Consider the following 348,282-nt stretch of genomic DNA (forward strand, 5'->3'; position numbering starts at 1 on the left):
GAGCCACCTCTGGACGGCTCCGGTGCCGGCCCGTCCGGCAGCGCGCGGTGCAGGTATTCGTCCTGCAGCACCTGACGGAACCGCGCCACGCCCCAGTCGGCGATCAGGAACTTGAGCCGGTTGCGGGTGCGCTGGCGGCGATAGCCGTAGTCGCGGAAGACCGAAACCACCGCGGCCCACACCTCGGCGGCCTCCTCGGGGCGGACGAACACCCCGACCCGCTCGGCGAGCCGCGGCACGGTGGACAACCCGCCGCCGACCCACAGGTCGAAGCCGGCACCCAGCTCGGGGTGGCGTACCCCGACCAGGGAGATGTCGTTGATCTCGTGCACCACGTCCAGGCTGGGGTGACCGGTGATCGCACTCTTGAATTTCCTGGGCAGGTTGGAGAATTCAGGGTTGTTCAGATAGCGCGCCTTGATCTGGTCGATCACCGGGGTCGGGTCGACGATCTCGTCGGCGGCGATCCCGGCGACCGGGCTGCCCATGATCACCCGCGGGGTGTCACCGCACGCCTCGACGGTGTCCATGCCCGCCTCGTTGAGCCGTCGCCAGATCTCCGGCACGTCCTCGACCCGGATCCAGTGGTACTGGATGTTCTGCCGGTCGGAGATGTCGGCGGTGTCGCGGGCGAAGTCGACCGAGATCTGCGCCAGCACCCGCAGCTGCTCGGTGCTCACGGCACCGCCGTCCAGGCGTACCCGCATCATGAAGTACTTGTCCGACAGCTCATCGGCGGCGAGCTTGGAGGTGCGGGCACCGTCGATCCCCTGCTTGCGCTGGGTATAGAGCCCCCACCAACGGAAGCGACCGTGCAGGTCGTCGTCGGGGATCGAGTCGAACCCCTCGACCGCATAGGTGTCGATGATCCGCTGGCGAACGTTCAGCCCGTTGTCGGCGGCCTTGAACTCCTCGTTGGGGTTCAGCGGCGCACGACCGTCGACCGCCCACTGCCCCTGGGGCTTGTTGGTGCGACCGGGCGTACGCGCGGTGGTGGTGGAAGTCATGAAGAAGTCCCGTTCGGTTCTGGGCGGGCAGGGATGAGCCGGGCCCGCGATCGGGCAGCTCGGGGGATTGCTGAAAGGTGACCGATTCCGGTCGTCAGCGGGGGCACATCTGATTGCTGGCAACGCGGAGCAGGTCCACGTGGCGGCGCACGACGAATGGCACCCGGTTCAGCCTCATATTGACAACCGTAATGGACCCATTGGAAATGCTTGAAATCGCGGTCCAGATGATGGACCAGCGCGCGTCAGGACCGGTCGTCGCCCGCCTCGGTACCGCGTGCTGCCACCGGCCACGTCCGCACCAGACGACCGCGCTGCTGCGCCGCCAGCACCACGCGTACTCCGTCGCGGACGACCTCGACCGGCACCCGGGCGCCGCGCTCCCCCAGCCGATCCGCCCGGGTCTCCAGCTCCAGCAGACCGGGTACGCCACCGTCAGCCAGCAGCCGGGCCCGATTACCGACTTCCACCTCGAGCTCACCGGGCAGCCACGGCGCGGCCTGCAGGGTCCGCCGCAGCCGCGACCAGCCGATCAGCCCAAACACCCCGCCAGTCAGGCACCCGCCGGCGAGCCCGGCCCCGACCACCACCGCGGGCAGCCCCCAGACCCGCTCCATCCCGCCGAGCAGCACCAGGGCCACGCAACCGGCGGCGACCAGCAGCCCCAGCAGCAGCGCGACGATCGGCAGCAGCAGGCGGCGATTGGCCAGCTTTCTGGTCGCCGGGTCCTGCCAGGCAACGGGTTCGCTCGCCCGATCGGCCACCGGCCCGTCCTCGGCACCGGAGTCGGCACCGGCGTCGGCGTCGGCGTCGGCGCCAGAGTCGGCACCGGCGTCGGCACCAGAGTCGGCACCGGCGTCGGCAGCAGGGTCGGCCGCATGCCGGGGCAGCACGTTCGCGGAGAACACCGTCGTGTCCGGGGAGACCGGCGACCCGGCGGAGCGCGCGGGTGACAGGGCACGGGCGGGGCGGGGCTGGTCCTCGGTCGGCTCGGTCATGACCCCCAGCATGCCGCAGCCCGGGTCGTTCTCCCCGCTGACCCGCGGTCACGGCGTACGCCCATGGTGCGACCCCGGCGCCGGTCGCCTGCCACCGTCGTCGCGACTCGCGCGCGACGCGCGCGGGAAGTTGAATCGAGCCCGCTGCGGGTGGGAGCGTGGGAGGGCAAGGAACTCGCACGACCCGACAGCGACGTGGGCCACAGCACGCAAGGAGAATATGTCCCACAACCCGCTGGCGACCTTTGTCGTCCCGATGCGCCATCGGCGTACCCGCCGCGCACCATCGGTGTCCCGAATCCGCCCGCTGGGACGAAAGCTGATCAACCTGGTCTGGCCGGGCCACCCGCGCACCCTGCGCGAGGTGCCGTTCCGGCTCTATCCCACCGCCGTGCACGTGCTGCGGCTGACCACGGCCGCGGTGATTTCCTATCTGCTCACCCTGGTCGTCACCACCGGACCGATCGACCTGACCGGCGCGCTCACCGCTCTGCTGGTGCTGCAGGCCTCCACCTTCACGACGCTGAAGATGGGGGCGGTCCGGATCGGCGCGGTGCTGACCGGGGTGGGGATCGCGATGGCGGTCACGACCTGGGCGGGCCTGAGTTGGTGGAGCCTGGGCCTGGCCATCGCGGCGGCGCTGGTGCTGGCCAAGGTGTTCCGGCTCGGCGACCAGGCGCTGGAGACGCCGATCAGCGCGATGTTGATCCTGGCCACCGCCGGGCAGGAGATCGCCGTCGAGACCCGGGTGGTGACCACTCTGGTCGGCGCGGGAGTGGGCATCGCCTTCGCCGTGCTGCTGCCCTCGGCCGTCCCGATCCGGGTGGCCGCGCACAGCGTACGCCGGGTCGCGACCAGCCAGGCGGCCGTGCTGCGGCGGGCCGCCGACTCGCTCGCCGAGCGTCCGCTGCGCCGCGAGGAGGTGGCCGAATGGCTCACCGAATCGCTCCAGGTCGGCGAGCAGATCAGCCGGGCAGCCAAGCAGGTGGCCGCCGTGGCCGAGTCCCGCCGCTACAACCCGCGCGCCATCGGCACCGCCAACCTCGAGCCGGTGCTGCGCTCGGGCCTGGACCTGCTGGAGCGCAGCCAGGTCGCGCTGCGCACCCTGTTCTGGGTGATCGAGCGGGAGGCACCGGTCCGCGGATCCGATGACCGCTACGGCGAGGAGGTGCGCGCCGCCTTCTCGGTGGTGCTGCACGACGTCGCCGACTGCCTGACCGCGTTCGGCGGGCTGGTGCACGCCGAGGCCGAGGGTGAGGTCGAGGAGGTGGAGGAGTCGATGGCCGAGACCACCGAGGTGCTGCGCGAGACCCGCGCGGTGCTGACCGAGCTGATGCTGGTCGACCCGCGCACCGACAGCGACGCCTGGCTGCTCCGCGGGACCGTGCTGAACAGCGTCGAGGCGGTGCTCGAACTGCTCGACCCGGTGGCCCGGGCCGCGGAGCGGGCCGAGTGGCAGGCCTCCCAGGCCGGTCGCATCATCGGCGGCGGCCCGCTGCTCAACCGGGACACCCTGGCCGGCCTGCGGGCAGGCCGGGTGGCGCCGCGGGTACGCCGGGTGCCCGCCCCTGAATCCTCTCCGGGTTCACCTGAGTCTTCCCCGGCTTCCTCGCGACCCGATGGGGACGGGCCGACGGCCACGTAACCTCGAAGCATGCTCATCGACTGGCTGAAAACCATCCGCCCCAAGACCCCCGGGCAGCCGCTGCTGCTCGAGCTCGACCTCTCCCGTGGGGTGCTCAGCGCACCGCCGGACAACCCGCTGCAGGCCTTCCGGGCACGCCAGTCGGCGGCGATGAAGGAGATCCGCGACGGGCTGCGGCGCGGAGCCGAGGACGACGCGGTGGCCGGGCTGGCGGTGCACGTCGGCACCTGCCCGCTGTCGCCGACCCAGTGCGACGAGCTGGCCGAGCTGATCACCGAGTTCGGTGCGCACAAGCCGACGATCGCCTGGAGCGAGACCTTCGGCGAGTTCGGCAACGGGATGATCGGCTATCGCCTCGCCACCGCCGCCCAGGAGATCTGGCTGCAGCCCTCGGGCGCGGTCGGCCTGCACGGCGTCCAGCTCGGGATCGTGCTGCTGCGCGGCGGGTTGGCCAAGCTGGGGGTCACCCCCGAGTTCGGCCAGCGCAAGGAGTACAAGTCGGCCGCCGACCAGTTCGCCGCCACCGAAGTGACCGACGCCAACCGGGAGATGATGCAGCGGATCGCCGACTCGATCCTCGAGGACACCATCCGGGTGATCGCCGAACGCCGCGACCTCGACCCGCAGGCGGTCCGGCTGGCCGTGGACAACTCCCCGCTCACCGCCGAGGCCGCCCGCGAGGCCAACCTGGTCGACCGGCTCGGCTATCGCGACGAGGTGTACGCCGAGCTGCGCACCCGTTTCGGCAAGGAGAAGGCCGGGACCGACAGGCCCGAGCTGAACCTGCAGTTCGCCCACCGGTACGCCCGCGGGCACGGCTCAGGCCCGCTGCAGAACGTGGAGCAGCTGCTCAACCGCACCAGGCCGGCGATCGGTGTGGTGTCGGTGCACGGCGGGATCAACTCCGGGATCAGCCAGCAGGGGCCCGGGGGCGCCAGCGCCGGCTCCGACACGGTCGGGGCGCACCTGCGCGAGGCCGCCCGCGACGACGCGGTCAAGGCCGTGGTGCTGCGCGTGAACTCCCCCGGCGGGTCCTATGTCGCCTCCGACGCGATCCGGCGCGAGGTGCTGCGGCTGCGCGAGGCCGGCAAGCCGGTGATCGCCTCGATGGGTGACGTGGCCGCCTCCGGTGGCTATTTCGTGGCGATGGGTGCGGATGCGATCCTCGCCAACCCGACCACGCTGACCGGCTCGATCGGCGTACTCGCAGGAAAATTCGTCACCCAGGGCCTTTTCGACAAGCTGGGGGTGATCCGCGAACAGATCACCGCCGGCGCCAACGCCGGCATGCTCGGGGGTGCCGAGCCGTTCACCGAGGCGCAGTGGGAGAAGTTGGACGCCTGGCTCGACGAGGTGTACGCCGACTTCACCGCCAAGGCCGCGGCCGACCGGTCGATGGAGCTCGCCACCCTCGAGCCGCTGGCCCGCGGTCGGGTGTGGACCGGGGTGGACGCCCACCGGCACGGGCTGGTCGACCAGCTCGGCGGGATGGGTGCGGCGCTCGACGAGGCCGCCCGGCGGGTCGGCTCGAAGCTGACCGACCTGGCGGTACGCCCGGTCCCGGCCATGCCGTGGCTGGATCAGGTACGCCCGCCCGACTCCAGCGAGGGGGGTGGCGTACAGGGTTCGGGCGCGTTCACCTTGACCGGTGACCCGGAGACCCGGCTGGCCGCCCTCGGCGGGCTGCTCGGGCTGCAGTTGCCGCACGGGGTGCTGTCGCTGCCCTGGCAGCTGCGGCTGCGCTGATCCTCTGGCGTCAACGACTGGCTCGCGTCGGGCCCCGCTGAGGCGATGACCTCCGGCTCGTGCTCGCGTCCCCACGCGCGTGGCGGGCAGTTGTCCCCCGGGTTGCTCGGTGCGGTCAGCGGTGGGCAGGCTGACTGGGTGGTTGACTACACGGCGATTGATTGGGCGCGGGTCGCGCTCGTGGTGATCGATGTCCAGAACGATTTCGTCGACGGTGCGATGCCCGTCCCCGGCACCGTTGAGATCCTGCCGCAGCTGCGGCACCTGGTGGAGGCCTTCCGCTCAGCGGGGCGCCCCATCGCGCACGTGATCCGGCTCTATTCCGCCTCCGGTGGCGACGTCGATCTCGTTCGTCGGGCCGACATCGAATCGGGCCGGCGCGTGGTCAGCCCCGGCAGCTCGGGCGCCGAGATTCCTTACGCGTTGACTGGTGGGACACCAGTTCGGGTGGACGCCGAACTGCTGCTCACGGGGGCCCCGCAGATTCTCGGTGAGCGGGAGGTCCTGCTGTACAAGCCTCGGTGGAGCGCCTTCCACCGAACCCGTCTGCAGGCCTGGCTCGAACAACAGAACGTGTCCTCGGTCGTGGTGGCCGGGTGCAACCTGCCCAACTGTCCCCGCGCGACTCTGTTCGACGCCTCGGAACGGGACCTGCCGGCCGGCCTGGTGATCGACGCGGTGTCACAGACGAGCCCCGAGCGGCTCGCCGACCTGCGTCGCATCGGGGTCCACGGCCTGACGGTCGATCAGGTTGTGCACGCCCTCGGTTGAGCAGGAGACGTGACCGACGGACGGAGTCACATCTGGGCGATTGACCCACTTTGGTTCGGCTGTCAGGCTTGGCCCATGGAGCAGAGCCGCGACCAGAGCACCGACGTCACCGAGCTGCGGCGGGGGTTCGCCACCGGCCGCAGCCACGAGCAGCAGTGGCGGCGTACCCAGCTCGAGGGGTTGCGTCGTCTGCTCACCCGGCACGAGACCGAGCTGACCGACGCGATCTGCCAGGACGTCGGCAAGCCGGCCCACGAGGTACGCCTCTTCGAACTGCAGCCGCTGATCAACGAGATCGACCACACCCTGGCCAACCTGCGCGTGTGGCTGATGCCCCGTCGGGTCGGCGTACCGCTGAACACCCAGCCGGCCACGGCCGAGGTACACCCGCAACCCAAGGGGGTGGTGCTGGTGCTGAGCCCGTGGAACTATCCCCTGCAGCTGCTGCTCTCCCCCACGATCGGCGCCCTGGCCGCGGGCAACGCGGTGCTGCTCAAACCCAGCGAGGTGGCCCCGCACACCGCCCACCTGATGGCGCGGCTGATCCCGCAATACGTGGACCCGGAGCTGGTGCGGGTGGCGACCGGCGGGGTGCAGGAGACCACGCGCCTGCTCACAGAGCGGTTCGACCACATCATCTACACCGGTTCCACCGCGGTCGGGAAGATCGTGATGCGGGCCGCGGCCGAGCACCTCACCCCGGTCACCCTCGAGCTGGGCGGCAAGTCGCCGGTGTTCGTGGACGCCTCGGTCGACCTGGCCGCGGCCGCCCGGCGGATCGTCTGGGCGAAGTTCACCAACGCCGGGCAGACCTGTGTCAGCCCCGACCACGTCCTGGTCACCCCGGACGCCAAGGATCGCCTGCTGACCGAGCTCGCCCGGGCGATCCGCACGTTCTTCGGCGAGGAGCCGCGGCAGTCGCCCGACTTCGGCCGGATCGTCAACGACAAGCACTTCGAACGGCTCTCCGGACTGCTCGATTCGGGACGCGCCGTCGTGGGCGGTCAGCAGGACGCGGCCGGTCGCTATCTGGCGCCGACGGTGCTGGTCGACGTCGACCCCGACTCCCCGGTGATGGACGAGGAAATCTTCGGCCCCATCCTGCCGGTGCTTGAGGTGGCCGACGCGTCCGCGGCGATCGAGTTCATCACCGCCCGACCGCATCCGCTGGCGCTTTATGTGTTCAGTGACGACTCCGCGACCCGCGAGGCGTTCAGCGAGCGGACCCTGTCCGGTGGGCTGGTCTTCAACGCCGCGCTGATCCACCTGTCCATCCCCGACCTGCCGTTCGGCGGGGTGGGTGACTCCGGGATGGGGCACTATCACGGCCGCTTCTCGGTCGACACCTTCTCGCACCTGCGCGCCGTGTTCGGCAAACCACTGCAACCGGACACCCTGGAGGTCGTCTATCCGCCGGTGAACGACCTGCGGCGGCGGCTGATGAAGCTCGTCCGGCTCACCCCGCGCTGATCGTCAAGGGCTAGAGGAAACTGCGACCCTCACCGCGATAGGTCGGCCAGCGGTCGACCACGGTGGCGCCGACCCTGGCCGAGCACGCCGTCGATCCAGTCCAGGTGTGACGGCGAGTCGACCATCAGGGCGACCCGGTCCCGCAACCGGTCATCGGCGGCCAGCCGGCGCAGCGCCTCGGCGTCGGCGGTGGGATAACCGACCACCACGTCCGCGTGGTCCTCGGCCAGCCACAGCGCCTCGGCCAGGGTGAACGTCAGCAGCCCGGTGAAACCGGGGCGGTCCAGCACCTCGGTGAGCACTCGGCGTACCCGCACGGACTTGCTCGCCACCCGGATCGGCATCCCCGCGGCCCGGCGGACCAGCTCGTCGGCGTTGGACCGCAGCGCGGCCAGGTCGAGCACCACCGCCGGGGTGGGTTCGCCGGCGATCGCACGGTCCAGCCGCGACCAGGGTTGGCTCATGCCCGCAGGATATGGGTCAATCGTCCACCCCGGAAGCGGGGCGGCGCATCACCCGGTGCGGGATGCCGACCTCGAGGTATTCCTCCCCCTCGGGCGTGAAGCCGAAGCCGGCGTACCAGCCGACCAGCTGGGACTGCGCGTCGAGCACCACCTCCGCGCCCGCGGTGAGCTCCAGGCAGCGGTGCAGCAACAGCGCCGCCAGCCCGCGTCCGCGCGCGGTCGGCGCGGTTGCCACCCGCCCGATGCGGCGTACGCCCTGCGCGTCGGTCAGCAGCCGGACGCAGGCCAGCACGGCCCCCTCCGCGTCGCGCACCCACAGCCAGCGGCAGTCCGGCTCCAGGTCCCGGCCGTCCAGCTCGGGATAGGGACAGTCCTGCTCGACCACGAACACGTCCACCCGCAGCTGCAGGATCGGGTACGCCTCGGCCAGCGACAATGCGACCGGCGCGGCCTCCCGGATCGCCAGCCCGTCGCTCATCGGTCGAACTGGATGATCTGGCGCACCGCGCGCCCGTCGGCCAGCTGGTCCATCGCCTCGTTGATCCGTGACAGCGGGATCCGCGAGCTGATCAGCTCCTCGACCGGCAGCCGGCCCGCACGCCACAGCTCCACGTAGTGCGGGATGTCCCGCGACGGTACGGCCGAACCCAGATAGGAGCCGATCAGCGTGCGCGCCTCGGCGGTCAGCTGCAGCGGCGAGATCTCCGCGCGGGCGCTGGCCGCCGGCAGCCCGACGGTCACCGTCCGTCCGCCCGGCCGAGTCGCGGTGACCGCCAGCTCGAACGCACGCGCGTTGCCGGCGCACTCGACCACGTGGTCGGCGCGCACCTGCTGCTCGCCCACCTCATCAGGGGTGTACGCCGCAGTGGCCCCGAGCCGGCGGGCCTGCTCCAGCTTCTCGGCCACGGTGTCCACGGCGATCACCTCGAGCCCCTCGGCCACCGCGATCAGCACCGCGGCCATCCCGACCCCGCCGAGCCCGATCACCATCAGCGACTGGCCCTCGGCGGCCCGCGCCGCGTTGCGCACCGCACCGCCACCGGTGAGCACCGCGCAGCCGAGCACCGCGGCCACCTCGGCCGGCACGTCGTCCCCCACCGGCACCACCGACGCCCGGTCGACCACCGCGTGGGTGGCGAACCCGGACACCCCCAGGTGGTGGTGCACCGACTCCTCGCCGCGCTGCAACAGCCGCGAGCCGTGCAGCAGCTCACCGGCGTTGTTGGCGATCGTGCCCGGCTGGCAGGGCAGCTGCCCGTCGGTGGCGCAGCCGGCGCACTCCCCGCAGCGCGGCAGGAAGGTCATCACCACCCGCTGTCCCGGCTCGAGGTCGCTCACCTCCGCCCCGACCGCCTCGACGATCCCGGCCGCCTCGTGCCCGAGCAGCATCGGCACCGGGCGTACCCGGTTGCCGTCGACCACCGACAGGTCTGAGTGGCACACCCCGGCCGCCTCCATCCGCACCAGCAGCTCGGTCGGCCCGGGCTCGCCGAGCTCCAGCTCGGTGACCCGGATCGGCCTCGACTCGGCATACGGTCGCTGAGCGCCGATCGTCTCCAGCACGGCTCCGGTGATCTGCATCGGTCCTCCAGGTGGTCTCGTTCGTTGAGCCGATGGTAGGCCCGAACTCGATGGCGCGCAGAGCGGCGTCCGGCCTAGGTTGACCGTCATGGACGCGCGTTACCGCTATCAGACCCTGCCCCTGGACACCCCCGACGACGATCCGCGCTGGGAGCTGTTCCTGGACACCTTCCGGATGGGGTTTCTGGACCAGCGGCCCACCGCGGACACCGCCGCGCGCTATCGGCGGACCAAGCGCGACGACGGCGCCACCCTGGGCATGGTCACCACCGAAGGTCCCGGGCTGCGGGAGGGGCAGCCGGTGGCCGCCTTCGTCAGCGCCCCCTACGCCCACAACGCCGGCGCCGGGCTGGTGCCGACCACGGTGGTGAACACGATCGCGGTGCGGCCGAGCCATCGTCGCCGCGGCCTGCTCTCGGCGATGATGCGCACCCACCTGGACGCGGCGGTCGAGCGCGGTCACGCCACCGCGGTGCTGTCGGTCAGCGAGGCGACGATCTATGACCGGTTCGGGTTCGGGCCGGCCACCCGGCGTACCAGGTTTGAGCTGGACTGTCGCCGGTTCCGGTTCCGGCCCGACGTCGCGCTGGCGGAGGGGACGGTCGAGTTCTGCGAGCCGGTGCTGCTGGGCGAGGAGCTGGTGCGGGTCGCGCAGGAATACGCCGAGCGGTATCGCGGGGCGCACACGATGCTGGCCATGCACCGTGACGAGTCGCTCGGCGCGTGGGATCACGAGGCCGAGGGGCCGAGCCGGAAGCTGCGCGCGGTCGGCTTCTGGCAGGGCGACCGACTGGCCGGTTTCGCCCTGTATCGCAACGACAGCTGGGATGCCCGCGGCACCGGTTCGATCACCGCGAGCACCGTCTGCTCCCCGGATCCGGCCGTCGAGCGTCGGCTCTATCAGGCGCTGGTCGAGGTCGACCTGGCCGAGACGGTGCACTGCTTCGGTCCGGGCCCGAACGCGCCGCTGGCGATGTCGCTGGTTGATCCGTGGGCGGTCAAGGTGACCAACGTCGGTGACGGGGTGTGGCTGCGGGTGCTGGACCTGCCGAAGGCGATCGGTCAGCGCGGCTGGGCCGGCGGGGACGGCGAGGTGACCCTGGGCGTATGCGATCGGCTGGGGTACGCCGATGGGACCTGGCGGGTGCGCGTGGGCAACGGCCGCGGCGAGGCCTGGCGGACCGAGGACGCGCCCGAGGTCGAACTGGACGTGGCGACCCTCGGCCGGTTGCACTTCGGCGACCGCACCGTGGGCGACTGCGCCCGAGCCGGCCTGATCACCGGTACGCCCGAGGGCCTGGCCCGGGCAGGGCGGTTGCTCGCCGTGGCGGAGGCGCCTGGAAACCTCTGGCACTTCTGAGCGACCGCACAAACGGCGGGAGCGACACCCAAATCGTTACCCGCGACAGGGCCGCCATTCCCTTCCCCGGGGCAGGTCGGAGGACTACCTTGACCTCATCTTTGACCTGAAGGGGCACGCACATGAGTACGAGTGTCAACGACGACGCAGTCGCCCAGGGGGACGGCCCCCGGAAACTGCGCACCGATCCCGACCGGCCCCCGGTCGGGGTGGTCGAGGCCAAGGGGTCCTCCGGGATCTCGAAGGTGACCTTCGTGATCATCGGCGTGCTCTGCGCGCTCGGCTGGACGATGATCGCCATCGTCCGGGGCGAGCGGGTGAACGCGCTCTGGTTCGTGCTGGCCGCGGTGGGTAGCTATCTGCTCGCACTGCGCTTCTATGCCAAGCTGATCGAGAACAAGATCATCAAGCCGGACGACCGGCGGGCCACCCCGGCCGAGGAGTTCAGCAACGGCACGGACTTCATGCCGACCGACCGGCGGGTGCTGTTCGGTCACCACTTCGCCGCGATCTCCGGTGCCGGCCCGCTGGTCGGCCCGGTGCTCGCCGCGCAGATGGGCTATCTGCCCGGGACCATCTGGATCATCGTCGGCGTGGTGCTCGCCGGGGGTGTGCAGGACTACATGGTGCTGGCGCTGTCCACCCGCCGCAAGGGGCGCAGTCTCGGTCAGATGGCGCGTGACGAACTCGGCCCGGTCGGCGGCTGGGCGGCGATCATCGGCGTGATGACCATCATGATCATCCTGATCGCCGTGCTTGGCGTGGTCATGGTCGGCGCACTGGCCGAGAGCCCGTGGGCCGTCTTCTCCATCTCACTGACGATTCCGATCGCCCTGTTCATGGGCGTCTATCTGCGCTATCTGCGCCCCGGCAAGGTGTCGGAGGTGTCGCTGATCGGCGTGGTGCTGCTGGTGATCGCGATCGCCTCCGGCTCCTTCATCGCCGAGTCGGCCACCCTGGCGCCGATCTTCACCCTCTCCGGCAAGAGCCTCGCCATCTGGTTGGCCCTCTATGGCTTCGCCGCCGCGGTGCTCCCGGTCTGGCTGCTGCTGGCCCCGCGGGATTACCTGTCCACGTTCATGAAGGTGGGCACGATCATCCTGCTGGCGGTGGCGATCCTGATCGTCGCCCCGGTGATCGCCCAGCCGGCGGTGAGCAAGTTCGCGTTCAACAGCAACGGCCCCTCGTTCGCCGGTGCGTTGTTCCCGTTCCTGTTCATCACCATCGCCTGCGGGGCACTCTCAGGTTTCCACGCGTTGATCTCCTCGGGCACCACGCCGAAGCTGCTGGAGAAGGAGTCCCAGGCGCGGGTGATCGGCTACGGCGGCATGCTGACCGAGTCGTTCGTGGCGATCATGGCGATGGTGGCGGCCTGCGTGATCGACCAGCACGTCTATTTCGCAATGAACGCCTCGGCCGGTCTGACCGGGGGTACGCCCGAGTCCGCGGCCAAGTACGTGAACGGCCTCGGTCTGCTCTCCCCCGGTGGCCAACCGCTGCCGAACATCGAACCCGGCGCGCTCGCCCAGGCCGCCAACGATGTCGGCGAGAAGACGATCATCTCCCGCACCGGCGGTGCGCCGACGCTCGCCTTCGGGATGGCCGAGGTGCTGCACCAGATCCCGCTGATCGGGCACATCAAGTCGTTCTGGTACCACTTCGCGGTGATGTTCGAGGCGCTGTTCATCCTGACCACGATCGACGCGGGCACCCGGGTGGCGCGGTTCATGCTGTCGGACACCCTCGGCAACATCCCCGGGATGAAGAAGTTCAAGGATACCTCCTGGCGTCCCGGGGCCTGGGTGTGCACCTTCCTGGTGGTGCTCGGCTGGGGATCGCTGCTCTACATGGGGGTCACCGACCCGCTGGGTGGCATCCGGATGCTGTTCCCGCTGTTCGGCATCGCCAACCAGCTGCTGGCCGCGATCGCGTTGGCCGTCGTCTTCGCCGTCGTGGTGAAGAAGGGGCTGATCAGGTGGGCCTGGATTCCGGGCATCCCGCTGTTCTGGGACACCCTGGTGACCATGGTCGCCTCCTGGCAGAAGATCTTCTCCACCGATCCGCAGATCGGTTACTGGACCCAGCACAGCCAGGCGAAGGCCGCGCTGGCCGCCGGAAAGGGTTACCAGACGGCAAAAACACCCGAGCAGGTGGAGGCGGTGATCCGCAACACCTTCGTCCAGGGCACGCTGTCCATCGTGTACGCGGTGCTCGTCGCGATCGTGGTCATCGTGGCGCTGATGGTCGTGGTCAAGGCGCTGCGCCAGGGCGGGATGCCGACCTCGGAGGCCGAACCCGTGCCGAGCCAGATCTTCGCGCCCAAGGGGTTCGTGCCAACAAAGTTGGAGAAGGAAGTCTATGCTGAGTGGAAAGAGGCCGGGCTCGATCCGGCACCGGACGGAAGGGGACACTGATGACCGCCATGGTGGACATCGCACGCTCCGTACGCTGGTACGTCCACAGCATCATGGGTGACAACGCATACGAGAAGTTCGTACGTCACCAGCGGGTACACCACCCGGATGCCCCCGTCCCCACCGAGCGTGAGTTCTGGCGGCAGAAGCACGAGGATGCCGAACGCAATCCGAAGACGCGCTGCTGCTGATCCACCAGCTCACGAGGGGCCCGGGCATCCGCCCGGGCCCCTCTTCCGTTCCCCCGCACCGCCACACTTTTCCGTCCCGACAGGGATTCTCGAACAGGAGTCAACGATGACCGACACCACCACCAAGACCACCGCTGAGACTCGAATCGGCCCCGAGCTGGCCCGCAGCTGGCTGCTCGTCAACGCCAGCCAGCCGGACCGGTTCGCCCCCGCCACCGACAGCGCCGCTGACGTGGTGCTGCTCGACATCGAGGACGCGGTCGCGCCGAAGCACAAGCTCACCGCCCGCCAGAACGCGTTGGACTTCTTCGACGCCGGTGGCCAGGCATGGGTGCGGGTGAACGGGTTCGGCACCGAGTGGTGGGAGACCGACCTGCGGGAGCTCGCCCGCCGCGAAGGAGTGCGCGGGATCATGCTGGCGATGGTCGATTCTCCCGAGCACGTCATCCGCACGGCCGGACTGTTCGGGGGCCGGCCGATCGTCGCCCTGGTCGAGACCGCCCGCGGTGTCCAGCACCTGCCCGAGATCGCCGCGACGCGCGGCACCTTCCGGATCGCGTTCGGTCTCGGCGATTTCCGCCGCGACACGGGATTCGGCGACGACCCGCTGGCGCTGGCGTACGCCAGGTCGCAGTTCACCATCGCCGCCCGCGCGGCCGGGTTGCCCGGGGCGATCGACGGCCCCGCGGTGGGCGCCCTGGGCGTGAAGCTGGCCGATTCGGCGGCGATCACCAACCAGTTCGGGATGACCGGAAAGATCTGCCTGATGCCCGAGCAGTGCGCGACGGTGAACGAGATCCTGTCCCCCTCGCTGGAGGACATGAGCTGGGCGCTGGACTTCCTCACCGAGTTCGACGCCGACGGCGGCGAGATCCGCAACGGATCCGACCTGCCCCGGCTGGCCCGTGCCCGGAAGGTGCTCGATCTCGCCCAGGCGTACGGGTTGAAGCCGCCCGCGGGCTATGACGTGCACTTCCCCGCTCCCACCGACACCTACCACTGCTGAGCTGGCTTCGACGGGCTCAGCCACCATCCCCTGAGCCTGCCGAACCGAACCGGTCCATCATGCGTACAACCGCTGGCCCTCGTCGCCGGATCGCTCTAGCGTGGACAGAACGGCTGCAACCGGGACGAGGGGTCGATGACGACGACGAACAGGAACGACGGGGCCAGGGTGGGCGCCGCCGTGGAACTGGCTGGGTGCACGCGCAGTTTCACCACTCCGGACGGGGGGACCTACCACGCGGTCCGCGACATCAGCCTGCAGGTGCCGGCGGGACGGTTCGTGTCGATCGTGGGCCCGACCGGGTCGGGCAAGTCGACCATCCTGAACATGGCAGCCGGTCTGCTCGCCCCCTCCAGCGGGACGGTGCACTCCTTCGGCACCCCGGTCGACGGGGTGAACCGGCGGGCGGCGTACATGTTCCAGCAGGACGCACTGCTGCCCTGGAAGACCGTTCTGGACAACGTGGCGCTGGGACTGACCATGGCCGGCACGCCCCGCGCCGAGGCCAACGAGCGGGCGCGGGAGTGGCTCACCCGGGTCGGGCTGGCCGGGTTCGACAACCGCTACCCGCACCAGCTCTCCGGCGGCATGCGCAAGCGCACCGCGGTCGCCCAGGCGTGGATCGTCGATCCCGACATCCTGCTGATGGACGAGCCGTTCTCCGCGCTGGACGTGCAGACCCGCCAGATCATGGAGAACGAGCTGCTCCAGCTGTGGTCGAATTCCGGCAAGGCGGTGGTGTTCATCACCCACGACCTGGACGAGGCGATCGCGCTGTCCGATGAGGTGGTGATCCTCGGCGCCGGACCCGGATCGTCCATCGTGGCGAGCTATCCGATCGACCTGCCGCGCCCGCGCGACCTGCTGGACATCCGCGACGATCCCCGATTCGTGGAGATCCATCGAGAGATCTGGTCCCGGCTCAAGCTCGAGGTGGAGAAGACCTACGCAACCCAGTCCGGGGGTGCCCGATGAGTGACGACACCAGAACCGACGGAACCGCCTCCGCGACGACAGCAGCGGAACGCCCCGCGACCGCGACCAGTCGCACGCCGCGCCGGCGTCGGGAGACACCGCAGCCGGTGATGCGGGTGCTCCAGGTGCTGCTCGCCGCCGTGGTGCTGGTCCTGTGGGAGCTGGCCGGGCGGGGCGGACTGGTCGACGAGTTCTTCTTCCCGCTGCCCAGCGACATCTTCGCCACCATGTGGACGTGGATCAGCTCCGGCTACATCTTCCCGCACCTGTGGGTGACCGTGCAGGAATCCCTGCTGGCGTTCATCATCGGCGTGGCACTCGGTCTGCTGCTCGGATTCCTGCTGGCCCGGGTGCGCTTCCTGGAGCGGTTGCTGGACCCATTCCTGCAGATGTTCAACGCCCTGCCGCGCGTGGTGCTCGCCCCGATCTTCCTGCTCTGGTTCGGGCTCGGCATCTGGTCCAAGGTGGCCTTCGGCGTCACCCTGGTGTTCTTCATCGTCTTCTTCAACACCCTCGAGGGGGTGCGCAGCGTGGACCGGGTGCTGATCGACAACGCCCGCATGCTGGGCGCCAAGGAGAGCCACCTGCTGCGGCACGTGTTCATCCCCTCCGCGCTGACCTGGATCTTCTCCTCGCTGCACATCAGCGTCGGTTTCGCGATCACCGGTGCGGTGGTCGGCGAATACCTGGGCGCGTCCGCCGGGGTCGGGTACGCCATCGCCCAGGCTCAGGGCGTGTTCGACACCAAGGGCGTGTTCGCCGGCATGTTCATCCTGATGATCGTGGTGCTCCTGGTGGATGTCGTGGTCAACCGGATCGAGCGCTACCTGCTGCGATGGCGACCGCAGAACCAGTCCTGAACATACCCGAGCTTTCAACGGAGAAAGGAACTCCCGTGTCACGCAAGCGAATCGTCCCCGCCGCCGCGATGGCGGCACTCGTCATCACCCTGTCCTCCTGCGGTGCCCCCGCGTCGGCCCCGCCGGGACAGGGCGGGAACGCCAACAGTGGCGGCGGATCCGGGGACAAGATCGTCATCGGGGTGGGCGGACAGACTCTGCTGACCTACCTGCCGACCACCCTGGCCGCGCAGCTCGGCTACTACCAGGAGCAGGGCCTGCAGGTGGAACTGCAGGACCTGCAGGGCGGCTCCAAGGCGCTCACCGCGATGATCGGCGGTTCCACCCAGGTCACCAGCGGCTACTACGAGCACACCATCCAGATGCAGGCCAAGAACCAGGAGATCAAGGCCTTCGTGGACATGGGCGAATCCTCCGGGGTCGCGCTGGTGGTCGCCCCCAAGAACAAGGACACCATCAAGTCGGTCGCCGACCTGAAGGGCAAGAACGTGGGCGTCACCGCCCCCGGTTCGTCCACCGACATGTACGTGAAGTATCTGACCAACAAGAACGGGATGGGCAAGGACGCCGCCTCGGTCTCGGCGATCGGGGCCGGAAGTTCGGCGGTCGCGGCCGTGCAGAACAACCAGGTCGACGCCGCCGTCATGCTCGAGCCGGACATCACCGTGCTGAACAAGCGCATGGGTGCCCCACTACCGATGCTCGGCGACCTGCGCACCCGCGAACAGGTGAAGGCGCTCTACGGTTCCGACACGTGGCCCTCGTCGTGCCTGTATGCCAAGACCGAGTGGCTGGAGAAGAACCCGGACAAGGCGAAGAAGCTGGCCACCGCCATCGCCAAGACCCTGCAGTGGGTGCAGAACCACTCCGCCGAGGAGATCGCCGCCAAGATGCCGGAGGCGTACGCCGGCGGCGACCGCGCCCAATATGCGCAGGTGATCGACAGCCTCAAGCACACGCTGAGCAAGGACGGGAAGTTCAGCGACAGCGGCGTGAACGCGGTGCTGGACACCCAGCGGATCGCCAACCCCGAGGTGGGCGAGAAGAAGATCGACCTGTCGAAGACCTACACCAACGAATACCTGGGCTGATCCGGATCACTGGAAGGGGGTGGGATCCCCGGCGCCGACCCGGTCCACGCTGACCTCGTCGTTGACGAAGTTGACCACGGTGGTGGGGTCGGTGCCGACGTCTCCGGAGTCCAGGACGGCGTCCACCTGGTGGTCGAGCTCCTCGTTGATCTGCCAGCCCTCGGTCATCGGCTCACTGTGTCCGGGCAGGATCAGCGTCGACGACATCAGCGGTTCGCCGAGCGCGTCCAGCAGGGCGAGGGTGGTGCGGTGGTCGGGGATCCGCACGCCCACGGTCTTCTTCTTCGGGTGCAGCATCAACCGGGGCACCTCCTTGGTGGCCGGGAGAATGAACGTGTACTGCCCCGGGGTGGAGGCCTTCACCGCGCGGAACACGTCGTTGTCCATCTGCACGAACTGCCCGAGCTGCGCGAAATCCTTGCAGACAAGGGTGAAGTGGTGCTTGTCGTCCAGCTGCCGGATCCGGCGGATCCGCTCCAACCCGTCCTTGTTGCCGAGCTTGCAGCCGAGCGCGAAACCCGAGTCGGTCGGATAGGCCACCAGTCCCCCGTTGTTCAATATCTCGACCACCTGGTTGAGCGAACGTGGCTGGGGGTTCTCGGGATGAACATCGAAGTACCGTGCCATGTCCGGAGTCTAGACACCCTGCTCGGGCGGACAACAGGCCCCTCCGATCGGACCAGGCAGTAGCATCGCCCCGGTGACCATCTTTGATCTCCCGCTCGAACAGTTGCGCCAGCGCACCAGCCTCAAGTGGCGCACCTATCCCGATGACGTGCTCCCCTTGTGGGTCGCCGAGATGGACTGTCGCCCCGCACCCGAGGTCACCGAGACCCTGTCCCGCGCCATCCACGCCGGCGACACCGGCTATCCGGTCGGCACCGGTTACGAGCAGGCGTACGCCGCCTATGCCGCCGACGTCTGGGGCTGGGAGTTCGACCCGCGTCGGCAGGCGATCATCGTGCCGGACGTGATGCAGGGGATCATCGCCGTGCTCGACCTGCTCGGCGAACGGGGGGCACCGGTGGTGGTCAACCCCCCTGTCTATCCCCAGTTCTACAAATACCTCGGTTGGGCCGGCCGCGAGGTCGTGGAGGCCCCGCTGACCGCCGAGGGCCGAATCGACCTGGCCACCCTGGAGGCGGCGTTCACCCGCACCGACGGGCCGCAGCCGGAGGCGTACCTGCTCTGCAACCCGCACAACCCGCACGGCACCGTGCCCACCCGCGAAGAGCTGGCGGCCGTCGCCGAGTTGGCGAACCGGCACGGCGTACGCCTGGTCTCCGACGAGATCCACGCGCCGCTGGTCGCCACGACCACCCGACACGTCCCGCTGCTGTCGGTACCCGGCACCGAGGAGGCGGTGATCGTCAGTTCGGCCTCGAAGTCGTGGAACCTGGCCGGGCTCAAGGCGGGCCTGGCCATCGGTGGCAGCGCGGTCGCCGAACGGTTGCTGGGCATGCCCGACCAGGTGACCCACTCGGCCAGCCACCTCGGCGTCCTCGCCCACGTGGCCGCCCTCACCGAGGCCCGCGGCTGGCTCACCGAGCTGATGGGTGAGGTGCAGGCCAACAAGCAGCTGCTGTCCGACCTGCTCGCCGATCAGCTGCCCGAGGTCGGCTTCCGGGTGGAACCCGCAACCTACCTGGCCTGGCTGGACTGCCGCGCACTCGGGCTGGCCGACCCCTACCGCTCCTTCCTGCAGGCCGGGGTCGCGTTGAACAACGGCGTCGACTTCGGCACCGGCGGCGTCGGGCACGTCCGAATGAACCTGGCCACCTCACCGGAGATCATCACCGAGGCGGTCCGGCGGATGGCTGCCGTCCGCGGCTGAGGCGTCAGTCCGCGCGGACCAGCTCCGCGCGGGCCGTCGCTGACCCGCGCACCTCACCGATCCCCAACAGGGCAAGGAAAATCGTCGGCGCGCGCTGACTCGTCCGTACCCGGACCGCGGTGCCCTCCAGCTCCGCCGTCCCGCTGACCGGCCCGGACGCGGCCAGGTAGCGGTTGGCCGCCGACAGTGCCGCGCCGGGATCGGTACGCCCGGCGACCCGGGCTGGTGCGGCCGCGTCGGTGGCGGCCCGCGCGGCCCCCGCGGCCACGGCCTCGGCGCGACGGGTCGCCGTGACCTGCTGCCCGCCGTCGACGACGAGCCCGGCCAGCACCAGCAGCGCGAGCACCCAGAAGAGCACCAGCACCGAGGTGGACATCCCGCGTTCGTCGCGCATCACCCCAGCATGGCCCACGCCCCGCCCGCAGCGACAGGGCTTGGGGCGATCCATCCACAGGCCCCGGGCTGTTCCCGGCCCGGAGCACCCCTAGGCTGGAGGGGTACGTCGCTATTCGGAAGGTTTGCATCGCATGGTCCAGAAGGTCGCCCTGCTCACTGCGGGCGGTTTCGCCCCCTGTCTGTCCGCCGCGATCGCCGGTCTGATCGAGCGCTACACCGAGCTCTCACCCCAGACCGAGATCATCGCCTACGCCCACGGCTATCAGGGGTTGCTGCGCGGTGAGCACTTCACGATCACCGACGAGGTACGCCGCAGCGCCGGCCTGCTGCGCGAGTTCGGCGGCTCCCCCATCGGCAACTCGCGGGTGAAGCTGACCAACGTCGACGACCTGGTCAAGCGCGGGTTGGTGCACCCGGGTGAGGACCCGCTGAAGGTTGCCGCCGATCGGCTCACCGCCGACGGGGTGGAGGTGCTGCACACCATCGGCGGGGACGACACCAACACCACCGCGGCCGACCTGGCCGCCTATCTGGCCGAGCACGACCATGGGCTGACCGTGGTCGGGCTGCCCAAGACGATCGACAACGACGTGGTGCCGATCCGGCAGTCGCTGGGTGCGTGGACCGCGGCCGAGATGGGTGCCCGGTTCGCCCAGAACATCGTCGGTGAGCACAACTCCAACTCCCGGATGCTGATCGTGCACGAGGTGATGGGCCGCAACTGCGGTTGGCTGACCGCGGCCACCGCCCGGGCGTACCGCAACTGGCTGGACACCCGCGAATGGCTGCCGGAGATCGGTCTCTCCCGCGAGGCGTGGGAGGTGCACGGGGTCTATCTGCCCGAGGGCCACATCGACCTGGACGCCGAGGCCGAGCGGCTGCGCGCGGTGATGGACCGGGTCGGCAACGTCACCATCTTCCTCTCCGAGGGAGCCGGCGTGGACTCGATCGTCGCCGAACTGGAGGCCTCCGGCCAGGAGGTCCCCCGCGACCCGTTCGGCCACGTGAAGTTGGACAAGATCAACCCCGGCGCCTATTTCGGCAAGGAGTTCGCCGCCCGGCTCGGGGCCGAGAAGGTGATGGTCCAGAAGTCGGGCTACTACTCCCGCTCGGCGGCCGCCAACGCCGACGACCTGGCGCTGATCCAGCGGTGCACCGACCTGGCCGTCGACTGTGCGCTGCGCGGCGAGGCCGGGGTGATCGGTGAGGACACCGAGCGCGGGGATGAGCTGCGGGCGATCGAGTTCGACCGGATCAGGGGCGGGAAGCCGTTCGATCTCGGCACCGATTGGTATGTGGAGATGCTCGATAAGCTCGGCCAGCAACACCCGGGGAAGGCCCCGAGTCGCCCCGACGAGGACGTCGACTGAGCTGAGACTGTCCGGGAACGTACCCAGGCCCTGCGGGGAACCTGGGGTCAGCGGCCCCGCCTGTCGATACGCCGCTGCTTCTCCGCGTCGAGCCGGGCCTGGATGGCCTCCTCCTTCGCCTCCTCCTCGGCGTCCGGGTCGGGTTCCAGCCCGGGCACGACGTCCTTCACCTTGTTGATCGTCTCGGCCCGCTGCATCTTGGCATCAGCCTTGTCGATCTCCTGCTGGCGCCGGTCTTCCTCGGCGTGCGACCAGTGGTCCTCGGCGGTGTTCACATCCTCGGCGCGGAGCAGCGGTTCGTCGGGGTCGTTCCATTTGCGGGCGACCGCCGGTTGGTTGGCGGTGGCGATCCAGGCCGCGACGAACAGGATCAGCCGGGCGAACAGGTTGAAGAACAGCATGATCACGATGACCGGTCCAAAGAGCGCGGCGGCCGGGTTCTTCAGGAACGAACCGGTCAGAATTCCGGCCAGATACTGCAACAGCACCAGGGCGACCGACCCGATCAGCGCGCCGATCATCACCTGCTTCTTCACCAGCCGCTCCTGCGGCAGCACCGTGTACAGGAACAGGAAGAGCAGCCAGCCGGCGAGGATCGAGACCACGATCGACAGCAACCGGGTGATCAGCGTGATCCCGGGGACCTGATCGAGCCCCACGGCGGAGACCAGGGTGTCGGTGAGGCTGGTGGCGGCCGAGGCGATGCCGAAGGTGACCAGCACCGCGATCAGCAGCAGCACGAGGATTCCCATGTTCTTCAGGGTTTCCACGACGATGTTGCTCTTCTCCTCCTCGGTCTCGAAGTCGGGCCGGGTCTGTGCCCGCACTGCCGACTTGAGGTTGCCGACCCAGCCACCGCCGGCATACATCGCGGAGAGGATGCCGACGATGCCGATCGCCGGCCAGTTCTTCAGCGCGTTCTCGATCACCGCGAGCAGCTTGTCCTTGGTGTCACCCGGGGCTCCCTGCAACTGACCGGCGATCGAGTCCTTAAGCGTGTCCAGCATGTCCGGGCGCAACGTGGTCAGCGTCATCCCGGCCATGGCGAAGGCGAACATCAGGATCGGGACCATCGCCAGCACCGAGAAATAGGTGATCGCTCCGCCGAACTGGTTGCCCAGCCGGTTGCCGAACCGCTTGCTCGCCCGGAGCACGTGCATCACTTCCGGGTGCTTCATGAACTTCTTCATCGACCCCTCCTGCCATTGTCCCTGATCAGCCGTACCCCTCAAGGAGTACCCGGTGAATCTACCGGCTGCACCGGCGTGCGAGCGCACCCGGCAGGACAACCTCAGAGACTTCTCCCCGGCGTCGAACAGCACCTGCCCCGACCAGTGATCAACCACGGATCACCGGACCCAGTTCGGGAAGCACCAGCGGCGTACCGCTGACCGGGTCCGGGACCACGCGTGCCGCAAGGCCGAAGACGGCCTGGACCAGGTCGGCGTCGACGATCTGCGCAGGTGCCCCCTCGGCCACGATCCTGCCTGCGCGCATCGCAATCACATGATCGGCGTACCGGAAGGCCTGGTTGAGGTCGTGCAGGACGGCGACGATTGTACGCCCATTAGCGCGGTTGAGCGTGCGGAACAGTTCCAACAGCTCGATCTGGTGCGAGATGTCGAGAAAGGTGGTCGGCTCGTCGAGCAGCAGCAGGTCGGTGTCCTGGGCCAGGGTCATCGCGACCCAGACCCGCTGCCGCCTGTGGTTGCCCAGGGCAGGGCACACCGGGTCAGCGACGACACCTGGTTCCTCGGGCTCGGCCCGACCGGCGCCAAGCTGATCCTGGCCGACCTGACCCGGCTGACCGGAGCGCCCTGATCGCTGACGCCGACCTGACGGTTGCGCCACGAGGGTGCGGGGTTTCGGCGAAATCAATCCTCGTAGGCGTCGAGCGGGGGGCAGGAGCAGACCAGGTTGCGGTCGCCGAAGGCGCCGTCGATCCGGGAGACCGCCGGCCAGTACTTGTCCTGACCAACGCCGGCGATCGGGCCGGCGTGGCGGCCGGCGGGGTATGCCGCCTCGGTCCGCGTGTAGGGGTGCGTCCACTCGTCGCCGGTGACCCGCAGCAGCGGGTGCGGGGCGTTCACCAGCGGGTTGTCCTCGGCCGGCCAGTGCCCGGAGGCGACCTGGTCGGCCTCCTTGCGGATGGCGATCATCGCCTCGCAGAACCGGTCCAGCTCATAGAGGCTCTCCGACTCGGTCGGCTCCACCATCAGCGTGCCGGCTACCGGGAAGCTCATCGTCGGGGCGTGGAAGCCGTAGTCGATCAGCCGCTTGGCGACGTCGTCGACGGTGATCCCGGTCTGCTTGGTCAGCGGGCGCAGGTCGAGGATGCACTCGTGCGCGACCAGGCCGTTCTCACCCGCGTACAACACCGGATAGTGCTCCCCCAGCCGCTTGGCGATGTAGTTGGCGCCGAGCACGGCATACTGGGTCGCCAGCCGCAGCCCGGAGGCACCCATCATCGCGATGTACGCCCAGGAGATCGGCAGGATGCCGGCCGAGCCGAACGGGCTGGCCGAGATCGGACCGACGCCGGTCTCCGGGCCGGCCTCGGACAGCAGCGGGTGGCTGGGCAGGTAGGGCGCCAGATGTTCGGCGACCGCGACCGGTCCGACGCCGGGCCCGCCGCCGCCGTGCGGGATGCAGAAGGTCTTGTGCAGGTTGAGGTGCGACACGTCGCCGCCGAAGGCGCCGGGCTGGGCCACCCCGCACAGGGCATTCAGGTTGGCCCCGTCGATGTAGACCTGTCCTCCGGCCTCGTGCACCAGCTCGCACAGCTCGGTCACCGCCGGCTCGTAGACGCCGTGGGTCGACGGGTAGGTGATCATGATCGCGGCCAGTTCGTCGCGGTGCTCCTCGATCCTGGTGCGCAGGTCGGCCAGGTCGACCGAGCCGTCGTCGGCCGACTTCACCACGACCACCTTCATCCCCGCCATCGCCGCCGAGGCCGCGTTGGTGCCGTGCGCCGAGGAGGGGATCAGGCAGACCACGCGCTGGTCGTCGCCGTTGGCGCGGTGGTAGGCGCGGATCGCCAGCAGACCGGCGAACTCGCCCTGGGAGCCGGCGTTCGGCTGGATCGACACCCGGGCGTACCCGGTGATCGCGGCGAGCCACTGCTGCAGGGAGGTGATCAGTTCCAGATAGCCGCCGGCGTCCTCCACGGGCGCGAACGGGTGCAGGTTGGCGAAGCCGTCATAGGAGATCGGTTCCAGCTCGGCGGTCGCATTCAGCTTCATCGTGCACGAGCCGAGCGGGATCATCCCGCGGTCGAGGGCGAAGTCGCGGTCGGAAAGCGTGCGCAGATAGCGCAGCAGCTCGGTCTCGGAGCGGTAGGTGTTGAACACCGGGTGGGTGAGGAAGTCCTGCTCACGCTCGCGGCCGGCCAGATCACCGCGCTCATCGGCCCCCAGCTCACCGCTGTCGAGGGAGGCGCCGAACGCTTCGCACACGGCGGCCAGGTCGTCCTCGGTGGCGTCCTCGCCGACCGACACGCCGACCGTGTCGTCGTCCACCAGCCGCAGGTGCACGCCCAGCTCGCGCGCCTGAGCGGCCACCTCGGCGGCGCGGCCGGGCGCCCGCAGCTGCACGGTGTCGAAGAAGGAGTCGTGCACCAATTCGGCCCCGGCTCCGGTGGCCGCGGCGGCGATCCGGCGGGCGTTGCGGGCGACCCGCTCGGCGATCGCGGTGAGCCCGTCCGGGCCGTGATAGCAGGCGTACATCCCGGCGACGACCGCGAGCAGCACCTGGGCGGTGCAGATGTTGGAGGTCGCCTTCTCCCGGCGGATGTGCTGCTCGCGGGTCTGCAGCGCGAGTCGGAAGGCCGGCGTACCGTCGGCGTCCCTGGACACCCCCACCAGGCGCCCGGGCAGCGAACGCTGCAGCCCGTCGCGGACGGCGATGAAGCCGGCGTGCGGGCCGCCATAGAACAGGGGTACGCCGAAGCGCTGCGAGTTGCCGACGGCGACGTCGGCCCCCCAACTGGCCGGCGACTCGGTGATCGTCAACGCCAGCAGGTCGACCGCGGCGATCACCAGGGCGTTGTTCTCGTGCGCCTTGTCGGCGATGGCCATCAGCTCGCCCAGCGACGCCAGCCGGCCGGAGGCGCCCGGGGTCTGCACGACCACGGCGAACGCCTCGTGGGTCTGCAGAGCGGTGACCAGGTCACCCTCGGCGACGACCACCTCGAACCCCATCGCCTGGGCCCGGGTGCGGACCACGGCGATGGTCTGCGGCAGCGTGTCGGCGTCCAGCAGCACCACCTGACCCTTCCGGGTGGCGCGGCGGGCCAGCATCACTGCCTCGGCGACCGCGGTGCCCTCGTCGAGCAGCGAGGCGCCGGCGGTGGGCAGCCCGGTCAGGTCGCTGATCACGGTCTGGAAGTTGAGCAGGGCCTCCAGCCGGCCCTGGGAGATCTCCGGCTGATAGGGGGTGTACGCCGTGTACCAGGCCGGGTCCTCCAGCACGTTGCGGCGTATCACGGCCGGGGTGAGCGTGCCGTGATACCCGAGCCCGATCATCGCGGTGAGCGGGTTGTTCAGCGCGGCAAGTCCGGCGAGCGCGTCGAGGGCCGTCTGCTCGCTGACCGGGTCCGGCAGCTCGGGCAGCGCGTCGGCCAGGATCGAGGCCGGGGCGGCCCGCTGGATCAGCTCATCGAGGGAGGAGAGGCCGAGGACCTCGAGCATCCGTTGGGTTTCCGCGGGATCCGGTCCGAGGTGACGAAGGGCGAATCCGGCCGGCTGCTGCTCGGGAATCACGGGCACTCCTCACAGGCGTCCGGCCACCCGACCCTCGGGGGCTGCGTCCTGCCTGAGCAACCCTAGTGGAGAGTGCCCATTATCTGGACGACAGGGCCAGCTGAGGCGAGGCCACGGGTGCCGTTGACGACATCTCCACCCGGCCCCTGGATTCTGAGCCCCGAGAGAGGGAGACCCCATGCGACGACGCACCTTCCTCGCCTGGCCGGGGGGCCGCGGCGCTGTCCGGCTGCGCCGCGGAAGACGCCGGGGAACTGCGGTTCGAGGGCTGGGACTTCGAGCCCCAGCTGGTCGAGCAGAACCTGCCCCGGTTCGCCCAGCGCAACCCCGGGATCCGGGTGCGATACACGCGGGCGTACGCCTCAGCCGACCTCACGGGCGCGGCGGCGGCGGGAGAGCTCGTCGTCCGACGGCGCGGCGGTGGCCTGGGACTGCTCGCCGGGGAGCTCGAGCAGGCTGCCCTCGAGGTCCTTCCAGACCGAGCCGAGGGCGATGCCGAACATGCCCTGGCCGCCGCGCAGCAGGTCGATCACCTCGTGATCGCTGGTGCACTCGAACACCGAAACGCCATCGCTCATCAGGGTGACCTCGGTCAGGTCGTTGACGCCGCGGGCGCGCAGGTGCTCGATCGCCCGGCGGATCTGCTGCAGCGAGATGCCGGCGTCGATCAGCCGCTTGATCACCTTGAGGATCAGGATGTCGCGGAAGGAATAGAGGCGCGGGTTGCCCGAGCCGACGGCCTCGCGGATGGTCGGGGTGACCAACCCGGTACGCGCCCAGTAGTCCAGCTGGCGATAGGTGATGCCCGCCGCGTTGCAGGCGACCGGACCGCGGAACCCGACGTCCTCGGGCACCGGCGAGAAGTCACCGTCGAAGAGGAGCTCCTGGCCGATCTCCGGCTGGTTCTCCTGCTGGACCTCGCGGCTGCTGTCCACTGTTCCTCGCTTCGGGGGAAGTCGCCCATTGCTGGGCGGCGCATCGTCCCGGTCAAACTCCATCGGGAGTATTACCCGGGTGGGATTAACCAGCACGCTAGGCCCCTCGTCCGGGGACGGTCAACGACACGCCGAGGGTGTCGCGGGCCGGTGTCAAACCGTTGCCTGCTCGAGATCAAGCCGGAAAACCGGGCCTGACTAGGAGGTTTCCGGAGGTTTGGGACCGCCCACGCGGCCGGGAACTGATCGACCGGTCAGGTCGAGTGCCACTTGAGGTTTCCGCCCCCGCTCCCTGAGCGAGCGCCAGCGAGTCGAAGGGTCAGTTCTCGGGTTCCTCGCCGCTGACGAAGTCGTCGGGGTTGACGTGGTCGAGGAACTCGCGGAACTTCTCCACCTCGTCCTCGGCCTCCTCCTCGGGGACCTCGATCCCGGCGGTGTCGAGCACGTCCTCGGCACACAGGATGTCGGCCCCGCAGCGGACGGCCAGGGCGATCGCGTCCGAGGGTCGCGAGGACACCTCCACCCCGTCGATGATCAGGTTCGCCCGGAAGATGCCGTCCTCGAGCTCGGTGATGTGCACCTCCGAGAGCCGGTGCCCGAGCGAGCCGAGCACGTCCAGCATCAGATCGTGGGTGAGCGGGCGGGGCGGCACCAGTCCCTCCTGCGCGCCGGCGATGGAGGATGCTTCGTTCGCCCCGATCCAGATCGGCAGATAGCGGTGCCCGCCGACTTCGCGCAGCAGCACCATCGGGATGTTTGACGGCATCTCCACCCGGACGCCCATGACATCGAGTTCCCGCATGTCGTCCACCCTACCCGGGCGTCAGCGGTCGGCTGCGATCCGCATCATCGCGGCGTGCACGTGGATCATCAGCTGGGTGACGTCCTTAGCGACGTTGCGTCCCCCGCCGGCCCGGCGCTGATAGGGCGCGACGGCCTGCTCGATGATTCCGAACTCGCGGTTGGCGAAGCTCTTGATCTGGCGCAGGTGCCTGGCGTCGATGCCATATTCGGCGAGCCGGCGCGCGGCGATCGCGATGGTGACCGCGTCCCGGTTGTAATAGGCGGTGCCGCGACGCGGGGCGACCAGCAGCTCCCGTTCGAGCTCGGCCAGTGCGGCTTCGGAGAGTCCGCTGGCCTCCAGGAGTTCACGCCGGGAGAGTCGCAGCGGGCGCGGTTGCTGACCCATCGGCGGTCGGATCGGGGTCTGCGTGGGGCCGGCACCGGGGGTGGGCGCCCCGTTGACCACCTCGGGACCGGCCGAGGGTCGCGGGGACTCGATCCGCGGGGGTGCCATCCCGCGGTCCATCATGTCCAGGTGTTCGCGGATCACCTTGAGCGGCAGGTAGTGGTTCTTCTGCACCGACAGGATGTAGCGCAGCCGCTCGACGTCGTTGTCGGCGTACCGGCGATAGCCCGAGGGGGCGCGCTCCGGTGAGACCAGGCCCTCGGTCTCCAAGAACCTGATCTTCGAGATGGAGATGTCGGGGAACTCGGTCTTGAGGATCGTCAGGACCTGCCCGATGCTGCGCATACTCGAGGCCATCAGTCCGATCCGCGCGCAGGCTTGGCGTGATAGACCATCCGGAACTTGCCGATCTGCACCTCATCGCCCGGCTTCAGCAGCACCTCGCCGTCGATCAGGGTCCGATTCACGTAGGTGCCGTTCAGGCTGCCCACATCGGCGACGGTGGTGCCCTGCCCGGTCCGGGTGAACCGGACGTGGTGCCGGGAGACGGTGATGTCGTCGAGAAACACGTCGGAGTCGGGATGTCGTCCCGCGGTGGCTTCGTCGGAGTCGAGCAGGAATCGTGCCCCGGCCGAGGGGCCGCGCTGCACGATCAGCAGGACGCTGCCCGGGGGCAGGGAGCCGACGGCGGCCTCCTCCTCCGCGGACATCTCCGGCCCGCCGTGCTGGGTCTCCTCGCCGATGACCGGGATGACCTTGGTCGAGTCACCGGTCGACTGCTGCTCCTGCTCGACCCGGATGTGCTCGGTGCGCACCTGCGGCTCCCCGCACTGGCTGCAGTAGTTGCTGCCCTCGGGGTTGTTGTGTCCACATTTGGTGCAGTAAGGCATCGAGTTGGCTCCCGTCTCGGGAGGGTGGAGCCCCTCCACCCTGGTTGAGCAAGTCTAGTCGGCGCGTGCCCGCGGCCGGGGTAGGGGGCGCGTCACTCCCCGACGTGTTCGGCGTACGCGTCCGCGTCCATCAGGTCGGCGTACGCCTCCTCGCCGGCCACCTCGACCTCGAACAGCCAGCCGTCGCCGTAGGGATCGGCGTTGATGGTCTCGGGCGCGTCGACGACGGCCTCGTTGATCCCGGTCACCACGCCGGCGACGGGAGCCATCAGGTCCGAGACGCTCTTGGTGGACTCGAGTTCGCCGACGGAGTCGCCCGCCGCCATCTCCTGACCGACATCGGGGAGCTGGACATAGACGATGTCGCCCAACTGTTCGGCGGCGAACTCGGAGATGCCGACCCGCAGCGTGAGGCCGTTGCCCGGGCGTACCCATTCGTGCTCACTGCTGTACTTCAGGTCCTCGGGATACTCAGCCATGTCGCTCCTTGGGGTTTCGGACGCTCACCCTACGGTCGAGGTCTAGCGTGCGGGCCGAGCGTACTGGTGCGGTTCCGCGCGGTGCAAGGATCTGACCTCGAGCCGGTCGACGGCTTGGATGGTGATCTGTCCGCCGATCTGGGCGGAGGTGATCTCCGAGACCAGCCCCCCGCGGAACCGGGCCGCCTCCTGCAGGGCGTGGGCCTCCCCGATCACCTCCAGCAGGATCGGGCTTCCGACGTCCTGGCCGTCGATCTTCAGCGCACCCGGCGAGCCGGTGATCGAGCTCGATCCGACGACCCGGATCCGGTCGTTGATCTCGATCACCTCCCCGCCGGCGTCGCGCATCTCTTCGATCGCGTCGAGCAGTACGCCGACACTCACCTTGTTCCTGGGGTCGGTGATGGTGATGCGTACGCCCGGGCCCTGGGCCGCCGCGGTGCCGGCGAGCACCTGCAGGGCATCGAGGCGGCGCTGCGCCTGCTCGCGGGCCACCCGCTGGGCGTCGGTACCGGTGGCCAGGTCGCGCTTGGTCTGTTCCAACTGGCTGACCTCGGATTCCAGCCGTCGGGACTCCTGGCTCAGGCCGTCGACCAGTTGGACCAGATCGGCCCGGCGGGCGGTGGAATAGGTGTCGTCGGCCGCGCGGGCGCGGATCTGCATCACCACCGCCATCGCCACCAGGCAGCAGACGAGGGCCACCAGGAACTGGCTGCGGCCGGGTTTGAGCAGCGCGTCCCGGAGCCGGTCCTGCTGCTCGCGCTCGGTTGGCTGCTCCGCTGGCCGGGCGGGCGCCTCCTCCGGTTCCTCAGGCACGGAACACCGCTCTCCGGATCGCGGCCGCGTTGGTGAAGATGCGGATCCCGAGGACCACGACGACGGCGGTGGACAGCTGGGAGCCCACCCCGATCTGATCACCCACCCACACGATCAGGGCGGCGATCAGCACGTTGGAGACGAAGGACACCACGAACACCCGGTCGGTGAAGTTGCCTTCGAGAAAGGCGCGCAGCCCACCGAACATGGCGTCCATCGCGGCCACGATCGCGATCGGCAGATAGGGCTGCAGGAACGCCGGCAGGGTCGGCTCGAGAAAGATCCCGAGCACGATCCCGACGAGGAGTCCGATGAAGGGGATCATGGCAGTCTCCTCGCCTCGCGGATACCGAAACCGGGGTCGCCGGCCAGCTGCAGTTCGCGCGCCTGGCTGACCTCGAAGCGCAACTGGTAGTTCTGCTGCAGCCCGGCCCACTGCCGGCCGCCCTGACTGTCGGCGAAGCGGGCGGGCAGGGAACGCTGGTCGCCGATCGCCTCGATCCGATAGGGACGGCCCAGCGAACGGTAGTCGACGGTGATGGCGTCCCCGGCCGAGCGGATGGCGGTGCGGGCGGTGAGGCGGTGCCCGTTGATCGCCACCGCCTCGGCACCGGCGGCCCACAGCCCGTTGGTCAGCTGCTGCAGGTCACGGTCGAGGACCCGGTTCAGTCGGTCCTCGCGGGCGACCGGCGCGTCGTCGACGATCACCACCACCCCCGGCACCTTCACCGGGGTGTCACCGGTGGCCGGAGCGAGCTCGTCCACCTGGGCCTGCACCTGATGCGCCTGATCGTCGCCGGAGAGCACTCCCCTGCGCAACGTGTCGTTCTCGGTGCGCAGCGCCTGCAGCTGTCCGCGCAACTCGTCCTGTCGCCGCTCGCCGGCGCGGATCTGGTCGATCAACCCCTGCCGCTCAGCGCTCGCCGCGGGCGCCGATCGGGTGGTCTGCACCGCCGCCAGACTGAACAGCACCCCGATCACGGCGGCGGCCACGGCGAAGGCGAGGCGCCGACCGGGCCGGCGGGTCCCGCGCTCGCCCGCGGACCGCTCACGCTCGGCGACGATGGCATAGTCCGGGTCGAGGGGTTGGCGCAGGATCTGGTTGAGCAGGTCCATGCTGGCGTCGGGACGCCGGGGCGTCGGCAGCAGGCGAGGACTCACCGGCCCACCCTAACTCTGCTGCAGATAGTGGGCGAGGAAGCGCGGTCCGACCGCGGACCAGTCATAGCGGGCGGCCGCGGCACGCAGCCGGTCGGCCGGCACGGGCGTCTCCAGGACGGCGCGGAGCCGCTCGGTCAGGGCGGCTGGGTCTCCCGCCGGAAAAGTCTCGGCCAGGCGTACGCCCTCGGCCATCAGCACCTCCAGAAAGCCGGGCAGCGCACTGGCCACGACCTGGGCGCCGGCGCCCATCGCCTCGACCAGCACCAGCCCGAAGCTCTCCCCGCCGGTGTTGGGCGCGACGAAAACGTCGGTACGCCGCAGCAGCGCCAGCTTGTCGGTCTCCGACAGTTTCCCGACCACCCGTACGCCCGGCTGTTCGGCCTCCCGCGGTGCGGTGCCGGGGCCGGCCAGGGTGAGCTCGACCGGGCCCAGCTGCTGGCGGATCAGCGGCAGCGCGGCCAGCAGCACCGACAGTCCCTTGCGCGGTTCGTCGAGGCGGCCGAGGAAGGTCAGCCGCGGTGGCTGCTGGGGTGTGGAGGCCGCCCGGGGCTCGGGCAGTGTGATCCCGTTCGGGATCAGCTCGGGCTGGATCCCCCAGTGCCGCGTCGCGGTGTCGGCAGCGGCTCGGGAGGGTGCGGTCGCTCCGGTGATCCGGCGTCGTAGTCGGCCGGCCGCCCGACCCGCCCCCTGCGCCAGCCGCGCCTGGCCGGTAGCGGGGGTGACCGCGGCGTGGAAGGTCGCGATCACCCGGGTGCCGCGCGGAGCCAACGCCAGCGCCCACAACGCGGCCGATGGGGTGAACGGCTCGTGCAGGTGCAGCACGTCGAACCGGCCACGCCGCAGCCACCGGCGGACCCGCAGTGCGGTCCGCGGACCGGCCGCAATCCGTGCCGTGGACCCGTTCCAGCGCACCGGGATCGTTCCCCCAAGGCTGGTCAGCCCCTCGGCCGGGACGTGACCGGGGGCCAGCAGCTCGACCCGCTCTCCCGCGGCTCGCAGCCAGCCTGCCAGCCCGAGCACCTGCTGCTGCACCCCGCCGGGGACGTCCAGCGAATAGGGGCAGACCAGCCCGATCCGAAGTGGCCGATCAGTCATCGGCGTCGCGCAACGACTGCATCATGTGCCAGTCCTCGGGATGCTCACGCAGCCGGGCGGTGAACCAGTTGGCCACGTCCTGGGTCATCGCGACCAGCCCGTCGCGGCCGGGCCGGTGTGGCACCGGGTCGGACAGGTCGATCACCATGCCACGCTCGGTGTAGTGGCAGACCCCTGCGATCAGGGCGGCCCCACTGGTGCGGGCCACCATGGCGGGTCCGGCGGGCATCCGGATCGCTCGGCCACCCAGCGTCACCGTCACCCCGGCGCCGTCGAACACCCGCTCGCTGAGCAGGCACACCAGCCGCCCGGTGCCGGCGGCGCGGACCAGCTGGCGCAGCGCCGTCGGGTCGTCGTGGGCGAGCACCTGCATCCCCAGGTGGCCGCGGATCCTCGTGTAGGCAGCGAACTCGGCCTCGCCGAGGTGTTCGGCGACGGTGGTCACCGGCATTCCGTTGAGGCACGCCCAGGCGCCGGCGAGGTCCCAGTTTCCGCTGTGTGGCAGCGCGATCACCGCGCCGTGCTCGGCAAACTCGGTGTGCAGCAGCTCTTCGCGGGGGATGTGTACGCGCTGGTTGATCTCGCCGGCGCTCCACCGGCCGAGGGCGAGCACCTCGACGTAATTCCGCACCCAGGAAGCGATCCCGGCCTGCAGCAGCTGTTCATCGGGTTCGCGGCCGAGCAGCTGGCGCAGGTTGTCCCGATAGGTGCGCAGGTGGGTTCCGTCGAGTCGGGTCATCACCCGTCCGGCGACCGCACCGCTGCGGCGTACCAGTCCGGGTGCCAGGTGCGGTGCCACTCGCTCGCCCGCGCGGAACAGTTGCCGGTTGGCCCAGTCGCGCAGCCCGGGCCACCAGGTCGGTGCGGTCACACCCGCACCCGGCGCCAGCGCGAGCCCAGTTCGCTGCCGCTGAGCTGGCGGCGTACCTCGGCGATCCGGCGCACGACCGTGACCAGTCCGCCGATCGCCAGCAGGGTCACCATGACCGGCAGTGCGAACGGTACGCCGAGCCCGGCGGCCAGCGCGCCCAGCAGGGCCAGCGCCACCCGGTCGGCGCGGGTGAGCGGTCCGGCGTCGGCGTGGCAGCCGACGGCCTCGGCGCGCGCCTTCACATAGCTGGTCGCCTGCGCCCACACCAGTGCCACCCCGGCCACGGCGGCCCAGACCAGCTGCCCGGACAGGGCCAGGTGCAGGGCGAGCCCACCGAGCACCGCCGCGTCGGCGAACCGGTCGAGGGTGGCGTCCAGGAAGCTGCCCCAGCGTGAGGGCCGGCCGAGCTCGCGGGCCATGTGCCCGTCGACCATGTCGGTGCAGGAGAGCAGGCCGACGATCAGCGCACCCTGCCACAGCCAACCCAGCGGAAAGCACACCAGGGCGGCGATCACGACTGACAGGGTGCCGAACCAGGTGACGGCGTCCGGGCCGATCCCGGCGCGCAGCAGCCCACGGGCCAGCGGTCGCATCACCACCGCCTGCATCCCGCGGAACCGTTCCAGCACAGCGATCACTCCCCCGCGTTCGCGTCCCAGGCGTCCACCAGCAGCCGGCGGGTGTCCTCGAGCAGCTGCGGCACGGCGCGGGTCTGCCCGACGATCGGCAGGAAGTTCATGTCACCGGTCCAGCGCGGCACCACGTGCTGGTGCAGGTGCGCGGCGATTCCCGCGCCGGCGACCTGCCCCTGGTTCATGCCCAGGTTGAACCCGGCCGGTCCGGAGACCGCGCGGATCACCCGCATCGCCTGACGGGTCAGCACGGCCACCTCGACCGCCTCGGCCGGGGTCAGGTCGGTGTAGTCGGCGACGTGCCGATAGGGGCACACCAGCAGATGGCCCGGCGAGTAGGGGTACAGGTTCATCACCACGTACGCCGCGCCGCTGCGGCGTACCACCAGTCCGTCCTCGTCGCCGCCCCCCGGGGCGCGGCAGAACGGGCACTCCGGTTCGGAGGCGTCCCGCGGCTTGTTCTCACCGCCGATGTAGACCATCCGGTGCGGGGTCCACAACCGCTCGAAGGAGTCCGGCACCCTCGCGAACCCCTCCGGACCCTCCGTTCCCTGAGCCGCCCCCTCCGTTCCCTGAGCCTGTCGAAGGGACTCTTCTTCCGTGCTCACAGGGATCCCGCTCAGACCTGGGCGCGGTCGGCGATGGCGGTGGTGATCTCGGCGATCGCTTCGGCGATCGGCACGCCGTTGTTCTGGCTGCCGTCGCGATAGCGGAAGGAGACCGCACCGGCGTCGCGGTCCTCACCACCCGCGATCAGGGTGAACGGCACCTTCTGCTTGCTGGCGGTACGGATCTTCTTCGGGAAGCGGTCGTCGGAGGTGTCCACCTCGACGCGTACGCCGGCAGCCCGCAGTTGCCTGGCCACGTCGTGCAGATAGTCGTCGAACTCTGCTGCCACAGGGATCGCGACGACCTGGACCGGCGACAACCAGACCGGGAATGCACCGGCGTAGTGCTCCACCAGCACGCCGATGAACCGTTCGATCGAGCCGAACTTGGCGGAGTGGATCATCACCGGGCACTGCTTGGTTCCGTCGGCGGCGGTGTACTCCAGCTCGAACCGCTTCGCCATGTTGAAGTCGTACTGGATGGTCGACATCTGCCAGGTACGTCCGATCGCATCCCGTGCCTGGACGGAGATCTTGGGCCCGTAGTAGGCCGCACCCCCGGGATCGGGCACCAGCTCCAGGCCCGTCTCCTCGGCGCTGGCGCGCAGCACCTCGGTGGCGGTCGCCCACTCCTCCTCGGAGCCGATGAACTTGTCCTTCTTGGAGTCGTCGCGGGTGGACAGCTCCAGATAGAAGTCGTTCATCCCGAAGTCGCGCAGCAGGCCGAGCACGAAGTTCAACAGGTGCTTGATCTCCGCCGGCGCCTGCTCGGGGGTGACGTAGGAGTGCGAGTCGTCCTGGGTGATCGAACGCACCCGGGTCAGGCCCTGCAGCACCCCGGACTTCTCGTTGCGATAGACGGTGCCGAACTCGAAGAACCGCAGCGGCAGCTCACGATAGGACCGGCCGCGGGAGCGGAAGATCTCGTTGTGCATCGGGCAGTTCATCGCCTTCAGCCGGTACTTCTGCCCGTCGTCGTCGATCGGCGGGAACATCCCGTCGGCGTAGTACGGCAGGTGCCCGGAGGTATAGAACAGATCCTCCTTGGCGATGTGCGGGGTGCCGACGTAGAGGAAGCCTTCCTCGATGTGGCGGCGGCGTACGTAGTCCTCCATCTCCCGCTTGATCACACCCCCCTTGGGGTGGAACACCGGCAGGCCGGGGCCGATGTTCTCGGGGAACGAATAGAGATCCAGTTCCACGCCCAGCTTGCGGTGGTCGCGCCGGGCCGCCTCCTCCAGCCGATGCTGGTAGGCCTGCAGGTCCTCCTTGGAGGCCCAGGCGGTGCCATAGAGGCGCTGCAGCTGTGGGTTCGCCTGGTCACCACGCCAGTACGCCGCAGCGGTGCGCATCAGCGCGAACGCGGCCTGGTTGATGTAGCCGGTGTGCGGCACGTGCGGGCCGCGGCAGAGATCTCCCCAGGCGGTCTCGCCGTCGCGGCGTACGTTGTCGTAGATGGTCAGCTCGCCGGCGCCGACCTCGACCGAGGAGCCGTCCTCGTCGGACGCGTTCCCCTTCAGCTGCACCAGTTCGAGCTTGAACGGCTCGTCGGCCAGCTCGGTCACCGCGTCGGCGTCGGACACCACCCGGCGGACGAACCGCTGGCGCTCCTTGATGATGCCGACCATCTTCTTCTGGATGCTCTTCAGGTGCTCGGGGGTGAGCGGCTCCTCGAGCAGGAAGTCGTAGTAGAACCCGTCGGTGATCGGCGGTCCGATGCCCAGCTTCGCCTCGGCGTACAGGTCCTGCACCGCCTGGGCTGCGACGTGGGCGCAGGAGTGCCGCAGGATCGCCAGCCCTTCGTCGCTGTTCACCAGCACCGGTTCGACCTCGTTGCCGGCGGTGAGCTCGTGGGCCAGGTCGCGGGTGGTTCCGTTCACCTTCATCGCGACGACGTTGCGGTCGTCGCCGAACAGGTCCAGCCCGGTCGTGCCAGTCTCCACCTGTCGCTGGTGCTCGGAGCCGACGAGGTCGATGGTGATGGACACGTTTCCCTTCCTGCCCCCACCCGGTGCGGGGCGCGGCGTCCATTCTGCCAGCCCGGTCGGGGGTGGGCGACCGCGTTCTGGGCTCAGCGACCCAGCGCGGCGAGGAACGCCTCGGTGTGCCGGACGATCTCCTCGCTGCGGGTCTCGTGCAGGTAGTGCGGGCCGGGCACGCGCTGCACCTGCTGCAGCGCGGGGTTGGAGATCGGCTCGGTGTGCCAGGCCACCCAGCGGTCCCAGTAGCCGCGGCCGTTCTCGGCGAGGATGGCCAGATAGGCCAGGTCACGCGGATAGGGCTGGCCGGCGTGCTGGCGTACGTTCGGTCCGACCAGCCTGGACTGGTTGTGCACGGTCGCATTCCCGTTGTTCCACACCAGCGCCTCGAGGGCGAGCTGGCGGTCGGCCGGGGTGTAGCCGTCGTCCTCCTGCTCGCCGACCAGCAGATCACCGGTGAACTCGGCCGGCTCGCGCCAGCGGTCGAGCCGGTTGCCACCGAACGCGGTGCGGATCGGCACCTTGATCGGGACGGGTGATCCGCGGAACGCGTTGTTGGGCGGGGTCGGGTCGATCCCGACGATGGCTGCCACCTCGTCGGGATGGGTGTGCGCCCAGTCGAGGGCATGGATCCCCCACAGCGAGTGCGGCATCAGCACATAGGGCGGGGGGAGGTCGAGTTGGGCCAGGGCGCGGCGGACGTCGGACACCTCGTTGGCGCTGGTCCGTTCGGTGCGGGCGGCATCGGAAAGTCCATAGCCGGGTGGTTCGAGGACGACCACCCGGGCGTGGCCGGCGAGCTGGCGGGCCAGCGGGGCGAAGTCGCTGATCGGCGACACCGTGCCGAGGCCGGGCAGCAGCACGATGGTGCGCTCCCCCTGGCCCTGGACGTGGGCGGCGATGCCTACACCGTCGACGCGGGTGGTGCGCAGTTCGGGGCCGAGTCGGTTGATGGCGTTGTGCTTCTCGTACGCCGTCAGCACGGCATTCGCGCCGAGCAGGAGAAGTGGCACAACCAGCAGGACCACCACAAATGTGACGAGCACACGCAGGACGCGGCCTCGGGTGCTGGAGTGGGTGGGCATCGGCTCCATTGTGGCAACCGCGACCCGGCCAGCGCTCATCTTGACCATCGCAGCCATGGCGGGCTGTTCGATCCCTCGGTGGTGTCTCCTCGACGCCCAGCACCGCTCCGCGACCTCCCAAGAGCGCGCCTGCCCCACCCCCACCGCGACCGGCGCGGCCCCCACTCCGGGGCAGGCCGGCATGCCCGCGGGCACCAAGCTCGTCGGACGCTTCACCAACCGGCTGGGACGGAACAACGCCTATGCCGTGATCCCGAAGGGTCTGTCCGATGCCTCAGGTGGGGGCGATCCTGTTGACCGCCGGGAAGATGTACCGCCTCTATCGCGGCACCGACATGTCCGGTGAGGGTCTGGCGAAGTGGCCGGCCTAGGCCGAGGCCCCGGCCCTGGTCAGCCACAGCTTCATCAGCACGAACCGGATGGCGCCACCGGCGGCGGTTCCCGCGATCAGCATCGGCACCTGGTAGGCGACACCGAGTCCGTCCACGGCGTTGGTGAGCACGGTGCTCAACCCCAGTCCGATCAGGGTGGTGCCGAAGGCGACCAGCGAGTCGACGGCGGCGCCGCCGGCCCGGCGTACGCCGTAGGTCACCCGCCGGTGCGCCAGGTTGGTCAGCACGGTCGAGACGCTGAACGCGGCGACGGTGGCGAGCGTGGTGCTGAGCACCAGCTGGGCGACGGCGAACAGGCCGACATAGAGCGCGGTGCCGGCGGTACCGACCGCCACGAACCGCAGGGCCGCCGTCAGGTCGGCCTGGTCGGCGAGGGTGCTGCGGAGGCTGGTGGCGATCGGCTGGCTGCTCATGCCCCAGACTCTGTTGCCCCCGGCAGTGGATGCAGTGTGTCCTTGCTGTGCGTTGCCTGTGAGGGTGCCGTACGGGTCAGCCAGAGTCGCATCAGCACGAACCGCAGCGTCCCGGCCGCCCCGGTGCCGGCGCCGATCAGCAGCACCTGCAGGCCAGGTGTCGCCGCGGCTCCGGCCACCAGCAGCTGGGTCAGGCCGAGCCCGAGCAGGCTGGTGCCAAAGAACACGATGGCGTCGGCGCCCCGGCCTTCGCGGCGGCGTACGCCGAAGGTTAACCGGCGGTGCACGGCGTTGGTGGCCAGCGTGGAGACCAGCCAGGACAGGCAGAGTGCCAGCGGGGTTGGAAGCCATCGGCTGGCGCCCTGGAAGAGCACGGCGTACGCCCCGGTGCCGCCCGTCCCGACCAGGACGAACCGGACCGCCTGCCCCGGGAGTCGCATGCCTTCAGCGTCGACGCGCTGACCGGCGCGACGGCCAACTCGACGTGAACGCCTCGTGACGGTCGGGTCAGGACCAGGTGATGCGGTCACCGAAGTCGGCGGGCGCGTAGGTCAGGGCGAGCCACATCAGGTCGGGGTTTCCGTGGCGTACGCCCATCCAGCCCTCGTGGCACTGGCCGAGCGCCAGCCGGGTCTCGGTGTATTCCGGCACCCAGCCGCGATCAAAGGGCAGGCTCGAGATGGACGCGCCGCGAGGCTGTCCACCACCTTCGCCGTCGCGGAAGGTCACCGACCACGGGTTGTTGCTGACCCGGGTCTTTCCGTCGCTACCGGCCCCAGGATGCGCGGCGCGATAGCAGACCCGCACCTTCCAGCCGATCGAGACGCCATCCTTGCCGTGCTCCTGGCGCAGGGCGGTCACATCGAAGTAGCGCAGCCGTGCGGTCTGTCCGTAGCGCAACGACTGTGTGCGGGGACCGGTGGGGCGATCGCCGCCGCTGTCATTGGGCGCTCTCGTCACGTCCACCGGTGTCTGCGGCGCGGCCACCGGCGTGGGTTCAGCAGCTGGAGGGGTCGAAGTCGGGCTCGGCGTGGGCACTGGACTCGTCGGCTGGCTCTGCGAGACGGATGTCGTCGGAGCAGGCTGCTGGGTCACCGGCCCCGGCCCCTGGCCAACCGGCACCACCAGCGCACATCCGCCCAGCAAGAAGACTCCACCCATGGAGAGCATTGCGATGCGCACGGGATCATCATCTCACTGCAACTGGCCCTGGACGCGAAAAACCGGCCCTGACAGAACGTCAAGGCCGGCCTACGTGAGTGGGCGGTACTGGACTCGAACCAGCGACCTCTTCGGTGTGAACGAAACGCGCTACCAACTGCGCCAACCGCCCGTGCGAGGAATGACTATAGCCGACGGTTCACGCCTTTGTCGCATTCTGACGGCGCGCGGCCCGGTCCGGCTCGTCGGTGAGCCCGGCCAGACCCCAGCGCACGGTGCCGGTGCCGATCCGACCGGACAGCGTGGCCAGTCCCACCCGGTCTGCCAGACCGAGCTCGCGGCGCGCCCAGTCCGGCAGCAACGCGACCCCGCCGTTGGCGAGCAGGGCATATCCGGGACGGGCAACGGCCGGCAGGGGCGGCTCGTGCAGCAGGAACGCGGCCGCGTCACAGGCGGCGTCGGTCACCTCGAGTTCCGGACGGTACTCATGCAGCACATCGAGCAGACCCGCCCAGCTGTCCGGCAGCTCGTCAGCCCCCAACCGCACAGCCAACGTGCCGGCCTGGCACACGTAGGTGTCCTTCTCGCTCTCGCTCAACGAACCTCGGCCATAGCGTTCGTGGGCCCGCAGGAAGGCGTACGCCTCGGCCACCGCGACCCAGCGCAGCAGGTGCGGATCGTCGGCCCGGTATGCCCGGCCCCGTTCGTCGCGACCGCGCACCCGGGCGTGCACCCGGCGTACGGTGTCGATCGACTGCTCGGCGGTTTCGATGGTGCCGAAGGTCGTGGCGGCGATGTAGTCGCTGGTGCGCTGCAGCCGGCCCCACGGATCCGAGCGGTAGCCGCTGTGGCCGGCGACCCCCGCCATGGCCAACGGGTGCAGGGATTGCAGCAGCAGGGCGGCGATGCCGCCGGGATACATGGATGCGTCGTCGTGCACCCGCCAGATCGGGTCGTTGGGGCCGAACCACCGCGGTCCGGGTGTCCCCCAGATATCCTGGGCCCGGGCGGCCGCCTCGGGTCCGGCGACGCGGGCGCGGAGGACCGCGCCGAGCCGGCGCTGCAGCAGGTTGGCCATGGCCCGAGCGTAGTCGCCCGGGCACAACGACCCGATGGAATCAGTGGGGGTCGATCTCGGCGGCCATCCGCTCGGCAAAGACCTCCTGCAGGCGCTGCGTCACCGGTCCGGGCGCCTCCCAGGTCGCCTCGTCCCAACGCGCCACCCCCTGCACGTCGCGCGAGGACGAGGTCAGGAACACCTCGTCGGCCCGCTGCGCCTCGGCCAGGGTGAAGTCGCGTTCCACCATGGTGAGACCGGCCTCGCTCCCCCACTGCAGGGCGAGCACGCGGGTGATGCCCGCCAGCGGTGCGGCGCTCAGCGGCGGGGTGACCACCTCGTTCCCGAACACGCAGAAGATGTTGCTTCCCGTGCCCTCACACAGATTCCCGGCGCTGTTGACGAAGATGCCCTCGGTCGCCTCGCGCTCTGCGGCGTACGCCAGGGCGCGCACGTTCTCGCCATAGGAGGTCGACTTCACTCCCGCCAGTGCCCCGTCCAGGTTGCGCGTCCACGGCGTGGTGACGATGGCGGTGGTCGGCGGCAACTGGTGCGCGACGCGCAGGGCCACGACCAGCGTCGTCGGCCCGTACGCCGCACCGGAGCCGAGCGGTCCGCGGCCACCGGTGTAGGTGATCCGGAACAGCCCCAGCGGGTGCTCGAACCCCTCCAGCACGGCGTCCATCCCCTCGCGCACCTGGGCCAGATCGGGTTCGGGCAGCCCCATCGACTTGGCCGAGCGCTGCAGCCGGGCCAGGTGCAGGGTGGGGGTGAACGCCTTCCCGTCGATCGCCTTGAACGCCTCGAACACGCCGTCACCGACGACGATGCCGTGGTCCACAGCCGACACCCGCGCCTCGCTCGGGTCGGCGTACAGCGTTCCATCAACCCAGACCCGCAGGTCCTCCGCATGCTCAGCCATGACCCCCAGTCTGCCACCGGGTGATCCCGCACTCCTAGGGTGCCGCAGGGGAACGTGGGACGTGATGGCGCGCCAGGGCGTCGGGGTGTGACCGGGGTCAGGACGCGGCGAGCGCCTTGGCCACGTGCTTCTCGAGGTCCTCCGGCTCGGCGGTCGGCGGGAAGCGGTCGATCACCTTGCCATCACGCCCGATCAGGAACTTGGTGAAGTTCCACTTGATCGCCTCGAGCAGCAGCCCACCCTTGCTGTCCTTCAGCCACTTCCACAGCGGGTGGGCGTCCTTGCCGTTGACGTCCACCTTGGCGAACATCGGGAAGCTGACCCCGTAGTTGCGCTGGCAGAACTCGGAGATGTCGTCGGCGCTGCCGGGCTCCTGACTGGCGAACTGGTTGCACGGGAAGCCGAGGATCACCAGCCCCTCGTCCTTGTGCGCCTGCCACAGCTTCTCGAGGCCTTCGTATTGCGGGGTGAAGCCGCACTTGCTGGCGGTGTTCACCACCAGGACGACCTTCCCGGCGTACGCCGACAGGTCCTGCTGCTCGCCGGAAAGGGTGTCCGCGCTGAAATCGCTGAGAGAGGTCATGGGCCCATCCTGCCCGAGCGGTGCTGAAGTCCTCTCTGAGGGCAGATCAACGGCCGGAGCTTCTAGTTTCCAGGGAGCCGAAAGCTTGGCTCGGCCACCTCGAGCCGCTCCATCCAAGCCGAGAACTGAGCTCCGACAAGAGCACGAGAATGGTGGGCGGTACCAGATTTGAACTGATGACCTCTTCCGTGTCAGGGAAGCGCAACCGGTCCATTCTCGTCTTTGGTCATGTACGAAATCCCTGTGACTAAGGGTTTCACTCAACCGTCGCACCTTTCCGGACCTCTACAACTGCACCCAAACTGCACCCAGCCCCAGGTGCCCGGCGACCGCCTGGAAGCCTTGCGCTGCCGCGCCATCAAACACGGCTTGCCGCATCACACGGCAGACGAGCTCGGCCCCGAAACGATCACGCATCTTGTCGACGAACGCGATCATCTCGACGAGGGGCGGCCGAGCCAGTCCGCCAAGCGGCGCCTACAGCACTTCCAGCATCCCGACCTGCAGTGCACCACGGTGATCCTGTCTGGGGGACGCGACCTCGGCTGGGGCGACATGGCGACGATGACGTGGGAGCAGTTCCGGGCGCACTCCAAGCGCCCCAGCACGGCGAGGCAGACAGCCGGTCCGGTCACCTACCCGGTCCATGGGCAGTCCCGTGAGTTCTCGGTGGCTGAACTCCACGCGCGGGGTGCTGATGTGATCCTCAACGACACCCTGCCGGACAAACTGGTGGTCCAACTGGCTGTCGAGGCAGGGATTGTCGATCCGTTGATCGTGCGCATCGAGGCGCGACGCACGGTCGAGGCCGCGCAGAAGCGTCTCCCTCAGGCTCGGACCTGTGAGCAGGCCATCGGTGTCCAGTTGCGGAGCAATGCCCAGCATCTGCTCGATGATGTGTCGGTCTGCGAACTCACATTGTTGCAGTACGCCTACCATGGACGTCTGCTGGATTCGCTCCCGCCCGACAGGGTTGATGCCCCGCTGTGGCAGCAGGCCCAGACCTACGTTCGCGCACACCAGCCGGATGCCAAAGCGCACCGCGCCCGCCACGAACTGGCGTCGTGGTGCGCGCAGGTCTCTTCCATGCCGTGGCGCACGATGGCCTTGCAGGCGGCCGACAAGAGCCCGCTGGGTCTGCTCCACAGCCGCAACCAACTGCTGCGCCCTGCCGCACACAAGTTGCACAGCGAGGTGCTGGTCGAGTACCTGAACGCTATCCACGCCCACCGGTCGGCCGCAGCCGAGGTCGAGATCGCCGCCTGAACGGCACGGCACACCGCACACATGGCGGGGAACGCCGCCCAGACATCCGCACCCCACCATTCCAGAACCGGATCGGGCCGCCACCCGCTGGCCGATCGCCGCACAGGAAGAGAAGACTGATGCTCTACGCACGGCGCACCCGCACCGAAAATGCCGAGTCGATCACCGTGGTGCTCGACAACGGCGACACCCTGGTTGCCGGACCCAGTCACCCCAACTTCGGCGCCATCGTCACCGCCACCGCCGATGCGCAGATCGGCGACGAACAGCTCCTCGACCTGTTCCAGGCGGGCGCCACCGCCACCCGTGAACTGCGCCGACTCTCCGAGCGGGTCAGTCTGCGCAATGGTGACACGATCCTTTTCGACGGCACCCCCATCGACAAGGTCATCACCCGTCACATCGTGAACATGTTCCAGGCCAGCGATCCGCACTGGAGTCATCTGGTGGCCTTCCTGGAGAATCTGGCACAGAACCCCGGCGAGAAGTCCCGGAGGCACCTGTACCACTTCATCGACGCACACGGCCTGACCATCACCCCCGCCGGCATGTTCGTTGCCTACAAGGGGGTGCAGGTGGATGGGACGTCGGTCCACTCCGGGCCGGGCACGGTGGACGGGGTGCAGATGTTCGGGCACCTGCCCAACCAGATCGGTTCGGTGTTGGAGATTGACCGGGCCTACGTGGACGACAACCGTCAGGTGGGCTGTTCCAGGGGCCTGCACGTCGCGGCACCTTCGCCTACGCCAACCGGTTCGGCAGCCGCCTGCTCACCGTCACCGTCAACCCCCGCGACGTGGTGTCGGTGCCGTCCGATGCCCACGACCAGAAGGTCCGGGTGTGCCGGTACCGGGTCCAGGAGATCGCCCCGCTGGCCGCGTACGCCACCCTTTCGATCAGCTTCGACGACGACACCAACGACGAGGACGAGTTCGAGGATGCCGAGGACGACGTGTACGGCGACTCCGGCAGCCTGGCCGCCGGTAGCTGGCGCACCTATCCCCGTTCGGGAAAATGATCACATGGCAGCCCCGGTGAACTACACGACCACGGTCGAGGTGCACAAGACAGTCGGCGAGGTGCAGGCACTGCTCGCCGACCACGGCGCCGATCGGGTTGGCATCGAATACCGCGACAGCCAGCCGGTCGGGGTCTCCTTCACGCTGCGGCTCCCCGCCGGCACTCGCGCGTTCATGCTGCCGGTTGATGTGGAGGCGATGCATCGTTTGCTGCAGAGCAAGGATTCCAGCGGCGAACTCAGGTCCGGCACGAAGGCGAACCGGGCCAGCCGTGAGCAGGCCGCCCGGGTCTCCTGGCGGGTTGTCAAAGACTGGCTGCCGGCCCAGCTCACCCTGGTCGACTCCACCATGGTCACCGTCGAGCAGGTCTTTCTGCCGTACCTGCAACTCGATGACGGCCGCACCCTGTTCGAGGTCTACTCCACCTCCGAACTCGCGCTCGAGCCTGGACCGGACGGGCCAGGGTGAACACCATGCTGCGCACCGCGGTACTGTCCGCCGATCTCCGCTACCGCTACCGGCTGGAACGAACCTGGGGCGAGCAGCGCCCGCCAGCACTGTTCGTGATGTTGAACCCATCCACGGCCGACGCCGCCGTGGATGATCCGACGATCCGGCGCTGTTGCGGTTTCGCAAAGGCCTGGGGTCACGGCGGCCTGGTGGTCGTCAACCTGTTCGCTTTCCGCGCCACCGATCCCCGCGATCTGTTCACCGCCGATGATCCGGTCGGCCCCGACAACGACCGCCATCTGATCGAGGCCGCGTCAGTAGCGGAGGTGGTGGTGGCCGCGTGGGGCGCCCAGGCGCCAGCGTGGCGGGTCGAACAGGTGCTGCCGCAGCTGGGTGAACGAGTGGTGGCCCTGGCGCTCACCAAGGCCGGCCACCCGCGGCATCCGCTGTACCTGCCAGCATCGTCCCAGCCTGCGCCCTGGCCAGCAGCGAAGACTCGATCCCGACCCTAGGCCGCCTCGCAGTCGGGGTGCGTACCCGCTGCGATCATGTTCTTTTCGGTGAGAAGCTGTCCGCAACCGGTGCACGCTGCACCCAGGGGTGGCGTGGTGCAGCCATCCACATGCCAGGGGTGCACTTCCCCGTCAGCATCGAGCACGGCCCGATGCTCGGCGCCGGCACCACGGCTGATCATCTCCACCGTGGCAGGTATTCCGGCGGTTTCGATGGCGAGCAGCTGCAGTTGTCGTGCGTTGGGGGCGCACGCCGACGCCCCGGTGGCGGTGTAGAGCCTGGAGATCGCCACATCCGGCATGAAGCGCCCGCCCGCAGTATTTGCCGGGTCGGATCGCCCCTTCCACCATCGCTGTCGGGCCTGTTCGATGGCCACGTGCTCGGGCACTTCAACATCGATCACGCGAAGCGCGATGTAGTCGTGTTCGGCCAGCTCGTTGGCGTACCGCTCGGGTAGAGGCGGCCACGACAGCGTGCCTTCCATCACGAAGTTCTCCCCCGCCTTCAAGCACTCGTCCCGCACCCGATCGGCTGCACGGGCAGAGAATGAGTGAACCCATCCCGCCACCTCGCCCGGCTTCACCGGCCGCCCATCGGGCAGCGTGAAACTGGCCAGCATGCCCAGGAGGTCCTCGTCGCTCAGTCTGCGCAACACCAGGGTCTTGATCTCGTCTGCATCGATCCGCCGGTATCCCTGGACCTCGGCGAGCGCGGTGGACTTGCCCGCGCCGGGCGGGCCGGCGGTGATGATGGCTGCGCGGCGGTCCAGTTCCCCGGCCTGGGTGGTGCTGCGGTACTGCGCTGCCAACGCCACGAGAAGTGGGCGGTGGTCCAGAAACGATTTAACAGCCTCCGGGACCGCGTTCAGGGCACCGCCGGTGGAGTGCAACCTGGTGAGTTCGGAGTGGACCTGGTCACGGAGCGCGAGGTTCATCCGGCCGTGGACGGCGGTTCGACAGCGGCGCAGATGCGTTCGAACTCGCTGGTGCTCAGATATCCCATGAGTGCCGCGGTCTCGATCTGGTCCCACGTGCCGGGAGTTGTGCCCTCAAACGGATAGGGCGCCACCGCACCGAACGTGTACGGGTATTTGGCCAGGTTGCGGACGAGCTCGTCGCGGTCGCTGCCCGTCACCGTTGCGCGCAGAATGATCTCTTCGGGCGTCTCAATGCTGGACTTGGTGGGGATTTTCAACATCCGGTGGACTGCCGGTTGGTTGGTGCCAAGTGCATCAGCGATTTCCCGCTGTGAGTGCCCATGCTCGTCGAGGCGGTGCGCCATCTTCCGTTCCAGGATCCGGCGCAGTCGGTCGGTGGCGCGAAGCATCGTGGCGGCCTGACGCACCTGAGCGATGCCGTCCTGCCTGCCGAGCCGGGCGAACGGCCCGGCCTGATCTCGCGAGGTCCTCTGTGACGGGCCGGTCGCGGCGCGTGGGGTCACACCCGCAGCCTTCTTGGCCACCTGCGCGACCGTCTTCTTGGTCGCATTGGCGCGAGCGCTCTTCCGGGCGGCTTTCTTTGTCGCGGTGCGCCTCCTGGTGGGCGCCTTCGTGGTGCCGTTGCCTCGGTTCTGCGGCATAGCTCCTCCCTCCTGTCCCTGATTCAGATTGTATCAGCGACAGGAGCCCCACGCCGGACCCACGCGACCCGCCTAGCCGCCAATGATGGAGCCGCGGCGGCCTTCGCGTACGCGCTCTTCGATCATCTTCTCCACCAGCTGGGGCGCCCTCCCTGATGCCACCTGGTCACGTCGCCCGTCCGGGGCGTGGACGCTGGTGTGGACCCCGGACCACCAGCCGCCTGGCCAGGTCGGCGACCGGGTCGCGGACCGGATGATGGTGGCCTCATGGCGGGAATGGTTTCCCGGCGACCGCCTGCTGCACCCCAGCTTCCTGTCGATGTCGGTGATCGCGCCGTCCGGCCCGCCCGATCAGTTGTGGCAGCGGGTCGAGCTGCTGGGCGCCAACCAGATCGAGTTCACCCCGTGGCATCCGCAGCGGTTGTTGGCAGTGCCGGACAACACCGACCGGCTGGCCGGGGTCCCGCGGTGGTTCCGTGACCCGGACGGCGGCATCCCCATCTGGCCGCTGCTGCTGGCCCACGCCGGCCAGGCCCGCATCCCCGTCCCGCCGCCGAAACGTGGCCGGGTGTTGAAAGACCATCCACTGGGCGCCCCGCAAGGGGTGGCGGGACCGATCGGGCCACCGCCCCGGCTGCTCGGGCTATGAGGAGATCAGCGCCCTCAGTCTGCAACTATTCCAAGCGACACCAGCAGTGTCGCGGAGCAAATCCCTACCAAGAACAGGGCTGCAGTGGGATCTGTGTGTGGCAGAACCCCGGCCTGCGCCAACACGACGAGCAGCAACGCCAACCCGACAAGTACAACGAGGGCGAGCAGGAGAGTCCCGATGACGCCCAGGACATAGCCGGCACGCAACATCCCGCCAGAATTGTAGGCTTGGGTGCGCCGAGCCTCATTGATCGCGGAACGCCCGAGTCGCCACGCGAAGGGGGCCAGAATCGGCAGCGCGATGATGCCCAGGATTCCGAACACCAGAACAAGCACGCTGCGAGGATGCTCGGGGCGGGCGCGAGCCGCCGACTCCTGTGGAGGGAGCGTACCCACCGCACGCCTTTCGCCATCGATCATGCGCCACATCGTAGTGTGCGCTTGATCGGTTGTGCGATAGGCGCAGCCACGATTTCTGGACGGCGATACGCAGGCACCTCGCTCCCTGACTGGGGACTATTGGTCCGGGGAACGGACGGAGGAGGAACGCTCCAACTCCGCCGGGTCTCGCGGAGCGACCTCTTTTCGCGGATCGGAAGCACGCCAGCCGCGCCCGTGGAACAATGCTGTCTGCCGGACCCGTCCAGCGTCGCCAGGGTCCGGAATCCAAGGGTCAGAAGCAGGCGCCATGATGAGCTGCTGCCGGGCTGTTGCGGGCGCCGTGTTGGTGCTCGTGTTGGCAGCCTGCACTCCGCAGAGTCCCCCGGCCACGGGGCCCGCAGCCCACACCAACCTCCACCTTTGCCGGCGGGCCCACCGTCGCCGCGCCTGCCGGGGCTGCTCCGGCGGGTGTCAACGTGACCGTGTCGCCGTTGCCCGAGGCCGAGCCGCCAGAACCAGCGCTCACGGCAGCCGCCCCAGCCTTCGACATTTCCCTGGGCGACGGTTCCCAACCTCGACAACCGGTACGGATCAGGCAGAAACTGCAACGCACCTCTGGCGAACATCTGGTGTTCGTGACGCGCGATTCGTCCACCGGAAAGTGGTCGACGCTCCCCGTCCAGCGCGATGGGGACTTCGCGAGCGTCGAGATGGGGCACTTCAGCCGCGGCATGTTCGCCTGGGTCGACGACGCAATGCAGCAGTTCGTCGAGCAGGTCCAGAAGTTTCTGCGTCTTCGCTACGCCCCGCCCTCGTGCCATACAAAGACCGCAACCTTGAACGGTGTCGTCGTGTCGGCCCACTCTTCCGCCAACACCCTGTACGCCTGCGTCGAGGCCGTCGACGGCAACCGGCTTCGGCTGAGCGTGTACAGCAACTCCCCGTTCACCTGGGACGTGTTTCCCAAGCTCGGTGCCGCCGGTGAACAACCTCGACCAGCCATCGACGGGGTCGCGATTGCGGGCACCGCACTGTTCGGACTGGGCAGCAACCACAACTACACCCAGCAGACACTGCAGTTCCCCGGCAGTTCCACCTCGGTGATCGGATCCCCCGGCAGTACCTCTTTCGGCGCTGTGGCGGCCGCCAACCCCACGTACACCATTGCGTATGTTGCCTTGGCGGCGGTCGAGGCGTTTCTGGTCCTGGCGAAGGTGAACATCGCGGCGCTCGAATGGAAGAACGTCGCCGAGTGCGCCTCCGACGTGGTCACCACTGCCAACGCCGGCGACCCGGGCCCGATCGTGGCGACCATCGTGCGATGTGCGGGCGATCGGATCGGAGGCTTCGGCGGCGCGGCGCTGGCAGCGCTGGCGTCACTCCCATCACTGCTGGGCGCCGCAATCCTCGGCGCGATCGCTGGTGGGACCGGGAACGACAAGGTGGCCCTGTCGGTTGACCCCGTACAGCGGCCGACGCCGACGCCCACCCCAATTCGGACTCCGCCGCCGAGCCCATCACCTTGCTCGGCGCCGTTCGATGTGGTGAAGGGCGGCATCGGCAACCCTCAGGTCGTCCACAGGTCCACTCGATGCTCGAAGACGGATCCGAGCTGGGCGAGAGTCGAGCTGAGCAGCAGCGCGCAGGCTACAGGTCGCGTCAGCAGCGACGGCATCGCCTATCTGCATCGCGTGAACGGGACCTGGACCTACGTTGGTGGGGGGTTTCACGGCGGCAGCTTCTGCCTGGTGTTGAAAGACCCGGCGCTTCCTTCGGATTTCCGTTCGGAGTTGGCTGAGGTCTGCCCCAGTTGAGGCTTGGCGGGTTTCGCTCCTGTGCCCAGCAAACCAGCAACCAGCAGGACTCTGGCGCCCCGCGGCGTGTGGTGGTACGCCGACTGGGCACCTTTCCGCATAGAAGAAGGCAGACCGTCCAGATCACCACCCGGGCGTACGCCCGTCCGGTGGGGTCTGGACATGACCGCGGGGAGGACTGCCACGATGAGCGAGCACCGAGCGCCGAAGGCGAGCGACGGCTACCTGGCCCAGTTTGCGAAACGGTTCGGCGCCGAAACCCAGCAGGCCAACGACTTTCTGCGCACCGATCTCGGCATGGCCCTGATGTGGGGTGCCGTGATCCTGGTCGGGGCTGTGTTCATTGCCGTCGCCCTTTTCGCCGGAAACTGACCGGCCATGGCATCCATTCCTCGTTCACTCCCGCCAGCGCTGCCCGGCACCATCCTGGGCGTTCCTGGCGGCGGCCTCGTCGACGCCGCCTGGGCCGCCTCGCAGGGCGCCGCTGATGCCGGACGCTACGGTGAGGAACAGACCGCCCGAGTTCTCGCCCCGCTGGCGAACCGTCCCGGCGGGGTCACTGTGCTGCACGACTTGAAGGTCCCTATTGCCGGGGCCCGCGCCAACATCGACCACGCGGTGGTGTGCGGCACCACGTTGCTGTTGCTGGATTCGAAGAGTTGGCGCCGCGGATTCGTGTGGACCCTGGCCGGGGTGACTCGCCGCGGCCGGGCCCGCTTTTCTGCCGCAGACAAGAAGACCTTGAACCGGGCTGCCGCAGCGGTGGCCGGATTTCTGCGCAACAAGGGGGGTGGTGTGCGAGATGGCCACTCCGCTGCTGGTGGTGTGGCCTCCCGCGGCCCGCCCCGGGTTGACGCCCGGACCCGGACCGACCTTGTGGGCGTACCGGCCTCATGGTTGCCGCGCGGTAACCGGTCCCCGAGTCTGCGCCGCCGCCTCGAAGGCGCTCGGATTCAGCCCTGCCCGCCCTGCCACCGCCGACCCGCAACTGGTGTCGGCCCTTGCCGATTTGCTGGTCCGCCCGGCCTGGGACCCGCCCGCCGGGTCGGGTCGGGACGCGACCGTCATGCCGCTGCGATTCCACCAACCCGCATCCCCGACGGGGCCCGACCAGTGCCAGCCAGAACACCGACGGCCAGCGCCTTGATCGCCACAACCCCACCACCGCCACGGGAGCCGCCACTCCGGACGAGGATGTCGATCGTTGGTGGGTGGATGTGGCGGCAACAGGCCAGGACCGCACCTGCCCGGGCCGGCGGAGGCTTCCGGTCCCGGCGGGTACGCCACCGGTGCGGCCGAGGACGAGGTCGACCTGTCGTCGTGGTGAACTGCCGGACCCACCAATCCTGAAGGAAACTTGATGCCCCCATCCCGCAGCACCCAGCAGCAGCGCTCGCCCGCGGTGTCGATGACCGTCACCGCGATAGCGGCGGTGCTCGGTGCGCTCGCGCAACTGCTCGGGTTGCCGGGAGCAGCCGTGTTGTGGGTGGGCATGCTTGTCGGATCGCGAATGCATCCGCCGGCGGTGATGACCGGCCGCAAAGACCCCAAGACCCAGATGGTCCAGCCGGCCACTCCGGCCGAGGAGACCGCGCGCCGCCGTCACCTCTACTGGTCGCAGATGCCGCTGCTGCCGGGCGGAAACTGGCTGCCCGGATGGCTGCCACGGGCCGACTGGCTCACCGGGATGTGTGTGGCATTGGTCGCCTGGGGCCTGCCGGCGGCCTGGGATCAATTGCGGTGGGTCAACGCAGTCGCCGCGTTCACGGTGTGTGTCGCCGTGAACGCGGCGGCCCGCAACAATCCCCGCGACGGTGACCCACGGCCTGCGGTGGCTCTGGATTCGCTGCCGAAGGCCGTGGCCACCCACAAGGTGTCGGCGCCGGTTCGGTTCCTGCTCGCGTTCGCCGCCGCGGCGGTCGCCTGCTGGGCCGTCGGGTGGGCTGTCGCGCTGCCGGTGGTGCAACATCTTTGGGCCGAGGCGCTGCTGCAGTTGCTGGCGCGTGCGCCGAAGATCCCGGTGCAGATGCTGGAGCCGACTCTGTGCGGCGAGTACGTCGTCGACGGTGTGTCCCTTCTGGCTGGCGGGCTGGGTATCGCCGGAATCTGGTCGTCTGTGGCGCTCGAATCGTGGCGCCTGCTCGCCACTGCCAGGTCCGAATGGGCGCCCCGCTGGGAGCAGATCGGCGCGAAAAAGCCACCTAGCTGCAGCGTACGAATCAGCCGCTCAGCAGAGTTGGATGGCGCCCGATCCGGCCGACCGAGTCACCGCCTTGCGCCACCGCTCGTGGTAGTCGCGCAGGGCCAGGTCGTTGCCGAGTTCGTAGGCGGTGGAGCAGGAGACGCCGAGCGCCTCGCCGGCCTCTTCGACGGTGAGCAGCAGCGGCTGGCGGTGGTTGGAGGCCAGCTCGGAGAGTCGCTGGGCCACTTCGGTGAGCCGTTGAGGCTGACAGCGGCCTGCTGGGCCTGGCGGATGGCATCGGCGACCAAGGCGTCCAGGTCGGGATCGGTACGCTTGCGGGTGCGTGAGTTCGTCATGCACTGATGGGGTGCGGCGGATTGCAAACGTGTCATGAAACGTCCGCCTTTGTGCAACCAATCCACCTGTGTCCAGAGGCGTGCGAAGGGGGTATTTGATGCACCAACTGCACCCAAACAAGGTTTTTGAACAGTTGGTCAGGAGCCTTGAAATGCGCTCTGCCTAGGGGAAACACTGGTGGGCGGTACCAGATTTGAACTGATGACCTCTTCCGTGTCAGGGAAGCGCGCTACCAACTGCGCCAACCGCCCGAGGTGGGTACGGGATTTGAACCCGTGTACACGGATTTGCAGTCCGTTGCCTCGCCTCTCGGCCAACCCACCCTGGTGAGGGATTCCTCCCTCGGGTGGAAGTACCCACTCTCCGAGCGGACGACGGGATTCGAACCCGCGACCCTCACCTTGGCAAGGTGATGCTCTACCAGCTGAGCCACGTCCGCATGCCCCTGATCTGCGGGTTCTCACCCGTTTCAAGCGCGAGGAAAACCATAGCCCACTTCCCCACCCCACGCAAAAGCATTGACCGTCGCGCGCGCCGGATCAGGCGTACGCCGCTGTGGGCGCCTCAGTGCCCCACGTAGTCGGCCAGGTGGGTGCCGGTCAGCGTCTTCCTCTTCGCCGCGACCAGCTCGGCCGGCGGGCCCTCGAAGACGATCTTGCCGCCATCGTGCCCGGCGCCCGGGCCCAGGTCGATGATCCAGTCCGCGTGCGCCATCACCGCCTGGTGGTGCTCGATCACGATCACCGACTTGCCCGAGTCGACGAGCCGGTCCAGCAGCGCCAACAGCTGCTCCACGTCGGCCAGGTGGAGCCCGGTGGTGGGCTCGTCCAGCACGTACACCCCACCCTTCTCGCCCATGTGCGTCGCCAGCTTCAACCGCTGACGCTCACCACCGGACAGCGTGGTCAGCGGCTGCCCGATCGTCAGATAGCCCAGCCCGACGTCGACCAGGTGACCGAGGATCTTGTGCGCGGCCGGCGTACGCGCGTCGCCGTCGGCGAAGAACTGTTCCGCCTCGCTGACCGACATCGCCAGCACCTCGCTGATGTTGCACCCACCCAGCCGATACTTCAGCACCTCGGGGTTGAACCGCTTCCCCTCGCACGCCTCGCAGGTGCTCGCCACCCCGGTCATCATCGCCAGATCCATATAGATCACCCCGGCGCCGTTGCAGCTCGGGCAGGCTCCCTCGGAGTTGGCGCTGAACAACGCCGGCTTCACCCCGTTGGCCTTGGCGAACGCCTTGCGGATCGGCTCCAGCAGTCCGGTGTAGGTGGCCGGGTTGCTCCGCCGCGACCCCTTGATCGAGGTCTGGTCGACGCTGATCACGCCGTCGAGCCCGGCCACCGATCCGTTGATCAGCGAGCTCTTGCCCGACCCGGCCACCCCGGTCACCGCCACCAGCACCCCCAACGGGATGTCGACGGAGACGTCCTGCAGGTTGTGCGTCGACGCCCCGCGGATCTCCAGCTGGCCGGTCGGCGTACGCACCTCCTCCTTGAGCTGAGCCCGGTCGTCCAGGTGCCGTCCGGTCAGGGTGTCCGCCCCGCGCAACTGCTGCACCGTGCCCTCGAAGACGATCTCGCCTCCGCCGGCACCAGCCTTCGGGCCGAGGTCGACGACGTGGTCGGCGATCGCGATCATCTCCGGCTTGTGCTCCACCACCAGCACGGTGTTTCCCTTGTCCCGCAGCTGAAGCAGCAGCTGGTTCATCCGCTGGATGTCGTGCGGGTGCAGCCCGATCGACGGCTCGTCGAACACGTAGGTCACGTCGGTCAGCGACGAACCGAGGTGCCGGATCATCTTGGTCCGCTGCGCCTCACCGCCCGACAGCGTCCCGGAAGGCCTTTCCAGGCTGAGATAACCGAGCCCGATCTCGATGAACGAGTCGAGCGTGTGCTGCAACCCCTGGATCAGCGGGGCGACCGACTTGTCCTTGACCCCGCGCAGCCACTCGGCCAGATCGGTGAGCTGCATCCGGCAGGCGTCGGCGATGCTGATTCCCTTGATCTTGGAGGATCGCGCCAGCTCGCTGAGCCGGGTGCCCTCGCAGTCGGGGCAGGTGTCGAAGGTGATCGCCCGGTCGACGAAGGCGCGGATGTGCGGCTGCATCGCCTCGCGATCCTTGGACAGGAAGGATTTCTGGATCTTCGGGATCAGCCCCTCATAGGTCAGGTTGATCCCGTCCACCTTGATCTTGGTGGGCTCCTTGTGGAGCAGATCGTGCAGCTGCCTCTTGGTGAACTTCTCGATCGGTTTGTCGGGGGGAAAGAACCCGGCGCCGCGATAGATGCGACCATACCAACCGTCCATGCTGTAGCCGGGGATCGTCAGCGCCCCCTCGTCCAGCGACTTGGACGCGTCATAGAGCGCGGTCAGGTCGAAGTCGGAGACGTGACCCATCCCCTCACACCGCGGGCACATGCCACCGGTGATGTTGAACTCGCGACGCTCCTTCACCTTCTCGCCGTGCTTCTCCACGGTGACCGCCCCGGCCCCGGAGATCGAGGCCACGTTGAATGAGAACGCCTGGGAGGAGCCGATGTGCGGCTCACCGAGCCGGCTGAACAGGATCCGCAGCATCGCGTTGGCGTCGGTGACCGTGCCGACCGTCGAGCGCGGATTGGCGCCGATCCGTTCCTGGTCGACGATGATCGCGGTGGTCAACCCCTCGAGGTGGTCGACCTCCGGCCGGGACACGTTGGGCATGAACCCCTGCACGAACGCGCTGTAGGTCTCGTTGATCATCCGCTGCGACTCGGCTGCGATCGTCGCGAACACCAGCGAACTCTTGCCCGAGCCGGACACCCCGGTGAACACGGTCAGCCGGCGCTTGGGGATCTCGACGCTGACGTCCTTCAGGTTGTTCTCGCGAGCCCCCTGCACCCGGATCAGGTCGTGGTTGTCGGCGGCGTGCACCATCTGGGTTCCCCTCTTCGTCGGTCGAAACGCAATCTAGTGGCCTGACGCGACGTGAGGCCCAGACGTGACCGGCGACCGGGAACACTGAGGTCACTTCATGTCCGCAGATCCCTGAGGCAGACCCGCCGTGGCAGTCTTGGGACATGGCGATCACCCAGAAGCTCCGCGAGCAGGTCTCCCCCGTCCTCGGCCGCCTCCTGCGCGGACGGCGTGCGGGCGTACGCCACAGCGTGCGGTCGGCCCCCGAACTCCAGGCGCCGGTCGAGATCGGCCTGGTCAGCCCGGACTTCCACCACGAGGGGATGATCGCTGAGGCCAACCGGGCACCGGCGAACACCTCCCCCGGTCTCGCCTGGCACGGCGTACCCGAGGGCACCCTGCAGCTGCTGCTGGTGGTCGAGGACATCGACGCACCCTTCAAGAAGCCGCTGATCCACGCGCTGGCGCTGATCGACCCCGAGCTCAGTCACCTCGAGTCCGGTGCGCTCGCCGAGGATTCAGAACGCGTACGCCTGCTCCCCGGCTCCTTCGGGCGGCGTGGCTATCACGGCCCCAAGCCGCTGCCCGGGCACGGTGAGCACCGCTACGGGTTCCACCTGTACGCCCTGGACGCCCTGCTGCCCGCCACGGTGAGCGGGCTCGACGAGGTCCTGCGCGCCGCCGACGGGCGCGTGCTGGCCTGCGGCTTCCTCGAGGGGCGCGCCACCGACGACGGCTCCGGTGCGGAATCAGCCGAGCAGACCCGCGGCGTACGCGGTCGTCGCCGCGGGATCAACCTGCGCGATCTGCGGCACTGACCGCATGTGACTCTGGTCACTGCCGCATGGTCGGACTAGCGTGTCCTCATGAGAGTCAAGGACGTACTTCAGCGCAAGGGTGGTGACGTGGTCACCATCGGTCCCGATGAGACGGTCCGGACGCTGGTCGAGCTGTTGCGCGACCACCGCATCGGCGCGGTCGTCGTCTCCGACGATGGCTCAGGGATCCACGGGATCGTCAGCGAGCGCGACGTGGTCCGCCAGCTGGCCGACTCCGGCCACGAGGTGCTGGATCAGAATGTCGCCACCATCATGACCTCCGAGGTGCACACCTGTGAGCCGGGCGACGACATCGCCGAGCTGGCGGAGCGGATGACCGAGCTGCGGATCCGGCACCTGCCGGTCCTGGTCGACGGCCAGCTGTCGGCGATCGTCAGCATCGGCGACGTGGTCAGGCACCGGATCAGCCAGCTCACCGACGAACGGGACCAGCTGGAGGCGTACGTTCAGCAGTAGCGGGCGCCCCGGCGGGACCCCTGCCGTAACGATCCCGTCTCCCCCGGCGTGGTGGCGGTGGCGTGCGCCGCCCCGGCTGGGAGCATGAGAGCGCTCCACTTCCGAGTCGAGAGTGCTTCCCCATGTCGACAAGCCCTTCCCCATGCTGACCGGAATGACACTGCCCATGCCCGACCCGATCGCCAAGTCCCAGGGCACGACCGGTGCGGCCGGGCGGGCGCGTGCCCTCGGGCGGATCATGTGGCACACCCTCACCGCCTGCGTGCGCTACCGGGTGACCGGGCTGGCGGCGGAAGTCGCGTTCTTCGCCCTGCTCTCGCTGCCGCCGCTGATCTTCGGTCTGGCCGGCTCGGTGGGCGTGATCGCCAGCCGCTTCCCGGTCACCACCGTCGAGGGGTTCCGGGATCAGATCCTGCACTATGCCGCGCGGTTCATCACCCCGGACGCGGTGAACGAGGTGCTCGCGCCGACGCTGGACGAGGTGCTCTTCTCACCGCGCTTCGAGATCGTGTCGCTGGGCTTTCTGATCGCGCTGTGGTCGGGCTCGCGGGCGATGGCGGTGTTCGTCGACACGATCACGATCATGTACGGGCTCGCCGGGGAGCGCGGGATCATCCGCACCCGGGTGTTGTCGTTCGGGGTGTACGTGGCGTTCCTGGTCGGCGGAGCGATCATCCTGCCGCTGGTGGTGGCCGGGCCACGGGTGGTCGACCGGCTGCTGCCTGACGTCGTGGCCTGGCTCGGTCGGGCCTACTGGCCGATCGTGCTGGGCGTGTCGGTGCTGGTGCTGTGCTCGCTGCTGCACCTGGCCACGCCGGTCCGCAACCGGTGGCGCGCACACCTGCCCGGAGCGGTGCTGACGGTGCTGGCCTGGGTGGTCGGCTCCTGGGCGCTGCGCTGGGGACTGCTGGTGCTGGCCGGGACCGCCTCCATCTTCGGCCCGCTGGCGGCGCCGATCACCCTGCTCGCCTGGTTGTACCTGGTCGCCTTCGCCGTGCTGGTCGGCGGGGCGCTGAACGCCGCCATCGCCAAGGTCGCCCCGCGCTTCGCCGGAATCACCGCCGAGCAGGCCAACCACGTGCTGGACCGTCCCGCGAAGGCTTCCGACAGCCCATAAATGAACCGCCCTGCTGAAGTCATCCATATTATGGACAAGCATCTCATTAATTGAGAAATCGGTTGTGGTGATGGGTCCATAGGAGGTTGAGTAACCGAGCCGGCACCGTCGCCGATTCCGCCCACGGGTGGTGCACGCCCGGGCGCCGCCCGGCGGCACCTCCTGTCCTAACTCAGGAAGGCACTGAGATGGCAGCACCTGCACTCGTCCTGTTGGCCAATGGGAGCACCAGCCCCAAGGTGGCCGAGGTGGCCCACGCCCTGCGCGTGCGGATGCAGGAGATGCGCCCGGAGGTGTCAGTGCACACGGCCTTCCTGGATCACTGCCCACCGAGCGGGCCGCAGGTGATCTCCCGACTCGCGCGCGGACGTACCAGCGAGGTCGTCTTCGTGTCGATGAACCTGTCGGCCACCTTCGCCCCCGACGAGCGCGTCGGGTGCATGCTCGAGAAGGTGCGTGCCGCACACCCGCACCTGTCCTTCGCTCTCGCCCGCCCGGTCGGGCCCGAGGCCTCCCTGCTCAGCTTGGTCGACCGCAAACTGCGGGCGGCACTGTCCGCGGCCCACGCCGCCGAACTGGACGCACTGGTGCTGGCCGCCGAGGGCGCCCACGACCAGCGCAGCCAGGCCCTGCTGGCCCGGCGCGCCCGGCAGTGGTCGCTGCACCACAAGCTGCCGGTGCTCACCGCCAACGCCACCGGCAGCGCCCCAGGGACGGCGGCGGCGATCGCCTCCCTGCGGTCTCAGGGTCGGCGACACATCGCCGTCGGCTCGCTGTTCCTCGCCCCGGACGAGAACTGGTGCGAGCAGGCCGAGCAGGCCCGGCGCGCCGGTGCGATCGCCATCTCCGAGCCGCTCGGCGCCCAGCAGGAACTGCTCGAGGTGGCCTGGGGACGCTACGCCGTCGCGGCCATGGACCTGGTCGACGTCGGGCTGCGGCCCGCGCAGGTGGCCGAGGAGACCACCGAACGGCACCTGCACGTGGTCGCCGGCTGAGCTCAGCTCTCCTCGACCCGCTTGCGCTCGACCGCCACGTCGAAGTCGGCGGCCGGCCAGTGCGGGTCGAGGGCGCGCAGGTGCTCCAGCAGCAGTCGGGTGACCGCCCAGTTGCGATACCACTTGCGGTTCGCCGGCACCACGAACCACGGTGCGTGCTCGGTGCTGCAGCGGGTCAGCACGTCGGCGTACGCCTCCAGGTAGGCGGGCCACTTGAGCCGGGTGTCGACGTCGCCCGGGTTGTACTTCCAGTGTTTCTCGGGGTTGTCGAGGCGCTCCAGCAGGCGTTGCTTCTGTTCGTCGTGGGAGACGTTGAGGAAGCACTTGATGAGGGTGGTGCCCTGCTCGGTGAGCTCGGCCTCGAACTTGTTGATCTCGTCGAAACGCTTGCTCCATTCGGATTGCGGGACCAGGTTCTCCACGCGCACGACGAGCACGTCCTCATAGTGCGAGCGGTCGAAGATGCCGATCATGCCGGGCCCGGGGAGGGCGTTCTTGATCCGCCACAGGTAGTGGTGCTTACGCTCCTCGGCGGTCGGAGCCTTGAACGCCTTGAGCTGGATGCCCTGCGGGTCGACCAGCCCGACGCTGTGTCGGATCACGCCTCCCTTGCCGGAGGTGTCGAGTCCCTGCAGGAGCAGCAGCACGCGGCGCGCGCCGGGGTTGTCGCGGCCCTCGGCGTACAACCGTTCCTGCAGGTCGGACAGTTCCTCGGCCATCGTCTGGGTCTGCTCGATCGCGTCGTCCTTGCCCTCGCCCGGATAGCCGGGCGTACCCTCGGCATCGAAATCCTCCACCCGAACCGTCGTTCGCGGCTCGACCCGGAGCGCGTCCGACACCAGAACGTTCTTCTGCTTCGCCATTGCGACATTCTGCCCCACCCAGCGGGGTTGCACTCGCTTCGGTCAAGGTGTCGCCGAATGAGACGCCTCTTATGCACCCCCTTCGCCCGCGCCGCCGCCTTGACCGCCCTGCTCAGCCTCTTGTTGACCGTTGCCCCTACCGAAGGATGACCCGGTGCTGAAGGCGTCGATCGGCCTCGGTGGCGATCTGATGGGCAAGACCTGCTGAATCTGCTTGGCCTGCTGGGCCAGAAAATCCCCGGTCTTGCTCAGTTCTCGCCCACCCAGTTTGCGGCGACCTTGCGGCTCGGCTGCACCCGGGCCGGTTCCCCCGGCATCTTCGGATACTCAGGGGGATAGGGCATTTCGCCACCGTCGGGGGAGGTCGCGTCCCGGGCGTACCAGTCGAGCGCGATCCCGATGTCACCGGGCTCGCTGTCATACATGGGTTTCCATACATCACCCAGCTCGGCATACCTGGCTGGCATGGTCACCACGGTGAAGTCGTCCGGGTCCACCTCTGGAAGTTCCTGCCAGGTCAACGGTGTCGACACCCGGGCCTGCGGCACCGGGCGGACGGAGTACGCGGAAGCGATGGTCCGGTCGCGCGCCATCTGGTTGTAGTCCACGAAGATGCGCTCCCCCCGCTCCTCCTTCCACCAGTTGGTGGTCACGCGGTCGGGCATGCGGCGAGCCAGTTCGCGCCCGATGGCGATCACTGCATGACGCGCGTCCACGAACGAACACCCCTGCACGGGAACGAAAACGTGCATCCCACGACCACCAGAGGTCTTCGGCCAACCAACCAGACCAGCCTCCTCGAGCACGCCGCGCAGCTCCTGGGCGGCGATGACCGCATCACCGAAATCCGTGCCCGGCTGAGGATCCAGGTCGATCCGCAGCTCGTCCACCGCCTCGGTGTCGGCCATGCGCACCGGCCACGGGTGAAATCGCAGGGTGCCGAGGTTTCCCATCCAGGCGAGGGTTGCCGGCTCGGTGGGGCACACCTCGTCAGCGGTTCTACCGGACGGGAAGGTGATGGTGGCGGTCTGCACCCAGTCGGGCGCTCCCTTGGGGACCCGCTTCTGATAGAACGCGTCCCCGCCATCCCCCATCCGGGTGACCAGGCGCATCCCTTCGCGCACACCGCCCGGCCACCGCTCCATCGTGGTGGGCCGCTGATAGAGGGCTGCAACCATGCCCTCGGCGACCGACAGGTAGTACTGCACCACGTCGAGCTTGGTCAGACCCAGATCGGGAAAGTACACCTTGTCCGGGCTGGAGACGCGTACGCTGCGCTCCCCCACCTTGAGCTCGATCGCTTTGGTCGGCATGCGGCCAAGCCTAGGGCCGCCGATTCCGCCGGACTACCCTTGGGCCTTGAGACCAGGAGGGGTTATGACCGAGCAGACCGGCAAGCTGAAGGTGATCAAGTCCGAGGCTGAGTGGCGCGCCCAGCTGAACGACCTGGAATACCGCGTGTTGCGCGGGGCCGCGACCGAGGCGCCGCACGTCGGCGAGTACACCGACACCAAGACCGTCGGCGTCTATCGCTGCAAGGCGTGCAACACCGAACTGTTCCGCAGCGAGACGAAGTTCGACAGCCACTGCGGGTGGCCCTCGTTCTATGCCCCGCTGGCCGAGGACCGGGTCATCTACGACACCGACCATCACCTGGGGTACGCCCGGACCGAGGTGCGCTGCGCGACCTGCGACTCACACCTGGGCCACGTGTTCGAGGGCGAGGGTTACGGTACGCCGACGGATCAGCGCTACTGCATCAACTCGATCGCGTTGTCGCTGGAGCCGGCCGAGGAGGGCTGAGTACGCCGCACCGCGCGGGTGATGAAGCACTGCGCGAGCAGGTTGCGCACGTGCACCTCGCTCACTTCCGGGTCGGCGAGGCACTCGCGCAGCGCGTCCTGTACGCCGCCACCGGGCGGAACGACGACGTTGCGTTCATAGCGCATCGCGCCGTTGTGGTCGTACGCCCGCAGCACGCGATCGCCCTCGTCGAGCCAGTCGGGAAACTCGTCCGCAAAGGGAATCGGGCATTCGTCGGCATGGATGAACACCGGCCCAACCTCCCGCCAGGCGCAGTTGGTGGGCAGGGGCGCATGACCGATCAGCGCGACCCGCTCCCCCTGCGCAGACTTGCGGAGGCAGCAGCGCAGTTGTCGGCCAGGGGCGCGGTCCTCGGACACCTCGATCGGATGTCCGTGGAGGTCGTGACCGGTTCGGCGAATCTCATCCAGCTCGTCGGCGGGAATGGGCAGCAATTGAATGTCCATGTCCCGTAGTCGTCGCGGTGGAGTCAGCCGTGAGGTGAGTTGGCCGCAGGTTTTCTCGAGTCGCGGAACCAACCGAGGGCATGGGCTTACGTTCCTTGAGTCGCAGGGCATGCGAAGCAATGCAAATCCTCACCCAACGAATTCCGGGATCTGTGGAAAGAAGTCTGGAGGCAGATGCCGTGGGCTCACCCGCCCGTGCGGACCGACACCAACTCACCCACCGGCAACCGCATAGGCGGACCAGTCCGCTCCAACGGCAACGTGCCCGTCTGCCCCAACCCCGACCACGTCACCTCCCAAAACGTCGTCGCCGACACCGCGTAACTGCCGCCCTTCGGCGACGGCTTCAGATACCGATGACCACAACTCGGGGATGGGGCAGCCGGAGCCACCCCCGAGTGATACGGCGTCGTCCACCCACAGAACTTCACCGTCCCATCACCCAGATCAAACCGCGTAGTCGTCCGACGCGCCGACAGCATCAGAGTGATCCCCTGCTCAGTCACCGTCGCGTCATACCGATCCTGACCCTCGGCCCACAACCACAACGGATAACCCACCACCGCCATCTTCCACTCATTCACAGACGGATCCGGCCCCACCCGCGCCACCGGCGCCGGCACCTGCAACCGCAACGCCGCCCGCTGCGCCACCACCCGCGGATCCGGCGGAGGAGGAACCACCGCCCCCGGAGCAGCCACGGGCGCAGGTCCACCACACCCAGGTGCCGTCTTGGCCCCCAGGAGCCCACCACAAGTCTCCACCGGCTGCAGCCCCCGCCTCACCCGATCCTGATCCTCCGGACCCAACACGGACCCTCCACGCGAGGAGACACCTAACCCCTCTGATGTACCAGCGTTCGAGCGATTGCTCTTCGTATTACTGTCCCCTCCCGGCCGCACAGAAATGCGTTCACCGCGAAGAGCCGGTTCTGGCGCGACGCTGACATGCGTGCTTTCGACGTTCCCGCCCTTGTCCGCGGCAGCCGGGGCACCGTTGCCAAATCCGACTGAGATCCCGAGCACCACCGAGATGCACCCGCTCACCAGTCGCACCGTTGAACCTCCACGGTGTCTACGTCAATCAGTTTCGCTCGGCCCATTTCCATCCTGGCGTACACGAAACCCTGCCACAGGCGGTTCTGGCCCCTACGTCCATCGGGGTAAACCGCCTGAGACGCCCTTCGGTCCTCACAGATCTGCAGTGATAGTCGCGAGTCTGAGCCAGACTTGGACGCGCCAACCGCGGAACGTGACTTGCTTACCGCCCCGCCGCCCTCGACCTTGACCTTCCGCTTCTTCTGGTCCCTCAACAGCGCCAGATCCTGCTCCAGGTACAGCCCCTCCTCAACCTCCAGCATCTTGGCCGACGGCTGATCAGCCCCACCCTCCCGCGACAACCGCTCGAACTCGTCGAAGGCGATCTGATACGCGGCCTGGACCTGCTTGGTCAACTGCTCCTGACTCGGCGTCGGACTCCCCGTCGGACTCGGACTCGGACTCGGCATCGGCGACACCGAGGCCGGTTCCGGACTCACCGACCCCGGCGCACCCCCACCAGGACCACACCCGGCCACCACAACCACAGGCAGCACCATGCCTGCCAACGCAACACCGCGAAACCGAGCCATCCGGGCCTCCACAAGGGGGTGAGTGGATGACCAACATTCTGCCAACGACTTCGAGCCAGCAACACCCCTTTATCCACAGCCCACCCGCGCCACCGCTCACCCAGACCCAACGCACCGGACCGTGTCCCACTCTGCTCCCAATACGGGAGCAGAGTGCGACAGCCCCGCACGCAACACCCAGGGGTCAGCTGGCTTCGACAGGCTCAGCCACCGTAACGACACGCTCAGGGAACGTGACGGTCAGGCGTCGAGGTCGAGGACCACCTTGCCGCGGGTGTGGCCGGACTCGAGCTGGCGGTGCGCCTCGGCGACCTGCTCCAGCGGAAGCACCTTCGACACTTCAAGCAGCAACCGGCCGGCGGTGATGTCCTCGGCCATCGTGCGCAGCTGCTCGGGCAACGGACGCGCCTGCGGTACGAAGACGGGGATGCCACGCTCCTCCGCCGGTGCCTTGTCGGTCAACGTGGGCAGGGAAACGATCCGACCCTTCTCGGTGAGGTGGTCAAGGCTCGGCAGATAGGTGTCGAAATAGGCGCCGTCGACGATCAGGCCGCACTTGGGCGCCACCTCGAGGAAGTTCTGCGTGCGATAGTCGATCGGGTGGGCGCCCAGCTCGACGAGACGGTCCTGGTTGGGCGTGGACGCCGTCGCCCACACCTCGGCACCCGCCTGGCGGCACAGCTGCACCACAAGCTGACCGACCCCGCCGGAACCGCCGTGCACCAGCACCTTGTCGCCCGCCTGCACCTGTCCGGCCTCGTGGCTGGCGATCCAGGCGGTCGACGCCACCAGCGAGGTGCCACCGAGCACGACCGGGTCCGCCCCCTCGGGGGCGTGCACCATCGCCGATGCCGGCAGGGTCGCGTATTCGGCATAGCAGCGGCCGGGGTGAGACAGATCCGGCATGCCGAACACCAGGTCACCCTCGGCGAATCCGTCGACCCCCTCGCCGACCGCGGCGACGGTGCCGCAGCACTCACGGCCCAGCACCAGCGGGAAGTCGGCCTCGGTCAACTTCTTGGCCAGCCCTGACGACCCGTCGCGGATCTTGTAGTCCAGCGGATTCGTGCCGGCCGCGCGAACCTTCACCAACAGCTCACCGGGCCCCGGCTGCGGAATCTCCGCGTCGGTGACCACGTACAACTCCTCGGGCCCGCCGAAGCGGTCAATCCGTGCCTGTCGCATCAGCTGCTCCTCCGATTGTTGTTTTCTCAACCCTGCCAGGATTTCAGGATGTCGACCAGCTCCCGTCGACGCCCCGAATAGAACGGGATCTCCACCCGCACGTGCCGTCTGGTCTCCGAGGCGCGCAGATCGCGCATCAGGTCAACAATCCGACCCATCTCGTCCGCCTCGAAGGCGAGGATCCACTCGTAGTCGCCCAGCGCGAACGCCGGCATCGTGTTCGCGCGCACGTCCGGGTAACCCCGACCGAGGGTTCCGTGCTCCACCAGCAGAGCGCGGCGCTCGGCGTCCGGCAGCAGATACCACTCGTAGGACCGTACGAACGGATAGACGACCAGGTGGTCGCGCACCCGCTCGTCGGCCATGAACGCCGGCACGTGCGACTTGTTGAACTCCGCCGGCCGATGCACCGCCAACTGCGACCAGACCGGCTCCAGGGTCCGGCCCAGCTCGCTCGCGCGGAAGGTGTGGTACGCCCGCTGCAGCGTCTCGTACTCCGGTGCGTGCCACCACACCATCAGGTCGGCGTCGGCCCGCAGCCCGGCCACGTCATACCACCCGCGCACCTTGAGATCGTGCTCCGCCCCGAACGCCTCGATCGCCTTGATCGCCTTGCCCGCAAAGGAATCCTTGACGATCTCGGTACGCCGGAACACCGACCACATGGTGTAGCGCTGCATCTCGTTGATGTCGCGGGCCTTCGTCGTCACTGCTGCTCCTCCTGATGATGCTGCTCGGCTACCGCCCGCCCCTGGGCGCGCAGGTCTGGTCCCTCGGTGTGCACCAGCTCGACGATGCGGGTCAGGACCGTAGGGTCGGCGGTCGGCGGTACGCCGTGGCCGAGGTTGAAGATGTGCCCCTTCGCCGCCGCGCCCTCGCGCACCACCCGGCGTACCCGCTCGGCGAGCACCGACCACGGCGCACCCAGCAGCGCCGGATCGAGGTTGCCCTGCACGGCGTACGCCCGGCCGAGTCGCCGGCTGGCCTCGTCCAGCGGGATCCGCCAGTCGACTCCGACCACCTCGGCACCCGCCTGACCGATCAGCGGCAGCAGCTCCCCGGTCCCCACACCGAAGTGGATGCGCGGCACCCCGTGCTCCTTCAACGCGGCGAGCACCATCGCCGAATGCGGCATCACATATTCGCGATAGTCGCGTGCCGACAGCGCACCGGCCCAGGAGTCGAACAGCTGCACCACCCGCGCCCCGGCCGCCACCTGCGCCTGCAGGAAAACCGCCGACAGCTGCGCCAGCCGCGAACACAGCTCGTGCCACAGCTCCGGGTCGCCGACCATCAACGCCTTGGTCGCCGCATAGTCCTTGCTGGGCCCACCCTCGACCAGATAGCTCGCCAGCGTGAACGGCGCCCCGGCAAACCCGATCAGCGCGGTCGACGAGTCCGGCCCGCCGAGTTCCTCGACGACCAGGCGTACCGCCTCGCTGATCGCGTCCAGCTGTCCCACCTCGAGCGGACGCAGCGCTTCGACGTCGGCTCGCGATGAGATCGGGTGCGCGATCTGCGGGCCCCTGCCCGGCACGATGTCGAGATCCACCCCCGCGGCCTTGAGCGGCACCATGATGTCGGAATAGAAGATGGCCGCGTCCACCCCGTGCCGGCGTACCGGCTGCATGGTGATCTCGCGCACCAGATCGGGGGTGAAGCAGGCCTCCAGCATCGTGGTGCCCTCGCGCACCTGCCGATATTCCGGCAGCGAACGCCCCGCCTGTCGCATGAACCACACCGGGACCCGCTCCCCCTGCACCCCGCGGGCGGCGTTCACCAGGTCGGAGCCGGTCGGTTCGGCGGGTGTTTCGGTCACCGCGCCATCCTGCCACGGCGCGTCGAAACCGTCTCGACTGACCCATTGCCTAGGCTCTAGGGGTGCCAACCAGCAAGAGCCAGCTCCCGCTCCCGCGGCCATTCGAGAAGGCCGTGGCGACGATCAGCGGGTTTGCCTGGCGGCCGGAGTTGCAGGTCGAGGAGATCCCGGCCCCCCAACGCATCGCCCCCTTCTCGGTGGCCCTGACCGCCGACGTGCTGGTCGACTCCGACGAGTTGGGCAACGGCCGGCTGGTGCTGCTGCACGATCCGGCCGGAAACGACGCCTGGCAAGGCACGTTTCGGCTGGTCAGCTATGTGCGCGCCGAGATCGAACCCGAGATGGTCACCGATCCGCTGCTCGCCAACGTCGGCTGGTCCTGGCTGACCGACGCACTCAGCGCGCACGGCGCCGAACTGCTCGCGCCCAGCGGCACCGTCACCTCGGTGAACAGCGAAACGTTCGGTGCGATGGAGGACGATCCGGGCCGGGCCGAGCTCGAGGTGCGCGCCTCCTGGACGCCGGTGCTGGGCCCCGACGGCTCCGGCATCGACGTCCACCTCGCCGCCTGGTCCGATCTGCTCTGCACGGTTGCCGGCGTCCCCCCGGTGCCCGACGGCGTACTGGTCATGCCGTCTCGCCGTGCCGGTGGCGCACGCCGGGGCCGGTAGTCTGCGGACCGTGTCCAGCAGTCCCGCCACCGACCCCTCGGGCGCTGCTGACCCCGAATCCACGACCGCCGAGCCGGAACTGCCGATCCTCGCCGCACCCGCCGAGCCGCTGCCGCCGGTCGTCACCGACGCGACGGCGCTCGATGCGACGATCACCGCCCTGGCCGGCGGCAGCGGTCCGGTCGCGGTGGATGCCGAGCGGGCGCAGGGCTACCGCTACACCGGTCGCGCCTACCTGATCCAGCTGCGGCGTACCGGAGCCGGAACCCACCTGATCGACCCCGTCACGCTGGCCGAAGCGGGCACCCCGGTGACCGGCCTGATGAGCGCCATCGCCGACGCCGAGTGGATCATCCACGCCGCCGCCCAGGACACCCCGTGCCTGGCCGAGCTGGGACTGGTTCCGCAGCGGCTGTTCGACACCGAACTGGCCGGGCGGTTGCTCGGGTTTCCGCGGGTGGCGCTGGGGGCGTTGATCGAGCACTACTTCGGGCTGCGCCTGCTCAAGGAGCACTCGGCGGCCGACTGGTCGACCCGTCCCCTGCCCGCGGACTGGCTGAACTATGCCGCCCTGGACGTCGAACTGCTGGTCGAGCTGCGCGATCGCCAGGTCGCGGATCTCGAGGCGGCCGGCAAGCTTGCGTGGGCCGAGCAGGAGTTCGCCTGGTTGGCCGGGCGTGCTTCGACGCCGGCCGTCCCCCGGGTCGACCCGTGGCGGCGCACCTCCGGCATCCACGCGGTACGCTCTCCCGCCGGTCTGGCGGTGGTCCGGGAACTGTGGCAGGCGCGCGACGACCTGGCCCGCCGCCTCGACCGCGCCCCGGGGCGGATCCTGCCGGACAAGGCGATCGCCGAGTTGGCCGCGAAGACCGCGCCGGGCCGCCGTGAACTGCAGCAGGTACCCGGTTTCCAGCGCCGCTCGGCCAAGCGCTACGAGACCAACTGGGTCACCGCTGTCGACCGCGCCCGGTCCCTGTCCAAGTCCGAGCTGCCACCGGTGCATCTCCCCTCGGAGGGCGCGCCCCCGCCGCGCACCTGGGAGTCCCGTGATCCTGAGGCGTACGCCCGGCACCAGCGGATGCGAGCGGTGATGACCGATCTCGCCGAACGGCACGACGTGCCGGCGGAAAACCTGTGTACGCCCGAATTCTGGCGTCGGCTGGCGTGGCAGCCACCCGAGCCCGCCGACGAGACGGCCGTCGACGCGTTCCTGGCCGAGCTGGGCGCGCGAAGGTGGCAGCGCGAGCTCGTGGTGGGCCCGCTCACCGAGGCGGTTCAGGAACCGGCGAGCCCGCCCAGGTCATAGACCCGGAACCCGACCGCATAGTCACACCCGGCCGCTTTTCCTGTCTCGACGAGGATTGGCGGGATGAACTCGTCGGGCTTCGGGTGGTTCGGCAGGTCGGCCAGATAGGCCTGGTGCGCCTGCAGCGAGCGTACGCTGGCCCGCACCGCCTGCTCGTCGACCGCGACGGCGTGGGTGGGCTCCGGATGACCGGCCACCAGCAGCGCGGTCGTGTGCCACTTCGCCAAGCCCTCCTCGTCGGCGAGCTCGCGGAACACCCACGTGTTGTCGGCGTCGCGCACCCCGTCGATCGTGGCCAGCCCGGCGGCGCGGTGGTCGGCCTGGTTGAGGCCCCCGTACGCCTCCACCTCCCAGACCCCGGTGACCACCGCCTGCGGCCGCACCTGGCGTACCACCCGGGCGATGTCGCGGCGCAGCTCGAGACCGTAGGTAAGCATCCCGTCGGGGTGGTGGAGGATCTCCAGTCGGTCCACCCCCACTTCCGCGCAGGCGGCGCGTTGTTCCTCGGCGCGGATCGGCCCGACCTCCTCGGGGGGACGCTGCATCCCGGCCTCGCCGGAGGTGAGCAGCAGATAGCTCACCTCGATCCCGGCGCGCGCCCAGGTGGCCACCGCCGCCGAGGCGCCGTATTCCATGTCATCGGGGTGCGCCACCACGCACAGCACCCGCTCCCATCCACTGGTGTCCAGCCGCGGCAGCTGCTGCTCGGTCATCGCGGTCCTCTCGACGGTGTGCTCCTGTCGCCATCGTCCCAGACTCGCCAGCCGGCGAAAAGGGCAACCGAATCCTCGCCAAACACTGTTACTTGTGGGTAACATCGGGGTCATGTCAGCTGAGAACCGCGATGTCGTCTTCGTCGACGGCGTACGAACTCCTTTCGGAAAGGCCGGCTCGCTCTATGCGGAGACCCGCGCCGACGACCTGGTGGTGCACTGCATCCGCGAGCTGCTGCGGCGCCACCCCGAGCTCCCGCCCGAGCGGGTCGATGAGGTGGCGATCGCCGCGACCACCCAGACCGGTGACCAGGGCCTGACCATCGGCCGCAGCGCCGCCCTGCTGTCCGGGCTGCCGCAGTCGGTGCCCGGCTTCGCCATCGACCGGATGTGCGCGGGCGCGATGACCGCTGTGACCACCACCGGCTCCGGCATCGGCTTCGGCGCCTATGACGTGGCGATCGCCGGCGGCGTCGAGCACATGGGCCGACACCCGATGGGTGAGGGCGTCGACCCCAATCCGCGCTTCCTCACCGAGAAGCTGGTCGACGATTCGGCACTGGTGATGGGCAGGACCGCCGAGAACCTGCACGACCGCTTCCCCGCGATCACCAAGCAGCGGTGCGACGAGTTCGCCGTCCTCTCCCAGGAGCGGGTGGCCAAGGCGTACGCCGACGGCGTCATCCAGGAGTCGCTGGTGCCGGTCGGCGTACGCTCCACCGAGCTCGGCTGGGGCCTGGCCACCGCCGACGAGCCCCCACGCCCCGGAACCACCGTCGAGGCGCTGGCCGAGCTGAAGACCCCGTTCCGTCCGCGCGGCAACGTGTCCCCCGGCAACGCCGCCGGCCTCAACGACGGCGCCACCGCCTGCCTGCTCGCCTCCGCGGCCGCGGCCGAGGAGCTCGGCCTGCCGGTGGCGATGAAGCTGGTCGGATTCTCCTTTGCTGGTGTGGATCCCGCGGTGATGGGTGTCGGGCCGGTGCCGGCCACCGAGAAGGCGCTCGCCCGGGCCGGTCTGAGCATCGACGACATCGGCGCGTTCGAGATCAACGAGGCGTTCGCGGTGCAGGTGCTCGCGTTCCTGGACCACTTCGGGATCGACCAGTTCGACGAGCGGGTCAACCCCTACGGCGGCGCGATCGCGCTGGGGCACCCGCTGGCGTCCTCGGGCGTCCGCCTGATGATCCACCTGGCCCGGCAGTTCCGGGAGCGCCCGCAGGTCCGCTACGGCATCACCACGATGTGCATCGGGCTCGGCATGGGCGGCACCGTGATCTGGGAAAACCCCCACCACCAGTCGGGGGACGACCCCCGACCCCCCGCGGGCGCAAGCGCCCAGACTTCCGGAGAGGGCGACGCGAAGTGACCGAGACGATGTATGACGATTTCGACCAGATCCTGGACCGCTCTGCCGCGGCCACCGAGGACAGCGAGGTGATCACCCACTCGCTGGCCCGTGACATCGACCTGCCGCGGGGCGCCGGCAAGGCGGTACTGATCACCCTGGACAACGGGCTGGACCACAAGCGTCCCTCCACCCTCGGCCCCGGCACGCTGCGCGAGCTCAGCCACGTGCTCGACCGGGTGCAGGCGCGCGATGACATCGTCGCGATCGCGATCACCGGCAAGCCGTTCATCACCGCCGCCGGTGCCGACCTGTCGCTGATCTCGGGCATCACCGAGCACGAGCAGGCGGTCGACGTGGCCCGGATCGGGCACGGCACCTTCCACAAGCTGGCCAACTCGAAGATCCCCACCTTCGCGTTCATCAACGGCCTCGCCCTGGGCGGCGGGCTGGAGATCGTGCTCAGCTGCCAGTATCGGACGGTCTGCGACAGTGCGGCCGGAATCGCTTTCCCGGAAGTGTTTCTGGGAATCCTGCCCGGCTGGGGCGGCACCTGGATGGCGCCTAACCTGGTCGGTGTCGACACCGCGGTGAAGCTGGTGATCGAGAACTCGATGAACCAGAACAAGATGCTCGGCGGCAAGCAGGCGTTTGAGCTTGGGCTGGCCGATGCGGTGTTCGAGGGTGCCGACTATCTGGCCCGCTCGATCGACTGGATGGCCGGTGTGGTCAACGGCGACATCGCCGTCGAGCGGCCCGAGATCGACCGTTCCGAGGACACCTGGGCGGCGGCGATCAAGAAGGGCAAGAAGTTCGCCGACGCCAAGGTGTCGGGTGCCGCACCGGCCCCCTACCGGGCGCTGGACTGTCTGGCCGCGGCGCGCACCGCGACTCGGGAGGAGGCGTACCTGCTGGAGGACCAGGGCCTCGCCGACCTGGTGATGACCGACGAGCACCGCGCCTCGTTGTACGCCTTCGACCTGGTCAACAAGCGCGCGAAACGGCCGGCGGGGGCGCCGGACAAGGAGCTCGCCCGCAAGGTGACCAAGGTCGGCGTGGTCGGCGCCGGACTGATGGCCTCCCAGCTGGCGCTGCTGTTCGGCCGCCGCCTCGGCGTACCGGTGGTGATGAGCGACCTCGACCAGTCGCGCGTGGACAAGGGGCTCGGTTATGTGACCGCCGAGGTGGACAAGCTGCTGGCCAAGCAGCGGATCTCCCCGGACAGGGCCAACGGGCTGAAGGCGCTGTTCAGCGGCACCACCGACCAGGCCGACTTCGCCGACTGCGACCTGGTGATCGAGGCCGTGTTCGAGGAGCTGGGCGTCAAGCGGCAGGTGTTCGGCGCGCTGGAGCAGCACGTGCGCCCCGACTGCGTGCTGATGACCAACACCTCCTCGCTGTCGGTGAGCGAGATGGCGTCCACGCTTCAGCATCCCGAGCGGGTGGTGGGTTTCCACTTCTTCAACCCGGTCGCGGTGCTGCCGTTGCTGGAGATCATCCGCGGCGAGCAGACCGACGACGAGACCCTGGCGACCGCGTTCGCGGTGGCCAAGGGGCTGCGCAAGAACGCGGTGCTGGTGAAGGACTCCCCCGCCTTCGTGGTGAACCGGGTGCTGACCCGGTTGATGGGTGAGATCATGGCGTGCGTCGACGAGGGTACGCCGATCGAGGTCGCCGAGCGGGCGACGGCCCCGATGGGGCTGCCGATGTCGACGTTCGCCCTGCTGCAGCTGGTCGGGCCCGCGGTGGCGCTGCACGTCGGCAGCACCCTGCATCAGGCGTTCGGCGACCGGTTCGGCGAGTCGAAGTGCCTGTCGGCGCTGGTCGAAGCGAAGCTGCCCGGGATCTATACCACCGACGAGTCCGGGCGGCCGCAGCTCAACCCCGAGGCGCTGGCCGTGCTGACGCAGGGTGACAACCCGTCGACGGCCGAGCAGGTGCTGGAGCGGGCCGAGAGGGCACTCGCCGAGGAGATCGGGCTGATGCTGGACGAGGGGGTGGTCGCCGCGCCGATGGACATCGACCTGTGCCTGATACTGGGCGCCGGCTGGCCCTTCCACAACGGCGGCATCACTCCCTATCTGGATCGCCGCGGCGCCTCGGAATCCGTGCGTGGCAAGCGTTTCCTGCCGCCAGGGGTGGCCAGCCTACCCGCCTGAGGGGTAGGCCGCTGGGTGCGGTGAGGGTCAGCTGAGCGCCTGCTCCAGTTTGCCGATGGCCGCCTGTTCGGTGCTCGAGGTGCCCTTGGCCGCCTCGGCCACGTCGCGGGCGACGGTGAGCACCAGCTCGCGATAGGGCTGCACCAGCTGCGGGGTCTGGGTCTCGAGCAGTCGGCGTACCTCACCCACCAGCTCGATCACGTGGCCCTCCAGGTTGCTGCGATCCGCCGGCAGATGGGGTAGGCCGCCACCTCGGAGCATCCGCTGCAGCTCCGGCGGAGCCGCCTGCAGGGCCTTGCCGGTCGCGAAGGACTCCTTGAACGTGTCGAGGAAGCCGGGATCGGCGTTGGACACCAGCGCCCCGGCGAGCATCACCGCGTTGCGTACCCGCTGCTGGTCCTCCTCGGTGAGCTGAGTGGGCTGACCCGTCGAGGTCTGGTCGTTCGTGGGCTGGTCGCTCATCGGTCGCTCCTTTTGGTTGTGGTTGGGTCAGGCTCGGGTGATCAGGAAGAATTCACGCAGCAGCCCCTCCTCCCCAGGGCACGTTGAGGGTGCGATCGAGCCGGCCGGTGACCACGCGTACCGGCACCCCGTCAAGCACGGGATCGCTCACACCGGAAACGGTAGCCCGCCGGCGGCTCAGCGTTCGCTGTCGCTGGACTGGGTACGCCGCTCCGGCAGCTGCTCGGTGGTCCGGGCGACGAACTCGACCACCTGCCGCGCGATCTGCTGGGAGGTGAGTCCAAGTTCCTCCAGCACCTCGGCGCGGGAGCCGTGGTCGAGGAACTCCTGCTTGATGCCGAACTCGCGGACCGGGGTCCACACGTCGTTGGCGCGCAGCTCCTGGGACAACCGGGAGCCGACCCCGCCGACCACCCCGGAGTCCTCCAGGGTGATCACCAGTTCGTGCTCGGCGGCCAGCCGGACCAGGGCCGGGTTGATCGGCAGCGACCAGACCGGGTCGACGACGCGGACGCCGATTCCCTGCTGGCTCAGCCTTTCCGCGACCTCCAGGCCCATCCCGACGAACTGTCCGAGGGCCACCACCAGCACCTGGGGCCGACCCGACTGGGCCAGCACGTCGATGCCGTCGCGCCGCTCGATCGCGTCGATGTCGGCCGGCACCTTCTCCTTGGAATAGCGGATCACGCTGGGCCCGTCGTTGTGGTCCACCGACTGCCACAGCGCCTCACGCAACCGGGTCGCATCGCGGGGTGCCGCCAGGCGGAGCCCGGGCACGACGGTCAGGATCGAGGAGTCCCACATGCCGTTGTGGCTGGCGCCATCGGTGCCGGTGACCCCGGCCCGGTCCAGCATCAGGGTGACTCCCTGCCGGTGCAGGGCGACGTCCATCAGCAGTTGATCGAAGGCCCTGTTCAAGAAGGTGGAATAGACCGCGACCACCGGATGCAGACCGGCCGCGGAAAGCCCGGCGGCGGAGGTGAGTGCGTGCTGCTCGGCGATCCCCACGTCGACGGTGCGGTCCGGGAAGGCGGCGGCGAACCGATCCAGTCCGGTCGGATAGAGCATCGCCGCGGTCAGCGCGACGATATCGGGCCGGCGCCGGCCGACCTCCACGAGCTCGGCCGAGAACACGTCGGTCCAGGTCTTCTTGGAGCTCGAGGACAGCGGTTCACCGGTGATCTCGTCGATCTGGCCGACCGAGTGGAAGTGGTCCTCCTCGTGCTCCTCGGCGGCCTTGAAGCCGCGGCCCTTCTCGGTGATCACGTGCACGATCACCGGGCCGCCGAAGCCCTTGGCCTGCTGCAGGGCCCGCTCCAGCGCGGCGAGGTCGTGCCCGTCGATCGGGCCGACATACTTCATCCCGAGGTCGGCGAACAGGCCCTGCGGCGCCAGCACGTCCTTGAGCCCGATCTTCACCCCGTGCAGCCATTCATAGGCAGCCCGCCCGACCAACGGCGTACCGCTGATCGAACGCTTCAGGAAATCCAACCCCTGCTCATATCGCCGGTCGGTGCGCAGTGCGCTCAGATGGGAGGCGAGCCCGCCGACGGTCGGGGTGTAGGAGCGGCCGTTGTCGTTGGCGATCATCACCAGCGGCAGGTCGCGCTGGACGGCGATGTTGTTGACCGCCTCCCAGGCCATCCCGCCGGTCAGCGCGCCGTCGCCGATCACGGCGACCACGGTGCGGTCCAGGTTCTGCAGCCGGAACCCCTTGGCCATCCCCTCGGCCCAGGAGAGCGAGGCGGACGCGTGCGAGCTCTCCACCCAGTCGTGCTCGGACTCGGCGCGGCTGGGATAGCCGGACAGCCCGCCGCGCTGGCGCAGGGTCGGGAAGTCGGCGCAACGACCGGTGAGCATCTTGTGCACGTAGCTCTGGTGGCCGGTGTCGAAGATGAATGGGTCGTTGGGCGAGTCGAACACGCGGTGCAGCGCCAGGGTCAGCTCGACAACGCCGAGATTGGGCCCCAGGTGTCCGCCAGTGCGGCTGACGTTGGACACCAGGAACGCTCGGATCTCCGCGGCGAGCCGGTCCAGCTCGGTGCGAGAGAGGTCGCGCAGGTCACCAGGTCCCTCGATGCGATCCAACAAAGCCATGCCCGCCAGTTTACGGCGTGGTAGGTGGTGGTCGTGTCAGCCCGCGGGTCGAAACGGTGTCTTTCCGTGGGGGGATCCCTACGCGCCCGGGCAGACCGGAGACACCAAAAAGCCGATGCGCTGCGCGACCCTCGCCGTTAACGTCACCGGCATGAGCGAGTTGAAACGGGCCCTGCGCGACGAGCTGCACCGAGCGATGCGGGAGCGGGATCGGGTGAGCACCCGCGCCCTGCGTTCGGTGGTCGGCGCCCTGGAGAACGCCGAGGCCGACGGTGTCATCGCCCCGCGGGCCGGAGCGGTGGAGTCGGCCGCGATCGGGGTCGGGGCCGCCGAGGCGCGGCGTCGCGAGCTGACCGCTTCGGAGGCGTACGCCGTGGTCACCGCGGAACTCGACGAGCGGGCCGCCGCCGTGCGCGACTGCGAGCGGGCGGGTCAGTCAGCGGCCGCCGAACCGGTGCGCGAGGAGATCGCCGCCATAAGGTCCGCCCTGGCCAGGGTCACAACCGACGGATGAAGATCTTGCCGCGCAGCGCCTCCTCGACCAGGGCGACGGCCCGGCGTACCCGAACCAGCTGCGCGGTCTGTTCCTGCCAGGCCTCGGCCGCCGACTCGACCACCTGCGGCGGCACGTGCTCGACCAGGCTGGTGCGTACGCCGGACAGCCCGGCCTGGCTGGCGCGCAGCTGGCTCTCCACGAACTGGGCAGCGAACCGGGCGAGCACCACCGGGTGCCGCCGCAGCACCGGATAGGCCCGATAGTCGGCCGGGCAGCGGTCCAGCAGGTACGCCACAGCGGTCGCCTCCCAGTCGGGGGCACCCGGCGGACGCACCGAGTCGGGCCACCCCGGCGGGACATAGATTGAAGTCTGCATCATGACCACCCCATTGATTAGTACGTGTGTTCGATCATAGGTGGTCGCTCCGACAGCGGCAAGAGGTGACAGGATGTGAGGATGCCAGCCGGGACCGACATCGACGTCGTCTGCGCGATCGCCGCGGGAGAACTCGCCGGTGAGGTGGTGCTGCGCACCGATCGGGTGATCGCCTTCCTGGACCACCGGCCGGTGTTCAAGGGCCACGTCCTGGTCTGCCCGCTCCCCCACGTCGACCAACTCACCGACCTGCCGGCGGATCAGCTCCCGGTGCTGTTCGTCGAGGTGCAGCGGGTCGCCGCGGCGCTGCCGCGGGCGCTCGGCTGCACCGGCACCTTCGTGGCAATCAACAACGTGGTGTCCCAATCGGTGCCGCACCTGCACGTGCACGTGGTGCCGCGGACCAGGGGGGACGGGCTGCGCGGCTTCTTCTGGCCCCGGGTCCGGTACGCCGAGGGCGAGCTTCAGGCGTACGGGACGCTGATCCGCGAAGCCGTCGGAGAATGACCATGACCAGATCGAGGCCATTTTCTCCCTGGGAGAAAACGACCCCGATCTGGTCATGATCGTTGCGTCCGGTGGCCGACCGCACTGGCTTCGACAGGCTCAGCCAGCGTGCGGCTCAGCCGGCGTCGGACTCGGCCATCCGGCGCAGCACGTAGTGCAGAATGCCGCCGTTGAGGTAGTACTCACGCTCCCCGGGGGTGTCGATCCGCACAACCGCGTCGAACTCGGTCTTCTTGCCGTCAGGGGCGGTCGCGGTGACCTTCATGGTCTTCGGCGTACGCCCTTCGTTCAGCTCGGTGATCCCGACGATGTCGAAGGTCTCCTCACCGGTCAGACCCAGCGAGTCGGCCGACTTCCCCTCCGGGAACTGCAGCGGCAGGACGCCCATGCCGATCAGGTTCGAGCGGTGGATCCGCTCGAAGCTCTCGGTGATCACGGCCTTGATCCCCAGCAGTGCCGAGCCCTTGGCCGCCCAGTCCCGCGAGGAACCAGAGCCGTACTCCTTGCCGCCCAGCACCACAAGCGGGGTGCCTGCGGCCTGGTAGTTCACCGAGGCGTCATAGACGAAGCTGACCGGACCGTCGGGCTGGGTGAAGTCACGGGTGTATCCACCCTCGGTGCCCGGGGCGATCTGGTTGCGCAGCCGGATGTTCGCGAAGGTGCCGCGCATCATCACCTCATGGTTGCCGCGTCGCGAACCGTAGGAGTTGAAGTCCCGCCTCTCCACTCCCTGCTCGGTCAGGTACTTCCCGGCCGGGGTGTCGGCCTTGATCGAACCGGCCGGCGAGATGTGGTCGGTGGTCACCGAGTCGCCGAGCTTCAGCAGCACCCGCGCGCCGGTGATGTCACCGACGGCCTCGGGCTGGGCCGGCATCCCCTCGAAGTACGGAGGCTTGCGCACATAGGTCGAGTCGGCGTCCCACTCGAAGGTGTCCCCCTCCGGGGTGGACAGCGACTGCCAGCGCTCGTCGCCGGCGAACACGTCGGCGTACCGGCTGGCGAACATCTCCGCCGAGATGGACGAGCCGACGAGTTCCTCGATCTCCTCGGTGCTCGGCCAGACGTCGCGCATGAACACGTCGTTGCCCTGCTCATCGGTGCCGATCGGCTCCGAGTCGAGGTCGATGTCCATGGTCCCGGCCAGGGCATACACCACCACCAGCGGCGGGCTGGCCAGATAGTTCATCTTCACGTCCGGGCTGATCCGGCCCTCGAAGTTGCGGTTGCCCGAGAGCACCGCGGTGACGGCCAGGTCGTGCTCGTTGATCGCCTGCGACACCTCGGGGATCAACGGTCCCGAGTTGCCGATGCAGGTGGTGCAGCCATAACCGACCAGGTCGAAACCGATCTTGTCCAGATAGGGCTGCAGCCCGGCCTTCTCGTAGTAGTCGGTGACCACCTTCGAGCCCGGCGCCAGCGAGGTCTTCACCCACGGCTTGCGGGTCAGGCCCTTCTCCACGGCCTTCTTGGCGACCAGTCCGGCGGCGATCATCACCGACGGGTTGGAGGTGTTGGTGCAGGAGGTGATCGCCGCGACGCAGACCGCGCCGTGGTCCAGCTCGAACGACTCACCGGTGGACAGGGTGACCGGGATCTGCACCGACGGGCGCCCCGGCACGGCCTTGCGCACGGCACCGGCGACGGTGCCGACGACCTCGGCGGCGACGTCCTTCACCTTGTCCACGATGGTGGCCGCGGTCGAGGTCTCCTCGTCACCGGGGGCGGCCGCGGTGGGGTCGGAGGCCGGGAACGAGTCGGCGGTCTGCTCGTCCTGGGCGGTCATCGACACGTAGTTCTTCACGTCCGAGCGGAACTGCTTCTTGGCGTTGTCCAGCAGGATCCGGTCCTGGGGGCGCTTCGGCCCGGCGATCGACGGCTTCACGTCGGCCAGGTCGAGCTCCAGGTGCTCGGAATAGCGGGGCTCGCGGTCGTCGTCGTGCCACAGGCCCTGGGCCTTGGCGTACGCCTCCACCAGCTCGATCTGCTCCTCGGAGCGACCGGTCAGCCGCAGGTAGTCGGTGGTCTTGTCGTCGATCGGGAACACCGCGATGGTCGAGCCGTATTCGGGGCTCATGTTGCCGATGGTGGCGCGGTTGGCCAGCGGCACGGCGGAGACGCCGGGGCCATAGAACTCGACGAACTTGCCGACCACCTTGTGCTCGCGCAGCATCTCGGTGATGGTAAGCACCAGGTCGGTCGCGGTGACGCCGTCGCGCAGCTCACCGGACAGCTTGAAGCCGACCACGCGCGGGATCAGCATCGACACCGGCTGACCGAGCATCGCGGCCTCGGCCTCGATCCCGCCGACACCCCAGCCGACCACACCCAGGCCGTTCACCATGGTGGTGTGCGAGTCGGTGCCCACACAGGTGTCGGGGTAGGCCTGCAGCACCTTCTCGCCGGAACCCGTCGACACCTCGCGCGGGAAGACCACGCGGGCCAGGTTCTCGATGTTGACCTGGTGCACGATGCCGGTGCCCGGGGGGACCACCTTGAAGTCGTCGAACGCGGTCTGACCCCAGCGCAGGAACTGGTACCGCTCCTTGTTGCGTTCGTACTCGACCTCCACATTGCGCTGGAAGGAGTCACGGGTGCCGAAGAAGTCGACGATCACGGAGTGGTCGATCACCATCTCGGCCGGTGACAGCGGGTTCACCTTGTCGGCGTCCCCGCCCATCTCGACGATCGCCTCGCGCATGGTGGCCAGGTCGACCACGCACGGCACGCCGGTGAAGTCCTGCATGATCACCCGGGCGGGGGTGAACTGGATCTCCTTGTCCGGCTCGGACTTGGGGTCCCAGTTGCCGAGAGCGCGGATGTCGTCGGCGGTGATGTTCTTGCCGTCCTCGGTGCGCAGCAGGCACTCCAGCAGCACCTTCAGGCTGTAGGGCAGGCTCTCGGACCCCTCCACCGCGTCGAGCTTGAAGATCTCGTAGGTCTTGCCGGCCACCTCCAGGTCGGCCCGCGCTCCAAAGCTGTTCTCACTCATTGCTCAACTCCCATGCTGATTGGGTTGTCCGCGGCGCCCGCCGGCCCCGCCAAGTCTCTTGACATCAAGATACCACGTCGGCAGTGGCGGACGAGCGCGTGGGTCCATTCTCCGCCGTGTCTCCCTCAGGCGTACGCCGGGGGTCCGGGCCGGGTGGTTCGGCGACCAGCCGCAGCACCTCACCCAGGTCGCGCCACCACGGGTCGACGGAGCGGCGCAGGGTGATGTCGGTGCCGGCGAACAGCTGCTCCATCGCACCCGCGCGCACCTGGCCGTCGACCAACCCGATCCGGAAGGAGTCGGTGCCGCCGGCGGCCAGCTGCTCCCCCAGCAGCTGGATCGAACGCGACACCAGCCGGGTGGCCAGGATCCGGTCGAACGGCGTCGGGTTGCCGCCCTGCTGGACGTGGCCGAGCACGGCCTGGCGGACGTCGAACAACCCGCCGGCCTCCTGGGCGAACAACCGTGCCATGAAGTCGGTGGTGTAGAGCGGGTTGGCCTCCTCGTTGCGGACCGCCAGGAACAACCGGCGCCCGTTGCGGAAGCTGTGCCGCAGCCGCTCCACGTCGGCGGCCAGCTCGGCCAGGGTGACCCCGTCCTCGTGCAGATAGACCCGCTCCGCACCGCCACCGAGCGCCCCCATCATCGCCAGATAGCCGCAGTGCCGGCCCATCACCTCGACCACGAAGCAGCGCCGGGCCGCGCTGGCCGACTGCTTGATCCGGTCGATCGACTCGATGATCTCGTTCAGCGCGGTGTCGGCGCCGATCGACAGCTCGCTGCCCGGGAGGTTGTTGTCGATGCTGGCGGGCAGGCAGATCATCGGGATCCGAAAGGCCGGATAGCGGTCGCGCTCCTGCCAGAGCCGGTGCGCCGAGGCGTACCCGTCCCAGCCGCCGATCATCAACAACCCGTCGATCCGGTGCCGTTCCAGGGTGCGGCCGATGGCGTACAGGTCGGACAGTTCCGGCACCTCCCGCCGGGTGCCGAGCTCGGCACCGCCCATCGGCGCCCACCCCTCCACCTCGTCCCAGCACAGTTCGCGCAGGTCGTCGCGGACCAGCCCGGCAAAGCCGCCCTGGACGCCGATCATCCGCATCCCCTGCTCGATGCCGAGTCGGACCGCCTCGAAGGCGGCCGTGTTCATCCCGGGTGCCAGGCCGCCGCCGTGCACCACCGCGATCCGCGGGCCATCCGCGCGGGCGTTGACGGTTGGCGGCTCCGACATCTGGGTGAACACGGTGAGCAGTTCGCCGAAGGAGCCGCCGCGGGCGGCCACGGCGGCGTCGTGGTCGCCATCGGCGATCAGTCGCGGCACCGCCCGGGTGGCGGCGAGCTGCTCGACCAGCGGCAACGGTGCCGGGTGGTTCCCCCGGGTGCCGATGACCACGGCCTCCTCGCCCGGGTCGGCGCCGAGGACGTGTCGGGCGGCGGCGGCACCGAGCCAGGTGCTCATCCACCGGTCGTACGCCGAGGGCGCACCTCCGCGCTGCACGTGGCCCAGGATGGTCACCCGGGTGTCCTCGCCGAGCCGTTCCTCCAGCACCCGTTGCACATCGGTGGCGTGGAGGGGTACCCCGGAACGATCGGTCGTCCCCTCGGCGACGATCACGATGGACTCCCGCCGCCCGGCGGCGCGGCCGCGGCGCAGCTCGGCGCACATCCGCTCCTGCCAGCCGTCGGCGGGCGGGTGCTCGGGGACCAGCAGATAGTCGCAGACGCCGGCGATGGCGGCCATCAGCGCCAGATAGCCGCAGTGCCGACCCATCACCTCGACCACGAAGGTGCGCTGGTGGCTGGCCGCGGTGGAGGAGATGGCGTCGATCGCGCCGACGATCCGGTGCAGGGCCGTGTCGGCGCCGATGGTCATGTCGGTGCCGACCAGGTCGTTGTCGATCGAGCCGACCAGGCCGATCAGTCCCAGGTTCGGGTACGCCGCGGCCCGCTCCTCGGTCTCCTCGCCGGCCGCCACCAGTTCGGCGAGCAGCCCGGGCCACTCGCGGCGGAACTCATCGGCCCCGGACAGGCTGCCGTCGCCGCCGATCACCACCAGCCGGTCGATGCCGTGCTCGAGCAGGTGCGCGGCCGCCCGGCGCATCCCGGCGCGTTCGCGGAAATCCTTGCTGCGAAAGGTTCCGATGATGGTGCCGCCGCGGTGCAGCACCGAGCCGACGTCGTCCCAGTCGACCTGCCGGATGCCGTCACCGCCGTCGACCAGCCCCTGGAACCCTTCCTGGACGACGAACACGTCGGCACCGAGGTTGAGTGCGGTGCGGACCACGGCACGCACCGCCGCGTTCATCCCGGGGGCGTCTCCCCCGCTGGTCAGGACCCCGACCCGGTGGGCCAGACGATCGTGTTCGGCGGGCATGACCACTCCTTCGGCGATTCCCTGCTGGTCTCCATCCTTGCCGGTCGCCGGGTCGCCCGGGCAACCGGGGTCAGGCCGGCTCGAGGATCGCCACGCACTCCACGTGGTGGGTGCGCGGGAACAGGTTGAACGCGCGGATCGAGCTGGGCCGCCAGCCGAGCTCTGCGGCGTACGCCAGGTCGCGCGCGAGCGCTGCCGGGTCGCAGGCGACGTAGCCGATCGCCCGCGGCGTACGCTCGCTGAGCTGCTGCAGGACCTTGCGCCCGGCACCGGCGCGGGGCGGGTCCAGCACGACCAGGTCGGTGCGCCGCGGCAGCTTGTGCAGCACCTTGTCGACCCGCCCGGTGGTGAACCGGGCCTCGCGGACGTTGCGGCGGGCGTGCGAGATCGCCGGCTTGTCCGACTCGACGCCCCAGACGGTGACCCCGGCATCGGCCAGCGCACCGGCGAACAGTCCCACCCCGCAGAACAGGTCGAACGCGCGCTCCCCCGGCTGGGGCCGCAGGCCGTCCAGCAGTGCGGCGACCAGGGTGTCCGCGGCGGCCGGGTGCACCTGCCAGAACCCCTGCGCCTGCACCTCGAACCGGCGTCCGGCGGCCTGCTCGGCCACCGACTCGTCGGCGTCGCCGACCAGCAGCAGCTGCTCGGAGTCGGAATCCACCACGGTCAGCGGGGTGTCCTCGGCCACCTCCGGTACGCCCAGCTCGCGCGGGTCCACCGTGGCGATCGGGCAGCCGTCGGTGGGAATGGTGATCAGCTCGTGCGAGCGGTGCGCGCGCAGCGCCGGCCCGTCCGGCCCGGCCAGGTAGCGCATCCGGGTCCGCCAGCCGGTCAGGGTCGGCGGGACCGCCTCCACCTCACCGGCCCAGTCGATGCCGGCCAGCCGCTGCAGCTGCTCGGCGACCACGGCTCGCTTCAGCTCCACCTCGCCGGATTCGCTGACGTGCTGGAAATCGCAGCCACCGCAACCGCCGGGGCCGGCCACCGGACAACCGGAGGGCTGCCGGTCGCGCGAGGGTTCCAGCACCTCGAGCGCGTCGGCCCGCCAGAACCGGTCGGTGGAGGTGTCGGTGAGCTGCAGGCGTACCCGTTCTCCCGGCAGCGTGTGCCGGACGAAGATCACCCGGCCGTCGTGGCGGGCCACGCAGTGCCCGCCGTGCGCCACCGGTCCGACGACGACCTCAAGCACGCGGCGGCTCACCCTCGCTGGAGTCGGTGGTGCCGACCATCCGGAACGCCATCGGGTCCTCGCGCGCGAACCGCTCCCGGGCGGCCTCGGAGGACTTCAGCAGATAGGGCACCGAGGTGACCATCACCCCGGGGGTGAAGTGCAGCCGGGCGCGCAGCAGCAGCGCCGTCTGGTTGTGCAGCACGCCCTCCCACCAGTGCCCCACCACATATTCGGGCACGTAGACGCACACCACGTCGCGGGGGCTCTGCTTGCGCAGCTCGGACACATACTTCACCACCGGGCCGATCACCTCCCGATAGGGGGAGGCGATCACCTTCAGCGGCATCCGCAGCTCGGCGCGCTCCCACGCCGCGAACAGCTGCTCGGTCTCCTCGTCGTCGACATCGACCGTGATCGCCTCCAAGGTGGAGGGCCGCGACGCCTTGGCGAACATCAGCGCCCGCAGGGTCGGCTTGTTCACCTTCGACACCATCACCACCGCGTGCACCCGGCTCGGCAGCACCCGCTCGTCCCCCGGCGCCCAGGCGATCTCGCGGGCCACCGAGCGATAGTGCCGGTTGATCAGCTTCATCAGTCCGAACACCACGGCCATCGCCAGGATCGCCATCCAGGCGCCGTAGATGAACTTCGACAACAGCACGATGACCAGCACCGTGCCGGTGAAGCTGAGCCCGACCGCGTTGATGATCCGCGACCGCTTCATCAGCGAGCGTTGCTTCGGGTCCTGCTCGGTGCGCAGGTGCCGCGACCAGTGCCGCATCATCCCGGCCTGGGAGACGGTGAACGAGACGAACACCCCGACCACATAGAGCTGGATCAGGCTGGTCACGTCGGCGTTGAACGCCAGCACCAGCGCCATCGCGGCCAGCGCCAGGGTGATGATCCCGTTGCTGTAGGCCAGCCGGTCGCCGCGGGTGTGCAGCTGCCGCGGCATGTACCCGTCACGGGCCAGGATCGACCCCAGCACAGGAAATCCGTTGAACGCGGTGTTGGCCGCCAGGAACAGGATGATCATCGTGGCGGCGATCAGGAAATAGAACCCGGGCCGGAAGTTGTCGAACACGGTGCCGGCCAGCTGACCCATCACGGTGTCGGCGGCGACCTCGACCTTCTGCCCGTTGAGCGCGAAGTGCGACTCCGGGTCGTCGATCAGCCGGACATGGGTCAGGTTTGCCAGGGCGATGATCCCGACCAGCATCGACACCGCGATCCCGCCGAGCAGGGCCAGCGTGGTGGCGGCATTCCTGCTCTTCGGCTTGCGAAAGGCGGGTACGCCGTTGGAGATCGCCTCGACCCCGGTCAGCGCGGCGCAACCGGAGGAGAAGGTACGCGCCAGCAGCACCACCATGGCCAGCCCGACGAACGGGGTGAAGTGCTCCGAGCCGACCACCTCGTACTGCGCGGTGGGCGACTGGAGCTCCTGGCCGAGCACCAGGATCCGGAACAGCCCATAGAGGGTCATCCCGATCACCCCGACCATGAAGCAGTAGGTGGGGACGGCGAACACGCTGCCCGATTCGCGGACCCCGCGCAGGTTCACCGCCATCAGCAGGAAGATGATCACCGCGGCGATCATCCCCTCGTGCCCGGCGATGAACGGGATCGCGGCGCGCGCGTTCTGCACCCCCGAGGACACCGACACCGCGACGGTGAGCACATAGTCGACCAGCAGCGCGGAGGCGACGGTGAGGCCGGCGTTGGGGCCGAGGTTGACCGTGGCCACCTCATAGTCGCCACCGCCAGAGGGGTAGGCGTGCACGTTCTGCCGGTAGGAGGCGACCACCACCAGCATGACGATCGCCACCGCGAGCGCGATCCACCAGGAGAAGGAGAAACCGATCAGGCCGGCCAGGGACAGGGTGAGCAGGATCTCATCGGGGGCGTACGCCACCGAGGACAGCGCGTCGGAGGCGAAGACCGGTAGCGCGATCCGCTTCGGCAGCAGGGTTTCGCCGAGCTGCGCCGAGGCGAGCTTGCGACCCAGCAGCAGGCGTTTGATCCCCTCGGATGCACTCACGCATGGAACTGTAAACCCGGTTGCACACCTGTTGTCACATCGCGGCCTCCCCCGGGCCACGTCGTGGACACGCCGGTCGCGGCGTCCCATAGGCTGGTGCTCGTGCACATCGTGATCATGGGCTGCGGCCGGGTGGGCTCGCGGCTGGCGAAGAGCCTGGAGAAACGCGGCCACACGGTGGCGATCATCGACAGCAACGCCGAGGCGTTCCGGCGACTCGGCCCCGGTTTCGGCGGCCGGACGGTCAAGGGCGTCGGTTTCGACCGCGACGTGCTGAGGCGGGCGGGAATCGAGAAGGCCGACGGATTCGCCGCGGTGTCGAGTGGCGACAACTCCAACATCCTGGCCGCCCGGGTGGTGCGGGAAACCTTCAACGTCGACAACGTGGTCGCCCGGATCTATGACCCGGGCCGGGCCGAGGTCTACGAACGGCTCGGCATTCCCACCGTGGCCACGGTCCGCTGGGCCTCGGACAAGGTGTTGCGGCGGTTGCTGCCCGAGGGCTCGGAGCCGGTGTGGCGTGACCAGTCCGGAGCGGTACGCCTGGTCGAGGTGCACGTGCACCACGGGTGGGTGGGGCACACCATCGGCGACCTGCAGTCCGCGATTCGCACCCCGGTGCCGTTCCTGCTGCGCGTCGGCAGCGGCATGGTGCCGCGCGCCGACACCATCTTCCAGGACGGCGACCTGGCCTACGTCGCCTGTGAGACCGACCGGATCGGTGAGATCGAGGGTGTCCTCGGCCAACCGCCGAAACGGCACTGACGCACGGTGAATCCGTCCGCCCGAACCAACCTCGCGACGAAAAGGGGAAGCAGATGCGTATCGCGATCGCCGGAGCCGGCCACGTGGGCCGCTCGATCGCCAGGGAGTTGATCGAGCACGGGCACCAGGTGCTGTTGATCGACAAGCAGCCCGAGGCGATCAAGACCGAATCGGTGCCGGATGCCGAATGGCTGCTGGCGGACGCCTGCGAACTGTCCTCCCTCGACGAGGCCGGCCTGGACAGCTGTGACGTGGCGATCGCCGCCACCGGTGACGACAAGGTCAACCTGGTTCACTCCCTGCTCGCCAAGACCGAGTTCGGCGTACCACGCACCGTTGCGCGGGTGAACCACCCCTACAACGAGTGGATGTTCGACGACGTGTGGGGTGTGGACGTGTCGGTGTCCACCCCGCGGCTGATGTGCGCGCTGGTCGAGGAGGCGGTGGCGGTCGGTGACCTGGTCAGGCTGTTCACCTTCCGCAACGGCGACACCAACGTGGTCGAGTTCACCCTGCCCGACGAGAGCCCCTGCGCCGGGATGCGGATCGGTGAGCTGACCCTGCCCGGGGAGACCGTGCTGGTGGCCCTGATCCGCGACGGACGGGCCAGCGCCCCCGATCCGGACGGGTCACTCGAGGCCGGCGACGAGTTGCTGTTCGTCACCTCCGCCGAGCACGAGCAGGAGCTCGCCGAGGCGCTCGCCCCGCACGGCACCGCGGCCCGGGTGGTCTCCGGAAAGCTCGCCTGAGCAGGCTCAGGACCGCGGCACCTGCAGCAGTTCGTAGCGCGGGTTGTACATGACGCGGTCCCCACGGTTGTGCGCGATCCGGCCCTGCACGGTCAGGTTGGTGCCGGCCTGGATCCCCGGGATGGCGCGGCGCCCCATCCAGATCAGGCGCACCGAGCCGGACCCGTCGCGGAAGTCGACCTCGAGCTGGCGGGCCTCCCCCGGCGGGTTGAGGGTGACCGAGCTGATCGTGCCACGCAGGGTGACCCGCTGCCGGTCCTTGCAACCGGAGACCTGGCTGCAGCCGGCCTGTGCCGCCTCGCGGCGCAGGTCCTCCGCCTCCAGGTCGTCGTTGGAACGCACCATCCGGCGCAACATCTCGCCGATTCCGCGGCGCTGCCTGGTTTCCTGAGTCATCGTCCTCACCCCTGATTCCCCGAGACGATCAAGCGTACGCCCGATCCGGCGCAATGCATCCGCCCGTTCCGTTCTGTGCGGTTCAGCCCTGTGCCGGGTCCTCGACCTGGAGCTCCGGCGGCAGGGTCAGCGCGAGCACGTCACCGACCGGCATCGGGGCGTCGCCACGGCGGACCACGACATCGCAGAACGCGTCATGGAACGGCCCGACCAGTTCGTCGTCGTTCTGGTCACTCAGCGCGGCCTGCCCGAACAGCACCCCGCGCAGCAGCCAGCGCGGGCCCTGGGCGACCCAGGTCCGCGACGGCTGGAAGGCGATCTGGCCGTCGGGGGTCTGCACCGGCACGTTGCGGACCAGTTCGGTGCCGAACGGGCCCTCGACACAGTCCGCGGTGCCCCCGGCGGCCTGGGTCTGCTCGATGATCTGCTGCCGGATCTCGGTCCACAGCCCGGGGCTGCGCGGGGCTGCGAAGACGGACAGCTCCAGCGCGGACTCCCCCGACAGCATCAGCGTGGAGACGATCTGCTGGGTCTCCTCGGCCACCTGCAGCCGCAGCTCGCTCTCCGGAATGGGGGTGAGCACCAGCGCACCCAGATCGAGCCGCTGCACCTCGTCCGCGTCCAGGTCGACCTCGTCGATGTCGAACGGGCCGTCCTCGCGCCAGTCCCGGCTGAGGTCGAGGGCGGCCCACTCGTCCTCGGCATCCTGGTCCTCCTCGTCGTCCTCGGAGTCGTCGTCCTCGGAGTCGTCGTCCGCATCCTCGTCCTGGTCACCCTCGGTGTCGTCGGAATCGTCCTCGTCGGAGTCTGCGGCGTCACTGGCGTCGCGCTCGAGGTCATCGTCCACCGGGTCGGACGCGGTCGCGTCGACGTTCTCGTCGCTCGACTCCTCCTCGGTGGTCTCGATCTTGTCGACGGTCGGTTCATCGACCTGCTCGGCCTGCTTCTTCCTACGGCCAAAGATCATCGTGTCGTCCCACTCCGCTTCGTCTTGGTTCGGCGTACGCCTCCCCATCTTGGCACTGCGGGCGGTCGCTTCCGAAACGAGCGCCGATCAGCGACCGGTGGAGCCGTGACCACCATCTCCGCGGATGCTCTCGGTGAGGGTGTCGACCACCTCGAACCGGGCCCGCGACACCGGCTGCACCACCAGTTGCGCGATCCGGTCGCCGCGGCGCAGTTCGACGGCGTGGCTGCGGTCGGTGTTCACCAGGCAGACCTTGATCTCGCCGCGATAGCCGGCGTCGACCGTGCCCGGCGCGTTGACGATGCTCAGCCCGTGTCGGGCGGCCAGGCCCGAGCGCGGATGCACGAAGCCGGCGTACCCCTCGGGCAGCGCCAGGGCCACCCCGGTGCCGACCAGCCGACGCTCCCCCGGCTCGAGCCGGACGTCCACGGCGCTGACCAGGTCGGCGCCGGCGTCGTCGGGGTGGGCGTAGCGCGGCAGCGGCAGGCCGGGGTCGAGCCGCAGCAGCGGCACCGCCACCTCGGCGGTGGCGGTCACCGGGGGGTTCGTGGGTTCGGGCACGGGCCCAAACTAGACCAGCTCACTCGGCGGTCGTCGAGGCGTACCGGCTCGCCGCGGCCGCGACGGCGTCGGGGTCGCGGCAGCTCACCAACCAGTAGGGGTGCGGGTCGGCCGGATCGGCGACGCCCACCTCCACCGCCCGCTTCAGATAGGGCCGCAGCACCAGGTGGGCCCGGGCGTCGGCCCCTGGGCCCTGCCGGCGGCGGGTCTCCTCGGCCGACAGCGGGCGTACGCCGTCGACCCACTCCCACTCGATCCGGGAGCGGCCCACCGCGAACCCGTCGGCGTCCACCCGCACCCGGACCGATCCATAGTCGAGCAGCACCCAGGCGACCAGCCCACCCAGGGCGGCCGTGCCGAGCAGCCCCTGCCACCAGCCCAGATAGAAACCCACCGCGAGCCACAGCGAGAGCAGGAAGCCACCGGCGATCAGCCACCAGGCCAGCGGCACCCGCAGCACCTCGACGTGGGTGCTGTTCTGCGGCTCGGACATGGGCCCCAACCTAGCCGAGTCGGCGACCCCTACTATGGGAACGACCCGGGGCGCTGGCCCCACACACGAGTCAAGGAGGCCCGGATGCAGTCCTCGCTGTGGAAGGTTTACAGCCTGATCATCGGCACCGTGTCGACCATCGCCGCCAAGCAGCTGGTCGCCAAGAGTTGGGAGTTGATCACCGGTGACGAACCCCCGGAGCCGGGCGATCCCGACACCCCGCTGCGAGACGCGGTCATCTGGTCGATCGCCAGCGCCGTCGGTGTCAGCGTCGTGCAGCTGATGACCGACCGCTCCACCCTGCGCCGGATGCGCAAGGCCCTCGACGACGACGCGCTGCCCAGCAAGAAGATCAAAGTCAAGATCTGAGCGCCGCAAATCGAACCCAGACAGAAAAGTGCTTGACCCAGACAGAAGACAGGGGCCCCGATCGGGGCCCCTGTCCTGTTGTTCGGGTCGGTCTGCGGGTCGGCTCAGCCGGCGCAGTCCAGGCAGTAGCTCTGCCCGTCCCTCTCCTCGGCGATCTGGCTGCGGTGTCGCACCAGGAAGCAGCCGGCACAGGTGAACTCGTCCTGCTGCCGCGGCAGCACCCGTACGGTCAACTCCTCGTGCGACAGGTCGGCACCCGGCAGCTCGAAGGCCTCGGCGGCCTCGACCTCATCCTCGTCCACCTTGCCGGAGTTCTTGTCGTTGCGACGGGTCTTGAGCTCCTCGATCGAGTCTTCGCTCATCTCCTCGTCGGTCTTGCGCGGCGCATCGTAATCGGTCGCCATCTTTCCCTTCTCCACTAGGTCGGCCTCGGCACACTCGGCCGCTCAAACGATGCAGGGACTCTTGATATTCCCGGTCGAGGACCGGTTCTTTCTTGTTTTCCCAGGGGTGGTCGCTTGTGGCCTGCGCGTATGAATACCACACCCCGGGACAGATCGTGAGTCGCGGATCGGATTCGTGGAACAGTATCGGCACCGCGAGGAAGGACCTGCCCGTGTCAACCACCGTTGTGATCGCTCCGGATTCGTTGAAGGGCAGCCTTGACGCGCTGCCCGCCGCCCAGGCGATCGCCTCGGGTTGGCGTCGGGTACGCCCGGACGACCGCCTGCTGCTGCTCCCCCAGGCGGACGGTGGGGAGGGCACGATGGACGCCTTGGCCGCCGGCGACCCCGACGCCGACTTCCGGCACGTGGGCGAGGTGACCGGGCCGGACGGGCGGCGTACGCCCGGGCGCTGGCTGCGACTCGGTGAAGGCACCGCGGTGCTCGAACTCGCGCAGATGTCCGGGCTCCCGCTGATGGACCGCAAGCGCCCGCTGACCGCGAACTGCATCGGGTTGGGTGAGGTGATCGCAGCGGCTCTGGACGCCGGCGCCGAGCGGGTGGTGGTGGGGTTGGGCGGCTCAGCGTCCACCGACGGCGGGGCGGGGCTGCTGGTCGGGCTGGGAGCCCGTCTGCTCGACGCCCACGGGAACGAACTGCCACCCGGCGGTGCCGCCCTGCGCGAGCTCGCCCGGCTGGACACCTCCCGGATGCGGGTGCCGAGCGAGTCGGTCACCCTGACCGACGTGGAGTCACCGCTGCTGGGTGATTTCGGCGCACCGGCCACCTTCGGTCCGCAGAAGGGTGCCACCGAGGCCGACGTCGCCATCCTCGAGGCAGGTCTGGCGCGGCTGGCCGAGGTGGTCGGGGTGGACCCGAGCGCACCCGGGATGGGCGCCGCCGGCGGCGCCGGCTATGCCCTGGCCGCGGTGCTGGGCGCGCGGATCGAGCCCGGCGCCCCGCACATCGCCGAGGCCAGCGGCCTGGTGGCTTCCGTCGCCGAGGCGGACGTGCTGATCACGGGCGAGGGCAAGTTCGACCACACCTCGCTGCGCGGCAAGGTGGTGGGCCACGCACTCGGCATGGCCGGGGCGCCGGCCCGCTTCGTGGTGGCCGGGGCGGTCGCCACCGACGTGCCGGGGGTCACCGCGCTGGCGCTCACCGAGTTGGCCGGCTCGGCGAAGGCCTCCTTCGCCGACCCCGCCCGCTGGCTGACCGAAGCGGGCGCGCGCGCCGCTGAGGCGTACCAGGGGTGAAGCTCAGGGCGCCTCGGCGCTCCACACCTGACCCGAGCGGGGCGACGCCTCACCCGAGGGGGTCTCAACGGGGACCGTCTGGCCGAGCGCCGGCTTCTCCGGGTCGGTCAGGTTGGGGCAGCAGTTCGCCGAGCACTCGTAGCGTCCAGGGCTGCCGTGGTCGATCACCTCGGGCAGCACCGTCTCCCCCCGAGCGACCTTGGCCCGTTCCACGATCAGGTCGACCAGACCGGCGACGAACGCCGGATGGGTACGCGCGGTGCTGGCCCGGCGGACGGTGATCCCGAGCCGGGAGGCGGTCGCCACGGCGGTGGTGTCCAGGTCGTGCAGCACCTCCATGTGGTCGCTGACGAAGCCGATCGGGACGAGCACCACGCGGCGTACGCCCTGCCCGGCCAGCCGTTCCAGCAGGTCGTTGACGTCCGGTTCCAGCCACGGGTCCTGCGGGCGGCCGCTGCGTGAGCAGTACGCCAGCTCCCAGTTCGGCGCTGCCGCCAGGCCGCCGCGCTCGCTGGCCAGCCGGCCGGCGACGTGTTCGGCGACGGTGCGGTGCCACGGCACGTAGGAGCCGTCCTCCGAGCGCGGCTCGGGGCCCGAGGTCTGCGACATCGTCACCGGGATGGAATGGGTGACGAACACCAGGCAGGGGGTGTCATCGGAGCCCGGGGTCGCCTGCTCGAGCTCTGCGAGGGCCTCGTGGGCCGCGTCGACGTTGGCCTCGACGAATCCCGGATGGTGGGCATATTGACGGATGCGGTCGATCTCTGGGGAGCCACCGGCCTGCTGCTGCCCGGCGTACAGGTCCTCGCGGTAGGCCCGGCAGGAGGAATAGGACGGGTAGGCGCTGGTGGTCACCGCGACGACCCGTTCGACACCGCGCTGGGTCAGCTCGGTGATGGTGTCGCCGAGGAACGGATCGCTGTGCCGCGCCCCCCAGACGACCGGGAGGTCGGCCCCGCGGCGGAGGAGTTCCTCGCGCACCGCCTCAACCAGGGCGCGGGTCTCGTCGTTGATCGGGCTCACCCCGCCGCGATCAAGGTAGTGCTGGGCCACCTCGTCGAGTCGGCTTGGCGGAATCGGCCTGCCGCCGGTTACCCGGTGCAGGAAGGGACGCACCTGCTCAGGTGCCTCGGGACCGCCGAAGGAGGCGATCAGGACCGCTTGATACGGAGTCAGGTCCAGGGTCATGGGGAAAGTCTTCCACGCTGGCTCCGGGTCATGTCAGCGGGCGACACGGACCGTCGAAGGGGTGAGTCGCGCGTGGCCAACGGCTAGGTTTGATCTACCTGTACCGTCTGGGGGAAGCGTGGCCCGGCCCCACCCGGTCGGGCACGCCAAGGCGCCGTCCGCAGCGGACGGCCGTTTCGACCACTGGAGAGCGAGACATGGACAGCGCACTGAGACCCCGGGAGATCCAGGCCAGGATCCGAGCCGGGCAATCTCTGGAGGAGGTGGCTCGCGTCGCCGGCGTACCGGCGGAGCGGATCGAGCCCTTCGCCGCGCCCGTGATCGCCGAACGGGAACACATCGCCGGGCTCGCGCTGGCCGCCACGGTACGCCGCCGCGGTGAGACCTCGGCCCATCGGAACCTGCGTCCCGTGGTCGCCCAGCGGCTGACCGCCTCGGGGGTCGATCCCGACGAGGTCGAGTGGGACGCCTGGCGCGAGGAGGATCGGCGCTGGAGCCTGCGTGCCCGCTATCGGGTCAACGGCCAGGACCGCGAGGGGTTGTTCCGGTTCGACCAGGCCGGGCGGTTCTCGATCGCCCTCAATGACGACGCACGCTGGCTGATCGCCGACCCGAACCGGGAGCGGGACGACAGCGACGAGCTGGCGCTGGTCCGGGCGCTGCGTTCGCCCGATGAGGACGAGTCGGCTGTCGAGGACCAGACCGCTTCGGGCACCGCTGCCGAATCTGCTGACGACGAGGCGCCGACCGGGGCCGCGGCCGAGGACGAAGACACCGCCGAGGACGAGCCGGCTGAGGAGGATGAGCCGGCGGATCCCGACGATTACCCGACCAGCGCCGCCACCCCGCAGGAGATCGCCGACGAGGTCGAGGCGGAGATCAACAGCTATGGCGTCGTGCCGCAGGGCCGCTCCGAGCTGGATGTGCTCTATGACATGCTCGGCGGGATCGCCGAGGACTCGATCAACATCTATGCCGGGCTGTCCGATCCGGTGCTGGACGAGGGCGCTCCGGCGGGTCCCGAGGCCCAGCCGGCCAAGGCCGAGATCGAGCTGGACGCCCCCGACACCGAGGACGTCGCAGTGCCCGCGGCCAAGGACTCCGAGGGTGAGGACCCTGCGTCTCCAACCCCGGGCCCCGATGTCGCCGAGGCCGACGCGACCGACACCGAGCACGCCGAGCTGATCGCCGTGGAGGTCATCGAGGTGACCGAGGTCGAAGTGACCGAGGTCGAGGTGCAGGCGGATCCGGAACCCGATCCGGCCACCGAGCCTGACTCGGCCACCGAGCCCGAGGCCGGTCCCGGTGACGACCCGGACGCGGAACCGACGAATGTGCGGCTTCCCCGCCCGGCCGCCGCCGCCAACCCTGACCGTTCACCCGGCCTGCCCGAGGCCGCCGCTCCGCCGTCCAGCGAACCCACGCCGCGATCCAGCGAACCCACGCCGCGATCCAGCGAACCCAAGGACACCGATTCCCAGCGAGCCCGCGAACCGGAGCAGCCCTCACTGGTGGACCTGGCCGAGGACACGATCTCGGTGGCCAAGGGCGAGTCGGGCTCCGATCAGGAAAAGCCCGCCGCCAAGCGGAAGCCGCGCAAGAAGCGCGCATCGGTTCCCTCCTGGGACGAGATCATGTTCGGCGGCCCACCGCCCAAGGGTTGAATCGCGTCCCGTTGGTCTCTTGTGCGACTCGATGACGCCAACCAGGCGCTAGCCGCGTTCGACCGGGCGATCGGCGGAGATCCAGTCGCTCCAGGAGCCCGGATAGAGCCGCACCCCGTCGGCGACCCCGGCCGCGGTCATCGCCAACAGTGACTGGGCGGCGGTGATCCCAGATCCGCAATAGACGATGTCCCCGGGCCGCACGTCGGCGAACAGTTCGCGCAGCTGTCCAGCGTCCCGGAAGCGCCCGTCGGGTTCCTGCGCATCCGCTGCGGGCAGGTTCCGGGCACCGGGGATGTGGCCGGCCACCGGGTCGATCGGCTCGGACTCACCGCGATAGCGCTCCCCGGCCCGGACGTCCCAGACCGTGCCCTCGGCACCTGCCACCTGATCGGCGTCGACCACGGCCAGCTGCCCCGACTCGAGCGAGACGTCACCTTCGGGCACCGGTGTGGGGGCCCCGGTGGCCACGGCTCCACCGTTTCGTTGCCAGGCGGCGAATCCGCCATCGAGCACCCGCACCCCGGAGACTCCCGCGTCGGTCAGCAGCCACCACAGCCGCGCCGCGGCGAGCGAGTTGTCGGCGTCCATCACCACGATCGCCGAGTCCCGGCGTACGCCGAGCCGCCGCAGGGTCTGCTGCAGGGCGCCGGGATCGGGCAGCGGGTGCCGACCGCCCGTGCTGCCGGGACGTTTCGGCCCGGACAGTTCGGTATTCACGTCGATCCACTGGGCGCCGGGCAGGTGGCCCTCCCGGAAGGCGGGCAGCCCGTTCCCGGCTGCGGCGGGCCCGGGATAGCGGGCGTCCAGCAGCACCGGCGGTTCATCACCGGCCAGCAGCTCAGCGAGTTCCTCGGGGGTGATCAGCGGACCAGACATGGTTTCCTCCTGGGATACGCGACTCAAGCGTGGTCGGGTTCGCCGAACGGCAGGGGTTCGGGGCTCAGCGTCGCCTGGGCGACGGCGCGGTTCATCCGGCGGCGGTGGTGCCGCCGGCAGAGCACCTCATAGCCCACCTCCGGGCTCGGTTCTCCGGCGGCCGCGGTTTCTGAGGTGGTGTCACCGACCACCACCTGGCTGCCCTCGGTGACCATCCGGCCACCCCCGGTCCGCGCGTTGTGGGTGGCCCGCTTTCCGCACCAGCACAGCGGTTGCACCTGCATCGTCTCGATCCGGTCGGCGAGTTCGACCAGGCGCTTCGACCCGGGGAACAGTTCGGTCCGGAAGTCGCTCAGGATGCCGAAGGCGTACACGTCGATGCTCAGCTCGTCGACGATCCGCGCCAGCTGGTCGATCTGGACCGGGCTGTAGAACTGTGCCTCGTCGCAGACCAGGTAGTCGATCCGCGCGCCACCGGTGAGCGCGTGCACCACGTGGGTCCAAAGGTCCACCTCGTCGCCGACCTCGACCGCGCTCTCCACCAGACCGAGTCGCGACGAGATCCGCGCCGCACCGGAGCGGTCCTGGCTGGTGCACAGCAGGCCCGCGCGCCCGCCGACCCGCTGGGTGTGGTCGAGCTGCAGGGCGAGGGTCGACTTGCCGCAGTCCATCGGTCCGGTGAAGAAGATCAGGTCGGCCACGGGCGGTCAGTCTAGTGCCGCGGGAGGGTGCTCAGTCGATCAGCAGCGGAACGGTCATCTCGACCGGCGTCAGGCTGCCGTGCATGCCGACCAGCTCGAGCTCGCGGGGCAGGTTCCGGCTCATCACCGCCCAGTCGGTACGCATCGCCACCAGCACGTCGCCGAAGCGGCGGCGTACCCGATCCGACACCGGACCGAACCAGCCCTCGTCGATCGCTTCGTCACGGGTACGCACCCAGGCGTGATCCCCCAGCCGGTCGGCCCAGCGGCGCGCCAGCGCCGTCGGTTCGTCGGTGTAGAGCTGGCGCAGGCGCCCCTCCCCGGCGAACCCGGTGGTCCCGGCCAGCAACGACGGTTCTTCTTCCACGACGAGGAAATTCCGTCCCGGCACGTCGATCATGCCGTGGTCGCCGGTGATCACCAGCCGTACCTCGGCCGGCAGCTCGGCGCGCAGTCGGGCACACAGCGCGTCGATCCGGGTCAGGTGCTGGAGCCATTGCGGGTGGGCGACGCCGAGGGTGTGGCCGGTGTGGTCGAGTTCGCGCTCGTAGGAATAGACCAGGGAACGCTCACCACGCATCGCGGCGGCCACGGTCTCGTTGATCCGCTGTTCCTCGTCGGCCTCGTCGACACCGTGGAACTCAGGCCCGCGCAGCGCCGCCGAGGTGAGCCCGGAGCCCTCGAACCGCGCCGGGGAGACGCTGGTGGTGGCGATCCCGGCGGCGCGGCTGCGTTCGAACACCGTGGGCTGGTTCTGGAAGTCCAGCGGCTTGACCGCAGAGTTCCAGATCAACGCGTTCAGGATCTCGTTGGTCTCCGGCACCCGGCACAGGTAACCGGCCATCCCGTGCCCGCCCGGGGCCAACCCGGTCCCCAGGCTGGTCAGCGAGGTGACGGTGGTGGAGGGTACGCCGCAGGTGAGCGTACGCCCGCGCAGCCCGGCCAGGTAGGGCGCCGAATCCTCCGCCTCGGCCAACAACAGGTCACCGAGGCCGTCCACCAGCAGCAGCACCCACCGCTGCCCCTCCGGCAGCCCCACCCGGTCGACCGAGTGCGCCAGACCCAGCCGGGCCCCCACCGCGGGCAGCAGGTCCGCCAAGGAGCCTCCGCCATAGGCGGGCCGCAGCATCGGCTGCGGCGGTACGCCCACCCTCAGCCGCCGATCCTGGTGGACACCGAGCCGCGGCCGGTCGCCTGCTGCAGGGTGATGGCGAAGGAGACCAGGGCGCCGACCCGCTCGATACCGTCGGCGGCCACACTCATCCGCACCACCAGGTCATCGGGCACCATCGTGCCGGTATAACCGTGGTCGGCCTCGCAGTTGGGGTCGGGGCAACCGGCCGGCTCCAGATCCATCCGATGCATCGCCCCCCAGGCGACCGACAGCCACGCCTCGTAGGCCGGGTCGCCGTGGCGGTAGCGCTCGGGCTGGTTGACCACGCGGGTCAGCGCGACCGTGTGCACCGAGTGCAGTGCGATCGACTCGGTCGAGGTGGCCGCGGACGCCGAGCCGCCGGCCTCCCCCGGCTGCTCGTCGGTGTGGCCGACGACCAGGCGGGTCGGGGTGAGCACCAGCACCGTGAGGTGGCGGCGAATCTCGTCGTGGTTGAAGGTCGGCTCGTGGTGCACGACGAAGTCGATCACCTCTTCGGGGCCGACCGCGAGCAGCACCGTGTCCTCCACCAGTTCGGGGAAATACCCGCAGGAGGCGAGGTCGGCGCTGAGAGCACTGCGCCGGTCGGAGCTGGCGTGCATGAAGTCCATTGGGCCATTCTCACACGTTCGGCGGAGCTGGTGCTGGGGGTGGCTTCGACAGGCTCGGCCAGCGTCATCGACAGGCTCAGCCACCGTCGTCGACAGGCTCAGCCACCGTCGTCGACAGGCTCAGCCGAGGCTGCGGCTCAGCTCGTCGCGCTCGTCGGCGGTGGGCGCGAGCAGGATCCGGGCGCCGACCACGGCCACGCCGGACTGGGCGGCGATGCACGGCTGCAGCCGCAGCGAGGCGAGCTGGGGCAGGTCGTCGGCCAACCGGGACACGCGCTGGATCAACTGCTCGACGGCCGCGACGTCCACCGGAGGCGTACCGGCGCCGCCGAACAACGCCGGCGCCGCCCGCAGGTCGCGCACCATGGCCGCGGCGTCGGTGGTGGTGAGCGGGGGCACCCGGTGCGCGACGTCGCCGAGCACCCCGGAGGCGAGTCCGGCCACCCCGAGCGACACGATCGGACCGAAGGCGGCGTACTCGTCCGAGCCGAGTTCCAGAGGTACGCCGGGCGGCACCATCTGCTGCACCACCGGGGCGGCCACCGCCTGCGGCTCGACCCCGTCACGACCGAGCCCGAGATCGGTCACCAACTGGCCGAGATCCCGCCACGCCTCGGTCATCTCCTCGGCGCTGTCCAGGTGCCGGAACACGCTGCTGCCCAGATCCGGGCCGCCGCGTACGCCCTCGGCGGTCGCCTTCAGCACCACGTTCCAGCCGAGCCGCTCGGCCACCTCGATCGCCTCCGGCAGGCTCTGCACCGCCACCCTCGGCACCAGTTCGATGCCGTAGGCGCCGAGCAGCCGGGCGCATTCCTGGTCGGTCAGTTCGCGGCCGTCGGGGCTGTCGGTGAGCACCTCCGCGACCAGCATCCGGGCGTCGCGGCGATCGGCCTGGCGCTCGGTGAGCTCGCCGTGGTCGCCCTGGCGCCAGCGGGCGTACGCGGTCACCGCGGACAACGCCTCCAGTGCGTCGGCATAGCTGGAGAAGGTGGGCAGTCGGCCCATCCCGTCGGGCACGTCGGCGGCCGTCTCGAGGTCGACGAAGTCGGCGAACACCCCGACCAACGGCTTGGTGCTGGTCGCGGCGACCTCCAGCAGGGCCGCGTGGGTGCCGGCGGAGGCCACGTTGAACGGGTCCACCAGCGCCACCACCACGCTGTCCACGGCCGGGTCCCGCAACGCCGCGCGGGCCACCTCGGCGTACGCCCCCGGCCGGGTGTCGCCGGCCACCAGCAACGGGGTGCAGGCCAGGCCGGTCCGCTCCCCCATCCGCTGGATGTGCCCGCCCATCGCGCGGGAGTTCGTCACCACCTTGACCCGTTCGCCTTCGGGCAGCGGCTGGCGACTGAGGATCTGCGCGACGTCGAACATCGCGTCGCGCCGGGTGCAGACGATCACCCCCGACTGTCGGAACACCGAGTCGATCGCGGCCTCGGGGGCATTGTGCAGCGACGAGTCGGCGCCCTGGTGGCGGGCGCGTTCGGAGCGGCCGGGTGAGAACAGCACCACCGGCTTGGTCATCGCCAGCTTCCGGACGATCCGGGTGAACTTGCGCGGGTTGCCGATCCGGTCGAGGGAGAGCACGCACACCCTGGTGGCCTCGTCATCGATCCAGAAGTGCATCACGTCGTTGCTGGTGACGTCGGCGTACATCCCCGAGGAGATGAAGTTGAGCAGCCCCACGTGCTGCTCGATCGCCCGTGCCAGCAGCATCACCCCGATCGCCGAGGACTGACAGAACATGCTCACCACTCCGGGGCGCGGCATCGGCGCCGGGCTGGCGTTGAGGCTGAAGTCGGGGTGGGTGTTGATCACCCCGAGCGCGTCGGGGCCGAGGGCGCGCAGTCCGTGGGCGCGGGCCAGGGTGACCAACGACTCGTTCTGGGTGCCGCCGAATTCGCCGACGTGGATCAGGTAGAGACCGAACGCCTTGCCCGCGGCGGCCACGATCGCGGTGCCGACCTCGGCCGGCGGCATCAGCGTGGCGACGATGTCCAGGTCGGCGGGCAGATCGCCCCAGTCGGCGACGTTGGGTACGCCGGCGACCTCCTGGTGGTCGGTGGCCAGGGCGTACACCGCCCCGGTGAAACCGCCGCTGAGCAGGGAGGTCACCCCGCGCTGCACCTTGTCCGCCTTGCCGACCACGGCGATCGAGCGAGGCTGGAGCAGCCGGCGCACCGAAGTCGCCTCGGCGCGGTGCTCGCGGCGCAGCATCACCTCCCGCGACTGCTCGGTCGGCGAGATCGGAAACTCGACGACGATCATCCCGTCCTCGAATTCGCGGTGCACGGTATAGCCGGCGTCGGCGAACACCTGGACCATCCGCCGGTTCTGCGGCAGCACCTCGGCGACGAAGCGGACGATGTCGCGCTCGCGGGCGGCCTCGGCCAGATGCTCCAGCAGCAGCTGCCCGACTCCCTTGCCCTGTTGGGAATCCTCGACCAGGAAGGCGACCTCGGCGTCGGTACCGTTGTCGAGGCGGTCATAGCGGCCGACGGCGACCATCCGGTCACCGACGGTGAGGATCAGCGCGACCCGGTCGCGATAGTCGACGTGGGTGAACCGGACGACGTCCTTCTCCGAGAGCACCGGATAGGGGGCGAAGAAGCGCAGATACTTCGACTCGGGCGACACCCGGGCATAGAACTCAACCAGCAACTGCTCGTCGCTGGGCCGGATCGGGCGCAGGTGGGCCGTGCTCCCGTCGGCGAGCAGGACGTCAGCCTCCCACTCGATCGGGTAGGCCACCTGGTCATCGCTGTCCGGTGCGGTCACAGGGTCAGCCTACTGGTCGGCTCGACCCGATTCCCCGGGAGTCGCACCCTGCCCGATAGGGTCGGCCCATGGCTCGCCCATTCTTCGCCGCCCGCATCGAGGACCGGCTGAACACCGAACTCGGCTCCTTCGTCCGCTCGCGCGGTTGGACCGAACGCGTCATCCCCTACACCGGCTATGGCTCCTCGAAGTTCATCCGGGTGCTGGCCCGGGTGGTGCACAACCCGCCGCAGACCGGCCCGCGCGTCTATCACCCGGACACGTTGCTGCAGCGGCGCGGCTGGCGGAACTTCGTCACCGCCCCCGTGGTCAACGCGACCGTCGAGTGCACCATCGACGGGCAGACCTTCGAGGTGGTCACCGACCGCAACGGCTATGTGGACACCCGATTGCCGGTCCGCGGCCTCAAGCCGGGCTGGCACGAGGTGACGTTGACCTGCGGCAGCTCCGAGCCGAGCGAGGCGCCGATCATGATCGTCGACCCCGAGCAGACCTTCGGCCTCGTCAGCGACATCGACGACACCGTGATCTCCACCTCCCTGCCGCGGCCCCTGCTGGCCGCCTGGAACACGTTCGTGGTGCAGGAATCCGCCCGCCAGGCGGTCGCCGGGATGAGCGAGCTCTATCGCGGCCTGCTCGCCGATCACCCGGAGGCGCCGATCATCTACGTCTCCACCGGCGCCTGGAACACCGCGCCGACGCTGATCCGTTTCCTGCAGCACCATCGCTTCCCGATCGGCCCGCTGCTGCTGACCGACTGGGGTCCCACGAACACCGGCTGGTTCCGATCCGGGCAGGAGCACAAGAGGATGTGCCTGCGGGATCTGGCGATCGACTTCCCCAAGATCAGCTGGATCCTGATCGGCGACGACGGGCAGCACGATCCGTCGATCTACGGCGAGTTCGCCGAGGCCCATCCGGATCGGGTGAACGTGGTCGGCATCCGCCAGCTCACCCCCGGCGAGCAGGTCCTGGCGCACGGCACCCTGGCGCCGATCTCCTCCGACGAGCTGGATTCCAGCACGGTCGTGCCGGAGGTGCGGGCCGGCGACGGCTATGGCCTGCAACCGCTGCTGCAGAAGGCGATCAACGGCGACTACGACGAGGAGCAGCCGGTCCGAGCCACCGGCTGATCGAGGGGAGGCCCCGGCTGGCGGGTCGGCAGGTCTAACCGGTACGCCGCGGCGGTGGCGTACCGGTTGCCGCGGCGATCCGGACGAGGTCGTACGCCACCCCCTGCAGCCGGGCGACCCAGACCGCGTGCAATCGGCGGGTCAGGTTGAGCCCGCGGACCGGGACGCTGACCACCTGTCCGGCGGCGAGTGCGGCCGCGGCGGCGAGTTCGCTGATCACCGCCGGCGCCAGATCGGCCGCCACCGCCCCGAGGAGGGCGGCGTTGCTGGTCAGTTCGATGGCGGGGCGGGCCAGGTCGTGGCCGGCGAGCTGGCGCTCCAGCACCTCACGGGTGCCCGAGCCCGGCTCGCGGACCGCCAACGGCGTGCGGGCCAGGTCGGTCGGATCGAGCGGCCTGGCGCGGCGCGCCCACGGGTGTTCGGGGGCGACCAGTACGACCAGCCGGTCGGCGGCCACGATGCTCGACTGGAGTCGCGGGTCCACCCGGCCGGACTCGATGAACCCCAGGCGCACCTGACCGCGCAGCACCCGAGCCGTCACCTGGTCGGAGTTGCACACCTGCAACCCCACCTCGATGGCCGGGTGCTCGGCGTACAACTCGGCGAGCCAGGCGCCGGCCAGGCATTCCGAGATGGTCTGGCTGGCCGCCACGAGCAGACTCTCGGCGGTGACGAGCCCCTCGAGGCTGCGGGTGAACTCGGATGCGCGGGCAAGCAGCTGTCTGCCCTCGGTGGCCAGCTGCAGCCCGGCAGGCGTGGGGCGGGCGCCTCGGGGATGCCGTTCCAGCAGGGGTACGCCGGCCCAGGCCTCGAGCCTGCGCAGGCTTCGGCTGGCGTTGGGCTGGGCCATCCCGACGGCCCTCGCCCCGGCGCCCAGGCTGCCGTGGTCGGCCACCGCGACGAGCAGCTCGACGGTGCTCAGATCGGGCCACTCGCTGCGTCGGGACATATCAGGATGATATGGGGTGTTGGCGATCTCGGGACTACCGGCGACGGCTGCGAGCGGGTTCGCTGGGGTCATGCCCGCAGCCACCGCCCCGACCCGCCCGGGTGTCTGCGTCGCGGGGCGACTGCTGCCCGGCCTGCTGGCCTGCGGTCTGGCCACCGCGATCGCGCTGGCGGTGCACCGGGCGGTGCCGGTGGCCAGCCCACTGCTGGTGGCGATCCTGCTGGGGGCGGTGCTGACCAACGTGATCACGGTGCCGGCGAGCTGGCAGCCCGGCGTCGCGGTGGCCGCCAAGAGGCTGCTGCGGGTCGGCATCGTGCTGCTCGGACTGCAACTGTCCCTGGGCCAGGTGGCCGGGCTCGGACCGGCCATGCTGCTGGTCGTGGTGTCGATCGTCGGCCTGGGCATCGTGGGCACCATCGGGCTGGGTCGGCTGCTGCGGATGCCGCTGCCGCAGACGCTGCTGATCGCCTGCGGGTTCTCCATCTGCGGCGCCGCCGCCGTCGCCGCGGTGGACGGTGTGATGGAGAGCGAGGAGGAAGACGTGGCCACCGCGATCGCGCTGGTGGTGCTGTTCGGTTCGCTGATGATCGTGCTGGTGCCGTTGGCGGCCACCGCGCTGAGCCTGGGCGGGACGAGCGCGGCGCTGTGGGCGGGCGGTTCGATCCACGAGGTGGCGCAGGTGGTGGCCGCCGGCGGCGCGCTCGGTCCGGGTGCGGTGGATCAGGCGGTGCTGGTCAAGCTGGCGCGGGTGCTGATGCTGGCGCCGGTGATGGCGTCGGTGGGGTTACTCGTCCGCCGCCATCCCGGGTTGCGGCACGCCGGCGCCGGGAAGCGACCACCGGTGGTACCGGTGTTCGTGCTCGGCTTCCTCGCCATGATGCTGCTCGCCTCGACCGGGTGGGTTCCGGGGCCGGTGCTCGCCGCGGCGAGCTGGGCGCAGACCGCGCTGCTGGCGGCGGCGATGTTCGCGCTGGGACTGGGCGTACGCCTGAAGGCGCTGGTCAACGTGGGGCCGCGGCCGCTGCTGCTCGGCGTACTGTCCACGCTGCTGGTCGCCGGGATCGCCCTGGCCGGCGTACTGCTGGTCACCGGCGCCTGACGCCCCCGTCGAGCACGGCCGTCGCCGGCACGGTCATCGCCCGCACCAACTCCTCCACGTCCAGACCGGCGAGGGTCGGCACCTCGAGCACATAGCGGGTGAGCAGGGTCCCGCCGGCCAGCGCGATCAGGCCCGCCGCCCGCTCTCGGGCATGCTGGCCGGCCCCGTGACCTCGCAGGTATTCAACGAGCGGCGCCACGAGTTCCTGTTCCAGATAGGCGGCCAGGGCGCGGGCGACCTCCGGTTCGCTGGTCGCCTGCCCGAGCATGGTGACCATCGCGGCGCGGACCTCCGGCCGTTCCCACGCCTCGACCACGGCCGCCACCAGGACCGGGCCGACCCGCTCGGGGCGCTGGTCCAGCACCCCGCGCAGCAACGCCGAGGGCGCCATCGGCAGCGCCATCGCCGCCGCGAACAGCCCCGACTTCGAGCCGAAGTGATAGCTCACCGCAGCCACGTCGACCGAGCACTCGGCCGCCACCGCCCGCAGCGTGGTGCCGCGGTAACCACGGGCCACGAAGAGCCGGCGCGCGGCGGCTCTGATCGCCTCCGCACTGCTGCCTCCGCCCGCCGGTCGACCCCGTCGTTTATTCATCACTGTTGAATACTATGACCCGAGGCCTCGACGCTGGGGGCATGAACAGCACAGATCTCCTCGTCGTCGGCGGTGGCCCGGCGGGCCTGGCCACCGCCGCGGCCGCCGCCCGACTGGGCCGCCGGGTCCGTGTCCTGGAGCGCCGGACGGAGCAGCGCCGGCACTCCCGCGCCCTGGTGGTGCACGCCCACACCCTGGAGGAGCTGGAGGCGATCGACGTCGCCCAGCCGCTGATCGACGCGGGGCTCCCCTCCCGACGGCTGACCATCAGCCGGGGTGGCCGGACGCTGCTCGCCGCGGACTTCCAGCGGGTGAACAGCCGCTTCCCGTATGCGCTGGTGGTTTCCCAGGAGGTGACCGAGCGACTGCTGCAGCAACGCTGCGTGGAGCTGGGGGTCGAGCTGCTGCCCGGCACCGAGGTGGTCGACTGCTTCGACGGCGGCGTACGCCTGGCCGACGGGCAGGAACTGTCGGCACCGCAGATCGTCGGGGCGGACGGGCTCGGCAGCGTGATTCGCGCGCGGACCGGGATCGGGTTTCCGGGCAGCAGCGACACCCGCCACTTCACCCTGGCGGATGTACGCCTCAGCGGCGACGCCCCGGCCGGGCTCAACCTCCACCTGGAACCCGACGGAATCCTGGTGCTCGGATCGCTGCCCGACCAGCTGACCCGGATCATCGCCGACGCGCCGACCGAAAACGAACCCAGCAGAGAAATACTGCAGCGCATGCTCGCCACCAGAGGCCCGGCCGGGTTGGCCATCGATGAGGTGGAGTGGTCGTCCCGGTTCAGCGTGCAGCACCGGCTCGCGGACAGCTTCGGGCGCGGCCGGATCAACCTGGTCGGGGATGCGGCGCACGTGCACTCACCGGTGGGTGGTCAGGGGATGAACCTCGGCATCGTCGACGGCATCGAGCTGGCCCAGGCACTGGTGGACGGCCCCGAGGCGGTCGAGCTGTGGCGGGTACGCCGGCGAGCCGCCGCCCGCCAGATCGTGCGCACCACCGAGACCCTGTTCGGCCTGGCCACCAGCCGGCAACCGGTCGTCCGCCGGATCGTTCCGCGCCTGCTCGGCCTGGCCGGACATACCCCGTCGATCCCCCATCGCCTCGCCACCCTCGCCAGCGGCCTGCGCTGACCTCACCAGATCGGAGCGCCATGACATCCGCCTACCCCATCCGCACCCGCGCCCTGGCGCTGGTCGGCCGCCGACTCAACCCGACGGCGCTGCGGCTGGCCCACGCCGGCCGCGGGCCGTTCTCGGTGATCCGGCACGTCGGTCGGCGTTCTGGACGAACCTTCGAGACCCCGGTCATCCTCGCTCCGGTCCCCGAGGGGTTCATCGCCGAGCTCACCTGGGGTGATCGCGTCGACTGGCTGCGCAACATCGTCGCCGCCGGCGGCTGCGACGTGCGCGTGGGCGGGCGCTGGCACCGGGTGGTGTCCATCGAGCCGTACGCCACCGAGGCCGGCCTGCGCGCCTTCGGCCCGCCCGCCTCGATCATCCTGCGGCTGCTGCGCAAGAAGGAGTTCCGGCTGCTCCGGACATCCTGATCTGGAATTCCAGATCATTGGCGGTTGATGACAATATTCAGATCAGGCTGTCGGGTGCCCCATGGACCGCAACAATTCCCTGACCGCGTGGGCACCCGCGCCATTGGGGTTCCTTTGCAGCACCTCGCCGAGCTCGAACAGCCTCTCGCGGAGGTCCTTATCGCGATCATCAGCTCCGTGCTGAAGCAGGGGTCGTTATTGGTGGTCACCCGGCTCGGCGTACGGCCTGCGGCCCCGCCTCGTTCTCAAGGAACGGCCGCCACTGCCCCACCACATTGAGCTCGCTGTCACAGGGGATCACAAAGGCGTCCGCCGAGAGCCGTGTGAGGCCCCCCTGCACGATGAACAGATGACCAGGTCTTGGCATGGCGATCACCTCAGAGTGGTGCGGGCTTGGCTAACAGGACCCGTTTCCGACACGCCACGGGCAGGACCTGACCGCACCTCTCGGGTGCGAGACAATGGCGGGCGCCCGGTCAGGGCGCCGAGGCAGGACGAGGGAGAGAAGCGGCAGATGGCACCGAGGAAGAGCGAGGTCGTCGACGACGACTTCGTGGAGAAGATCATCGACATCGATGTCTCCTCCGAGATGCCGACCTCCTTCCTCGAGTATGCCTATTCGGTCATCTATGCCCGCGCCCTGCCGGATGCCCGTGACGGGCTCAAGCCGGTGCAGCGGCGGATCCTGTTCTCGATGGACGAGATGAACCTGCGACCGAACCGCTCGCACGTGAAGTGTGCGCGCGTGGTCGGCCAGGTGATGGGCCAGTATCACCCGCACGGCGACGGCGCCATCTATGACGCCCTGGTCCGTCAGGCGCAGCACTGGACGATGCGGCTGCCGCTGGTCGACGGGCACGGCAACTTCGGCTCCCCCGACGCTGGCCCGGCCGCGATGCGCTACACCGAGTGCCGGATGGCCGAGGCCGCCGAGGCGATGACCGCCGAGCTCGACCAGGACACCGTCGACTTCAAACCCAACTATGACGGCAAGGAATCCGAACCGGTGGTGCTGCCGGCCGCCTTCCCCAACCTGCTCGTCAACGGCACCACCGGTATCGCCGTCGGGATGGCCACCAACATTCCCCCGCACAACCTGGTTGAGGTGATCCAGGCGCTGCGCCACCTGCTCAAGCACCCGAACGCCCAGCTGGACACGCTGATGCGGTTCATCCCCGGGCCCGACCTGCCGACCGGTGGCAAGATCGTCGGCCTGGACGGGATCGCCGACGCGTACGCCACTGGCAAGGGGTCGTTCAAGATCCGCGCCACCACCCGGATCGAGCAGGTCAGCCCCCGCCGCAAGGGAATCGTCGTCACGGAGTTGCCCTACAACGTCGGCCCGGAGAAAGTGATCGAGAAGATCAAGGCCCTCGTCCAGGGCAAGAAGCTGCAGGGCATCGCCGACGTCAAGGACCTCTCCGACCTCGAGTCCGGCACCCGCCTGGTGATCGAGGTGAAGAACGGGATCAACCCCGAAGCCCTGCTGCAGCAGCTTTTCAGGCTGACCCAGCTCGAGGAATCGTTCAACATCAACTCGGTCGCCCTGGTCGAGGGGCAGCCGCGTACGCTCACCCTGCACGACATGCTCACGGTCTATCTGGAGCACCGGCTGCAGGTCGTGCTGCGGCGTACCACCTACAACCGCGATCGTGCACTGGACCGGCTGCACCTGGTCGAGGGCCTGCTGATCGCGATTCTGGACATCGATGACGTGATCGCGATCATCCGGGGCTCCGACGACGCGGCGGCGGCCCGCGCCCGACTCATCGAGGTGTTCGACCTCACCGAGACCCAGGCCAACTACATCCTGGACATGCAGCTGCGCCGGCTGACCAAGTTTTCCCGGATCGAGCTGGAATCCGAGCGCGACGAGTTGAAGCAGCGGATCGCCGAGCTGACCGAGATCATCGACAACGACGACAAGCTGCGCCAGGTGGTCAACGATGAGCTGGCCGAGATCGCCAAGCGGTTCGGTACGCCGCGGCGTACCGTGCTGCTCGCCTCCTCCGGTGAGGTGACCACCAGCTCGGCCCCGCTCGAGGTGGCCGACGATCCGTGCTGGCTGCTGCTGTCCGCGACCGGACTGGTCGCCCGGGTGGACGGCTCGGATCCGTTGCCGGACAGGGAATCCCGCGCCCGGCACGACGTCATCGTCTCCCGGATCCGGGCCACCGCCCGCGCCGATTTCGGCGTGGTCACGACCGCCGGTCGACTGCTCCGCCTGAATGCGGTCGACCTGCCGACCGTCCCGCGGACAGCCAACGCGCCCAACCTGCAGGGCGGCACTCGAGTGAAGGAACTGCTGTCGCTGAACAAGAACGAGCGGGTGCTCTGTCTGACCACCCTCGACCCGGACTCCCCCGGCCTGGCCATCGGCACGGCCCAGGGCGTGGTGAAGCGGGTCCGCCCGGAGATCCTCGGCCGCGACGAGTGGGAGGTGATCACCCTCGCTCCGAAGGATCGGGTGGTGGGCGCCACCCAGCTCGACGAGGAGGACGGCCAGCTGGTGTTCGTCACCTCCGATGCGCAGTTGCTGCACTTCCCGGCCAGCGGGGTACGCCCCCAGGGCAGAGCCGGCGGGGGCATCGCCGGCATCCGGCTCGGCAAGGACGCCGAGGTGGTGTTCTTCGGTGTCGCCACGCCGGCCGACTCGGTGCTGGTCACCATCTCCGGCTCCGGGGATTCCCTGCCCGGAACTGATTCTGGCAGCGTCAAGGTCACCCCGCTGAGCGAATATCCTGGCAAGGGCCGCGCCACCGGTGGCATGCGCTGCCACCGGTTCCTGAAGGGTGAGGACCGGCTGCAGCTGGCCTGGGCAGGCGCCGCCCCGCCGGTCGCCTGCGCCGGCTCGGGCACCGCGGTCGACCTGCCGCCGGTGGATCCCCGCCGCGACGGCTCCGGTACGCCGGCGGCCCAGCCGATCGCCGCGATCGCGTCCGCGTGAGTCCGAACCACCCGACTCATCCCAGGGACTAGGCTGCCTCTCATGAGCCAAGGATTCGACGATCTGCTGCAAGCAAACGAACGCTACGCAACCGATTTCAACGACAGCGGGTTCGACGGCATCGCCCGCGCCGGCGTCGCCATCATCACCTGCATGGACTCGCGGATCACCCCACTGGCCATGGTCGGCCTGAAGCTCGGTGACGCCAAGATCATGCGCACCCCCGGCGGTCGGATCACCTCCGACGCCCTGGTCGGCTGCATCCTCAGCGTGCACCTGCTGAACGTCGACCGGATCATGATCGTGCCGCACACCCGCTGTGCGATGGGCTCCGGCGACGACGCGACGATCGCCGCTCAGGTGCTCGAACGCACCGGCGCCGACATCCGCGGCATGGTGCTCGGCTCCACCCCGGACCAGAAGGCGGGTCTCAGCTATGACGTACGCCGCCTGCGCAACCATCCGCTGCTCAAGGACACCCCGGTCGAGATCGGCGGCTTCCTCTACGACGTGGACACCGGTCGCCTGAACCAGGTGCTCTGATCTTCAGGAGCTGAAACTGTCGGGATTGACATGTTTATGTGAGCATGATTCAGTTCCGGTCATGCATGCTGCCGAGAAACTCTGTCGCGCCGCCCGGGTGGTGGCCCGCCATGGGCTCGCCACCGCCTTCGGGCACGTCTCGGTACGCTCCGGCCACCAGCTGCTGATCACACCTCCGACCCCGCTGGGCCGAGCCGAGCCGGCCGGCTGCCAGCTGATCGACCTGGCCGCCGACGCGTTGCCGGCTGGTACGCCGAAGGAGGCCTGGCTGCACCTGGCGATCTATCGCGCCCGACCGGATGTCGGCGCGATCTGCCGGGCCCAGCCCGAGGTGACCACCGCCCTCACCTCCGCCGCGCTGGACATCCTGCCGCTGCACGGTCAGGGCAGCTTCTGCGGCTCGCCGGTCCCGGTGTTCGAGGAGGCCGAGCTGGTCCGCGACCGGGAACGAGGCGTACGCCTGGCGGAGGCTCTGGGCGACGGGAAAGCGCTGGTGCTCAAGGGAAACGGGGCGCTCACCGTGGCCGGCGACCCGGGCCGGGCAGCCGCGCGGATGTGGGTGCTGGAGGCGTCCGCCCGGATCAACGCCACCGCCGCCGCAGCCGGCACCCCCACCGCACTCAGCCACGCCGAGCAGGCCGCCTGGCAGGCCACCGAGGACGAGCTGCTGGGGCGGATCTGGGCCCACCTGGACGACACCGAGGAGAACCGATGATCACCCTGCAGGATCTTGCCTACGTCCGGATCGGCACCCGCGACCTGGCCACCCAGGTGGCGTTCGCCACCGAGATCGTCGGGCTGGAGCTGGTCGAGCACACCGACTCGATCGCCTCCTTCCGCGCCGACGACCGGCGCCACTGCGTGCAGTTCGTCGAGGGCGAACCGCGGACGCTGTCCAGCGCCTTCACCGTGGCCGACCGACCCGCTCTCGAGGCCGCCGCGGAGCAGCTGCAGGCGGCCGGGATCGACGTCACAGCAGGAGACGAGGCCGGCTGTGCGGAGCGGCGGGTGGAGGCATACTTCTCCTTCGTCGACCCGGCCGGAAACGTGGTGGACCTGGTCACCGGCCAGACCCACACCGAATCGCGGCCGGTGCACTTCACCCGTCCGGCAGGGATCACCGAATTCGGTCACATCGGGCTCGAGGCGCCCGATGTCCGGCAGGCGCAGCAGTTCTGGTGCGAGCACTTCAACATCAAGGTGTCGGACTGGATCGGCGAGAACGCCTGCCTGATGCGGTTCGACCCGGTGCACCACAAGCTGGCCGTGTTCGCCGACCGCACGGGTCTGGGCCACGTCAACTTCCAGGTGGCCAGCATCGACGACCTGATGCGCAACTGGCGTTTCCTCGAGCACCACGGTGTCGAGATCCTGATGGGCCCCGGCCGGCACCCGCAGTCGACCGCCATCTTCCTCTACTTCAAGGGGCCCGAGGGGGTGACCTGGGAGTATTCCTTCGGGGTCAGGGAGATTCCCGAGGACCAGCCGTGGGTGCCGCGGCACTTCGACACCGCCGAACCCGACTTCATCGACCTGTGGCGCGGGCTGATCGCCGGCGCGGGAACCCCCTGGTCCGAACGGAACCGATGAGCCTGCGCCACGCCGTGCTCGGAGTCCTCGCCGCGCGGGAGATGACCGGCTATGAACTGAGCCGGTTCTTCGACTCCTCGGCGGGCTGGCTGTGGTCGGCCGGGCACTCGCAGATCTATCCCCTGTTGGGAAAGCTGGTCGACGAGGGACTGGTCACCGGCAGCGAGGGGGTCCGTGGCGAGCACCTGCGCCGGGTCAGCTATCGGATCACCGAGGCCGGCGAGAACGAACTGCAGCGCTGGGTGGGCACCGTGCACCAGGCCGCACCGGAGAAGGACCCGTTCTGGTTGCAGGCCGTGTTCCTGGACCAACTGGAACCGCCACTGGCCCGGGCGGTGCTGACGGCGTACGCCGAGACCCAGCGCGAGGCTGCCGAGCGGGCCGGTGCTCACGCCGTCGAGCTGCGCGCCGGGCGTACGCCGCTGGTGCGGGAACGGCTGTCGCGCCGGTCCGAGGACGAGCACCACCGGATCACCGGGCTCAAGGCCGGGGTTTTCGCTGCCCAGGCGGCGATTGCGACGACTCGCGCCGAGCAGGCCGAGGCCCTGGTCGAGCTGCTCGGCGACTGACCGGTCTCAGTCGCTGCGGGGCGTCATCGGCGGGGTCGAGTTCAGCTGCTCGATGTCGAACCCGGCAAGCCGCTTGTAGTGGGCGGCGATCTCCACCCGTTCGGCCATCGGGAGCACCTGCTCCAGGTCGGCGTAGCCGTCGGGCGCGCGTTCCTCGACCAGGTCGAGCACCACGTCGGCACCCTCGGCCCGGTGGGCGGTGACCAGCCGCGTCATCGGCGGTCGTCGCGCCTCGTCGTACGCCCGCAGCGCCGCGTCGACATCGGTGGTGCGAGAGAGCTCCAGTGCCAGCCGCCGGCCGTCGAGGATCGCCTGGGCCGCCCCGTTGCTGCCGATCGGGTACATCGCGTGGGCGGCGTCGCCGAGCAGCACGACCCGGCCGAAGATCCAGCTGGGCAACGGTTCCCGGTCGCTCATCGGGTATTCGAAGATCTCCCCCGAGGCGTGCACCAGCTCGGCGATCGGGGGGTCGGCGATCTGCCAGTCCTGGTAGTGGTGCAGGAAGTCCTCGGCGCGTCCGGGTCGGTTCCAGTCCGCCGAGAGACCCTCGGGTTGATCGTGCAGACCGATGTTGGCGATCCAGTTCAGCAGCTGTCGTCCGTCGGCCTCGTGCCGGATCGGATAGCTGACGAACTTGCGCCCTTTCAACCCGGCGATCACCATCGCGTTCCCACCCAGGAAAGGATTCCCGACCGTGGTGCCGCGCCACAGCACGTGCCCACCCCAGCTCGGACCCCCCTCGTCGGGGTGCTGCTGGCGGCGTACCGCGGAGTGGATGCCGTCGGCGGCGACGATCAGGTCCGCCGATACCGCCGGGAGTGGGGCGCCGTCCGGGCCCACCAGCTCGGCCCGCGCCCGCCGACCGTCCTCGGTGGTCTCGGTGCGGACGACTCGTTGTCCGGTGTAGATCGCGTCCGGCCCGAGCCGCTCCAGCACCGCGTCGCGCAGCAGCAGCTGCAGCGCGCCGCGGTGGATGGACACCTGCGGCCAGTGATAGCCGGCCGCCAGACCGCGCGGCTCCTCCCACACCTGCTCGCCGCGGCGGGTCAGGTAGACGAGCCGTTCGGTGCTCACCCCGATCTGGAGAATCCGGTCCAGCAGGCCCAGGTCGGCGAGTTCCTTGCCTGCGTGCGGGAGCAGGTTGATGCCCACCCCGAGCCCGCGGACCTCCCGTGCTGCTTCGTGAATCGAGCAACCGATCCCGGCGGCGTGCAGGGACAGGGCCAGCGAGAGCCCACCGATCCCGGCACCGATGATCGCGACCTGCATGTCAGACTCCCTCCCGAACCGACGGCTCGTTGGTGGGGGGCACGCGGTCGTGGGTCACCCCGCTGATCCGCAGCGGCCAGAACACGGCCAACCCCAGCAGCAGGGTGAGCACGATCCCGAGCAGGCCCAGACGTACCCCGAACAGGGCGGTGAACAGCGCCACCAGCGCCGGGGCGAGGAAGCTGACCGCCCGCCCGACGGTGGCGTACAGGCCGAACACCTCGTTCTCCTCCCCCGGTTCGATGATCCGGGCGAGCAGCGTGCGCGAGGAGGACTGGACCGCGCCGACCATCGACGAGATCACCACCCCACCCACCCAGAAGAAGAGCTTGGCCGGGACCAGCACGATCACCACCCCGGTGACCACCATCGCGACCAGCGTCACCAGGATCACCGGCCGCGGCCCGATCCGGTCGTCGACGATCCCCCAGACCCAGGTGCCAACGGCCGCCGCGACGTTGGCCGCCAGACCGAAGAAGAGCACCTCGGTGCTGGAGAACCCATAGGAGGTGGCGGCGATCACCCCGGCGAAGGTGAACACCGCCGACAGCCCGTCGCGATAGATCGCTGAGGCGATGAGGAAGTGCGCCATCTGCCGCCGCCCGCGCAGCAACCGCACCATGTCGGCGTACGCCTGCAGCGGGTTGAAGCGGGACAGACGTTCCCGGGGCAGCGCGGGCGGACCGAGGAACATCACCGGTACCGACATGATCAGCAGCCAGGCGGCACAGAACAGCGCGATCCCGCGGATGTTGAGCGAGTCCGCCTCAGGCAGTCCGAGGGCGTTCTGCACGAACCCGATCGCCGCGACGACCAGGCAGATCACCCCACCGAAATAGCCCAGACCCCAAGCAGTGCCGGAAATCCGGCCGATCGTGGCCGGGGTCGAGATCTGGGTCAACATGGCGTTGTAGAAGATCTCGGCCATCCCCTGGAAGACCTGCGCACCGGCGATCAGGCCGGCACCGAGGAACAGGTACTGGTCCTCGGGTCGGACGAACCAGCACGCGGCGATGCAGGCGACAACGAGCAGCGTGAGGACCCCCAGCACCGCCTTGCGGTTGCGTACCCGGTCCCCCCAGGCGCCGACGACCGGTGCCGCGAGCGCGACCACGATCCCGGCGACGGTCTGCCAGTTCGCGAACACCTGTTGGCCACGTTCGTCGTTCGCGGCGACCGCCTTGGTGACATAGACCGAGAACACGAACGACAGCATGACCGTGTTGAACGCGTTCGACCCGAAGTCCCACAGGCACCAGGAGATGACGGTACGCCGAGGGCTGCGGGCGGGCGCGGCGGCAGTGGTGCTCACGGCGACAGGCTATCCGGCGGCGGTCCCGGGGACGGGCGACACTGCCGCAAGATTGGAGAAGTCGGTCTCTCCAGTGGTGGTTAGCGTTGTGCTCATCACCGAATCCGAGTCCCGAAAGGAACCGATCATGCAGACCTACCTCGCCCCCTACGTCCACTTCCCGACCAACTGTGCCGCCGAGGCGTTCGCCGCCTACGGCAAGGTGTTCGGCGTCGAGCCGGTGATCCTGCGTACCAAGGACATGCCCGGTGACGACAACGCCGAGGGCATGCCCGAGGACATGGTGATGCACGCCCAGCTGAAGACCGACCACTTCACCATCTATGGCTCGGACGACTGCATGAACACCCGCACCCCGATCCAGGGTTTCGAGCTGTGCATCTTCGCCGATGACTCCGAACAGGTCCGCGACTGGTTCGACCAGCTCTCCGCCGAGGGAGCCACCGTGCACGTCCCCCTGGACAAGCAGCCGTGGGGGGACACCTACGGCCAGTTCACCGACCGCTTCGGCCTCACCTGGGCGTTCAACCTGAGTTGATTGCGCGCTCCGCGGGATCAAGCTCCCACGTGATCGGGCATCCGAATGTTTCATCGGTCGGATGCCCGATCATTTTCGGGGCATCACGCCGCGAGCCCACGGGACACTCCCCTTGCTGCCAGAGTCCGACTGGCAGGCTGGGGTCATGGCTGAGCGACCGCCGGTGCCCGCGGAGATGATCCAGTGTCTGGACGCGATCCTCACCTCGGCGAGCCGTACTACCGAGCCGGCTGGGGCAGCAACGTCGTCGGGATGATCCTCGGCGACGGCACCGACTGGACCGAGGTCGCCGAACTGCTCACCGACTCCTACTGCCTCCAGGCCCCCCACCACCTCGCCGCCCAGGTCCACCGCCCCGAGGGCTGACCGACCAAGTGATCAACTCGCCAGAACTCTGATCAGAGGGAGCGTCCCCCGGGCTGAGTTGCGGAGCCCGAGGTTGAAATCCGCTCACCTCCGCAGGCTGTCTGCCCGCCCGCACGCGGATTTCAGCCGAAGCGACGCAACTCAGAGCGACCGTTCGCGCGCGGAGCGCGCAATTCAACCCGCAGTCGCACAATTCAGTCACGCATCGATCTGCTCGGCGTCGATGGCGTACGCCCCGTCGACGATGAACTCCTTGCGTGGGGCGACCTCGTTGCCCATAAGCATCTCGAAGGTGGTCTCGGCGACGGCGGCGTCGTCGACGGTCATCCGACGCAGGGTGCGGTGCAGCGGAGACATCGTGGTCTCCTTGAGCTGGTCGGCGTCCATCTCGCCCAATCCCTTGTAACGCTGGGGTTCTTTGAACGCGATGTTCTTCTTCGTCAGCTCCGCGGTCTTGCGCTGATACTCCGCATCCGAATAGGTGTAGAGATACTTCTCCATCCCCTTGCGCGGGTTGGTGATCTCGAAACGGTGCAACGGCGGCACGGCGGTATAGACGCGGCCGGCCTCCAGCAACGGTCGCATGTACTTGAAGAACAGCGTCGCCAACAGGGTGCGGATGTGCGCCCCGTCGGAATCGGCGTCCGCCATGAAGATGATCTTCCCGTAGCGGACCGCATCGAGCTCGAAGGTGCGTCCCGATCCCCCGCCGACGACCTGGATGATCGAGGAGCACTCGGCGTTCTTCAACATGTCGCCGACCGACGCCTTCTGCACGTTGAGGATCTTGCCGCGGATCGGCAACAGGGCTTGATATTCCGAGTTGCGCGCCCGTTGCGCGGTGCCGAGGGCGGAGTCGCCCTCGACGATGAACAGCTCACACTTGTCCACGTCGTTGGAGCGGCAGTCCTTCAGCTTGGCCGGCAGGGTGGACGACTCGAGCGCGTTCTTGCGGCGCTGGGCCTCCTTGTGGGCCCGTGCCTGGACGCGGGTACGCGAGGCCGAGACCACCTTCTCCAGCACGGTGCGGGCCTGGTGTTTGACCGCCGCCTTGTTGCTGGACAGGAAATCCCCGAGCTCACGCTCGACCACCTTGGCCACCAGCCGCGACACCGCCGGCGTACCCAGCACCTCCTTGGTCTGCCCCTCGAACTGGGGCTCGGCCAGGCGTACCGTGACGACCGAGGTCAGCCCTTCGAGCACGTCGTCCTTGACGATCTCCTCGCCCGACTTGAGCAGCCGCGTCCCTTCCAGCGCCTTGCTGAGCGCCTTGGTCATCGCCCGTTCATAGCCGGCGACGTGGGTGCCGCCCTTGGGGGTGGCGATGATGTTCACGAACGACTTGGTGGTGGTGTCATAGCCGTGTCCCCAGCGCAGTGCGATGTCCACCTCGACGTCGCGGTCGACGTCGGTCGGGGTGAGCGAGCCGTTGTCGTCCAGCATCGGTACGGTCTCGGTGAACTCGTCGCGGCCCTGCAGTCGGATGACCTCGGTGAGCGGCTGATCGGCGGCCAGGAATTCGCAGAACTCGGAGATGCCACCGTCGTGGCGGTGCACCTCCTCGACCACCTCGTTGCCGCGTTCGTCGCGGACCGAGATCGCCAGGCCGGGCACAAGGAAGCTGGTCTGCCGGGCCCGCCCGGTGAGCGACTCCAGGGACAGGGCCGCGTCCTTGAGGAAGATCTGCCGGTCCGGCCAGTACCGCACCCGCGTGCCGGTTGCCCCGCGTTTGGCCCGGCCGAGCTTCTGCAGCCCACCGCCGGGGGTGAACTTCGCGTTCGGTCCCTCCCCGTCGAAGGTGCCGGGGATGCCGTGCTTGAACGACATCCCCCAGGTGGTCGAGCTGCGGTCGACCTCGACGTCGAGTCGCGACGAAAGCGCGTTGACCACCGAGGCGCCGACCCCGTGCAGGCCGCCGGTCGCGTTGTAGGAACCGGCGCCGAACTTGCCGCCGGCGTGCAGCTTGGTGAACACCACCTCGACCCCGGAGAGCCCGGTGCGCGGTTCGACGTCGACGGGGATGCCGCGGGCGTGGTCGGTGACCTTGATGCTGCCGTCCTTGGCGAGCACCACCTCAATCTCGGTGCCGAACCCGCTCAGCGCCTCGTCCACCGCGTTGTCGATGATCTCCCACAGGCAGTGCATCAGCCCCTTGGTGTCGGTGGAGCCGATGTACATGGCCGGGCGCTTGCGGACCGCCTCGAGTCCCTCCAGCACCAGCAGGTGCCGGGCCTCGTAGTCGTGGCCCACGGCACCGGTCTTCTTGGCGGTGCGGGAGCTGCTTTGGGTGGCTGTTTCTGACACCCCGGCAGGCTACCCGCAGCGGCGGCGTACGCCCGGGACGCGCGCCGTGCCGAAGCGGCTCTGCGACTCGCCACGCCCGGAACCTGGAAATGGGTCTGGATCTGGCTCGAACGGCGGGTACGCTCGGCCCCAAGCTCCACTCGTGGGGCCACGGGGAACCCGGTTGGGAACCGGTCGGGAACCGCGGAACAAACAGCACCGTCGAGGTGTTGCTCCCAGTGCCCGACCACGGACATCGAAAGTGAGGCCAACGTGACCACCACTGTCATCGACCCCAGTCTCAATGCGGCTGATCGTTGCGACCGCTGCGGCGCCCAGGCCTACGTCCGCGTCACCCTCTCCGGTGGCGGCGAACTGTTGTTCTGCAACCACCACAGCAAGCAGCACGGGGACAAGCTACGCCAGGTGGCCCTCAACATCCACGACGAATCAGAGAAGCTCAGCTGAGCTGTCCGCATCAAGACCCACGGCCCCGCACGCTGAGCGTGCGGGGCCGTGGTTTTTTCTGCTCACGGCCCCCGGGCCAGCCAAGCCCGGGGCCCGACCCGGTTTCGAACGGCGCGTTCCTGGGTAACACACGTGTTGGGGCCGGATGACCGGTCCTCATCGCAACCGAAAGGATCCCAGCATGCGGAACCACTCCGCGGCCGACCTCCAGCGTTCCACGGTCTACGACAACGACGGTGACAAGGTTGGAAAGGTCTCGCAGGTCTTCCTCGACGACGCCACCAATGAACCGACTTGGGTGACCGTCAACACCGGGCTGTTCGGCCTGAACGAGAGCTTCGTGCCCGTCGCCGGCGCCCGTCTGGACGGCGACTCGCTGCACGTCCCCTATGACAAGAAGCAGATCAAGGACGCGCCCAACTTCGACCCGGAGCACCACCTGGACGCGAGTGAAGAGCGGGCCCTGGAGGACTACTACGGTGGCCATTCGACCGGGGGTCGGGCGACGGATCGGGATGCCACCACCGGCGTGGCCGAGCGCGGCGGGCGTGACCATGACCGGGACACACGCCAGCACGAGCGCGTCGCCGACCGCGATCACGACCGCGGGCACGACCGCGGGCACGACCGCGGGCACACCGGTGATTCCGAGTCCATGGTGCGGCGCGAGGAGGAACTGCGCGTGGGCACCGAGTCCCACACCGCGGGCAAGGCACGCCTCCGCAAGCACGTGGTCACCGACACCGAGACCGTCGAGGTCCCGGTGAAGCGCGAGGAGCTGCACGTCGAGCGCGAGCCGATGTCGGATGCCGAGGCCAAGCGCGGCGGGAAGATCGGCGACGGCGGCGAGGAGCAGGTCGTCACCCTGCGCGAGGAGCGCGCGGTGGTCGACAAGGAGGTCGTCGGCAAGGAGAAGGTCAAGCTCGGCAAGGAGACCGTGCACGACACCGAGACCGTCACCGAGGACGTCCGCAAGGAGAAGATCGACCTGGACACCGACGGGAAGACCGGTGGGGACAACGACGGTCGAACGAACCGTCGCTGATCGACCCTGACAACGGGAACGCCCGGCCGCAGCGCGCGGCCGGGCGTTCTTGTTCGTTCAGCTGGGCGCCACACCCAGGATGCTGTCTCACCAGCGGGCAGCGACCTGCTCAAGCGTGCGCGACTTTGTCTCCGCGGCGAAGGTGGCGCCGGCGACCATCAGTTCCTGGACGCCGGTTTCCTCGGTCAGCCGCTTCAGTCGCGCCACCACCTGGTCGGCCTCGCCCACGAACTTGGTGGCGGGCAGCTGACGGAGCAGCGATTCCTCCAGTTCGCTGAATCCGCGCTCGGCGGCCTGCTCGGGCGGCACGATCGGCTCACGACGGTTGGCGCGCATGCCCAGCGCCATCACCTTGGCCGGACCGGCCAGGAATTCGGCCTCCTCGGCGGTGTCGGCGGTGATCACCGAGGTGCACACCATGCCGTAGGGCTCCTCCAGCACCGGCGAGGGCTTGAAGTGGGCACGATAGGAGTCGAGCACCTGCACCGGGTCGAGCTGGCCGAAGTGGTGCGCATAGCAGTAGGGCAAGCCGAGCAGCCCGGCGAGCTGCGCGGCGTAGCCCGAGGAGCCGAGCAACCAGATCTCCGGGTGGGTGCTCGCGGCCGGGGTGGCGGCCAGGTGCTCGGCCAACGGCTCGGGCAGACGGTTGTCGCCGAGCCACGCCATCAACTCCAGCAGGTGTCGCGGGAACTCGTCGACGCCGAGCCCGTCGGGGTCACGGCGCAGGGCGCGCGCGGTCACCTGGTCGGTGCCGGGAGCGCGGCCGATACCGAGGTCGATCCGGCCGGGGTGAAGCGCCTCGAGCATCGCGAACTGCTCGGCGACCACGTACGGGGCGTGGTTCGGGAGCATCACACCACCCGAGCCGACCCGGATCCGCTCGGTGGCGCCGGCGATCGCCGCGATCAACACCGGCGGGCTCGTCGAGGCGACCGAGGCCATGTTGTGGTGCTCGGCCACCCAGAATCGGCGGTACCCGGCGGCGTCGGCCCGTTGGGCGATGTCGACGGTACGCCGCAGCGCGTCCGAGGAGGTGGCACCCTGCGCCACGTGGGCGAGGTCGAGGACCGAGAGTGGAATGGCCATGATAGGAGCAACCCCGTGGGCCTGCGTGCTATTCCGCGGCGGTGATGGTGCTGCGCATCAGGAACACGTTGTAGGGGTCCCACTGCGACATCAGCCAGTAGATGCTGTCGCCCTCCAGCGCCCACGGGTGCAGGAATCCGCCATAGAGCCCGGGATGGTCGACGCCGCTGGCCAGCACGTGCCCGTCGTCCCACGGCCCGGTGATCTCCGGTGCGGTGCGCACCAGGATCGCCGCCTGCGACTCGTCCAGGTGCACCGCCAGCCAGCGCCCGAGCCCGGCGTGGTACTCCACCGACAGTTCGCCGACGTTGCCGCCCAGCAGCGGCGCCGCGCGACCGCTGCGGCGTACCCAATCCCTGCCGTCGAAATAGCGATAGCTCGGCACCTGCGCGACCCGATCCTTTGGCGTCCGGGCGAGGTACGCCGGGCCCCAGCGCCCGTTGGTGGTGCCGAACAGGTAGACGTGGGCGTCATCGGCGGGATCAATGGCGAAGGAGCCGATCTGGAACCGGTTGCTGCCGAACGGGTTGGGCCAGCGGCCGGTGATCGGCTTCTGCCAGGTCCGCGCGTCGTCCCGCGAGACCGCGATTCCGGCCTGGAAGGTACGCCATCGCCCGGCGGGCTGCCAGAGGAGGATCGACATCCAGTGCACGTAGTGCACCCCGTCGACGGTGACCCCGCTGTTCGGGATCAGCGTGTGCTCGGGAAACGGCACTTTCGGTACATTCAGCCGGTTGCGTCGGATCGCCTGGGTCGCCCCCGGGCGGCTCGCCCGGGCCAGAAACCGCTCCAGGTGCATCCCCTGCTCGAGGTCGGTGCTGCTGGAGGACAGCAGCGTGTTGGTCCGCCAGTGCGCCTGCTTGGGGCCGGCCCCGTGACCGCCCCAGCCCTCGCCGTAGGTGTCGCCGAACATCACGAACACCCGGTCCCGTCCATCGGCATCGGGTCCGGCGTCCCACAGGATGCCCAGGTCGGTGCCGTGGATGCCGAACCGTTCACCGGTCGCGTTGATGGAATCGACCCCGGTGATCTTGTGCAGCAGGGTGGTCTCGATCTGCATGACCGGCTGTCAGTCCAGGTAGTCCCGCAGCACCTGCGAGCGCGACGGGTGACGCAGCTTCGACATCGTCTTCGACTCGATCTGGCGGATCCGCTCCCGAGTCACCCCGTAGACCTTGCCGATCTCGTCGAGGGTCTTCGGCTGTCCGTCGGTCAGCCCGAAGCGCATCGACACCACCCCGGCCTCGCGCTCCGACAGCGTGTCCAGCACGTCGTGCAGCTGCTCCTGCAGCAGCGTGAAGCTGACCGCATCCGCCGGGACGACCGCCTCGGAGTCCTCGATCAGGTCACCGAATTCGGAGTCCCCGTCCTCACCGAGCGGGGTGTGCAGCGAGATCGGCTCGCGGCCATATTTCTGCACCTCCACGACCTTTTCGGGGGTCATGTCGAGCTCCTTGGCGAGCTCGTCGGGGGTGGGTTCGCGACCGAGGTCCTGCAGCATCTGCCGCTGCACCCGGGCCAGCTTGTTGATCACCTCGACCATGTGCACCGGGATCCGGATGGTGCGCGCCTGGTCGGCCATCGCCCGGGTGATCGCCTGCTTGATCCACCAGGTGGCGTAGGTGGAGAACTTGTAGCCCTTGGTGTAGTCGAACTTCTCGACCGCGCGGATCAGACCCAAGTTGCCCTCCTGGATCAGGTCCAGGAACAACATGCCGCGCCCGGTGTAGCGCTTGGCGAGCGACACCACCAGGCGCAGGTTGGCCTCCAGGAGGTGGTTCTTCGCGCGGCGTCCGTCCTCGGCGATCCACTCGTAGTCGTCCTGCTCGGACGCCTTGACCTTCACCGCGTCGTCAGCGATCCGTTCATCGGCGAACAGGCCCGCCTCGATGCGCTTGGCCAGCTCCACCTCCTGCTCAGCGTTCAGCAGGGCGACCTTGCCGATCTGCTTCAGGTAGTCCTTGACCGGGTCGGCGGTCGCGCCGGCCGCCATCACCTGCTGCTCGGGCTCGTCGGCGTCGTCGGCGTCCGACAGTGAGAAGCCCTGCTGCTCCTCGGTCAGCTCCTTCTCCTCGGCGGCCGCCGCCTCGGGCTTGAACTCGGACTCGTCCACATCGTCCAGGGTCCGCTTCTTGCCCATGGTCAGGACCAGGTCACCGCCGTCGATCTTGGCCTCGACCTCGCCCTCCTTGACCTTGCTCAGCACCTCCTCGGTGGTGGGCTCGGTGTCCTTGGCGGCCGCCTTGCCGCCGCCGGTCGCCTTCTTCGCGGGAGTACGCCCGGCCGCGGCCTTCTTGGTGGCGCTCTTCGCGGCACTCTTGGCCGGCGCCTTGGCGGCGGCGACCTTGCTGGTGGCGGTCCTGCTGGCGGCGGTCTTGCTGGCCGCAGCCTTCTTCCGCGCCGGTGTCTTCGCCGCCTGCCCCCGCGCCGACGACTTCCCCTCCTCGGCATCGGCCGAGACCGCGCTCGCCCTGCTGGCTGCCGCTGCTACCGCCTGTGAAGGATTTCGCTCTGCTGAGGGCGTCACAAATACCTCTTGCCTCGTCTGTCGGTCGGTCTCTGTCTGGCCAAGCGATCGACTTCAGGGCGCAACAAACAACGCCGGTGTCAATGCCTGCACTGTGCTCATTCTGTCACGGTGGGCCAAATGGCCCTAATCCGGGAACCGCCCGGACCCTCGCACGGACGCTCAGTCCGGCGCCTTCACGGCGTGCACGGGACAGCCCGCGTCGAGCAGGATCCGTTGGGCGTTCAGCCCGAGCAGCAGCTTTCCGGTCGGCGAACGGCGCCGCAGTCCGATCACGATCGCCTCCGCCTGCTCGGCCTCCGCCACCTCGATCAGCCGCTCGGCCAGCAGCCCGGCCTCGCTGGGCGCCAGCACCTGGTACTCCAGCCCGGGCAACCGGGAGAGCGTCTCGGCCGGGTCGTCCTCGGGGGTGTTCGGCACGACCAGGAGACGAGTGTTCCGCAGCCGCGCCTCCGCGGCGGCGTGGGCCATCGCGGCCGCCCCCTCGGGCCGGGTGGAGAACCCCACCACGATCGTCATCGACTCAACTCCCACTCGTGCACAGGTTGACCGGTTCGCTGCAGGGCCAGGTAGTCCTGGACCATGCCGCGCAGGGCCTCCTCGCGAGTCTCTCCCGCACGTTCCCGTGCCTTTACCGCGGCAGTCTGCCACGTGGCCCCGTTCACGCGAGCCATCGCGCGCTGTTCGATCACCCCGAGATAACGGGTGACCTCCGCGGCCTCCACGCCGAAGGACTGCAGTCCGGCGGCCGCGAGCGGCAGCAGATGTTCGAGCACCAGAACCGGGGCCGGCACACTGCCCAACCCGGGCCAGACCAACTCCGCCTCGATCCCCAGCCGCTGCCCCGCGCTGAAGTTGTCGCGCGCCACCGCGAATCCCTCTTCGGACCAGGCCGAGTGCTCCTGCTCGGCCAGGGCGCGCGCGAGACCGGCGTACAGGGCCAGGTTGGCGATCATGTCCAGCGAGGTCGGTCCGGCCGGCAGCACCCGGTTCTCGATCCGCAGGTGCGGCGCTCCCCCGGCCACGTCGTAGACGGCCCGGTTCCAGCGATAGATGGTCCCGTTCAGCAGGTTGAGTTCCCGCAGTTCGGGGACGCCGTCGGTCTCCTCCGCCTCCTCGCTGAGCTCCGGCAGCAGCGGCCGATAGCCCGCGTTCTCGGTGAACAGGTCCAGCACCGAGGTGATCCAACGCTCGCCGAAGAACACCCGCGGGCGCTCGCCGCTGCGGACCCGTTCGGCGGACCGGTCGTCGGTGGACTGGTCGAACACCGCGATCCGGCTCTCGGCGTACCCCAACCGGCCGGCGAAGAAGGGCGAGTTGGCACCCATCGCCAGCTGGACCCCGGCGATCGCCTGGGAGGCGTTCCAGTAGGCCGGGAACTGGCTCGGGCCGACCTGCAGGTGGATCTGCTGGGAGGTGCAGGCGGCCTCGGGGGTGATGCTGTCGAAGCTGATCCCGGCGGCCAGCTCGGTGTCGGGCAGCTGGATCCGCACGTCGCCGCCGCGCAGTCGGCGCAACTGTTCGTCGAGCACCTTGTAACGGGGCTCGTCGACCAGCGCGTCGGCGGTGAGGTCGTCGGCGGTGAGGGTGGGCAGGATGCCGATCACGGCCAACTGGGCGTTCAGCCCGGAGGCGCGCTGGTCGGCGTCGTTGAGGGCGCTGCGCAGGGTTTCGTAGAAGGCGGTCAACCCGGTCGGGCCGAGCTGGCGCGGGGGCAGGTTCAGCTCGATGTTGAAGTGGCCGAGCTCGTGCACGAACTGCGGGTCGTTGATCGCCTTGAGCACCTGGTCGGCCAGCGGTACCGGAGCCGCCTCCGGGTCGACCAGGTTGATCTCCAACTCCATCCCGGCCCTCGGGTGGGCGAGGTCGAACGGCCACTGTTCGAGCAGTTCGGCCAACTGGCGCTGCTGCTGCGCCACCCGGTCGGCGTACGCCTCGAAGTCCGCTTCCGAATAGTCGGTGCGAGAGATCTGCTCACCCATGGTCACATCCTGTCCGTAGCGCGAGGAAATTCAACAGGCCGACCCGCCTCGGCGGCGCCTGCCGCCCACCAGTGGGCGATCAAACCATAGGGTGTGCAGCGTGACTGAGGCGTACTACCGGCAGGTGTCCGAGAACGTGTTCGAACCGACCGCGCAGGTCGAGGGCGCGTGGTCCGACCAGGAACAGCACATGGCGCCGGTCGGCGGGCTGGTCACCCAGGCGCTGGACACCCACCAGCCGCGACCCGAACTGCAGCTGGCGCGGGTCAACTTCGAGATCCTCGGGCGGCTGCGACGCGCCCCAACCGAACTGGCGGTGGCGGTGGTACGCCCGGGTCGCACCATCGAGTTGCTGCAGGCGGTGGCGCGCATCGAGGGTCGCGAGGTGATCCGGGCGAACGCCTGGCGGCTGCTGCGTGGCGACACCAGTGCCGTCGCCGCCACCGACGACCCCCCGCTGCCTGCGCCGGACGAGTTCCCGGTCTGGGACTCCACCGCGTTGTGGCCCGGTGGCTACATCAACTCCCTGCTGATCCGCCGGGACCCGGCCAGCCGCGCCGGGCGAGGACGGTGCTGGGTACGCAGCGACAGTCAGCTGCTGGCGGACGGATCGACTACGCCGACAGCCCACTTCGTGCGGTTGGTGGACACCGCAAACGGTGTGGCCACACGAGTTCCGCCGAGCGAGTGGCTGTTCCCGAACACCGATCTGACGGTGCACCTCTACCGGAATCCGGTCGGCGACTGGGTCGGTTTCGACACCAGCGTCAACTTCGGCCCGAGCGGGGTCGGATTGACCTCCTCGATCCTGCACGACGAGCAGGGCCCGGTGGGTCGCGCCGAGCAGATCCTGACCGTCCGTCCGCGCGGCTGACCCGGCCGCGTCTCACTATTCGGACATTTCGAGCCGGTCAACCTACGGCTACGTAACCGGTAGTCGGCGCGCAGTTCGGGATGGCGGGACCAACCTGAGGGTTCCCTGATCGAGCAACTCGCCGACACCTGACCCCTATGCAATTACTCATCAGTATCGTTACTGTGCCGTAACCCCGGATTCCAACCGGGCCCGGTTACCCCCGCACGATGGAGTGAGGATGCTGAAACCGCTTGTCACAGGCGTGATATTGGCGATTGGGGCGGCGCTCGTGCTGCTGCTCGGTCACGATTCCGATCTGGAGTACGCCGCCCTGCTCGGCGCCGCCCTGGGTGGCGTACTGGGCCTGGTCCATCCTGAGAAGGGGCTGGGCAAACTGGTCGGCTCGGTGGTCGGATTCTTCGTCGCCTGGGCCGGTTTCGCCATCCGCGCGGCCTCCTGCCCGACAGCACGGCCGGACGCGCGGTGGCCGCGGCCGTGGTGCTGATCATCTGCGCCCTGGTCGCCGGGATCTCCCGCGATCGGGTGCCGCTGTGGTCCACCCTGCTCGGCGGAGCCGCCCTGGTGGCGGCCTACGAAACCACCCATCGCAACGCCCCGGCGCTCTTCCTGACCGAGTCGCCGCGTGCCGCCAGCACGATCGCACTGGCCGCCGGGGTCGGCGTGGCGGTGGCCTCCCTGGCGCAGGCGCTGCTGCCGGGCACCTCCGGCACCGACGCGCAGCGAGAGGAAGACCGCCCCTCACCGTTGGCGGCCCTGCGCGACCGGATGCGGGGCCGCGACCACGACCGACCCACCGAATCGATGGACGACCTGCTGGGAGAGAAGGCATGAGCATCCGCCGACGAATCGCCGCGACCGCTGCGGCCGCCACGGCCCTCGCCCTGGGCTGCGGCCCGCTGGGCGCCACCCACGCCCTCGCCGAGGGGCCGGTCAGCGTGACCAACACCGAGACCGTGCAGGCCTACCTGTCCCCCGAGGGTCAGGTGCAGGAGGCCCGGATCTATGAGCAGATCGCGATGGAGGGCCACGGTCGCGTTGACCTGGCCAACCCGGTGGCGACCGACGGCCTGCGCAACCTCGACGGCTTCGGCGGGGTGCCGGTCCGCGACGGCCGGCTCACCGAGACCCAGGAGGTGGACGGGTCGAAGCGGCTGCGCACCGTTTCCAACTGGGACAAGGAAAAGCTGCCACTGAAGGTGCGGGCGACCTTCTTCCTCGACGGACGCCCGGTGACCGCCCAGGAACTGGTCGGCAGAAGCGGTGAGCTGGAAGTCCGTTATCACGTGGAGAACGTGACCGGCCGCGACCAGACGTTCGTCGTCGACGACGGTGCCGGCGGCAAGGTGACCCGCACCGAGAAGGTGGTGATCCCGTTCGTCGGGCAGTTGCAGACCACCCTGCCGCCGGGTTTCACCGACGTCCGCTCCGGCGAGGCCAACATGGCCGGTGACGGGCGCGGCGGCACGAAGATGTCCTACACGATGACGCTGTTCGGGCCGATCGGTGCCCCGACCGCCGATTTCGGTTACAAGGCGAAGGTTTCCAACGCCTCGATCCCGCCGGCGACGCTGAGCGGACTGCCCGTCAACCCACTGGAGAGCCCGTCGTTCAAGGGTGGCTCGGCGAGCTATGCCTCGGGTGCGCAGTCGGGTCGCGATCTGTCCAGCGGTGCCGCGCAGATCGACGAGAACCTGATCAAGCTGCGCGATGGCGCGAACACGCTGGTCTCCGGACTGATCCAGCTGCGCGACGGCTCGGCGCAGCTCAAGGACGGCACCGCCAAGGCCAAGGAGGGCACCGCCAAGCTGAACAGCGGAGCCGGCGAGCTCGACCAGGGCGCGGGTCAGCTCGACGAGGGAGCCGGCAAACTGAACAACGGTGCGGGTGAACTGAAGAACGGCACCGGCCAGCTCAAGGACGGCGCCGGGCAGTTGAAGGAGGGCACCGGTCAACTGAAGGACGGCACCACGCAGCTCAAGGACGGCACCACGCAGTTCAAGGACGGTACGGGCCAGCTGGTCTCCGGCGTCGGACAGGTGCGGGAAGGGCTCGACAAGATCGACGCGGGGCTTGTGACGATGTACGGGAAGATCGGCGAGATGCCGGAAAAGGTCAAGCCGCTGTATGAGGGCATCCAGAAGCTGAAGGCCGGAATCGGCAGCCAGGACGATCCGAGCAAGCTGCTGGGCGGTCTGACCACCCTGCAGTCCCAACTCAACGACGGCGCCGACGGTCTGCTGCTGCTGGATAAGAAGGTCTACAACCAGGGTGCGACCAAGGATGTGTCCGGGGCGTATCAGAAGATCGACTGCGCGGTAAAGGTCGTCAAGCAGGTCAACCACGGCGGCACGGATTTCGACAAGTTCTGCTATGGCGACAAAGCAGAACTGCTGAAGGCCCTCGGGGCGATCTCGGGTTTCCCCGAATCCAACCCGGTCAAGAAGCAGATTCTGGACAATCTCGCCACCGAACTTGCCAAGGGCCGCGACCAGTTGGCCGATCCGGACAAGATCACCAGCCCGAACGACCCCCAGTGGATCGACGGCCCCAAGCCCGACCCGAAGTCCGCCACCATGCAGCAGGCGTTGACCTACATCGGCGGCCGGATCAAATATCGCGCGGTGCCCGGCATCGACAAGCTGCTGTGTGGCCTCGACAACACCGCCTCGACCCGCACGACCAGGTGCGACCTGCGCCAGCCGGGCCTCCAGCAGGGCCTGACCCTGGTGGATGACGGTGTGCACTCCTTGGTCGATCAGACCGTTGGCAGCGTGCAGAACGGAATCGGGCGCCCCGATCAGATCGCCGCGGACGCGGCCAAGGAGCAACCGACAACCCTGCGCGGCGGCATGGCCAAGCTGAAGGACGGCGGAGGCCGCCTGGCCGAGGGCGCCGGAAAACTCAACGACGGCGCGACCAGGCTCAACGACGGCGCCGGCAAGCTCAACGACGGAGCGAGCAAGCTCAACGACGGCGCCGGGAAACTCAACGACGGCACCGGCAAGCTTGACGACGGGGCGGGCAGGCTGAAGGACGGTACCGGCCAGCTGAAGGACGGCACCGGGAAACTCAGCGAAGGCACAGGACGACTGGTCCAGGGCACCGGCGAGCTCGACTCCGGCATGACCAAGATCGACGAGGGCGCGGGCAAGGTGGCCGACGGCAACAAGCAGGCCTCCGAGAAGGCGCCGGCCATCCCCGACGGGGCGAATCAGCTGCACGAGAAGGGGTCCAGCAAGATTCTCGAGGCGGGCAAGAAGACCGCGGTCGACTACGGCGTACGCTATGCCGCGATCGAGGCCGGTGCCCAGCGTTCCAAGGTCGAGTCGATGCCGGTCGGCGCACCGGCCGGGGCGATGGGACTGACCGCCTATTCGATGGAACTCAAGGGTGCCGACGGCGCCGACGGTGCCAGCACCGGGCGGGGCGCGCTGGGCGCGCTGCTGCTGCTCGGCGCGGGCGCGGCGATGGTGCTGGTGAAGCGACGTCTGGCCTGAGCCGATCGGCCACGGGACCCGGTAGCCTCGCGCCCATGGCGGATGCACACCCTCCCGTGGCCGATCGACGGCCGGAGCCCAGGACCCATCACGGCGACACCTTCGTCGACGACTATGCCTGGCTGCGGCACAAGGAGGATCCAAGGGTCCGGGCACACCTGGAGGCGGAGAACGCCTGGACCGAGCAGCACACCGCCCACCTCGAACCGTTGGTGGACGAACTGTTCAACGACGTGAAGGCACGTACCCAGGAGACCGACCTGAGCGTGCCGACCTTCCACCGGCACACCGACGGCTCTGCTTGGTGGTACTACACGCGCACCACCGAGGGGCTCGACTACCCGGCGTACCACCGGGCCCCCGCGCTCGACCGGGACACCCGCCCCGATCCCGCCCACCCGATCAGCGGGGAACAGCTGCTGCTGGATGCGAACGCGGCCGCCGAGGGGCACGAATTCTTCTCCCTCGGTGCGTTCTCGGTCTCCCCCGACGGTCTCAGATTGGCCTATTCGGTAGACAATTCGGGCGACGAGCGCTTTCAGCTGCAGGTCGTCGACCTGGCCAGCGGTGCGATCGTGGGCGAGCCCATCCCCGAGGTCGGCGGCGGCGTTTCCTGGCTCGGCAACGACCACCTCTGCTACACCCGGGTCGACGAGTCATGGCGGCCCTGGCAGGTGTGGCGGCATCAAATCGGATCGGAGTCGGCCGAGGATTCGTTGGTGCTCGAGGAACCCGACGAGCGGTTCTGGGTGGGCGCCGACGAGTCGGCCGAACGGGACCGGGTCGTGATCCTGCTCGGATCCAAGCTGACCACCGAGGCGTGGCTGCTGGACGCGTCCCAACCGCAGGCGGCACCCGCCCTGGTGACCCCACGCCAGGAGGGCGTCGAATATTCCGTGACCGTCGCCGGCGACGAGCTTTTCGTGCTGCACAACCGGAATTCGCCCGACTTCGAGGTGTCCCTGGCCACCCTCGCCACCCCCGGTGACTGGCACGACTTCCTGCCGCCGGTCGACGGGGTGCGCTACACCGATGTGGAGGCGTACGCCGAGCACGTGGTGGTCGAGCTGCGTCGCGACGGGCTGACCGGGATCGAGGTGCACCACCGAGGCAGCGGAAACTCCTATCCGGTTCGATTCGACGAGGAGCTCTACACCGTCGGCACCACCGGGGCGGAGGACTACGACTCCGACCGGGTCCGGCTCGGCTTCACCTCGTTGCTCACCCCGCGCTCGGTGCTGGAGGTCGATCTCGCCACCGGCGCGGTGCGCACCCTGCGAGTCACCCCGGTGCTGGACCACCCCCGTCACGGCCCCTATCGGCCCGAGAACTACGTGCAGGAACGGGTCTGGGCCACCGCGGCCGACGGGGCCCGGGTGCCGATGTCGGTCGTCCGCCGCGCCGACACCCCGCTCGACGGGTCGGCCCCGGCGTTGCTCTACGGCTATGGCTCCTATGAGATCTGCATCGACCCCGGGTTCTCCATGTTCCGGTTGTCCCTGCTGGACAACGGATTCGTGTACGCCATCGCCCACGTCCGCGGCGGTGGCGAGCTCGGCCGGGCGTGGTATGAAAACGGAAAAGCGCTGACCAAGCAGAACACTTTCGACGACTTCGTCGCCTGCGCACGCCAGCTGGTCGACGCCGGCTTCACCTCCCCCGACCGGTTGGCGGCCCAGGGCGGATCGGCCGGTGGACTGCTGATGGGTGCGGTGGCCAACCAGGCCCCGGACGCGTTCGCCGCCATCCACGCAGCGGTTCCGTTCGTCGACGCGCTCACCACGATCCTCAACCCGGAGCTGCCGCTGACCGTCACCGAGTGGGAGGAGTGGGGCGACCCGCTGCACGACCCGGCCGTCTACGCCTACATGAAGGCGTACACCCCCTATGAGAACGTGACCGCCCAGCGCTATCCCGCGATCCTGGCGACCACCGGATTCAATGACACCCGCGTCTACTACACCGAGCCCGCCAAATGGATCGCCGCGCTGCGCGAGCGAGCGACCAATCCCCCGCAGGAGATCCTGCTGCGCACCGAGATGGTGGCCGGGCACGGCGGCGTCACCGGGCGCTACAAGGCCTGGCGGGAGGCCGCATTTGAGTACGCGTGGATCATGGACCGTGTAGGCGCATAGAGCCCCCAAGACCTGGGTACGACCACGGTCGTACACGAATCCGCATCGGGTAGCACCTTGGTCCCTCGGGGACCACGCTCAGGGATTGTTCAGGGTTTCGGTGGAATCCTTCGGCCCCTGCCGGACGTTGTGCAGGTTGTACGCCACGAAAGGACATCCGCACATGGCAACGAGCACCACTTCCCGGCCCCGCACCAACGACGGCATCGAAGGCAAGGACGCTGTCGGTCTCTATCTGGACGGGATCGCCAAGACCCCGCTGCTGACCGCCGCAGACGAGGTCGAGTTGGCGCGCACCATCGAGGCCGGCCTGTACGCCGAGAAGATCCTCGCCGGCGAGGTCAGCCAGGCCGAGCGGACGGCCGGCGCTCGGCAGAACGGCCGCAGCGCCAAGCGGGCGAGCCGGGACGAGCTGCAGCAGCTGGTGGCACTCGGCCAGGCGGCGCAGGAGCGGTTCGTGCAGGCCAACCTGCGGCTGGTCGTGTCGGTCGCCCGCAAATATGGTCGTGCGCAGATGCCCCTGCTCGACCTGGTCCAGGAGGGCAACACCGGCCTGATCCGGGCGGTGGAGAAGTTCGACTACACCAAGGGGTTCAAGTTCTCCACCTACGCCACCTGGTGGGTACGCCAGTCGATCAGCCGCGGCATCGCCCAGCAGGGCCGGATCGTCCGGCTCCCCGTGCACGTGGCGGAGCAGGTCAACCAGGTCGGCGCCGTCCGGCGTACGCTGGAACGACGACTCGGGCGCGAGCCGGAGCTCGAGGAGATCGCCGCGGAGATGGAGCTGGAGCCGGAGAAGGTCGTCGACCTGCTGCGCTACGGCCGCGACCACATCTCCCTGGACGCCCCGGTCGAGGAGGACGGCGACACCTCGCTGGGTGACCTGATCGCCCGCGAGCCGATGCCCGGGCCCGACGAGATGGTGATCGACGCCCAGGAACGCGGGCGCCTCGAGGAGATGCTCTCCGATCTCGACGAGCGCTCCGCCGATGTCGTCCGCCGCCGCTACGGCCTGCACGACGGCCGCCAGGCCAAGCTGGCCGATATCGGTCAGGTGTGGGGTATCACCGCGGAGCGGGTCCGCCAGATCGAGCGGCACGCCCTGGCCAAGCTCCGTTCCAACCAGGAGCTCGCCGCCTGACCGACCACCCATGAGCCGGCGCCCACTGTGTCCCCCCGAGCACGGTGGGCGCCCTCATGTCCGGGGCCGCGTCACTCCCCCCCTGCAGCCCGTCCGCCAGCTCGACGGCGAGGTCGAGGTGACCGGTGTGCCGGGCGTACTCCTGCAGCACGTGGAAGCAGATCCACGCCAGCGAGGCGGTCTGCTCCGCAGAGCGTCCGGCGAACCGCGGCCCCGGTGGCGCCTGGGCGTCCAGCGGGTGCGACTCGATGATCGCCCGGGTCCGCCGCCCGCCCTCGTGCAACCGGTTCAGCAACTCCTCCAGCGAGATGCCCTCGGCGACGGCCCAGGCGGCGTTCTTGGCTGCATCCCGGTTGTCACCCCACGGGTCGGCCACCGCCTCGCCCGCGAACCCCCAGACGAACCAGCGTTGCTCCATGTGCACCAGGTGGGTCAGCAGTTCCAGCGGCGTCCAGCCGCTCGGCAACCGGGAGGTGCGCTGCTCCGCCTCGGAGAGGCTGCGCAGCTTGCGGTCGACCACCTGGCGATAGAAGTCGAGGTAGTCGCAGAAGAGGGCGGACGGGTCGCTCCCGCCGCTCGGCTCGAGCACAGTCATCGACGCTCCTCCAGCTCGCCGCGCACCCGCACCAGCCCCTCCTGGGCGGTGGTCGCTCCCAGCCGGCCCTCGGAGAAGATGCGACCGAGCGCGAACCCGCGGGCGTTGGAGGCCGACGGCGAGATCTCGTCGTGCAGCCACCACCGGTCGGCGCGGATCGGGCGGTGGAACCACATCGCGTGATCGAGCGAGGCGGACTGCATGTTCGCCCCATCCAGCTGCACCTGGTGCGGCACCGTGCTGGCCGACAACAGGGTGAGGTCCGAGGCGTACGCCAGCGCGGCCTGGTGCAGGCCGGGATCCTCCGGCAGGTCGCCGTTCACCCGCACCCAGACCCGGGCCGAGGCCGAGTGCGCGGCGTCCGCCTCGCCGTCACCCGGCGTACCGGAGGTGATGAAGCGCACGTCAAGCACGCCCCACTCGGCCTCCCAGAATTCCGCCGGCGCGCCGTAGCGCTCCGCCATCACCTGGCTCATCCGCGGGCAGTCCTCCGGTGGCGGCACCGTCGGTGCGGGGTCGTGATGCGTCAGTCCGTCCTCGTGCACCTGAAGCGAGGCGGTCAGCGCGAAGATCACCTGTCCGTCCTGGCGGGCGAGCACTCGACGGCTGGAGAACGAGCGCCCGTCGCGCATCGCCTCCACGTCATAGATCATGGGCCGGTCGGTGCGCCCCGATCGCAGGAAATAGGCGTGCAGGGAGTGCGCCAGCCGGTCGTCGGGGACGGTCCGGTACGCCGCCATCAGGGCCTGGGCGAGCACCTGTCCGCCGAAGGCGCGCTGCCTTCGGGTGACGGGGTTCTGGCCGCGATAGAGGCCGGACTCGATCTCCTCGAGCTGGAGCAGCTCCAGCAGCTCCGGGACGCTGGTCGGCATGGTTCAGTCCTCGTCCCGCCGGTCCCGGCCGCCCGGGTTGTCGTCGCGGTCCCCGCGGTCGCGGCCGGGGTCGTCGCGATCGCCCAGGTCGCGGTTTCCGAAGCCACCCTCGCCGTTGGGCTTGTCCTTGGTGTCCTGCTCGGCCAGGAACCGCTCCAGCTCGGCGCCGATCTCGTCGGCGGAGGGGACGTGCCGCTCGGTCTGCGCCTGGGCCTGGTCATACTGCTGCTCCAGCTGGGCCACGACCTGCTGCACCTCCTCCGAACCCTGCATCTCGGTGCTGATCTCGGCCAGGTTGGTGTCGCGACGCTCCGGCAGCCCGGTCAGCGGCAGGTCGAGCCCGGTGGCGGCGTTGATCCGTTCCAGGGCGGCAATCGCGGCCTGCGGGAAGGGAGCCTGAGCCAGGTAGTGGGGGACGTTGACGGCCAACCCCAGCGCCTTCACCCCGAGCTCCCCCAGTCGCAGCTCCAGCATCGTCCCGAAGCTGCCGGGCAGTTCCACCCGGCCCACCCAGACCGGGTTGTCCTCCACGATCAGCGCGGAGTCGGTGGCGTACGCGGTGATCAGGCTGGGCCGGGTGTGCGGGACCCCCATCGGGATGCCCTGGGAGGTGACCGCGAGGCGGATGTCGAGGCGCTGCGCCAGCCCGCTGACCGCCTCGATGGCGCGGACCCACTGGGTGTCGGGTTCCGGCCCGGCGAGCAGCACGAACACCTTGCCGTTGGGCGCGGTCATCCTGTACATGGCCAGCCGGAAGGTCTCCGCCGACCGCCACTGGTCGGTGTCGAACACCATCATCGGGCGGCGGCTGCGATAGTCGTGCAGCTGATCCACGTCGAACTCGACCAGCACCTCCGACTCGCAGGTGTCCTGCAGGTGCCGGACCAGGGTGCGGCCCACCTGCCCAGCGTCGATGTAACCCTCCAGCAGGTGCACCAGCACCGGCCGGGTGCCGCGCATGCTCTCCCACAGCGCGGGGTTGAACTGGTACAGCAGACGCGGATCGAGCATGGACCCCAATCTAGCGGGGTCGACCAGCCAGTTCTGCGCGCACCGACTCCAGTGCCCGGCGCACCCGCTTGGCCGAGACGGGTTCGCGGGTGCCGAGCTGTTGGGCGAACAGTCCGACGCGCAGCTCTTCGAGCTGCCAGCCGATCTCGCGCAGGGCCGGCGGGATCGGTCCCCGCTGGCGGGCGCGCAGGTCGGCGTACTCGCTCTCCAGCGGCCAGATGGTGCCGAGCAGCTCGTCGTCGCGGCGCGGGTTCCGCTCGCGGTTGGCCAGGCGTACGCCGATCGCCGCGACGTAGCGGGCCAGCTCTCCCGACCACGGTTCCGGCGTACCGGACAGGAAGCCGGGGTGCACCAGCCCGGCCAGGTGGTCCGCGGCGTCGGCCTTCACCTCGGGGTCGTCAATGCTGGCGATCGCCAGCTTCGCCGATTGGGTACGCCGCAGCACCTCGGCGGCCTCGGCGACGACGGCGCGCATGGTGTCGGCCAGGTCGGCGCGGACGGTGTCACACAACCGGGTGAACGCGTCGGCATCGCGGACGGTCTCGGCGCCGCGAGCCCGCTGCACCAGCCGGCCGACCACCGCCAGCCGCGCGTCGGCGAGCAGCTCGGGCACCGACGCATAGGGGCTGTGCCCCAGTGCCAGCTTGTCGGTGTTGCTCAGGTGGGCCACCACCCACCGGGTCGGATCGGGGGTGTTCAGCAGCACCAGCCGGCGCAGACCGGCCGGGTGGGCGGCGTCGCGAGCGGCGCGGTTGTCGTGCACCACCAGGTCCACCGCCGCGCCGACATCGGTGAGGCCGGGATAGCCGATCCCGCCGCCGACCCGCTGCTCGTCGGCCAGGCGGCCGAAACTCCACTCGGTCGCCCGCCTGCTGCCGGGGTTGCGCACCGCCCGGGTGAGCTTGGCGCTGAGTTGCGGGGCCAGGCGGTGCTGCAGCTGGCCGAGGTCCTTGCCACGGCCGAGTTCGCGACCGCCGCGGGAGCGGTCGGTGACCACGAAGGTGACCCGCAGATGCGGGTCGACCGCCTCGGGCCGCCAGGCGTCCGCCGGCACGAGCTCGCCGGTCAGCCTGCGCAGCGCCGCGCCGAGGGCGGCGGTGAAGGAGTCGGTCGGGTGCTCGTCGAGCTCGGCCAGGGCGCGGCGCGCGAACTCCGGTGCCGGGACGAAGCGGGTGCGGATCTGTTTGGGCAGGCCGCGGATCAGCGCGGTGGCCAGCTCGGCCCGCAGGCCGGGCACCTGCCAGCCGAACAGTTCGGGGCGCACCTGGTTGAGCTGGGAGAGGTCCAGGGTGACCTGCACCCCGTCGTCGGCGTGCCCGGGCTCGAACACGTAGCGCACCGGCAGCTCATGACCGTCGACCGGCCAGCTGTCGGGGAATCCGGACAGGTCCGGGCCGGCTCCCGCGACCAGGTCGTTCAGGGTCAGGTCGAGGAATCCGTCATCCTCGTGTCGCTTCTTGCGCCACCAGCTGTCGAAGTGGGCGCCGGAGACGACATCGGCGGGAATCCTGGCGTCATAGAAATCGAAAACCGCCTGGTCGTCCACCACCAGGTCGCGTCGACGGGTCCGCTCCTCGAGCTCCTCCGCCTCGGACCGGGTTTCGGCGTTGCGGGCGAAGAAGTGGTGTCGGGTCCGCCAGTCCCCCTCGACCAGGGCGGAGCGGATGAAGATCTCCCGGGCCGCGGCCGGGTCGATTCCGCCAAAACCGACCGTCCGGCCGGCGATGATCGGTACGCCGAGCAGGGACACCCGCTCGCTGGCGACCACCCTGCCCTGCCGCGCCGACCAGCGCGGCTCGGAATATTGCCGGGTGAGCAGGTGGGAGCCGACCTGCTCCACCCAGGCGGCGTCGATCCCGGCGACCGTGCGGGCCCACAACCGAGTGGTCTCCACCAGTTCACCGGCCATCACCAGTTCGGGCTGGGTGCGGGCCAGCGCCGAACCCGGGTTGATCGCAAACCGCGCACCCCGCGTTCCGAGATATTCGCGTGGACCGGTGCGGCGTCGCTTTCCCTGCCTGGGCTGGGTCTTCTGCTCCGCCTTGAGGTCGGCCAGGCCGATCTGGGACAGGACGCCGGACAGGATCGCGATGTGGATCGCGTCTGGGGTGCCCGGGGTCCCGTTCCGCTCCAGCTTCAGCTCCCGACAGATCTGGCGGAGCTGGGTGACCAGGTCCTGCCACTCGCGGATCCGCAGGAAGTGCAGGAACTCGTCGCGACACATCCGCCGGAACGCGTTTCCAGACAGGGATTCCCGCTGCTCGGCGAGATGGTTCCACAGCCGCAGCCAGGCGATGAAGTCCGAGCCGTCGGGGGTGGGCGGATCCGCGTCCGGGTCGGCCCGCGGATCGGGTGGGGGCGCCCAGAATCGGCGGTGCAGTGCGTCCGCGGCCTGTTGGTGTTCGGCGGGGCGTTCCCGGGGATCGTTGATGGTCAGCCCGGCTGCGATCACGATCACCTCGGCCAGGCAGTCGCGCCGGGCGGCCTCGACCAGCATCCGGGCCAGCCTGGGGTCGAGCGGGATCCGGGCCAGTTGGTGACCGATCCTGGTCAGCTGTGGCCCGCTGGGACCGGTCTCGCTTCCGGACCTGCCGCCCTGCTTGGCTTTTCGAGACCGCCGCTGTTCGCTGAGCGCGCCCAGCTCGAGCAACAGGCGTACGCCGTCGGCGATCTGTGCCGAATCGGGTGGCTCGACGAACGGAAACTCGGAGATCTCCCCCAGTTCGGCCTGCGCCATCTGCAGGATCACCGAGGCCAGGTTGGTCCGCAGGATCTCCGGCTCGGTGAACTCCGGCCGGTCCCCATAGTCGGATTCGCTGTAGAGCCGGATGCAGACGCCGGCGGCGACCCGGCCGCAGCGGCCGGCCCGCTGGTTGGCAGAAGCCTGGGAGATCGGTTCGATGGGCAGCCGCTGCACCTTGGTGCGGGCCGACCAGCGGGAGATGCGCGCGGTCCCGGGGTCAACCACGTAACGGATTCCGGGCACGGTCAGCGAGGTCTCGGCGACGTTGGTGGCCAGCACGATCCGCCGTCCGGTGTGCGGACTGAACACGCGGTGCTGCTCGGCGGCCGACAGCCGGGCATACAGGGGAAGGATCTCGGTGTCACGCAACCGCAGGGCGGTCAGCGCCTCGGCGGTGTCGCGGATCTCGCGTTCTCCGCTGAGGAAGACCAGGATGTCACCGGGCCCGACCGCCGACAGCTCGGTGACGGCGGCGCAGATGCCGTCGACCTGGTCGCGGGGTTCGGCGGTCTGCTGGGTCTCATCGGGGTCGTCGGGCTGCAACGGGCGGTAACGGAGCTCGACCGGATAGGTGCGACCGGACACCTCGATCACCGGAGCATCGTCGAAGTGCGCCGCGAACCGAGCCGTGTCGATGGTCGCGGAGGTGATGACCACCTTCAGCTCGGGTCGCCGGGGCAACAGCTGCTTGAGATAGCCGAGCAGGAAGTCGATGTTCAGGCTGCGCTCGTGGGCCTCGTCGATGATGATGCAGTCGTGGCGGCGCAGGTCGCGGTCGTGCGCGATCTCGGCGAGCAGCACACCGTCGGTCATCAGCACCAGCGGGGAATCGGCTCGCGCCTGCCGGGTGAACCGGACCTGGTAGCCGACCTCCTCACCGAGGGTGACCTTGAGCTCCTCGGCAATGCGTTCGGCCACCGAGCGGGCGGCGATCCGCCGCGGCTGGGTGTGCGCGATCGAGCGCAGTCCGAGCTGCAGACAGATCTTGGGCAGCTGGGTGGTCTTTCCCGAGCCGGTCTCGCCGGCGACGACGACCACCTGGTTCTCGCGGACGGCTCGGGCGATGTCGTCGGTCCGGGCCGAGATCGGCAGCTCCGGATCGAAGGTGATCTGCAAGCCGACGCGCTACTTCCTCTTGGCCCGGACCAGTCCGAGCGGGCACATCCCGTGCGCCATGATGGCTCGGATCGTGGCACCGGGCGCCAGCCCGGGGAACGCGAACCCGTGGACGCCCAGCACCAGCAGGTCATAGTTTCCGGAGCGGCGGGTGAGCTCGTTGACCGGGTGGGCGTTGACGATCTCCACGTTCACCTCGACCTCGGGGTGCGCGGCCCGCAGCGGCTGCAGCAGCTGCTCGACCCCCTGGGTGGCGGCGGCCAGCGCGCTCTCGCGGCGGGCGCCCACGTCCTGCCGGTCGGCGAAGAACCCGGTCGGCAGCTCGAACGCGTGCACCACCTCCAGCCGGGCGCCGCGCCGGGCGGCCTCGGCGTACGCGAACTGGAGCGCGTCGGTGCACCGGTCCTCGGCGTCGACGCCGACCCCGACCACCCCCAGGTCGCCGGTCCGCGGCTTGTGGGAGGCGGCCGACACCATGATCACCGGGCAGTGTGCGGACGCGGCGACGCCGACCGAGGTGGAACCGACGAACAACCGCTCCAGCCCGCTCATGGCACGCCGACCGACGACGATCAGCTGCGCGTGCTCGGAGAGTCTGGTCAGCACCGCGGCGGGGTTGCCCATGAAAATCTCCGAGTGCACGCGGTCCTCTGCGATGCCCATCGCGATCGCGTGCTGGCGGGCGGCCTCGGCGGCCTCCTGGCCGGCGTCCTGCAGCAGCCCGGGGTCGTAGACGACACCCCACGCCCCCGCCAGGACGGCGTCGTCGACGGCGTGCGCGAGCAGCAGGTCGACGCCGCTGGACAGTGCCGCGCGTACCCCGTAGTCGATGGCTCGATCGCCGTCCTCGGAACCGTCCACACCCACGACGATCCGGCCCTTGGCAACTTCCTCACTCATCGGACACCTCCCGCTCGATCACTGCCCCATTTTAGTCCCCGCGGGAAACGATTCGTCCGGTGATCCGCTCGATCGAGAGGCAGATCACCTGATCGCGCGCTCCGCCCGCCCACGGTTCCGGCAGACCGCCCGGCACGTCACGCAGGTCGACCGGCGCCGCCGCGCCACCGCGGACCACGACGCTCCAGCCGGTCTGGGTGTCCAGGTCGAAATCGTCCACCTCGAAGGCGACCTCGCCGCCCCGCTCCAACTCGGCCAGCACGCCGTCGGCGGAGGTCCGGAACAGCACGCGGCCGGCATGCACCAGATAGGTCACCGGCAGGATGGTCGGGCCCTCACTGCCCTGCCAGCCGATCCGTCCGATCTGGTGCGTCCGCAGCAGTTCCAGGCACTCGTCGACCGCGAGGGCGGAGAACCGGCCGGACTCCTCCGGCGCCCTCTCCTCCGGCGCTCTTCCCTCGGGCGACTTGTCGGTGTCGCTCACTCCTCCTCCTCAAAGGTGGTGCGGCCGCGCAGGCGTACCGCCAGTTCGTCGTCGATGCCGTCGGCGACCTCGCTCATGATCCGGACCGCCTGGTGCAGGTGCGCCGGGACGAACGGGTGCGCGAGGACCGAGGTGGTGACGAACACCCGGTCGCGGATGAGTTGGAACTTCACCAGGCGTACCTCGGTGTTCAGGTCGCTGAGGATCTCCATCGCGCGGGAGCGTCCCTCAACCTCGTGCACCACGCAGGCGAAGACGATGATCTCGCGGTGGTCGGCGGAGGTCCGCAGGAAGAGCATGGTCGAGCCGACCCGGATCGCGAAGTCGCCCTCGGTGTCGCGCAGCGGCTGGTGGCCGAACATCTCGGCCAGTTCGGCCTCGATCATGTCGTCGAGGTGCTCGTGGCTGACCGGGACGGTGGCCACCACGTCCTCGGGGTCGAACTCGGAATACCCCTCCAACGGTTCGGGTCGCGGCTGCAGGATCTCCGCCAGCTGGTCGGGAGCCAGGAACACCGGGTGCTGGATGCCGTAGACGTCGCGCAGGGCCGACACGGCGAGCTCGGCCAGGCGATCGGAGGACTCCTGCGGAATCTCGACCCAGAAGTTCCCGGTCGGCCGCGGGCCCTCGGTGGTCGGCGGCCGCCAGCCGATGTCCTCCATGGCCGACAGTTGTCCGGCCCCGAGTTGATAGTGCTCCCCCAGGGTTCCGTTGCTGGCCGCCTCCGCGCGCACCAGGTCGCGGGTCTGGGAGTGGAAGCGGACGAACGGCACCGTCTCGGTCTCGCTCGCGACGGAGCCGATGGTCAGGTCGGAGGTGTCGTCCATCACCGACACCACCTCGGCAAGCCGCTCGGAGAAGCTGCGCCACGCCTCCGCGGTGCTCCGGTCGAGATCGAAGTCGTCGTAGTCGGGCACGTCCTCTGCTTCCTGTGCGTGGAACAGCCGCGTCATGCGGTCTGGGGACGAACCTAGCGCCGCGATGGGGCGGTGTCCAAGGACCTCTGACGGCGCGGACGGGTCAGTCCTGGCCCGTCTCGTCGGACTGCTGCCTGGGGCCCCGCTGTTGATCGTGCTCGGGGGCGATCCGGCCCGCCAGGGCGTTGACCACCCGCGACGGGCTGGGCCGCCCGAGTCGGCGGGCGAGCCAGACGCTGGTGGCGACCAGGGCGGCGAGGTTGACCCCGGTCTCGATGCCCAGTCCGTGCAGCATCCAGACCAGGTCCTCGGTGGCCAGATTGCCGGTCGCGGAGTGGGCATACGGGCAGCCGCCCAGACCCCCGGCGGAGGAGTCGAACTCGGTGACGCCGAACTGCAGTCCGGCGTACACGTTGGTGAGGGCCTGACCGTAGGTGTCGTGGAAGTGCAGGGCGAGCTGGTCCGGCGCGATGCCGTGGTCGCCGTGGGCCTGCAGCACCTGGTGCACCCCGCCGGCGGTGGCCACCCCGATGGTGTCGCCCAGGCTGACCCGGTGGCAGCCGAGCTCGAGCAGTCGGTCGGTGACCCGGACCACGGAGGCGGCCGGCACTGGGCCCTGCCACGGGTCCCCCCAGCACATCGACACATAACCGCGGACGCGGACGCCAGCGGCCCGGGCGTCGGTGACCACCGGAGCGACCATCTCGAGCGCGCCCTCGACGGTGGTGTTCAGGTTGGCCCGGGCGAACTCCTCGGTGGCCGAGACGAAGACGGCCACGTCCTGGGCCCCGGCGGCGAGTGCCCGTTCCAGGCCGCGTTGATTGGGGACGAGGACGGGCAGGCGTACGCCCGGGGGTCGCTCGATCGCGGCCATCACCTCGGCGGCGTCGGCCAACTGGGGCACCCACTTCGGAGAGACGAAGCTGGTGGCCTCGATGTGGGTGAGCCCGGCGGACATCAGCCGGTTGATCAGTTCGACCTTGGTGGCGGTCGTTACCGTCTGCTTCTCGGCCTGCAGTCCGTCGCGGGCACCGACCTCGAAGACGGTGACCTGCGGTGGCAGATCGGCCGCGGGACGGCGTACCTCCGGGAACCACTGCATGGACGGAGTCTACGGGCGGGCGCGCCGGACCGGACGTGGGGAAGATAACAGATCCACGACAGGTACGCCTGATTCGGCGTGCGCACCGATCTGTGGCCCTCGCGGGTTGCGACACTGGTTGGAAAGCTGCGAAAGGAAGATCTGATGAGCGCACCGAATCCCCCCGGAGACTCCGGAGGCCCCGGGCCGCACGGGCCCAACCCGCACGGCGCCCAGGGTGGTCCCGGGTTCGGTGGCCCGCAGGGACCGCAGGGGCCCGGACCGCAAGGACCGCAGGGTCACCCGGGGCCCGGGGGGCCAGGACAGCAGGGCTGGCCGGGCGGCCCCTCCGCGCCCCCGCCGGACTGGCGGCCCGACGGGGCGTACGGCGGGCCGACCCAGCCGATCCGGCCCGGCCAACCGCGGGGTCCGCAGCCGGGCGGCCCCGGCAACCAGCTCCGCCCGGGTCTGCCGGGGACGGCGGGACCCGGCAGACCCGCGGACCCGAAGCGCAAGAAGCTGCTGATCGGCGCCATCGCCGCAGTGGCCGCGCTGATCCTGATCATCGGCGGAATCGTGTTCTACAACGACTACCAGACCAAGCAGGAACAGGCGCGGGCCGCCGAAGCCGCTCGGGTCGCCGAGGAGAACCGCCGCAACGAGCAGCAGAAGCAGTCCGAGGCCGCGGCCGGTGCCGTGAACGACTATCTGGGAGCGCTCGGATCGGGTGACGCCGAGAAGGCGCTCGCCAAGGCCGCGAAGAAGCCGGAGGGGAACGCGCAATTGCTCAGCAAGGAGGTGCTGCAGGAGGCGAACAAGCGCGCCCCGCTCACCGTTGTCAAGGTCGATCCGGCCACCGTGACGGAGAACTCCCAGGGGAGCTGGGACAGCGGCAAGGTGAAGGCCCAGTACAAGATCGGCGACAAGCAGCAGGACGTCGAGTTCGACGTCTCGCGCAGCGGTGAGGAGTGGAAGCTGGCCAAGGTCACCGCCCTGGTCAAGCTCGGGCTGAACGGACCGGAGCGGATCGTCAACGGCGCCAAGGTGCCGCCCGGCAGCTATGAAGTGTTCCCCGGCAGCTATGCGGTCACGTCGGCCAACCCGCTGGTCGGGTTCAACAGCACGGAGTTCCTGCTCGGCTCCCCGAATGACCCGTCCACCTCGTGGGAGCCGTCGCCGGTGCTCAGCGAGGAGGGGAAGAAGCAGTCGACCGCCGCCACCCGGGCCGCCATCGACGCGTGCCTGCAGAAGCGGGAGATGACTCCCCCGGACTGCCCCTTCATCAACTGGCGTGTGGATCCCGGGGTGAACGTGAAGAACGAGACCATTCGCTACACGCTGAAGAACGATCCGACGGCCAACCTGAACTGGCGCTTCTCGCAGAGCACGATGACCGCCACCACCAGTGCCACCGTGGTCTACGAGCTCCGGGCGGATGCGACCAGGAACGGCAACCAGGGCACGATCGTTCCGTCCACCACCACCCGCACGGCCTTCACCACCGTGAAACTGATCGAGGGTCGCCCGGTCGTTTCGTTCAGCTGAGCCCGCGCCGGCATCCAGCGAACCGGCCCCGACCCGCCACTGCCCATCCATCGAACCCAGGTGCCATCCTGCGATCCCTCGAGGGGTCGCTGGATGGCCGCTCGGTTAGCTGGATCGCAGCACGTGGGTTCGCTGAATGGCAGCCGTGCAACGAAACGCCCCCGACCCGCTGCTGCGGATCGGGGGCGGTTCGCGTCAGGCGTACTCCGAAGGCTCAGCTGCAGCCGCTGGTGGAGCCGCAGCCCTCGCAGACGTAGCAGGAGCCGGACGGGCGCATCTTGGTGCCGCAGGTGAAGCAGAGCGGCGCGTCCACAGTGTTCCCGGTGATCGACTCGAGCAGCTCGGCGGAGGTGTGGGCCTCCTTCGGCGCCTCGCGCACCGCGGCCGAGGCCGTCGGGTCGGTCAGCACCGCCGGGTTGTTGGTCTTGCTCAGATCGCTGGTCCGCGTGGTGCGGTCGGTGTCGACCACGTCACCGGCGTCGTTCTTCAGCGACTCGGACTCGATCTGCTCGTCGTCCTCCTCCGGCAGGTACGACCCGGTCTCCACATAGCGCGCCCGCTCGGTGGCGGTGTAGATGCCCAGCTCGGCCCGCTCGTCGAAGGACAGGTGGTCCAGGGCGAGACGACGGAAGATGTAGTCGATGATCGACTGCGCCATCCGGATGTCCGGGTCGTCGGTCATGCCGGCCGGCTCGAACTTCATGTTGGTGAACTTCTGCACGTAGGTCTCCAGCGGCACCCCGTACTGCAGCGCGATCGAGATGGCGATCGAGAACGCGTCCATCACACCGGCCAGGGTGGAACCCTGCTTGCCGAGCTTGAGGAAGACCTCGCCCAGGCCGTCGTCGGGATAGGACCCCGAGGTCAGGTAACCCTCGGCGCCACCCACGGTGAACGAGGTGGTCGAGGACGGGCGCTTCTTCGGCAGCCGCTTGCGACGCGGGCGATATTCGACGACCGGAGCCGCAGCGGTCCCTGAGCCTGCCGCAGGGTTCTCGGTCGGCTTGGCCTTGGCGTCCGACAACGGCTGACCGACCTTGCAGTTGTCGCGATAGACCGCGAGCGCCTTGAGGCCGAGCTTCCAGCCCTGCTGGTAGACCTCGCCGATCTCCTCGACGGTCGCCGTCTCCGGCAGGTTGACGGTCTTGGAGATGGCGCCGGACAGGAACGGCTGCACCGCGGCCATCATCCGGACGTGGCCCATCGGCTTGATGGCGCGCGCACCCATCGCGCAGTCGAACACCTCGTAGTGCTCGGACTTCAGACCCGGCGCATCGATCACGTGCCCGTGCTCGGCGATGTACTCGACGATCGCCTCGGCGGTCTCGTCGGCGTACCCCAACTTCTTCAGCGCCCGCGGGATGGTCTGGTTGACGATCTGCATGGAACCGCCGCCGACCAGCTTCTTGAACTTCACCAGCGAGAAGTCGGGCTCGATGCCGGTGGTGTCGCAGTCCATCATGAAGCCGATGGTGCCGGTCGGCGCGAGCACCGACGCCTGGGCGTTGCGGTAGCCGTTCTCGTTGCCCAGCTTGACGACCTTGTCCCACTCGCGGGTGGCCAGCTTGTGCACCGCCTGGTCGGTCGCCGACAGCGTGCGCAGGGAGTCGTTGGCGGCCTGGTGCTTGCGCATCACCCGCTGGTGCGCGTCGGCGTTGCGGGCGTAGCCCTGGTAGGGGCCGACGATCGCGGCCAGCTCGGCCGAGCGACGGTAGGAGGTGCCGGTCATCAGCGAGGTGATCGCCGCGGCGAAGGCCCGCCCACCCTCGGAGTCGTAGCCGTGCCCGGTCGCCATCAGCAGGGCGCCCAGGTTGGCGTACCCGATGCCGAGCTGACGGTAGTTGCGGGTGGTCTCCCCGATCGACTCGGTCGGGAAGTCGGCGAAGCAGATCGAGATGTCCATCGCGGTGATGATCAGCTCGACTGACCTGGCGAACAGCTCGGCGTCGAAGGTGTCGTCGGGCTTGAGGAACTTCAGCAGGTTCAGGCTGGCCAGGTTGCAGGAGGAGTTGTCCAGCGACATGTATTCCGAGCACGGGTTGGACGCGGTGATCCGGCCGGTCTCGGGGTTGGTGTGCCAGTCGTTGATGGTGTCGTCGTACTGGATGCCCGGGTCGGCGCACTCCCAGGCCGCCTTGGCCATCTTGTTGAACAGGTCCCTGGCATCCACCGTCTCGATGGTCGAGCCGTCACCGCGCGAGCGCAGCGCGAAGTCGCCACCGTCCTCGACCGCCTGCATGAACTCGTCGGAGACCCGGACCGAGTTGTTGGCGTTCTGGTACTGAACCGAGGTGATGTCCTTGCCACCCAGGTCCATGTCGAACCCGGCGTCGCGCAGGGCGCGGATCTTGTCCTCCTCGCGCGCCTTGGTCTCGATGAACTCGACGATGTCGGGGTGGTCGACGTCCAGCACGACCATCTTGGCGGCGCGGCGGGTGGCCCCACCGGACTTGATGGTGCCAGCCGAGGCGTCGGCGCCGCGCATGAAGGAGACCGGGCCCGAGGCGGTGCCGCCGGAGGAGAGCAGCTCCTTCGACGAACGGATCCGGGACAGGTTGAGCCCGGCGCCGGAGCCACCCTTGAAGATGAAGCCCTCTTCCTTGTACCAGTTGAGGATCGAGTCCATCGAGTCGTCGACCGAGAGGATGAAGCAGGCGCTGACCTGCTGCGGCGACTGGGTGCCGACGTTGAACCACACCGGCGAGTTGAAGCTGAACACCTGGTGCAGCAGCATCCAGGTCAGCTCGTGCTCGAAGATCTCGGCGTCACCCTCGCTGGCGAAATAGCCGTGCTCCTCGCCGGCGGTGCGATAGGTCTTCACCACCCGGTCGATCAGCTGCTTCAGCCCCTGCTCGCGCGCCTCGGTGCCGACCGCGCCGCGGAAATACTTGGTGGTGACGATGGTGGAGGCGTTCATCGACCAGAAGTCGGGGAACTCCACGCCGCGCTGCTCGAAGACGTTCTCACCGGTCTTCCAGTTGGTCTGGACGATGTCGCGCCGTTCCCACTTCACCTCGTCATAGGGGTGCACGCCCTCGGTGGTGAAGACGCGCTCGATCGTCAGCCCACGGCGCGTGGACGCCTTGCCGGCCACCTTGCGGCCGTTGGAACGGGTGGTTTCAGTCATGGGAACCTCTCTGGATTGGGCGTGGATTGGTGCTGGGTGGGGCGGACGGCTCAGTTGGCCGCACCAGTGAGGGTCCGCTCGGCGCGGAGCCTGGAGATCTCGGTCTCGAAGTCGTCGATCGACTCGAATTTCTTGTAGACGCTGGCAAAGCGCAGGTATGCGACCTCGTCCAGCTGCTGCAGCGGGCCCAGGATGGCCAGCCCCACCTCGTCGGCGGGTACGGACGGCTGGCCGGAGGCGCGCAGGGCCTCCTCCACCTGCTGGCCCAGGCGGGCCAGCTGCTCGTCGGTCACCGGGCGACCCTTGCAGGCCTTGCGCACCCCGCTGACGACCTTGTCGCGATTGAATGCCTCGACCACACCGGATCGCTTGACGATGACGATCTGCATCTGCTCGATCGTGGTGAACCGCTGCTCGCAGACCGGGCACTGACGGCGCCGTCGGATGCTGGCGCCATCGTCGGCGGCACGCGAGTCGAGCACCCGGGAATCGGTGTGCCGGCAATAGGGGCAATGCATGGTGTCACCTCCGATCTTCGCCATTCGGACACCCCGAGCACACCCCTGCGGACTGCCCTCGCGGGCCTCACTGGGGATAACTCTGTGTGTGTCCGTGTGGACATCCTGTGGACAAGAACCACAACCTGTGGACGAACCACATCGTTGTAACTACTAGATATGGGTATCCTACGACCCTTTGACCACAAGGGCAAGGGCCTGCGTGTCGGTGCGTCGCGAGCCCTCAGAGGAGGTTGCGAAGCACTCCCCAGACCAGCCCTGGAAGCACCACCAGGCCGAGCCGCTGCAGCGGCGTACGCGCCTCCACCCAGCGCCCGAATCGACCCGGCAGCGCGGCGGAGCGCCCCGCGAGCAGGCGTACGCCGGTCCACACCCAGACCAGGGTGAGCAGGGCACCGAGCAGCAGCATGAACGGGTTGTACGCCCAGGCCGCGGCCAGGTCGCCGCGCAGCAGCGCGACCCCCATCCGCGTGGCACCGCAGACCGGGCACTGCAGACCGGTGAGGCCCAGAACCGGGCACGGAATCCCCCGTCCGGTGAGCAGATGGACCCCTCCGGCGAGCGCGCAGCTGGCGCCGAAGAGGGAGAGCCAGCCCAGCCGCTGCCACCCGGAGACCGGTGCAGCGTCAGGGCGCGAAGGGATCACTCCCCCATTGTCGACCCCGCCGGGCCGATCAGCGACCCGGCGCGGCCGCCACCGCGCCGCCGCCGACCGGCGCGGACACGCCCGCCGCCTGCGGGGCCGGCTCCGAGGTGACGCGCACGGCGGTGACGCCGACGCACAGCACCGCGGCGAGCATCAGCAACGCACCCAGCGCGAGCACCACGGCGATCCCGCGATCGGTCAGCCGCACCTCCGCGGCCACACCCGGCCGGGCGGAGGTGCGGAGCGTCGGCGCGGGCCTGCGCACCCGGCAGGCCTGCGCGGCAGCCGTCACGGTCGCGGCCAGGGGACGGTCGGCCCGCACGAGGCGGGGGGCACTTCCGGCCCTGGGGGTGTTGGGGCGACGGGTCGACCGGCGCCGCGGCGGGGTCGTCCGGACCAGGCGGTCGATGGTGCTGGTGACCTGCTGGGTCATGGTGCCTCCTCGGGAAGTGGTCGAACAGGTGTTCGACAGATCCAATTGTTAACGCAGATCCGATTCGTACACAAGCACCATTTCTGGACCCGCGTTCGAATCGTGACCTCGCGAGAACCATGCAATCACCAGCCACTGACAGTCCTCGGCGAGCGGAAAGCGGGCGCAGCTGTCCGCCTCGACACGCTCGAACATTTGTTTGATTCAGTGTTCGAATCGCCCTACGCTGAACCCATGGCTGACACCAAGGATCCGAACTCCCCCGACCTCGCCGACACCGCGGCGACTCCCAGGCGGCGCCGTGGTCGACCGCGCGATGAGGACGTGGCCGCCGAGTTGGCACTGACCAGCGGGAAGGTCACCCCGCTGCCGGACGGTCCGGCCGACGCGCACGGGCTGACCCCCCGGCAGCGACGGGTCCTCGAGGTGATCAAGCACTCGGTCGACAACCGCGGTTATCCGCCGTCGATCCGCGAGATGGGCGAGGCGGTCGGCCTCGCCAGCCCATCATCGGTGGCGCACCAGCTGCGCACCCTGGAGGCCAAGGGGTTCCTGCGCCGCGACCCGAACCGGCCGCGCGCCCTCGAGGTGTTGCTGCCCGCCGACATGCAGCCGCTGGATCCGGGCTATGACGAGACCGCGATCAAGGACAGCTACCCCGACGCGATCCGGGTGCCGGTGGTCGGCCGGATCGCCGCGGGTGGGCCGATCCTGGCCGAGGAGCGGATCGAGGACGTGTTCCCTCTGCCCAAGCAGCTGGTCGGCGAGGGCAACCTGTTCCTGCTCGAGGTGAGTGGCGACTCGATGATCGATGCAGCCATCTGCTCGGGCGACTGGGTCGTGGTTCGCCAGCAGCCGACCGCGGTGAACGGCGACATCGTGGCCGCTCTGCTCGACAACGAGGCGACCGTGAAGACGTTCCAGAAGAAGCAGGGGCAGGTGTGGCTGTTGCCGCACAACGAGGCGTACGACCCGATCGACGGCAACCACGCCACCATCCTGGGCAAGGTTGTCGCGGTGCTACGCCGGGTCTGAGCCCCTCCGCACCTGCAGCAGCAGATCGCGCACCTCATAGCCGGCGATCAGCTCGTCCCACTGGATGCGCGGTCGGCTGAGCAGGCGCAGGTCGTGGCGCAGCAGCCGAGTGAGCAGGATGTCAGCCTCCTGGATCGCCAGCGCGTTGCCGGGGCAGCGGTGCGGCCCGTCCCCGAAGCTCATCACCTCGGGACCAAACCCCTTCGGAAGAGGGCGCCCGGGGCACACCTGCAGCGGCTCCTCCCCCACGTCGGCGTTGGCCTGCCGCAGGTGCAGGTCCACCAGCGCGCCGGAGGGGATCACCACGTCCGCGCCGTCGGGGCCGGGCAGTCGCAGTTGTTCGGTGGTACGCCGCAGCAGGTGCCCGACGACGGGCTCGAGTCGCAGCACCTCGTGCAGGAGCTGGTAGCGCCGGGACTCCTCGGCCGCCAGATAGTCGGCCCGCAGATCGGGCTTCTCCAGCAGGTGCCAGACGGCCATCGAGATGAACTCGCGGGTGGTCACCATCCCCGCCGCCGCATAGGTCGTGCACTCGATCAGGATCTCGTGGTCGGCGTACCCCTGCTCGAGCAGGTAGGAGATGATGTCCTCCCCCGGGTTCTTCCGCCGGGCAAGGATCGCCGGCAGCACGTCCAGGAAGTGGAACGCCCACACCGGCAGCTGCCCGGTCATCACCCGACCGAGCTTGGCGAACCGGCCGCCCCCTGGATCGTCGAGTCCCGCCACGTCCAGGTCGAAGAACCGGTTCAGCCGACCGGCCATGGCCGACATGTCGCTGTTGGTCAGCCCGACCACCTGGGCCGCCACGTCGACCGCGTACGCCATGGTGACCCTGGGCAGATCGACCACCCCGCGCCGGAGCAGATCCTCGACCAGCGCATCCGCGCGGGCCTCCATCAGCCCGCGATAGCGCTCGGAGACCACCTTGGGCGCGAAGAAGCGAGCGACCTTGGCACGATAGGCGCGATGCTCTTCGCCGTCGAGGAACAGGATCGGGCGCCGGATCCGCATCTGCAGCTGCTCGGCGTTGAACCCCGCCTGCACCGTGGCGCCACGCTCGCGCAGCACCGCCCGCGCCATCGGCAGCGACCTGATCCGCCAAACGCCGTCGACGACATCGACGGCCGGCGTCTCCGACTCGTCGGGGCGAACGGCCTTGCGGTCACTGACAGGGCAGGCGGTTGCTTCGGTCACCTGTCCATGATGCCGTGTCAGCCGCCGGTGCCGCCCAACCGGCGCAGGGCCTGGACAGCCACCTCCCGGTCGGTGGTCATCCACATCGGCGGCATGCCGGCCCGCAGATAGGCCCCGTAGCGGGCGGTGACCAGACGCGGGTCGAGCACGGCCACCACTCCCCGGTCGCTGCTGCGGCGGATCAGCCGCCCCGCCCCCTGGGCCATCAGCAGCGCGGCGTGCCCGGCGGCGACCGCCATGAACCCGTTGCCGCCGGCCTCGGCCACCGCGCGCTGCCGGGCCTGCATCAGCGGGTCATCCGGGCGCGGGAAGGGCAGTTTGTCGATCAGCACCAGCCGGCAGGTGTCGCCGGGCACGTCGATCCCCTGCCAGAGCGAGACCGTGCCGAACAGGCTGGTTTCGGGCTCCGCGGTGAAGCGCCGGGTCAGCTCCGACAGCTGGGCGTCCCCCTGGCAGAGGATGGTGTGCTTGGCCAGCTGCTTGCGCACGTGGGCGGCGGCGGCCTCGGCGGCGCGTTGGGAGGCGAAGAGCCCGAGGGTACGCCCGCCCGCGGCCCACACCAGTTCGGCCACCTCGGTCAGCACTTCGGCGCTGATCCCCTCGCGTGTGGGTTTCGGCAGATTCTTGCCCACATAGAGAATCCCCTGCTGTGCGTACGAGAACGGCGACCCGACGTCGATCCCCCGCCAGGTCAGCCCCTCGGCCGCCTTCTTGGACTGCCGGGTCTCAGGACCCTCGGCGAAGTCGGCGAAGCCGGCGGCCTCCAGTTCCTCGGGGTCATCGGCCTGCTCCAGCGTGTCGACCTCGTCGACCTCGTCGGCCGCGCCGGCAGCGGTCCGGGCCGGCTGGGGCGTACGCCGTTGCGGTGCCTCGCGGCGTTCGTCGCGACGCAACCCCACGCTGCCGGCGACCTGCTCGAAGTCGCCGCCGATCTTCAAGGTGGCCGAGGTGAGCACCGTGGTGACCTGCCCGAGCACCCGGTCGCGCATCAGGCCCGCGACGCTCAGCGGGGACACCCGGGCCTCGCGACCGAAGCGCTCGCGCTCGGCGATGTAGACCACGTCGTGCTCGGCGAGGGCGGCCATCCGCTCGGCGACGTCGAACACCTCCTTGACCGCGGCCGCGGCCTGGCGCTGCTCGTTCTCGGCGTCCTTGCTGGTCAGCGCGGTGACGGCGCGTCGGGTCACGTCACGGACCGCCTCGAACCCGCGGATCACCGGTGCGTCGGCGTCGCGCACCTGTTCCAGCGCCGCTGCGTCGAGCGCCTCGCGCAGCACGTCGGCCGACTCCAGGAACTCCACACCGAGGTCGTCATCGAGCCAGGCCAGCGCCCGCTTGCCGACCCGGTCCACCTGCTGCGGGCTGAGCTCGGCGGAGGCGGCGCCGGTGACCCGGGAGACCAGTTCGTGGGCCTCGTCGATGATCACGTGGTCGTGCTCGGGCAGCGCCGTGCCGCCGTGCATCGCGTCGATGGCCAGCAGGGCGTGATTGGTGACCACCAGGTCGGCCGCCCGGGCCTGCTCGCGGGACTTCTCCACGAAGCATTCCTGGCCGTAGGGGCAGCGCTGGGCACCGACGCACTCGCGGACCGGGACCGACACCTGGGCCCAGGCGCGGGCGGTGTGGGTGGGAGCGTCGTCCCGGTCGGCCAGCCCGCCGTCGGTGGCCTGCTCCTCGGCCCAGTCGCGGAGGGCGACCACCTCGGCCCCGACCACCGAGTCAGGGCTCTGCGCACTCGCGCGCAGCGCTTCGACAACCTCGGTGGAGCCGATGAGGGTGTCCTGGTCATCCCCCATCTGGTCGCGGATCCGCAGCAGGCACGCATAATTGCTGCGCCCCTTCAGGATCGCGGCCCGAGGTCGTTTGCCGATGGCGTGCTGCACGGCGTCGAGGGCGCGCGGGATGTCGGTGTTGGCGAGCTGGGCCTGCAGGGCCAGGGTCGCGGTGGCGATCACGATCCGCTCCTTGCCGCGGGCCAGCCGGCTCAGCGCCGGTGCCAGATAGCCCAGCGACTTGCCGGTACCCGTGCCCGCCTGGACCAGCAGGTGCTGGCCGGTTTCCAGCGCCTCGGCCACCGCATCGGCCATCTGCTGCTGGCCCTCGCGCGGACTGCCGCCCAGGGCCTCGACGGCGGCGGCGAGCACCTCGCGGTGGTCGACGGGGGCGGGCTGAGAAGTCACCGAAGCAATCTAGCCGTCCCGGCGTACGCCTTCGAGGCACCGAGCCGGGTTGTCCACAGGCAGATCACTCCGAACCGTCGTCGGAGGACGCGGCGCGCGAGCGGAATCGCTGCTGGGCGCCCTGCTTGGTCAACCCGTAGACCGCACCGATCTTCGACCAGGACACCCCCTGGTCGCGCGCGGCCCGGACCAGGTCCAGCTCGCAGGCCTCGGCAGCCGCGCGCAGCCGGGCCATCGCCTGGATCGCGGCGAGCGGGTCGACGGGCGCGTCGGCGATCACCTCGGCCCACGCCTCGGCCAGCTCGCGTCGACTCTGCTTGCCCACCCCGCCATGCTAGCGACACGCCGCGTCAACACGCGATTGACAATTCCGTCAACGAATGATTGACTCGACGGTCAATGACACGTTGACGCACCGGAAGGGAGGGACACCATGGCGACGAAGAAGGACAAGAAGAAGGACAAGAAGAAGGGCAAGAAGAAGTGAGCCCGCACCCCGGCCCCGGTTCGATCCCGAACCGGGGCCGTGCCGTGTCCGGGCTCAGAAGTCGAAGTGGTGCTCGAACCGGTATCGCACGGTTCCGTCGTGGCGATCCGCCGCCTCCCAGCCGAGACCCGCCGCGTTGTCGAACTTCAGATACCCGCGGCAGGTCTCAGCGTTAAGGTGTGGACACAGTCGCGTGATGGGCCGCCCGCTGAGGCGGATCAACTGTTGCTCGAAGGCGACCGGAGTCCAGATGGAAGGTGTGCGTCGATGACACCACGCGTGCATCGGGCGGCAGGCGTACCCCCGTCCGGGACTCGATGAACTCCGGGCGGAGATGCGTGCAGGTCTTTGTGAGCAACGAATCGCGGCACCACCCTTGTCCGTCTGACGGCCGGGACAGCCGGTCACCAGCGCCAGTCCTGGAATTGGTCGTACGCCGACGACTCGATCACGGTGCCTGGTGGCAGCCGCATCGCCGCGGCGCGTTCGATCGTCTCGGGGTACAGCCGCTCACATGTGGTACCCAGGAAGCCACCGCACCTCTCACCGATCGTGCTGGGCTCCTCGTTCAGCATCGCAAACGCCACCACCCCGACGACCAGCAGCAGCACGTTGGCCATCAGACCGGCGCAACCGACCAGGACCCACACCCACCACCGCGGCTTTCCCTTCACCCCTCAACAGTGGCGAACGCCCGGGCCACCGTCGAGGCGTCGGCCTACGACCGTGGTCCTCAGTTCGCCGGACCGTCGTCCGACAGCCGTGCACCAGCCAGCCGCAGCACGGCCATACCGGGCCCCTGCAGCCCGCGCACCGGGCGGCCGGTGACCAGCATCAGCAGGTCCAGTGCGGGTGCACGCACCTCGGGCCCTTCGCCCAGGTTGAAATCCCCATCGGTGGCGACCAGGCAAATCCGACGGGCCAGCCCTTTCGCCCCACCGAAGTGGGTCGGCGTACCGGCCTGATAGCGGATCGCCTCGGCGATCGCCTCCAGCGGATAGTCCCGGCGGACGCCGAGCGGCCGCCGGATGTCCTCCCCGTGGGCGATCTCCTCGACCAAACGACTGGCCAGCGGGGCCGGCGGCCCGGAGGTCCGATCGGCCACCGATCGCAACCGCTGCAGGGTTTCCGCCGGATCGGCGCCCCGCTGGGCAGCCACCCCCTGGTCGTTCTGCCGGTCGAAGTCGAAGCGCGCCCGCACCATCGCCGCCAACAACCCGCCAAACGTGGCCAGCGCGTTGTCGATCAGGTGGGCGGCGACGTCGTGCACGCTCCACCCGGCGGCCAGCGACGGCGTCTCCCACTGCTCGAGGGTCAGTTCGGCGAGGTCGTCGATCAGCGCGTGCCGCTCGGCGTGCACCAGTGGCCAGGGATGCTTCACGACACGGGATCCTCTGCGTAGGCGGCGAATTCGACGGCCAGCTCCGGGTGCACGCGGGCGACGATCCGGGTGCCGTCGGCGGTGTGCTCGGTGGTCAAAAACTCCCCGCTGCGATGCACCTGGTCGAGCAGATCCCCGCGACTGTAGGGAACCAGCGCACGCACCTCGACCTCGGGGTGCGGCAGCCGGGAATCGATCACCCGCTTGAGTTCCTCGATCCCGGCCCCGGTACGCGCCGACACCACGATCGCCTCGGGTGCGTGGGTGTGCAGCAGTTGCAGGTTTTCCGGGCTGGCCAGGTCGGCCTTGTTGATCACCAGCTGTTCGGCCCGGTTGCCGGCGCCGATGTCGTTGAGCACCGTGCGGACGGCGGCGATCTGGCCCAGCGGATCGGGATCGGAGCCGTCGACCACGTGCACCAGCAGGTCGGCAGCGACGGATTCCTCCAGGGTGGAGGCGAACGCCTCGACCAGGTCGTGCGGCAGGTGCCGCACGAAGCCGACCGTGTCGGTCAGGGTATAGATCCGCCCGTCATCGGTCTGGGTCCGCCGGGTGGTCGGGTCGAGGGTGGCGAACAGCGCGTCCTCGACGAGTACGCCGGCCCCGGTCAGCCGGTTCAGGATCGAGGATTTGCCGGCGTTCGTATAGCCGACGATCGCGATCGACGGGATCCGGTGGCGCTGCCGCTCGGCGCGCTTCGCCTCACGGGTGGTGTCCATCTCGCGCAGTTTGCTGCGCAGCTGGGCGATCCGGTGATGGATCCGACGCCGGTCGGTCTCCAGCTTGGTCTCACCGGGACCACGACCGCCGATGCCGGCACCGGCGGCGGCCCGACCACCTGCCTGGCGGGACAGGTTGCCGCCCCAACCGCGGAGTCGCTGCTTCAGATAGTTCAGCTGGGCCAGCTCGACCTGCGCCTTGCCCTCGACCGACTTGGCGTGCTGGGCGAAGATGTCCAGGATCAGCGCGGTGCGGTCGACCACCTTGACCTTGACCCGGTCCTCCAGGTTGCGCAGCTGGGCCGGGGCGAGCTCGCCGTCGCAGATCACGGTGTCGGCTCCGGTGGCGACGACCACCTCGCGGAGCTCGTCGACCTTGCCGCTGCCGATGTAGGTGGCCGGGTCGGGCTTGCTGCGCCGCTGCACCAGCCCCTCGAGCACCTGGGAACCGGCGGTCTCGGCGAGCTGCTTGAGCTCGGCGAGCGAGTTGTCCACGTCCACCTGGGAACCGCTGGTCCACACGGCGACCAGCACCACGCGCTCCAGGAGCAGCTTGCGATATTCGACCTCGGTGATGTCGGCGAGCTCGGTGGACATCCCGGCGACGCGACGCAGGGAGTTGCGCGCAGCCAGGTCGAGCTGGTCGCCGTCATAGGTCGCCTCACCGTCGGTCTCGGCGGCGTACGCGTCGTCGAAGTCGCCGTCGAACGACTCGTCGTCGAAGGCGTCGTCATAGTGCTCTGGGTCGTGGTGGTGTGCTGTCATCGTCCCACCAGCGTCTCACGCCGGGCCAAGCTGAGCGAGGGGGTTTCGGGCGTACGCCTCAGTGGTCCCCACCGGGCGGGTCCGGCAGCAGCACCTCGCCGCGCAGCACCACCACGGCCGGACCGGTCAGGTACGCCTGGTCGGCCAGTTCGATCTGCAGCTGGCCACCGAGCACGTCCACCTGCCAGGAGTCACCCCCGTACCAGTGCCGGGCGGCCGCCGCAGCCGCCACCGTCCCGGTGCCGCAGGAGCGGGTCTCCCCCACCCCGCGCTCGAACACCCGCATCCGCACCTGGTGCTCGGAGATCCGCTGCACGAACTCGACGTTCACCCCGCGCGGGAACCGTTCACTGCTGAACCCTGGGGCGCGGGTCAGGTCGAGAGTGTCCACGTCGTCCACCTCGCAGACCGCGTGCGGGTTTCCCACGTCCACACCGATCGCCGCCCACTCCCGATCCCCCAGCCGAATCGGCGTGGTCTGTTCGTCGAGGGTCACCGGCCCCATGTCGACGCGGATCAGGTCCCGCTCCAGATGGGCGGTGCGCAGCCCGGCCCGGGTGCCGATCGGGATGAGCGGATCGTTGGCCAGACCCTCCTCGTTGAGGAAACGGGCGAACACGCGCACGCCGTTGCCGCACATCTCCGAGATGGAGCCGTCGGCGTTGCGATAGTCCATGAACCACAGGTCCGGGTCGCCGTCCCACTCGGGGATGTGCTGGGCCTTGATGGCGCGCAGCAGGCCGTCTCCGCCGATCCCGGCCCGCCGATCGCACAGGAAGCGGACGTCGCCGTCGCTGGGAGCGAGCATGCCGTGCCGGTCCACGATGATGACGAAGTCGTTCTCCGTCCCGTGGCCCTTCGCGACGCTCCAGCTCCTCACCTGGTCAAGGTTTCCACCCGATCAGATGGCTGTCCAATCCCTGCGCCAGATCCCAGCGCCCGGGCCCGGTCAGCCCAGCAGCCTGCCCAGCCGCTCGACCAGATCGGCCGCACCGGCCGGCAACCAGACGATCCGGTCGTCTCGGCGATACCAGGACAGCTGCTTGCGGGCGAAGCGGCGGGTGCCAAAAACCGTGGCCTGCTTGGCTTCCTGCTCGCTGCACTCCCCCGCCAGGAAGGCGAGCACCTGTCGATAGCCGAGGGCGCGGGAGGCGGTGACCCCCTGACGCAGACCCTGCCGCTCGAGTCGGCGTACCTCCTCGACGAAGCCGTCGGCCCACATCTGATCCACCCGTTGCTCGATCCGTCGGTCGATGGTGTCCCGGTCGAGTTCGAGGCCGACCTGGCAGACGCCGGGCAGGGCGTACCGCCAACTGGGCAGGGTGCTGGTGAACTCACCGGTCAGGTCGATCACCTCGAGGGCACGGACGATCCGTCGCCCGTTGCCGGGCAGGATGCCTGCCGCGGCCTGCGGGGACAGCTCGGCGAGCTGGGCGTGCAGAGCAAGCGGCCCGACGCGTTCCAGCTCACGCTCCCAGTGCGCCCGTCGCTCGGGATCCGTTCCGGGGAAGGAGAATTCGTCGGTGATGGCGCGGGTATAGAGGGCGGACCCGCCGACCACGATTGGCAGCACGCCGCGCTCGTGGCAGTCCGCGATCGCGGCGCGGGCGAGCCGTTGGAACTCGGCGACCGACGCGGTCTCGGTGAGGTCGGCGATGTCGATCAGGTGGTGGGGTACGCCGGCCCGCTCGGCCTCGGTCGGTTTGGCGGTGCCGATGTCCATCCCCCGATAGACCAGCATCGAGTCGGCGTTGACCACCTCTGCCGGTCGTCCCTGCCGGGTCGAGGCCCGGGCGTACGCCACCGCGAGCGCGGACTTGCCGCTGGCTGTGGCACCCACCAGGACCAGGGTGCGCGGCTGAGGATTCGACACGGCCACCAGTGTGCCGCAGCGGACCGAGCAGGGTTCACCAGAAGTTCTCAAGCACCTGCGGTGTGGGCGAGCCCCGCCAACTGGTAGGAAGGGCGCAGGAGCCGAGAGGCGCCCCCCCCGGGCGGAACACGTCCGGTGACGCAATCGCAAGGAGAAGCAGATGGGTATCTTCGACAAGGCCAAGGACTTCGCGCAGAACAACCCGGACAAGGCTGATCAGGCCGTCGATCGCGCCGGTGACATGGTGGACCAGCGCACCGGCGGTCAGCACGCCGCGCACGTCGACAAGGGCCAGGACATGCTGAAGGGCCAGTACGGCGGCGGCCAGGCCGCTCCCGGCGAGGCTCCGGCCGGTCAGGCTCCGGCCGGCGAGGCCCCCGCCGGCGAGGCGCCCGCGGGTGGGGCTCCCGAGGCTCCGGCCGGCGAGCCCGCCCCCGAGGGTGGCGAGCAGCAGCAGTTCTGATTTCGCTCAGCGGCAGCCGCAGGGCCGGGTCACCGTGGTGGCCCGGCCCTTTGCCGTTCGGCGTCGATTCACTCGGCGACTCGTCGCCCGATCGTCGGGATTCCCAACCCCACGACGGTTTTCGGCACCTCGCGGCGTGCCTGCCAGGCGTCGCCGCCGCGGGTACGCCGCAGGTCAGTGATCCCGGAATCGCTGTTCAGGTGGTGGGGGGCGGCGTGGTCGATCACCGCGGTCGCGATGTCACCGGGGCGTGGCCGCAGGGCCGGGTCGTCGGACACGGCGACGTGCACCAGGCGGTTGTCGCGGGCACGTCCGGACATCCGCTGGGTCTGGCCGTCCTTGCGCCCCCCGTGGTCGGCGAACATCACCTCGACCGGCCAACCGACCAGGGCCCGGTTCTCGGCCCAGACGATGTCGTCCACCAGGGCCAGCAGCCGCTGGTACCGCTCGGTGACCACTGCTTTTTCGACCTGGTCGGGCATCGTCGCCGCCGGCGTACCGGGGCGGATTGAGTACTGGAAGGTGAAGGCGGCCGAGAACCGCGCCTGCTCGACCACCCGCAGGGTGTCGGCGAAATCCTGCTCGGTCTCCCCGGGGAAGCCGACGATGATGTCGGTGGTGATCGCCGCCTCGGGCATGGCGGCGCGGACCCGGTCGAGGATGCCGAGGAACTTCCCGGCCCGATAGGAGCGGCGCATCTGCCGCAGCACCCGGTCCGAGCCGGACTGCAACGGCATGTGCAACTGGGGCATCACGTTCGGCGTCTCGGCCATCGCGGCGATCACGTCGTCGGTGAACGCGGCCGGGTGCGGTGAGGTGAAGCGGACGCGCTCCAGCCCGTCGATCTCGCCGCAGGCGCGCAACAGCTTGCCGAACGCCAACCGGTCGCCGAACTCGACCCCGTAGGAGTTCACGTTCTGCCCCAGCAGCGTGACCTCCTGCACGCCCTCGGCGACCAGCGTCTTGATCTCGCGCAGGATGTCACCGGGGCGGCGGTCGGTCTCCTTGCCGCGCAGCGACGGCACGATGCAGAAGGTGCACGTGTTGTTGCAGCCGACCGAGATGGACACCCAGGCGGCGTACGCTTGATCGCGACGGGTGGGCAGGTTGGACGGGAAGGTCTCCAGGGATTCCTTGATCTCGACCTGGGCGGCCTGCTCGATGCGGGCCCGTTCCAGCAGCACCGGCAGCGAGCCGACGTTGTGGGTGCCGAAGACGACGTCGACCCAGGGAGCTCGGTTGACGATGGTGTCGCGGTCCTTCTGCGCCATGCAGCCGCCGACGGCGATCTGCAGGTCCGGCCGGTGGCGCTTCACCTCCGCCAGGTGGCCGAGATTGCCATAGAGCCGGTTGTCGGCGTTCTCCCGCACCGCGCACGTGTTGAACACCACAACGTCCGCCGCCGACCCGGTCTCGGCCCGGGCGTACCCGGCGTCCTCCAGCAGACCGGAGATGCGCTCGGAGTCGTGCACGTTCATCTGGCAGCCATAGGTGCGCACCTCATAGGTGCGCGGCGCGGTGCTGGTGGACATGTCCTCGGATAACGGTCGGCGACAGGGCGGACCAACTCTACCCCGCGCCCGCCTCCGCGGTCTCGCGAGCGGTCGGCTGTGCGGCTGCGGACTTGCTGCGGAGACCGACGGCGGCGTACGCCCGCTGGATCCGCTCCAACTCCCGGCGATACGCGGCGGCTGCGGTCGCATCCCGCGTCCGCATGGTCTCCTGGCCCCCCGATGTCCCGATCGACCAGCGCCTGGGACGCTGCCAGCCCCGACCGCTGGGCCGCCACCCGCTGCCGACGCTCCCACCCGAGCCAGCCCGCGACTGCACCGGCGATCAGCAGCACGGCCCCCAGCCAGGCCCAACCGAACGCCCCGAGGATCATCAGCAGCCCGAGCCCGCCGCCCAGAGTCATGACGGTCGACGCCAGCGAGGAAGTCGAAATGGCACCTCGGGCCGGATGGTGTTCGCGGAAGGCCAGCCGATCCCCCAGTCGGCCCGGTCGAGGGCTGGGGCGATCACGGGACGCAACTCGGTGGGCGCGTCGGACCCCGCCGCTCCGGCGACGACCGCGCAGAACACTGCCGCCTGCGGCTCGTCGAGCTCTCGGTGGTTGATCAACAGCTCGGGCAATCGATCACGCACCGCGTCCGCCCGACCGACGGCCATCGCGGCGGCGGCGATGAACAGCTGGGCCCGACGCATGCCCCGGTTGGCCTTCGCCTCGAGTTCGGGGGCGGGCGTCCCCGACACCACCGCGATGACCGCGTTGCAGGCGTACGCCATCGGATGGCGGTGCGCGGTGAGGTTGAGCGGCTCAACCGGTACGCCCGCCTGCAGATCCTGGAAGGCCCGGCCCACGACGGCCCAGGTCCAGGACCAGTCGGGCAGTCGCCCCAGCTCGGTGCGGATGTCGCCGGGCTCGACGTACGCGTCGAAGGCACGCGACAGTGCGGTCAGCCGCTGGTCGAGGCTGCCCTGCAGCTGGGACACCTGGCTGGCGAGCCGGTTCGCGCGCATCGCCGAGGCGGCCGCCTCGTCGTGCAGGCCAGAGATCTCATCGCGCAGGATCCGATCCCGCCCTTCCTCGTTGACCCAGAACCATTTCCAGTCATCGATCACCCGCTCCTTCCCGCCGCTCGGTTGTGCCCGGATGCGGGGCCATACACGTCGCACAGAATCGGTACCGGTCCGTAATCGAATCTCCACCTTCTTCTGCTGACCGCTCACTCTGGCGTCGTCTACTGTTCAGGCCAAGGTGCGGCCAGAACGGGGGCCGCCAGCGGCAGGGAGGACGCCTTGAGCGACGTCGAATCCGGCGACATCACGCACCCGCAGGCAACGGGAGCCGGCGTCGGCACGCCAGTCGGCGACCCGCTGGTGGTGATGGAGTCGGTGAACAAGCACTTCGGTCCGCTGCACGTGCTGCGGGACATCAACCTGCAGATCGAGCGCGGTGAGGTGGTCGTGGTGATCGGGCCGTCCGGCTCCGGCAAGTCGACCCTGTGCCGCACCATCAACCGACTCGAGACGATCGACTCCGGCAGCATCGTGATCGACGGCAGGCAGCTCCCCTCCGAGGGTCCGCAGCTGGCGAAGCTGCGCGCCGAGGTGGGGATGGTCTTCCAGTCGTTCAACCTGTTCGCCCACAAGACGATCCTGCAGAACGTGACCCTGGGCCCGACCAAGGTGCGCAAGCTCTCCGCCGGCAAGGGGAAGGAGGAGGGGATGAAGCTGCTCGAGCGGGTGGGGGTGGCGAACCAGGCCGACAAGTATCCGGCCCAGCTCTCCGGCGGCCAGCAGCAGCGGGTCGCGATCGCCCGGGCGCTGGCGATGCAGCCCAAGATGATCCTGTTCGACGAGCCGACCTCGGCGCTCGACCCCGAGATGGTCAACGAGGTGCTCGACGTCATGGTCGACCTGGCGCGCCAGGGGATGACCATGGTCGTGGTCACCCACGAGATGGGCTTCGCCCGCAAGGCCGCCAACCGCGTGGTGTTCATGGCCGACGGACAGATCGTCGAACAGAACACTCCCGACGAGTTTTTCACCAACCCGCGCAGCGATCGGGCCAAGGACTTCCTCGGCAAGATCCTCAGCCACTGAATGTCCGGCCACCCCGGCAACGCTTTCCAGAAAGGGAATCCAATGAAAATCAGCACCACTCTCGCCGTAGCGGGGTCCGTGCTCGCCCTGAGCCTGACCGGTTGTGTGGCCGGCGAGTCCGGCAACACCACCGCCCAGCCCGGTTCGGGCGGCGGCGCCCAGGGCTCGATCAAGATCGGCATCAAGTTCGACCAGCCCGGTCTCGGCCAGAAGTCCGGCGACACCTACAAGGGCTTCGACGTCGACGTGGCGAAGTACGTCGCCAAGGAGCTCGGCTATGACGCCAGCAAGATCCAGTGGGTGGAGACTCCCTCGGCGACTCGTGAGACCGCTCTGCAGGGCGGCCAGGTGGACCTGATCTTCGCCACCTACTCGATCACCGACGAGCGCAAGAAGAAGGTCGACTTCGGTGGGCCCTACTACATCGCCGGTCAGGACCTGCTGGTCCGCGCCGACAACACCGACATCACCGGCCCCGACAAGCTGAACGGCAAGAAGGTGTGCTCGGTCGCCGGCTCCACCTCGGCGAAGAAGATCAAGGACCAGTACTCCCAGGGCGCCCAGCTCCAGGATTACGACACCTACTCCAAGTGCGCCGAGGCGCTCGCCTCCGGCACCGTGGACGTGCTGACCACCGACGACACCATCCTGGCCGGCTATGCCGCCCAGGATCAGTACAAGGGCAAGTTCAAGGTCGTCGGCAACCCGTTCACCGAGGAGAAGTACGGCGTCGGCCTGAAGAAGGGCGACAAGGAGATGTGCACCAAGGTGAACGCCGCGGTCAAGAAGATGATCGATGACGGTTCCTGGCAGAAGGCGCTCGACGCCAACCTGGGCCCGGCCGGCTTCAAGCCCAACACCAAGCTCAACCCGCCGAAGCCCGAGGGCAACTGCGGTCAGTGATCCGAAGGCCTCAGTCGGGTCGGTGGCGTCCTTGATCGGTCACCGGCCCGGCCCCAGGCCTGTCAGACCGGCCGTCGTGATCTTGGGATCGCCGGCCAATTCAGGAGAGGGACGAGCGAGTGGCTGACTTCGCCGCGCTGTTCAAGGAGTACAACGTCCTGGCCGCCTTCGGCATGACGTTGCTGCTGACCGTCGCCTCCGCGGTCGGCGCGCTGCTGATCGGCACCATCGTCGCGGTGCTGCGGGTGAGCCCGGTGGCCGCCCTGCGATTCTTCGGTACGGCCTACGTCACGCTGGTGCGGAACACCCCGCTGACGCTGATCGTGGTGTTCTGCGCGTTCGGCTTCCTGAACTTCATGGGCGTACGCCTGCTGCCCGCTTCCGCCAGCCTGATGGCGCAGAACGCGGCCTGGTGCATCGTCGCGTTGTCGGTGTATCACGCGAGCTTCGTCGCCGAGGCGATCCGTTCCGGTATCAACACGGTGCCGGTCGGTCAGGCCGAGGCGGCGCGGGCGATCGGGCTCGGCTTCCGCCAGACGCTGGGTCAGGTGGTGCTGCCCCAGGCGTTCCGCGGGGCGATCGCGCCACTGGGCAACACGCTGATCGCGCTGACCAAGAACACCACCGTGGTGGCCGCGGTCGGCGTGGCCGAAGCGGCACTGATGATGAAGAACATGATCGAGTTCAACCCCGATCTGATCTTCGCGGTGTTCGCGATCATCGCGCTCGGCTTCGTCCTGCTCACCCTGCCGGTGGGGCTGTTGTTCACCCACTATTCCCGAAAGCTGAGTGTGCAGCGATGACCGACACCGCCAACGTCCTCTTCGACGCGCCCGGTCCCCGGACCAGGCGGAACAACCTGATCATCGGCGCCATCGCGACCGCGGTGATCGTGCTGGCGATTCTGGCGGTGCTGTGGGGATTGCGCAGCCAGTACACCCCCGCCAAGCTGCAGATCTTCGGCAATCCGGTCACCTGGTCAGCCGCCATCCTGCCCGGAATCGTGAACACCCTGCAGGCCGCGGTCATCTCGATCGTCGCGGCGGGTGTGCTCGGCACCCTGCTCGGCCTCGGCCGGCTCTCCGAGCTCGCTCCCCTGCGCTGGCTGTGCACGATCATCGTCGAGTTCTTCCGGGCTGTACCGGTGCTGATCATGATGATCTTCACCTGGCTGGTCATCATCAACGTGCTGATCCCCGCGGGCGTGCCGTTGAAGGGTGCGGTGATCAACCTGATCGCCGTGGTCACGGGTCTGACGCTGTACAACGCCTCGGTGATCGCGGAGCTGCTCCGCTCGGGCATGCACTCTCTCCCCAAGGGTCAGCGGGAGGCCGGTCTGGCGATCGGGTTGACAGGCAGCCAGACCCGGACGAGCATCCTGCTGCCGCAGGCGATCACCGCCATGCTGCCGTCGCTGGTCAGCCAGCTGGTCGTTGTGCTGAAGGACTCGGCCCTGGGTTCGATCGTGCTGTACCCCGAGCTGCTGCGCTCGTTGAACACGCTGGCGTCCAACTATGGCAACACGGTCGCCTCGCTGACCGTGGCCGCGGTGCTGTTCATCCTGATCAACATGGTGCTGACCAGCCTGGCCTCTCTGGTCCAACGGCGGATGGCCAAGCGCGGCGGGGCCTCGATCAAGAGGATCACCGAGGGCGCTGGGGTCGCCACCGGAGCCTGATCGGCGCGCTCGCGATCCAGCGAACCCGCGCGTACCTGCGGGCTCACCACCCAGCGACCCGTGAACCCACCCGGCGAACCGCGCAGGGTTCGCTTCATGGCCACAGGATTCGGTGGATGGCAGTTGGGGCACCATCACTCCTGGAGTGTCAGGCCGCCTTGTACGCCGAAGCCGCGCGCTCGGCAGCCAGGAACCCGCGGCGAAACTGGTCCACGTCACCCAGCTCGGAAGCGATCCAGCGAATCACCCACCAACCCTGACCGCGGAGGCGGGACTCCCGGATGCGCTCACGCCGGAGCACGTCTGTGAGCGTCTCGTTGGGCTGCAGCAGACGCCCATATTTGGTCATGCCGTCGTACTCTCCAACGAGTCCGAGATCCGGCCACCCGAAGTCGGGGAACAGAGTGTTCCCATCCTCGAGGGGCACAGCAAACTGACAACGAGGAATCGGGAGCCCGGCCAGGAGAATCGTCGCGCGGCAGCGGGACTCCCCGGCTGACTCGGGCGCTGGATCCCCGAGCTCGATCAGTCGACGCGCTTGTCGATTACCCGGATGTCGGGTCAGCCGCGAGAACAGGCTCAGTCGAGACACTCCCCTTGCGAGAGCGGCGTCCACCACCGCCAGCCCGTCGCGAAACGGCAAGGTCCGCGCGAGATCCACCGTGGTCCGCTCCAGGCTGGTGCACGGAAGTCCTTCCACTCGCGCCCGATCCCTTGTCGGGATTCTCGCGCGATGATGCACTGCAGTTCGGGTACGCCGACCGGCCCCACTCCCCTCCCTCAGCAGGTGCACCCGCCCCAGCCCCAGCGTCGGCACGGGAAGCCCGTGCAGTACGCCGGCGCTCAGCTGGCTGAAGATCGTGCCATCGTCCAGCTCGGGCGCGGCAGCCACCACCGCCGCCAGATGCCGGATCTCCTGTAACCCCGGCACATACCGGCCGGGCCCAAGTCGGTGTTCACGGTGAGGATCCTGCGGCGACACCGCCGCCCTTCGCCCGCCAGGCTCGTCGACCTCGGCGACGGGCACTTCCGATTGTTGGCCAACCTCGAGGTAGTGGCCCCGTCGAAGGCGGACGAGCTGCTCGGTGCGGACCCGCCGTCGGATGTCGCCGGGCCCCACGCCCAGCCCCATCAGCTCCTTGGTTGTCAGTGTTCGTGGGAGGTCCACGAGAGTTCTCCGATCGTTCCGGGCGCCACCGTGCACGCCGGCTGACTGCGATCCAGCGAACGCACCCGGCACCCAACGAACCCTCCAGGGGTAGGTGGATGTTGCGAAGGCTCGCTGGATCGCACGGACAGGGTTCGCTCAGTGGGCGAACGGTTCGCTGAATGGCCGAAGCCGGAATGCTCACGGTTCGCTGGATGGCCGACGCGAGGCCCACACGGTTCGCTAAATGGCCGAAGCCGGAATGCTCACAGTTCGCTGGATGGCCGACGCGAGGCCCACACGGTTCGCTGAATGGCCGAAGCCGGAATGCTCACACGGTTAGCTGGATGGCCACAACCTGGCCATCCAGCGAGGTTCAGGCCTCGTCGTGGTGACCGAGCACCTCATCGAGGGCCTGGCTGGCGATGCCGGCGCCGAAACCGCGGCGGGCCAACGCTCCGGCGATCCGCCGGCGCTGTACAACCGGTTCGAGACTCTGCACGGACCGGAACTTCTTCTGGGCCAGGGCGAGGGCTGCGGCGTACTCGTCGTCGGGGCTGACCTCGGCGACGGCCTCGCTGATCTGCTCGCGGTCCACGCCCTTGCGCTGAAGTTCCTGGCGTAGAGCGGTGCGGGACAGGTGGCGGCGCTGCTGCCGCGATTCGACCCAGGCTTCGGCGAAGCGGCTGTCGTCGACCAGCCCGACCTGCTCCATCCGGTCGAGCACGGCGGCAGCGGCGTCGCCGGGGATGTTCTTGCGGCGCAGGATTTCCGCCAGCTCGTGCCGGCTGCGGGCCTGCATGGTCAGCTGGCGCAGCACGATTTGGCGCGCCACCTCCTCGGGGTCGGCGTCGGGACCGCCCACCGGCGCGCCACCAGTGGTGCCCGACGCGTCGCGCCGGGCCCCACCGGTGCGGCGGGTCAGAAGGCGACCTCGCCGGTCACCGGATCGACATCCTCCGGCACCTCGGAACTGGCGCCGATGCCCATCTTGTCCTTGATCCTGCGCTCGATCTCGTTGGCGACGTCGGGGTTGTTGCGCAGGTAGTTGCGAGCGTTCTCCTTGCCCTGCCCGAGCTGGTCAGCCTCGTAGGTGAACCAGGCACCGGCCTTGCGGATGATGCCCTGATCGACACCCATGTCGATCAGGCTGCCCTCGCGGGAAATCCCCATTCCATAGAGGATGTCGAACTCGGCCTGCTTGAACGGCGGAGCCACCTTGTTCTTGACCACCTTGACCCGGGTCCGGTTGCCGACCATCTCCTGGCCGTCCTTGAGGGTCTCGATCCGGCGTACGTCCAGACGGACCGAGGAGTAGAACTTCAGCGCCCGACCGCCGGTGGTGGTCTCGGGCGAGCCGAACATCACGCCGATCTTCTCGCGGAGCTGGTTGATGAAGATCGCGGTGGTGCCGGAGCCGCTCAGCGCGCCGGTCATCTTCCGCAGCGCCTGGCTCATCAGCCGGGCCTGCAGACCCACGTGCGAGTCGCCCATCTCGCCCTCGATCTCGGCGCGCGGGGTGAGCGCGGCCACCGAGTCGATCACGATCAGGTCGAGCGCCCCCGAACGGACCAGCATGTCGGCGATCTCGAGCGCCTGCTCACCGTTGTCGGGCTGGGAGACCAGCAGCGAATCGGTGTCCACACCGAGCCGCTTGGCGTATTCCGGGTCGAGCGCGTGCTCGGCGTCAATGAACGCGCAGATGCCGCCGGCCGCCTGGGCGTTGGCGATCGCGTGCAACGCGACCGTGGTCTTACCGCTGGACTCAGGGCCGTAGATCTCCACCACACGACCGCGGGGCAGACCGCCGATGCCGAGCGCCACGTCCAGCGCGATCGAACCGGTCGGGATGATCTCCATGGGCTGAGCGGTCTGCTCGCCCAGGCGCATCACCGAGCCCTTGCCGTGCTGCTTGTCGATCTGGGCCAGTGCCGCCTCGAGTGCCTTGGTGCGATCTGCCACAGCCATGCTGGTTTCCTTTCTGGGCCGGACCAGGTCCGGATCGGGTGAGTCGTCACTGCCACGTTAAGGACCACCACTGACAATCGTTCGGCGACGGGCCCGGACCTGTGGACAGTGCTCCAGGTCGTTCCAACTCGGTGGATAACCTACCGAACATCTGTTCGAACGCAACGCGCCACGCCCGTGTGTCGAACCTTCGCCGCGAACCGCCGCGAACCGCCGCGGAACCGGGCCGACGAACCAGGCCGACGAACCTCAGCGATCCCGCGCCGGCAGCTCCAGCGCGGCCCACACGGCCCGCCAGATCGTCTTGCACGGCACACCGGCGGCAAGCGCTTCGGTCACCGTGCGCCCACCCAGCTCGGCCAGACTCGTCTGCTGCGCCCAGACCTGGGCGTACGCCTGCCCCAGGTGCTGCCCCATCCGGGCCCACAGTTCCGTCTCGCGCACCGCGCCAGTCTAGGAGGTCACGGCAGCAGCCCGACACGCCGCGCGGCGACGACCTCCTCCCACCGCGAACCCGCCTTCTCCGGTCAGGGTCGCGGCGATCCGGTTCAACTCCTCGGGCAGCCCCGGCTCGGCACAGCCGGCGGCCAGATTGCGCAGCTGCGCGAACGCGTCACGGACCGCCTCCGTATCGGCCGCCTCCCTCGCCTCCTCGGCCCGGACGCTGACCCGGACACCCCTCGGCCTGCTGCTCGGCCAGCGCATCCTGCACGGCCCGCTGCTGCCCGAGCTCGCGCCCGGCGTCCGCGGCGACCTGTAGCACCCGATCACCGACCGCCTGGCTGTACCGAGTGGCGGCCTAGATCACCGTCCGGATCCGGCCGCCGACAACCACCGGTACAGCCAGCACTCCACTCACCTGTTCGGCGGTGCCGGCGCGTTCCTGCCCGAGGCCTTCGACACCCGCTATCGCTACACCGGCGCCGGGATGGCCTACAACCTGGCAGGCGTGCTCGGCGGCGGATCACTCCCCTGGTGGCCGCCGGGCTGAGCACGGGCTGGCACATCGGTGTGATGCTCGCCGGGATCGGGGTCTTCTCGCTGTTCTGCATCGTGTTGATGGCCGAGACCCGGCACCGCGCGATGCACCACTGACCAGACCGGGGTACGCCCGGCCCAGACGGCGTCGCGTTCTGAGCGCGACCGCTGTCGGAGCCACCTGCCATCATGGCGTCCATGGATCCGCTCGCCGGCTTCTCGCCGCCCGTACGCGAGTGGTTCGGCAATTCCTTCGCCGAGCCGACCGAGGCCCAGACCGACGCCTGGCGCGCGATCACCGCCGGCGAACACGCGCTGGTGGTGGCGCCCACCGGCTCCGGCAAGACCCTGGCCGCCTTCCTGGCCGCCCTGGACGACCTGGTCACCGATCCCCCGGCGCCCGGCGACGGCTGCCGGGTGCTCTATGTGTCGCCGCTCAAGGCGCTGGCCGTCGACGTGGAGCGCAACCTGCGCGCCCCCTTGCGCGGCATCTCCCGGGCCGCCTCGCGGCTCGGCCTGACCGAGCCCGAGGTGCGGGTCGGCGTACGCTCCGGGGACACCTCACCCACCGACCGCCGCCGGTTGCAGGCGAAACCGCCGGACATCCTGATCACCACCCCTGAGTCGCTGTTCCTGATGCTCACCTCGGCCGCCCGGGAAACCCTGGCCGGGGTGCGCACGGTGATCCTGGACGAGGTGCACGTGCTCGCCGGCACCAAGCGCGGCGCCCATCTCGCGCTCTCCCTGGAACGCCTCGCCGAGCTGACCGAGCGGCCCTTCCAGCGGATCGGGCTGTCCGCGACCGTACGCCCGCCGGAGCGGGTCGCCGAGTTCCTCTGCGCCAGCGCACCGGTTCGTCTGGTGCTGCCGGCCTCGACCAAACGTTGGGACCTGCAGGTCGTCGTGCCGGTGGAGGACATGGCCGATCCGGGCGCGGGCAGCGACACCGCCGAGCGACGGTCGATGTGGCCGCACCTGACCGATCAGATCCTCGACGAGGTGCTGTCGCACCGTTCCACGATCGTGTTCACCAACTCCCGCCGGATCGCCGAGCGGCTCACCGCCCAGCTCAACGAGGCGTACGCCGAACGGCTCGGCGAGCAGGTCCCCCGCGAGGTCGCCAGCCCGGCCTCGGTGATCGCGCAATCCGGTGCCAGCAAGGGATTCGACGGCACCGACGAGCAGGTGCCGGTGATCGCCAAGGCCCATCACGGGTCGGTGTCGAAGGAGCAGCGGGCCATCGTCGAGGACGACCTCAAGTCGGGTCGGCTGCGGTGCGTGGTGGCCACCTCGTCGTTGGAGCTGGGCATCGACATGGGTGCCGTCGACGCCGTGGTCCAGGTCGAGTCACCGCCCTCGGTGGCCAGCGGGCTGCAACGGGTCGGGCGGGCCGGACACCAGGTCGGTGCGATCTCCCGCGGGTTGTTCCTGCCCGCCCATCGCGGTGACCTGGTCGAGACCGCGTGCGTGGTGGACCGGATGCGCACAGGGTTGATCGAGGAGGTCGCCGAGCTGCGCAACCCGCTCGACGTGCTGGCCCAGCAGGTGGTCGCGATCTGTGCGGGGGAAGAGATCGCGGTCTCCGACCTGTTCACAATGGTACGCCGCAGCGCCCCCTTCGCGACCCTGCCGCGCAGCGCCTTCGACGGGGTGCTCGACATGCTCGCCGGCCGCTACCCGAGTGAGGAGTTCGCCGAGCTGCGACCCCGGTTGACCTGGGATCGGGAGCGCGACGTGCTGATCGGCCGCCCCGGCGCCCAACGGCTCGCCGTCACCTCCGGCGGCACCATCCCCGACCGCGGCCTGTTCGGGGTGTTCCTGGTCGGCGGCGACCAGGGGGGCGGGCCCGGCCGGCGGGTCGGTGAGCTGGACGAGGAGATGGTCTACGAGTCGCGGGTCGGTGACGTGTTCACCCTCGGCACCACGGCTTGGCGGATCGAGGCGATCACCCACGACCAGGTGCAGGTCTCCCCCGCCGGCGGCCAACCCGGTCGGTTGCCGTTCTGGAAGGGTGACACCCCCGGTCGACCGCTCGAGCTGGGGCTGGCCCAGGGAGCGCTGGTCCGCGAGCTCGCCGGCAGCAGTGAGGCGGCCACCGATCGACTGGCCGAGATCGGCCTGGATCCTCGCGCAGGCGACAATCTCGTCCGCTACCTGGCCGAGCAGCGCGAGGCGACCGGCGCGGTGCCGACCGACACCACCGTGGTGCTGGAGCGCTTCCGTGACGAGCTCGGCGACTGGCAGGTGTGCCTGCACGCCGGCCTCGGTACGCCGGTGCTGGCCCCGTGGGCGCTGGCGATCGGCCACCAGGCCCGGCAGCGGCTCGGGGTCGAGGTGCACGCCACGGCCACCAACGACGGGATCGTGATCCGGGTGCCCGACTCCGACGGGGCCCCGCCCGGTGCCGAGCTGGTGGTGATCGAGCCCGAGGAGGTGGAGTCGATAGTCACCCACGAGGTGACCGGATCGGCGCTGTTCGCCTCCCGGTTCCGCGAGTGCGCGGCGCGGGCACTGCTGCTGCCGCGCCGCGACCCGCGCGCCCGCTCTCCGCTGTGGCAGCAGCGCATGCGAGCGGCCCAGCTGTTGGAGGTGGCGGCCGGGCACCCCGATTTCCCGATCGTGCTGGAGACCGTGCGCGAGTGCCTGCACGACGTGTTCGACCTGCCCGGATTGCTCGCCCTGCAACGAAAGGTGGCCGCCCGCCAGATCCGCGTGGTCGAGGTGGAGACCCCGCGCGCCTCGCCGATGGCCCGATCCCTGCTGTTCGGCTATGTCGGGGAGTTCGTCTATGAGGGCGACAGTCCGCTCGCCGAGCGGCGGGCGGCGGCGCTCACCCTGGACAGCGGGCTGCTGGCCGAGCTGCTCGGCACCGACGCGCTGCGACAGGTGCTCGATCCGGCCGTGATCGCCGAGGTGACCAGCGAGCTGCAGTGGCTGGCGCCGCACCGCCGGGCCACCAGCACCGAGGCCGTGTTCGATCAGCTGCGCACGATCGGCCCGCTGTCGGCCGCCGAGGTGGTCGCCAGATGCGTCGACGGGGTCGCCGATGCCGCGCTGGCCGAGCTGCAGCGCCAGCGCCGGGTGGTGGCGGTGCGGATCGCCGGTGAGGAGCGGCTGGCGGTGGTGGAGGATCTTCCCCGCCTGGCCGACGCCCTGGGCGTACCGGCTCCGCCGGGGTTCGGAGTGACCACGGCCGAGGGCGAGCCGCTGACCGACCTGGTGCTGCGCTGGGCGCGCTGCCACGGGCCGTTCACCGAGCGCGAGCTGGCGGCCCGGCTGGGGCTCGGGGTGGCCGTGGTCGCGGCGGAGCTGCGTACGATGACCGCCCGCGGCACGCTGGTCCGCGGCCGGTTCGACAGCGACGCCGAGGGCGAGCAGTGGTGCCACCACCGGGTGCTGGGGCTGATCCGCCGGCGTACCCTGGCCGCCCTGCGTGCGGCGGTGGAGCCGGTCGAACAGGCCACCTTCGGCCGCTTCCTGCCCGCCTGGCAGGGCGTCGGCGGGGAGGCCCGCGGGATCGACGGCGTCGCCCAGGCCCTCGACCAGCTGGCCGGGGCCGCCGTGCCCGCGTCGATGCTGGAGACGATGGTGCTGCCGGCCCGGGTGAGCGACTATGCCCCGTCGATGCTGGATGAGCTGCTCACCGCCGGCGAGTTCAGCTGGACCGGTGACGGGGCGATTGGCGCAAACGACGGCTGGGTGCGGTTCTGGCCCGCCGACCTGGCCATCCCGCCGGCCGACACCGCCGACCTGTCCCCGCTGGCCGGCACGCTGCGGGAGCGGCTGGAGCGCGGCGGCGGCTGGTTCTTCGACGACCTGGTGCACGCCGACCACTCGCGCGCGGACTGGGAGCAGGCGTTGTGGGAGCTGGTGTGGGCCGGCCGGGCACGGGCCGACACCTTCGCGCCCGTGCGGGCGCGGGCGGCGTCCGGGGCGATGCGGTCGACGCGTACGCCGCGGGTGCGGTCCCGTTCGTGGATGCTGCGCGCCTCGCGCCGCCAGCTCCGCGTGCCCGCCGCCCCGAGCACGGTCGGCCGCTGGTCGGCCACTCCCACCGAACCTGACGCCGCGGAGCGGGCGGCGACCGAACGACTGGTGCTGCAGCTGGACCGCTATGGCGTGCTCACCCGCGGCAGCGTGCTCGCCGAGCAGCCGGGTGGCTCCTTCGGACCGAGCTATCGGGCGCTGGCCCGGCTCGAGGAGAGCGGGCAGTGCCTGCGCGGCTATTTCATCGACGGCCTCGGCGCGGCCCAGTTCGCCACCGCGGCAACGGTGGACCGGCTGCGCGACCAGGGCCCGGTGGGCACCGTCGTGCTGGCCGCCAGCGACCCGGCCAACCCCTACGGTGCGGCGCTGTCATGGCCGGAGCGGGAGGGGCATCGACCCAGCCGGCGCGCCGGTTCGGTGGTGGTGCTGGTCGAGGGGCGGCTGGTGCTGCACCTCGAGCGGGGGGTTCGCACGGCACTCACCTTCGGGGGTGACGACCCGGGGCGGGATCTTGCCGCGGCGGCCGAGGGGCTGGCGGCGACGATCCGGTCCCACCGGATGCCGGGCTGCACGGTCGAGCGCGCCGACGGGGAGCACATCTTCGACCACCCGTTGCGTGCCGCGCTCGAGGCGGCCGGGTTCACGATGACCCCTCAGGGCCTGCGTCTGCGCAGCTGAGGTCGGTCAGGCCGCGGCGCGGACCTCGCGTACCGGCTGGACCGGGCGCTCGGCGATCGCCAGCTTGCCGCTGACGGTGGACAGCAACTGCGACATGGGCAGCTCAAGGGAACCACAGATGGCCGCCAACAGCTCGCTGGAGGCCTCCTTCTGCCCACGCTCCACCTCGGACAGGTAGCCCAGGCTGACCCGGGCCAGGCCGGACACCTCGCGGAGCGTGCGGCCCTGCTGGACCCGCTCCTCACGCAGGGTCTCCCCGACCAACTCACGCAAGAGCATTGGTGTGGTTCCCTCCTCGGCCATGACTTGACTCTACCCAATCGCACCGACCGCGCACAGACCCGGCACGCCCGACGGGTGCAGGCTCAACCCGCACGCCAGCAGGATTATTCCGCACCGAGCAGACAGTGCAGTCGAATCAGCGCGTCGGCCACGGCGGCCCGTCGGATCGCATCCCGGTCCCCACCGAGCGCCAGCCGTTCCGCACCGGCGCCGGGGGCCGAGCCCGCGGCGTACCAACCGCAGAAGACGGTGCCGGCGGGGTGGCCCTCCTGGATCCCCGGGCCGGCCACCCCGGTCAACGCGACCGCAACCTGGGCGCCGCACCGCGCGGCGGCTCCGGCGGCCATCGCGCGCGCGGTGTCCGGGGCCACCGCGCCCACGCGCTCCAGCAGCTCCGCGGGTACGCCGCCGAGCGAGGCCTTCAGGTCGGTGGCGTAGGTGATCAGCCCACCGCGATAGACGGTCGATGCCCCGGCCACCGCGGTCAGGGTGGCCCCGAGCAGTCCCCCGGTGAGCGACTCGGCGGTGGCGAGGGTTTGCCCGGCCGAGACGGCCGCGGCGATCACCGCACCGGCCAGCTCCGACAGCTCCGCGTCAGTCGTCGTCGCCACGCGGACCGGCGACCTGTTCACGGACGTAGTCGATCCCGGTGAACACGGTGACGATCACCGCGACGGCCATCAGGATCCAGGAGACGATCTCCGGGACCACCGCCGAGGTGATCGGCTGGCCCCACAGATAACCGGGTAGCGGCAGCAGGTACATGACCAGGGCGATCGCCTGGATGGTGGTCTTGAACTTGCCACCCTTGTTGGCCGCGAGCACGACGCCGCGGCGCAGCAGCACGAACCGCATCACGGTGATGCCCCACTCGCGGACCAGCACCAGGATGGTCACCCACCACGGCAGCTCGCCGAGCACGCTGAGCCCGATGAACGCCATGCCGGTCAGCGCCTTGTCGGCGATCGGGTCGGCGATCTTGCCGAAGTCGGTGACCAGGTTGGCGCGGCGGGCCCACCAGCCGTCGACGAAATCGGTCAGGATCGCGATCACGAACACCACCGTGGTGGCCTGGCGCCAGGCAGGGTCGCTGGGGTGGATCAGCAGCATCACCGCGAAAACCGGGACCAGCAGAATTCGGATCCCGGTGAGCACATTCGGCCCGTTCACCTGGGACACCGACCCCGGCCGGGTGGGGGTGGCTCCGGCACTCATCGCTGCGCCTCCACGATCAGGTCGACTCCTTCGCTGCCCACGACGGTACCGGACACGAGCGTCCCCACGGAGACGGTTCCGGGTTCGCCGACGAGTTCGCAGCCACCGTCGACCTCGGGGCCCTGGTGGGCGGCCCGCCCGATCGGCCGACCGCCCTCGTCGACCTCCTCGATCAGCACCCTGACCGCTTCCCCGATCCGCTCCTCGGCACGCTGGTCGACCAGCTCGGCGGCCAGGTCGGAGACGGCGGCGCGCCGCGTCTCGACCTCGTCGGCGTCGATCTTGTCCGGCAGCCCTGCCGCCTCGGTGCCGTCCTCGTCGGAATAGCCGAAGACGCCGATGGCGTCCAACCGCGCCGCGGACAGGAAGTCGGTGAGCACCTGCACGTCGGCCTCGGTCTCTCCGGGGAAGCCGAGGATCACGTTGGAGCGGATGCCGGCGGTCGGCGCCAGCGCCCGCACCTGGTCGATCAGCGCCAGGAACGAGCCCGGATCGCCGAAGCGGCGCATCCGACGCAGTACCGGGTTGCTGGCGTGCTGGAAGGACAGGTCGAAATAGGGCACCACCTTGTCGGTGCTGCAGATGGCGCGGATCAGATCGGGTCGGGTCTCGGCCGGCTGCAGATAGGAGACGCGGATCCACTCCAGCCCGTCGACCGCGGACAACTCGCCGAGCAGCTTCTCCAGACTGCGCAGGTCGCCCAGGTCCTTGCCATAGGAGGATGAGTTCTCGCTGACCAGGAACACCTCCTTGACCCCGTGCTGGACCAGCCACTCGGCCTCGGCGACGATCTCGGTGGGCCGTCGGGAGAGGTAGGCCCCGCGGAACGCCGGGATCGCGCAGAAGGCGCAGCGCCGGTCGCAGCCCGACGCCAGCTTGAGCGGCGCCATCGGCCCGCTCCCCAGTCGGCGGCGCTGCACCCGGGCCGCGGTGTTCGCGATCGATCCGGTCACCTCGGGCTCCTGAGCCTGTCCAGGGGCTGTGCCCTGAGCCGGTCGAAGCGCAGCCTGGCGCTCCACCGGGCTGAGCGGCAGCAGCGTACGCCGATCCCGCGGCACGTGGGCCTGGGGGCGTACGCCGGCAAGGATCGAGCGGAGCCGCTCGTCGATATCGGCGTACGCGTCGAAGCCGAGCACCGCGTCGGCCTCCGGCAGTTCGTCGGCGAGTTCCTTGCCGTAGCGCTCGGCCATGCAGCCCACGGCGACGACCGCCTTGGCCGAGCCGTGCTCCTTCAGGTCCGAGGCGGCCAGCAGCGTATTGATCGAATCGGCCTTGGCGGCCTCGATGAACCCGCACGTGTTCACCAGCACCGCCTCGGCATCCTCGGCCTCGTCGACCAGCCGGAACCCGCCGGCCTCGAGGCGGCCGGCGAGCTCCTCGGAGTCGACGTCATTGCGGGCGCAGCCGAGGCTGACCAGGTGAACGGGAGTGGCTTGTGTCATGACCGGACAAGCCTAGCCGGGCGACGCTGGCGGAGCGACCCACCGATCCGGACCGCTCCGCCCCGAGCAGCTCAGCGCGAGCGGCCGGTGAGGTTGGCCAACCGCTCGGTCGGGCCGGCGTCGGCGATCGGTTCGACCGCGTCGGCGAACGGAATCTCGGCACCACGCTGGGCCGGCAGCGCCCGCTGCATCACCGGCAGCAGGGTCTCGGCGAGGGCCGGGTCGGTCTCGCAGGGCTGGCCGGTGGCCACCGCCAGGTCCCAGCCGTGGACCAGGTTCTCGCTGGCCATGATTCCGATCCCGGCTGCGGCCGGCACCGTGCCGAACGGGGCGGTGATCGGCTCCCCCAGCTGGCTGGGCGACCAGTTCGCCCAGGCCTCGGCCCCGCACCGGTTCACCTCGCGGAGCTCGGCGGCGAGCCGGGCGGGGTCGACGGAGGTGAGCGGGACCATCGCCGGGGTGTCGCCGACGGCCCGGTCGGTGGCGTACGCCAGGGTGCGCTGTGCAACGCCGAACAGGTGCTCGATCAGCTGGGCGACGGTGTACTCGGTGCACGGGGTGGGTTGTTCGAGCTGATCGCGGCGGACTCCGGCGACGAGGTCGGCGACCCAGTCCTGGGCGGAGGTGAGCTGGGGGCGGAGGTCGGGGAGGTTCATGGTGGTTCCTTTCGGTGAGGTTGCCTCCACCCTCTCGCCGAAACACTGACACCATCTGTCAACGTTTTCCGGCATCATCGGGTCATGCGCGCTGACCGACTGCTGCAGATCGTGGCCCTGCTGCGCCAGCACGGACGGCTCAGCGCCAGCAACCTGGCCCGCCGCCTCGAGGTGGCCCCGCGCACCATCCACCGCGACCTGGAGTCGCTGTCCGCGTCCGGCGTGCCGGTGTACGCCGAGCAGGGCCGCAGCGGCGGCTACGCCCTGCTCCCCGGCTATCGCCCCGCGAAGGAGTCGCTCACCCCCGACGAGGCGCGAGCGCTCTTCCTGGCCACCGGCGGTACCGTCCCGGACGCGCTGGGGCTGGACCAGGAGTTCGATCGCGCCCTGCGCAAACTGTCCACCGGCCTGCCCGAGCAGCACACCCGCACCATCGGCCAGGCCCTGGAGCGGATCGTGTTCGACCCCGACGGGTGGGGCCGGGTGACCACGCGGCACCCCGCCGCCCTGCCCAGGGTGCTGCACGCTCTGGAGGATGAGCGGCGGCTGCGGATCGACTATCGCTCGCGCGGGTCCCAGCAGGTGCGCCGCCGCACCATCGATCCGTGGGGGCTCGTCCAGGCGGCCGGCACCTGGTATCTGATCGCCGCCCACCGCGGCCGGCCGCGCACCTATCGCCTGGACCGGATGCAGTCGGTCACCGAGCTCACCGCCCGCGCGCACCGCCCGGCCGGGCTCGACCTGGCCCAGGAGTGGCACCGGTTGCGCGCCGCCTGGCGGGACCGCCCGGCGTACCCGGTCGAGCTGCGGGTGCTGCGCAGTCAGGCGGACCTGGTGGTGCGCCAACTGGGCCTGGCACTGGCGAGCGACCCCACGCGTACGCCCGAGGGGCCCGAGCACGAACGGCTCAGTGCCGAGGTGACCACCCTGCGGGGCGCGGTCGGCGTCCTGCTCGGCTGCGGCGACTGGCTCGAGGTGCTGTCACCGCCCGAACTGCGCGCGCTGATGGTCGAGATCGCCGACCAGGCCAGAGCGGTGCACCAAGAAAGATCATGACCAGATCGAGGTCGTTTCTGCACTGTGCAAGAAGGACTCCGATCTGGTCATGGTCATTGCATCAGGCCGACGCCTGCAGGTTGGTCAGCACCTCGTCGAGGTCGTCGGGCTTGACCAGCACCTCGCGCGGTTTCGACCCCTCGGAGGGGCCGACGATGCCCCGCGTTTCGAGGATGTCCATCAGCCGGCCGGCCTTGGCGAAGCCGACCCGCAGCTTGCGCTGCAGCATCGAGGTGGAGCCCAGCTGCAGGTTCACCACCAGCTGCACCGCCTCCAGCACCAGGTCCATGTCGTCGCCGATGTCCTCGGCCACCTTCTTCTCGCTGGTCGGCGCGGCGATGTCCTCGCGGTAGGTCGGCTGCAGCTGCGTGGTGACGTGCTTGACCACCTGCCGGATCTCGGCCTCGGTCACCCACGACCCCTGCACGCGGATCGGCTTGCCCGCACCCATCGGCAGGAACAACCCGTCGCCCTGACCGACCAGCTTCTCGGCACCCGGCTGATCCAGGATCACCCGCGAGTCGGTCATCGACGAGGTGGCGAACGCCAAGCGCGACGGCACGTTCGCCTTGATCAGCCCGGTCACCACGTCGGTGGAGGGCCGCTGCGTGGCCAGCACCAGGTGGATACCGGCGGCCCGCGCCAGCTGGGTGATCCGGACGATCGAGTCCTCCACGTCGCGCGGGGCCACCATCATCAGGTCGGCGAGCTCGTCGACCACCACCAGCAGATAGGGATAGGGCGCGAGCACCCGCTCCGACCCCTCCGGCGGTTTCACCTGACCCGCCCGGACCGCCTTGTTGAAGTCGTCCACGTGCCGGAAGCCGAACGCCGCCAGGTCGTCATAGCGCAGGTCCATCTCCTTGACCACCCACTGCAGCGCCTCGGCCGCCTTCTTCGGCGAGGTGATGATCGGGGTGACCAGGTGCGGGATGCCCTCATAGGCGTTCAGCTCCACCCGCTTCGGGTCGACCAGCAGCATCCGCACCTCGTCGGGGGTGGAGCGCATCATCACCGAGGTGATCAGCGAGTTCACGAACGATGACTTGCCCGAGCCGGTCGCACCGGCGACCAGCAGGTGCGGCATCTTCGCCATGTTGGCGATCACATAGCCGCCCTCGACGTCCTTGCCCAGCCCGACCGTCATCGGATGGTGGTCGTTGCGGGCGCGGTTGGAGCGCAGCACGTCACCGAGGGAGACGACTTCCTTGTCGGTGTTGGGAATCTCGATGCCGATCGCCGACTTGCCGGGGATCGGCGAGAGAATCCGCACGTCCTGGCTGGCGACGGCGTACGCGATGTTCTTGCTCAGCGCGGTGACCCGCTCCACCTTCACGGCGGGGCCGAGCTCGACCTCATAGCGGGTGACCGTCGGGCCGCGGGTATAGCCGGTGACCTGGGCGTCCACGTTGAACTGCTCCAACACCTCGGACAGGCTGCGCACCACGTTGTCGGAGGCGGCGGTCCGCGACTTCGGCACCGAGCCGGGCTTCAGGGCATCGGCGTCCGGCAGGGTGTACTGCACATCACCGGAGAGCTGCAGCTGCTCCACCCGCTGCGGGATCGGTGAGTGGTTCGGCGCCTCCACCGCGGGCGGTTCCTCGATCTCCGGCGGCAGCCCGGCGGTCACCTTCTTGTCGGCCGCCTCGGCCTTCGTGGCCGCCGGCTTCTTCGGCTCCGGCTTCTTTCCCACGCCGGCGGCGGCCGTGTCCGGTTCGCCGAGCGCGTCGACGTCGAACACCTCGTCGGAGTGCTCCAGCGGCACCTCGTCGACGAAGCTGCGCCGCCGCGACTTCTTCGGCTTCTGCTCCGGGTCGGCGTCCTGTTCCCGGACCAGCGGGGTGTCGTACGCCTCGTCGACGCCGTATTCCAGCTCGTCGTCGTGCCGTTCCCGTGGGGCGGGCAGCAGGTCGTGCGCGCGGGTCCACAGCTCGTGCAGCGGAATGCCGATCACCACGACCACGCCGAAGAGCATCAGCAGCACCAGCAGCGGCACCGCGACATAGACGCCCAGGAGGTCGGCCAGCATGCTGGAGGAGATGAACCCGAACATGCCGCCGCCGGCCCGGACCAGTTCCGGATGGGTCGGGCGCGGCAGCCCGTGGGCGATGTTGATCAGCCCGAGCAGGCCCAGTCCGAGCGCCAGCCAGCCGACCACCTGACGTCCGGCGGGTCCGTTGCGGTCGGGGCGGCGCAGCGTACGCCAGGCCATCCAGCCGACCAGCAGTGGCGTGGCGAACCCGAGGGTGCCGACCAGGGTGCTGACGCCGATCACGATGGCGGGGCCGACCGGGGCCGGGATGGTCCACCAGAACGCGGCGGCCAGCACGATCGCCAGGCCGAGCAGGAACAGCCCGGCCCCGTCGCGGCGCAGCGCCGGATCGACCTCGCGGGCGCCGCCGCCGAGGGAGCGGGCGGCGTTACCGGTGCCGCGGGCCAGCCCGTTCCACCCGGCGACCAGCCCGCGGCCGATCAGCTGCAGCAGGCTCGGGCGGCTGGGCCGCTTGGGGGCGGGTTTGCGGCCGGCGGGGCGACGCGCGGGCGTCGTCTTCCGGGTAGCACCACCACCGCCCCGGGCTGCGGGGCGGGATTGACTCTTCTTCGTGGTTCCGGACGGACGCGGACGGGAGCCCGACTGCGCGCTGGCAGTCGTGCTTCGGGTCCGCGCCGGGGAAGACGCGCGGCTCGCCATGCTGCACAGGGTAGCGAACGAGCCGCCCCAGACCGACCGCCACACGCCGCACCCGCCGGCGCGGAACGACCTTCGTTACCAACCCGAGATCAGCGCCCGAAGTGGGACCAGCCCGACTCCCCGGACCAGAGGCCCCCGTCGATCAGGACTTCCGGCTCCCCCTCGGCGATGCCGCCGATCCGATGCCAGTCCGCGGGCAGGTGCGCGCCGTCCGGGAAGGTGGCCACCAGGCCGTGATCCTCTCCCCCACCGAGCAGGAAGGACCACGGATCGGCCCCGGTCGCGGCGGCCACAGCCTGGATCGGCTCCGGCACCGTGAACCGTTCGCGTTCCAGGTCCACGCGTACGCCGGAGGCGCGGGCCACGTGACCGAGGTCGGCGAGCAACCCGTCGGAGATGTCGATCATCGCCGTCGCCCCTGCCGTGGCGGCGATCACCCCCTGCCCGTAGGGCACTTCGGGAACCTTGTACGCCTCCACGACCGCGCGCGGGGAGCGGAAGCCGCGCCGCAGCACCGCCAACCCGGCGGCCGACCAACCCAGCCGACCACACACCGCCACCACGTCTCCGGGCCGAGCCCCGCCGCGGATGACCGGCGGACGCCCCTGCAGGTCGCCCAGCACGGTCACCGTGATGGTGATGTCACGCCCGGAGGTCACGTCCCCGCCGACCAGCACCGACCGGCTGCGGGCCGCCTCCAGCCGCATCCCCTGGGCGCACTGTTTGGCCCAGGCGGCCGGCAGGTCGCCCGGCGCGGTGAAGGCCGCGACCAGGGCGACCGGGCGGGCACCCATCGCCTCCAGGTCGGCCACGGATTGGGCGACCGCCCGCTGCCCGACCTCGTGGGCCAGCGACCAGTCGGTGCGGAAGTGCACGCCGGCGACCAGGGTGTCGGTGGAGACCACCACGTCGCCATCAGGGCGGATCACCGCGGCGTCGTCACCTGGCCCGAGTCGCACGGCCGCGGAGGTTTCCAGGTCGGCGGTGATCTGCTCGATGAGGGCGAATTCTCCCAGCTCGTCGAGACTTCCGGCGGGCTTGTCCGCGGCGGGCATCGCACCTCCTGAAAGCGCCAACGAGGGTTCCTCGGCCAGCACCGCGGGGATGTGGCCGGACCTTGGCCGACACGGTACCGTGAGCAGCGGTGTCACCGGCACAACCCGCCGGGCACGGCACGCGGCCAAGGAGCAGCAGATGACAGTCCAGGCGTACATCCTGGTGCAGACCAGCGTCGGCAAGGCGGCCGAGGTGGCCGCCGCGATCCGGGAGCTCCCCGGAGTGACCCTCGCCGAGGACGTGACCGGCCCCTATGACGTGATCGTGCGGGCCGAAGCGCCTACCGTGGACGATCTGGGCGCCCTGGTGGTGGCCAAGGTGCAGGTGGTCGACGGCATCACCCGGACCGTGACCTGCCCCGTGGTGAACATCTGAGGTGCCCCACCCCTGCGCCCTCGGTCGCGGTCGGATCCGCGTCCGCCCGGCGCGCCTGGCCGGGGTCGCGCTGGTACTGACCCTGGCCGGCTGCGGCAGCACCGTCACCGTGCCCGACCCCCAGGTCTCCCCCGAGGTGCGTGCCGCCTGCGAGCAGGTGATCACCTCCGTGCCCGGCCAGGTGCTCGGCAAACAGCGGCGCGGCACCTCGGGCAGACTCAGCGCGGCCTGGGGTGAGCCGCCGATCACCCTGATCTGCGGAATCGCCGAGCCCGAGGCGATGCAGCGCGACACCCGGTGCTTCGAGGTGAACGGTGTCGGCTGGTTCGCCGAGGAGGGCCAGGGCGGGTGGCTGTTCACCACCATCGGTCGGCGGGCCACCGTGCAGGTCGGCGTCCCCGCCCGGTACGCCCCGGAGGCCGAGGCGCTGGTCGACCTGGCCGCCGCGGTCAAGGTCGGCAACCCCGCCCACAAAGCCTGTCTGTAGATCGGCCGGCTCGCGCGATGTGCGCGCCGCCGGCTGCCCCTAGCGCAGGCCGGTGGGGCGCTCGAGCGCCAGACTGATCAGCTCGTCGATCAGCTGGGGATAATCGACTCCGGAGTGCTGCCACATCCGCGGAAACATCGACGTGGCGGTGAATCCGGGCATTGTATTGATCTCGTTCACGTAGGGCCGGCCCTGCCGGTCGAGGAAGAAGTCCACCCGGGCCAGGCCCTCGCAACCGAGTGCGTCGAAGGTGCGTACCGCCAGTTCGCGCAGGGTGTCGCTGACCTGTTCCTCCAACACGGCCGGTACGTCCAGGCTGACCTGCTCCTCGGGCAGATATTTCGCCTTGAAGTCATAGAACCCGCTCTCGGTGTGCATCCGGATCTCCGCCACCGCACTCGCTCGGCTGGCCCCGCCCGAGCGCCCACCCAGCACCCCACACTCGATCTCGCGGCAGTCGACGAATCCCTGCTCCACCAGCACCTTCGGGTCCCAGCGACGGGCCTCCTCGATGGCTGTGGTCAGCCCGTCGGGCTGGTCGACCCTGGTGATCCCGACCGATGATCCCCCGCGGGCGGGCTTCACATAGACGGGGAACTGCAGCGAGTTGGCAGCGTCCAGGCAGGCGGCCGGGTCCTGCTCCCACTCCCGGGGAGGGATGCACACGAACGGCCCGATCGGGATCGCGCTGGAGGCCAGCGCCAACTTCATCAGGTGCTTGTCCATGCCCACGGCAGAAGCGGCGACACCGGCGCCGACGTAGCGCAGGCCGTGCATCTCGAACAGACCCTGGATCGTGCCGTCCTCACCGAACGGGCCGTGCAGCAGCGCAAAGGCCACGTCCAACCGCGCCGGGTCGCTCAGCGTGTCCCCGTGACGGGTGACCAGGCGTACCTCTCCGTCGGAGGTGATCAGCACCGCGTCGGGATGGTCCTCACTCAGCCTGGGCAGTTCCTCGCCGCGCACCTCCATGGCGCGGATCTCCTCCAGCGGCACCCGCACCCAGCGGCCGTTGCCGGTGATGCCGATGCCGATGAGGTCATAGCGGTCCCGATCGATGGCTCGAGCCACGCTGCCGGCGGTCAGGCAGGAGATCGTGTGCTCGCTGGAACTGCCGCCGAAGATCAGGGCCACGGTCCGGCGGCCGGTCACGTCGACGTCGGGGGTCGCTGCGGTCTGAGTCGTGTCCGTCACGCGCCCGACCCTACCTCTCGGGCCGCGTGTGCCGAGCCATCATCGTGCTGATCGCGTCGCGTGGCGACTGGCGTCCGGCCAGCACGTCGACCACGTGCCCGACGATCGGCATGTCCACCCCGTGCCGCTCGGCCAGGGCCTGGATCGAGCCGGCGGAGCGTACGCCCTCGGCGACACCGCGCGACAGCTCGGTGGCGCGCTGCACGTCGTGGCCGCGGCCGAGGTGCTCGCCGAAGGTCCGGTTCCGGGAGAGGGGGGACATGCAGGTGGCGACCAGGTCACCCATCCCCGCCAGCCCGGCGAAGGTGTGCGGGTCCGCACCGAGCGCCTCACCCAGTCGGCTGGTCTCGGCCAGACCCCGGGTGATCAACGAGGCCAGTGAATTCGCGCCGAACCCCAGCCCGTGGCCCATCCCCACCGCGAGGGCGATCGCGTTCTTGGTCGCCCCGCCGATCTCACAGCCGACCACGTCGATGCTCGTGTAGGGACGGAAATAGCGGGTGCGGCACCGCTCGGAGACCTCACGGGCGAGGGTGGGGTCCCAAGCCGCGACCACCGAGGCGGCCGGTTGCCGTTCGGCGATCTCACCGGCCAGGTTCGGCCCGGTCACCACCAGCACCCGATCCGAGGAGATCCCGGTGTCGGCGACCACCTGGCTCATGGTGAGCAGGCTGGCGTTCTCGATCCCCTTCGCAAGGCTGATCAACCGCGAAGACTCCGGAATCTGCCACTGCAGCAGGTTTTCCCGAAGCTGCTGGGAGGGCACGGCGAGCACCACCAGCTCGGCGTCCGCGAGCGCCGCGTCGGCTTCGGTGACCGCGTGGATGCCGGTGGGCAGCTCGACCGAGGTGAGGTAGGCCGGGTTGCGCTGCTCGGTGTTGATCCCCTCGGCCACCTCCGTCCGGCGTGCCCACAGCCGCACCTCGTTGCCGGCATCGGCCATGATCATGGCGAACGCGGTCCCCCAGGAGCCCGCCCCCATCACCGCGACCCGACTCACCGGCGCACCCCGCGGATCGGCACCCGTCTGCGCAGCTTGAGATCCCAGCGGTCGGGTGGCGGTTGCTCGCCTCGCAGCTCGGCCACCAGCACGGTGATCGCATCGAGGATCCGGTCGGTCGCCTCGTCCAGCAGTTCGGGGGTGACCGCGCGTCCTCGCAGATCATCCAGCTCGACCGGATCGCCGGCCATCACCCGCATCGTCTTGCGAGGAAGGATCCGCGGCCAGGTCAGTTTCTTGCCCGGCAGCACCTCCTGGGCTCCCCACTGCCCCACCGGGACCACCGGGCAACCGGTGGCCAGCGCGATCCGCGCGGCTCCGGTACGCCCGGTCATCGGCCAGGTCTGGGGGTCGGCGGTGATGGTGCCCTCCGGATAGACCGACACCGACTGACCCCGCTGGATCGCCTGCTGGGCCGCGATCACCGCCTGGTGGGCGGTCGGGCCACCGCGATGGACCCGGATCTGGCCGGCGTTGGTGGCGATCCAGCCGAGCACGGGCACCCGGAAAATGGCGTCCTTGGCCAGGAATCGCGGCCACCGTCCCGACCAGGTCAGATAGTGCCCGTAGGCGACCGGGTCGAAGTTCGAGATGTGGTTGACCACGAACACGACCCCACCCGACTTCGGCACCTTCTCCATCGCACGCCAGTCCTGGCGGGTGATCACCCGCAGAATCCCGGCGACCGCCCACACCGTACGCCGCAGCACGGGCTCGGCCGGTTCGGAGATCACCTCACGGAGCGGTCGCCGAGCAATCATCCGGGACGGGTTGTCGGCCATGGCTCCTCCGAAGGGTCTCAGACGGCCCACCTGGCGGTCGGCGCTGCCACTGTAGCGAGGGCCCGGGTGTGGCAGCATCAGGGACCATGGCCCACGAACCACCTCCCCCCTCTGCACCGGTCCAGGTGGTGCTGCCGTTCAAGGACCTGACCCGCGCCAAGTCGCGTCTGCTGGGCGTGCCGGCCGTGGTCCGCGGGCGCCTGGCGCAACTGATGTTGCTGCACACGGTCTCGGCCTGGAACCAGGTGGGCGCCTCGGTGAGGATCGTCTCCGCCGCTGCGGGGACCGGGTCACTGCTGCGCGGGCACGGGCTGCGGGCGACCGTCCTGCCCGATCCGGGGCGCGGGCTGAACGCCGCATTCGCCCGCGGTGCAGAGGATGCGGACGAGCACCGGCTGCTGGTGGCGACGATGGCCGACCTTCCGGCCATCTCGGCCCAGGATCTCCAGCGCGCTCTGGGGACGATCGGAGCGGGGCCGGGGCGTTGGTTCGTCCGGGACGCGGCCGGCACGGGGACCAGTCTGCTGGCGGCGCGGGAGCTCGCCCTGCAGCCCTTGTTCGGAACGGATTCGGCCCGACGGCACCAGGAGTTGGGGGCCGTCGAACTGGATGTCCCCGCACCCCTGCGCCACGACGTGGACACCCTGTCCGACCTCACCGCGCTCGCCACGGCTGGAGCGCTGCCTGCTGCCATGGCAGGGCTTCTCGGCCCCGACGGGGTCCCCTTCGAACACCTCACGGCGACCGTCGGCGAGGCCGAACCGGACGGCGTACGCCTGTTGCTCGCCGACGGCACCGCGATGTCGGCCCCCCGGGAGGTATTGGCCGCCGAGGTCATCGGTTGGCGCTGCGGACAGCGGGTGCAGGTGACCCGGGACCGGGAGGGGCGGGTGCGGGCCGTCTGGCTGTGATCGGTGGTCCGGCGATCCCTGCCGAGCATGGCAAAGGGCTCGGAGCGTCGGCTCCGAGCCCTTTCGCCGAAGGTCTTGCTCAGGCCTTCTTGGCGGTGCGGCCGGTGGACTTCCGGGTCGCGGTCGACTTCGCCGGAGCCTTCTTGGCGGTGGTCTTCCTGGCCGTGGTCGACTTCGCCGCAGTGGCCCTGGTGGTGCTCTTCTTCGCCGCCGTGGACTTCGCCGGAGTCGCCTTGGTGGTGCTCTTCTTCGCCGCGGTCGACTTCGCCGGAGTCGCCTTGGCGGTGGTCTTCTTCGCCGCGGTCGACTTCGCCGGAGTCGCCTTGGTGGTGCTCTTCTTCGCCGCGGTCGACTTCGCCGGAGTCGCCTTGGCGGTGGTCTTCTTCGCCGCGGTCGACTTCGCCGCAGTCGCCTTGGCGGTGGTCTTCTTCGCCGCGGTCGACTTCGCCGCAGTCGCCTTGGTGGCGGTCTTCTTGGCGGTGCTGGCGGCCGTGGTCTTGCTCGCCGCGGCCTTCTTGGTGGCGCGCGGCAGCTTCTCCGCGCCGGACATCAGGTCCTTCAGCCGGGTGCCGGCACGGAAGGAGGGAACGTTGGTGGCCTTGGCGCGCTTGCGCTCGCCGGTGCGGGGGTTGCGCACCATGCGGGCCGGCTTGTGCCGCTTCTCGACCACGCCGAAGCCGGTGATCGACACCTTTCCGTGCCGGGCGGCCTCGACCATGATCGTGTCGATCACGATGTTGAGGATCCGGCCAGCTTCTGCCTTGTTGCCATCGAAATGCACCGACAGCGCATCGATCAACTCAGCCTTGTTCACAGTCACCTTCTCCGAACTGTCCCGACTGTTCGGGACCCCTGTGTGTCCAAGCCCTGTCGGGATCTTGGCGGCAGCCGTGGAAGCTGCTGGACTCCACGCTAGGGAAAGAAGGGATCAATCACAAACATGTCAAGCACTCGGAAGCACCGTGTCGAAACGGATTCCGAGTGTTTCCACTCCACAGGCGGGCCGCTCGGCCCGTCCGGACGCCGGTCACCGGCCGCCCGTTCGGCGTACCGTCCCGGCCGCCGATCGGGTGTTGGGATCAGCCGGAAACCCTTGCAGGCAACGTCTTCGGCTTGTAGGCCGGTCGCTGCTGCTCATAGCTGCCGATGGCGTCCTCGTGCCGCAGGGTGAGCCCGATGTCGTCCAGACCCTCCATCAGCCGCCACCGGGTGTAGTCGTCGATCTCGAATTCCCAGGCCTTGTTGCCACCGGTGATGGTGCGCTGCTCCAGATTGATGGTGAGCTGCACGGCCGGGTCGGCCTCGACGGTCTCCCACAGCTCGTCCACGGTCGACTGCTTCACCACCGCGATCAGCAGCCCGGCCTTGCCGGAGTTGCTGCGGAAGATGTCGCCGAAGCGGGATCCGATGATCACCTTGAAGCCGTAGTTCTGCAACGCCCACACGGCATGCTCGCGCGAGGAGCCGGTGCCGAAATCCGGGCCGGGGATGAGGATCGTGGCGCCCTGGTGCTCCGGCTTGTTCAGCACGAAGTCGGGATCGGAGCGCCAGGCGGCGAAGAGCCCGTCCTCGAAACCGGTCTTGGTGACCCGCTTCAGATAGACCGCCGGGATGATCTGGTCGGTGTCGACGTTGCTGCGGCGAAGCGGCAGCGCGGTCCCGGTGTGGGTGGCGAACTTCTCCATCACTTGGCTCCTTCCAGGTCGCTGGGGGTCGACAGGGTTCCGCGCACCGCGGTGGCGGCGGCCACAGCCGGCGACACCAGGTGGGTGCGGCCGCCCTTCCCCTGCCGTCCTTCGAAATTTCGGTTCGAGGTGGAGGCCGCACGTTCCCCGGCGGTCAGCTGATCCGGATTCATGCCCAGGCACATCGAGCAACCCGCGGCCCGCCATTCGGCGCCGGCGGCGGTGAACACCTGGTCGAGCCCCTCGGACTCGGCCTGCAGGCGTACCCGCGCCGATCCCGGCACGACCAGCATCCGCACCCCGTCGGCAACCCGGTGGCCCTCGACGATGCTGGCTGCCAGCCGCAGGTCCTCGATCCGTCCGTTGGTGCAGGAGCCGAGGAAGACCGTGTCCACAGCGATCTCGCGCATCGGCGTACCGGCGACGAGCCCCATGTATTCCAGGGCTCGCGCAGCGGCCTGCTGGGCCGCGGGATCGTCGAAGTCCTCCGGCGACGGGACCTGGTCTGCCAGGCCCACCCCCTGCCCGGGATTCGTGCCCCAGGTGACGAAGGGCGCCAGTGCGGACGCGTCGAGGTCGATCTCGGCGTCGAAGCGTGCCCCCTCGTCGGTGCGCAGGGTGCGCCAGTATTCGACCGCGGCATCCCAGTCGGCGCCCTCGGGAGCGTGCGGACGGCCCTTCAGGTATTCGAAGGTGGTGTCGTCGGGGGCGACCATGCCGGCCTTCGCGCCCCACTCGATGCTCATGTTGCACAGGGTCATTCGACCCTCCATCGACAGCTGCTCGATGGCGGGTCCGCGGTATTCGACCATGTGCCCCTGGCCGCCGCCGGTGCCGACCTGGGCGATCAGCGCCAGCACCAGGTCCTTGGCGGTCACCCCCTCGGGGAGATCGCCGTGCACGTTCACCGCCATCGTCTTCGGCTTCGCCTGGGGCAGGGTCTGCGTGGCCAGCACGTGCTCCACCTCGGAGGTGCCGATGCCGAACGCGATCGCGCCGAAAGCACCGTGGGTCGAGGTGTGCGAGTCACCGCAGACGACGGTCATCCCGGGCTGGGTGATCCCGAGCTGCGGGCCGATGATGTGCACCACGCCCTGATCCGGGTCTCCCAGGCTGTGGATGCGTACGCCGAACTCCTCAGCGTTGCGGCGCAGCGTTTCCACCTGGGTCCGCGAGACCGGGTCGGCGATCGGCTTGTCGATGTCGAGGGTGGGAGTGTTGTGGTCCTCGGTGGCCAGCGTCAGGTCGGGTCGGCGTACGCCGCGGCCGGCGGCCCGCAGACCGTCGAACGCCTGCGGGCTGGTCACCTCGTGCACCAGATGCAGATCGATGTAGAGCAGATCCGGTTCGCCGGGCTCGCTGCGCACGACGTGGTCGCGCCACAGCTTCTCGCTGAGGGTGAGGGGGGTGTCTTCGTGTTCTGCCATGACTCCATCCAGGGTTGAGCCCGATCGGCCTCGTCGCATCCTGATCCGATGCTGCCCGCCATCGTGTCCGCCGTGATCGCAATCGGAGTTGCATTCCAGATGGCGAGACGCCAATATCAGTGTATGGACAACTCTAGCGGAGTCGGTGTGCTGGACAAGGCGGCGCTGGTGCTCAGCGCCCTCGAGACCGGCCCGACCACCCTGGCCGGACTGGTCAGCGCCACCGGCCTGGCCCGGCCCACCGCGCACCGCCTCGCGGTGGCGCTGGAGCACCACCGGCTGGTCGGCCGTGACCTGCAGGGGCGCTTCGTGCTGGGCCCCCGGCTGGCGGAGCTGGCGATGGCGGCCGGGGAGGATCGGTTGCTGGCCACCGCGGGGCCGGTGCTGGCCCGGTTGCGCGACATCACCGGCGAGTCGGCGCAGTTGTTCCGCCGGCAGGGGGATGTCCGCATCTGCGTGGCCGCCGCCGAGCGGATGTCCGGGCTGCGCGACACGGTGCCGATCGGCAGCCAGTTGACCATGTCGGCCGGTTCGGCCGCCCAGGTGCTGCTGGCCTGGGAGGAACCGGACCGGATGCAGCGGGGGCTGCGCGGATCCCGCTATTCGGCGGTCGCGCTGGCCGCGGTGCGTCGCCGGGGCTGGGCCCAGTCGGTGGGTGAGCGGGAGGCCGGGGTGGCGTCGGTGTCGGCTCCCGTGCGTTCCCCGTCCAGCAAGGTGATCGCGGCGCTCAGCGTGAGTGGGCCGATCGAGCGGCTCTCTCGTCAACCGGGCCGGCTGCACGCGCGGGCCGTGATGGCCGCCGCGGACCGACTCACCGAGGTGCTGCGCGATTCCGGCCAGGAGGCCTGAGCCACGGTTGGGCGGTGCGCTGCGCCTCTGGCCCTAGGATGACGGCCATGCCCGCGCGCACCCGACCCTGGCTGCTCTGGGCCTGTCTCGGAGTGCTCGGATCGGCGATGGTGGCCGTGCTGCCATTCTCGGTGGGCTATCTGCCGGACTGGCCCCGCGGGCCAATCAACCGCCACCTGCCCTGGTTCCGGCGTACCACGGGTTTCTATCTGGCCCGCACCAGTGCGGTGATCGGTTCGGTGCTGCTCTTCGCCGCCTGGTTGAAGTTGCGTCCTCGCCCGCACCAGGGGCGATCGGAGACCCCGTGGCGCCGGATCGGCCTGGCCTGGACCGTGCCGATGTGGCCGATCCCGCCGGTGATGACGGCCGACGCCTATGCGTACGCCGCTCAGGGATGGCTGCTGGGGCACGGAAAGAACCCCTATGAGGTGGGGATGGGATTCCCGAGCCCGTTCGCGGATGGGATCTATCAGGCGTGGGCGCACACCACCGCCGTCTATCCCCCGCTTGCCCTGCAGCTGCAGCGATTCCTGGTCTGGGCCAGCGGCAGCGACCCCTACTGGTCGGTGGTCGCGATGCGGGTGATGGCCCTGGCCGGGGTCGGTCTGATGGTGGCCGTCGCTCCGGCGCTGGCGCGCCGGGTCGGCATCCGACCCCAGGCGGCGCTGTGGGCGATCGCGCTGAATCCGTTGGTGCTGGTGCAATTCATCGGCGGCGCGCACAACGACGCCCTGATGGTGGGGCTGATCATGGTGGCGCTGTGGTTGGCCGGTCGACGGCACGGTCTGATCCTCGGCAGCGTGGCGATCGGGGTGGCCGCCGCGGTGAAACAGCCCGCGATCCTGGCCGGGGTGGGTGTCGTCTGGTGCGCCCTGTTCGGTGATCGCCCCACCGAGCGGCCGCACTGGGGCCGCGCGCTCGGCGGGCTCGGGGTCGGCGGTTTCATCGGCGCCGCGGTCTTTGTGCTGCTGTCGTTGCCGGATCGGCTGATGCTGGGGTGGATGGGGCCGTACGCCGGGGCGCCCAGTCTGGTCATCAACCACTCCCCCCTGAGTTGGATCGCGCAGCTGCTGCTGCGCTGGAAGGTCGACCGGGACCTGGTCAACACCGGACTCAGCGTGACCAGTGGGATCCTGATGCTGGCCGGGTTGGCGTGGGTGCTGTGGCGGTTCGGCCCTCGCCGGCCGGTGGCGATGACCGCGGGATCGCTGTTGGCGTTCGGACTGCTCGGGCCGGCAATCCAACCCTGGTACGTGTTGTGGGGCGGACCGCTGATCCCGTTCACCCGGCCCTCGGCCCGGATGGTGCGGGTCTGTCTGGCCGTGGTGCTGGTGCTGTTGATCTCGGGCGTTCTGCAGGAGTTCCTGCCCCCGCCGGTGGTCGTTCCGATCGGTGCCGCGGTGGCGTTGGCCTGGGCGCTGTGGGATCGCCGGAGAAGCCGCCGGGCGGGCGCCGTCGAAGCCTCCGAGCCGGCCGGAACTCTCGCCTGAGCGTGCTACTTTGGCGCCCATGACACCGCCCGAAATGCCCGCCGGCCACGACGACTTCATCCGCGGGTTGGTGCGTTCGGACAACGAGCAGGGCACCTTCGACGGGCGCGTTCAGACCCGATTCCCACCCGAGCCCAACGGATATCTGCACATCGGGCACGCGAAGGCGATCTGCGTCGACTTCGGGGTGGCCGATGCCTTCTCCGGCATCTGCAACCTCCGACTGGACGACACGAACCCCGACACCGAGGAGGCCGAATATGGGGAGGCGATCGTCGCCGACCTGGGCTGGCTCGGTTTCACCCCCGCCTCGATCAGGCACGCCTCGGACTATTTCGACCAGCTGTACGCCTGGGCCGAGGAGCTGGTGCTGGCCGGGAAGGCGTACGTGGACGATCAGACGGTCGAGGCGATCTCGGAACAGCGGGGCGGTTACGGCAAACCTGGAACTCCGAGCCCGTTCCGGGATCGCAGCCCGGAGGAGAATCTCGACCTGCTGCGGCGGATGCGCGCCGGCGAGTTCGCCGACGGGGCCCGGGTGCTGCGCGCGAAGATCGACATGGACGCGGAGAACATGCAGCTGCGCGACCCGATCATGTATCGGATCCGGCGCCGCCACCACTTCCGGACCGGCGACAAGTGGTGCATCTATCCCACCTATGACTGGGCCCACGGTCAGAGCGATGCCCTGGAGGGTGTCACCCATTCGCTGTGCACACTGGAATTCCAGGACAACAGGCCGCTCTATGACTGGTATCTCGCGCAGTTGCCGCTGCCCGGTCAAGCGCCGCGCCAGATCGAGTTCGCCCGGTTGGAGCTGACCCACACGATCACCTCGAAGCGGCGGCTGCGGGGACTGGTCGAGCAGGGGGTGGTGGACGGCTGGGACGACCCGCGGATGCCCACCCTGCGCGGGTTGCGCCGACGCGGCTATCCGCCGCGGGCGATCGTCGATTTCTGCAACTACATCGGGGTGACCAGGACCAACTCCCGGCAGAGCATCGAACTGTTGGAGTCGTTCGTCCGGCGCGAGCTGAACGCGCACGCCCAGCGGCGGATGGCGGTCACCCGACCGCTGCGGCTGGTGCTCGACGACTGGCCTCGCGATGAAGCCGGAAACCCTGTGGTGGAGTGGTTCGAGCTGGTCAACAACCCGGAGAACCCCGAGGACGGCACGCGGCGGGTCCCATTTACCGGGGAGTTGTGGATCGAGCGGGACGACTTCGCCGAGGTGCCGCCGCCGAAGTTCTTCCGACTGTCCCCCGGTCGCGAGGTACGCCTGCGCGGGGCCTTCCTGGTCACCGCGACCTCGGTCGAGCACGACACCGACGGCACCGTGACCACGGTGCACGCCACCCACGATCCCCAGTCGCGTGGCGGCAACGCCCCCGACGGGCGCAAGGTGAAATCGACCATGCACTGGGTTTCCACCCAGCACGCGGTTCCGGCCCGCGTGGCGTTGTATGACCGGCTCTTCTCCGCCGAGGTGCCCGGCGAAGGTACCGGTGAGCCGATGGACGATCTCAACCCCGACTCGGTGGAGTGGCTCACCGACTGTCAGGTCGAGGCGGCACTCGCCGACACCGAGCCCGGTGCCGTTGTCCAGTTCGAGCGGCTCGGCTATTTCGCCCACGACCCGCGCGAACCGATGGTGTTCCACCGCACCGTCGGCCTGCGCGACGAATGGGCCAACATCCAGAAGCGCGCGGGCGAGTAGGCCGGCCCACCCGTGCCCCACTCCCCATCCAGCGAACCAATTTGCTGCCCGCCTGATCCTCGAGGGTTCGGTGGTTGGCTGGACGGTTCGCTGGATGGCGGGGTGCGATGAGCCGGGACCGTGACCCCGAGGGTCGGGCCCGCAGTGCCCGGCCCCGGGACGGGCTCGGCCGCCCGCTCGCCCACGACGCGGTGGGCGTACCGCGACTGGGTGAGGGCGTCACGCGGACGCCGCAGCAGACCCTCACCGAGGCGGTCGAACTCCTCCGGGCAGGGCGCCCGTTCCACGCCCACGAGGTGTTCGAGGACGCCTGGAAGTCCTGTCCTGATGAGGAACGCGCCTTCTGGCGCGCCCTCGCACAACTGGCCGTGGGACTCACCCACGCCGCCCGGGGCAACGCCCCGGGTGCGGCCGGCTTGCTGCGCCGGGGAGCCACCGCGCTGCGCGGCTGGCGGGACACCACCCACGGGGCCGATCTGCAGGTCCTTCTGCCGCAGGCCGAGCGGTGGGCAGCCGCCGCCGATGCGAGTGACCTGGGCTGGGTCGACGCGGGCCTGCGCTCGACTGCCGAGGCCCTGGCGCGCGGCCTCGACGACTAACCCGCATTGGCGGCGGATCCCTCGGTACCGATCAGCAGCACCGTGGAGGCATCCCCGAGCCGCAGGTGCGCACGCGACCCCCGGTCGGACAGCAACACCCGCAGACCGGCCAACGCGGCCGCGCCGCAGGGACCGAGCGCCAGCCCGAGTGCCGCGAGCTCAGCGACGGCTGCTGCCGCCTCCGCATCGGTGACGGCCACGGCCCCGGCCAACCCCGCATGGAGCACCGGCCAGGCGTCGGCACTCGGCGTACCGCAGCGCAGACCGGCCATGCTGGTGTGCCGGGACGTGTCGACCGTGGTCCGCGTACCGGCGGCCAGCGAGGCGGTGACGCAGGCGGCCCCTTCCGGTTCGACCGCCACCACCCGCGCGGTGCCGCCAGGGCGGGCGAAGTGTTCCACCATGGCCTGTCCGAGGCAGCCGACTCCGACCGGCACCAGGACCAGGTCGGGGCGTACGCCAAGGGCGACAGCCTGTTCCTCGGCCTCGGTCGCGAGCGTGCGATAACCCTCGACGATCGCCCGCGGGATGTCGGTATAACCCTCCCAGCTGGTGTCCTGCACCAGCACCTCCCCGGCCGCGGCATCCAGGCCGGCGGCGGTGGCGGCCACCACCTCGTCATAGTCGCCGCCGGTGTCGACCGTCTCCGCGCCGAGTCCCCGGATTCCCCGCCTGGCGAGGGATCCCACACCGTCAGGGAGGTGGACGCGGCAGCGTACGCCGAGCTGGCGCGCCACCCAGGCGAGCGCCCAGCCGTGGTTGCCGTCGCTGGTGGTGACCAGGGTCAAGCGGCGACCGTGGCACACCTCGGTCAGCGAATCCCAGCTGGGCACAGATTTCCCGATCAGCTCACCGACGGCGCGTGCGGTGGCCCAGGATGCGCCCAGCACCTTGAACGACGGCAGCCCAAACCGCAAGGACTCGTCCTTGACCAGGACCCGCCCCACACCCAGCTCGGCGGCCAGCGTCGGCAGATCGACCAGGTCGGTGGCGGTGTACCCGGGAATCCCGCGGTGGAAGGGGAACGCGCCAGAGGTCTCACTGGGCACCGCCGCCGGGTCGTTCAGTACAAGGGGGCGCACGGTCCGCTCACCCGGCCTGGCCGAGGAAGGCAGCGGTCCAGCTCGGCGCAGGCCAGGTCGGCGTCCTGCAGCGGCACCTGGCAGACGGTGAGAAACTCCGGGCCCTGGTCGGCGAACGTCTCCCGGGCCAGGTTGTTGAACACCCGGGCCACCTTGACCGCCTCGCCGGGATGCCTTTCATAGTTGAAGAAGACCGGCGTCGGCGAGACGACCTGGGTGCTCACCCCGCTGCGCGCCATCGCCTCCCGGCGTACCTCGGGCGCCCAGCAGGAGTCGCCGATCCTGCGGAACTCGCTCGAGCCGACCATGATGGTCGCCTCCCGCTCGCTGTCGACGCGCAGCCACGGCCAGTCGTGGTGCGGCGCGACGGTCTGGTTCAGGTCCGGCCAGCCGACCGGCACCGAGTGGGTGTGCACGTCCACCTTGCCCGCCACGGATTCAGCCCTTTCCGGGGTGGACTGCCCCGCACTCGGCACAGCTGCGCAACGCCTCGTCGGCATAGAACCCCTCGAACGCTGGCGGCAGGTCGGCGACGATGTCGCGCACCTGCCAGGTCACCTCGTGCAACTGGTGGTTGCACCGCAGGCAATACCAGCGAAAGGACTCCAGCACCCCCTCGGCGCGGATCCGCTCCACCACGATCCCGATCGACCCGGGTTCGGGGCGTTGCGGGGAGTGCGGGACACCGCCGGGCAGCAGCCACAGATCGCCCTCGTTGATGTCGATCCGCTGCATTCCCTGCTCAGTCTGGATGTTCACGTGCATCGATCCGCGGATCTGGTGGAACAGCTCCTCGTAGGGCTCGACATGGAAGTCGGTGCGCTGGTTGGGTCCGCCGACGACCTGGACGATGAAATCCTTGCCGGCCGGAAAAATCACCTTGTTGTTCACCGGCGGCCTGAGCTGGTCGGCGTGCTCGGTCAGCCACGCCTGCAGGTTGATCACCAGTCCGGTCACGCTTCTTCTCCTTCGGTACGCCCACTCTCCCCGCGCCCGGCCCGCGGCGGGCGTACCGCGATGGCCTGGATCTCGATCAACAGGTGGGGGTGCGGCAGCTGGTGCACCGCAACGGTCGTCCGGGCGGGGCCGGTCTCGCCGAAGAACCGCCCGTAGACCTCGTTGTAACCGCGGAAGTGGTTCATGTTCACCAGAAAGGTGGTGATCTGGGTGACGTCGGCCAGGGTGCAGTCCACCGAGGCGAGGATGTCGGCGATGTTCTCGATCACCGCGGTGGTCTGTTCGCCGATGTCGAGGTCGGTGGTGCCCAGCTCGTCGACGCGTACGCCGGCGAAGCTGTTGTCCGGGCGGCGGCTCGAGGTGCCGGAGACGAACACCAGATCGCCGGCCACCTTCACGTGCGGAAACCGCCCGCGGGGTCTGGCGCGCCCCTCCAGCACTTTGCCGTCCGCCATGGACCCGCCTCGGTTCGCCTGGGCCCACTATCCCCTGCCGGGCCCCGCTTCACCAGTGGGGGTGCGCAATGCGGCCATCAGCTGCCCGGGAGCCGCGCAGCGCCGAGGACGCCACGAGGGCCGAGCCGCGGCGGCGACTCGGCCCTCGGTGGAGGTGGCTCAGCGACCGGTCTTGGCCAGCCCGCCGGTGGATTCCTTGGGCGGGGTGGGCTGCCCGGGCGCGGGCTGGCCCGGGGCGGGCTGGCCGGGGGCCGGCTGACCCGGAGTGGGGGTCACCGGGGGCGGAGTCGCGGCCGCCCGCGGCCACGCCACGACGATCGACGGGCGCGGCACGGAGGTCCCGCCGTCGGGCCAGTGCGAGGACGGGGCCTCGAAGGAGGCGCCGTCGGTCTCCCCCGGATGCTGGATCGCGGCGGCGACCCGCTCGGCGTCCACCCACGGGCCGCAGCATTCGGCGCCCTTGGGCACCGACAGGAACTGCTTCAGCTGACCGCGGGAGGCGCCCTCGGCGACCGCGGCGAACATGCCGTCGTGGGCGCCCAGCTGAGAGCCGTCGGTGGCGATCCACAGGTTGCCGTGCTCGTCGAAGGCGACGTTGTCGGGGCAGGAGATCGGCGACACCTGGGCCTTGTCGAACCCGCCGAAATAGGTGGTCGGGTCGTTCGGATCACCGGCGACCAGGAACAGGTTCCAAGTGAACGTGGTGGCGGCCGAGTCGTTGCCGTCCTCGATCAGCTCGAGCACGTGCCCGTGCTTGTTCAGGTTGCGCGGGTTGGCCTCGTCGGCACCGGCCTTGCCCGCTTTGCCGCGGTCGGTGTTGTTGGTGAGCGCGATGTAGACCTTGCCGGTCCTCGGTGACGGCTCGGCGTCCTCGGGACGGTCCATCTTGGTGGCGCCCATCTTGTCGGCGGCCTGCCGGGTGAACAGGTACACCTCCTCGGCGGACATCCCCTCGACGAACGACTGCGTCCCCGAGGCCAGCTTGATCCACTCCCCGGTGCCGTCGAAGCGGCCGTCGGCGGGCAGCTTGCCGGTGCCGTCCATGGCGCCGGAGTTGCCGGTGAACTTCGCCACATAGAGGGTTCCGTTGTCGAGCAGGTCGGAGTTGGCTCGGGCGGTGGCGGCGCGAGAGCCAGCCGCGCGGCTCGCCGCCACCATCTTGTTGGCGGACACGAACTTGTAGAAGTAGTCGAAGCGTTCGTCGTCACCCATGTACGCCGCCACGCGGCCGTCCTTGGCGACGGCGATGTTGGCGGCCTCGTGCTTGAACCGGCCGAGTGCGGTGCGCTTCTTGGGGGTGGACTGCGGGTCGAACGGGTCGACCTCGACGATCCAGCCGAACCGGTTGGCCTCGTTGGGCTCCTCGGCCAGGTCGAACCGGTTGTCGAATCGCTCCCACTTGCGCTCCGAGGCGGCGCCGGAGATGCCGTAGCGCTTGAGCCGGGCGGCGGCGACGGGCTCGGTGACCGCGGCGGCGTTTCCGAAGTACTGGTTGAAGTTCTCCTCGGCGGTCAGCCAGGTGCCCCACGGGGTGAGCCCACCGGAGCAGTTGTTCAGCGTACCCAGCACGCTGCGGCCGGACTGGTCGGCCGAGGTGCGGACGAGCTCGTGGCCGGCGACCGGGCCGGTCAACTCGAAGCGGGTCTGGGTGTGGAAGCGACGGTTCAGCCGGTGCTCGAGGATCGGCTCGAGGTTGCCGGTGCCGGCCACCTTGCGGACCGCGACGACGGACAGGCCGTGCGCGGCCCAGGCGATCTCCACCTGCTCGCGGGTGGGGGCGGCCGGGTTGTACCTGGGGAACATGATGTATTCGTCGGTGTACTCGTGGTTGGCGAGCATCAGCAGCACGTTCGGGTCCTCGGTGGGCAGGAAGCCGAGGTAGTCGTTGTTGTAGCCCCACTGCCGCTGCTGGGCGGCCGCGGTCTGGTTGTTCGGGTCGAACGCGGGCGTCTTGGGAAAGATCGGGTCACCCCAGCGGATCACCACGTCCTGGTCGAACCCCTGCGGCACGATCACCGCGTCCGCGGTGGACGGGGCGATCGGGGTCCAGCCCATTCCGGCCGGCGAACCCGGGAAACTGATCGCGCTGGCCGGCGGGGCCTTCACGAACGCGTTCGCGCCCACCCCGAGCGCGGCCGCGCCGCCCACGACCACCGAGGCCTGCAGGAGCGTACGCCGCGAGATCGCCGAGGTGATGATGTCGCCGATGTAGTCGTTGTCGGACTCGTTGGGGACCGGGTGGCTGCACTGGTCACCGCAGCGCATCTGACAGGTACGCCGGGACCGGCCAACGCCGTCCGTGAGCAGGGTGAGCAGGGTGCGTCGACCGTTCATCTTGAGCCCTTTCAGCCAACCGAAATCTGAGAACAGGCTGAACCTAGGGGATATGGACAGGTGCTCACGGGGACTTCAGGTGAACCTTCGGCGACGTCTGGGCGACAACCTGGGGTTGGCGCGCAAATGCCCGGACCCCCTCGTGATGAAGGGAATCCGGGCAGTTGTAGCCCCGACGGGATTCGAACCCGCGCTACCGCCTTGAGAGGGCGGCGTGCTAGGCCGCTACACAACGGGGCCGCGGCCGAACGAGATTACCATGGCCCATCAGCCGTGGCGAATCGCGCTCTGCGCTGGGGTACCAGGACTCGAACCTAGACTAACTGAACCAGAATCAGTCGTGCTGCCAATTACACCATACCCCATTGCTGACCAAGCGGTCAGCGCGGTGTGCGCCGCCTCCGCTGACGCTCCGGCAACGACGATGAACCTTACCGCATCCGGCGGTCCGGCACCAAACCGATATCCGTACCCCGGCGCGCGGTCCTCGCACCGCTCAGGAGGGCTCGTCCACGCAGTCCGGAACCCGCATCCGCGCCGCCACCACCGAGGTGAGGACGGCGACGATCGCGAAGGTGATCACGTCCGAGAACGCCTGCGCCCAGCCGACCTCGGTGACCTGCCGGACCTGGGCGATGGTGCTGGTCAGCCCGGCCAGCAGAAACGCGAACAGGTTGTTGATCACGTGCGCCGCGATCCCGGCCTCCAGTCCGCCGGTGCGCACCACGAGCCAGCCGGCCAGCAGGCCGAAGGCGAGCCGGCTGAGGAACAACTGCGGGTTCTGCGCACCGTGGAACAGGGCGAACAGCAGCGCCGAGCCGAGCACCGCGGGCCAGGGGCTGCGGAACAGCGCGCCCAGTCCCTGCAGCAGATAGCCGCGGAACAGCACCTCTTCGGCCAGCGCCTGGAAGGGGGTGAGGAGCAGAATCACCAGCAGGAACGGCAGCAATCCTGGCTGGGGCTGCCAGTGCAGCGGCTGGCCGCGCAGCGGGAGGGTCCCGACATAGCCGGCGAACACCCCGACCGAAATCAGCAGACAGGCCAGCAGATAGCGCCAGCGCGGCCCCTCCGAAACCGACCAGATCCGCCCGAGCGGCACCCGGTGCACGAAGTGCAGCACCGTCAGCACGATCGGGATCATGGTGATGATCCCGAGGTGGGAGGCCAGCATTCCTTCCCAGTATTGATATCCCCGGGCCTGGGCCAGAAACTCGTCCTTCGCCAGGTCCTGGTGACCCAGCCGCCAGGCGAGCAGCAGCACCACCTGGCTGACCAGGCCGCTGAGCAGCAGCCAGGTCCACAGCGCAATCAGCACCCCGGCCACGGAGCGCCACCAGGCGGCCTCCGGCGTACGCAGCAGCTGCGGATAGCGCGCGCCCGGGGGTGCGGCGTGCGCGGAAGCGCGTGCCAGGATCGAGGACACCGGGTCACACCGTGGCGCGTGCCCGGCGCAGCCGGGCCAGCGAGGATTCCTGCCCCAGCAGGGCCATCGACTCGAACAGCGGCGGAGACACCTTGGATCCGGTGATCGCCGTGCGGACCGGCCCGAACGCGAGCTTCGGCTTCAGCCCCAGTCGCTCGATCAGCGCCCCCCGCAGGGCCGCCTCCACCTGCTCGTGGTCGAAGGTCGACAACCCTGCCAGGGCGTCGATCGCGGCGTCCAGCACCGCGCCCTCCTCGGGCTTCAGGGTCGCCTTCTCCTCGATCTCGATCGCCTCGTCGGCGGTGAACAGGAAGCGCACCTTGTCCACGGCCTCGCTGAGGGTGTTCAACCGCTCCTTGATCAGCGGGGCGGCGCCGAGGATCAGCTCGCGTTCGTCGGCCTGAGGCGGATCGGTGACCAGCCCGGCGCGGACCAGGAAGGGGGTGATCTCCTCGGCCAGGGTTGCGTCGTCGAGCAGCCGGATGTGCGCGGCGTTGATCGCCAGACACTTCTTCGGGTCGAACTTGGCCGGGTTGCCGGACACGTGCCGGATGTCGAACGCCTCGGCCATCTCCGAGGTCGAGAACACGTCCCGGTCGTCGGCGATCGCCCAGCCGAGCAGTGCCAGATAGTTCAGCAGCCCCTCGGGCAGATAGCCGAGCTCTCGATATTCGTCCAGCCCGGATCCCTTGTCCCGCTTGGAGAGCCGGCGGTTGCCCTCCCCCATCACGATCGGCAGATGGCCGAACAACGGCGTCCGCCCTGAGCCGATGCCGAGTTCGGCCAGGGCGCGATAGAGCACCACCTGGCGCGGAGTGGAGCTGAGAAGATCCTCCCCGCGCAGCACGTGGGTGATCCCCATCACCGCGTCGTCGACCGGGTTCACCAATGTGTACAGCGGATCCCCGTTGGCGCGCACGATCACATAGTCCGGCACCTGCCCGGCGGGGAAGGTGATCCTCCCGCGGACCAGGTCGGTGAACGTGATGTCCTCGGCCGGCATCCGCATCCGGATCACCGAATCGCGACCCTCGCTGCGGTACGCCTGCTGCTGCTCCTCGGTGAGGTCGCGGCAGTGCCCGTCATAGCCGACCAGCGACTTGTCGCTGCGAGCGGCCTCCCGGGCCTCCTGCTCCTCGCGGGTGCAATAGCAGCGGTACGCCTGGCCACCGGCCAACAGCGCGTCGACCACCTCGGCGTACAGGCTCCCCCGCTCGGACTGCAGATAGGGGGCGTACGGGCCGCCGACCTCAGGCCCTTCGTCCCACTCGATTCCCAACCAGCGCAGGGAATCCAGCACTCCGCGATAGGACTCCTGGGTGCTGCGGGCGTTGTCGGTGTCCTCGATCCGGAGCACGAAGGTGCCGCCGAAGTGTCGCGCGAACGCCCAGTTGAACAGGGCGCTGCGCACATTGCCGACGTGCAGGTTGCCGGTCGGCGAGGGTGGGAACCGCACCCGCACCTGGCTCGGTTCGATCCCGCCCAGCACGTCGACGTCGTCGTGGGTGCGGGTGGACACCGGGTTCGGGGTCTGGCTCACTTGCTCTCTCCTGCGTGGTCGGGGTCGGCGGAAATCACCTTGTTGGTCAGGGTTCCCATGCCCTCGATGCTGACGCTCACCTCTTGTCCGGGGATCATCAGCCCCACCCCTTCGGGGGTGCCGGTGAGGATCACGTCACCGGGCAGCAGCGTGGTGAACGAGCTGATGTAGGCGATCAGCTCGGCGATCGGGTGGATCATCAGCGAGGTCGACCCGTGCTGGCGCTGCTCGCCGTCGAGGGTGGTGGTGATCATCAGCTCACCGGCCTCCTCGATCGAGTAGTGGCTGGTGATCCACGGCCCCAACGGGCAGGAGGTGTCGAACCCCTTGGCCCGGGCCCATTGTTTGTCGGGGCCCTGCTTGTCGCGGGCGGTCACGTCGTTGGCGATCGTGTAGCCGAAGATCACGTCCTGGGCGCGCTCGACCGGGACCTCCTTGCAGATCCGGCCGATCACGACCGCCAACTCGCCCTCGAAGCTGACCTGCTCGGAGAACGACGGATAGATGATCGGCTCACCCGGACCGATCACCGCGGTGTTCGGCTTGTAGAAGGTGAGCGGGGTCTGCGGCACCTCATTGCCGAGCTCGGCCGCGTGGGCGGCATAATTGCGCCCCACCCCGACCACCTTGGACCTCGGGATCACCGGGGCCAGCAACCGCGCCTGGGACAGCGGCACCCGCTCCCCGGTGAACTGCACCGCCATCGCCAGCGGGTCCCCGGTGAGCACGCCGATGGTGTCCGGATGCGGACCGTTGTCCTCGGCCAGCTCGACCAGACCGTAGCGGGGATCCTGACCGACTGAAAATCGTGCGACACGCATTGCCCCAGCCTATCGCGCGGGGCGGCGTACCCCGTCGGTCGACGTCAGGCGGTGATCAGCCCGTAGAGGTAGGCGTCGCTGAGCGCCTCCCAGGACGCCTCGATCACGTTCTCCCCCACCCCGACGGTGGTCCACGCACGTGACTCGTCGCTGGTGTCGATCAGGACCCGGACCCCGGCGTCGGTGCCGTGGCCCTGGTCGAGGATGCGCACCCGATAGTCGGTCAGCTCGTACGCCGACACCTGCGGGTACGCCTGTTCCAGCGCCCGGCGCAGCGCCTGGTCCAGCGCGTTCACCGGGCCGTTCCCCTCACCCTCGAACACCTGCTCCTTGCCCTTGGCGGCCAGCCGGACGGTGGCGTGGGTGTCGGTCTCGCCGCGGCCGTCGGTGGAGTGGGTGTGCACCTGCCAGGAGCACACCGAGAACGGTTCGGGCAGCTGGTCGAGGGTGTCACGCAGCAGCAGCTCGAAGCTGGCGTCGGCGGCCTCATACGAATAACCGCGGCCCTCGCGCTCCTTGACCGTGTCGGTGATCCGGGAGGCGAGGTCGCGGTCGGACAGGTCGAAGCCGAGTTCCTCGCCCTTGAGCTGGATGTTGGCCCGGCCGGCCATGTCGGAGACCAGGGTGCGCATGTCGTTGCCGACAACGGCGGGATCGATGTGCTGATAGAGATTCGGGTCGACGCGGATCGCCGAGGCGTGCAGCCCGGCCTTGTGCGCGAAGGCGGATCCGCCGACGTAGGGCTGACGCGGGGAACCGGGCACGTTGGTCACCGCGGCCACCGCGTGCGAGATCCGGGTGGCCTCGGCGAGCGCCCCCTCGGGCAGCACCCGCCAGCCGAACTTGAGCTCGAGGTTGGCGACCACCTGCAACAGGTCGGCGTTGCCGGTGCGCTCGCCGTAGCCATTGATGGTGCCCTGGATGTGCATCGCCCCGCCCTCGACCGCGGCGAGCGTGTTCGCGACCGCGCAACCGGAGTCGTTGTGGCAGTGGATGCCGAGGTCGACCCCGATCTCGGCGGCGTCGCAGACGATGTCGTGCATCCAGCTGGGCAGCATCCCGCCGTTGGTGTCGCACAGCACGACGACCTCGGCGCCGGCCTCGGCCGCGGTGCGGACCACCTCAAGGGAATAGGCGCGGTTGGTGCGATAGCCGTCGAAGAAGTGCTCGGCGTCGAGGAACACCCGCTGCCCCTCACCGACCAGGTGGGACACCGAGTCGGCGATCATGGCGAGGTTTTCCTGCAGGCTGGCGCGCAGCGCGTGCTCGACGTGGCGCTGGTGGCTCTTGGCGACCAGACAGGCGACGCTGGCGCCCGAGTCACGGACCGCGGCGATCATCGGGTCGTCGGCAGCCCTGCGCCCGACCCGGCGGGTGAACCCGAAGGCGCTCAGGGTGGCGTTGCGCAGCGGCACCTCACCGTCGCGCATCGCCTCGAAGAACTTGGTGTCACTGGGATTGGCGCCCGGCCAGCCGCCCTCGATGAAGGTGACCCCCAACTCGTCGAGACTGGCGGCGATCCGCAGCTTGTCGGCGACCGAGAGCCGCAGGCCCTCCTGCTGGGCGCCGTCGCGCAGTGTCGTGTCGTAGACGTGGAACTCCTCGGGGGCCGGATGATCCGTCATCGCGAATCCCGTCCCAGGGGCCGACATCGGCGTGTGCTGGGCATGCGTCACCCACCAAGTGTGCGGTCCCACGCGGCTCGGTTCGGGAGGTCTCAACCCCTGAGAAGCCCCCCAGATGGCCCGCCGCAACGACTCTACGGTCGGCTCTTGGGCCCGGAGCACGTGATGATCATGACCAGATTGGACCCATTTTCGCCCCGGGAAAATGGAGGGTCGATCTGGTCATGATCATTACAGTCGGCGCCGGCTGAGCCCTCCCTGAGCCTCCCGCCCGCGGCCGGGGATTCAGCAGACCTTGCGCATCCAGCCGTGCCGGTCCTCGGCGCGGCCGTACTGGATGTCGAGCAGCGCCTGCCGCAGCGCGGCGGTGTGCTCACCGACCCCGTCGGTGCTGTCGACCTGCACGCGGAAGGATTGCCCCTGCTCGTCCTTGAACTCCGAGATCGGGGTGATCACGGCCGCGGTGCCGCAGGCGAACACCTCACGGATGTCGCCCGAGCTGATCCCGTCGAGCAGCTCGGCCAGGGTCACCTTGCGCTCCACCGGAGTCAGCCCCTGCTCGCCGGCGATGGCCAGGATGGAGCTGCGGGTCACTCCCTCCAGGATCGATCCGCTCAGCTCGGGGGTGACCAGTTCGCCCTTGCTGGTGACGAAATAGACGTTCATCCCGCCTAGTTCCTCGACGAACTCGTGGCCGCCGGCGTCGGCGAAGAGCACCTGCGAGCAACCGTGCTCGGCGGCCTCCTGCTGCGCGACCAGCGAGGACGCGTAGTTGCCGCCACATTTGGCCGCCCCCGTGCCGCCGGCGCCGGCGCGGGACCAGCGGGTGGTGATCCAGATCGCCACCGGCGCCACACCGGAGGAGAAGTATGCCCCGGCCGGGCTGGCGATGCAGGAATACGTCACGTGTTCGGCCGCGCGCACCCCGAGGAACGCCTCGGAGGCGAACATGAACGGCCGGACATAAAGCGAGACCTCGCTCCCGTTGGTGGGGGTGGGCACCCAGTCCCGATCGGTACGCACCAACGCCTCGATGCTGCCCAGGAAATCCTTCTCGGGAAGCACCGGCAGGCCCAGCCGCTTGGCGGACCGGGCGAAGCGCTCGGCGTTCTGCTCGGGACGGAAGAGCCAGACCGATCCGTCGCCGTGGCGGTAGGCCTTCATCCCCTCGAAGATCTCCTGGGCGTAGTGCAGCACGGCCGCCGCGGGGTCCAGGGTGAAGGGCCCGTAGGGCACGATCGCCGAGTCGTGCCAGCCGTCCTTCACGGTCCAGCTCGCCACCGCCATGTGGTCGGTGAACCGGGTCCCGAAACCGGGCTTGGCCAGGATCGCGTCCCGCTTGTCCGCGGGCATCGGGCGGGGGTTGGGGCGCACGTCGAACATCAGGCTCATGCGCAGAAATCTAACATTTACTAGGACGTCAAAGCATCGGGTCCGACCACCGATCTGAGACAACGCCGGAGCCCCCGCCACCGCTGGTTATCGTTGCGGCCGTGTCCAGCAACGAGAACCCCCAGAAGTCCAGCAGGCCGACGATCGCCGTGATCGGCGGCGACGGGATCGGCCCGGAGGTGGTCGCCGAGGGGCTGAAGGTCCTTTCCGCCGCCTGCGGTGACGACGCGTTCACCACCGTCAACTACGACCTCGGCGCCGAACAGTGGCTGTGCACCGGCGAGTTGCTGCCCGACTCGGTGATCGAGGAACTCAAGGGCGTGGATGCGATCCTGCTCGGGGCGGTCGGTGCCGCACCCGGTGACACCAAGATCCCCTCCGGCCTGCTCGAGCGCGGCCTGCTGCTGCGCCTGCGCTTCCTGTTCGACCACTACGTCAACCTGCGGCCCGCCAAGATCTATCCGGGCATCCCAGTTCCGCTGGCCGACTCCGTGATCGCCGGGGGTACCGTCGATTTCGTCGTGATCCGCGAAGGCACCGAGGGCCTCTACTGCGGCAACGGCGGCGTCGTGCGGGCCGGCACGCCCCAGGAGATCGCGACCGAGGTCAGCGTGAACACCGCCCACGGGGTGGAGCGTGTGGTGCGCGATGCGTTCGAGCGAGCCACCCGCCGCCGCAACAAGGTCACCCTGGTGCACAAGCACAACGTGCTGGTCAATGCCGGCGGTCTGTGGCGCCGGATCTTTGGCGAGGTTGCCGCCGAATATCCGCAGGTCGAGACCGACTATCTGCACATCGATGCCGCGACCATCTTCATGGCGACCGATCCGGCCCGCTTCGACGTGATCGTCACCGACAACCTGTTCGGCGACATCATCACCGATCTGGCCGCCGCGGTGACCGGCGGGATCGGGCTGGCCGCGAGCGGGAACATCAACCCCAGCGGGGCGTACCCGTCGATGTTCGAGCCGGTGCACGGCTCGGCCCCCGATATCGCGGGTCAGCAGAAGGCGGACCCGACCGCCGCCATCCTGTCCACGGCGCTGATGCTGGACCATCTCGGTCGCGGCGAGGACGCCCGGCGGATCGAGGAGGCGGTGCACGCCGACATCGCCGAGCGGTCCGGCAGCCGGCGTACCAACGAGGTCGGCGACGCGATCGCGGCCAGGTTCTGACCCCGTGAGCATGCCCCCGGAGGTGCCCGAACTGGTCACCCGGGCTCTGCGTGCCTCGCTGGCACAGGGATACATCGAGTCGACCCGGACCGAGACCGGCCGGCTGCTCGCCACCCTGGCGGCCACCCGCACCGGAACCATCGCCGAGTGCGGGACCGGCTGCGGGGTGGGGGCTGCCTGGCTGCGCAGCGGCGCCCCCGAGGGGACCCGGGTGGTGACCGCAGAATCGGACCCGCGGCTGGCGGAATGCGCCCAGCAGGTGTTCGCCGGCGACGACATCGACGTGCTCGAGGCGGATTGGACCACCCTGGAGGCGATGGCGCCGTTCTCGTTGCTGTTCCTCGACGCCGGGGCCGCGAAGCGGGCGGATCGTGAGCAGGTGATCGCACTGGTTGACGACGGTGGAATCGTGGTGATCGATGACCTGGTCCCCTGCCACGGCTGGCCGCCGATGGAGCACGGCAGCATCGACGCCAGGCGCCAGGAGTGGCTCTGCGATCCGCGGTTGGCGAGCGTCGAGACGATGGTCGCCGAGGACACCGCGGTGCTGGTTGCGGTACGCCGCAGGGGTGAGCCTTCGTGATCATCGGGTGGGATCGGGCAAGATGAGCGCATGAGTACGTCCCACCCTCACCTCGACGAGCGAGTGCGCACCCGGCGAAGCCGCTGGATGCGCATCCTGATCGGCTTCTGCACGATGGTGCTCGTCATGGTGATCGCCTGGCTCATCGTGTGGACCAACGCCGGGCGCTGGGGCGTACCGATGTTCTCCTTCACCAACGAGCACGGGTCGAAGTGCCGCAACGACTTCATCGGCCGCTCCTGCAGCCCGATGACCCTGGAGGACATCCGGTTCCGCAGCCAGGTGGAGATCCCCGACGGGACCAAGGTGCTGCTGAGCTCATGGAAGGAGACCCACGACTTCGAGCTCACGGCGCGGTTGGTCTATCCGGGTGGGGAGGCCAAGGGCGCCGGCTGGATCGCGCTGTCGAAGAAGTTCGGCGAGTGCCGGCAGAACGCCCCTAGCCCGCTGTCCACGGTGCCCGACCTGGACGGGCTGTGCGTGATGTCCAACGAGACCGTCCGCACCGAAGGTGGTCAGCCCACCGACCGCATCTGGCAGATCTCCACGGCCAACCAGAAGGACGGCACCATGCTCGTCCACATGGACATCAAGAGCAGGTAGCCCTTGTTGGGCGCCTCGCGCGCGGCGTACCCAATCCCCGGTCTTCAGCGCAGACGTCGAAGCCCGCGGCAACCCCGCTGCGGTACAGCCGGCCGACGCGGGCCTCTCCTGCGCCGGCCCGGCTGCCTTACCTAGCGCGCTGCGGTGCCTTCGACGTAGTCGTCGTCGTGGGACTTGACCCAGGCCATCAGCTCGCGGAGCTCCTTGCCGGTCTTCTCGATCGGGTGCTTCTCGCCCTGCTCGCGATACTTCTTGAACTCCGGGGCGCCGGCTTCCTGGTCGGCCATGAACCGCTTGGCGAAGGAGCCGTTCTGCACGTCGGCGAGGACGGCCTTCATGTTCGCCTTGACGTGCTCGTCGATCACGCGCGGGCCGGACACGTAGTCACCGAACTCGGCGGTGTCCGAGATGGACCAGCGCTGCTTGGCGATGCCGCCCTCATACATCAGGTCGACGATCAGCTTGAGCTCGTGCAGGCACTCGAAGTAGGCGACCTCGGGCTTGTAGCCGGCCTCGGTCAGGGTTTCGAAACCGGCCTGGATCAGCGCCGACGCGCCGCCACACAGCACCGCCTGCTCGCCGAACAGGTCGGTCTCGGTCTCCTCGGTGAAGGTGGTCTTGATACCGCCGGCGCGCAGCCCACCGATCGCCTTGGCATACGACAGCGCCAGGTCCCACGCCTTGCCCGAGGCGTCCTGCTCGACGGCGACGAGCACGGGTACGCCCCGGCCCTCGCTGTATTCGCGGCGCACCAGGTGGCCCGGTCCCTTGGGGGCGACCATCGCCACGTCGACTCCGGCCGGCGGCTGGATGAAGTCGTAGCGGATGTTGAACCCGTGCGCAAAGAACAGCGCATCCCCGTCGACCAAGTTGGGCTCGACGGCCTCCTTGTACAGCTTCGCGGCGTGCTGGTCGGGCACCAGCATCATGATCAGGTCGGCCTCCTCGACCGCCTCGGCCGGGGTGACCACGCGCAGGCCCTGCGCCTCGGCCCGGGCGCGCGACTTCGAGCCCTCGTTGAGCCCGACCCGGACGTCCACCCCGGAGTCCCGCAGGGAGAGGGCGTGTGCGTGGCCCTGGGAGCCGAAGCCGAGGATCGCCACGTGGCGGTTCTGGATCACAGACAGGTCGGCGTTGTCGTCATAGATGAGTTCGGTGGCCACGATGGTTGGTTCTCCTCGGTCGAGATGGTTGTTGAGGTCTGGTTCGACAGTAGTGCCTGATCCCGCGGCGGAACGTTCGGTCTCAGGCGGGTGGTTCCTGGGTACGCCTCAGACGATCCGGATCGGGCGGGCGCGTTCCCCGCGGGTGGTGCGGTCGCTCAGCGAGCGACTCCCCCGGCTGAGCGCGACGACGCCCGACTGCACGAGTTCCTTGATCCCATAGGGCTCGAGCATCCGCAGCAGGGCGTCGACCTTGTCGGATCCGCCGGTCGCCTCGATGGTCATCGAGTCGGCGGCGACGTCCACGGTCTTGCAGCGGAACAGTTGGACGATCTCCAGCACCTGGCTGCGGGTCTCGGGGGTGGCCCGGACCTTCACCAGAAGCAGCTCGCGGCGTACCGATTTCTCTTCCAGCTCGACGATCTTGAGCACCTCGACCAGCTTGTTGAGCTGTTTGGTGAGCTGCTCCAGTGCGGTGTCGTCGACGTTGGCGACCAGGGTGATCCGGGACAGATCGGCGTGCTCGGTCGGCCCGACGGCCAGCGACTCGATGTTGAAACCGCGACGGGAGAAGAGTGCGGCGATCCGGGTCAGCACACCCGGTTTGTTCAACACCAGCACCGAAAGGGTGCGCAGCTCGGTGGCGGCTGCCTGAATCTGGTTGATCACAGCACTTCCTCGTCCCACTCGGGCGCCATGTCTCGGGCGATCTTGATGTCGTCGTTGCTGGTGCCGGCGGCGACCATCGGCCAGACCATGGCGTCTTTGTGCACCACGAACTCCACCACCACGGGCTGGTCGTTGATCGCCAACGCCTGCTCGATCACGTCGTCGACCTGGTCGCGGGACTCGGCGCGCAGGCCGACACAGCCCATCGCCTCGGCCAGCTTCTGGAAGTCCGGCACCCGCCACGACTTGAGGTCGGTGTTGGAGTAGCGGCCCTGATAGAACAGCGTCTGCCACTGCCGGACCATGCCGAGTGACTCGTTGTTGATCACCGCGATCTTGACCGGAATCCCTTCCAGGGCACAGGTGACGAGCTCCTGGTTGGTCATCTGGAAGCAGCCGTCGCCGTCGATCCCCCAGACCACCGAGTCGGGCTGGGCGACCTTGGCGCCCATCGCCGCCGGCACGCAGTAGCCCATCGTGCCCAGGCCGCCGGAGTTCAGCCAGCGGCCCGGCTTCTCGAACGGCAGGAAGTGCGCGGCCCACATCTGGTGCTGCCCCACCCCGGAGGCCCAATAGGCGTCCGGTCCGGTCAGCTCGCCGATCCGCTGGATCACATACTGCGGGGAGAGGCTGCCGTCCTCGGGCTCGTCATAGCCGGTCGGATATTTCTCCTTGACCCCCTTCAGGTACGCCGCCCACGCGGTGAAGTCGAGCTCGGAGCCGTCGCCGACCAGCTCGACGAGCAGGCGCAGCACCTCACGGCAGTCACCGACGATCGGTACGTCGGCCGTGCGGTTCTTGCCGATCTCGGCCGGGTCGATGTCGGCATGCACGACCTTGGCCAGTGGGGCGAAGGAGTCCAGCGCTCCGGTGACCCGGTCGTCGAAGCGGGTGCCGATGGCCAGCAGCAGGTCGGCCCGCTGCAGCGCACCGACGGCCGCCACCGAACCGTGCATGCCCGGCATCCCCATGTTCAGCTCGTGGCTGTCGGGGAAGGCGCCGCGGGCCATCAACGTTGTCACCACAGGGATTCCGGCCGCCTCGGCCAGGGCGCGCAGCTCCTGGTCGGCCTTCGCCTTGATCACCCCGCCACCGATGTAGAGCACCGGACGCTGCGACTCGCGCAGCAGCCGCGCCGCCTCCTTGACCTGCTTGTTGTGCGGTTTGATGGTCGGCCGATAGCCGGGCAGGTCCAGGGCCTTGGGCCAGACGAAGTCGAACTCCGCCTGCAGCGCGTCCTTGGTGACGTCCACCAGCACCGGGCCGGGGCGTCCGGTGAGCGCGATGTGGAAGGCGGAGGCGACCGCCTCGGCGATGTCCTCGGGCCGGGTGACCAGGAAGTTGTGCTTGGTCACCGGCATGGTGATGCCGCGGATGTCCGCCTCCTGGAAGGCGTCGGTGCCGATGGCCTTGCTGCCCACCTGTCCGGTGATGGCGACGATCGGCACCGAGTCCATGTGCGCGTCCGCCAACGGGGTGACCAGGTTGGTCGCACCCGGGCCGGAGGTCGCCATGCAGACACCGACCTTGCCGGTGGCCACGGCGTACCCCTCGGCCGCGTGCCCTGCGCCCTGCTCGTGGCGGACCAGGATGTGGCGCATGGAGGAGTCGAAGAGCGGGTCGTAGGCCGGTAGGATCGCGCCACCGGGAATTCCGAAGATCACCTCTACGCCGACCATCTCCAGAGAGCGGACCAAAGCCTGCGAACCGGTCATCCGCGTCGGCTCATCCGCCCGCTCCGGCTGCTGACCCGGCTGGTCCTGCTGGCTCGGGGCGCCTGGCCGGGGAGCCGGCCTGGCCGGCTTCGGTGCGGCCTCTTCGCTGACCCTCATGCTGTGTCCTCCACACACTCGCGTGTTCCGCCCCCACACCCTGTAGGGCCGGCGTCAACAGTCAGATTCTCGTCGCTTCTCCGCTGCCGGGATCTCCAGCAACAAAAAACCCCCGCTGCCGGCTGGCAAACGAGGGAGCGTGTCGGTGGCGGGGGATCTTCCCCGACCGACACGCTAGGTGATTACGAGAATCTGGTACTGCTGCACACGTTCACGATGACGCATGCTGTCAGTGGTGTCAACGCACGGACGCGATGTCTCAGGGACTGGACCGGAGGTCCGAGTCCCCGAGACACACGCACCTATCAGCCGGTGCCGGCGCCCATTGCGGCGTGCGCCCGCAGAGCCTTCGAGACTTCTCATTCGATGAGTAGGTTGGAGGTGCTCGACCATCCCCCGGCCAAGGAGCACGAAGTGCTGACCGAGTTCATCCGCGATCACGCCTTCACCATCGCCTGGTTCGGCCTGATGGCCTTCGTCTGGTTCGGCTGGGGGCAGGAGGATCCGCCGCCGGCCTGGCGGAAATGGCTGGGCATCGGTTCGGGTGTCGGCGTGCTGCTGGCCGGGTTGTTCGGTTTCGGGGTGTTTCGGCACTGGCGGGACGGGAGCGCGCTGGAGGGGCGCTATGAATGGTTCGGCATCCTGGTCGGACTGGAGGTCGTGGCCGCAGGTCTGGGTTGTGGCTACCTGTGGCGTACCCGTCGGAATCGCTGGATGGCGTGGTGGGTGGCGGTCGTGGTGGCCGCGCACTTCCTGCCCCTGGCGTTCTTCCTGAACGATGCGTCGATGGTGATCCTCGGCGTGATCCAGCTGGTGGCCCTGGCGGTGCTGGTGCCACGACTGCGCGGCGGGGCGTACGCCACCAGCCGCCTGGTCGGCCCGGTCATGGGGGTCAGTCTGGTCGGATTCGCGCTCGTGTCGACCGTGGCGTTCCTCAGCACCCGAGGCGCGCCCTGGTGAGTCCCCTGCCGGACTGACCGTTCAGTCGACGTGGCGGACCGCGCCGTGGGAGGCCGGCAGGACCATTGAGGCGTACGCCCGCAGGGCCTTGGAGACCTCGCGCTCGCGACTGGCCGGCTGCCAGGGCAGCTCACCCTGCTCCGCGCGGCGACGCTCCAGCTCGGCGTCGTCGACGTTGAGCTGCAGCCTCCGGTTGTGGATGTCGATCTCGATCTCGTCGCCGTCGCGGACCAGGCCGATGGTGCCGCCGCCGGCGGCCTCCGGGGAGATGTGCCCGACGGAGATGCCCGAGGTGGCGCCGGAGAAGCGTCCGTCGGTGATCAGCGCGCAGCTCTTGCCGAGGCCGCGGCCCTTGAGGAACGAGGTCGGATAGAGCATCTCCTGCATGCCCGGGCCACCCTTGGGTCCTTCGTAGCGGATCACCACCACGTGGCCGGGTTCGACCTGCTTGTTCAGGATCTTCTCGACGGCCTCCTCCTGGGACTCCATCACGATCGCCTTGCCGACGAAGTGGAACAGTTCCTCATCGACACCCGCGGACTTGATCACCGCGCCGTCGGTGGCGAGGTTGCCGTAGAGGATCGCCAGCCCGCCGTCGGCGGTGTACGCGTGCTCCAGGTCGCGGATGCAGCCCTCGGCCTGGTCCAGGTCGAGCGAGTCCCACCGGTTCTGGGTGGAGAAAGCCTCGGTGGTGCGTACGCCGCCGGGGGCGGCGTGGAACAGCTCGGTCGCGGCCTCGGTCGCCTTCCCGCCGCGCACGTCCCAGGCGTCCAGCCAGGACTGCAGGTCGTCGGAGTGGATCGTGTGCACCGAGTCGTCCAGCAGCCCGCCGCGGTTCAGCTCACCCAGGATGGCCGGGATACCACCCGCCCGGTGCACGTCCTCGATGTGATACTTCGGCGAGTTCGGGGCCACCTTGGACAGGCACGGCACCTTCGTCGACAGGTCCTGGATGTCGGACAGGGTGAAGTCGATCTCGCCCTCGATGGCCGCGGCCAGGGTGTGCAGAATCGTGTTGGTCGAGCCGCCCATGGCGATGTCCAGGCACATCGCGTTGCGGAACGCGGCCTTGTTGGCGATGTTGCGCGGCAGGACGCCCTCGTCGTCCTTCTCGTACCAGCGCCGGGCCAGGTCGACCACGCGGCGTCCCGCCTCCAGGAACAGCTCTCGGCGCGCCGCATGGGTGGCCAGGGTGGTGCCGTTGCCGGGCAGGGAAAGCCCGAGCGCCTCGGTCAGGCAGTTCATCGAATTGGCGGTGAACATCCCCGAACAGGAACCACAGGTCGGACACGCCGAACGCTCCAGCTCGTCCACCCCCGCCTGGCCGATCTGGTCGTTGGCGGTGGCCGCCATCGCGGTGGCCAGATCGGTCGACGGGTACGCCACCCCGTCGGCGACGAACGCCTTGCCGGCCTCCATCGGGCCGCCGGAGACGAACACGACCGGGATGTTCAGCCGGAGCGCGGCCATCAGCATGCCCGGGGTGATCTTGTCGCAGTTGGAGATGCAGACCAGGGCATCGGCGCAGTGCGCGTTCACCATGTATTCGACCGCGTCGGCGATCAGTTCCCTGCTGGGCAAGGAATAGAGCATGCCGCCGTGGCCCATCGCGATCCCGTCGTCGACGGCGATCGTGTTGAACTCCTTGGCCACCCCGCCGGCCTCGGCGACCGCGCCGGCGACCAGCTGGCCCATGTCCTTCAGGTGCACGTGGCCGGGCACGAACTGGGTGAACGAGTTGGCGATCGCGACGATCGGCTTGCCGAAGTCCTCGTCGACCATGCCGGTGGCCCGCCACAGCGAACGGGCACCGGCCATGTTGCGGCCGTGGGTGGTGGTACGGGAACGCAGTGCGGGCATGACGACTCCTAAGTCCTTCTCGCGTACCCTCGAGGGTAGGCGTTGCCGTCGACATCCGACAGCGCCGCCCAGCATGCGACCAGCAGCGCGGCTTCGGGACAGTCCTCAGGGCGGTCCGTTCCGGCGTACGCCTAACCCTCGAGGAAGGCGGCCACCTCGGCGATGTAGCCGGGCCGGTCGGCGAAGTAGGCCCCGCAGTGCCCGACGCCCTCGACGACGCGCAACTCGCTCGGCTGCCCGGCGGCCGCGGTGAGTCGGTGGGCGTGCTCGATCGGAATGATCGTGTCCTCGGTGCCGTGGAACATCAGCAGCGGTCGCGGGGCGATCCGGTCGACCACCTCGACCGGCTGCACCTCACCGAATCGGTAGCCGTAGCGCAGCCGGGTCGCATGGTCGGCGAGCATCACCAACGGGACCGGCGGCAGCCGCAGCGAGCGGGCCGCGGCCGAGATCACCCCGTGCATGTCCGCGAACGACGAGTCGGCCACCACCCGCCGCACCCGCTCGTCACGGGCCGCGACCATGATCGACACCGCGGCGCCCATCGAGAACCCGACCAGGCAGATCTCGGCGTCCGGCCGGCGCCGGGACACCCAGTCGATCGCCGCGTCCAGATCCTGCTGCTCGTAGTGCGCCAACGACTGAGGCCCGTCGGCGGACTCGCCGTTGCCACGGAAGTCGAACAGCAGCACGGAATTGCCGGCCCGGTACAACCCAGGGCCGATGCCGAGCATGTCGGCCTTGTTGCCCCGATGTCCGTGACAGCAGATCACCACCCGCTCCGAGCCCGGGTGCTCCAGCCACCAGCCGGCGAGCCGGGTCCTGTCGGCCGCGTCGAACGAGACGTCCTCGCTGGCCTCGGCCAGCCCGACCTCGAAGGGGGTGAACCCATAGTCCAGCTCCGGACGCTGTGGCCCGCTGATCTGTCGGGCGGCGGCCAGCGCACCGGCGGCGGCACCGAGCGCGGTGACGGTCGTCGCCGCGGCGCCCAGGGTGGCCGAGACGGTGGCAGTACGGCGAGTCAGTCGCATGGGGCCGATCCTAGGACCGTCCGGGCAGCAGCACCCGCGGGCCACGATCGAGGACCAGGAAGCCGATCATCGCCAGCAGCAGCAGGGCTCCCAGCATCGGCAGCACCGCGTGCAGCACGGTCGGGGCCGGTGCCGGTGCGCCGACCGCGAACCGCTGGAGCGACCCACCCACGGCGGCCCAGCCGGCGTACGCCAGGCCGAGCCCGGCCAGCCAGCCGGGCAGACCGCGCCCGGATTTCCGAGTGGGGGAAGGGGTTTCGCGCCAACGGCGAGCCGCCTGGAGGGCGCCGACCCCGACCAGCAGAGCCCAGCCGTGGCGACCCAGTGACACCGATCCGGCCAGACAGGTCGCGACGCCGACCATCCCCACCGCGAGGACTCCCTCACCGATCCGGTGCAGGCCGACCGCCGCGCCGAGTCCCAGCAGGGCCACCAGCAGCCCGATCAGGTGACCCGACCACGCCAGTTCCCCCCACGCCAGCTCCCCTGCCCGGGCGGCGACTCGGGGCCGCAGCGCAACCCCCAGAGCGCTGAACGCAACCGTCGCGATGCCGCCGACGAGTGCCACCCGCCACCGGGCGGTGAATGCGGCGTACCCGAGGAAGAGCAGGTTGATCGGGTGGATGCTCACGGCGAGACCGGTGGCCACCCCGCGCGGCAGCCAGCGCCGCTCCCCCACTGCGCGCGGCAGCAGGTCGCCCACCACCAGGGCGAGCAGCAGGGTGCCGAGCTGGCCGGCGCCGAGAACGACCCGGAACGGTTCGGCCACCACCAGCAGTCCCGCGCTGAGCAGCCCCAGCGGCAGGCCGCGGCGCACCCCCGCACGAGCCAGCACCAGCCGCTGCGCCAGGGCCGTCAGCAGCGCCCAGACCGGCCGCGCCAACCACGTCGGCAGCAGCGAGAGCGGTGCGCGCAACAGCCACTCCACCGGCGTCGCCCGCTCCGCCGTGGCGACGGGCCAGGGATCCCCGCCCGCGAGGCGCAGGAGCAGCAGCCCCACGACCACTGCCGGCGCGATCTCCAGCAGCCAGCGCCGCATCCGCTCCGGACGTCCCAGCGCGGCGGCGGCCCGTTCCGCCTCGCTGAGGCGGTTCACAGGACCCGGTTCTCCAGGTTTTCACCGGCCGCCCAGTGCCGCAGCTGGCGCCCGATCAGGGCGTTGGCGCGGGGCTCGAAGGCGGTCGACGGTCCGCCGGTGTGCGGCGCGATCAGTACGCCGGGACTGCGCCACAGCGGATGGTCGGCCGGCAGCGGCTCGGGGTCGGTCACGTCAAGGGCCGCACGGAGCCGGCCACTGCTGGTCTCGGCGACCAACGCCTCGGTGTCGACGATCGGGCCGCGGGCGACGTTGACCACCAGGGCCCCGTCGGGCAACAGGGCCAGCCGGCGGGCGTCGAGCAACCCGCGGGTGGCGTCGTTGAGCGGGCAGATCACGAACACCACATCGGTTTCCGGCAACAGCTCGTCGAGCTCGTCGATGCCGTGGATGTTGTCGCGGGCCCGGGAGGCGACCCGGGTGATCGACGCCGGCTCCATCGGCTCGAGCCGCCGTTCGATCGCCTTGCCGATCGAGCCGTAGCCGAGGATCAGCGCCCGCTGGTCGGCCAGCGAACGGCCCAGCGGACCACGGTCCCAGGTGCCGTCGGGCATGTTCCGGGCGTACACGTCGAGCTGACGGCCCTGCGCCAGCGCCAACCCGATGGCCAGTTCGGCGGTCGAGGTGTCGTGCACTCCGGCGGCGTTGCACAGCGCGACCCCGTCCGGGATCAGCTCCGGGACGCCGTCGTAGCCGGCCATGTTGAGCTGCACCACCTCGAGGGAGGTCATCTCCTTGGCCCGGCTCAGCCCCTTGTTGCCGGTGAGATAGGGAACCACCAGAAAGCCCACCTCGGCGATGGAGTCGGGCCACGGGTCGTCGGGGTCGACGAACGGCGCGAAACCGACCCCGTCGGGGAGGCCGCCGAGGGCCGCCTCGGCCTCCTCCCGGGTCTGGAACGGCAACCAGGCGAGTCGCTGCTTCGGATCAGGCATGAGCACCTCCGGTGTGGCGGCTGGGAAGGGTTGTGGTGGCAGGGATTCGGACGGCGAAGCCGGCCTCGGCGAGCTCGTGCTTGACCTCGGCGACGCTGACCGTGCCGAAGTGGAAGACGCTGGCCGCGAGCACCGCGTCGGCCCCGGCGCGGGCGGCGTCCACGAAGTGGGCAGCGGTGCCGGCGCCCCCGGAGGCGATCACCGGGACGTCGACGACGCGGCGTACCGCCTCGATCATGGCGAGGTCGAAGCCGGCGTTGGTGCCGTCGGCGTCCATCGAGTTGAGCAGGATCTCCCCGGCACCCAGGTCCACCGCCTGCCGCGCCCACTCCAGCGCGTCCAACCCGGCGGAGGTGCGGCCGCCGTGGGTGGTCACGCCGAAGCCCGAGGGCTGCCCGGACTCGCGGCGGGCGTCGACCGACAGCACCAGCACCTGGTTGCCGAAGCGGCGGGTGATCTCGGCGATCAGCTCAGGCCGGCGAATGGCGGCAGTGTTCACCCCGACCTTGTCGGCCCCGTGCCGGAGCAGGTCGTCGACGTCTTCCACCGAGGCGATTCCACCCCCCACGGTGAGCGGGATGAACACGGTCTCGGCGGTGCGAGCCACCACCTCGCGGGTGGTCGCGCGTCCCTCGTGGGAGGCCGAGATGTCGAGGAAGGTCAGCTCGTCGATGCCCGCCGCGTCGTAGGCCAGCCCCAGCTCGACGGGGTCCCCGGCGTCGCGCAGGTTGGTGAAGTTGACGCCCTTCACCACGCGCCCGTCGTGGACGTCGAGGCAGGCGATGATGCGTACGGCCAGGCTCATGCCCCCATCTTGCCCGACCGCCGACCCCGCACCGATCGTCTGGACGGGTCATCCAGCGAGACGGTCACGGCAGCGACGCGACTCCGCAACAATCGGATCGTAGATTGTTGACAACATTGGTGCATGCGGATGCAATACCAGCGCAACGGACCGCCCTTGAGCGGCCATCTGGGAGGAACCTCTATGGCTCGTACGCTCAAGCGGGCCTTTGCCGCCCTGCTCATCGTTCTCACGCTGCTCGCCGCCAGCGCCTGCGGTTCGGGCAAGTCGAACAACACCGGTGCCGGACCCGGCAAGAAGATCGTGGTGGCGACCTCGAACGATGCTCCGTTCTCCTAACAAGGACCCCAGCGGCCAGCTGACCGGCCTGGACGGGGAGATGATGCAGTGGATCGCGAAGAAGAACGGGTGGACGATCGAGATCGTGGGGACCGACTTCGCCACCTTGATCCAGACCGTCAAGACCAAGAAGGCCGACATCGTGGTGGATGCGATGTACATCACCGACGAGCGCAATCAGCAGGTCAGCTTCACCGACGAGTGGTACACCGAGGGTGAGGGCATCGTGGTGCCCGTCGACTCCACCATCAAGTCCCGCGAGGACGTCAAGGGCAAGGTGATCGGCGCCCAGACCGGCACCTTCTATGCCAAGCAGGCGGCCAACTGGGGCGGCAAGGAGATCAAGTACTTCGACTCCCAGGCGGCCCTGTTGAAGGCGGTGGAGAACCGTCAGGTGGAGGTGATCGTCACCGACTCGATCGTTGCGGCGTACAGCCTGAAGCAGAATCCGAACGACAAGATCAAGCTCGTCTCCCCCTACACCCCCGAGGAGATCGGCCACATCGGCGCGGCGGTCCGACCCGAGGACGGCGAGCTGCTGCAGCAGATGAACGACGGGCTCAAGGCGCTCAAGGCGTCGCCGGACTATGCCACCATCATGAAGAAATACGGCGTGCCCGAGACCAACTACGCGAAGTGACCCGAGCGGGATGGACTTCCTGCAGAAGGTACTGAGCTTCCTGCCCCAGCTGATCGGGGCAGCACCCGTGGTGATCCAGCTGAGCCTCGGGGCCATGGCGCTCGCCCTGGTTCTGGGGCTGCTGATCGCCCTGGCCCGGATCTCGAGATTCCGTGTGCTGCAGGTGATCGCGCTGATCTATGTCGAGATCCTGCGCGGCACCCCGCTGCTGGTCCAGCTGGTGTACATCTTCTTCGTGCTGCCCGCCATCGGGATCGACATCCAGCCGTTGCCGGCCGGCATCCTGGGCCTGGGGCTGAACTACGCGGCGTACCTGTCGGAGGTGTTCCGGTCCTCGATCCTGTCGGTCGAGCACGGCCAGACCGAGGCCGCGCTGTCGCTGGGATACACGCCCACCAAGGCGTTGTGGCGGGTCGTGTTGCCCCAGTCGATGGTGGTCTCGCTCGGCCCGATCGGCAACTACTTCATCGCCATGGTCAAGGACACCGCGCTCACCTCGGTGATCGCGGTGACCGAGATCCTCAAGCAGGCCAACATCATCAACTCCGAGACGTTCGAGACCACCGCGGTCTACACCGCGGCGGCGCTGCTCTATCTCGCGATCAGCCTCCCCCTGTCGCGGATCGTGCACGGCATCGAAAGGACGGCGAGGTCCCGTGGCTGACCCGAACCCCAACCCGGGCTCCCCCACCGACGGCCAGCAGCAGGTCGTGGTGGACGTGCGGGGGGTGCACAAGACCTTCGTGATCGACAAGCGTCCGACGCTGTTCCAACGGATGCGCGGACAGCGCCGGGAGGTGACCCGGATCGAGGTGCTCAAGGGAGTGGACCTCTCGGTACGCCGCGGCGAGACCGTGGTGATCCTCGGCTCGTCCGGTTCCGGCAAGTCGACGCTGCTGCGCTGCGTGAACAAGTTGGAGACGATCGAGGAGGGCACCATCCTGGTCAACGGCCACCAGGTCGGTTATCAGGAGCGCGGCGGTCGACGGGTGGCCGAGCCCGAAGGGGTGACCGCACGGAAGCGGACCGAGATCGGTTTCGTGTTCCAGCACTTCAACCTGTTCCTGAACCACACGGCCCTGGGCAACGTGACCAAGCCGCTGGTGGAGATCCGCGGTCTTGGCAAGGCGGAGGCCGAGAAGGTGGCGATGGAGCACCTCAGCCTGGTGGGCATGGCGGACCGGAAGGACAACTATCCGTCGCGGCTCTCGGGTGGGCAGAAGCAGCGGGTCGCCATCGCCCGCGCGCTGGCCATGCAGCCGTCGGTGATGCTGTTCGACGAACCCACCTCGGCCCTCGACCCGGAGCTGGTCGGTGAGGTGCTGTCGGTGATCAAGAAGATCGCCGCCGGCGGGACCACGATGATGATCGTCACCCACGAGATGCATTTCGCCCGCGAGATCGCCGATCGCGTGGTGGTGATGGACAACGGTCAGATCGTCGAGTCCGGCCCACCGGAGCAGGTTTTCACCAACCCGCAGAACCCGAAGACGATCGCGCTGCTCAAGCGGGAGGCGAACCGGGGCTGATTGCGCCGCCGTCGTGGGGCCTAGGGTGGGGTCCATGACCGAGGTTGACCCCGCCTTCACCGCGCTCGGATTGCGGGCGCTCGCCGACGCCGCGCTGGATCGGGCGTCCACCCTGGGCGCCGGACATGTCGAGGTGCGGATCGAACGGTTGCGCAGCGACCACCGCAGCTATCGCGATGCGACCCTGGAGTCGGCCAGCGAGACCGAATCGCTGGGCATCGGCGTACGCCTGCTGTGGCAGGGAGTCTGGGGGTTCGCCTCCGGGATCACACTGACCACCGACGCGACCGCCGCGGTGGCCGAACAGGCGGTCCAGGTGGCGCGGGTGTGCGCGGCGGTTGGCGGGCCGCCGGTGGAGCTGGCCGACGAACCGGTGCACCGCGGCAGCTGGGTGTCGGCGTACCGGATCGACCCGTTTTCCGTTGCGGCGGCCGAACGGGACGCGCGCATGGTCGAGCTGTCGCGGCGGATGCTGTGCGGCACCGGGGTGAGCCACGTCATCGGCAGCGCTGAATTCGTGCTGGAGAACAAGTTCTTCGCCGACTCCCGCGGCACCGAGACCACCCAGCAACGCGTGCGGGTGCACCCGGTGCTGACCGGGATCACCGTCGGTGAGGGCGGCTTCTCCTCGATGCGTACGCTGGCCCCGCCGGCCGGGCGCGGCTGGGAATACTTCACCGGGGACGGGTGGGACCTCGACGCCGAGGTGGCCGAGCTGCCAGAGCTGCTCGCCGCCCACGCGGCGGCCCCGTCGGTGGAGCCGGGGCGCTATGACCTGGTGATCGAACCGAGCAACCTGTGGCTGACCATCCACGAGTCGATCGCGCACGGCACGGAGCTGGATCGCGCCCTCGGCTATGAGGCGGCGTACGCCGGAACGTCTTTTGCCACCGTTGATCGGCTCGGATCGCTGCAGTATGGGTCACCGCTGCTGCAGGTGACCGGGGACCGGCTGACCGAGCACGGGCTGGCCAGCGTCGGCTGGGACGACGAGGGGGTGGCCGCGCAGGAGTTCGACATCATCCGCGACGGGGTGCTGGTCGGCTATCAGCTGAACCGGCAGATGGCCGCCGAGCGGGGGCTCGGGCGGTCGAACGGTTGCGCGTTCGCCGACTCCCCCGGCCACGTCCCGCTGCAACGGATGCCGAACGTGTCGGTGCGTCCCGATCCGGACGGCCCCGACGTGGCGGGACTGGTGTCGCAGGTGGAGCGCGGAATCCTCGTCCAGGGAGACAACTCCTGGTCGATCGACATGCAGCGCTACAACTTCCAGTTCACCGGCCAGCGGTTCTTCCGGATCGAGAACGGACAACTGGCGGGCCAGCTGCGCGACGTCGCCTACCAGGCCACCACCACCGACTTCTGGGGATCCCTTGCCGCGGTGGGAAATCCGGACACCTGGCTGCTCGCCGGTGCGATGAACTGCGGCAAGGGGCAACCCGGGCAGGTGGCGCCGGTGTCGCACGGCGCTCCCGCCTGCCTGTTCCGCGACGTCAACGTGCTGAACACCACCAGCGAAGGGGGTGCGCTGTGACCGAAAGGGTGGCAGTGGCGGAATGGATCGAGCAGGCGCTCGCGGCCTGCGTTGCCGCGGACTGCACGATCATCGTCGATGAGACCCACGGGTCCGACCTGCGGTGGGCGAACAACGCAATCACCAGCAACGGCCAGCACCACGACCGATCCGCCACGGCCATCGTGTTCGACGGGGCGCGGACCGCCAGCGTCAGCGGACCTATCGCCGGATCCGCCGACCTGCAGGCGTTGGTGGGCCGGGCCGAGTCCGCGCTGGAAACCGCCGAGGATGCGCCGGACGCGATGCCGCTGCTGGCCGGTGGCGTGGACCCCGACTTCACCCGGGCAGCCGAACCGGCCGGATTCGTCGTGCTGGAAGGGGTTGCGGCGGCGCTGGGGCGAGCGTTCGAGTCGACCAGGGGTGAGCACCTGCTGTTCGGATTCGCCGAGCACGGGTTGACCACCACCTGGCTGGCCTCCAGCACCGGCACCCGTCGGCGCCACGTGCAACCGGTCGGCCGGATCGAGCTGAACGCCAAACTGCCCGATCTGATCGCCTCGGCCTGGGTGGGGGCGGCGACGACCGATTTCACCGATGTGGAGCTGGCGCAGCTGCACGACCAGGTGTGCCAGCGGCTGGAGTGGTCGAGGAACCGGGTCGATCTGCCCGCCGGGCGCTACGAGACCCTGCTGCCGCCGTCGGCCGTGGCGGACCTGTTGATCTATGCGTACTGGTCGATGTCGGCCCGCGACGCCGCCGAGGGGCGCACCGCCTTCGCTCGAACCGGCGCGGTCGGTGAGACCCGGATCGGTGACCGGCTGTCGGAACTTGCGCTCACCCTTAGCAGCGATCCGGAAGCGCCGGGGATGGAGCGGGCTCGGTTCGTGGTGGCGCGCTCCTCCGCCGGTGGTGAGCAGTCGGTGTTCGACAACGGCGCCGAGGTGTCCCGCACCGACTGGATCACCGACGGGGTGCTGACCGAGCTGGTGCGCACCCGCCGGGTGGCCGAGGAGCAGTGCCTGCTCCCGCGACCTGCCACCTGGAACCTGATCCTGGACGGCGACGGAGAGCGCTCCCTGGCGGAGATGATCGCGCACACCGAACGCGGGCTGCTGCTCACCTGCCTGTGGTACATCCGCGAGGTCGATCCGGAAACGCTGCTGCTGACCGGGTTGACCCGCGACGGGGTCTATCTGGTGGAGAACGGTGAGGTGGTGGGCGCGGTGAACAACTTCCGGTTCAACGAGTCGCCCATCTCGTTGCTGGGCAGGATTTCCGAGGTCGGCCGCAGCGAGCAGACGCTCCCGCGGGAGTGGAACGACTGGATGACGATGACGATGATGCCGCCAGTGCGCGTGCCTGACTTCAACATGTCCACCGTGTCGCAGGCCCACTGACCCCCACGCTGGCTCAGCCTGTCGAAAGCCACCCGTTCCTCGAGTAGCGTCCCCACCCGCAGCGCGGTCACACGTTCCTCGAGCAGCGGCCCCATGCGCAGCGAAGCGGAGCAACGGGGCCGCGTGTCAAGAGGAACATCCTGGCCTTGCTGAGTTCCCCTCGACACGAGCGGCATTGCTCCGCTCCGCTGCGCATGCCGCTCTACTCGGGGAACATACCAAGTACTCCGGGAACGTCAGTGTTTGAAGCCGGGGAGGTGGACGCTGTTGCGGGGGGCGACCAGGCCACCGATCAGGGTGATCAGCGCGATGATCCCGAGCAGCACCGCCGCCGGCCACCACTGCTTGCCCGCCGCGGCCACCCAGGCCGTGGCCAGCATCGGCACGAAACCGGACAGCACACCGGCGAAGTTCTGCGACATCGCACACCCGGAATAGCGGGTCGAACCCGGGAACAGGCCGGTCATCACCGTGCCGGAGGCGGCGTACGGAAAACTCAGCGCGGCCACCGCGATCGTCATCCCGAGCACCACCAGCACCGGCTGCTTGGAGACGATCATCAGGAAGCACGGTACGGCCAGCACGATCGAGGCGACCGCACCCCAGATGACCACCTTGCTGGCACCGAACCGTTCGCCCAGCCGGCCACCGGCGACCAGCACCCCGATCTCCACCACCGCCGCGACGATGGTGCCCAGCAACAACAGCGTCGCCGGCATGCCCAGCGTCGTCGTCCCATAGGACACCACGAAGGTGGTGACCAGATAGAACCCGCCGACCCCGAGGAAGGCCACCGCCGAGCCGATCAGGATCTGCAGCCCCGACTGCTTGAGCACCGCGGTCAGCGGCGACTTCTCCAGCCCGCCCTGCTCCTCCAGTTCACGGAAGACCGGGGACTCCTCCAGCTTGGCACGAATCCACAGCGCCACCAGCAACAGTGGAATCGCCACCAGGAAAGGAATCCGCCAGCCCCAGTCGGCGAAGTTCTGCGGTCCCATCAGATAGGACACCAGGAAGAAGCCGCCCGAGGACAGGATGGTGCCGATCGGCGAGCCGATCTGCGGCATCGCCGCATAGCGGGCCCGCTTGGCCAGCGGCGCGTTCTCCACGGCGATGGTCATCGCGCCCGACCACTCACCGCCGACGAACAGGCCCTGCAGCACGCGCAGCACCAGCAACGCCGCCGGCGCCCAGACGCCGATGGACGCGTGGTTCGGCAACATGCCGATGATGCCGGTGAAGATGCCGATGCCGACGATCGTGGTGAGCAGCACCGTGCGCCGACCGATCCGGTCGCCCAGCCAACCGAAGATCAACCCGCCGATCGGGCGGGCCGCGAAACCCACGCCGAGGGTGGCGAACGAGGCCATGGTGGCCGCGGCGTCGCCGCCGGTGAAGTACTGCTTGTTGAAGATCAGCGCGGCAGCGGTGTTGAACAGGAAGAAGTCGTACCACTCCATCGCCGTGCCGACCAGGGCGCCCCAGGTGACCTTCCGCGCCTCGCGCTCGGACAGCTGCCGTGTCGCGCCGGCCTCCAGATTGCCGCCGACCTCGCGTACGTCACCCATGGGAAACCTTCCGGTGTGCTGGACAGGTCACGACAGTCAAGCCCTGATCGGGCGGCGTGGCAAGCACCGGCCCCGCCCGCCGAGACCAGAACTCGCTCATTCTCCGGTGGTGTCGGCGACGAAGGCGACCACCCCGCGGCGCATCGCGTCGGTCGCCTGGCGGCAGGTACGCCGCAGCTGTGCCGCGGCCTCGCTCCGCTGCTCCAGCGAACGCGCCGCCTCGCCGATCTGATCGGTGAAGTCGATCACCTGGCGTACCCATCGGACGAAGTCGCCGGCGGTCATCCCGGACTCCCCCAGCACCGTCGACAGCGGCCGCCCAGACGCCCAGGCGAACGCCGCCTGCGCGAACCCGATCTCCAGGTCGGGTCCACGCTCCACCCGGAAATCCCGTTCCAGCAGGGAGATCTCGCGGTGCACTTGGCGGAGCTGGGTCATCCGGGACTCGGTCTCGGCGTCCGGCATGCGCGGCGGACGGGTGCGGCTGTCGGTGCGCCGTGCCTCGAACACCAGGGTGGACAGCACGGCCGCCAGCTGCGGCGCGGACAGCCCGTCGAACACCCCGCGCCGGACCGCCTCGGTGGCGACCAGGTCGAGCTCGTTGTAGATCCGCGCCAGCATCCGGCCGTCGTCGGTCACCCGCAACGGGTTCCCGTCGAGATAGTGCAACGACTGCAGCACCTGGCAGATCCGGTCGAAATGGGTGGCGATGGTGTTGGTGCGCCGCTTCATCCGGGCCTCCACCTCGGCGTCCTCCCGCTCCAACCGCAGCGCCTTCTCCGCCCAGCGGGCGTGCTGCTCCCGATCCGGGCAGCCGTGGCAGGGGTGCCGTTGCAACTCCGCCCGCAGCTCGGCGACCCGGTCGGCGACCTCGGCGTCCATCGCGCCCGGCCGCCACCGGCTCGGTGAGCGGTCGATCTCGTTCAGCCGGGCCAGGAACGCGGCGTGCAGGGACCGTCTGGAGTGCGGCTCCTTGACGTGGAACTTCTTCGGGATCCGCATCCGACCGACCGGACGGGCCGGGGTCGGGAAATCGTTCAGGGTCAGCCGTTTGGTCTGCCGGTCCTCCCCCATCACCAACGGATGCGGCTCCTCCCGGTGACTGCGTACGCCGGGGTCGATCACCACCGCCCAGCCCTGCAACCGTCCGCTGGGCACGTGGATGATGTCCCCGGGTTGCAGCTGGAGCAGCGATTCGTACGCCTCGGCCCGCTTGTCGGCCTTGCGTTCCCGGGCGGCCTCGGCCTCCAGCCGGGAGATCTCCTCCCGGATCCGCGCATAGTCGGCGAAATCACCACGATCGCAGGCCGAGCGTTCCAGGTACTCTGCGATGGCCGAGCTGTTCCGCTGCAGCGTGCGCGCCAGCCCGACCACCGAACGGTCCGACTGGTACTGCGCGAAACTCTGCTCCAGCAGGGTTCTGGCCCGTTCCTGACCCACCGCACCGACCAGGTTGACCGCCATGTTGTAGGTCGGCGCGAACGACGAGCGCAGCGGATAGGTGCGCTTGGAGGCCAGCCCGGCAACCTGACGCGGGTCCATCCCCGGCTGCCACAGCACCACGGCATGACCTTCGACGTCGATCCCGCGCCGGCCGGCCCGGCCGGTCAGCTGGGTGTATTCACCGGGGGTGATGTCGACGTGCGCCTCGCCGTTGTATTTGATCAGCTTCTCCAGCACCACCGAGCGCGCCGGCATGTTGATGCCGAGCGCAAGGGTCTCGGTGGCGAAGACGACCTTGGTCAGGTTGCGGACGAAGCACTCCTCGACGCACTCCTTGAACGCGGGCAGCATGCCGGCGTGGTGGGCGGCGACCCCCATCAGCAGCGCGTCCAGGAAATCGTTGTAGCCAAGGGCGTTCAGGTCGCAGACGCTGAGCCCTTCGGTGTGCCTGGCCGCGATCGCCTCGATCTCCGCGCGCTCATCGGCGGTGGTCAGGCGTACCCCGGCACCGACCACCTGACCGACCGCGGCGTCGCAGCCGACCCGGGAGAAGATGAACACGATCGCCGGCAGCAGCCCGGCCCGCTCCAGCGATTCGACCATCTGCGCGCGGCTCGGTGGGCGATAGCGGGAGCGCTCCCGCTGCTCGCGGGCGGCCGCTCCCCCGTAGGCGCCGGAGCCGTGCCCGTGCGCGCGTTTCCCGCGGCCGGATCGTCCGCGCGGGCGGCGCGAGTCGTCGCGCACCGTGCGGGACTCCTCCTTGGCGATCTTCACCAGGGAAGGGTTCACGTCGTGCCGGGCGGCCACCGGTTTGTCCCCGGTGACGGCCGTCGGCGCCTCATCGGCGAACAGGTCGAACAGCTTCCGACCGACCAGCACGTGCTGATAGAGCGGCACCGGGCGGCGCTCGGAGACCACGATCTCGATCGCCCCGCGAACCTCGCGCAGCCAGTCGCCGAACTCCTCGGCGTTGGACACCGTCGCCGACAGCGCGACCAGCACCACCGATTCGGCCAGACCGATGATCACCTCCTCCCAGACCGCCCCGCGGAACCGGTCGGCGAGATAGTGCACCTCGTCCATCACCACATAGCCGAGGTTGTCCAGGGTCGACGAACGCGCATAGATCATGTTGCGCAGCACCTCGGTGGTCATCACCACGATCGGCGCCTCGGAGTTGATCGACGAGTCCCCGGTGAGCAGACCGACCTGATCGGCGCCGTAACGGCGGACCAGATCGTTGTACTTCTGGTTGGACAGCGCCTTGATCGGGGTGGTGTAGAACGCCTTGCGGCCGGTCTGCACGGCCATGAACACCGCGAACTCCCCGGCGATCGTCTTGCCAGCGCCGGTGGGTGCGGCGACGAGTACGCCGGAGCCGGCCTCGATGTGCGCGCAGGCGGTGCGCTGGAAGTCGTCGAACGCGAACCCGTAGACGGCGGCGAACTCGTTCAGCAGCGGGGTGCGCTGATTGCGCCGGAACCGTGCCATCCGCTCGCTTGGGCTGAGCTCGGCGTCGGGGTCGTCGGCGGGGCGTACCGGATCGGAGATCGCGGCACCGGGCTCGCGGTGTGGATCGGTCATGGTGCCTCCACGCTAGCGCGTGGGCGAGACTCCCGAGGGCTCAACCGGGCCGTGCTGTCGCCGCGTCACGATCACCGCGGCGGCGCACAACAGCACCATCAGCACCGCCAGCAGCACCAGCCCGCTGCCGAAGCTGCCGGTGACCGCGTACAACCAGCCCAGCAGCACCGGGCCGGCCGCGGCGTACAGGTAGCCACCACCCTGGGCGATCGCCGAGGTGGCCGGCACGTCGGCGGGATTGGGCTGGTGGGCGATGAAGGTGAGCGCCACCGGCAGCAGCACACCCTGGCAGAGCCCGCAGAGCAGGGCCCCGATCACGACCGGCGCGATCGTCCCACCGAGCAGGAACAGGATCCCGGCCAGATAGACCACACAGATCGCGATCAGGTTGCGCACCCCGCGCCGGTGCCCGACGAACCAGCCGACCACCAGCGACCCGGGCAGGCCGAGGATCGAATAGGCCGACAGCAGCAGTCCGGCGGTCTGTTCGCCGATCCCGGAGCGCTGGAAGATGCTCGGAAGCCAGGTGAGCAGGGTATAGAAGGTGAGCGACTGGGAGCCCATCACGAAGGTGATCAGCCACACCGAGGGCCGCCGCAGCACGTTGCCGAGACCGGTCGGGGTGGCCGGCACGTGGCCGTGACTGCCGGCCTCTCGGCGTACCCGCAGGCTGACCAGGGTCCACAGCAGCAACCCGGCCAGCACCGGCCAGACCCACACCCCGATCGCGGTCGGCCAGGACACGCCGGCACCGATCAGGTTGGCGGTGGTGAACGGCCCACCGGATCCGCTGACCTGCAGCATCACCGAATAGAGCCCCATCACCAGCGGCAGCCGGTGGGCGAACCAGACCCGGGCCAGGGCGGGCACGATCACGTTGCCCAGTGCGATGCCGAGCCCGATCAGCAGGGTGCCGCCGAAGAAGGCGGGGATGTTCACCCACCAGCGCAGCAGGCCGCCCAGCAGGATCAGCAGGGCCGCGGCCCACAGGGTCGGCTCGAGCCCGAACTTCGCAGCCAGCACCGGGGTGAGGAAGGCGAAGACGCCGAAGCAGAGCAGCGGCAGCGTGGACACCAGGCCGGCCTGGGTCGGGGTGAGGTGCAGGGTGTCGGAGACCTGATGCAGCACTGGTGGGACGCCGGTGATCGGGGCGCGCAGCAGCAGGGCCACCACGAGCAGCCCGATCAGCACCCAGCCCGACGTGCGACTGGCGATGAGCCGGGTTCGTCCGGGCGAGGTCACCGGCCCAGCTCGCGGCGGTTCCGCTGGACCGAGCGGCGGGTCATCCAGGTGGCCAGCACCCCGAAACCGACACCCATCATCGGCCACACCGGCCAGTAGTGGAGCATCTCACCGGTGCTGATCGAGGTGATCAGCCAGATCACGTTGGTCACGATCGCCACGAACACCCAGCTCGCCCCCACCGACATCCACGCGTTGTCGAGTCCGGTGCGCCGGGCGGGTTCGGCGGTGGGCTGCTCGGTGCGGGCGCCTCCGGGTCCGACGCTGAGATCTCCGACCAGCGGCACCAGCTCGCTCATTCGGGTTGTCGCACTGGCCCGGTCCAGTCGCGAGAGATATTCGTCGTGGTCGAGTTGGCCGTCGGCGTACGCCTCAGCGAGGACCTCGCGCGCCACGTCCCGATCCCGATCCGCGGCGCGCAACTCGTCGCTGTTGCGCGGGTCCACCCGGAATCGCGACCAAGCAGCACCGAGGCGTTCCGGCAGGGGGTTGAGATCGGTCACCACACCAGTGTCGCAGGAATCGCTCAGCCCGCGGGAGGCGTCCCGAAGACCGTGAGCGAGCTGGGCTCGACGCTGATCCGCAGCGGGGTGGGGCCGAGCTCCTCGCCGTCGCCCATGCCGAAGAGGCCGTCGCCGTCGACCTCGACCACGCGGGCGCGGAAGCGCTCGACGGCAGGGTCGCGCACGAAGCTGCCGCTGAACATGGCCGGCAGCAGCCGCAGCAGGGTGGCCCGGCTGACCGGGTGGATCACGGTCACATCCAGCAACCCGTCGGTGACGTCGGCGTCGGGGCAGATCTTCATCCCGCCGCCGAAATAGGCGCCGTTGCCGACGGCGATGAACATGGCCGGCTGGGTCCGCTGTCGGCCGTCGATCCGCAACCGATAGGTGAGCGGTTCGAACACGGCCAGCTCGGCCAGGGCGGAGGCGGCGTACCGGAGGTTGCCGATCGGCAGTCGCATCCGGTTGGCGCGCCGGTTCACCCGGGAGTCATAGCCGGTGGCGACCACGGTGCCGATGTGGCGTACCTCCGCCCCCTCGACCAGGTCACCCTCGACCCGCAGGGTGTCGACCCGACGGGTCTGCCCGCCGATCACCCAGTGCGCGGCCTGGACCGGGTTGAACACGCGGATCCCGAGCCCGCGGCACATGTCGTTGCCGGTACCGGCGGGGATCAGCCCGAGCGGCACCTCGGTGCCGGCGCAGGCGTTCACGCCCAGGGTCATCATCCCGTCGCCACCCATCACCAGCAGCGCATCCGCCGGTACGCCGTCGTGCGCGGGCCGCGCGGCGGCCGCCGCCGCGATGGTCCGCTGCCGGGCCTCGGCGAAGTTGGTGGTCTGGTGCACCCGCAGGGTGGCTCCCGGACGTCCCTGGAGCAGTTCCCGGCAGACCTGCGGCAGCAACTTGGCGGCCCTGCCGCGTCCGGCGGTGGGGTTGACCACGAGGGTCAGCGTCGAACCGTCATAGCGCGTCAGGCCTGCCATGGTGGTGAGCCTATTGGTTCGGCGGCGTCGCTGCTGAATGGGTGCAGGTGCTCAGTCGGCGTCTGTACCGGAGGAGGTGGCCACGACATCGCCCTTGCGGCGCCGGGCGCGGTCCTGTGCCCGGCAGATCAGCTCGGCGATCAGATAGAGCACCATCATCGGGATGGCCAGGGCGAGCATCGAGAACGGGTCGGTGCTCGGCGTGGCGACCGCGCCGAAGACGAAGCAGCCGAAGATGGCGTACTGCCGGACCTTGCCCAGCTGGGCCCCGGTGATCACCCCGGCCATGTTCAGCACCACCAGCACCAACGGGAGCAGGAAGGCGATCCCGAAGACCAGCATCAGCCGGATCAGGAAGGTGAGGAAGTACTGGATGTCGAGCATGTTGGTCACCGGCACGCTGCCCGGGGTGAAGCTCAACATCACCGAGATGCCCTTGGGCAGCACCCAGTAGCCGATGGCCACGCCCGAGAGGAAGAGCGGGGTCGACGCGCCGACGAAGATGATCGCCCACTTCTTCTCCTTGGCCAGCAGACCCGGGGCGATGAACGCCCAGAGCTGATAGAGCCAAAAGGGCGCGGTGAGGACGAGACCGGCGATGCCGACGATCTTCATTGCCAGGGTCATCGGGGCGGCGACGCCGATGTTGACCACCTCGGTCGTCGCATCCGGACGGACCGACTTCAGGTCCTCGACCGCGAGTTGATAGGGGTGCAGCAGGACCTCGTAGAGCTGTTGGTAGAAGAAGGCGCAGATCGTCACGCCGAGGATGATCCACACCGCCGCCACCACCAGCCGGTAGCGCAGTTCGCGCAGGTGCTCGAACAGCGACATGTTCCCGTCGGGGGGGACGGGTGGGGGTTTCAGCCAGGCGAAGCTGAGTCGCCGGCCGGCGATGGTGAGCGCCACCGATCAGCGAAGGTCTTCGGGGTTGCGGTCCTTGGTCGGCTCGGTGGTCGGCCGATGCTCCGCCTCGGCCGGACGGTCGAGCTGACGGGGCTGATCGACGGCGGTCGACCCGCCCTCCTTCTCGTTGCCCTTGAGGTCTCGGGTCTCTTCCTTGAACTCGCGGATCGCGCGGCCGCTGCTGCGTCCCAGCCCGGCCAGCCGGCTGCCGCCGAACAGCAGCAGCACCACCGCCAGGATGATCAGGAGCTCGGTGGTACCGAGGCCGAGGATCAGGGGAGTCATTGCACATCCTTGGGTCTGGCGGGGCCTGGTGGTCCCGCATCCACATCGCGCCCGCAGGGGCGTACGCCGTAATCCTAGACACCTTCGCCCAGCACATCCCAACACGTGGCGCCGGGTCCCTCCTCAGCGCCGCGCTCCCTAGTCTGGGGCCGATGTCTGTCGCCACGCTCGCCTGGTTGCTGCTGGCCGGTGTCGCGTCGGGTCTGGTCGGTTATCTGACCGGGCTGGCCTCACTGGTCAGCTATCCCGCCTTGCTGGCCGCCGGGCTGTCCCCGTTGACCGCCAACGTGAGCAACACCCTAGGCCTGGTCGGGGTGGGGGTCGGCTCGACCGCACGGGGGTGGCGTTCGGTGAGTGGGGATCGGTGGATGCTGATCATCCAGTCGATCGTCGCGGCTCTGGGTGGGCTGGGCGGCGCGCTGGTGCTGTTGCACGCCGGGGAGAGCGCCTTCGAGCGGGTGGTTCCGCTGTTGATCGTGGCCGCCTCGTTGGCGGTGCTGGCCCAGCCGTGGCTGCGCCGGATGAGCGGGGAGAAGGAGCACACGGTCGGTTATCTGATCGTGCTCGGGTTGATCTCGGTCTACGGCGGCTATTTCGGGGCCGGCGCCGGGACGATCTATCTGGCCGTGACCTCGATCCTGACCGCGATGTCGTTCGGCCGGGTGATGGTGCTGAAGTCGCTGCTGCTCGGGGTGACCAACCTGGTCGCCGCGATCACCTTCATCTGCTTCGGCCCGGTGAACTGGTGGGCCGCGATCGCCCTCGGTATCGGGTGCATCATCGGCGGCAACCTTGGCCCGGCCGTGCAGAAGCTGCTGCCCGAACGGCTGCTGCGCGTCATCGTCGCGCTCGCCGGGCTGGTGCTCGCCGTCTGGCTCGCGGTGAAGTAGGCCGCTCCCTGGTGTCGGAACCGAGGCCCCGCACAACTCCGGTGTCTCGGTCCGGCAGCAACGAGGGAATGCGAGTCAACGGGGCGCCGGCTGAAATGATGGAGGAGTTGTGCGGAACTCCCTCGACACGCGGAACGGGGGCTTCGACAGGCTCAGCCAACGACAGGCGCGCCCGACAGAGTCAGTCCTCGTACAGGGCGGCGTAGCGGGCGAGAGCCTCGGCGGCGGCGGATCGGGCGCCCTCGGCGGCACTCAGCGGTTCGACCACCCGGACCTCGGGTCCCAGTCGCAGCAACAGCTCGCGCAACCACGCGGGGTCGGCGACCTTCAGGCGTACCGTCACTCCGCCCCCGCGGCGCGGCTGCACCTCCTCGACCGGGTGATATTCGGCCACCCAGGCGGCCGCCCGCGTCAGCTCCAGGGTCACCTCGGGCGCGGTGCCGAGCCGGGTCAGCCAGTCGGCACCGTCCGGCTCCCCAGCGTGCGGGCGTACCGGCTCGTCGATCACCTCGGCGTCGGTCACCCGGTCCAGCCGGAAGCTGCGCCACCCCTCGGCGGCTCCGGGCTCCTCCAGCGGCGGTTCGCTCCACGCGTCGAGGTAGGCGTACCCGTCGTCGACCCGCAGCCGGTACGGGTCCACCACCCGGGTCAGGCTGCGGTTGCGGCTGACCGAGTCGTGGGTGAGTCGCAGGCGTACGCCGTCGGTGAGCGCGCGGCTGACCTGGTCGCGTACCCGCTCGTCGGCGCTGAGCACCCGGACGTTGACCCGCTCGGCCGCGGCCGCCGACTCCCCCGCCAACGGCTGCAGCTTCGCCAGCGCCGTGTCGATCGTGGCGGCGACCTCGGCGTCGGCCACCTCGCGCAGGGTCTGCAGCCCCAGCAGCAGCGGCAGCACCTCGTCCGGGGAGAGCCGCAGCGGCCGGGTCAGATAGTCGGCGTTGCTCAGGTGGATCACCCCGTGACCCTCGACGGCGTCCATGTCGATCTCGATCAGGTCACCGAACCCCTGACCGGGCAGGCCGCAGAAATAGACCACCCACAGGTCGGCGTGCAGCTGTTCGGGGGTGATCCGGAACAGCGCGGCCACCTCGTCGACCCGCGCCCCGGGATTTCGCTGCAGATAGGGCACCAGGGCCAGCAGCCGGCTGACCTGGTCCACCGCCGTGGCGCTCATTCGGCCGCTCCCGCGACCGACTCCAACCGGGCCCGGACCCGCTCGCGCAGCTCGGCCGGTTCCAGCACCAGCACCTCGGCGCCGAGCCCGGCCAGCCGGGCAGCAAAATCGGCCGTGTCGGCATATCCGACCGCGAGCACGTCGAACCCGGCCGGCAGCCGGTCGGCGATCCCCGGATCCGCCTCGGCGGGCTCGGCTCCCCGCCGCAGCCAGGGCGCCCGTTCGGCTCGGACCGCCAGCACGGCCCGATTGCTGCTCGGAGCCGGTTCGAGGCGGACCGCCAACTCACGCAGATCGATGCCGTCCGGCACGGCGTACGCCCCCGGCTTCGACACGGCTCGCGGACCGTCGGTGATCCGCGCCAGCTTGAACATGCGCGGCGCCCTGCGCTTCTGGTCGTACCCGATCAGGTACCACTTTCCCTTCTGGGAAACGATTCCCCACGGTTCGACGGTGCGCAGGGCGGGCTTGACGGCACCGCCGCGGCGATAGCCGAACTCGACCCGGGTCGCGCTCACCACCGCCTGATACAGCGGCTCAAAGGCGGCCTCGCGGGCGGTGACGGTGGGCGCGAGGGCGTCCAACCGATCGGTGTCGGCGGCCAGGCCGGCCGCGCGCAGCTTGGCCAGCGCCAGCTGGGTCGACTCGGCGAGTTGTGCCTGCTGCCAGGCCTGCCCGGCGATCGACACCACCGCGGCCTCCTCTGCGGTGAACTCGACCGGCGGCAGCTCGAAGTCACCGCGCGAGATCCGATAGCCGACCTCGTCGTCCATGCTGGAGTTGCTGCCCACCTCGATCGATACGCCGAGCTGGCGCAGCTCGTCCTTGTCCCGCTCGAAGGTGCGCTCGAAGGCGGCGTCGGTGAGACCGCCGTAGCCGTCGACGGCTTCACGAATCCGTTCCCGGCTGAGGAATCGGGGCGCCGCGAGCAGGCAGATGGTCAGGTTCATGATGCGCTCGGACTTCCGAGGTGCCATGCTGGACCGTCCCCCTTCCGCTGGTCCGTCGAGACTATGGGGACGCTATCAGCCGGGCGCGTAAGAGGTGGGAGGTCAGCCGATGCCGGGTGCCGGACGCTATGCGCCCAGCCCGACCTCGCAGCTGCACCTGGGCAACCTGCGGACCGCGGTGCTGTGCGACCTGTTCGCCCACGCCACCGGCCGGGAGCTACGGCTGCGGATCGAGGACCTGGACACCACCCGGGTCCGCGCCGCCGCCGGGGTCGAGCGGGAACAACTGGCCGATTTGGCCGCCCTCGGGTTGCGCTTCAACGGGCCGGTGGTGCGCCAGTCCGAACGGCTGGAGGCGTACGCCGCGGCGGCGGCCTCGCTGGGCGAGGGGGTGTACGAGTGCTTCTGCACGCGGCGGGAGATCGCCGAGGCGGCCAGCGCCCCGCACGGCGACGGGTATCGGCCCTATCCGGGGACCTGCCGCGACCTCAGCCCGGCCGAGCGCGCCGCGCGACGCCGGGAGCGGCCAGCGGCCCTGCGGATCCGCGGCGAGGGGGCCCGGCAGACGGTCCACGACGAGCTGCACGGGGAGATCACCGGCGAGGTGGACGACTTCGTGCTGCGCCGCGGGGACGGGGTGTGGGCGTACAACTTCGCGGTCGTCGTGGACGACCTGGCGATGGGGGTGGATCAGGTGGTCCGGGCCGATGACCTGCTGTCCTCGGCACCCCGGCAGGCCTGGCTGGCCGAGCGGCTCGGCGGGCAGGCGCCGTCGTACGCGCACGTGCCGCTGGTGCTGAACGCCGACGGGGTACGCCTGGCCAAGCGCGACGGTGCGGTGTCGCTGGCCGATCTGGCGGCCGAGGGGCACACGGTGGACGACGTGCTCGGCTGGATCGGTCGCTCGCTCGGGCTGACGGGCCCCGGTGAGCGGACGGAGCTGGGGGTGCTGCGGGAGCGGTTCGATCCGGCGAGGACACCGCGCGATCCGGTGGTGTTCACCGGGCTCTGAGCCTGTCGGCTCCGGTCAGTCGCCGAGCAGCTTGTGCAGCAGTCGCTGCAACTCCCGCTGTTCGGCCTCGGTGAGCGCGTCCATCGGGAACGGGCTGGCCTGCACCGCGTGAGCCAACTCGCGGCGTACCCGCTGGCCCTGATCGGTCAGGGTGAGCAGCTTCACCCGCCGGTCGGCGCCGGGGACGCGCTCGATCAGTCCCTGCCGCTCGAGCCGGTCGGCGATGCCGGTGATGTTTGAGGCGTCACAGGCCATCTCGGCGGCCAGTTCGCGCATCGGCCGGGGCTTGTGCAGCGTGAACACGGTGCGAGCCTGGGTGGCCGTCAGCCCGCAGCGCTCGACGGCCGCGGCGAACGCCTCCTTGGACCGGTCGGCGGCGCGGATCAGCAGCTGCCCGGTGATCCTCGGCTGAAACGTGTCCTGATCCATGGCCCCCATCCTACCCGAGCTCAACTGTTGACATGATCAACCATATCGCGCATGGTAGATACATGACTACCTCAACCATTGGGAACACCAAAGAATCCAGGACCGCCCCGCGCGGACTCGCCCGAGCGGTCCTCCCGGCCGCCGGCATCGCCCTCGTCGCCAATCTGATCGTGTACGCCGCAGCCCGCGCGCTGGGGGTCGACCTGCTGGTGCAACCACCGACGGCGACCACCCCGGAGCAGGTGACGGCGATCCCCGTCGCCGTGATGTCGGTGGTACCGATGCTGTTGGCTCTGCTGCTCGCGCTCGCAGTGCGCCGCTGGGCTCCCAGGTCCTGGCTGGTGCTGGCCTGGCTGGGCCTGGCCGTCGGTGTCGTGAGCATGCCCGTCTTCGCCCAGGCAACTCCGGCCACCAAGGTGGCGCTGTCGCTGATGCACCTGATCACCGGTGCGTTGTGGTGGCTGCGGGTGCGGGCGGCGGCGCGCCGATGAGCACCCACCGCGGGTTGACCGAGGCCGAGCTGTCCTTCCTGAAAGGCCGGCACTTCTCCGACCTGGGCCGGCTGGCGACCGTCACCCCCGGCGGCGACCCGCACGTGGTGCCTGTCGGCTGGTCGTGGGACGCCGAACTGGGCGTGATCGTGCTCGGCGGGCGGGATGTACCGAACACGGCCCGCTGGAAGCACCTGCAGCACCATCCCGTGGCCGCGCTGAGCATCGACGGGGTCGACACCTTCGCGGGTTGGGCCCCCTGGGGCGTACTGATCCGCGGGAGGGTCGAACTCGACGAGACCCGGGCGGCGATCCTGCTGCACCCGGACCGGGTGCGTCCTGGAGACTCCCCGACTGACCTACTGGCCCGCTGTGGCGTACAGGATGTCGACGAGATAGACGACGGTCTTGCCGGCGGCCGGGTTGGGCGTCGCCGCCGAGGGATCGACCGGGTACGCCTTCTCCGGCGGGGAGACGATCAGCACCCGGGAGCCGACCGGCTGGTTGACCAGGCCCTCCCGCCAGGCGGGCACCAGCTTGGCCAGGGGACCCTCCTCGGGGGCCTTGCCGTAGGTGTCGGCGGTGACCTTGCCGTCCTCCCAGGTGATCGACTGATAGCGCGCGGTGATCGTGTCGGTGGCCTGGACCGGCTTGCCCTTGCCCTTGATCAGCGGCTGGATGACCAGTTCCTTCGGCGGGGCGGCGCCGGCGGGGATGGTCACCTTCGGCGTGTCCCCCTCCATCGCCACGGTGGGCAGGCCCTCCTTGGGCGGCACCGGGTCACCCTCGGCGGAGTTGAGCGGGGTGGAGACGATGTCGACCACGAAGATCAGCGAGTCCCCGACCTGGATGTCTGCCTGCGGGCTGCCGCCCATCGGGTCATAGCCGTCCTTGCCCGGCATGGCGAACACCACCCGGCTGCCGACCTGCTGACCGGTCAACCCCTTCTTGAAGCCCGGTACCACCTGGGCCAGCGGGAAGGTCGCGGTCTGCCCGCGGGAGAACGAGTCGTCGAACTTCTTGCCGGTCCGCCCGTTGACGCCGAAGTAGTTCACCTCGACGGTGCCGCCCTCGGTGATCTTGGCCCCGTTGCCCGGGATGAGCACCTTCGTCCGGGTCTCGTCGATCCCCCAGGGGGCCGGCACGGTGACCTTCGGCTCCTTGTTGGGCTCACCCTCGACCTTGATCGCCTCCAGGTTGTTGGCCGCCGTGGTCTTCACCGGTTCCGGAGTCGGCGTCGCCGAGGTGGTCGGGGCCGCCGAGGGTTCGACACTCGCCGACGGCGCCGGCGTGGCGGCGGGGTCGGCGGGCTGATCCTTCGAGCAGGCCGGCAGCACCAGCAGGGCGGCGGCCAGCAGCGGGGCGGCCACCAGCTTCGGAAGGGCGCGCAGGCTCAGTTTCACAGGTCTTGACCTCGGTCGTTCGCGAACGTGCGGGAGTGCCGATCGGCGACCCCGGCGGTCAACGCTACCCCACCGCGGGCAAACCAGCGGTCCGCCGACGCGGGTTCAGGCGGGGGTACACCTGGTCGGCGGCCGTAGCGCCTCCAGCAGCGCGTCCACCCGCTCGTCGGCGGCGGCGAACGGGTCGGTGCACAGCACCGCCGCATAGAGCGCGGCTCCGGTCACCGGGTTGGGGGTGTGCCAGCTGCGCGCTGGCGGCTCGTTCACCTTGAAGGTGGTCCAGTCGACGGTGTAGTCCGCGCCCGCGTCCTGGGCGGCGCTGACGAACTCACCCCGCAACCGGGCCCGGGTGGTCTGCGGTGGCGTACGCCGGGCCCGTTCGACCACCGCCTCGTCGACGATCGTGTCCACGGCACCGCGCTCGCGGAGCAGGGCGTACAACCCGCGGCCCGGCCGCAGGTCGTGGTAGGCCAGATCGAGCTGCGCGATCCGCGGGTCGTCCAATCCCAGACCGGCGCGATCGGCGTACCGGTGCAGGAGCCGTTGCTTGATCACCCAGTCGATCTCGCGCTCCAGGCCGCTGGTGTCGCGCGCCTCCAGCGCGCTGAGCACCTTGCGCCAGAGCCCGAGCACCCGTTCCAACTGCGGGCCCGGAGGCCCGCTGCGCTCGACGAGCTCCGTCACCGCCTGAAGGTAGGCCTGCTGCAACTCCAGACCCGTGATGCTGCGGCCATTGGCCAGGGGTACGGCGGCCCGGCCGAACGGGTCGCGGGAGAGTTCGCGGACCGCGCGGGTCGGGTTCTCCAGGGTGAAGTCCCGCAGCGCGGCGCCCGACTCGATCAGCCGCAGCACCAGTTCGGTGGAGCCCACCTTGAGCAGGGTGGTCGGCTCGGCCAGGTTGGAGTCACCGACGATCACGTGCAGTCGGCGAAAGCGGGAGGGATCGGCGTGCGGTTCGTCGCGGGTGTTGATCATCGGGCGCATCCGGGTGGTCGCCGAGGACACCTCGTCCCACATGTGCGCGGCGCGCTGGGAGACCACGAATTGTCCACCGGGCAACAGTTTCCCGGCGCCAGCGATCAGCTGGCGGGAGACCAGGAACGGAATCAGCACCTGGGCCACGTCGGGAAACCCGCTGGTTCGGGCCACCAGATAGTTCTCGTGGCAGCCGTAGGAGTTCCCGTGCGAGTCGGTGTTGTTCTTGAACAGGTAGACCTCCGCCTCGTCGGCGGACTCCTCCCGCATCCGCTTGGCGGCCTCTACGCCCAATTCGTCCACGATCCGCTCGCCGGCCTGGTCGTGGGCGAGCAGTTGCAGCAGGTCGTCGCACTCGGCGGTGGCATATTCGGGGTGCGACCCGACGTCGAGATAGAGCCGGGATCCGTTGCGCAGGAACACGTTGCTGGAGCGGCCCCAGGCCACCACCGACCGGAACAGGGTGCGAGCGACCTCTTCGGGGCTGGGCCTTCGCTGACCAGGGGTGGAGCAGGACACCCCGTATTCGGTCTCCAGACCGTAGATCCGGCGGGTCAGGAAGGGCTGCTCCATTCCGCGAGTCTAGTGATGCCGTGACGTGTGACCTGCAGTCTGTCCGAAGGGGTGGGTGCGAAACCCAGTCCCACTGGGTTTGATCATGGTCGGTTTCGGAGACTGCAGGTCAGACGCCCCCGCAGCAGGAGGGCGGAGCCCCCACTGTTCACATGCCGGCGGCGTCGAACAGCTTGCCCAACTCCTCGCGGGTCAGCTCGCGGGTCTCCCCCAGCGGCAACCGGCCCAGGCGCACCGGGCCGAAGGCGATCCGGGACAGCTTGCGGACCGGGAACCCGATCGCGTCCATCAGCCGGCGGACCACCCGGTTGGCGCCCGAGTGCAGGGTGATCTCGAGCATCGTCCGCTCGGTGTGCGGGCTGCGGGAGACCAGTTTCACCTTGTCGGGGCGGACGAACCCGTCCTCGAGCTTGACGCCCTTCTCGAGCCGCTTGATCGCCGCGTTGTCCATCACCCCGCTGACCTCGGCCAGATAGACCTTGGCGATCTCATAGGAGGGGTGCGACAGCCGCTGCGCCAGGTCACCGTCGTTGGTCATCAGCAACAGCCCGGTGGTTTCCCCGTCGAGCCGCCCCACGTGGAACAGCCGCGGCACGTTGCGGGGCAGGAACTCGCTCAGGTCGGCCCGGCCCTCGGGATCATCCATCGTCGAGATCACCCGGGCGGGCTTGTTCAGCGCCAGATAGACGTGTCGGCGGGCCGGCGGAATCCGGGAGCCGTCGACGCGGATGGTGTCGCGTTCGGGGTCGACCCGCGTGCCCTGCTCGATCACCACATTGCCGTTCACCTCGACCCGGCCCTCGTCGATCAGCTGTTCGGCGGCGCGGCGGGAGGCGATCCCGGCCTGGGCCAGGACCTTCTGCAGGCGTACGCCTTCGGCCTCGGTCACTGGTTCTCCTCGGTGATGGCGGATTGCTCGGTCGGTTCGGCAGGTCCGGTGGCGGCAGCCTCGAGGGTCGGGGTCTCCACCAGGCTGCTCAGCTCGGCCTCCAGCTCGGCCGCCTCGGGCAGATAGGGGGCGAGCGCCGGCAACTCGCTGAGTGAGTTGATGCCCAGCTTCTCGCAGAACAGCTCACTGGTGCGAAACAGCATCGCCCCGGTCTCCTCGTCGTGACCGGCCTCGGCGATCAGTCCGCGGGCGGTGAGCGTACGCATCACCCCGTCGACGCTCACCCCGCGGACCGCGGCCACCCGGGTCCGCGAGATCGGCTGCAGGTAGGCCACCACGGCCAGGGTTTCCAGCGCTGCCTGGGAGAGCTTGGCCTGCTGCCCGTCGAGCACCCAGCGGTTGATCAGCTCGGCATGTTCGGCCCTGGTGTAGTAGCGCCAGCCGCCGCCGACGTGGCGCAGCTCGAACCCGCGGCCGGTGCGGTCATAGAACACGGCGAGCTCGGAGAGCACCTCGATCACCTGCTCCACCGGGGCCTGGGTCGCCTCCGCGAGGGTGGCCGCGGCCATCGGCTCCTCGGCCATCAGCAGCAGCGCCTCGACCGCCCCCGCCAGGTTTTCGGGTACGCCGGGCTCGGCGAACCGCTCCGACTCGTGGGTCTCAGTCATCATCCTCCTCGGGGTGGGTGGCTTCGACAGGCTCAGCCGACGCACCGACAGGCTCAGCCGACGCGTCTTGATCGTCATCATCGTCGCCGTCGGAGGGTGGCTCGTCGAACTCGGCGGAGATGTCCAGGTCACCGGAGTCGGCACCCGTCCAGCGAACCGTCAACTCCCCCAGCGGGGTGAGCTGCTCGAAGCTGACCGCCCGCTCCCGGAACAGCTCGAGCAGGGCCAGGAAGCGGCAGACCGTGGTCACCCGGTCCGGCGAGTCACCGGTCAGTGCGCGGAAGGTGAGCGTGCGGGCGCGGCGCAGCCGGTCGACGACGACCTGGGCCTGCTCGACCACGCTGACCCGGGGGGCGTGCAGGTGGGTGAGCGACACCTCGACCGCCTGCTTCGGCGCCATCGCACGGGCGGCCAGGGCGGCCAACTGGTCGGGGGTGAGGTCGAGTCGCACCTCGGGCAACAGCGTGGCGTACCGGTCCTCGAATCCGCCCGGTCGCGGATGCCGCAGGCTCTCGCTGGCCAGTCGTTCGGCAAGCCAGCCGGACACCTGCTTGAACGCGCGATACTGCAGCAGCCGGGCGAACAGCAGGTCGCGGGCCTCCAGCAGCGCCAGGTCCTCGGGGTCGTCGACCTCCCCGCTGGGGATGAGCCGGGCGGCCTTGAGGTCAAGCAGGGTCGCCGCCACCAGCACGAACTGGCTGGTCTGCTCCAGGTCCCACACCTCGCCACCGGCCTTGACGTGGGCGATGAACTCGTTGGTCACCCGGGACAACGCCACCTCGGTGATGTCGAGCTTGTGCTTGGCGATCAGCTGCAGCAGCAGATCGAAGGGGCCCTCGAAGTTGTCCAACCGCAACGTGAACCCGTCGCGATGCACCACTTCGGCGGCGCCGGCGTCGACGGCGGCGCCGACGGCCTCGGTCACGATTCGGCGAGCCTGCGCAGCAGTTCGGAGTTCGTCCCGCTCTCGGCCAGGTCATCGAGTGCCAGCGCCACGGCCTCGCGGACGATGCGGCCGCGGTCGACCGCCAGACCGTGCTCCGCGCGCAGGGTGAGCCGCGCCTGCTCGAGGCGTACCAGCTCTTCCCGGCTCACGTAGACCGTGATCTTGTCGTCATGGCGGACCCGCCCGCTGCCGCGCTGACCGGGCCGGTTCGGGGTCCGCTCGGGCGCGCCCAGTTCATCGCCGGGAGCGTTTCCCCGGAGGACCTCGGCGGATCCGGGGGCAGTTACTTTGCGCGGCATCGCGTCAGCACCTCACGAGCCAGTGTTCGGTACGCCTCCGCCCCGGGCGAGGAGGATGCGTACGTGGTGATCGGTTCCCCGGCCACGGTGGTTTCCGGGAACTTGACGGTCCGACGGATCACCGTGTGGAAGACGGTTTCTCCGAAGGCTTGCACGACCCGTTCCAGCACCTCTCGGCTGTGCAGGGTCCGAGAATCGTACATGGTTCCGAGGATACCTGTGACCTCCAGTTTTGGGTTGAGGCGCTCCTGAACCTTGGAAATGGTGTCCGTGAGCAGCGCGATCCCGCGCAGGGCGAAGAACTCGCACTCCAGCGGCATGATCACCCCGTCACTGGCGGTGAGTGCGTTGATGGTCAGCAGACCGAGGCTCGGGGCGCAGTCGATCAGGATCACGTCGTAGTGGTCCTTGACCCGCTCCAGCACCCGCGCCAGCACCTGCTCGCGGGCCACCTCGCTGACCAGCTGCAGTTCGGCCGCCGACAGGTCGATGTTGGACGGCAGCAGGTCCATCCCCTCGACCACGGTGGAGTCGATCACCTCGTCGATGTCGGTACCGCGCTCCATCAGCAGGTTGTAGACGCTCAGCTCCAGGGTGTGCGGGTTCACCCCCAGCCCCACCGACAGCGAGCCCTGCGGGTCGAAGTCGACCAGCAGCACCCTGCGCCCGGTCTCGGCCAGGGCGGCCCCCAGGTTGATGGTGGTGGTCGTCTTGCCCACCCCGCCCTTCTGGTTGCACATGGAGATGACGTAGGCGTTCTTCGGCCCGGGTTCGGGGGCCGTCGGCTCGGGGAGGTTCGGCCAGGGGCGACCGGTCGGCCCGAGTGCTGGCCCGGTTTCCGAGTTGTCGGCGTGCTGGGCTGGCGCGGGCCGTTCGGCCGGGTTCGGTTCGGTCTCGAACAGCGTCTCGGCCGGCTGTTCGGGTTCGCTCGGGCGTACGCCGGTGTCCTCCGGCGGTGCAAAACGTCCATGGTCGAGCGAAGACACCCGGTTCCCTCCTGTTGACTGCGGTCGTCCGCCCGAGCCTAGTACGCCCGGGGGTGTGCCGTCAGGTAGGTCTCGCGCAGATGGTCCACCGTGACCAGGGTGTAGATCTGGGTGGTGGTCACCGAGGCGTGACCCAGCAGCTCCTGCACGACGCGGACGTCGGCGCCCCCGTCGAGCAGGTGGGTGGCGTAGGAGTGGCGCAGCGTGTGCGGGGAGATCTCGACCTCCAGCTTCGCCGTCTCGGCCGCCGCCTGCAGCGCCGCCCAGGCGCTCTGCCGGGAGAAGCGGGTGCCGCGGGCGTTCAGCAGCAGCGCCGGGGTGCTCTTCTTCGACCGCGCAGCCAACTGGGGCCGGCCGCGCACCAGCCACGCGTCGAGCGCCTCCCGGGCGAATCCGCCGACCGGCACCAGCCGCTCCTTGTTGCCCTTGCCGATCAACCGCAAGCCCTGATCGGGATCGGCGTCCGGCCCGAGCAACCGGGACACGTCGTCCACGTCGAGCGCCGTCACCTCGGAGATCCGGGCGCCGGTGCCATAGAGCAGTTCGAGCAGGGCGCGGTCCCGCAGCCCGGTCACGGTGTCGGTGTCGGGGGCGGCGAGCAGGGCCTCCACCTGGGCCAACGACAACGCCTTGGGCAGGCGTACGCCGGGCCGGGGCGGTTGCACCTGGGCGGCGGGGTTCTCGGCGGTGATCCCCTCCTCGAGGGCGAACCGGTGCAGGCTGCGCACGGCGACCACGGCCCGGGCCACGCTGGCGGGGGCCAGCGCGGGGCGGTCGCCGTCGGCGCTGCTCAGCCAGGCCAGGTGGGCCGTGACCTCGGCCGGGGTGACCGCGCCGGGCTGGGTCACTCCGCGCCCGGCCAGGAATTCGGCGTACCGGGTGAGGTCGCGGCGATAGCCGGAGACGGTGTGTTCGCTCAGCCCGCGTTCCACCGTCAGGTGGGCCAGATAGTCGCGGACCAGCCGCTCAAGCTCGTTGCTCGCCACTGTCGCCCTCGGCGGGCTCGGTGTCCTGGTCGGGCATCGGCGCGGCGGATCGCAGGGCGGCGACCTCGTGCCGGGCCGGCCACGGTGCGTCGGCCGGGCGCAGCTGGTCGAGCCGGTCCCGGGCCGCCCACAGCGCCAGGCAGCCGGCGACCAGGCTGGGGCTCTGCAGCCGGCCGGCGAGGATTCCGTCGACCAGCTCGACCAGCGGCACCCGGTAGTGCTCGAGATGGGCCTCCTCGCCCTCGAAGCTGAACCCTTCGGGCACCGGGGCCGCGCTCAGTCCGGTGGCGAGGTACATCCGCAGCGTCTCGCTCACCCCGCCGGGGGTGGTGACGACGTCGACCAGCACCCGCCAGTCGCGGGCGGCCAGCTGGGCCTCCTCGGCCAACTCCCGTTCCGCGGCCTTCTGGTACGCCTCGGCGCGCACGTCGAGCAGCCCGGCCGGCGGCTCGACCAGCCGCAACCCGAGCGGGTGGCGATACTGCCCGAGCACGATCACGTTGCCGTCGTCGTCCATCGCGATCACCCCGACCGCGCCACAGTGGTCGACCCAGTCGCGCACCATCGATTCGCCGTCGGGGGTCTGCACCCGGTCACTGAGGTAGTCGAACATCCGGCCGCTGCCGATCAGCCGACGTTCTGTGACCGGCCAGTGCTCGGGCAGGTCGGCCACCTCACTCCCGGTCCGCAGCGGGAAGCGGTCGGCGGGGAAGTCGGTGTCACTCACCGTTGCCCGGCCCGGTCCGTCTGGTCGGAATCGTCGTCCTGGTTGGAATCCACGGCCGGGTGCTCGGTGCTGGTTCCGCCGACCGGACGCTCCTCCTCGTCCCACAACCGGGTGCTGCGCTGGTTGCGGATCGCCGCGCGGATCAGCCCGGAGAACAGCGGGTGCGCCTTGGTCGGGCGCGACTTGAGCTCCGGGTGGGCCTGGGTGGCGACATAGAACGGGTGGGTGGCTGCGGGCAGCTCGACGAACTCGACCAGCTGGGAGTCGGGTGAGGTGCCGCTGATCACCAGACCGTGCGCCTCGAGGTCGTCGCGATAGGCGTTGTTCACCTCATAGCGGTGCCGGTGCCGCTCCTCGACCCGGTGCACCCCATAGAGCCCGGCGACGACCGACCCGCGGGTCAGCTCGGCCGGATAGCTGCCCAGGCGCATCGTGCCGCCGAGGTCGCCCTCGCCGGAGACGATGTCGACCTGCTCGGCCAGGGTGGCGATCACCGGGTGCTCGGTGCCGGGGTCGAACTCGGTGGAGGCCGCATCGGGCATCTCGGCGACATTGCGGGCAAACTCGATCACCATGCACTGCAGGCCCAGGCATAGGCCCAGGGTCGGGATGCGGTTCTCCCGGGCGTACCGCAGCGCGCCGAGCTTGCCCTCCACCCCGCGGATGCCGAACCCGCCGGGGACGCAGATGCCGTCCACGTCGCCGAGGTGCTCGCGGGCGCCCTCGGGGGTGGCGCATTCGTCGGAGGCGACCCAGCGCACGTTCACCTTGGCGCGGTGGTGGAATCCGCCGGCCCGCAGCGCCTCGACCACCGACAGATAGGCGTCGGGCAGGTCGATGTACTTGCCGACCAGCGCGATGGTCACCTCGTCGGTCGGGTTGTGCACCCGGTCGAGCAGGTCATTCCAGCTGGTCCAGTCGACGTCACGGAAGGGCAGGTCGAGCTTGCGGACGACGTAGGCGTCCAGCCCTTCGGCGTGGATCACCCGGGGGATGTCATAGATCGACGGGGCGTCGAAGGCGGTGACGACGGCCTCCTCCTCGACATCGCACATCAGCGCGATCTTGCGCTTCACGCCGTCGGGCAGGTCACGGTCGGCGCGGCAGACGATCGCATCGGGCTGCAGACCGACCTGGCGCAGCTGGGCCACCGAGTGCTGGGTGGGCTTGGTCTTCAGTTCCTTGGACGGGCCGATGTAGGGCACCAGCGACACGTGCAGGAAGAACGCGTTCTCCCGGCCGACCTCGCGCCGGGCCTGGCGGGCGGCCTCGAGGAACGGCAGCGATTCGATGTCGCCGACGGTGCCGCCGATCTCGTGGATCACCACATCGATGTCGGGGCCCTCCATCGCCAGCATCTCGTCCTTGATCTCGCCGGTGATGTGCGGGATCACCTGCACGGTGTCGCCGAGGTAGTCACCGCGTCGCTCCTTGGCGATCACCTGCGAATAGACCTTGCCGGTGGTCACGTTGGCGTCGGCGCTCAGGTTGACGTCGAGGAAGCGCTCGTAGTGGCCGATGTCCAGGTCGGTCTCGGCGCCGTCCTCGGTGACGAACACCTCGCCGTGCTGGAACGGGTTCATGGTGCCGGGATCCACGTTGAGATAGGGATCCAGCTTCTGCATGGTGACCCGCAGCCCGCGCGCGATCAACAGGCTGCCCAGGCTCGAGGCGGTGAGCCCCTTGCCGAGCGATGACGCGACGCCCCCGGTGACGAATACGTGCTTGGTCTTCTTGGCGGCTCCCACGGGTTTTCAGCCTATCCTCTCGCCGCGGTTTGTACATCCCGCCGCGCCCGGGCGCGGTCGGGGCAGCGCGGTTGTCAGGCAGTCGTCCAGCGCCGCAGTCAGCGGAGCGTGCCGACGAAGCCGCCCAGCCGACGCAGCTGGCGCAGCCGGGCCTCCCAGGTCACCCCCATGCCGACCAGCAGGATGCCGGCCGCGGCCAGCAGCACCCAGCGCGGCAGGTACGCCGCCAGCGGCCACAGCTCGGTGAGCGCCAGCAGCGTGAGGCCGACCGCACCGACCAGCAGCAGCGTCCCGCGGCGGGTGAGGGCACCGCTCACCAGGCAGGCGAGCAGGGCGAGGCCGACCAGCAGCGCTCGTGGAGAGACGGGTTCGGACAGCGCCAGGGCCCAACTGCCGGCCAACCCGAGCAGCAGTCCCGGCAGCAGGTTGGTCCAGGAGTTGCCCCGGCCGGCGCGCAGCCGGAGCAGGCCCCAGGCGAGCAGGGCCACCGCCGGCGGCACGGTGTAAACCTCCAGGGTGCTCAGCCCGCTCAGCGACAGCCGCAGCCACAGCGCGCCGGTGAGCAGCACGCCGGCCGGCCAGAAATACCAGGCAGCCGACCGAGAGAGGAAACCCGCCGTGAGCAGGCCGATCCCCAGCCCCAGCGCGATCAGCCACAGTTGCGGGGCCTCGGCGCGGACCAGGATGACCGCGACCAGCCCCCAGTAGCAGCCGGCACCCACCGCCAGCACCCGATCGGCGCCCGGGCCGAGCCGCGCCGAGGCGCACCAGGCCAGCGCCGCGAGTCCGGTCAGCAGATGGGCCACGAGGTCGTGGCCGGGGCTGGTCCAGTCGAGTCGTGCGAGGTCGACGACAAGCCAGAGCGCCCACGGCAGGACCAGGGCGGCGAAGCCGAGCCCCACGTGGCGCCAGCGGTGCTGGGTGAGGCCCCACGCCGCGCTGAGCAGCACGGCCATCACGGCGGCAACGGTTGCCGGGGCCCGGCTGGCCACCACGTAACCGTGTCCGGCCAGCACCACCAGCGCCGGTGCGGCGCACCACAGCGCGGTCCGGGACCGGGCGTACGCCGCCAGACCCAGCAGGATCGCACCCGCCAGGCAGAGGATCGAGATGGACAACCAGGGCCGGTCGCCGGCGACCAGCGTGATCGCCACCGCGAGCACCCCGAACGGTGCCAGGTCACGCCAGCCGAACTCGCTGTGCCGGGCCCCGGTCAGCCAGGGTCCGAGCCGGCCGGTCCCCGTCTGCGGATCGCCGGCAGGCCAGAACCGGAGACGTCGATTGAGCCGGTGTCCCCGCGCCTGGATCCGGGCGGGCCGGAGCAGGCCGATGGTGAGCAGGCTGGCCAGCACGAAACCGGGGGCGGCGAGCTGCCACGGTTTGAACGGTTGGTTGCCGCTGCTCACCCAGCCGTAGAGGATCGTGGACAGCAGGGCTGCCCAGGCGCTCACCCCGACCAGTGCCCCGGGCAGCACCGCACCGATGGCCAGCCGCCGCCCGATCCCGGGGCGCCGGTGCAGCACCAGCAGTGCCACCAGGGTGACGGCATACCAGGCGAGGTCGAGCGCAACCGGGTCGCGCAGCGCGCCGTGCAGGGCGGCGATCACGGTTGTGGACAGCAGTACGCCGGTGGCGACGCCCAGCGCGCGGGCGACGCGGCTGAGGTGTGTGAGGCGGGCCGTGACCAGCCAGATCGCGGCGACGGCCAGGATGGGCCAGGCACTCGCCCATCGCTCCAGCCCCGGCAGCGGATTGGACCCACCCCAGGCCAGCATGGTCAACCCGCGCAGCGCGGCGACTCCGGAGCACAGCGCGCCGGCCGCGGCCAGGCCGTGACGGAGCACCGGGAACGACTGGGTACGCGACCGCAGATGCACCCCCGCCCCGACCAGCGCGGGCAGAACCAGCACGAGCTGACCTCCGTGACCGGGCAACGGTGTCTCGGAGGTGGCCACGGCGGCCCCGATCCCCCACAGCCAGCCGACCAGGGCGGTCAGCTGGGGCGCCAGCAGTGGGGATCGGCGGGTGAACAGGCACCAGGCGAGGCTGACCGTGAACACCGCGGCGCCCCCGAGCAGGTGGGCCTGGCTGGCACTCAGTCCGAGCAGGGTGCCCAGCGCAAACCCGGTGGCGGCGGTGACGGCGACCGACACCGCCGCCAGGGCCTCGGCACTGGCCCGCAGCCCGCGTCGCCGGCTGACTTCGCTGCCGGCGGCGAACAGGGCAGCGGTGGTCAGCAGCACCGCACCGCGGGTGAGCAGACCGAGGCGGTCCCAGGAGACCGCGACGAACACCGCGGCGGCGATCGCCAGGCACAGGGCACCGATGGCGAGCAGCAGCCAGCCGATCGATCGGCCGTCGCGGCGGCGCACCGGATTTGCCGCTGGAGCCGCAGGCATGGGCGCACCGACCGCCAACGGCCACCGCTGCTGTTCGGGCGGCTCCGGGGCCGGGCGCATCTCGGCGAACCGTTCGGCGACGATGGTCGCGGTGAGTTGGTCGGCCCGCTGCAGGGTACGCCCCAGCTCGGCGACGCGGGGTGAGGCGAGGTCCACCCCGCACCCGGGGCAGCGGCCGGCCGGCGGCTGCAGCAGCGCCGCACAGAGCGGGCAGCGTCCCGGATCGAACCAGCGAGTCGCCCTCATCCTCCCCAGTGTGACCTCACGCGGGGCCATCCCGGGCCCGAGCTCAGCCGAGCAGGGTGAACAGGTCGGTACGCATGGTCTCTGGATCGGCGTCGGGGGTGGGCTGGGTGACGTAGACCTCCCAGAACGGGAATGCCGGTCGGTGGCCCTGCTCGGCCAGGTTGGTCATGAACTCCTGCCAGGCCGACCCCAGTCCGGCGTACCCGCCGAGATAGCTGGTCCGGGCCACCCGGCCCGCGGGGGTCTCGGAAGGCTCGAGGGTGATCCCGTTGCTGCCGGTGACCCTGTCGCTCACTCTGCCCTGCAGCGGTACGCCCACCTCGAGGTCGCAGCTGTCGGTCGGGATGCGGTGGTGCAACGAAAAGGCCGGTCCGCCGGGTGTCGCCCCCACCCGGGCCAGCAGTTCGGGAAACTCGGCGGAGAACACCCCGTCGAACAGCTCGGTCATCCGATCCAGCGGATGGTCGGTGGCGCGGTGCACCAGCGTGGGCATCGCCTCGACGTTGAAGATCTCGATCCCCTCGGCGGGGGCGTTCAGGTCAGGGCTCTCGGTCATGGCCGAAACGCTACCCGCGGGCACCTGGCGCCGTCTTCTCCGATGTTGCCCGCTTCCCCTGCTGCGGCGCGCGGGCGGGCCCGGCGCTGCCCCGCCCGGCCTCGGCCAGCAGCTCCCGGGCGTGCGCCAGCGAGCTTTCGCTCGTCTCGATACCGGCCATCATCCGGGCGAGTTCGGCCTCCCGGTCGGGGCCGTCGACCAGGCGTACGCCGGAGGTGGTGACCTGGCCGTCGGAGGCCTTCTGCACCACCAGGTGGCGATCGGCGAAGGCGGCGACCTGGGCGAGGTGGGTGACCACGAGCACCTGGTGGTGCTCGGCGAGCCGGGCCAGCCGGCGCCCGATCTCCACCGCGACCCGGCCGCCGACGCCGGCGTCCACCTCGTCGAAGACGAAGGTGGTGCGCTCCTCGGCGTCGGCGAGCACCACCTCCAGCCCGAGCCGGATCCGGGAGAGTTCACCGCCGGAGGCCACCTTCGCCAGCGGCCGCGGCTCGGAGCCGGGGTTGGCGGTGAACTGCAGCACCACCTGGTCGGCGCCGTGCGGGCCGAGCCGGTCCAGCGCGGTGAGCGCGAACTCCAGCCGGGCGTGCGGCATGGCCAGGGCGGCCAGTTCCTCGATCACGGCCGCGGCGAGCCGGTCCGCGGCGGCGGTCCGCAGTCGGGTCAGCTCGGCGGCCCGCTCGGCCAACCGCTTGTCGAGCGACGCGATCTGGGTGACGAGTTCAGCGATCCGGTCGTCGTCACCGGTCAGCCCGCCGAGCCGGGCGGCCGCCTCGCCGGCCCACGCGAGCACGTCGTCCACGGTGTCGCCGTATTTGCGGGTCAGCCCCTGCAGGGCCGAGCGGCGGGCCGCGATCGCCTCCAGCCGGGCCGGATCGGCCTCCAGACCTGCCAGATAGCCGGACAGGTCCTGGGCCAGTTCGCCGGCGAGCACCATCACCTCGCCGGCTCGCCCGGCGAGCTGTTCCAGTTCGGGATCCTGCCCCGCCGCCGCATCGAGCGCCTTGCGCGCGGTGGCGGCCGCGGTCAACGCCGAGCCGGCGTCGATCGAGTCCTCGTCACCGGCCAGTGCCACAACGGCGGTGTGCGCGGCCAGCCTGAGGTCATCCACCGCCTGCAACCGTTGGGCCTCGGCGGCCAACTCGGCGTCCTCACCGGGTTGCGGGTCGACCTGCGCCACCTCGTCGAGTCCGAACCTGAGCAGATCCGCCTCGCGGGCCCGCTCCCGGGCGTGTTCGCGCAGGCTGCCCAACTCGGCAGCGGCTGCCTCGCGGGCCCGATGGTCGGCGCGATAATCGGCGAGCACGGTGGCCAGCTCCGGCCCCGCGGCACGGTCGAGCAACTCGCGTTGGCGGGTGGGTGCGGCCAGGCGTACCTGTTCGGACTGGCCGTGGATGGTGACCAACCGTTCGGCCACCTCCTGCTGCGCCGAGGCGGGTACGCCGGCCCCGCCGACGAAGCTGCGGGAGCGTCCGCTGCTCAGCTGGCGGGCGACCAGCAGTTCTTCGTCATCCAGTTCTCCGCCCAGCTCGGTCACCTGTTCGGCGACCCCGGCGGGCAGATTGGCGAACACCCCTTCCACGCGGGCCCTGTCCGCGCCGCGGCGAATGGCGCCGGGGTCGGCCCGCAGCCCGAGCAGCAGTCCCAGTCCGGTGACCACCATGGTCTTGCCGGCGCCGGTCTCGCCGGTGACCACGGTGAGCCCCGCAGGGAGCTCGATCGTCGCCTCGTCGATCACCCCCAGGTTGGTGATCCGCAGCTCGCTGATCACCTCGGGCGGGCCTCCGCGGCGCCCCGCCAGCCCTCCACCCGCAGGTCGAACTTGCGCACCAGCCGATCGGTGAACGGAGCCATCGACAGCCGGGCCAGCAGCAGCCGGTGCTCCCCCGCCGCGACCTCGACCTCCATCCCGCCGGTGATGTCGACCGAGCGTCGCCCGTCGCACCAGACCACGCCGTGGTTGTCGAAGCTGACCAGGGGCTGCACGGTGATGTTGGAGGTGGGGCCGAGCACCATCGGCCGGGCGAAGAGGGCGTGGGCCGACAGCGGTACCACCAGCAGTGCGTCCACCTCGGGCCAGATCACCGGCCCGCCGGCGGAGAAGGCGTACGCCGTCGAACCGGTCGGGGTGGCGACGAGGACGCCGTCGCAGCCCCAGCGGTGCAGGGGTCGGTCGTCGATCGCGACCAGCACCTCAAGCATCCGCTCCCGGGCGGCCTTCTCCAGGGAGACCTCGTTGACCGCGAAGGAGCGCCAGATCTCCGCGCCGCCGTCGAGCCGGGGGCGGTCACGGACCACCACCTCGACCGTCATCCGCTCCTCGACGGTGTACCCGCGGTCCACGACGGCGGTCACCACCTGGTCCAGCTCGTGTGATTCGGCCTCGGCCAGGAAGCCGACGTGGCCGAGGTTGACCCCGAGCAGCGGCACATCGCGGGGCAGCGCCCACTCGGCCCCGCGCAGGATGCTGCCGTCGCCGCCGAACACGACCGCGAGCTCGCAGTCGGTGTCGGCGAGCCTCAGGTCGAGTGGTTCGACGCTGAGCCCGGCCAGTCGGTCGGGCATGAACTCCAGGTCGTCGGCTGGGATCAGGCTGGTGATCCCGCGGGCGGTCAGGCCGGCCACGAAGCGGGCGGCGGCGGCGATCGCCTCCTGCCGATGCCGGTGGGTGAGCACGGCGACGCGGCGGTCGGACTGATCCTGGTCTGCCGGCTCGTTCACCCGGCCAGCATAGGGGCTCACCCGGACACCCAGAGGAAGTATTCGACGTTGCCCGACGGCCCGGGCAGGCGGCTGCGAAAGCGCCCGCGGCAGGTGCGTCCGTACGCCTCAGCGGCGGCCTGTACGCGGTCGACGGCCTGCTGCCGCAACGCCTCCTCGCGCACCACCCCTGCTTTGCCGAGCCGCTCCCGGCCGACCTCGAACTGGGGTTTCACCAGCAGCAGGGCCTCCCCTGTCGCGGAGAGCACCGAGCAGAGCGGGCCGAGCAGCAGTCGCAGCGAGATGAAGGAGACGTCGGCGACAATCAGCTCGACCGGCTCGCCGTCGGTGTGCTCCAGGGTCAGTTCGCGCAGGTTGGTCCGTTCGTGCACCACCACCCGCGGGTCGGTGCGCAGGCTCGGATGCAGCTGGTCGGTGCCGACGTCGACCGCGAACACCCGTTCGGCACCGCGCTCGAGCAGCACCTGGGTGAAGCCGCCGGTGGACGAGCCGGCGTCCAGCACCCGCCGCGGCACCCCGACGCCGGTGTCGTCCAGCACACCGAGCAGCTTCTCCGCGGCGCGGGAGACGTAGTGGTCTGCCCGGTCGAGCGTCGGCCGTTCCCCCGCCGGCAGGTCGGTCGCGGGTCGGCGTACCACTTGCTCGGCAACGCTGACGTGGCCCTCGCGGATCAGTTCCGCGGCGTGTCCGCGCGACCGCGCCAGCCCGAGCTCGACCAGCGCCGCGTCGAGCCGCACCGGTCAGGCTCCGCCCGCGGCCGAGTGGTTGCCGGCGCCGGTGGATTCGTCATCGGGGTCGGAGAGGACACGGTGCAGGTCCTCGTGGGCCCGGGCCAGGGCATCGTGGTGTTCGGTCAGTGGTCGTTCGGCGAGGTCGGCCAGATCGGCGAGCACCCCATCGACCCGGGCGTGCCCGGTCGTGGGGACCGGCCCCGGATCCTTGGCCTGCTGCGGTTCGGTCACGGCGTCTCCTGTTCGGCTCAGCTGAGTTCGGAAAGCTGCTGCAGGGCCGCGGCGGTGCCAGACTCGGCCGGGTCACTGCCCGGCGGGAGCAACGCCAGCAGTGCTCGCAGGGCGTCCAGCTGCTGGCCGGGGGTCGAGAGCGGTCCGTCGACGGCGAAACCGTCGCCGCGGCGGCGTACGCACCCCTCCCCGCACCGCGCGGTGTCGCCGTCCAGCTCGACTTCCGCGGCGGGTTCGAGCAGGGCGCGCAGGTCGTGGCCCAGGTGGTCGGGGCGGTGCGTCGCGGCGACCAGCTCGGCCTTGCCGTGGGCACCGGTGAACACGAACAGGCTGGTCATGCCGACGGCCGCGGCGCCGTCGATGTCGGTGTCGATCCGGTCGCCGACGAAGATCGGGCGCTCGGCGCCGAGCCGGCGTACGGTCTCCTCCAGCAGCGGCGGGCAGGGCTTGCCGGCGACCAGCGGATCGACCTCGACCGCCTGCCGCAGGGCGTTGATCTGGGCGCCGGCGCCGGCGACCAGTCCGCGGTCGGTGGGGCGGTTGGAGTCGGTGTTGGTGGCGACCCACAGCGCCCCGGCCTGGATCGCGAACCCCGCCTCGTCGATCAGCCGCCACGGCAGGTCGGGGTGGTACCCCTGGATCACCGCCGCCGGGGGCTGCTTCCCGGCCGACACCGGCCGCAGCCCGACCGCGCGGACCTCGGCGGCCAGCGCGTCGGTGCCGACGACCAGGATCGGGGCGTCGGCGGCCACTCGCTCGGCGAGCAGCCGCGCCCCGGCCTGGGATGAGGTGACCACGTCAGCCTGTTCTGCCGGTACGCCCAGCTCGACCAGGTGTTCGGCCACCGCGGCGGGGGTGCGGGCGGCGTTGTTGGTGACGAACCCGACCCGGGCGCCGCGCTCGCGCAGGGCGGCGATCCCCTCGGCGGCACCGGGCACCGGCTCGGGCCCGAGATAGACGACACCGTCCAGATCGAACAGCGCGGCGTCATGGGCGTCGACGAGAGCGGTCACCGCTGTTCCAGTCCGGTTTCCGCCGGGTAGTCCCGGGTCGCGGCGGGCTGCTCGTCGTCGGTCTCCGGCTGGGCGTCGTCGTCCTCGGTCTCGTCGAAGTCGATCACCAGGCCCTCGAGCTGGGCGACGCGTTCGTCTGCGTCGGTCTCGCCGGCGGAGTCGAGCTTGGCGGCGGCGCCGAACCAGGTGTGCGCTCCGTCGCGGTCCCCCGCCTCGAGGAGCTGTTCGGCGTACGCGTAGCGCAGCCGGGCCGCGCTGGTTGCGGGAACACGCCTGCCGCGGGACCCCTGGATCTCGGACTCGAGCAGCCGGCGGGCCTCGGCGTGCTGGCCCTGATCGGCGCGGGCGCCGGCCTCGACGATCCGCATCTCGATCCGGGTGGCCGGGTCGAGGTCGAGTCGTTCGGCCTGCCGCGCCAGCTTGAGCGCCTCGTCGGGGCGGCCCAGGGCGCGCTCGCAGTCGGCCATCACCGGCAGGTATTCGTCGCCTCCGCTCATCCGTCGCAGTGCGCGGTATTCACTCAGTGCGGCGGCGAAGTCTGCGGCGGCGTACGCGGTCTCGGCGACCGCGGCGCGCACCACAGGGAGCCGGGAGGCGAGCCGGCGGGCGACCTTGGCGTGCGCGTACGCGAGCTCAGGCTCGAGGTCGACCAGGAGCCCGGCGGCAAGCAGCCGGGGACCGACCTTGTCGGCCAGGTCCAGCGGCAGGCCCTTCAGTTCGGCCTTGACCCCGCGCGGCAGCTGCCGCAGGTCCAGGTCCTCGGGGAGCTGCGGATCGGGGCCACCTTGGCCGGAGCGGGTGGGGCGCCGTCTCGGCTCGTCGGTCCGGTCGTCGCGGCGAAACTGGGGGCGTTCGGTACGCCCACGCGTGTCCTCGCCCTGTCGGCGGGAACGGGAATCGCCGTCGCGGCGGGGACGGGAACCTCCAGTTCCACGAGAATCGCGGCGATCACCGTCGGCCGAGTCGCGACCTCGGGAGGGCCCGCTGCGACCGGTGGACGGCCGGCGGCGGTCCTCCCGGTCCTGGGGTCCGGCATCATCACGGCGTCGGCGCTCGCCACCCCCGCGACTAGCACCGCCGTCGCCGCGGCCCGAGCCCCGCGCGTCACGGCCGGGACGGCCGGCTCCCGAGTCGCGTCGACCGGAGCCACCGCGTCCGGATCCGGAGCCGCGGCCCCTGTTGTCACCGGTACGCCGGCCCTCGTCTTCTGCCACCCGCCAATCCTGCCGGAGTGGCCGCAGCGACGCAAAGCAGGCGCTCGCTCAGGGAACCTGACTGGTCCGCTCGTTCCTCGCTCGCTCAGGGACCGGCTTCGACAGGCGCAGCCAACGTCAGAGAACGCAAAAACACCTCAGGGCGGCTCCGAAGAGCCACCCTGAGGTGTTGTATTGTCCGGCGACGTCCTAGTCTCCCACACACTCCCGTGTGCAGTACCTTCGGCGCTGAGAGGCTTAACTTCCGGGTTCGGAATGGAGCCGGGTGTTTCCCTCTCGCCATGATCACCGAAACACTATTGAGATGTGTCGGACCGACCAGGCCACTTTCGTGGCGGCGGTTTCCCGACCGTATCTCGGAAACCTCACAGTGGACGCGTAGCACCTTTGTAGGAACAAGCCCTCGGACTATTAGTATCGGTCAGCTCCATGCGTTGCCGCACTTCCACATCCGACCTATCACCCGGTGGTCTTCCGGGGTCCTTAACTCACAAAGAGTGGGAGCCCTCATCTTGAAGCGTGCTTCCCGCTTAGATGCTTTCAGCGGTTATCACTTCCCAACGTAGCCAACCAGCCGTGCTCTTGGCAGAACAACTGGCACACCAGAGGTTAGTCCGTCCCGGTCCTCTCGTACTAAGGACAGCTCTTCTCAAGACTCCTACGCGCGCAGCGGATAGGGACCGAACTGTCTCACGACGTTCTAAACCCAGCTCGCGTGCCGCTTTAATGGGCGAACAGCCCAACCCTTGGGACCGACTCCAGCCCCAGGATGCGACGAGCCGACATCGAGGTGCCAAACCATGCCGTCGCTATGGACGCTCGGGCAAGATCAGCCTGTTATCCCCGGGGTACCTTTTATCCGTTGAGTGACGGCGCTTCCACGTGCCACCGTCAGATCACTAGTCCCGACTTTCGTCCCTGCTTGAGATGTCTCTCTCACAGTCAAGCTCCCTTGTGCACTTACACTCAAAACCTGATTGCCAACCAGGCTGAGGGAACCTTTGGGCGCCTCCGTTACCTTTTGGGAGGCGACCGCCCCAGTCAAACTACCCATCAGGCACTGTCCCTGATCCGGATAACGGATCTAGGTTAGATAACCAGAGCAACCAGAGTGGTATTTCAACGTTGACTCCACACTCACTGGCGTGAATGCTTCAAAGTCTCCCACCTATCCTACACAAGCTGCACCAATCACCAATACCAAACTATAGTAAAGGTCCCGGGGTCTTTCCGTCCTGCTGCGCGTAACGAGCATCTTTACTCGTAGTGCAATTTCGCCGAGTTCGTGGTGGAGACAGTAGGAAAGTCGTTACTCCATTCGTGCAGGTCGGAACTTACCCGACAAGGAATTTCGCTACCTTAGGATGGTTATAGTTACCACCGCCGTTTACTGGGGCTTAAGTTCAGCGCTTCGCCGAAGCTAACACTTCCCCTTAACCTTCCAGCACCGGGCAGGAGTCAGTCCGTATACATCGTCTTGCGACTTGGCACGGACCTGTGTTTTTAGTAAACAGTCGCTTTCCCCTGGTCTCTGCGACCCTCAACGCTCAGACAGTGAATGTCATCACGAATCAGGTCCCCCTTATTCCGAAGTTACGGGGGTATTTTGCCGAGTTCCTTCACCACGATTATCTCGATCGCCTTGGTATTCTCTACCTAACCACCTGAGTCGGTTTGGGGTACGGGCGGCTCACAAACTCGCTCACGAAGATTTTCTAGGCAGCATAGGATCACTCACTCGGTGGGACGTATCCCACCCAGCCGTCATGTCTCAGGCACATGAGACGCGGATTTGCCTACGTCTCGCCCTACACACTTAGCCCGGGACAACCATCGCCCGGGATGAGCTACCTTCCTGCGTCCCTCCGCAGCTTGCCTAGTACAAGTTTGGGTCACAGAGTCAGTCGCTTCAGTCCGAAGACGTCCACGACCTTCCATGCTTAGCATCACCTGATTCGGCAGGGGCGTTTGTACGCCGGTACGGGAATATCAACCCGTTGTCCATCGACTACGCCTGTCGGCCTCGCCTTAGGTCCCGACTTACCCAGGGCAGATTAGCTTGACCCTGGAACCCTTGGTTATTCGGCGGACGGGTTTCTCACCCGTCATTCGCTACTCATGCCTGCATTCTCACTCGTGTGCTCTCCACGGCTGGGTCACCCCGCCGCTTCGTCGCGCACACGACGCTCCCCTACCCATCCACACACCTGGATCGAAATCAGGTTATTGCGTGAATGCCACAACTTCGGCGGATAGCTTGAGCCCCGCTAAATTGTCGGCGCAGAATCACTTGACCAGTGAGCTATTACGCACTCTTTCAAGGATGGCTGCTTCCAAGCCAACCTCCTGGTTGTCTCCGCAACTCCACATCCTTTTCCACTTAGCTATCGCTTAGGGGCCTTAGTTGGTGATCTGGGCTGTTTCCCTCTCGACAATGAAGCTTATCCCCCACTGTCTCACTGCCGCACTCTCACTTGCCGGCATTCGGAGTTTGGTTAATTTCGGTAAGCTTGTGGGCCCCCTAGACTATCCAGTGCTCTACCTCCGGCAAGAAACATGCGACGCTGCACCTATATGCATTTCGGGGAGAACCAGCTATTACGGAGTTTGATTGGCCTTTCACCCCTATCCACAGCTCATCCCCCCAGTTTTCAACCTAGGTGGGTTCGGTCCTCCACGACGTCTTACCGTCGCTTCAACCTGGCCATGGATAGATCACTCCGCTTCGGGTCTAGAGCACGCCACTGAGTCGCCCTGTTCGGACTCGCTTTCGCTACGGCTACCCCCCACGGGTTAACCTCGCGACGTACCACTAACTCGCAGGCTCATTCTTCAAAAGGCACGCCGTCACCCTTGCGGGCTCCGACGGATTGTAGGCAATCGGTTTCAGGTACTATTTCACTCCCCTCCCGGGGTACTTTTCACCTTTCCCTCACGGTACTTGTCCGCTATCGGTCACCAAGGAGTATTTAGGCTTAGCGGGTGGTCCCGCCGGATTCACACGGAATTTCAGGGGTTCCGTGTTACTTGGGGTGACGCTCGAGAGTGATCATTTTACGACTACAGGGGTGTTACCTTCTGTGCCGCACTATCCCAAAGTGCTTCGTCTTCGATGATCGTTTGTGACTCTCTGACCAGATGACAGCCTGGTCTGAACGGCCCCACAACACCGCAACTGCAACGCCTGTCAGCTATCACACAGATGCGGTTTGGCCTCTTCCGCGTTCGCTCGCCACTACTTACGGAATCACGGTTGTTTTCTTTTCCTATGGGTACTGAGATGTTTCACTTCCCCACGTTCCCTCCCGCTGCCCTATGTGTTCAGGCAGGGGTCGCCGGACATTACTCCGGTTTCTTTCGAGGTTTCCCTATTCGGAGATCCCCGGATCGAAGCTCGTTTACCAGCTCCCCGGGGCTTATCGCAGGTTACAACGTCCTTCATCGGCTCTTGGTGCCTAGGCATCCACCGATTGCCCTTAGTAGCTTGTTGTTACTACAAAGATGCTCGCGTCCACTGTGAAGTTCTCAAGATACGGGCGGTACCAGGACCAGCACCCGTGGGCACTGGCCGGAGGTCCGCAGAAGAGTTGTCGCTGACGCGAACGACCCTTCAGGACCCAACAGCGTGCCTGGGCCGATCCCTCCACCTGACTCTTTCCACTCCGTTGATGTCATCGCTGGTTGTACTTGGGCCGGCTTGTTGAATCGGCTTAATGGTCAATGTTCCACATTCCGTAGCCTGTCCGACCGAGAACGTTCGCCTCGGCATCGGACGCTGGACGATCACTGCGTTGAGTGACCGCCATGGGCTCCTTAGAAAGGAGGTGATCCAGCCGCACCTTCCGGTACGGCTACCTTGTTACGACTTAGTCCTAATTACCAGCCCCACCTTCGACGGCTCCCTCCAAAAGGTTGGGCCACCGGCTTCGGGTGTTGCCGACTTTCATGACTTGACGGGCGGTGTGTACAAGGCCCGGGAACGTATTCACCGCAGCGTTGCTGATCTGCGATTACTAGCGACTCCGACTTCATGGGGTCGAGTTGCAGACCCCAATCCGAACTGAGACTGGCTTTTTGGGATTCGCTAAACCTTGCGGTTTCGCAGCCCTTTGTACCAGCCATTGTAGCATGCGTGAAGCCCTGGACATAAGGGGCATGATGACTTGACCTCATCCCCACCTTCCTCCGAGTTGACCCCGGCAGTCTCCTATGAGTCCCCGGCATTATCCGCTGGCAACATAGGACGAGGGTTGCGCTCGTTGCGGGACTTAACCCAACATCTCACGACACGAGCTGACGACAGCCATGCACCACCTGTATACCGACCTTACGGGGCACCTGTCTCCAGATGTTTCCGGTATATGTCAAACCCAGGTAAGGTTCTTCGCGTTGCATCGAATTAATCCGCATGCTCCGCCGCTTGTGCGGGCCCCCGTCAATTCCTTTGAGTTTTAGCCTTGCGGCCGTACTCCCCAGGCGGGGCACTTAATGCGTTAGCTACGGCACGGATCACGTGGAATGTGACCCACACCTAGTGCCCACCGTTTACGGCGTGGACTACCAGGGTATCTAAGCCTGTTTGCTCCCCACGCTTTCGCTCCTCAGCGTCAGGAAAGTCCCAGAGAACCGCCTTCGCCACCGGTGTTCCTCCTGATATCTGCGCATTCCACCGCTCCACCAGGAATTCCGTTCTCCCCTAACTTCCTCTAGTCTGCCCGTATCGGAAGCAGGCTCAGAGTTAAGCCCTGAGTTTTCACTTCCGACGCGACAGACCGCCTACGAGCTCTTTACGCCCAATAATTCCGGACAACGCTCGGACCCTACGTATCACCGCGGCTGCTGGCACGTAGTTGGCCGGTCCTTCTTCTGCAGGTACCGTCACTTTCGCTTCGTCCCTGCTGAAAGCGGTTTACAACCCGAAGGCCGTCATCCCGCACGCGGCGTTGCTGCATCAGGCTTGCGCCCATTGTGCAATATTCCCCACTGCTGCCTCCCGTAGGAGTCTGGGCCGTATCTCAGTCCCAGTGTGGCCGGTCGCCCTCTCAGGCCGGCTACCCGTCGAAGCCTTGGTGAGCCGTTACCTCACCAACAAGCTGATAGGCCGCGAGCCCATCCTTGACCGCCGGAGCTTTCCACCCCTAAAGATGCCTGAAGGGGTCGTATCCGGTATTAGACGCCCTTTCGAGCGCTTATTCCAGTGTCAAGGGCAGGTTGCTCACGTGTTACTCACCCGTTCGCCACTCGTGTACTCCGAAGAGCCTTACCGTTCGACTTGCATGTGTTAAGCACGCCGCCAGCGTTCGTCCTGAGCCAGGATCAAACTCTCCGTTGAAAACTTCGGTCAACCCGTGGGTCGACCTCAAAATCAACGAGTCTGATTCCTGACAGGATCCATTGCTGGATCTATCAAATAATCAACTCAAAGAAATCCATACTCACTTGACCGAAGTCACCCGAGCACGGGGTTTCTGTGCATATTTGGCATTGACTTTTAAGCACGCTGTTGAGTTCTCAAGTTTCGTTCGCACACCGCGCTCGAATCTTTCGATCCGGGCTTGGGGCAACCCGTATTACTTTACTCTTTCCTTCAGTCGGAGTCAAATCCGCTTCCGTTCCGAGTTCCTTCGGCCGTAGCCTCCGGTTTGCCGCCCGTTCACTTTCGTTTGAGGCGACCTGATCAAGCTTAGATGCTGCGTTTCCCCTTGTCAAACCGGGGATCCGGCGGATTTGCTGCTCCGGGCCAAGACCCTTGGGGCAACTCGATCAATTCTACCGATCCGTCCGTTCCGAGTCAAACTCGGCCTTCCGGGCCAGTCCCCGCACAGCGCTCAGCCGCCGGAACTGATGGGTTCTTGTTGAACGCACATCTGTCCGGTCGTCGTCGAGCCGTGTGGGTACCCACCTGGGCCGGGCCGTGAGAGCCGACTTTCGCCGCTCCCCTGCGTCCCTTGCACCGTCGGGGCTCAGAGAACATTACGCACCGCCCGGCCCGAGGTCAAATCGAGGCGTGGTGGCCCCGATCACACGCCCAGAACGCGCTTCAGCGGCGTACCCGAACCATCCCCACGGTCTTCTTCCCGCGGCGGACAACCGCGTAACGACCGTGCAGCAGATCCGAATCCTGCAGCCGGGCCTCGGCGTCGCTCACCTTCTGGTTGTTCAGGTAGGCCCCGCCCTCGGCGATGGCCCGTCGGGCGGCGCCCTTGGAGTCGACCACCCCGGCCGCCAGCAGTGCGTCCACCACCAGCGGCAACTCGGCGCCGGCAGCCAGTTCCCCTCCGCCGACCTCGCCGGCCACCTGGGCGAGCGTGCCCTCCGGCAGCTCGGCCAGCTCACTGCGGCCGAACAACGCCGCGGCAGCGGCCTCGGCGGCCTTCCGCTCGGCCTCCCCGTGCACCAGGTCGGTGATGTCGTCGGCCAGCGCCCGCTGGGCCGCCCGCTGCCACGCCTCCTCGGCCGTCTGCCGGGCCAGGTCCTCGATCTCCTCGCGCGAACGCGGGCTGAACACCTTGAGGTACTCGACCACCTTGGCGTCCTCGGCGTTCAGGAAGTACTGGTGGAAGGCGTACGGGCTGGTCAACTCGGCGTCCAGCCAGATGGTGCCGGACTCGGTCTTGCCGTATTTCGTGCCGTCGGCCTTGGTCAGCAAGGGCGTGACCAGACCGTGTACGCCGGCCCGTTCGGTCCGCCGGATGTAGTCGATGCCGGCGGTGATGTTGCCCCACTGGTCCTGGGCACCCGTCTGCAGGGTGCAGCCGTGCCGTTTGTACAACTCGTGGTAATCCAACGACTGCAGCAGCACGTAACTGAACTCGGTGTAGGAGATGCCGCTGTCCAACCGCCGGGCGACCACGTCGCGGTCCAGCATCCGGTTGATCGAGAAGTGCTTGCCGACGTCGCGCAGGAAGTCGAGGGTGGACAGCTCGGCGGTCCAGTCGTAGTTGTTCACGAAGCGCACCGGGTTGGGCCCGTCCAGCTCGACAAAGCGGCTCATCTGCTCGCGCAACCGCTCCACCCAGCCGGCCACCACTTCCTTGCCGTTCATCACCCGCTCCCCGGCCTGCTTCGGGTCACCGATCAACCCGGTCGACCCGCCCACCAGCAGCAACGGGTGATGCCCGCCGGCGTGCAGCGCCCGGACGACCATCAGCTGCACCAGGTGGCCGATGTGCAGGCTGGGTGCGGTTGGGTCGAACCCGACATAGCTGGTCACCGGTCCGGCGTCCAGGTGCGCCGACAGCGCCTCCCGGTCGGTCGAGTCGGCCACCAGGCCCCGCCACAGCAGTTCATCCAGCACACGGTTCACGGCCTCCACCCTAGCGAGACCCGGCCCGGTGGCAGGATCTCGACCATGCTGCAGAACCTGCCCCACAACTCGCCTCGGACCGCGAGCAGCTGGCGGCGAGCGAGCGTCCGGCCGTGCGGCTCACCGTGCACGACGAGCCCCCGGCGTAGGCCTGGTCCAGCCAGCTGGGCGGAATCCCCTACTGGCTGCCCGGTGATCGCTGGCCGACCGGTTTCGACGTCGGCCACGACCGCCCAATCCGGCTGCCCTGGTTGGGTCAGCTGAACCTCGGCGAGCTCCCGGCCCTGCCGGGTTTCCCGAGCAGCGGATTGCTGCAGTGCTGGGTGCCGCTGGAGCGCTATCGCGGTCACGACCTCGTCTGCCACGTGCGGCATCGCCCGATCAGCGACCCCTCGGCGGTCCTGGTCGACGACCCCGCCCTGGGCCTGGACGACCGCCGGCTGATCAGCGACCCCACCGGCCCCGCCATCACCGGGGAGCTGGTTCGACAGCTGTGGTCACCCAGCAGTCGCGAGTTCACCGACCTGGCAGAGGCCGACGTCTCGCGGTGCGCCGGCTCCACCACGAGCTCGCCTGCTGAGTTCGGCCCTACTCGACCGCCTCGGCAGCCCACTCGGTCGCCTCCCGGCACCGTTCCCGGACGGCGGCGAGCTGTTCGCGGACCCGTCCGGTGGCGGTGCCGCCGCGGCCGTTGCGGCTGTCGATCGAGCCGCGCACGGAGAGCACCTCGAGCACGCCGGCGGCGAGCTCGGGCGCGATCTGGGGCAGGTCATCGGCGGTCAGCTCGGACAGCTCGATCCCCCGCCGTTCGCAGTGTCGCACCGCGGCTCCGGCCACCTCGTGCGCGTGGGCGAAGGGGACGCGTTGGCGTACCAGCCAGTCGGCGACGTCGGTGGCGAGGGAGAATCCCTTGGGTGCCAGGGATTCCATCCGTTCGGGGTGGAAGGTGAGGGTGCCCAGCATCCCCGCCATCGCCGGCAGCAGCACCCGCAACTGGTCGATGGTGTCGAAGACGGGTTCCTTGTCCTCCTGCAGATCCCGGTTGTACGCCAACGGGAGACCCTTCAGGGTGGTCATCAACCCGGTCAGGTTGCCGATGAACCGGCCGGCCTTGCCGCGGGCCAGCTCGGCGACGTCGGGGTTCTTCTTCTGCGGCATGATGCTCGAGCCGGTGGACCAGGCGTCGTCGAGGGTGGCGAACCCGAACTCGACGGTCGACCAGACGATCACCTCCTCGGCGATCCGGGAGAGGTCCACCCCCACCTGGGCGAGCACGTATGCCGCCTCCGCGACCAGGTCGCGGGCGGCGGTCCCGTCGATCGAATTCTCCACCGAGGTGGCGAATCCGAGCTCGGCGGCGACCAGCTGCGGGTCCAGGCCCAGCGAGGTGCCGGCCAACGCGGCCGACCCGTAGGGGCTGACCGCGAGTCGACGATCCAGGTCCTGCATCCGCTGCACGTCGCGCAGCAACGGCCAGGCGTGCGCCAGCAGGGCGTGCGAGAGCAGCACCGGCTGGGCTGACTGCAGGTGGGTACGCCCCGGCATCACCGTGGGGTGCTCCACCGCGGGTGGCTGGCCACCGACCGGGTCGCCGAGGTGGCGGGTCGCCTGCCCGATCAGGGATTCCACGACCTCGGCCACTCCCGCCGCCAGGGCGCGCAGTTCCTCGCGCAGGTACAACCGCACGAGGGTCGCGATCTGGTCGTTGCGTGAGCGCCCCGCACGCAGCCGGCCACCGAGCTCGGCACCGACCCGCTCGATCAGGATCCGTTCCAGGGCACCGTGCACGTCCTCATCGGTCTCCGCCGGACCGATGGGCCGACCACCGTCTCGGGCCGGGTCGACGACGTCGGCCAGCAGCCCGGCCAGCGCCCCGCGCAACCGGTCGTGCTCGTCGTCGGTGAGCAGCTCGGCGGCGTGCAACGCCTTGGCGTGGGCCAGGGAGCCGAGCAGGTCGTGCCGCGCCAGTCGCCAGTCGAACTGGGTGGAGCGGCTGAGCGCGAACATCGCCTCGGCCGGGCCACCGGCGAAGCGGCCTCCCCAGAGTCGTCCTTCACCGGTGCCGGAGTTGTCGTTCATGGCGGTCAATCTAGTGACTCCTTGAGGTCTGCCGTGGCGCCCTCGGCGGCCAGGGTGAGCATCCGCTCGGCCAGCTCGGCCCCACCCTGCGGGTCGCGGGTGATCACCAGGACGGTGTCGTCGCCGGCGATGCTGCCCAGGATGGCGGGCCAGGCGGCGCGGTCGATGGCCGAGGCGAAATATTGCGCCGCGCCTGGCGGCGTACGCAGCACGACCAGGTTGGCCGACGCCTCGGCGGCGACCAGCACCTCGCCGGCCAGCCGCGCCAACCGGTGCTCGGCGGCGCGCGATTCCCCGGCCACCGCGCTGCGGTCACCGCCCTCTCCGGGGACGGCGTACACCAACTGGCCGCCACTGGAGCGGATCCGGGTGGCGCCGAGCTCGAGCAGGTCCTTTGACAGGGTGCCCTGGCTGACCCGGATCCCGCGCTCGGCCAACAGCTCACCCAGCTCGGTCTGCGAGCGGACCAGCCCCGCGCTGATCAGCTCACCGATCGCCGACTGCCTGGCCGCCTTGGTCATCACCGCACTCATCGCGCGCGATCCCCACTCTGCAGCAGGAAGGCGAGCAACGCCTTCTGAGCGTGCCGCCGATTCTCGGCCTCGTCGAACACCACCGAGCGTGGCCCCTCGAGCACCGACGCCTCGATCTCCTTACCGCGATAGGCCGGCAGGCAGTGCATCACGATGGCGTCCGAATCGGCACCGGAGACCAACGTCTCGGTCACCGAATAGGGCGCGAATGCCTGCACCCGTTCGGAATCCTGGCCCTCCTGCCCCATCGACACCCAGGTGTCGGTGCACACCACGTCGGCCCCGGAGACCGCTTCGGTGGCCGAGTCGGTGACCAGGATCGAGCCGCCGGTGCGGTCAGCGATCGCTTCGGCGCGCGTCAGCACCTCGGCCGCCGGGTGATAGTCCGCCGGGGCGCCGATCCGCACCCGCATGCCGGCCAGTGCGCCGGCGAGCAGATAGGAGTTGGCCATGTTGTTGGCCCCGTCGCCGACGTACGCGAAGCTCAACCCCTGCAGGGATCCCTTGTGCTCGATGATCGTCTGCCAGTCGGCGAGCACCTGGCACGGGTGATAGTCGTCGGTGAGGGCGTTGATCACCGGCACCGAGGACGCCGCCGCCATCTCCTCGATCCGCTGCTGGGGTCCGGTCCGCCAGACGATCGCGGCGACGTGCCGGGAGAGCACCCGGGTCACATCGGGGATGGTCTCCCGGACCCCCACCCCGGCCAGCCGTCCGTCAACCAGCATGGGGTTTCCGCCGAGCTCGGCGATGGCCGCGTGAAAGGACACCTGGGTGCGCAGGGTGGGCTTGTCGGTGAGCACGGCGACCGAACGCGGACCCTCCAGCGGACGGAACCCGAACGGGTCCTGCTTCATCCGCGCAGACAGGTCCAGCACCTCGGCCTGTTCGGCGGCGCTGAGGTCGTCGTCGGCCAGGAAGTGCTTCGGTTGCTCGGTCATCCACGGCTCCGTTCCAGGATGGCGGGCAGCGCGTCCACGAAGGAGTCCAGCTGCTCGGCGGTCAGGTTGAGCGGCGGCGCGAGCCGCAGCACGTTCGGGCGCGGGGCGTTGATCACGAACCCTGCCTCCAGCGCGGTCTCATAGCAGGCCGGCGCGATCTCGGCGGTCAGCTCTATGCCGCGCAACAGCCCGCGGCCGCGGACGCCGGCCACCAGCGGGTGGTCCAGTTCATCGACCCGCTGCTCCAGGTGGTCGCCGAGGCGGCGTACCGAAGCGAGCAGCTCGTCGCGCTCGATCACCTGCAGCACGGCCAATCCGGCGATCGCGGCGACCGGGTTGCCGCCGAAGGTGGTGCCGTGCGAACCGGGCTGCAGCAGCTCGGCCGCCGCCCCGGTCGCCACGCAGGCGCCGATCGGGAACCCGTTGCCGAGCCCCTTGGCCAGGGTGACCACGTCGGCCACCACACCCTCGTGCTGGCTGGCCAACCAGTGCCCGGTGCGTCCGATTCCGGTCTGCACCTCGTCGAACCAGAGCAGGGAACCGTGCTCGCGGGTCAGCTCCCGAGCCCGCCGCAGATAACCGTCGGGGGGAACCACCACGCCGTTCTCACCCTGGATCGGCTCGATCACCACCGCCGCCACCGTGTCGTCGATCGCCGCGGCCAGCGCCTCGGCATCCCCGTAGGGGACGAAGGTGACCTCGCCGGGCAGCGGTTCGAACGGCTCGCGATACTTCGGGTTGTGGGTGAGCGCCAGCGCGCCCATCGAGCGGCCGTGGAAGGCGCCCTCCATCGAGATGATCCGGGTCCGCCCGGTGCGCCGGCTGAGCTTGAACGCCGCCTCGTTGGCCTCGGTGCCGGAGTTGGTGAAGAACACCTTGGCGGGCTGCCCCGAGTCACCGGCGACGATCGCGGAAAGCCGTTCGGCCAGAGCGATCTGGGCCGGCGTGGCGAAGAAGTTCGACACGTGACCCAGCGTCGCCAGCTGCGAGGTGATCGCCGCCAGCACCGTCGGGTGGGCGTGGCCGAGCGCGTTCACCGCCAGCCCGCCGAGCAGGTCGAGATAGCGCTTGCCCTCGCTGTCCCAGACGTGGGCACCCTCGCCGCGGACGAAGACCCGCTTCGGCGGCCCGAACGTGTTCATGATCGCGTGCTGATAGCGCTCGACCAGCTCCGGCTGGTGCCCCTGCGGCAGGGTTGCGGAGAGCTCGGTCATCAGGATTTCCCTTCGCTGGCGTCGTTTGCGACACGGTCGGCGATCACCTGGGTGCCGACGCCGGCGTTGGTGAAGATCTCCAGCAACAGCGCGTGCGGCACGCGGCCGTCGAGCACGGTGGCCCGGCTCAGCCCGCCCTCGACGGCGGCCAGGCAGGCCTCCATCTTGGGCACCATGCCTGACTGCAGGGTCGGCAGCATCTCCCGCAGCTCGCTGGCGGTGATGCCGGTGATGATCTCGGGATCCTCGGGCCAGTTGCGATAGAGCCCGGCCACGTCGGTCAGCACGACCAGCTTCTCCGCGCCCAGCGCGACCGCCAGGGCGGCGGCCGCGGTGTCGGCGTTCACGTTGTGCACGGTGCCGTCCTCGTCGGGGGCGACGGTCGCCACCACCGGGATCCGTCCGGCCTCCATCAGGTCACGAACCGCCTCGGGCCGGACCTGGCTGACCTCGCCGACGAGTCCGAGGTCGACGTCCTCCCCGTCCAGCAACAGCCCCTTGCGGGTCGCGGTGAACAACCCGGCGTCCTCGCCGGAGAGTCCCACCGCGAGCGGGCCATGTCCGTTGACCAGGCCGACCAGTTCGCGGTTCACCTGCCCCATCAGCACCATCCGGACGACGTCCATCGCGGCCGGGGTGGTCACCCGCAGCCCGCCGCGGAATTCGGAGTCGATGTCGAGGCGCTTGAGCATCGACGAGATCTGCGGGCCGCCCCCGTGCACGACGACCGGTTGTACGCCGCAGCGGCGCAGGAAGACGATGTCCTCGGCGAAGGCGCGTTTCAGCTCGTCGTCGATCATCGCGTTGCCGCCATATTTGATCACGATCGTCGCGCCGGCATAGTCGTTCAGCCAGGGCAGCGCCTCCGCCAGCACGGCCGCCTTCTCGCGGGGGCCGAGGCCGGCGGGGGTCGCCTCGTTGGGCTCACTCATGTCGAATACTCCGCGTTCTCCTTGACGTAGTCGTAGGTCAGGTCGTTGGTCCACACGGTGGCGGTGTGCTCCCCCGCGTGGAGGTCGACCAGCACGTGCACCGCGCGTTCGCTCAGGTCCACCAGGGATCGGTCCTCCCCGATCCCACCGGCCCGGCACACCATCACCTGGTTGAAGCTGACGTCGATCTCGTCCGGGTCGAAGGCCGCGTCGGTGGTGCCGAGTGCGGCCAGCGCCCTGCCCCAGTTGGGATCGCGACCGAAGATGGCGCACTTGAACAGGTTGCTGGAGGTGATCGCGCGGCCGACGGTCAGCGCATCCGCCTCACTGGCCGCCCCGACCACCTCGACGGCGATGTCGTGGGCGGCCCCCTCGGCGTCGGAGAGCAGTTGCTGACCCAGGTCGTGGCAGACCGCGGTGACGGCGGCCGTCAGGTCGTCCAGGGCCACCGGCACCCCGGAGGCGCCGGAGGCGAGCAGCAGCACGGTGTCGTTGGTGGACATGCAGCCGTCGGAGTCGAGCCGGTCGAAGGTGACCCGGGTGGCCGCGGAAAGCGAGCGCTGCAACGAATCGGCGTCGACGACGGCGTCGGTGGTGAGCACCACGAGCATGGTCGCCAGCCCGGGAGCCAGCATGCCCGCGCCCTTGGCCATCCCACCGACCGACCAGCCCTCGCCCCGCCAGACGGCCTGCTTGGCGACGGTGTCGGTGGTCATGATCGCGGTGGCAGCGTCCGCCCCACCATCGGGGGACAGTGCACCTGCTGCGGTCGGGATCGCGGTGCGCAGCTTGTCCATCGGCAGGCGTACACCGATCAGCCCGGTCGAGCAGACGGCCACCTCGGTCGGCGCGCAGCCCACCGCCGCGCCGGTCAGCTCGGCCATCTCGACCGCGTCGGCATGACCCGGCTGACCGGTGCAGGCGTTGGCGCCGCCGGAGTTGAGCACCACCGCGCGCAGTGACCCGTCGCACACCTCGCGGGACCACCGCACCGGGGCGGCCTGCACCCGGTTGCGGGTGAACACCGCGGCGGCGGCCGAGCTCGGGCCGAGGTTGTGCACCAGGGCCAGGTCGGGGCGGCCGGAGGCCTTCAGTCCGGCGGTGCCGCCGGAGGCCGCAAAACCTGCTGGGGCGGTGATTCCGCTGCTCACGGGGCGACTCCGATCCTGGGCAGGCCGGTGGTCTCGTCGAGACCGAGGGCGAGGTTCATGCACTGGATGGCACCACCGGCGGTGCCCTTGGTCAGGTTGTCCAGGGCGACCACGGCGATCAGGCGCCCCGCGGTACGGTCAACGGTCACCTGCAGCTGCACGCTGTTGCTGCCGACGACTCCCTGGGTCTGCGGCCACTGCCCTTCGGGCAGCAGGTGCACGAACGGCTCGTCGGCGTACGCCCGCTGGTAGGCATCGCGGACGTCGGCCCCAAGCTCGATCCCGTCGGCCAGCGGGGCGGTGCAGGTGGCCAGGATCCCCCGGCTCATCGGCACCAGCACCGGGGTGAACGACAGCGTCGGTTCGGAAGCACCGAGCAGCCGCAGGTTCTGCAGGATCTCGGGGGTGTGCCGGTGTCCCCCGCCCACCCCGTAGGCGCTGGCCGAGCCCATCAGCTCTGCACCGAGCAGGTGCGGCTTGAGCGCCTTTCCCGCCCCCGACGGGCCGGAGGCGGCGACCACCACCACGTCGTGGCCGTCGATCAGCCCGGCAGTGACGGCGGGCAGCAGTCCCAGGGTGACCGAGGTCGGATAGCACCCGGGCACGGCGATCCGGTGGCTGCGCGCCAGCCGGTGCCGCTGCTCGGGCAGCTCGGGCAGGCCATAGGGCCAGGAACCGGCGTACGCGCTGCCATAGAACTGCTGCCAGGCCTCGGCGTCGGTGAGCCGGAAGTCGGCCCCGCAGTCGATGACCAGGGTGTCCTCGCCGAGCTGTTCGGCGATCGGGCCGGAGGTGCCGTGCGGCAGGGCGAGGAAGACCACGTCGTGCCCGGCCAGGGTGTCGGCGGTGGTGGGCAGGATCTCCCGGTCGGCCAGCGGCCACAGGTGGGGCTGGTGTTCCCCGAGCCGGCTGCCGGCGCTGCCGCCAGCGGTCAGCGCTCCGATCTCCACCGCGGGGTGCTCCAGCAGCAGGCGCAGCACCTCACCGCCCGCATATCCCGTGCATCCGGCGACGGCCACTCTGAAAACCATGGGCATAACCATGCCACACCTGGAATAACTAATCCATACGCCGTGCCCCTTTTGCGACTCCCGCTGAACGCCGAACATGCGCACTTCTTGTAGAACATCAGCGATTCCCGCAGGGTACGCCAGCTCTGCTGGCCGAGGGCGCCATCGGCGGTGAGTCGATGATTGGTCTGAAAGCGGGTCAGCGCCGCCACGTCCCCGGTCTCCAGCACCCCGTTCGGACTCACCCCGTCATAACCCAGCGCGACCTGCCCGGGCGGCTGAATCTCCCGGCCTCCGGGCCGGTCGCGGCCTAGGATTCGGCCATGGAGGAGTCCGAACGGGAGCGCACCGAGGCGCTGGCCGCGCTGCTGTCGGCCGAGGACACCGGCATCCAGAACGCCGGCCAGACCTCGATGGCGTTGATCGGGGTGATCGCGGCCTATCTGCCGGTGTCGCTGTTCGCGGTCTATCAGGGCTATGGCAAGGAGATCCTGGCCTATCTGCCGCTGCCGGTGGTGCTGCTGATGTTCTTCCAGATGGTGCAGACCGCGGCCACCTCGCGCCGGGCCCGTTCGGCGGCGATCGTGGAGCGCGAGCTGGTGCTGGTGGCCGGGCTCGACCAGCCGTACGCCGAGGGTCGGCTCGGCACCCCGGCACGCAACCCGATCGTCAACCCGTATGCGATCATCGCCCAGCGCGGCGACCGGTGGATCTCCCGCTATGTGGCTGCCGTGTTGCCGTTTCTGGGGTTGTATGCGATCGGGATCGCCTACACCTGGTTCCTGTGCTCCGAGGCCGGCCGGCTCAACCCGGACTATCCGACCCGCACCTGGGCGGTGATCGTGCCGGTGCTGCTCAATCTGGTGCTGTGGTCGGTGTTCGCCGACAGCGCGATGAGCTATTTCACCCCGCGCTACAAGATCAACATCTGGGTGCCGATGGCCGGGCTGGCCGGCATCTGGCTGCAGTCACGGCAGCCGGACGACCCGACCCCGGCCTGGCTCTATTTCAGCGTGCTGAGCGCGGCCATGATCACCTTCGCCGCGCTCACCAGGCCGACGAAGTGGCGGGGGCACGACGTGATCGCGCGCGCCGGTGTGGCCGGAATCATCGTGTCCGCGTTGGGTTTCTGGGTTGCGGTGTTCCCGGTCGCGGGTTTCGGGGAGCACGAGTCGAGCGTCTGGGCCAACGTGTCGATGCACATCGTGGCACCGATCGTGACGCTGCTGGCGATCTGGTATCGGCGTACGCCGTTGACCCCGCTCCGGTGGAGCCGGGTCGGCCTGGTTCTGCTGTTCCCATTGGGTTATGGCGCGTTTCTGCTGGTGTCCCGAGCGCTGTGGGGTACGCCGATCCCCTACGCCTTTCTCAACCCGGAGCGCTCCAGCGTCGGCTCGACCATCGTCACCTGCGTGTTGACGCTGATCGTGTCGTTCCTGGTCGCCACGGCCGAGCGGATCGCGTTGGCGATCCGGCCGCGGCACGGCATCGAATAGCCGTGCCACGGCAGGAGATCCTACGTCAGGAGCGCAGCACCGCCCCGCAGGATTCTCTCGCGGCGGCGACCGCGGCGTCGCGGGCCTGGGCCGCCTCGGCGTCCTTCAGCGTTCGCCCGACGGCCCGGAAGCGCAGGGCGTACGCCAGCGACTTCCTGCCCTCGGGGATCTGGTCGCCGGTGTAGATGTCGAACAGTCGTATCGACTCGAGCAGTTCGCCGGCCCCTCGCACCAGGGCGGCCTGCACGTCGGCGGCGGCCACGTCGGCGGGCACGACCAGGGCCACGTCCTCCTTGGCCACCGGATAGCTGGACAGCGGTGCGATCACCCCGGGGCCGGGGAGCGCCGCGAGCAGGGCGTCGAGGTCCAGCTCGATCGCCGCGGCACCCGCGGAGAGCCCGAATTCCTTGACCACGTTGGGATGCAGTTCACCGGCATGTCCGACGACCACGTCGTCCAGCACCAGCTCGGCGCACCGTCCCGGGTGGAACGGTGCCTGCTGACCCGCCCGCCGCCGCACGGGTACGCCGAGGGTGCGGGCGAGTGCGTCGACGATGCCCATCGCGTGCCGCCAGCCGACCGGTTCGGCCGCACCGTCCCAGCGCTGCGGCAGCCAGGACCCCTGGAGCAGCACGCCGAGGTGCCGCGGCTGGGCCGGAATGGCGTCGTTCAAGGCGGCCCACTCGCTGTCGGTGGGACGCCGATCGACTGGAGGCATTGGGGCGGGGCGTCCGTCACCGGCGCGGAACACCGAGCCCAGCTCGAAGATGGCCACGTCGTCGAGGCCACGGCTGAGGTTGCGCGCGGCGGCGGCGAGCAGCCCCGGCAGGGTGGTGGTACGCAGGAACGGACTGGTCTCGGCCAACGGGTTGGCCAGGCGTACCTGGGCCCGGCGCGGATCGTCGGCGCCGAGGCCGAGCCGGTCGAGGTCGGCGGTGGCCTGGAAGGGGAAGGTGAGCACCTCGACCAGACCGAGATCGGCCAGTGTCGTGGTGACGGCGCGGCGGCCCCGCTGACCGGCGGTCAGCCCGCGACCGCCGGGGGCGGGCGGCACCAGCCCGACGATCCGGTCCAGCCCGACCTTCTGGCCGACCTCCTCGACGTAGTCGTAGGGGTCACGCAGGTCGGGCCGCCAGCTCGGCGGGGTGACCCGCAGCTGGTCGCCGTCACGCTGCACGTCGATCCCGGCGCCGGTGAGCGCCTCGACCACCGTGTCGGCCGAGACGGGCATGCCCAGGATCTTCTCGGGCAGGTCGACGGGCAGGGTGCAGCCGGGCAGCGGGGGCACCTCGCCGACCACGGTGACCCGCTCGTCGACGGTGCCGCCGCCGAGCTCGGCCAGCAGTTGCCCCGCGCGCAGCACCCCGGCATAGGTGGCCGCCGGGTCGACGCCGCGTTCGAAGCGGCGCGAGGCCTCCGAGGGCAGCTTGTGCCCGCGCGAGCTGCGCGAGATCGTGGCCGGGTCGAAGTAGGCACCCTCGATCACCACGTTTCGGGTCTGGTCGGAGAGCTCGGTGCTGGCCCCGCCCATCACCCCCGCCAGGCCGATCGGCCCGGAATCGTCGGTGATCACCAGGTCGTCGGGGCCGAGGGTGCGGACCTGGTCGTCCAGGGTGGTCACGGTCTCCCCCGCCCGGGCCGCCCGGACGACGATGTCGCCGGAGAGCCTGTCGGCGTCATAGCCGTGCAGGGGGCGCCCCAACTCGACCATCACGTAGTTGGTGATGTCGACCGCCAGCGAGATGGAGCGGATCCCGGACTGGGTGATCCGGCGCTTCAGCCACGCCGGGCTGGACCGTGTGGGGTCGAAGCCGGTGACCCGCAGGGCGACGAACTGCGAGCAGCGCGGGTCGGCCAGGCGTACGCCGACGCTCCCCTGCTGCGGGTCGCCGAATTCCTGCACCGGATCGGTGAACGCCACGTCGAACGACTGCGCCAGCTCGCGGGCCAGACCGCGGATCGACAGGCAGTGCGGCATGTCCGGGGTGATCTCCAGCTCGAAGATGACCTCGTCGGCCCCGAGCAGCGGCATCGCCGGCTGCCCGACCTGGGGATCTCCTTCCAGCACGATGATTCCGTCGGTCCCGTCCTCGGGCAGCCCGAGCTCGGTGGCCGAGCAGATCATCCCGTCGGAGACGTGACCGTAGGTCTTGCGGGCGGCGATCTCGAACCCTCCGGCCAGCACCGCGCCCGGCAGCGAGACCACGACGTGGTCTCCGACGCCGAAATTGTGTGCCCCACAGACGATCCCGCGACCGGGCTGATCGGGTGGGTTGTGCGCGCCGACGTCGACGGTGCACCAGTTGATCGTCTTTCCGTTCTTCTGCGGCTCGGGGTTGACCTCGAGCACGCGCCCGACGACGACCGGTCCGCTCACCTCGGTGCCGGCCTGGACGCCCTCGACCTCGATACCGGCGCGGATGAACGCCTCGCGCAGGGCGGGCACGTCGACATCGGCGGGTAGCTCGACGAACTCGCGGAGCCAGGACAGCGGGGCCTTCATCGAGCGATCCCTTCAAGAGAACGAGAAAAGCGGAGGTCACCCTCGACCATGTCGCGCAGGTCGGTGGCGCCGTTGCGGAACATCACGCCACGGTCGATGCCCATACCGAAGGCGAATCCGGAATAGACCTCGGGGTCGACGCCGCAGGCGATCAGCACGCGCGGGTTGACCACGCCGCAGCCGCCCCACTCGATCCACCCCTCGCCGCCGCAGGTGCGGCAGCCGCGGTCGGTGCCGCGGCAGACGAAGCACTGCAGGTCGACCTCGGCGCTCGGCTCGGTGAACGGGAAGAAGTGCGGCCGGAACCGGGTGGTCACCCCGCCGAACAGCTCGCTGGCCAGGTGGTCCAGGGTGCCCTTGAGATGCGCCATCGAGATCCCCTTGTCCACCACCAGTCCCTCGACCTGGTGGAAGACCGGCAGGTGCGTAGCGTCGAACTCGTCGGCGCGATACACCTTGCCGGGGCAGGCGATGTAGACCGGCAGCTCCCGGGTGAGCAGGGCACGCGCCTGCACCGGGGAGGTGTGCGTACGCATCACCAGGTGGTGCTCGGGCGGGTCGACGAACAGGGTGTCCTGCAGATAGCGGGCCGGGTGATCAGGCGGAAAGTTCAGCGCGTCGAAGTTGAGCCACTCGCTCTCCAGCTCGGGGCCCTCGGCGATCTCCCAGCCCATCGCGACGAAGATGTCACTGACCAGATCCATCATCCCGGTGATCGGGTGGATCGCCCCGCGCGGGGTGAGCTCGACCGGCAGGGTGACGTCCACCGTCTCGGTGGCGAGCCGGTGCTCGAGCTCGGCGGCGGCCAGTTCCCCCTCGCGCGCCTTGAGTGCCTGGCCCACCCGCCCGCGGGCCTGCCCGATCCGCTTGCCGGCGTCCTTGCGCGCCTGCGGCGGCAGGGCGCCGATCTCCCGGTTGGCCAGGGCCAGCGGGGAGCGTTCACCGGTGTGCTCGATCCGCACCTGCTTCAGCTCGGCGCTGCTGCCGGCCGCGGCGATGGCGGCCAGCGCGTCGGTGACGAACTGGTCGACCTGCTCGGCCTCCAGCGGTGTCACCTGGACTGGATCGAAGTTGGTGTTCGGCCCGGACATGGGCTCCCCTCGGTTCGGCGTGGTGCTCTGGTGCACGATGTCGGTGCAGCACGGGTCAGTCTAGGAAGTACGCCCGGCCCGCGCGAACGCGTTCCACCCGAATCGGCGTGCGCCGGGTGGGCGCGGTTGCCCCGGTTTGCCATCATGGCTGGCGGAGTCGAGTGGCAGAGAGGTGATTCCAGCGTGTTTCCTCCCGGCTGGCAGGCAATGCTGACCGAGAAGGCCATCCACATCGTGTTGACCGTGCTGTTCGCACTGGTGCTGCGGTGGGCGGTGCACAAGGCGATCCGCAAGGCTATCGACACCGCCGCAACCGGGCGCCGGCGACTGGCCGGTGGCCTCGGCGAACGGGCCAGCACCGTGCTGGCCAGGAGCCAGCAGGGCACCCAGGCCCGGGCCCGGCAGCGCACCGAGACCCTGGGCACGGTGCTCGCCTCGGTGTTCGATCTGGTGCTGGTAATCGTGGTGGTGCTGATGGTGTTGAGCACCCTCGGCATGTCGGTCGGGCCGGCGCTGGCGTCGGCCGGGATCGGCGGGCTGGCGCTCGGGTTCGGCGCGCAGAGCCTGGTCAAGGACCTGATCTCGGGGGTGTTCCTGATCTTCGAGGACCAGTTCGGGGTGGGCGATTTCGTCACCGTGAACGGCATCCAGGGCACCGTGCTGCGGGTCGGCTTCCGGGTCACCCAGCTGCAGGATCCGAGTGGGGAGATCTGGTATGTCCGCAACGGCGAGGTGACCAAGGTCGGCAACCAGACCCAGGGGTGGTCCTCCAGCTTCGTGCAGATCCCGGTGAACATCTCCGAGGACCCATTTCGGGTGGTGCGCATCCTCGAGGAGGCGGTGGCCAGCCTGGACGAGGAGCCCGAGTGGCGCGAGCAGATGCTGGACACCCCGCAGGTGCTCGGGCTGACCAACTTCAACGACCGGCTGATGAACTTCACCGTGCTGGCGAAGTGCCCCGGCAACGAGCAGTGGGCCGTGGAGCGGGAGATCCGCGCCCGGGCGATGACGGTGCTGCGCGAGGCGGGAATCCGCTCCCCCGGCCTGCTGGTCGAATCGCGCAGCTTCGACCGGGTTGCCGTCGACGAGGACTCGGTGCTGCGCTCCACCCGACGCAGCTCACTGTTGCGCCGCCGTCGGCCTGCCGAGGTCGGGGTGAACAGCGGCCAGGCCGACGAGAACCCGAACGCCGACGAGCACTGAGTCGGCAGCGGTCTCAGCGGCGCTGGGCGGTGGCGGAGGCGTACAGGCAGACCGCGGCCGCGGTGGCCAGGTTGAGGCTCTCGGCGCGGCCGAAGATGGGCACGGCGACCTGACGATCGGCCAGCACGGCGTGCTCGGGCGGCAGCCCCCACGCCTCGTTGCCCATCAACCACACCGTGGGGCGGGCGAGTGCGCCACTGTCGGCGAGGACGTCGAGGGTGTCCTGCCCGCCGCCGTCGGCCGCCAGCACCTGGAACCCCTTGTCCCGGAAGAAGTCCAGGGTGTTCGCCAGGTGGGCGCCGGTGACCACCGGCAGGTGGAACAGCGACCCGACCGAGGCGCGGACCACCTTGGGGTTGGTCACCTCGACCGAGTCTGCGGTGAGCACCACCGCGTCGGCACCGAACGCGTCGGCGCAGCGGATCACGGTGCCGGCGTTGCCCGGGTCCCGCACCTGGGCGCACACCACGACCAGCCTCGCAGCCGCTCCGAGGTCGTCGAGGGTGCCCTCGGTGTGCTCGCAGATCGCCACGATCCCCTGCGGAGTGGTGGTGTCGGTGATGGTGGCCAGCTCGGCCGCGGTGACGGCGTACGCCCGGACGCCGGCCCTGCGCGCTGCCACCAGCAGCGGCTGCAGTCGCTCGTTGCCGTCGACGTGGAACAGTTCGCGGACCCGTGCGGGGTCGGCGAGCGCCTCGCGGACGGCCTGGGGTCCCTCGGCCAGGAACAGCCCGGTGTTCAGTCGCTGCTTGCGCTGCAGCAACCGACGAGCCGACCGGAGCCGCCCCTGTCCGGGGCGGTCACCGGCCGGCTCGTGCGAGGAAACTCCAGCTGGCAAGGCAATGCCGCGGCTCAGGCGGCCGCGGTCTCACCCTGGTTGGCGCGCGACACCTCGACCAGGGCGGCGAACGCCTTGGAGTCGGAGACGGCGAGCTCGGCCAGGATCTTGCGATCCACCTCGACGCCGGCGTTCTTCAGGCCGTTGATGAACCGGTTGTAGGTCATCCCCTCGGCGCGGGCGGCCGCGTTGATCCGCTGGATCCACAGCTTGCGGAAGTCACCCTTCTTCGCCCGGCGGTCGCGATAGGCGTACACCATCGAATGGGTGACCTGCTCCTTGGCCTTGCGATAGAGGCGGGAGCGCTGGCCGCGGTAGCCCGAGGCCTGCTCAAGAACTTCACGGCGCTTCTTCTGCGCATTCACAGAACGCTTCACGCGTGCCATGGGTTACTCCTTGTTCATCGGTTCGGGATCTCCGGACCGGGGTTGGTTCGTGGGTGGTGGTGGCTTCGACAGGCTCAGCCAGCCTGGGTGACCTACTTGCCGAGAAGCTTCTTGGCCTTCTTGGCGTCGCCCTTGACCAGCACGGCGTCGCCGTCCAGACGACGGGTACGCGTGGTCGGCTTGTGCTCGTTGAGGTGCATCTTGCCGGCCTTGCGGTGCATGACCTTGCCCGACCCAGTGATCTTGAAGCGCTTCTTGGCACCGGAGTGCGTCTTCATCTTCGGCATCTGCCGCTCCTTCTGTGCACACAGGGATCTGCTGTGCATGGTTGCTTCCCGACGGCAGCCTGTCCGCCGGGTGACCACTGATCGATGATCAGAGATCGATGTCGGGGTCCATGTTGTCCGCGGGCCCCTTCTTCTTCGCTTTCCGCTCCTGCTGGGAGGCCTGCCGGCGACGCTCCGCCTGCATCGCATCCTCCGCCTCCTGGTCGGCTGTGCGCGCTGCCGCCCGGGCGTCCTTCTCCGCCTGGACGTCGACGCGAGCCTCGGTCTTCTTCTTGGTCGGACCGAGCACCATCAGCATGTTCCGGCCGTCCTGCTTGGGCGCGGACTCGACGAAACCGAACTCCTCGACGTCGTCGGCCAGCCGCTTGAGCAGGTTGAAACCGAGCTCCGGGCGGGACTGCTCCCGGCCCCGGAACATGATGGTGATCTTCACCTTGTCCCCGGCCTTGAGGAAGCGCACGACGTGACCCTTCTTGGTCTCGTAGTCGTGCCCGTCGATCTTGGGTCGGAGCTTCATCTCCTTGATCACGGCGTTGGTCTGGTTCCGTCGGCTGCTGCGGTCCTTCTGCGCGGCCTCGTACTTGAACTTGCCGTAGTCCATGAGCTTGGCCACCGGCGGTCGGGCCATCGGGGCGACCTCGACCAGGTCGAGATCCGCCTCTCGGGCCAGCCGCATGGCGTCCTCGATCCGAACGATGCCCACCTGCTCGCCGGCAGGGCCGACGAGGCGGACCTCGGATACACGGATACGCTCATTGATGCGCGGTTCGGTGCTGATGTGTCCTCCTGGGTTGTCCTGCGACCCGCTTCCACGGAACCGCACCGGGAAACCGAAAAGGCCCCCGCGTGAGCGGAGGCCTGGAGGACGCCCGAGGAACCGCCGGAAGGCGGCGTACCCTCTGCGCGGACCCGACGACCGGAGGCCGTGCGGGTGGGAGACCAGGTCCCCACTTGTGCGGATCCGCCGAAGGCGGATCATTCGGCGTCCATGATAGTCGACACCGTCTCGGAATGCGAACTGCAGGAATTGTTCAGGGCGTACGCGTGGCCAGCCAGCCGAAACCGCCGTCCTCGAGTCGGACCAGGCGGCGGCTCTCGGCCAGGTTGGCCAGCACCTCCCCGTCGATCACCAGCGGGTGCGGCCCCTCGAAGTCGACCAGCAGGGTGCTGGCCCGGGACTGGCGCGCGGTGTCGGCGACCACGTCGAGGGTGGCCGGGATCGGCCGGGCGCGATCGTTCCACCGCGACAGCGAGTCGGTGCCGGTGAAGGCGAGCATCGCCGTGCCCAGAGTGGGGTGCTTGAGCAGCACAGCGGCCATCTCGGCCTGCCGCTGCGGGTCGTGGGTCATCGTCTCGTCACCGGTGGAGACCAGCGGTACCAGCAGCCGCGAGCCGCACAACCGCGCCACCGCGGCCAGGTAGTCGGTCGGCTGGCCGGTCTCGGCGGCCAGGCCGAGGGCTCGGCGTACCTCTTCGTCGGCCCGGCCGTCGTCGCTGGCGTAGTGCTCGGAATAGCCGCCGAGGCTGCGACCGGCTCCGTTGAGCTCGTGGCTGGGGTGCTGGTGGGTCTGCTCGTCCGACATGGTCAGTGAGCCTAACGCGCCGTGGCTGCTCACTGCTTCCAGTAACCGCAGAAGGTGACCTCGTCCTTGGCCCAGCCGCGCTCGCGGACCAGGTGGCGGCGTACCCCGGTGGCCAGCCCGGACTCCCCCACGGCGAAGGCGTAGCGGTCCTGGTCGGGCAGGGTGAGCGCGGCCAGTTCGCGGAGCAGTTGCTGGCCCGGACGACTGCCCGGCGGACGTACCAGCCACTGCACCGCCACCCCCGCGGGTGCGGTCACCGGCTGGGCGTCGGCCAGGTCACAGACCTCGATCAGCGCGTGAGCGCTCGCCGAGGCGGGCAGGTCACGCAGCACCCCCAGCACGGCCGGCAGCCCGGTCTCGTCGGCGCACAGCAGCAGGTTGGTCGCCGTCGGCTCCGGCCACCCGCAGCCCTGGTCGAGCAGGGCGACCCGGTCACCGGCGGCGGCCGCCTGGGCCCACGGCCCGGCCACCCCGTCGGTGCCGTGCACCACGAAGTCGATGTCCAGTTCACCGTCGTCGGCCCGCCATTCCCGCAGCGTGTAGCTGCGCACGGTCGGGCGAAGCCGGGCCGGGGTGGCCATCATCCTCAGATAGCTGGCCCGGGTCATCCGCTCGGGCACGTGCTCGAGACTGCGTTCGTCGGCGGTGGGCAGGAACAGCCGGACCCACTGGTCGAAGCCGCGCCACTCGAGCCGCGCCAGGTCGGCACCGGTCAGGGTGACCCGGTGCAGGTTGGGTGAGATCCGGACGGTGCGCGCCACCTCGGCGCGCATCACGCCGGAGGCGGCGTGGGTGACGGTGATGTTGGTCATCGCGTCTCCCCCGACCGGCCGTGACGGACCGCGACCACGGTGGCCAGCAGGGCCAGCCCCACGCAGCCGAACAGCACGTTGCGATAGCCGAGGCTGCCGGCCAGATAGAGCAGCCCGGCACCGAGCAGATAGCTCGCCACCATCGCGACCGCGGCCAGCACGGTGAAGTCGCTGCCCTCGGAGCCCGATCGGGTCATCGACATGTTGACGGTGTAGACGAGGGTGCTGGCGGCGGCCATCGCCGCCACGAAGACGCTGAGCACCACGATTGTCGCCACCAGTGGTGCCTGCGCCGCGACCAGCGGGACGAGCGCCAGCACCGCGCCGGCGTTGAGCAACCCGACCACCAGCAGCACCCGTCGTCGACCGAGGCGGGCGACCAGCGGTCCCATCGCCAGCGAACCGAGGGCCGCCGGGGCGGCGAGCAGCATCCCGAGCACCCAGCCGAGCCGGCTGAGCGACCAGCCTGCGTCGGTCAGCAGCGGCGAGAGCAGAGGGTACGCCGCGGTACTTCCGGCGAGCAGCAGCGGCATCACCAGCAGGCCCCAGCGCAGGCCACCGGGCTGACGGAAGACGCGGACCAGCGCGGCGTACGCACTGCCGAGCCGCGGCGGGGGTCCGTCGGGAAGCCGTTCGCGGTGCCGCAGCACCAGCGGCAACGGGGCCAGCGAGAGCACGGTGAGGGTGATCATCGCCGGCACCCAGCCGAAGCGGTCATAGACGAGCACCACGACACCGCCGCCGAGCACGTTGCCGACCCACTGGGCGGCGTTGGCGATGCCGTTGGCCAAGGTGCGGGTGTCGTCGGTGACGGCGCGGGCGGTCAGCCCGTCGGCGGCGATGTCCTGGGTGGAGGTGATCAGCGTGTAGACCGCGATCAGCGCGCCGAGCAGGCCGAGGTGCTGGTGCGGCTCGGGGATGGCCACCATCGCCAGCCCGGCCAGTGCGAGCAGCGGCTGCAGGATCAGCAGCCAGGTGCGGTAGTGCCCGAAGCGGGTGTGCCCGAACCGGTCGATCAGCGGCGCCCAGAGCGGCTTGAGCGCCCAGAAGATGCCGGCCGCGCTGACCGCGGCAAGGCTCTCCAAGGAGGCACCCCGTTGCCGCAGCATCGCGGTCAGCCCGACGTAGATGAAGCCGACGCCGAGGTACTGGGTGATGTACAGGGTGGACACCAGCGGGAAGATCCCTCGGGCGCCCGCCTCGGTGCGGGTCCTCGGCCGGTCGGCCAGATCGGTCACGGATCCTCCATCGGGAAAATTGATTAGGTGAGCCTAAACTTATGCTTCCCGTGGAGGCTGTCAAGAGGGGCGTACGCCGCCCGAGCGGCTCAGGCGCCCCGCCTGCGCTGCACCAGCAGCGCGGTGCCGAAGACGAGCAGCCCAAGCATCGACAGGCCGGCGCCGACCCAGCTCGGGGCGGTCCAGCCGAGCCCGGCGCTGATCACCAGCCCGCCGAGCCAGGCGCCCAGCGCGTTGGCCAGGTTGAGCGCGGCGTGGTTGCTCGCCGCGCCCAGGGTGCGTGCTCCCCCGGCGGCCCGCATCAGCCGCAGCTGCAGGCCGACCACGAACAGCGAGGCGGAAACGCTGATCCCGAACACGGTCACCACTGCGGCGATCGGGTGGGCCGCGGTCTGGGTGAACACGGCGAGCAGGATCCCGTTGCTGATCAGCCCGATCACGATGGTGCGCGCGACCGACCAGTCGGCCAGCCGCCCGCCCAGGCCGGTGCCGATGAACATGCCGATTCCGTACACCAGCAGGAAGAGCGGGACCATCGACTCGGCCAACCGGCTCACCTCGGTCACCGTGGGGGCGATGTAGGAATACATGGCGAACATGCCGCCGAATCCGGCGGCGCCGGTGAGCAGGGTGAGCGCGACCTGCCAGTTGGCGAACTCCCCGACCTCGCGGCGTACCGTGCGGGTGCGGTCGCTGTGACTGCGCGGCACGAAGCAGGCCACCATCGCCAGCGACAGCAGGCCGATCCCGGCGACCAGCAGATAGGCGCTGCGCCAGCCGACTGCCTGGCCGAGCCAGGTGGCGAGCGGGACGCCGACGATGTTGGCGACCGGGATGCCGAGCATCACCCGGCCGACGGCCCGACCGGCGCGTCCCGGTGGGGCCAGGTCGACCGCGACCAGGGCGGCCAGGCCGAAGAAGGCGCCGTGCGGCAGTCCGGCGAGCACCCGCGAGGCGACCAGCAGGTCGTATCCCGAGGCCGCGGCGGCGGCCAGGTTGCCGACCACGAACAGCGCCATCTGCAGCAGCAGCATCCTGTGCCGGGCGTGCCGCGCGCCGAGGACGGCGAACAGGGGTGCGCCGACGACGACGCCGATGGCGTACGCCGAGATCACGTGACCGGCGGTCGGGATGGAGACCCCGATGCCGTCGGCGATCTGCGGCAGCAGGCCCATGCTGACGAACTCGGCGGTGCCGATCGCCAGGCCGCCGATGATCAGGGCGAGTTCGGCGGCGGCGATCCGGCCGCGGGACAGCGTGCTCGGATCGGTTCCCGGGGCGGGCGGAGTCAGTCGTCGAATCATGGTTGGTGCAGTCATCGTGATTACTTCCAAAGACGTGCGGTGACTGCCATCCTCGCCAGCCCGGACGTGTGCGACAACGCGGGCGCGGTGTCGTGCTATTCCGGGTTCCCGGGGCTTTCCCTGAGGCGCCCGGCGATATCGCGGGAGATGATTCGATGCTCGCCGGCCACACCAGTCGGGATCTCGGGGATTTCTCCGGGAACCGGTACGCCGGCCCCGTGGCCGACGCGTGGGAGACTTGGCCCATGGACCCCAACACCGCTCTGCTGCCGCTGTGCATCGCCCTCGGCGTGCTCGGGCTGATTCTCGCCGTCCTGCTCTGGATCCGCGGCCGCCGCGGGCGGGCGCTCCAGGCGCTCGGCTTCGCCGCGCTGCCGGTGGGGCTCTATCTCACCGGCCTGCTGCGGATGCTGTGGGACGCCGTGGTGGCGGTCGCCCGCTGGGCCTCTTCGGTGGTGTTCAACACCACCATCTGGACCGGCTTCGGACTGATCGGCCTGGCCGTGGTGCTCTGGGTGGTCGGCGGCATGGTCGCCCGACGGAACCACACCCGGCGGGCCGTGGAGAAGGCGAAGGGCGGTGGCGCGGTCGAGTCGCCGACCCGTCGCGGAGGTGCCGGTGCGGCCGCCGGGGCGACCGCCGTCGGTTCGGGGTCCGGCACCAGGCCCGCGGCCAAGGCGTCGGGGGCGAAGGGCAAGGCCGCCGCCGACCCCGAGGAGGACGAGATCGAGGCGATCCTGCGCTCCCGCGGCATCGAGTGAACCGATGCCCGCAGGTCAGCCGACGGGGACCTGCCGGGCAGGTGCCGAGGTGCGCTGCGAGCCGGGGGTCGGGGCCGACTGCAACGCCTTGCGCAGCGCCAGGAAGAGCAGCACGAACCCGGCGGTGAGCATCATGTGTCCGAGGCCGGCGATGCCCGCGAACGCCTTGCTGGTCAGGGGATTCCCGAGCACGGTGAAGGTGCCGCGGACCAGCATCATGGCCCCGGTGACCAGCACTCCGGCGTTCCACAGCCCGAAGAACCAGCCGAACGTGCGGCTCTGCGAGAGCCGGAACACCTGCTCCAGCACCAGCACGAGCAGCATCACCAGGGTGCCTAGGGTGAGGAAGTGGGTGTGGCCCAGCCCAAGCTGCGAGGTTCCGGTGAACCCGTGACTGCGGGTGAGTTCGCGGTAGTAGAGACCGGCGGCGAGGCCCAGCACGGTGTATCCGGCGGCGGAGGCGTACAACTTCTTCATGCGGACCAGTCAACCGGCGGGGAAGCGCCGATCCATCAATCCTTCGGTTGATTCCGGTGGGCGGCCAGCAGTTCCCGGAGCCGGTCGACCGCGGCCCGGGTACGCCGACCGTCGACGGTCTGCAGGGCGAGCATCGGCACCCGGCTCGGATCGTCGGGGTTGTCGGTGAGGATCAGATGGGCCCAGGACGCACCCGGTCCCCAGCGCACGTCCTCGACCTCGTCCCAGCTCAGCCGCCGACTGAGCACGGCGTTGCGCACGGTCAGCCCGCTGGGGTCGGCGGTCACCGTGGACAGAGCCATCGCCATCATGATCGCGATCCCGCCGCCGGCGATCGCCAGCAGGGTGATCACCTGGAAGGCGGTGAACCGGGCCCGGACGTCCGCGCCGATGGCCCACCAACCCAGCAGCAGGCCGAGCACGATCACCGCCGAGAGGCCACCGGCCCAGATCAGCAGCATCCGCGGGCGGAACATCTCGGGCCGGGCTCCCGGCGTACCGGATCCGGCGGTCACAGGCGACAGGCGGCGATGTCGGTGACCAGGATCGCGCGGGCGCCGAGCTCCCACAGGTCGTCCATCACCTGCTGGGCCTGGGCGCGACGGACCATCGCCCGCACGGCCACCCAGCCCGACTTCGCCAGCGGGGACACCGTGGGTGATTCTAGGCCCGGCGTGAGCGCCGACGCCCGGTCGACCAGCTCGGCCGGGCAGTCGTAGTCCATCATCACGTAGTTGCGCGCCACCAGGACGCCGGACAGTCGGCGTACCAGCAGTTCCAGGCCCATCGGCTCAGGCAACTCGGCCCGCTGGATCAGGATCGCCTCGCTGTGCATGATCGGCTCCCCGAAGACATCCATCCCGGCCTGGCGCAGCGTACGCCCGGTCTCGACGACGTCGGCGATCACGTCCGCCACCCCGAGCCGGATGGCGCTCTCCACGGCACCGTCGAGCTTGATCAGCCGCGCCTTGACGCCCTGCCGTTCCAGGTACGCCCCCACCAGGCCCGGGTAGGAGGTGGCGACCCGCTGACCCGTCAGCCCTTCGACCGTGTGTCCCGCGCCGGTCGGCCCGGCGAAGCGGAACCGGGTCCCACCGAACCCGAGGGCCAGGACCTCCCTGGCCCGCGCCCCCGAATCGAGCAGCATGTCGCGGCCGGTGATGCCGACGTCCAGGGTGCCCTCCCCCACGTACACGGCGATGTCACGCGGGCGCAGGTAGTAGAACTCGACGTGGTTCGCCTCGTCGGTGAGCACCAGCTCCTTGCTGTCGCTGCGCTGGCGGTAGCCGGCCTCGCGAAGCATCTGGGCGGCCGCCTCGGACAGCGCCCCCTTGTTGGGGACCGCGATCTTCAGCGTGGGACGTTCGGTGCCGTTGGCGGAGTTCACGGCCGCCAGCGTAGTCGGGATGCTCACAGGTGGGCGTACACGTCCTCGAGGTCGAGATCGAGCGCGATCATCATCACCTGCAGGTGGTAGAGGAGCTGGCTGATCTCCTCCGCCGCCTCCTCCTTCGACTGGTATTCGGCGGCCATCCACACCTCGGCGGCCTCCTCGACCACCTTCTTTCCGATGGCGTGTACGCCGGCATCGAGGCGCTGCACCGTCGACGACCCCTCCGGCCGGTTGCGCACGGTCTCGGTCAGCTCGGCGAACAACCCCTCGAAAGATTTCACGCTGGCTAGTCTAAGGCGGCTCGCGCGCAGGGTGCCCAATCCCCGATGTTCAGCGCAGTCGTCGAATCCTCGCGGTGACTGGGTTGGTATGGACTTCGAGACGCGGGATTCTCCTTGGTGGCCTCCAGATCGGGGGCGCCCTGCCAGACGCTCCCCGCCCTGCGCGCGAGCCGCCCAATCAAGAACGCCGCTTGAAGATTGTGGAGCCGGAGCCGAGGCGTTCGACGAGCATCTCGTCGGCGTCGTCGCCGTGATGGGCGTCGGTGGGGTTGTCGGCGTCGGCGGTCGAGGGGTCGGAGGCGATCAGGGCGTTCACCCACCGAGCACGGGGATCGGCGTCGACCAGGACCGCCTTGAGCAGCAGCGTCGCCGGCAGGGCGAGCAGGGCACCCAGCGGACCCAGGACGAGGGCCCAGATCAGCAGCGACACGAACACCACGCTCGGGGTGAGCCCGACGGCGTCCCCGGTGAACTTCGGCTGGATGATCGACTGCACCACGAAGTTGGCGACGCAGTAGATGACCACCACGATGATCGCCTCGGTCGGCCCCTTGGCGAGCAGCGCCATCAGCGCCGGCGGCATCAGACCGATCACGAACCCGATGTTGGGGATGTAGTTCGTCAGGAACGACAGCACCGCCCACACCAGCGCCAGTGGGACGCCGATGACCACCAGCGCCACCCAGTCGATGACGGCGACGATCAGGCCGAACACCGTGGTGACGATCCAGTACTGCCGCACCCCCTCGCCGAAGGAGACGAGGGCCTCGGTGAGCTGCGGGTGGTACCTGCCCGCCCGCCGCAGCCGAGCCCCGAAGCCGACCGAGTCCATCATCAGGAAGAACACGGCGGTGACCACCACGAGCAGCACCGACAGCACGCCCTGCAGGTTGGCCAGCACGTCGGTGAGCACGCTCACCACCGACTGCGGGTCGATCGCCTTCACCTGCTTGGTCAGCTGGTCCTCGGAGATCCCGAAGCGTGCCAGCAGGTCGACCACCTGGCCCCACAGCGCGAGGAACTTTTCGCGATAGGCGGGCAGTTCGGTGATCAGCAGGGTGATCGACCAGCCGATCGCCCAGAAGAAGGTGAACAGGATCGCCAGCACCACCAGGCCCGCCACGACCGCGGCCGCCCACTTCGGCACCCGCTTGCGGACCAGCCAGGACTGCAACGGCGACACGGCGAGCACCAGGTTGAGCGCCAGGAACAGCGGCGCGGCGTACGCCTTGAAGCTGCCGAGCTGGTTCAACAGCAGCAGGCCGATGGCCAGCCCGAGCAGGATCAGCAGGACCCGGGGCAGCCCCGAGCGCGGCTGGTCCGGGCGGGACGCGGCCGCTTCCACGCGGCTCACCGAGGCGCCGGTCCGTGGACCAGGCGTACGCCCAGGAGCGCGTCGGCCAGCGCGGCGACCAGACCCGGGGCGTCGGTGTCGTCCCCGTCGACGTCCAACGACGCGGCCGCCCAACCGTCGATCGCGGCCAGCGCGGCCGGCGCGTCCAGATCGTTCGCCAGGGCTCGGCGTACCTGATCCAGCACCTCGGTCGCCGGCAGCGTCGCCGGCAACGACACGGCCTCCCGCCAGGTCGCCAGCCGCGAGGTCGCCTCGGTCAGCTGTTCGTCGGTCCAGGACCAGTCGCCGCGGTAGTGGTTGGCCAGCAGCACCAGCCGGATCGCCATCGGGTCCACCCCCTCGGCGCGCAGCCGCGACACCAGCACCAGGTTGCCCTTGGACTTGGACATCTTCTCGCCGTCCAGGCCGACCATCCCGGCGTGCACGTACGCCTGGGCGAACCGCTTCCCGGTGGCGGCGTACGCCTCGGCGGCGCTCATCTCGTGGTGCGGGAAGATCAGGTCGGAGCCGCCGCCCTGGACGTCGAACTCGCTGCCCAGGTAGTGCTCGGCGATCGCGGCGCACTCGATGTGCCAGCCCGGGCGCCCCTCGCCGAAGGGGCTCGGCCAGCTCGGCTCCTCGGGGCGGGCCAGCTGCCAGACCAGGCAGTCCAGCGGGTGCCGCTTGCCGGGTCGGTCCGGGTCCCCGCCGCGCTCGGCGAAGGTGGCCAGGGCCTGCCGCTCGTCGAGGTGGGAGATGCTGCCGAACTCGGGATCACTGTGCACGGCGAAGTACCAGTCGGCCTCGCCCTCGGTGGCGGCGTACACCTGCGCGGCGTCGAAGCGCTGCAGCAGCTCGGTGACCAGCGGGATCGACTCGACGGCCCCGATGTAGTCGGCCGGGGGCAGCACGTTCAGGGCCCTCATGTCGGTGCGGAACAGTTCGGTCTGCTCGGCGGCCAGCTCACGCCAGTCGAGGCCGGTGTCGCGGGCCCGCTCCAGCAGGGGGTCGTCCACGTCGGTCACGTTCTGCACGTAGTTGACCCGCAGCCCGCGGTCGCGCCAGACCCGGTTCAGCAGGTCGAAGGCGACGTAGGTGTTGGCGTGGCCCATGTGCGTGGCGTCGTAGGGGGTGATCCCGCAGACGTAGAGCCGGGCGGTGCCCGAACCCGGTGCGGTCTCCACCAGTCCCTGGGCCGCGGTGTCGTGCACCCGGATCGGGGGCAGCTCGACGCCTGCGGCGGGCAGGGTGGGCAGATCCGGAACGGTCCAAGCGCGCATGGGGTCGAGCCTAGCGAGCGTGACCGACCGGCACCTATTCGTCCCAGCCGCAGAACCCGATCGGGGGTCTGACGCGTCGGTTGGTCATGCAGTCCCGCCAATCCGTGTCTCGCCGCGCCCTGTTTGCCGCCGGGCTGGGTGTCGCCGCGCTGACCGCCTGCGGTCGATTCGGCGACGCCCCTCCCCCCGCCGGTCAGCCACCCGGCGTACGCCTGCTCGCCGAGTCGCCCGGCAGGCACGTGACCGCTCCCGTGGAGTTCTGGTCCGGCGCCGAGCAGGTGCGCTGGGCCCTGCGGCACCGCTTTCACTGGGAACCGGACCTGCTCGCGACCCTCGACCCCGATCAGCACGCGATCCTTGGCCTCCCCTACGGCGGTTGCGCCGTGCACAGCCCCCGGCTGGTGGTCGACAGCACCCGGGTCGCGGTGGCGTTCCGGCGGCCCGAGGATGACGGTCGGCAGATCGACTGCGTCGCCCACACCTACCGCACAGCCTGGTTCCTGGCTCCCTGGTCGGTCCTGCCACAGTCCTTCTCCGTCGCCTCCCCCCGCTCACCCGAACTGCGGGTGCACGATCGGGTTCGGGTGTCTCCGCTCGAACTGCGTGCGCTGCGGTCGACCCAGCTGGCCGTTGAGCACCCCAGCAGACTCGCGCCGGTCACCGACCAGGCGGAGTTCGAGCGACTCCGCGGCGCCGGCCTGCTGGACAACGTGAGCTGGACCGGACGGGAGGGACTGCTGTTCCAGGCGGTGGTATGCCTCAGCAGCTCACCCGAGAGCCGACCGGTGCACCTGGTGCTGGATGGTGAACGGCTGCACCTGTCCGGGGCGACAAGCCGCACCGAGGGAAAGGCGTACGAGCTGGTCTGGGACGTGCCGGCGGTACTGCTGCCCCGCCAGGTGCTGCTGGAGGGTGCCGGCGCCCCCCTCCAGGTGCGCTGAGTCGGTTCACAGCGGCGGCCACGGGATCGACGGCCAGCCGCCCCGCGGCAGCGGGAAGTGTCCCTCATCGAGCAGCTCGGCACAGCGCAGCTCGTACGCCACCACCTCGTCGGGGGTGATCAGCTCACCGAGCTCATCGACCACGGCCACTGCGTCGCTGACCAGTTGCCGTTCGGCCTCGGTCAGCTGCTCCCCACCCCAGCCCCACAGCACCGTCCGCAGCTTGGGATCGGTGTGGAAGCAGAGGCCGTGGTCGACCCCCCAGGTGCGGTTCGGCGTACGCAGGATGTGCGCACCCTTGCGGTCGGCGTTGTTGATCACCGCGTCGAACAGCGCCATCCGGCGCAGCTGCGGGTCGTCGGCGTGCACCACCGCCACCGGCCGGTCGTGCGCATCCACCCCCTCGACGACCTCGAACCAGCCCTCGGGCACCCGGCCGGCCGGCACAAGGTCGACCGGGTCGTCCAGCTCGGCGGTCCCGTCCTCGCCGTCGCTGACCTCGATCCACCGCTGCAGCGATCCCGGACCGAGCGGGCCGTCGACGATCACAGTTTCCGGGACCAGGTCGAAGCCGGCCGTCGCCGAGACCTGGTACGCCGCCAGCTCGCGCTGGGCGAGGGTGCCATCGGGGAAGTCCCACAGCGGCCGCTCCCCGCGCACCGGCTTGTAGACGCACAGCATCGGGTCGCCCCCCGGCGGGGTCAGCTCGCACAGGAAGGTGGCGTTGGAGGCCTGCACCAGCCGTCCGGTGACGGTCAACTCGGCCCCGGACAACCGCGCGGCGAAACTGGGCTCACTCATGGCCGATTCCGGGTCAGAACAGCGGCCGCCGATAACCGTTGGCGCGGGGGCAGATGTGACCGTCCGGGTCGATCGGCTGCAGGCAGAACGGGCAGGCCGGCCGCCCGGCGGCGATCAGCGCCTGGCTACGGGCGACGAAGTCGCGGGCCACGGTGGGCCGGATCCGCACCACCAGCACCTCGCCGGCGCGCTCGGCCTCGGCCTGGGCGGCCTGCTCGGCGGAGGTCTCGTCGTCCAGCTCGAGCTCGTCGTCGTCACCCTCGGTCACCGAGAACATCTCGATCACGATCTTCTGATCCGCCGGATCCCAGGCGATGGTCATCGTGCCGACCCGGAACTCCTCGGTGATCGGGGCGTCCAGCGGCTGGTTGTCGTGCGCCACCTCGCGTTGCGGTGGTACCTGCACCATGCCGCCGGTCAGCCGGCCGACCTCGCCCAGCACCCGGTCGAGGTGCTCGGCCAGCACCGACACCTGCTGCTTCTCGCAGGCGACGCTGGTCAGCCGGTTGCCCTCGCGCGCCTGCAGGAAGAAGGTGCGATCACCCGGCTCGCCGACCGTACCGGCGACGAAGCGGTCAGGGGTGTCGTAGCGATGCTCGACGATGGCCATACGGTCAGCCTACTCACTGCCCCGCGGTGGGGCTGTTCCCTTCCAACCGGGGCGGAGGGTCGGTGGCTTCGTCGGCCGGGGCGGTGGTGCTGCCGACCGGGGCCGTCGGGCCGGGTTGCTGGGCGTGGGCGCCGAGGCCGCCGCCGACCGCGGCATCGGGGTCGCCCTCGGCCGGCGGGATCAGCGAGGCCAGCGGGCCGGTGGTGGAGTTCATGGTGACCACGTAGGGCCGGCTCTCGGTGTAGCGGATCACCGACACCGAGGCCGGGTCGACCATGATCCGCTGGAACGAGTCGAGGTGCAGCCCCAGCGCGTCGGCCAGGATCGCCTTGATCACGTCCCCGTGCGAGACGGCCAGCCAGGCCGCCCGGTCACCGTGCTCGGCGTGCAGCCGGCGATCCCACTCCCGGACGGTGTCGATCGCCCGCGCCGACAGCTGGGTGAGCGCCTCGCCGCCGGGGAAGCGGGCCGCCGACGGTTGCCGCTGCACCGTCTGCCACAGGTCGTGGCTGGCCAGCTCGGTCAGCTTGTGCCCGGTCCACTCGCCGTAGTCGCACTCGGTCAGCCCGGGCTCAAGGGCCGGGGTCAGCCCGCGATCGCCGAGCAGCAGCTCGGTGGTCTGCACGCAGCGCTGGATCGGCGAGGTGACCACCGCGGCCAGGGGTACGCCCGCCAGGCGCTCCCCCACCGCGCGGGCCTGCTCCTGCCCGGTCTCGTCGAGCTCGACGCCCTCGGCCCGCCCGGCGAGTACGCCGGCGGTGTTGGCGGTGGAGCGGCCGTGCCGGACCAGAAAGAGGGTCGTCATGGGCCCGAGGATACCGACGCCTGCTGGGGCGTGCCTGATCGCGGCTCAGACCGCCGGCCGACCCGGGGCGACCATGGCTCGGCCCACCGGCCGGACCTGGCGCGCCGATGCCCTACCGATCGGTCCGCGGGTCTACTGTTTCCGAGGCATCATCAGCGGTCGAAGGGAATCATCGGATGGATTGGCTGGACGCCATCGTGCTGGGCATCGTGCAGGGGCTGACCGAGTTTCTGCCGATCTCCTCCAGCGCGCATCTGTCGATCGTCGGGCAGCTGCTCGGCGGGGTCGACCCGGGCGCGGCGTTCACCGCGATCACCCAGCTCGGCACCGAGACCGCGGTGGTGATCTATTTCGCCCGCGACATCGGCCGGATCATCAAGCAGTGGGCACTCGCGCTGGCCGGCAGGGTGCCGCGCAACGACCCGGGCGCCCGGATGGGCTGGCTGATCATCGTCGGCTCGATCCCGATCGGTGTGCTCGGCGTGCTGTTCGAGAAGGCGATCGACCACAACCTGCGCAACCTGTGGATCACCGTCGCCATGCTCGCCGGTTTTGCCATCGTCATTGCGATCGCCGACCGGGTGGCCCGCAACGAGAAGACCCTGGACCAGCTCAGCTGGCGCGACGGCCTGCTCTATGGCCTGTTCCAGGCGATGGCGCTGATCCCCGGGGTGTCCCGCTCCGGCGGCACCATCGCCGGCGGTCTGCTGATGGGTTACCGGCGCGAGGCCGCCGCGCGGTATTCGTTCCTGCTGGCGATTCCCGCGGTCTTCCTGTCCGGGTTGTACAAGTTGAAGGACGTGGCCGGTGACCCGACGGCCTCGTGGGGGCCCATCATCGTGGCCACCATCCTGGCGTTCGGCATCGGCCTGGCGGTGATCCACTGGCTGCTGCGCTTCGTCAGCAAGCACAACTTCACCGTCTTCGTCGTCTATCGGCTGATGCTCGCCGCGGTGGTGTCGGTGCTGCTGCTCACCGGTGTGCTGCACCCGCTCGCGCAGGGCTGATCCGCGGGCGTTGAGCGGCGGCGTACGCGTCGCACGGTCATCCCCGCCGGAGTTTCGTTAGGGTCGACGCCATGCAGCTGCGCACGGTGGGACGCTCGGGACTCGAGGTGTCGGAGTTCGGTCTCGGCACGATGACCTGGGGGCGGGACACCTCCGCCGAGCAGGCGCGGCAGCTGCTCACCGACTTCGCCGAGGCTGGCGGAAACCTGGTCGACACCGCTGCGGCGTACGGCTCCGGCGAGGCCGAGCGGATGCTCGGCGAGCTGACCCGGGTGGTTCCGCGCGAGGAGCTGGTGATCGCCACCAAGGCCGGGTTCGTGGTGCGCGACCGGCAGCGGGTCGTCGACACCTCGGCCCGTGCCCTGTTGACCGACCTGGAGGGGTCGCTGCGGCGGCTGCGCACCGACCACGTCGACCTGTGGCAGGTGCACGCCTGGGGCAGTGCCCCGCTCGAGGAAACCCTTGCTGCGCTGGATCAGGCGGTGTCCTCGGGCAAGGTGCGCTATGTCGGGGTGTCCAACTTCATCGGCTGGCAGACCGCTGCCGCGGCCACCTGGCAGCGCGCCGTGCCGGGCCGGGCGCCGGTGGTGTCGAATCAGGTCGAATATTCGCTGCTCGCGCGGCGGGCCGAGGTGGAGATCCTGCCGGCGGTGCGGGCGGTGCAGATGGGCTTCTTCCCGTGGTCACCGCTGGGCCGCGGCGTGCTGTCCGGGAAGTATCGCCACGGCACTCCGCGCGATTCCCGTGCTGCGTCGCATTTCGCCTGGTTCACCGAACCCTATCTGGACGCGCGCAGCCGGGCGGTGGTGGAGGCGGTGGCGCGGGCTGCCGACGGGTTGGACCTGACGCTGAGCCAGGTGGCGCTGGCGTGGGTCCGCGACGCGCCAGGGGTGACCGCTCCGCTGCTGGGGGCGCGTACCCCTGAACAACTCACCGGCTGCCTGGCGGCGGTCGGCGTACGCCTGCCCGAGCAGATCGCCTCAGCCCTGGACGACGTGTCCGGCGGGCCGATGCGCGGCCGCGTTGGCGACGACCGACTGACCAACCCGTGACTAGAGGGTCGGGCGTACCCGGATGATCTTGCGGCGTACCCAGACGTCGCGGGTGCCGTCGCGATAGCGACGCAGCCGCACCAGCTCCCAGCCGCCGTATTCGGCGCGGTCGGTGAGCAGCCGACGGACCGCGTTGCGGGACCAGTCACGAGGGATCCGGACCTGCTCCACCTCGTATTCGATCGGGGTGCGTATGTTCACGCGATCTCCTGGCTCATGCCATCTCCAAGAAGTGGTCGAGCACCCGGGAGCCGAACTCCAGCGACTCGGTCGGCACCCGTTCGTCGATCCCGTGGAACATGCCGACGAAGTCGAGCTCGGGTGGCAGTTTCAGCGGCGCGAACCCGAAGCAGCGCACGCCGAGCTTCGACCACGCCTTGCCGTCGGTGCCGCCGCTCATCAGGTAGGGCACCGCGCGGGCCCCGGAATCCTCGGCCAGCAAGGACTTCTGCATCGCCTCGACCAGGTCGCCGGCGAACTCGGTCTCCACCGCCGGGTCGTGCACGACGTATTCCATCCGGACCTTCTCGCCGAGCAGTTCTCTCATCGTGGTGCGGAACTCCTCCTCGCCACCGGGCACCACCCGCCCGTCCACCCCGGCGGTGGCCTGACCGGGGATCACGTTCACCTTGTAGCCGGCGTCCAGCATCGTCGGGTTGGTGGTGTTGCCCATGGTGGCGCCGACCATCCGGGAGATGGATCCCAACCGGGACAGGGTTTCCTCGACGTTGTCCAGGTCGAGCTCGATCTCCAGCGCCTCGGAGACCGCGTCGAGGAACGCCTGCTGGGCGCTGGTGATCCGATAGGGCCACTGGTACGCCCCGATCCGCGCGACGGCGGCGGCGAGCTCGGTGACCGCGTTGTCGTGGTTGCGCATCGACCCGTGACCGGCGGTGCCGTCGGCGATCAACTTCAACCAGGACAGGCCCTTTTCGGCGGTCTGCACCAGATAGAGCCGCAGGTCGTCTCGGATGGTCAGCGAGAAACCGCCCACCTCACCGATCGCCTCGGTGCAGTCGGCGACCGTGTCCGGGTGGTGCTGCACCAGCCAGGTCGCGCCCAGGGTGCCGCCGGCCTCCTCGTCGGCGGTGAACACCAGCCGGATCGGGCGCCGGGTGGGCCGGCCGCTGCGTACCCGGTCGCGAACCACGCTGAGCACCATCGCGTCGAAGTCCTTCATGTCGACCGCGCCGCGGCCCCAGACGCAGCCGTCACGCACCTCGCCCGCCAGCGGGTCGACCTGCCAGTCCGCGGCGTTGGCCGGCACCACGTCGGTGTGCCCGTGCACCAGCAGCGGCGGCAGGCCGGTGTCACAGCCGGGCGGTTCCCAGTGCGCGACCAGGGTGGTACGCCGCTGCTCGGACTCGAACAGCTCGCAGGAGATGCCCACCTCGTCGAGCTTTCCGGCGATGTATTCCGCGGCGTCCCGCTCCCCCGGTCCGGTTCCGGTGCCATCGTTGGTGGTGTCGATGCGGATCAGCTCGTGACACAGCTGCACCACCTCGGCGTCGGGGGCGCTGGGCTGTTCGCTCATCGGAATCCTCTCCAGGTCAGCGGCTGAGCACGACCTTGAGCCGACCGGTCTGGGCGGCGTTGGCCCGATCATAGGCGGTCTGCACCTGCTCGAGATCGTCCATCGCGAACTTGTCGGTGGTCAGCACGCTGGCCAGCTTCGGGTCGTTCTGCAGATAGGCGTCCGCCTTGCGCAGCATGTTCTGGTGATCCCGGGTGAGGCCGGAGATCAGGGTCAGGTCCTTGTGCAGGAAGTCGAAGAAGTTCAGCGACTGCGACGGATCATCGGGTACGCCGAAGCCGAAGATGGTGCCACCGCTGGCCACCGCGGTGATCGCATCGTTGAGGGTGTAGGAGTTGTGCCCCACCGCCTCCACGATCAGATCGGGACGGTCGGCGTCGCCCAGCCGAGCCGCCCAGTAGTGGCTGTTCACCTGCAGGAATTCCTCGACCCCGAACGCCTCGGCGGCCGCGCTGTGGTCGATCGGGTCGATCCCGGTGACGTGCGCGGCCCCGGCCTCCTTGAGCAGTCGGGCGAACATCAGCCCGATCGGTCCCTGGCCGAGCACGGCGACCCGCTTGCCGCGCACGTCGCCGAGCCGCTGCACGGCGTACAGCACGCAGGCCAGCGGCTGCAGGTTGATCGCCACGTCGGGGGTCCAGCGTTCGTCGTAGCGCACCACCTCGTGGCCGGGGGTGATCACGTAGGGCCGCAATCCCTGGTAGTTCAGCGACCAGCCGACGACCCTGTCCCCCACCTGGTGGTGCGGGTCGCGGGTCGCGACCACCTCGCCGAGGATCTCGTGCATCGGCGTACCGGGGGTGGAGATGAAGCCCTCGTTGGCCTTGCCGAAGTCGCGGCCCCCGGCCACCCGGTCACCGATGTTGCCGCGGAAATAGGGGATGTCGGAGCCGCAGATCCCGCCGGTGATCATCTTCAGCAGCACGTCACCCGGCCCGAGCTCCGATTGCTGCGGCTTCGCCACCTCGTCGACAGCGAAGCGCATCGGTGCCTGCAGCGAGAACGTCTTCATCGATTCAGCCATGAGACCCAGTCTGCCCCCGCTCCCCTGCCGAGCGCGCCGCACCCCAACGGGCAAACGCTTTCGCGTCGCGGGGCCAGAGTTGCTATAGTTCATGCGCTGTGCCGACGAGATCGGCCAACACCCTGTCCGGGTGGCGGAATAGGTAGACGCGCTAGCTTGAGGTGCTAGTGCCCGTTATAGGGCGTGGAGGTTCAAGTCCTCTCTCGGACACCACTGGAAAACCCCGCCTGACCGCGCAATGCGCGTCAGGCGGGGTTTGCCGTTTCCCAGGGTTTTCGGCGCTGCGTTCGGGCCACCCTTCGCGTACCGAACGTCACCTCGCGGCTCGAACGCCACTCAGCGGCTCACCGGTGAGCCGCGAAGTGAAACCCGAGCCGCGAAGTGGGGTGGGTCCGCGAGTGGGCCGCAGCCCTCAGCCCCGCCGACGCCGCAACAGCATGGCGGCTCCGGCGAGCAGGCCCACTCCGAGCAGGCCCAGCCATCGCTCCGGCCCACCGGTCGCCGGCAGCGGGGCAGGCTGGCTCGGCGCCGGCTGCACCGGCGGGGCGGCGGAGCGGGCGACGGGCTCGGGCTCGGGCTCGGCGACGTGGTCGGCGGCAGCTGGATCACGGTCGTGGTGGTCGCGCAGGTGCTGCCAGACGACGCTTGAGGGCCGTGCGGGCGCTCCTGTTGTATAAAACTGTTCAGACCACCCGAATCATGCCACAGCCGGCCCCGCGTCGTTGACGAATCAGTTCAAGTCTATTTGTCGATAATCCTGTCCTACTGGGAATCTCGGCGGTTGGTGGTCATCGCCGTCGGGTCCACCCAGCGATCGAAGTCTTCGCCGTCGACTCCCTCGGCCAGGGCCGCCTCGCGCAGGGTGGTGCCCTCGGCGTGCGCCCGCTTGGCGATCTTCGCGGCGGAGTCATAACCGATGTGCGGGTTGAGCGCGGTGACCAGCATCAGGTTGGACTCGAGGTTGGCCTCGATGCGTTCGGTGTTCGGCTCGATTCCGGTCGCGCAGTGCACGGTGAACGATCGGCACCCGTCGGCCAGCAGCCGGACGCTCTCCAGCACCGCGTGCACCATCACCGGCTTGTAGACGTTGAGCTCGAAGTTGCCCTGGCTGCCCGCGAACCCGACCGTGGCGTCGTTGCCGAAGACCCGGGTGGCGACCATGGTCAGCGCCTCGCACTGGGTCGGGTTCACCTTGCCCGGCATGATCGAGGAGCCGGGTTCGTTGACGGGGATCAGCAGTTCACCGATCCCGTTGCGCGGACCGGAGGCGAGCCAGCGTACGTCGTTGGCGAGCTTCATGCAGGCTCCGCCGAGCGTGCGCAGGGCCGAGCTGACCGCGACCAGTCCGTCGTGGGCGGCCAGGGCTGCGAACAGGTTGTCGGCCTGGCGGAACTCCAGCCCGGTCTCGGTGGAGATCTCCGCCGCCGCGGTACGCCCGAAGTCCGGGTGGGCGTTCAGGCCGGTGCCCACGGCGGTGCCGCCGATGGCGAGCTGGCGTACGCCGTCCTCGGCCGCCCGCACCCCCGCCAGGGCCGCGTCCAGCTGGGCGACCCAGCCGGAGATCTCCTGGCCCAGGGTGATCGGGGTGGCGTCCTGCAGGTGGGTCCGGCCGACCTTGACCACCTCGGCGTACGCCTTCGCCTTCGCCGCGAGCACGTCGCGCAGCTCGGTCACCGCCGGATAGAGCCGCTCGGTGAGCTCGAGCGCGACCGCGATGTGCATCGCCGTGGGAAACGTGTCGTTGCTGGACTGGCCGCGGTTGACGTGGTCATTGGGGTGCACCGGGGCCTTCTCCCCGCGGCGCCCGCCGGCCAGTTCGCTGGCCAGGTTGGCGATCACCTCGTTGGCGTTCATGTTCGACTGGGTGCCCGAACCGGTCTGGAACACCACCAGCGGGAACTCCTCGTCGCGCTCCCCCGCGATCACCTCATCGGCCGCCCGCTCGATCCAGCGGGCCAGTTCGGGGTCGAGCTCGCCCAGCTCGGCGTTGGCACGGGCGGCCGACTTCTTCAGCACGCCGAGGGCGCGGATGATCGGCCGTCCCCAGACGAACGCCGGTCCGCCGATGTCGAAATTCTCCAGGCTGCGTTCGGTCTGGGCGCCCCAGAGGCGCTCGGCCGGCACCTCGATCTCGCCCAGGGAGTCCCGCTCGGTCCGTGTCCGTTGACTCATGGCTCCACGGTACGCGGTGGCTTCGACAGGCTCAGCCCACGTTCAGAAGGAGAGCGCCTTGAAGAACGGGAGCAGGGCGACCATCAGCCCGGTGCTCATCCAGAACATGCCGAACACCATGGCGAACTCCGCCAGTGCGCCGAGCCGCGGGTTGCCCACCTCGTAGTGCCCGTGGCCCGCGGCCCGGTGGCCGGCGTGATCGGCGATGTCGGCCCCGGGCCGGATGGCGTTCTTGATCGCCAGCACCGAGGCGGCCAGCAGATAGGTCATGAACGGGATCCCGATCACCGCGGCCACCCACATCACCTGGGCCGGATCACCGTTGGTGCCGCCCATGCCCGGCTGCTGGGTCAGGTGGCCGGTCGGGGCGTGCCCGGCGTGCCCACCGTGCCCGGCGTGCTCACCGCCGGACATCCCGCGCGGGCTCATCGCCCACGCCATCGCCGCCATCGCGGACAGGTGCCAGGCCATCGCACCGAACATCCCGCCGTGACCGAAGGCGTGCCAGGCGTGCCGCCGCAGCGAGGGTTCGCGCCGACCGAGCGTACGAACCCCGAGCCCGACGAACCACAGGGTGACCAGGCCGAAGAAGACCGCGAACGCCGAGCCCGGGATCACCGAGGAGACCGGCTTCCACAGCGAGCGCGGCACCATGCACAGCATCACCAGTGACATCACCAGGTGCAGCAGGTTGGACACCAGGGTCATCCCCGACTGGCGGCGGGCCAGCTGATAGAGCGACCAGGCGGTGGTGAACGCGAACAGCACCAGCAGGCCGACGAACTTGACCGGGGTGTCGGTGAGGGAGAACAAGCAGACTCCTAGCTCAATGGCCCCCCTTCGGGGCCCGCACCACCGTAGCCGAAGTCCGGCGGCTCCTCGCACCGTGCGGCATGATGCCAGCATGCATCCCGCGAGCACTGGCACCGTCTCGCGTGCACCGACCGGGGCGCGGGTCGCCGCGGTCGATGTGACCCGCTACCTCGCCCTGCTCGGGATCATGGCCAATCACATCTGGGGCACCGGGATGGTCGCGCGGGCGCTGTGGGATCTGCACGCGATCGCGTTCACCTGGCTGATCGGGGTGGGTTCGGCGTACGCCGTTCCGGCCCGTGGGCGACCCGGCCGCGGACGGGCCGTGGCGGGGGTCGCCCTGCGGGCGCTGGTGCTCGCCGCCGCCGGCTGGACCCTGGAGGACCTGCAGGCGGGCACCGTCTCGGTGGTGCTGGTCCGGTTGGCGCTGATCACCGCCCTGGTCGGGGTGGTCGCACTGCTGCCGGATCGCTGGCTGCTGGTTCTGGTAGGGCTGCTCTGGGTGGGCTCGACCACGCTCGGCTGGCTGCTGATGGCGTACCTTCCCGGGGCGTTCCACGCCGGCACCGGGTGGCGCTCGCTGCTGCATCCGGGCACCTGGCCCTATCAGTTGTTCCATCCGTACTATCCGGTGCTGCCCTGGCTCGGGGTGGCGTTGCTCGGGTTGTGGGTGGCCCGCCGGCTGCGGTTCGACCGGCCGCGGGACCTGGTGCGGTTGGGCGTCGGGGGTGCGGTGCTGGCCGGGGCCGGGCTGCTGGTGTCACTGGCGCTCATCGCCTGGTTCGGGCATCCGGAGCCGTATTCGCTGGCGTTCCGCTCTTTCGGGGAGTTTCCGATGCTGGCCGCCGACTGGCGCTGGTTGCTCGGGGTCGGGCCCTATCTGCCGTCGGCCCCGAGCCTGGCCGTCTCCAGCGGGGTGGTGATGCTGCTCACCGCGCTGATCTCGGCGGTGTGCCGGCTGCTCGGCGACCACCACCCTGCGGTACGCGTGATGGCGATCGTCGGGGCGATGACGTTCACGGCCTATTTCGCGCACGTCCTGCTCACCCGGGCGGCGCGGGCCGGCGTACAGGCCCACCTGTTGCCGGGATCGCCGCTGCTGCACTGGCTGGTGCAGGTGGTGCTGCTCACCGCGGCGCTGTGGGCGTGGCACCGCTGGATCCCCGGACGGCTCGGCAAGGGCCCCCTGGAGTGGCTGTCCCGCGCCTTCGCCGCGGCGGTGCTGGACCGGGTCGCACCCCAGAAACGCAGCTGACGGCCGCACCGGCGCCCCCGCCCCACCGCGGGCGTTCCCACACCGGAGTATGGTTAGTTTTGTTAACTAATCTTGTGGAGGTGGCGGACGTGCCCGAACGGTCGTTGGCGCACGAGTTGCGAGTGGCGTGCATGCGGATCGCCCGCCGGGCCCGGCAGGAGTCGGGTGGGCTCACCCCGCACCTGTTCGCCGCCCTCGCCCCGCTGGAGACCGAGCCGCGAACCGCGACCTGGCTGGCCGCCCGGGAACAGGTCAGTGCCGCGTCGATGTCGCGTACGGTCAAGGAACTCGAGTCGCTCGGCCTGATCGCCCGCAGCGGTGACCCGCGGGACGGGCGGCAACGGGTGTTGACGGTGACCAAAGCGGGCCGGGAGGCGCTGGCCGAGTCACGGCGCCGCCGCAACACCTGGATGTGTCGCCAGCTCGAGGGGTGCAGCGAGGATGAGCTCCGGGTGCTCAGGGCGGCCAGCGAGATCCTGACCCGGATGACCGAGACCGCCGGGTCCTCGAGCGAACCCTCCGAGACCCGCGACGTGGTCGCCGGGGGGCGCCGATGAGTGTGTTCTCCTCGCTGCGGGTGCCCAACTATCGGCAGTACTTCTTCGGGATCCTGACCTCGAACACCGGGACCTGGATGGCCCGCACCGCCCAGGCGTGGCTGGTGCTGGTGGTGCTCACCCAGCACGACGCCCAGGCGCTCGGCGTGGTGACCGGGTTGCAGTTCCTGCCCATCCTGCTGTTGAGCGCCTTCGGCGGGGCACTGGCCGACCGCTTCCCGAAGCGGGTGCTGATGATCTGCACCCAGTCCGCGATGGCGTTGAACGCCGTGCTGCTCGGCGTCCTGGTCACCAGCGGGCACGTGCAGCTGTGGCACGTCTTTCTGTGCGCGCTGATCGACGGCACCGCCGCCGCGATCGACAACCCGGCCCGCCAGTCGTTCGTCTCCGAGATCGTGCCGACCGAGCAGCTGTCCAACGCGATCGGGCTCAACTCCGCCTCGTTCAACGCGGCCCGGCTGGTCGGGCCGGGGCTGGCCGGGGTGCTGATCGCGCTGTGGGGAACCGGTCCGGTGTTCTGGGTCAACGCGGTCACCTTCGCCGCGGTGATCCTGGCCCTGGCCACGATGCGCAGCGACCAGCTGAGTCCCGCCCCCCGCGCGGCCCGCGGGACCGGGGGCGTCCGCGAGGGGCTGCGCTATGTCCGGGCGCGGCCATACCTGCTGCTGATCATGGTGGTCGCGGCGATGGTGGGGCTGTTCGGGATGAACTATCAGCTGACCAACGTGATGATGTCGACGATGGTGTTCGGCCGGGGCGCGGTGGAGTACGGGATGCTCGGTTCGGTGATGGCGATCGGCTCGCTGACCGCGGCCCTGCTCGCGGCGCGGCGGCAGCGGCCCCGGCTGCGGCTGCTGATGGGAGCCCTGGCGGTGTTCGTGGTGTGCACCCTGCTCAGTGCGGTGGCGCCGAACTTCTGGGTGTTCACGCTGCTGTTGATTCCCTCGGGGCTGTCGGTGATCACGGTGATGATCACGTGCAACTCCTTGCTCCAGCTGACCAGCGACGCGACCTATCGCGGACGGGTGATGGCGTTGTACATGCTGGTGTTCATGGGCACCACCCCGATCGGCGCGCCGGCCCTGGGCTGGGTCGGGCAGCACCTCGGGGCACGCTGGACGCTCGGCATCGGCGGGATCGCGCTGGCGCTGACCTGGATCGTGATCGCGATCTATCTGGCCCGCGCCGAGGACCTGCACGTCCGCCTCGACCTGAGGCACCGCCCGTTCGTGGTGCTGCATCGGGGGCGGGTGACCGAGGACGCCGGCGAGAAGTTCGCCTGAGGGTCCGGCACATCCCTGGCCTACGCCGGCCGGAGAGTCTCCCGCAGGCGTACGCCCACCTCACTCTCAACCTCAACTCGACAGGTGACGCACCGATCGGTTGGGACCATACTGGCGCCCGGAAATCGGCTCGTCGACTGAAGGGTGCCATCCATGCTTCCCCGCCTGTTGCCCGGCATCGCGCTGACCAGCCTGGTGCTGCTGACCGGCCTGCTGCCGGCCCACGCCGCCCCGACTCCCGGACCCACCCCAGCGCCGACCGCCGCGCCGACCCGGCCAGCGCCCGCGGCGCGGACCTCGGTCAACCAGCTGCCGGTGCAGGCGGTGGATCGCGCGGCCGCACCGCGGGTCGAGGCGGCCGGGGAGCGACCGGCGGGGCGGGTGTCCGCCGCACTGCCGGCACGGCAGACGGCCCCCTTCTCGATGCTCGGCGTGACCTGGGCGCCGGGCTCGGCACCCGCGCCGCACGTCGCGGTACGCCTGCTGCAGCGCGGCGTCTGGAGCGACTGGCAGGAGCTGCACGCCGATCCGGACACCCAGACCGACGACCCGACGGCCCGGCCCGGGACCTCGCCCACCTTCGTCGGCGAGGCGACCGGCGTCGAGGTGCGCGCCGTCACCGAAGACAGCGAGCAGGCCCCGGCCGATCTCAAGGCCGTGCTGATCGACCCGAAGACGTTGGCCACCGACTCCGTCCCGACCACGCAGCCCCCGGCGACCACGCGAGCCGCCGCCGGGCAGGCACCGATGCCGACGGGAATCATCTCCCGCGCCGGTTGGGGCGCCGACGAGTCGCTCAAGTCCAGCTGCCCGGCCTTCAGCAAGACCGTCCACGCCGTGGTGGTGCACCACACCGAGGGCACGAACAACTACACCAAGGATCAGTCGGCCGGGATCGTGCGCGGCATCTACGCCTATCACGTGCAGGGCAACGGCTGGTGTGACATCGGCTACAACTACCTGATCGACAAGTATGGCCAGATCTTCGAGGGCCGCTCCGGTGGGATGACGATGCCGGTCAAGGGTGCCCACGCGGTGGACTGGAACACCGACACCATGGGCATCTCGCTGCTCGGTTCGTTCACCACCGAGCTGCCCCCCGAGGTCGCCCTCGATGCGGCCGTGCGGTTGAGCGCCTGGCGGCTGGCCGCCTATTACCGTGACGCGACCGCGCGGATCACCATCAACGGGGTCACCTCCAACGTGATCTCCGGGCACCGCCAAGTGGTGGCGACCGACTGCCCGGGTGAAGCCTTCTACAACTATCTGCCCACCTTCCGGCAGCGGGTGGTGAGCACGATGGGATCGATCAGCACCCCGATCAAGGCACGCTGGGACGCCCTCGGCGGGGCGGCCGGTCCGGCCGGCGAGCCTTACGTCGGTGAGGCCCCGATCGCCACCGGCCGGGTGACGCAGTTCACCAACTATGACATCTTCTCCGTCACCGGTGTCCGGACCAGCTTCACCAAGGGCGACATCAGGGCCAAGCACCGCCAGCTCGGCTCGGCGAAATCCTTCCTCGGCTTCCCGACCATCGACGAGGTCTGCGGATTGCGCGACGGCGGCTGCTACACCAACTTCCAGGGCGGCGCGATCCTCTGGTCCCCGACCACCGGGGCCCACCCCAACGCCGGGGCGATCCGGATGAAGTATGCCGACCTCGGTTTCGAGAACAGCACCCTGGGCTACCCGATCAGCGATGAGTTCTGCGGGTTGCGCGATGGAGGCTGCTTCCAGGACTTCCAGGGCGGCACGATCATGTGGTCGCCCAAGACCGGCGCGGTCGTCAACCGCGGCCCGATCCGCGCCGAGTATGGGGCCAAGAAGTTCGAGGCGGGACCGTTCGGTTGGCCGGTCGCCGACGAGGTGTGCTCCACCGACGGCTGCGTCCAGGACTTCCAGCGCGGTTCCATCCTGTGGTCCAAGAGCACCGGTGCGCGGACGGTCTGGGGGGCCATCGGGATCAAATATGCCGAGCTCGGTCGCCAGCAGGGCCCGCTCGGCTATCCCACCGGCGGTGAGGTGTGCGGCCGGGACGGCGGCTGCTATCAGCCGTTCCAGCGCGGCGTGATCCTGTGGTCCCCGCAGTCCGGGGCGCACCCCACCTGGGGCGCCATTCAAGAGACCTACGGCACGCTCGACTTCGAGCACGGCGTGCTCGGCTATCCGACCAGTGACGAATACTGCGGCCTGCGCGACGGAGGCTGCAACCAGAACTTCGCCGGCGGCGCGATCCTCTGGTCCCCGAGCACGGGTGCGCACGAGAACCTCGGCGCGATCCGGATGGAATATGCCCGGCTGGGCTACGAGAACAGCCGGCTCGGTTACCCGACCACCGGGGAGGTGTGCTCCAGTGCCGACCACTGCGAGCAGCGGTTCAGCGGCGGGCGGATCCTGTGGGATCGCGCGATCGGTGCCCGAGTAGGCTGACCCCCTCGCGGCGCGGCCGCCGGGCGTACGCCGACACCGACGCATGAAGCGACAGGAGGAACCGTGCTGGACTTCCACCACGACGAGCAGGCACACCAGTATCAGGTGTCGCAGGACGGACAGCGGGTCGGCCTGATCGACTATCGGTTGGCCGACCAGGTGGCCACCTTCACCCACACCGAGACCGACCTGTCGGTGCAGGGGCAGGGCATCGCCGGGAAGCTGACCCAGTTCGCGCTGGACGACGTCCGCTCCCGGGGTTGGCGGCTGGTGCCGCGGTGCCCGTACACCCGCAGCTTCGTCGAGCGCCACCAGGAGTACGCGGACCTGCTCGCGGACTGAGCTCTGGCTCAGGGGGCGCGGTGGTCCTTGGGCAGCCGCAGTCCGCTGCCGCGCAGTTCGAGGTCGGCGAGGTCGCGGATCACCTCGGTGTTGCCGGCGCGCCACTCCCCCACGGGGTCGTCGCTGATCCGGGCCAGTTCGTGCATGGGCTGGTTGGCCATCGCCCGCAGCGCGAACAGGTCCACGTCGGCGTCGTTGTCGATGAACCGCCGGGCGGCACTGGACGCCCGATGGAACCGCAATCGCCCCGGCAGCCAGACGGCCACCAGCACCGCCACCGGGATCAGCACCACGAGCAGGGCCACCACGGTGGCGAGTTGCTCGATGGCGGACGCCTGGTTGTTGGCCGAGGTGATGATGTCGTCCATCGACGTCGCCGCGGTGTCGAAAGGTTTGCGCAACTCCGAGCCGGCCACCGGAACCCCACCGGTGGACTGGGCCGCCGAGACGAACCCGTCGCGCACCCGAGTGGCGGCCGCCGCGGTCTGCCGAGCAGGCTCCGCAGCGGCCGAGACCACGGCGTGCACCCCGCGGGACACCAGGAACCACCCGACCGCCCAGAACACCATGAAGACGTCTGAGGCGACCTGGCGGGTCAGCTTCCAGGACGGGCGCGCATAGAAGGCCATGGGGCCAGTCTCCCGCACCGGCCCCAGCCTGGCGCCCACTAACCGACGGCACCGGGCACCAACTTCCAGCCACCGCGCTCGTTCTGCTGGACCAGACCGAGATCCTCTAGGTGTACTGACCGGACACGTTGATCGACTAGGTTTCAGTCCATGGGTGTCCAAGTTCCTTTCAGCGGTCCGGTCGAGATCCAGGCTGGGCTCTTGTGGAGAGAGTCCGTCGGCGATGTCCTCCGACAGGAGCGTGTGGGGCGAGGTGAGCGCTTGTCCGATGTCGCCGAACGAGCAGGCCTGTCGGCGCAGTACCTTTCCGAGATCGAGCGCGGGCTGAAGGACCCCTCTTCGGAGATGTTGCATGCCATCGCCGGTGCTTTGGAGCTAGAGGTTCCTGATGTGGCGCGCAGGGCCGCCAGTGTGCTGGAGGCCACGTTGGCCACGCCGGTGATGGTCTTGGCGGCCTGACGCTGCTCACAGCAGATCCGACCGCACGCAGGGCCAGCACCTGAGACGGTGGATGTCATGGACATTCTCCTTCTCGGCGGTACTGCCTTCCTCGGTCGTGAGATCGCGCGACAGCTCGTTGCTCAAGGCGATGCAGTGACATGCCTAGCGCGTGGCTCACAACCAGCACCAGCAGGCACCACGTGGGTGCAAGCCGATCGTGACGATCCCGACGCTCTCGCCGGGGTCTCCCAGCAGGTTTGGGACGCGATTGTTGACCTGACCCGTGAACCAGTGCACGCGGTCCGCGCCGCTGGCCAGCTGACGGCCAGGCACTTTGTGTACGTCTCTTCCGGGAGTGTCTACGCGGACTTCTCGACACCCGAGCAACAGGTCACTGCCCAGACGGTGCCACCCCTGGATCAGGAGCGGATGCAGGACCCAAGTCAGTACGGCCCTGCCAAGGTGGCTTGCGAGAACGCTTATCTGACGCTGAACCAGGCTGTGACGATCATCCGTTCCGGGTTGATTGGCGGCGGCGGAGACTGGACCGGACGCTCCGGTTACTACCCTTGGCGATTCGCCCACCCGACTGGTCCGGATGTTCTCGTGCCGGACCCGACCCAGCCGACCGCGATCCTGGATGTGCAGGACCTCGCCGCCTGGATCACGCACTGCATCCACGAACGCGTGACCGGAATCTTCAATGCCGCGGGATCGTCCACAACCCTGAAAGAGGTATACCAGCAGTGCAAGACTCTGACTGTCTCTCAAGCGACCATTCGGGTCGTCGAGGACCAACAGCTTCTCGCTGAGGGCATCCAACCCTGGATGGGACCCCGATCACTGCCTTTGTGGATTCCCGAGCCGAGCCTGAGATTCGTGGCCACCCTGGACTGTGGCCCAGCCCGGGCAAAGGGGTTTCAGACAAGACCGCTGACTCAGACGTTGGCAGCCGCGCTGCAGTATGAAGAGCGGCGCTACGATCCCCGTCAAGCGGGTCTCACTGACGATGACGAAGAGGCCCTCCGACGGGCGCTCGGCTAGTTGTACTGACCGGAGACGTTGATCGAAGGCCGTTTGCTCGCTAGAGGAGGCGGCGCAACATCTCGTTGAGCTGGGACGCCTCGGTGCCGGTGAGGTCTTGCAGTAGCTCCGCTTGCGCCGAGTCGACTGCCTTCTCGATCTCGCCCAGTCGTTGCATCCCCTGCTCTGTCAGTGCTATGAGGTTTCGTCTCGAATCGGCGGGGTCCTCTGATCGAGTGGCCGACCGCTCTTCGATCAGGCTGCGAGTCCTTTCCGCGACGTCCTTCTTGTCGATACCAAGTCGGGTGCCCAGCTCCGCCTGGCTACAGGGGCCGAACTCCGCGAGGGCGCACAGCAAGGCGTACTCGTACCGGCCGGCGTCAACGGACGCAAAGGCCTGTCTGCTCAGCCGGGCGGCCACCGTTGCGACGTGGGTGATGAGCCAGGTTGGCGTGTTCAGCAGCCGCTGCGGGGGTGAGGCTTCCATGAGACTCCTTGCGTTGGTGTCACCAACAATCTATGTTGTTGGTGACACCAACGATACGGGGTGACGGTTGAGTAGGTCTTCGAGGCCGTGGATGGTCCTGGCTAGCGTGGCGTGCGCGCAACTGATGATCGGGGTGGACGCCACTATACTTTCTGTTGCGTTGCCGGAGATGGCCGGCGACCTGGGCTTGGGGCCGTCGGCGGCGGCGTGGGTCATGGCGGGGTACGTCTTGGCGGCGGGATCGCTGATGATCCCGGCCGGCAGGGTGTGGCTATGGAGGTCTCGTTCAACACCGAGTGGAGGTTGTTTCGACACCGCTCGGTTCGTGAGCTGCCCCGGTGTTGGTGAGTTTCGACATCACTCCTGAAGTGGGCAGGCACGGATGGACGTGCAGTTCGGGTCGGGCTCAGCCGTGGCTCGGTAGCGGTCGGCGACTGCGTCTGCCCGAGCGTGCAGGGAAGCGCGCAGTTCGGGCGGGGCGAGCGCTTCAGCGTTGGTGCAGAGCTGCCACAGCGCCCACTCTGCGTGCCAGAGATCTTGGAAGGTGACTTCGAGGCGTAGCCAGCCGTCCGGTTCGGCCTCCTCGGCGCGTACGGCTTCTGCCATGTCGAGGAGGTCGTCCCGGCGCGCCGGGCTCACACGTACCTGGACGGAGATGTGGCCCTCGGACAGGAATTCGGCGCACCGTTGTGCCCAGATGTGTTCGAGGTCGACCTGATCTGGTCGCTGGGCTGGTTCGACAAGCTCTTCGGCGGCGTGGATCCGCGATACTCGCATGGTCCGGTCGGTGCCGGACTCGGCGGCCAGTAAGTAGCCCTTGTCTCGCACGGTGACCAGGCCGATCGGGTCCACTGTGTGCCATTGGGGTGGCTGGCCGCGCGAGGCGTAGTGGATCCGCAGTTTGCGTCCGGCGAGGACCGCGCGTCGCACCACCATCAACGTGGCGTCGGGCAGCTCTTCCTGGCTCAGGCGACGGGAAAGTAGGTCGGTCTCGGGGTTGACGAGGAACCGTTGTGCCGCGTTGGTCGCGGCGACCTGGTGGCCTTCGGGGAGGGCGTCAACGATCTTCCGCATTGCTGAGGCGAGAGCCGTCCCAAGTCCGAAGATCTGCTCGCCTGGCCTCGAGCCAGCGGTGAGCAGCGCGAGTGCTTCGTCGTTGTTGAGGCCCGTGAGCTCGGTCCGGAACCCAGGTAGGAGTGCGTACCCACCGTGCCGGCCACGTTCGGCATAGACGGGGACGCCGGCCGCGGAAAGCGCTTCGATGTCGCGCAGGACGGTGCGCGGGGAGACCTCGAGCTCTTTGGCCAGGGCATCCGCGGTCAACTGGCCGCGCTGACGCAGCAGCAGGACCAAGGACACCAGCCGGTCAGCTCGCACGACGAAGACGTTACCTGAATACCTGACACAAGGTGTCATGATTCAGCGTCAGGGTGGTTACGCGCCGCCGAACCGCGGCGACGCCCGAATGCGGGCAACCCCGATGGAATCTGATTGGAGCTGATGTGGCAATCGAACGAGTGGCCGTCAACCCGGTGACGTGGTCGGTGGAGATGGGGTTCAACCAGGGCGAGGTGATCACCGGCCACACCCGGACGTTGTACTGCTCTGGGCAGACCGCGATGGGAGCCGACGGAACTCCTCAGCATGAGGGAGACATGGCAGCACAGGTTGCGTTGAGCCTGGACAACCTGGAGGCGGTGCTGGCCGCGGCCGACATGTCACTGGCCAACCTCGTGCGGCTCAACGTGTACACCACCGACGTCGACCTGCTCTTCCAGCACTACGGAGTGCTGGCGTCGCGGCTGGGAGCAGCCCAGGTAGCGCCGACCACCACCATGCTCGGCGTGACACGGCTGGCGATCCCCGGCCAGATGATCGAGCTGGAAGGCACCGCGGTCGCCTGAGCGACCCCTGCTGCCCGCTCCGGTCACCGTCGGCGCGGGCAGGCAGGCAGGGAGGGGTGATCGCTGATGCACCAGCTGAGGACGATCGGGGTCTACGGCTTCGATGCCTCGTCGTTTCTGGACAGCCTGAACAAGGGCGGGGTCAGCATGCTGCTCGATGTGCGACAGCGTCGCGGCGTGCGAGGCACCCAGTACGCCTGGGCCAACTCGCAGCGATTGCAGGCCTCGCTTGCCGCCGCCGGGATCGGGTACTGGCATCACCGCGACCTGGCCCCCACCACCGAGCTGCGTCAGCTTCAGTATGCCGAGGACGCCCGCCAGGGTGTCGCAAACGCACCCGCCGTGAGCTCGCCCCGCGTACGTCGACCGCTACACCGCTGAGGTCCTCGCCCACGCCGACCTCGAGCCGATCGTGTCGGCGCTGCCGAGCGTCGGAGCAGCGGCCTTGTTCTGCGTCGAGCGCGATCCCGAGGCCTGTCACCGTTCCTTGATTGCCCAGCGATTGGCCGAGCAGCAAGGCGTGACGGTCGGGCATCTGCGTCCGCGGTGAGGAGCACTTGGCAGGGGTTGGGCGATGGTGCGGGTGGTTCTCGCGTTGCGCTGTACGCAGCGATCCGCCGCGATGCCCGTGCCGGGATGTCGAACCGCGCTCTGCAACGCAGGCACCGGGTCGGATACCGCACCGTCACGGCCGCACTGAACTCCGCCTGGCCGGAACCACGAAAGGCACCGCCGAAGCGTGGCTCCCGCCTGGACCCGTACCGGGCCATCATCGACGGCTGGCTCCGTGGCGATCTGGATGCCCCGAGGAAGCAGCGGCACACCGCGAAGCGGATCTTCGACCGCCTCCTGGACGAACATCACGCCATCGAGGTGTCGTACTGGATGGTGCGCGAGTACGTCGCCATCCGGCGCCGCGAGATCCGGATCGAAGCGGGTCGGGAACCCCCCAACACGTTCATCCCTCAAGAACACCTGCCGGGGCGGGAGGCCGACGTCGACTTCGGTGAGGTCGCGATCCGGCTGCGCGGGGAACTGGTCACCTGCACGTTGTTCAGTCTTGCTTGTGACGGCAATCGGGTAATCCGCCTCGTGGTTGAACAATGCGCCCCTCCAACGTCTCGTCAGACAACCACAAGATACGGCCTGGGGTCGACATCGCTGGGCCCCTACACGTTCACCATCGATCAACGTCTCCGGTCCGTACATCTAGAAGGCCATGGGGCCAGTCTCCCGCACCGGCCACAGCTTGGCGCCCACTAACCGACGGCACCGGGCACCAACTTCCAGCCACCGCGCTCGTTCTGCTGGACCAGACCGAGATCCTCGACCTCGGCCAGCGCGTCGAGGACGCTCATCAGGTCCAGTCCGCAGCGGGCGGACAGCTCACCGGCACTGAGTCCGCCGCGCCCGGGCACCGCCTCAAAGACGGTCCGCTGCACCTCGTCCAGTCCGTCCAGCAGCCGGCCCCGGCCGCGCTCGATCGGCAGCAGGCTCTGCCCCATCGGGGCCACCAGCTCGCACACCTGGTCGGCGTTGGTGACCAGCTCGGCCTCCTTGTCGCGGATCATCTTGTGCGGGTTGGCCGAGACCACCGAGGTGACCGGACCTGGTACCGCCATCAGGTGCCGCCCGAGCCCCTGGCCCCAGTTCATCGTGTTGCGGGCGCCCGAGCGCATCCCCGCCTCGACCATCACCGTGCCCAGGGACAGCGCGGCTATCAGCCGGTTGCGGCCGAGAAAGCGAATCCGGGTGGGGTGCTCCCCCGGCGGCAGCTCGGAGCAGATCAGCTGCTCGGAGCGCAGCTGCTCGAACAGCCGGTTGTTGCCCCTCGGATAGCCGACCTCGACCCCGTTGGCGAGCACGGCCACCGTCCGCCCGGAGGCGGCGATCGCGCCGCGGTGGGCGCAGGCGTCGATCCCGTATGCCCCGCCGGAGACCACGGTGCGGCCGCGGCCCGCCAGGTCGGCGGCGAGATCGGCGGCCACCGACTCGCCGTAACTGGTGGAGGCCCGTGAGCCGACGATGGCGACCGAGTCGTGGCACCACTCGGCCAGATGCCCCGGGCCCAGCAACCAGACCCCGAACGGGGCGCCCGCGAGCCGGTGGTCGGGCACCCCCACCCCGGCCAGGTCGTCGAGCTGGTCGGGCCACTCGGAGTCGCCCGGCACCACGAAGCGGGCGCCGTGCTGCTCGGTGTGGCGCTGCACGACCTGCAGCCGCACCTGCGCCGCCCGCCGGCCCCAGGGGGTGTCCCGGAGTGCTCCGGACAGGGAGTTCCACACCGCAACCGCTCCCTCGGCCTCGACCAGCGCGGTCAGCGCCGGGTCGGCCGGGTCGCTGGCGCAGCACAGGCCCATCCGGGCCCAGCGTTCGGCATCGGCCACCTCGCTCACTGGACTCATGCCGCCTCCGTGCTCGGTGCGATCTCGCCGCGCCGCAGGGCGATCGAGCGGCGTACCTCGGTCCGGGTCGGGGCCGCGAGCCCGGCCAGGTCGGCCAGGGTCCAGGCGATCCGCAGGCACTTGTCCACCCCACGGGAGGACAGCCGGCCGCGCAGCACGGCCTGGTCATAGTCCTCGTAGCCCTGGGGCAACGGCAGCCGGGTGCGCAGATAGGGGCCGGGCACCTCGCCGTTGGTGCGCCACCCGGTGCCCAGCAGGCGGTGCCGTTGCCGGTCGCGGGCAGCCAGCACCCGCTCCAGCACCTGGGCCGAGGTCTCGGCGTCGCCGTCGGGCTGACGCAGGGATCGGCGTACCGGCATCAGCCGCTGCTGAATGTCGATCCGGTCCAGAATCGGGCCCGACACGCGACCGCGGTAGCGACGGACCGCGTGCGGTGCGCAGTGGCAGTTCCCACCGGGGGTGTCGGCCATCCCGCACGGGCACGGGTTCGCCGCCAGCACCAGCTGGAACTGGGCCGGAAAGCGGGCCTGGTGCTGGGTACGCCCCAGCAGCACCGTGCCCGACTCGAGGGGGGTGCGCAGCGACTCCAACGCCTTGTTCGGGAACTCCGGGGCCTCGTCGAGAAAGAGCACCCCGCGATGGGCGAGCGAGATGGCGCCGGGCCGCAGCATCCGCCCGCCGCCACCGATCAGACTGCCCACCGACGCGGAGTGGTGCGGGTCGGCGTACGGCGGACGCAGGCTGAGCTGATCGGGGACCTCGGCGCCCGCCATGCTGCGGACGGCGGCCACCTCGAGCGCCTCGACCGCGCTGAGGTCGGGCAGCAGGGTGGACAGCCGCTCCGCGAGCATGGTCTTGCCCACCCCCGGTGGGCCGTGCAGATAGAGGTGGTGCCTGCCCGCGGCCGCGACCTCCAGCGCCCAACGGGCCTCGGGCTGGCCCATCACGTCGGCCAGGTCCTTGGTCGCGGCGCCCGCGTCGCTCGCACTGCTGGGGGCTGGCTCGGGTTCGGGCACGGGCTGGCCGTGCAACAGGTCGACCAGCTCGGCGACCGTGGCCACCCCGCGACAGCGCATCCCTGAGACCAGCCGGGCCTCACCGAGCTGCTGGCTGGGCACCACGGCCCGCTCGATGCCGTGCAACCGGGCCGCCAGCAGCGCCGGCAGCACCCCGCGCACCGGGCGTACCCGACCGTCCAGACCGAGCTCCCCCATCAGCACCACCCCCTCCAGGGCCGCTGCCGGCACCACCTCGGCCGCCGCCAGCACACTGGCGGTGATGCCGAGGTCGTAGTGGCTGCCCGCCTTGGGCAGGGTCGCCGGGGTCAGGTTGATGGTGAGCAGGGAGTCGGGCCAGCGGAACCCGGCACTGGCGACCGCCGCCTTGCAGCGATCCCGGGATTCATAGAGCGAGGTGTCCGGCAGGCCCACCAGCACCGTGCGGGGCAGGCCAGCACCGGTGTGTGCCTGGATCTCCACCAGTTCCCCGTCCATCCCGATCAGGGCCACCGAACAGGCCCGGGCCAGCGCCATCAGCCGATCCCCTGCACGTGCGTGACCTCGGGGGCGTACCCGGGTCGTTTCAGGATGCCGATCGCATCCAGCCGGACCCGGACGCCACCGGTCGGGTGTTCCTCCAGCCAGGCACCCGCCAGACGACGGAGCCGCCGCACCTTGGCCACGGTGATCGCCTCCAGCGGAGTGCCGAATCCGGTGCCCGTACGCAGTTTCACCTCACAGAACACCAGCGTGGAATCGGGGGCCTCCCCGTCCAGCGCGACGATGTCCACCTCGCCGTGGCGGCACCGCCAGTTCCGGTCGAGGATCACCAAACCCGCCGCGGTCAGGTGAGCCACCGCCAGCTCCTCGCCGCGGGCTCCCAGCCGCTGTCTGCTCCCAGTCATACCGGCACCATGCGGAGCTGGCGCCGAATCGTTCACTCAGAGTCAGTCACCTGTGGACAGTGCTTGGTGGGCAGTTCGGGTTGTGGACAACTTCTTGGTGGGGGGTTCTTCCCCTCGACACGCGCGGCACTGCTCGGCTCCGCTGCGCATGCCGCGCCGCTCGGGGAGCGTTACTTGGGGACCTCGAGGTCGTTGTGGGCGATCTCCTCGATGGAGACGTCGCGGAAGGTGAGCACCTTGGCGCTCTTCACGAACCGGGCCGGGCGGTACATGTCCCAGACCCAGGCGTCACCCATCGAGACCTCGTAGTAGACGTCGCCGCCCTCGGTGCGCACCTTGAGGTCGACCGCGTTGCAGAGATAGAACCGGCGTTCGGTCTCGACCGCATAGGTGAAGATGCCGACGACGGACTTGTACTCCTTGTAGAGCTGCAGCTCCAGCTCGGACTCATACTGCTCAAGGTCTTCGGCGCTCATGGTTCCGCCACTCTAGCGCCGATCGTCCGGGACACGTTCTCGTAGCGCATCCGGTGTTCGGGGCAGGGCCCCAACTCGTCCAGGTGCCGCTGGTGCAGCGGGGTGCAGTAGCCCTTGTGCACCCCGAACTCGTACGCCGGATGGACCCGGTCCAGCTCGGTCATCATCCGGTCCCGGGTGACCTTCGCGATCACCGAGGCCGCTGCCACGCAGGCGGCCACCCGGTCGCCCTTCCAGACGGCCAGCCCGGGCACCCCGAGTCCGTCCACCGGAAACCCGTCGGTGAGCACGAATCCGGGCACCGCCCCCAGGCGGCCCAGGGCTCGGCGGAGTGCGGAGATGTTGGCCACGTGCATGCCGAGCCGGTCGCATTCGCCCGGCGACACCTCGACCACGGCCCAAGCCAGCGCCTTGTCGAGGATTTCGGCGTACGCCCGGTCGCGGGCGGCGGCGGTCATCAGCTTGGAGTCCTTCAACCCGCAGATCTGTCGCGAGCGGCCGTCCCCGAGGATCACCGCGGCCGCGACCAGCGGTCCGGCGCAGGCCCCGCGGCCGGCCTCGTCGGCGCCGGCCACGGGCCCCAGACCCGCTCGGGCCAGGGCGCGCTCGTAGCCGTAGAGGCCGGCGTCCCGGCGTACCACGAATCGTTTGCCGGAGCCGGACATCAGCAGCCCTCCGAGACCTGCACCACCACTGGTTCGGGGGGCGGGGCCTGCTGCGGTGGCGGGATTCCGGCGAAGATCTGCGGGGTCTCCAGTCGTTGGAACCGGCTGAACGGGCTGGCGATCAGCACCACCGAGCCGACCACGTCGGAGATCGGCACGAACGCGGGCGTACCGGCCTTGCCGCCGTTGGTGGACACGTCCTGGAGGTGGCAGCGGGAGTCGCCGGAGTTGGACCGGTGGTCGCCCAGGACGAAGATCCGATCGGCCGGGACGACCACCTCGAACGGCTTCTCCGCGGGCTTGTTCCGGCCACCGGAGTCGGAGTAGAGATAGGCGGTCTCGTCGAGCGGATAGCCGTTGACGCTGACCCGGCCGAGCTTGTCGCAACACTTGACCCGGTCCCCCGGCATGCCGACCACCCGCTTCACCAGGTGTTCGTCGCCGGAGTCGGGCAGCAGTCCGACGAACTCCAGGCCCTTGCGGACCGGGCCGGGGGCCGGCGCGGCGTCGGGGCCGAGCCAGTGGTTGGAGTCGGTGAACACGACGATGTCCCCGCGGCGGAATTCGAGCACCCGCTGGGCGATGATCTTGTCGTTGACCTGCAGGGTGTTCTCCATCGACTCCGAGGGGACCTCAAAGGGCTGGAACACGAAGCTGCGCAGCAGGGTGGTCACCACCAGTGCGCCGACGATGATGATCGCCAGTTCACGCGCGGTGCCGAGGATCTTCTGGCGCAGGGTCCGGGGGGCTTCCTGCTTCTTGTCCCGGGTACGCCGGCCGCTCCCGCTCCGCTCGGCGCCCCGCTTCGGCGTACGCTCCGCGCGGCTCGAGCCCTTCGGCGTGGGCTCCGCGCGGCTCGAGCCCTTCGGCGTACGCTCCGCGCGGCTCGAGCCCTGGGGTGTGCTGGAGCGTGGCGGGGCCGCCCGTCGAGGTCCGGCCGCCGTCTCGGTCTGCGCGGGGCGCGGGGACGGCACCGCCCCAACCGCGGGTACGCCGAGCGGGCGCCCCGCCTGGTGCGGGGGCTGGGTCGGCGCGGTGAACAGGCCGCTTCGGGGCAGCGTCCGGTCCCGACGGTCGGTGGCGTCCAGTTCTTCGGGCTCGAACGGGCGAAAGGCCGTCTCGGAATCGGGGTCGGCCGTCCCGGGGGCTCGCTGGGGGTCCAGCCAGGGCGGTGGTGCGGTGGCGTCCTCGAGGGCCCTCCGCGGCCGGGCCGGGCCCCGCACCACGGTCCGGTCCGGGTCGTCGGCGGACTCGGCGCCGAGCGGTCCCTCCCAGAAGCCGGATCGCGAGGACGGCTGGCTCAACGGCGTACTCCCTGTCGGTACACGGTTCGATCAGGTGCCACGCGGTCGGCGTGGACGCCTGCCAAACTACCCGTCGCAGCGACCACTGGGGCCCCGAGCGCGACTCAGTTGTCGCGCTTCTCCTTGATCTTGGCCGCCTTGCCGGACAGGCCGCGCAGGTAGTAGAGCTTGGCGCGGCGGACGTCACCGCGACGGTCGACCTCGATCTTGTCGATGATGGGGCTGTGCAGCGGGAAGGTACGCTCCACGCCGACACCGAAGCTGACCTTGCGGACGGTGAACGCCTCGGAGATGCCGCCGCCGTTCTTGGCGATGACCACGCCGGTGAAGACCTGGATTCGGGAGCGGTTGCCCTCGACGACGCGGACGTGCACCTTGACGGTGTCTCCGGCGCGGAAGGAGGGGTGCTCGGTCCGCAGCGCGGACTGGCCGATCTCACCGATCAACTTGCTCATGTTCAGGTCCTTGCCGGTGCCACAGGTCACCTGCTCGAAGTAGTCGAAGGGCTGCCCCCGCGAGCGATCCCCCTGTGGCAGGAGTCGCGGTCGGGCAACAGCGATACATTCTGCCACAGCCGGGCCCGGGTGCCCAATCGACTGCGCTGGCCCCACGGCGCATCCGGGTACGCTGGGCCGCGTGCTGAAGCCGCCTGCCCTGATTGCCCTGTCCGCCGCCGTGGTTCTCGTGCTCGGCGGCTGCACCGGGTCGGGTCCGAAGGCACCAGATCAGCCGGGCGGGGTGCCGACCGAGCTGCCCCAGCCCCCGCACACCGAGTTGCCCGCCCCAGCCCCGACCACGCAGCCCCCGGCGGGATCCGTGGCGATGACCGCGCTGCCCGGTGCGGCCGAGCTGCCGGGTTGGACCGAGGGCCAGTCGGCCACCGGGGGCGGCAAGGAGCAGCTCAGTGTCTGCCAGCAGAACCGGTGGGAGTCGGCGGGCGCGAACTCGATCGTGCACCGCAGCTTCAGCCGGGGCGGCGATCGGGCGGTGGTGCTGGCGATGAGCTTCGACACCCCGGCGCTGGCCAGCCAGGCGTACCAGACCACCCAGGGCTGGTTCGCCGGGTGCGCGGCTCCCCTGGCGGCCCGAGGCGATGGCGCGAATCAGACCCTGCGGGCCCGCCCGGTGCTGGTCGACAACGGCCGGGCCGAGGTCACCGAGTGGAACTGGACCAGCGGCGGCAAGCAGCAGAACGAGGCCCAGGGGCTGACCCAGGTCGGCAACCGGATCCAGGTCGTCGCCCTCACCGGCCCCCAGGCCGCGGCCGGCGTCGAGAAGCTCCTCCCCACCGCCGCCCGCAAGCTGGCCAGTTGAATCCCAGACCAGGCGTACCGTCCGCACTCCCGCACGGTCCCTCTCGCAACCCACCGGCGACAGGCGATGCACTCCCGCCCCACCCCGTGTGAGCAAGGGCGCACTGCAGAAATGATCGGGCCCCCAGCAACCCGCGCCCTGGGAGCGTCCCCCCCCGGCTGGCAGCGTCCCCTGGGCTGGGAGCGTCCCCTGGGCTGAGTGCGCCAGCATGTGCGACCAAAGGGGGCGTCCCGTGGGCTGAGTTGGCGAGCCCGAGGACGAAATCCGTGCGCCGACCCGCAGCGATCACCTCACCGCGCCCGGATTTCAGCCGAAGCGAACCAACTCAACACGACCGTTCGCGCGCGGAGCGCGCAATCCAACACGACCGTTCGCGCGCGGAGCGCGCAATCAAGAACGCGTGAGCGCCTTGAACAGGTCGCGGTTGAGCCGGGAGATGCTCTCCAGTGGGATCCCCTTGGGGCAGACAGCGGTGCACTCACCGATGTTGGTGCAGTTGCCGAACCCCTCGTCGTCGTGCTGGGCGACCATGCCGAGGACGCGGCTCCAGCGCTCCGGCTGGCCCTGCGGGAGCAGGCCCAGGTGTGCCACCTTCGCCGAGGTGAACAGCATCGCCGAGCCGTTCGGGCAGGCCGCGACACAGGCGCCGCAGCCGATGCAGGTGGCGTTGTCGAAGGCGTGGTCGGCGTCCACCTTGTTGACCGGGGCGACGTGCGCGTCCGGGGCGGTGCCGGTCGGTGCCGAGATGTAGCCGCCGGCCTGGATGATCCGGTCGAAGGCGGAGCGGTCGACGACCAGGTCCTTCAGCACCGGGAAGCCCTCGGCCTTCCACGGCTCAACGGTGATCGTCGAGCCGTCGGTGAACTCGCGCATGTGCAGCTGACAGGTGGTGGTCTGATAGGTGGTCTCACCGCGACCGTGGGCCACGCCGTTGATCACCACACCGCAGGCGCCGCAGATCCCCTCGCGGCAGTCGGAGTCGAACGCCACCGGCTCCCTGCCTTCGAGGGTGAGCTGCTCGTTGAGCAGATCCAGCATCTCCAGGAAGGACATGTGGTCCGAGACCCCGTCGAGGTCGTAGGACTCCATCCGACCCCGGGACTCGTTGTTCTTCTGGCGCCAGATGCGCAGGGTGACCTTCACTTGTAACTCCGTTGCTTCAGCTCGATGTATTTGTACTCAAGCGGCTCCTTGTGCAGCACCGGCTGCCGGCCACCGGCGCCGAACTCCCAGGCACCCACATAGAGGAACTCGTCGTCGTGGCGCAGCGCCTCACCGTCCTCGGTCTGCGACTCGGCGCGGAAGTGCCCGCCGCAGGATTCGCGCCGGTGCAGGGCGTCCACGCACATCAGCTCACCCAGCTCGAGGAAGTCGGCGACCCGGCCGGCCCGCTCGAGAGTCTGGTTCAGCTCCTCGGCCTCACCGGTCACCTTTACATCCGACCAGAACGCCTGCTTCAGGTCGCGGATCAGGCCGATCGCCTTGCGCAGACCCTCCTCGGTACGCTCCATACCGCAGTATTCCCACATGATTCTGCCGAGCTCCTTGTGGAAGGAGTCGACGGTCCGCGAACCCTGGATCGACATCAGCTTCTGCACCCGGTCCTGCACCGACTTGACGGCCTCGGCAACCTCCGGGGTGTCGGCGCCGACCTTGTCGTGCTTCACGTCGGCCAGATAGTTCGCCAGCGTGTTCGGCAGCACGAAATAGCCGTCGGCCAGCCCCTGCATCAGCGCCGAGGCACCGAGCCGGTTGGCGCCCTGGTCGGCGAAGTTGGCCTCCCCGATCACGAAAAGTCCGGGCACGTTGGACATCAGGTCATAGTCGACCCACAGGCCACCCATCGTGTAGTGCACCGCCGGATAGATGCGCATCGGCACCTCGTAGGGGTTCTCCCCGGTGATCTGCTGGTACATGTCGAACAAGTTCCCGTACTTCGATTCGACCGCCTTGCGGCCCAGCCGGTCGATCGCGTCCGCGAAGTCGAGATAGACCCCGCGCCGCCCCTGGCCGGCCAGCTCCGGGCCGACACCGCGGCCCTCGTCGCACATGTTCTTGGCCTGTCGGGAGGCGATGTCGCGCGGCACCAGGTTGCCGAAGGAGGGATAGATCCGCTCCAGGTAGTAGTCGCGGTCCTCCTCAGGGATCTGGCGCGGGTCCTTGTCGCAGTCCTCACCGCGCTTGGGCACCCAGATCCGGCCGTCGTTGCGCAGCGACTCCGACATCAGGGTCAGCTTGGACTGGGTGTCGCCGGACTGCGGGATGCAGGTCGGGTGGATCTGCGTATAGCACGGGTTGGCGAAGTAGGCCCCCTTGCGGTGCGCCCGCCAGGTGGCAGTGACGTTGCAGCCCATCGCGTTGGTGGACAGGAAGAACACGTTGCCGTAACCGCCGCTGGCCAGCACCACCGCGTCGGCGGTGTGTGACTCGATCCGGCCGGTCACCATGTCGCGGGTGACGATGCCGCGGGCGCGGCCGTCGACGACGATCAGCTCGAGCATCTCGTGGCGGGTGTACATCGTGACGGTCTTGGCGTTGATCTGCCGCTCCAGCGCCTGGTACGCCCCGATCAGCAGCTGCTGCCCGGTCTGGCCGCGGGCATAGAAGGTGCGCGAGACCTGTACGCCGCCGAAGGAGCGGTTGTCCAGCAGGCCGCCATATTCGCGGGCGAACGGTACGCCCTGGGCAACGCACTGGTCGATGATTTTGACCGACACCTCGGCCAGCCGGTACACGTTGGTCTCCCGGGAGCGATAGTCACCGCCCTTGACGGTGTCGTAGAACAGCCGGTGCACCGAGTCGCCGTCGTTGCGGTAGTTCTTCGCGGCGTTGATGCCGCCCTGGGCGGCGATCGAGTGGGCCCGGCGCGGGCTGTCCTGATAGCAGAACGCCTTCACCTGATAGCCGGCCTCACCCAGGGTGGCGGCGGCCGAACCGCCGGCCAGGCCCGTGCCGACGATGATCACCGACAGCTTGCGGCGGTTGGCCGGGTTGACCAGCTTGGCCTCGAACTTGCGCTGCTCCCACATCTCGGAGATCGGTACGGACAGCGGGGCGCTGGTGTCGGCGATGTCCTCGCCGAGGGCGTACAGGTCGTCCCCGTCGAGGCTGGAGCCGACGCCACTCGGCGCGTTCACCGACGAGTCGTCGGAGTTCATCAGCTCGGACTGGGCCTCGACCATGGACTGCTCCTGGGTCTGCGGCTCCTCGAGAACCTTGTCGGAATCGGTCACAGCTTGATCCAATCGAGTGCGATGGCCACCGGGCCGGACAGGAAGCCAACCACGAGCAGCAGGGCGATCAGGATGGCCACCGTGTTCCAGGTGGCGCGGGCCTTGGGCGAGGTGTTGGCGCCCAGGGTGGCGAAGGCGCTCCAGAATCCGTGCCGCACGTGCAGCCCGACCGCGATCATCGCGATCGCGTAGCTGAGCAGCACCAGCGGGTTGTGGAAGCTCTGCACCACGCGCACGAACGGGGTGGTGGCCGCCGGGGCGGTGTCGATCACCACGACGGTGAAGTTGAGGATGTGATAGATCACGAACAGCAGCAGCACCACGCCGCCCCAGCGCATCGTGTAGGAGGCGTACGAACGCTGGATGGAGCGCGAGTTGGCGTACCGCTTGGCGCCGCCGGTCGCCTTCCGGTCCCGCGACCACAGGGTGAACGCCGACCACATGTGCACCAGGATCGCCGCCAGCAGCACCACGCGGACGATCCACAGCATGCCCTCGTAGGGCAGGATCGGCTCGCCGATCACCCGCAGGTGATGGGCGTACTCGTCGAACGCGTAGGTGTCGGTTCCCGGCACCTTGCCGGCGAAGATCTTCAGGTTGCCGTACATGTGCAGCAGCAGGTATCCGATCATGACCAGACCGCTGACCGCCATCCAGAACTTCCGCATCACCGTTGAGCGGGCGGCCCGCTGCTGCACGGTCAGGGTTGGAGTCATTGTCGCCACAGAGTCACCATATTCCTCTTCCGACACCCCCGTCCAAGGACGCGCGAGCAACGAGACATATGTCACGTCGACCAGCGGTAACCGGTTCGCTAACCGGGTGGGCTCAGCTGCAACCGGAGGTCGGCTGACCGGTCTGCGGGACCGAGCAGTAGGCCTGGCCGGGCAGGAAGCCGGGGGTGTTGAGGGTCAGCTCCCCCACCGTGACCAGGGTGACTCCGCGGGCCCGCAGCTGGGTGACCAGCTCCGGTACGGCGGCGCCGGTGCTCGGGTGGATGTCGTGCATCAGCACGATCGAGCCCGGTTTGTCGGCCCCCTTCACCGCCTCGGCGACGGTCTTGGCGGTGTCGCGGTGCTGCCAGTCGCGGGTGTCCACGTTCCACATCACCAGTGACTCCCCGGCGGCGCCGATCACCTTGTCGGTGGCCTTGTTGTGCACGCCGCTGGGCGGGCGCATCATCAGCGGAGCCCGGCCGTAGACCTTCACCATCTCTTCTGCGGTACGCCGAATCTCGGCGTTGGCGAGCCGATCGGCCGAGAGCTGGGTCATCGTCGGGTGGCTCCAGGTGTGCCCGGCGATCTCGTTACCCGCCGAGGCCACCTGGCGGCCGGCCTCGGGGGCGGCCTGCAGCATCCCGCCGAGCTGGAAGAAGGTGGCCGGCGCCTTCGCGGCGAGCAGCCCCTCGACCACCAGGTGGGTGCTGGGTCCGGGTCCGTCGTCGAAGGTGAGGGCCACGCAGGTGGTCCGCGCGCAGTCCACGCCGACGGTGGTGGCGGGCCGTGGGATCTGGTTCAGCGCGCTCGGTTGCGGGGCCGGTTGGGCGCCGGGCTCCGGCGGCGGGAGGGTCCCGTCGAAGACGCCCGGGTTGGTCGAGGCGGTGAGGGCGCGTCGGCCGAACTCCGAGAGCAGCGGACGGACGGCCTGGCCGGGCACCTGCAGCACGACCTGCCCGTCGGCGACGCTGCCGGCGGCGAAGGTGGCGACCAGGTCGCCGTTGGCGGCGAACCCGAGCGCGGGACCGCGACCCTGGGGTGCGGGCGCGTCGTCGAGGGCCCGCGACAGCCGGATCGGGTCGAGTCCGCCGGCGACCTCGGCCACCGCGTTCTTGAACGAGCCCCACTGATCGGCCGCGATCAGCACCGGGGAGGAGGACACCCGGCCGCTGCCCGCGTCAAACCAGACGGTCGAGGAGCTGGCGATCGGTGCCGGGCCACCCGACTGCTGGGCGGTGACGAGTACGCCGAGGACGCCGTTGCCGGCGGCCACCAGTTGCCAGTTGACCTTCGCCTCGCGGGCTCCGGCCCAGGCGGCGTCGCGCAGCGCCCGGTCGCGCAGTACGCCGGTGGCGGTGGTCAGGTGGCGGGCCGAGGCGAAGGTGGGCACCTCGGCGCGGATCCCGCGGCCGGGGTCGAGGTAGGTGTCGGTGGACATGCCGCGCACCAGGGCCCCGTCGGCCTTGCTGTAGCGGGCCGGCAGGTCGGTGGCGGAGACGGTGCCGGGTTGCGGGGCGGAACCTCCGGGGCGTACCCCCTGGGAGACGGCGCACCCGCCCAGGGCGAGCACCAGGGTGCTCAGTCCGACCGCTATCCCCCGCCAACCCACAGCACGCCTCACTCTCGCGAATTCCGTCGCGCCCACCACGCGCGATGCGGTCATGCTAGGTCGACACGGCCGGCGCTTCGGGGTGACACGAGGGGCATCACCGAAAATTCACAACTGTCACATCCGCCTCAGCGGTGTGCGGCGCCCGCCGACGGGTTCAGCGGTGGCCCCACTCGTCCTGCAGGGCGGTGCTCGGCACCAGCAGGGCCGGAGAGGAGGTGAACTGCTCCGCCATCAGCAGCCCGGTGTCCGGCACCCACAGCGGGATCACCGGCAGCTCGGTGGCCAGCAGCTCGGCCACCTCCCGGAACGCCTGCTGCCGCGCGGCGGGCTGGGACTCGGCGGTGCCTCTGGCGAGCAGCCGGTCCAGCGTCGGGTTGCAGTAGCCGCCGGGGTTCGGACCGTTCGGATCCCCCGCGGTGGCGCAGGACACCCACGCCGTGATCACCGACGGCTCGGGTGAGGGCATCAGGTGGGTCTGGATCACCGCGTCCACCTGGGGGTCGGCGAGCACCCGGGCCCGTTCGTCGGGGAGCCGGAGCTGCACGGTGGCGTCCACCCCGACCGCGCGCCACTGTTCGGCGACGGCGTTCCAGACGGCCGGGTTGGTGTCCGCGGTGAGCGCGACGATGCGCAGCGGGGTGCCGGGTTTCCAGCCGGCCTGCTGCAGCAGCGCGCGGGCCCGCTCGGGGTCCTTGCGGTAGCGCTGCTCGGGCAGCGTCGCCCAGTCGGGGGCGAACAGCAGCGAGTCGCTGACCCGGGCGTTGCCCGCCGCGTGGGTCTGGATCAGCCCCTCGCGGTCGAGGGCGTGGAGCAGCGCCTGCCGGATCCGCGGGTCCGGGAGCCGCCCGCGCAGCCCGGTCAGCCCGAGCACCTGGTTGCCGGGGGCCTGCTGGTTGCGATAGCCGGGGACCTGTTCGCCGACCGCGGTGGTCGGCAGGTCGGCGGCGAACTGCAGGGTGCCGTCGCGGAGCCGGTCCAGCGCCTGTCCGGGGGCCACCGGTACGCCGATGACCTGGGTCAGCCGGGTGTAGGGCTGCACCTGCGGGTTGGGTTTGAGCACGACGCGCCCGTCGTTCTCCCAGCGGTCGAACAGATAGGTGCCGGAGCCCACCCTGGGGGCGGCGAACGCCTTCGGGTCGCTGAGGTCCTGGCCGCGATAGACGTGGGCCGGGAGCACCATCAGCTGGGTCAGGTGGTCGATGTAGAACGGGTTCGGGGCGACCAGGTCGAGCACCAGGCTGCGGTGGGAGTCGGCGACCAGCCCGGACACCCGGTCGGCGCGCCCCTCGGCGTACTCGCTGGCCCCCTTGATCTGGCGCAGAGCCGATGCCAGCGGGGATCGGTTGGCCGGGCGCAGGTGCTGCTCGATGGTGAACACCACGTCGGCCGCGGACACCCGGGTGCCATCGCTCCACGCCTCGCGGTCGAGGGTGATGATCAGCCGGGAACCGGCGTCCACGGTCCCCCAGCTCTCGGCCAGCCGCGGCACCATCCGCCCGTCCGCGGACACCAGCAGGGTCTGGAACTGGGCCCCGGCCAGCATCGACTCGGCGGTGTCGGCCCCGGCGAACGGGGTGAACGAGGACACCCGCTCGGGCAGCTGGAAGGCGACCTGGCCGGCCGGTCCGGACTTGATGGCCCGCGCGCTGGCGGCCACGCTGGGGCGTACCGGGGAGCAACCGGTGAGCACCAGCAGCATCGTGAGCACACCCGCCAACGCCACCCTGCCGCGCATCGTCCGCGTCGCCCCTCTTTCTCAACCGGTATCGCTCAGCGGCCGCACACCCCGGTGCGGCCGCAGTCATCCTACGGGTCTCAGCCCAGCAGATCGGGGCGGCGCCGCCGGGTCAGCTCGATCGCCTGTTCCCGCCGCCACTCGGCAATCCGCGCGTGATGGCCCGAGAAGAGCACCTCGGGCACGTCCAGACCGCGCCAACTCGGCGGTTTGGTGAAGACCGGATATTCCAGCAGGCCGTCGTGGCCCTGGCTGTGCGACTCCTCGGTGAGCGACTCGGGATTGCCGATCACCCCGGGCAGCAGCCGCACGATCGCCTCGATCATCACCAGCGCGGCCACCTCACCGCCGTTGAGCACATAGTCGCCGAGGCTGAGCTCGCGCACGGTCATCCGCGCGCGGGCGTGCTGCACCACGCGGGCGTCGATCCCCTCGTAGCGGCCGCAGGCGAACACCAGGTGCCCGGCTTCGGCGAGGGCGTACGCATCCGGCTGGCGGAATCGGTCCCCCGACGGGCTGGGCACGACCAGGGTGGTCTCGGGGGTGCACAGCTCATCGAGGGCGGCCCCCCACGGCTCGGGCTTCATCACCATCCCCGCGCCACCGCCGTAGGGGGTGTCGTCGACGGTGTGGTGGCGGTCGTGGGTCCAGCGACGCAGGTCGTGTACGCCGAGTCCGACGGTGCCGGCGGCGATCGCCTTGCCGACCAGCGACAGCTGCAGTGGCGCGAAATAGTCGGGGAAGATCGACACCAGGTCCAACCGCAGCAACGGCTTCCCGGGCTCAGTCATCGAGGTCCTCCAGCAGCCCGGCGACGTCGGCGAGGCGGCAGAAGCCCGCGGCCGGGTCGACCTCGGGCACCAGGGCGGTGACGAACGGCACCAGCCGGGTGGCGCCGGCGGTGGTGCGGATCTCCAGCAGGTCCTGGGCGCCGTGCTGCACCCGGGTCACCCGCCCGGCCGGGGTGCCGTCGGCCAGGCGCACCTCGAGCCCGACCAGGTCGCGGTCCCAGTATTCGTCGGCCTCGGCCGGCGGCTCGTCGGCGGGCACATCGGCGACCAGGATGGTGCCGCGCAGTTCCTCGGCGGCGTTGCGGTCCTCGACCCCGGCCAGTCGGACCAGCAGCCGACCCGAGTGCCAGCGCGACCCGGCGACGGCGACCCGACGCCCCCCGTCCTCGGCGCGCAGCTCGGCACCGGGGGTGAAGCGGCGGTCGGGTTCGTCGGTCAGCGGCTCGACGGTGAGCTCGCCGCGAATCCCGTGCGCCCGGCCGATCCGGCCGACGCGCACCTCGACGGTGGACTGGTCCTCAGGCATGAGCGCAATCCTCCCCCACGGTGGCTGAGCCTGTCGAAGCCAGCGCCCGCGCCCGCTCAGGGGACGCGGGGTTCGGGGCCGGGGAAGTGGCAGGCGGCCCGGGCGCCCGAGGGCACCGGTTCGAGCGGGGGCCGGTCGGTGGCGCAGACCTCCTGGGCCCGCCAGCAGCGCCCGCGGAACGCGCACCCGGTCGGCCGGTTGGTGGGCGAGGGCAGGTCGCCGCTGAGCAGGCGACGGCTGGCCATCCCCTTGCGGCGCGGGTCCGGGATCGGCACCGCCGACAGCAGCGCCTGGGTGTAGGGGTGCTGGGGAGAATCGAAGATATCGGCGGCGGCGCCGTATTCGACGATCGAGCCCAGGTACATCACCGCGATCCGGTCCGAGATGTGGCGCACCACGCCCAGGTCGTGGGCGATGAACACATAACCCAGATCAAGCTCGCTCTGCAGCCGCTCCAGCAGGTTGACCACCTGCGCCTGCACTGACACGTCCAGCGCCGACACCGGTTCGTCGAGCACCAGCATCTTCGGCTCCAGGGCGAGCGCCCGGGCGATCCCGATCCGTTGCCGTTGCCCGCCGGAGAACTCGTGCGGATAGCGGCTCGCCAGCGCCGGGCGCAGTCCGACCAGGTCGAGCAGCTCGTACGCACGGGCCTGCCGGGAGCGCCGGTCGCCGATCCCGTGGATCTGCAGCGGCTCGGTCAGGATGTCCTGCACCGTCGAGCGCGCCGGCAGCGAGGCATACGGGTCCTGGAAGACGAACTGCAGGTCGCGGCGTACGCTGCGCAGCTCGCGCCGCGACAACCCGCCGATCTCGCGCCCGTCGAACCAGACCCGGCCCGAGGTGGGCGGATGGAACCCCATCAGCGTCTTGCCGACGGTGGTCTTGCCGCAGCCGGACTCCCCCACCAGCGCCAACGTCTCGCCGCGGCGCAGGTCGAAGGAGACGTCGTTGACGGCGTACACGGTCGTCGGCTTCTTCAGGAATCCGCCGCCGACGGAGAAGTGCTTGACCAGGTTGTCCACCTTGAGCAGCAGGTCCTCGCGATTCTGCGCAGCGGTGGTCTGTGCGGTGGTGCCGGTGCTCATCGCGCCTCCTCCGGTACGCCGGCTCCGCCCGGGCCCTCCCGGTCGGTGGTGCTCGGGTCCAGCCCGGCCAGTTCGGCGTGGAAGTGGCAGGCCGCGCGATGCGCGGGGGCGACGTCGGCCAACGGCGGCTGGGTCTGGCACTCGGTACGCCCGTTGCTCTGCCGGCAGCGCAACTGGAAGGCACACCCCTCGGGCAGGAACCGCGGATCGGGCGGCTGACCGGCGATCGCGAACAGCTGGTCGCGTCGGTCGTCCACCCGCGGCAAGGACTCCAGCAGCCCGAGCGTGTACGGGTGCCGCGGCGCGTGGAAGAGGTCGTCGACCGGTGCCTCCTCGACCACCTTGCCGGCGTACATCACCACCACCTGACGGGCCACCTCCGCGATCACGCCCAGGTCGTGGGTGATCATCACCAGCGCCGAGTCGTTCTCGTCCTGCAGACGCTGCAGCAGCTCCAGGATCTGCGCCTGTACCGTCACGTCCAGGGCCGTGGTCGGTTCGTCGGCGATGATCAGCTTCGGCCGGTTTGCGATGGCGATCGCGATCATCGCGCGCTGCCGCATGCCGCCGGAGAACTGGTGCGGATATTGGTCGATCCGCTGTTTCGGGGCGGGGATGCCGACCTCGGTGAGCAACTCGACGATCCGCTCCCGACGGGCGGCCCTGGTGCGCAGGTCCGGGGAGTGCCGGCGCAGCGTCTCCTCGATCTGGGCGCCGATCGTCATCACCGGGTTGAGCGCGGTCATCGGGTCCTGGAAGATCAGCCCGATCTCCCCGCCGCGCACCTCCCGCAGCCGGGCGGCCGACATGGTGAGCAGGTCCTCACCGTCGAACCAGGCGTGCCCGCGGGTCACTTTTCCGGTGGCCGGGAGCAGCCCGAGGGCCGACATCACGGTGACCGACTTGCCCGAGCCGGACTCCCCCACCACGCCCAGCGTCTCGCCGCGGCTCACCTGGTAGGAGGCGCCGTTGACCCCGCGCACCACTCCGTTGAGGGTGCTGAACTCGGTGGTGATGTCCTCCAGGCGGAGCAGCGCGTCGCTGCCTGGCGTGTGCTCGCTCATCAGCGCACCTGCCTCGGGTCGACGGCGTCACGCAGCCCGTCGCCGACGAAGTTGACCGCGAGCACCGTCAGCGCGATCGCCGCCCCCGGCGGCACCCACATCCACGGCATCGACTTGAGGATCCGCAGGCTCTGCGCCTCGGAGATCATCGACCCCCAGCTGGGGGTGGGCGGGGGTACGCCGAGGCCGAGGAAGGACAGTGCGGCCTCGGTGCCGATCACGGTGGCGGTGAGCAGGGTGAAGGTGACCGAGGCGTGCGGCAGCACCGCCGGCAGCATGTGCCGCAGCAGGATGTGGACCGGGGTGCCGCCCAGCCCCTCGACGGCCTGCACCGAGTCCTGCTCGCGCAACTGCATGGTGACCCCGCGGGTGACCCGATAGGCCTGGGTCCAGGTCAGGCAGCCCAGCATCACGATGATCATCAGCACCCCGGAGCCGAAGATGGCGACCACGACGATGATCACGATCAGGATCGGGAAGCTCTGGAACACCTCGGCGATCCGGGTCAGCACCGAGTCGATCCAGCCGCGGAAATAGCCGGCGACGATGCCGAGCAGCACGCCGAGCACGGTGGCGAGAAGGGCGGCGGTGAGCCCGATGGTGAGCGACAATCGGCCGCCGTGCAGTAGCCGGGCGAGCACGTCACGTCCGGCCGAGTCGGTGCCGAGCGGGTGCCCGGGCCCGGGCGGCAGCCGATAATAGGCCGTGTCCACGGCGTACGGGTCGACGCTGTAGAGCAGCGGCCCCAGGAAGGACACCAGCAGGAACAGCAGCAGCACCGCGCTGCCGATCATCGCCAGCTTGTGGCTGCGGAAGCGGCGCCAGGCGAGCTGGCTCGGGGTGAGCTCGCTCTCGGTTCGGGTGGTCTCGCTCATCTCACTCCTCCCCTAGACCCGGATCCGCGGATCGACGACGGCATACGACACATCGGCCAGCAGGTTGGCCAGCACGACCAGGATCGCGATGAACATCACGAAGCCCATCAGCATCGGATAGTCGCGGCCCTGGATGGAGTCGACCGCCAGTCGGCCCAACCCGGGCCAGGCGAAGATCTGCTCCACGATCACCGCCCCGCCGAACATGGTCGGGAGCTGCAGGGCGACCACGGTGATGATCGGGATCAGCGCGTTGTGCACCGCGTGCCGCCAGGTGATCCGGGCGTTGCTCAGCCCCTTGGAGCGGGCGGTGGTGATGAAGTCCTGGCCGAGCACGTCCAGCATCGAGGAGCGGGTGTAGCGCTGATAGATCGCCGCCCCCTGGGTGCCCAGGATCAGCGCGGGCAGCAGCAGGTGCCGCAGCCCCTCGAGCACCGTCGGGTCGGGGGCGTTCATCCCCGCGGTGGGCAGCCACTGCAGCTGCAGCCCGAACACATAGATCCCGATCAGGCCCACGAAGAACGGCGGGACGCAGATCGCGACCAGGGCCAGGAAGGAGACCACATAGTCGGTCGGGCGGTTGCGGCGCAGCGCCGACCACACCCCCGACAGCAGGCCGATCAGCAGCGAGATCAGCAGCGCCGGGATGATCAGCGCCAGCGAGTTCTGCAGCCGTTCACCGAGCACGGTGGCGACGGCGCGTCCGTCGGCCAGGGAGCGGCCCAGGTTGCCGGTCAGCGCGTCGCCGAGCCACACGGCGTACTGCACCGGCAACGGCTTGTCGAGCCCGAGCCGCGAGCGCGCGGCGGCGACCTGTTCGGCTCGGTCGGGGCCGGTGAACTGCATCGGGTCGAAGTACATCTCGACCGGGTCACCCGGGGCGGTGCGGATCATCAGAAACACGAGCACGCTGATCAGCAGCAGGGTCACCACACTGACCGCGAGCCGCTTCACGACGAATCGGAGCATCCGTCTCCCTTCGAGGCAGGCTGGTCGGCCGGCTCCGCGGAGCCGGCCGACCCGAAGGCGGTCAGGCGATCACTTGGCCCACTGGGCCGCGGAGGCGGTGATCGGGTTGGCCGACGGGTCGAACCCCTTGACCGACTTGCCCGTACCCCAGTTCAGGGAGGCGCTGTAGAGCGGGAAGTTCATCACCTCGGTGTTGAGGATCTTGTACGCCTTCTGGTACGCCGCCTGCCGCTGGGCCTGGTCGGAGGTGGCCTGCCCCTCGGCCATCGCCCGGTCCAGCTCGGGGTTGCAGAAGCGGGCGATGTTCGGCCCGTTCGGGGACGCCTGGGCGCAGGTGACGCGGGTGGCGAGCAGCGACGGCTCGGGCACCGCCATCGTCAGCGGACTGATCAGCAGGTCGAACTTGCCCTCGTTGACCCCCTTACCGATCTCGGCGGCTGAATGAGGGGTGATCTTGGCCTTGATCCCGGCCTCGGTCAGGTTGCCCACCACGATCTTCATCACCGCGTCCCGGTCGGCCTGGCCCGGCACGATATCGAGGGCAACCTCGGTGTTGGGGTCCCAGTTGGCCTCGGTGAGCAGCTGCTTGGCCTTCGCCACGTCGCGGTTGTAGGGGTTCTTGTCGCCCGGGATCACCCAGTCGGGTGAGAACAGGTAGGCGTCGGCGGTCTTGCCCTGCCCGGCCAGCACCGAGTTGACGATGCCCTGGCGGTCGATGGCGTACATGATCGCCTGGCGGACCTTGACGTCCTTCAGCTTGGCGGTCGGGGTGATCGGAGTGTGCAGCGCCATCACCTTGTTGCCGGGCTTCTGCAGCACGGTGATGTTTTTGTCGCTCTGCATCGACTTCACGTCGGTGGCCGGGATCTCGGCGGCGTCGATCTCGCCGGTGCCGAGCTGCGCGGCCGCCACGTCGCCGGTCAGATACTTGGCGTACACCTTCGCCACCTGCGGTTTCGGGGTGTACGCCGGGTTGGCGGCGAACTCGATCTGGTCGTCGGACACCCACCTGCTGAACAGGAACGGGCCGCTGCCCACCTTCGGCTCACGGAAGGCGGGGTTACCCTTCCACTGGTCGCGCGGAATGGAGCCGTAGACGTGCTTGGGGGCGACGGCGGCCTCGGTGAGCAGCGCCGGGAAGCCGACGTTGGCGGTGTCCAGCTCGATCTTCAGGGTCTTGTCGTCGGGAGCGGTGATCCCGGAGACGTCCTGCGCCTTGCCGTCGCGGAAGTCCTTGGCACCCTTGATCGCCTGCAGATAGCCAGCGATGTAGGAAGCGGTCTTCTTGTCCAGGTGGCCCTCCAGGCCCCACTTCACGTCGGCGGCGGTGATCGGCGTACCGTCACTCCACCTGCCGTCGGGCTTCAGGTTGAACGTGAACGACTTGCCGTCGGGGGCGAAGGTCCACGACTGGGCCAGACGGCCCTCGTAGGCGTTGTTGGCCCAGGTGAGCAACGGTTGGAAGTGCAGGTGCACCACGGTCAGGTCGGCGCCACCACCGGCATCGTAGGGGTTGATCCCGGTCGCCTTCTGGTAGAGGTAGAAGCTGAAGTTCTTCGCCCCCTGATTCTGGCCGGATCCGCCGTTACCGGTCCCAGAGCCCGACTGTCCCGCCGGGGCACAACCCGGCAGGAGCATCAGCGCCGTCAGGGCAGAGGCTGCAATCCACTTCTTCGAAACGCCCACGAGTCCTCCTTCAGTGCCCGGCACGACGCCAGATGTCAATAAGGCCCAACCTTTGATCGGGGTGAGGGCTCGTGCCCTCGGTACCAGCCATGGCCCGGTGCGGCTCCGTTGCCGCCTGGTCGACCCGGTGACTGGGTCTGCACCGTAGCGCATGGGTCGGCCCCGGAAGGCCGGAAGGCACCCGCACCGGAAAAACGTGATCGCCCCGTTGCACAATGCAACGGGGCGATCGGGGGTCGATCAGGTGATGCGTACGCTCAGCGGCGGCCGCGACCTCCGCGGCGGTCCACGTCGACGAAGTCGACCCGCACCTGTTCGCGGCCGGCGAGGGCGGTGATGACGGTACGCAGGGCGCCGGCGGTGCGGCCCTGACGGCCGATCACCTTGCCGATGTCACTGGGGTGCACCCGGACCTCGAGCATCCGCCCGCGGCGCAGGTCCTTGTCGCTGACCTGGACATCGTCGGGGTTGCTGACGATGCCGCGGACCAGGTGCTCCAACGCGTCGGCCAGCATCTCAGGCCTCGGTGGTGGCGTCGCCCGACTCGTCGGCCTTGGCCTCGTCGGACTCCTCGGCCTTCGCGTCGTCGGCCTTCGACTCGTCGGCCTTGGCCTCGGACTTCTTGGCGCTGAACGCGGACACCTTGGCGGCGTCGTCGTTGTTGCCGAGTGCCTTCTCATAGAGGGCGGTCTTGTTCGGCTTCTCCGGCTGCGGGTCGACGCCCGAGGGGGACTTGTCGCCGCTGAACTTCTGCCAGTCACCGGTGCGCTTGAGGAGGGCGACGACGGCCTCGGTGGGCTGGGCGCCGACGCCGAGCCAGTACTGGGCGCGCTCGGAGTTGACCTCGATCACCGAGGGGTCGTTCTTCGGGTGATACTTGCCGATCTCCTCGATCGCCCGGCCGTCGCGCTTGGCGCGCGAGTCCATGACGACGATGCGATAGTGCGGGGTGCGGATGGCGCCGAGGCGCTTCAGACGAATCTTGACAGCCACGTGGGTGGTTCTCCTGTGGGACTGCCCCGAGCTGCTCGGGGCGGGCGGTGAGCGCGGGCGGACCTGGCTTGCAGGCGTACCCGAGCTCCGGGTCGGATCCGCGCCTGGGCACGGAAGCAGCGTCCAGTGTGCCACAGGCGCACGCCGCCCGAGAAATCCTGATCCGCGGCGACGTTACGATCATCGGGTTGCCACAGTTGGCGACGTCGCCCGAGCGAAGGAGAACCCGTGGGTGGGTCCGGAGGAATTCTGATCATCGGCGTGCTGATCGCCATCGTGGCAGCCGTCGTGATCGTGTTCATCGTGCTGAACCAGCAGAAGAAGAAGCAGCCGACGCAGCCGGGTCAACTGCCGCCCGGCCCGCACCACCCCGGCCCGCACCACCCCGGCCAGCACCACCCCGGCCAGCACCACCCCGGCCCGCACCATCCCGGTCAGCCCGGCCCGCAGCAGTACGGTCCGCCGGGGATGCAGCAGCCGGCTCCGCGGCAGTGGGGTGGCCCGCCGAACTCGAACGGCTGAACCACCCAACAATTCCCGGGGTTCACGACTCATAGCGAGCATGACCACCGTTGAGCAGCCAGCCCCCGAGACAACCCCCGCCCTGCAACTCGTCCCGCCCCCGCCCGGTTTCGTCCGGCCGTCGCGGGTGTTCGCCCGTCGTCGCCTGAGCGAACGGTTCCCGGCCCTCTATCCGCTGGCGATCCGGGCGCACCAGCTCCGCCGCCACCTGCGCTGGGCGCTGTCGGACGACCGGTTCGCCACCACCGGCCAGACCGAGCCGCTGGCGTACCGGGTGAAGCAGCACAACTCGCTGCTGATGCGCGAGCTCTCCCCCGACGAGATGTGGCTGCAGCGCAACAAGGTGGTCAACCTGCGGCTGGCCGCGGACTGCGTCGACGGCCTGCTGATCCACCCCGGTGAGACGTTCTCGTTCAACAGGGTGGTCGGCAACTGCACCCGGCGCCGCGGGTTCGTGGAGGGGATGCGGCTGTCCAACGGGCACGCGGTGGCCGGCGTCGGCGGCGGCATTTGCCAGCTGGCGAACCTGCTGCGCTGGATTTTCCTGCACAGTCCGCTGACCATCACCGAACGCTCGGAGCACTCCTTCGACCCGTTCCCGGACAAGGCCCGGGTGCTGCCGTGGGGGGTGGGCTGCTCGATCGTCTACAACTACGTCGACCTGGCGGTGCGCAACGACACCGGCGCGTCCTTTCAACTGCACGCCCGGGTCGGCAAGCGCCACCTGGAGGGCGAGCTGCGCAGCGACCGGGAGCCGGCGCACTCCTACAAGGTGTACGCCCGCAACGAGCAGTTCATCCGCGCCGACGGTCAGTTCTTCCGCCGCAACGAGATCTGGCGCCGGGTGATCGACCGCCGGACCGGCCGCGACACCGGGGTGGAGCTGATGAAGCGCAACTGCGCCGAGGTCCGCTACACCCCCCGCGGCCAGGTGATCGACTGCGACACGTACGCCCCCATCGGTCGCGGGGTCTGAGCCGCGCGACCGTCGAGACCGCGGGCTCAGGAGTTCTTCTTGAACATCTTCTGCAGCTCCGGCGGCAGCTCGAAGTCGCCGCCGTTGCCGCCGCCCATCCCCTTGAACTGGTTCGGGTCGAACCCGTGCCCGCCGAACGCGGCGGCCGGGTCCACCGCCGGCTGCTCCGGCTCGACCGGCTGCGGGGCGTTGCGCTTGGCGGGGTTGCCGGAGACGCCCTTGCGGTTCTTGTTCTTCTTCACCGGTTGCTGCTTCTTGCGTCCGCCGCCGGCCATCCCGGGCATGCCCGGCATTCCGGGCATGCCGGCGGGCATCTGGCCGTTGGCCAGCGCCGACATCATCTTGCGGGCCTCGAAGAACCGCTCGACGAGCTGGTTCACCTCCGAGACCTCGGTGCCGGAACCCCTGGCGATCCGGGCGCGGCGGGAGCCGTTCAGGATCCTGGGGTCGTCGCGCTCGGCGGGGGTCATCGACAGGATGATCGCCTCCAGCCGGTCGACCTCCTTCTCGTCGATGTTGGCGATCTGGTCCTTCATCTCGCCCATCCCGGGCAGCATGCCGAAGATCTTCGACAGCGGGCCCATCTTGCGGACGGCCTTCATCTGCTCCAGGAAGTCGCCCAGGCCAAACTGCTGGCCGCCCTTGGAGGAGATCTTCTCCGCGGCCTTGCGCGACTTCTCCTCATCGAAGGTCTTCTCGGCCTGCTCGATCAGGGTGAGCATGTCGCCCATGCCGAGGATCCGCGACGCCATCCGCTCGGGGTGGAAGACGTCGAAGTCCTTCATCCCCTCACCGGAGGAGGCGAACATGATCGGCTTGCCGATCACCCGGGCGATCGACAGCGCCGCACCACCGCGGGCGTCGCCGTCCAGCTTGGTCAGCACGACGCCGTCATAGCCGACGCCATCGGCGAACGCCTGGGCGGTGTTCACCGCGTCCTGACCGATCATCGCGTCGACGACGAACAGCACCTCGTCGGGGTCCACGGCCGACTTGATGTCGGCGGCCTGCTGCATCAGCACCTGATCGACACCGAGCCGGCCGGCGGTGTCGACGATCACCACGTCATAGAGCTTGCGGTCGGCCTCGACCAGTGCCGCCTTCGCGACGGCGACCGGGTCACCCCAGGCGCCGGGGTTCTCCGCCTCGGCCTGGGAGGTGGCGCCCGGGTGCGGGGCGAAGCAGTGCACGCCGGCGCGCTGGGCGACCACCTGCAGCTGGGTGACCGCGTTGGGGCGCTGCAGGTCGGCGGCGACCAGCAGCGGCGAGTGGCCCTCGGACTTCAACCAGTACGCCAGCTTGCCGGCCAGGGTGGTCTTACCGGCACCCTGCAGACCGGCGAGCATGATCACCGTCGGCGGCTTCTTGGCGAACCGCACGGTGCGGGTGTCGCCGCCGAGGATGTTGACCAGTTCCTCGTTGACGATCTTGACGATCTGCTGGGTCGGGTTGAGCGCCTCGGACACCTCCGCACCCTTGGCCCGCTCCTTGACCGCTGCGATGAACTCCTTGACCACCGCCAGGTTGACATCGGCCTCCAGCAACGCAATCCGGATCTCGCGTGCAGTGGCGTCGATGTCGGCGTCGCTCAGCCGCGTCTTGCCGCGCAGGCTCTTGAACGTTGCGGCGAGGCGGTCGGACAGTGTGTCGAACAAGGTGGTCCCTCGTGGGTTCGGGTCGGTCGGGGCAGTCACGGTACGCCCCAGCGGGACCGCTGCGGCGTACGCTGCTGACCAACTTTACTCGATCGGGCTCCCCTGCCGAGCGGTCACAGGCCGTTGTGCTTCCCGAGCCAGGCGAGCGCCTGCGGGAAGGTCGGCGTGTAGGTCTTGAACCCGTGCCCGCCGCGGTCCAGCACGATCTTGGCCGTCCCGGGCCACCGCTGGGCCGCCTCGATCATCGCCTTGGAGTCGCCGTCGCCATAGGTGCTGCCCTCCCACGACATCTTGTCCCGGGCGCTGGTGATGATCAGCAGCTTGGTCGGCCGGGGCGTGGCGTGCTGGAACTGCCACAGCGGGGTGACCGCCTGACGATACTCCTCCGAGCCGCCGAACAGGTCGGGCTCGTGCGGGTGCACCCACGGGTGGAAATAGCCGCCGATCGAGGCGGCGGCCCCGAACTGGTCGCGGTGGCGCAGCAGCAGGTTGGTGGCGCACATCCCGCCGGTCGAATAGCCGGCGGCGTTCCACCGCTGGGGGTCGCCGCTCGCGCGCACGGCCCGGTTCACCGCGTCGCGCACGTCGCGCACCAGCCAGGTTTCCGACTTCGGCCCGTTGGGGATGTCCAGGCACTCGGTGTCGCGCGGCGGGTGGGTCATGATCTGCGGGAACACGCCGATGAACGGTCTGGTGTCCCCCGTGGCGATCGACTCGCTGGCGACCTTGTCGAACTCAAACTGGTGATAGACGCCCTCGGGCGTACCGGGCAGGCCCGGCATCATGTAGAGCACCGGGAATTCGGCGGTCTCGTTGCCGGGCGCGAAATACTGCTTCGGCAGCCAGATCAGCACCTCCCCCTTCACCCCGGACGCCTTGCCGTCGACCGCCAGCCGGACCAGGGTGCCGCCAGTCGGGGTGCGTTCGGTGGTGTTGGTCGGCGGTGCGGGACGCATCGAGTCGGCCGGCATCGGCGGGCCCACCGGGCGGGGTTGCAGGTCGTTGCTGGCCTCCCCGTCGCCGAGCAGGTCGCCCCAGGTCATGTAGAACCGCATGTCGCGGTTGGCGATCACCAGCACCGCCATCACCGCGAGCACCTGGGCGAGCACGATCGCCAGCCAGCGGGTGGCCAGCCACCAGGGCCGTTTCGGTCGGCCGCGCCCCTCGATCCGGATCCGCTGCCACCAGCGGGTGGCGCCAGAGTCCCGGCGTACCCGGATCAGAACCAGCAACGGGATCGCCACCGTCAACGCGACCAGCAGCGCCGCCAGTTCCCAACTCCTCAGACCCACGCCTGCATTATGGGTCCCCGATCAGCTCCGACCAACCAGAACCGGCCGCATTGCGTCCAGGCGCGACCTCGATGGCAGACGGGTCGAGCCGCCCCTCCACCCGGGGGTGGAGTCAGGCGAGGATCGCGTCCACGAACTCCTCGGCGTCGAACGGGGCCAGGTCGTCGGGACCCTCACCGAGACCGACCAACTTGACCGGTACGCCGAGCTCGCGCTGCACCTGGACGATGATGCCGCCCTTGGCCGACCCGTCGAGCTTGGTCAGCACGATCCCGGTCACATTCACCACCTCGCGGAAGATCCGCGCCTGGATCAACCCGTTCTGCCCGGTGGTGGCGTCGATCACCAGCAACACCTCGGTCACCGGCGCCTTCTTCTCGATCACCCGCTTCACCTTGCCGAGCTCGTCCATCAGCCCGGTCTTGGTGTGCAACCGGCCGGCGGTGTCGACCAGCACGCAGTCGACCTCGAGCTCGACGCCTGCCTTCACCGACTCGTACGCCACAGAGGCCGGGTCCGCACCCTCGGCCCCCCGCACCGTCGGTACGCCCACCCGCGACCCCCAGGTCTCCAGCTGATCGGCCGCCGCGGCCCGGAAGGTGTCGGCCGCCCCGAGCAGCACGTCACGGTCCTCGGCGACCATCACCCGGGCGAGTTTTCCAACGGTGGTGGTCTTTCCGGTGCCGTTGACGCCGACCACCATGATCACCGCCGGGTCCTCCCCGGTCCGCCGATCCGCCAGACCGCGGTCCAGGGTCGGGTCGACCAGGGCCAGCAACTCCTCGCGCAGGATCCGCCGGGCCTGTTCGCCGTCGGTGATCCCCTCCACCTTGAACCGGGTGCGCAACCTGTCCACCAGCTCGGTGGTCGGCCCGACGCCCAGGTCGGAGGCGATCAGCATGGCCTCGAAGTCGTCCCAGGTCTCCTCGTCGATGGTGCCGCCGGAGATCAGGTTCAGCAGCCCGCGGGACAGCGCGTTGTTGTGTCCGGCCAGCCGCTCCCGCAGCCGCCGCAGCCGGGTCCGCGGGGCCTCGGGGCGTTCCAGCAGGTCGACCTGCCCGGAGCCGGCGCCCGGGTCGAGGTCGGGATCGGCCGTGGCGACCGCTCCCCCGTCGCCGTCCCGACCACCGCCCGCAGCGCCCCCGCCCGGGCCGCTCAGCTCACCGCGGCGCTGCCGCTCCAGGGCGCGGCGGCGACTGACCGCCACCCCGATCCCGATGCCGGTGAGCAACAGGACGACCGCGCCGATGATGATGCCGAGAATCACTGGGTCCACGGCCGCCATCCTAGGCGGCGTCCACCGGGTGACCAGCCACCTCCATCGGTCGCCCGGCGTTCACCTGTCGGACATCTTTGTCGACATCGCCGGCAACCGGTCTGCGGAAGGTTTGGGCGACAGCCCAGCCCAGGAGGAACTCCGTGCCCACCGCCCCAACCCGCACCCTGACCGGTGTCGTCGCCGCCGTCGCGACCCTCGCCCTGACCGCCCAGCTTTGGGCGTCCGGTCTGCCGCGGGCGGCAGCGCTGGAACCGGCCCCGGCGGTGGTGGTCACCGAGATCGCCCCCGACAACACCGGCGCCGACAACTTCGAGTTCGTCGAGCTGCACAACCCGACCGTGACCAGCGTCGACCTCTCGGCCCAGCGGATCTCCTACATCTATGCCGATTCCGCCGATCGGACCCCAGACGTCGCGCTGCGCGTGCCGGCCGGGACCACCCTGGCGGCCGGGGAGACGGCGGTGCTCTGGGTCGACTACACCGCCGGCACCGTGGACACCAGCACCCGCACCGAACAGCAGTTCCGCGACTTCTGGGCGGCCAACGGGCAGCCGGCCACGGCGTACCGGATCGTTCGGGTGACCGGTCAGCCGGGTCTGGCCAACGGGGGCGACCGCGGCCTCCGGATCTCGACCGCCGACGGGACCGAGCTCAGCCGCTCGTTCTATCCGGCCGGCTCGGTCGGGGTGAACCTCACCGCCACCTTCGACCACCGCACCGCCACCACCACCTCGATGACGCTGACCGGCCGCCAGGCCACGGCGACCCCCGGCGCCCTGCCGGCACCGACCACGCCCACCCCGACCCGGACGCCGACCACGCCGACCCCGACCCCGACGCCGACCACGCCGACGCCCACCCCGAACCCGCGGGTGTGCACCCCGGGCGCCACCTCCCCGCTGCAGATCACCGAGCTGCTGGTGGACAGCGACAATGTGGGCGGCGCCGACGGCTATGAGTTCATCGAGGTCACCAACACCTCCGACCGGGCGATCGCGTACGCCGACTTCCACCTCAACTACCTCTATCCGCTGGATGACCTGACCCACAGCCAGGTCGCGGCCTGGCCGGCCCAGCCGGCCGACCCGGTGATCCAGCCAGGCGCCTCGCTGGTGCTGTGGATCAAGAACGGCGGCAACCAGGCCCTCGACGCGGCGGCGTTCAACGCCCGCTTCGGCACCAATCTGACCGCCGGCACCCAGCTGGTCGAGGTGCAGTCCGCCGGCATGGCCAACGGGTCTCCGCGCGGGCTGGAGATCGTTACCAATACCGGCACCTCGGTCAACCGCGCCTACTACAACCTGGCTGGCGCCGACGACGTCGACCCCAACCAGGGCATCCAGTACGCCACCGATCCCGCGGACCCCCCGCGGCAGCGGCTGCTCGGCAAGGCGGCGCCCACCCCGGGCAGCACCAGCGCTGCCCAGACCCCGCTGTGCGTCGCGCTGCCCACCGACACCACCGCGCCGGTGATCACCGACGGCACCGGTTCCCAGATCACCCCGGGCCAGGACTTCGGACTCAGCGCCACGGTGACCGACGACCTCGGCGTACGCACCGTCACCGTGTGGACCCGCAGTGACGTCGACGCCACCTTCACCCCGACCCGGTTGACCGTCGGACCCGGCGATTCCTATGCGCACACGATCTCCGCCGCCGACCTGACCGGCAAGCGGTGGATCGACCACTACTGGACCGCCAGCGACGGCACCAACACCACCACCTCGCCGACCGCCCGGGCCACCGTCACCGGGGTCGACACCGCCCCGATTCGGCTCTCGGTGACCGACGGGCAGTGCCTGCGCGGCACCACCACCGTCTTCGCCGACGGCCGGGCGTACCCCTCGCCGCTGACGCTGACGGTGAACAACACCGACGTGACCGCCCAGACCTCCCCCACACTGGCCGGCGAACCGGTCTTCGCGATGGAGGCCGGCGGGGTGAACACGTTCTTCAAGAACGGCATCTGATCGGTCAGGACGTGCTGAAGATCTTCGAGGACGGCATTCCCGAGGGCACCCGCACCATCTCCACCGCGGTCCCGCTGAAGTATGTCCGCCAGGGCAACGAGCTGGTCGTGTCGGTGTACGCCGGGACCAAGGCGAAGCCGGCGATCGACCCGGCGGAGAACAACGACGACTTCACCATCCAGGCCCTGCGGTTGGTGCTGCCCGATGGGCGCACGCTGACCCCGAGCAACTACACCGACCCGACCCGGGTGCTGCAGATGGGTGACTCGGCGGGCAAGCTCGACTTCTTCGACGTCCGCTTCACCCTGCCCGACAACGCGTTCACCGCGCTCGGGTACGCCTGGGACACCACCACGGTGCCGGACGGGCGCTATCCGATCAGCGCCACCAACGGCACCGACACGCTCACCCGGACCGTGTGCGTGGACAACACCGCCCCGACCATCGACACCCCGATCATCGAGGGACGGACCCACCAGGGACCGTTGACGATCAGCGCGACCGCCACCGACGCCGGCTCGGGGGTGGCTTCGCTGAGCGCCACCCTGGACGGACGGGCGATCACCCTGCCGCACGAGACCTCCTCGACCCAGCTGGCACCCGGGGAGCACGTGCTGGTGCTGACCGCGACCGACCGGTTGGGCAACGCCTCCACCCGGACCGTGCGGTTCACCACCCCGGTCGAGCAGCCCGGCGTACGCCTGGACTCGCCGGCCGACAACAGCGAGGTGCCGTGCAGTCCGCTGGAGCTGCGGGCGACGGTGACCGACCCGAGCGGGGACCGGACCGCTGTCGCGTTCAACCGCGGCTACCGCCTGCAACCGGGTACGCCCCAGCTGGCGGCCTCGACCGGGGTGACCCGGGACGCCGCCGCGCTCGCGCGGACCGCCGCGCCGGTGGCTGATGCGACCCCCTTGACCGCCCGCGACGGCAGGTCGGTGACCACCGAGTCGGCCGACCAGCTGCCCTATCAGCTGTTCGACGTCAGCGTGCCGGCCGATGCCGGGGCTGACTTCCTGGCCCGGGTGCGCTGGGACGGGGATGCCAACGCCAACGCGCGGGTGGTGATGTCGGTGCTGAACACCCGGACCAACTCCTGGGAGCGGGTGGATCAGCACGTGACCACCGCACCGGGACCGTTCCAGCTGCAGGCGCTGGTGCCGGCCGCCGATCACGTGGTGGAGGGGAAGATCAAGGTGCTGGTGCAGCACTCGATCGGCTACGCCGGGGCGAACCTGTCCACCGCGAGCACCCCGGTCACCCCGGCCCATCCCGGTGACACGCCGCGTCAGGCGTACGACTTCACCTTCGGCTGGGAGTCCGACACTCAGTACTACAACGCCAACGACGCGTTCTATCGCCACCAGCTCGGCATCCACGACTACTTCCTGGACCGCCGCGAGGAGCTGAACCTGCAGTACGTGTTCCACACCGGCGACATCGTGGACAACAACACGATCCCGCACCAGTACGAGAACGCCGACCCGGCGTACAAGCTGCTGGACGACGCGAAGCTGCCCTATGGCGTGCTGGCCGGCAACCACGACGTGTCGCACCAAGCAGTGGACTACACCCAGTATGGGCAGCACTTCGGCGAGGCGCGCTATGCCGGCAACCCGTGGTATGGCGGGTCGCACCAGAACAACCGCGGCCACTTCGACCTGATCAGCGCCGGCGGGATGGACTTCCTGATGCTCTACCTGGGCTGGGGGCCCGGGGATGAGCAGCTCGCCTGGCTGAACGAGGTGATCCGGGCCCATCCCGAGCGCAAGGTGATGGTCAACCTGCACGAATACATGCTGACCACCGGTGGGCTGGGCCCGATCCCGCAGCGGGTGTTCGATGAGGTGGTGAAGCCGAACCCGAACGTGATCACGGTGTTCTCCGGGCACTACCACGACGCCTATCACCGCACCGACGCGTTGGACGACAACGGCGACGGCACCCCCGATCGCACGGTGCACTCGGTGCTGTTCGACTATCAGGGCCTGCCCGAGGGCGGCCAGGGGTTCCTGCGGCTGATGCACTTCTCGAACGCCACCGGGGAGATCATCGCGCGCACCTATTCCCCGACCCTGCGCCAGTACAACTCCACCGATCCCAACCTGGAGCCGCAGCACCAGGACTTCCGGATCTCCTATGCCGATCTGGGGTTGCGGCCGATGACCAAGTCGCTGTCCACCGACGCGGTGGCGGTCGACGTGCTGACGACCCGCTCGATCGCCACCTTCGACGACGTGGCCAGCGGCACCCAGCTCACCGCGACCTGGCCGGAGGCGGCGAACAGCGACGCCGGCTGGTATGTGGTGGCCCGTGACGCGCACGGCGGGGTGAGCTGGTCGGAGGTACGCGGGCTGGTGCGCGCGGCGGGCTGTGCACCGGGTACGCCCACACCGGCTCCGGGCTCACCGACCCCGGGCGTACCGGCTCCGGGGGTGCCCGCTCCGGGCACGCCGGTGCCGGCTCCGGGCGTACCGGCCCCGGGCCGTCCAGAGGGTCGCCCCGCGCCGGAATCGGTCGGCGGTCTGGCCGCCACCGGCGCCCGCGTAGGCTGACCGTATGGCTATCGAGGGCAAATATGTGCCGAGCCCGACCCAGTGGGTGCGGGACCAGGTGGAGGCGATCGAGGCGGCCGGGGACACCCGGGCCGCGCAGTTGATGGACAGGCCGGTGGTGCTGCTGACGATGCGTGGCGTCTCCGGCAACGTCCGCAAGGTGCCGCTGATGCGGGTCGAACACGACGGCGTGTACGCCGCGGTCGCCTCCAAGGGCGGTGCGCCGGAGAACCCGAAATGGTACGCCAACCTGCGCAAGAACCCGGTGCTCGAGTTGATGGACGGCACCCGCACCTGGACCGCGAAGGCGCGCGAGCTGTCGGGTGCCGAGCGCGAACAGTGGTGGGAGCGGTGCGTTGCGGCGTACCCGCCCTATGCCGACTATCAGACCAAGACCGACCGGCAGATCCCGGTCCTGGTCCTCGAACCCGTCCAGGACTGACCCCACCCCTCGCTCACGCTTATCACCCCACCTTCACGCTCCCCCAGTTGAGGACGCGTGAAGGCAGGCGATAAGCGTGAGCGGAGTGGGCAGCGGTACGCCGCAGCGGTTGCCAGATTGTGACCGTGCCGAATTGGAATCACACCAGTCACAGGTGTCACACTGGTCACGCCGAGGTGGTCGTCCGGCAACTTCCCCAACGACCGTGAGAAAGGTGTGCCGTGAGCAGCATCGTCCTCTTCACCCTCCTTGCCGTTGCCATCGCGCTGTTCGTGGTCGGGGCCGTGGCCATGGGCATGGCCGGGCACGGCCGCAGCCAGCACCCCCGCCTCGCCCACGGGTTCGCCCGCGCCGCGCAGGCGCTGAACGGCGACGCCGAGCCGCCGAGCGGGCTCACCAAGCTGTTCAGCTGATCCGCCAGGTCCCGCCGGCTGACCTGTCACCCCGCCCGCCCGGAGAAACCATGCGTCTGGAGAACATCGTCGTCGACGCCCAGGACCCGATCCGGTTGGGCGGGTTCTGGGCCGCTGCCCTGGGCGCACGACCGATCACCGAGGAGTCCGATCTCTTCGAGGCGCAGCTGGTCCTGCCCGGTGGCGACTGGCTGGACCTGTGCTTCCCCCGCGTCCCCGACCCGGTCCAACCCGACCCGCGGCTGCACCTGGACCTGAGCGGCGGTGCCCACCAGCGGCAGGTCATCGACCGCTTGCTCGGGCTCGGTGCGCGCCACCTCGACATCGGTCAGGGGTCGGTGCCTTGGGTCGTGCTCGCCGATCCCGAGGGCAACCCCTGCTGCGTGATGGAGGATCGTCCCGAGTACGCCGACGCCGGTGCGATCGCCGCGCTGCCGCTGGACTCGGCCGATCCCGAGCGGGACCTCGAGTTCTGGGCGCTGCTCACCGGCTGGCGGCGTACGCCCGGCTCGGTGGCGCACACGTTGCGCCACCCCTCGGGCCGGGGACCCCTGCTGGAGCTGTGTCCCGAACCCACCGCGAAGACCACCAAGAACCGGATCCACCTCGACCTGCGGTTCGACACCGGCGACGACCCGGCCCGCTGGGCCGAGCGACTGATCGGATCGGGCGGACGGCCGATGGAGCACGACTGGGGCGAACTGCCCTGGCAGGTGTGGCAGGACCCGTCGGGCAACGAGTTCTGCCTGCTGGCCGCCAGCGAGCGGGTCAGTCCTTCAGCCGCTGGCTGATCACCGTCGACACGCCATCGCCGCGCATCGTCACGCCATGGAGCGCGTCGGCGATCTCCATGGTCAACGGGTCATGCGTACGCACCGACAGGCTCAGGGCCAGCGGTTTGATCTCCTTGCCCAGCAGCCACGGAATCCGGTCCCGATCCCTCCCGTTGCCCGGCAGGTCGGAGTTCAGCACCGGCGCAACGGGATGGATCGATGTCGGTCACCGTGGCCGTGTTGGCCGCCACCGCCATGTCCGTCGCCAGGGCGACGTTGGTGCGCTCGGTCAGCTCATAGAGGAACGCCGCGTCGTTGAACCGGTCGGCCAACGAGTCGACCGCCTGACCGATCCCGGCGATCTGGGCGGCGGCCTGGGTGGCCTTGGCGTACAGGTAGGCGAGTCCGTGACGGAACACGCCTTCGGGGGCCATAGGGCTCGATCGGCCGGGCATGTGCCTGCCCGAACCCCACCGCGGGGCCACATGGTCTTGGGGTGATGCTCATCAGGTTCGCGGCGCAGTGGGTGCGGCACCGCTGCCAGCTCGCGCCGGGCAGGTTCGCCGCCATCGCCTCCCGCAGCCCGACGTGGGCATCGGAGGTCACCAGCCGGACCCCGGTCAGTCTGCGGGCCAGCAGATCAGCGAGCCCGACGCGGTCACCGTCATGGAGCCTTTCCATGTCATCCGGTTAGCCGGCGACGCTTTGGACCGCTGCCGCCGCCGGGTCCAGCAGGACCTGCACGGCCACGGCGGGCAGGAAAGGAGCTGATGACCGCCGTCACCGCATCCGTGAGCGACGGCGTCCCCGGCCCTTGACACCCTGGATTGCGAAGAGCCACTTTGCCCCTGGGTTTCAGAGGTACGGCAAAGCGTTCCGTATTGAGCCGGACGAGGTCTAGGCGTTCTGGCCTAGCGGACTTGGCCGGCGGCTGCGGGGCCGATCCGCGGCTGTCGCACGAGTTCCCACGTCAGGCGCAGGGCGCCGACCGCGGTGAGAGCCGTCAATACCGACCATGCGGGCATGGTCAGTGCTGGCAAGATGATGAGCAGGGATGCGGCCGCCACGAGAAGGCGGTCCGGCACGAGCTGATGGTGATCGCGCCATCGGTAGGCGACATCGGCGGCGTAGAACAGGCCCACCCCGCCACTGAGGGCGATGGCCGGCAGCAGCGGTAACGGGTCGAACACGTGCTCGAGCGCCGCGCTGGCGCCGAAGCCGAAGAAGGTGACCCCGGCGACCAGGGGAAGGTGGAGGTAGCTGTAGGCGTCGCGGGCCAGTCGGGCGCGTTCGGGCCCGTCGGCGTCTTCGAGGCGTTGCTCGGCGCCGGCGGTCAGACCGAAGTAGGCCCACCACAACGAGGCGGCGATCAGGACTCCGAGGACGGCGGCGGCGAGCACGACCGGTTGCTCCAGGTGCTCGCTGGCCCCGGTGCCCAGCCCGACGACGGCTTCACCGAGCGCGATGATGATGATGTTGCCGTGGCGCTCGACGAAGTAGGAGGGCACCACCCGGAAAACCTCGACCCCGGCGACCAGGGGTCCGCCGAAGTCGATGATGGCTGCACCGACCCAGAGCAGCTCTCGGTAGGGGGATGGGAAAGCGGCGGCGACGGCGATCAGGACTGGTGCGATGAGCAGGCTCGGGACCAGCCGCAGTAGGCCTGCACGGAGGTGTTCGTCGTCGTGGGAGGCGGCTACGACGAACAAGACCAGGTGGATGACACGGATGGCGAGCAGGGCAAGCCCGAAGACGAGGGCTCCGGTGCTGAACGCGGTCGGGAGTGCGCTTGCGGCCAGCAGCATCGCAGCCATGGCGGCGATGACCAGGCAGCGAAATACCACCCGATTCGTGGTGAAGGTGTTGGTGAGCCAGGTGTAGCAGACCCAGGCCCACCACACCGCCAGCAGGCCGAGCACACCATGACCGAATCCCCGCCACGAAACGTCGTCCCGCACCAGCTCGGTCAGCTGCGCCATGGCGTACACGAACACCAGGTCGAAGAACAGCTCCAGGTTGCCCACCGACCCGCTGCCGCTGTCCCGCGCGTCGGCCCCGCTGCCCGGCTCAGAGCTCTCTGACATCCGCGAAATCATCCCCTTTCAAGCCCGGCAACTCCCACCCCCGAACCGACGGTGCTGCCGCGCTGTCCGGAGCGCTGCCCGGACTGGCCGGGCTGCGCCCTCGGGCAGGGTCACAGCATTTCTAGTGGTCGCGGTCCGCTCGGGGGCGGAAACGCACGGTCCAGAGCATCCAGGTCTTCGCGGGTCAGCTCCACGTCCAGTGCTGTGGCGTTGTCGCGCACGTGCTGCGGGCTGCTCGCCTTGGGGATCGTGCAGAGCGAGTCGCGGCGCAGC

Annotated in this window: 328 protein-coding genes, 8 tRNA genes, 3 rRNA genes and 4 pseudogenes (1 of these 343 only partly in view); 114 read left to right on the forward strand and 229 right to left on the reverse strand. The window is 69.5% G+C overall.

Going from position 1 to position 348,282, the window contains the following annotated elements; all coding sequences use genetic code 11:
- Together CGZ93_RS08205 and CGZ93_RS18865 are read right to left on the reverse strand one after the other, a co-directional pair.
- A protein-coding gene (locus CGZ93_RS08205; RefSeq protein WP_094363658.1) for a nitrite/sulfite reductase crosses the window boundary here: on the reverse strand, window positions 1-1,007 show its 5' portion. Its footprint begins 676 nt before the window's first position; the window shows 1,007 of its 1,683 coding nt (coding positions 1-1,007); the start codon lies at window positions 1,005-1,007; the stop codon falls past the left edge of the window.
- A 245-nt stretch (window positions 1,008-1,252) separates the two neighbouring features.
- Window positions 1,253-2,005 carry a hypothetical protein gene (locus CGZ93_RS18865; protein WP_176451689.1) on the reverse strand — a complete coding sequence of 251 codons (753 nt, stop codon included), beginning with the start codon at window positions 2,003-2,005 and terminating at the stop codon, window positions 1,253-1,255.
- A gap of 220 nt (window positions 2,006-2,225) precedes the next feature.
- Here CGZ93_RS18865 and CGZ93_RS08220 point away from each other — a divergent pair, with 220 nt between their 5' ends.
- From CGZ93_RS08220 to CGZ93_RS08235, 4 genes are all read left to right on the forward strand, one after another.
- A complete protein-coding gene (locus tag CGZ93_RS08220; protein WP_141211139.1) occupies window positions 2,226-3,650 on the forward strand; it encodes an FUSC family protein in 1,425 nt (474 codons plus the stop codon).
- Between the two features lie 9 nt (window positions 3,651-3,659).
- Window positions 3,660-5,396, forward strand: a complete 1,737-nt coding sequence (gene sppA, locus CGZ93_RS08225) for a signal peptide peptidase SppA (RefSeq protein WP_094363662.1) — start codon at window positions 3,660-3,662, stop codon at window positions 5,394-5,396.
- A 102-nt stretch (window positions 5,397-5,498) separates the two neighbouring features.
- On the forward strand, window positions 5,499-6,167 hold the full coding sequence (locus CGZ93_RS08230) for a cysteine hydrolase family protein (RefSeq protein ID WP_229117299.1): 669 nt from the start codon (window positions 5,499-5,501) through the stop codon (window positions 6,165-6,167).
- Window positions 6,168-6,242: 75 nt separating this feature from the next.
- A complete protein-coding gene (locus CGZ93_RS08235; RefSeq protein WP_094363664.1) occupies window positions 6,243-7,637 on the forward strand; it encodes an aldehyde dehydrogenase family protein in 1,395 nt (464 codons plus the stop codon).
- Window positions 7,638-7,666: 29 nt separating this feature from the next.
- Here the strand turns inward: CGZ93_RS08235 and CGZ93_RS08240 are convergent, their stop codons facing one another.
- Genes CGZ93_RS08240 through CGZ93_RS08250 form a run of 3 tightly spaced genes read right to left on the reverse strand, consistent with a single transcriptional unit; the run spans window position 7,667 to window position 9,682 of the window.
- The gene (locus CGZ93_RS08240) at window positions 7,667-8,101 is read right to left on the reverse strand and encodes a type III PLP-dependent enzyme domain-containing protein (RefSeq protein WP_094363665.1); all 435 of its coding nucleotides are present in this window, start codon (window positions 8,099-8,101) and stop codon (window positions 7,667-7,669) included.
- A 16-nt stretch (window positions 8,102-8,117) separates the two neighbouring features.
- Window positions 8,118-8,579 carry a GNAT family N-acetyltransferase gene (locus tag CGZ93_RS08245; RefSeq protein WP_094363666.1) on the reverse strand — a complete coding sequence of 154 codons (462 nt, stop codon included), beginning with the start codon at window positions 8,577-8,579 and terminating at the stop codon, window positions 8,118-8,120.
- Complete coding sequence (locus CGZ93_RS08250) at window positions 8,576-9,682, reverse strand: zinc-binding dehydrogenase (protein ID WP_094363667.1); 1,107 nt, start codon at window positions 9,680-9,682, stop codon at window positions 8,576-8,578. Before CGZ93_RS08250 ends, CGZ93_RS08245 begins: the two co-directional genes overlap by 4 nt.
- Window positions 9,683-9,770: 88 nt before the next feature.
- Between CGZ93_RS08250 and CGZ93_RS08255 the strand changes: the two genes are divergently transcribed.
- The 7 genes from CGZ93_RS08255 (at window position 9,771) to CGZ93_RS08285 (ending at window position 17,579) form a co-directional block, all read left to right on the forward strand.
- Window positions 9,771-11,042 carry a GNAT family N-acetyltransferase gene (locus CGZ93_RS08255; RefSeq protein WP_094363668.1) on the forward strand — a complete coding sequence of 424 codons (1,272 nt, stop codon included), beginning with the start codon at window positions 9,771-9,773 and terminating at the stop codon, window positions 11,040-11,042.
- A gap of 290 nt (window positions 11,043-11,332) precedes the next feature.
- Complete coding sequence (locus CGZ93_RS08260) at window positions 11,333-13,456, forward strand: carbon starvation CstA family protein (protein ID WP_229117332.1); 2,124 nt, start codon at window positions 11,333-11,335, stop codon at window positions 13,454-13,456.
- Window positions 13,456-13,647, forward strand: coding sequence for a YbdD/YjiX family protein (locus CGZ93_RS08265; protein WP_094363670.1), 192 nt, complete (start codon window positions 13,456-13,458; stop codon window positions 13,645-13,647). Before CGZ93_RS08260 ends, CGZ93_RS08265 begins: the two co-directional genes overlap by 1 nt.
- Window positions 13,648-13,753: 106 nt before the next feature.
- Window positions 13,754-14,653, forward strand: a complete 900-nt coding sequence (locus CGZ93_RS08270) for an HpcH/HpaI aldolase/citrate lyase family protein (protein WP_094363671.1) — start codon at window positions 13,754-13,756, stop codon at window positions 14,651-14,653.
- Window positions 14,654-14,788: 135 nt separating this feature from the next.
- The gene (locus CGZ93_RS08275) at window positions 14,789-15,628 is read left to right on the forward strand and encodes an ABC transporter ATP-binding protein (RefSeq protein WP_094363672.1); all 840 of its coding nucleotides are present in this window, start codon (window positions 14,789-14,791) and stop codon (window positions 15,626-15,628) included.
- The gene (locus CGZ93_RS08280; RefSeq protein ID WP_212753194.1) at window positions 15,625-16,488 is read left to right on the forward strand and encodes an ABC transporter permease; all 864 of its coding nucleotides are present in this window, start codon (window positions 15,625-15,627) and stop codon (window positions 16,486-16,488) included. Before CGZ93_RS08275 ends, CGZ93_RS08280 begins: the two co-directional genes overlap by 4 nt.
- 35 nt (window positions 16,489-16,523) lie before the next feature.
- Window positions 16,524-17,579, forward strand: coding sequence for an ABC transporter substrate-binding protein (locus CGZ93_RS08285; RefSeq protein WP_171195834.1), 1,056 nt, complete (start codon window positions 16,524-16,526; stop codon window positions 17,577-17,579).
- 6 nt (window positions 17,580-17,585) lie between these two features.
- Here CGZ93_RS08285 and CGZ93_RS08290 read toward each other — a convergent pair whose 3' ends face one another.
- Window positions 17,586-18,206: an L-threonylcarbamoyladenylate synthase gene (locus tag CGZ93_RS08290; RefSeq protein WP_094363675.1), complete on the reverse strand. Its 621-nt coding sequence runs from the start codon at window positions 18,204-18,206 to the stop codon at window positions 17,586-17,588.
- Between the two features lie 73 nt (window positions 18,207-18,279).
- Between CGZ93_RS08290 and CGZ93_RS08295 the strand changes: the two genes are divergently transcribed.
- The gene (locus CGZ93_RS08295) at window positions 18,280-19,413 is read left to right on the forward strand and encodes a MalY/PatB family protein (protein WP_229117300.1); all 1,134 of its coding nucleotides are present in this window, start codon (window positions 18,280-18,282) and stop codon (window positions 19,411-19,413) included.
- A 4-nt stretch (window positions 19,414-19,417) separates the two neighbouring features.
- Here the strand turns inward: CGZ93_RS08295 and CGZ93_RS08300 are convergent, their stop codons facing one another.
- Window positions 19,418-19,807: a pilus assembly protein TadG-related protein gene (locus CGZ93_RS08300; protein ID WP_229117301.1), complete on the reverse strand. Its 390-nt coding sequence runs from the start codon at window positions 19,805-19,807 to the stop codon at window positions 19,418-19,420.
- Between the two features lie 133 nt (window positions 19,808-19,940).
- Here CGZ93_RS08300 and CGZ93_RS08305 point away from each other — a divergent pair, with 133 nt between their 5' ends.
- Window positions 19,941-21,179 carry a pyrophosphate--fructose-6-phosphate 1-phosphotransferase gene (locus CGZ93_RS08305; RefSeq protein ID WP_094363676.1) on the forward strand — a complete coding sequence of 413 codons (1,239 nt, stop codon included), beginning with the start codon at window positions 19,941-19,943 and terminating at the stop codon, window positions 21,177-21,179.
- A gap of 47 nt (window positions 21,180-21,226) precedes the next feature.
- Here the strand turns inward: CGZ93_RS08305 and CGZ93_RS08310 are convergent, their stop codons facing one another.
- From CGZ93_RS08310 to CGZ93_RS18870, 25 genes are all read right to left on the reverse strand, one after another.
- Complete coding sequence (locus CGZ93_RS08310) at window positions 21,227-22,369, reverse strand: YhjD/YihY/BrkB family envelope integrity protein (protein WP_094363677.1); 1,143 nt, start codon at window positions 22,367-22,369, stop codon at window positions 21,227-21,229.
- A 148-nt stretch (window positions 22,370-22,517) separates the two neighbouring features.
- Window positions 22,518-22,859 (reverse strand): ABC transporter ATP-binding protein, encoded by a 342-nt coding sequence (locus tag CGZ93_RS08315; RefSeq protein ID WP_324252440.1) that lies wholly within the window; start codon window positions 22,857-22,859, stop codon window positions 22,518-22,520.
- A gap of 194 nt (window positions 22,860-23,053) precedes the next feature.
- Complete coding sequence (gcvP, locus tag CGZ93_RS08320; RefSeq protein WP_267489724.1) at window positions 23,054-25,939, reverse strand: aminomethyl-transferring glycine dehydrogenase; 2,886 nt, start codon at window positions 25,937-25,939, stop codon at window positions 23,054-23,056.
- A gap of 362 nt (window positions 25,940-26,301) precedes the next feature.
- Complete coding sequence (locus CGZ93_RS08325) at window positions 26,302-26,874, reverse strand: MerR family transcriptional regulator (protein ID WP_321185066.1); 573 nt, start codon at window positions 26,872-26,874, stop codon at window positions 26,302-26,304.
- Between the two features lie 319 nt (window positions 26,875-27,193).
- Window positions 27,194-27,676 (reverse strand): bifunctional nuclease family protein, encoded by a 483-nt coding sequence (locus CGZ93_RS08330; RefSeq protein ID WP_094363944.1) that lies wholly within the window; start codon window positions 27,674-27,676, stop codon window positions 27,194-27,196.
- 21 nt (window positions 27,677-27,697) lie between these two features.
- On the reverse strand, window positions 27,698-28,420 hold the full coding sequence (ftsR, locus tag CGZ93_RS08335; RefSeq protein WP_094363680.1) for a transcriptional regulator FtsR: 723 nt from the start codon (window positions 28,418-28,420) through the stop codon (window positions 27,698-27,700).
- Window positions 28,420-28,953: an FHA domain-containing protein gene (locus CGZ93_RS08340; RefSeq protein ID WP_094363681.1), complete on the reverse strand. Its 534-nt coding sequence runs from the start codon at window positions 28,951-28,953 to the stop codon at window positions 28,420-28,422. The genes ftsR and CGZ93_RS08340 overlap by 1 nt, the downstream gene beginning before the upstream one ends.
- A 92-nt stretch (window positions 28,954-29,045) precedes the next feature.
- The gene (gene gcvH, locus CGZ93_RS08345) at window positions 29,046-29,432 is read right to left on the reverse strand and encodes a glycine cleavage system protein GcvH (protein WP_094363682.1); all 387 of its coding nucleotides are present in this window, start codon (window positions 29,430-29,432) and stop codon (window positions 29,046-29,048) included.
- Between the two features lie 42 nt (window positions 29,433-29,474).
- Entirely contained in the window at window positions 29,475-30,248 is a 774-nt protein-coding gene (locus CGZ93_RS08350; protein ID WP_229117302.1) for a DUF881 domain-containing protein, read from the reverse strand.
- Window positions 30,241-30,573 carry a small basic family protein gene (locus CGZ93_RS08355; RefSeq protein ID WP_094363683.1) on the reverse strand — a complete coding sequence of 111 codons (333 nt, stop codon included), beginning with the start codon at window positions 30,571-30,573 and terminating at the stop codon, window positions 30,241-30,243. Before CGZ93_RS08355 ends, CGZ93_RS08350 begins: the two co-directional genes overlap by 8 nt.
- Complete coding sequence (locus CGZ93_RS08360; RefSeq protein WP_094363684.1) at window positions 30,570-31,409, reverse strand: DUF881 domain-containing protein; 840 nt, start codon at window positions 31,407-31,409, stop codon at window positions 30,570-30,572. The genes CGZ93_RS08355 and CGZ93_RS08360 overlap by 4 nt, the downstream gene beginning before the upstream one ends.
- 9 nt (window positions 31,410-31,418) lie before the next feature.
- Window positions 31,419-32,504 carry a glycosyltransferase family 4 protein gene (locus tag CGZ93_RS08365; RefSeq protein ID WP_094363685.1) on the reverse strand — a complete coding sequence of 362 codons (1,086 nt, stop codon included), beginning with the start codon at window positions 32,502-32,504 and terminating at the stop codon, window positions 31,419-31,421.
- Complete coding sequence (locus CGZ93_RS08370) at window positions 32,497-33,375, reverse strand: phosphatidylinositol mannoside acyltransferase (protein ID WP_176451691.1); 879 nt, start codon at window positions 33,373-33,375, stop codon at window positions 32,497-32,499. Before CGZ93_RS08370 ends, CGZ93_RS08365 begins: the two co-directional genes overlap by 8 nt.
- A complete protein-coding gene (gene pgsA / locus CGZ93_RS08375; protein ID WP_094363947.1) occupies window positions 33,372-34,004 on the reverse strand; it encodes a phosphatidylinositol phosphate synthase in 633 nt (210 codons plus the stop codon). The genes CGZ93_RS08370 and pgsA (CGZ93_RS08375) overlap by 4 nt, the downstream gene beginning before the upstream one ends.
- Window positions 34,005-34,009: 5 nt before the next feature.
- A complete protein-coding gene (locus tag CGZ93_RS08380; protein ID WP_094363946.1) occupies window positions 34,010-34,489 on the reverse strand; it encodes an HIT family protein in 480 nt (159 codons plus the stop codon).
- Between the two features lie 137 nt (window positions 34,490-34,626).
- Window positions 34,627-36,603: a threonine--tRNA ligase gene (gene thrS, locus CGZ93_RS08385; protein ID WP_094363687.1), complete on the reverse strand. Its 1,977-nt coding sequence runs from the start codon at window positions 36,601-36,603 to the stop codon at window positions 34,627-34,629.
- An 83-nt stretch (window positions 36,604-36,686) separates the two neighbouring features.
- On the reverse strand, window positions 36,687-37,679 hold the full coding sequence (locus tag CGZ93_RS08390) for an alpha/beta fold hydrolase (protein WP_176451693.1): 993 nt from the start codon (window positions 37,677-37,679) through the stop codon (window positions 36,687-36,689).
- A 367-nt stretch (window positions 37,680-38,046) separates the two neighbouring features.
- Window positions 38,047-38,484 (reverse strand): GtrA family protein, encoded by a 438-nt coding sequence (locus CGZ93_RS08395; RefSeq protein ID WP_094363689.1) that lies wholly within the window; start codon window positions 38,482-38,484, stop codon window positions 38,047-38,049.
- Window positions 38,481-38,924: a GtrA family protein gene (locus CGZ93_RS08400; protein WP_094363690.1), complete on the reverse strand. Its 444-nt coding sequence runs from the start codon at window positions 38,922-38,924 to the stop codon at window positions 38,481-38,483. Before CGZ93_RS08400 ends, CGZ93_RS08395 begins: the two co-directional genes overlap by 4 nt.
- A 67-nt stretch (window positions 38,925-38,991) precedes the next feature.
- Window positions 38,992-39,384: a hypothetical protein gene (locus CGZ93_RS08405; RefSeq protein WP_094363691.1), complete on the reverse strand. Its 393-nt coding sequence runs from the start codon at window positions 39,382-39,384 to the stop codon at window positions 38,992-38,994.
- A 360-nt stretch (window positions 39,385-39,744) separates the two neighbouring features.
- Window positions 39,745-39,817: transfer RNA gene (locus tag CGZ93_RS08410), tRNA-Val, on the reverse strand.
- Window positions 39,818-39,844: 27 nt separating this feature from the next.
- A complete protein-coding gene (locus tag CGZ93_RS08415) occupies window positions 39,845-40,723 on the reverse strand; it encodes an oxygenase MpaB family protein (protein ID WP_094363692.1) in 879 nt (292 codons plus the stop codon).
- Between the two features lie 40 nt (window positions 40,724-40,763).
- Complete coding sequence (locus CGZ93_RS08420; RefSeq protein ID WP_229117305.1) at window positions 40,764-41,624, reverse strand: aminotransferase class IV; 861 nt, start codon at window positions 41,622-41,624, stop codon at window positions 40,764-40,766.
- Window positions 41,625-41,721: 97 nt separating this feature from the next.
- A complete protein-coding gene (locus CGZ93_RS08425) occupies window positions 41,722-42,207 on the reverse strand; it encodes a glutathione peroxidase (RefSeq protein WP_094363693.1) in 486 nt (161 codons plus the stop codon).
- 150 nt (window positions 42,208-42,357) lie between these two features.
- Window positions 42,358-42,515, reverse strand: a tRNA-Val gene (locus tag CGZ93_RS18870).
- 10 nt (window positions 42,516-42,525) lie between these two features.
- On the opposite strand from CGZ93_RS18870, the gene CGZ93_RS08430 reads away from it, so the two are divergent.
- The 3 genes from CGZ93_RS08430 (at window position 42,526) to CGZ93_RS08445 (ending at window position 45,454) form a co-directional block, all read left to right on the forward strand.
- Window positions 42,526-43,473, forward strand: coding sequence for a hypothetical protein (locus CGZ93_RS08430; protein WP_094363694.1), 948 nt, complete (start codon window positions 42,526-42,528; stop codon window positions 43,471-43,473).
- Window positions 43,474-43,640: 167 nt separating this feature from the next.
- Window positions 43,641-44,960, forward strand: a complete 1,320-nt coding sequence (locus CGZ93_RS18370; RefSeq protein WP_141211142.1) for a hypothetical protein — start codon at window positions 43,641-43,643, stop codon at window positions 44,958-44,960.
- 5 nt (window positions 44,961-44,965) lie between these two features.
- Entirely contained in the window at window positions 44,966-45,454 is a 489-nt protein-coding gene (locus CGZ93_RS08445; protein ID WP_094363697.1) for a DUF1643 domain-containing protein, read from the forward strand.
- On the opposite strand, the gene CGZ93_RS08450 is transcribed toward CGZ93_RS08445, so the two are convergent.
- Both CGZ93_RS08450 and CGZ93_RS08455 read right to left on the reverse strand, forming a co-directional pair.
- Window positions 45,451-46,389: a zeta toxin family protein gene (locus CGZ93_RS08450; protein WP_094363698.1), complete on the reverse strand. Its 939-nt coding sequence runs from the start codon at window positions 46,387-46,389 to the stop codon at window positions 45,451-45,453. The genes CGZ93_RS08445 and CGZ93_RS08450 overlap by 4 nt on opposite strands.
- A complete protein-coding gene (locus CGZ93_RS08455) occupies window positions 46,386-47,033 on the reverse strand; it encodes a hypothetical protein (RefSeq protein ID WP_094363699.1) in 648 nt (215 codons plus the stop codon). Before CGZ93_RS08455 ends, CGZ93_RS08450 begins: the two co-directional genes overlap by 4 nt.
- An 85-nt stretch (window positions 47,034-47,118) precedes the next feature.
- Between CGZ93_RS08455 and CGZ93_RS08460 the strand changes: the two genes are divergently transcribed.
- Entirely contained in the window at window positions 47,119-47,682 is a 564-nt protein-coding gene (locus CGZ93_RS08460) for a hypothetical protein (RefSeq protein WP_141211143.1), read from the forward strand.
- A 14-nt stretch (window positions 47,683-47,696) separates the two neighbouring features.
- On the opposite strand, the gene CGZ93_RS08465 is transcribed toward CGZ93_RS08460, so the two are convergent.
- Entirely contained in the window at window positions 47,697-48,104 is a 408-nt protein-coding gene (locus CGZ93_RS08465) for a hypothetical protein (protein WP_094363701.1), read from the reverse strand.
- A gap of 437 nt (window positions 48,105-48,541) precedes the next feature.
- Between CGZ93_RS08465 and CGZ93_RS08470 the strand changes: the two genes are divergently transcribed.
- The 4 genes from CGZ93_RS08470 to CGZ93_RS08485 all read left to right on the forward strand — a co-directional run bounded on the left by CGZ93_RS08470 (window position 48,542) and on the right by CGZ93_RS08485 (window position 52,424).
- Complete coding sequence (locus tag CGZ93_RS08470) at window positions 48,542-49,879, forward strand: hypothetical protein (protein ID WP_141211144.1); 1,338 nt, start codon at window positions 48,542-48,544, stop codon at window positions 49,877-49,879.
- A 186-nt stretch (window positions 49,880-50,065) separates the two neighbouring features.
- Window positions 50,066-50,251 carry a hypothetical protein gene (locus CGZ93_RS08475; RefSeq protein WP_094363703.1) on the forward strand — a complete coding sequence of 62 codons (186 nt, stop codon included), beginning with the start codon at window positions 50,066-50,068 and terminating at the stop codon, window positions 50,249-50,251.
- A 6-nt stretch (window positions 50,252-50,257) separates the two neighbouring features.
- Window positions 50,258-51,229 (forward strand): nuclease-related domain-containing protein, encoded by a 972-nt coding sequence (locus CGZ93_RS20055; RefSeq protein WP_094363704.1) that lies wholly within the window; start codon window positions 50,258-50,260, stop codon window positions 51,227-51,229.
- A 58-nt stretch (window positions 51,230-51,287) separates the two neighbouring features.
- The gene (locus tag CGZ93_RS08485) at window positions 51,288-52,424 is read left to right on the forward strand and encodes a hypothetical protein (RefSeq protein WP_176451694.1); all 1,137 of its coding nucleotides are present in this window, start codon (window positions 51,288-51,290) and stop codon (window positions 52,422-52,424) included.
- Window positions 52,425-52,593: 169 nt separating this feature from the next.
- Here the strand turns inward: CGZ93_RS08485 and CGZ93_RS08490 are convergent.
- The 4 genes from CGZ93_RS08490 to CGZ93_RS08505 form a co-directional block, all read right to left on the reverse strand.
- A tRNA-Val gene (locus CGZ93_RS08490) sits at window positions 52,594-52,669 on the reverse strand.
- 1 nt (window position 52,670) lies between these two features.
- A tRNA-Cys gene (locus CGZ93_RS08495) sits at window positions 52,671-52,741 on the reverse strand.
- Between the two features lie 43 nt (window positions 52,742-52,784).
- A tRNA-Gly gene (locus CGZ93_RS08500) sits at window positions 52,785-52,857 on the reverse strand.
- 125 nt (window positions 52,858-52,982) lie between these two features.
- Complete coding sequence (locus CGZ93_RS08505; RefSeq protein ID WP_094363706.1) at window positions 52,983-55,340, reverse strand: ATP-binding cassette domain-containing protein; 2,358 nt, start codon at window positions 55,338-55,340, stop codon at window positions 52,983-52,985.
- 143 nt (window positions 55,341-55,483) lie between these two features.
- Here CGZ93_RS08505 and CGZ93_RS08510 point away from each other — a divergent pair, with 143 nt between their 5' ends.
- The 4 genes from CGZ93_RS08510 (at window position 55,484) to CGZ93_RS08525 (ending at window position 58,726) form a co-directional block, all read left to right on the forward strand.
- On the forward strand, window positions 55,484-56,137 hold the full coding sequence (locus CGZ93_RS08510) for a YbhB/YbcL family Raf kinase inhibitor-like protein (protein WP_094363707.1): 654 nt from the start codon (window positions 55,484-55,486) through the stop codon (window positions 56,135-56,137).
- Window positions 56,138-56,185: 48 nt separating this feature from the next.
- Window positions 56,186-56,614, forward strand: a complete 429-nt coding sequence (locus CGZ93_RS08515; protein WP_094363708.1) for a CBS domain-containing protein — start codon at window positions 56,186-56,188, stop codon at window positions 56,612-56,614.
- A gap of 154 nt (window positions 56,615-56,768) precedes the next feature.
- Window positions 56,769-57,731 carry a YihY/virulence factor BrkB family protein gene (locus tag CGZ93_RS08520; protein ID WP_229117306.1) on the forward strand — a complete coding sequence of 321 codons (963 nt, stop codon included), beginning with the start codon at window positions 56,769-56,771 and terminating at the stop codon, window positions 57,729-57,731.
- A gap of 188 nt (window positions 57,732-57,919) precedes the next feature.
- Window positions 57,920-58,726, forward strand: a complete 807-nt coding sequence (locus CGZ93_RS08525; RefSeq protein ID WP_094363709.1) for a sirohydrochlorin chelatase — start codon at window positions 57,920-57,922, stop codon at window positions 58,724-58,726.
- A gap of 2 nt (window positions 58,727-58,728) precedes the next feature.
- Here the strand turns inward: CGZ93_RS08525 and CGZ93_RS08530 are convergent, their stop codons facing one another.
- Together CGZ93_RS08530 and CGZ93_RS08535 are read right to left on the reverse strand one after the other, a co-directional pair.
- Window positions 58,729-59,589 carry a polyphosphate kinase 2 family protein gene (locus tag CGZ93_RS08530; protein WP_094363710.1) on the reverse strand — a complete coding sequence of 287 codons (861 nt, stop codon included), beginning with the start codon at window positions 59,587-59,589 and terminating at the stop codon, window positions 58,729-58,731.
- A gap of 248 nt (window positions 59,590-59,837) precedes the next feature.
- On the reverse strand, window positions 59,838-60,902 hold the full coding sequence (locus CGZ93_RS08535) for a DNA polymerase domain-containing protein (protein ID WP_094363711.1): 1,065 nt from the start codon (window positions 60,900-60,902) through the stop codon (window positions 59,838-59,840).
- Between the two features lie 64 nt (window positions 60,903-60,966).
- On the opposite strand from CGZ93_RS08535, the gene msrB reads away from it, so the two are divergent.
- The gene (gene msrB / locus CGZ93_RS08540; RefSeq protein ID WP_094363712.1) at window positions 60,967-61,392 is read left to right on the forward strand and encodes a peptide-methionine (R)-S-oxide reductase MsrB; all 426 of its coding nucleotides are present in this window, start codon (window positions 60,967-60,969) and stop codon (window positions 61,390-61,392) included.
- Here msrB and CGZ93_RS08545 read toward each other — a convergent pair.
- From CGZ93_RS08545 to hemE, 5 genes are all read right to left on the reverse strand, one after another.
- Entirely contained in the window at window positions 61,341-61,859 is a 519-nt protein-coding gene (locus tag CGZ93_RS08545) for a DUF1203 domain-containing protein (protein WP_094363713.1), read from the reverse strand. The two genes, msrB and CGZ93_RS08545, sit on opposite strands and share 52 nt — an antisense overlap.
- 1,042 nt (window positions 61,860-62,901) lie before the next feature.
- On the reverse strand, window positions 62,902-63,312 hold the full coding sequence (locus CGZ93_RS08555; protein ID WP_094363715.1) for a hypothetical protein: 411 nt from the start codon (window positions 63,310-63,312) through the stop codon (window positions 62,902-62,904).
- 417 nt (window positions 63,313-63,729) lie between these two features.
- On the reverse strand, window positions 63,730-64,674 hold the full coding sequence (locus CGZ93_RS08560; RefSeq protein WP_094363716.1) for an NADP-dependent oxidoreductase: 945 nt from the start codon (window positions 64,672-64,674) through the stop codon (window positions 63,730-63,732).
- A gap of 26 nt (window positions 64,675-64,700) precedes the next feature.
- Entirely contained in the window at window positions 64,701-65,354 is a 654-nt protein-coding gene (gene hemQ / locus CGZ93_RS08565; protein WP_094363950.1) for a hydrogen peroxide-dependent heme synthase, read from the reverse strand.
- 26 nt (window positions 65,355-65,380) lie between these two features.
- The gene (hemE, locus tag CGZ93_RS08570; RefSeq protein WP_324252441.1) at window positions 65,381-66,493 is read right to left on the reverse strand and encodes a uroporphyrinogen decarboxylase; all 1,113 of its coding nucleotides are present in this window, start codon (window positions 66,491-66,493) and stop codon (window positions 65,381-65,383) included.
- Window positions 66,494-66,555: 62 nt separating this feature from the next.
- Here hemE and CGZ93_RS08575 point away from each other — a divergent pair, with 62 nt between their 5' ends.
- Window positions 66,556-67,164: a DUF3000 domain-containing protein gene (locus tag CGZ93_RS08575; RefSeq protein ID WP_094363718.1), complete on the forward strand. Its 609-nt coding sequence runs from the start codon at window positions 66,556-66,558 to the stop codon at window positions 67,162-67,164.
- A gap of 79 nt (window positions 67,165-67,243) precedes the next feature.
- A complete protein-coding gene (locus CGZ93_RS08580; RefSeq protein ID WP_094363951.1) occupies window positions 67,244-68,470 on the forward strand; it encodes an HRDC domain-containing protein in 1,227 nt (408 codons plus the stop codon).
- Here CGZ93_RS08580 and CGZ93_RS08585 read toward each other — a convergent pair.
- Entirely contained in the window at window positions 68,440-69,183 is a 744-nt protein-coding gene (locus CGZ93_RS08585) for a PIG-L deacetylase family protein (protein WP_094363719.1), read from the reverse strand. The genes CGZ93_RS08580 and CGZ93_RS08585 overlap by 31 nt on opposite strands.
- Window positions 69,184-69,295: 112 nt before the next feature.
- Between CGZ93_RS08585 and CGZ93_RS08590 the strand changes: the two genes are divergently transcribed.
- Both CGZ93_RS08590 and CGZ93_RS08595 read left to right on the forward strand, forming a co-directional pair.
- Window positions 69,296-70,549: a thiolase family protein gene (locus CGZ93_RS08590; RefSeq protein ID WP_094363952.1), complete on the forward strand. Its 1,254-nt coding sequence runs from the start codon at window positions 69,296-69,298 to the stop codon at window positions 70,547-70,549.
- Window positions 70,546-72,687, forward strand: coding sequence for a 3-hydroxyacyl-CoA dehydrogenase NAD-binding domain-containing protein (locus CGZ93_RS08595; RefSeq protein ID WP_324252442.1), 2,142 nt, complete (start codon window positions 70,546-70,548; stop codon window positions 72,685-72,687). The genes CGZ93_RS08590 and CGZ93_RS08595 overlap by 4 nt, the downstream gene beginning before the upstream one ends.
- Before the next feature lie 27 nt (window positions 72,688-72,714).
- Here the strand turns inward: CGZ93_RS08595 and CGZ93_RS08600 are convergent, their stop codons facing one another.
- Window positions 72,715-73,149 (reverse strand): hypothetical protein, encoded by a 435-nt coding sequence (locus CGZ93_RS08600; protein WP_094363720.1) that lies wholly within the window; start codon window positions 73,147-73,149, stop codon window positions 72,715-72,717.
- Window positions 73,150-73,326: 177 nt separating this feature from the next.
- Window positions 73,327-75,246 (reverse strand): 1-deoxy-D-xylulose-5-phosphate synthase, encoded by a 1,920-nt coding sequence (gene dxs / locus CGZ93_RS08605; protein ID WP_094363721.1) that lies wholly within the window; start codon window positions 75,244-75,246, stop codon window positions 73,327-73,329.
- Between the two features lie 151 nt (window positions 75,247-75,397).
- Here dxs and CGZ93_RS08610 point away from each other — a divergent pair, with 151 nt between their 5' ends.
- A complete protein-coding gene (locus CGZ93_RS08610; protein ID WP_094363722.1) occupies window positions 75,398-75,760 on the forward strand; it encodes a GatB/YqeY domain-containing protein in 363 nt (120 codons plus the stop codon).
- Here the strand turns inward: CGZ93_RS08610 and CGZ93_RS08615 are convergent.
- Window positions 75,744-76,121: a hypothetical protein gene (locus CGZ93_RS08615; RefSeq protein ID WP_212753197.1), complete on the reverse strand. Its 378-nt coding sequence runs from the start codon at window positions 76,119-76,121 to the stop codon at window positions 75,744-75,746. The two genes, CGZ93_RS08610 and CGZ93_RS08615, sit on opposite strands and share 17 nt — an antisense overlap.
- A gap of 78 nt (window positions 76,122-76,199) precedes the next feature.
- Between CGZ93_RS08615 and CGZ93_RS08620 the strand changes: the two genes are divergently transcribed.
- Window positions 76,200-76,625 (forward strand): HIT family protein, encoded by a 426-nt coding sequence (locus CGZ93_RS08620; RefSeq protein ID WP_094363723.1) that lies wholly within the window; start codon window positions 76,200-76,202, stop codon window positions 76,623-76,625.
- A gap of 115 nt (window positions 76,626-76,740) precedes the next feature.
- On the opposite strand, the gene CGZ93_RS08625 is transcribed toward CGZ93_RS08620, so the two are convergent.
- The 4 genes and pseudogenes from CGZ93_RS08625 to CGZ93_RS08640 form a co-directional block, all read right to left on the reverse strand.
- A complete protein-coding gene (locus tag CGZ93_RS08625; RefSeq protein ID WP_094363724.1) occupies window positions 76,741-79,614 on the reverse strand; it encodes an aconitate hydratase in 2,874 nt (957 codons plus the stop codon).
- 157 nt (window positions 79,615-79,771) lie between these two features.
- Window positions 79,772-81,985, reverse strand: a pseudogene (locus tag CGZ93_RS08630) (6-phosphofructokinase); the annotation flags it as partial.
- Window positions 81,986-82,055: 70 nt separating this feature from the next.
- Entirely contained in the window at window positions 82,056-83,174 is a 1,119-nt protein-coding gene (locus CGZ93_RS08635) for a class I SAM-dependent RNA methyltransferase (RefSeq protein ID WP_229117307.1), read from the reverse strand.
- A complete protein-coding gene (locus CGZ93_RS08640) occupies window positions 83,167-85,194 on the reverse strand; it encodes an APC family permease (protein ID WP_229117308.1) in 2,028 nt (675 codons plus the stop codon). The genes CGZ93_RS08635 and CGZ93_RS08640 overlap by 8 nt, the downstream gene beginning before the upstream one ends.
- Window positions 85,195-85,311: 117 nt before the next feature.
- On the opposite strand from CGZ93_RS08640, the gene CGZ93_RS08645 reads away from it, so the two are divergent.
- Together CGZ93_RS08645 and CGZ93_RS08650 are read left to right on the forward strand one after the other, a co-directional pair.
- The gene (locus CGZ93_RS08645) at window positions 85,312-85,959 is read left to right on the forward strand and encodes a potassium channel family protein (RefSeq protein WP_171196238.1); all 648 of its coding nucleotides are present in this window, start codon (window positions 85,312-85,314) and stop codon (window positions 85,957-85,959) included.
- A 53-nt stretch (window positions 85,960-86,012) separates the two neighbouring features.
- Window positions 86,013-86,708, forward strand: coding sequence for a potassium channel family protein (locus CGZ93_RS08650; RefSeq protein WP_094363729.1), 696 nt, complete (start codon window positions 86,013-86,015; stop codon window positions 86,706-86,708).
- 6 nt (window positions 86,709-86,714) lie between these two features.
- On the opposite strand, the gene CGZ93_RS08655 is transcribed toward CGZ93_RS08650, so the two are convergent.
- The 4 genes from CGZ93_RS08655 to CGZ93_RS08670 form a co-directional block, all read right to left on the reverse strand.
- A complete protein-coding gene (locus CGZ93_RS08655) occupies window positions 86,715-87,104 on the reverse strand; it encodes an OB-fold nucleic acid binding domain-containing protein (protein ID WP_094363730.1) in 390 nt (129 codons plus the stop codon).
- An 82-nt stretch (window positions 87,105-87,186) separates the two neighbouring features.
- Window positions 87,187-88,071, reverse strand: coding sequence for a DUF3710 domain-containing protein (locus tag CGZ93_RS08660; RefSeq protein ID WP_094363731.1), 885 nt, complete (start codon window positions 88,069-88,071; stop codon window positions 87,187-87,189).
- 87 nt (window positions 88,072-88,158) lie between these two features.
- Window positions 88,159-88,632, reverse strand: coding sequence for a dUTP diphosphatase (gene dut / locus CGZ93_RS08665; RefSeq protein WP_229117309.1), 474 nt, complete (start codon window positions 88,630-88,632; stop codon window positions 88,159-88,161).
- A gap of 19 nt (window positions 88,633-88,651) precedes the next feature.
- Window positions 88,652-89,125 (reverse strand): DUF3093 domain-containing protein, encoded by a 474-nt coding sequence (locus tag CGZ93_RS08670; protein WP_094363733.1) that lies wholly within the window; start codon window positions 89,123-89,125, stop codon window positions 88,652-88,654.
- Window positions 89,126-89,209: 84 nt separating this feature from the next.
- Here CGZ93_RS08670 and CGZ93_RS08675 point away from each other — a divergent pair, with 84 nt between their 5' ends.
- Window positions 89,210-89,494: a DUF4235 domain-containing protein gene (locus tag CGZ93_RS08675; protein ID WP_094363734.1), complete on the forward strand. Its 285-nt coding sequence runs from the start codon at window positions 89,210-89,212 to the stop codon at window positions 89,492-89,494.
- Window positions 89,495-89,598: 104 nt separating this feature from the next.
- Here the strand turns inward: CGZ93_RS08675 and CGZ93_RS08680 are convergent, their stop codons facing one another.
- The gene (locus tag CGZ93_RS08680; protein WP_094363735.1) at window positions 89,599-89,898 is read right to left on the reverse strand and encodes a DUF4193 domain-containing protein; all 300 of its coding nucleotides are present in this window, start codon (window positions 89,896-89,898) and stop codon (window positions 89,599-89,601) included.
- A gap of 212 nt (window positions 89,899-90,110) precedes the next feature.
- Here CGZ93_RS08680 and CGZ93_RS08685 point away from each other — a divergent pair, with 212 nt between their 5' ends.
- On the forward strand, window positions 90,111-91,193 hold the full coding sequence (locus CGZ93_RS08685; RefSeq protein ID WP_229117310.1) for a glycerate kinase: 1,083 nt from the start codon (window positions 90,111-90,113) through the stop codon (window positions 91,191-91,193).
- 3 nt (window positions 91,194-91,196) lie between these two features.
- Here the strand turns inward: CGZ93_RS08685 and hemH are convergent, their stop codons facing one another.
- The gene (hemH, locus tag CGZ93_RS08690; RefSeq protein WP_176451695.1) at window positions 91,197-92,381 is read right to left on the reverse strand and encodes a ferrochelatase; all 1,185 of its coding nucleotides are present in this window, start codon (window positions 92,379-92,381) and stop codon (window positions 91,197-91,199) included.
- An 89-nt stretch (window positions 92,382-92,470) separates the two neighbouring features.
- Here hemH and sepH point away from each other — a divergent pair, with 89 nt between their 5' ends.
- A complete protein-coding gene (sepH, locus tag CGZ93_RS08695) occupies window positions 92,471-94,045 on the forward strand; it encodes a septation protein SepH (protein ID WP_267489725.1) in 1,575 nt (524 codons plus the stop codon).
- Window positions 94,046-94,093: 48 nt separating this feature from the next.
- Here sepH and CGZ93_RS08700 read toward each other — a convergent pair whose 3' ends face one another.
- The 5 genes from CGZ93_RS08700 to CGZ93_RS08720 form a co-directional block, all read right to left on the reverse strand.
- Window positions 94,094-94,924 carry a sulfurtransferase gene (locus CGZ93_RS08700; protein WP_094363737.1) on the reverse strand — a complete coding sequence of 277 codons (831 nt, stop codon included), beginning with the start codon at window positions 94,922-94,924 and terminating at the stop codon, window positions 94,094-94,096.
- Window positions 94,925-94,947: 23 nt separating this feature from the next.
- Window positions 94,948-95,625: a thymidine kinase gene (locus CGZ93_RS08705; protein ID WP_094363738.1), complete on the reverse strand. Its 678-nt coding sequence runs from the start codon at window positions 95,623-95,625 to the stop codon at window positions 94,948-94,950.
- Window positions 95,626-95,656: 31 nt separating this feature from the next.
- On the reverse strand, window positions 95,657-96,775 hold the full coding sequence (locus CGZ93_RS08710) for an alkaline phosphatase family protein (RefSeq protein WP_229117311.1): 1,119 nt from the start codon (window positions 96,773-96,775) through the stop codon (window positions 95,657-95,659).
- 2 nt (window positions 96,776-96,777) lie between these two features.
- Complete coding sequence (locus tag CGZ93_RS08715; RefSeq protein ID WP_212753199.1) at window positions 96,778-97,389, reverse strand: DUF5998 family protein; 612 nt, start codon at window positions 97,387-97,389, stop codon at window positions 96,778-96,780.
- Window positions 97,390-97,509: 120 nt separating this feature from the next.
- Entirely contained in the window at window positions 97,510-100,164 is a 2,655-nt protein-coding gene (locus CGZ93_RS08720) for a GNAT family N-acetyltransferase (RefSeq protein ID WP_229117312.1), read from the reverse strand.
- A gap of 68 nt (window positions 100,165-100,232) precedes the next feature.
- On the opposite strand from CGZ93_RS08720, the gene CGZ93_RS08725 reads away from it, so the two are divergent.
- Window positions 100,233-101,297, forward strand: coding sequence for an App1 family protein (locus CGZ93_RS08725; RefSeq protein ID WP_094363739.1), 1,065 nt, complete (start codon window positions 100,233-100,235; stop codon window positions 101,295-101,297).
- 34 nt (window positions 101,298-101,331) lie between these two features.
- On the opposite strand, the gene CGZ93_RS08730 is transcribed toward CGZ93_RS08725, so the two are convergent.
- Complete coding sequence (locus CGZ93_RS08730) at window positions 101,332-102,246, reverse strand: LysR family transcriptional regulator (RefSeq protein ID WP_094363740.1); 915 nt, start codon at window positions 102,244-102,246, stop codon at window positions 101,332-101,334.
- Window positions 102,247-102,316: 70 nt separating this feature from the next.
- Here CGZ93_RS08730 and CGZ93_RS08735 point away from each other — a divergent pair, with 70 nt between their 5' ends.
- The gene (locus CGZ93_RS08735) at window positions 102,317-103,345 is read left to right on the forward strand and encodes a YeiH family protein (protein ID WP_094363960.1); all 1,029 of its coding nucleotides are present in this window, start codon (window positions 102,317-102,319) and stop codon (window positions 103,343-103,345) included.
- On the opposite strand, the gene CGZ93_RS08740 is transcribed toward CGZ93_RS08735, so the two are convergent.
- On the reverse strand, window positions 103,332-103,940 hold the full coding sequence (locus tag CGZ93_RS08740; protein ID WP_141211148.1) for a TetR/AcrR family transcriptional regulator: 609 nt from the start codon (window positions 103,938-103,940) through the stop codon (window positions 103,332-103,334). The genes CGZ93_RS08735 and CGZ93_RS08740 overlap by 14 nt on opposite strands.
- A gap of 14 nt (window positions 103,941-103,954) precedes the next feature.
- Here CGZ93_RS08740 and CGZ93_RS08745 point away from each other — a divergent pair, with 14 nt between their 5' ends.
- The 7 genes from CGZ93_RS08745 (at window position 103,955) to CGZ93_RS08775 (ending at window position 111,144) form a co-directional block, all read left to right on the forward strand.
- A complete protein-coding gene (locus CGZ93_RS08745) occupies window positions 103,955-105,079 on the forward strand; it encodes an FAD-dependent monooxygenase (RefSeq protein ID WP_094363742.1) in 1,125 nt (374 codons plus the stop codon).
- A gap of 20 nt (window positions 105,080-105,099) precedes the next feature.
- Entirely contained in the window at window positions 105,100-105,495 is a 396-nt protein-coding gene (locus tag CGZ93_RS08750; protein WP_094363743.1) for a PNPOx family protein, read from the forward strand.
- A 514-nt stretch (window positions 105,496-106,009) separates the two neighbouring features.
- The gene (locus CGZ93_RS08755) at window positions 106,010-108,442 is read left to right on the forward strand and encodes a DNA gyrase/topoisomerase IV subunit A (protein ID WP_094363744.1); all 2,433 of its coding nucleotides are present in this window, start codon (window positions 106,010-106,012) and stop codon (window positions 108,440-108,442) included.
- A gap of 42 nt (window positions 108,443-108,484) precedes the next feature.
- The gene (locus CGZ93_RS08760) at window positions 108,485-108,985 is read left to right on the forward strand and encodes a beta-class carbonic anhydrase (protein WP_094363745.1); all 501 of its coding nucleotides are present in this window, start codon (window positions 108,485-108,487) and stop codon (window positions 108,983-108,985) included.
- Between the two features lie 61 nt (window positions 108,986-109,046).
- Window positions 109,047-109,700 (forward strand): class II aldolase/adducin family protein, encoded by a 654-nt coding sequence (locus CGZ93_RS08765; RefSeq protein WP_094363746.1) that lies wholly within the window; start codon window positions 109,047-109,049, stop codon window positions 109,698-109,700.
- Complete coding sequence (locus CGZ93_RS08770) at window positions 109,697-110,575, forward strand: VOC family protein (RefSeq protein ID WP_094363747.1); 879 nt, start codon at window positions 109,697-109,699, stop codon at window positions 110,573-110,575. The genes CGZ93_RS08765 and CGZ93_RS08770 overlap by 4 nt, the downstream gene beginning before the upstream one ends.
- Window positions 110,572-111,144 carry a PadR family transcriptional regulator gene (locus tag CGZ93_RS08775; RefSeq protein WP_094363748.1) on the forward strand — a complete coding sequence of 191 codons (573 nt, stop codon included), beginning with the start codon at window positions 110,572-110,574 and terminating at the stop codon, window positions 111,142-111,144. The genes CGZ93_RS08770 and CGZ93_RS08775 overlap by 4 nt, the downstream gene beginning before the upstream one ends.
- A gap of 6 nt (window positions 111,145-111,150) precedes the next feature.
- Here the strand turns inward: CGZ93_RS08775 and CGZ93_RS08780 are convergent, their stop codons facing one another.
- A complete protein-coding gene (locus CGZ93_RS08780) occupies window positions 111,151-112,413 on the reverse strand; it encodes a flavin-dependent oxidoreductase (protein WP_094363749.1) in 1,263 nt (420 codons plus the stop codon).
- A 1-nt stretch (window position 112,414) separates the two neighbouring features.
- Window positions 112,415-113,725: an MFS transporter gene (locus CGZ93_RS08785; RefSeq protein WP_229117313.1), complete on the reverse strand. Its 1,311-nt coding sequence runs from the start codon at window positions 113,723-113,725 to the stop codon at window positions 112,415-112,417.
- Window positions 113,726-113,852: 127 nt separating this feature from the next.
- On the opposite strand from CGZ93_RS08785, the gene CGZ93_RS18875 reads away from it, so the two are divergent.
- Both CGZ93_RS18875 and CGZ93_RS08795 read left to right on the forward strand, forming a co-directional pair.
- Complete coding sequence (locus CGZ93_RS18875) at window positions 113,853-114,263, forward strand: VOC family protein (protein ID WP_171195897.1); 411 nt, start codon at window positions 113,853-113,855, stop codon at window positions 114,261-114,263.
- Between the two features lie 183 nt (window positions 114,264-114,446).
- On the forward strand, window positions 114,447-114,629 hold the full coding sequence (locus tag CGZ93_RS08795) for an MmcQ/YjbR family DNA-binding protein (protein ID WP_094363752.1): 183 nt from the start codon (window positions 114,447-114,449) through the stop codon (window positions 114,627-114,629).
- Window positions 114,630-114,827: 198 nt separating this feature from the next.
- Here the strand turns inward: CGZ93_RS08795 and CGZ93_RS08800 are convergent, their stop codons facing one another.
- Window positions 114,828-116,879 carry a DNA gyrase/topoisomerase IV subunit B gene (locus CGZ93_RS08800; RefSeq protein ID WP_229117336.1) on the reverse strand — a complete coding sequence of 684 codons (2,052 nt, stop codon included), beginning with the start codon at window positions 116,877-116,879 and terminating at the stop codon, window positions 114,828-114,830.
- A gap of 288 nt (window positions 116,880-117,167) precedes the next feature.
- On the opposite strand from CGZ93_RS08800, the gene CGZ93_RS08805 reads away from it, so the two are divergent.
- Complete coding sequence (locus CGZ93_RS08805; RefSeq protein ID WP_407643938.1) at window positions 117,168-117,380, forward strand: DUF7455 domain-containing protein; 213 nt, start codon at window positions 117,168-117,170, stop codon at window positions 117,378-117,380.
- Window positions 117,381-117,561: 181 nt separating this feature from the next.
- Entirely contained in the window at window positions 117,562-118,425 is an 864-nt protein-coding gene (locus CGZ93_RS08810; protein WP_094363755.1) for a DUF2382 domain-containing protein, read from the forward strand.
- Between the two features lie 87 nt (window positions 118,426-118,512).
- On the opposite strand, the gene CGZ93_RS08815 is transcribed toward CGZ93_RS08810, so the two are convergent.
- The 5 genes from CGZ93_RS08815 to CGZ93_RS08835 all read right to left on the reverse strand — a co-directional run bounded on the left by CGZ93_RS08815 (window position 118,513) and on the right by CGZ93_RS08835 (window position 124,020).
- Entirely contained in the window at window positions 118,513-119,511 is a 999-nt protein-coding gene (locus tag CGZ93_RS08815; RefSeq protein WP_094363756.1) for an LLM class flavin-dependent oxidoreductase, read from the reverse strand.
- Window positions 119,512-119,539: 28 nt separating this feature from the next.
- Window positions 119,540-120,571, reverse strand: a complete 1,032-nt coding sequence (locus CGZ93_RS08820) for a DUF4185 domain-containing protein (RefSeq protein ID WP_094363757.1) — start codon at window positions 120,569-120,571, stop codon at window positions 119,540-119,542.
- A 9-nt stretch (window positions 120,572-120,580) separates the two neighbouring features.
- Window positions 120,581-122,038 (reverse strand): RNA polymerase sigma factor, encoded by a 1,458-nt coding sequence (locus CGZ93_RS08825; RefSeq protein WP_094363758.1) that lies wholly within the window; start codon window positions 122,036-122,038, stop codon window positions 120,581-120,583.
- A gap of 162 nt (window positions 122,039-122,200) precedes the next feature.
- Window positions 122,201-122,557 carry a universal stress protein gene (locus tag CGZ93_RS08830; RefSeq protein ID WP_094363759.1) on the reverse strand — a complete coding sequence of 119 codons (357 nt, stop codon included), beginning with the start codon at window positions 122,555-122,557 and terminating at the stop codon, window positions 122,201-122,203.
- Window positions 122,554-124,020, reverse strand: a complete 1,467-nt coding sequence (locus CGZ93_RS08835; protein WP_094363760.1) for a glutamate-cysteine ligase family protein — start codon at window positions 124,018-124,020, stop codon at window positions 122,554-122,556. Before CGZ93_RS08835 ends, CGZ93_RS08830 begins: the two co-directional genes overlap by 4 nt.
- A 100-nt stretch (window positions 124,021-124,120) precedes the next feature.
- On the opposite strand from CGZ93_RS08835, the gene CGZ93_RS08840 reads away from it, so the two are divergent.
- The 6 genes from CGZ93_RS08840 (at window position 124,121) to CGZ93_RS08865 (ending at window position 131,670) form a co-directional block, all read left to right on the forward strand.
- On the forward strand, window positions 124,121-124,894 hold the full coding sequence (locus CGZ93_RS08840; RefSeq protein ID WP_229117314.1) for a thioesterase family protein: 774 nt from the start codon (window positions 124,121-124,123) through the stop codon (window positions 124,892-124,894).
- Between the two features lie 220 nt (window positions 124,895-125,114).
- Window positions 125,115-125,381 carry a hypothetical protein gene (locus CGZ93_RS08845; protein ID WP_141211149.1) on the forward strand — a complete coding sequence of 89 codons (267 nt, stop codon included), beginning with the start codon at window positions 125,115-125,117 and terminating at the stop codon, window positions 125,379-125,381.
- Window positions 125,360-125,728, forward strand: a complete 369-nt coding sequence (locus CGZ93_RS08850; protein ID WP_094363762.1) for a hypothetical protein — start codon at window positions 125,360-125,362, stop codon at window positions 125,726-125,728. The genes CGZ93_RS08845 and CGZ93_RS08850 overlap by 22 nt, the downstream gene beginning before the upstream one ends.
- Window positions 125,725-128,394 carry a hypothetical protein gene (locus CGZ93_RS08855; protein ID WP_094363763.1) on the forward strand — a complete coding sequence of 890 codons (2,670 nt, stop codon included), beginning with the start codon at window positions 125,725-125,727 and terminating at the stop codon, window positions 128,392-128,394. The genes CGZ93_RS08850 and CGZ93_RS08855 overlap by 4 nt, the downstream gene beginning before the upstream one ends.
- A gap of 35 nt (window positions 128,395-128,429) precedes the next feature.
- On the forward strand, window positions 128,430-130,529 hold the full coding sequence (locus CGZ93_RS08860) for a S9 family peptidase (protein WP_094363764.1): 2,100 nt from the start codon (window positions 128,430-128,432) through the stop codon (window positions 130,527-130,529).
- 163 nt (window positions 130,530-130,692) lie between these two features.
- A complete protein-coding gene (locus CGZ93_RS08865; RefSeq protein WP_094363765.1) occupies window positions 130,693-131,670 on the forward strand; it encodes a sigma-70 family RNA polymerase sigma factor in 978 nt (325 codons plus the stop codon).
- On the opposite strand, the gene CGZ93_RS08870 is transcribed toward CGZ93_RS08865, so the two are convergent.
- The 8 genes from CGZ93_RS08870 to CGZ93_RS08905 form a co-directional block, all read right to left on the reverse strand.
- Window positions 131,594-132,265 carry a mycothiol transferase gene (locus CGZ93_RS08870; protein ID WP_094363766.1) on the reverse strand — a complete coding sequence of 224 codons (672 nt, stop codon included), beginning with the start codon at window positions 132,263-132,265 and terminating at the stop codon, window positions 131,594-131,596. The genes CGZ93_RS08865 and CGZ93_RS08870 overlap by 77 nt on opposite strands.
- Window positions 132,262-133,137: an acyl-CoA thioesterase gene (locus tag CGZ93_RS08875; RefSeq protein ID WP_094363767.1), complete on the reverse strand. Its 876-nt coding sequence runs from the start codon at window positions 133,135-133,137 to the stop codon at window positions 132,262-132,264. Before CGZ93_RS08875 ends, CGZ93_RS08870 begins: the two co-directional genes overlap by 4 nt.
- Window positions 133,138-133,140: 3 nt before the next feature.
- Window positions 133,141-134,148 (reverse strand): PAC2 family protein, encoded by a 1,008-nt coding sequence (locus CGZ93_RS08880; protein WP_094363768.1) that lies wholly within the window; start codon window positions 134,146-134,148, stop codon window positions 133,141-133,143.
- Window positions 134,149-134,158: 10 nt separating this feature from the next.
- Complete coding sequence (gene hrpA, locus CGZ93_RS08885) at window positions 134,159-138,007, reverse strand: ATP-dependent RNA helicase HrpA (protein ID WP_094363769.1); 3,849 nt, start codon at window positions 138,005-138,007, stop codon at window positions 134,159-134,161.
- Window positions 138,008-138,016: 9 nt separating this feature from the next.
- Entirely contained in the window at window positions 138,017-138,907 is an 891-nt protein-coding gene (locus CGZ93_RS08890) for a universal stress protein (RefSeq protein WP_094363770.1), read from the reverse strand.
- Between the two features lie 31 nt (window positions 138,908-138,938).
- Complete coding sequence (locus tag CGZ93_RS08895) at window positions 138,939-139,391, reverse strand: pyridoxamine 5'-phosphate oxidase family protein (RefSeq protein ID WP_094363771.1); 453 nt, start codon at window positions 139,389-139,391, stop codon at window positions 138,939-138,941.
- Window positions 139,388-140,344 carry a T3SS (YopN, CesT) and YbjN peptide-binding chaperone 1 gene (locus CGZ93_RS08900; protein ID WP_094363772.1) on the reverse strand — a complete coding sequence of 319 codons (957 nt, stop codon included), beginning with the start codon at window positions 140,342-140,344 and terminating at the stop codon, window positions 139,388-139,390. Before CGZ93_RS08900 ends, CGZ93_RS08895 begins: the two co-directional genes overlap by 4 nt.
- Before the next feature lie 67 nt (window positions 140,345-140,411).
- Window positions 140,412-141,410, reverse strand: a complete 999-nt coding sequence (locus CGZ93_RS08905) for a hydroxymethylglutaryl-CoA lyase (RefSeq protein WP_094363773.1) — start codon at window positions 141,408-141,410, stop codon at window positions 140,412-140,414.
- Between the two features lie 144 nt (window positions 141,411-141,554).
- Here CGZ93_RS08905 and CGZ93_RS08910 point away from each other — a divergent pair, with 144 nt between their 5' ends.
- Window positions 141,555-142,934: a hypothetical protein gene (locus tag CGZ93_RS08910; RefSeq protein WP_141211150.1), complete on the forward strand. Its 1,380-nt coding sequence runs from the start codon at window positions 141,555-141,557 to the stop codon at window positions 142,932-142,934.
- A gap of 214 nt (window positions 142,935-143,148) precedes the next feature.
- Here the strand turns inward: CGZ93_RS08910 and CGZ93_RS08915 are convergent, their stop codons facing one another.
- From CGZ93_RS08915 to CGZ93_RS08930, 4 genes are all read right to left on the reverse strand, one after another.
- Window positions 143,149-146,061: a vitamin B12-dependent ribonucleotide reductase gene (locus CGZ93_RS08915; protein ID WP_094363775.1), complete on the reverse strand. Its 2,913-nt coding sequence runs from the start codon at window positions 146,059-146,061 to the stop codon at window positions 143,149-143,151.
- Window positions 146,062-146,111: 50 nt separating this feature from the next.
- A complete protein-coding gene (nrdR, locus tag CGZ93_RS08920) occupies window positions 146,112-146,579 on the reverse strand; it encodes a transcriptional regulator NrdR (protein ID WP_094363962.1) in 468 nt (155 codons plus the stop codon).
- A gap of 223 nt (window positions 146,580-146,802) precedes the next feature.
- Window positions 146,803-147,225 carry a DUF2752 domain-containing protein gene (locus tag CGZ93_RS19390; protein ID WP_094363776.1) on the reverse strand — a complete coding sequence of 141 codons (423 nt, stop codon included), beginning with the start codon at window positions 147,223-147,225 and terminating at the stop codon, window positions 146,803-146,805.
- A gap of 28 nt (window positions 147,226-147,253) precedes the next feature.
- A complete protein-coding gene (locus CGZ93_RS08930) occupies window positions 147,254-147,658 on the reverse strand; it encodes a hypothetical protein (RefSeq protein ID WP_094363777.1) in 405 nt (134 codons plus the stop codon).
- A 234-nt stretch (window positions 147,659-147,892) separates the two neighbouring features.
- Here CGZ93_RS08930 and lexA point away from each other — a divergent pair, with 234 nt between their 5' ends.
- Entirely contained in the window at window positions 147,893-148,693 is an 801-nt protein-coding gene (gene lexA / locus CGZ93_RS08935) for a transcriptional repressor LexA (protein ID WP_094363778.1), read from the forward strand.
- Here lexA and CGZ93_RS08940 read toward each other — a convergent pair.
- From CGZ93_RS08940 to miaA, 8 genes are all read right to left on the reverse strand, one after another.
- Entirely contained in the window at window positions 148,679-149,887 is a 1,209-nt protein-coding gene (locus tag CGZ93_RS08940; protein WP_094363779.1) for a cytochrome P450, read from the reverse strand. The genes lexA and CGZ93_RS08940 overlap by 15 nt on opposite strands.
- Before the next feature lie 17 nt (window positions 149,888-149,904).
- Window positions 149,905-152,067 carry an ATP-dependent DNA helicase gene (locus CGZ93_RS19870; RefSeq protein ID WP_324252443.1) on the reverse strand — a complete coding sequence of 721 codons (2,163 nt, stop codon included), beginning with the start codon at window positions 152,065-152,067 and terminating at the stop codon, window positions 149,905-149,907.
- A gap of 64 nt (window positions 152,068-152,131) precedes the next feature.
- Window positions 152,132-152,392: a hypothetical protein gene (locus tag CGZ93_RS08950; RefSeq protein WP_229117316.1), complete on the reverse strand. Its 261-nt coding sequence runs from the start codon at window positions 152,390-152,392 to the stop codon at window positions 152,132-152,134.
- Window positions 152,393-152,958: 566 nt separating this feature from the next.
- Window positions 152,959-153,228, reverse strand: coding sequence for a hypothetical protein (locus tag CGZ93_RS08955; protein ID WP_094363780.1), 270 nt, complete (start codon window positions 153,226-153,228; stop codon window positions 152,959-152,961).
- A 59-nt stretch (window positions 153,229-153,287) separates the two neighbouring features.
- Window positions 153,288-153,935, reverse strand: coding sequence for a maleylpyruvate isomerase family mycothiol-dependent enzyme (locus CGZ93_RS08960; protein WP_094363781.1), 648 nt, complete (start codon window positions 153,933-153,935; stop codon window positions 153,288-153,290).
- A complete protein-coding gene (hflX, locus tag CGZ93_RS08965) occupies window positions 153,932-155,419 on the reverse strand; it encodes a GTPase HflX (protein WP_094363782.1) in 1,488 nt (495 codons plus the stop codon). The genes CGZ93_RS08960 and hflX overlap by 4 nt, the downstream gene beginning before the upstream one ends.
- Before the next feature lie 58 nt (window positions 155,420-155,477).
- Window positions 155,478-156,299, reverse strand: a complete 822-nt coding sequence (dapF, locus tag CGZ93_RS08970; RefSeq protein ID WP_094363783.1) for a diaminopimelate epimerase — start codon at window positions 156,297-156,299, stop codon at window positions 155,478-155,480.
- Window positions 156,300-156,368: 69 nt separating this feature from the next.
- Window positions 156,369-157,292: a tRNA (adenosine(37)-N6)-dimethylallyltransferase MiaA gene (gene miaA, locus CGZ93_RS08975; RefSeq protein ID WP_229117317.1), complete on the reverse strand. Its 924-nt coding sequence runs from the start codon at window positions 157,290-157,292 to the stop codon at window positions 156,369-156,371.
- Between the two features lie 160 nt (window positions 157,293-157,452).
- Between miaA and CGZ93_RS08980 the strand changes: the two genes are divergently transcribed.
- On the forward strand, window positions 157,453-157,755 hold the full coding sequence (locus CGZ93_RS08980; RefSeq protein WP_094363785.1) for an antitoxin: 303 nt from the start codon (window positions 157,453-157,455) through the stop codon (window positions 157,753-157,755).
- Window positions 157,756-157,823: 68 nt separating this feature from the next.
- Here CGZ93_RS08980 and miaB read toward each other — a convergent pair whose 3' ends face one another.
- From miaB to CGZ93_RS08990, 3 genes are all read right to left on the reverse strand, one after another.
- A complete protein-coding gene (miaB, locus tag CGZ93_RS08985) occupies window positions 157,824-159,287 on the reverse strand; it encodes a tRNA (N6-isopentenyl adenosine(37)-C2)-methylthiotransferase MiaB (protein WP_094363786.1) in 1,464 nt (487 codons plus the stop codon).
- 37 nt (window positions 159,288-159,324) lie between these two features.
- On the reverse strand, window positions 159,325-159,471 hold the full coding sequence (locus CGZ93_RS18890; protein WP_176451697.1) for a hypothetical protein: 147 nt from the start codon (window positions 159,469-159,471) through the stop codon (window positions 159,325-159,327).
- A 195-nt stretch (window positions 159,472-159,666) separates the two neighbouring features.
- Window positions 159,667-160,377 (reverse strand): hypothetical protein, encoded by a 711-nt coding sequence (locus tag CGZ93_RS08990; RefSeq protein ID WP_094363787.1) that lies wholly within the window; start codon window positions 160,375-160,377, stop codon window positions 159,667-159,669.
- A 264-nt stretch (window positions 160,378-160,641) separates the two neighbouring features.
- On the opposite strand from CGZ93_RS08990, the gene CGZ93_RS08995 reads away from it, so the two are divergent.
- The 4 genes from CGZ93_RS08995 (at window position 160,642) to CGZ93_RS09010 (ending at window position 163,942) form a co-directional block, all read left to right on the forward strand.
- A complete protein-coding gene (locus tag CGZ93_RS08995) occupies window positions 160,642-161,361 on the forward strand; it encodes an amino acid ABC transporter ATP-binding protein (protein ID WP_176451718.1) in 720 nt (239 codons plus the stop codon).
- Window positions 161,362-161,403: 42 nt separating this feature from the next.
- Window positions 161,404-162,264 carry a glutamate ABC transporter substrate-binding protein gene (locus CGZ93_RS09000; protein WP_094363788.1) on the forward strand — a complete coding sequence of 287 codons (861 nt, stop codon included), beginning with the start codon at window positions 161,404-161,406 and terminating at the stop codon, window positions 162,262-162,264.
- Between the two features lie 119 nt (window positions 162,265-162,383).
- Window positions 162,384-163,067 carry an amino acid ABC transporter permease gene (locus CGZ93_RS09005; RefSeq protein ID WP_094363789.1) on the forward strand — a complete coding sequence of 228 codons (684 nt, stop codon included), beginning with the start codon at window positions 162,384-162,386 and terminating at the stop codon, window positions 163,065-163,067.
- The gene (locus CGZ93_RS09010) at window positions 163,064-163,942 is read left to right on the forward strand and encodes an amino acid ABC transporter permease (protein WP_094363790.1); all 879 of its coding nucleotides are present in this window, start codon (window positions 163,064-163,066) and stop codon (window positions 163,940-163,942) included. Before CGZ93_RS09005 ends, CGZ93_RS09010 begins: the two co-directional genes overlap by 4 nt.
- A 148-nt stretch (window positions 163,943-164,090) precedes the next feature.
- Here the strand turns inward: CGZ93_RS09010 and CGZ93_RS18380 are convergent, their stop codons facing one another.
- The 4 genes from CGZ93_RS18380 to CGZ93_RS09040 form a co-directional block, all read right to left on the reverse strand.
- Entirely contained in the window at window positions 164,091-165,182 is a 1,092-nt protein-coding gene (locus CGZ93_RS18380; protein ID WP_324252444.1) for a type IV toxin-antitoxin system AbiEi family antitoxin domain-containing protein, read from the reverse strand.
- Between the two features lie 283 nt (window positions 165,183-165,465).
- Window positions 165,466-165,954, reverse strand: coding sequence for a regulatory protein RecX (locus CGZ93_RS09030; protein ID WP_094363794.1), 489 nt, complete (start codon window positions 165,952-165,954; stop codon window positions 165,466-165,468).
- A gap of 56 nt (window positions 165,955-166,010) precedes the next feature.
- Entirely contained in the window at window positions 166,011-167,057 is a 1,047-nt protein-coding gene (recA, locus tag CGZ93_RS09035; protein WP_094363795.1) for a recombinase RecA, read from the reverse strand.
- A 249-nt stretch (window positions 167,058-167,306) separates the two neighbouring features.
- Window positions 167,307-167,501: a DUF3046 domain-containing protein gene (locus tag CGZ93_RS09040; RefSeq protein ID WP_094363796.1), complete on the reverse strand. Its 195-nt coding sequence runs from the start codon at window positions 167,499-167,501 to the stop codon at window positions 167,307-167,309.
- Between the two features lie 148 nt (window positions 167,502-167,649).
- On the opposite strand from CGZ93_RS09040, the gene CGZ93_RS18895 reads away from it, so the two are divergent.
- Both CGZ93_RS18895 and CGZ93_RS09045 read left to right on the forward strand, forming a co-directional pair.
- Complete coding sequence (locus CGZ93_RS18895) at window positions 167,650-167,817, forward strand: hypothetical protein (protein ID WP_176451699.1); 168 nt, start codon at window positions 167,650-167,652, stop codon at window positions 167,815-167,817.
- Window positions 167,818-168,233: 416 nt separating this feature from the next.
- Entirely contained in the window at window positions 168,234-172,700 is a 4,467-nt protein-coding gene (locus CGZ93_RS09045; protein ID WP_094363797.1) for an ATP-dependent helicase, read from the forward strand.
- 6 nt (window positions 172,701-172,706) lie between these two features.
- Here CGZ93_RS09045 and CGZ93_RS09050 read toward each other — a convergent pair whose 3' ends face one another.
- From CGZ93_RS09050 to CGZ93_RS09070, 5 genes are all read right to left on the reverse strand, one after another.
- Window positions 172,707-173,003 (reverse strand): helix-turn-helix domain-containing protein, encoded by a 297-nt coding sequence (locus CGZ93_RS09050; RefSeq protein ID WP_407643932.1) that lies wholly within the window; start codon window positions 173,001-173,003, stop codon window positions 172,707-172,709.
- 83 nt (window positions 173,004-173,086) lie between these two features.
- The gene (locus CGZ93_RS09055; protein ID WP_229117318.1) at window positions 173,087-173,614 is read right to left on the reverse strand and encodes a CinA family protein; all 528 of its coding nucleotides are present in this window, start codon (window positions 173,612-173,614) and stop codon (window positions 173,087-173,089) included.
- On the reverse strand, window positions 173,577-174,197 hold the full coding sequence (gene pgsA, locus CGZ93_RS09060) for a CDP-diacylglycerol--glycerol-3-phosphate 3-phosphatidyltransferase (RefSeq protein ID WP_094363799.1): 621 nt from the start codon (window positions 174,195-174,197) through the stop codon (window positions 173,577-173,579). Before pgsA (CGZ93_RS09060) ends, CGZ93_RS09055 begins: the two co-directional genes overlap by 38 nt.
- On the reverse strand, window positions 174,194-175,639 hold the full coding sequence (gene rimO, locus CGZ93_RS09065) for a 30S ribosomal protein S12 methylthiotransferase RimO (protein WP_094363800.1): 1,446 nt from the start codon (window positions 175,637-175,639) through the stop codon (window positions 174,194-174,196). The genes pgsA (CGZ93_RS09060) and rimO overlap by 4 nt, the downstream gene beginning before the upstream one ends.
- Before the next feature lie 71 nt (window positions 175,640-175,710).
- Complete coding sequence (locus tag CGZ93_RS09070; protein ID WP_176451700.1) at window positions 175,711-176,295, reverse strand: TIGR03086 family metal-binding protein; 585 nt, start codon at window positions 176,293-176,295, stop codon at window positions 175,711-175,713.
- 84 nt (window positions 176,296-176,379) lie between these two features.
- On the opposite strand from CGZ93_RS09070, the gene CGZ93_RS09075 reads away from it, so the two are divergent.
- Window positions 176,380-177,351, forward strand: a complete 972-nt coding sequence (locus CGZ93_RS09075) for a helix-turn-helix transcriptional regulator (protein WP_094363802.1) — start codon at window positions 176,380-176,382, stop codon at window positions 177,349-177,351.
- A gap of 61 nt (window positions 177,352-177,412) precedes the next feature.
- Here the strand turns inward: CGZ93_RS09075 and CGZ93_RS09080 are convergent, their stop codons facing one another.
- Together CGZ93_RS09080 and CGZ93_RS09085 are read right to left on the reverse strand one after the other, a co-directional pair.
- Window positions 177,413-180,043, reverse strand: a complete 2,631-nt coding sequence (locus CGZ93_RS09080) for a DNA translocase FtsK 4TM domain-containing protein (protein WP_094363967.1) — start codon at window positions 180,041-180,043, stop codon at window positions 177,413-177,415.
- Between the two features lie 89 nt (window positions 180,044-180,132).
- A complete protein-coding gene (locus tag CGZ93_RS09085; protein ID WP_094363803.1) occupies window positions 180,133-181,098 on the reverse strand; it encodes a thiamine-phosphate kinase in 966 nt (321 codons plus the stop codon).
- Window positions 181,099-181,237: 139 nt separating this feature from the next.
- Between CGZ93_RS09085 and CGZ93_RS09090 the strand changes: the two genes are divergently transcribed.
- Window positions 181,238-181,474: an Lrp/AsnC family transcriptional regulator gene (locus tag CGZ93_RS09090; RefSeq protein WP_094363968.1), complete on the forward strand. Its 237-nt coding sequence runs from the start codon at window positions 181,238-181,240 to the stop codon at window positions 181,472-181,474.
- 1 nt (window position 181,475) lies between these two features.
- On the forward strand, window positions 181,476-181,961 hold the full coding sequence (locus tag CGZ93_RS09095; protein ID WP_229117319.1) for a DUF3515 family protein: 486 nt from the start codon (window positions 181,476-181,478) through the stop codon (window positions 181,959-181,961).
- Window positions 181,962-182,000: 39 nt separating this feature from the next.
- On the opposite strand, the gene CGZ93_RS09100 is transcribed toward CGZ93_RS09095, so the two are convergent.
- The 3 genes from CGZ93_RS09100 to CGZ93_RS09110 are packed head-to-tail and all read right to left on the reverse strand — an operon-like array spanning window position 182,001 to window position 184,796.
- Complete coding sequence (locus CGZ93_RS09100) at window positions 182,001-183,155, reverse strand: D-alanine--D-alanine ligase family protein (protein WP_229117320.1); 1,155 nt, start codon at window positions 183,153-183,155, stop codon at window positions 182,001-182,003.
- A gap of 10 nt (window positions 183,156-183,165) precedes the next feature.
- Window positions 183,166-184,155 (reverse strand): NAD(P)H-dependent glycerol-3-phosphate dehydrogenase, encoded by a 990-nt coding sequence (locus CGZ93_RS09105; RefSeq protein WP_229117321.1) that lies wholly within the window; start codon window positions 184,153-184,155, stop codon window positions 183,166-183,168.
- Window positions 184,152-184,796, reverse strand: a complete 645-nt coding sequence (locus CGZ93_RS09110; protein WP_407643939.1) for a lysophospholipid acyltransferase family protein — start codon at window positions 184,794-184,796, stop codon at window positions 184,152-184,154. The genes CGZ93_RS09105 and CGZ93_RS09110 overlap by 4 nt, the downstream gene beginning before the upstream one ends.
- A gap of 227 nt (window positions 184,797-185,023) precedes the next feature.
- Here CGZ93_RS09110 and cofC point away from each other — a divergent pair, with 227 nt between their 5' ends.
- Window positions 185,024-185,848, forward strand: a complete 825-nt coding sequence (cofC, locus tag CGZ93_RS09115) for a 2-phospho-L-lactate guanylyltransferase (protein ID WP_094363805.1) — start codon at window positions 185,024-185,026, stop codon at window positions 185,846-185,848.
- A 79-nt stretch (window positions 185,849-185,927) separates the two neighbouring features.
- Here cofC and CGZ93_RS19875 read toward each other — a convergent pair whose 3' ends face one another.
- From CGZ93_RS19875 to leuC, 3 genes are all read right to left on the reverse strand, one after another.
- The gene (locus CGZ93_RS19875) at window positions 185,928-186,662 is read right to left on the reverse strand and encodes an HU family DNA-binding protein (RefSeq protein ID WP_094363806.1); all 735 of its coding nucleotides are present in this window, start codon (window positions 186,660-186,662) and stop codon (window positions 185,928-185,930) included.
- A gap of 265 nt (window positions 186,663-186,927) precedes the next feature.
- Window positions 186,928-187,533, reverse strand: coding sequence for a 3-isopropylmalate dehydratase small subunit (gene leuD / locus CGZ93_RS09125; RefSeq protein ID WP_094363807.1), 606 nt, complete (start codon window positions 187,531-187,533; stop codon window positions 186,928-186,930).
- The gene (gene leuC, locus CGZ93_RS09130) at window positions 187,533-188,960 is read right to left on the reverse strand and encodes a 3-isopropylmalate dehydratase large subunit (protein WP_094363808.1); all 1,428 of its coding nucleotides are present in this window, start codon (window positions 188,958-188,960) and stop codon (window positions 187,533-187,535) included. The genes leuD and leuC overlap by 1 nt, the downstream gene beginning before the upstream one ends.
- A gap of 123 nt (window positions 188,961-189,083) precedes the next feature.
- Between leuC and CGZ93_RS09135 the strand changes: the two genes are divergently transcribed.
- The 4 genes from CGZ93_RS09135 (at window position 189,084) to CGZ93_RS09150 (ending at window position 193,615) form a co-directional block, all read left to right on the forward strand.
- Window positions 189,084-189,809, forward strand: a complete 726-nt coding sequence (locus CGZ93_RS09135; RefSeq protein ID WP_094363972.1) for an IclR family transcriptional regulator — start codon at window positions 189,084-189,086, stop codon at window positions 189,807-189,809.
- A gap of 47 nt (window positions 189,810-189,856) precedes the next feature.
- Entirely contained in the window at window positions 189,857-191,299 is a 1,443-nt protein-coding gene (gene mptB, locus CGZ93_RS09140) for a polyprenol phosphomannose-dependent alpha 1,6 mannosyltransferase MptB (RefSeq protein WP_176451701.1), read from the forward strand.
- A 19-nt stretch (window positions 191,300-191,318) separates the two neighbouring features.
- On the forward strand, window positions 191,319-193,016 hold the full coding sequence (locus tag CGZ93_RS09145; RefSeq protein ID WP_094363810.1) for a glutamine--tRNA ligase/YqeY domain fusion protein: 1,698 nt from the start codon (window positions 191,319-191,321) through the stop codon (window positions 193,014-193,016).
- Between the two features lie 107 nt (window positions 193,017-193,123).
- Window positions 193,124-193,615, forward strand: a complete 492-nt coding sequence (locus tag CGZ93_RS09150; RefSeq protein WP_094363811.1) for a DUF309 domain-containing protein — start codon at window positions 193,124-193,126, stop codon at window positions 193,613-193,615.
- Here the strand turns inward: CGZ93_RS09150 and CGZ93_RS09155 are convergent.
- The 12 genes from CGZ93_RS09155 to CGZ93_RS09210 all read right to left on the reverse strand — a co-directional run bounded on the left by CGZ93_RS09155 (window position 193,612) and on the right by CGZ93_RS09210 (window position 205,244).
- Window positions 193,612-194,697: a diaminopropionate ammonia-lyase gene (locus CGZ93_RS09155; RefSeq protein WP_229117323.1), complete on the reverse strand. Its 1,086-nt coding sequence runs from the start codon at window positions 194,695-194,697 to the stop codon at window positions 193,612-193,614. The two genes, CGZ93_RS09150 and CGZ93_RS09155, sit on opposite strands and share 4 nt — an antisense overlap.
- Entirely contained in the window at window positions 194,679-195,131 is a 453-nt protein-coding gene (locus CGZ93_RS09160; protein WP_094363812.1) for an amidohydrolase family protein, read from the reverse strand. Before CGZ93_RS09160 ends, CGZ93_RS09155 begins: the two co-directional genes overlap by 19 nt.
- A 4-nt stretch (window positions 195,132-195,135) precedes the next feature.
- The gene (locus CGZ93_RS09165) at window positions 195,136-195,654 is read right to left on the reverse strand and encodes a 3-hydroxyanthranilate 3,4-dioxygenase (protein ID WP_094363813.1); all 519 of its coding nucleotides are present in this window, start codon (window positions 195,652-195,654) and stop codon (window positions 195,136-195,138) included.
- Window positions 195,651-196,109, reverse strand: coding sequence for a RidA family protein (locus tag CGZ93_RS09170; RefSeq protein ID WP_094363814.1), 459 nt, complete (start codon window positions 196,107-196,109; stop codon window positions 195,651-195,653). Before CGZ93_RS09170 ends, CGZ93_RS09165 begins: the two co-directional genes overlap by 4 nt.
- Window positions 196,110-196,268: 159 nt before the next feature.
- Window positions 196,269-198,443, reverse strand: coding sequence for a PhoX family protein (locus CGZ93_RS09175; protein WP_094363815.1), 2,175 nt, complete (start codon window positions 198,441-198,443; stop codon window positions 196,269-196,271).
- A 167-nt stretch (window positions 198,444-198,610) separates the two neighbouring features.
- Window positions 198,611-198,683 (reverse strand) — tRNA-Glu (locus CGZ93_RS09180).
- Between the two features lie 53 nt (window positions 198,684-198,736).
- Window positions 198,737-198,808, reverse strand: a tRNA-Gln gene (locus CGZ93_RS09185).
- Window positions 198,809-198,939: 131 nt separating this feature from the next.
- A complete protein-coding gene (locus CGZ93_RS09190; protein ID WP_229117324.1) occupies window positions 198,940-199,866 on the reverse strand; it encodes a CPBP family intramembrane glutamic endopeptidase in 927 nt (308 codons plus the stop codon).
- A 4-nt stretch (window positions 199,867-199,870) separates the two neighbouring features.
- Entirely contained in the window at window positions 199,871-201,406 is a 1,536-nt protein-coding gene (gene gltX / locus CGZ93_RS09195; protein WP_456073006.1) for a glutamate--tRNA ligase, read from the reverse strand.
- Window positions 201,403-202,227 carry a fumarylacetoacetate hydrolase family protein gene (locus CGZ93_RS09200; protein WP_094363816.1) on the reverse strand — a complete coding sequence of 275 codons (825 nt, stop codon included), beginning with the start codon at window positions 202,225-202,227 and terminating at the stop codon, window positions 201,403-201,405. The genes gltX and CGZ93_RS09200 overlap by 4 nt, the downstream gene beginning before the upstream one ends.
- A 44-nt stretch (window positions 202,228-202,271) precedes the next feature.
- Window positions 202,272-203,852: a citramalate synthase gene (cimA, locus tag CGZ93_RS09205; RefSeq protein WP_094363817.1), complete on the reverse strand. Its 1,581-nt coding sequence runs from the start codon at window positions 203,850-203,852 to the stop codon at window positions 202,272-202,274.
- Window positions 203,853-204,137: 285 nt separating this feature from the next.
- Window positions 204,138-205,244 (reverse strand): branched-chain amino acid aminotransferase, encoded by a 1,107-nt coding sequence (locus CGZ93_RS09210; RefSeq protein ID WP_094363818.1) that lies wholly within the window; start codon window positions 205,242-205,244, stop codon window positions 204,138-204,140.
- Between the two features lie 101 nt (window positions 205,245-205,345).
- On the opposite strand from CGZ93_RS09210, the gene CGZ93_RS09215 reads away from it, so the two are divergent.
- From CGZ93_RS09215 to CGZ93_RS09225, 3 genes are read left to right on the forward strand one after another with little or no spacing between them, the layout of a single operon-like run.
- Entirely contained in the window at window positions 205,346-206,419 is a 1,074-nt protein-coding gene (locus tag CGZ93_RS09215; RefSeq protein ID WP_094363819.1) for a 3-isopropylmalate dehydrogenase, read from the forward strand.
- Between the two features lie 10 nt (window positions 206,420-206,429).
- Entirely contained in the window at window positions 206,430-207,002 is a 573-nt protein-coding gene (locus CGZ93_RS09220) for an O-methyltransferase (protein WP_212753364.1), read from the forward strand.
- Between the two features lie 30 nt (window positions 207,003-207,032).
- Window positions 207,033-207,605 carry a hypothetical protein gene (locus tag CGZ93_RS09225; protein ID WP_141211153.1) on the forward strand — a complete coding sequence of 191 codons (573 nt, stop codon included), beginning with the start codon at window positions 207,033-207,035 and terminating at the stop codon, window positions 207,603-207,605.
- Between the two features lie 131 nt (window positions 207,606-207,736).
- Here the strand turns inward: CGZ93_RS09225 and ilvC are convergent, their stop codons facing one another.
- The 3 genes from ilvC to CGZ93_RS09240 all read right to left on the reverse strand — a co-directional run bounded on the left by ilvC (window position 207,737) and on the right by CGZ93_RS09240 (window position 211,152).
- Complete coding sequence (gene ilvC / locus CGZ93_RS09230; RefSeq protein WP_094363822.1) at window positions 207,737-208,768, reverse strand: ketol-acid reductoisomerase; 1,032 nt, start codon at window positions 208,766-208,768, stop codon at window positions 207,737-207,739.
- A 108-nt stretch (window positions 208,769-208,876) separates the two neighbouring features.
- Window positions 208,877-209,437, reverse strand: coding sequence for an acetolactate synthase small subunit (gene ilvN / locus CGZ93_RS09235; RefSeq protein ID WP_267489726.1), 561 nt, complete (start codon window positions 209,435-209,437; stop codon window positions 208,877-208,879).
- Entirely contained in the window at window positions 209,434-211,152 is a 1,719-nt protein-coding gene (locus tag CGZ93_RS09240) for an acetolactate synthase large subunit (protein WP_229117342.1), read from the reverse strand. The genes ilvN and CGZ93_RS09240 overlap by 4 nt, the downstream gene beginning before the upstream one ends.
- Before the next feature lie 483 nt (window positions 211,153-211,635).
- Here CGZ93_RS09240 and CGZ93_RS09245 point away from each other — a divergent pair, with 483 nt between their 5' ends.
- On the forward strand, window positions 211,636-212,229 hold the full coding sequence (locus CGZ93_RS09245) for a hypothetical protein (protein ID WP_229117325.1): 594 nt from the start codon (window positions 211,636-211,638) through the stop codon (window positions 212,227-212,229).
- A gap of 21 nt (window positions 212,230-212,250) precedes the next feature.
- Here the strand turns inward: CGZ93_RS09245 and ilvD are convergent, their stop codons facing one another.
- From ilvD to hisF, 5 genes are all read right to left on the reverse strand, one after another.
- Window positions 212,251-214,089, reverse strand: coding sequence for a dihydroxy-acid dehydratase (ilvD, locus tag CGZ93_RS09250; protein WP_094363824.1), 1,839 nt, complete (start codon window positions 214,087-214,089; stop codon window positions 212,251-212,253).
- 131 nt (window positions 214,090-214,220) lie between these two features.
- Entirely contained in the window at window positions 214,221-215,120 is a 900-nt protein-coding gene (locus CGZ93_RS09255; RefSeq protein WP_094363825.1) for an alpha/beta hydrolase, read from the reverse strand.
- Window positions 215,121-215,130: 10 nt separating this feature from the next.
- Window positions 215,131-216,216: a glycosyltransferase family 87 protein gene (locus tag CGZ93_RS09260; protein ID WP_094363826.1), complete on the reverse strand. Its 1,086-nt coding sequence runs from the start codon at window positions 216,214-216,216 to the stop codon at window positions 215,131-215,133.
- Window positions 216,213-217,151: a 2-hydroxyacid dehydrogenase gene (locus CGZ93_RS09265; RefSeq protein ID WP_094363827.1), complete on the reverse strand. Its 939-nt coding sequence runs from the start codon at window positions 217,149-217,151 to the stop codon at window positions 216,213-216,215. Before CGZ93_RS09265 ends, CGZ93_RS09260 begins: the two co-directional genes overlap by 4 nt.
- On the reverse strand, window positions 217,144-217,956 hold the full coding sequence (gene hisF, locus CGZ93_RS09270) for an imidazole glycerol phosphate synthase subunit HisF (protein WP_094363828.1): 813 nt from the start codon (window positions 217,954-217,956) through the stop codon (window positions 217,144-217,146). Before hisF ends, CGZ93_RS09265 begins: the two co-directional genes overlap by 8 nt.
- Window positions 217,957-218,139: 183 nt before the next feature.
- Here hisF and CGZ93_RS18900 point away from each other — a divergent pair, with 183 nt between their 5' ends.
- The 6 genes from CGZ93_RS18900 (at window position 218,140) to CGZ93_RS09295 (ending at window position 223,377) form a co-directional block, all read left to right on the forward strand.
- Window positions 218,140-218,295, forward strand: a complete 156-nt coding sequence (locus CGZ93_RS18900; protein ID WP_176451702.1) for a hypothetical protein — start codon at window positions 218,140-218,142, stop codon at window positions 218,293-218,295.
- Entirely contained in the window at window positions 218,279-218,935 is a 657-nt protein-coding gene (locus tag CGZ93_RS09275) for a substrate-binding periplasmic protein (RefSeq protein WP_094363829.1), read from the forward strand. Before CGZ93_RS18900 ends, CGZ93_RS09275 begins: the two co-directional genes overlap by 17 nt.
- Before the next feature lie 10 nt (window positions 218,936-218,945).
- Window positions 218,946-219,599, forward strand: coding sequence for an amino acid ABC transporter permease (locus tag CGZ93_RS09280; RefSeq protein WP_094363830.1), 654 nt, complete (start codon window positions 218,946-218,948; stop codon window positions 219,597-219,599).
- A gap of 112 nt (window positions 219,600-219,711) precedes the next feature.
- The gene (locus CGZ93_RS09285) at window positions 219,712-220,464 is read left to right on the forward strand and encodes an amino acid ABC transporter ATP-binding protein (protein WP_094363978.1); all 753 of its coding nucleotides are present in this window, start codon (window positions 219,712-219,714) and stop codon (window positions 220,462-220,464) included.
- Between the two features lie 34 nt (window positions 220,465-220,498).
- Complete coding sequence (locus tag CGZ93_RS09290; RefSeq protein ID WP_094363831.1) at window positions 220,499-221,998, forward strand: TldD/PmbA family protein; 1,500 nt, start codon at window positions 220,499-220,501, stop codon at window positions 221,996-221,998.
- Window positions 221,995-223,377: a metallopeptidase TldD-related protein gene (locus CGZ93_RS09295; protein WP_094363832.1), complete on the forward strand. Its 1,383-nt coding sequence runs from the start codon at window positions 221,995-221,997 to the stop codon at window positions 223,375-223,377. The genes CGZ93_RS09290 and CGZ93_RS09295 overlap by 4 nt, the downstream gene beginning before the upstream one ends.
- Before the next feature lie 236 nt (window positions 223,378-223,613).
- Here CGZ93_RS09295 and CGZ93_RS09300 read toward each other — a convergent pair whose 3' ends face one another.
- The 7 genes from CGZ93_RS09300 to tatA form a co-directional block, all read right to left on the reverse strand.
- Complete coding sequence (locus CGZ93_RS09300) at window positions 223,614-224,945, reverse strand: MFS transporter (protein ID WP_094363833.1); 1,332 nt, start codon at window positions 224,943-224,945, stop codon at window positions 223,614-223,616.
- A gap of 96 nt (window positions 224,946-225,041) precedes the next feature.
- The gene (locus CGZ93_RS09305) at window positions 225,042-227,879 is read right to left on the reverse strand and encodes a DEAD/DEAH box helicase (protein WP_094363979.1); all 2,838 of its coding nucleotides are present in this window, start codon (window positions 227,877-227,879) and stop codon (window positions 225,042-225,044) included.
- Window positions 227,880-227,984: 105 nt separating this feature from the next.
- The gene (locus CGZ93_RS09310; protein ID WP_176451704.1) at window positions 227,985-229,214 is read right to left on the reverse strand and encodes an MFS transporter; all 1,230 of its coding nucleotides are present in this window, start codon (window positions 229,212-229,214) and stop codon (window positions 227,985-227,987) included.
- Complete coding sequence (locus tag CGZ93_RS09315) at window positions 229,211-229,717, reverse strand: DUF1707 SHOCT-like domain-containing protein (RefSeq protein WP_176451705.1); 507 nt, start codon at window positions 229,715-229,717, stop codon at window positions 229,211-229,213. Before CGZ93_RS09315 ends, CGZ93_RS09310 begins: the two co-directional genes overlap by 4 nt.
- Before the next feature lie 23 nt (window positions 229,718-229,740).
- Window positions 229,741-230,703 (reverse strand): diacylglycerol/lipid kinase family protein, encoded by a 963-nt coding sequence (locus CGZ93_RS09320; protein ID WP_094363836.1) that lies wholly within the window; start codon window positions 230,701-230,703, stop codon window positions 229,741-229,743.
- 51 nt (window positions 230,704-230,754) lie between these two features.
- A complete protein-coding gene (tatC, locus tag CGZ93_RS09325) occupies window positions 230,755-231,612 on the reverse strand; it encodes a twin-arginine translocase subunit TatC (RefSeq protein ID WP_094363837.1) in 858 nt (285 codons plus the stop codon).
- Window positions 231,613-231,615: 3 nt separating this feature from the next.
- Window positions 231,616-231,894, reverse strand: coding sequence for a twin-arginine translocase TatA/TatE family subunit (gene tatA / locus CGZ93_RS09330; RefSeq protein ID WP_229117326.1), 279 nt, complete (start codon window positions 231,892-231,894; stop codon window positions 231,616-231,618).
- Between the two features lie 152 nt (window positions 231,895-232,046).
- On the opposite strand from tatA, the gene CGZ93_RS09335 reads away from it, so the two are divergent.
- Window positions 232,047-232,784 carry a sulfite exporter TauE/SafE family protein gene (locus CGZ93_RS09335; protein ID WP_094363838.1) on the forward strand — a complete coding sequence of 246 codons (738 nt, stop codon included), beginning with the start codon at window positions 232,047-232,049 and terminating at the stop codon, window positions 232,782-232,784.
- Window positions 232,785-232,965: 181 nt separating this feature from the next.
- Here the strand turns inward: CGZ93_RS09335 and CGZ93_RS09340 are convergent, their stop codons facing one another.
- On the reverse strand, window positions 232,966-233,958 hold the full coding sequence (locus tag CGZ93_RS09340; RefSeq protein WP_094363839.1) for a helix-turn-helix transcriptional regulator: 993 nt from the start codon (window positions 233,956-233,958) through the stop codon (window positions 232,966-232,968).
- Complete coding sequence (locus tag CGZ93_RS09345) at window positions 233,955-234,935, reverse strand: helix-turn-helix transcriptional regulator (RefSeq protein ID WP_094363840.1); 981 nt, start codon at window positions 234,933-234,935, stop codon at window positions 233,955-233,957. The genes CGZ93_RS09340 and CGZ93_RS09345 overlap by 4 nt, the downstream gene beginning before the upstream one ends.
- 82 nt (window positions 234,936-235,017) lie before the next feature.
- Between CGZ93_RS09345 and gluQRS the strand changes: the two genes are divergently transcribed.
- Window positions 235,018-235,920 carry a tRNA glutamyl-Q(34) synthetase GluQRS gene (gene gluQRS / locus CGZ93_RS09350; protein WP_094363841.1) on the forward strand — a complete coding sequence of 301 codons (903 nt, stop codon included), beginning with the start codon at window positions 235,018-235,020 and terminating at the stop codon, window positions 235,918-235,920.
- 15 nt (window positions 235,921-235,935) lie between these two features.
- Here gluQRS and CGZ93_RS09355 read toward each other — a convergent pair whose 3' ends face one another.
- On the reverse strand, window positions 235,936-236,349 hold the full coding sequence (locus tag CGZ93_RS09355) for a MarR family winged helix-turn-helix transcriptional regulator (RefSeq protein ID WP_176451706.1): 414 nt from the start codon (window positions 236,347-236,349) through the stop codon (window positions 235,936-235,938).
- A gap of 62 nt (window positions 236,350-236,411) precedes the next feature.
- Between CGZ93_RS09355 and CGZ93_RS09360 the strand changes: the two genes are divergently transcribed.
- Window positions 236,412-236,840 (forward strand): DUF6069 family protein, encoded by a 429-nt coding sequence (locus CGZ93_RS09360; RefSeq protein ID WP_094363843.1) that lies wholly within the window; start codon window positions 236,412-236,414, stop codon window positions 236,838-236,840.
- 359 nt (window positions 236,841-237,199) lie between these two features.
- On the opposite strand, the gene CGZ93_RS09370 is transcribed toward CGZ93_RS09360, so the two are convergent.
- The 22 genes from CGZ93_RS09370 to tyrS form a co-directional block, all read right to left on the reverse strand.
- Entirely contained in the window at window positions 237,200-238,243 is a 1,044-nt protein-coding gene (locus CGZ93_RS09370) for an FKBP-type peptidyl-prolyl cis-trans isomerase (protein WP_176451707.1), read from the reverse strand.
- Window positions 238,244-238,348: 105 nt separating this feature from the next.
- Entirely contained in the window at window positions 238,349-239,791 is a 1,443-nt protein-coding gene (gene pafA, locus CGZ93_RS09375; protein WP_229117327.1) for a Pup--protein ligase, read from the reverse strand.
- A gap of 148 nt (window positions 239,792-239,939) precedes the next feature.
- Window positions 239,940-240,680 carry a pseudouridine synthase gene (locus CGZ93_RS09380; protein ID WP_094363845.1) on the reverse strand — a complete coding sequence of 247 codons (741 nt, stop codon included), beginning with the start codon at window positions 240,678-240,680 and terminating at the stop codon, window positions 239,940-239,942.
- Complete coding sequence (gene scpB, locus CGZ93_RS09385) at window positions 240,677-241,348, reverse strand: SMC-Scp complex subunit ScpB (protein ID WP_229117328.1); 672 nt, start codon at window positions 241,346-241,348, stop codon at window positions 240,677-240,679. The genes CGZ93_RS09380 and scpB overlap by 4 nt, the downstream gene beginning before the upstream one ends.
- Complete coding sequence (locus CGZ93_RS09390) at window positions 241,341-242,273, reverse strand: segregation and condensation protein A (protein ID WP_094363847.1); 933 nt, start codon at window positions 242,271-242,273, stop codon at window positions 241,341-241,343. The genes scpB and CGZ93_RS09390 overlap by 8 nt, the downstream gene beginning before the upstream one ends.
- The gene (locus CGZ93_RS09395; RefSeq protein WP_094363848.1) at window positions 242,270-242,593 is read right to left on the reverse strand and encodes a hypothetical protein; all 324 of its coding nucleotides are present in this window, start codon (window positions 242,591-242,593) and stop codon (window positions 242,270-242,272) included. Before CGZ93_RS09395 ends, CGZ93_RS09390 begins: the two co-directional genes overlap by 4 nt.
- Window positions 242,578-243,495: a ParA family protein gene (locus CGZ93_RS09400; RefSeq protein ID WP_094363982.1), complete on the reverse strand. Its 918-nt coding sequence runs from the start codon at window positions 243,493-243,495 to the stop codon at window positions 242,578-242,580. Before CGZ93_RS09400 ends, CGZ93_RS09395 begins: the two co-directional genes overlap by 16 nt.
- Window positions 243,496-243,617: 122 nt before the next feature.
- Window positions 243,618-244,565: a site-specific tyrosine recombinase XerD gene (locus CGZ93_RS09405; RefSeq protein WP_094363849.1), complete on the reverse strand. Its 948-nt coding sequence runs from the start codon at window positions 244,563-244,565 to the stop codon at window positions 243,618-243,620.
- Window positions 244,546-245,178, reverse strand: a complete 633-nt coding sequence (locus tag CGZ93_RS09410) for an NUDIX domain-containing protein (protein ID WP_094363983.1) — start codon at window positions 245,176-245,178, stop codon at window positions 244,546-244,548. The genes CGZ93_RS09405 and CGZ93_RS09410 overlap by 20 nt, the downstream gene beginning before the upstream one ends.
- A gap of 110 nt (window positions 245,179-245,288) precedes the next feature.
- Window positions 245,289-247,040, reverse strand: a complete 1,752-nt coding sequence (locus tag CGZ93_RS09415; RefSeq protein ID WP_094363850.1) for a CTP synthase — start codon at window positions 247,038-247,040, stop codon at window positions 245,289-245,291.
- A 98-nt stretch (window positions 247,041-247,138) separates the two neighbouring features.
- Window positions 247,139-249,685: an SCO7613 C-terminal domain-containing membrane protein gene (locus CGZ93_RS09420; protein ID WP_094363851.1), complete on the reverse strand. Its 2,547-nt coding sequence runs from the start codon at window positions 249,683-249,685 to the stop codon at window positions 247,139-247,141.
- 43 nt (window positions 249,686-249,728) lie between these two features.
- Window positions 249,729-250,241 (reverse strand): hypothetical protein, encoded by a 513-nt coding sequence (locus CGZ93_RS09425; protein ID WP_094363852.1) that lies wholly within the window; start codon window positions 250,239-250,241, stop codon window positions 249,729-249,731.
- A 10-nt stretch (window positions 250,242-250,251) separates the two neighbouring features.
- Window positions 250,252-252,012, reverse strand: a complete 1,761-nt coding sequence (recN, locus tag CGZ93_RS09430; protein WP_094363853.1) for a DNA repair protein RecN — start codon at window positions 252,010-252,012, stop codon at window positions 250,252-250,254.
- A complete protein-coding gene (locus CGZ93_RS09435; RefSeq protein ID WP_407643933.1) occupies window positions 252,009-252,983 on the reverse strand; it encodes an NAD kinase in 975 nt (324 codons plus the stop codon). Before CGZ93_RS09435 ends, recN begins: the two co-directional genes overlap by 4 nt.
- Window positions 252,980-253,699 (reverse strand): TlyA family RNA methyltransferase, encoded by a 720-nt coding sequence (locus tag CGZ93_RS09440; protein WP_094363855.1) that lies wholly within the window; start codon window positions 253,697-253,699, stop codon window positions 252,980-252,982. Before CGZ93_RS09440 ends, CGZ93_RS09435 begins: the two co-directional genes overlap by 4 nt.
- A 3-nt stretch (window positions 253,700-253,702) precedes the next feature.
- Window positions 253,703-253,924: a hypothetical protein gene (locus CGZ93_RS09445; protein ID WP_094363856.1), complete on the reverse strand. Its 222-nt coding sequence runs from the start codon at window positions 253,922-253,924 to the stop codon at window positions 253,703-253,705.
- 17 nt (window positions 253,925-253,941) lie between these two features.
- Window positions 253,942-254,937 carry an HAD-IIA family hydrolase gene (locus CGZ93_RS09450; protein ID WP_094363857.1) on the reverse strand — a complete coding sequence of 332 codons (996 nt, stop codon included), beginning with the start codon at window positions 254,935-254,937 and terminating at the stop codon, window positions 253,942-253,944.
- Window positions 254,934-256,151 (reverse strand): tetratricopeptide repeat protein, encoded by a 1,218-nt coding sequence (locus CGZ93_RS09455; RefSeq protein WP_094363858.1) that lies wholly within the window; start codon window positions 256,149-256,151, stop codon window positions 254,934-254,936. Before CGZ93_RS09455 ends, CGZ93_RS09450 begins: the two co-directional genes overlap by 4 nt.
- 176 nt (window positions 256,152-256,327) lie before the next feature.
- Window positions 256,328-256,444: ribosomal RNA gene (gene rrf / locus CGZ93_RS09460) — 5S ribosomal RNA — on the reverse strand.
- 98 nt (window positions 256,445-256,542) lie between these two features.
- A 23S ribosomal RNA gene (locus CGZ93_RS09465) occupies window positions 256,543-259,641 on the reverse strand.
- A 327-nt stretch (window positions 259,642-259,968) separates the two neighbouring features.
- Window positions 259,969-261,483: ribosomal RNA gene (locus tag CGZ93_RS09470) — 16S ribosomal RNA — on the reverse strand.
- Together the 16S, 23S and 5S rRNA genes form the textbook arrangement of a ribosomal RNA operon.
- A 708-nt stretch (window positions 261,484-262,191) precedes the next feature.
- Window positions 262,192-263,457: a tyrosine--tRNA ligase gene (gene tyrS, locus CGZ93_RS09475; protein ID WP_094363859.1), complete on the reverse strand. Its 1,266-nt coding sequence runs from the start codon at window positions 263,455-263,457 to the stop codon at window positions 262,192-262,194.
- 164 nt (window positions 263,458-263,621) lie between these two features.
- Between tyrS and CGZ93_RS20065 the strand changes: the two are divergent.
- Window positions 263,622-263,780, forward strand: a pseudogene (locus CGZ93_RS20065) (DUF1963 domain-containing protein); the annotation flags it as partial.
- Between the two features lie 265 nt (window positions 263,781-264,045).
- Here CGZ93_RS20065 and argH read toward each other — a convergent pair.
- The 7 genes from argH to argC are packed head-to-tail and all read right to left on the reverse strand — an operon-like array spanning window position 264,046 to window position 271,338.
- Entirely contained in the window at window positions 264,046-265,536 is a 1,491-nt protein-coding gene (gene argH, locus CGZ93_RS09485) for an argininosuccinate lyase (RefSeq protein ID WP_094363860.1), read from the reverse strand.
- A gap of 5 nt (window positions 265,537-265,541) precedes the next feature.
- The gene (locus CGZ93_RS09490) at window positions 265,542-266,069 is read right to left on the reverse strand and encodes an arginine repressor (protein WP_094363861.1); all 528 of its coding nucleotides are present in this window, start codon (window positions 266,067-266,069) and stop codon (window positions 265,542-265,544) included.
- Entirely contained in the window at window positions 266,066-267,010 is a 945-nt protein-coding gene (gene argF, locus CGZ93_RS09495) for an ornithine carbamoyltransferase (RefSeq protein ID WP_094363862.1), read from the reverse strand. Before argF ends, CGZ93_RS09490 begins: the two co-directional genes overlap by 4 nt.
- Window positions 267,007-268,224, reverse strand: coding sequence for an acetylornithine transaminase (locus CGZ93_RS09500; protein WP_094363863.1), 1,218 nt, complete (start codon window positions 268,222-268,224; stop codon window positions 267,007-267,009). Before CGZ93_RS09500 ends, argF begins: the two co-directional genes overlap by 4 nt.
- Window positions 268,224-269,156, reverse strand: coding sequence for an acetylglutamate kinase (argB, locus tag CGZ93_RS09505; RefSeq protein WP_094363864.1), 933 nt, complete (start codon window positions 269,154-269,156; stop codon window positions 268,224-268,226). Before argB ends, CGZ93_RS09500 begins: the two co-directional genes overlap by 1 nt.
- Window positions 269,153-270,307, reverse strand: a complete 1,155-nt coding sequence (argJ, locus tag CGZ93_RS09510) for a bifunctional glutamate N-acetyltransferase/amino-acid acetyltransferase ArgJ (RefSeq protein ID WP_094363865.1) — start codon at window positions 270,305-270,307, stop codon at window positions 269,153-269,155. Before argJ ends, argB begins: the two co-directional genes overlap by 4 nt.
- Window positions 270,304-271,338 carry an N-acetyl-gamma-glutamyl-phosphate reductase gene (argC, locus tag CGZ93_RS09515; protein WP_094363866.1) on the reverse strand — a complete coding sequence of 345 codons (1,035 nt, stop codon included), beginning with the start codon at window positions 271,336-271,338 and terminating at the stop codon, window positions 270,304-270,306. Before argC ends, argJ begins: the two co-directional genes overlap by 4 nt.
- Before the next feature lie 302 nt (window positions 271,339-271,640).
- On the opposite strand from argC, the gene CGZ93_RS09520 reads away from it, so the two are divergent.
- Window positions 271,641-272,813, forward strand: a complete 1,173-nt coding sequence (locus tag CGZ93_RS09520; RefSeq protein ID WP_094363867.1) for a Pr6Pr family membrane protein — start codon at window positions 271,641-271,643, stop codon at window positions 272,811-272,813.
- Window positions 272,814-272,838: 25 nt separating this feature from the next.
- Here the strand turns inward: CGZ93_RS09520 and pheT are convergent, their stop codons facing one another.
- Together pheT and pheS are read right to left on the reverse strand one after the other, a co-directional pair.
- Complete coding sequence (gene pheT / locus CGZ93_RS09525) at window positions 272,839-275,316, reverse strand: phenylalanine--tRNA ligase subunit beta (protein WP_094363868.1); 2,478 nt, start codon at window positions 275,314-275,316, stop codon at window positions 272,839-272,841.
- The gene (pheS, locus tag CGZ93_RS09530) at window positions 275,313-276,407 is read right to left on the reverse strand and encodes a phenylalanine--tRNA ligase subunit alpha (protein ID WP_094363869.1); all 1,095 of its coding nucleotides are present in this window, start codon (window positions 276,405-276,407) and stop codon (window positions 275,313-275,315) included. Before pheS ends, pheT begins: the two co-directional genes overlap by 4 nt.
- A 207-nt stretch (window positions 276,408-276,614) precedes the next feature.
- Between pheS and CGZ93_RS09535 the strand changes: the two genes are divergently transcribed.
- Complete coding sequence (locus CGZ93_RS09535) at window positions 276,615-277,610, forward strand: mechanosensitive ion channel family protein (protein WP_176451708.1); 996 nt, start codon at window positions 276,615-276,617, stop codon at window positions 277,608-277,610.
- 13 nt (window positions 277,611-277,623) lie between these two features.
- On the opposite strand, the gene CGZ93_RS09540 is transcribed toward CGZ93_RS09535, so the two are convergent.
- The 8 genes from CGZ93_RS09540 to CGZ93_RS09575 all read right to left on the reverse strand — a co-directional run bounded on the left by CGZ93_RS09540 (window position 277,624) and on the right by CGZ93_RS09575 (window position 284,073).
- Window positions 277,624-278,454, reverse strand: a complete 831-nt coding sequence (locus CGZ93_RS09540) for a TrmH family RNA methyltransferase (RefSeq protein ID WP_407643940.1) — start codon at window positions 278,452-278,454, stop codon at window positions 277,624-277,626.
- 8 nt (window positions 278,455-278,462) lie between these two features.
- Window positions 278,463-278,834, reverse strand: coding sequence for a 50S ribosomal protein L20 (rplT, locus tag CGZ93_RS09545; RefSeq protein ID WP_094363872.1), 372 nt, complete (start codon window positions 278,832-278,834; stop codon window positions 278,463-278,465).
- Between the two features lie 92 nt (window positions 278,835-278,926).
- Window positions 278,927-279,121 carry a 50S ribosomal protein L35 gene (gene rpmI / locus CGZ93_RS09550; RefSeq protein ID WP_094363873.1) on the reverse strand — a complete coding sequence of 65 codons (195 nt, stop codon included), beginning with the start codon at window positions 279,119-279,121 and terminating at the stop codon, window positions 278,927-278,929.
- Window positions 279,122-279,209: 88 nt separating this feature from the next.
- A complete protein-coding gene (infC, locus tag CGZ93_RS09555; RefSeq protein WP_094363874.1) occupies window positions 279,210-279,944 on the reverse strand; it encodes a translation initiation factor IF-3 in 735 nt (244 codons plus the stop codon).
- Between the two features lie 208 nt (window positions 279,945-280,152).
- Window positions 280,153-280,704 carry an SseB family protein gene (locus tag CGZ93_RS09560; protein ID WP_094363875.1) on the reverse strand — a complete coding sequence of 184 codons (552 nt, stop codon included), beginning with the start codon at window positions 280,702-280,704 and terminating at the stop codon, window positions 280,153-280,155.
- A 29-nt stretch (window positions 280,705-280,733) separates the two neighbouring features.
- The gene (locus CGZ93_RS09565) at window positions 280,734-281,516 is read right to left on the reverse strand and encodes a siderophore-interacting protein (protein ID WP_094363876.1); all 783 of its coding nucleotides are present in this window, start codon (window positions 281,514-281,516) and stop codon (window positions 280,734-280,736) included.
- Window positions 281,513-282,754 (reverse strand): MFS transporter, encoded by a 1,242-nt coding sequence (locus CGZ93_RS09570; protein ID WP_176451709.1) that lies wholly within the window; start codon window positions 282,752-282,754, stop codon window positions 281,513-281,515. Before CGZ93_RS09570 ends, CGZ93_RS09565 begins: the two co-directional genes overlap by 4 nt.
- Window positions 282,755-282,843: 89 nt before the next feature.
- Window positions 282,844-284,073: an MFS transporter gene (locus tag CGZ93_RS09575; protein WP_094363878.1), complete on the reverse strand. Its 1,230-nt coding sequence runs from the start codon at window positions 284,071-284,073 to the stop codon at window positions 282,844-282,846.
- A 230-nt stretch (window positions 284,074-284,303) separates the two neighbouring features.
- On the opposite strand from CGZ93_RS09575, the gene CGZ93_RS09580 reads away from it, so the two are divergent.
- Window positions 284,304-284,819, forward strand: a complete 516-nt coding sequence (locus tag CGZ93_RS09580) for a hypothetical protein (protein WP_094363879.1) — start codon at window positions 284,304-284,306, stop codon at window positions 284,817-284,819.
- 15 nt (window positions 284,820-284,834) lie between these two features.
- Here CGZ93_RS09580 and CGZ93_RS09585 read toward each other — a convergent pair whose 3' ends face one another.
- The 6 genes from CGZ93_RS09585 to mshC form a co-directional block, all read right to left on the reverse strand.
- Window positions 284,835-285,296, reverse strand: coding sequence for a DUF2871 domain-containing protein (locus CGZ93_RS09585; RefSeq protein WP_094363880.1), 462 nt, complete (start codon window positions 285,294-285,296; stop codon window positions 284,835-284,837).
- 35 nt (window positions 285,297-285,331) lie between these two features.
- Window positions 285,332-285,811 (reverse strand): PH domain-containing protein, encoded by a 480-nt coding sequence (locus CGZ93_RS09590; protein ID WP_141211156.1) that lies wholly within the window; start codon window positions 285,809-285,811, stop codon window positions 285,332-285,334.
- Window positions 285,808-286,683 (reverse strand): ATP phosphoribosyltransferase, encoded by an 876-nt coding sequence (gene hisG / locus CGZ93_RS09595; RefSeq protein ID WP_267489727.1) that lies wholly within the window; start codon window positions 286,681-286,683, stop codon window positions 285,808-285,810. Before hisG ends, CGZ93_RS09590 begins: the two co-directional genes overlap by 4 nt.
- 23 nt (window positions 286,684-286,706) lie before the next feature.
- The gene (locus tag CGZ93_RS09600) at window positions 286,707-286,970 is read right to left on the reverse strand and encodes a phosphoribosyl-ATP diphosphatase (RefSeq protein WP_094363882.1); all 264 of its coding nucleotides are present in this window, start codon (window positions 286,968-286,970) and stop codon (window positions 286,707-286,709) included.
- Between the two features lie 178 nt (window positions 286,971-287,148).
- Window positions 287,149-288,324, reverse strand: a complete 1,176-nt coding sequence (locus CGZ93_RS09605) for an AI-2E family transporter (protein WP_176451710.1) — start codon at window positions 288,322-288,324, stop codon at window positions 287,149-287,151.
- Entirely contained in the window at window positions 288,321-289,583 is a 1,263-nt protein-coding gene (mshC, locus tag CGZ93_RS09610) for a cysteine--1-D-myo-inosityl 2-amino-2-deoxy-alpha-D-glucopyranoside ligase (RefSeq protein ID WP_094363884.1), read from the reverse strand. Before mshC ends, CGZ93_RS09605 begins: the two co-directional genes overlap by 4 nt.
- A gap of 86 nt (window positions 289,584-289,669) precedes the next feature.
- Here mshC and CGZ93_RS09615 point away from each other — a divergent pair, with 86 nt between their 5' ends.
- Entirely contained in the window at window positions 289,670-290,524 is an 855-nt protein-coding gene (locus CGZ93_RS09615) for a hypothetical protein (RefSeq protein WP_094363885.1), read from the forward strand.
- Between the two features lie 6 nt (window positions 290,525-290,530).
- Here CGZ93_RS09615 and CGZ93_RS09620 read toward each other — a convergent pair whose 3' ends face one another.
- Genes CGZ93_RS09620 through CGZ93_RS09630 form a run of 3 tightly spaced genes read right to left on the reverse strand, consistent with a single transcriptional unit; the run spans window position 290,531 to window position 292,740 of the window.
- Window positions 290,531-291,325, reverse strand: coding sequence for an SCO1664 family protein (locus CGZ93_RS09620; RefSeq protein WP_094363886.1), 795 nt, complete (start codon window positions 291,323-291,325; stop codon window positions 290,531-290,533).
- Window positions 291,326-291,338: 13 nt separating this feature from the next.
- Window positions 291,339-291,935: a DUF3090 domain-containing protein gene (locus tag CGZ93_RS09625; RefSeq protein WP_094363887.1), complete on the reverse strand. Its 597-nt coding sequence runs from the start codon at window positions 291,933-291,935 to the stop codon at window positions 291,339-291,341.
- 13 nt (window positions 291,936-291,948) lie between these two features.
- Window positions 291,949-292,740, reverse strand: a complete 792-nt coding sequence (locus CGZ93_RS09630; RefSeq protein WP_094363888.1) for a histidine phosphatase family protein — start codon at window positions 292,738-292,740, stop codon at window positions 291,949-291,951.
- Between the two features lie 176 nt (window positions 292,741-292,916).
- On the opposite strand from CGZ93_RS09630, the gene CGZ93_RS09635 reads away from it, so the two are divergent.
- Together CGZ93_RS09635 and CGZ93_RS09640 are read left to right on the forward strand one after the other, a co-directional pair.
- Window positions 292,917-293,747 (forward strand): undecaprenyl-diphosphate phosphatase, encoded by an 831-nt coding sequence (locus CGZ93_RS09635; RefSeq protein WP_094363889.1) that lies wholly within the window; start codon window positions 292,917-292,919, stop codon window positions 293,745-293,747.
- A gap of 71 nt (window positions 293,748-293,818) precedes the next feature.
- On the forward strand, window positions 293,819-294,799 hold the full coding sequence (locus CGZ93_RS09640) for an aldo/keto reductase (protein ID WP_094363890.1): 981 nt from the start codon (window positions 293,819-293,821) through the stop codon (window positions 294,797-294,799).
- Here the strand turns inward: CGZ93_RS09640 and CGZ93_RS09645 are convergent, their stop codons facing one another.
- From CGZ93_RS09645 to CGZ93_RS09655, 3 genes are read right to left on the reverse strand one after another with little or no spacing between them, the layout of a single operon-like run.
- The gene (locus CGZ93_RS09645; RefSeq protein ID WP_094363891.1) at window positions 294,800-295,000 is read right to left on the reverse strand and encodes a DUF5703 family protein; all 201 of its coding nucleotides are present in this window, start codon (window positions 294,998-295,000) and stop codon (window positions 294,800-294,802) included.
- A gap of 13 nt (window positions 295,001-295,013) precedes the next feature.
- Window positions 295,014-296,333 carry a M20/M25/M40 family metallo-hydrolase gene (locus CGZ93_RS09650; protein WP_094363892.1) on the reverse strand — a complete coding sequence of 440 codons (1,320 nt, stop codon included), beginning with the start codon at window positions 296,331-296,333 and terminating at the stop codon, window positions 295,014-295,016.
- Between the two features lie 16 nt (window positions 296,334-296,349).
- Window positions 296,350-297,357 carry a zinc-dependent alcohol dehydrogenase gene (locus CGZ93_RS09655; protein ID WP_171196022.1) on the reverse strand — a complete coding sequence of 336 codons (1,008 nt, stop codon included), beginning with the start codon at window positions 297,355-297,357 and terminating at the stop codon, window positions 296,350-296,352.
- A gap of 124 nt (window positions 297,358-297,481) precedes the next feature.
- On the opposite strand from CGZ93_RS09655, the gene CGZ93_RS09660 reads away from it, so the two are divergent.
- Window positions 297,482-297,570: transfer RNA gene (locus CGZ93_RS09660), tRNA-Leu, on the forward strand.
- A 199-nt stretch (window positions 297,571-297,769) separates the two neighbouring features.
- Here CGZ93_RS09660 and CGZ93_RS20070 read toward each other — a convergent pair.
- The 3 genes from CGZ93_RS20070 to CGZ93_RS09675 form a co-directional block, all read right to left on the reverse strand.
- Complete coding sequence (locus CGZ93_RS20070) at window positions 297,770-297,895, reverse strand: LPXTG cell wall anchor domain-containing protein (protein WP_407643934.1); 126 nt, start codon at window positions 297,893-297,895, stop codon at window positions 297,770-297,772.
- A 224-nt stretch (window positions 297,896-298,119) separates the two neighbouring features.
- Window positions 298,120-299,529 (reverse strand): class II fumarate hydratase, encoded by a 1,410-nt coding sequence (gene fumC, locus CGZ93_RS09670; RefSeq protein ID WP_094363895.1) that lies wholly within the window; start codon window positions 299,527-299,529, stop codon window positions 298,120-298,122.
- A 42-nt stretch (window positions 299,530-299,571) separates the two neighbouring features.
- Window positions 299,572-300,342, reverse strand: coding sequence for a DUF5134 domain-containing protein (locus CGZ93_RS09675; protein ID WP_176451711.1), 771 nt, complete (start codon window positions 300,340-300,342; stop codon window positions 299,572-299,574).
- Window positions 300,343-300,433: 91 nt separating this feature from the next.
- Between CGZ93_RS09675 and CGZ93_RS09680 the strand changes: the two genes are divergently transcribed.
- The 5 genes from CGZ93_RS09680 to CGZ93_RS09700 all read left to right on the forward strand — a co-directional run bounded on the left by CGZ93_RS09680 (window position 300,434) and on the right by CGZ93_RS09700 (window position 306,209).
- Window positions 300,434-301,597 (forward strand): DUF418 domain-containing protein, encoded by a 1,164-nt coding sequence (locus tag CGZ93_RS09680; protein ID WP_094363897.1) that lies wholly within the window; start codon window positions 300,434-300,436, stop codon window positions 301,595-301,597.
- 80 nt (window positions 301,598-301,677) lie between these two features.
- Window positions 301,678-302,154 carry a MarR family winged helix-turn-helix transcriptional regulator gene (locus CGZ93_RS09685; RefSeq protein ID WP_141211157.1) on the forward strand — a complete coding sequence of 159 codons (477 nt, stop codon included), beginning with the start codon at window positions 301,678-301,680 and terminating at the stop codon, window positions 302,152-302,154.
- Window positions 302,151-303,437 (forward strand): MFS transporter, encoded by a 1,287-nt coding sequence (locus CGZ93_RS09690; protein WP_094363899.1) that lies wholly within the window; start codon window positions 302,151-302,153, stop codon window positions 303,435-303,437. Before CGZ93_RS09685 ends, CGZ93_RS09690 begins: the two co-directional genes overlap by 4 nt.
- Before the next feature lie 153 nt (window positions 303,438-303,590).
- Window positions 303,591-305,867 carry an N-acetylmuramoyl-L-alanine amidase gene (locus CGZ93_RS09695; protein WP_094363900.1) on the forward strand — a complete coding sequence of 759 codons (2,277 nt, stop codon included), beginning with the start codon at window positions 303,591-303,593 and terminating at the stop codon, window positions 305,865-305,867.
- 63 nt (window positions 305,868-305,930) lie between these two features.
- Window positions 305,931-306,209, forward strand: a complete 279-nt coding sequence (locus CGZ93_RS09700) for a GNAT family N-acetyltransferase (RefSeq protein WP_094363901.1) — start codon at window positions 305,931-305,933, stop codon at window positions 306,207-306,209.
- Window positions 306,210-306,217: 8 nt separating this feature from the next.
- Here the strand turns inward: CGZ93_RS09700 and CGZ93_RS09705 are convergent, their stop codons facing one another.
- On the reverse strand, window positions 306,218-306,838 hold the full coding sequence (locus tag CGZ93_RS09705; protein WP_094363902.1) for a hypothetical protein: 621 nt from the start codon (window positions 306,836-306,838) through the stop codon (window positions 306,218-306,220).
- A gap of 150 nt (window positions 306,839-306,988) precedes the next feature.
- Here CGZ93_RS09705 and CGZ93_RS19750 point away from each other — a divergent pair, with 150 nt between their 5' ends.
- Window positions 306,989-307,297 carry a helix-turn-helix domain-containing protein gene (locus CGZ93_RS19750; RefSeq protein ID WP_094363903.1) on the forward strand — a complete coding sequence of 103 codons (309 nt, stop codon included), beginning with the start codon at window positions 306,989-306,991 and terminating at the stop codon, window positions 307,295-307,297.
- A gap of 57 nt (window positions 307,298-307,354) precedes the next feature.
- Complete coding sequence (locus CGZ93_RS09715; protein WP_094363904.1) at window positions 307,355-308,323, forward strand: NAD-dependent epimerase/dehydratase family protein; 969 nt, start codon at window positions 307,355-307,357, stop codon at window positions 308,321-308,323.
- Between the two features lie 40 nt (window positions 308,324-308,363).
- Here the strand turns inward: CGZ93_RS09715 and CGZ93_RS09720 are convergent, their stop codons facing one another.
- Both CGZ93_RS09720 and CGZ93_RS09725 read right to left on the reverse strand, forming a co-directional pair.
- Window positions 308,364-308,789 carry a MarR family winged helix-turn-helix transcriptional regulator gene (locus CGZ93_RS09720; RefSeq protein WP_094363905.1) on the reverse strand — a complete coding sequence of 142 codons (426 nt, stop codon included), beginning with the start codon at window positions 308,787-308,789 and terminating at the stop codon, window positions 308,364-308,366.
- Window positions 308,790-309,146: 357 nt separating this feature from the next.
- Entirely contained in the window at window positions 309,147-310,166 is a 1,020-nt protein-coding gene (locus CGZ93_RS09725; protein WP_094363906.1) for a helix-turn-helix transcriptional regulator, read from the reverse strand.
- A gap of 131 nt (window positions 310,167-310,297) precedes the next feature.
- Here CGZ93_RS09725 and CGZ93_RS09730 point away from each other — a divergent pair, with 131 nt between their 5' ends.
- From CGZ93_RS09730 to CGZ93_RS20080, 4 genes are all read left to right on the forward strand, one after another.
- Window positions 310,298-310,693, forward strand: a complete 396-nt coding sequence (locus CGZ93_RS09730) for a RidA family protein (protein WP_094363985.1) — start codon at window positions 310,298-310,300, stop codon at window positions 310,691-310,693.
- A 66-nt stretch (window positions 310,694-310,759) separates the two neighbouring features.
- Entirely contained in the window at window positions 310,760-311,074 is a 315-nt protein-coding gene (locus CGZ93_RS09735) for a DUF488 family protein (protein WP_229117330.1), read from the forward strand.
- 31 nt (window positions 311,075-311,105) lie between these two features.
- On the forward strand, window positions 311,106-311,243 hold the full coding sequence (locus CGZ93_RS20075; RefSeq protein WP_407643935.1) for a hypothetical protein: 138 nt from the start codon (window positions 311,106-311,108) through the stop codon (window positions 311,241-311,243).
- A gap of 17 nt (window positions 311,244-311,260) precedes the next feature.
- Window positions 311,261-311,956, forward strand: coding sequence for a hypothetical protein (locus tag CGZ93_RS20080; protein ID WP_407643936.1), 696 nt, complete (start codon window positions 311,261-311,263; stop codon window positions 311,954-311,956).
- Here the strand turns inward: CGZ93_RS20080 and CGZ93_RS09745 are convergent.
- The 7 genes from CGZ93_RS09745 to rplS all read right to left on the reverse strand — a co-directional run bounded on the left by CGZ93_RS09745 (window position 311,953) and on the right by rplS (window position 317,901).
- Window positions 311,953-313,098, reverse strand: coding sequence for a DNA-processing protein DprA (locus tag CGZ93_RS09745; protein ID WP_094363907.1), 1,146 nt, complete (start codon window positions 313,096-313,098; stop codon window positions 311,953-311,955). The genes CGZ93_RS20080 and CGZ93_RS09745 overlap by 4 nt on opposite strands.
- On the reverse strand, window positions 313,095-314,630 hold the full coding sequence (locus tag CGZ93_RS09750) for a YifB family Mg chelatase-like AAA ATPase (protein ID WP_094363908.1): 1,536 nt from the start codon (window positions 314,628-314,630) through the stop codon (window positions 313,095-313,097). Before CGZ93_RS09750 ends, CGZ93_RS09745 begins: the two co-directional genes overlap by 4 nt.
- Entirely contained in the window at window positions 314,630-315,001 is a 372-nt protein-coding gene (locus CGZ93_RS09755) for a YraN family protein (RefSeq protein WP_094363909.1), read from the reverse strand. Before CGZ93_RS09755 ends, CGZ93_RS09750 begins: the two co-directional genes overlap by 1 nt.
- A gap of 170 nt (window positions 315,002-315,171) precedes the next feature.
- Window positions 315,172-315,477, reverse strand: coding sequence for a DUF2469 domain-containing protein (locus CGZ93_RS09760; protein ID WP_094363910.1), 306 nt, complete (start codon window positions 315,475-315,477; stop codon window positions 315,172-315,174).
- Window positions 315,474-316,142 carry a ribonuclease HII gene (locus CGZ93_RS09765; protein ID WP_094363911.1) on the reverse strand — a complete coding sequence of 223 codons (669 nt, stop codon included), beginning with the start codon at window positions 316,140-316,142 and terminating at the stop codon, window positions 315,474-315,476. Before CGZ93_RS09765 ends, CGZ93_RS09760 begins: the two co-directional genes overlap by 4 nt.
- Window positions 316,142-317,446, reverse strand: a complete 1,305-nt coding sequence (gene lepB, locus CGZ93_RS19415; RefSeq protein WP_229117331.1) for a signal peptidase I — start codon at window positions 317,444-317,446, stop codon at window positions 316,142-316,144. Before lepB ends, CGZ93_RS09765 begins: the two co-directional genes overlap by 1 nt.
- Before the next feature lie 104 nt (window positions 317,447-317,550).
- A complete protein-coding gene (gene rplS / locus CGZ93_RS09775; RefSeq protein WP_094363987.1) occupies window positions 317,551-317,901 on the reverse strand; it encodes a 50S ribosomal protein L19 in 351 nt (116 codons plus the stop codon).
- A 181-nt stretch (window positions 317,902-318,082) separates the two neighbouring features.
- On the opposite strand from rplS, the gene CGZ93_RS09780 reads away from it, so the two are divergent.
- A complete protein-coding gene (locus CGZ93_RS09780) occupies window positions 318,083-318,760 on the forward strand; it encodes a hypothetical protein (protein WP_094363912.1) in 678 nt (225 codons plus the stop codon).
- 390 nt (window positions 318,761-319,150) lie between these two features.
- On the opposite strand, the gene CGZ93_RS09785 is transcribed toward CGZ93_RS09780, so the two are convergent.
- The 14 genes from CGZ93_RS09785 to rpsP all read right to left on the reverse strand — a co-directional run bounded on the left by CGZ93_RS09785 (window position 319,151) and on the right by rpsP (window position 334,048).
- Complete coding sequence (locus tag CGZ93_RS09785; protein WP_094363913.1) at window positions 319,151-319,903, reverse strand: succinate dehydrogenase/fumarate reductase iron-sulfur subunit; 753 nt, start codon at window positions 319,901-319,903, stop codon at window positions 319,151-319,153.
- Window positions 319,900-321,918 (reverse strand): fumarate reductase/succinate dehydrogenase flavoprotein subunit, encoded by a 2,019-nt coding sequence (locus CGZ93_RS09790; protein ID WP_094363988.1) that lies wholly within the window; start codon window positions 321,916-321,918, stop codon window positions 319,900-319,902. The genes CGZ93_RS09785 and CGZ93_RS09790 overlap by 4 nt, the downstream gene beginning before the upstream one ends.
- Before the next feature lie 71 nt (window positions 321,919-321,989).
- Window positions 321,990-322,709, reverse strand: a complete 720-nt coding sequence (locus tag CGZ93_RS09795) for a succinate dehydrogenase cytochrome b subunit (protein WP_094363914.1) — start codon at window positions 322,707-322,709, stop codon at window positions 321,990-321,992.
- A gap of 112 nt (window positions 322,710-322,821) precedes the next feature.
- Window positions 322,822-324,330, reverse strand: coding sequence for a polysaccharide deacetylase family protein (locus CGZ93_RS09800; RefSeq protein WP_176451712.1), 1,509 nt, complete (start codon window positions 324,328-324,330; stop codon window positions 322,822-322,824).
- Window positions 324,331-324,475: 145 nt separating this feature from the next.
- The gene (locus CGZ93_RS09805; protein ID WP_094363916.1) at window positions 324,476-326,056 is read right to left on the reverse strand and encodes an ABC transporter substrate-binding protein; all 1,581 of its coding nucleotides are present in this window, start codon (window positions 326,054-326,056) and stop codon (window positions 324,476-324,478) included.
- Between the two features lie 80 nt (window positions 326,057-326,136).
- The gene (gene trmD / locus CGZ93_RS09810; RefSeq protein ID WP_212753208.1) at window positions 326,137-326,847 is read right to left on the reverse strand and encodes a tRNA (guanosine(37)-N1)-methyltransferase TrmD; all 711 of its coding nucleotides are present in this window, start codon (window positions 326,845-326,847) and stop codon (window positions 326,137-326,139) included.
- Window positions 326,840-327,373 (reverse strand): ribosome maturation factor RimM, encoded by a 534-nt coding sequence (gene rimM, locus CGZ93_RS09815; protein WP_094363917.1) that lies wholly within the window; start codon window positions 327,371-327,373, stop codon window positions 326,840-326,842. Before rimM ends, trmD begins: the two co-directional genes overlap by 8 nt.
- A gap of 56 nt (window positions 327,374-327,429) precedes the next feature.
- Complete coding sequence (locus CGZ93_RS09820; protein ID WP_094363918.1) at window positions 327,430-328,461, reverse strand: ABC transporter ATP-binding protein; 1,032 nt, start codon at window positions 328,459-328,461, stop codon at window positions 327,430-327,432.
- Window positions 328,458-329,525 (reverse strand): ABC transporter ATP-binding protein, encoded by a 1,068-nt coding sequence (locus CGZ93_RS09825; protein ID WP_094363919.1) that lies wholly within the window; start codon window positions 329,523-329,525, stop codon window positions 328,458-328,460. The genes CGZ93_RS09820 and CGZ93_RS09825 overlap by 4 nt, the downstream gene beginning before the upstream one ends.
- On the reverse strand, window positions 329,525-330,400 hold the full coding sequence (locus tag CGZ93_RS09830; protein ID WP_094363920.1) for an ABC transporter permease: 876 nt from the start codon (window positions 330,398-330,400) through the stop codon (window positions 329,525-329,527). Before CGZ93_RS09830 ends, CGZ93_RS09825 begins: the two co-directional genes overlap by 1 nt.
- 12 nt (window positions 330,401-330,412) lie before the next feature.
- Complete coding sequence (locus tag CGZ93_RS09835) at window positions 330,413-331,369, reverse strand: ABC transporter permease (RefSeq protein WP_094363921.1); 957 nt, start codon at window positions 331,367-331,369, stop codon at window positions 330,413-330,415.
- Between the two features lie 69 nt (window positions 331,370-331,438).
- Window positions 331,439-333,055, reverse strand: a complete 1,617-nt coding sequence (locus CGZ93_RS09840) for an ABC transporter substrate-binding protein (RefSeq protein ID WP_176451713.1) — start codon at window positions 333,053-333,055, stop codon at window positions 331,439-331,441.
- A gap of 257 nt (window positions 333,056-333,312) precedes the next feature.
- Window positions 333,313-333,570 (reverse strand): RNA-binding protein, encoded by a 258-nt coding sequence (locus CGZ93_RS09845; RefSeq protein WP_094363923.1) that lies wholly within the window; start codon window positions 333,568-333,570, stop codon window positions 333,313-333,315.
- A gap of 1 nt (window position 333,571) precedes the next feature.
- Entirely contained in the window at window positions 333,572-334,048 is a 477-nt protein-coding gene (gene rpsP, locus CGZ93_RS09850; protein ID WP_094363924.1) for a 30S ribosomal protein S16, read from the reverse strand.
- A gap of 228 nt (window positions 334,049-334,276) precedes the next feature.
- On the opposite strand from rpsP, the gene CGZ93_RS09855 reads away from it, so the two are divergent.
- Both CGZ93_RS09855 and CGZ93_RS09860 read left to right on the forward strand, forming a co-directional pair.
- The gene (locus tag CGZ93_RS09855) at window positions 334,277-334,570 is read left to right on the forward strand and encodes a hypothetical protein (protein WP_176451714.1); all 294 of its coding nucleotides are present in this window, start codon (window positions 334,277-334,279) and stop codon (window positions 334,568-334,570) included.
- Between the two features lie 40 nt (window positions 334,571-334,610).
- Window positions 334,611-335,546: a VanW family protein gene (locus CGZ93_RS09860; RefSeq protein WP_094363926.1), complete on the forward strand. Its 936-nt coding sequence runs from the start codon at window positions 334,611-334,613 to the stop codon at window positions 335,544-335,546.
- A 26-nt stretch (window positions 335,547-335,572) separates the two neighbouring features.
- Here CGZ93_RS09860 and ffh read toward each other — a convergent pair whose 3' ends face one another.
- From ffh to ftsY, 3 genes are all read right to left on the reverse strand, one after another.
- A complete protein-coding gene (gene ffh, locus CGZ93_RS09865) occupies window positions 335,573-337,201 on the reverse strand; it encodes a signal recognition particle protein (RefSeq protein WP_094363927.1) in 1,629 nt (542 codons plus the stop codon).
- A gap of 113 nt (window positions 337,202-337,314) precedes the next feature.
- Window positions 337,315-338,493, reverse strand: coding sequence for an alpha/beta hydrolase (locus CGZ93_RS09870; protein WP_094363928.1), 1,179 nt, complete (start codon window positions 338,491-338,493; stop codon window positions 337,315-337,317).
- 112 nt (window positions 338,494-338,605) lie between these two features.
- Window positions 338,606-339,769 carry a signal recognition particle-docking protein FtsY gene (gene ftsY, locus CGZ93_RS09875; RefSeq protein ID WP_407643937.1) on the reverse strand — a complete coding sequence of 388 codons (1,164 nt, stop codon included), beginning with the start codon at window positions 339,767-339,769 and terminating at the stop codon, window positions 338,606-338,608.
- A gap of 143 nt (window positions 339,770-339,912) precedes the next feature.
- Here ftsY and CGZ93_RS18905 point away from each other — a divergent pair, with 143 nt between their 5' ends.
- From CGZ93_RS18905 to CGZ93_RS09900, 5 genes are all read left to right on the forward strand, one after another.
- The gene (locus CGZ93_RS18905) at window positions 339,913-341,742 is read left to right on the forward strand and encodes a lamin tail domain-containing protein (protein ID WP_176451715.1); all 1,830 of its coding nucleotides are present in this window, start codon (window positions 339,913-339,915) and stop codon (window positions 341,740-341,742) included.
- Window positions 341,743-341,753: 11 nt separating this feature from the next.
- Window positions 341,754-344,297 carry a metallophosphoesterase gene (locus tag CGZ93_RS09885; RefSeq protein ID WP_094363931.1) on the forward strand — a complete coding sequence of 848 codons (2,544 nt, stop codon included), beginning with the start codon at window positions 341,754-341,756 and terminating at the stop codon, window positions 344,295-344,297.
- A 4-nt stretch (window positions 344,298-344,301) separates the two neighbouring features.
- Window positions 344,302-344,739, forward strand: a complete 438-nt coding sequence (locus CGZ93_RS09890; RefSeq protein ID WP_094363932.1) for a nitroreductase family deazaflavin-dependent oxidoreductase — start codon at window positions 344,302-344,304, stop codon at window positions 344,737-344,739.
- 221 nt (window positions 344,740-344,960) lie between these two features.
- On the forward strand, window positions 344,961-345,152 hold the full coding sequence (locus CGZ93_RS09895) for a hypothetical protein (RefSeq protein WP_094363933.1): 192 nt from the start codon (window positions 344,961-344,963) through the stop codon (window positions 345,150-345,152).
- A 50-nt stretch (window positions 345,153-345,202) separates the two neighbouring features.
- Window positions 345,203-345,943, forward strand: a complete 741-nt coding sequence (locus CGZ93_RS09900) for a VOC family protein (protein WP_094363934.1) — start codon at window positions 345,203-345,205, stop codon at window positions 345,941-345,943.
- A 71-nt stretch (window positions 345,944-346,014) separates the two neighbouring features.
- On the opposite strand, the gene CGZ93_RS18910 is transcribed toward CGZ93_RS09900, so the two are convergent.
- Window positions 346,015-346,359 (reverse strand): hypothetical protein, encoded by a 345-nt coding sequence (locus tag CGZ93_RS18910; protein ID WP_094363935.1) that lies wholly within the window; start codon window positions 346,357-346,359, stop codon window positions 346,015-346,017.
- 37 nt (window positions 346,360-346,396) lie between these two features.
- A pseudogene (locus CGZ93_RS09910) lies at window positions 346,397-346,570 on the reverse strand (transposase); the annotation flags it as partial.
- Window positions 346,571-346,573: 3 nt separating this feature from the next.
- Here CGZ93_RS09910 and CGZ93_RS09915 point away from each other — a divergent pair.
- Window positions 346,574-346,684, forward strand: a pseudogene (locus CGZ93_RS09915) (transposase); the annotation flags it as partial.
- A 152-nt stretch (window positions 346,685-346,836) separates the two neighbouring features.
- On the opposite strand, the gene CGZ93_RS09920 reads toward CGZ93_RS09915, so the two are convergent.
- Window positions 346,837-348,009: a low temperature requirement protein A gene (locus CGZ93_RS09920; protein ID WP_094363936.1), complete on the reverse strand. Its 1,173-nt coding sequence runs from the start codon at window positions 348,007-348,009 to the stop codon at window positions 346,837-346,839.
- Window positions 348,010-348,282: the final 273 nt, after the last annotated feature.

It is taken from the genome of Enemella dayhoffiae, assembly GCF_002250625.1.
Taxonomy (GTDB): domain Bacteria; phylum Actinomycetota; class Actinomycetes; order Propionibacteriales; family Propionibacteriaceae; genus Enemella; species Enemella dayhoffiae.

Coding starts and splice junctions, on each gene's coding strand:
- CGZ93_RS18865 (WP_176451689.1), bottom strand. CDS start 2,005: ATGACCGAGCCGACCGAGGACCAGCCCCGCCCCGCCCGTGCCCTGTCA.
- CGZ93_RS08220 (WP_141211139.1), top strand. CDS start 2,226: ATGTCCCACAACCCGCTGGCGACCTTTGTCGTCCCGATGCGCCATCGG.
- sppA (WP_094363662.1), top strand. CDS start 3,660: ATGCTCATCGACTGGCTGAAAACCATCCGCCCCAAGACCCCCGGGCAG.
- CGZ93_RS08235 (WP_094363664.1), top strand. CDS start 6,243: ATGGAGCAGAGCCGCGACCAGAGCACCGACGTCACCGAGCTGCGGCGG.
- CGZ93_RS08240 (WP_094363665.1), bottom strand. CDS start 8,101: ATGAGCCAACCCTGGTCGCGGCTGGACCGTGCGATCGCCGGCGAACCC.
- CGZ93_RS08245 (WP_094363666.1), bottom strand. CDS start 8,579: ATGAGCGACGGGCTGGCGATCCGGGAGGCCGCGCCGGTCGCATTGTCG.
- CGZ93_RS08250 (WP_094363667.1), bottom strand. CDS start 9,682: ATGCAGATCACCGGAGCCGTGCTGGAGACGATCGGCGCTCAGCGACCG.
- CGZ93_RS08255 (WP_094363668.1), top strand. CDS start 9,771: ATGGACGCGCGTTACCGCTATCAGACCCTGCCCCTGGACACCCCCGAC.
- CGZ93_RS08260 (WP_229117332.1), top strand. CDS start 11,333: ATGATCGCCATCGTCCGGGGCGAGCGGGTGAACGCGCTCTGGTTCGTG.
- CGZ93_RS08265 (WP_094363670.1), top strand. CDS start 13,456: ATGACCGCCATGGTGGACATCGCACGCTCCGTACGCTGGTACGTCCAC.
- CGZ93_RS08270 (WP_094363671.1), top strand. CDS start 13,754: ATGACCGACACCACCACCAAGACCACCGCTGAGACTCGAATCGGCCCC.
- CGZ93_RS08275 (WP_094363672.1), top strand. CDS start 14,789: ATGACGACGACGAACAGGAACGACGGGGCCAGGGTGGGCGCCGCCGTG.
- CGZ93_RS08280 (WP_212753194.1), top strand. CDS start 15,625: ATGAGTGACGACACCAGAACCGACGGAACCGCCTCCGCGACGACAGCA.
- CGZ93_RS08290 (WP_094363675.1), bottom strand. CDS start 18,206: ATGGCACGGTACTTCGATGTTCATCCCGAGAACCCCCAGCCACGTTCG.
- CGZ93_RS08300 (WP_229117301.1), bottom strand. CDS start 19,807: ATGCGCGACGAACGCGGGATGTCCACCTCGGTGCTGGTGCTCTTCTGG.
- CGZ93_RS08305 (WP_094363676.1), top strand. CDS start 19,941: ATGGTCCAGAAGGTCGCCCTGCTCACTGCGGGCGGTTTCGCCCCCTGT.
- CGZ93_RS08310 (WP_094363677.1), bottom strand. CDS start 22,369: ATGAAGAAGTTCATGAAGCACCCGGAAGTGATGCACGTGCTCCGGGCG.
- CGZ93_RS08315 (WP_324252440.1), bottom strand. CDS start 22,859: ATGACCCTGGCCCAGGACACCGACCTGCTGCTGCTCGACGAGCCGACC.
- CGZ93_RS08330 (WP_094363944.1), bottom strand. CDS start 27,676: ATGCGGGAACTCGATGTCATGGGCGTCCGGGTGGAGATGCCGTCAAAC.
- ftsR (WP_094363680.1), bottom strand. CDS start 28,420: ATGGCCTCGAGTATGCGCAGCATCGGGCAGGTCCTGACGATCCTCAAG.
- CGZ93_RS08340 (WP_094363681.1), bottom strand. CDS start 28,953: ATGCCTTACTGCACCAAATGTGGACACAACAACCCCGAGGGCAGCAAC.
- gcvH (WP_094363682.1), bottom strand. CDS start 29,432: ATGGCTGAGTATCCCGAGGACCTGAAGTACAGCAGTGAGCACGAATGG.
- CGZ93_RS08355 (WP_094363683.1), bottom strand. CDS start 30,573: ATGATCCCCTTCATCGGACTCCTCGTCGGGATCGTGCTCGGGATCTTT.
- CGZ93_RS08365 (WP_094363685.1), bottom strand. CDS start 32,504: ATGACTGATCGGCCACTTCGGATCGGGCTGGTCTGCCCCTATTCGCTG.
- CGZ93_RS08380 (WP_094363946.1), bottom strand. CDS start 34,489: ATGGTCTACATCGGCGGTGAGAACAAGCCGCGGGACGCCTCCGAACCG.
- CGZ93_RS08390 (WP_176451693.1), bottom strand. CDS start 37,679: ATGCCCACCCACTCCAGCACCCGAGGCCGCGTCCTGCGTGTGCTCGTC.
- CGZ93_RS08395 (WP_094363689.1), bottom strand. CDS start 38,484: ATGAGCAGCCAGCCGATCGCCACCAGCCTCCGCAGCACCCTCGCCGAC.
- CGZ93_RS08400 (WP_094363690.1), bottom strand. CDS start 38,924: ATGCGACTCCCGGGGCAGGCGGTCCGGTTCGTCCTGGTCGGGACGGGC.
- CGZ93_RS08415 (WP_094363692.1), bottom strand. CDS start 40,723: ATGGCCAACCTGCTGCAGCGCCGGCTCGGCGCGGTCCTCCGCGCCCGC.
- CGZ93_RS08420 (WP_229117305.1), bottom strand. CDS start 41,624: ATGGCTGAGCATGCGGAGGACCTGCGGGTCTGGGTTGATGGAACGCTG.
- CGZ93_RS08425 (WP_094363693.1), bottom strand. CDS start 42,207: ATGACCTCTCTCAGCGATTTCAGCGCGGACACCCTTTCCGGCGAGCAG.
- CGZ93_RS08445 (WP_094363697.1), top strand. CDS start 44,966: ATGCTGCGCACCGCGGTACTGTCCGCCGATCTCCGCTACCGCTACCGG.
- CGZ93_RS08450 (WP_094363698.1), bottom strand. CDS start 46,389: ATGAACCTCGCGCTCCGTGACCAGGTCCACTCCGAACTCACCAGGTTG.
- CGZ93_RS08455 (WP_094363699.1), bottom strand. CDS start 47,033: ATGCCGCAGAACCGAGGCAACGGCACCACGAAGGCGCCCACCAGGAGG.
- CGZ93_RS08460 (WP_141211143.1), top strand. CDS start 47,119: ATGGAGCCGCGGCGGCCTTCGCGTACGCGCTCTTCGATCATCTTCTCC.
- CGZ93_RS08465 (WP_094363701.1), bottom strand. CDS start 48,104: ATGATCGATGGCGAAAGGCGTGCGGTGGGTACGCTCCCTCCACAGGAG.
- CGZ93_RS08475 (WP_094363703.1), top strand. CDS start 50,066: ATGAGCGAGCACCGAGCGCCGAAGGCGAGCGACGGCTACCTGGCCCAG.
- CGZ93_RS20055 (WP_094363704.1), top strand. CDS start 50,258: ATGGCATCCATTCCTCGTTCACTCCCGCCAGCGCTGCCCGGCACCATC.
- CGZ93_RS08485 (WP_176451694.1), top strand. CDS start 51,288: ATGACCGTCACCGCGATAGCGGCGGTGCTCGGTGCGCTCGCGCAACTG.
- CGZ93_RS08505 (WP_094363706.1), bottom strand. CDS start 55,340: ATGGTGCACGCCGCCGACAACCACGACCTGATCCGGGTGCAGGGGGCT.
- CGZ93_RS08510 (WP_094363707.1), top strand. CDS start 55,484: ATGGCGATCACCCAGAAGCTCCGCGAGCAGGTCTCCCCCGTCCTCGGC.
- CGZ93_RS08515 (WP_094363708.1), top strand. CDS start 56,186: ATGAGAGTCAAGGACGTACTTCAGCGCAAGGGTGGTGACGTGGTCACC.
- CGZ93_RS08520 (WP_229117306.1), top strand. CDS start 56,769: ATGACACTGCCCATGCCCGACCCGATCGCCAAGTCCCAGGGCACGACC.
- CGZ93_RS08525 (WP_094363709.1), top strand. CDS start 57,920: ATGGCAGCACCTGCACTCGTCCTGTTGGCCAATGGGAGCACCAGCCCC.
- CGZ93_RS08530 (WP_094363710.1), bottom strand. CDS start 59,589: ATGGCGAAGCAGAAGAACGTTCTGGTGTCGGACGCGCTCCGGGTCGAG.
- CGZ93_RS08535 (WP_094363711.1), bottom strand. CDS start 60,902: ATGCCGACCAAAGCGATCGAGCTCAAGGTGGGGGAGCGCAGCGTACGC.
- msrB (WP_094363712.1), top strand. CDS start 60,967: ATGACCGAGCAGACCGGCAAGCTGAAGGTGATCAAGTCCGAGGCTGAG.
- CGZ93_RS08545 (WP_094363713.1), bottom strand. CDS start 61,859: ATGGACATTCAATTGCTGCCCATTCCCGCCGACGAGCTGGATGAGATT.
- CGZ93_RS08560 (WP_094363716.1), bottom strand. CDS start 64,674: ATGCGACAGGCACGGATTGACCGCTTCGGCGGGCCCGAGGAGTTGTAC.
- hemQ (WP_094363950.1), bottom strand. CDS start 65,354: ATGCAGCGCTACACCATGTGGTCGGTGTTCCGGCGTACCGAGATCGTC.
- CGZ93_RS08585 (WP_094363719.1), bottom strand. CDS start 69,183: ATGACCGAGCAGCAGCTGCCGCGGCTGGACACCAGTGGATGGGAGCGG.
- CGZ93_RS08590 (WP_094363952.1), top strand. CDS start 69,296: ATGTCAGCTGAGAACCGCGATGTCGTCTTCGTCGACGGCGTACGAACT.
- CGZ93_RS08600 (WP_094363720.1), bottom strand. CDS start 73,149: ATGAGCGACCAGCCCACGAACGACCAGACCTCGACGGGTCAGCCCACT.
- dxs (WP_094363721.1), bottom strand. CDS start 75,246: ATGGCTTTGTTGGATCGCATCGAGGGACCTGGTGACCTGCGCGACCTC.
- CGZ93_RS08610 (WP_094363722.1), top strand. CDS start 75,398: ATGAGCGAGTTGAAACGGGCCCTGCGCGACGAGCTGCACCGAGCGATG.
- CGZ93_RS08615 (WP_212753197.1), bottom strand. CDS start 76,121: ATGATGCAGACTTCAATCTATGTCCCGCCGGGGTGGCCCGACTCGGTG.
- CGZ93_RS08620 (WP_094363723.1), top strand. CDS start 76,200: ATGCCAGCCGGGACCGACATCGACGTCGTCTGCGCGATCGCCGCGGGA.
- CGZ93_RS08625 (WP_094363724.1), bottom strand. CDS start 79,614: ATGAGTGAGAACAGCTTTGGAGCGCGGGCCGACCTGGAGGTGGCCGGC.
- CGZ93_RS08645 (WP_171196238.1), top strand. CDS start 85,312: ATGGGCTGCGGCCGGGTGGGCTCGCGGCTGGCGAAGAGCCTGGAGAAA.
- CGZ93_RS08650 (WP_094363729.1), top strand. CDS start 86,013: ATGCGTATCGCGATCGCCGGAGCCGGCCACGTGGGCCGCTCGATCGCC.
- CGZ93_RS08655 (WP_094363730.1), bottom strand. CDS start 87,104: ATGACTCAGGAAACCAGGCAGCGCCGCGGAATCGGCGAGATGTTGCGC.
- CGZ93_RS08660 (WP_094363731.1), bottom strand. CDS start 88,071: ATGATCTTTGGCCGTAGGAAGAAGCAGGCCGAGCAGGTCGATGAACCG.
- CGZ93_RS08670 (WP_094363733.1), bottom strand. CDS start 89,125: ATGTCCGAGCCGCAGAACAGCACCCACGTCGAGGTGCTGCGGGTGCCG.
- CGZ93_RS08675 (WP_094363734.1), top strand. CDS start 89,210: ATGCAGTCCTCGCTGTGGAAGGTTTACAGCCTGATCATCGGCACCGTG.
- CGZ93_RS08680 (WP_094363735.1), bottom strand. CDS start 89,898: ATGGCGACCGATTACGATGCGCCGCGCAAGACCGACGAGGAGATGAGC.
- hemH (WP_176451695.1), bottom strand. CDS start 92,381: ATGACCCTGGACCTGACTCCGTATCAAGCGGTCCTGATCGCCTCCTTC.
- CGZ93_RS08700 (WP_094363737.1), bottom strand. CDS start 94,924: ATGTCTGGTCCGCTGATCACCCCCGAGGAACTCGCTGAGCTGCTGGCC.
- CGZ93_RS08715 (WP_212753199.1), bottom strand. CDS start 97,389: ATGGACTTCATGCACGCCAGCTCCGACCGGCGCAGTGCTCTCAGCGCC.
- CGZ93_RS08725 (WP_094363739.1), top strand. CDS start 100,233: ATGGCTCGCCCATTCTTCGCCGCCCGCATCGAGGACCGGCTGAACACC.
- CGZ93_RS08730 (WP_094363740.1), bottom strand. CDS start 102,246: ATGTCCCGACGCAGCGAGTGGCCCGATCTGAGCACCGTCGAGCTGCTC.
- CGZ93_RS08735 (WP_094363960.1), top strand. CDS start 102,317: ATGCCCGCAGCCACCGCCCCGACCCGCCCGGGTGTCTGCGTCGCGGGG.
- CGZ93_RS08740 (WP_141211148.1), bottom strand. CDS start 103,940: ATGAATAAACGACGGGGTCGACCGGCGGGCGGAGGCAGCAGTGCGGAG.
- CGZ93_RS08745 (WP_094363742.1), top strand. CDS start 103,955: ATGACCCGAGGCCTCGACGCTGGGGGCATGAACAGCACAGATCTCCTC.
- CGZ93_RS08750 (WP_094363743.1), top strand. CDS start 105,100: ATGACATCCGCCTACCCCATCCGCACCCGCGCCCTGGCGCTGGTCGGC.
- CGZ93_RS08755 (WP_094363744.1), top strand. CDS start 106,010: ATGGCACCGAGGAAGAGCGAGGTCGTCGACGACGACTTCGTGGAGAAG.
- CGZ93_RS08760 (WP_094363745.1), top strand. CDS start 108,485: ATGAGCCAAGGATTCGACGATCTGCTGCAAGCAAACGAACGCTACGCA.
- CGZ93_RS08765 (WP_094363746.1), top strand. CDS start 109,047: ATGCATGCTGCCGAGAAACTCTGTCGCGCCGCCCGGGTGGTGGCCCGC.
- CGZ93_RS08770 (WP_094363747.1), top strand. CDS start 109,697: ATGATCACCCTGCAGGATCTTGCCTACGTCCGGATCGGCACCCGCGAC.
- CGZ93_RS08775 (WP_094363748.1), top strand. CDS start 110,572: ATGAGCCTGCGCCACGCCGTGCTCGGAGTCCTCGCCGCGCGGGAGATG.
- CGZ93_RS08780 (WP_094363749.1), bottom strand. CDS start 112,413: ATGCAGGTCGCGATCATCGGTGCCGGGATCGGTGGGCTCTCGCTGGCC.
- CGZ93_RS18875 (WP_171195897.1), top strand. CDS start 113,853: ATGCAGACCTACCTCGCCCCCTACGTCCACTTCCCGACCAACTGTGCC.
- CGZ93_RS08810 (WP_094363755.1), top strand. CDS start 117,562: ATGCGGAACCACTCCGCGGCCGACCTCCAGCGTTCCACGGTCTACGAC.
- CGZ93_RS08815 (WP_094363756.1), bottom strand. CDS start 119,511: ATGGCCATTCCACTCTCGGTCCTCGACCTCGCCCACGTGGCGCAGGGT.
- CGZ93_RS08820 (WP_094363757.1), bottom strand. CDS start 120,571: ATGCAGATCGAGACCACCCTGCTGCACAAGATCACCGGGGTCGATTCC.
- CGZ93_RS08830 (WP_094363759.1), bottom strand. CDS start 122,557: ATGACGATCGTGGTGGGGTTCTCCACCCGGCCCGAGGGGGCGGCCGCG.
- CGZ93_RS08835 (WP_094363760.1), bottom strand. CDS start 124,020: ATGGGTGAGCAGATCTCTCGCACCGACTATTCGGAAGCGGACTTCGAG.
- CGZ93_RS08845 (WP_141211149.1), top strand. CDS start 125,115: ATGCTGAAACCGCTTGTCACAGGCGTGATATTGGCGATTGGGGCGGCG.
- CGZ93_RS08855 (WP_094363763.1), top strand. CDS start 125,725: ATGAGCATCCGCCGACGAATCGCCGCGACCGCTGCGGCCGCCACGGCC.
- CGZ93_RS08860 (WP_094363764.1), top strand. CDS start 128,430: ATGGCGGATGCACACCCTCCCGTGGCCGATCGACGGCCGGAGCCCAGG.
- CGZ93_RS08865 (WP_094363765.1), top strand. CDS start 130,693: ATGGCAACGAGCACCACTTCCCGGCCCCGCACCAACGACGGCATCGAA.
- CGZ93_RS08870 (WP_094363766.1), bottom strand. CDS start 132,265: ATGACTGTGCTCGAGCCGAGCGGCGGGAGCGACCCGTCCGCCCTCTTC.
- CGZ93_RS08875 (WP_094363767.1), bottom strand. CDS start 133,137: ATGCCGACCAGCGTCCCGGAGCTGCTGGAGCTGCTCCAGCTCGAGGAG.
- CGZ93_RS08880 (WP_094363768.1), bottom strand. CDS start 134,148: ATGCTCGATCCGCGTCTGCTGTACCAGTTCAACCCCGCGCTGTGGGAG.
- CGZ93_RS08890 (WP_094363770.1), bottom strand. CDS start 138,907: ATGAGTGAGGAAGTTGCCAAGGGCCGGATCGTCGTGGGTGTGGACGGT.
- CGZ93_RS08900 (WP_094363772.1), bottom strand. CDS start 140,344: ATGACGCGGCTGTTCCACGCACAGGAAGCAGAGGACGTGCCCGACTAC.
- CGZ93_RS08905 (WP_094363773.1), bottom strand. CDS start 141,410: ATGCAGTGGTTCCCGGAGGTACGCCGTCCCGCGGCCGATCTGCCACCG.
- CGZ93_RS08910 (WP_141211150.1), top strand. CDS start 141,555: ATGAGCGCACCGAATCCCCCCGGAGACTCCGGAGGCCCCGGGCCGCAC.
- CGZ93_RS08915 (WP_094363775.1), bottom strand. CDS start 146,061: ATGACTGAAACCACCCGTTCCAACGGCCGCAAGGTGGCCGGCAAGGCG.
- nrdR (WP_094363962.1), bottom strand. CDS start 146,579: ATGCATTGCCCCTATTGCCGGCACACCGATTCCCGGGTGCTCGACTCG.
- CGZ93_RS08930 (WP_094363777.1), bottom strand. CDS start 147,658: ATGACCCAGCAGGTCACCAGCACCATCGACCGCCTGGTCCGGACGACC.
- lexA (WP_094363778.1), top strand. CDS start 147,893: ATGGCTGACACCAAGGATCCGAACTCCCCCGACCTCGCCGACACCGCG.
- hflX (WP_094363782.1), bottom strand. CDS start 155,419: ATGACAGCACACCACCACGACCCAGAGCACTATGACGACGCCTTCGAC.
- CGZ93_RS08980 (WP_094363785.1), top strand. CDS start 157,453: ATGGGTATCTTCGACAAGGCCAAGGACTTCGCGCAGAACAACCCGGAC.
- miaB (WP_094363786.1), bottom strand. CDS start 159,287: ATGTCCACCAGCACCGCGCCGCGCACCTATGAGGTGCGCACCTATGGC.
- CGZ93_RS18890 (WP_176451697.1), bottom strand. CDS start 159,471: ATGCGGACGCGGGATGCGACCGCAGCCGCCGCGTATCGCCGGGAGTTG.
- CGZ93_RS08995 (WP_176451718.1), top strand. CDS start 160,642: ATGGAGTCGGTGAACAAGCACTTCGGTCCGCTGCACGTGCTGCGGGAC.
- CGZ93_RS09000 (WP_094363788.1), top strand. CDS start 161,404: ATGAAAATCAGCACCACTCTCGCCGTAGCGGGGTCCGTGCTCGCCCTG.
- CGZ93_RS09010 (WP_094363790.1), top strand. CDS start 163,064: ATGACCGACACCGCCAACGTCCTCTTCGACGCGCCCGGTCCCCGGACC.
- recA (WP_094363795.1), bottom strand. CDS start 167,057: ATGGCTGTGGCAGATCGCACCAAGGCACTCGAGGCGGCACTGGCCCAG.
- CGZ93_RS09045 (WP_094363797.1), top strand. CDS start 168,234: ATGGATCCGCTCGCCGGCTTCTCGCCGCCCGTACGCGAGTGGTTCGGC.
- CGZ93_RS09050 (WP_407643932.1), bottom strand. CDS start 173,003: ATGGCCGAGGAGGGAACCACACCAATGCTCTTGCGTGAGTTGGTCGGG.
- pgsA (WP_094363799.1), bottom strand. CDS start 174,197: ATGAGTGCCGGAGCCACCCCCACCCGGCCGGGGTCGGTGTCCCAGGTG.
- rimO (WP_094363800.1), bottom strand. CDS start 175,639: ATGACACAAGCCACTCCCGTTCACCTGGTCAGCCTCGGCTGCGCCCGC.
- CGZ93_RS09070 (WP_176451700.1), bottom strand. CDS start 176,295: ATGAACCTCCCCGACCTCCGCCCCCAGCTCACCTCCGCCCAGGACTGG.
- CGZ93_RS09075 (WP_094363802.1), top strand. CDS start 176,380: ATGCGCGCTGACCGACTGCTGCAGATCGTGGCCCTGCTGCGCCAGCAC.
- CGZ93_RS09080 (WP_094363967.1), bottom strand. CDS start 180,043: ATGGCGAGCCGCGCGTCTTCCCCGGCGCGGACCCGAAGCACGACTGCC.
- CGZ93_RS09085 (WP_094363803.1), bottom strand. CDS start 181,098: ATGCCCGCCGCGGACAAGCCCGCCGGAAGTCTCGACGAGCTGGGAGAA.
- CGZ93_RS09090 (WP_094363968.1), top strand. CDS start 181,238: ATGACAGTCCAGGCGTACATCCTGGTGCAGACCAGCGTCGGCAAGGCG.
- CGZ93_RS09110 (WP_407643939.1), bottom strand. CDS start 184,796: ATGGAGAAGGTGCCGAAGTCGGGTGGGGTCGTGTTCGTGGTCAACCAC.
- cofC (WP_094363805.1), top strand. CDS start 185,024: ATGGCCCACGAACCACCTCCCCCCTCTGCACCGGTCCAGGTGGTGCTG.
- leuD (WP_094363807.1), bottom strand. CDS start 187,533: ATGGAGAAGTTCGCCACCCACACCGGGACCGCGCTGCCGCTTCGCCGC.
- leuC (WP_094363808.1), bottom strand. CDS start 188,960: ATGGCAGAACACGAAGACACCCCCCTCACCCTCAGCGAGAAGCTGTGG.
- CGZ93_RS09135 (WP_094363972.1), top strand. CDS start 189,084: ATGGACAACTCTAGCGGAGTCGGTGTGCTGGACAAGGCGGCGCTGGTG.
- mptB (WP_176451701.1), top strand. CDS start 189,857: ATGCCCGCGCGCACCCGACCCTGGCTGCTCTGGGCCTGTCTCGGAGTG.
- CGZ93_RS09145 (WP_094363810.1), top strand. CDS start 191,319: ATGACACCGCCCGAAATGCCCGCCGGCCACGACGACTTCATCCGCGGG.
- CGZ93_RS09150 (WP_094363811.1), top strand. CDS start 193,124: ATGAGCCGGGACCGTGACCCCGAGGGTCGGGCCCGCAGTGCCCGGCCC.
- CGZ93_RS09170 (WP_094363814.1), bottom strand. CDS start 196,109: ATGGCGGACGGCAAAGTGCTGGAGGGGCGCGCCAGACCCCGCGGGCGG.
- CGZ93_RS09175 (WP_094363815.1), bottom strand. CDS start 198,443: ATGAACGGTCGACGCACCCTGCTCACCCTGCTCACGGACGGCGTTGGC.
- CGZ93_RS09200 (WP_094363816.1), bottom strand. CDS start 202,227: ATGCGTGTCGCACGATTTTCAGTCGGTCAGGATCCCCGCTACGGTCTG.
- cimA (WP_094363817.1), bottom strand. CDS start 203,852: ATGACGGATCATCCGGCCCCCGAGGAGTTCCACGTCTACGACACGACA.
- CGZ93_RS09210 (WP_094363818.1), bottom strand. CDS start 205,244: ATGAGCCTGATGTTCGACGTGCGCCCCAACCCCCGCCCGATGCCCGCG.
- CGZ93_RS09220 (WP_212753364.1), top strand. CDS start 206,430: ATGCCCCCGGAGGTGCCCGAACTGGTCACCCGGGCTCTGCGTGCCTCG.
- CGZ93_RS09225 (WP_141211153.1), top strand. CDS start 207,033: ATGAGTACGTCCCACCCTCACCTCGACGAGCGAGTGCGCACCCGGCGA.
- CGZ93_RS09240 (WP_229117342.1), bottom strand. CDS start 211,152: ATGACCGGTTCGCAGGCTTTGGTCCGCTCTCTGGAGATGGTCGGCGTA.
- CGZ93_RS09245 (WP_229117325.1), top strand. CDS start 211,636: ATGAGTAGGTTGGAGGTGCTCGACCATCCCCCGGCCAAGGAGCACGAA.
- ilvD (WP_094363824.1), bottom strand. CDS start 214,089: ATGCCCGCACTGCGTTCCCGTACCACCACCCACGGCCGCAACATGGCC.
- CGZ93_RS09255 (WP_094363825.1), bottom strand. CDS start 215,120: ATGCGACTGACTCGCCGTACTGCCACCGTCTCGGCCACCCTGGGCGCC.
- CGZ93_RS09265 (WP_094363827.1), bottom strand. CDS start 217,151: ATGCCTGATCCGAAGCAGCGACTCGCCTGGTTGCCGTTCCAGACCCGG.
- hisF (WP_094363828.1), bottom strand. CDS start 217,956: ATGAGCCTGGCCGTACGCATCATCGCCTGCCTCGACGTCCACGACGGG.
- CGZ93_RS18900 (WP_176451702.1), top strand. CDS start 218,140: ATGGCTCGTACGCTCAAGCGGGCCTTTGCCGCCCTGCTCATCGTTCTC.
- CGZ93_RS09275 (WP_094363829.1), top strand. CDS start 218,279: ATGCTCCGTTCTCCTAACAAGGACCCCAGCGGCCAGCTGACCGGCCTG.
- CGZ93_RS09280 (WP_094363830.1), top strand. CDS start 218,946: ATGGACTTCCTGCAGAAGGTACTGAGCTTCCTGCCCCAGCTGATCGGG.
- CGZ93_RS09285 (WP_094363978.1), top strand. CDS start 219,712: ATGCGCGGACAGCGCCGGGAGGTGACCCGGATCGAGGTGCTCAAGGGA.
- CGZ93_RS09290 (WP_094363831.1), top strand. CDS start 220,499: ATGACCGAGGTTGACCCCGCCTTCACCGCGCTCGGATTGCGGGCGCTC.
- CGZ93_RS09300 (WP_094363833.1), bottom strand. CDS start 224,945: ATGGGTGACGTACGCGAGGTCGGCGGCAATCTGGAGGCCGGCGCGACA.
- CGZ93_RS09305 (WP_094363979.1), bottom strand. CDS start 227,879: ATGGCACGGTTCCGGCGCAATCAGCGCACCCCGCTGCTGAACGAGTTC.
- CGZ93_RS09320 (WP_094363836.1), bottom strand. CDS start 230,703: ATGGCAGGCCTGACGCGCTATGACGGTTCGACGCTGACCCTCGTGGTC.
- tatA (WP_229117326.1), bottom strand. CDS start 231,894: ATGACTCCCCTGATCCTCGGCCTCGGTACCACCGAGCTCCTGATCATC.
- CGZ93_RS09335 (WP_094363838.1), top strand. CDS start 232,047: ATGTCTGTCGCCACGCTCGCCTGGTTGCTGCTGGCCGGTGTCGCGTCG.
- CGZ93_RS09340 (WP_094363839.1), bottom strand. CDS start 233,958: ATGAGCGCCACGGCGGTGGACCAGGTCAGCCGGCTGCTGGCCCTGGTG.
- CGZ93_RS09345 (WP_094363840.1), bottom strand. CDS start 234,935: ATGGCACCTCGGAAGTCCGAGCGCATCATGAACCTGACCATCTGCCTG.
- gluQRS (WP_094363841.1), top strand. CDS start 235,018: ATGCCGGGTGCCGGACGCTATGCGCCCAGCCCGACCTCGCAGCTGCAC.
- CGZ93_RS09355 (WP_176451706.1), bottom strand. CDS start 236,349: ATGGATCAGGACACGTTTCAGCCGAGGATCACCGGGCAGCTGCTGATC.
- CGZ93_RS09360 (WP_094363843.1), top strand. CDS start 236,412: ATGACTACCTCAACCATTGGGAACACCAAAGAATCCAGGACCGCCCCG.
- pafA (WP_229117327.1), bottom strand. CDS start 239,791: ATGGAGCAGCCCTTCCTGACCCGCCGGATCTACGGTCTGGAGACCGAA.
- scpB (WP_229117328.1), bottom strand. CDS start 241,348: ATGACTGAGACCCACGAGTCGGAGCGGTTCGCCGAGCCCGGCGTACCC.
- CGZ93_RS09395 (WP_094363848.1), bottom strand. CDS start 242,593: ATGCCGCGCAAAGTAACTGCCCCCGGATCCGCCGAGGTCCTCCGGGGA.
- CGZ93_RS09410 (WP_094363983.1), bottom strand. CDS start 245,178: ATGTTCGACTACCTCAGTGACCGGGTGCAGACCCCCGACGGCGAATCG.
- CGZ93_RS09420 (WP_094363851.1), bottom strand. CDS start 249,685: ATGAGGGCGACTCGCTGGTTCGATCCGGGACGCTGCCCGCTCTGTGCG.
- CGZ93_RS09425 (WP_094363852.1), bottom strand. CDS start 250,241: ATGACCGAGAGCCCTGACCTGAACGCCCCCGCCGAGGGGATCGAGATC.
- argH (WP_094363860.1), bottom strand. CDS start 265,536: ATGAACGACAACTCCGGCACCGGTGAAGGACGACTCTGGGGAGGCCGC.
- CGZ93_RS09490 (WP_094363861.1), bottom strand. CDS start 266,069: ATGAGTGCGGTGATGACCAAGGCGGCCAGGCAGTCGGCGATCGGTGAG.
- argF (WP_094363862.1), bottom strand. CDS start 267,010: ATGACCGAGCAACCGAAGCACTTCCTGGCCGACGACGACCTCAGCGCC.
- CGZ93_RS09500 (WP_094363863.1), bottom strand. CDS start 268,224: ATGACCGAGCTCTCCGCAACCCTGCCGCAGGGGCACCAGCCGGAGCTG.
- argB (WP_094363864.1), bottom strand. CDS start 269,156: ATGAGTGAGCCCAACGAGGCGACCCCCGCCGGCCTCGGCCCCCGCGAG.
- argC (WP_094363866.1), bottom strand. CDS start 271,338: ATGGTTTTCAGAGTGGCCGTCGCCGGATGCACGGGATATGCGGGCGGT.
- CGZ93_RS09520 (WP_094363867.1), top strand. CDS start 271,641: ATGGAGGAGTCCGAACGGGAGCGCACCGAGGCGCTGGCCGCGCTGCTG.
- pheT (WP_094363868.1), bottom strand. CDS start 275,316: ATGAAGGCCCCGCTGTCCTGGCTCCGCGAGTTCGTCGAGCTACCCGCC.
- pheS (WP_094363869.1), bottom strand. CDS start 276,407: ATGTCCGGGCCGAACACCAACTTCGATCCAGTCCAGGTGACACCGCTG.
- CGZ93_RS09535 (WP_176451708.1), top strand. CDS start 276,615: ATGCTGACCGAGAAGGCCATCCACATCGTGTTGACCGTGCTGTTCGCA.
- rplT (WP_094363872.1), bottom strand. CDS start 278,834: ATGGCACGCGTGAAGCGTTCTGTGAATGCGCAGAAGAAGCGCCGTGAA.
- rpmI (WP_094363873.1), bottom strand. CDS start 279,121: ATGCCGAAGATGAAGACGCACTCCGGTGCCAAGAAGCGCTTCAAGATC.
- CGZ93_RS09560 (WP_094363875.1), bottom strand. CDS start 280,704: ATGTCGGACGAGCAGACCCACCAGCACCCCAGCCACGAGCTCAACGGA.
- CGZ93_RS09565 (WP_094363876.1), bottom strand. CDS start 281,516: ATGACCAACATCACCGTCACCCACGCCGCCTCCGGCGTGATGCGCGCC.
- CGZ93_RS09575 (WP_094363878.1), bottom strand. CDS start 284,073: ATGACTGCACCAACCATGATTCGACGACTGACTCCGCCCGCCCCGGGA.
- CGZ93_RS09580 (WP_094363879.1), top strand. CDS start 284,304: ATGGACCCCAACACCGCTCTGCTGCCGCTGTGCATCGCCCTCGGCGTG.
- CGZ93_RS09585 (WP_094363880.1), bottom strand. CDS start 285,296: ATGAAGAAGTTGTACGCCTCCGCCGCCGGATACACCGTGCTGGGCCTC.
- mshC (WP_094363884.1), bottom strand. CDS start 289,583: ATGCGCGCTTGGACCGTTCCGGATCTGCCCACCCTGCCCGCCGCAGGC.
- CGZ93_RS09615 (WP_094363885.1), top strand. CDS start 289,670: ATGCAGTCCCGCCAATCCGTGTCTCGCCGCGCCCTGTTTGCCGCCGGG.
- CGZ93_RS09620 (WP_094363886.1), bottom strand. CDS start 291,325: ATGAGTGAGCCCAGTTTCGCCGCGCGGTTGTCCGGGGCCGAGTTGACC.
- CGZ93_RS09625 (WP_094363887.1), bottom strand. CDS start 291,935: ATGGCCATCGTCGAGCATCGCTACGACACCCCTGACCGCTTCGTCGCC.
- CGZ93_RS09630 (WP_094363888.1), bottom strand. CDS start 292,740: ATGACGACCCTCTTTCTGGTCCGGCACGGCCGCTCCACCGCCAACACC.
- CGZ93_RS09635 (WP_094363889.1), top strand. CDS start 292,917: ATGGATTGGCTGGACGCCATCGTGCTGGGCATCGTGCAGGGGCTGACC.
- CGZ93_RS09640 (WP_094363890.1), top strand. CDS start 293,819: ATGCAGCTGCGCACGGTGGGACGCTCGGGACTCGAGGTGTCGGAGTTC.
- CGZ93_RS09650 (WP_094363892.1), bottom strand. CDS start 296,333: ATGAGCGAACAGCCCAGCGCCCCCGACGCCGAGGTGGTGCAGCTGTGT.
- CGZ93_RS09655 (WP_171196022.1), bottom strand. CDS start 297,357: ATGGCTGAATCGATGAAGACGTTCTCGCTGCAGGCACCGATGCGCTTC.
- fumC (WP_094363895.1), bottom strand. CDS start 299,529: ATGAGTCAACGGACACGGACCGAGCGGGACTCCCTGGGCGAGATCGAG.
- CGZ93_RS09680 (WP_094363897.1), top strand. CDS start 300,434: ATGCATCCCGCGAGCACTGGCACCGTCTCGCGTGCACCGACCGGGGCG.
- CGZ93_RS09690 (WP_094363899.1), top strand. CDS start 302,151: ATGAGTGTGTTCTCCTCGCTGCGGGTGCCCAACTATCGGCAGTACTTC.
- CGZ93_RS09695 (WP_094363900.1), top strand. CDS start 303,591: ATGCTTCCCCGCCTGTTGCCCGGCATCGCGCTGACCAGCCTGGTGCTG.
- CGZ93_RS09705 (WP_094363902.1), bottom strand. CDS start 306,838: ATGGCCTTCTATGCGCGCCCGTCCTGGAAGCTGACCCGCCAGGTCGCC.
- CGZ93_RS19750 (WP_094363903.1), top strand. CDS start 306,989: ATGGGTGTCCAAGTTCCTTTCAGCGGTCCGGTCGAGATCCAGGCTGGG.
- CGZ93_RS09715 (WP_094363904.1), top strand. CDS start 307,355: ATGGACATTCTCCTTCTCGGCGGTACTGCCTTCCTCGGTCGTGAGATC.
- CGZ93_RS09720 (WP_094363905.1), bottom strand. CDS start 308,789: ATGGAAGCCTCACCCCCGCAGCGGCTGCTGAACACGCCAACCTGGCTC.
- CGZ93_RS09735 (WP_229117330.1), top strand. CDS start 310,760: ATGCACCAGCTGAGGACGATCGGGGTCTACGGCTTCGATGCCTCGTCG.
- CGZ93_RS09745 (WP_094363907.1), bottom strand. CDS start 313,098: ATGAGTCCAGTGAGCGAGGTGGCCGATGCCGAACGCTGGGCCCGGATG.
- CGZ93_RS09750 (WP_094363908.1), bottom strand. CDS start 314,630: ATGGCGCTGGCCCGGGCCTGTTCGGTGGCCCTGATCGGGATGGACGGG.
- CGZ93_RS09755 (WP_094363909.1), bottom strand. CDS start 315,001: ATGACTGGGAGCAGACAGCGGCTGGGAGCCCGCGGCGAGGAGCTGGCG.
- CGZ93_RS09760 (WP_094363910.1), bottom strand. CDS start 315,477: ATGAGCGCCGAAGACCTTGAGCAGTATGAGTCCGAGCTGGAGCTGCAG.
- CGZ93_RS09765 (WP_094363911.1), bottom strand. CDS start 316,142: ATGTCCGGCTCCGGCAAACGATTCGTGGTACGCCGGGACGCCGGCCTC.
- rplS (WP_094363987.1), bottom strand. CDS start 317,901: ATGAGCAAGTTGATCGGTGAGATCGGCCAGTCCGCGCTGCGGACCGAG.
- CGZ93_RS09790 (WP_094363988.1), bottom strand. CDS start 321,918: ATGAACTCCGACGACTCGTCGGTGAACGCGCCGAGTGGCGTCGGCTCC.
- CGZ93_RS09795 (WP_094363914.1), bottom strand. CDS start 322,709: ATGACTCCAACCCTGACCGTGCAGCAGCGGGCCGCCCGCTCAACGGTG.
- CGZ93_RS09805 (WP_094363916.1), bottom strand. CDS start 326,056: ATGCGCGGCAGGGTGGCGTTGGCGGGTGTGCTCACGATGCTGCTGGTG.
- trmD (WP_212753208.1), bottom strand. CDS start 326,847: ATGACTGAGCCCGGGAAGCCGTTGCTGCGGTTGGACCTGGTGTCGATC.
- rimM (WP_094363917.1), bottom strand. CDS start 327,373: ATGCCTGAGGACCAGTCCACCGTCGAGGTGCGCGTCGGCCGGATCGGC.
- CGZ93_RS09820 (WP_094363918.1), bottom strand. CDS start 328,461: ATGAGCACCGGCACCACCGCACAGACCACCGCTGCGCAGAATCGCGAG.
- CGZ93_RS09825 (WP_094363919.1), bottom strand. CDS start 329,525: ATGAGCGAGCACACGCCAGGCAGCGACGCGCTGCTCCGCCTGGAGGAC.
- CGZ93_RS09830 (WP_094363920.1), bottom strand. CDS start 330,400: ATGAGCGAGACCACCCGAACCGAGAGCGAGCTCACCCCGAGCCAGCTC.
- CGZ93_RS09835 (WP_094363921.1), bottom strand. CDS start 331,369: ATGCTCCGATTCGTCGTGAAGCGGCTCGCGGTCAGTGTGGTGACCCTG.
- CGZ93_RS09845 (WP_094363923.1), bottom strand. CDS start 333,570: ATGCTGGCCGACGCGTTGGAGCACCTGGTCCGCGGCATCGTCAGCAAC.
- CGZ93_RS09860 (WP_094363926.1), top strand. CDS start 334,611: ATGACCACCGTTGAGCAGCCAGCCCCCGAGACAACCCCCGCCCTGCAA.
- CGZ93_RS09890 (WP_094363932.1), top strand. CDS start 344,302: ATGGCTATCGAGGGCAAATATGTGCCGAGCCCGACCCAGTGGGTGCGG.
- CGZ93_RS09900 (WP_094363934.1), top strand. CDS start 345,203: ATGCGTCTGGAGAACATCGTCGTCGACGCCCAGGACCCGATCCGGTTG.
- CGZ93_RS18910 (WP_094363935.1), bottom strand. CDS start 346,359: ATGGCCCCCGAAGGCGTGTTCCGTCACGGACTCGCCTACCTGTACGCC.
- CGZ93_RS09920 (WP_094363936.1), bottom strand. CDS start 348,009: ATGTCAGAGAGCTCTGAGCCGGGCAGCGGGGCCGACGCGCGGGACAGC.